Annotated in this window: 422 protein-coding genes, 10 tRNA genes, 5 pseudogenes, 2 CRISPR repeat arrays and 1 riboswitch (2 of these 440 cut by a window edge); of the genes and pseudogenes, 237 read left to right on the top strand and 200 right to left on the bottom strand. The window is 41.2% G+C overall.

The features are described 5' to 3' along the window. Window positions 1-550: the 5' portion of a glycosyltransferase family 4 protein gene (locus KN1_RS08725; RefSeq protein WP_221287134.1), read on the bottom strand. Its footprint begins 515 nt before the window's first position; only the first 550 of its 1065 coding nucleotides appear in the window; its start codon is at window positions 548-550; its stop codon lies off the left edge, out of view. Window positions 551-564: 14 nt separating this feature from the next. Here KN1_RS08725 and KN1_RS08720 point away from each other — a divergent pair, with 14 nt between their 5' ends. The 4 genes from KN1_RS08720 (at window position 565) to KN1_RS08705 (ending at window position 4784) form a co-directional block, all read left to right on the top strand. After that, the gene (locus tag KN1_RS08720; protein WP_221287132.1) at window positions 565-1464 is read left to right on the top strand and encodes a glycosyltransferase family 2 protein; all 900 of its coding nucleotides are present in this window, start codon (window positions 565-567) and stop codon (window positions 1462-1464) included. Between the two features lie 60 nt (window positions 1465-1524). Continuing rightward, window positions 1525-2262: a hypothetical protein gene (locus tag KN1_RS08715; RefSeq protein WP_221290626.1), complete on the top strand. Its 738-nt coding sequence runs from the start codon at window positions 1525-1527 to the stop codon at window positions 2260-2262. Window positions 2263-2347: 85 nt separating this feature from the next. Next, window positions 2348-2452 (top strand) — tRNA-Leu (locus tag KN1_RS08710). Between the two features lie 685 nt (window positions 2453-3137). After that, window positions 3138-4784: a hypothetical protein gene (locus KN1_RS08705; RefSeq protein WP_221287130.1), complete on the top strand. Its 1647-nt coding sequence runs from the start codon at window positions 3138-3140 to the stop codon at window positions 4782-4784. 485 nt (window positions 4785-5269) lie between these two features. Here the strand turns inward: KN1_RS08705 and fen are convergent, their stop codons facing one another. The 5 genes from fen to KN1_RS08680 form a co-directional block, all read right to left on the bottom strand. Further along, window positions 5270-6331, bottom strand: a complete 1062-nt coding sequence (gene fen, locus KN1_RS08700) for a flap endonuclease-1 (protein ID WP_221290625.1) — start codon at window positions 6329-6331, stop codon at window positions 5270-5272. Then, on the bottom strand, window positions 6328-6558 hold the full coding sequence (locus KN1_RS08695; RefSeq protein ID WP_221287129.1) for a hypothetical protein: 231 nt from the start codon (window positions 6556-6558) through the stop codon (window positions 6328-6330). Before KN1_RS08695 ends, fen begins: the two co-directional genes overlap by 4 nt. Window positions 6559-6562: 4 nt before the next feature. Beyond that, window positions 6563-8866, bottom strand: coding sequence for a CDC48 family AAA ATPase (locus KN1_RS08690; protein ID WP_420857145.1), 2304 nt, complete (start codon window positions 8864-8866; stop codon window positions 6563-6565). Between the two features lie 93 nt (window positions 8867-8959). Then, window positions 8960-9235: an elongation factor 1-beta gene (locus KN1_RS08685; RefSeq protein ID WP_221287126.1), complete on the bottom strand. Its 276-nt coding sequence runs from the start codon at window positions 9233-9235 to the stop codon at window positions 8960-8962. 10 nt (window positions 9236-9245) lie between these two features. Next, on the bottom strand, window positions 9246-9443 hold the full coding sequence (locus tag KN1_RS08680) for a zinc finger domain-containing protein (protein ID WP_221290623.1): 198 nt from the start codon (window positions 9441-9443) through the stop codon (window positions 9246-9248). A 52-nt stretch (window positions 9444-9495) separates the two neighbouring features. Here KN1_RS08680 and pth2 point away from each other — a divergent pair, with 52 nt between their 5' ends. Both pth2 and truD read left to right on the top strand, forming a co-directional pair. After that, window positions 9496-9861 (top strand): peptidyl-tRNA hydrolase Pth2, encoded by a 366-nt coding sequence (gene pth2 / locus KN1_RS08675; RefSeq protein ID WP_221287124.1) that lies wholly within the window; start codon window positions 9496-9498, stop codon window positions 9859-9861. Between the two features lie 29 nt (window positions 9862-9890). Then, a complete protein-coding gene (gene truD, locus KN1_RS08670) occupies window positions 9891-10991 on the top strand; it encodes a tRNA pseudouridine(13) synthase TruD (RefSeq protein ID WP_221287122.1) in 1101 nt (366 codons plus the stop codon). Here the strand turns inward: truD and aspS are convergent. Together aspS and KN1_RS08660 are read right to left on the bottom strand one after the other, a co-directional pair. Next, on the bottom strand, window positions 10988-12277 hold the full coding sequence (gene aspS, locus KN1_RS08665; RefSeq protein WP_221287120.1) for an aspartate--tRNA(Asn) ligase: 1290 nt from the start codon (window positions 12275-12277) through the stop codon (window positions 10988-10990). The genes truD and aspS overlap by 4 nt on opposite strands. 3 nt (window positions 12278-12280) lie before the next feature. Beyond that, a complete protein-coding gene (locus KN1_RS08660; RefSeq protein ID WP_221287118.1) occupies window positions 12281-12787 on the bottom strand; it encodes a transcription elongation factor NusA in 507 nt (168 codons plus the stop codon). Between the two features lie 68 nt (window positions 12788-12855). Between KN1_RS08660 and KN1_RS08655 the strand changes: the two genes are divergently transcribed. Then, window positions 12856-13026 (top strand): 50S ribosomal protein L40e, encoded by a 171-nt coding sequence (locus KN1_RS08655; protein ID WP_221287116.1) that lies wholly within the window; start codon window positions 12856-12858, stop codon window positions 13024-13026. Here KN1_RS08655 and KN1_RS08650 read toward each other — a convergent pair. Beyond that, on the bottom strand, window positions 13023-13583 hold the full coding sequence (locus KN1_RS08650; protein WP_221287115.1) for a nucleotidyltransferase: 561 nt from the start codon (window positions 13581-13583) through the stop codon (window positions 13023-13025). The genes KN1_RS08655 and KN1_RS08650 overlap by 4 nt on opposite strands. Window positions 13584-13649: 66 nt before the next feature. Here KN1_RS08650 and KN1_RS08645 point away from each other — a divergent pair. The 3 genes from KN1_RS08645 (at window position 13650) to KN1_RS08635 (ending at window position 16798) form a co-directional block, all read left to right on the top strand. After that, window positions 13650-13739: transfer RNA gene (locus KN1_RS08645), tRNA-Cys, on the top strand. 37 nt (window positions 13740-13776) lie between these two features. After that, entirely contained in the window at window positions 13777-15399 is a 1623-nt protein-coding gene (locus KN1_RS08640; protein ID WP_221287113.1) for a thiamine pyrophosphate-binding protein, read from the top strand. A gap of 697 nt (window positions 15400-16096) precedes the next feature. Then, complete coding sequence (locus KN1_RS08635; RefSeq protein ID WP_221287111.1) at window positions 16097-16798, top strand: DUF929 domain-containing protein; 702 nt, start codon at window positions 16097-16099, stop codon at window positions 16796-16798. Window positions 16799-16819: 21 nt separating this feature from the next. Here the strand turns inward: KN1_RS08635 and nadC are convergent, their stop codons facing one another. Together nadC and KN1_RS08625 are read right to left on the bottom strand one after the other, a co-directional pair. Beyond that, entirely contained in the window at window positions 16820-17653 is an 834-nt protein-coding gene (nadC, locus tag KN1_RS08630) for a carboxylating nicotinate-nucleotide diphosphorylase (RefSeq protein ID WP_221290622.1), read from the bottom strand. Then, window positions 17653-18219: a GMP synthase subunit A gene (locus KN1_RS08625; protein ID WP_221287109.1), complete on the bottom strand. Its 567-nt coding sequence runs from the start codon at window positions 18217-18219 to the stop codon at window positions 17653-17655. Before KN1_RS08625 ends, nadC begins: the two co-directional genes overlap by 1 nt. 64 nt (window positions 18220-18283) lie before the next feature. Between KN1_RS08625 and KN1_RS08620 the strand changes: the two genes are divergently transcribed. Together KN1_RS08620 and KN1_RS08615 are read left to right on the top strand one after the other, a co-directional pair. After that, window positions 18284-19723, top strand: a complete 1440-nt coding sequence (locus tag KN1_RS08620; RefSeq protein ID WP_221287108.1) for an L-aspartate oxidase — start codon at window positions 18284-18286, stop codon at window positions 19721-19723. A gap of 2 nt (window positions 19724-19725) precedes the next feature. Next, on the top strand, window positions 19726-20178 hold the full coding sequence (locus KN1_RS08615) for an NUDIX hydrolase (RefSeq protein WP_221287106.1): 453 nt from the start codon (window positions 19726-19728) through the stop codon (window positions 20176-20178). Between the two features lie 45 nt (window positions 20179-20223). Here KN1_RS08615 and KN1_RS08610 read toward each other — a convergent pair whose 3' ends face one another. Both KN1_RS08610 and proC read right to left on the bottom strand, forming a co-directional pair. Continuing rightward, window positions 20224-21582: a RuvB-like helicase gene (locus tag KN1_RS08610; RefSeq protein ID WP_221287104.1), complete on the bottom strand. Its 1359-nt coding sequence runs from the start codon at window positions 21580-21582 to the stop codon at window positions 20224-20226. A 70-nt stretch (window positions 21583-21652) separates the two neighbouring features. Beyond that, a complete protein-coding gene (proC, locus tag KN1_RS08605; protein WP_221287098.1) occupies window positions 21653-22438 on the bottom strand; it encodes a pyrroline-5-carboxylate reductase in 786 nt (261 codons plus the stop codon). A gap of 38 nt (window positions 22439-22476) precedes the next feature. Here proC and KN1_RS08600 point away from each other — a divergent pair, with 38 nt between their 5' ends. Both KN1_RS08600 and KN1_RS08595 read left to right on the top strand, forming a co-directional pair. Continuing rightward, window positions 22477-23169, top strand: a complete 693-nt coding sequence (locus tag KN1_RS08600) for a TIGR00266 family protein (RefSeq protein WP_221287096.1) — start codon at window positions 22477-22479, stop codon at window positions 23167-23169. 10 nt (window positions 23170-23179) lie between these two features. Next, window positions 23180-24730 carry a M61 family metallopeptidase gene (locus KN1_RS08595; protein ID WP_221287095.1) on the top strand — a complete coding sequence of 517 codons (1551 nt, stop codon included), beginning with the start codon at window positions 23180-23182 and terminating at the stop codon, window positions 24728-24730. A gap of 3 nt (window positions 24731-24733) precedes the next feature. On the opposite strand, the gene KN1_RS08590 is transcribed toward KN1_RS08595, so the two are convergent. Together KN1_RS08590 and KN1_RS08585 are read right to left on the bottom strand one after the other, a co-directional pair. Then, complete coding sequence (locus KN1_RS08590) at window positions 24734-25255, bottom strand: nicotinamide-nucleotide adenylyltransferase (protein ID WP_221287094.1); 522 nt, start codon at window positions 25253-25255, stop codon at window positions 24734-24736. Next, complete coding sequence (locus KN1_RS08585) at window positions 25233-26567, bottom strand: FAD-binding oxidoreductase (RefSeq protein WP_221287093.1); 1335 nt, start codon at window positions 26565-26567, stop codon at window positions 25233-25235. The genes KN1_RS08590 and KN1_RS08585 overlap by 23 nt, the downstream gene beginning before the upstream one ends. Before the next feature lie 177 nt (window positions 26568-26744). Between KN1_RS08585 and KN1_RS08580 the strand changes: the two genes are divergently transcribed. From KN1_RS08580 to KN1_RS08560, 5 genes are all read left to right on the top strand, one after another. Next, the gene (locus KN1_RS08580; protein ID WP_221287092.1) at window positions 26745-27215 is read left to right on the top strand and encodes a phosphatase domain-containing protein; all 471 of its coding nucleotides are present in this window, start codon (window positions 26745-26747) and stop codon (window positions 27213-27215) included. Beyond that, on the top strand, window positions 27197-27796 hold the full coding sequence (locus KN1_RS08575) for an endonuclease V (RefSeq protein WP_221287091.1): 600 nt from the start codon (window positions 27197-27199) through the stop codon (window positions 27794-27796). The genes KN1_RS08580 and KN1_RS08575 overlap by 19 nt, the downstream gene beginning before the upstream one ends. A gap of 34 nt (window positions 27797-27830) precedes the next feature. Further along, window positions 27831-28439: a cysteine hydrolase family protein gene (locus KN1_RS08570; protein ID WP_221287090.1), complete on the top strand. Its 609-nt coding sequence runs from the start codon at window positions 27831-27833 to the stop codon at window positions 28437-28439. Between the two features lie 13 nt (window positions 28440-28452). Further along, window positions 28453-29430, top strand: coding sequence for a DHH family phosphoesterase (locus KN1_RS08565; protein ID WP_221287089.1), 978 nt, complete (start codon window positions 28453-28455; stop codon window positions 29428-29430). A gap of 105 nt (window positions 29431-29535) precedes the next feature. Beyond that, window positions 29536-30183, top strand: coding sequence for a peroxiredoxin (locus KN1_RS08560; protein ID WP_221287087.1), 648 nt, complete (start codon window positions 29536-29538; stop codon window positions 30181-30183). Here the strand turns inward: KN1_RS08560 and KN1_RS08555 are convergent. Continuing rightward, the gene (locus tag KN1_RS08555) at window positions 30160-30840 is read right to left on the bottom strand and encodes a metallophosphoesterase family protein (RefSeq protein ID WP_221287086.1); all 681 of its coding nucleotides are present in this window, start codon (window positions 30838-30840) and stop codon (window positions 30160-30162) included. The genes KN1_RS08560 and KN1_RS08555 overlap by 24 nt on opposite strands. 36 nt (window positions 30841-30876) lie before the next feature. Between KN1_RS08555 and KN1_RS08550 the strand changes: the two genes are divergently transcribed. The 3 genes from KN1_RS08550 to KN1_RS08540 are packed head-to-tail and all read left to right on the top strand — an operon-like array spanning window position 30877 to window position 33837. Then, complete coding sequence (locus KN1_RS08550; RefSeq protein ID WP_221287084.1) at window positions 30877-32022, top strand: DUF763 domain-containing protein; 1146 nt, start codon at window positions 30877-30879, stop codon at window positions 32020-32022. After that, window positions 32000-33124 carry a citrate synthase/methylcitrate synthase gene (locus KN1_RS08545; protein WP_221287082.1) on the top strand — a complete coding sequence of 375 codons (1125 nt, stop codon included), beginning with the start codon at window positions 32000-32002 and terminating at the stop codon, window positions 33122-33124. The genes KN1_RS08550 and KN1_RS08545 overlap by 23 nt, the downstream gene beginning before the upstream one ends. A gap of 53 nt (window positions 33125-33177) precedes the next feature. Next, a complete protein-coding gene (locus KN1_RS08540) occupies window positions 33178-33837 on the top strand; it encodes a DUF47 domain-containing protein (protein ID WP_221287080.1) in 660 nt (219 codons plus the stop codon). Here KN1_RS08540 and KN1_RS08535 read toward each other — a convergent pair. Next, window positions 33826-34800, bottom strand: a complete 975-nt coding sequence (locus KN1_RS08535) for an inorganic phosphate transporter (RefSeq protein ID WP_221287078.1) — start codon at window positions 34798-34800, stop codon at window positions 33826-33828. The genes KN1_RS08540 and KN1_RS08535 overlap by 12 nt on opposite strands. Next, entirely contained in the window at window positions 34793-34999 is a 207-nt protein-coding gene (locus KN1_RS08530) for a ribbon-helix-helix domain-containing protein (RefSeq protein ID WP_221287069.1), read from the bottom strand. The genes KN1_RS08535 and KN1_RS08530 overlap by 8 nt, the downstream gene beginning before the upstream one ends. A 206-nt stretch (window positions 35000-35205) precedes the next feature. Here KN1_RS08530 and hel308 point away from each other — a divergent pair, with 206 nt between their 5' ends. Then, complete coding sequence (gene hel308, locus KN1_RS08525) at window positions 35206-37326, top strand: ATP-dependent DNA helicase Hel308 (protein WP_221287067.1); 2121 nt, start codon at window positions 35206-35208, stop codon at window positions 37324-37326. 122 nt (window positions 37327-37448) lie between these two features. On the opposite strand, the gene KN1_RS08520 is transcribed toward hel308, so the two are convergent. From KN1_RS08520 to KN1_RS08500, 5 genes are all read right to left on the bottom strand, one after another. After that, a complete protein-coding gene (locus KN1_RS08520) occupies window positions 37449-39017 on the bottom strand; it encodes an acyl-CoA carboxylase subunit beta (protein ID WP_221287066.1) in 1569 nt (522 codons plus the stop codon). Between the two features lie 81 nt (window positions 39018-39098). Then, window positions 39099-39602 carry a biotin/lipoyl-containing protein gene (locus KN1_RS08515; protein WP_221287064.1) on the bottom strand — a complete coding sequence of 168 codons (504 nt, stop codon included), beginning with the start codon at window positions 39600-39602 and terminating at the stop codon, window positions 39099-39101. Beyond that, complete coding sequence (locus tag KN1_RS08510) at window positions 39602-41137, bottom strand: acetyl-CoA carboxylase biotin carboxylase subunit (protein ID WP_221287062.1); 1536 nt, start codon at window positions 41135-41137, stop codon at window positions 39602-39604. The genes KN1_RS08515 and KN1_RS08510 overlap by 1 nt, the downstream gene beginning before the upstream one ends. 220 nt (window positions 41138-41357) lie before the next feature. After that, on the bottom strand, window positions 41358-42995 hold the full coding sequence (locus tag KN1_RS08505; protein WP_221287060.1) for an ABC transporter permease subunit: 1638 nt from the start codon (window positions 42993-42995) through the stop codon (window positions 41358-41360). Next, window positions 42992-43705: an ABC transporter ATP-binding protein gene (locus KN1_RS08500; protein ID WP_221290621.1), complete on the bottom strand. Its 714-nt coding sequence runs from the start codon at window positions 43703-43705 to the stop codon at window positions 42992-42994. Before KN1_RS08500 ends, KN1_RS08505 begins: the two co-directional genes overlap by 4 nt. A 929-nt stretch (window positions 43706-44634) precedes the next feature. On the opposite strand from KN1_RS08500, the gene KN1_RS08495 reads away from it, so the two are divergent. From KN1_RS08495 to KN1_RS08470, 6 genes are all read left to right on the top strand, one after another. Beyond that, a complete protein-coding gene (locus KN1_RS08495) occupies window positions 44635-44922 on the top strand; it encodes a twin-arginine translocase TatA/TatE family subunit (RefSeq protein WP_221287059.1) in 288 nt (95 codons plus the stop codon). A 19-nt stretch (window positions 44923-44941) separates the two neighbouring features. Continuing rightward, entirely contained in the window at window positions 44942-45295 is a 354-nt protein-coding gene (locus KN1_RS08490; RefSeq protein ID WP_221287056.1) for a hypothetical protein, read from the top strand. After that, on the top strand, window positions 45292-46122 hold the full coding sequence (gene tatC, locus KN1_RS08485; protein ID WP_221287055.1) for a twin-arginine translocase subunit TatC: 831 nt from the start codon (window positions 45292-45294) through the stop codon (window positions 46120-46122). The genes KN1_RS08490 and tatC overlap by 4 nt, the downstream gene beginning before the upstream one ends. A 63-nt stretch (window positions 46123-46185) precedes the next feature. Further along, entirely contained in the window at window positions 46186-47433 is a 1248-nt protein-coding gene (locus tag KN1_RS08480) for a 3-isopropylmalate dehydratase large subunit (RefSeq protein ID WP_221287054.1), read from the top strand. Continuing rightward, window positions 47430-47924: a 3-isopropylmalate dehydratase small subunit gene (locus KN1_RS08475; RefSeq protein WP_221287052.1), complete on the top strand. Its 495-nt coding sequence runs from the start codon at window positions 47430-47432 to the stop codon at window positions 47922-47924. The genes KN1_RS08480 and KN1_RS08475 overlap by 4 nt, the downstream gene beginning before the upstream one ends. Window positions 47925-47969: 45 nt before the next feature. Beyond that, the gene (locus tag KN1_RS08470; protein ID WP_221287050.1) at window positions 47970-48185 is read left to right on the top strand and encodes a hypothetical protein; all 216 of its coding nucleotides are present in this window, start codon (window positions 47970-47972) and stop codon (window positions 48183-48185) included. Here KN1_RS08470 and bluB read toward each other — a convergent pair. Next, a complete protein-coding gene (gene bluB, locus KN1_RS08465) occupies window positions 48157-48825 on the bottom strand; it encodes a 5,6-dimethylbenzimidazole synthase (RefSeq protein WP_221287048.1) in 669 nt (222 codons plus the stop codon). The two genes, KN1_RS08470 and bluB, sit on opposite strands and share 29 nt — an antisense overlap. A gap of 18 nt (window positions 48826-48843) precedes the next feature. Continuing rightward, window positions 48844-49977, bottom strand: coding sequence for a pyridoxal-phosphate-dependent aminotransferase family protein (locus KN1_RS08460; protein ID WP_221290620.1), 1134 nt, complete (start codon window positions 49975-49977; stop codon window positions 48844-48846). Window positions 49978-50124: 147 nt separating this feature from the next. Between KN1_RS08460 and KN1_RS08455 the strand changes: the two genes are divergently transcribed. Beyond that, entirely contained in the window at window positions 50125-50439 is a 315-nt protein-coding gene (locus tag KN1_RS08455) for a hypothetical protein (RefSeq protein WP_221287046.1), read from the top strand. Here KN1_RS08455 and KN1_RS08450 read toward each other — a convergent pair. Further along, a complete protein-coding gene (locus KN1_RS08450) occupies window positions 50426-50875 on the bottom strand; it encodes an EVE domain-containing protein (RefSeq protein ID WP_221287044.1) in 450 nt (149 codons plus the stop codon). The two genes, KN1_RS08455 and KN1_RS08450, sit on opposite strands and share 14 nt — an antisense overlap. A 294-nt stretch (window positions 50876-51169) precedes the next feature. Here KN1_RS08450 and KN1_RS08445 point away from each other — a divergent pair, with 294 nt between their 5' ends. Further along, entirely contained in the window at window positions 51170-51421 is a 252-nt protein-coding gene (locus tag KN1_RS08445) for a hypothetical protein (protein ID WP_225905633.1), read from the top strand. Window positions 51422-51557: 136 nt separating this feature from the next. Then, window positions 51558-51646: transfer RNA gene (locus KN1_RS08440), tRNA-Val, on the top strand. A 159-nt stretch (window positions 51647-51805) separates the two neighbouring features. On the opposite strand, the gene KN1_RS08435 is transcribed toward KN1_RS08440, so the two are convergent. Together KN1_RS08435 and KN1_RS08430 are read right to left on the bottom strand one after the other, a co-directional pair. Beyond that, window positions 51806-52684: a CAP domain-containing protein gene (locus KN1_RS08435; RefSeq protein ID WP_221287042.1), complete on the bottom strand. Its 879-nt coding sequence runs from the start codon at window positions 52682-52684 to the stop codon at window positions 51806-51808. Between the two features lie 48 nt (window positions 52685-52732). Beyond that, window positions 52733-54646, bottom strand: a complete 1914-nt coding sequence (locus tag KN1_RS08430; protein WP_420857144.1) for a beta-CASP ribonuclease aCPSF1 — start codon at window positions 54644-54646, stop codon at window positions 52733-52735. An 83-nt stretch (window positions 54647-54729) separates the two neighbouring features. Between KN1_RS08430 and KN1_RS08425 the strand changes: the two genes are divergently transcribed. Beyond that, window positions 54730-55782 carry an NAD(P)-dependent glycerol-1-phosphate dehydrogenase gene (locus KN1_RS08425; protein ID WP_221287039.1) on the top strand — a complete coding sequence of 351 codons (1053 nt, stop codon included), beginning with the start codon at window positions 54730-54732 and terminating at the stop codon, window positions 55780-55782. On the opposite strand, the gene KN1_RS08420 is transcribed toward KN1_RS08425, so the two are convergent. After that, on the bottom strand, window positions 55775-56476 hold the full coding sequence (locus tag KN1_RS08420) for a peptidylprolyl isomerase (RefSeq protein WP_221287038.1): 702 nt from the start codon (window positions 56474-56476) through the stop codon (window positions 55775-55777). The two genes, KN1_RS08425 and KN1_RS08420, sit on opposite strands and share 8 nt — an antisense overlap. A gap of 88 nt (window positions 56477-56564) precedes the next feature. Here KN1_RS08420 and KN1_RS08415 point away from each other — a divergent pair, with 88 nt between their 5' ends. From KN1_RS08415 to KN1_RS08370, 10 genes are all read left to right on the top strand, one after another. After that, the gene (locus tag KN1_RS08415; RefSeq protein ID WP_221287036.1) at window positions 56565-56750 is read left to right on the top strand and encodes a 50S ribosomal protein L37e; all 186 of its coding nucleotides are present in this window, start codon (window positions 56565-56567) and stop codon (window positions 56748-56750) included. Further along, window positions 56750-57658, top strand: coding sequence for a polyamine aminopropyltransferase (speE, locus tag KN1_RS08410; protein ID WP_221287034.1), 909 nt, complete (start codon window positions 56750-56752; stop codon window positions 57656-57658). The genes KN1_RS08415 and speE overlap by 1 nt, the downstream gene beginning before the upstream one ends. Window positions 57659-58061: 403 nt before the next feature. Next, window positions 58062-58172, top strand: a tRNA-Ser gene (locus tag KN1_RS08405). 508 nt (window positions 58173-58680) lie between these two features. Then, window positions 58681-58772: transfer RNA gene (locus KN1_RS08400), tRNA-Met, on the top strand. Window positions 58773-59001: 229 nt separating this feature from the next. Continuing rightward, entirely contained in the window at window positions 59002-59670 is a 669-nt protein-coding gene (locus tag KN1_RS08395) for a hypothetical protein (RefSeq protein WP_221287032.1), read from the top strand. Between the two features lie 77 nt (window positions 59671-59747). Continuing rightward, on the top strand, window positions 59748-60263 hold the full coding sequence (locus KN1_RS08390; protein ID WP_221287030.1) for a hypothetical protein: 516 nt from the start codon (window positions 59748-59750) through the stop codon (window positions 60261-60263). Continuing rightward, a complete protein-coding gene (locus KN1_RS08385) occupies window positions 60260-61162 on the top strand; it encodes a DUF1464 family protein (RefSeq protein WP_221287028.1) in 903 nt (300 codons plus the stop codon). The genes KN1_RS08390 and KN1_RS08385 overlap by 4 nt, the downstream gene beginning before the upstream one ends. Next, window positions 61126-62049, top strand: coding sequence for a nucleotidyltransferase (locus tag KN1_RS08380; RefSeq protein ID WP_221287027.1), 924 nt, complete (start codon window positions 61126-61128; stop codon window positions 62047-62049). The genes KN1_RS08385 and KN1_RS08380 overlap by 37 nt, the downstream gene beginning before the upstream one ends. Beyond that, window positions 62018-62908, top strand: coding sequence for a triphosphoribosyl-dephospho-CoA synthase (locus tag KN1_RS08375; protein WP_221287025.1), 891 nt, complete (start codon window positions 62018-62020; stop codon window positions 62906-62908). The genes KN1_RS08380 and KN1_RS08375 overlap by 32 nt, the downstream gene beginning before the upstream one ends. Next, complete coding sequence (locus KN1_RS08370) at window positions 62847-63317, top strand: hypothetical protein (RefSeq protein WP_225905632.1); 471 nt, start codon at window positions 62847-62849, stop codon at window positions 63315-63317. Before KN1_RS08375 ends, KN1_RS08370 begins: the two co-directional genes overlap by 62 nt. On the opposite strand, the gene rimI is transcribed toward KN1_RS08370, so the two are convergent. Continuing rightward, window positions 63297-63800, bottom strand: a complete 504-nt coding sequence (gene rimI, locus KN1_RS08365) for a ribosomal protein S18-alanine N-acetyltransferase (RefSeq protein ID WP_221287023.1) — start codon at window positions 63798-63800, stop codon at window positions 63297-63299. The genes KN1_RS08370 and rimI overlap by 21 nt on opposite strands. Before the next feature lie 45 nt (window positions 63801-63845). Here rimI and coaBC point away from each other — a divergent pair, with 45 nt between their 5' ends. Further along, window positions 63846-65081: a bifunctional phosphopantothenoylcysteine decarboxylase/phosphopantothenate--cysteine ligase CoaBC gene (gene coaBC / locus KN1_RS08360; RefSeq protein WP_221287021.1), complete on the top strand. Its 1236-nt coding sequence runs from the start codon at window positions 63846-63848 to the stop codon at window positions 65079-65081. A 473-nt stretch (window positions 65082-65554) separates the two neighbouring features. On the opposite strand, the gene KN1_RS08355 is transcribed toward coaBC, so the two are convergent. Beyond that, on the bottom strand, window positions 65555-65917 hold the full coding sequence (locus KN1_RS08355; protein ID WP_258712502.1) for a PIN domain-containing protein: 363 nt from the start codon (window positions 65915-65917) through the stop codon (window positions 65555-65557). Window positions 65918-65930: 13 nt separating this feature from the next. Continuing rightward, window positions 65931-66170 carry an AbrB/MazE/SpoVT family DNA-binding domain-containing protein gene (locus KN1_RS08350; RefSeq protein ID WP_221287019.1) on the bottom strand — a complete coding sequence of 80 codons (240 nt, stop codon included), beginning with the start codon at window positions 66168-66170 and terminating at the stop codon, window positions 65931-65933. 499 nt (window positions 66171-66669) lie between these two features. Here KN1_RS08350 and KN1_RS08345 point away from each other — a divergent pair, with 499 nt between their 5' ends. Next, window positions 66670-66840, top strand: coding sequence for a putative integrase (locus KN1_RS08345; protein WP_221287017.1), 171 nt, complete (start codon window positions 66670-66672; stop codon window positions 66838-66840). 6 nt (window positions 66841-66846) lie between these two features. Here KN1_RS08345 and KN1_RS08340 read toward each other — a convergent pair. Next, window positions 66847-66921 (bottom strand) — tRNA-His (locus tag KN1_RS08340). 412 nt (window positions 66922-67333) lie between these two features. Then, window positions 67334-67951, bottom strand: a complete 618-nt coding sequence (locus KN1_RS08335; RefSeq protein WP_221287015.1) for a hypothetical protein — start codon at window positions 67949-67951, stop codon at window positions 67334-67336. A 309-nt stretch (window positions 67952-68260) separates the two neighbouring features. On the opposite strand from KN1_RS08335, the gene KN1_RS08330 reads away from it, so the two are divergent. The 4 genes from KN1_RS08330 to KN1_RS08315 all read left to right on the top strand — a co-directional run bounded on the left by KN1_RS08330 (window position 68261) and on the right by KN1_RS08315 (window position 71407). Next, complete coding sequence (locus KN1_RS08330; RefSeq protein ID WP_221287013.1) at window positions 68261-69085, top strand: DUF929 domain-containing protein; 825 nt, start codon at window positions 68261-68263, stop codon at window positions 69083-69085. A 91-nt stretch (window positions 69086-69176) separates the two neighbouring features. Beyond that, window positions 69177-70541, top strand: a complete 1365-nt coding sequence (glmM, locus tag KN1_RS08325) for a phosphoglucosamine mutase (protein WP_221287011.1) — start codon at window positions 69177-69179, stop codon at window positions 70539-70541. Beyond that, the gene (locus tag KN1_RS08320; RefSeq protein WP_221287009.1) at window positions 70538-70936 is read left to right on the top strand and encodes a Trm112 family protein; all 399 of its coding nucleotides are present in this window, start codon (window positions 70538-70540) and stop codon (window positions 70934-70936) included. The genes glmM and KN1_RS08320 overlap by 4 nt, the downstream gene beginning before the upstream one ends. Before the next feature lie 48 nt (window positions 70937-70984). Continuing rightward, entirely contained in the window at window positions 70985-71407 is a 423-nt protein-coding gene (locus KN1_RS08315) for a DUF2153 domain-containing protein (protein ID WP_221287007.1), read from the top strand. A gap of 108 nt (window positions 71408-71515) precedes the next feature. Here KN1_RS08315 and KN1_RS08310 read toward each other — a convergent pair whose 3' ends face one another. Together KN1_RS08310 and KN1_RS08305 are read right to left on the bottom strand one after the other, a co-directional pair. Beyond that, a complete protein-coding gene (locus KN1_RS08310; protein WP_221287005.1) occupies window positions 71516-71977 on the bottom strand; it encodes a hypothetical protein in 462 nt (153 codons plus the stop codon). 23 nt (window positions 71978-72000) lie between these two features. Beyond that, on the bottom strand, window positions 72001-72672 hold the full coding sequence (locus tag KN1_RS08305; protein WP_221287002.1) for an orotidine 5'-phosphate decarboxylase / HUMPS family protein: 672 nt from the start codon (window positions 72670-72672) through the stop codon (window positions 72001-72003). An 86-nt stretch (window positions 72673-72758) separates the two neighbouring features. On the opposite strand from KN1_RS08305, the gene KN1_RS08300 reads away from it, so the two are divergent. Further along, entirely contained in the window at window positions 72759-74354 is a 1596-nt protein-coding gene (locus tag KN1_RS08300) for a CTP synthase (RefSeq protein ID WP_221287000.1), read from the top strand. On the opposite strand, the gene KN1_RS08295 is transcribed toward KN1_RS08300, so the two are convergent. Then, a complete protein-coding gene (locus KN1_RS08295; RefSeq protein ID WP_221286998.1) occupies window positions 74310-74624 on the bottom strand; it encodes an ArsR/SmtB family transcription factor in 315 nt (104 codons plus the stop codon). The genes KN1_RS08300 and KN1_RS08295 overlap by 45 nt on opposite strands. 103 nt (window positions 74625-74727) lie before the next feature. Here KN1_RS08295 and KN1_RS08290 point away from each other — a divergent pair, with 103 nt between their 5' ends. Together KN1_RS08290 and KN1_RS08285 are read left to right on the top strand one after the other, a co-directional pair. Beyond that, complete coding sequence (locus KN1_RS08290; protein ID WP_221290616.1) at window positions 74728-74991, top strand: U6 snRNA-associated Sm-like protein LSm6; 264 nt, start codon at window positions 74728-74730, stop codon at window positions 74989-74991. A gap of 31 nt (window positions 74992-75022) precedes the next feature. Then, window positions 75023-76240: a methionine adenosyltransferase gene (locus tag KN1_RS08285; protein ID WP_221290615.1), complete on the top strand. Its 1218-nt coding sequence runs from the start codon at window positions 75023-75025 to the stop codon at window positions 76238-76240. Here KN1_RS08285 and KN1_RS08280 read toward each other — a convergent pair. From KN1_RS08280 to rqcH, 3 genes are read right to left on the bottom strand one after another with little or no spacing between them, the layout of a single operon-like run. Beyond that, window positions 76227-78062 carry a DUF460 domain-containing protein gene (locus tag KN1_RS08280; RefSeq protein WP_221286996.1) on the bottom strand — a complete coding sequence of 612 codons (1836 nt, stop codon included), beginning with the start codon at window positions 78060-78062 and terminating at the stop codon, window positions 76227-76229. The genes KN1_RS08285 and KN1_RS08280 overlap by 14 nt on opposite strands. Next, window positions 78059-78925 (bottom strand): RIO1 family regulatory kinase/ATPase domain-containing protein, encoded by an 867-nt coding sequence (locus KN1_RS08275; RefSeq protein WP_221286994.1) that lies wholly within the window; start codon window positions 78923-78925, stop codon window positions 78059-78061. Before KN1_RS08275 ends, KN1_RS08280 begins: the two co-directional genes overlap by 4 nt. A 26-nt stretch (window positions 78926-78951) precedes the next feature. Then, window positions 78952-80742, bottom strand: a complete 1791-nt coding sequence (gene rqcH, locus KN1_RS08270) for a ribosome rescue protein RqcH (RefSeq protein ID WP_225905631.1) — start codon at window positions 80740-80742, stop codon at window positions 78952-78954. A 31-nt stretch (window positions 80743-80773) separates the two neighbouring features. Here rqcH and KN1_RS08265 point away from each other — a divergent pair, with 31 nt between their 5' ends. The 5 genes from KN1_RS08265 to KN1_RS08245 are packed head-to-tail and all read left to right on the top strand — an operon-like array spanning window position 80774 to window position 83672. After that, entirely contained in the window at window positions 80774-81025 is a 252-nt protein-coding gene (locus KN1_RS08265; protein WP_221286993.1) for a hypothetical protein, read from the top strand. Further along, on the top strand, window positions 81025-81501 hold the full coding sequence (locus tag KN1_RS08260) for a Mut7-C RNAse domain-containing protein (RefSeq protein WP_221286991.1): 477 nt from the start codon (window positions 81025-81027) through the stop codon (window positions 81499-81501). The genes KN1_RS08265 and KN1_RS08260 overlap by 1 nt, the downstream gene beginning before the upstream one ends. Next, window positions 81464-82150 carry a TIGR00296 family protein gene (locus KN1_RS08255; RefSeq protein WP_221286988.1) on the top strand — a complete coding sequence of 229 codons (687 nt, stop codon included), beginning with the start codon at window positions 81464-81466 and terminating at the stop codon, window positions 82148-82150. The genes KN1_RS08260 and KN1_RS08255 overlap by 38 nt, the downstream gene beginning before the upstream one ends. A gap of 51 nt (window positions 82151-82201) precedes the next feature. Then, on the top strand, window positions 82202-82906 hold the full coding sequence (gene pdo / locus KN1_RS08250; RefSeq protein ID WP_221286987.1) for a protein disulfide oxidoreductase: 705 nt from the start codon (window positions 82202-82204) through the stop codon (window positions 82904-82906). 52 nt (window positions 82907-82958) lie between these two features. Next, on the top strand, window positions 82959-83672 hold the full coding sequence (locus KN1_RS08245; RefSeq protein WP_221286985.1) for a plasmid mobilization protein: 714 nt from the start codon (window positions 82959-82961) through the stop codon (window positions 83670-83672). Here KN1_RS08245 and dcd read toward each other — a convergent pair. Further along, window positions 83663-84196: a dCTP deaminase gene (gene dcd / locus KN1_RS08240; protein WP_221286983.1), complete on the bottom strand. Its 534-nt coding sequence runs from the start codon at window positions 84194-84196 to the stop codon at window positions 83663-83665. The genes KN1_RS08245 and dcd overlap by 10 nt on opposite strands. A gap of 151 nt (window positions 84197-84347) precedes the next feature. Between dcd and KN1_RS08235 the strand changes: the two genes are divergently transcribed. Both KN1_RS08235 and KN1_RS08230 read left to right on the top strand, forming a co-directional pair. Further along, window positions 84348-86150 (top strand): ATP-dependent DNA ligase, encoded by a 1803-nt coding sequence (locus tag KN1_RS08235; protein ID WP_221290612.1) that lies wholly within the window; start codon window positions 84348-84350, stop codon window positions 86148-86150. A gap of 39 nt (window positions 86151-86189) precedes the next feature. After that, window positions 86190-87209: an MBL fold metallo-hydrolase gene (locus KN1_RS08230; RefSeq protein ID WP_221286980.1), complete on the top strand. Its 1020-nt coding sequence runs from the start codon at window positions 86190-86192 to the stop codon at window positions 87207-87209. Here KN1_RS08230 and KN1_RS08225 read toward each other — a convergent pair. Genes KN1_RS08225 through KN1_RS08180 form a run of 10 tightly spaced genes read right to left on the bottom strand, consistent with a single transcriptional unit; the run spans window position 87198 to window position 97231 of the window. Next, window positions 87198-88307 (bottom strand): NAD(P)/FAD-dependent oxidoreductase, encoded by a 1110-nt coding sequence (locus tag KN1_RS08225; RefSeq protein ID WP_221286978.1) that lies wholly within the window; start codon window positions 88305-88307, stop codon window positions 87198-87200. The two genes, KN1_RS08230 and KN1_RS08225, sit on opposite strands and share 12 nt — an antisense overlap. Beyond that, window positions 88304-89683, bottom strand: coding sequence for a (2Fe-2S)-binding protein (locus tag KN1_RS08220; protein ID WP_221286976.1), 1380 nt, complete (start codon window positions 89681-89683; stop codon window positions 88304-88306). Before KN1_RS08220 ends, KN1_RS08225 begins: the two co-directional genes overlap by 4 nt. Then, on the bottom strand, window positions 89658-91301 hold the full coding sequence (locus KN1_RS08215; protein ID WP_221286974.1) for an alkaline phosphatase family protein: 1644 nt from the start codon (window positions 91299-91301) through the stop codon (window positions 89658-89660). Before KN1_RS08215 ends, KN1_RS08220 begins: the two co-directional genes overlap by 26 nt. A gap of 5 nt (window positions 91302-91306) precedes the next feature. Next, window positions 91307-91573, bottom strand: a complete 267-nt coding sequence (locus KN1_RS08210) for a hypothetical protein (protein ID WP_221286972.1) — start codon at window positions 91571-91573, stop codon at window positions 91307-91309. Next, window positions 91573-92235 (bottom strand): uroporphyrinogen-III synthase, encoded by a 663-nt coding sequence (locus KN1_RS08205; RefSeq protein ID WP_221286970.1) that lies wholly within the window; start codon window positions 92233-92235, stop codon window positions 91573-91575. The genes KN1_RS08210 and KN1_RS08205 overlap by 1 nt, the downstream gene beginning before the upstream one ends. Further along, entirely contained in the window at window positions 92210-93121 is a 912-nt protein-coding gene (gene hemC, locus KN1_RS08200) for a hydroxymethylbilane synthase (protein ID WP_221286968.1), read from the bottom strand. Before hemC ends, KN1_RS08205 begins: the two co-directional genes overlap by 26 nt. Next, window positions 93118-94377 (bottom strand): glutamate-1-semialdehyde 2,1-aminomutase, encoded by a 1260-nt coding sequence (gene hemL, locus KN1_RS08195; RefSeq protein ID WP_221286966.1) that lies wholly within the window; start codon window positions 94375-94377, stop codon window positions 93118-93120. The genes hemC and hemL overlap by 4 nt, the downstream gene beginning before the upstream one ends. Further along, a complete protein-coding gene (gene hemB / locus KN1_RS08190) occupies window positions 94374-95384 on the bottom strand; it encodes a porphobilinogen synthase (protein ID WP_221286964.1) in 1011 nt (336 codons plus the stop codon). The genes hemL and hemB overlap by 4 nt, the downstream gene beginning before the upstream one ends. Then, window positions 95338-96570, bottom strand: coding sequence for a glutamyl-tRNA reductase (locus KN1_RS08185; protein WP_221286962.1), 1233 nt, complete (start codon window positions 96568-96570; stop codon window positions 95338-95340). The genes hemB and KN1_RS08185 overlap by 47 nt, the downstream gene beginning before the upstream one ends. Then, on the bottom strand, window positions 96557-97231 hold the full coding sequence (locus tag KN1_RS08180) for a precorrin-2 dehydrogenase/sirohydrochlorin ferrochelatase family protein (protein WP_225905630.1): 675 nt from the start codon (window positions 97229-97231) through the stop codon (window positions 96557-96559). Before KN1_RS08180 ends, KN1_RS08185 begins: the two co-directional genes overlap by 14 nt. Before the next feature lie 1104 nt (window positions 97232-98335). On the opposite strand from KN1_RS08180, the gene KN1_RS08175 reads away from it, so the two are divergent. Next, a complete protein-coding gene (locus tag KN1_RS08175) occupies window positions 98336-99046 on the top strand; it encodes an ABC transporter ATP-binding protein (RefSeq protein WP_221286961.1) in 711 nt (236 codons plus the stop codon). Then, a complete protein-coding gene (locus tag KN1_RS08170; protein ID WP_221286959.1) occupies window positions 99036-100397 on the top strand; it encodes a hypothetical protein in 1362 nt (453 codons plus the stop codon). Before KN1_RS08175 ends, KN1_RS08170 begins: the two co-directional genes overlap by 11 nt. On the opposite strand, the gene KN1_RS08165 is transcribed toward KN1_RS08170, so the two are convergent. After that, window positions 100394-101044, bottom strand: coding sequence for an HAD family hydrolase (locus KN1_RS08165; protein ID WP_221286957.1), 651 nt, complete (start codon window positions 101042-101044; stop codon window positions 100394-100396). The genes KN1_RS08170 and KN1_RS08165 overlap by 4 nt on opposite strands. A 175-nt stretch (window positions 101045-101219) precedes the next feature. Here KN1_RS08165 and KN1_RS08160 point away from each other — a divergent pair, with 175 nt between their 5' ends. Then, complete coding sequence (locus KN1_RS08160) at window positions 101220-102140, top strand: sodium:calcium antiporter (protein WP_225905629.1); 921 nt, start codon at window positions 101220-101222, stop codon at window positions 102138-102140. 26 nt (window positions 102141-102166) lie between these two features. Beyond that, window positions 102167-103015, top strand: coding sequence for a translation elongation factor (locus KN1_RS08155; protein ID WP_221286955.1), 849 nt, complete (start codon window positions 102167-102169; stop codon window positions 103013-103015). Here the strand turns inward: KN1_RS08155 and KN1_RS08150 are convergent. Next, entirely contained in the window at window positions 102994-103269 is a 276-nt protein-coding gene (locus KN1_RS08150) for a YidH family protein (protein ID WP_258712501.1), read from the bottom strand. The genes KN1_RS08155 and KN1_RS08150 overlap by 22 nt on opposite strands. A 117-nt stretch (window positions 103270-103386) precedes the next feature. Here KN1_RS08150 and KN1_RS08145 point away from each other — a divergent pair, with 117 nt between their 5' ends. Next, on the top strand, window positions 103387-104415 hold the full coding sequence (locus KN1_RS08145) for a DEAD/DEAH box helicase (RefSeq protein WP_221286952.1): 1029 nt from the start codon (window positions 103387-103389) through the stop codon (window positions 104413-104415). Between the two features lie 243 nt (window positions 104416-104658). Here the strand turns inward: KN1_RS08145 and KN1_RS08140 are convergent, their stop codons facing one another. Continuing rightward, on the bottom strand, window positions 104659-105042 hold the full coding sequence (locus KN1_RS08140; protein ID WP_221286951.1) for a hypothetical protein: 384 nt from the start codon (window positions 105040-105042) through the stop codon (window positions 104659-104661). 179 nt (window positions 105043-105221) lie between these two features. Further along, window positions 105222-106661: an MFS transporter gene (locus KN1_RS08135; RefSeq protein ID WP_221286949.1), complete on the bottom strand. Its 1440-nt coding sequence runs from the start codon at window positions 106659-106661 to the stop codon at window positions 105222-105224. A 526-nt stretch (window positions 106662-107187) separates the two neighbouring features. Between KN1_RS08135 and KN1_RS08130 the strand changes: the two genes are divergently transcribed. Continuing rightward, window positions 107188-107260 (top strand) — tRNA-Asp (locus KN1_RS08130). 31 nt (window positions 107261-107291) lie between these two features. On the opposite strand, the pseudogene KN1_RS15120 reads toward KN1_RS08130, so the two are convergent. The 3 genes and pseudogenes from KN1_RS15120 to KN1_RS08115 all read right to left on the bottom strand — a co-directional run. Further along, window positions 107292-107435 (bottom strand): annotated as a pseudogene (locus KN1_RS15120) (putative integrase); the annotation flags it as partial. Between the two features lie 432 nt (window positions 107436-107867). After that, window positions 107868-108650, bottom strand: coding sequence for a conjugal transfer protein (locus KN1_RS08120; protein WP_225905628.1), 783 nt, complete (start codon window positions 108648-108650; stop codon window positions 107868-107870). Between the two features lie 166 nt (window positions 108651-108816). Further along, window positions 108817-109278, bottom strand: a complete 462-nt coding sequence (locus KN1_RS08115) for a conjugal transfer protein (RefSeq protein ID WP_221290609.1) — start codon at window positions 109276-109278, stop codon at window positions 108817-108819. Window positions 109279-109539: 261 nt separating this feature from the next. On the opposite strand from KN1_RS08115, the gene KN1_RS08110 reads away from it, so the two are divergent. From KN1_RS08110 to KN1_RS08100, 3 genes are read left to right on the top strand one after another with little or no spacing between them, the layout of a single operon-like run. Then, window positions 109540-109758, top strand: coding sequence for an ORF80 family leucine zipper DNA-binding protein (locus KN1_RS08110; protein ID WP_221286946.1), 219 nt, complete (start codon window positions 109540-109542; stop codon window positions 109756-109758). A 12-nt stretch (window positions 109759-109770) separates the two neighbouring features. Continuing rightward, entirely contained in the window at window positions 109771-110232 is a 462-nt protein-coding gene (locus tag KN1_RS08105) for a hypothetical protein (protein WP_221286943.1), read from the top strand. A gap of 11 nt (window positions 110233-110243) precedes the next feature. Further along, the gene (locus KN1_RS08100) at window positions 110244-110774 is read left to right on the top strand and encodes an ATP-binding protein (RefSeq protein ID WP_221286941.1); all 531 of its coding nucleotides are present in this window, start codon (window positions 110244-110246) and stop codon (window positions 110772-110774) included. A gap of 432 nt (window positions 110775-111206) precedes the next feature. On the opposite strand, the gene KN1_RS14770 is transcribed toward KN1_RS08100, so the two are convergent. After that, a complete protein-coding gene (locus KN1_RS14770) occupies window positions 111207-111371 on the bottom strand; it encodes a hypothetical protein (protein ID WP_225905627.1) in 165 nt (54 codons plus the stop codon). A gap of 169 nt (window positions 111372-111540) precedes the next feature. Between KN1_RS14770 and KN1_RS08090 the strand changes: the two genes are divergently transcribed. The 6 genes from KN1_RS08090 (at window position 111541) to KN1_RS08065 (ending at window position 117439) form a co-directional block, all read left to right on the top strand. Beyond that, entirely contained in the window at window positions 111541-111822 is a 282-nt protein-coding gene (locus KN1_RS08090; RefSeq protein ID WP_221286938.1) for a hypothetical protein, read from the top strand. 359 nt (window positions 111823-112181) lie between these two features. Continuing rightward, a complete protein-coding gene (locus KN1_RS15115; RefSeq protein ID WP_221290608.1) occupies window positions 112182-112400 on the top strand; it encodes a transposase in 219 nt (72 codons plus the stop codon). A 664-nt stretch (window positions 112401-113064) separates the two neighbouring features. Continuing rightward, window positions 113065-113799, top strand: a complete 735-nt coding sequence (locus KN1_RS08080; protein WP_221290605.1) for a glycosyltransferase — start codon at window positions 113065-113067, stop codon at window positions 113797-113799. A gap of 59 nt (window positions 113800-113858) precedes the next feature. Beyond that, entirely contained in the window at window positions 113859-115961 is a 2103-nt protein-coding gene (locus KN1_RS08075) for a hypothetical protein (protein ID WP_221286937.1), read from the top strand. Between the two features lie 9 nt (window positions 115962-115970). Continuing rightward, window positions 115971-116312, top strand: a complete 342-nt coding sequence (locus tag KN1_RS08070) for a DsrE family protein (protein ID WP_221286935.1) — start codon at window positions 115971-115973, stop codon at window positions 116310-116312. A 98-nt stretch (window positions 116313-116410) separates the two neighbouring features. Continuing rightward, window positions 116411-117439 carry a hypothetical protein gene (locus KN1_RS08065; RefSeq protein WP_221286933.1) on the top strand — a complete coding sequence of 343 codons (1029 nt, stop codon included), beginning with the start codon at window positions 116411-116413 and terminating at the stop codon, window positions 117437-117439. Window positions 117440-117505: 66 nt separating this feature from the next. Here KN1_RS08065 and KN1_RS08060 read toward each other — a convergent pair whose 3' ends face one another. Both KN1_RS08060 and KN1_RS08055 read right to left on the bottom strand, forming a co-directional pair. Next, the gene (locus KN1_RS08060; RefSeq protein ID WP_221286931.1) at window positions 117506-118843 is read right to left on the bottom strand and encodes a DUF711 family protein; all 1338 of its coding nucleotides are present in this window, start codon (window positions 118841-118843) and stop codon (window positions 117506-117508) included. A gap of 3 nt (window positions 118844-118846) precedes the next feature. Beyond that, window positions 118847-119119, bottom strand: coding sequence for an ACT domain-containing protein (locus KN1_RS08055; RefSeq protein ID WP_221286929.1), 273 nt, complete (start codon window positions 119117-119119; stop codon window positions 118847-118849). A gap of 236 nt (window positions 119120-119355) precedes the next feature. On the opposite strand from KN1_RS08055, the gene KN1_RS08050 reads away from it, so the two are divergent. The 3 genes from KN1_RS08050 to KN1_RS08040 all read left to right on the top strand — a co-directional run bounded on the left by KN1_RS08050 (window position 119356) and on the right by KN1_RS08040 (window position 121709). Beyond that, the gene (locus KN1_RS08050) at window positions 119356-120459 is read left to right on the top strand and encodes a hypothetical protein (RefSeq protein WP_221286928.1); all 1104 of its coding nucleotides are present in this window, start codon (window positions 119356-119358) and stop codon (window positions 120457-120459) included. Between the two features lie 180 nt (window positions 120460-120639). Next, entirely contained in the window at window positions 120640-121188 is a 549-nt protein-coding gene (locus KN1_RS08045) for a hypothetical protein (protein ID WP_221286925.1), read from the top strand. A gap of 41 nt (window positions 121189-121229) precedes the next feature. Beyond that, window positions 121230-121709, top strand: coding sequence for a dCTP deaminase (locus KN1_RS08040; RefSeq protein ID WP_221286924.1), 480 nt, complete (start codon window positions 121230-121232; stop codon window positions 121707-121709). A 91-nt stretch (window positions 121710-121800) separates the two neighbouring features. Here KN1_RS08040 and KN1_RS08035 read toward each other — a convergent pair whose 3' ends face one another. Beyond that, window positions 121801-121992, bottom strand: coding sequence for a hypothetical protein (locus KN1_RS08035; RefSeq protein WP_221286922.1), 192 nt, complete (start codon window positions 121990-121992; stop codon window positions 121801-121803). A gap of 459 nt (window positions 121993-122451) precedes the next feature. On the opposite strand from KN1_RS08035, the gene KN1_RS08030 reads away from it, so the two are divergent. Next, entirely contained in the window at window positions 122452-124437 is a 1986-nt protein-coding gene (locus tag KN1_RS08030; protein WP_221286920.1) for a hypothetical protein, read from the top strand. On the opposite strand, the gene KN1_RS08025 is transcribed toward KN1_RS08030, so the two are convergent. Further along, the gene (locus KN1_RS08025) at window positions 124434-124595 is read right to left on the bottom strand and encodes a hypothetical protein (protein WP_221286918.1); all 162 of its coding nucleotides are present in this window, start codon (window positions 124593-124595) and stop codon (window positions 124434-124436) included. The two genes, KN1_RS08030 and KN1_RS08025, sit on opposite strands and share 4 nt — an antisense overlap. Before the next feature lie 985 nt (window positions 124596-125580). On the opposite strand from KN1_RS08025, the gene KN1_RS08020 reads away from it, so the two are divergent. The 5 genes from KN1_RS08020 to KN1_RS08000 all read left to right on the top strand — a co-directional run bounded on the left by KN1_RS08020 (window position 125581) and on the right by KN1_RS08000 (window position 130767). Beyond that, a complete protein-coding gene (locus tag KN1_RS08020) occupies window positions 125581-127494 on the top strand; it encodes a hydantoinase/oxoprolinase family protein (protein ID WP_221286915.1) in 1914 nt (637 codons plus the stop codon). Between the two features lie 3 nt (window positions 127495-127497). Further along, window positions 127498-128994, top strand: coding sequence for a hydantoinase B/oxoprolinase family protein (locus KN1_RS08015; RefSeq protein ID WP_221286913.1), 1497 nt, complete (start codon window positions 127498-127500; stop codon window positions 128992-128994). A gap of 136 nt (window positions 128995-129130) precedes the next feature. Next, window positions 129131-129547: a hypothetical protein gene (locus KN1_RS08010; RefSeq protein ID WP_221286910.1), complete on the top strand. Its 417-nt coding sequence runs from the start codon at window positions 129131-129133 to the stop codon at window positions 129545-129547. Window positions 129548-129780: 233 nt separating this feature from the next. After that, complete coding sequence (locus KN1_RS08005; protein WP_221286908.1) at window positions 129781-130305, top strand: SLOG cluster 4 domain-containing protein; 525 nt, start codon at window positions 129781-129783, stop codon at window positions 130303-130305. A 57-nt stretch (window positions 130306-130362) separates the two neighbouring features. Then, the gene (locus KN1_RS08000; RefSeq protein ID WP_221286906.1) at window positions 130363-130767 is read left to right on the top strand and encodes a hypothetical protein; all 405 of its coding nucleotides are present in this window, start codon (window positions 130363-130365) and stop codon (window positions 130765-130767) included. A gap of 139 nt (window positions 130768-130906) precedes the next feature. On the opposite strand, the gene KN1_RS07995 is transcribed toward KN1_RS08000, so the two are convergent. Both KN1_RS07995 and KN1_RS07990 read right to left on the bottom strand, forming a co-directional pair. Next, window positions 130907-132139, bottom strand: a complete 1233-nt coding sequence (locus KN1_RS07995; protein WP_221286905.1) for an amidohydrolase family protein — start codon at window positions 132137-132139, stop codon at window positions 130907-130909. A gap of 150 nt (window positions 132140-132289) precedes the next feature. After that, window positions 132290-132493: a hypothetical protein gene (locus KN1_RS07990; RefSeq protein WP_221286902.1), complete on the bottom strand. Its 204-nt coding sequence runs from the start codon at window positions 132491-132493 to the stop codon at window positions 132290-132292. A 646-nt stretch (window positions 132494-133139) separates the two neighbouring features. On the opposite strand from KN1_RS07990, the gene KN1_RS07985 reads away from it, so the two are divergent. Further along, on the top strand, window positions 133140-133991 hold the full coding sequence (locus tag KN1_RS07985; RefSeq protein WP_221286897.1) for a sulfite exporter TauE/SafE family protein: 852 nt from the start codon (window positions 133140-133142) through the stop codon (window positions 133989-133991). Here the strand turns inward: KN1_RS07985 and KN1_RS07980 are convergent. The 8 genes from KN1_RS07980 to KN1_RS07945 all read right to left on the bottom strand — a co-directional run bounded on the left by KN1_RS07980 (window position 133970) and on the right by KN1_RS07945 (window position 139688). Continuing rightward, entirely contained in the window at window positions 133970-134743 is a 774-nt protein-coding gene (locus KN1_RS07980; RefSeq protein WP_221286895.1) for a hypothetical protein, read from the bottom strand. The two genes, KN1_RS07985 and KN1_RS07980, sit on opposite strands and share 22 nt — an antisense overlap. Window positions 134744-135109: 366 nt before the next feature. Further along, window positions 135110-135337 carry a ribbon-helix-helix domain-containing protein gene (locus KN1_RS07975; protein ID WP_221286894.1) on the bottom strand — a complete coding sequence of 76 codons (228 nt, stop codon included), beginning with the start codon at window positions 135335-135337 and terminating at the stop codon, window positions 135110-135112. 2 nt (window positions 135338-135339) lie between these two features. Continuing rightward, window positions 135340-135480 carry a zinc ribbon domain-containing protein gene (locus tag KN1_RS07970; protein WP_221286893.1) on the bottom strand — a complete coding sequence of 47 codons (141 nt, stop codon included), beginning with the start codon at window positions 135478-135480 and terminating at the stop codon, window positions 135340-135342. Window positions 135481-135513: 33 nt separating this feature from the next. Next, window positions 135514-136902 (bottom strand): SelD-related putative sulfur metabolism protein, encoded by a 1389-nt coding sequence (locus KN1_RS07965; RefSeq protein ID WP_221290604.1) that lies wholly within the window; start codon window positions 136900-136902, stop codon window positions 135514-135516. Between the two features lie 103 nt (window positions 136903-137005). Next, entirely contained in the window at window positions 137006-137902 is an 897-nt protein-coding gene (locus KN1_RS07960) for a helical membrane plugin domain-containing protein (protein ID WP_221286892.1), read from the bottom strand. 6 nt (window positions 137903-137908) lie between these two features. Further along, entirely contained in the window at window positions 137909-138286 is a 378-nt protein-coding gene (locus tag KN1_RS07955; RefSeq protein ID WP_221286891.1) for a DsrE family protein, read from the bottom strand. Between the two features lie 7 nt (window positions 138287-138293). After that, window positions 138294-139448 carry an NAD(P)/FAD-dependent oxidoreductase gene (locus KN1_RS07950; RefSeq protein WP_221286890.1) on the bottom strand — a complete coding sequence of 385 codons (1155 nt, stop codon included), beginning with the start codon at window positions 139446-139448 and terminating at the stop codon, window positions 138294-138296. Window positions 139449-139454: 6 nt separating this feature from the next. Next, window positions 139455-139688 carry a sulfurtransferase TusA family protein gene (locus tag KN1_RS07945; protein ID WP_221286889.1) on the bottom strand — a complete coding sequence of 78 codons (234 nt, stop codon included), beginning with the start codon at window positions 139686-139688 and terminating at the stop codon, window positions 139455-139457. A 193-nt stretch (window positions 139689-139881) separates the two neighbouring features. Between KN1_RS07945 and KN1_RS07940 the strand changes: the two genes are divergently transcribed. Further along, window positions 139882-140289: a rhodanese-like domain-containing protein gene (locus tag KN1_RS07940; protein ID WP_221286888.1), complete on the top strand. Its 408-nt coding sequence runs from the start codon at window positions 139882-139884 to the stop codon at window positions 140287-140289. Here the strand turns inward: KN1_RS07940 and KN1_RS07935 are convergent. From KN1_RS07935 to cutA (KN1_RS07875), 13 genes are all read right to left on the bottom strand, one after another. Next, window positions 140279-140707 carry a MarR family winged helix-turn-helix transcriptional regulator gene (locus KN1_RS07935; protein ID WP_221286886.1) on the bottom strand — a complete coding sequence of 143 codons (429 nt, stop codon included), beginning with the start codon at window positions 140705-140707 and terminating at the stop codon, window positions 140279-140281. The genes KN1_RS07940 and KN1_RS07935 overlap by 11 nt on opposite strands. Further along, complete coding sequence (locus KN1_RS07930; RefSeq protein WP_221286884.1) at window positions 140688-142355, bottom strand: MFS transporter; 1668 nt, start codon at window positions 142353-142355, stop codon at window positions 140688-140690. Before KN1_RS07930 ends, KN1_RS07935 begins: the two co-directional genes overlap by 20 nt. Window positions 142356-142431: 76 nt before the next feature. Continuing rightward, on the bottom strand, window positions 142432-142701 hold the full coding sequence (locus tag KN1_RS07925) for a ferredoxin family protein (RefSeq protein WP_221286883.1): 270 nt from the start codon (window positions 142699-142701) through the stop codon (window positions 142432-142434). Beyond that, window positions 142698-143912, bottom strand: a complete 1215-nt coding sequence (locus tag KN1_RS07920; RefSeq protein ID WP_221286880.1) for an FAD-dependent oxidoreductase — start codon at window positions 143910-143912, stop codon at window positions 142698-142700. Before KN1_RS07920 ends, KN1_RS07925 begins: the two co-directional genes overlap by 4 nt. Beyond that, on the bottom strand, window positions 143909-144763 hold the full coding sequence (locus KN1_RS07915) for an electron transfer flavoprotein subunit alpha/FixB family protein (RefSeq protein WP_221286879.1): 855 nt from the start codon (window positions 144761-144763) through the stop codon (window positions 143909-143911). Before KN1_RS07915 ends, KN1_RS07920 begins: the two co-directional genes overlap by 4 nt. Beyond that, a complete protein-coding gene (locus tag KN1_RS07910; protein WP_221286876.1) occupies window positions 144760-145488 on the bottom strand; it encodes an electron transfer flavoprotein subunit beta/FixA family protein in 729 nt (242 codons plus the stop codon). Before KN1_RS07910 ends, KN1_RS07915 begins: the two co-directional genes overlap by 4 nt. A gap of 157 nt (window positions 145489-145645) precedes the next feature. Continuing rightward, complete coding sequence (gene sul7d / locus KN1_RS07905) at window positions 145646-145843, bottom strand: Sul7d family chromatin protein (protein ID WP_221286874.1); 198 nt, start codon at window positions 145841-145843, stop codon at window positions 145646-145648. A 100-nt stretch (window positions 145844-145943) separates the two neighbouring features. Continuing rightward, the gene (locus KN1_RS07900; protein ID WP_221286873.1) at window positions 145944-147686 is read right to left on the bottom strand and encodes a molybdopterin-dependent oxidoreductase; all 1743 of its coding nucleotides are present in this window, start codon (window positions 147684-147686) and stop codon (window positions 145944-145946) included. Between the two features lie 40 nt (window positions 147687-147726). Then, window positions 147727-149319: a tetratricopeptide repeat protein gene (locus tag KN1_RS07895; RefSeq protein ID WP_221286871.1), complete on the bottom strand. Its 1593-nt coding sequence runs from the start codon at window positions 149317-149319 to the stop codon at window positions 147727-147729. 178 nt (window positions 149320-149497) lie between these two features. Continuing rightward, window positions 149498-150019 carry a DUF1286 domain-containing protein gene (locus KN1_RS07890; protein WP_221286869.1) on the bottom strand — a complete coding sequence of 174 codons (522 nt, stop codon included), beginning with the start codon at window positions 150017-150019 and terminating at the stop codon, window positions 149498-149500. 49 nt (window positions 150020-150068) lie between these two features. After that, window positions 150069-151115, bottom strand: a complete 1047-nt coding sequence (locus KN1_RS07885) for a helical membrane plugin domain-containing protein (RefSeq protein WP_225905625.1) — start codon at window positions 151113-151115, stop codon at window positions 150069-150071. Between the two features lie 2 nt (window positions 151116-151117). Beyond that, window positions 151118-152347 (bottom strand): NAD(P)/FAD-dependent oxidoreductase, encoded by a 1230-nt coding sequence (locus tag KN1_RS07880; RefSeq protein ID WP_221286867.1) that lies wholly within the window; start codon window positions 152345-152347, stop codon window positions 151118-151120. Window positions 152348-152415: 68 nt separating this feature from the next. Continuing rightward, entirely contained in the window at window positions 152416-154605 is a 2190-nt protein-coding gene (cutA, locus tag KN1_RS07875; protein WP_221286865.1) for a glyceraldehyde dehydrogenase subunit alpha, read from the bottom strand. A gap of 145 nt (window positions 154606-154750) precedes the next feature. Between cutA (KN1_RS07875) and KN1_RS07870 the strand changes: the two genes are divergently transcribed. Then, complete coding sequence (locus KN1_RS07870; RefSeq protein ID WP_221286863.1) at window positions 154751-156253, top strand: APC family permease; 1503 nt, start codon at window positions 154751-154753, stop codon at window positions 156251-156253. A gap of 34 nt (window positions 156254-156287) precedes the next feature. Here the strand turns inward: KN1_RS07870 and KN1_RS07865 are convergent, their stop codons facing one another. Continuing rightward, window positions 156288-156971: a hypothetical protein gene (locus tag KN1_RS07865; RefSeq protein ID WP_221286861.1), complete on the bottom strand. Its 684-nt coding sequence runs from the start codon at window positions 156969-156971 to the stop codon at window positions 156288-156290. A 52-nt stretch (window positions 156972-157023) separates the two neighbouring features. Here KN1_RS07865 and KN1_RS07860 point away from each other — a divergent pair, with 52 nt between their 5' ends. Genes KN1_RS07860 through KN1_RS07850 form a run of 3 tightly spaced genes read left to right on the top strand, consistent with a single transcriptional unit; the run spans window position 157024 to window position 158676 of the window. After that, on the top strand, window positions 157024-157983 hold the full coding sequence (locus KN1_RS07860; protein ID WP_221286859.1) for a TIGR00269 family protein: 960 nt from the start codon (window positions 157024-157026) through the stop codon (window positions 157981-157983). Next, window positions 157964-158440: a DNA primase noncatalytic subunit PriX gene (priX, locus tag KN1_RS07855; protein ID WP_225905624.1), complete on the top strand. Its 477-nt coding sequence runs from the start codon at window positions 157964-157966 to the stop codon at window positions 158438-158440. The genes KN1_RS07860 and priX overlap by 20 nt, the downstream gene beginning before the upstream one ends. Window positions 158441-158469: 29 nt before the next feature. After that, complete coding sequence (locus KN1_RS07850) at window positions 158470-158676, top strand: hypothetical protein (RefSeq protein ID WP_221286857.1); 207 nt, start codon at window positions 158470-158472, stop codon at window positions 158674-158676. Here the strand turns inward: KN1_RS07850 and KN1_RS07845 are convergent. Next, window positions 158673-159077, bottom strand: coding sequence for a metal-dependent transcriptional regulator (locus tag KN1_RS07845; protein ID WP_221286855.1), 405 nt, complete (start codon window positions 159075-159077; stop codon window positions 158673-158675). The two genes, KN1_RS07850 and KN1_RS07845, sit on opposite strands and share 4 nt — an antisense overlap. Before the next feature lie 52 nt (window positions 159078-159129). Between KN1_RS07845 and KN1_RS07840 the strand changes: the two genes are divergently transcribed. After that, complete coding sequence (locus tag KN1_RS07840; RefSeq protein ID WP_221286853.1) at window positions 159130-159990, top strand: dihydrodipicolinate synthase family protein; 861 nt, start codon at window positions 159130-159132, stop codon at window positions 159988-159990. Between the two features lie 106 nt (window positions 159991-160096). Here the strand turns inward: KN1_RS07840 and KN1_RS07835 are convergent, their stop codons facing one another. Both KN1_RS07835 and KN1_RS07830 read right to left on the bottom strand, forming a co-directional pair. Further along, window positions 160097-160930 (bottom strand): ABC transporter permease, encoded by an 834-nt coding sequence (locus KN1_RS07835; RefSeq protein ID WP_221290599.1) that lies wholly within the window; start codon window positions 160928-160930, stop codon window positions 160097-160099. Next, window positions 160923-161810: an ABC transporter ATP-binding protein gene (locus tag KN1_RS07830; RefSeq protein ID WP_221286851.1), complete on the bottom strand. Its 888-nt coding sequence runs from the start codon at window positions 161808-161810 to the stop codon at window positions 160923-160925. Before KN1_RS07830 ends, KN1_RS07835 begins: the two co-directional genes overlap by 8 nt. Window positions 161811-161875: 65 nt before the next feature. On the opposite strand from KN1_RS07830, the gene KN1_RS07825 reads away from it, so the two are divergent. Both KN1_RS07825 and KN1_RS07820 read left to right on the top strand, forming a co-directional pair. Further along, a complete protein-coding gene (locus KN1_RS07825; protein ID WP_225905623.1) occupies window positions 161876-163753 on the top strand; it encodes a 2-oxoacid:ferredoxin oxidoreductase subunit alpha in 1878 nt (625 codons plus the stop codon). Then, window positions 163743-164654, top strand: coding sequence for a 2-oxoacid:ferredoxin oxidoreductase subunit beta (locus KN1_RS07820; RefSeq protein WP_221286849.1), 912 nt, complete (start codon window positions 163743-163745; stop codon window positions 164652-164654). Before KN1_RS07825 ends, KN1_RS07820 begins: the two co-directional genes overlap by 11 nt. Window positions 164655-164807: 153 nt before the next feature. Here KN1_RS07820 and KN1_RS07815 read toward each other — a convergent pair whose 3' ends face one another. After that, window positions 164808-165095, bottom strand: a complete 288-nt coding sequence (locus tag KN1_RS07815; RefSeq protein ID WP_221286848.1) for a hypothetical protein — start codon at window positions 165093-165095, stop codon at window positions 164808-164810. 395 nt (window positions 165096-165490) lie between these two features. On the opposite strand from KN1_RS07815, the gene KN1_RS07810 reads away from it, so the two are divergent. After that, a complete protein-coding gene (locus KN1_RS07810) occupies window positions 165491-165919 on the top strand; it encodes a hypothetical protein (protein WP_221286846.1) in 429 nt (142 codons plus the stop codon). Here KN1_RS07810 and KN1_RS07805 read toward each other — a convergent pair. Continuing rightward, on the bottom strand, window positions 165916-166263 hold the full coding sequence (locus KN1_RS07805; RefSeq protein WP_221286844.1) for a hypothetical protein: 348 nt from the start codon (window positions 166261-166263) through the stop codon (window positions 165916-165918). The genes KN1_RS07810 and KN1_RS07805 overlap by 4 nt on opposite strands. Window positions 166264-166303: 40 nt before the next feature. On the opposite strand from KN1_RS07805, the gene KN1_RS07800 reads away from it, so the two are divergent. Further along, window positions 166304-167017 (top strand): sugar nucleotide-binding protein, encoded by a 714-nt coding sequence (locus KN1_RS07800; RefSeq protein ID WP_221286843.1) that lies wholly within the window; start codon window positions 166304-166306, stop codon window positions 167015-167017. On the opposite strand, the gene KN1_RS07795 is transcribed toward KN1_RS07800, so the two are convergent. Continuing rightward, window positions 166985-167362: a hypothetical protein gene (locus KN1_RS07795; protein ID WP_221286841.1), complete on the bottom strand. Its 378-nt coding sequence runs from the start codon at window positions 167360-167362 to the stop codon at window positions 166985-166987. The two genes, KN1_RS07800 and KN1_RS07795, sit on opposite strands and share 33 nt — an antisense overlap. Window positions 167363-167412: 50 nt before the next feature. Between KN1_RS07795 and KN1_RS07790 the strand changes: the two genes are divergently transcribed. Beyond that, the gene (locus KN1_RS07790; RefSeq protein WP_221286838.1) at window positions 167413-168435 is read left to right on the top strand and encodes an RsmB/NOP family class I SAM-dependent RNA methyltransferase; all 1023 of its coding nucleotides are present in this window, start codon (window positions 167413-167415) and stop codon (window positions 168433-168435) included. 289 nt (window positions 168436-168724) lie between these two features. Then, window positions 168725-169033: a hypothetical protein gene (locus KN1_RS07785; protein ID WP_221286835.1), complete on the top strand. Its 309-nt coding sequence runs from the start codon at window positions 168725-168727 to the stop codon at window positions 169031-169033. Between the two features lie 66 nt (window positions 169034-169099). Here the strand turns inward: KN1_RS07785 and KN1_RS07780 are convergent, their stop codons facing one another. After that, window positions 169100-170272, bottom strand: a complete 1173-nt coding sequence (locus tag KN1_RS07780; RefSeq protein ID WP_221286833.1) for an MFS transporter — start codon at window positions 170270-170272, stop codon at window positions 169100-169102. A 213-nt stretch (window positions 170273-170485) separates the two neighbouring features. Here KN1_RS07780 and KN1_RS07775 point away from each other — a divergent pair, with 213 nt between their 5' ends. The 3 genes from KN1_RS07775 (at window position 170486) to KN1_RS07765 (ending at window position 172984) form a co-directional block, all read left to right on the top strand. Beyond that, window positions 170486-171349 carry an NAD(P)-dependent oxidoreductase gene (locus KN1_RS07775; RefSeq protein WP_221286832.1) on the top strand — a complete coding sequence of 288 codons (864 nt, stop codon included), beginning with the start codon at window positions 170486-170488 and terminating at the stop codon, window positions 171347-171349. Window positions 171350-171426: 77 nt separating this feature from the next. Beyond that, window positions 171427-172110 (top strand): ATP-binding cassette domain-containing protein, encoded by a 684-nt coding sequence (locus KN1_RS07770; RefSeq protein WP_221286830.1) that lies wholly within the window; start codon window positions 171427-171429, stop codon window positions 172108-172110. Then, window positions 172076-172984 carry a hypothetical protein gene (locus tag KN1_RS07765; protein WP_221286827.1) on the top strand — a complete coding sequence of 303 codons (909 nt, stop codon included), beginning with the start codon at window positions 172076-172078 and terminating at the stop codon, window positions 172982-172984. Before KN1_RS07770 ends, KN1_RS07765 begins: the two co-directional genes overlap by 35 nt. 84 nt (window positions 172985-173068) lie before the next feature. Here KN1_RS07765 and KN1_RS07760 read toward each other — a convergent pair whose 3' ends face one another. Both KN1_RS07760 and KN1_RS07755 read right to left on the bottom strand, forming a co-directional pair. Further along, the gene (locus KN1_RS07760) at window positions 173069-173239 is read right to left on the bottom strand and encodes a hypothetical protein (protein WP_221286825.1); all 171 of its coding nucleotides are present in this window, start codon (window positions 173237-173239) and stop codon (window positions 173069-173071) included. 54 nt (window positions 173240-173293) lie between these two features. Continuing rightward, a complete protein-coding gene (locus KN1_RS07755; RefSeq protein WP_221286823.1) occupies window positions 173294-174259 on the bottom strand; it encodes a hypothetical protein in 966 nt (321 codons plus the stop codon). 55 nt (window positions 174260-174314) lie between these two features. Here KN1_RS07755 and KN1_RS07750 point away from each other — a divergent pair, with 55 nt between their 5' ends. Both KN1_RS07750 and sdx read left to right on the top strand, forming a co-directional pair. Next, a complete protein-coding gene (locus KN1_RS07750) occupies window positions 174315-175511 on the top strand; it encodes a cation:proton antiporter (protein ID WP_221286821.1) in 1197 nt (398 codons plus the stop codon). A gap of 45 nt (window positions 175512-175556) precedes the next feature. After that, entirely contained in the window at window positions 175557-175886 is a 330-nt protein-coding gene (gene sdx, locus KN1_RS07745) for a sulredoxin (protein WP_221286819.1), read from the top strand. A 53-nt stretch (window positions 175887-175939) separates the two neighbouring features. Here the strand turns inward: sdx and KN1_RS07740 are convergent, their stop codons facing one another. From KN1_RS07740 to KN1_RS07725, 4 genes are all read right to left on the bottom strand, one after another. After that, a complete protein-coding gene (locus tag KN1_RS07740) occupies window positions 175940-176815 on the bottom strand; it encodes an ABC transporter ATP-binding protein (RefSeq protein ID WP_221286818.1) in 876 nt (291 codons plus the stop codon). Between the two features lie 46 nt (window positions 176816-176861). After that, window positions 176862-177761, bottom strand: coding sequence for a zinc ribbon domain-containing protein (locus KN1_RS07735; protein WP_221286817.1), 900 nt, complete (start codon window positions 177759-177761; stop codon window positions 176862-176864). Window positions 177762-177822: 61 nt separating this feature from the next. Continuing rightward, complete coding sequence (locus tag KN1_RS07730; RefSeq protein WP_221286816.1) at window positions 177823-178179, bottom strand: hypothetical protein; 357 nt, start codon at window positions 178177-178179, stop codon at window positions 177823-177825. Next, window positions 178176-178769 (bottom strand): hypothetical protein, encoded by a 594-nt coding sequence (locus KN1_RS07725; protein WP_221286815.1) that lies wholly within the window; start codon window positions 178767-178769, stop codon window positions 178176-178178. Before KN1_RS07725 ends, KN1_RS07730 begins: the two co-directional genes overlap by 4 nt. Before the next feature lie 406 nt (window positions 178770-179175). Here KN1_RS07725 and KN1_RS07720 point away from each other — a divergent pair, with 406 nt between their 5' ends. Beyond that, entirely contained in the window at window positions 179176-180252 is a 1077-nt protein-coding gene (locus tag KN1_RS07720; RefSeq protein WP_225905622.1) for a HoxN/HupN/NixA family nickel/cobalt transporter, read from the top strand. Window positions 180253-180321: 69 nt separating this feature from the next. On the opposite strand, the gene KN1_RS07715 is transcribed toward KN1_RS07720, so the two are convergent. Next, window positions 180322-180771, bottom strand: coding sequence for a winged helix-turn-helix domain-containing protein (locus KN1_RS07715; RefSeq protein ID WP_221286814.1), 450 nt, complete (start codon window positions 180769-180771; stop codon window positions 180322-180324). An 88-nt stretch (window positions 180772-180859) separates the two neighbouring features. Between KN1_RS07715 and KN1_RS07710 the strand changes: the two genes are divergently transcribed. After that, window positions 180860-181486 carry a hypothetical protein gene (locus tag KN1_RS07710; protein WP_221286813.1) on the top strand — a complete coding sequence of 209 codons (627 nt, stop codon included), beginning with the start codon at window positions 180860-180862 and terminating at the stop codon, window positions 181484-181486. Window positions 181487-181588: 102 nt separating this feature from the next. Here KN1_RS07710 and KN1_RS07705 read toward each other — a convergent pair whose 3' ends face one another. Further along, window positions 181589-181927 carry a hypothetical protein gene (locus KN1_RS07705; protein ID WP_221286812.1) on the bottom strand — a complete coding sequence of 113 codons (339 nt, stop codon included), beginning with the start codon at window positions 181925-181927 and terminating at the stop codon, window positions 181589-181591. Between the two features lie 32 nt (window positions 181928-181959). Between KN1_RS07705 and KN1_RS07700 the strand changes: the two genes are divergently transcribed. Genes KN1_RS07700 through KN1_RS07685 form a run of 4 tightly spaced genes read left to right on the top strand, consistent with a single transcriptional unit; the run spans window position 181960 to window position 187856 of the window. Next, entirely contained in the window at window positions 181960-183231 is a 1272-nt protein-coding gene (locus KN1_RS07700; RefSeq protein ID WP_221286810.1) for a M20/M25/M40 family metallo-hydrolase, read from the top strand. Next, window positions 183232-184284, top strand: coding sequence for a radical SAM/SPASM domain-containing protein (locus tag KN1_RS07695; protein WP_221286809.1), 1053 nt, complete (start codon window positions 183232-183234; stop codon window positions 184282-184284). Window positions 184285-184310: 26 nt separating this feature from the next. Continuing rightward, a complete protein-coding gene (gene leuS / locus KN1_RS07690) occupies window positions 184311-187133 on the top strand; it encodes a leucine--tRNA ligase (protein ID WP_221286808.1) in 2823 nt (940 codons plus the stop codon). 15 nt (window positions 187134-187148) lie between these two features. Further along, the gene (locus tag KN1_RS07685) at window positions 187149-187856 is read left to right on the top strand and encodes a hypothetical protein (RefSeq protein WP_221286807.1); all 708 of its coding nucleotides are present in this window, start codon (window positions 187149-187151) and stop codon (window positions 187854-187856) included. Here the strand turns inward: KN1_RS07685 and KN1_RS07680 are convergent. Continuing rightward, window positions 187839-190187, bottom strand: a complete 2349-nt coding sequence (locus KN1_RS07680; RefSeq protein WP_221286806.1) for a M1 family metallopeptidase — start codon at window positions 190185-190187, stop codon at window positions 187839-187841. The genes KN1_RS07685 and KN1_RS07680 overlap by 18 nt on opposite strands. Before the next feature lie 43 nt (window positions 190188-190230). On the opposite strand from KN1_RS07680, the gene KN1_RS07675 reads away from it, so the two are divergent. The 6 genes from KN1_RS07675 to KN1_RS07650 all read left to right on the top strand — a co-directional run bounded on the left by KN1_RS07675 (window position 190231) and on the right by KN1_RS07650 (window position 194856). Then, a complete protein-coding gene (locus KN1_RS07675; RefSeq protein WP_221286804.1) occupies window positions 190231-191070 on the top strand; it encodes a hypothetical protein in 840 nt (279 codons plus the stop codon). A gap of 152 nt (window positions 191071-191222) precedes the next feature. Continuing rightward, the gene (locus tag KN1_RS07670; protein WP_221286802.1) at window positions 191223-191525 is read left to right on the top strand and encodes a hypothetical protein; all 303 of its coding nucleotides are present in this window, start codon (window positions 191223-191225) and stop codon (window positions 191523-191525) included. A gap of 31 nt (window positions 191526-191556) precedes the next feature. After that, window positions 191557-192228: a type-4 uracil-DNA glycosylase gene (gene udg / locus KN1_RS07665; protein WP_221286800.1), complete on the top strand. Its 672-nt coding sequence runs from the start codon at window positions 191557-191559 to the stop codon at window positions 192226-192228. Further along, window positions 192179-192958: an SDR family oxidoreductase gene (locus tag KN1_RS07660; RefSeq protein WP_221290596.1), complete on the top strand. Its 780-nt coding sequence runs from the start codon at window positions 192179-192181 to the stop codon at window positions 192956-192958. Before udg ends, KN1_RS07660 begins: the two co-directional genes overlap by 50 nt. 112 nt (window positions 192959-193070) lie before the next feature. Then, on the top strand, window positions 193071-194552 hold the full coding sequence (locus KN1_RS07655; RefSeq protein ID WP_221286798.1) for an ATP-dependent nuclease: 1482 nt from the start codon (window positions 193071-193073) through the stop codon (window positions 194550-194552). Between the two features lie 10 nt (window positions 194553-194562). Next, entirely contained in the window at window positions 194563-194856 is a 294-nt protein-coding gene (locus KN1_RS07650; RefSeq protein WP_225905621.1) for a TIGR00304 family membrane protein, read from the top strand. Between the two features lie 6 nt (window positions 194857-194862). On the opposite strand, the gene KN1_RS07645 is transcribed toward KN1_RS07650, so the two are convergent. Next, a complete protein-coding gene (locus KN1_RS07645) occupies window positions 194863-195228 on the bottom strand; it encodes a DUF2203 domain-containing protein (RefSeq protein ID WP_221286796.1) in 366 nt (121 codons plus the stop codon). A gap of 328 nt (window positions 195229-195556) precedes the next feature. On the opposite strand from KN1_RS07645, the gene KN1_RS07640 reads away from it, so the two are divergent. From KN1_RS07640 to KN1_RS07625, 4 genes are all read left to right on the top strand, one after another. Beyond that, window positions 195557-195877, top strand: a complete 321-nt coding sequence (locus KN1_RS07640) for a hypothetical protein (RefSeq protein ID WP_221286794.1) — start codon at window positions 195557-195559, stop codon at window positions 195875-195877. 37 nt (window positions 195878-195914) lie between these two features. Then, on the top strand, window positions 195915-198125 hold the full coding sequence (locus KN1_RS07635) for a hypothetical protein (RefSeq protein ID WP_221286792.1): 2211 nt from the start codon (window positions 195915-195917) through the stop codon (window positions 198123-198125). Between the two features lie 150 nt (window positions 198126-198275). Further along, entirely contained in the window at window positions 198276-198668 is a 393-nt protein-coding gene (locus tag KN1_RS07630) for a hypothetical protein (protein ID WP_221286790.1), read from the top strand. A gap of 516 nt (window positions 198669-199184) precedes the next feature. Then, on the top strand, window positions 199185-199703 hold the full coding sequence (locus KN1_RS07625) for a nitroreductase family protein (RefSeq protein ID WP_225905620.1): 519 nt from the start codon (window positions 199185-199187) through the stop codon (window positions 199701-199703). On the opposite strand, the gene KN1_RS07620 is transcribed toward KN1_RS07625, so the two are convergent. After that, window positions 199689-200609, bottom strand: coding sequence for a tetratricopeptide repeat protein (locus KN1_RS07620; RefSeq protein ID WP_221286788.1), 921 nt, complete (start codon window positions 200607-200609; stop codon window positions 199689-199691). The genes KN1_RS07625 and KN1_RS07620 overlap by 15 nt on opposite strands. Next, window positions 200588-201643, bottom strand: a complete 1056-nt coding sequence (locus tag KN1_RS07615) for a glycosyltransferase family 4 protein (RefSeq protein WP_221286786.1) — start codon at window positions 201641-201643, stop codon at window positions 200588-200590. Before KN1_RS07615 ends, KN1_RS07620 begins: the two co-directional genes overlap by 22 nt. Before the next feature lie 192 nt (window positions 201644-201835). Between KN1_RS07615 and KN1_RS07610 the strand changes: the two genes are divergently transcribed. Both KN1_RS07610 and KN1_RS07605 read left to right on the top strand, forming a co-directional pair. Further along, complete coding sequence (locus KN1_RS07610) at window positions 201836-203509, top strand: MFS transporter (RefSeq protein ID WP_221286784.1); 1674 nt, start codon at window positions 201836-201838, stop codon at window positions 203507-203509. Then, complete coding sequence (locus tag KN1_RS07605) at window positions 203442-203879, top strand: MarR family winged helix-turn-helix transcriptional regulator (protein ID WP_221286782.1); 438 nt, start codon at window positions 203442-203444, stop codon at window positions 203877-203879. Before KN1_RS07610 ends, KN1_RS07605 begins: the two co-directional genes overlap by 68 nt. Before the next feature lie 211 nt (window positions 203880-204090). Here the strand turns inward: KN1_RS07605 and KN1_RS07600 are convergent, their stop codons facing one another. The 7 genes from KN1_RS07600 to KN1_RS07570 all read right to left on the bottom strand — a co-directional run bounded on the left by KN1_RS07600 (window position 204091) and on the right by KN1_RS07570 (window position 211954). Beyond that, a complete protein-coding gene (locus KN1_RS07600) occupies window positions 204091-205839 on the bottom strand; it encodes a proton-conducting transporter transmembrane domain-containing protein (RefSeq protein WP_221286780.1) in 1749 nt (582 codons plus the stop codon). After that, on the bottom strand, window positions 205836-206441 hold the full coding sequence (locus KN1_RS07595) for an NADH-quinone oxidoreductase subunit B family protein (protein ID WP_221286778.1): 606 nt from the start codon (window positions 206439-206441) through the stop codon (window positions 205836-205838). Before KN1_RS07595 ends, KN1_RS07600 begins: the two co-directional genes overlap by 4 nt. Then, on the bottom strand, window positions 206438-207607 hold the full coding sequence (locus tag KN1_RS07590) for an NADH-quinone oxidoreductase subunit D-related protein (protein WP_221286776.1): 1170 nt from the start codon (window positions 207605-207607) through the stop codon (window positions 206438-206440). Before KN1_RS07590 ends, KN1_RS07595 begins: the two co-directional genes overlap by 4 nt. A 2-nt stretch (window positions 207608-207609) precedes the next feature. Continuing rightward, window positions 207610-208956 carry a proton-conducting transporter transmembrane domain-containing protein gene (locus KN1_RS07585; protein ID WP_221286775.1) on the bottom strand — a complete coding sequence of 449 codons (1347 nt, stop codon included), beginning with the start codon at window positions 208954-208956 and terminating at the stop codon, window positions 207610-207612. A gap of 6 nt (window positions 208957-208962) precedes the next feature. Next, window positions 208963-209589: a hydrogenase gene (locus tag KN1_RS07580; protein WP_221286773.1), complete on the bottom strand. Its 627-nt coding sequence runs from the start codon at window positions 209587-209589 to the stop codon at window positions 208963-208965. Beyond that, complete coding sequence (locus KN1_RS07575) at window positions 209586-210548, bottom strand: respiratory chain complex I subunit 1 family protein (protein ID WP_221286771.1); 963 nt, start codon at window positions 210546-210548, stop codon at window positions 209586-209588. Before KN1_RS07575 ends, KN1_RS07580 begins: the two co-directional genes overlap by 4 nt. Before the next feature lie 14 nt (window positions 210549-210562). After that, window positions 210563-210646, bottom strand: a riboswitch (Fluoride riboswitch). 468 nt (window positions 210647-211114) lie between these two features. Further along, entirely contained in the window at window positions 211115-211954 is an 840-nt protein-coding gene (locus KN1_RS07570) for a DMT family transporter (protein WP_225905820.1), read from the bottom strand. An 812-nt stretch (window positions 211955-212766) separates the two neighbouring features. Between KN1_RS07570 and KN1_RS07565 the strand changes: the two genes are divergently transcribed. Beyond that, on the top strand, window positions 212767-213537 hold the full coding sequence (locus KN1_RS07565) for an oxygen-binding di-iron domain-containing protein (protein ID WP_221286766.1): 771 nt from the start codon (window positions 212767-212769) through the stop codon (window positions 213535-213537). Between the two features lie 54 nt (window positions 213538-213591). Next, on the top strand, window positions 213592-215025 hold the full coding sequence (locus KN1_RS07560) for an MFS transporter (RefSeq protein WP_221286764.1): 1434 nt from the start codon (window positions 213592-213594) through the stop codon (window positions 215023-215025). Here the strand turns inward: KN1_RS07560 and KN1_RS07555 are convergent. Both KN1_RS07555 and KN1_RS07550 read right to left on the bottom strand, forming a co-directional pair. Then, complete coding sequence (locus tag KN1_RS07555; RefSeq protein ID WP_221286762.1) at window positions 215022-217631, bottom strand: hypothetical protein; 2610 nt, start codon at window positions 217629-217631, stop codon at window positions 215022-215024. The two genes, KN1_RS07560 and KN1_RS07555, sit on opposite strands and share 4 nt — an antisense overlap. A gap of 134 nt (window positions 217632-217765) precedes the next feature. Next, on the bottom strand, window positions 217766-219439 hold the full coding sequence (locus KN1_RS07550) for a hypothetical protein (protein ID WP_221286760.1): 1674 nt from the start codon (window positions 219437-219439) through the stop codon (window positions 217766-217768). 128 nt (window positions 219440-219567) lie between these two features. Here KN1_RS07550 and KN1_RS07545 point away from each other — a divergent pair, with 128 nt between their 5' ends. From KN1_RS07545 to KN1_RS15110, 6 genes and pseudogenes are all read left to right on the top strand, one after another. Then, complete coding sequence (locus KN1_RS07545; RefSeq protein WP_221286758.1) at window positions 219568-220725, top strand: MFS transporter; 1158 nt, start codon at window positions 219568-219570, stop codon at window positions 220723-220725. 24 nt (window positions 220726-220749) lie between these two features. Continuing rightward, window positions 220750-221208, top strand: a complete 459-nt coding sequence (locus tag KN1_RS07540; protein ID WP_221286756.1) for a hypothetical protein — start codon at window positions 220750-220752, stop codon at window positions 221206-221208. 32 nt (window positions 221209-221240) lie between these two features. After that, window positions 221241-221936: a TatD family hydrolase gene (locus tag KN1_RS07535; RefSeq protein WP_221286754.1), complete on the top strand. Its 696-nt coding sequence runs from the start codon at window positions 221241-221243 to the stop codon at window positions 221934-221936. A gap of 106 nt (window positions 221937-222042) precedes the next feature. After that, a complete protein-coding gene (locus KN1_RS07530; protein WP_258712651.1) occupies window positions 222043-222729 on the top strand; it encodes an SDR family NAD(P)-dependent oxidoreductase in 687 nt (228 codons plus the stop codon). 187 nt (window positions 222730-222916) lie between these two features. Next, the gene (locus KN1_RS07525) at window positions 222917-224959 is read left to right on the top strand and encodes a fibronectin type III domain-containing protein (protein ID WP_221286751.1); all 2043 of its coding nucleotides are present in this window, start codon (window positions 222917-222919) and stop codon (window positions 224957-224959) included. 888 nt (window positions 224960-225847) lie between these two features. Continuing rightward, a pseudogene (locus tag KN1_RS15110) lies at window positions 225848-225904 on the top strand (putative integrase); the annotation flags it as partial. Between the two features lie 66 nt (window positions 225905-225970). On the opposite strand, the gene KN1_RS07515 reads toward KN1_RS15110, so the two are convergent. Then, window positions 225971-226067 (bottom strand) — tRNA-Pro (locus KN1_RS07515). A 244-nt stretch (window positions 226068-226311) separates the two neighbouring features. On the opposite strand from KN1_RS07515, the gene KN1_RS07510 reads away from it, so the two are divergent. Beyond that, a complete protein-coding gene (locus KN1_RS07510; RefSeq protein WP_221286748.1) occupies window positions 226312-226479 on the top strand; it encodes a hypothetical protein in 168 nt (55 codons plus the stop codon). Here the strand turns inward: KN1_RS07510 and KN1_RS07505 are convergent. Genes KN1_RS07505 through thpR form a run of 3 tightly spaced genes read right to left on the bottom strand, consistent with a single transcriptional unit; the run spans window position 226451 to window position 228826 of the window. Continuing rightward, window positions 226451-227050 carry a serine/threonine protein kinase gene (locus tag KN1_RS07505; RefSeq protein WP_221290593.1) on the bottom strand — a complete coding sequence of 200 codons (600 nt, stop codon included), beginning with the start codon at window positions 227048-227050 and terminating at the stop codon, window positions 226451-226453. The two genes, KN1_RS07510 and KN1_RS07505, sit on opposite strands and share 29 nt — an antisense overlap. Then, window positions 227038-228282, bottom strand: a complete 1245-nt coding sequence (gene cca / locus KN1_RS07500; protein WP_221286747.1) for a CCA tRNA nucleotidyltransferase — start codon at window positions 228280-228282, stop codon at window positions 227038-227040. Before cca ends, KN1_RS07505 begins: the two co-directional genes overlap by 13 nt. Next, on the bottom strand, window positions 228242-228826 hold the full coding sequence (gene thpR, locus KN1_RS07495; RefSeq protein WP_221290592.1) for an RNA 2',3'-cyclic phosphodiesterase: 585 nt from the start codon (window positions 228824-228826) through the stop codon (window positions 228242-228244). The genes cca and thpR overlap by 41 nt, the downstream gene beginning before the upstream one ends. A gap of 66 nt (window positions 228827-228892) precedes the next feature. Between thpR and KN1_RS07490 the strand changes: the two genes are divergently transcribed. Continuing rightward, window positions 228893-229396 carry an AAA family ATPase gene (locus tag KN1_RS07490; protein WP_221286740.1) on the top strand — a complete coding sequence of 168 codons (504 nt, stop codon included), beginning with the start codon at window positions 228893-228895 and terminating at the stop codon, window positions 229394-229396. After that, window positions 229393-229827 (top strand): RNA-binding domain-containing protein, encoded by a 435-nt coding sequence (locus tag KN1_RS07485; protein WP_221286739.1) that lies wholly within the window; start codon window positions 229393-229395, stop codon window positions 229825-229827. Before KN1_RS07490 ends, KN1_RS07485 begins: the two co-directional genes overlap by 4 nt. Window positions 229828-229832: 5 nt before the next feature. On the opposite strand, the gene rnz is transcribed toward KN1_RS07485, so the two are convergent. From rnz to KN1_RS07470, 3 genes are read right to left on the bottom strand one after another with little or no spacing between them, the layout of a single operon-like run. Further along, window positions 229833-230708 carry a ribonuclease Z gene (gene rnz, locus KN1_RS07480; protein WP_221286737.1) on the bottom strand — a complete coding sequence of 292 codons (876 nt, stop codon included), beginning with the start codon at window positions 230706-230708 and terminating at the stop codon, window positions 229833-229835. Then, window positions 230705-231616 carry a TRM11 family SAM-dependent methyltransferase gene (locus KN1_RS07475; protein WP_221286734.1) on the bottom strand — a complete coding sequence of 304 codons (912 nt, stop codon included), beginning with the start codon at window positions 231614-231616 and terminating at the stop codon, window positions 230705-230707. The genes rnz and KN1_RS07475 overlap by 4 nt, the downstream gene beginning before the upstream one ends. After that, entirely contained in the window at window positions 231613-232488 is an 876-nt protein-coding gene (locus KN1_RS07470; RefSeq protein WP_221286732.1) for a ribose-phosphate diphosphokinase, read from the bottom strand. The genes KN1_RS07475 and KN1_RS07470 overlap by 4 nt, the downstream gene beginning before the upstream one ends. A 49-nt stretch (window positions 232489-232537) precedes the next feature. On the opposite strand from KN1_RS07470, the gene KN1_RS07465 reads away from it, so the two are divergent. From KN1_RS07465 to KN1_RS07430, 8 genes are read left to right on the top strand one after another with little or no spacing between them, the layout of a single operon-like run. Continuing rightward, window positions 232538-233302: an ATP/GTP-binding protein gene (locus tag KN1_RS07465; protein WP_221286730.1), complete on the top strand. Its 765-nt coding sequence runs from the start codon at window positions 232538-232540 to the stop codon at window positions 233300-233302. A 41-nt stretch (window positions 233303-233343) separates the two neighbouring features. Next, on the top strand, window positions 233344-234081 hold the full coding sequence (locus tag KN1_RS07460) for a DNA polymerase sliding clamp (protein ID WP_221286728.1): 738 nt from the start codon (window positions 233344-233346) through the stop codon (window positions 234079-234081). Continuing rightward, a complete protein-coding gene (gene priS, locus KN1_RS07455; RefSeq protein ID WP_221286726.1) occupies window positions 234047-235009 on the top strand; it encodes a DNA primase small subunit PriS in 963 nt (320 codons plus the stop codon). Before KN1_RS07460 ends, priS begins: the two co-directional genes overlap by 35 nt. Beyond that, the gene (gene gins15 / locus KN1_RS07450) at window positions 234999-235445 is read left to right on the top strand and encodes a DNA replication protein Gins15 (RefSeq protein WP_221286724.1); all 447 of its coding nucleotides are present in this window, start codon (window positions 234999-235001) and stop codon (window positions 235443-235445) included. The genes priS and gins15 overlap by 11 nt, the downstream gene beginning before the upstream one ends. Window positions 235446-235452: 7 nt before the next feature. Further along, window positions 235453-235740 (top strand): 50S ribosomal protein L44e, encoded by a 288-nt coding sequence (locus KN1_RS07445; protein ID WP_221286722.1) that lies wholly within the window; start codon window positions 235453-235455, stop codon window positions 235738-235740. Continuing rightward, window positions 235737-235937, top strand: coding sequence for a 30S ribosomal protein S27e (locus tag KN1_RS07440; protein ID WP_221286720.1), 201 nt, complete (start codon window positions 235737-235739; stop codon window positions 235935-235937). Before KN1_RS07445 ends, KN1_RS07440 begins: the two co-directional genes overlap by 4 nt. A 2-nt stretch (window positions 235938-235939) precedes the next feature. Then, complete coding sequence (locus KN1_RS07435) at window positions 235940-236731, top strand: translation initiation factor IF-2 subunit alpha (protein WP_221286718.1); 792 nt, start codon at window positions 235940-235942, stop codon at window positions 236729-236731. After that, window positions 236728-236898, top strand: a complete 171-nt coding sequence (locus KN1_RS07430; RefSeq protein ID WP_221286717.1) for an RNA-protein complex protein Nop10 — start codon at window positions 236728-236730, stop codon at window positions 236896-236898. The genes KN1_RS07435 and KN1_RS07430 overlap by 4 nt, the downstream gene beginning before the upstream one ends. Before the next feature lie 177 nt (window positions 236899-237075). On the opposite strand, the gene KN1_RS07425 is transcribed toward KN1_RS07430, so the two are convergent. Then, entirely contained in the window at window positions 237076-239355 is a 2280-nt protein-coding gene (locus tag KN1_RS07425) for an STT3 domain-containing protein (protein ID WP_221286715.1), read from the bottom strand. A gap of 159 nt (window positions 239356-239514) precedes the next feature. On the opposite strand from KN1_RS07425, the gene KN1_RS07420 reads away from it, so the two are divergent. Both KN1_RS07420 and KN1_RS07415 read left to right on the top strand, forming a co-directional pair. Continuing rightward, window positions 239515-239606 (top strand) — tRNA-Ile (locus KN1_RS07420). Between the two features lie 327 nt (window positions 239607-239933). Continuing rightward, window positions 239934-241001: a hypothetical protein gene (locus KN1_RS07415; protein ID WP_221286712.1), complete on the top strand. Its 1068-nt coding sequence runs from the start codon at window positions 239934-239936 to the stop codon at window positions 240999-241001. Here the strand turns inward: KN1_RS07415 and sucD are convergent. The 4 genes from sucD to KN1_RS07395 are packed head-to-tail and all read right to left on the bottom strand — an operon-like array spanning window position 240967 to window position 244481. After that, on the bottom strand, window positions 240967-241776 hold the full coding sequence (gene sucD / locus KN1_RS07410) for a succinate--CoA ligase subunit alpha (RefSeq protein ID WP_258712650.1): 810 nt from the start codon (window positions 241774-241776) through the stop codon (window positions 240967-240969). The two genes, KN1_RS07415 and sucD, sit on opposite strands and share 35 nt — an antisense overlap. A 29-nt stretch (window positions 241777-241805) precedes the next feature. Continuing rightward, complete coding sequence (locus KN1_RS07405) at window positions 241806-242819, bottom strand: succinate--CoA ligase subunit beta (RefSeq protein ID WP_221286708.1); 1014 nt, start codon at window positions 242817-242819, stop codon at window positions 241806-241808. Beyond that, window positions 242806-243516 carry an endonuclease III domain-containing protein gene (locus KN1_RS07400; RefSeq protein WP_221286706.1) on the bottom strand — a complete coding sequence of 237 codons (711 nt, stop codon included), beginning with the start codon at window positions 243514-243516 and terminating at the stop codon, window positions 242806-242808. Before KN1_RS07400 ends, KN1_RS07405 begins: the two co-directional genes overlap by 14 nt. Next, the gene (locus KN1_RS07395; RefSeq protein WP_221286704.1) at window positions 243516-244481 is read right to left on the bottom strand and encodes a UDP-N-acetylglucosamine--N-acetylmuramyl-(pentapeptide) pyrophosphoryl-undecaprenol N-acetylglucosamine transferase; all 966 of its coding nucleotides are present in this window, start codon (window positions 244479-244481) and stop codon (window positions 243516-243518) included. The genes KN1_RS07400 and KN1_RS07395 overlap by 1 nt, the downstream gene beginning before the upstream one ends. A gap of 37 nt (window positions 244482-244518) precedes the next feature. Between KN1_RS07395 and thrS the strand changes: the two genes are divergently transcribed. From thrS to KN1_RS07380, 3 genes are read left to right on the top strand one after another with little or no spacing between them, the layout of a single operon-like run. Beyond that, window positions 244519-246147: a threonine--tRNA ligase gene (gene thrS, locus KN1_RS07390; RefSeq protein WP_221286702.1), complete on the top strand. Its 1629-nt coding sequence runs from the start codon at window positions 244519-244521 to the stop codon at window positions 246145-246147. Next, window positions 246144-246611 carry a methylated-DNA--[protein]-cysteine S-methyltransferase gene (locus KN1_RS07385; RefSeq protein ID WP_221286700.1) on the top strand — a complete coding sequence of 156 codons (468 nt, stop codon included), beginning with the start codon at window positions 246144-246146 and terminating at the stop codon, window positions 246609-246611. The genes thrS and KN1_RS07385 overlap by 4 nt, the downstream gene beginning before the upstream one ends. A 31-nt stretch (window positions 246612-246642) precedes the next feature. After that, window positions 246643-247332, top strand: a complete 690-nt coding sequence (locus KN1_RS07380; RefSeq protein WP_221286697.1) for a nucleotidyltransferase family protein — start codon at window positions 246643-246645, stop codon at window positions 247330-247332. On the opposite strand, the gene KN1_RS07375 is transcribed toward KN1_RS07380, so the two are convergent. Then, entirely contained in the window at window positions 247322-247522 is a 201-nt protein-coding gene (locus tag KN1_RS07375; protein ID WP_221286696.1) for a hypothetical protein, read from the bottom strand. The two genes, KN1_RS07380 and KN1_RS07375, sit on opposite strands and share 11 nt — an antisense overlap. Before the next feature lie 477 nt (window positions 247523-247999). Between KN1_RS07375 and KN1_RS07370 the strand changes: the two genes are divergently transcribed. Together KN1_RS07370 and KN1_RS07365 are read left to right on the top strand one after the other, a co-directional pair. Beyond that, a complete protein-coding gene (locus KN1_RS07370; protein WP_221286695.1) occupies window positions 248000-249169 on the top strand; it encodes an FAD-dependent oxidoreductase in 1170 nt (389 codons plus the stop codon). A 48-nt stretch (window positions 249170-249217) separates the two neighbouring features. Next, window positions 249218-249847: a hypothetical protein gene (locus KN1_RS07365; protein WP_221286693.1), complete on the top strand. Its 630-nt coding sequence runs from the start codon at window positions 249218-249220 to the stop codon at window positions 249845-249847. 953 nt (window positions 249848-250800) lie between these two features. On the opposite strand, the gene KN1_RS07360 is transcribed toward KN1_RS07365, so the two are convergent. Next, window positions 250801-251157, bottom strand: coding sequence for a hypothetical protein (locus KN1_RS07360; protein WP_225905618.1), 357 nt, complete (start codon window positions 251155-251157; stop codon window positions 250801-250803). 106 nt (window positions 251158-251263) lie between these two features. On the opposite strand from KN1_RS07360, the gene KN1_RS07355 reads away from it, so the two are divergent. Further along, window positions 251264-252028, top strand: a complete 765-nt coding sequence (locus KN1_RS07355) for a tetratricopeptide repeat protein (RefSeq protein ID WP_221286691.1) — start codon at window positions 251264-251266, stop codon at window positions 252026-252028. On the opposite strand, the gene KN1_RS07350 is transcribed toward KN1_RS07355, so the two are convergent. Next, complete coding sequence (locus KN1_RS07350; protein WP_221286690.1) at window positions 251997-253247, bottom strand: phytoene desaturase family protein; 1251 nt, start codon at window positions 253245-253247, stop codon at window positions 251997-251999. The two genes, KN1_RS07355 and KN1_RS07350, sit on opposite strands and share 32 nt — an antisense overlap. Continuing rightward, entirely contained in the window at window positions 253244-253708 is a 465-nt protein-coding gene (locus tag KN1_RS07345) for a PaaI family thioesterase (protein ID WP_221286689.1), read from the bottom strand. The genes KN1_RS07350 and KN1_RS07345 overlap by 4 nt, the downstream gene beginning before the upstream one ends. Between KN1_RS07345 and KN1_RS07340 the strand changes: the two genes are divergently transcribed. After that, the gene (locus KN1_RS07340; protein ID WP_221286688.1) at window positions 253692-254315 is read left to right on the top strand and encodes a hypothetical protein; all 624 of its coding nucleotides are present in this window, start codon (window positions 253692-253694) and stop codon (window positions 254313-254315) included. The genes KN1_RS07345 and KN1_RS07340 overlap by 17 nt on opposite strands. On the opposite strand, the gene KN1_RS07335 is transcribed toward KN1_RS07340, so the two are convergent. After that, window positions 254252-254632 carry a GIY-YIG nuclease family protein gene (locus tag KN1_RS07335; protein ID WP_221286687.1) on the bottom strand — a complete coding sequence of 127 codons (381 nt, stop codon included), beginning with the start codon at window positions 254630-254632 and terminating at the stop codon, window positions 254252-254254. The genes KN1_RS07340 and KN1_RS07335 overlap by 64 nt on opposite strands. A 14-nt stretch (window positions 254633-254646) precedes the next feature. Here KN1_RS07335 and KN1_RS07330 point away from each other — a divergent pair, with 14 nt between their 5' ends. Both KN1_RS07330 and lrs14 read left to right on the top strand, forming a co-directional pair. Next, entirely contained in the window at window positions 254647-255249 is a 603-nt protein-coding gene (locus tag KN1_RS07330; RefSeq protein ID WP_221286686.1) for an SAM-dependent methyltransferase, read from the top strand. Window positions 255250-255292: 43 nt separating this feature from the next. Further along, complete coding sequence (gene lrs14, locus KN1_RS07325; RefSeq protein ID WP_221286685.1) at window positions 255293-255625, top strand: Lrs14 family HTH-type transcriptional regulator; 333 nt, start codon at window positions 255293-255295, stop codon at window positions 255623-255625. Between the two features lie 12 nt (window positions 255626-255637). Here lrs14 and KN1_RS07320 read toward each other — a convergent pair whose 3' ends face one another. Genes KN1_RS07320 through KN1_RS07310 form a run of 3 tightly spaced genes read right to left on the bottom strand, consistent with a single transcriptional unit; the run spans window position 255638 to window position 257143 of the window. Then, window positions 255638-256192, bottom strand: coding sequence for a hypothetical protein (locus KN1_RS07320; protein WP_221286684.1), 555 nt, complete (start codon window positions 256190-256192; stop codon window positions 255638-255640). Window positions 256193-256195: 3 nt separating this feature from the next. Then, entirely contained in the window at window positions 256196-256477 is a 282-nt protein-coding gene (locus tag KN1_RS07315) for a winged helix-turn-helix domain-containing protein (RefSeq protein ID WP_221286682.1), read from the bottom strand. Between the two features lie 48 nt (window positions 256478-256525). Further along, the gene (locus KN1_RS07310; protein WP_221286681.1) at window positions 256526-257143 is read right to left on the bottom strand and encodes a hypothetical protein; all 618 of its coding nucleotides are present in this window, start codon (window positions 257141-257143) and stop codon (window positions 256526-256528) included. Window positions 257144-257156: 13 nt separating this feature from the next. Here KN1_RS07310 and KN1_RS07305 point away from each other — a divergent pair, with 13 nt between their 5' ends. Both KN1_RS07305 and mvaD read left to right on the top strand, forming a co-directional pair. Beyond that, window positions 257157-258119: a GHMP family kinase ATP-binding protein gene (locus KN1_RS07305; RefSeq protein ID WP_221286679.1), complete on the top strand. Its 963-nt coding sequence runs from the start codon at window positions 257157-257159 to the stop codon at window positions 258117-258119. Next, complete coding sequence (mvaD, locus tag KN1_RS07300) at window positions 258109-259083, top strand: diphosphomevalonate decarboxylase (protein WP_221286670.1); 975 nt, start codon at window positions 258109-258111, stop codon at window positions 259081-259083. The genes KN1_RS07305 and mvaD overlap by 11 nt, the downstream gene beginning before the upstream one ends. On the opposite strand, the gene KN1_RS07295 is transcribed toward mvaD, so the two are convergent. After that, on the bottom strand, window positions 259073-260308 hold the full coding sequence (locus KN1_RS07295) for an HD domain-containing protein (protein WP_221286668.1): 1236 nt from the start codon (window positions 260306-260308) through the stop codon (window positions 259073-259075). The two genes, mvaD and KN1_RS07295, sit on opposite strands and share 11 nt — an antisense overlap. Window positions 260309-260332: 24 nt before the next feature. After that, the gene (locus KN1_RS07290; protein ID WP_221286666.1) at window positions 260333-261043 is read right to left on the bottom strand and encodes a purine-nucleoside phosphorylase; all 711 of its coding nucleotides are present in this window, start codon (window positions 261041-261043) and stop codon (window positions 260333-260335) included. 408 nt (window positions 261044-261451) lie between these two features. Between KN1_RS07290 and KN1_RS07285 the strand changes: the two genes are divergently transcribed. Then, on the top strand, window positions 261452-261652 hold the full coding sequence (locus KN1_RS07285; protein WP_221286665.1) for a hypothetical protein: 201 nt from the start codon (window positions 261452-261454) through the stop codon (window positions 261650-261652). 4 nt (window positions 261653-261656) lie between these two features. On the opposite strand, the gene KN1_RS07280 is transcribed toward KN1_RS07285, so the two are convergent. Further along, window positions 261657-263036, bottom strand: a complete 1380-nt coding sequence (locus KN1_RS07280; RefSeq protein WP_338057014.1) for a glycosyltransferase family 4 protein — start codon at window positions 263034-263036, stop codon at window positions 261657-261659. Between KN1_RS07280 and treH2 the strand changes: the two genes are divergently transcribed. The 3 genes from treH2 to KN1_RS07265 are packed head-to-tail and all read left to right on the top strand — an operon-like array spanning window position 263035 to window position 266248. Continuing rightward, window positions 263035-264807: an alpha,alpha-trehalase TreH2 gene (gene treH2 / locus KN1_RS07275; protein WP_221286663.1), complete on the top strand. Its 1773-nt coding sequence runs from the start codon at window positions 263035-263037 to the stop codon at window positions 264805-264807. The two genes, KN1_RS07280 and treH2, sit on opposite strands and share 2 nt — an antisense overlap. Then, complete coding sequence (locus tag KN1_RS07270; RefSeq protein ID WP_221286661.1) at window positions 264773-265315, top strand: hypothetical protein; 543 nt, start codon at window positions 264773-264775, stop codon at window positions 265313-265315. Before treH2 ends, KN1_RS07270 begins: the two co-directional genes overlap by 35 nt. A gap of 30 nt (window positions 265316-265345) precedes the next feature. Next, window positions 265346-266248, top strand: a complete 903-nt coding sequence (locus tag KN1_RS07265) for a tetratricopeptide repeat protein (protein WP_221286659.1) — start codon at window positions 265346-265348, stop codon at window positions 266246-266248. Between the two features lie 13 nt (window positions 266249-266261). Here KN1_RS07265 and KN1_RS07260 read toward each other — a convergent pair whose 3' ends face one another. Then, window positions 266262-266555 carry a hypothetical protein gene (locus KN1_RS07260; RefSeq protein ID WP_221286657.1) on the bottom strand — a complete coding sequence of 98 codons (294 nt, stop codon included), beginning with the start codon at window positions 266553-266555 and terminating at the stop codon, window positions 266262-266264. A 1012-nt stretch (window positions 266556-267567) separates the two neighbouring features. Between KN1_RS07260 and KN1_RS07255 the strand changes: the two genes are divergently transcribed. Then, window positions 267568-267654: transfer RNA gene (locus KN1_RS07255), tRNA-Thr, on the top strand. 199 nt (window positions 267655-267853) lie between these two features. Here the strand turns inward: KN1_RS07255 and KN1_RS07250 are convergent. The 4 genes from KN1_RS07250 to KN1_RS07235 all read right to left on the bottom strand — a co-directional run bounded on the left by KN1_RS07250 (window position 267854) and on the right by KN1_RS07235 (window position 271185). Continuing rightward, complete coding sequence (locus KN1_RS07250) at window positions 267854-268171, bottom strand: hypothetical protein (protein WP_221286655.1); 318 nt, start codon at window positions 268169-268171, stop codon at window positions 267854-267856. A gap of 295 nt (window positions 268172-268466) precedes the next feature. Further along, window positions 268467-269351, bottom strand: coding sequence for a DUF973 family protein (locus KN1_RS07245; RefSeq protein ID WP_221286653.1), 885 nt, complete (start codon window positions 269349-269351; stop codon window positions 268467-268469). Window positions 269352-269456: 105 nt separating this feature from the next. After that, window positions 269457-269807 carry a hypothetical protein gene (locus KN1_RS07240; protein ID WP_221286650.1) on the bottom strand — a complete coding sequence of 117 codons (351 nt, stop codon included), beginning with the start codon at window positions 269805-269807 and terminating at the stop codon, window positions 269457-269459. A gap of 19 nt (window positions 269808-269826) precedes the next feature. Next, window positions 269827-271185, bottom strand: coding sequence for a hypothetical protein (locus KN1_RS07235; RefSeq protein WP_221286648.1), 1359 nt, complete (start codon window positions 271183-271185; stop codon window positions 269827-269829). 60 nt (window positions 271186-271245) lie between these two features. Here KN1_RS07235 and KN1_RS07230 point away from each other — a divergent pair, with 60 nt between their 5' ends. Genes KN1_RS07230 through KN1_RS07215 form a run of 4 tightly spaced genes read left to right on the top strand, consistent with a single transcriptional unit; the run spans window position 271246 to window position 275436 of the window. Further along, window positions 271246-271833 carry a hypothetical protein gene (locus KN1_RS07230; protein ID WP_221286646.1) on the top strand — a complete coding sequence of 196 codons (588 nt, stop codon included), beginning with the start codon at window positions 271246-271248 and terminating at the stop codon, window positions 271831-271833. Between the two features lie 5 nt (window positions 271834-271838). After that, window positions 271839-273506 carry a hypothetical protein gene (locus KN1_RS07225; protein ID WP_221286644.1) on the top strand — a complete coding sequence of 556 codons (1668 nt, stop codon included), beginning with the start codon at window positions 271839-271841 and terminating at the stop codon, window positions 273504-273506. Then, window positions 273506-274954, top strand: a complete 1449-nt coding sequence (locus KN1_RS07220) for a hypothetical protein (RefSeq protein WP_221286642.1) — start codon at window positions 273506-273508, stop codon at window positions 274952-274954. The genes KN1_RS07225 and KN1_RS07220 overlap by 1 nt, the downstream gene beginning before the upstream one ends. Before the next feature lie 17 nt (window positions 274955-274971). After that, entirely contained in the window at window positions 274972-275436 is a 465-nt protein-coding gene (locus KN1_RS07215) for a hypothetical protein (RefSeq protein WP_221286640.1), read from the top strand. Window positions 275437-276045: 609 nt separating this feature from the next. On the opposite strand, the gene KN1_RS14975 is transcribed toward KN1_RS07215, so the two are convergent. The 3 genes from KN1_RS14975 to KN1_RS07200 all read right to left on the bottom strand — a co-directional run bounded on the left by KN1_RS14975 (window position 276046) and on the right by KN1_RS07200 (window position 277030). Beyond that, on the bottom strand, window positions 276046-276603 hold the full coding sequence (locus KN1_RS14975) for a hypothetical protein (protein ID WP_338057087.1): 558 nt from the start codon (window positions 276601-276603) through the stop codon (window positions 276046-276048). After that, window positions 276576-276776 carry a hypothetical protein gene (locus KN1_RS07205; RefSeq protein ID WP_221286636.1) on the bottom strand — a complete coding sequence of 67 codons (201 nt, stop codon included), beginning with the start codon at window positions 276774-276776 and terminating at the stop codon, window positions 276576-276578. The genes KN1_RS14975 and KN1_RS07205 overlap by 28 nt, the downstream gene beginning before the upstream one ends. 80 nt (window positions 276777-276856) lie before the next feature. Continuing rightward, window positions 276857-277030 (bottom strand): hypothetical protein, encoded by a 174-nt coding sequence (locus KN1_RS07200; protein ID WP_225905617.1) that lies wholly within the window; start codon window positions 277028-277030, stop codon window positions 276857-276859. Between the two features lie 441 nt (window positions 277031-277471). Between KN1_RS07200 and KN1_RS07195 the strand changes: the two genes are divergently transcribed. Together KN1_RS07195 and KN1_RS07190 are read left to right on the top strand one after the other, a co-directional pair. Continuing rightward, window positions 277472-278332 carry a tRNA methyltransferase gene (locus KN1_RS07195; protein WP_221286634.1) on the top strand — a complete coding sequence of 287 codons (861 nt, stop codon included), beginning with the start codon at window positions 277472-277474 and terminating at the stop codon, window positions 278330-278332. A gap of 133 nt (window positions 278333-278465) precedes the next feature. Further along, on the top strand, window positions 278466-278978 hold the full coding sequence (locus KN1_RS07190; RefSeq protein ID WP_221286632.1) for a hypothetical protein: 513 nt from the start codon (window positions 278466-278468) through the stop codon (window positions 278976-278978). Window positions 278979-279058: 80 nt separating this feature from the next. Here the strand turns inward: KN1_RS07190 and KN1_RS07185 are convergent, their stop codons facing one another. The 7 genes and pseudogenes from KN1_RS07185 to KN1_RS14765 all read right to left on the bottom strand — a co-directional run bounded on the left by KN1_RS07185 (window position 279059) and on the right by KN1_RS14765 (window position 286846). Further along, window positions 279059-279340 carry a hypothetical protein gene (locus KN1_RS07185; protein ID WP_221286630.1) on the bottom strand — a complete coding sequence of 94 codons (282 nt, stop codon included), beginning with the start codon at window positions 279338-279340 and terminating at the stop codon, window positions 279059-279061. A gap of 7 nt (window positions 279341-279347) precedes the next feature. Next, a complete protein-coding gene (locus KN1_RS07180) occupies window positions 279348-279734 on the bottom strand; it encodes a hypothetical protein (protein WP_221286628.1) in 387 nt (128 codons plus the stop codon). After that, window positions 279727-279981, bottom strand: coding sequence for a hypothetical protein (locus KN1_RS07175; RefSeq protein ID WP_221286625.1), 255 nt, complete (start codon window positions 279979-279981; stop codon window positions 279727-279729). Before KN1_RS07175 ends, KN1_RS07180 begins: the two co-directional genes overlap by 8 nt. A gap of 383 nt (window positions 279982-280364) precedes the next feature. Beyond that, on the bottom strand, window positions 280365-281219 hold the full coding sequence (locus KN1_RS07170) for a LysO family transporter (RefSeq protein ID WP_221286623.1): 855 nt from the start codon (window positions 281217-281219) through the stop codon (window positions 280365-280367). A 71-nt stretch (window positions 281220-281290) separates the two neighbouring features. Then, the gene (locus KN1_RS07165) at window positions 281291-284284 is read right to left on the bottom strand and encodes a thermopsin family protease (protein ID WP_221286621.1); all 2994 of its coding nucleotides are present in this window, start codon (window positions 284282-284284) and stop codon (window positions 281291-281293) included. A 179-nt stretch (window positions 284285-284463) separates the two neighbouring features. Then, window positions 284464-286413, bottom strand: a complete 1950-nt coding sequence (locus tag KN1_RS07160) for an APC family permease (protein WP_221286619.1) — start codon at window positions 286411-286413, stop codon at window positions 284464-284466. Window positions 286414-286647: 234 nt separating this feature from the next. Continuing rightward, window positions 286648-286846, bottom strand: a pseudogene (locus KN1_RS14765) (hypothetical protein). Between the two features lie 392 nt (window positions 286847-287238). On the opposite strand from KN1_RS14765, the gene gapN reads away from it, so the two are divergent. Further along, a complete protein-coding gene (gene gapN, locus KN1_RS07155) occupies window positions 287239-288762 on the top strand; it encodes an NADP-dependent glyceraldehyde-3-phosphate dehydrogenase (protein ID WP_221286616.1) in 1524 nt (507 codons plus the stop codon). 6 nt (window positions 288763-288768) lie between these two features. Here gapN and KN1_RS07150 read toward each other — a convergent pair whose 3' ends face one another. Continuing rightward, entirely contained in the window at window positions 288769-289584 is an 816-nt protein-coding gene (locus tag KN1_RS07150) for a DMT family transporter (protein WP_221286614.1), read from the bottom strand. Window positions 289585-289621: 37 nt separating this feature from the next. On the opposite strand from KN1_RS07150, the gene KN1_RS07145 reads away from it, so the two are divergent. From KN1_RS07145 to KN1_RS07130, 4 genes are all read left to right on the top strand, one after another. Beyond that, window positions 289622-290491 carry a bifunctional 2-dehydro-3-deoxy-phosphogluconate/2-dehydro-3-deoxy-6-phosphogalactonate aldolase gene (locus KN1_RS07145; protein WP_221286612.1) on the top strand — a complete coding sequence of 290 codons (870 nt, stop codon included), beginning with the start codon at window positions 289622-289624 and terminating at the stop codon, window positions 290489-290491. 1 nt (window position 290492) lies between these two features. Next, window positions 290493-291425 (top strand): bifunctional 2-dehydro-3-deoxygluconokinase/2-dehydro-3-deoxygalactonokinase, encoded by a 933-nt coding sequence (gene kdgK / locus KN1_RS07140; RefSeq protein WP_221286610.1) that lies wholly within the window; start codon window positions 290493-290495, stop codon window positions 291423-291425. A gap of 383 nt (window positions 291426-291808) precedes the next feature. Beyond that, window positions 291809-292060 (top strand): antitoxin VapB family protein, encoded by a 252-nt coding sequence (locus tag KN1_RS07135; RefSeq protein WP_221286608.1) that lies wholly within the window; start codon window positions 291809-291811, stop codon window positions 292058-292060. Then, window positions 292035-292448, top strand: a complete 414-nt coding sequence (locus tag KN1_RS07130) for a type II toxin-antitoxin system VapC family toxin (RefSeq protein WP_221286607.1) — start codon at window positions 292035-292037, stop codon at window positions 292446-292448. The genes KN1_RS07135 and KN1_RS07130 overlap by 26 nt, the downstream gene beginning before the upstream one ends. Window positions 292449-292489: 41 nt before the next feature. On the opposite strand, the gene KN1_RS07125 is transcribed toward KN1_RS07130, so the two are convergent. The 3 genes from KN1_RS07125 to KN1_RS07115 all read right to left on the bottom strand — a co-directional run bounded on the left by KN1_RS07125 (window position 292490) and on the right by KN1_RS07115 (window position 296413). Then, window positions 292490-292999 (bottom strand): type 1 glutamine amidotransferase domain-containing protein, encoded by a 510-nt coding sequence (locus KN1_RS07125; RefSeq protein WP_225905616.1) that lies wholly within the window; start codon window positions 292997-292999, stop codon window positions 292490-292492. Window positions 293000-293377: 378 nt separating this feature from the next. After that, a complete protein-coding gene (gene treH1 / locus KN1_RS07120; RefSeq protein ID WP_221286605.1) occupies window positions 293378-295108 on the bottom strand; it encodes an alpha,alpha-trehalase TreH1 in 1731 nt (576 codons plus the stop codon). A gap of 24 nt (window positions 295109-295132) precedes the next feature. Further along, window positions 295133-296413: a glycosyltransferase family 4 protein gene (locus tag KN1_RS07115; RefSeq protein ID WP_221286602.1), complete on the bottom strand. Its 1281-nt coding sequence runs from the start codon at window positions 296411-296413 to the stop codon at window positions 295133-295135. 57 nt (window positions 296414-296470) lie between these two features. Here KN1_RS07115 and KN1_RS07110 point away from each other — a divergent pair, with 57 nt between their 5' ends. Continuing rightward, entirely contained in the window at window positions 296471-296854 is a 384-nt protein-coding gene (locus KN1_RS07110) for a cupin domain-containing protein (protein ID WP_221286600.1), read from the top strand. Window positions 296855-296969: 115 nt separating this feature from the next. On the opposite strand, the gene KN1_RS07105 is transcribed toward KN1_RS07110, so the two are convergent. Next, complete coding sequence (locus tag KN1_RS07105; RefSeq protein WP_221286598.1) at window positions 296970-298520, bottom strand: aldehyde dehydrogenase family protein; 1551 nt, start codon at window positions 298518-298520, stop codon at window positions 296970-296972. 96 nt (window positions 298521-298616) lie between these two features. Between KN1_RS07105 and KN1_RS07100 the strand changes: the two genes are divergently transcribed. The 8 genes from KN1_RS07100 to KN1_RS07065 all read left to right on the top strand — a co-directional run bounded on the left by KN1_RS07100 (window position 298617) and on the right by KN1_RS07065 (window position 307472). Continuing rightward, window positions 298617-299204, top strand: a complete 588-nt coding sequence (locus KN1_RS07100) for a hypothetical protein (RefSeq protein WP_221286596.1) — start codon at window positions 298617-298619, stop codon at window positions 299202-299204. Window positions 299205-299228: 24 nt separating this feature from the next. Continuing rightward, the gene (locus KN1_RS07095; protein ID WP_221286595.1) at window positions 299229-300989 is read left to right on the top strand and encodes an alpha/beta hydrolase family protein; all 1761 of its coding nucleotides are present in this window, start codon (window positions 299229-299231) and stop codon (window positions 300987-300989) included. Between the two features lie 407 nt (window positions 300990-301396). Next, window positions 301397-302248 (top strand): glyceraldehyde dehydrogenase subunit beta, encoded by an 852-nt coding sequence (gene cutB, locus KN1_RS07090; RefSeq protein WP_221286593.1) that lies wholly within the window; start codon window positions 301397-301399, stop codon window positions 302246-302248. Beyond that, a complete protein-coding gene (locus KN1_RS07085) occupies window positions 302238-302720 on the top strand; it encodes a (2Fe-2S)-binding protein (RefSeq protein WP_221286591.1) in 483 nt (160 codons plus the stop codon). Before cutB ends, KN1_RS07085 begins: the two co-directional genes overlap by 11 nt. Next, entirely contained in the window at window positions 302707-304923 is a 2217-nt protein-coding gene (gene cutA / locus KN1_RS07080; protein ID WP_420857143.1) for a glyceraldehyde dehydrogenase subunit alpha, read from the top strand. Before KN1_RS07085 ends, cutA (KN1_RS07080) begins: the two co-directional genes overlap by 14 nt. A gap of 279 nt (window positions 304924-305202) precedes the next feature. Beyond that, the gene (gene doxD / locus KN1_RS07075; protein ID WP_221286587.1) at window positions 305203-305745 is read left to right on the top strand and encodes a thiosulfate:quinone oxidoreductase large subunit; all 543 of its coding nucleotides are present in this window, start codon (window positions 305203-305205) and stop codon (window positions 305743-305745) included. A 7-nt stretch (window positions 305746-305752) separates the two neighbouring features. Continuing rightward, window positions 305753-306265 carry a TQO small subunit DoxA domain-containing protein gene (locus KN1_RS07070; RefSeq protein ID WP_221286585.1) on the top strand — a complete coding sequence of 171 codons (513 nt, stop codon included), beginning with the start codon at window positions 305753-305755 and terminating at the stop codon, window positions 306263-306265. 412 nt (window positions 306266-306677) lie between these two features. Beyond that, complete coding sequence (locus tag KN1_RS07065) at window positions 306678-307472, top strand: KaiC domain-containing protein (RefSeq protein ID WP_221286583.1); 795 nt, start codon at window positions 306678-306680, stop codon at window positions 307470-307472. Window positions 307473-307494: 22 nt separating this feature from the next. Here KN1_RS07065 and cobB read toward each other — a convergent pair whose 3' ends face one another. The 3 genes from cobB to KN1_RS07050 all read right to left on the bottom strand — a co-directional run bounded on the left by cobB (window position 307495) and on the right by KN1_RS07050 (window position 312547). Next, window positions 307495-308244 carry an NAD-dependent protein deacetylase gene (gene cobB, locus KN1_RS07060; RefSeq protein WP_221286581.1) on the bottom strand — a complete coding sequence of 250 codons (750 nt, stop codon included), beginning with the start codon at window positions 308242-308244 and terminating at the stop codon, window positions 307495-307497. 359 nt (window positions 308245-308603) lie between these two features. Beyond that, window positions 308604-310925, bottom strand: a complete 2322-nt coding sequence (locus tag KN1_RS07055; RefSeq protein WP_221286579.1) for an ABC transporter substrate-binding protein — start codon at window positions 310923-310925, stop codon at window positions 308604-308606. A gap of 464 nt (window positions 310926-311389) precedes the next feature. Further along, a complete protein-coding gene (locus KN1_RS07050) occupies window positions 311390-312547 on the bottom strand; it encodes a hypothetical protein (protein ID WP_221286577.1) in 1158 nt (385 codons plus the stop codon). Window positions 312548-312754: 207 nt separating this feature from the next. On the opposite strand from KN1_RS07050, the gene KN1_RS07045 reads away from it, so the two are divergent. The 5 genes from KN1_RS07045 to KN1_RS07025 are packed head-to-tail and all read left to right on the top strand — an operon-like array spanning window position 312755 to window position 317610. Further along, complete coding sequence (locus tag KN1_RS07045; RefSeq protein ID WP_221286576.1) at window positions 312755-313747, top strand: ABC transporter permease; 993 nt, start codon at window positions 312755-312757, stop codon at window positions 313745-313747. Beyond that, window positions 313744-315198, top strand: coding sequence for an ABC transporter permease (locus KN1_RS07040; protein WP_221286574.1), 1455 nt, complete (start codon window positions 313744-313746; stop codon window positions 315196-315198). The genes KN1_RS07045 and KN1_RS07040 overlap by 4 nt, the downstream gene beginning before the upstream one ends. Before the next feature lie 9 nt (window positions 315199-315207). Further along, window positions 315208-316176, top strand: coding sequence for an ABC transporter ATP-binding protein (locus KN1_RS07035; RefSeq protein WP_221290588.1), 969 nt, complete (start codon window positions 315208-315210; stop codon window positions 316174-316176). Between the two features lie 5 nt (window positions 316177-316181). After that, on the top strand, window positions 316182-317111 hold the full coding sequence (locus KN1_RS07030) for an ABC transporter ATP-binding protein (protein ID WP_221286572.1): 930 nt from the start codon (window positions 316182-316184) through the stop codon (window positions 317109-317111). Beyond that, the gene (locus tag KN1_RS07025) at window positions 317089-317610 is read left to right on the top strand and encodes a hypothetical protein (RefSeq protein WP_221286569.1); all 522 of its coding nucleotides are present in this window, start codon (window positions 317089-317091) and stop codon (window positions 317608-317610) included. The genes KN1_RS07030 and KN1_RS07025 overlap by 23 nt, the downstream gene beginning before the upstream one ends. Here the strand turns inward: KN1_RS07025 and KN1_RS07020 are convergent. Further along, window positions 317607-318899, bottom strand: a complete 1293-nt coding sequence (locus KN1_RS07020; protein WP_221286568.1) for an APC family permease — start codon at window positions 318897-318899, stop codon at window positions 317607-317609. The two genes, KN1_RS07025 and KN1_RS07020, sit on opposite strands and share 4 nt — an antisense overlap. Window positions 318900-320386: 1487 nt before the next feature. On the opposite strand from KN1_RS07020, the gene KN1_RS07015 reads away from it, so the two are divergent. The 3 genes from KN1_RS07015 to KN1_RS07005 all read left to right on the top strand — a co-directional run bounded on the left by KN1_RS07015 (window position 320387) and on the right by KN1_RS07005 (window position 324774). Continuing rightward, window positions 320387-320998, top strand: coding sequence for a hypothetical protein (locus KN1_RS07015; protein WP_221286566.1), 612 nt, complete (start codon window positions 320387-320389; stop codon window positions 320996-320998). Window positions 320999-321397: 399 nt separating this feature from the next. Next, window positions 321398-323161: an outer membrane protein assembly factor BamB family protein gene (locus KN1_RS07010; RefSeq protein WP_221286564.1), complete on the top strand. Its 1764-nt coding sequence runs from the start codon at window positions 321398-321400 to the stop codon at window positions 323159-323161. 569 nt (window positions 323162-323730) lie between these two features. Next, window positions 323731-324774 (top strand): MFS transporter, encoded by a 1044-nt coding sequence (locus tag KN1_RS07005; RefSeq protein ID WP_221286562.1) that lies wholly within the window; start codon window positions 323731-323733, stop codon window positions 324772-324774. 112 nt (window positions 324775-324886) lie between these two features. On the opposite strand, the gene KN1_RS07000 is transcribed toward KN1_RS07005, so the two are convergent. Continuing rightward, complete coding sequence (locus KN1_RS07000) at window positions 324887-325060, bottom strand: hypothetical protein (RefSeq protein WP_221286560.1); 174 nt, start codon at window positions 325058-325060, stop codon at window positions 324887-324889. Window positions 325061-325526: 466 nt separating this feature from the next. Here KN1_RS07000 and KN1_RS06995 point away from each other — a divergent pair, with 466 nt between their 5' ends. The 6 genes from KN1_RS06995 (at window position 325527) to fdhD (ending at window position 331743) form a co-directional block, all read left to right on the top strand. Further along, window positions 325527-325751 carry a type II toxin-antitoxin system CcdA family antitoxin gene (locus tag KN1_RS06995; protein ID WP_221286557.1) on the top strand — a complete coding sequence of 75 codons (225 nt, stop codon included), beginning with the start codon at window positions 325527-325529 and terminating at the stop codon, window positions 325749-325751. A 49-nt stretch (window positions 325752-325800) separates the two neighbouring features. Next, window positions 325801-326136, top strand: a complete 336-nt coding sequence (locus tag KN1_RS06990; protein ID WP_221290587.1) for a type II toxin-antitoxin system VapC family toxin — start codon at window positions 325801-325803, stop codon at window positions 326134-326136. A 561-nt stretch (window positions 326137-326697) separates the two neighbouring features. Beyond that, window positions 326698-327174 (top strand): hypothetical protein, encoded by a 477-nt coding sequence (locus KN1_RS06985; RefSeq protein ID WP_221286555.1) that lies wholly within the window; start codon window positions 326698-326700, stop codon window positions 327172-327174. A 606-nt stretch (window positions 327175-327780) separates the two neighbouring features. After that, complete coding sequence (gene fdhF / locus KN1_RS06980; RefSeq protein ID WP_258712649.1) at window positions 327781-330678, top strand: formate dehydrogenase subunit alpha; 2898 nt, start codon at window positions 327781-327783, stop codon at window positions 330676-330678. Then, a complete protein-coding gene (locus tag KN1_RS06975; RefSeq protein WP_221286551.1) occupies window positions 330642-330998 on the top strand; it encodes a helical membrane plugin domain-containing protein in 357 nt (118 codons plus the stop codon). Before fdhF ends, KN1_RS06975 begins: the two co-directional genes overlap by 37 nt. Then, on the top strand, window positions 330979-331743 hold the full coding sequence (fdhD, locus tag KN1_RS06970) for a formate dehydrogenase accessory sulfurtransferase FdhD (protein ID WP_221286549.1): 765 nt from the start codon (window positions 330979-330981) through the stop codon (window positions 331741-331743). The genes KN1_RS06975 and fdhD overlap by 20 nt, the downstream gene beginning before the upstream one ends. 26 nt (window positions 331744-331769) lie before the next feature. Here the strand turns inward: fdhD and KN1_RS06965 are convergent, their stop codons facing one another. The 6 genes from KN1_RS06965 to KN1_RS06940 all read right to left on the bottom strand — a co-directional run bounded on the left by KN1_RS06965 (window position 331770) and on the right by KN1_RS06940 (window position 335870). Then, window positions 331770-332774: a metallopeptidase TldD-related protein gene (locus tag KN1_RS06965; RefSeq protein WP_221286547.1), complete on the bottom strand. Its 1005-nt coding sequence runs from the start codon at window positions 332772-332774 to the stop codon at window positions 331770-331772. A gap of 465 nt (window positions 332775-333239) precedes the next feature. Then, on the bottom strand, window positions 333240-333560 hold the full coding sequence (locus KN1_RS06960; protein WP_221286545.1) for a C2H2-type zinc finger protein: 321 nt from the start codon (window positions 333558-333560) through the stop codon (window positions 333240-333242). Beyond that, window positions 333561-334259, bottom strand: a complete 699-nt coding sequence (locus KN1_RS06955) for a CRISPR-associated endoribonuclease Cas6 (protein WP_225905615.1) — start codon at window positions 334257-334259, stop codon at window positions 333561-333563. It abuts the gene before it with no gap. Next, entirely contained in the window at window positions 334240-334935 is a 696-nt protein-coding gene (locus tag KN1_RS06950) for a hypothetical protein (RefSeq protein ID WP_221286544.1), read from the bottom strand. The genes KN1_RS06955 and KN1_RS06950 overlap by 20 nt, the downstream gene beginning before the upstream one ends. Before the next feature lie 352 nt (window positions 334936-335287). After that, window positions 335288-335674 carry a type II toxin-antitoxin system VapC family toxin gene (locus tag KN1_RS06945; protein WP_225905614.1) on the bottom strand — a complete coding sequence of 129 codons (387 nt, stop codon included), beginning with the start codon at window positions 335672-335674 and terminating at the stop codon, window positions 335288-335290. Beyond that, complete coding sequence (locus tag KN1_RS06940) at window positions 335634-335870, bottom strand: AbrB/MazE/SpoVT family DNA-binding domain-containing protein (protein ID WP_221286542.1); 237 nt, start codon at window positions 335868-335870, stop codon at window positions 335634-335636. The genes KN1_RS06945 and KN1_RS06940 overlap by 41 nt, the downstream gene beginning before the upstream one ends. Window positions 335871-336095: 225 nt before the next feature. Between KN1_RS06940 and KN1_RS06935 the strand changes: the two genes are divergently transcribed. From KN1_RS06935 to KN1_RS06895, 9 genes are read left to right on the top strand one after another with little or no spacing between them, the layout of a single operon-like run. Next, complete coding sequence (locus KN1_RS06935; RefSeq protein WP_221286540.1) at window positions 336096-336509, top strand: hypothetical protein; 414 nt, start codon at window positions 336096-336098, stop codon at window positions 336507-336509. 1 nt (window position 336510) lies between these two features. Next, window positions 336511-337245 carry a type III CRISPR-associated RAMP protein Csx7 gene (gene csx7, locus KN1_RS06930; protein WP_221286538.1) on the top strand — a complete coding sequence of 245 codons (735 nt, stop codon included), beginning with the start codon at window positions 336511-336513 and terminating at the stop codon, window positions 337243-337245. Continuing rightward, window positions 337239-338075 (top strand): type III CRISPR-associated RAMP protein Csx7, encoded by an 837-nt coding sequence (csx7, locus tag KN1_RS06925; RefSeq protein ID WP_221286537.1) that lies wholly within the window; start codon window positions 337239-337241, stop codon window positions 338073-338075. The genes csx7 (KN1_RS06930) and csx7 (KN1_RS06925) overlap by 7 nt, the downstream gene beginning before the upstream one ends. Continuing rightward, on the top strand, window positions 338047-338847 hold the full coding sequence (locus KN1_RS06920) for an RAMP superfamily CRISPR-associated protein (protein ID WP_221286535.1): 801 nt from the start codon (window positions 338047-338049) through the stop codon (window positions 338845-338847). Before csx7 (KN1_RS06925) ends, KN1_RS06920 begins: the two co-directional genes overlap by 29 nt. 2 nt (window positions 338848-338849) lie before the next feature. Further along, a complete protein-coding gene (locus KN1_RS06915) occupies window positions 338850-339026 on the top strand; it encodes a hypothetical protein (RefSeq protein ID WP_221286534.1) in 177 nt (58 codons plus the stop codon). Next, on the top strand, window positions 339010-341661 hold the full coding sequence (locus tag KN1_RS06910) for an HD domain-containing protein (RefSeq protein WP_221286533.1): 2652 nt from the start codon (window positions 339010-339012) through the stop codon (window positions 341659-341661). Before KN1_RS06915 ends, KN1_RS06910 begins: the two co-directional genes overlap by 17 nt. Next, window positions 341661-342272, top strand: coding sequence for an RAMP superfamily CRISPR-associated protein (locus tag KN1_RS06905; protein WP_221286532.1), 612 nt, complete (start codon window positions 341661-341663; stop codon window positions 342270-342272). The genes KN1_RS06910 and KN1_RS06905 overlap by 1 nt, the downstream gene beginning before the upstream one ends. Before the next feature lies 1 nt (window position 342273). After that, the gene (locus KN1_RS06900) at window positions 342274-343209 is read left to right on the top strand and encodes a hypothetical protein (protein ID WP_221286531.1); all 936 of its coding nucleotides are present in this window, start codon (window positions 342274-342276) and stop codon (window positions 343207-343209) included. Continuing rightward, window positions 343209-343904, top strand: a complete 696-nt coding sequence (locus tag KN1_RS06895; RefSeq protein WP_221286530.1) for an RAMP superfamily CRISPR-associated protein — start codon at window positions 343209-343211, stop codon at window positions 343902-343904. The genes KN1_RS06900 and KN1_RS06895 overlap by 1 nt, the downstream gene beginning before the upstream one ends. Window positions 343905-344125: 221 nt before the next feature. On the opposite strand, the gene KN1_RS14970 is transcribed toward KN1_RS06895, so the two are convergent. The 3 genes from KN1_RS14970 to KN1_RS06885 all read right to left on the bottom strand — a co-directional run bounded on the left by KN1_RS14970 (window position 344126) and on the right by KN1_RS06885 (window position 347199). Beyond that, window positions 344126-344257, bottom strand: a complete 132-nt coding sequence (locus KN1_RS14970) for a hypothetical protein (RefSeq protein WP_258712494.1) — start codon at window positions 344255-344257, stop codon at window positions 344126-344128. Between the two features lie 187 nt (window positions 344258-344444). Next, window positions 344445-345572, bottom strand: coding sequence for a hypothetical protein (locus KN1_RS06890; RefSeq protein WP_221286529.1), 1128 nt, complete (start codon window positions 345570-345572; stop codon window positions 344445-344447). Window positions 345573-345750: 178 nt separating this feature from the next. Further along, the gene (locus KN1_RS06885; protein ID WP_221286528.1) at window positions 345751-347199 is read right to left on the bottom strand and encodes a TM1812 family CRISPR-associated protein; all 1449 of its coding nucleotides are present in this window, start codon (window positions 347197-347199) and stop codon (window positions 345751-345753) included. A gap of 269 nt (window positions 347200-347468) precedes the next feature. Between KN1_RS06885 and KN1_RS06880 the strand changes: the two genes are divergently transcribed. Both KN1_RS06880 and KN1_RS06875 read left to right on the top strand, forming a co-directional pair. Continuing rightward, a complete protein-coding gene (locus KN1_RS06880; RefSeq protein WP_221286527.1) occupies window positions 347469-348314 on the top strand; it encodes a hypothetical protein in 846 nt (281 codons plus the stop codon). A gap of 153 nt (window positions 348315-348467) precedes the next feature. Further along, window positions 348468-349583, top strand: coding sequence for a hypothetical protein (locus tag KN1_RS06875; protein ID WP_221286526.1), 1116 nt, complete (start codon window positions 348468-348470; stop codon window positions 349581-349583). Between the two features lie 674 nt (window positions 349584-350257). Here KN1_RS06875 and KN1_RS06870 read toward each other — a convergent pair. Beyond that, on the bottom strand, window positions 350258-350857 hold the full coding sequence (locus KN1_RS06870; RefSeq protein ID WP_221286524.1) for a methyltransferase family protein: 600 nt from the start codon (window positions 350855-350857) through the stop codon (window positions 350258-350260). Between the two features lie 312 nt (window positions 350858-351169). On the opposite strand from KN1_RS06870, the gene KN1_RS06865 reads away from it, so the two are divergent. The 3 genes from KN1_RS06865 (at window position 351170) to KN1_RS06855 (ending at window position 353862) form a co-directional block, all read left to right on the top strand. Then, window positions 351170-352543: an MFS transporter gene (locus tag KN1_RS06865; protein WP_221286522.1), complete on the top strand. Its 1374-nt coding sequence runs from the start codon at window positions 351170-351172 to the stop codon at window positions 352541-352543. A gap of 579 nt (window positions 352544-353122) precedes the next feature. Further along, the gene (locus KN1_RS06860) at window positions 353123-353527 is read left to right on the top strand and encodes a HEPN domain-containing protein (RefSeq protein ID WP_221286519.1); all 405 of its coding nucleotides are present in this window, start codon (window positions 353123-353125) and stop codon (window positions 353525-353527) included. Further along, window positions 353515-353862, top strand: a complete 348-nt coding sequence (locus KN1_RS06855; protein ID WP_221286517.1) for a nucleotidyltransferase domain-containing protein — start codon at window positions 353515-353517, stop codon at window positions 353860-353862. Before KN1_RS06860 ends, KN1_RS06855 begins: the two co-directional genes overlap by 13 nt. A 42-nt stretch (window positions 353863-353904) precedes the next feature. On the opposite strand, the gene csx1 is transcribed toward KN1_RS06855, so the two are convergent. After that, the gene (csx1, locus tag KN1_RS06850; protein WP_221286515.1) at window positions 353905-355167 is read right to left on the bottom strand and encodes a CRISPR-associated CARF protein Csx1; all 1263 of its coding nucleotides are present in this window, start codon (window positions 355165-355167) and stop codon (window positions 353905-353907) included. A 304-nt stretch (window positions 355168-355471) separates the two neighbouring features. Between csx1 and KN1_RS06845 the strand changes: the two genes are divergently transcribed. Next, entirely contained in the window at window positions 355472-356428 is a 957-nt protein-coding gene (locus KN1_RS06845) for a DUF973 family protein (protein WP_221286514.1), read from the top strand. Between the two features lie 1433 nt (window positions 356429-357861). On the opposite strand, the gene KN1_RS06840 is transcribed toward KN1_RS06845, so the two are convergent. From KN1_RS06840 to KN1_RS06830, 3 genes are all read right to left on the bottom strand, one after another. Further along, window positions 357862-358830 carry a hypothetical protein gene (locus KN1_RS06840; RefSeq protein ID WP_221286512.1) on the bottom strand — a complete coding sequence of 323 codons (969 nt, stop codon included), beginning with the start codon at window positions 358828-358830 and terminating at the stop codon, window positions 357862-357864. A 366-nt stretch (window positions 358831-359196) separates the two neighbouring features. Continuing rightward, on the bottom strand, window positions 359197-360642 hold the full coding sequence (locus tag KN1_RS06835; protein ID WP_221286510.1) for an MFS transporter: 1446 nt from the start codon (window positions 360640-360642) through the stop codon (window positions 359197-359199). 1285 nt (window positions 360643-361927) lie between these two features. Then, on the bottom strand, window positions 361928-363382 hold the full coding sequence (locus KN1_RS06830) for an aldehyde dehydrogenase family protein (RefSeq protein WP_225905613.1): 1455 nt from the start codon (window positions 363380-363382) through the stop codon (window positions 361928-361930). Between the two features lie 489 nt (window positions 363383-363871). Here KN1_RS06830 and KN1_RS06825 point away from each other — a divergent pair, with 489 nt between their 5' ends. Both KN1_RS06825 and KN1_RS06820 read left to right on the top strand, forming a co-directional pair. Next, window positions 363872-365095, top strand: coding sequence for an NAD(P)/FAD-dependent oxidoreductase (locus KN1_RS06825; protein WP_221290388.1), 1224 nt, complete (start codon window positions 363872-363874; stop codon window positions 365093-365095). 440 nt (window positions 365096-365535) lie between these two features. Continuing rightward, entirely contained in the window at window positions 365536-366627 is a 1092-nt protein-coding gene (locus KN1_RS06820) for an MFS transporter (protein WP_221290386.1), read from the top strand. A 512-nt stretch (window positions 366628-367139) separates the two neighbouring features. On the opposite strand, the gene KN1_RS06815 is transcribed toward KN1_RS06820, so the two are convergent. Then, a complete protein-coding gene (locus KN1_RS06815; RefSeq protein WP_221290384.1) occupies window positions 367140-368492 on the bottom strand; it encodes a hypothetical protein in 1353 nt (450 codons plus the stop codon). 706 nt (window positions 368493-369198) lie between these two features. On the opposite strand from KN1_RS06815, the gene KN1_RS06810 reads away from it, so the two are divergent. Further along, entirely contained in the window at window positions 369199-370464 is a 1266-nt protein-coding gene (locus KN1_RS06810) for a spermine/spermidine synthase domain-containing protein (protein ID WP_221290383.1), read from the top strand. A gap of 929 nt (window positions 370465-371393) precedes the next feature. After that, window positions 371394-373322, top strand: coding sequence for a GH116 family glycosyl hydrolase (locus KN1_RS06805; RefSeq protein ID WP_221290381.1), 1929 nt, complete (start codon window positions 371394-371396; stop codon window positions 373320-373322). A 209-nt stretch (window positions 373323-373531) separates the two neighbouring features. Here KN1_RS06805 and KN1_RS06800 read toward each other — a convergent pair whose 3' ends face one another. The 3 genes from KN1_RS06800 to KN1_RS06795 all read right to left on the bottom strand — a co-directional run bounded on the left by KN1_RS06800 (window position 373532) and on the right by KN1_RS06795 (window position 378246). Continuing rightward, a complete protein-coding gene (locus KN1_RS06800) occupies window positions 373532-374101 on the bottom strand; it encodes an MBL fold metallo-hydrolase (RefSeq protein WP_225905812.1) in 570 nt (189 codons plus the stop codon). Next, window positions 374079-374363, bottom strand: coding sequence for an MBL fold metallo-hydrolase (locus KN1_RS14760; RefSeq protein WP_225905811.1), 285 nt, complete (start codon window positions 374361-374363; stop codon window positions 374079-374081). Before KN1_RS14760 ends, KN1_RS06800 begins: the two co-directional genes overlap by 23 nt. A gap of 811 nt (window positions 374364-375174) precedes the next feature. Further along, on the bottom strand, window positions 375175-378246 hold the full coding sequence (locus KN1_RS06795) for a hypothetical protein (RefSeq protein ID WP_221290840.1): 3072 nt from the start codon (window positions 378244-378246) through the stop codon (window positions 375175-375177). 663 nt (window positions 378247-378909) lie between these two features. Here KN1_RS06795 and KN1_RS06790 point away from each other — a divergent pair. From KN1_RS06790 to KN1_RS06780, 3 genes are all read left to right on the top strand, one after another. Next, window positions 378910-379671 (top strand): plastocyanin/azurin family copper-binding protein, encoded by a 762-nt coding sequence (locus tag KN1_RS06790; RefSeq protein ID WP_221290380.1) that lies wholly within the window; start codon window positions 378910-378912, stop codon window positions 379669-379671. Between the two features lie 533 nt (window positions 379672-380204). Beyond that, window positions 380205-380699, top strand: coding sequence for a nucleotidyltransferase domain-containing protein (locus KN1_RS06785; RefSeq protein WP_221290379.1), 495 nt, complete (start codon window positions 380205-380207; stop codon window positions 380697-380699). A 2-nt stretch (window positions 380700-380701) separates the two neighbouring features. Next, window positions 380702-381118 (top strand): HEPN domain-containing protein, encoded by a 417-nt coding sequence (locus tag KN1_RS06780; protein ID WP_221290377.1) that lies wholly within the window; start codon window positions 380702-380704, stop codon window positions 381116-381118. 1311 nt (window positions 381119-382429) lie between these two features. Here KN1_RS06780 and KN1_RS06775 read toward each other — a convergent pair. Continuing rightward, window positions 382430-382834: a hypothetical protein gene (locus tag KN1_RS06775; protein WP_221290376.1), complete on the bottom strand. Its 405-nt coding sequence runs from the start codon at window positions 382832-382834 to the stop codon at window positions 382430-382432. 571 nt (window positions 382835-383405) lie between these two features. Between KN1_RS06775 and KN1_RS06770 the strand changes: the two genes are divergently transcribed. From KN1_RS06770 to KN1_RS06750, 7 genes are all read left to right on the top strand, one after another. Continuing rightward, window positions 383406-384842 (top strand): aldehyde dehydrogenase family protein, encoded by a 1437-nt coding sequence (locus KN1_RS06770; RefSeq protein ID WP_221290375.1) that lies wholly within the window; start codon window positions 383406-383408, stop codon window positions 384840-384842. A 6-nt stretch (window positions 384843-384848) separates the two neighbouring features. Next, the gene (dgoD, locus tag KN1_RS06765) at window positions 384849-386006 is read left to right on the top strand and encodes a galactonate dehydratase (protein WP_221290368.1); all 1158 of its coding nucleotides are present in this window, start codon (window positions 384849-384851) and stop codon (window positions 386004-386006) included. Then, complete coding sequence (locus tag KN1_RS06760) at window positions 385990-386823, top strand: SMP-30/gluconolactonase/LRE family protein (protein WP_221290367.1); 834 nt, start codon at window positions 385990-385992, stop codon at window positions 386821-386823. Before dgoD ends, KN1_RS06760 begins: the two co-directional genes overlap by 17 nt. Before the next feature lie 769 nt (window positions 386824-387592). Continuing rightward, on the top strand, window positions 387593-388081 hold the full coding sequence (locus KN1_RS14755) for an Lrp/AsnC family transcriptional regulator (RefSeq protein ID WP_225905810.1): 489 nt from the start codon (window positions 387593-387595) through the stop codon (window positions 388079-388081). 47 nt (window positions 388082-388128) lie between these two features. After that, window positions 388129-388386, top strand: a complete 258-nt coding sequence (locus KN1_RS14750) for a hypothetical protein (protein WP_225905809.1) — start codon at window positions 388129-388131, stop codon at window positions 388384-388386. A 39-nt stretch (window positions 388387-388425) separates the two neighbouring features. Further along, entirely contained in the window at window positions 388426-388578 is a 153-nt protein-coding gene (locus KN1_RS14745) for a hypothetical protein (RefSeq protein WP_225905808.1), read from the top strand. Window positions 388579-388881: 303 nt separating this feature from the next. Further along, the gene (locus KN1_RS06750; RefSeq protein ID WP_258712640.1) at window positions 388882-390546 is read left to right on the top strand and encodes an MMPL family transporter; all 1665 of its coding nucleotides are present in this window, start codon (window positions 388882-388884) and stop codon (window positions 390544-390546) included. A 1178-nt stretch (window positions 390547-391724) separates the two neighbouring features. Here the strand turns inward: KN1_RS06750 and KN1_RS06745 are convergent. Further along, on the bottom strand, window positions 391725-392138 hold the full coding sequence (locus KN1_RS06745) for a type II toxin-antitoxin system VapC family toxin (protein ID WP_221290365.1): 414 nt from the start codon (window positions 392136-392138) through the stop codon (window positions 391725-391727). Then, entirely contained in the window at window positions 392122-392367 is a 246-nt protein-coding gene (locus KN1_RS06740; protein ID WP_221290363.1) for a VapB-type antitoxin, read from the bottom strand. The genes KN1_RS06745 and KN1_RS06740 overlap by 17 nt, the downstream gene beginning before the upstream one ends. Before the next feature lie 483 nt (window positions 392368-392850). Here KN1_RS06740 and KN1_RS14740 point away from each other — a divergent pair, with 483 nt between their 5' ends. Beyond that, a complete protein-coding gene (locus KN1_RS14740; protein ID WP_225905807.1) occupies window positions 392851-393489 on the top strand; it encodes a vWA domain-containing protein in 639 nt (212 codons plus the stop codon). Window positions 393490-393503: 14 nt separating this feature from the next. Then, entirely contained in the window at window positions 393504-393962 is a 459-nt protein-coding gene (locus tag KN1_RS14735; protein WP_225905806.1) for a hypothetical protein, read from the top strand. A gap of 419 nt (window positions 393963-394381) precedes the next feature. On the opposite strand, the gene cas1b is transcribed toward KN1_RS14735, so the two are convergent. Continuing rightward, window positions 394382-395329, bottom strand: coding sequence for a type I-B CRISPR-associated endonuclease Cas1b (cas1b, locus tag KN1_RS06730; RefSeq protein WP_221290361.1), 948 nt, complete (start codon window positions 395327-395329; stop codon window positions 394382-394384). A 337-nt stretch (window positions 395330-395666) separates the two neighbouring features. Continuing rightward, window positions 395667-396083 (bottom strand): Dna2/Cas4 domain-containing protein, encoded by a 417-nt coding sequence (locus KN1_RS06725; protein WP_258712639.1) that lies wholly within the window; start codon window positions 396081-396083, stop codon window positions 395667-395669. Window positions 396084-397164: 1081 nt separating this feature from the next. Next, window positions 397165-402749: direct repeats of the CRISPR family, unit length 30 nt; unit sequence GTTTGTAGCAATCCCTTGGGGGCTTGAAAC. A 436-nt stretch (window positions 402750-403185) separates the two neighbouring features. Between KN1_RS06725 and KN1_RS06720 the strand changes: the two are divergent. Continuing rightward, window positions 403186-404131: pseudogene (locus KN1_RS06720) on the top strand (IS1 family transposase). Between the two features lie 1211 nt (window positions 404132-405342). Here KN1_RS06720 and KN1_RS06715 read toward each other — a convergent pair. Next, window positions 405343-407082 carry a TM1802 family CRISPR-associated protein gene (locus KN1_RS06715; protein ID WP_221290349.1) on the bottom strand — a complete coding sequence of 580 codons (1740 nt, stop codon included), beginning with the start codon at window positions 407080-407082 and terminating at the stop codon, window positions 405343-405345. Between the two features lie 159 nt (window positions 407083-407241). Here KN1_RS06715 and cas7b point away from each other — a divergent pair, with 159 nt between their 5' ends. The 4 genes from cas7b to cas3 all read left to right on the top strand — a co-directional run bounded on the left by cas7b (window position 407242) and on the right by cas3 (window position 413002). Further along, entirely contained in the window at window positions 407242-408174 is a 933-nt protein-coding gene (gene cas7b / locus KN1_RS06710) for a type I-B CRISPR-associated protein Cas7/Csh2 (protein WP_221290347.1), read from the top strand. Window positions 408175-408202: 28 nt separating this feature from the next. Next, window positions 408203-408904 (top strand): CRISPR-associated protein Cas5, encoded by a 702-nt coding sequence (gene cas5 / locus KN1_RS06705; RefSeq protein WP_221290344.1) that lies wholly within the window; start codon window positions 408203-408205, stop codon window positions 408902-408904. Window positions 408905-408908: 4 nt separating this feature from the next. After that, a complete protein-coding gene (gene cas6, locus KN1_RS06700) occupies window positions 408909-409643 on the top strand; it encodes a CRISPR-associated endoribonuclease Cas6 (protein WP_221290342.1) in 735 nt (244 codons plus the stop codon). A 1112-nt stretch (window positions 409644-410755) separates the two neighbouring features. Beyond that, window positions 410756-413002 (top strand): CRISPR-associated helicase Cas3', encoded by a 2247-nt coding sequence (gene cas3, locus KN1_RS06695; RefSeq protein WP_221290339.1) that lies wholly within the window; start codon window positions 410756-410758, stop codon window positions 413000-413002. Between the two features lie 510 nt (window positions 413003-413512). After that, a CRISPR array of direct repeats spans window positions 413513-422742; the repeat unit is 30 nt; unit sequence GTTTCAAGTCCCCAAGGGAATGCTACAAAC. A 1307-nt stretch (window positions 422743-424049) separates the two neighbouring features. On the opposite strand, the gene cas2 is transcribed toward cas3, so the two are convergent. From cas2 to KN1_RS06670, 5 genes and pseudogenes are all read right to left on the bottom strand, one after another. After that, window positions 424050-424307 (bottom strand): CRISPR-associated endonuclease Cas2, encoded by a 258-nt coding sequence (gene cas2 / locus KN1_RS06690; RefSeq protein WP_221290337.1) that lies wholly within the window; start codon window positions 424305-424307, stop codon window positions 424050-424052. Window positions 424308-425172: 865 nt separating this feature from the next. After that, complete coding sequence (locus KN1_RS14730) at window positions 425173-425403, bottom strand: type II toxin-antitoxin system VapC family toxin (protein ID WP_225905805.1); 231 nt, start codon at window positions 425401-425403, stop codon at window positions 425173-425175. Window positions 425404-425504: 101 nt separating this feature from the next. Beyond that, a pseudogene (locus tag KN1_RS15030) lies at window positions 425505-425745 on the bottom strand (antitoxin VapB family protein). An 877-nt stretch (window positions 425746-426622) separates the two neighbouring features. Further along, a complete protein-coding gene (locus KN1_RS06675) occupies window positions 426623-426805 on the bottom strand; it encodes a hypothetical protein (protein WP_221290336.1) in 183 nt (60 codons plus the stop codon). Next, on the bottom strand, window positions 426806-427543 hold the full coding sequence (locus tag KN1_RS06670; protein ID WP_221290335.1) for an AAA family ATPase: 738 nt from the start codon (window positions 427541-427543) through the stop codon (window positions 426806-426808). A gap of 206 nt (window positions 427544-427749) precedes the next feature. Here KN1_RS06670 and KN1_RS06665 point away from each other — a divergent pair, with 206 nt between their 5' ends. Beyond that, window positions 427750-429147 carry a hypothetical protein gene (locus KN1_RS06665; protein WP_221290334.1) on the top strand — a complete coding sequence of 466 codons (1398 nt, stop codon included), beginning with the start codon at window positions 427750-427752 and terminating at the stop codon, window positions 429145-429147. On the opposite strand, the gene KN1_RS06660 is transcribed toward KN1_RS06665, so the two are convergent. The 5 genes from KN1_RS06660 to KN1_RS06640 are packed head-to-tail and all read right to left on the bottom strand — an operon-like array spanning window position 429140 to window position 439562. After that, window positions 429140-430411: an MBL fold metallo-hydrolase RNA specificity domain-containing protein gene (locus KN1_RS06660; RefSeq protein ID WP_221290333.1), complete on the bottom strand. Its 1272-nt coding sequence runs from the start codon at window positions 430409-430411 to the stop codon at window positions 429140-429142. The two genes, KN1_RS06665 and KN1_RS06660, sit on opposite strands and share 8 nt — an antisense overlap. After that, entirely contained in the window at window positions 430404-433112 is a 2709-nt protein-coding gene (locus KN1_RS06655) for a DEAD/DEAH box helicase (protein WP_221290330.1), read from the bottom strand. The genes KN1_RS06660 and KN1_RS06655 overlap by 8 nt, the downstream gene beginning before the upstream one ends. Then, window positions 433102-433509 carry a hypothetical protein gene (locus KN1_RS06650; RefSeq protein WP_221290327.1) on the bottom strand — a complete coding sequence of 136 codons (408 nt, stop codon included), beginning with the start codon at window positions 433507-433509 and terminating at the stop codon, window positions 433102-433104. Before KN1_RS06650 ends, KN1_RS06655 begins: the two co-directional genes overlap by 11 nt. Window positions 433510-433511: 2 nt before the next feature. Further along, a complete protein-coding gene (locus KN1_RS06645) occupies window positions 433512-436793 on the bottom strand; it encodes a DUF499 domain-containing protein (protein ID WP_221290325.1) in 3282 nt (1093 codons plus the stop codon). Further along, window positions 436794-439562, bottom strand: a complete 2769-nt coding sequence (locus tag KN1_RS06640; protein WP_221290324.1) for a DUF1156 domain-containing protein — start codon at window positions 439560-439562, stop codon at window positions 436794-436796. A gap of 316 nt (window positions 439563-439878) precedes the next feature. On the opposite strand from KN1_RS06640, the gene KN1_RS06635 reads away from it, so the two are divergent. The 3 genes from KN1_RS06635 (at window position 439879) to KN1_RS06625 (ending at window position 447411) form a co-directional block, all read left to right on the top strand. After that, window positions 439879-442623, top strand: a complete 2745-nt coding sequence (locus KN1_RS06635; RefSeq protein ID WP_221290322.1) for a DUF1156 domain-containing protein — start codon at window positions 439879-439881, stop codon at window positions 442621-442623. A 976-nt stretch (window positions 442624-443599) separates the two neighbouring features. Next, the gene (locus KN1_RS06630; RefSeq protein WP_221290319.1) at window positions 443600-446335 is read left to right on the top strand and encodes a DUF1156 domain-containing protein; all 2736 of its coding nucleotides are present in this window, start codon (window positions 443600-443602) and stop codon (window positions 446333-446335) included. Between the two features lie 260 nt (window positions 446336-446595). After that, window positions 446596-447411, top strand: a complete 816-nt coding sequence (locus KN1_RS06625; RefSeq protein WP_221290317.1) for a hypothetical protein — start codon at window positions 446596-446598, stop codon at window positions 447409-447411. A gap of 9 nt (window positions 447412-447420) precedes the next feature. Here KN1_RS06625 and KN1_RS06620 read toward each other — a convergent pair whose 3' ends face one another. Next, window positions 447421-448311, bottom strand: coding sequence for a hypothetical protein (locus tag KN1_RS06620; RefSeq protein WP_221290315.1), 891 nt, complete (start codon window positions 448309-448311; stop codon window positions 447421-447423). A gap of 453 nt (window positions 448312-448764) precedes the next feature. Here KN1_RS06620 and KN1_RS06615 point away from each other — a divergent pair, with 453 nt between their 5' ends. Next, window positions 448765-450189, top strand: coding sequence for a hypothetical protein (locus tag KN1_RS06615; protein WP_221290312.1), 1425 nt, complete (start codon window positions 448765-448767; stop codon window positions 450187-450189). 82 nt (window positions 450190-450271) lie between these two features. Further along, the gene (locus KN1_RS06610) at window positions 450272-451468 is read left to right on the top strand and encodes a phosphoadenosine phosphosulfate reductase domain-containing protein (RefSeq protein ID WP_221290310.1); all 1197 of its coding nucleotides are present in this window, start codon (window positions 450272-450274) and stop codon (window positions 451466-451468) included. A 285-nt stretch (window positions 451469-451753) separates the two neighbouring features. On the opposite strand, the gene KN1_RS06605 is transcribed toward KN1_RS06610, so the two are convergent. Beyond that, the gene (locus KN1_RS06605) at window positions 451754-453385 is read right to left on the bottom strand and encodes an AAA domain-containing protein (protein ID WP_221290294.1); all 1632 of its coding nucleotides are present in this window, start codon (window positions 453383-453385) and stop codon (window positions 451754-451756) included. 3 nt (window positions 453386-453388) lie between these two features. After that, window positions 453389-455347 (bottom strand): PD-(D/E)XK nuclease family protein, encoded by a 1959-nt coding sequence (locus KN1_RS06600; protein WP_221290290.1) that lies wholly within the window; start codon window positions 455345-455347, stop codon window positions 453389-453391. A gap of 215 nt (window positions 455348-455562) precedes the next feature. Between KN1_RS06600 and KN1_RS06595 the strand changes: the two genes are divergently transcribed. The 5 genes from KN1_RS06595 to KN1_RS06575 all read left to right on the top strand — a co-directional run. Continuing rightward, window positions 455563-456345 carry a phosphoadenosine phosphosulfate reductase family protein gene (locus tag KN1_RS06595; protein ID WP_221290287.1) on the top strand — a complete coding sequence of 261 codons (783 nt, stop codon included), beginning with the start codon at window positions 455563-455565 and terminating at the stop codon, window positions 456343-456345. A 453-nt stretch (window positions 456346-456798) separates the two neighbouring features. Beyond that, window positions 456799-458568 carry a hypothetical protein gene (locus tag KN1_RS06590; protein WP_221290284.1) on the top strand — a complete coding sequence of 590 codons (1770 nt, stop codon included), beginning with the start codon at window positions 456799-456801 and terminating at the stop codon, window positions 458566-458568. Next, entirely contained in the window at window positions 458565-459650 is a 1086-nt protein-coding gene (locus tag KN1_RS06585) for a hypothetical protein (RefSeq protein ID WP_221290282.1), read from the top strand. Before KN1_RS06590 ends, KN1_RS06585 begins: the two co-directional genes overlap by 4 nt. 226 nt (window positions 459651-459876) lie before the next feature. Continuing rightward, entirely contained in the window at window positions 459877-460104 is a 228-nt protein-coding gene (locus tag KN1_RS06580) for a hypothetical protein (protein ID WP_221290280.1), read from the top strand. Between the two features lie 845 nt (window positions 460105-460949). Further along, a protein-coding gene (locus KN1_RS06575) for a hypothetical protein (RefSeq protein ID WP_221290275.1) crosses the window boundary here: on the top strand, window positions 460950-461373 show its 5' portion. 434 nt of this gene lie beyond the right edge of the window; the window shows 424 of its 858 coding nt (coding positions 1-424); its start codon is at window positions 460950-460952; its stop codon lies off the right edge, out of view.

The following is a 461373-nucleotide window of genomic DNA, read 5'->3' as shown; positions in this document are numbered from 1 at the left end:
CCTTTTCATCATTAGCCATAAATTCTTCAACATCTACCGGCGGGTAAATGACTTTTTTTACGCTGAGACCTAACGTTTCAATCTTTTTGGCTGAGTAATATGAATTAGAAATAATAATAGCGTCTTTATCTAAGTGTGTCTTTACGTATTTTTCAAATGGGTAAAGATATAAACGCCAAAACTTAGAAGAGGTATACTTACTTGGCGTGGTAAAAGCAGGGGCAGCAGAATAGGCTATATGGGGTGCTATATCAGAAAGTTTTAGTAGAGTACCGCTGAGGTTTAAAAACAATGATGGCTTAATACTTCTGGCTTTCCTTAAAGTTAAAATCCTCTGGTATTTATCAAATTTTGCCAACCTGAAAGGCACCACATACCTAACGTCAAAAGGCAAGTTCTCCCTAGGCTTAGAAAAAGTAATTAATTCGATCTTGCCTATTTTTGAGTCTTGTAGAGCCTTAATGGTTTCATAAAACACTTTACCTTCGCCAGAAAACTTAGTGCTGGAGTAACCGTGTGCTATTACTGCTATACTTTTTACCCCATTCACTTTAGTACAAACACGTGGTCGAGATAATTATACCTGTTGGTCCTAGCGATAAGAGCGATTGGCTTAATATAGTTTTGAGTAAAGTGATCCGATTGGCATCTGAAGGAAATTATAGCGTTATTGTCTATGATAATTCAGAAAGAGAAGACTTAGATAAACTGATTTCCCAATTTAAAGTCACTCACATAAAAGCTAGAAGGCTTGAAAAGGTAAACATGGCTAAATTAAGGAACGAGATGTTGAAGTTAGCAAAAGAAGAGTACGTAATAATGTTAGATAGTGATGTTATACCTTCCAATAACGCTTTCACGAGGATGGTTGAAAACTTAAAAGGCGGAGCGGCGTTTACATGGATGCATTACGCTTACGATGAAAAAGAACTAGAAGAAGAGTTTGATCCTTTAGAGGAAAATCCGAATCTTGGTTGCTCGGCGTTGAATGTCGACATAATTAGAGAATTAGGTTTTTTTGATGAAAGGTATGAAAGGGATGAAGATGTTTGGTTATACGCAAAACTCAAGAAAATGGGATATAAGGTTAAACCTACTAAGGGTAGGTGTTTACACCTTAACAAGGTTCATGCGCGCGAGACTTTGGCTTCCTCTATCAAGGAAGCGAGACGGAACCTCTGGAGGTCAAAATACGATATGATGTTGGTATTAGACGGGTTAACCCAATTTCAGATGCTAACTGGATACACTTACTACGGTAGCTATTATGTTACTGCTCTATTATCACTGCTTATATCCCCTTATTTCTCATTCCTTTACATACCTATAATCATGTTTGGACTAAGGTATTATAAATCACCGAAGAGATACTTGTTAAATCTTATCCCGGGTCTAAGTTTAGTGTTTGGACTTCCATACGGATTTACTTATGCTTTAATTAATAAGGGTTCAAAAAGAAGGTAAAATGGATATTAAGGAGGTTCAAGTTATATTTAGATAGGCAGGTGGATAAACATAGGTAATATAACAAAGGAGAAATTATTACAAAGAGGGATTACAATAATAGAAGAAGCTAATAAGAGAGATATACTACTCAGGTTAATTGGAGGGGCTGCCGTTGCCCTATTAGCACCCAGAGGAGCTGAAAAATTTCCTAGAAATTATAAAGATATAGACTTTTTCGGCCTTTCTAAACAGAGTAAGAAAATTTCCGAACTTTTAGAAAGTTTTGGGATGGAAGGTAACAAAAGATTTAACGCTCTACATGGTGACAGGAGGTTAATTTTCTATGACCCTGAGCTAAATTCCAACGTAGATGTATTTTTAGATGAATTTGAAATGTGCCATAAAATGTCTTTTAAGGACAGGCTCGGAATTATGAAGATAACTATTCCTCCCTCTGATTTACTTTTAACGAAATTGCAGATAGTTAAAATGACAGAAAACGATGTTAAGGACATTTTTGCCATACTTTACGACTTAGAACTAGGCGATAAAGACAGCGAAAAAACAATTGACGTAAAATATATAAGTAAGCTATTAGCTGATGACTGGGGATTCTATACTACTGTCTGTGATAATATAGAGAAGTTACTAAAGGAGTTTAATCCCCCCAAGTGTATAACAGATAAACTGTTAGTTTTAAAAAAGGCGATTGAAGATGAACCTAAATCAATGAAATGGAAGATGAGAGCTAAAATAGGTAGAAAAGTTAAGTGGTATGAAGAACCTGAAGAAGTTGGAACTTTCAAGCCCGGCTAAAACTCAGCTAAAAAATAACACATGAGATACATAAAAATAACTACTATCGTAAACTTTTAATTGTATATCAGTTAATTATGTAAGTGCGGGGGTGCCCGAGCAAGGTCAAAGGGGGCGGACTGAGACTCTTATAAGGAGCAGTATGCTCCGCTGGTGTAGGCCTGCGTGGGTTCAAGTCCCACCCCCCGCATGTATTTTTACGTAAAACCTACATTGCCTAAAGATAATAATAACGGTTCCTTCTTTAACCACTCTAATCCCTCTCTGCAGTACAATCCTCCCCCACTAATTCACGGGTAACACTTATTGGAAAAATCGTCGCAGCTGAGTACTATGCTAAACACTTTTTAAAACTTTTATCACCATAATTATACGTACACACTTATACTTAATCTTAGTTAAATCTTGGAGAGCCCAAACCCTAATCGTGAAGTATATAATAGGACACGTCTAATTAGTAAAAACAATATCATACGTAAGTTTTTAGGTAAATGTTAATCTTAAATAATCTTATACTTCGGCAAGTATTAAAGTACGATGGTTTTCTCGTTAATATACTTAATATTCTTAAGTTACCTTGTCCTATAGACTTTGACCGGGTATAAATATAATTAATAAAAACATATCGAAACTAAGAGTTTTACGTAAAATGTCACACATAATTTCTATGTTTTATATAATATGAGAGTGATCATAGTGCTTTATATTAAGTTATAAATAGTGTATGAAAGAATCCTGCTCTTGTAACGACGGTGTAGGAAAAGGACTTAACATGCCTTAAGTACTGTGAAGAGACTTTTAGCTCAATGACAGCACTATGTCCGCTCTCTAATATTATGAAAAGGTTATAAAATGTGAGCTAAGAGTAGGTCTTAATGTCTCAAGAACAGCAAGAATTAGAAGAGATCTCAACTCAAAATGCCGATTATAACTATGCTATATATCGGAATTTTATAGAGAAAAATAATCAAGCTAACAACGAGACGATAGGACAGTTTGAAGGGGAGTACACTAATGCCGTAGCAGGCGGGCGTGAAGGTGTCCCAGAGGAATACCTGAAAAACGCTAAGTGTCAAGTCCTCGGTAACAGGAGGGCTTATAGGGACAACATGTTCTGGCTTTACCCGGCAATAATAGTCCCAGAAAGGATGAGGTCGGATACGACGTCGCTAGTGGAGATTATAAGACAAGGGGTTTTGATAAAGTCTAATGAGGAAGGGTTAATGTGGTTTATCGGTGGGTGTGACCCAAGCCACTGGAGATCTGGAAAATACTATGTGTTCCAAGGTGGGGCACAATTTGGCTATTTTAAGTCGGATTTAACTGTTGGCGGGGGAACTAGGATAACTGCAGAGGCGTTAAATCAATACGCCGCGTCATTAAACGAGAACTCTATGCAAGTCTGTATAATACCCGTTTTAGCCAAATCTGGACTTTATGGCACTTGGAAAGACCCCGTGTACTATAGCCTTGGGGGTGATATTAACTATGAAAAATCTGTAGACCAGTTAGTACTCCCGTCGGCGACACCCCAACTACTAACATACCAACCTGCATTAAATTATTTAGCAATCTATAAGATCTCCGATTTTAAATATACTAAAGAAAGGCATACATATATAAGTAAATCCGTACTTAATTACCTGCTAGACTTAAGTAGTAAGTTCCCCTATCTCTACCCTGGGTACTATGGAGCTGGTGCGGCAATTCAAGGCTACCCTAACCAGTTATTCCTAGGGTATATGCGAGTCGTAGTGGCCAACTTCCCGAAAGGTTCACCATTCTACAAAAAATCCGAAGGATCCCTACTATATCCCGAATTTTACGACAGTTTTGTGTCAAGCAATTTCATGTTGAATAGTATGTCTGTTGGTGCCCCGGTTTATCTGAGTAAGGATAACCCTAGTGATTCTGACATGTGTACGGATTACGGTGTTTTAGGGCTAGTGAGCGGTATTATGAGTTTTGCGACAGGTGCCGATGGGCAAGTGTTTTATAATGATCGGAGTTTGCTTTTGCAGCCTCCTCCAAAGGACTTTGAGTGGGGTTTTTATATACTTTCTATTATGAAGGTTCCTAGTGTTTCTGATATCGATAACTTTATTGACGGTCTAAAGCAGAAGGATGCTGTTAGTATTGTCTTGGGTAGCGTGAGGAGTGCTAAGAGGGCTATTAGTAGCCTTATTACTTCTGGGGTTCTTGCTGGTATTGCTTTTTCAGCAGTGATGGCTGTTGAGGAGTGGGGTGATGAGCAGGAGATAGTTGGTAATGCTGGGAGTTATGTGGAGAAGTTGAATAAGGTGTATAATGAGGCTCTGAACTTCGCTAGTAGTTGTATAGAATCTCAGCCTAATTTGACGAGGAATGAGAAGATAATATATGTTCAGCAAGTACAAGATTATCTTAATGGGTTGATGTATAGTCTTAATGCTAGGGAGGGTGAGGAGGAGATACTCTCGTTCTTAGAGTATGAGTTGGGAAAGTATTTAAAGGATCAAGGAATAACATGTATGGAATATTAAGCTTTTTGACTAGAATAAATAATTGTTATTTTCTGGTCGTAGCACCTTCCACTAAGCTATTTATATTTTCTAAAATGCCACAAACTTTATATCATTCTATTATTTGCGATACTAGATAGTATTTATACGAAAAACTGCGAAAATTAAGTCGTAATATCTGTAAAACTTTTTCTTAAGGTATGTTATGTCAATATAGTAGTTTACGTAAAATTGTTACGTTTGGCATGTTTTTATTGATTTTAAGTATATAATTTAAGTATATAATATACCAAAATTTAAGACTTAGGCTCCTGCTCTTAGGTATTTAACATGAAATGAAATATAAATACAAATGTAAGTATTTAGTATAATACTCTACTGCTCGATTTTCAATAAATGCTACCAATGCTCCATACTGTTACTCCAGAGCGATATTCCTTCTATCGATAACTCATAGCTCAGTGATGATACCATGTTTTTTAACAATTGACTATTCTTTAGACAAATTAAAACCATTGATCTAATCCTTTCTGTCTTTCAGCCCCTTTAGCTTCTCTTTTAGCTTTCTTTAGCCTTTCTATTGCGTTCTTTACTCTTTCTTCATTAAAATCATGCTCTTTTACGAGAAGTTCTTCAATACCTTCCTCATCACAATCTTTTAACTCGAGGTTATTTTCTGGTCTTTTAACTAATGGATTAAGGAAAAGATTCCTTATTTCCTCTATGTTAAAGGTGATCTTTTGTTTTGATACTTCCCCTTTTTCCACAGCTGTTTCAATTTTCCCGTATTTTTTAATTATCCTATACGCTGTCTTAATTCCTATTCCCTTTATTCCTTCAGGGTCGTAGTCAGTACCTATGAGTATAGCGATATCTATTAATTGTTCTCTAGTTATCCCGAGTTTTCTAAGGAGTTCTGCTAGCTCTATTAATTCTGGCTTTATCTCCACGTATACATCTTTTCTAGGTAATTTTCTTTTCCCAGTTATGGTAAGATTTCTCACAAGACGCGTAGCACCAAAAAGGAGTGAGTCGTAATCTTGGCTACCTGTAGCCCAAGATAAGCCTAGAGAATTAATATAAGCGGCTTCAGCTTCTCCCTCACTTGGAGCTTGTATTATGGGTATCCCCATAAGGTCTAATAATTTTTTACTTTCTTCAGCCATTTCATTAGTTAGCTTAATAGACATTTGCGAATACTTTTTAAGTTCTTTTATTTCACCTGTACCTTCCTTTTTTAACTGATCTAATCTTCTCTCAGCTTCTTCTTTAACTTTTTTCCTCCTCTCAAGTTCTTCGCTTTTCTGTTCAGGCGGTTTACCATCAAAAACATAGATTGGTATAACTCCTTCTTCCAAGATACTAATAGTCCTATAAAAAAGTCCATTTAAATGGCTCGTAACTCGTCCTTGAGAATCCATTAAGGGTGTCCCATCTGGTTGCCTAATAGCAGCCAAGAACTGATATAGAGCATTATAAGCATCAATACTTATTTTTTTACCTTTAAGCTCACCTAGGCTAACTTCTCTCTTTATGTCTTCAACCAGCTCTGAAAGATCTACTCCTATTCTTTATCACCTATATATGTGATCATTCGTACATTCTCTTTTATTAGTGTTACCGTGATATACCCTCTCATTTCTAGTTTCATTAATGCTTTTAAAAAATCAGAATAAGGTACTTCATAATCGGTAGACTTTCTAACTTCTTCGTATAAGTCCTCGTCGGTCACGGGTCCTGTACGCTTTTTTAATCTTTCTAAAATAACATAATGTAAAGGTATTTCTCTCCACATTCTCTCACGTAAAGGTACTAGGCTTTACATTAGCTCTAGGTAGTTGCTGTCTTGCCTTATCGACCCAGTTCTGGTAGAATTGAACCATATCTGGTGTTACCGACGGTCTTACTTTCTTTAGAGCAAAATCGAAGTGCCTTCTCTCTGCCAGAGCTCCTTTTCCGCTCATGCACTCTCGTATTGTTCTTTCCCTACACTCTGAATCTCCTCTCTTACAGTTATCATCAGCTTTCTTCATGCAATCTGTCATTTGTTCTCTTATAGCCCTTAATGTAGCTTCTCTGACTAGTGCTGATAAGTCAGCTCCAGTATATCCTTCCGTCTTTTCAGCTATCTCTTCTAATGTTACATCTTCTGCCATTGGTACGTTTTTGGTGTGTACTTTTAGTATTTCTAGTCTTGCTCTTTTGTCTGGTGGTGGTACGTAGATTAGTCTGTCGAATCTCCCGGGCCTTAGTAGTGCTGGGTCTAATATATCAGGCCTATTAGTAGCAGCAATAACAACTACATTCTCCAATTTTTCAATACCGTCCATTTCTGCTAGTAGTTGGTTTACAATCCTTTCTGTTACCCCACTATCAACCGATAGTCCTCTCATTGGTGCTATTGCGTCTATTTCGTCGAAGAATATTACTGTGGGTGCTGCTTGTCTTGCTTTTCTGAATATTTCTCTTATTGCTTTTTCGCTTTCTCCTACCCATTTTGATAGTACTTCTGGTCCTCTTACTGCTATGAAGTTTGCTCCGCTTTCTGTTGCTACTGCTTTTGCTAGCATAGTCTTACCAGTACCGGGTGGACCAAACAACAAAATACCCTTAGGCGGTTCAATACCGACGGTCTCATAGGCTTCTCTGTATTTTAGCGGATACTCTACTACTTCTCTTAACTCTTCTTTAACGTCTTCTAATCCTCCTATGTCGTCCCAATGAACTTCTGGCACTTCTACGTAAATTTCCCTTAGTCCGCTGGGTACAATATCCTTAAATGCTTTGAGAAAGTCATCCATGTTTACTTCCATTTTTTCTAGGATTTCAGGAGGTATTTTATCTTGGCTAAGGTCGATCATTTGTAAGTACCTTCTTAGGGCGTTCATCGCGGCTTCTCTGACTAGTGCTGATAAGTCAGCTCCAGTATATCCATGGGTCATATCTGCCAGTTTCTGTAAATCAACATCTTTAGATAGAGGCATACTCCTAGTATGAATTTGTAATATTTCTAGTCTTCCTTGCTTATCTGGTAAGGGTATCTCTAGTTCTCTATCAAACCTCCCTGGTCTCCTGAGTGCTGGGTCAACTGCATTCGGCCTATTAGTAGCCGCTATTACTATTACGTTTCCTCTATTTTCAAGGCCGTCCATCAAGGTAAGCAGCTGTGCAACTACCCTTCTCTCCACTTCTCCTATAACTTCATCTCTCTTAGGGGCTATTGCGTCTATTTCGTCTATGAAGATTATTGCTGGTGCGTGCTTCTTAGCATCCTCAAAAATTTCCCTAAGTCTTTGCTCGCTCTCACCATAAAATTTACTCATTATTTCAGGTCCATTTATAGAAGTAAAATACGCCTCCGTTTCATTTGCAACAGCTTTAGCCAATAAAGTTTTTCCTACTCCAGGTGGTCCATAAAGTAGTATACCTTTAGGTGGTTCAATACCCAGTCTTTTGAATAATTCTGGGTGTCTTAAGGGTAATTCTACTAACTCTCTTATTTTCTGGATTATGTGTTTCATTCCGCCAATATCTTCGTATGTGACTCTAGGGTACTTAGCTTGTTCGAATGGTTTTTCTGATATCGTAATACTAGTCTCATCAGAGACGATAACTACACCTTGAGGTCTAACTTGTATAACACTAAAGGGTATCGCTTGCCCCAATACCGGGATTAGGACAGTATCACCCTCTACAAGGGGTGTGTCTTTCAGTTTTTTCTTAACATAAGAAATGAACCCTGGGTCAACAGTAATTGAGAAGTTTGAAGGGGCTAACCTAACGCTAGTAGCTATCTTAGGACTAACTTTTCTAACTATTACCTTATCACCTATAGCTACTCCTGCATTTTTTCTTGTTATTCCGTCCATCCTTATGATGTACTTATCTTCTTCATTTAACGTATCCTCTGGGGCCAAAGGCCAAGCAATAGCTGCCGTCTTTCTCTGTCCTTCGATCTCAACAACTTCCCCAGGGTTAACCCCTATCTGTGAAAGTAAGTCAATATCTATCCTTACTTTTCCTCTTCCTACATCTTTTTGCTTAGCTTCAACAACTCTCAATATAAGCTCCTTCTTCGAAGGAGAAAATTCAGCACTACTCAATGCGATCCCATTAAGTAATATAAAAATTGAGGTATAAGAGCTTAAGCATCAACTATTATTATATTCTTTTTATTGGTTAAAAATAACGAGGCCTTAAAAACCTAATCTTGTAACTCCTACTACTTCAGCGTGACTTACTCCTTGTATTCCGTTTACTATATCTTCAAGGGCTTCAGTTCCCCCTTCGGTATTCTCTGGCATCTGTATGTATGCTACAAGGGCTTTTAGCCCGTATGCTATTGGTTCAGTATCTTTTCTAACAAGCTTATAGCCTTGTGGTAATTTTTTATTAATCTCCTCAGTTAAAGTATCTAGATTTATTTCATCGCTCTCTGGATACACTTTTAGTATTACTAAGACATCCGTCACCTTTTTCACCTTATGGTCCTTCAAACCCGCATTTGGGGCATATATATGTAACTCCTTGTTTTCTACACTCGTAACATCTCCTTATTATTACCTCTCCGCAATTAGGGCAAATGAATTCTACTCCTTTTTCTCTAGGGTGTATTATCTTGCCGCAACTTGAACAGACTGGCGGTTCTATTTCCTCTTTTAAGCTTAACCTAAATGAAATACTCATTGCTTACAATACTTTTTTAATGGGCTTATAAATTCTCTCTTTGCTTATGCCTATAAAAATGGTTATAGTTGTAAGGACAGATTTAGAGATGGGAAAAGGGAAAATAGCTGCACAAGCAGCCCATGCAGCAGTATCTTTAGTTTTAGATATACTGTATAAGGGGAAAAATAACTGGCGAGAATGGTTAGAGGAATGGTTATCTGAGGGCCAACCTAAAATAGTAGTTAAAGTAAATAGCTTGGATGAAATGTTAAGGAGATCAAAACTTGCTCAAGATTATAATCTTCCATTTGTTATTATTCAGGATGCTGGTAAAACGCAATTAGAGCCCGGTACTCCAACATGTGTTGGAATAGGCCCCGCCCCATCAGAAATTATTGATAAGATAACTGGTGACCTAAAATTACTGTAACTCCACACCCTTTAGATATTTCTTTAGGCATGGAAAAATACTATATAAATGAAAACTGGGAGCCGATAAGTGTAACTATACCGAGGCCCTATGGTTTTAAAGTGGTCGAAGAGATATCAAATAAGCCAGTAAGCGAATGGAAAGGAAAAGATAAGGGAAGATATGCAGTATACCTCCTGAGAAAAGTTGGGATAGATCACTTTACGGTAATTGATAAAATCAGTACCATCTGTAAAATGAAACCAAGTTACATAGGGATCAAAGATACTAACGCTGTAACTGAACAAATAATATATTTTACTTCAAAACCTGAAATTAACGAGTATAGAAACGACAAATTTGAATTAATATTTTTGGGATTCTCAGACGAAAAATTCAACCACACTGGTAATATGTTTGAAATAGAACTTGTTAGTGACAATAACAGAGAATTAGAAAGAAGACTGTCAGTGATGAGTAATACTAAGTACTTGTTTGCTTATATAGGTTATCAAAGATTCGGAACCATAAGGCCTAATACCCATATTGTAGGTAAATATTTGTTGCTTAGAGACTGGTGTGAATCTATAAGATGGTTAGCAGGACGTCCTTTCGAAAGCGAAAACGATAAGGTTAAGGAGGCAAGGCTCGCTTATGAAAAGGGTGACTACGAGAAAGCTATACAGCTCTTTCCTAAAAAGTTTAGGGACGAACGAGAGGTTATAAAAGCCTTAGCTAAAGGTGAGGATTGTCTATCAGCCTTAAAAAAGGTTAAGACGCCGCTCAGGTTTTTTGTCGAGGCATATCAGTCATACCTTTTCAATAAATACCTTTCTCTAGTAGCAGATAACTTAAGAGGAAGGGAGAGCGACGATGTATTTTTAACTATTCCTAAAAAGTTTACAGAACCGTTAGATCCCATAATTAGACAAATAGCGATAGAAGAGGGAATATTAGGATATTCTTTTCATATCCCTGAAATTAAAGTAAATTTAAAGGATTTAAGAAGAAGGGCTTTTATGAGGTTGAGAAATGTCAGGGTAGAGACAAAAAGTGAAACTAAAAAAATTTCTTTTTCCTTAGATCGCGGTATGTATGCCACATTAGTAATAAGAGAAATTAGTCGTGCTGATCCAAGAAGTTTTACTTAGGGCGTTAGGCGTTTTTTGTCTCTTGGGAACAGCACTATTTCTTTAACGTTCTGTATGCCGGTAAGCATGACCATTAACCTCGCAAATCCCATTCCGAACCCTGCGTGAGGTGGCATTCCGTAGTCAAACCACCTCAAAAAGAATTCGAAACTCTCAGGCCTTAGTCCTCTCTTCTTAATAGCTTCTTCTAATACTTCTCTTTTATGATTCCTTGTACTCCCAGAAGCTATTTCAAGCCATTTATATATTAAGTCAAAACTCTCACTGACCTCGGGATCAGAGTCCTTAATTTTAGTGTAAAAAGGTCTAGCCATAGTAGGCCAATCTATTATAAAGTACAGTTCTTCATTTATAGTCTCATTAAGCACTCTTAATTCTGGTGTTCCTATATCATCTCCGAATTTAATATTTAGTCCTTTACTCTGTAAAATTTCTATTGCCTCTTTATATGGTATTCTTTTGATAGGTAAATTAATTTTAGGAAGAGTATAGTTAAGTAATTTTAACTCTTCCGCACAATTCTCATTTACTTTAGTTACGATGTTGGAAATTAATTTCTCGATAAGTTCCATTACATCATTATAGTCTGCGAAGGCCATCTCTACATCCATGCTTATGAACTCAGCTAGATGGTAAGGTGTATCGGATTCTTCTGCTCTCCATGCGGGGGCAATTTCAAAGACTTTCTCAACTACACCAGCCATAAGCTCCTTGTATAACTGGGGACTCTGAGCTAGAAATGCCTCCTTGCCAAAATAAATTACTGGGAAAAGCTGGGCGCCTCCTTCTGTTGCGGAAGCTATTATTTTAGGTGTAAAAATCTCTATGAACCCTTCATTATATAAGGTCTCTCTGAATGCCCTAAGTACTGTAGACTGTATTTTAACTACTGCACTCATCTCAGGTCTTCTTAAATCAAGAACCCTTTCTCTTAGCCTTGTATCGATATCAGCTTTTACTTTTCCACTGACATCTAACGGTAATGGTGCTTTAGCTAAACTTAATACATCTATCTCTTCAGCATGTATTTCTGCGCCTCTAGGTGCTCTTTTATCGGCTTTTACTCTCCCCTTTATTCTTATTACACTCTCTTGAGTTAACTCATTAGCTATCTTAAATGCAGGGCTATCCTTATCTACTACTATTTGACCTAGCCCGCTTACGTCCCTAAGCACTATAAATTTCTTTCCTCCAAGGTCTCTTATGTTGTGAACCCAACCAGCTACAATAACTTCTTTACCGTCAAGCTCTGGTAATATTTGGTTGTTATAATAGTTCTTAAGCAACTCTTATTCCACCCTTATTCTGACTGGGATTGCATGGATTTTTGATAAAGCTGTTTCTAATGATGTTTCGTCTGCCGGTAAGAACTTCTTTTCATATTTAGATACTCTCACTACATACTGGACAGTCCCGTCAGGTAACCATACTGTATTTACGCCTAGAACTCTAGCTGGCGTTAAAAGCTGACTCGCAGTAGATTTTATATTGTTGCTTTTCTCTAGGATTCTTACTTTTACTCCTAATTTATCCTGTAGAATCTTAGCAACTTTAATCCATTTCTGATAAGTCATTGACGGGCCGCTGGTGACTATTAATATCAGCAAACTGTCTAATTTGAATGCCTTATGGTACGTGGTGTCTTTTAACTCTTTAAACTGTGTTTCTTCTAGATCCAACAAAATTTTCATTACTTCTACTTCAAAATTTTCTACTTCACCACGATCTATCATAGATTGACAACGGTTGCATAAAAGCCCGCTTTTAACACAAATGTAGTCCAATGGTATCTTCATCCTAATTCAACTCCGCCTCTGACACAAAGTTTTTTGAACTGTTTGATATATGTGAATTGGGGTTAAAAATGCCACTCACCGATCCCGTGAAACTACAAATAGTACAACAAAGGGTTTTTATAAAGAAAGTATGTAGAGAATGCGGAGCTCTGAATTCGATGAGAGCAACAAAATGCAGAAGATGTCACAGTAAAAATCTTAGACCAAAGAAGAAAGAATTACCAGCCAAGAAAGGTTAGACCTTAATACCTATACTTTTAAGTCGATCTTCAATACTTTTTGTATTTTCTTCAAAGAATTGGATGTGGGATTTTAAATAATTCTTATCTATTTCTATTTTCCCGCTTCCAATTAGATATACCAAGGTCTTCAATTCATCTTCATCTTCCTCTCTAAACGCATTGGCCTTTAGTAGTATATAGTCTTCTATTCTAATAACTCTAAAACGCTCATTACCTATTTTTCTCTCGGTCGCGTTATCGATAATTTCCTGCGGGACAAAAAAGTCCTGAATATTTTCATACATATCTATTTGTAACTGTTCATCGTCTACACCTACTACCAATCTAGGCGTATCTATAGGTGTTTTTCCGAAATCCCAGCCACGATCAAATGCGAATTCCCTTATTCTATCTTCATCTATAAATACGCTTACTGACAAGACGAAAAGATCTACATCGCTTTCTGTGCCTTTTTTGCCTAGTTCTAGGTCGACAATAGTATCCCCTATAATTATAAAGTCAGTAAGTTGTCTAATTTCCTTCAGTACTTCACCTACCTTTGAATACGGTATCAAAATCTCACGCTAAACAATCACCACAATAACCTTAAAATACTTTTATGACATATCCTATTTTTAGTTGCCGGGGTGGCCGAGCGGTTAAGGCGGCGGGCCGCAGAGATTAATAGCTGGCACCCGCTATTTCCGCGGGTTCAAGTCCCGCCCCCGGCTTTTAAAAAATTTATACTTTTGTAAGCCGTAATATGTTGTGAGCCAACCAAAAAGGAAAGAGGAAACAGTAGGTAAAGAAATGAAAGGGGATGAAGCATTAGCTTATGTAATAAAAGAACTTGGAATTAAAGACGTTTTTATACCTTATAGTGCTCCTGAATTTATTTTTGAAAGGCTTAAGCAATACGAGATTAATGCAAATGTTACTACCTCAGCAAGAGAAGCCATCTTGATGGCTGATTCCTACTCGAGGGAAAATAATACCGTGGGCACTGCATTAATAGTTCCAGGTAACAAGGTATTAGAAGCAACTGATGTAATTGCCCAGGCTTATATAGATTCACAGCCCCTTCTCGTGATATCTACAGTACGGTCTTACAGAGATACTGGAAGGAGTAGAATAGGAGAACTACGTACACCGGATGACGTATCTTCTATTTTAGCCCCAATAACTAAGTTGAGAGAAAGGGTAGTAAGTATAGAAGAAATTACAGTAACAGTAGAGAAAGGATATAAAGAAACTTTAAGTAACAGAAACAGGCCAGTATATATAGAGATAGCAGAAGACCTCTTTAAGCTTAAGGCATATCCCCTTTCGCCTGCAGAGCAAAAGCCTGAGAAAAGGACCCCTGATAAAAACACTGTTGCAAAAATAGGTGAACTGCTAGGGAATTCCAAAAACCCAGTTATTGTAGCCGGCTATGGGGTACTTGCTTCAGGAGCAACTAAGGAACTAATAGAGTTAGCCGAACTATTAGATATCCCGGTTATTACCACGTTCAGGGCTAAAGGCTCCATACCCGCATCTCATCCTCTAAGTGCAGGAGAAGGATTAGGACTTTTTGCGACTAGCGAAGGTTCTAAATTACTTGAAGATGCAGATGTAATATTAGCCATAGGTACCAGATTCACACAGCTGACAACTGCAGGTTGGTCTATGAAGATTAAGGGGTATTTGGTTCATAACAATATAGACGGCGAAGATATAGGTAAAGTATTTATGGCTCACGTACCGTTAGTCGCGGATACTAGCTTATTCCTCAGGGAACTTTTGACTGTGATGAAATCTAAATTTAAGGAGGCGATAAAGAGAGGCTCTCAAGAGAAAATAAAAACATATAGAAAAATTTACATATTAAATTCGCACGGAGGTTTGTGGCCCTATGATGTGGTCAGGGTAATACAACAATATCAGTTCTCAAAAGTTTTTATTGACCTAACAGCTCCTACTCTAGATTTTGTCCGGTTACCAATCGAGAGACCTTATACGTGGATCACCAGTGAATCCCTGCTTGAACGTACAATAGCTATAGGGGGTATAGTAAGGTCAAATGACCCCCATAATATTGCTATTACTGATGTAGAAGGAGTAATTTCCAACCTAGGAATACTAAGCACCCGTATTAATAAGTCAAAAGGTATCCTACTAGTAATGAACGATAATGGAGCTACCGCTATAGACGTTGCTTCTTCCGATATACCAACAATAAGTAAGACTCCGCGCAGTGAGAATTATGATAATGTTTTAGAAAGAGAACTAAAGGCTGTTACCGTAGTAGGGGTCTCAGATCTTAAGAGCGCGTTATTAAATATAGATCCCAATAGAATTAATGTGATAAATGTTAAAATAGAACCAGATTATCAGTCTGTCTTATTTTAACTTTTTTCTTTATAAATAATTTATTAGGAGAAGTAAATTAGATAACCTATATTTCCTTAATGATTTATATTAGTAGAGTAAGATTTTAACAATTAATTATACTTAAGATAATGCTGGCTCATTTCATAATAAATCCTTTAGATTTTTAAATATAACTAAGTCAAGGATATTTTTCTAACTTCCGATATCAAAATTGATATCGATGAAAGTAGCTATACCAGTCACTAATGGAATAGTAGATGAGCCAGGATAGGGATTTGAAGCGGTAATTTTTGAAATAAAAGGATGGTAAACCGCACTTAATTGAAAAAATAAGAACCCGCACTAAAAGTAAGTGTAACAAGAGGTATATATGCTTAAATCAGCTTTAGATAAGACAGTTGATTCTATTATTGTAATCGAAATAGGTATGCATGGTGTAAGGCTGTTAAAAACAAGGTAAGTAAAAATATATTTAACTCTTTAAATTACTGTAGAGGAAGTTGTAGCTAAACTAATAAGAGGAGAACTTAGCGAGATCGAGAAGCCTACTCACAAAGAGAATTACCACTACTAAATTTGTATTAGTCTCTAGATAATTGTTAACTTTATATGCTTTGCTTATCGCTTTCTATATTATATGATTTTTGTAATTTTTACATAATTAAGTAAAAATAGGAGTAACTTACTTAAGTAAGTTTTATACGGATATAATAAGATGAGAAAAATTAATATGCGCTTGTTCGTTCTTCCATTGGTAATTATATTTTTAATATTTTTAATTCTTCCTTATTTATTATATCCGATCGAAGTTCCTCTTAATTCTTTCATCAAGGTTAGCAACCAAGATTTAGCTCAGGCTGGGATTTCATGTATCATATTTATTTCATGGTATGGCTGTCCTTTCGGTGCAGCGGATAGCTGGGTTTTATATGCATTTCTTTCTCACTATGGTAAGATTTACTATAATTTTTCTTATTCAGATCCTTATGATGTATATCCTAATACGCCTAGCCTTATATTTCTATCTTTTAAGCCGAATTCTTCTATCCATTTCAGATTTTTATATCTTTATAATAGATATCTTAATGCAACTGCATCCGGTTCTCAAATAAGTAATTATATACAATATGGTTTAAATCAAATACAAAAGGATTTCCCTAATTATTACAAATTAATTAAGGAATACGTAGTAGAGAAATGGGCTCAAGGTGGCTTTTTCCAAGCTGCTGCATATATGGGGAACCCACCACATATTCCAACACTTATTTTAATATCCGGAGATAAGGGAACGTATTTACTTATTGGATACATGTATAATCCTTCATTTATTCAAGGTATGTCTCCACAATATTTAATTACACATCTAAATACTACCTTTATTAAAAATAAAGTTGAAACTATACAAAATTTAGTATAGAAAGGAAGAAGATACGCTAAATTAATCTATTTTTTTAATATCTAGTGAAAGATCTATAGATTTCACACTATGAGTTATATAACCGCTGGATATAATATCTACTCCGGTTTTCGCATATTCTAATATGTTTTCTGGTGTTATTCTTCCAGATGCTTCTAACAGTATTTTCCCTTTAAGACGTTCTACTACTTCTTCGATTTCTTTAGGGGACATGTTATCGAGTAAGATAATATCTGCCCCTGCTTCATATGCCTCTAATGCCTCTTTAAGGCTGGTGACCTCAACTTCGATCTTTTTAGAGAAACTTACATATTTTTTAACTTTTTCTATTGCTGGTTTAACTCCTCCTAACAGAGCAATATGGTTGTCCTTTATCAGTACCATGTCTGATAAATTATATCTGTGTGGATCCCCTCCGCCCACTTCTATTGCGTATTTTTCAAAGATCCTTAGTCCAGGAGTTGTTTTCCTCGTCCCAGCTATTATTATGTTCGGATTAACGGATCTAGCAAGCTTAACCATATGTGACGTTATTGTAGCTATACCAGATAATCTGCTTAATATATTTAGAATTAACCTCTCCACGACTAGTATATCTTCTCCGTCTCCTTCAAACTCAAGTAATCTATCTCCTTTTTTAAACGCACTTCCATCAGTCATTTTATCGAGAATTTTAAACCCTAGTTGTTCTAAAAATAAAATGATAAACTTGTTTCCCGCTAATAATCCGTCTTCCTTAGCTATGATAGAGGCTCTAGACTTTATCCCTTTTACCGCTTTGCTTGTAACATCTTCAGGAAGGACATCCTCTTCTAGCATTGCCAATAATTTCTGTACTGCTAGTCTTTCTACGATCATTTTCTACAAGCCTGAATAAAATTTTTGAATACTTCTATCCCTTTTTCAGTATGTTTAACTTCAGGATGGAATTGGACTCCAAATATAGTATTATTGCTGTTTACCATAGCTTGAACTCTTGCATTTTCACTGTGGGCTAATACTCTAAAACCTTGAGGTGCATTTACGACTTCATCTGTATGGCTTTCCCAAGCTCTAATAGAGGGCTTTAACCCTTGTAGTAAGGTATCCTCATCATCGACCACTACGTTTACCAAGCCATATTCTGGGTTCTTGGCTCTTGTGACTTCTCCTCCTAATACTTTTGCTATTAACTGGTGACCTAAGCATATCCCCATTTTGGGTGATTGTGTCTTTAATACGTACTCTTTAGCGTTACCCATCTTATCTAATTCATTGGCTACTGAATAGGGCCCCCCTCCAAAAATTATACAATCAAAATTATTAAGAAATTCCACTGGTTTATCAGGCGTTACTGCAACAGCTTCTACTCCCAAATACTTTAGGTCCTTTACAATAAGATGGTTGTACTGTCCACCGAAATAAATTACGGCTATTTTCACAGTAATTGAAATGTAGCATATTAGGATTAAAGCTTTTATATTCCGAACACAAGTTCGATATGAAATGATCTATATTATAGGTTCTGGAATTGCAGGTCTCTCGGCGGCAGTAGCACTAAAAATTGCCGGATATAAGGTTACAGTGATAACGAAAAAAATAGACGGAGGGTCTACTCCCATAGCGAAGGGTGGAATTGCAGTTGCGATTTCTAGCGATGATAGTCCGGAAATACACGCTGAAGATACTATAAGAGTAGGAGATGGTCTTTGTGATGTAAAAACCGTTAGGTACGTAACTCAGGAAGGAAGACATGCGATCGAAACACTTGAGTCCTGGGGCTTTGAATTCGAAAAAGGACTAAGACTTGAAGGTGGACATTCTAAAAGAAGAGTGATGTTTAAAACAGATGAAACAGGTGGAGAAATATTTAGATTTTTGCTGAATAAGGCTAAGTACCTCGGGATCCCGGTTATTGAAGATAAGGTAACAGATCTTATAGTAAAAGATAACACTATAAGAGGGTTTGTAACTGCGGGTAGAGGAATAATTAATGATGCTGAAAAGGTAGTCCTTGCTACTGGAGGCTATGCTTATCTCTTTGAATATACTTCTACTCAACCTACGAATATAGGTGAGGGTATGGCATTGGCTTTTAAAGCTGGTGCAATTTTAAGCGATATGGAATTTATTCAGTTCCACCCAACTGTTGCAAAACTCGATGGCGAGACCTTCCTTATGACTGAAACCCTAAGGGGTGAAGGTGCTAAAGTTGTAAACGAGAATGGAGAAAGGTTCTTATTTAATTATCATCCTAAAGGTGAGTTAGCTCCGAGAGATATATTGTCAAGGGCTATTTATATGGAAATGCTAAAGGGTCATAACGCCTTTATGGACTTAAGAGACATAGATAATTTTGACCAAAAATTCCCAGTAGTCTCAGCTTACTTAAAGAGACATAATAAGGATCCTAAAAAGGATCTAATACCGATTTCTCCAGCTGCACATTTTGTTGATGGCGGTGTGAGAGTAAATATAAGGGGTGAGACAAGCATAAATAACTTATATGCGATAGGTGAGGTCAGCGATAGTGGCCTTCATGGTGCTAATAGGTTAGCAAGTAATTCATTATTAGAGGGATTAGTATTTGGAGTTAACTTACCTTATTACGTAGAGTTAGAATGGGAAGGGATCTCCACTAACGACGGTATAATTAATAGTATAAGAGTTATTGATGATAGTTCAAGTCCCTCCTCTCTTCCGTTAGAACAAATTAGGAAACTAAACTGGGAAAACTTAGGTATTATCAGAAATCATGAAAGATTAAATAAGTTAACATCTATTTATTATCCTTCAAGAAGCAGACCTGATATTTTAGTATCTTATTTAGCAGCTCTAGCGGCAGATATAAGAACTGAAAGCAGAGGTAATCACTACAGAGAAGATTTTCCGAATAAGGATCCAAAGTGGGAGAAGAGAATATACTTTAGAGTTTTTAATTCGTAAATATGGAATGCAAAGCCGCTGTAACCGTGATAGTGTCAAAAAACGGTTACATTTTGCTTATAAAGAGAAAGCAAAATCCAAGAGATCCGTGGAGTGGACATGTAGCCTTTCCAGGAGGGAGAAGGGAGAACTCAGAATCGTGTTATGAAGCGGCTATGAGAGAGTGTTATGAAGAAGTAGGAATAAGACCTAAAATAGTTAAAGAATTAGGAACTTATTTTCCTAACAATGCACCTGATATGAAAGTAAAAGCGTTTTTAGGATGCGTAGAAAGAGAATTTGAACCAGTTATCCAAAAGGACGAAGTCGATAAGGCTATATGGATTAGACCTCAAGATCTAGAAGTTAATCAAGAGTCATTCTACTATGGGGATTTAAAAATATGGGGCATGACTTATCGTATACTCAAAGATGTAATTGAAAAAAAGTTATACCAGATCTGCTTAGGGCACTGATCAGTCCGGCAACGACTCTTCACTGTTCGGTTCCGTCTTCAATCATCATTTGAGTAGTAGATTTTCATACTCCTTTACATAGTTTACGCTTCTCTTTGTATCGCTGAACAGCTTTGCCGCTTCCTCTACCTCCTCTGGCGATATATTATCTCTTCCTTTCTTTTGTGCGATTATTAAGGACGGTTCTAGTAACTGTACTGCGTATCTTAAACTGTTTTCAACGCCTAACTTTGTTAATAAATCTAGTGCTTTATCATCAAGTTTTACTTCTATCTCATCAGCACGTATTTTGATTATTTCTCTTATTTCATCTTGGTTATAAGGCCTTGTTGGTATTATAAGCAGCCTGTCTAGTAGATCCAATGGCATACCGTGAGGTGATTCTATATCTGTACCCCTGATTTTTGTTATTCCTCTATTAGTAGCAAGGATTAATATAGGTGCTAAATCAGATTCTAACGCTTTAGTAAGAAATGAAAAAGCTTCTATGTCTAACATGTGGGCATCGTCTATGAACAATACGCCCGGTATTAGTTCAGCTTCTCCTTTATTAACCATGTCCTTTACCAGTTTATCTACTTGTCTCCTTATATCTTGGTTAATTTCTCTTTCTGTAAAGAAGCTGAATAGGGCAGTTATTGATATACTTTGAGCTGCTATATTTAAGTCTAGGTCGTGAAGAGTTACTGTAAATGTAATATCTTTTTCTTTTCTGACTTGTCCTGTCGGTATGTCAACTTGTTTAACTACATCTATATCGTAGCTTTTTTCTCCTTCAGTCCCCTTTGCTCTACCCACTCTGGCCACTTCACCTGTCTCAGCATCAATCCAGATTACGTCTCCTTTTCTGATATTCATTTTCATTAATTGAGCTGCAATAGCATCGCCCACATTTAAAGTCCTTTCATCGTCTTTAGTTGCTAGTGTGATTTGAGCTTCTCTAGGCATCACTGCATAAGGGTTAAACTTACTCCTTGCTACTTTAAGCTTAATGTCTTTAACGACTCCCTCATAAACGGTCCTCCTTTGTTTTATTCTTAATCCCAACGACTTCCTTATAGCTTGAGTAAGAATTTCGGTCTTTTTCAGTTCAGTTGAGTAAATTTCAGACGCATTCATTATGGTAAACGGAGTATCTTCGCCCAATTCTTTCGCTATAGCAATTGCTAAGGCCGTCTTCCCGGTACCGGGTGGGCCTACGAAGAGGATCCCCTTACCGGCCATTTTACCTTGCTTTATTAATTGCACCACTATACCTGCAGCTTCTCTTGCTTCTACTTGTCCTACTAGCCCATCTGCTTTAAATATTGGCTTACCTTTTTCGTCAAGCCCTAAACCTGAAATATGACTATGAATTGATGCCTTTTCTCTTTCTACTTTTTTAATTTCTCTTATCTCAGCCATCACTATTTAAATTATAGTCTCTACTTTTGAATTTAACTCAAAATTAATATGAAGTAATATTTATTTTCAGTTACTGAACGGAGCTATCTATTTCTTTCCCAATAGTTACAGCCCTCTGATATGCTGATTCTACGGTCTTAATAATAGCAGATTTCACTCCTTCACTCTCCATGACCATCAGCCCTCTTATAGTCGTCCCAGCAGGTGTGGTCACTTGGTCGCGTAAGAATACGGGGTGAGTCTTACATTTCTTAAGCAGTGAAACTGTCCCTTCAACCATGTCTAAAATCGCATCATATGCGAGTTCTCTAGGCATTCCGCAAGCTACTGCACCTAACGCAAACGCGTCAACTATTTCAGCCAAGAAGGCTGGGCCGCTCCCTATAATTGCAGTCCACGCATCCAAGAGCTCTTCCTGAACCCAGTAAACATTCCCTATTGATAAAAAGATCTTCTCTACAGTTTCGTCCTTCTGAGGCGATATAGCAGTTGTCGCTTTTCCGACGACGGCATTTATGTTTGGCATCGCTCTAAATACCGTTGCTCCTTTGAGTAATCTTGACAGTGTAAGGAGCTTAACTCCAGCCATTACCGAAATTACCTTTTTACCTATCCAGAGCTCAGGTTTTATTTCAGTAAGTAATGTCCTAAAATGTTGAGGCTTTACACTAATTATTACTATATCTGATTTATTTACAGCATAAGAATTATCTCTAGTTGAAGCTATCCCTAGTTCTTGAATTCTTTTTAAACTAGCTTCACTCCTTGCGGTTGCTATCACCTCAAAGTTATCCTTTATAGACTTGGCTATTGCTGTTCCAATCTTACCTGCACCCAAAATAGATATTGAAACCATTTAGAAGACTTTTATAATCACTTTAAATATAATTTCTTATGCCTCAATACGAAATTCAAGGAGATGATTTGCAATATCTCAAAGTGTATTTAGCTCCAAATGAGGGGATATACGCTGACGCTGGACATATGGTTATGAAGACAGCAACTGTAAACTTACAAACAAGAATGAGAGGAGGTCTTTTATCTGGAATTAAGAGGGCTTTAACTGGCGGGTCTTTCTTTGTTACAGAGTTTTATGGACCGGGTGAAGTAGTTTTATCAGGTATATTCCCCGGAAAAATTGTTCAGATACCTTTAGAGGGAAGAGGGATCCTAGCTGAATCTCACTCATTCTTAGCAGCCGAGACGAGTGTAAACTACGACGCACAGTTAGCCAGGCTTACTGCTGGGATATTGGGCGGTGAAGGGCTCTTCTTAGCGAAGTTTAACGGGTTCGGTAACGTATTTTTACACTCTTACGGGGGACTGATCGTTAGGGATCTCCAGCCCGGTGAGACTATTCAAGTTGAGGCTTCCCATTTAATGGCATTCCAAGAAGGAATGCCGTATAGTGTTCAACTAGTCGGAGGCTTGAGGTCCATATTCTTTGCTCACGAAGGGTTATTCTTCGTAACTATTACCGGACCTGGCAGAGTGTGGCTACACACTCTCACTGCAGAACAGCTAGCAATGTCTCTTATCCCGTATTTACCCAGCGGACAGCAAGGAGGAATCCAGCTGCCCTTTTAAAGGTGTTATAATGTATTTTGAAGTCGAACCCAGAAATAGGTACATCTACGTTAAGGGTAAGGGAACTGTTGGTAGAGAGATAACTTTTCCAACTTGGGTCCCAGGGTCATATTTTGTTAGAGAACAAGAGAGGAACGTTACTTTCCTTAAAGGTGCGATCTTCACCGCAAAAAACAGATATTATTTAACAGATGAGGAGTTTGAATACTTCTACTCTGCTATTTCAAAGGATCAAAGGGAAGCAATATCCACTAGCGAATACTTGTTTATAAACCCCGTATCGGTCTTTCCCTTTCAAGAAGTGGATGAACAGTATTGCGTAAAGCTTAAGCTTCCGAGCAACTGGGTTGTCCACACTACATTACAAAAGGTCGGGGAGGCTTATTGTGGCGATAACTATCACGAGTTTGCTGATTCCCCGATCCAAGCTTCCCCAAATCTGAAGCTGATCAAGATTACCGAGTCTCATTATATTTCTACTCTTCACCAGCTTGAAGATGTAGAAAAGTTAGGTAAAATCCTCTTGTTTTTAGATCAGATATACCAAGAAAATAAAACCAAGAATAATAGTAGAAAAGACTATATTTTCTTCTTTAGAAGAAGTGATGTAAGTTATGGTGGAATAGAACATAGCCACTCTTCTGCGATTGTAGTCCAATGGGATAGGAAAGACCTCTTTTGGCTTTTTACTCATGAATATATCCACAGATGGAACATTAAGACTCTAAAGCCCAAGGAGTTCTTATCATTCAGTTATGAAAGAGAGAACTATACAGACCTATTATGGGTAGCAGAAGGTTTAACGGACTATATGGCGTTTCTGTCTACAGTAGCAGTAGGAGTGACTGATACACAACAAGCATTAAAGTCAATAGCTAACATACTTTCAAACCTCACTTATCCGGGTATTAGAAGAATGAGTTTAGCGGAATCTTCCCGGTTAACGTGGATAAAACTGTATAGACGTGATGAGAACTTCCTTAACGTAGGCGTTTCATATTACGACCTCGGGTTTATAGTAGGGCTAATTATGGATATGAAAATTAGGGATGAGAGCGAGAATACGAAGGACTTTTTCACCTTTTTCAAATCCCTTTATAAAAAGTGTAGAGATAACGGATATACCTATGCTGATGTCAAGGAAATAGCAGCTGAATTCGGGGTGGATTTTTTAGACGATTTAGTTTACAAGAGGGATCCTCCCATATTTAGCTATCTCTCGGACTACGTAGATATTGAATTTGTAGATAAGGGGAAACCTTATCTTGGCATTAGGCTTGATGGTAGCAAAATCGTGTTTGTAGAAGATGGTTCACCAGCCGATATAGCAGGTCTATTTCCATCTGATGAAGTATTAGCTGTTAATGGTATAAGGGGTTCTAGTATTAGTCCTGACCTAGAAAAAATCGAATTAACGGTGAATAGAGAAGGAGTAATAAAAGATTTTGAAATTTATACTAAGCCTAATCCTGGACACACCATTAAGTTAATAACCAAAGGTGGGTTCTTTGAAAAAGTCTTCGGTAAAGGTGAAGGCGTATCGGATCGTAAAATAATCTGATATTTAACAGTAGTCTGATTTTATAACCTCTCTTACTCTATTATCGCCCCCTATTTCTTCAATAAATTTATAGACACTTTTTGGGACTAATTCTTTCCAACTAGGGTCATTCTCTATCATTAATTTTCTTATCCTAGTAGCGTTATAATTCTCCCTGTTAAAGATAGGCACTTTATCGGTTAAATACCCGGACTCTTTAGCTACAGTGTATACTAAGGGGTTTCCGCTTACTACTACATCAAATGGTGGTGAATAAACTTCTACAATCCTTATCCAATTTTTACTGGTAAAGGATTCCATTATAGGGAACATAATGACCTTACGAAAATCTACGTTATATTCTTTTAAGCTCTCTTTTATCATAAATAATCTTTCCCCTGCTGTAAACGGATTATAAACTGAGTGGCTCTCTTGACCGCTACCAATCATTATAATCACTTTGTCATACTTGTTTAGTAGCCACTGTACTGCAGCAAGGTGTCCCAAATGAAATGGTTGAAATCTACCTGGGAATAGTGCTCTCATCTAACTCACTCAGCTTATATGCTAGTTCGACGAATTTATTAGGATTCATAATATCCTCAGGGTCTATTAAGTCCTTAATCCCTTTCATAATTTTTAGGACTTCCCTACCGTTATGAGAAATTATCTGTTCAGCTAATACTCTAGCTTTTTGCACGCCGATACCGTGTTCCCCGGATACAGAACCTCCTAGTTCAATAGCTACCCTGGCTACTTCGTCGAAAATTATTTGAGCCTTACTAGGGTCATCTAGCATTATATTAGGGTGTAGATTTCCATCGCCTATATGGGCTATAATCGGCATTCTTATATTGTATTTCTTTTCGATCTCTTTTATTCTCTTTATAGCGTCTATTATCCGTGATACGGGTACTACTATGTCTTCAACATACATTAGTTTTGTCTCAGCTTTTAACGCTATAGCAGATTGAGCTCTTATAGAATAAATTCTTTCAGCCTCTTCTCCTTCTGTTATAATGTACTCTTTGTTTTCTAATAGAGTTTGGAGCTTAGGCAAGTAATCCTCCTCAACTGAGATTATAAATGCCCCGCCCTTTTCACTAAGACCGGCGTTCAATTCCCTATTAAGTGCTCGTATAACTTCACCGTCAATAAATTCAGCTATTTCTGGGATAATTCCATTTCTTCTTATTAGATAGATTAGTTGTCCAGCTTCTTCTATATCATTAACGTAGGAAATAATCGTATAGGTCTTCCTTTGAGGTAATGGAATAATCCTTAACCATATTTCGGTAATTATTCCTAAAGTGCCCTCGCTTCCTACAAATAAGTGCAGGAGATCATACCCCCCTCTATTCTTTCTTAACGGCTCACCTATTTTCACGATCTTCCCGTTAGGTAAGACCACTTTAAGCGCTAAGACCCAGTCTCTGAAAGTCCCGTATTTTACTCCTCTCATACCACCTGAAGCATTTGCGGTAGCTCCACCCACGGAGCATAAGAAATAACTTGCTGGGTCAGGAGGCAGGAAAAACCCTTTTTTGTTTAACTCTGAGTTTAACTTTTCAAGGTTTACGGCGGGTTGAACTCTGGTATACCAGTCAATATCGTTAATCTCAATAATTTGGTTCATGTATTTCATGTCGAGTAATATACATCCCTCACACTGCAAATGTCCTGATAGGCTTGTCCCTGCACCATAAGTAACAATAGGTATCTTATTATCCCTTGCATAATTTACTACCCTAACTATTTCTTCCTCATTTTTAGGGTAAACTATTAACCTAGGTCTTATTTTAAACCCTGCAAAATCCTCTCGTTCCTTGCCTTCTTCTACTTCTAAACCATCTAACACATTAAATTATTGCTTTAATCAGTTTTATACATATTCAGGACTAATAAAACAATTATTATGCTTTGACGCAATATCTCCTCTTCCTATAGTCTTTACATGCGGAAATAATTTTTATGTCGCATTTACTTTAAAAATAAAGTAGATGAAGAACAGCGGATCTGCAGAGTGTGATGATGAATGTATTGGGTTAGAAAAGGTGAAATAGGCGGATCTCCAATTCCTTATACTAGAGATGAGATAGAGGAATGGAAAAGAAACGGAGTTAAGAGAGTCCTTATCTTACCTGAAGATTGGGAGATTGAAGAAGCATGGGGTAGTGTTGATTATTATTACTCTACACTTAATGAACTAGGGTTAGAATATCTTCACGTAAGGATCCCAGACGGTCACCCGCCTAAAATGAACCAGTTTACTAGTATTTTTAACTGGCTTAGAAAGGGAAAAGGGAACCTTGTCCACTGCATAGGTGGGATGGGGAGAACTGGCACTATAATCGCTAGTTATCTGGTTTTAGTTGAAGGCTTAGACGCTGAATCAGCAATAGAAGAGGTAAGAAGGTATAAGCCTGGGGCAATACAAACTTATGAGCAAGAACTATTTGTATTTGAGATAGAAAGGCTGAAAGAAAAGTGGAAGATCCACTCTTGAACTTTTTAGTAAAGTTTCAAAGTTTGGTTGCACGAAACGTGGTTATCAGCCATCTGGGAGTAGAAAACGTTAACAAAATCTGTGCCCTCGACGTCGCTTATAAAGGGAATAAAGGATATGCTGTTGCGGTGTATTTTGATGGGCAAGGGTATGACCACAATGTGGTAATAGATGAGGTTAAGTTCCCCTATATTCCTACCTTTTTATTCATACGAGAAGCTCCCCTAATGATTAAGGCTTTAGAAAAATATCAAGACCAATGTCAACTGACCTTAATAGACGGGCACGGCTTAGCTCATCCAAGAAAAAGTGGGATAGCTACAGTTATAGGTGTTTTATTGGATATCCCAACTATAGGTGTAGCAAAATCTAGGTTATTTGGAGAAGAAGTAAAGGAGGATTCAGAAATTTACATATTAGCTCACGGTGAAAAAGTAGGTATAAAGAAAGGAAAATTTTATTTTAGCATAGGTAACAAAGTGGACCTTAACGACGTAAAAGTATTGGCAAGAAAAGGTTACCCAGAGATTCTAAAATTGGCGGATAAACTCTCCAAAGAAGCTAAGGGAAAAAATAGTTGAAAAAATAAAAAAGAGGCAGAGAGAGTATCAATTTGTGAAAGTTACTTTAGAAACTCCTGATATTCCTGAGGAGAAAGAAATAGAGCTAGAACCATCAAAAACCGCTTTAGTCATAGTTGATATGCAGAATGATTTTGTAAGGAGAGAAGGTAAACTATACGTTCCTAAAGCGGAAGAAACTATACCAGCAATCAAAAAATTAATTCAGAAGGCTAGAGAGTCTTCTACCTATATTATTTACACTCAAGATTGGCATATGAAAGACGATCCAGAGTTTAAGATTTGGGGAGAACATGCTTTAGCGGGGACTTGGGGAGCTGAAATAGTTGATGAATTAAGACCGGAGAAAGACGACTTCATAATAAAAAAATATAGGTATGATGCGTTTTTCGAAACCCCTCTAGATTACATTCTAAGGGTTAAAGGTATTAAGAACGTTATAATGACTGGTACAGTAGCTAATATTTGCGTTCTACATACTGCAGGTAGTGCAGCTTTAAGGTGGTATAATGTCGTAGTTGCTAAGGACGGCATTTCAGCATTAACAGACTTCGACTATTACGCATCCTTAAGACAAGTGGATTTTCTGTATAAAGGAAAGATCTCTACCTCGGCCGGGATAAAGTTTATTACTAGAAAGTAAAGAATGATGGACTATGGATTATTACGCTATAGTCCACAACGATTTTGACGGTACAGCATCTGCAGCAGTATATGCTAGGGCTGTGGGTTCACTGCCTAAAAAAGTATTCTTTACAGAGCCTACTAAGATTCATAACTTGCTAAAGAACCTAGAGCTAAGAGGTGTATACAAGGTTATGATCGCTGATATAGGGCTCAACGCTTCTACCTTGGATAGTGTAATAGAAAACCTGAAAAAACTAATGAGTCAAGGAGCTGAAATAGAGTGGTTTGATCATCACGTGTGGAAGGATGAGTGGAAGAAAAAACTTCAAGATGTAGGTATAAAGGTATACCACGACACGTCTACTTGTGGAGCAGGTGTAGTAAACAAGAACATGAACCCAGAAGACGAGTTCTCAAAGAAACTGGCTAGTGCAGACTGCTCTGTAGATATATGGCTTCATGACGACCCTATGGGCGAAAAACTAAGGCGTGTAGTAGAATATAATAAAGACTATAAATGGAAAGAATATTTAATCCAGAAGTTTTACAAGGGGATATTATGGGATGAGGAGTTTGAAAGGATACTCCTAGAGCAGGTAGATAAAGAATTAAAGGGTTATGAAAACTTACATAAATATGTCAAAGTGCTAGATGTGGGAGGTAAGAAAATAGTAGTAGCCGTTAGATGGAGAGGCCCTCCAGATATAAGTTATGCATCACAATTTCTAATGAACAGATATGGGGCTATAGTTTATGCATCAGTAAATGGAAAAGCTATATCTTTCAGAAGTAACAGCATAGATGTAAGAAAATTCGCTGAGAAATTAGGCGGTGGCGGGCACGTTCTAGCAGCTGGGGCAGGACTGAAAGCCCCTTTTTGGAGATTCCTCCTTAATAGGCTCGGGATCAGGAGTCCTATGTTGAATTGGGCGTCAAAGATTGTTGAAAAAGTTATAAGTGAAACCGGGTTTACCCCCTATGAAGGTAAGAGAAACGTAACAATGTAAAGCTAAACTTTTATAATCTCCAATTAAAATAAAAGGTTTTTCGTTTTACTTTTGATTAGAAATACTTTAAAAACTCAAGGAACTCTTATATTATAGTGATTCTAAATGGTCAAACTATACCAGAAATTCCCTGATACACAAGTTTTAACTACTAAAGGTCCAATAGACTTCTATAAGGACGTATTTGGAAAAGGAAAATGGCTATTCCTATTCGCACACCCAGCTGACTTTACTCCAGTATGTACTACAGAATTTGTAGCGTTCTCACAGAAGTATGAAGAGTTCAAAAAATTAGGTGTTGAACTAATAGGAATGAGCGTAGACAGTGTTTACTCCCATATACAATGGCTAATGGATATTGAACAGAGATACGGTGTAAAAGTTCCGTTCCCGGTAATAGCTGACCCTGATAAGAAGTTAGCAAGGATGCTAGATGCGTTAGACGAAGCCTCAGGTCAAACGATAAGGGTTGTAATTCTAGCATCTCCAGATGGTATAATAAGGTTTGTAGCCCAATACCCGCTGGAGTATGGTAGGAATATTGACGAATTATTAAGAATAACTAAAGCAGCTATAGTTAACTATAAGGCTAAGGTAGTTTTACCAGCTAACTGGCAGCCTGGGCAAGACGTCATAGTTCCTCCTCCACCAGTATTTGATGAGGCTGAAATGAGGGTCAAGTTACCCAATGCAAAAGCATGGTACTTACTCTTTAAGAAATACGAAGAATTACCTCCTGATCAAAGGGTCTAAATCTATTATAACTATTTTTTTATTAGCTGGAAATGCTACGTTATATACTCGTGTTTTCCCAATTTCGCCGTAAGTAGCTTTAGCATAATGGGCATGCCCGTGAATAGCTAAATCAGGACTGCACTCAGTGGTTTCTAATATTCTATAACCTAAATTTGGGTAGATACTTTTTCTTTCGCCAAAAACTGTTTTAAATGTAGATGCATAGTGAGTTAGCAAAATCTTTATATCTCCTCTAGCTTCACATAATAATTTTTCTATTTTTTCTCTCCTTTTCTCATATATCTCTTCAGTAATCCCGTGGAGTTTCTGCCAATTCGTAGGTTTTTCTAAAACTCCCTCGCTCCCTATTATATCTATTTCCAAATTTTGTGCTTCTAATGTTAATTTTTCATCTTCTAACCATCTTATTTCATTAAAAAATTTCTTATAATACTCTCTTTTATCTGTGAAATCTTCATTTCCAAAAACTGCAACAGTGGTGTACTTCTTTAGCATATCGTATATGGGCGTAAAATGTTTATATTCACCCCGTTCACATAAGTCGCCTGCAAGGAGAAATAGTGATATTTCAAGTTCTCTAATTTTGCTAAAGGAGGCAAAGAATTGTGTAAGGTATTTCGGTGAATGCAGATCCGAAGTGGCAGCTATTAGCATTAATTTATATTTACTCCTAACAAATAGAAAAGTATTGTGAAACTTGAGGGTATCGCTGATTTACCTCTCCATGAGGGAAAAGTACCGCCTTGGTTAGCTTCTATAATGAAAAGGTTATCCAAGGCTATAATTGATGTGATGATTATAGAATGGGGAGAAGATAAAGTCCTAGAAAGGTTATCTAATCCTTTATGGTTTCAAGCATTTAATAATGTTATTGGTATGGACTGGGACTCTTCAGGTTCTACCACCGTGACCCTAGGTATACTTAAAGAAGTTGTCAGTATAAATGAGGAAGGTTTTGTAGTCTTAGGCGGTAAAGGTAAAAACGCGCTCAAAGTACCTGAAGAGTTAAAGGCTTTAGGGAAAAATATGAATCTAGATGTAGAGAAACTAGAAAGAGCGAGCAGGCTAGTAGCTAAAGTAGATAGCGTGCTAGTACAAGACGGCCATACTCTGTACCACCATTCGATGTTAGTCACGAAGAACGGGAAGTGGGCCGTTATACAGCAGGGAATGAATTTGAAGACAAGGTATGCAAGGAGATATCATTGGTTTGAAGTTGAAAGGTTTTCAATAGAACCACACCGAGGTATAGCAGGGGTGAAGCAGGATATAGCTATTAATGCAGTAAAAAAGGAGAAGGAAAATACGAGAAAAGTCGTCTTAGACCTAGCTAGAGAAAAGCCTTCAAAGGTCATTTCACAAATAGAACTTGCACAAAAATTAATAAGAGGTCAGACCACTCTATTTTCTCATGCTTTTAATATTAAAATATCTGATCAAATTAAGGCAATTTATATGAGGCCAAACGATTTAAGGAAAGTAAAGAATGTCTTGGAGGTCATATATGATAATAGCCCAAATAACATAGAAGAAATGCTGTTAAGCGGACTAGGCCCTTCTACGGCTAGGGCACTTTATCTGGTTGCGGATTTAATATATAATGAACCGCCTTCTTACGAAGACCCAGTTAACTTCCCTTATGAGCCGTTCAAGTACGCTTATGCAATAGGCGGAAAGGACGGAGTGCCATTCCCGGTCAATAGAAAGGTCGCATACGAGGTAATTTATACGTTAGAAGATATTATTGAAAAAATAAAAGTGGAAAAGAAAGATAAAGAGTTTGCTTTAACTAAATTAAAGGAGTTGGCTAAATATGGAGATAAAGAAGGGGCTTGAAGACGTTTATGTGAAGGAAACCGAAATTACGTATATAGACGGTGAGTTAGGAAGATTATATTATAGAGGATATTCAATTTATGACCTAGCAGAGTTCTCCAATTTTGAAGAGACTAGTTATCTCATATTATATGGGAAACTTCCGAATATATTTGAATATGAAAACTTCGTAAGGTCCTTAAAAGAATCTAGATCTATCTCTAATGGATTAAGGGAATTCCTAAAGAGCGTTAAGAAAGATGCGAATCCGATGGACGTGTTAAGGACTGCTGTGAGTATCATGGGCTTAGAAGAAAACACTCATGTTTACTCTATATCTGATCAAAGTATAGTTAATTTAATTTCTAAGTTCCCCACAATAGTTGCTTATTATATTAGGTTAAAGAGGGATCTGGAACCGGTCGAGCCAGATCCAGAATTATCTCATGCCTCTAATTTCCTTTATATGGTAAACGGTTCTAAACCTAGCGAAGAGGAGTCTAAGGCAATGGACGTTGCAATGATCTTGCATATGGATCATGAAATGAATGCATCGACATTCGCGTCTTTAGTAGTAGCGTCTACGTTATCTGATCTATATTCATCTATAATAGCAGGGATCTCGGCATTAAAAGGCCCTTTGCATGGCGGTGCAAATTATGAGGCGCTAAAGATGTTCAGAGAAATAGGTGACGTAGATAACGTGGAAAAGTATATCCTAACTAAACTTTCAAACAAACAAAGAATAATGGGTTTCGGGCATAGAGTATACAAGACTTATGACCCTAGGGCGAGGATACTGAAAACATATGCTAAGTTATTAGCTGAAAAAAAGGGCGGAGAGATAAAGAAACTGTATGACATTGCTGAAAAAGTTGAGGAAATCGGTATTAAATATCTGGGTTCAAGGGGTATTTATCCTAACGTAGATTTCTACTCCAGTATAGTCTTTTATTCACTGGGGTTTGAGCCTGAGTTCTTTCCAACAGTATTTGCATCTGCCAGAGTTACAGGTTGGATAGCCCATATTTTAGAGTACGTAAAAGACAACAAGATAATTAGGCCTAAGGCTTATTACAAAGGAGAGGTAGGTAGAAAATATATACCCTTAGACAGTAGGTAAACGTTAAGATATTTTAAAGTAATTTTTTAACTTGACCGCATGAGTTAGACTAAATGATTAAGTTTAAATTAAATAAAGAAGAAGAACTATTCAGCAAATTAGTGAAAATGGGAGAGGATCTAAAAACAGCTTGTGATAGTCTTAAACAACTGTTTATAGGAGCTTTAAACAATGAAGACGATATGATTAACTCCAGTCTAATTAAAATTAAGAGTATAACAGAAAGGATAGCTATGTCTAGGGAAGAAACTCTATCGATAATTTACGGTGGAGCGTTTTTACCAGATTTCAAAGAAGCTATGGTCATGCTTACACAATCCCTATATCAAACAAGCTCTGCTATTAAAGATTCGGGGAGAGCTATATCGTCCAGAAAACCAGCGGAAAAATGCTTAGTCAGTATGAGAGAAAGTATATTAGCTTACCTATCTACAATAAATGAAGCCTCAGAACGTCTAGTTGAGATGCTATCAAAGTTATCAAGTGATATCAACGAAGCACTAAAAGTCGGAAAGGAAATTCAGATGCTAGAAAGAAGCGGAGACGAACTAAAGGATATGCTCATTTCAAAGCTCTACTCTATGGAAAAGGACATAGATTTAATAACAATACTTCAAATGAGAGATGTAATTTTCTTCTTAGATGATATCCTGGATTTCATGGAAGATGCTACGCTAAGCATAGAGGTATTATATGCTACTCTAAAGTCCTAATATACTCCGTAAAACTCCATAAGCAGCTAGGCTTACAATTATGGCTAGTATAGGTGAAACTATCCATCCCTTAGCTATTTGCTTTAACTGTTTCTCCACATCATAACCAAAACTTCTAAGGCTCAGCCCTATAATTCCCCCCATAATAGTCTGGGTTATAGAGATTGGGATCCCAAATAGGGTGAAGACTTCTGATATTATATCACTTCCAATAAGTGCTGAAGACGCAGCAGTATATCCTAACCTGGTTATTCTGAAGCCCACTGTGATTACAGTCTTTCTAGAGCTTAAATAGATTCCTAAAGTAGCCGCAAGAGCGTAAAGTGGAGCAGTAATGTAGAACGGTTCAGTTATTAGCCCAGCAGAAATAATTATACCAATTGCATTGGCTCCAGTTACGAAAGAAGTAAAGATAGATGAGGCAATTAGACCGTACTTATAATATCTTATCTCCTTTATAAAATTCTTTTCGCCCGTTAGGGCCTTTCTCAGAAGGAAATACATAGAGAGTGAAGTCACGATCGCTATGACTGGCGAAAGTAACCAAGACAATACAGTAAAATCGAATTTACCCCAGTCGAAACCTATAGCGCCTCTAGCAATTAGGACTACTCCAGCTGTAGAAGGATAAATCATCTGGCTTAACGATGCTGGAATTCCTATTTTATTTAAGTAATAGAATGTTATAGTTGATGAAAATAATATTGAAGAAAGTAGAATCTCTAAAAGGATAAAATATCTAGAGTTTACCAGCCCGTATATGCTTGACTCCATGGTTACGCTCCCTATAGATGCACCTATAAAGAGAGATATAGCGTTAACTAGGTAGGAAAGTTTTCTTCTCAAGACGTTAGTAGATACTAAAATGCCTAATGCTATCGCTGAGTTATTTCCTCCCACTAAAAACGACGAGAATAAACCTACTGTGAATATAAAATATTCAAGCACTACTGAACTATTCATTAACATGCTTTGCTTCTAGCTCCCTAATATATGCTATTATTGCATCTCTAATTAAGTCGCTTCTATTACTATATCCCATAATTTTTACCATTTCATCTATTTCTCTGAGGAAATCTTCATCTAACTTGAAAGAAATTGTTTTAACGCTATTGAATTCAAGTTCATACGTAATTTCGTCTAACTTTTTGACGCCGTTCATAGGAATCATAATTCCCTATTTCTTTTATTCAGAAAAATCTTTCCAAGTAAAAGAGGCTAGTAATCTTTTTATAGTGATAGATAAACCTTATCGGGTTATTAGCTAGACCAAACGTAGAGAAAGCGTGAAAAAACCAAGTACCACTGGCTTAGTTAGTCGCAAAAATGCTTAAAATGGGTTTTGGGATAAATAATTAAATTTTAAAGATGGGATGCATCAACGTTGATTCGTTACCAGTAGACCAGAGGATAAAAGATATACTTAAAAATAGAGGTATCCAAAGGTTAAATCCACCTCAATCTGAAGCAGTTGAGAAAGGATTACTAGAAGATAAACCATTACTCATTGTATCGCCTACCGCGTCAGGGAAGACATTAATGGCGGAACTAGGAATGGTAAGCCACTTACTCAATAAAGGCGGAAAAGCGGTGTACGTCACACCTCTCAGGGCTCTGACGAACGAAAAATATGCCACTTTTAAGGACTGGGAACAGCTAGGACTGAAAGTCGCAATGACAAGCGGGGATTATGATACTGATGACTATTGGTTAAAAGACTACGATATAATTGTTGCTACCTACGAGAAACTTGACTCTTTATGGAGGCATAACTCTTCATGGCTTAAGGAAGTCGATTATTTTGTACTAGACGAGTTCCATTACATGAACGATACAGAGAGGGGACCGGTGGTAGAAAGCGTTGCTGTTAGGGCAAAGAGAAGAGGTATAGTCCTTGCATTAAGCGCTACAATAGGCAACTATGATAAAGTGGCGAAGTGGCTAAAGGCAGACGTAGTTGCTACTAACTGGAGACCGGTACCTCTTAAAGAGGGAGTCTTGTATACAAGTAACAAAAAGAAGGATTTTATAGTCTTGTATAAGGATGGCTCCAGTAAAAAAGTATATGGAGAGTGTCCCATAGTAGCTTATACTTTAGACACTGTAAGTAGAGACGGTCAAGTTCTGGTCTTTAGGTCTTCAAGGAAGTATGCTGAATCTACTGCGGTTAAAATTTCACAGTATATGTCATTAGTAAAATTAGACAATAAAAAACTCCACGAAGTGGCTCAAAAAGTAAAGGAAGTTGAAGACGCGGGGAGTAACGAAAAAGAGTCTTTATACAATCTCATCCTGAAAGGAGTCGCATATCATCATGCAGGCCTCTCTAAAGGGTTAAGGGACATTATAGAAGGAGCCTTCCGAGAGAGGATAATAAAAGTAATAGTTGCTACCCCTACCCTAGCTGCGGGTGTGAATTTACCCGCTAGGGCAGTAGTTATAGGCGATATTCACAGGTTTAATAGGAAAGTTATAGGGTTTACGGAATACATCCCTGTGATGGAATATAAACAGATGAGCGGTAGGGCCGGAAGACCTGGTTTCGACGAATACGGTGAATCGGTAGTGATTGTGAGGTCTAAGAGCGAAGTCGAGAAGATAACGCAGAAATACTTAAATTCAGATGTAGAACCATTAGAGTCTAAGCTAGGCTCAGAAAGCGCATTCTATTCCTTTATCCTCAGTATTATATCCTCTGAGCAAGGTGTTACAGAAAAAACGTTAAGCAGTTATGTCCAAGATACATTACTCCCTAAGGAATTAGCTAAGAAATATTACAAGCAAGCGATAAGTTGGTTAATGAGCAACGACTTTATTGGACAAAAAGACGATTACTTGGTTTTAACTAGGTTTGGAAGACGCATATCGGACTTATACCTCAACCCGTTCACGGCGGTCACTATAAAAGACGCCTTACTAAAGAGCGAGAAAGGATGCGAAATAGCTTATTTCCATTTATTAGCGTATACTCCCGATGGTCCTTTGGTGAGCGTAAGTAAGGCTGAAGAAGACGTTATTTTGGACGAATTAGATTGTGAACTTTTCATCGAAGAGCCCTATGACGAATTCGAACTCTCAAACTATTTATCTTCGCTTAAAGTAGCGTTTATAATGAGAGACTGGATAGAAGAAGTGGATGAAGACACGATATTAGGGAGGTACGGAATAGGATCGGGAGATTTAAGGGCAATTACAGACACTATGGACTGGCTAACTTATAGTGGCTATCATGTAGCTTCAGTGCTGGGCTTAGAAGAACATGAAAAAATACTGGAAAAATTACACCTAAGGGTTAAGGACGGGGTGAAAGAAGAGCTCATACCTCTAATAAGAGTATCTGGTATAGGTAGAGTAAGGGCAAGGCTTCTTTACTCTCACAGTATAAAAACACCGGAGGAAATACTTATGAACCCCGAAAAAGTAAAACAGTTATTAGGGCCTAAACTAGGCGAGAAAATTGTCAGAGAGGCTGCAAGAGCTATTACTTAGATTTTTATCGGGAGAAAATGAGTTTGAAGGCGATTGTGAGACCATAAGAAAATTTCTATTACTCGTGGAGGCGTTAGGCAGAAAGGGAAAAATAGAGAAAATAAACGATAACTTATGTTCTCTTATAGTGGAATATTCCCGTGCTTCTTAGGATACCTATATTCTCTCTTATTTCTTAACATTTCTAGAGCTGCTGCTATCACCCTCCTGGTGTCCTTAGGTTCAATAACGTCATCTACTAGTCCTTTCTCAGCTGCCCAATACGGGTTTGCAAACAGTTTCCTATATTCAGCTATCTTTTGCTTTATGAAGTCCTCCGGGTTACTTGCTTGCTGGATTTCCCTTCTGTACAGTATCCTTACTGCTCCCTCAGGTCCGGTTACAGCGATCTCTGCTGTAGGCCATGCGTAAACCAGGTCAGCACCTAAACTCTTAATGCTCATTGCGATATGAGCACCCCCGTACGACTTTCTTACGATCATCGTAATTTTAGGTACAGTCGCTTCAGCAAATGCGTACAGCATTTTAGCCCCGTGTCTAATTATCCCTTTATATTCTTGGTCAGTCCCAGGGACATAACCTGGTGTATCGACTAAACTTATCAACGGTATATTAAACGCGTCGCAGAACCTTATGAACCTCGCAGCTTTATCAGCTGCGTCTATATCAATTGACCCGCCGAACTCCTCTGGGTTATTCGCAACTATCCCTACTACATTTCCACCAATTCTTGCAAACCCGACTATTATGTTCCTTGCCCAGTGTTTATGAACTTCAAGGAATTCACCATTGTCAACGATCCTTGTAATTATCTCCTTCATATTATATGGTTTAGCTGGGTCATCAGGCATTATCTGGTCTACTCCACTTACGTCCCTGTCAATTGGGTCACCGGTATCCATGTAGGGTGGTTCTTCCATGTTATTTGAAGGTAAGTAGGACAGTAACCTCTTTGCTGTGTTTATTGCCTCCTGTTCGCTATCGACCATAAAGTGGACCACACCAGACTTTGTAGCGTGAACCGCTGCCCCTCCTAAATCTTGGAAAGTAACCTCTTCACCTAATACTACTTTAGTAATTTCTGGGCCTGTCACGAACATGTAGTAGGCGTCACCTTTAATCATGATAATGAAGTCAGTGAGTGCTGGTGAATACACTGCTCCTCCAGCAGCAGGGCCTGCCATTATGGTTATTTGCGGTATTACACCAGAGGCCATCACGTTATTTTTAAAGACAAGGCCATAGCCTTCTAGAGCCATAGCTCCTTCTTGGATCCTGGCACCTCCTGAATCATTAATCCCCACTACCGGTGCTCCTACCTTAAGTGCTAGTTCGTAAACCTTTCCTATTTTAGCCGCGTGGGTTTCCCCCAAAGTCCCTCCTATTTCCGTGAAGTCTTGTGAGTAGGCAAAGACTGTCCTGCCATCGACTTTCCCCCACCCGGTTACTACACCATCACCATAATATCTCTCCTTATCTAGGCCAAACTCAGTTGCCCTAGTAGTCGCAAATGTCATTACCTCGTTAAACGTTCCCTCGTCAAATAATAGTGCAAGCCTCTCCCTGGCGGTTAGCTTACCTTTAGAGTGTTGGGTTTTTATTCTTTCTTCTCCTCCACCTTTGTACGCTTTTTCCTTCCTTTGCTTTAACTCATCTAATAATTTTTCATATGCGGATTTTTCGGACGACATTTAGTTATTCACCTATACGCGTTTATCTTTACACACGGAGTTTTAAACTTTTATACATTTTAAACATTTCAAAAAATCTAATTACTTAATTATTAATAATAAATCTCCTTTCTTTACACCTTGTCCAGCTTTTACCATTATCTTTTGGACTGTCCCCGAAACGGGAGCCGAGATCACGGTCTCGCTCTTCATTGCCTCAATTGACAGTAAGGGCTGCCCCTTGTTTACTACGTCTCCCTCCTTTACTCTTACTTGGACAATCCTGCCTTGCATTGGTGATAAGACTTCTCCCTCCTTTCCTCTTATTAGTTCCTCTAACGACTTTCCTTCTTCTACTGCGCTCTCCGAGACCCTATCTACCTTGAAGAACGTCTCATCATCTATTATAATAAACCCTTTATCGAAGTAGACCCTGTGAACCTCTCCGTTAATCTTGAACAATAATTCTCCTTCTCTCCAACCTTGCCCTACATATTCTATCTCGTATTCTCCCAGTTCTGTCTTTATTTTGTCCTTATTACCTTGCTGGTCATAAGTCATTGTGGTAACGTCGCCTAAATCCGAAAAGACCCTGAGGATTTTCATTACCACATCACCCTATAAGAGGACTGGGCCATAACACCATAGGTTTTCCAACCTGAACTCTTCCTGGTTGGTGCTTGCTGCTGTGCAGCTTGTGCAGCCTTCTTCATATAACCCCTTTCATAAATTGCAGCCGCTAACGCAGCTTTCATGTCTTCTTTAGCCTTTAGGTATTTAACGAATTGGTCCCTCTTCTCTGAAATGTACGCGGTAGTGAACTTTCCTTTTATGAAGTCCTCATCTCTGTTTATCCACTTATACAGTTCAATAACAGTCTTAATCCCACCTATCTTGTAGTCATTCAGTGCCCTATTACCTGCTTGTATTGCATATTCTCTACTCTCGCCGTATACAATTAGTTTAGACACTAGAGAGTCATAATATGGTGGGACGTAGCTACCTTCTATTATACCGCTATCTACTCTTACGCCAGGTCCTGTCGGCTCCTTATAATAGGTAATATAACCAGAGCTACCGGTGAAGTCGTTTATGGGGTCTTCCGCAGTTATTCTGTATTCTATAGCGTGTCCCCTATACCTCTTATTTAACTCCTCTTGGGTAAACGGCAAATATCCGTCTACAGCAAGGTTTATCTGTAATTTAACTAGGTCAATTCTGAAGATCAGTTCTGTTACTGGGTGCTCTACTTGGAGCCTTTTATTTAGCTCTAGGAAGTAGAAGTCCCTAGTTACGTCTGAGAAGACCGTCTCGAAGGTTCCCAGTGTGTGGTACTTTATAATTTGACCGAACTTAATTATAGGTTCAAACATCTTTTCTCTGTCTTCCATCTTCAAAGCAGGTGAAGGGGCCTCCTCAATTAGCTTCTGGTTTCTCCTTTGTATAGTACATTCTCTTTCCCATGCTACTACGTAATTTCCGTGTCTGTCCCCAATTAACTGGAACTCTATATGTCTGGGGTTAACAGCAGCTTTTTCTATGTAAAGGTCTGCTTTACCGAAAGCTTGGTACGCTAACCTTTTATTCCTCTCCCAGACTTCCTGCAACTGTTCTGGAGTGTCAACTCTGGTTATTCCAGTACCTCCTCCTCCAAACGCGGCTTTTACCATTATAGGGTATCCTATTTTCTCAGCAAGCTTCAAAGCTTCGTCTAGGCTCTCAAGTGGTCCATCAGACCCAGGGGATATGGGTACGCCTGCCATTTTTGCTATCCTTTTTCCGTCTAACTTGCTTTTTATTGACCTCATAGCCTCTACTGAGGGGCCGATCCATGTCATTCCAGCTTTGACAACAGCTTCTGCAAAATCTGCGTTCTCTGAGAGGAAGCCGTAACCCGGATGTACTGCGTCAGCATGAGCTTTTTCAGCTGCGTCTATTATGGCTTGGATATTCAAATAACTCTGTAGGGAAGGTGCGGGTCCTATGTAATAGGCTTCATCAGCATATTTAACGTGTAAAGCATATTTATCGGCTTCTGAATACACGGCTACTGCCTTCATCCCCATCTCTTTAATTGCCTTCATTACTCTTACAGCAATTTCTCCCCTATTTGCTACGAGAACTTTATTAAATGGTGGCATTCTAAGTCATACTATTATTGTTTTAGGGGTTTAAAAGGTTTTAACTTTACAAATTGTTTCGTGTAAATTTAAAAAAGAAAGTTCAGTGCTCGCGCTTTGTCATCATGTTCAGTTCCCGGATTCCACATCATCAGAGACAAAATACCAATCCAAGATAATAAATTCTTAAGTCTAGCCTAAAAATTAGGAAAAGCAAGTAAGGAGACGTAGAAAAATCGTTTTAAGCTAGGTATATTCCCTCTTCAGCAATATATTTCTGCCTAGATAAGTCCATTAGTTTTCTCGTAAACAGGATAGAATATATGACTACTATAATCCCGAATAGGAAAGATAACCAGGCCGCATCTGCAATATCTCCCACATTGGTATAGTAGACTATGTCCTTCATCATTCCGGTTCTAACATATAGGTTATACCCGTTGACTATGTCAGGCCAATATTCCGCTATTGCTAGACCTCCCCACGCGCTATTTATTGTGCTTGAGAGACCCGTAACTATATAGGGTAGTGTAGCGGGTATTATTATCTTCCTCATTTTATCCAAGAAACTTAGTTGGTAGTTTTTCATGATCTCCCAGTATTGAGTAGGCATGTTCTTAACACCTAACCAGAAACTATAGAACACATAATAGAATGTAGATATAAACCCTATAAGTAGCACATAGAATTCATTAGTAAATGGCCCAAATATAGCACGGAAAATCCCTATTGTAGCTAGAAAGAGTAAGGGGAAATACGCTGGAGCAGGGAACGCTGCAAAAGCCTGAATCACCGGTATTGCAACTTTCTCCACCTTTTCATGAGTGGCTAAATAATAGCCTAGGAATACGGCGAGTAAAAAGGAAACACCGGTTATTATACCTACCCTAATATAGTCGACTCCTATTGCTATCAGATCCTCTGGTATTGACGCTATTAAATGGTGCCATTCAGTAACAGAGACTGATAGGATAATGCCAATAGCACCATATATGATTAGTCCCAGTAATAATATACCTACAGAGACTCCTATAATTTTCCATAAACGGTCTCTCTTATGGGGTTCTTCATAATAGTCCTCATATGAATACCTTCTAAGCTTATCTACTGTAGGAAATACTCTTGCGATTTTTGTAAATGTAGGTAGACTATTAGTTAACCTTAATGAGCCCCTTATATTTAGTCTCCCTTTTTTACTAACCCGCATCTCAGTGTCTAGACCATATTTTGATACACTGTATTTTGCAAATTCTCTAAGTAGATATGTAATTATTGCTACGAAGACCCCTAATATTGCAAGCCCTTCAAGTGCGCCCAGATAGTTACCTTCTTGTGTTAGGTTAGCTATTACAGACCCTATGCCAAATACTTCAAAGTTTTTTGTCCCTACACTGAAGACTTCACTCACAGTTATGTAAAATAGTCCGTCTGAAAAACTTGACATTAACTCGGAAGATATCCGTGGAATAGAATAGGGTACGTAAAGCTTTAACATCTTACCCCAAAACCCGAACTTATAATTTTCACTTACTTCCACAAGGTCGTGCGGGACGGTCTTGAAAGCCTGATATATTCCCATCCAAATATTCCACACTGTTGCAGTAAATACTAGAAATAGTACTGCTAGTTCTATACCCAGACTTCCTCCAATATCATAGACAAAGAAGATGAATACTATGGGGAGAAAACTGAAAACTGGGACGGATTCAAAAACTTCGCTCAGGCTAATGTAAGTATTCTCAAAAACTTTGCTCTTGATTGAAGCCCAAGCAAGAAACCATCCACTTATAATAGAAGCCAATATCGTTAGCCAGACTCTACCTATAGATGCTAAAGAAGCTAAAACAAGGGTAGGGAATAATGAAATAAGCTCGTTCATATAGTTTCACCTTTTCCGTCCGTAATTTTCTTCTTTAGAGCAGGGCTTAGTAACTTGTAAAGTGTATCTACATATTCCTGGAACTTAGGATCATGTTGGTCTCTAGGCCTTGGTAGTTCAATTTTTATATTACCTACGACTGTAGCCGGGATACCGTTTAATACATAAACTCTATCAGCTAACTCCACGACTTCGAACAAGTTATGGGACACAAGGACTACTGTTTTTAAAGGTGACTCATCACTGAATAACATCTGATAGACTTCCTGCCTAAGCCCCTCAGCTGTTAGTTCATCTAGGTGTGAGAAAGGCTCGTCCATAAGAAGGACAACAGGGTCTGCTGCTAGTGCTCTCGCTATTGCGATCCTTTGCCTCATTCCTCCGCTCATTTGTTTGGGATAGAAGTTTTCAAACCCGGAGAGGCCTACTAAATCGAGCATCTTTTTTGCGATTCTTATTTCCTCATCTTTAGGAAGCTTTCTATATTTTAACCCTAGCCTTACATTATCTAGTGCGCTCATCCAAGGGAAAGTTGCTATTGATTGGTGGATTAACGCTATTTTGGGAGAAGGCTGAAGCACTTTTTTACCCATAAGTCTGACTTCTCCTTCTTTAGGTGGTACAAATCCTCCAAGAATTCTCAGTAGAGTAGACTTTCCTATCCCTGATGGCCCTACAATAGCTACTAGTTCATGGTCATACATTTCCATATTGACATGTCTTATTACAAAGTTATCCTCAACATAGGCATAACCTAAGTCTATTGTCTCTAATATTCTTCCATCTGACCACCTAAGGCAAAGGTCTTTTAACAATTTAAAAGTTTTACTCTTGATCTAGAGGGGAATATTTTAGGTCAAATCGATTAAGCGTAAAAAAATGGGTTTAAATGTAAGTAGAATTCTTAGCCCATAATAAATATATTGGAACATTTAATTTTAGAACAAATTAATTTATAATACTGATATAAAAATTTAAACTTATAGGGATACGACCATTTTATACTTAGTTATACCTTCGAAGTCAAGGTCTATGTCTTTATATGCTGGGGGTCTAACTACACTATAATAGGGATATTGTTGTCCTTTACATATTGGGAGTATAGTTTAATATTAGAAATATAATGGACAAAATCTTTTTCTATTATTGAAATTTGATAAATGTGAATATAAGAAGTGCTTAAATCACACAAGGGCCTTTTACTGTTCCTCTGCAAATTGTAATTTTATCCATAAAATTAGTATAATTCAATGCATAAATATATAGTACACGTAGAATCATTGTGGATAGCCTAAATTATAACCTCTTTATAATACGCTTTTATACGATATCATGTATTAATTATTTAATAATTATTGTTATGTCTGTACATTTAATTAAGTTATAATCTAAAACCATACTTAGATAGACGGAAATCGTAAAAGATACCTAAATTACCTCGGGAACGATTCACTACTTGAATATCATGTAATAATTTCTCAATTATTCATGAGTATATGACTAAAATAAAATCCTCTTTTATATACTTACTCTACCCAGAGATAATTCTCGTTTGGTGAATAAATAGATTAATATAAGTAACATATTAATGAAGTGAAAGTTTATTAGTATGGCCGACAACTATTAAATGTGATAAAATATGGGGCCAGTTCCTAATGACATAATAATACTGATTGTGGTTGCTATAATACTGTTCTTCGGAGCTACTAAAATTCCTGAGATATTTAGGTCGTTAGGCCGAGCTACAGGCGAGTTCAAGAAGGGAAAAATGGAAGCAGAAATGGAGCTTATGCAAATGCAACAAGCTCAGAACCAAAACATACAACCTAATCAATCTTCTAAAGAGGCAGACCTTCAGAAGAAAATTGATGAGTTACAAAAACAGTTAGAAGATTTAAAAAAGGAGCAGAAGCAACAAAACAGCTAAACCCCATTAGGTGGGGGAAATGATAAATTCAATAGACGATTTTTTAGTTATAGTTTTACTTGGGCTTTTACTATTCTCTGGGGATAAAAACTCCCTATCTACTATAAAATCAGCCATTAGGGGATATAACCAGCTGAAAAAGAAGCAAAGTGAGTTAATGAACGAATTAAGGAGGGAGCTAGAGGACGTATCAAGTTCAACTAATGAAATTGTGAGGGAGACTAATGATGTTACTTCTAGGGCTTTCAGAGAAACATCAACGACCTTAAACCAGGCAGCTGACGACATAAGGGTGAAAATATTAGAAGAAAGAATAAAGGAGCTAGAGGATGAGATTGAAAGGTTAAAGAAGCAAGGTGGCGTCAGTAAATGAGTTACCAGAAGGAAACCCAAGATAAAGAACTGCCTTTACTCGACCACATTAGGGAATTACTGACCAGACTAAAGAGGGTTATAATGATTTTGGCTTTTTTCTTCATTCTTTATTTCACTTTTGGGATAACCTTTATCCAGTTGGGTCCTTATCGGGTTCCAATCCCTTATCCTTCTTTATACCACAGTATCGCTGTGCTGTTTGTAAGGGATTTTATAGATAGAGAAATACCTCCCGGTCTTAAGCCTATAACAATTAACACCCTAGACCCAATATTTTCTGGGTTATCCGTAGCAGCATACTTAGCAATATTTTCAGCATCTCCTTTTATAGCTAGAGAATTTTGGGCTTTTGTTGCACCAGGTTTATATGAACATGAGAAGAAATTTGTCAGAAAAACAATAATTCCTGCTGTTCTCCTTTTCGCAGCTGGTTCTGCGTTCGCATATTTTATAATTTTACCTTTTATGTTCCTCTTTGTGTACAGATATGACTTAGCGTTAAATATAGACCCTACTCTCAGTTTTAAGTCAATAGTTTCAACAATATTACTTCTTATGACTGCTACTGGTGTAGCTTTTGAGCTCCCCTTAGTAATGGCGGGCATGACCAAGTTAGGCTTGGTAAAGCCCCATACATGGCTAAAGAACTGGAGATGGGGTGTAATGATCTCGTTTATAATAGCCTGGATCATTTCACCTGGGACTACCGGAGGGTTAATAGAGACTACTATAGGTATTATCCTCTCAGGATTATATTTTGCTGGGACTGCTGTATCTTATTTTATAGCTAGAAAGAATAATTCGAAAAAAGTGATTACTACTTAGTTCGAAATATGAACCATTTACGTAATAAACATTTATTTTTACCTTTTGTAACTTATCTACGGGATGTCTCAAACATTAACCGAAAAAATCTTAAGTAGGGCTGCAGGTAAAGCTGTCTCTCCAGCTGACGTTACCGAAATTAACGTAGACATCGCAGCATTCCACGACTTAACTGGGTATCACGTGATAGAAGTAATGGAAAAAGCGGGTATGTTAAAGGTATTTGATAAAGGAAAAATAGTTATAGCGTTTGATCATTTGGCACCGCCACCAGATGTCAGGAGTGCAGAAATTCAGGATCAGATCAGGCATTTTGTAAAGAACCTTTCCATCCCAAATTTCCACGACATAAATGTAGGTATATTACACCAAATACTTTTAGAAAAATATGCAAATCCCGGCTACGTCATAGTGGCAGCAGATAGCCACACTACTACTTCGGGTGCTGTAGGTGCCTTTGCACAAGGGTTAGGTGCAAGCGATGTTGCGGCAGCAGTAATTACGGGTAAGACGTGGGTAGTGGTACCTGAACCGTTTAAGATAACGTTAGAAGGGAAACCTAATAAGTGGATAAACGGAAAAGACGTAGCCTTAAAGATACTAGGTGACTTTAAAGCGGATTACTTTAACGGTATGTCTATAGAGGTCTTTGTAAAAGAACCTTCAGCTTTTCCTATGGACTTCAGGGCTACAGTATCTAATATGGGGATAGAGATGAATGCCGACGCGCTGATGTTCATACCTGATTCCGAAACGGTGAATTACATTAAAACAATGAGAGGATACGAACCTCAGTTAGTACAACCCGATAGCGGAGCTAAGTATAAAGACGAGTACACGATAGACCTATCTAAGTTAGAACCTTTAGTAGCTGCGCCGCACAGCGTAGATAACGTCAAAGCCGTAGGTGAAGTTGAAGGGCTTGAGGTTGACCAAGTGTATATAGGTTCATGTACTAATGGTAGGCTAAGTGATTTCGAGATGGCAGCTAAGATAATGAAGGGTAAAAGGGTAAAGACTAGGTGTATTGCTATCCCCGCCTCTTACGATTTATTTAGGAAGGCAATGGAAGCGGGGTATATCGATACCTTAGTTCAAGCGGGGTGTGTAGTGACATACGGTACGTGCGGTCCGTGTCTGGGAGGTCATTTTGGTGTAGCAGGTCCAGGTGAGGTCATGGTTTCGACGAGCTCTAGGAACTTTAAAGGAAGAATGGGGAGTCCAGACTCAAAAGTATACTTAGCAGGACCAGCTGTTGCAGCAGCTACGGCAGTTGAGGGTAAAATTACCGACCCGAGGCGGTTCTCATGATAGTTGAGGGGAAAGTCCTAAAGTTTGGTGATAAAATCGATACAGACATAATTATCCCCGCAAGGCACTTAAAGTACACTGATCCACAATACTTAGCACAACACGCTATGGAGCCTTTAGACCCTGAGTTTTATAAAAAAGCTTCTCAAGGTGTCATATTAGTAGCAGGAAAAGTATTCGGAATGGGTTCTTCAAGGGAACAAGCGGCTATTGCACTAAAGGCTGCCGGTGTGAGGGCTGTTATAGCTGAATCGTTTGCAAGGATATTCTTTAGGAACGCAATAAATAACGGGTTACCAGTAATAATTCTACCCGATGCTACGAAGAAGATAAACCAAGATGATTATATCAAAGTTAACGTAGAGACCGGAGAGATAGTTGTGAACCAGAATGTCGTATTAAAAGGTAAGGGTATTACCGGTATGCCCCTTGAAATATTGAAATCCGGAGGAATACTTTCATTCTTAAAATCCGCTAAAACTACAAACTAGAGCGAAATAAAAATCCTTATTTTTTAAAATCTTTAATATTACTTAATGGACAAGGTTATATTCGGGCTACTCTCTCTGGTATTAACTTTCTTTGACGTTAAAATTGGGCTCATGACGATTAGAGAGCTTTATGGGCCTAAAGCCTATTCCTTAGCGTTATCCCCTGAATTCTTAATTTTTTATGTATCTATAGTTTTCATGATAGAATACTATATTATTTCTGCTGTTAGCACTAAAATTTTACATTTTTTAAAGCAGTGATCAACTTCTCTTCCGGTCTATTACCGAAAAAGTCTTCATAGACTAATTCCTCTAAAGGTACTCTGGTTAGCCATCCTTTCTCTTCCAGCTCTGGTTTTTCAGGGAACTTATTAACATAACCTAGTGTAAGATATGCTACAAGATCAACATGTTCAGGTATTGAAAGGATTTTTTTAACATCATCTTTCTTAAAGAAACTTACCCATCCTACACCTATTCCTTCCGCTGTTGCGGCTAGCCAAAGGTTTTCTATGGCTAAGACCGTGCTATACTGACAAAGTTCGGGCATTGTAGTTCTACCAAGTACATTGGGACCGAAACGTTTAGGATCACAAGTTACAGCTAAATTTATCGGCGTATCAAGTATAGCCTCTATTTTAATGTTATCAAATATTCTCTTTCTTTCTTCATCCAGTTTTTTTCTAAAATTCTCTCTTTCTATTTGTACTAGTTCCTTAATTTTCGATCTTTTTTCTACATCTTTTATAATAATGAAATTCCACGGTTGAGAGTAACCAACTGAAGGAGCTAAATGAGCTGCAAGTAAAATCTTAGCCAGAACTTCATCAGGTATTGGTTTATCCTTTATGTAATAGCTCCTGACGTCCCTCCTTTTCTTTATGGCTTCATATAAATCCATATGGATAAAATATCCATCTTATGATAAATAAGATTGTGTAGCCTTAACTCCTTCGCCGATCTTAATGTCCTCTCCTAGGCGTTTAAGTGTTCTCTCTAGGGCAGAGATAGTCACGACAGCATCATTTGGTGTAACCCATCCCATGTGGCCTATTCTAATATATTTTCCTTGCAGTGAAGGGTGAACACCAGGAGCTAATTCCACACCTTCTTTAACTATTTCGGCTAATACGTCTTGGGCTTTAACTTTCTTAAGCATTACGCCTGTAACCGTATTACTATAAGCCTCAGGCTTTTTAGCTACTACATTAAGCCCCATCCCTTCTATGCCTGCCCTTATGGCTCCGGCTACTTTTTCATGTCTTTTAATTCTGTTTTCTATCCCTTCATCCTGTACCAGTTTTAAAGCCTCGTTTAGCATGAACACCGTATGGACTGGTAATGTCGAGAAATAAGCTGATTTACCCTCTTCCATTCCTCTCATTACTGGTAGCCAGTTATTGAGGTCGAGATAATACCCAGCGATGTTTTCTCCTTTTAAATTCTTCATAGCGTTTTCAGAAACTACCAGTAGTCCCAGTCCCGGGGGTGCTCCTATGGCTTTTTGGCTTGCGGTCAGGTAAATATCTACATTCCAGTCTTTTGCCTTCACTTCTTCAGCACCTACACTTGATACCCCGTCGACTACTATTATATCTACATAATCTCTAATCTCTTCTACACTTTCTTTTATAGGGTGCCTTACTCCAGTGCTCGTCTCTACATGTGTGAACGTGATTAGTTTATAATGTTTTTGCTTGACCTTTTCTCTAATAGACTCTATTCCAACGTAATCCCCTGCATCAGCCTTTAGGCAGTCAACTTCTACTGGATATTTTTTGAAAATATTGAGCCATCTATCGCCAAATACTCCGTTAGTAACTACTAGGACTTTATCTCCTCTAGATAGAAACGAAGTTACGCTCTCCATTGCCGAAGTCCCGCCGCCTGGTATAATGAACGGTTGGTATGTCTGGTCAGCTTGGAACAGATATCTGACTCGTTTTAGAGAACTTTGGAATGCATTAACGAATTCTTCCGATGTAAAACCTACATTATTTTTCAGTCCTGCATATAGTACTTCTTCATAAATGTCTACAGGACCTACGTGCATAAGGAGTTTTTTATTTTTTACCAAGTCCATGGGTAATAATATACTACTTAAAGGGTAAAATATCCTATCCTTCATAGGGAATACACGTAGTTAAGTAAATTCTTCTGCCTTCAGTCTTTAAACATATTATCATATAATATATATAACATGACAGACATTGTAGATTATGCAATAGTTAAGAGGGCATACGAAAATTACGTTAACGAGATCTCATATTGTAGGAGTGATAGGGAACTTCTAATTGTAATAAAGAAGTTTATAAGCTTCTTAAAGGAGATGTACTTCGAGGCTGCGGGTGAAAAACTTAGGCAATATATCCACCAACATATGAAATTAGCTAGAAGGATTTTATTCGTAATAAGGCTTAAATATGTGATAATATTTGTCTATCACTTACTTCTGGAGAGGCTTGTAAATGAGTTATTAAATGCCATAAGGTACTTTATATCTATAGTAAGATAGATTCCTTCAGGCACTGCTCTATAAGCTGGACGTCTATCAGCGGTATAGGTCTCTTAAGGTTTGCCGGTACGTTTCTAAGGTATTTTGAGAACTGATATTTATCTTCGATAAAATGGACCTTCTCGATAATATCCTTTGATGAACATTCTCCAACAACTATTTTTTCTAGTTTTACACGATAAATATAGATGGGCCTATTCTTAATTTTTTCTTCAGGAAATAATATAGTAGAGTCTGTATACCAGTCTGATATTACCGAATAAATTCCCACAAACTTACCGCCATATTTTTTAGCATAATATTTATTTACGTAAAATATAAGACCGTCTCCTTTCTTTACATATTGCTTTATACTTTCTTTGTTATAACCGTAAATATTAATAGAAAGAATAGCTTCCCAAAAATCCTCCTGAACTGGGATTATCCAGTAAGCCACGATATCAAAAATACGTGTTAGCTATATAAGTATGACGTATTTTTCTAATTAACTTGGATTTTATTTTTATTCAAAAATATTTATTTATAACTTTAAAAATATTGCGTGAATAAGGCGTAGATCCGACTAAACTTTTAATTTAAATTGGTTAACTTTTATTTCTCTATCTACATATAAGGACTAAATATACAAATGCCGTTTAATCCAACTAATTTTCTTTGAAATAAATTATAACAACATAGAATATAAAAACTAATCCTAAAACTTAATAAGATATATTCATCAATCATTCTTGTGAGAAGGCTTTTCGCTTTTATAACGCCAAAAAGGGAGGTTTCTTTAAGGGATTACGAGATAAAGATGTTAAGGAATATTGGCAAGAGGTTTGACTTAGGTAGGCTTGTAGAATATGATAGGTGGGATGACGGTAATATAAGATACATTAACGCAGTTTTTGAAAAGGGTAAAATAAGAATGAAATATGTAGAAGGGAAAGAGGCAATTGCAGAAATTAAACAATGGAGAAGTGAATCATTAAGGTTCTAAGAGTAAGATAATTATTTGTTTCTTTACTTCTATATTAAATATAGATATTATACTTAAAGTCTCGTTAAACTAGTACGTTATTACTGTAGTATATTTGGACTTAATCTTATAAGCAAGTGTTTTTTAACATTATAATGGGCCCGTCGTCTAGCCTGGTTAGGACGCCGCCCTGACGACCTATGGTTAGAGCGGCGGAAATCCTGGGTTCAAGTCCCAGCGGGCCCATTAATCATGCTTTCTGAGGCTTAAATGACTCTTAATCCTCCTGATATGCCAAATGAGTTTAGGAATAATGTCATACTTTAGAGTATGACTAGGTATAAGCTGAAATTTTTCCAAAGGATATTATATAAAAATTTTGTTCAATCTTTTGTATGTCCACCATCATATTAAAATAGTATAAATAGCGAGGTTACACTCTCCTTTTCTCTTGTTCGTATATGGTTTCCAATTAATAGGTTCTCTCAATATACTTGTAAAAAGTATTGAGTACATTCCCCTTCTAGTAAAGAGAAAGGGAAAACTTATAGAGAAAGAAATATTATTAGCCATAGATTTAGAATAATGTATACGTGGGATTGAGCTTATTCCTTTATTAAATACCCACTCTAATGGCCTTATAGTTTTTAGCTTAGGGTATTTGTACGGATACGGTACGACTCCGGCTACAGGATTTCCAAGCGTATAATAACTTTTGTTTACTAAATCGGGATTGGGCTCATAATGAAAGATTAGAATTGATTTGGGCTCTACATTCCCTAGTATATTCCCCCTTAGGGTGATTAACCCGTTTCTAAGAATAGGTCTTTGTGTCCACTCAATCTTAGCAGTAATCATAGTCACTACCAAGTAAATTGCATTGGCGTTATAAGATACGTAAATGTCTGCATAATTGTGACATGGATCCAGCAAAGAGTCTCGGTGTCCCCATCCGGAATCTCCATCTTCATATATCATATCGTAAATACAATGCTTAGCCCTATTAACTGCCTCGTCCCGAGAAAAAAACCCAATCCCTCCCTCAGAGCTTATGTAACACAAGTTTTCTTCCATATAGTGGTATTGGTTTAGCATGTTGTAATAATAAGGAGGTATAAGTCCCTTTCTATCATAGTGACCGTAGAATTTATCTTTTAACATATATTTAGCTTTAAACTTAGAATAACCGGTATTTGCATAATTTACTGGTGGGATCCTATTTTTCGTTCTCAATTCATTCAGATAATTTACTAAATATTTGGATAAGCTGGTCTCCGTATCCATCTTTATACCTAAAAATTTTAAAAAGTGGTATAAGTTATGTTTAATTTACTAAGCTACCCTTAAACTATCTAGTATCTGTGGGGTATATATTTTAGTCCCCCTTAGTCCTAGCTTATCCTTCTCCCTATCAACTTGCTTCCTGAATGACTCTATAGCGCCTGGCTCACCGTGGTTTAACACTAAATTCCTTGGTTTTGCACTTAAATTACGTAAGTAATGAAGTAGCTGTCTCCTATCGGAGTGCCCTGAAAACCCTTCGACATGTGTTACTTCCATTGCTATTTTTATATTTTCTACCCTTCCGTCTCTGTCTATTATTTGTACCTCCTTAACACCATCTCTAATTTTTCTACCTAGAGTTCCTTCTGCTTGATAACTTACGAAGACTATCGCATTTCTGTTGTCAGGTGCCATTGTTTTAAAGAATTCTACTGCAGGTCCTCCATTTAGCATACCCGATGTAGCTAGAATAATGCTCGGTTCCCCTTGTGCAATATCTTCTCTGTAGCCGTCTATTCTGTGGAAGAACTCTGAGGTAAACGGGTTTTCATCCTTGTAGAGTATAGCCTCTCTAACTTCCCTACTTAACATCTCTGGATATGCGTTGTGAATAGCTGTAATCTCGTCGACTAGACCGGTGACATAAATAGGCACTTGGGGTATCTTCTTATTCTTCATTGCTTCATTCAATACTAACATAATTTCTTGTCCACGACCTACTGCTAAGACCGGTATTAGGACTTTCCCTCCTTTACTTAAAGTATTATTTATAATACTAATCAACTTCTCCTCTGCCTCTTCTCTACCTTCTTGCTCTTGTGCACCGTAAGTAGTTTCCATAATCATAGTATCTACTCTTAGGAACTCATCATTAGCTTTATCAAGTAACTTTGTCCTAGCGTACTTAAAATCTCCAGTATAGACTATATTATGGGTACCTTCACCTATATGTAAATGAGCCATTGCAGAACCTATTATATGTCCAGCATTATAAAACGTAAGTTTTATATCAGGAGCTATATCTGTAACTTCTTCATAGTCAAGAGTAATTGTATGTAACAATTCTTTCCTAACTTCTTTGGCAGTGTATGGTACTGGTCTTCCTTCTTTTTCAGCTACATCGAGGGCGTCTAATTGCATTAATGCCATTATATCTCTTGTAGGTGCAGTTGTGTACACCGGGCCATTATAACCATATTTAAAGAGTAAAGGAACCATCCCACAGTGGTCCAGATGGGCATGTGTTATTACTACTGCGTCAATATCTTCTAATCTTACTTGGTCTATGTCTAATCTGGGAAAGAACTTTTCTCCTCCAGTAACACTTGGATTTAAACCGGTATCCAGTAAAATCTTACTTTCTGGGGTTTCCACTAATACAGCTGACCTTCCTACTTCATAGAACCCACCTAAGGCCGTAACTCTCACCGACCTTTCCTTGAACAATAACTCTCTATGTATTCTTTCTCCGAAAACTTTGAGTATTTTTGCATGGTATTCGGTCTCGTTATAAATATGTGTCAAAATACTGTCTATAGTCCTTGATTTAATAGGGGGCTCTCTTACTATTACGGGCCTCCAGAAAGTCTCGAAAAAGATCTTGTTTTGGAGCGTACCGCCTTTACCAATTACAAGCCCCGGTTTTTTAGCTTTAATTAGAACTTCCCCTAGCTCGTCATCGAATTTAATGTTAACAATTTCCGCTTCTTTGGGTACTATATTTTTAATTATTTCTTCAGTTTCTTTCTTATCTTTTCTCGCTTTCTCATCTGCCTTTATTACTATTCTTTTCTTTATATCTTTAGCTATCTTCTTTACTATTTCTCCTTTATCTGCTAAGATAGAAGGGTTCTTTACATATACTGCAATCTCGGGTCCTTCAAATTCTATTTTGGTTATTTGGGCTTCTTTAGGCAGGTTCCCATATATTGCTGATATTATATTTAACCTAACTGAACTCACAGCATTCACCAACTCTTAAAGAAGTAGACTTACAAGCACATGTATAGCAACTTTTAATATTTAAATTCTTGTTATATACAACCGTGGAAAGTAAAGAACATATAATAGATCTGCCAAAGAGGGTTTACATCGGTAACGACTTAATTTCTAGTATTAGGGAATACCTGATAAGCTTAAACCTATCAGATCCCTTTCTCGTTGTAACTGGTCCTATAGTTAGAATGAGCATTACATCGAAGCTATTTGATTCATTATCCAATTTTAAATATGAAGTAATTGAAGTGAAGAGCGCAGATATAGAAGAGGTAAACCACGTTGAAGAATTCGCTAAACAGATTAAAGCTAATGTGATAATAGGAGTCGGCGGAGGAAGCGTAATAGATGTAGCTAAATACGTTGCGTTCAGAATAGACAAGGAATTTATAAGTATACCCACCGCGCCATCTCATGATGGAATTACATCTCCCTTTGCTGCAATTAAGGGAATGGGAAAACCTATATCAGTGAAAGCCAAGGGCCCACTAAGTATTATAGCCGATATTCAAATCCTATCAACAGCACCTAGAAGGTTAATAAACGCTGGAGTCGGAGACACAATAGGAAAATTCATAGCTGTGAGGGACTGGAAGCTGGCTTCTAAGATTACGGGTGAATATTACGGCGATTACACTGCGTCATTAGCACTTCTTTCAGCAAAACACGCGCTGTCTTGCACAAAATTACTTAACAAGGATCTAAGAGCGGGGGTGAGAATACTTACAGAAGCGTTAATTAGTAGCGGAGTAGCTATGGGAATGGCTGGGAGCACGAGACCTGCAAGCGGTTCAGAGCATTTATTCGCTCATGCAATAGAAATGTTATACCCGGGTAAAGGGTTACACGGTGAATTAGTAGCGATTGGTACTATTCTAATGGCTTATGTCCACGGTATAAACTGGAGAAAGATAAAGAAGGCAATGAAAAGAGTAGGATTACCGACTAATGCTAAAGAGGTCGGAATACCTGAAGAAGGAGTTATAAAGGCCCTGACTATAGCCCACAGTATAAGACCTGAAAGGTATACTATTTTGGGAGATAGAGGATTAAGCTGGAGTTCAGCTGAAAAAATAGCTAGAGAGACGGGCGTGATTAGCTGAAAGTCGACTTATTGTACGTTTCAATGAATGATACATTGGCTTCGGGTAATACATACGTTATAATATCACGTGCAGTTATATAAATTCTAGACTGTAGATCCTCCACCAGGTAAAACTCCTTAGGCACAGTAATCTTAACATCCTTTTTATCGCTGCCTACCTCTACACCGAATTTATCTATATTTGAGCTCCCAAAATACCTTTCAATTAAAGCCTTAACCTTGTCCAACTCAGTTTCTGCAACCTTTACCACTTTTACTCTATATACTAACGTTCTCCCAGCCAAGGGGTGGTTATAGTCTAGGATAACCCTACCTCCAGTAACACTCTTGACTACCGCGATACTTCCGTTGCTCATCCTCAACATCATGTTAGGGTAAGGTCTTATACCTTGTTTCCTCAACTCACCCAGAGACATGGTTTTTACTTTGTTAGGGTCTCTCTCTCCATAAGCTTTCTCGGGAGGGATCTCTATTTCTTTTTCCTCTCCCACATTCATTTGATATAGAGCATCTTCCAGCCCTTTAATTACAGCCCCTTCGCCGAGAATTACGAGTTTAGGTTTGTAAATTTTTTCATTATCATATATGTTTGCTTTTTTAGCTTCCTCCTCTATTGTAGTATCGAAGATCTCCCCCGTATCTTTTATTCTTGCTACGTAGTCAATATAGATGAAATCTTTGTCTTTAAACATTGAGTATCTAAAATTAGTATAGCTACTAGTTTTTAAAGCTAAGCAAATAAAGTTATAAACGAGTTAGTTAATCTGATAATGGAAGGCAATGAAAGGTACACCTTCGTTCGGTAAAATGAATAAGGGATCTACTCACATTAGGTGCAGAAGATGCGGTAGGAACGCGTTCAATGCAAGAAAAGGCTATTGTGCGGCTTGCGGGTTCGGGAGGACTAAGAAGATCAGAAGATACAGCTGGCAAAATAAGAAAGTTAACGGAGTGAGATTAGTATAATGTACGAGTGGCACTGGCACATTGAATGGCAAACCCCTTATGAGTATCACGCCCATGCAATTAAGAAAGTAATAGCGGAAGAGAAAAGTGAATTCCAAAGAGTCCTTCTAGTTGAGCTTTTCAGGTTCGGTAAGAGCTTAATAATAGACGGTAAGGTTCAATCCACAGTATCAGATGAGTATATTTACCATGAGACGCTCGTTCACCCACTTCTTTTATCTCTTAATTCGCCTAAAGACGTATTGATCCTCGGCGGTGGAGAAGGAGCAACACTGAGGGAAGTCTTAAAGCACAAAAGCGTTAACCAAGCCGTCATGGTCGACATTGACCCTGTCGTAATTGAATTTGCTAAGAAATACCTACAGGAGTGGCATCAGGGTAGCTTTGATGACCCTAGAACGAAACTTATTATCGGGGACGGTTATAAATACGTTAAAGAAACAAAAGAGAGATTTGACGCAGTTGTTTTAGACCTAACAGACCCTATAAAAGACTCACCTTCTCAGCTCCTCTACACTGTCGAATTTTATAAACACGTTAAAGCTATACTAAAAGAAAACGGAGGGATAGTAACCCAAGCCACATCACCCTCATTTAGCCTCGACACTTTTTCTGCAATATATAATACTCTGAGGAACGTATTCAAATACGTTAGTGCATCAATTGCTTACATACCAGGGTTTGATAGCCTATGGGGATTTGTTTATGCTTCTGATTCCGTAAACCCTTCATCAATTGCGGGTAAACAAATCGACAACCTAATAAGGGAGAGAATAGCCGGTGAACTTAAGTTTTATGATGGAGAGACTCATGAGATGATTTTCAGTATTCCTAAGAATATAAGGAGTAAATTGGAAACCGAAAAGAAGGTGTCTACGGAAAAAGAGCCCGTAGCAGTACCTGCATAGAAAGGCAGAATTTATACTCCGTCAGGCCTTAATGAGTAACGACTCGATCTATAACCTACAGTCAATGCGCGTCGTTTTAGGACTATCATCGCCCTTTATACGCTGATCAAGTAACATTTTCTGTATAACTCTCATGCCTGATTATGGGTTTACTGATTTTGACGTGTGATATTACATATTTATGGTTAAGCCTTCAAATTCTAAAAACTTAACATAAGATAGAATATAAGTGTACACGTAGGTGATTAGGGTAATAGTCAGCTGTCACGATTTTTCTAGTAAATATTAATCGAGTAAAAAACCTTGACTGTAAAAGTGCCCTCTACATAAAAAATGTGGGGCTTTTCAACCGCCTTTTTATCAATGTGTAACTTTTAAAGTTACAATTACTAATCTATTAATTGCCGGGGTGCCCGAGCGGACCAAGGGGGTAGGCTCGAGATCATTTCCAGCGAGAAAGAGGGGCGACCTACTGCCTCTCCGAGGCACGCGGGTTCAAATCCCGCCCCCGGCGTCTTTTTCCCACTAGAGCAACTAAGTTATACTAGTTATACCTTCAACGCCAAGGCCTATGCCCTTATATGCTGAAGGTCTTGTTTATCACAATAGGGATATTCTTGTCCTTTACACATTGACGGAGTATAAAGTCCTCTTATGGTTCATATTTTTAATATATCTAAGACCCTCTCTTAGCTCGCGGGTAAAAATGACGTATAAGACAGTTTTATCCATAATCTCTTTAAAATTTAGGTAAAAATGAGTTATTGTACAATTGTATGGTCTTTACTTTGCGATCTTTAAAAAGTTATTATACTCGGTCAGTTTGTAAAGGACAACAGGAACTTTAGCCTAAAGTATACGCATTCGCTATAAATACGACGAAGGACTTACCCTTTAGTGCTTGACTGAGTATAAAGTACAGAGTTTGTTTTATCTAACCCTTTTGTAGTTTTCACCCTAATATTACATAGAAAGCTTTAATTACGTAGCGCGAATAAATTAGAGTAGCGGAGGGAATAAGTAGCGGCGTAGGGTAGCCAGGTATCCCGCGGGGCTCATAGGGTGTTTCTCCTGAGACACCCCGAGATCCCAGGTTCAAATCCTGGCGCCGCTACCTTTCCCCCGCTCTTTATGATGACAAAGAGCCGAATGGATTAGTGACATTTTCTGTGGGCAGCCACTGAGAACTTACTTGATCAAAGTTTTCAATTTTAACTAAGTAAAGCTGATAATAATTCTATTTTAATACATATGAAAAACTGTATAGATATTATTAAAATTGTTGAAAAGTATAAATGGCTGACGAGAAAATTTTAATATGAAAACCGCCAATTTGTGATAGCGTGCCAAAGAAAGGAGGTAAGCCTAAGAAACGTGACACTAAACTAACACCGGTGTACAGTGATGCTCTAGACGAGCTAAATTATATTGTAAACTCTTTACTGAACGTTAAACATACTTCGCTTAACGGTAAAAGTGATGATGAAAACCCTCGTACTGCTGTGTTAAGCGATATAATTATGCAAGTTGCTCACTCTTTAAAAGTCACGCGTAATGCAGATATCCTTGAGTACTTATCCAGTTATTTATTACTCTCCTATTTGATTAAACTAAATAGGCGAGGATTTCTACGGGTTCCGTTATCGGTTTTTACTAAACTCGATAAGAATATAATCGATGAGATCCTCTTGTGGTATAAGAACGTTACGTTACAGTATGCTGATAGCGTGAAAGGGCTAATTCAGCAAAAGGATATAATAACTGAGTCCGATATCCAGAACTTACTTGATAAGACTCCACTATTATCGGATATCTCTCCAATTATAACCGTAAACAAGGATCAGAACGCAAATCAAGACAAGTTCTATGTGACTATTACGATCCAAGGGTCGACCGGGAATCTTACACAAGGTATAGGTGAGATCCTAAAGAATTTTCTCGACCGTATGGGGTTTAAAATAGAGGAACAAAGATTTTTTGAGGACCTTATAGAGTTTTTAATATCTACCTAACAGCCTATCCTATTCACCACAAAAATTAATTAGAAGCGATATACATTTGTATACACATGGGAAGGAAACGTACACATATGGGAAGGAAATCTTGTTTCATGTCTGATGATGCATACAAAGAGATCACGACCTACTGTAAAAACAGCGAGAAAACAATATACGACGCTACTAATGAGGCCATACTAGTTTATACTAAGTTAATGTCCGCTGGGACAAACCTATCTCTATTTTTAACCGAGTTTGAATTCTATAGGCTTTTAAAAAGTGTAAATGCGTTACATATTAATTTAGATATCCCACCCGAAACTCTAGCCGTTAACTTAGATGCATATATAAGGTCAAGGAGTCAAACGCAAGATACTGTTTTAGATACTATGGTTAACGTTCTGAATTTATTTTCAGAGTTCCTAGACGGGAAATGGTTAGCAATACCATCTGATAGTGGAAACGCCACAGCGTATTTTTTTAAAAATGAAAAAGACGCCGTATACTTCGAGAGTGTAGTTAGCTCCTTGCTGAGGAGTTTAGGGAAACGCTACACACTAAATCTAAAGGTCGAGAGAAACGGAGCGGTCGTAAGGGTCTCACAATGATTTTTTCGGGAGTAGACCCTGGGAGCGGAACGTATGAGGTAGCGTTCGTCGACGAAACCGGGAGGACACTAAAACTTCTCTCTATTCCTACGGATTTAGTCGATAAGGCCTCTAGCATACTTGTCAAATACATATCGGATCTCAGACCTATTGGAGTGGCTTTACCCTCAGGACACGGGTTACCCTTCAAAAGGTCCTCTGAAATCACAGACCGCGATATATTTCTCATGACCTTAAAAGACCCTGCTGTAGAAGGTCCTCTGCGGAATTTCCTAGTTTCGGCCAGAACGCTGGACAACGCCTTTACCTTGCCCGGGGTAATAGAACTCATAAGCGTCGACAAAAGTAAGAAAATCAACCTTATTGACATGGGTACTGCTGATAAGGTGGCTTCAGCTTTTTTCTACAGAACGATGTACGATAGTTTCGTCTTAATCGAAGTGGGTTCCTCTTTTTCATCCCTTTTAGTAGTCGTTGAGGGGAAAGTAGTAGACGGGCTAGGGGGGAGCATAATACCGGGTATTAGTTCGGCCGGTTTTCTGGACGGTGAGGTGGCTTACTTGCTATCTAAATACTCTAAAATAACCAAAAATACTATATATACAAATGGTAACTGGGAGAGAGGGCTTCAGCTCTTAAGGATAATAGCTGAGTGGTATTCTGCGCAATATAAAATTCCGATTATAGTGTCTGGGAGTAAAAAGTGGGAGATACCCTTTGGGATTAAACATAATTTCAAATTTAAGGAATCTTCAGTTGGCTCCGCATTTGTTGCCAACGCCTTATTCGGAGGTGTGTTCAGGGATTACCTTAGTTTTCTCGAAAGTGCGGGTACACCAATAGATTATGTGAGGTTGAAAGGATGGGAAGAGGTTATTTCCTTGATAAGGACGTTTTAGTGGATAAGGACTGGGATATATACCTAGTGTACTCAAACGTTAACCCTTACGGTTACGTCTACGCGATGTTAAAATATACCTACACGGGGAAAGGGCTATGGAGGGGTTACGAAAGGGTGCTAAAATACTACGGTGTAAAGAACATGGTTAGACTTAACCAAGAATTTTCTATGGAACCTTGTAACGGCGTGACGTTTCCTATATTAAAGCTCTCCAGAGTGTTTAAGCATTTAAAACCCGAAGAGAAAGTCACGGAACTAATCCGCCGATCTCCTAAGTCTATGCAAGAAGCTATTTTTTTAGATGTCTATACTGCCCTAGGAGTTACTGAGGTGGGGGTAACCGGGAGCCTCTTAGTTGGGATTAACCACAGCAAATCAGACCTTGATGTGGTAGTATACGGCTGTAAAAACGCCCTAGATGTAATGAGCAACTTTAACGGCTTTGAAGAAGACAAGGAATGGGTCATAGAGACCTCGCGCAACTACGGGCTAAGTATAGACCATTCTAGGCAACTTTACGATAAGAGGATGAGAGGTTTAATAAAAGGAGTTAAGTTTTCTATTCTCTTTGTAGATCCGAGACCTCAAAGGCCTTGCAAAGACGTATGTAAGAGGAGGGGAGAGATAACTATAAAAGCAGAATTAGAGAGCGGTGACTGTAAGGCCTTGTTTTACCCCTCTGAGGTCCCCTTGTATAATGTTAACATACTCTCAGGCGAAACTAAATTAAGGCCCAAAATACTTGTATCTTATGAAGGAATATATTCGGCACTACTCTTTAGTTCAAGGAAGATTGAAGCTAAAGGTATGTTAGTTGAATGTGAGAGACCTATTATAGTAGTGGGTGATAGGGATGTCCCAGGTTATATTAGAAGAGTTTTGTAACTCTATATCTTTTATCCTTTCTTATTCCACTGTGGAAGAGTCATTACATAATAAGCCTGGAAACGCCTCTAGGTGGAGGGATATCCCTGCTGTTACCTTCAGGGACTTGGTACTTTCAGCGTTAACAGCAAAGGACTACTATAAAGAACTTTGTAAGAGGGGACTTAGGAGAGAGAGGCCTCTATTTGATTCCCTCTATAAGGCTGTGGTGAAGAGCCAAGAATTAGGTATAAATTTTGCTATTCTAGGCACATTTATTCAAATGGTACCCTTAGCCTATTCCTCTATTTCCCGGTCTCTAGACGATGCACTCAGGAAAGCCTCAGAAACTATAAGGGGTCTGGATCAGGTCGACTCCATGTATTTTTCAAAATCGTTGCAGACACTTACCCCAAGCTATCTAGGGGAGATAAATAACGATTTTGACTATAAAGCAATGGGGAAGTTTTCCTTATATGAAGTCTTACTACATTCCGCTACAGACAGTTCCATAAAGAACATGATGGAAGACTATAAATATTCTAGGTTAGTCCTCAATAAAATTAAGCAGTTAGGGATAGAAAGAGGAGTGGTGGAAGGTTTTTTATCAGTCCTATGTCAAATCCCAGACGGTCTGATCTGGAGAAAACATGGGGGTAGGGCAGCTATAACGGTTTCCAAAATGTCTTGTGAAGCGTTAGGAGAGCCTAAACTCGTCAATGAATTGGACCGCTTTCTTTTAAAAAACGGATATAACCCGGGGTCAACAGCTGATATAGTAGCTGTCGGTATTGCACTTTATAAACTGGGTGAATGGTATGACAAAAATGGTCTTAATTACTTCAACGCCATGCAGAGAGGGTGTGATAGAGTTCCTTAACTCGCTTAACGTGGACTTCGTCGTAGGGTTAGGAGACATTGAATGCCCTCAATACATTTCTAACTATTACGGAATACTCGGAGAAATGGATACAGTAACAACTCAAAAGTACCTAAGGAAGATGAACAAATTAATAGCTAGTTCTTTTCTTAATGTATTTTCTATTGACTTTTCGTCAAAAATAGTGATAACACATTTTCCACCCGACTCCCCTACTGGATCTCGGTTTGTAAAGGCTAAAATCTTAGCAGAATCACCAGAAATAGTTATCCATGGACATAGCAGAGTCCAAAAAGAATACAGTATTGGGAGGACAAGAGTTATTTCAGTTGGTAGTATGGAGTTAGGTTACTACGTCATTTTCAATACCCATGATAGTAGGGTAGAACTAGAGAGGACGAGCCATTAGATACGCATCTTCACCATCAGCATAATAGTGTCTTAACACTTTGACCTCGGAGAACCCCAGTTTTTTATAAAGAGATATAGCAGGGGAATTAGATACTCTCACTTCAAGGTATACTTCTTCTGCTTCATACACTCCTTTCATAGCTTTCATAGAGTTTTCTAGAAGTGCAGTACCAATACCCATTTTCCTGAAATTTTCTAATACGGCAATTGAGACCACATGCCCTTTCTTCACCAAGCTGGGCACTTGTTTAATATTACTAAACCCCCACTCTATCCTAGGCATTATATACCCTACTACTTCCCCGTTAATATCTGCGACATAAAAAGCTGCACCATACTCCTTAAGGTGCTCCACAAAAAAATAATAGGGGTAATTTTCCGGTAACGCCAGCCTGTTGATCTTCACAATTTGGTCAATATCAGTCATCCTGGCTAACCTTACGACAAATGCCCCGTATTTCTTCGTCTCGGCAAACTCCATAGTATAAGGTTTTTATTCGAAGTTTAAATTTATGTCTGACAGTGAATGGTACACCCATCAAAAAGGATTATCGGGGAAATGTCCGATGAATTAAAAGGTAAGAAGCTCCTACTTGGTGTAACCGGGAGTGTCTCGATCTACAAGTCTTTAGACTTAGCCAGAAGCCTAATGAGGCGGGGAGCAGAGGTTAAAGTGATAATGAGTCCAGACGCCACTAAGCTAATCTCCCCCACCATGTTCCATTGGGCTACTGGAGAGGAAGTAGTTACTGAAATAGGGGGTGAAATAGAGCACGTTAGTCTGGCAGAAGACTATGACGCGCTAATAGTAGCACCAGCTACGGCGAACACAATCTCAAAAATAGCCAACGGGATCGCTGATACATCTGTACCCTTAACAGCACTGAACTTCATAGGTATGGCTAAAAAAGTGATTGTAGTGCCAGCTATGCACCTCCCTATGTATAGCTCTCCTCAAATAAGGGAAAATGTAGAGAAGCTAAGGGCTATAGGGGTAGAGGTCGTGGAACCGATGATCGTAAAGGACTTAGCCCATTACCCAGATGTAGAATACCTTACACAATACATAGTGGCTTATCTATTAAGGGGAAGAGACTTAAGCGGTCTCAAGGTCGTGGTTACAGCAGGTCCTACGAGAGAGTTCATAGACCCAGTAAGGTTTATTTCCAACCCTAGTAGCGGTACTATGGGTGTAGACATTGCTAACGAAGCCCACTTTAGGGGTGCCGATGTAGTACTAGTCCACGGTCCGCTGTCAACCCATCATAGACCGTATGTTAAGACCGTAGAGGTGACTACTACAGCTGAAATGGCTAATGAAGTAGAAAAGCTAGTAAAGACCGGTTACGATATAGTAGTACTAGCAGGAGCGCCGGCGGATTTTAGGCCTATAAGGACTGCGGAGAGTAAAATTGACAGCCATACTGAAGTACCTGAAATAAAACTGGAAAAGACCCCGAAGATCTCGTCAGTGATAAGGAAATATAACGTGTTCCTAGTAGGGTTCGCTGCAGAGACGGCTAACAGTGATGATGAGCTCATAATGAAGGCTAAGCAGAAGAAAGAAAGACATAAGTTTGACCTAATAATAGCTAACAATGCGCGGAGGAAAGACATAGCTTTTTCGTCTGAATACAATGAGGTATTCATAATAGGTAGTGATGATAAAGTAGAAAAATTAGATAAAAATTATAAGACCATAATAGCACGATATTTACTAGATAAAATTAAAGAAGAATATACCGTTCGGAAGACGCAGTAAAGATGATAATATTGGACTTAGTTATGTCTTCAAGGTCTATGCCCATATATGCTGAAGGTCTTGTTTATCATAATAGGGATATAATTTTTGTCCTTTATACATTAACAATATAATTGAACATTTACACTCCACTTTATTTTGAACATATAAAAATTTGAGGGCTCCATTAACAAATTATGTAATATTAAGGGTCTAATTGGTAATAACATGTAGACCTGAGGACTTTAGGTAAAACGTTACATAATTAACATTACTCAGGCATAATTAACAGTTAATATACCATCTTACTGGGACAAATAGAAATCATAAACAACTACACACAGTCTCCTTCCCATTACTATCAATTGTTGCTTTCATTTACTAATCTTTCTGAATAATAAAAGATATAACTCATAGAAATATAATAGACTTTACCTGAACAAATACTAAGAATTAGACCCGGTAAATAACTTCTTACGTTTATTAAGAGTATGTTAGGAGTAAATATTTATACCGTTTCTAAATCCAGCTTTCGCTAGTTCAGTGTCATAAGTCGCAAGTCCAACATTAAGCCTTTTAGCTATTGCAAGGATTATATAGTCGTTTAGCATCCTTAACTGCCTATTGTCCTTTTTTAACATCTCGACTCCCTTTATTATGTCTTCTAATTCTTCCTTAACTACCTCAAAATCCTTAAGCTCCTCCAGCTTTTGATTAACTAAGTCAACGTTATTCGTTAATTTAGCCAAAACCCATATGTACTCATAAACTACTATTTGTGGGATTATCACCTCGTTTTCAGTTAAAATCTTGATGGCCTCTTCGTGTCTTTCGGCGTCCTCGAAAGTCGAATACACTAAGACGTTTGTATCAACTATAATTCTTCGTGAAATCCTTTACGACCTCCTCTATAGTCTTATCAATTTCCTCTTGGCTTATCCTCCTACCTAGCGTCACAGTAGTCCACTTTCTACGATAAGGCCTAACGATTATTACCCCCTCTTTCTCATCAACGGTCATATCAACGTATTCGCCTTCCCTTATGTTAAGTTTTTCCCTGACCTCTGCTGGTATAGTAATCTGAAAGTTCCTAGTAACTTTTATTCTCATAGTAAGTAAATTTAATTACTAAGATTTAAGGATTATGGTTCATGTTAGAATTCCTACTATTATTGAGCATTTCACGGGGTCGTTTACGTCTCCGTTGCAAATTGAAATATCCCTAAAAAATTAAGATAATTTTATGTATAAATAACTAAATACTGGTTAAACATTCTATTTAATTAAAGTTGTAACCTCCTCGTTACCCGTCATACCAGCTTTTCACCGTTAATTTTACCTAATACGTGATTAACAGTTAAAATATCACTTTACTAAGACAAACTGAAATTGCAAGGGATCCGTGAACTACACAATTTTTATAACGGCCATATATTCAATTCCACTACCTACTGTGATCAGTTCAATTTTTACAAGCTGTGCCGACACACGAAATTCAATTTTTTGCAAATCAAAGGAATCTTTGCCATTTCTTTCAACTCCACGACTGAACATAGCAATAGCCCAGTGCTTTTAAGCTTATATGAGGGAAAAGGGGCGTAGTTTAAATATGAGTTATAAGGTTTTCTCAGCTGGGCAATATAAGATACGTCAGAGAGGAAAGAAGTATTACGTGTATAAGATAGAGAAGGGTCAAGACGGTAACGCGAGGGAAACTTACATAGGTCCTTTAGATAAGATAATCGAGTACTATCTTGGGAGTGTTGGGGTATCCTCCTAGTAAAGGGGCTCGGGCCGGGACTTGAACCCGGGACCTACGGGTCCACAGCCCGTCGCTCTAACCAGGCTGAGCTACCCGAGCCACTGTATGTCCCAGCCATTTAGACAATAAAGAATTAAAGAATTTAAACTTAAAGCCCCGTTTTATCGTGGTCTCTTAATCCCCCCCAATTAGACTTTTTGTATATTCTTATAATGGAATTGCTACCCTTGAAGAAAGGTCAATTAATCCATTAAAAATATAATATCATATATATAAAATTAATAAAAATATAATAATAAAAACTATTATAACGAATAATTGTAAGAACCCATTAGTATTTCATTGTAGACTGTAAATGGAATTTCCTCCTATATAAAAAGTCCTTACTTCATACTAACAATAAGCGATATAAAAAAGGTTTCAATTTTCCTGGTTTACAGGCTTCTGTGGTGCTATACTGGTCAAAAACGAGCTCTACTTTATGTAGGACCCATTAGTTCAATTGTTTTGTTCAGTACGGTGGCTGATATCCTCCACCTTGGTAACCGCCTCCTCCACCTGGGTAGTTATACCCACCTGCTGGATTCCCGTATGGTCCTCCCCCATACATACCACCTTGTGCAGGTGGGGCACTGGCTACTATTTGAGCGATGAAATTAAGTAACTGTTCTTCGCCAGCATACTGCTGATAAACGTGGTACGCGTCGAAAGCTGTGCCTCCTGCACCCAAGATTGTCAACAATTTATTGTGTAACATCTCGTCACTGAAAAAGGCGAAGCCCCCACTCATGGCTAGTGGGATTAAGTCTTGGATCCAATTCGCTATACCGGTTTCTATAGTTACCATACCCGGTCCTTGGCATATCCTTACCGTGTATGCTTTATTTGAATCTGTTAAAAAACCGAATAAGCTTGAGTGTCTAGCTTGGATTACAGCCATGTTTTGGCTTATCATAGGGTTTACTTGGAACCCTCTTCCGTTTAAGTATGCCACCACTTGTTCGCCTACATATTGCATGTTTATTGGATATGATACGGGGACTGTCATTGATTTACCGCCGAGCCCGATAGATCCCCCGCAGAGTGCTGATCCAAATGAAGGTTGTTGTCCGAAGAATGGGAATCCCATATTCATTCTATTCTAGTTTCAAGTATATATATCTACATTCTGTTAATAGGTGACCTTATTTTCTACGTTTGCTTGGGTTTTTAGTATACGGGGCTGAAAAGTCAAAGATAGTCCCATTAATTTTTTCTACGTTTGTGTAAGCAGTAGTAAAATCTTCTGTTAAAGGTAACACGTGCTGTTTAATATACCTTATTCATATTATAAAGATGATATTATGAAAGTTTAGTTTAAATTCTACGGTCTAACTTAATTTTGTTATAAAGTTTATTTAGGATAAAATTTATAAAACTATATTTCATGATATTATCGATGAATAAAAAAGGTCTAATTGGAATAGTAATTGCGGTAGTAATAGTTATAGCGGTTTTACTTGTGGGCATGCACTATTACGGTAGTCTCTCTACTTCATCAGCACAGCTAGCTAAACCAGCTACTTCAAACTCTATATTACCCCAGTCCTCAATACCTGCTGGGACTTTTATAAAAGTAAATAACCAAGACTATGCTCCTCCCGGTAAGGTGATAGTGGTCGAACAATCATGGTTAGGCTGTCCTGTAGGTGCAGCTGCTTCGTGGGCAATATATAATGTAATAAAGAACTACGGAAATGTCTCTGTAGAGTACCATTACTCTGATCCTGATCACCGACCGGCAAATATACCGGGCTTGATATTTACTGGCTTTAAATCGGATGGAGAACTTGAATTTTATGTAGCGTATGTGTATAACGAATACCTTAACGCGTCCTATAATGGGACGCCTATTCCAACTGACCAGCTAATACCGGTCGGGGAGCAGGTACTCGTCGAAGAACTGGAGTCTATGGGAGTCCCAAATGCAACTGAGGTGGCTAATACCATAATCCATTATGAAGTAAATGTAACTGTTAGTAATTACGGCAAACCTGCAGCTCTATACGTAGTCCCGCCGCACCTGAACTTTGCTATACTGGTTTCGGGCCCTAACGGGACTTATATAGTCGATACTCCTATTGTTAACCCCACTACGTTAGAAGGTTATTCGCCCCAATACGTGTATCAACACTTGGACAGTTTTACCCAAATAATCCAGGCATCTAACATGATTCAAAATATCATAACCGAAGCCTATCCTACGGGTGAATGTCCAACTTAATTTTTTTTAATAGTTTGCTTATTGTCTTATACGTCCTATTTGTACTAGGTTTAAGGGTAAAATTAAAATAAAAAAGAGAAGAAGTCTTACTATGGGTAAACTATTCGGTACGGATGGAGTTAGAGGGATAACTAATAAAGAGTTAACACCAGAAATGGCGCTAAAATTAGCAAAGGCTATAGGCACGTATTTTAGTAAAGGGAGTAAAGTCCTCATAGGAAGGGATGCTAGAGCCGGTGGTGATATGTTAATGAGGGTAGTTGAAGCGGGTTTACTAAGTGTAGGTGTCCAGGTTTATGACGGCGGTATGGCAGCGACTCCAGCGCTTCAGTATGCTGTAAAGACATTAGGGTATGATGCTGGTGTCATAGTGACAGCTAGTCATAACCCTGCCCCATATAATGGGATAAAAGTCATAGACCATGATGGGATTGAAATAAGGAGAGAAAAAGAAGACGAGATTGAACAAATATACTTTACTGAGAAGTTTAACACCCAAGAATGGAGTTCATTGACAAATGAAGTCAAAAAAGAGGATAGGGTTATCGATATTTATGTTAAAGGGGTCTTAAGCCACGTAGACACTGAAAAAGTTGCTAAGAAGCATTATACTGTCCTAATCGATTCGGCGAACAGCGTAGGCGGCCTTTCCACTCCTTTAGTGGCCAGAGGGCTGGGGTGTAAAATATTTACACTAAACGGGAATATTGACCCATTATTTCCTGCCAGACAACCTGAACCTACTTTCGATTCGCTTAAAGAGACCGCTAACGTAGCAAAGACGTTGAAGGTCGACCTTACTGTTACGCATGATGGTGATGCCGATAGGGCTATCTTCATTGATTCTGAAGGTAGGGTACAGTGGGGAGATAGGAGTGCTACTTTACTTTCCTATTGGGCTCACGTCAAAAACCCTAATGCTAGCAATAAAGTAGTGACAGCAGTCTCTAGTTCAAGTCTGGTAGAGGAGTACTTGTCAAAGTTCGGGCTAGAAGTAATATGGATGAAAGTAGGTAGTGTTGATATTGCTCATAGAGTACAAGATGAGAAAGCGCTTGCTGGATTTGAAGAAAATGGAGGGTTTATGTATCCTCCGCATCAGTATGTGAGGGATGGGGCTATGAGTTTTGCATTGATGCTTGAGCTAATGGCTGAGGAGAATGCTACTTCTGCTGAACTTTTCGACAAGCTCCCTAAGTATTACTTAGTAAAGACTAAGGTTGAATTGAAGCCGGGGTATGACGTAAACAAGTTGTACTCTAAACTTATCTCGATGTATGAGGGTAAAGGTAAGATGTTAACTATAGATGGTGTTAAAGTAGTAACGAGCGATTATTGGTTCTTAGTGAGGAAGAGCGGTACAGAGCCTATAATTAGGATCCTTGTAGAGGCAAAGGACGAAGAAAAAGCAAATAATTTAGCTCAAGAGTTAAAGAGTATTGTTGAAAGTGGATGAAGTATAGGTTACTTGACCTTTTGGCTTGCCCTATTTGTAAGCATTTCCCATTAACTTACTATGTTTTTTCTGAAAAGGACATGGAAAGGGGAATAGGTGATCAGAAAAAACCGTTGTGTGAACTCTATTGTGCATATAAGAAGACTAACGTGAAAGATGCAAAGGAGGAGTTGTTGCCCTGTGAAGAATGTTTTAGGAAAGAAATCGTGAGCGGAGTTTTATATTGTCCTGAGTGTAAAAGATGGTATCCTATTATAGATGAGATACCAAGAATGCTACCAGATAAACTAAGGAGAGAGACTGAAGACGTAGAATTTTTGAGAAAATATAAGGATAAAATACCTAGAGAGATCTTGGTTGAAGGGCTACCTTATAACATTAAAGAGAGTATTTGACATATGCTTATTAATTTGTAGTAACATAAGTAATATTGGTGTAGCCGTTTGGAAAACGGATATCTCTCAAACCTTGACGAATGGATAAAAATGCAAAAGAATTTATTAAACACTGTTAAGGAGATGGAGAAGAAATATCAAGCAGGTGATGTTGACAGACTAGACTTGATCCTTGCCACGAGGGTCGCGTTCCAGCATATAATGAGGACAATAAAGGCTTTCGATCAGTGGTTACAAGATCCACAGATAATAAGGCATATGCCGAAAGAGATGCTAGAAGATGTCATGAAGACAACGTGGAGTTTATTAGAAACTCTTCTAGAGCTAGACATTAGACATACTAGTGAGTTCAGGGATCTTGTACTCAAATTAAGTAAAGAAGGAAAACTAGACCCATTAATATGGAACAGGCCTCTAACAGAGGAGAACCAACAACAGCCAAACAGAAGAGGAAACTTTATGACTATGTAGATTTACATTTTGTTAATAGTAAATTAGTTTCTTAATAATATCCTAAAATAATTCTTTTCTTGCATACTCGTATATTTAGGTAAAAAATTGGTAAATTGGTAAAAACGTTCAATATCTTCTACTTCTCCTATTCCTTAATTTGTTTTCTTCATCTAATGCTTGTACTTTAAGTTTAATATCGTTCATTATTTGGTTCAGGTTATTTTTGAAATCATCTTCTATTTGCTGAGTGTCTAGGAATTCCAGCCCGTTATTTGTTACTTTTAACTTCTTACTTACTGGGTCATTTTCGATGTAACCTAAGTATAGCAACGATGTAATATCTTCCTTTATCATCGGGCTGAAAATATTTCCGCCTATATTATTAAACTGATAACCCAGGTCTAGCCCTTTTTCCTTCATTTCGTATAAAGCTATAACTAGGGCTTTTTCAGAAGCTCCACCAAGGGCTTTTATTATGTATAGTAGTTTTACTTTCCTTTTATCTTCTTTGAGGGTATCAGGCGTAATTACCTGCTTCGTTACAAGTTTTACATCTTTTGATTTTGTCTGACCTCCAGGTTGAGACATATAATCCTCCTCTCTTAATACTCTCACTTCTGCTTTATTACCTTAACTATCTCTGCCGTGACATCATAGGGGTTTTTTGACTTGGTTATAGCCCCTCCTACGACAAAGATGTTTATCGGTAAATCCAGTAATTCTTCGACTCTTTCTCTATTTAGCCCCCCTGCAACAGACACCAGGACCCCCAGTTCAGATACTTCTTTAATTTCTTTCTTTAAGTCGGATACGCTAATCCCCCTTTTCTTTTGGACGTCTAAACCTACATGTAACCCTATTATATCGACTCCTAAATCCTTAAGTTCTTTAGCTCTCTCTCTAACGTTCTTAACGTTTATCAGATCAGCTTGGACTAGGATCCCATATTCGTGTGCTTTTCTAACTGCACTTTCAATGGTAGCATCATCCATAATACCAAGCACTGTCATTATCTTGGCTCCACCCAAGTTTGCGATCTCAGCCTCCACATCTCCAGCGTCAGCTGTCTTTGTATCAGCGAGGACTATTTTACCGTTGCTAACTTGGTTAAGCCTCCTTAAAGCGTTGATTCCTTCAGCTTTGAGTAGCGGTGTGCCGCACTCAATGATGTCGGCACCCGCCCTTACTGTTTCGATGGCGACTTTTTCTGCGTCATCTATTTTTAAAAAATCTAGTGCTACTTGTAATAATCTAGAATTATTAAGAGTTTTAAGTAATTCCATTTTGTCTCCCGTATAGATTACCCACTAAAAATAAAACAATTGAGCTTTAAAGCTGGTGTTTGTAGTATATAAGCTGTGATTTCCGTTTGACGAAATTTATTATAGTCACCGGCGGCGTATTATCAAGTGTAGGTAAGGGTACCGTTTCAGCGTCTTTAGGGCTTCTACTTAAATCAAGGGGATATAACGTAACGCTGGTGAAGGTAGACCCTTATCTAAACGTAGACGCAGGGACTATGAACCCGTATATGCATGGCGAAGTTTTCGTAACAGATGACGGTGCTGAGACAGACCTAGATCTCGGACACTATGAGAGGTTTGTGAACATTAACATGAGCAAATATAACAACGTAACGGCGGGTAAAGTCTACTTTGAAGTAATAAGAAAGGAAAGAGAAGGGAAATATTTAGGGCAAACTGTCCAGATTATCCCCCATGTCACAGATGAAATCAAATCGATGATAAGGAACGCTGCTGAAAAGGCAAATGCGGATATCGCAATAGTTGAGATAGGTGGTACTGTCGGAGATATAGAAAGCTTACCTTTTTTAGAGGCAGTTAGGCAATTGAGGATAGAAGAAGAGGAACATAACGTATTATTTGTTCATGTAGCACTAGTAGAATACCTTAAAGTTACCGAGGAGATAAAGACAAAACCCCTTCAGCACAGTGTCCAAGAATTACGTAGGATAGGTATTCAGCCCGATATCATTATCGCGAGGTCCGTAGTACCTTTAGACGACGATACTAAAAAGAAAATAGCCTTATTCACTAATGTTAGACCTGAAAACATTTTCTCTAACTACGATGTCTCAATGACCTACGAAGTCCCGTTAATTCTGGAGAACCAAGGATTGCCGAAAAAGATCCTGGAAAAGCTCAGTCTAAGTGATACACCACCTAGTCTAGATGAATGGAAGAAGTTTATTTCAGACCTTAAAGAAGGTAAGAAAGAAGTTACGATAGCACTGGTTGGCAAATACACTAAGTTAAAGGACAGTTATATTAGTATACGAGAAGCCATCTACCACGCCGCTGCTAAACTTAAAGTTAAACCCATTTTATTATGGATAGAATCTACAGATTTAGAGACATCTCCCGAAGAGTTAGAGAAACTGAAGAACGTTAACGGTATTATAGTCTTACCAGGTTTTGGGGCTAGAGGTGTTGAAGGAAAGATATCTGCTATTAAAATAGCTAGAGAGAACAATATTCCTTTCTTAGGGATATGCTACGGTATGCAATTAGCAGTAGTAGAATTTGCTAGGGATGTTATGGGGCTAAAAGGTGCACATACTACTGAAGTTGATCCAAATACCCCATATCCCGTGATAACTCTCCTGGACGAGCAAAAACGGGTAGTCCAGGTTGGCGGTACCATGAGGCTAGGGCTACAGAAAGTGATCATAAGAGAAGGGACAATAGCCAGTAGGATTTACGGGTCTACAGTAGCGTTTGAAAGACATAGACATAGATATGAAGTAAACCCAGAATATGTTGACAAACTACAAAAAAATGGGATGGTGATATCGGGGACTAGTGAAAACGGTTTAGTGGAGATGATTGAATTAAAGGGTCATAAATTCTTTGTCGGTTTGCAAGGCCATCCGGAGTATAGAAGCAGACCTCTATCTCCCTCACCCGTTTTCTTGAGTTTTCTCAGAGCTAGTGCTGGTATCTGATAGCAATATTGTAATTTTTTCATACTTAGGTTTTATAACTTTTCTTATACCTTTAACCCCATTTTCGTAATTAATTTCTATAAGACCTGTGCTTTCAAGTTCTGCTACGTGGTTGCTTACATTTCCTTTGCTCATGTGGAGGATTTCACTTAGTTCAGTAATGTCAAGGGGGTTTTCACTTGTTAGTCTGAGTATGTTGACCCTAGCCATTACACTAAGTGTCTTCGAAATTTTTACAATTTCTTCTGGGTCAGATATAATTAATTCCACATTGTTAATCTTATGGGCTTTTCCCTTAAAAAACGTGAGGTAAAAGAGATGAGAACCCTTTTATATTAGCTAGTAACACATTTTCAAATTGAGGAGACTTATCGTGCAAGCGAAGATGGAAAACCCATTAAAGAGCCTGAAAACAGCCACAAATAAAGTAGTCCTCGTTAAATTAAAGAACGGATCAGAATATATAGGTAGATTAGAGCAAAGCGATGGTACAATGAACTTGGTATTAAGGGATTGTGTGGAGACTAAGGAAGGGACTTCGGACCCTGTAGCTAAATACGGTAGGGTTCTAATTAGAGGGAGTAACATATTGTTCATTAGTGTAGACTATGAAATCATAATGGGAAAAGAAAAGTAAATTTATAAGCGATTTAGTGTGAGGATAAGGTATAATGAGGAACATAAACGTTCAATTAAGCCACTGGGCTGATATAGATTCTTTAGATGTAGAACTAGTTGAAAGAAAAGGCGTTGGGCATCCTGATTATATAGCAGACTCTGCATCGGAAGAAGCCAGTAGGAAGCTTTCCCTTTATTACATTAAGAACTATGGTGTAATACTTCACCACAATTTAGACAAGACGTTACTAGTAGGTGGACAAGCTTCTCCTAAGTTTAAAGGTGGAGAAGTACTTCACCCTATCTATATTGTAGTTTCTGGTAGAGCTACTACGGAAGTAAAAACAGAACACGGAACTGAAAGTATACCCGTTGGTACAATAATAATAGAAAGCGTAAAAGACTGGATAAAGGAACATTTCAGGTATTTAGACGCAGAAAAACATGTAGTAGTTGATTATAAAATAGGAAAAGGGTCTACTGATTTAGTAGGCATTTTTGAGGCTAATAAACAAATGCCTTTATCCAACGATACCAGCTTTGGGGTAGGTTTTGCTCCTTATTCCAAATTAGAGAATTTAGTATTTAACACAGAGAGGTTATTAAATTCTAAGGAGACTAAAGCTAAGATTCCAGAAATAGGGGAAGACGTAAAAGTTATGGGGCTAAGAAAAGGTAAGAAAATAGAGTTAACAGTCGCCATGGCTGTAATAAGCCAATTAGTTGAAGACGTGAACCACTATATAAGCATTAAAGAAGAGGCTAAGAAACAAATACTCGATTTAGCATCAAAACTAGTCCCAGACTATGATGTAAAGGTAAACATAAACACCGGCGATAAGATAGAGAGAGGAATAGTATACCTTACGGTTACAGGTACTTCTGCTGAACACGGAGACGATGGTATGACGGGCAGGGGTAACAGAGCAACAGGCCTGATAACTCCAATGCGCCCTATGTCCCTAGAGGCTACTGCAGGTAAAAACCCTGTTAATCACGTCGGCAAATTATACAATATAGTAGCTAACCTAATAGCTCAAAAAGTATCTCAAGAGGTAAAGGGAGTTAAGAATGTCCAAGTAGAAGTCTTAGGTCAGATAGGTAGACCGATCGACGACCCGTTGATCGCCAATGTCCAGATCACTACAGAAGATGGTAAAGTAACAGATAACATGAAGAGGGAGATAGAAGGGATAACAGATGAGATGCTAGGGAATATTATGAAGTTATCTGAACTGATCCTCGAGGGTAAAGTTATTTTGTTCTAAACCTAGACCTCCTATAATCATCTAATAGTCTCCTAAGGTCAAGATTTTCGGATTCTGCTATGATCTTCTCTCTGTATAATGTCTCTATATCTTTAATAAGATCTCTCTCTATTATTATTGAATCGGCTAGGAATAGCTTGACTAAAGAGTTATTAACTTCTTCGCCTAATAAAATAATTTTCTTTTCACTAGTATTTATTTGTAAATAAGAAGGTAAATCTGAGACTTTTACTACTGTTAACTTAGATGCCGCTAAACCTTCTATTATACTTAATAACTCCTTGTTCTCAATTTTCTCGTTCTCTAGTTGCTCCTTTAGACTATTCAGCGACTTAATATAGTTTTCGATTTCTAGCTTTAGTTCGTAAATCTTTCTCTCCTTTTGTAACTCTTTGTTATACATCATTTTAATTTCATCTATCCTTTTCTGAAGTAATGTGTTCTGGAATGCTAAATCTCTAATTTTTCTCCTCAGTTTATCAATTTCCCTTTTAAGCTGGATATTTTCTTCTTGAAGAGATTCTATTTGATTATTATTGTCGGTATTATGCGAGACAGCAGAGAATTGTGGCTGTCTCTCGCTCTCATTATCTTCTATCTCTTTTTCTATCTCTTTTTCTATGCATTCATTTATAGTCTTACCTCCAATTACGCACTCTAAAACCTTATCTTCATCCACTTCAATATCCATTCTTCTCAGCAAGCCCCTAGCATGGTTTAGCTTGTGGGAGATTTCATAGTATGCTTTTAGAGCTGCGGCCAGAGAATCTCTAACGTGGGGGTCGTCTATTTTTATTCCATACTGGGTGGAATATTTATCAACCATGAGCATTTTCTCATCCATACCTAATCTTCTATCTGGAACAAAAAGTTTAGAATTTAAGGTAGATGCGATCTTTTTAACTGTATCTGGTACCGGTGTTACGTCTGTTGCTATTAAAATAGGTTTTCCATGTTTTCTAACTATATCTATAATATCCTCTCTATCTATATTTCTTCTAGAGATTAGCAGGAGTGGGTTTCCATGTAAATCGATAATAGAAATTCCTACTTCTATTCCGGGGTCTATTCCTACAATTAAAGGTTTGGCCTCTTTTTTAGCATCGCCAAACTCAATTTTAGATTTATAAACTGGTTTTATTTCTACCCTAAGGTCATGTCCTTTCATTTTCCTGACTATTCCGTATAGGCTCTCTCTAGGTGAATAGACTGTGAATACGGCTCTCTCTATTCCAGCTTTGCTTCTTTTTATAGAGTAATCATAATCGAACCCATGGGAGTCAAGTTCTTCTTTTATCCTCTTAGCTACACGTAGGATTAATCCCCTTAAATTCCTCTTATATCGGTTACTACTCATCCCGCCTGGACCTATCGCTCTACCCCTAGAAATTATAATCTTTGTTTTATTTTCTTTAATTTTTATTGGTGTACCTATACCCTTTAGCGCTAGCACAGCTGCTAAATAAGCTGTCTTAATAGGTGTAGGTTTTCCTTGGACTTCTATTCCTGCTTCTCTGGCTACATCTCTTATATCCTTAAAGGTTCCGTTTACATACGTAACCTGGACTACTTCTAGTCTGTCCGGGAATAAAGATAATATTTTGACCAGTTTTTTCTCTTCTGCTGCGAGCTCATATATGTTGTCAACAGCTAGTTTCCCCGGCCTTAATTCCCATGCTAATCTTAATATTCTTGTAAGCGGTACTGCTTCAGCTTTATATTCAATTTCACCTTTATCGTTAACCACAACTATTGAGTATGAGGGAGTCCTCGATGACGAGGGACTTTGGCCAGGCTCTATATCTATTCCCATCACTCTCATGTTTTCCCCTTAATATACTCTAGTATTTTCTCCGTATTTTCTTCTATTCCATATCTTTTAATAAAGTATGCGAGTATGTGGTCGATATCTCTTACCAACAAGTCTTCATTATCAGTGCTACTCCATTGAGGCCAATCTATTACATAAGCTGTGTTGTCTCTGACTAATACATTATATTCGCTTAAATCCCCGTGGATCATTTTGCATTCATTATAGGCTATTCTCACTGTCGAAATAATCTGGTCTAAAACCCCTCTTGGGTCATCTAATTCGCTTCTATATAGTTCATTTCCTTCGACGAGCTCCATAACTACTGCATTATACGCGTTACTGAAAGGCTCTGGTACATACCCATAGTTTTTCTTAATGCAGGATAGGGCATGATACTCTTTTTCCGCATTTTCCACAGAAATAATGCTCCAATCTTTATTTTTTGATATATTCCTTATCTTCCGTATATTCTTATAACTACGCTTTCCTACCCGGTGGAACTTTACTACAACAGGCTCATCGCTAAAATTATAACCCATATATACTTCGCTTTCCTTTCCCACCCCTATCACGATCCCTAAGCTTTTCAAGACCTTATCTACATATAATTTCTTTATAGCTAATATATCAAGAGCTGTAAAAGTGATCCTATAACTATGTTCTCCAGTGACTATCTGTTTTGATAATAGTCTTAGGTCGTAAAGTTTAACAAGAACAGGCTGTAGTTCTCTTAAACTGAGCCCGGTTTCTTCTACTAATTCCGAAGTTCTAATCCACTCGTGATTTCTGTGTAAAGAATAGATGGTCTTAAGGACTTTGTAATCTAAAGGTCCTACTAACGACGCTCGCTCGGCTAATGTTAAAGAAGGCATAACTACTAACAATAAATATTATTCCTTCATGTTTTAATTTTTTTCATAAGTATCCTAGACTTGCCCGGGATCTCTCTTATTAGGTCCTCTTTGATCGCCTTTAGACCCTGAATTCCAAATTTATCGTGAAAATACTTTATTATCTTTTCCCCTAGTTTTGACGGATCCTCATCACCGGGTGAAACAACTACGTACATATCGGTCTTTGATGACACATTATCCGTATTTCCCACTATAATTTTTATTTCGTTATCTTTTCTTAAAAGTCCTACTGCTAGTTCTAGTTTAACATTCTTAATATAATTTTTCTTTCCGTATATCATAAAAGACCCTTTCTTTAAGTATTCTCCACTGGGGGGAGACTTACTCACTTGGTCCCCGTATACCCAAAATACGTCTATCGATGCCATCCCCGATTTCCAGGCTTTAGAATAGCAAGCTGATATTGTAGCGGCATCAACTATATCTTCTTCTTTAGGTTCTCTTCCTTCAGTTTTTAGGACAGTTGCGGCTGCACCTTGGATATCTGAATGCAAGAAAATATCTCTATCTTCAAGTAACTTTCTGACAATGCTCTCGTTTTGGTCTACATCTCTCCCTGCGATAACGAGAAAACCGTTTCTCGTAATACTCCAATGGTACTTCTCGTACCACTCTTTTTTCCTAGACGAGACTAAGATCTCTTCTTTTCTTTCTATTATCTGTTTTTCCAGTTCTTCCATTTTTAATTGTAACTCATTGAGTACTAGCTTAGCCTTTTTTGCTTTTTCTATGTATTCTTTTGCCATGTCATAATACTTTGATGAGTTCTTGTAGACTGTGAGTGTAGGGTCTAACTCCACTTCGACCCCGCTTATTACCGCCTTTACGGTATTTCGTTTGTTTGACTGGGCTAATATCGTATTTACGGTGTCATAGTTAGCTACTATTAGTTGTGCTATACTCCTTAATTCTTCTGCTTTTTTCTCGTATTCCTCAATTTGTCTCTTCGTATCTTCTATTGTCTTTTCCAGTTTTTTTCTATCTTCTTCTAATTTTTTATCTATTTCACTCTTAATTAAATCTTTTTCTTCAGCGGTGAAAAATTCATCTAGGGCATCATTATAGCTTTCCATTTGTATACAATGTTCTACCTTTACAGGCAAAACAGTCACACCTTTTAATAAACATTTCTCGAAATTACCACTGACTATTTTCTTTATCAGATCATCGACCTTCTTTTTAGCTTCTTCTAACTCACTTTCATTAACAGCCTTAATGTTAAGAGCTTCGATTATTTCTTGGGGGACCCCGAGAACTCTGCTTAAGTTATTTTTCTTAAGCAGTTTTTCTATTTCCTCCTTAGTTGGTGGTTTAAACGAAGGTGGAGGAGTATATCCTAAGCCTAGTTTGATTACTCTATCTTTAAATTCCTTATATTCTGTAGAAAATAATATCCTGTTATTTTCATCTGTAATTACCAGTAAACCTCTAGGTAGTAGTTCCAGATAGATAGTTTTTTCGGAGGCGACTATCTTAATGATCCTCTCTGACCCTAAAATCGATATTTCCCTTATTATCCTATCCCTTAAGAGCTCCCTAAGTATAGAGACTTCAGACGTGGATAGTTTTTGTCTCTCGTATTTGGTAAAATGTATTCGTTTCCCCGGCTCTAGGACGAGGTTTTTATACTCCCCCTTGCAATACAATTTAAACAAATAGGCTTCTAGCCCCTCTATTTTAAAGATGTTATCTATCCTACACCCTTCTATTTTATCCTTGTTTTCAGTATACCATGCCAATAGGTCGATGTATGACATGCTCGTCTTTTTGTTCAATTATTTTACCCCCTTTCCACTATTAATTACCGTGGAAAAAGAAGATAAAATCTTGGTACTGAGGGCAGTAATTGGAGTACTTAGCGGGATAATCTCCTTCATATTAGTTAAAGATGAAATAGGCAGTCTTATTGTCCCCCTCATGGCTTACGCATTTTCTATAGGTATAGTATACGGTCTAATCAAGAACGTCGGTCTAACTAAATGGGATCTCTTAGGTAGAGGGGTGTCTATACTCTTTGCATCGTGGCTTTTAATATTCGTAATATTGTATAATGTATAATGCAAAGCCAGAAATTTGTCGTAGATGCAATGCTAGGAAAACTTGCAAGGTGGTTGAGGATTCTCGGCTACGATACAGCTTACAGTAACAGTTTTGAAGATTGGAAAATTTTGAGGATAGCTTCAGAGGAAAATAGGATAATTTTAACTAGGGATAGAGGTTTATGTTCTAGAGCCAGGAAGAAAGGTTTAGAATGCTTTTACGTATTGCCGGGACTAAAGATAGAAGAGGTCCTTGCTAAGCTAGCCTTAAAGTATCATATTGATCTTTCTATAATAGACCCAAACTTTTCAAGGTGTTCAGTGTGTAATGGTGTTTTAAAGAAAATTAATGATAATTATTGGGAATGTACCAAGTGTCATAAGAAGTACTGGAAAGGTTCTCATTGGAGGACAATAGAAAACACCCTTATTAGGGCGAGAACATTATTAAAGAGTGATGAGCCTAAGCAACGACCAGTTAATTACAGTCAATGAGCTCACTGAAGATATAGGTAAGAGGCTAGTTAAAATAGCTCGTCAAGCAATAGAAGTTGAGATCGGTCTAAGAAAGAACGTAGATGAGTCCTTATTTTTGCCTGTTATGGAAAAGAAAGGACTGGCATTCGTGACCTTAGAGAAAAAATCAGGTTCTACTACATCTCTAAGGGGATGTATAGGGTATGTAGAAGCTGTAGCATCACTTAAGGACATAGTAAGACGTGCAGCTATAGGGGCTGCTTTTTCCGACCCGAGGTTTCCTCCCTTAAGAAAAAATGAAATTGATGATGTAATAATAGAGGTTACAGTTCTAACGAGACCTGAGGAGATCGTAGTGGATAATAGAAAAGATTTAGTAAATTTTGTAAAAGTTGGAGAGGACGGACTAATAGTAGAACACGGAATAATGCACAGTGGCCTCCTTCTCCCTCAGGTTCCAATGGAATATTGTTGGGATAGCGAAACTTTCTTAGCTGAAACTTGCATAAAAGCTGGCTTGGATCCAGACTGCTGGCTTAACCCGCGGGTTAAGGTAAAGAAATTTCAAGGCATAATTTTTAGGGAGGTTGATCCTAATTCAGATAATATAGCTGTTTTAAAGCCTAACCAAATTAAATGCAAAAAGGACGAAATTTTGAATTTATAGTAGTTACTTTTTTATTCGGCTAAGCGAAAAAAGATCAATAGCGTGGTTAGGATGGAAGAAGAATTTGCAGAACTTTTTACAGATGAAGTTAAACAAGCGTTACAAGACGCCCTTAAAGATATGAAAAACCCTGTAGATGTATATGTTTTTGTAAATTCACAAGATGAGCATTGCCATTACTGTGATGTTACCAAGAGATTCTTAGAATTTATGAGCGATGCGGCTCCTAAAAATAATGGACAGAGCTTATTACATGTCCACGTGGTAGATAAGGCTAAACAAGATGACCTAAAAGTCTTTGAGGAGTTTAATGTGGAGAGAATCCCTACTGTAGCTTTTATGAAAGGGTATATAAGATGGACGGGTGCCCCACTGGGAGAAGAAATTAGGGCATTAGTTGAAACTGCTGTACGACTCTCGTTAAATGAGAGCGGATTAAGTCAAGAGACCATCTCAGCAATAAAGGATAAGCTTAACGGTTTTGTTAAAATAGAAACAGTAGTCACTCCCTCATGTCCGTATTGTCCTTATGCTGCCCTAATGGCCCATATGGTAGCATATGAGGCATGCAAAGCTAACAAGTGTAATGTAGTTTCAGAAGTAATAGAGGCCTATGAAAACCAAGATATTGCTGAGAAATACCAAGTTATGTCAGTTCCTGCTATGGCAATAAACGGCTCTGTGGAGTTCATAGGAGTTCCTACTGAAGAGAATTTAATCTCATCTGTCCTTGAAAAACAAACACAGAAAGCGTAATCTCAAAACTAAGGAAAGTAGTTTTTTATTAATAAAAGTTTAAGTCTTATTTATGAAAGTGATCCAAATAAAGCTTACCGATGAAGAGTATAGACAATTAGAGGATAAAGCACGTCAAGAAGGATATGTACTACTTTCTGAGTATGTTCGTAGCGTATTATTGGGAAGACAAACTACCGTATCTAACCCGATAAGTATTGACATAAATAACGCTGATGTTATAAACCAAATAACAAATAAGTTAGAAAGGAAAATTATTGACTATATTAATCCATTTACTTCTCAGATAGAGGAATTAAAGAGAAAGATCGCTGAACTTACAGAGAAAATTGAAGAACTTGAAAGTAACAACAAAAGTATAGAGAAGACTGAGGAAAAGAGAACTACAGCCGGATCAAGGATATTAGAAACAAAAAGAGAACAGCAACCACAACAGCCTAAGAAGAGAAGTATAGAGCGTTTACAAGAGGAAGGAATAGTATTTGAATCAGAACTGAAATCATTAAGAGACCCTTCCGCGTTTTTCGCTAAGCTTGAAAGGGAGGGAGCCAAGATAATATACTTAGAAACAGAACGAATAGCCATGAGCCAAGACTTTTACAATAAATTCCTTGAAGATATATCAACGCTTAACACTTCGGATCTAGAAGAAGCCGCGAGTAAACTTGACCCTAAGGAAGCTAAGCTTTTCAGGAAATTAGCTAGAGAGGCTTTCGTAATTTACGACGCTAACTCAAAAGGTTGGCGTTTAACAGTTCAGCTGTGATTTGTTTTAAAAAATTTTGGCACAGTAACTCCCTTTTGTCCTTGGTATTTTCCTTGGTAAGGGTTCTCAACAGGCGTAAGTGTTTTAGCAAAGATTAAGTGCAGGAACCTAGTCCCTCTCTTTAACTTTACGGGGAAAGACGAGCCTACCACTTCTATCGTGATCTGTCCTTCAAAGCCGGCATCGACGATCGTAGGGGGGATGAAAAGCCCGAGTCTTGCGAAAGAAGAGCGTAAGTTCACAAATGACATTACGTCATTAGGTAGTCTGATGTACTCCTCCGTAGTGAGTAATACGTGCTCGTAAGGCCTGATAACAAACTCATTACCTTTCTCTAGCTTAAAAAATGAATAGTCGGGGTTCTCTGGGTCAAATACTCTGTCTTTAGTCTCCTCAAACCTGGCTATTTCTTCCCCTATACGGAGGTCTATCCCGTTCTCTCTGACACTATCCTCCCTTAACGGGTCAACGATTATCCACTTCTTTTCTAAGTAATATTTAAGGTCCCTATCTCCTAGAATCATATCAACTTAATTTTTGTATAAGAACGTATTTAAGGGAAATTGCTACGCTTTCTGACTCGTATCTTTATCAGGGTAACTCTGATTCGTCATAAAATCGGTCTTGCCAGATCTCATCATCCTTATTACACTTTTTGATCAACATATTAAAATGATGGAGTTTAAACTAATCGCTGAATACTTTGATAAGCTGGAGAGAATAACGTCTAGGATACAAATTACGTCGTTATTAACAGACCTTTTTAAAAAATCTGATAAAGCTGTCATAGATAAGGTAGTATATATTATTCAAGGGAAACTATGGCCAGACTTTTATGGCTATCCCGAAATCGGTCTAGGAGAAAAACTAATGATAAAGGCACTTTCTATCGGAATTAACGTGAAGGAGGACGTTATAGATTCTGAGCTGAAGAAGATAGGTGATCTAGGTGAAGTAGCATATAGGTTAAAGAAATCAAGTGGTGGGACTACAATACTGTCATTTTTAGGGGCATCCTCTTCGTCTCCGTTAACTGTGGAAGAGGTATATAATTCTCTAAGTAAAATTGCGTTAGCTGAAGGAGAAGGGAGTAGAGATGTGAAAATCCGTTCCCTAGCCGGGCTGCTAAAAAAGGCAGACCCGTTAGAGGCAAAGTTTATCATCAGGTTCATAGACGGGAGGCTAAGGGTCGGTATAGGGGATGCTACTATAATGGATGCCCTGGCTAATGCCTTTGGTGGAGGTACCCATACTCGGCCTATAATAGAGAGGGCCTATAACTTAAGAGCTGATTTAGGCAATATCGCTAAAGTAGTAGCATCAGAGGGCATAGAAGCACTTAAGAACCTAAAGCCAGAAGTCGGAATACCGATAAGGCCTATGCTAGCAGAAAGGCTAAACGATCCGGTCGAGATCCTTTCTAAAGTAGGGGGTCAAGCATTAGTTGATTACAAGTATGATGGAGAAAGGGCTCAAATCCATAAAAAGGGCAACGATGTGTATATATTCTCACGAAGACTAGAGAATATTACTAAACAATATCCCGATGTTAGGGACTTTGTTAAAGACTACGTCGTTGCTGATGAGGTCATAGTAGAGGGGGAAATAGTAGCTGTAGATAAGGAAAGCGGTGAAATATTACCATTCCAAGAACTAATGCATAGGAAAAGGAAAAATGACATCCACGAGGCAGTAGAAGATTATCCTGTCAATGTATACTTGTTTGACCTCATGTATTATAATGGTGAGGATTACACTTTAAGGCCATTACCGGAGAGGAGAAAGAAGCTAGAGGAGATCGTAAAACCTAACGATAAATTACATATTGCACATCACATCTTTACTGATGACGTAGAGAAATTAAAGGAATATTTTTACCAAGCGATTTCTGAGGGTGCTGAAGGTATAATGGTAAAAGCCGTAGGTAGGGACTCTATTTACCAAGCCGGTGCTAGGGGGTTCTTGTGGATAAAACTGAAGAGAGATTACCAAAGTGAGATGGCTGATAGCGTGGATCTAGTAGTAGTAGGTGCTTTTTACGGAAGGGGAAAAAGGGGAGGTAAGCTAAGTTCATTATTAATGGCAGCTTACGATCCAGAGTCAGATATATTTTACACTGTATGTAAAGTAGCCTCGGGTTTCAGTGATGCAGAACTAGACGAACTGCAGAAGAAACTGACAGAAATTAAACTAGATTCAAAGGATCCAAGAGTCGAATCAGAACTTGATCCAGACATATGGGTTAAACCCAAATATGTAGCTGAAATAATAGGGGCAGAGATCACTCTATCACCTCAACACACCTGTTGTAAAGGTGAAGTGAGTAAGGAGGCGGGTCTATCTATTAGGTTTCCACGCTTTATAAGGTGGAGAGACGACAAGAGTGTTGAGGAGGCTACAACACCTCAAGAAATATTAGAAATGTACAAATTAAAACTTAAGAAGAAAGAGGAAGGAAGCGAGTCCGAGACACCTTAAAATCAAAGTTCATATATTGTTACTACATATTCTTTTACTGTGTTCGATATCCAAGAGAACGGTGCAATCTTAGTAGGTAATAATTTCGTGATAGACGGTCACCATAAAAGGCTTTTTAGGGCTGTTACTCATTTCCACGCAGACCATATAGGTGGACTAAACAAGAGTATTACGGAATGTACTAGTATAATAGCTTCCCCTATTACGTTAGAGTCCTTACAAGCTCTAGGGTATAATATACCAAAGCATAAACAGCTACCTCTTGACTACGGGATTAAAGTCGATCTCTTAGGCGAGAAAATCCAGCTAGAGAAGGCTGAACATATAATGGGTGCTTCGCAAGTAGTCGTAGAAACTGATAAAGATATCGAGATAGCATATACTGGCGACTTTAGGAACCCAGGTAAAGGTACTCCAATACTTAACCCAGACGTTTTAATAATAGACGCCACTTATGGTAGTCCGATATTCGTTAGAAAATATAAGGACGATATAGAGATGTTATTTGCGGATTATATAGCTGACTCACTACTAAAAGGCCCCGTTACTATATACGCTTATTACGGTAAGATGCAAGAAGCTATGAAAATCCTGCGAAAATATAAGGTCGATGCACCGTATATAGTAGAAGATAAGGTAGAGAAACTGACTAAGATAGCTGATAAATATGGAGAAAATATAGGGAAATATATAAATAAAAAGACAGAAGAAGGTAAAAAAATAATTAAGGATGGGTGGTACGTCGAATTTAAGCACGCTACTGAATTTAAAAAGAGGGGCAAAGGGACCACTAACTTTCTTTTGGACGGTTGGCTTATTAAGGACTTTATAAAACAAGTGGACACTAATTCATATACGATAGGATTTAGCAGCCACGGAGATTTTGAAGATACCCTGAAGTATATAGAGACAAGTACTGCAGACTTAATAGTATTGGACGGTAGTAGGAGCAAGTACGCCAAAGAATTAGCAGCCTACATAACGAAATATTTAAGGAAAAAAGTGAAAGTCCTCCCACTGGTAACAAGTACTTCCCTATCTTCCCCGTCAGATGACTAAGTTTTCCTCAATCAGCTTATTAGTCCTGAACCTGTTGGGAAGATAAGGTCTCATTTCTTCCCTCATAACTCCGTCTAAAATCAATTCAGCCATTATCTTTCCTGAATATGGTGCAAACATCATCCCATGTCCGCTATATCCTGCATTAACATAAAGCCCTTCAGGCCATTCTTCATCATACCCCATTATATGGGAACTATCGGGTGTCATCTCATAATACCCGCTCCATCCCCTCAAAATCCCTATACCTTCAGCCCCCTTAATAGTCTCTCTCACAGCTCTCAGGAAATGGGACAACTCTGCAAGAGAGTTTGTAAAGGGTAAGAAACCATAAGGTATGGGTGTTTCAGTCCCTCCTATTATTTCACCTTTCAAAGTCTGGGAAAAATAGACTTTGTTTAGTGTATCAATTACAAGGGGCTTGACTCTAAAACTAATGTCCTCTGTTATAAAAATCTCTTTTTTCTCAGGGTAGATAGGTAATTTAATCCCTGAGTTTTCTAATAGTTTACCGGTCCAGGCACCAGCTGTTACTACCACTTCGTTATCTTCTAACACTCCCCCGTGAGCTAGTTCAACACCTTTTACCCTTTCACCTTTAAACACTATTCTCTTCGCTTCGTCTATGATAATTTCGGCTTTGCCTTTTACTTCAATATAATAACTATAGAGGATATAATCGTGGTGGAAGGCCCCATCTTGTGGTGCGTAATAACATAGCCCATCATATTTGATAAAGCCAAACTCTTCGCATTCTACAAATTTTCCCCCTATTCCTTCACTACTCCATCTATTGTGTAATTTCTTTAACATTGATATTTGTTTTTCATCCCTTAATACCCATAGATACCCCGTAAAGTAAAGTAATGGGTTAAGCTTCAACTCATTGGCATGACTTAGGAGATAAGGTATAGCTTTCTTGGCGTAGTTAATGTTTTCTCTGCTGTTAAAGTGATAACGGAACCTAGAGGCGTTTCTACTACTAGACCCGAAACCTATTCTTCTCATTTCTACGATCTTTATGTCCTTATCAAAACCCTTCTTAACCAGATGATATGCTAAACTCAGACCGTGAGACCCGGCACCTACGATGATCATAGTCTCACCGGGTAAATAGGTGTCCTAAAAGAGATTAGGACTGGACTTTTCATATAATCCGCACTGGTAATTACGCATGCCTTACCCTGACATTTTCCAGTCCCCAAACCAGTGACCCTTTTCACTTCTTCCGTATCTCTCATGCCCAGTGATTTAGCGTATTCAATATCCTCGAGATATACTTCTTCACATTCACATACCACACCTTTACTCCCGTAATAATATGGGGACTCAGATAAAGAATTATTTTGAGCTTCAGTATAGTGTAATTTTTTGAATTCTTCAAGTTTATCAGGATTGTTTAGAGCTTCTCCGCTTAGAAAACTTAAATACTCGTCAACTATCCCTAGTGTTCCTCCAGTAAAGTCTACCCCGCTATTAGTTTTTATAGGTTTGTAAAGATGTCCTTCATAGGTATAAGGTATTCCCATGCTGCTTGTAACTTCTATCCTCGGCTGTTTTAGTGTTGAAAAGACGACTAGCGAGACTTCGTAAGTATTGCTTTCCGTATTTACGACGATTTTCTGGTTAGTGCTCTTGACCTCTGTTATATAATCTCTCTTTATTTCTATTCCTTTTTCCTCTATTAATTCTCTAAAATATGGTGAAAAAGAGAATTCAATATGTTTAGGTGCAAGTATTATAGCGTTATTTGCATTTAATGCTGTTTTTGCTGCTAAGTCATTAAACCCTAAAACTAATATTTTCCCGTTTTTCTCTGGGCCAAGTTTTTTAAGATAGAATTCGCGCGATACTATACCCGGTTCCCAATTTCCGTTAAAGATAGGCTTTAAGGTCCTAGCCCCTGTAGACACTACGACCTTCTTAGCGTTCACGAGGAGGAATTTGTCCCTTAGTTCAACTAGGATCCCCTCATCAAACTTCCCTATGTAATTCCCGTAGAGGACTCTCTGTTCATTTTCCTTTACCTTTTCTTTTAATCTCTTAATAATTTCATTTTTTTCAAGAAATGGAGAGGGTGAAATATCGAAAATTATATCTCCGAATAATTCGCGTGTTATTAAAAGCGATTTACTATCTAAAGTAGCGATACCAGAAGTACCTCCCCCTATAATTAGTCTCTCTATCTCTATATTTTCAATTGGCTTAGGTTTTCGGTATACGTAACTCTTAGGTAAATCTTGGAAAAAAGGTAGAAAAGGTAGTATATGAGGGTTCCTAAGTAACTTTGTCTCGTGCAGGAATTTGACGTTCACGGTGAGAGGTAAGGGAGTTTTCCTTTTAGGTTCCCCTTCAAATATTGACTTAATTTCGCCCCTTTCATCAACGAACTCAGTATAGGGCATCCCATATTCTTCATAACTTATTCCTATTGGCTTCTTCGTCCTCTTAGAATATGCGATGGGAACTTTCATATGCTTCTAACAATTTTATAATTGGTCTTCCTTCCATTTTAATATTATTTATTCCGAAAAGTTTGAGAATTGTAGGTGCTACATCGATTATCCTTGCTTGTTGAATAGTTTCAGGTCTTTTAAGTTCAGATTGCCTATACTTAGCTATTATCACACCGTAAAGGTCATTCTTCCTGAAATAGCCATGTTCTCCACTATTATTCTTATATGGTATTATAGTTTCTATTACTTCCATATCCTTTCTTACTATACTGCTGATCCCATAAAATTCCCTTATCCCTCCAATTTTTATGTCCCCCTCACGGTCTGGTGCAGGTGACTCACTAGCATATATAGATGTAAACACTTTATCATTACCATCGGTTAAGTTTTCTAAGTTCCTTACGATGTACCTTACTAGTTTAGGAAACTCCTTTAGTGAAACTACACCCTTTTCTTCTCTACCTTTTAAGTTTATCCTGATTTGTCCTCCCCCACCATAATAAGCCTTAGTCTTAGACCAGTCAATTTCGTCCTTTTCATTTATGGAAAGCACATTTATTCTTTCTAACAATTTATTTACGAATACTTTTTTCTTTATTTTTTCAACGCCGTGGTCTGAAACTACTATCACTAAGTCAGCATAATCGAGTTGCATTTTTATGAATTCATCAGCCATTAAATAACTCTGAAATACGTACTCTGAAGCTTTCTCATCTTCGATACCGTAGAGTAAGTGTTGGACGTTATCCACTACTGGTAGGTAAGTTAAGGCAAAGTCCCATTTTACATTATCTAATAAATATTTAGTGTAATTCATAAAGAAATTAAAGGTCTTTTTTACAGTTTCCACGTACTCCTCAAAGTTTATCATATCTCTATGAAGTGAAATGTGATCTCCGTCCATCATCATACCGTGAACTAGGGAGACGTCATTCCAGACTTTTTCCAATAAATTGAGGTCATTCCCCCATTTTTTGTTGTCAAAAGCTATCGGTGCAAGGTATATGTCTTTCTCCCTTGCATGCAGGAGAGTTACTCCGTTGAATTCTTCTTTACCGCATTTTCCTCTAACTAATATAGGACTACTCCACTGGTTATTTTCTATCTCTAAAGTCTTTTCACTGCTAGGTGAAGGATATGATACGTAAAACTTATTAGCTGAGGTTTTCTCTACGAGCCAAATTTTCCCTAAAACCTTGTTTTCACCTTCTGTTAATACCTTAGCATCACTGCATTTTTTCATCTTGCTTTTGTAAGGGTCTAATAGCGTGGTACCCTCTACTTTCCATCTATCAGGAAGGGCTTGAGGTGAAGAGGTAACTAGAACTTTATATCCATTCTTACCTAAATAGACCCAGATCGGGTCTGTCTTTAAAGGTTCACTCGTATATGCTGAAAGCTCATTAGATAAAGGTTTATTTTTCATGAAAACTTTAGGTGCAGTAACTCCGTTGAGTTTAGGACTATTTCCGGTAACCAAAGAAGCTAGGGCTATCGGCGTTAAAGAAGGGAAGACAGATTCTAATTTTCCGAAAAACCCCTTCTCGATTAACCCATTTACAGTAGGTAGTTTGTGCCTTATTTTCTCTACTATATGGAAAGCCATTCCATCTATTACTATTAATAAAACTTTCAATACTCTTACCCATCAACACTTGTTCTTCTTTCCATTTCGTCTTTGATGTCTTTCGGCATTATCAAATTTACATGACTCCGCTTGACCTTCCCCTTTTCGTCAAAGCTTAGGGCAAACTCATAAAGTCCATTTTTGTTCTCGAATTTTCCATAGACATCTACCTTATCCTTAAACCCTTGCTTAAATTTTAACTCTAGAGTATTTTCATCTACATCTCCTATAATTTCCTTTAAGGCTTTAAGGGTAAAGTTTCGTAAGGTAATATCATCCATTAATCATCCCTCAAAAGCTCTTTCAATAAAGTAAATACTCCATCCATATCATGTTCTTTAGCTTCATATATATTGTTAACCCCTTCTAGTGCCTTAGTAGTTGAAGGCCCTATGCTGATTACCTTAGTACACTCTTTTATGTAGTCTCTGACTAATTTTGCTATGAGAGAACTCGTAACTACTACGAATTCATACTCACATTTTGAGAGTAATTCCTTAACTTCCCTTAGGTTTTCATGGTTGATTATTAGGTCATAGTCCACTATTTGGACTATGTTAGGGTATGTTCCCTTATCCCTTTCATAACCTACTTTACTCCTGACAAGGGCTATATTTGCTTGGTCCTTAAAGTCTTCTAGTATTTTCTTAACCATCGAGTCTACCGTGTATGTGTCTGGTATCCTTACACCTTTGTCCCGATACAATTTTTCTATTGCTTTGGCTGTTGAGGGACCTACGGCGTAAATTCGCGTATTCGATCTAATTTTATCGAAGTATTTAAAACATTTTACCGCATTTACACTCGTAAACCCTATTGCCTCTGGGTTAATCGGTAAAATATGGTCTACACAGACCGGGCTCAGCACCGGAATGTTAACAATATGTATTTCGCTATTATATGGTATTTCACTACCCTCAGGTCTTAGTAGTAATACCTTCATTTTTTATCTCCTTTAGCATCTCTCTCCCTAATTTCTCACCTACCTCTTTGGGCTCTCCATTATAAACCCCTTCTACACTTATTTTTTTCCTTGTATCCACATATGTAATAATACCCTTGTATTCTTTTTCGTCTAATTCTTCTACTAATACCCCTAAAGGAGAGTGGCACCCTCCTCCGATTATGTTCAACGCAGTCCTTTCAGCTATCGCTTCACGAAAAGTCTTTTCGTGGTTTATCGGTTTAAATATCTCTTTCAAATTAGGGCTAGCCTTTCTCCCCACTATAGCTATAATTCCTTGGTTAGCCTCTGGTGTCATTACGGTCGGTTCGAGCCTATAATATTTCAAGCTTCGGAACTCACTATCATACTGAGCCATTCTTGTTATGGAGGCTTCAGCTACTATTATTGCGTCATATTCCCCGTTTTTAAGCTTCTTCACCCTTGTATCAATATTTCCCCGTAATTCCCTTACAACTAGATCCCTCCTATAAAATAATACCGAATTCCTTCTCCTAACACTACTAGTCCCGATTACTTTACCACTTTCTACACTGAAAATATCACCAGAATTTGAGATGATGACGTCATAAGGCGGATCTCTCTTGAGTACAGCGTACAATTCCAGGTCTTCAGGAGACTCGCTGAGCATATCTTTCATGCTATGCACCGCAATGTCTGCCAACCCGTCAACTACAGCTTGGTTTACTTCCTTTTCAAAAACACCTTTACCTAGCTGTGATAATGACGAGTGTTGGAATAAATCCGCTTTTGTTTTAACTTCTATGAATGAAGTCTCAATCCCTAACTTCCTCAGCTCATCCTCCACCATTTTCACTTGAATTCTACTCAGCTTGCTACCCCTAGCAGCTATTCTGATTTTCATAACTCAGTTATCACCTTCTTAACGGCCTCTAATGTAGCATTAACTATATGGGAGTTATGTACACCAGACGAGAAAATTACCTCGAATTGACTAGGCGGTATAAATACTCCTTGTTCTAGCATCTTCTGGTGTACTCTGAAATAGAAACTCTTATCTGATTGCTTTGCTTGTGTGGCGTTTTTGACTTCTCTTACGCCGAAGAATACTTGAAACATGCTTTCAACTCTGTTAAGAGTGAAGGTAATGCCCTTCTTTTCCAATAACGTCTTAAGTTCTTCACTAAAAGCGTTAGCTGAATCCCTCGCTGTATCATAGACTTTTTCTCTTTCTAACACCTCAATAGTCGCTACTCCTGCGGCCATGCTTAAAGGGTTAGCGTTAAAGGTCCCGGCATTAAATACTTTCCCCGAAGGAGTGAGTAAGTCAATAATTTCAGATTTTCCGGCCACAGCTCCTATAGGTAATCCTCCTCCTATTATCTTTCCTAAGGTCGTTAAGTCCGGTATTACGTTGAAATATCCTTGGGCTCCGCTAAGACCCAGCCTGAAACCTGTAATCACTTCGTCAAAAATTAGTAATGTATTGTATGACCTAGTCAGTTCCCTAAGTCCTTCTAAGAAGCCTTTTTCCGGTAAAATAAGTCCCATATTACCCATTATGGGCTCAACAATTACTCCCGCGATATCCTCGTTCTTTAGTTTCTTTTCAACACAGCCTAAGTCGTTATATTCACAGATTTCTACAGTATTTCTTACTAATGCTGGTATTCCGTTTGAAGTAGATACATTAAATTCTGTAGCTGCGCTCCCAGCTTCTACTAGTCCGTAGTCGTGAGCACCGTGATAATTACCATTAAATTTTAATATCTTCTCTCTGCCCGTGTATCCACGAGCTAACCTCAATGCTAGCATCGTAGCTTCCGTACCGCTATTCACAAATCTTATCTTTTGAGCTGACGGGATGTGACTAATTATTTTTTCAGCAAGCTTGACCTCAATTGGGCTCGGTGTACCGTATAACCAACCTTTTTGCAACTGTTCAATAATCTTGTTTTCCACATAAGGGTGTCTATGCCCTAAAAATAATGGGCCATATCCTAAAACATAGTCTATTAACCTTTTTCCATCTACGGTATATAGATATGCTCCTTCAGCCTTTTCTACGTAAAAAGGATACGGTTTAACAGCTGCGCGAACAGGGCTATTGACTCCACCTGCGAATAATTTTAGGGCCTCCTTCCACAAGTTCTCGCTCAAAAAGGTACCCCCTCTTTAAGCCATTCCGCAATTTTAGGTGCAAAATAGGTGATAATAATGTCGGCTCCTGCCCTTTTTATCGCAGTAGTGATCTCAAGTACAGCTGTCCTTTCGTCTATCCAACCGTTTATAGCTGCTGCTTTAATCATGCTATATTCCCCGCTTACGTGATAAGCTGCTAATGGGTAATACGGAAAATTATCTTTTACAATTCTGATCACATCAAGATACGTATGTGCAGGTTTAACCATTAGAATGTCTGCTCCTTCTTCTATGTCTAGCTCAGCTTCTTTTAATGCCTCAAAGGAGTTTCTTGGATCCATTTGGTAACCCCTTCTATCTCCAAATGCCGGTTTTGAATAAGCTGCATCTCTAAAGGGAGAATAGAAAGTTGAAGCGTACTTTACGCTGTAAGACATAATGCTTATATCCCTATAACCGTTCTCATCTAGTTTCTTCCTTATAGCCCCTACTACCCCGTCCATCATTGAAGAAGGTGCTATTATATCTGCTCCAGCTTCAGCCTGGCTAAGGGCTATCCTAGCGTGGACTTCTAAGCTTTCATCATTATCAATTATTGCTTTACCGTTCTTATTTATCACAACCCCGCAATGCCCGTGACTTATATATTCGTCCGTACACTCATCAGCTATAAGGAGTATCTTGTCCCCAAAGGTCTGTCTAAGAAGACCTAAGCTCTTCTGTATTATTCCATCTTTTGCGTAAGCTGAGGACGCAAAATCGTCTTTATATGAGGGGATCCCAAATAGTATAAAACTCCTTATCCCTAACTCATATGCCTGTTGAACAAATTTTGTTAGATAATCATTTGGTGGGTATCTGAATATTTCAGGCATACTTTCTATCTTTTCCGGTTCATTTATATTTTCTTTTACGAAAATTGGTAAGACCAGTTGAGATACGTTTATGGATGTTTGAGCTATGAGATCCCTTATTATCTTATTGTTTCTTAGTCTTCTCGGCCTTACTGTCGGAAACGTTACCATTTCCTAAGACCTCTATTAGATAGTTTAAATATTCCATCCTATTAGGAGTTTTTCTGATATCCTCTAACACCGGAGAGAAAACTTTCTTTAACAATGATGAAGACATCTTGTCTATGATTTCAGATACAGTGTCCTCAGAAATAGAACCCTGTTTGACCAGGACGTTTATAGCCTCTTGGACTTCTTCCTTCCTTATCTCCTCGATTCTACTCATAAAGAGCGATATCATCCTATTAAGGTTGTAAGTATCTATTTCTTTTCTAAACTTCTCTATTTCATTCTCTATTATTTTCCTAGCTTTCTCTATTTCGGTCATTTTCTTCTCCATTATCTGATTTGATATAGCTTTAAGGGTTTCTAGAGTTACTACGTTTCTTCCTTCAGCAATATTTGGGATAGATAAATCAATTATTAACTTTGGTCCCTCTAACCTAATTTTTTCTGGATAATAGATCGCCAAAAACACTAAGTCATAATCACGTATATCATCAAAGTTGAGTCCCTTGGCCTTGTAACCGTACCTACTGGCTACGTCTAATGCCTTACTTAACGTCCTATTGAATATTGTAACGTCGGTTGCCCCAGAGTCTTTAAGCATATGCGCAATCTTACTACCTATTTCTCCAGCACCGACTATTGCTACTCTTAAACCTTTTAACTGGCCAAACTTTTTAATAGCATAGTCGATAGCTAAGGAGTAGACCCCGGTTTTTCCTTTAGATATATCCGTTTCGCTTCTTACTCTCCTTCCGGTCTTTACAGCGGAAGTAAAAAGTAAGTCAAGTGCATCTCTTGCTATCTTTAACCTCTTACACTTCTCGGCCGTATCTTTTATTTGACCTAGTATTTCATATTCTCCAATAGCTAAAGAATCTATTCCTGACGCTACCTCAAATAAGTGCTTAACTACATCTTTACCTTGTAATATAGTAGCATCTTTAGTTATTTTGGTTTTGTGAAAAGAATCAAGTTTCTCTAGGAAGCTCTCGATATCTCCTGAATTATGTAGATAAAGGTAAGCCTCTACCCTATTACATGTTTGTAAAACGCAAACTTCTATCTCATCAGAGATTTTTAACTGTTTTAATTCATCATCTTTTATATAATGTTCATATAACTTATCAAGTCCTATTGTTTTATAAGTGTAAATTAGTGCATAATAGTTATCTAATTTAAGCTGATTCATCTATGATCTCCTCCACTCTTTTTATAGATTTATCTATCTGACCGTTTTTCACATAGTCCCTAAATCTCTCATCATTAAATACCTTAGAATACAGCGGGAACCTCTTTTTAGGGTCGTCTACCTTTGACTTTATTACTTCCTTTACTAACCCCATTACACTGACGAGCCTTTTAACTTCATCTGTCAGTACTTTTTCCTTTATTAACTCTAGGATGAACTTTGAAGATAAACTAGATTTACCGAAAGTTGTCACGGCGACGCCTATAGAGTCCTCTATGGAATACAAGGGGATTATGAAACTGGACTCTGTAGGGTCTGTCGGGTCATTGCACAACTTATTTAAGGACTTTGCCATGGTACAAAGTTTGGAATTTACCTCCCTATTGGACGTAGCGGTAACTATAATATTAAATTGTTCTAGAAAATTTACGTCTATTAACGTCATAGCGTCAGCCTTAACTAGGTTAATTCTCTTTTCTCCTTTTTTCTTTACGTCCAATAATTCTTCTGAAAAGTCTAAACTTACTACTGTTACATTTGCCCCAGACTCGATAAATTTCAAAGCCCTCTTTGTACCTACAGTACCTCCACCTACTACTAGAACCCTTAACCCTTCAACATTAAGAAAGATTGGTAAATACGTGTAATTTTGCACGTCCACTACTGTTATTATAAATTCGATTAATTTAAATTCTACTCCGTTTATTTAAATCAACATATATTCAGATTTTATAATTTTTCAATTTACTTAGAAAAATTACAGAGAAAATCTTTTAACATAATCATACTCGGTTTTAGTCCATAGCGTAACGGCTTCTCTAAAACAATTCGCCGTATCGTACAAGATAAATCGTCTTTAAAGTCTCAGGCGTATCACGTTTCAACAGAAGTAAAATCATTACCGTTATGGGAAAAATATCTTAAAAAAATCTTCATTCTCACTGCAAACAAGTTAACTTTATAAGCCTCTTCCACCTCTTTAACTCAGTACATCACTCACCACCTCGCCGAATTTTTCCCCACCGCACCTCTTGTTTTTCTTTTAACTTTTTTTGAGTAACAGTCTAATTCATATACATATACTTCCTACTTTATTTGCTTTACTCTCGTTAATAGTGAAAAATATTTAATATACCCTTGAGTAAGTATCAGTAAAATTTAAAAGTTATCGGATAATTATGGATAATTTATTTTAACTTTTTAATATAGCCACGGCGGAAAGGTCGAATATTATTACTTATACTCAGTCAAATACTAGAGGACAAGTCCCCTTCGTATTCTCGGCAAATATGCACACTTTAAGTTAAGGTTACTATTATCTGTCCTTTATAAACTGGCCAAGTATAATATTCTTAGTCAGACCTTGAGGGTTAAGGGTAAATTTTTCACAGCGTATAACGCCCTTAACTCTGTGGAAGGGGTCATAGTCAGAGGTTCTACTACATATAAACTAAACACCTTGGCCTCTAAGGTTTAAGTAAGTATAAAAAATAATTAGATAAATTGAGGTCTACCGTAACTCAATATACGGTGTCATACAAGACTCATAACTTAACTTTAACCTCCTTGAGTCTTATACTTTCTCAGATACTATAGGGCAAGACCTCTCGTCCTTCTGCCCAGAAAATGCGTACGTTTTATACCAAAGTACTCTTGCCCTATATTAACTGACCGAGTATAACCCAGTATAACACTCGTTCTTTCAATATGTGGTTTCATGAATCCGTGAATATATTTAATTATAACAGAATAGAACATCTATTATATGGATTGTATTATTGTAAATAACGTTTATAAAAAATTTGGATCGATAAAAGCTCTTCATAATTTATCCTTTTCAATCCCTTGTGGGGGTAGGTATGCCCTTTTAGGGCCTAACGGAGCCGGTAAATCTACTACAATGAAAATATTGGCCGGTCTATTGAAACCAGACCAAGGAGAGGTCTACATAAAAGGTTTGAGACCTGGAGACAAGCAGGTAAAACGGATCCTCGGTTATTTGCCTGAAGATCCCATGCCTTATAGAATACTTACAGTAAGAGAAAACTTAGAGTATATATCATCTCTGAGGGGGGTTAGTAACCCCAAACAAAGAGCCGAAGAAATGATGGATTTATTAGATTTAAGGCAGTATGAAAATGTCCAAGCAGGTAAACTGTCTAGGGGAAACCAACAGAAATTAGCTATTGCTTTAGTCCTCCTGCATAACCCTGAGATAGTCCTCCTTGATGAGCCTCTAAACTACTTGGATATACCTACCCAAGAAAGGGTAATAGGTATCCTCAAACAGATGAACGCTACCTTCCTAGTGTCTACACATATTATGTCGATTGCCACAAGACTAACAGACCATGTTATTGTAATATCCCGAGGTACAGTAATATGGAGCGGTTCGATATCTGAGCTAAGGGCTATGGGAAGAGAGGACGAACCAATAGAGAGCATAGTCGCGAGGCTGATGAGCAATGTGGGGTAAACTTATTGAATTTGTAATTTTTTCCAGGGTTCCCAAGAGGTCTCTCGCTTTGTACATAGCCCTTTCATTACTCCTTGTCATAATGACCTTGCCTAGTTATTCCCACGAGCCCCAATATATCACTAGAGAATTTTCATTATTCTCTATTTTTTACTCCACACTGCTGGTAGTAACTTCAATGTTTAATACACGGTTTGGTATGGTTTCCAAGTCAGATAGTGATTTTCTAGCAATGCTACCAATAGATGATAAGATGTTAGTTACATCGATAATTATAGGTTCATTAGTAGTAAACTTAGCGTTATCGATCTTGTTTATTTCATGGTTTATACTAGCTGTAGGGGTATACGGAATTTTTATCCCCATACTCCTGAGTTTTTCTTCCTCTTCCTTGCCCGCAATAGTATATCCTTTAGACAATAAGAGAAAAATACTTATTGCCGTTCCTTTGGCCGTTTGGTTCTTTTCAGCTTCTTTAGGGTTCCCCTTTAGCCCAATGTCTATGTTTATCGGATATCAAATACAAGGTTTTACTATTTTGTCTTTATTTTCTATTAGTCTATTTGTTTTAGCCCTCAGCCAGTTCTCGTTTACGAAGTACTCTAACGTAACTATAACGTCCGAGAAAGGTGAAGTTAAAGAACAAATTAGCTTCGAAAAAGCTAAGTCGCCCCTATTAGCTATGTTAGTGAAGAACTTGAATGTGTTAGAAATCGGTGGGAGAGTTAACTTTATGGGTACCTCGACCTACGTGTCCAGAAGGGTTAAGTTATGGCAAATATTACTGGTTACCTCACTACTAGGTGCGGGGATTTACTTTGTGTACTTGTTCAAGATATTCTCACTATCGACAATTAATTTTTATGTAATAATTATCTCTTGGTTCTTGACTGTATCCCTGTCAAGCTCAGCCCTAATTTCAGAGCCTATATGGCTAGATATTAATATAATGAGCCCCTTAGAGTTCTTTAGGAATTATTTGGTGAGTAAGGCCATTTCACTGGTCGTGATATTGCTTCCTATAGGTATTTTTGAAATACTGAGTAACCAGTTCATCCTAGGGTTAGCGACCATTACAGATTTGCCTTTAAGTGCTATATTCTTAATTTCTATAAATTCAAGGTTTTACCGTACCTCACTTCAGACCATCCAGACTTTTACGCTGGGCAGGTTTTTAGTTGCTTTCCTTAGCATAATACCTTTTGCTGTTCTTGAAGTAATAGCGTTTTTGCCACTCCCAGTAGTGTTCCTATCAGGTACATTAGCCTTAGTAATTATCAGTGTACCGTTTTTCTTCTGGGGTTCGTATTGGCAGACTACTATAGAAAAAATAGTCACTTCTGTGACCTAAGTCCCTACGCGTAGATAAGCAGTGACTTCTTTCAGACTTTTTATCCCCTCGTTTTCATAAAATGAAAACCTATTAAGTAAAATCGACCTAATTCCTGCCCTTTTTGCCCCGTACACGTCCATTTCTTTAATATCTCCAATGTGGTACTCAGGGTAACCCAATTTTTTTATCACTATACTAAAGATAGCTGGGTTAGGCTTGACTTTCCCCACTTCAAATGAGTAAACCTCAAGGTCGAAATACTTGTCCAAATTTAATTCCCTTACCACCCGTTTTGCTCTAGGTGTAGCATTAGATACTAGTGCTATGCTATAGTCGTTACTTTTTAAAAATTCCAGGAAGTCGATCGCGTCATCATAGGTGTAATATTCATCCCCTCTATCTATCTCCGATATCTTCTTTACGAGCCTCATATTATTAGGGTTAATTGACAAGTTGTAGAGGAACTCCCTCACGTCAAAAGGGTTAACCCCGTTCTGGTCTGGAAAATTATACTTAGCCATGGTATTAATATACGCTCTGTACACTTTCTTTAAGGACAAGTTTTCATAACCCTCTTCCCTGAGGACTTCATATATAAGTTCGTATTTTCTTGGTCTAAACGCTACTAACGTATCACCTAAGTCTACGGATACTATTTTGCCCATAATATGTGTAAGTGATAAGGTCTTTTTAATGTAGCCCCTATAGACTATATATACTTTTAAAGGGCCTAAGTCAAAAATCCGTGTAAACGTTCTAAACCTTGAAGTCTCATGTAGACTGTAAAACATGCTTATTTTCGATAAAGCTTATAGGGTCATGAAGTGATTATATCACATATTGATAGACGATAACCTCCTGATAATATTCCCAGTCCTAGTATTATCAGCCGAGCTTATCTCGAGGGGTGCGGAAAAAATCGAGAAAGTCATGGGGCAAGGCATGACCGGAGGCATAATTATGGGGCTGTTAACCGCGTTACCGGAGACAGTTTTTGTGATCACTGCTTCCTTAAGGAATGAGCCATATATAGCATTGGGTTCCGCCATCGGGGGTAATGTACTTTTATTCACCTTCGGGATCGGCCTCTTAGGAGTATATAATTTTATAAGGTGGAGAAAGAGCCTTACCATCGCAGAAGACTATACAGTAGAGCACAAGTTCCTGATAGCGTCTACTGTCGCCCTACTTTTTGTACTCATGTACGGTTCGCTCAATATTTACACCTCTATCCCCCTTATTGCACTTTACGCCTATTACGCTTATTACAGAGTAAGGAAGTTCGTGACAGAGGATAAAGAGGAAATCGAGGGTAAGGACATTGTTAAAGCGTCATTATACCTAGTCGTAGGAGCTTTCCTCTTAATCCTTTTTTCAGAACCTTTTGTTAACGACGTAGCAAGGCTGTCAGCATATTTACATATCCCGTCCATATGGTTAGCCCTAGTCCTCACACCTCTAGCTGGAGAACTGGAAGAGACAATTACGGCTATTAGGTTAACATATACTTCAGAGAAAGGCGGTTCGCTCGCTATTTTTGACTTTGTTGGGAGTAAAATAGAGAACGCAACCGTATTACTCGCAATAGTAGGCATTTTTAATGATGTAAACCTCCAGCTCGGGATGAACGAGGTCGTAGCAACACTAATAGCAAATACTTTCGCCATTTTCATCCTCATGGACAAGAACTTAGGTCTCAAGGAATCAATAATGCTGATGATTGTTTATTTCCTTGTCGCTTATCTTACATTAGTCTTTTAAATTCCCCTGCTGTTTACACACCTAATATGCTTAAAGGTTCAATAACGACTGTCCTCGCGTCAAATGAGGAGCTTGCAAAGACCACTGCTGAAAAATTGGGTAAAAAAACCGAGAACAACATTTACTATAGGAAGATAGGGGATCTGATAAGATCGGTTTTAACACCGCAGAAATTATTAGACCAAGCTGAAGCCCTTTCTATATCTTCCTCATTCTACCTAGTCATGAACCAACTTACATCCCTTGAAGGTGAACTGGCTTTATTAGCTGAAGCTTCAGGACTAAAGGGTGTAGTAGTCCCTCCTCCAGATAAGGAGACTTTTAACAAGGTATTTAAGGAACTATCGATCGTGAATATGGTCTCGGATTTCACCGAACTGGACGAACCGGTAAGCGACCTAGGCTACGTATATATTGATAGGGCATTTAACGTTAAAGGTGTCGGCGTCGTAGTCTTAGGTTTCGCTCTAACGGAAGTCAGAGCACACGACAAGTTAATAGCCTTACCTATGAAAAAAGAAGTCGAGGTCAAAAGTATCCAAGTGCTTGACGAGGATCAAGAAGGTGTATTACCGGGAACCAGGATAGGTTTCGCACTTAGGAACGTGAAACTTGAAGATATAGAAGGAGTAACCGCTTTAGTGAAACCTGGTGTCAAGACCACTAACGTAATTTCAGGCTATACTAAATTTAAGTGGTCTTCAGATGCCACAAGCGTCCACGTAGTCGCAGGGGGCTTTAAAATTTTAGCTACAATTAACGGAAACGAAATAAAGCTAAACGGGGAAATCCCCGTTACAATAAAGAGAGCAATAATACTTAACATGAACGCTAAGCCTAAGACACCGAGGGTCTATGGGTACTCACTTATGTAAAGGCTTATTACAAGTGCTACTGCTAAGACTGTGAGTAGAGTCGTGTAAACCCACATGGGGGTAAGCCTAACTTCAAATTTGTTTGCATTTAGCTGCTTTTCCTCTTGTAAGTATTCATAAAAACCGTATAATAACGTAGCAATACCCATTACTATCATTATAACACCACCTACTAATGAGTTAGAAGACAGAGGTTCATGGGCTAGGACGTGTAAAAAGATCTGGAACTTTGCTATGACGAAACCAAACCCCATTAACGCTATTGATGTCCTAACCCAGGCTAGAAACGTCCTTTTAGCAGCTAGATGATCTCTTGCACTAATTTTGGGTACACCTATAAGCTTATTAGTAGCGGGGACTACTTAGCGTTTATGTTTAGTGAAGAAGTAGATAAAGCTTTGAAAGATATGGGCTTCAGCGAGCTTACTGAGGTCCAGAAAAAGACAATCCCGTTAATGATTAACGGGAAAAACGTAATAGTAAGGGCAAAAACAGGGAGCGGGAAGACTGCAGCCTTTGGTATCCCTATAGTAGAATTAGGGTACAAATCGTTAGTAATTACACCCACTAGGGAGCTCACCAGACAAGTCTCATCCCATATAAAGTCTATTGGTAAGTATAAGTCGGTTAAAGTAGCCGAGATATACGGTGGTATGCCCTACAACAAACAGCTTAGGGAGTTAAAGGGAGCTGACGTGGTGGTAGCTACCCCAGGGAGGCTTTTAGACTTGTGGGGAAAGGGGGAAATAGACCTCGAGGAATTTGAAGTAGTTATAATAGATGAGGCAGACTTAATGTTAGATATGGGGTTTATTGAAGATGTAGAGATGATCTTGTCACATACATCCAACAGGAAAATTACAGGTCTATTTTCAGCTACTATTCCTAAAGAAATCGAAGAACTAGCGTCCAAATTTGTTACAAACCCTGAAAGGGTTTATGTATGCGAGGGCCTAGCTAACGTTGAGCATAAGTTCCTGCAAGTAGAAGACGACTGGAGGTCTAAAGTAAAGAGCTTAAGGAAAGAAGAAGAGAAAGGGATTATTGTGTTTGTAAGGACTAGGAGTAGGGTCGCAAAACTCGTGGAAATGCTAGATAACGCAGTAGAACTAAGGGGAGACCTCCCGCAAAGGGTAAGGAACCAGAACATCGACGCGTTCAGAAGAGGTGAATATGACGTCTTAGTTACGACAGACGTGGCCTCTAGGGGTTTGGACATCCCTTTAGTCCATAAGGTGATTAACTTTGACGCCCCGCAAGATTTAAAGACATACATACACAGAATAGGTAGAACCGGGAGAATGGGTAAAAGTGGTGTAGCTATTACTTTTATAACTAGGAGGGACTTGTGGCTAGAAAAAGAAGTAAAGAAACTTATAGGAAAGGAAATCGACGCTTAGAAAGGCATTCCTTTTCTATAGTCCCAGAGCTAGAGGAATAGGCTTACCTTTGTCGATACGGAGTAAGTTAAATTAGCTACCTTTATCTTCTGTCACGAACTTTCACACTATCTTAGTACACAGTTATTTATGGACAAAGTCATGAAAATTGTCTTATTTTTAAGAGTAAAAATGCGGTAAAGCAGATATACTAGGTAGTTGGAGTAGCTACGCTCACGGTAACGGCGTAACGCCACAAAGCCGTTAGTTAACCTCTCGGCGTCTATTTCCGTCTTCGGTGCCAACGCCGCTACATAGCCTAAGTTTAAGGAGGAGTTTACGGTAGTGACGTTGATTACACTGACAGTTTGCCCGCTTTGACTCTGGCGGGTATACCATGACTGTAACTGCAAGGGCTGAGACTACTACGGGGGCTGTCACGTTAAGGTCTACGGTTTGCTGAGGAGTGACGAACTGGAACTCTATCGTCACGTTCATGTACAAGCTGTTGAGGTTACCCGACGGGTAGACTTTGAGTAATAAGTATAACACTTTAGCCTCTGCGTCGTAACTGATGAAGCCTGGGTATTGGTACGCCGTGCTAGTCATGCTGAAGATCTGAACCTCCCTACCCCTATTACGTTCCAAGAAATGGTTTTTGGTCTTTTTTACATATTTATACGTAAATAATAAGTTGTTAATTACTCAGTAACTATATTAGATAGTTTATAAACAAAAAAAAACATAGAATGACATATTTTGATTAAATCTACTAGTTTTAAGGAGGAAAGCAAAAAATTATAATACTGTCTTATACCTTGTTTTTTCTAGATCCCAGCTTCAGCCTCGTTTACTTTTTCTAAGCTTTGCCCGATCGTGTTCGGTAATACAAATATCAGGATAATCCCCATGATTACCATAGGGACTTGGAACAACACCCACGTATTTAGTGAACCCAGTACCGGTACAAACCCTAAAATTATCGCTGTGGATATAGCGGCACCTAAGTGTGCAAAACCGTCGGAAAATGCAAAAGACGTTGCCCTCGCATAGGTAGGTACGTTCTCAGTACCGTTCAAATAGTTCATCTGGTTGCTCCAACCAACTCCTATAAAGTTTGTCAGGAACATAGATATGAAAGCTAACGTTGTGTTACCTTGGAGTACGAAATAGACTGATAATAACACACCTAGGAGCATGCCTACTGCATAAGCAATAGTAGTCAGTATTGCCCTCCTCACCTTCTCTACTATAAACCTCAACGCAATAGCTCCTAAAAATGTCCCTACTCCAGCAGCTCCGTACAAGACCGTATACTCGTTAATTAAAGGCTTATTACTCCCGTATATACCGTTAATCCACAATAAGAACTCGGTCAAGTAAGGGTATTCCCCGAAGTAGAAGAAGAATATTGATGTCATGACCGTGATTATCCTGATAGCGTACCTCTTATTTAGGAATACACTAAGCGGGTTTTTCTCTTCTACTTTGTATTGAAGTGGGTTATAAGGAGGTAGTTCAGCCACTTTAGCCTTAACTTTGGCTTCTTCCTCCATCCTCCTCACTAAGGCCTCAGCTTGATCCACTTTTCCTTTCAAGGCTAACATCCTTACTGTCTCATCTGCGTGGGACCTGATCACTAGGACTATAAACGCTAATGTAGCACCTATGAGGAAGATCACCCTCCAACCAATTGCGGGGTTAAGCACGTCTATTACCGATGCTAAGAAAGGCCCTAGTCCTAACCCAGCCCACCCGGCTATATACACTAAGTTAAAATATTGCCCCCTTTTCACAGCCGGTACCATCTCTACTATATATGTAGGTACTAGGATTAAGTCACCTCCAATCCCCATACCCGTTATAAACCTAAATATGAGGAACATAGGGTAATTAAAAGACAAGGCATTACCTAGACTACCTACCGCGGTTAGTAAAGCGGTCAACATTAACACCGGCTTCCTCCCCAGTCTATCAGCTAAGTACCCTAGGATTATAGCCCCGGGGATGTAGCCGAATAGCCCCATTGAGATCACAGTAGATGCTTGCGATGAGGTCAGCCCCGTATAAGGTAAAGAGGTCCCGGAAAACGCCACACCTATGTCGATCACGTCATATAGGGCAATAAAGTAGCCGAAAGCTAACGCTAAGATCACTGAGATCGGTAATACCATAGTAGGTAATCTATCAATCCTAGCCGTCAGTTCCGCGACTTTAGAATATATATCAGGTGAACCTTTTGGTGATTTCCCTGATGGATCCGTCATGGCAAAAATTTTTACAATACTTAACTATTTAAGCTTTTTATACTTTTATGTGAGTATGTCTTTATTGTTTATTTATAAATTTTAGTTTTGTAATTTCAATTTTTCGATCAATGCCTTCTAAAATCGCCTTCTAGAGAATATTTGGACGTTTGGGATTTTCAGGGTCACCAAGGCGTCCATTTTAAATTGAAATATTTTCTCTCGAATTAGTATAACCGTACGTATAAATAATGCAATATAGGCGAATGTTCTGTGTCATTAAAATTATAATATCCTTATTGTCTGTCTCACTAGCTTCCTTGTATTATCATTCCTCTTCCCTCGGTATGTAATTAACCGTTAATATACCGTCTCATTAAGGCAAATAAACTTTACAAAAGGTACTTAAACCGGTCTGGAACTAGTGTGGAAATAAATAATTTAGCCGGTGTTCATTACTCTAAATCGAGAAGCTTCACAGCCCTTTAAGTCTTGATTTTAATGTATTCACGTAAACTTTAAATAATTTTCAGTGGTAAAGATAATTGCCGCGGTAGTCTAGCGGTCTAGGATGGGGGCCTGTCGAGCCCCTGACCCGGGTTCAAATCCCGGCCGCGGCGTGTGGGGGACACCCCCACTGCCCCCAATACTAATGTAATTTTCTATTATCTCCTCTAAAGGACCTATGTAATGTTGCCTCTGCTTACCCTCTTTGTCCTTCTCTATGACGTAAACATAATACTTACCTTTAATCTCTTTAACATAGAAATTAGAACTTACGTAAAATGAAGGCATTTGAAGAGTGTTAAGTAATGTAGGTTTAAATACTTATTCTAATAGAACGAAAGACGTAGAATTGAAAGAAGACGGTAAAGATTCCTTTACCGTATTAATATTTGATATACGAAAGTATAGGGTCGCTCATGCCTCTATTACAAATTGAAATACTCTCTATCGAATTAATATAATTCTATTACAAATGATCTAAATACTCGTATGATGTTCTATTTAATTTAAGTCATAACCCCCTTATTATCCGTCCTATCGACATTTTAGTATTAATTTTACTTGACGTATAATTTAACAGTTAAAATACCACTTCAATAAGACAAATAGAAATTGCAATGGATCCGTAAATGGCCCCTATTATCTTTTGATAATTATCTTTACTATTTAGATTTTGGGCCTACCGTAAAGGGCAAGGCTTTCAAACTTTTGTAATGTAGCTCAACTCTCCCTAGAGAAGTGATGTCTGGCATTATCCTCAATTTCCCTCATAAATTCGTCCAACTCGTCGCTCTTCACAAACTCCTTGTTTATTTGTGCGTATTTCATGATAAATTCAATAATTTCCTTCTGATGATCTCTCACTTCCTCTAAGTATTTTTCATCGTTTTCATCCCTACCTGCGCTATAATCTGCAATTGAAGCGGCCTTAGCTAGATAGGCCGTGTAAACCATGGCGTCAAACATCTCTTGAATTCCTAAGTCCAGCATCGTTAGTATCTGATCAACTAGGTAAGGCTTCTCCTTATAAACGCCGAATATTTTCTCGGCGTCGCTGGGCAAGTTTTTGCAAATCTCGTCCTCAGACCCTGATTGTAAACACTTTTCAATGATATCGAGCAGTTGTTCGTGAGCTTTCTTCAGCTGAATTACAGAAAGTATTCTCTTTCTTATCTCTAGCAACTGCATGTAAGTCCTGTTGCCCTGTTCCAAATAATCTGCAACTTGCTCATATAATTTCGCAATTTCCCTTTCCCCTAATTGTTTTAAGAACTTTGCTGTAGCTCTCAAAAGGGCTGGAATTTGGGACTTACCTACGGGGTCGTGCCTTAAATTTTCCTTAATTTTCTTCTCGTCTAAAGATTGTTTTACTAACGTTTCTAGGGAGTTTATAACCTTCTGCTCGTATCTGGAAGTATCCTGGCTTCCTTTTCTGGCTTTGGCTACTAAAAGAGCTGGATATGTAATTAATCCACCGTATGCGGAGAGATAGGCCTTACTCAAAGTTTCGAAAGATCTTGCCAGGTTGAAAATCTTTTGATACTCTAAAGACCTCACGTCGGAAAAGAACGGCTCCTTGCCGCTCTGCAACTTGTCGTATATGCTAAGTGCTGCATCAAGAAACGTTAGAGAGTCGCTGATAAATTTCACAAAAATCGATTTCCTCTTTTTACTCATTAAGGGCTCCCAAAATCTTATCCCTAATTAGGGAATACTTAGCGTATTCCGGATACTTTCTGTATACGTAATTTAAAATCTCACTTCTACTCGTCCTAACCCACTTTCTAAAGAACTCCTCGATGCTCTTATCGTCCTGACTGGCGTTAAAGTCTGAACTGAGGACGTAAACCCTCTTATACCCAACTACCTGATTGCTCAATACGTCTTTTACCTCTTGCTCCTCAACGTTCACGTCTCCCTTTTCGATTAGCTTATCAATATAGTCTTGAAGTAGACTTGAGTAGGGGCCGAAGAACCAAGGCGTAAATTTAAGGCCTAAATCAACTCCTCCCTCCTTCTCAAGTAAGAAGAATATCTTCTGTAGCTTTGTTGCAGTAACCTCAACTCCCTCCTCTTTAGCGACGTAAAGGAGGAGCTTAATCAGCTGATAAACTCTGTCTACTCTGGCCATAATATTTAACACTGATAATAAACTAGAGAGGGAGATAAAAAATTATGAGTACACTCCTCGGGTTGTCGTTAATCCTGCTCGGATCCCGTATTTCTTAAGAAAAAGAGCGGGCTCTTGCGTCAAGGGAAATAACATTAACAAATGTGTTAATCCTGAGGGGAGGGATTAAGCAATAGAGTTTTTTGCAGCGCAGTAAGGAAATTAATATATCTATTAATCCTACTCAAGGTTTATTAAGGAAAATTTTCACGATATATAATTGTGCAAAAACTCCAGAATACTGAGAAAATATTGATAATATTATCCCATGGATGTGCAACTTTAGAACGCTTAGAGGAAAAGACGGGAATCCCGAAGAAAGAACTCTTAGTTTATCTGACACGACTGCATAAGAGAGGGTTAATTTACCGTACGTGGCAAAAATACGGTGGTAAGAAGTTTAGAGAATACTGTCTTAAAGGAAAAGACGAGATGTTTTAAACGGTGAGAGTAATGAAGGAAAGAATTGTAAACATGGATATTAATTCGGCGTATGTAGAACTAAAAAGAATATTATTAGCTTCAGGGTATACGATAAAATCGGAAGATTACCCCAAGACGATTTCCGCTGAAAGAGACACAATGAAAATAATGTTTTATTTATACCCTCAAGATTCAAGGACCAGGATAGTCGCTACTCCCTTAATTTATAATCCCATATATCCAGGATTAGCACTGGTTGTACTCAATATTTTTATAATTGCCATGTACTTCTTTATGAAAAACTTTCGTGAAACATATATAGGTCTATTCGGAATAACTGAGACTTATGACCCATTTAAGGATATATTACCTTTAGTCTTAGATGTAGTTTACATGTTTATAGCACTGTCAGTTGCACTAATTAGTTATGAAATATACACATACATTAAAAGGGACTCATTAGCTGAAGAAGTATTAAAAATACTACCTTAATGTGAAAGCTGATGGATAAGATTGCAATTATTATAAGGGGTCCTCCGGGTACAGGTAAGACTACAGTAATAAAGGAATTAGAGAGGGTTTTATTTGACAAATATCATATTAAATGTGAATTAGAAATCCTTGACAGATTTGATTTCAAAGAAGAACAGCGTAATAATAGAAAATATATAAACCTTAAGAATATTTTATCCAGAGACCCGCAGTGTATACTCATAGAGTTAGCGTGGGGTGACGGTGCTACTTCTAAACCTAATGAGTGGGTTGAACTATTAAGACAGAAGGGATTTAAAATATTTTTATTCAGACTTACCGCTACTAAGAAAGATATTGAAGAGAGGGTTAGAAAAAGATATGAAGAAACACGAGAAGGGCCTACTGTTGCTAGTGCACTTGAAATTTATGATTGGTATGAGAGTAAAAAGTGCTTTATAGATTTCCCTAAAAACTGCGGCTTAGATAAGATAGTATTGAATACTTCGGATTTAAAATTAAATGATGTAGTGAAACATATTCTAGATATTATACTCTCTTAACACTAGAATGTCTAAACTATATAGACATTCCATTACATTTTGCTAAGTGATAATAAGGAATTTGACGTTAACTGGGGAGTTAACGCTTTGAAACACCTTACGTTTTCTGCTACTATTCTATTCTACTTTTCTTTCATATCGTGATCCTACTTCTACTTCAACGTGCAACACAACACGTTTCTTTTTGACGTTTCACTGAAACGCTATCTAGCCTCTCAAGCCTGTGGCCCGGGTTCAAATCCCGGCCTTGGCGTATTCTTTCTCTAAAATTGAAAGAGAGTTACGTCCTCTTTATAAATGCGTAAATGGAACATAAAACCTTATTGATGGAACAGAGTCGCTTTCTTATAATTAGGGAGTTGAGGAAACCGCAAAAACTGAGGCCGATTTACCTAAAGCTATTATATTCTTGACCAAGGAAATGTCGAAACCCTATTTATAATTCAGTTCATCAACTTCCTTTTTCACGTCCTCTGGTAGCATGTTGTAAGCGTTTTTCATTTCCTCCCAATTTAAGAGGTGATACCATTTAGCCTTCTTAGCCTTTACTAACAAATAGTCTCCATCGTTTAGTCCTAGCTCCTTAGTCTTATCCATAGGGACGGTTATCCTATAAGTAATGTATTCTTTCCTGTTTTTCTTACTCTTAGTTACGGAAACCTTACTTACAAAAACTACTCCTTTTCCACTTGTTTACTTTCCATGATTATCACTTTCTGATAAAGACTTACAAATCTTGCTATGAATAAAATGATTCTGGCAGAAAATGGCTAAATGCAGTATCGAGACACTTAACGCAAGATTAGTAGCAGTCTATAATGCTAGCAACGGTTCATTATCTGCCCACGTCCCTTTAGAAGTGATATTAAGGAGGTTTCCAGGGCACTTAAGAGGAGATGTAAGGAGGTGCATTAAAGAATTAATCAAAAGAGGACTACTGACGTTACACCCTATTAGAGAACCTACTACTTATCAATTAAGTCAGAGAGGGTTAGAATGCTCAACCAGACTAATTAAAGGTGAGACTTCGTCGATAGAAGAATGTTAATCGTATCGATATTCGAGATATGAAAATTTTTGAATAGAAGTGTTTATATCGTATCTCGATACAAAATAATTTCCATGCAAATCCCCCAGATACATGATCGAGAAAATAGACGTTTTACACATTATCCGGAGGTGTAGTAATTTCCGCAGACATCCAGAGCAAGTCTAGTTCAAATTAACCCACTATATTAACCCACTATACTAGGATTGTTTTAGACCCGCTATCACTAAAGGTAGTAAAAGTTTCTTGTGATTGCGGGGCCATATATTTAGAAGACACTGCCGGCTTATTGAAACTCTAAAGCAGTTACTAAAATGATACTAAGGTCATGGAGGAAGTAGAGAAGGAAAGGAGTACTCATCATAGCCATAGGAATAGCACCAGACGGAAAGAGGTCAGTCCTCGGTATCACCTTTGCTAAGGGAGAGGACGAGGAGGGCTACTGGGAGCCCCTAGTAAGCTTGTGGGAATGTAGAAATGGTTATTGTTGGCGGTGTCAGAGCCTTGGACAGCACCATTGCTGTTCTGGGAATGTGGTGAGGAGATGGTACTGTGTAGTACGCTTAAAGCGTAACTAGGGTGGAGAGGGAAGAGTCGGATAAGTTGGTGTCTTTAGCTGGGAGGGGTGTAGTTGTCGTGGACGAGTGCGGTGTGTCCGGCTACATATGAGAACTAGAGGAGTTGTGGGAGTGGCTCAAGGGTATTAACCTCGTGGTGGGGAGGCGTTTCGGTAAAGCCATTCTCCGCGGGGGTTTTGCGAACTGCACGGGCTATTGCTGTTTGGAACACCTATTCACTAATTTTTTACAACTTAATAATATTACTGTTATTCTCGTTATTATTACCGACGAGTACTTATTTGGATTAATTACACGCGTATAATTATACTAATTCGGGAGAGAGTATTTCAATTTGCAGGGGATGCCTTAGCAATTTGATTTAGATACGTGATATTATATATTTCACGATTAAGGCTTCGAACCCTAAGGGACTTAACATAAAATTAGGATATAAGTAAATAACATAAGTGTTTAAAGTAATACTCGCTATTCCAAACTTTTCAATAAATGCTAAACAGACTTCCAGTATTAGTGGGGAGGATTCTATCCTTAACAATAAATAATTCTATGTTTATTTTCGTAAGAAAAAGGCTTTTGGGTAGTATTGGTTCTGTTCTAAATTAAATTGGTAATCAGCTACCTTTATATAGACTCCACAGAGATAGTTAAAGCAATAATAGTTATGATCTCAATAATAATACCTGCCTATAATGAGGAAAAGAGAATAGACAGAGCTTTACGTCAATTGACCTCTAAGTTTCCTAATGCGCAAATTATAGTAGTATTTGAGGGTAATGACAAAACACCAGATATAGTAAGGCGGTATAACAGGGCAGTGATCGAGGTAAATAAGGTCAGGTTGGGTAAAGGAGGCTCTATAAAGAAGGGCATTCAAATGTCTAGGTCGGAAAAGGTTCTACTGATAGACGCTGATGTACCGGTGTCTATGACAACTGTCGAAGAGATGCTTAAACAAGACGCGGACATGGTGTTGGTCAACCGTGTCTTCAGGGAACAGACTTATTTGCGCAAATTTTTGCACAAGGCCTTTAAACTTACTGTTAAACTGTTTTTCCCATCACTCCGCGATATAAAGGACTTCCAAGCAGGTGTTAAGCTCGTCTGTAGGGATAAGGCTTTAAAAGTACTTGACGAACTTATAATCAGTGACCTCCTCTTTGACGTTAATTTAATTTACGCTTTTAAGCGAAGAGGGTACAAGATCGTTCAGGTAACAGCAGAATATCATCACGATGAAGTTAATAGTAAAATTTCGAAGGATCTTATGCGGGTCAGCATTTTAATGTTCCTTTCTATTGTTAAATTGAGGATGTTTTACTCACCTCTTAGGTTTATCGTTTATACTAATACGTTTTTGAAAGTTCAAGCTAAAATAATTGAGTTTTTAAGGGGATAGTCTAGGTTTTTCCCTAAATTGCTATTAGCTTTAAATTGGAGTAAAAGTTAACTGATGACGTGGTAAAGATAAAACCGGGGAGAAGTGCATTAGTATACTTTTCGATCTTCCTATGGGACTTGCTAGTTTCGTCTCTCATTTTTAAAGGGCATGTTATTTACTCTGGAGACCAGGATTTTATTATTTACCCACATATGAGCTTAAACTATCTGGAGTGGGGGACTGTATACCCTTATACTAACTACCCTTACGGCTTTCAACCCTCTTTAAGCCCCGGTAGCTGGGTGGTCTGGTTAACTGTCCCTTTCGAGCTGTTCGGAGCTTACGGAGAGCAAGTCTTCACTCTTACTTTGATGCTAGCCGGGAGTATTTTCACGTATAAACTTAACAGAATCTACTTCTCTAATCTTGCTTCACTCTTAGGCGCCTTTATATACTCTTCTACATGGTATATTTTTTCGTCAAGTTCTATTTCGTCGTCTATTTTCTTAAACGATGAGTTTGTTTATTTTACATTGCCTTTGCTCACATATCTTGTCGTGTATTATACTAGGTGTAGAACTCAGTTTAGTAAGTTCTTCTTACTATTTTCTTTAATATCTTTTATAAGCCTCTCTGCTTCTGGTGATATTTTCCCTTTTATATGGTTGTACTTAGTTATACTCCTAACGTACTTCTTAAGGAACATCTGGAAAGTATCATTAACAGTTGCGTCAGTTACTCTAGGGCAACTTTATTGGCTTAAGATCGCAGTAGCTCCTACTATCGAGACATTCAGTAAAATTACAAATGTCTCCTACTATACGTATCTTGGGATTCAGTCATATGTCCCCTTTACACTTACTGTTAGGACTCTAGGTGCTGTCGGATATACGGCTTATCCTCTATATATTTTGTTACTCTCGCTGATAGTGCCTATTCTCCTCGGCTTAACTATAATCAAAGTGAGGAATAAAAATAAAAACGATATAATGTTTTTCTTTCTGATTTGGCTAATAGGTGTAGGGTTTTTATCATCTGAAACGACTCCCTTTAAGCCGTTGGTCGAGTACGGGGTATCGCACTTCGGATTATTTGCACCTTTAAGGGATTCACCACTATTCCTTTCTCCCGTACTCTCCTTACCCTTTACCTATCTGGTCTCCAGTTTTTTCGATAACCTTCTGACGGTAAGAAAGGGAATAATAGTTGTCCTTCTAACCTTTATTATCATAGGACTTGTTCTCCCATACCCCGTACTAATGGCTTATAACCAAGGTAGGATAACAATTCCCCAACAATTTATAGAAACTGTGGAATATCTTAATAACCAAAAAGGGCAGTTCACGGTTTTATTGTTACCTTTCCCTGTATGCGGGTGGTATGGTACTTCGTGGTATTACGGTAATAATATTTTCATCTACTTTTTATCCCACCCACTGCTTGCTGGTGGTACTTACTCCAGCGGAGAATTTAAAAATCTAACAGTAAAGCTAAATTGTTTAATTTATTTTCTCGATAGGCAGAAAAACGTTACCTCTGCCGTAGAAGAACTCGAGGATCTGTTATTGTTATTTAACGTGAAGTATATCGTTATTGAATGTGACGCTGAGACTAGGGGCTTCATAACTATGGACTATATTCCACCTTATAACTACACAGAGTCTTTGAATGTCCTTCAACACTTAGGACTGGTAAAACTCGTGGAAAACTACTCTCCGTTCTTAATATATAAAGTGAAAATGGATACTTCTTATGTTTATGAGACTAATGCCAGTAGTAGTGTTATTAACCTTAATGAAAATCTGAGTAAAATCCTTGTGCCGGTTAATTTTAAGATAAAGGGTAATGAAGTCCTCGTATGTGGTGTTAATTCTAAGCACCTTTTGCTTACGTTTGCCTACAGTCCGTATTGGACAGTTAAAGGAAAGGTTGGAAACAATTCGTTTGGTTTCATAGAATTTAACACTATAAAAGAAAAGAATATCATCATTGTAAACTCCTTAAGCAAGCAACTTACTCTATCTTATGTATATGCAGTGGCGTATTTAATTGTGGTCGTCCTATTATATCTCTTGAAGGATTTCTTGGCAAGGATTGTGAGTTTGATAGGGATAGCGAGAAATGAGGTTTTTACTAGGATTTTCTTTTTAATAAAAAAATTTAAAAAAGTAAAAACGTAATATCCCCTCATGGCCAAGTTCCTACTAGTAGTTAAATCTCAAGACCAATTAAATGTAAATACCGCGGTGAATGTAGCTCAAGGGTTAAAAATGATGGGTGCTAAAGACGTAAAAATGGTCTTCTTAGGCCCTGGTATAAATGCCCTATCAAAGAAGAGTGAGATATCAAATGTGGTTTCTAAGGCCTCTGAAAACCTTACTAAGATGGGTATTACTGTATATGCGTGCGAAATGGCGATGAAGAACTACAACGTAAGTAAAGAAGACCTAGTGTATGTAAATGAGGTCTCTAGGGGAGCTGATGTAATAGTGAAATTTGTAGACGACGGGTATACCGTTTTAACGTTCTGATTAAAAAGAAGTTAAGGACTTAACTCTTTTTTATTTTGACTTATTTTGGATAAGGATCAAATTTAACATTTTAATTTTATGTTAACAGATCATTTTTAATGGCTTTGTCACTGGACGAGCTTTTACAATATTATCCCGATGAAACCACTGTAAGGCTCATCCTTAATACTTCTTGTGATAAAGTAGACGACTATGTTAAGGACGCTAGATTTTTTCATAAATATATCTCCGTTTTAGATATGCTGATACCTTGTATCAAAGACTCAAAAAGTTTAGCAGATAACTTAGCAAAGGAGGTGTACATAGGTAATAGACTGGCTTCTTGGAAAGTTATAGTATCAGCATATAAATTAGGTCTTATCGGTAAGGATTTCATAATTAGCCATAAAGAATCTATAGATTCTCTTCTGATTAGTCCTGAAGCGTGGATAGTGCTAAGTGAGGTCTCAGATATTGTATTAGATAAACTTGTAGAAAATAGCTCTAAGCTGTTTAAGCTTTTGGTAACTGATGAGGGTTTATGGGAAGTAGTCTTAAGACTTAATCTAAAAGTCCCGGCTTCTGTCCTAGACGAGTACCCGATTAAGTCAGGGTCTGTCCGTCGTAAGCACTTTTGGAAATATCTTATAAAGCATAGTAAAGAAAAGAGGGCTAAAGAAATCGTCCTTAATGCACTATCTAGGGGTAATTTAACAGCTTGGTATTATATCCCGCAGTTCCTTGAAGTAGGTCTGATCTCTGAAGGCGAAATCTATTCCAGGTTACCGGGGCTGATAAAGAAGATAAGGACTAAGAAGGCGTGGGTAGTGATTAGCAGGATTTCATCAATATTAGATAAAGAATTTTTCTCTCAGTATGTGGGTATTTTCTTTGAGAGGTTTTTTGACGGGAAAATATTTAGGGGGCTTCTTAAGAGCGGTATTTTAACTCCTGAATACCGTGAGTACTACCTTGAGCTCTTAATGTTTAACTATAGAGCGTGGAAGTATGTAAGATACGCGATAAAGTACGGGTTTGTGACAAAAGAAGAACTAGATATTTTCAGGGAGTATTTTGAATATTTTGTAAAGTCTTCCCCCGAACTAAAGCAGTACGAGGGGGCAATTAGGAAAGAGTTGGGTTGGTAAAAGATTATACTAGTGAGTAAAGTTAAGACCGCAACGACTCCTAGAGTAAGATATCAAACTCCTATTTTATCCCAGTTCAAGCCTTTTGATCGTGCTGGGGATAAACCCGGTATAGGACGCAAACCTCGTTACGTCCACATCTTTTAGCCTCATTACGACTATTTTACCTAAGAGCCCTCCTAAGTCTATATAGGTCCCGGGGCGGGCGTCTACGGGTATTATCCTAGCTCCCAAGATCTTATTCAGGGATATCGCAAGTGCAAGGACGTCAGATATTAGGCCTATTACCTTATCTTTACCTTGTGATTTACTGACCCCTACCATGTCTATACCGCTATTGCAGACAGACGATAAGGCGATCAAGGTATAAAAATCGACATAACCTTCCAGAGCTCTCTCGACCATTATTGCATCTTCGCTGACCGGGATAAACGCACTGCTTAGACCTCCTATCGCTGAGGTAGCCATTGCCCCACCTTTTTTTACGGCGTCCATAAGTATTGCTAAAGCGGCTAAAGACCCGTGTCCGCCCATCTTTTCGATACCCATAGATTCTATTATCTCAGCTACGCTATCCCCTACGTTCGGTGACGGTGCTAAAGAAAGGTCTACCGTAGTGAAGTTTATCCCCATTTTTTCAGCTACGCTTTTACCTATTAGCTCACCTAACCTAGAAACTTTAAACGCTGCTCTCTTAATCACGTCGTGTAGTTCTTGGAGAGTTTTAGGTCTACTCCTCTTTATTGCACCCTCAATCACGCCCGGTCCGCTCACCGCAATATTTATTGTAGCTTCCGGCATGCCTAAACCGTGATGTGCGGACGGGACAAAAGGCGAATCGGGTGGTACGTTGGCCATTATGGTAGTTCTAGAGGAAGAAGACGGAGGCATTTCAAAGATCTTATCTACGAATAGTTTGATAGCTTCAATGTTCATTCCTGAGGTGGTTGAAGCGGCGTTTATCATACCAGTAAGCCTTATAGTGGAGTTAAGGGCTTGGGATAACGTAGTAATGACCTTTAAGGCCCCCCTAGTAAACCCCCTATCGGCAAAGGCTGAATAACCGCTAATATAATCGATCCTGTTGTTTTCAGCCAGTTTATCAAGGAACTTAGCAATTTCTACGCCGTCTTTTTCATCTAGGACCTCTAAGAAGAACTGGATAGGGGAGACAGCTACTCTTTTTGTGACTACTTTAATTCCGTATTTTCCCGATACCTCATCTACAGCTGAAGAGAACTCCTCCAGCGTCTTGTCTAAAGATCCGAGTTTTTTCAAGGTCTTATCTATGTCGTCAGATATGGCATACAACGTGTTAATACTTAGAGTAACGGACCTAATATCGAGGTCTTCTTCGTTAAGCATCCTGAAGACTTCTATTACTTCATCTGCTGAGTACCTCATTCTCTACACCCTTTCTATATACCTAAATACTTCTTCGTGGTAAGTATGTACTTCTACTCCTAATTCTTTTCCCTTCTCTTGGAGCTGTTTTCTTAATTCAGATAAGCTAACTTTACATTTGGATATGTCGACTACCATGATCATTGCGAAGATCCCTCTGACTACGGTCTGTGAAATATCTATTATGTTGGCGTTATTTTCAGCCAGTTTAGTAGCTATCCCAGCTACTATTCCGGGCTTATCAGCACCTACTACGATAATTATAGCGTTTTCCATCAGAATCTAATGACAAAAAGGCAAATTTAACTGTTTGAGGATATTAATATACTGAGATAAATTATAGAAGATATTTGTAATTGTAGATAAATAGTGATATGTGCAATATATTGTTAATTACATTTTAAAATTTGATTCAGGAATACTGAGACCACTCTTCAGCAAAATATTTATACTATCTGTCTTATTATATAGTAGGAAAAGTGAGATGAGAAGAGCTATAGAGGTGATGAGAATTGCGGACGTTAAAATATATAGCTATAAGCTGGACTTTGTGGGGGATCTCTCTCTATCTATTTTCTCCATATTTAACTATTCTCCTTGAGAGTTCTATTTCTAGTCCGGTCTTAATAGGTCTTAGTTATATAATAAGTTCTATTGTTGGCGTAGTCCTTATTAATCTACTACGACTGGCTAAAAACTCCAATGTAAACTTAATGATAAAAATACCACTAGTGACTTCTGGCGTTGGATTACTCATAATGGGGTTGATAAACAGTCCACTGGCAGCAGTAATTGGGTTAGTGCTTTACAACTCATATTGGTTATCCGTCCCGTTTTTCTACTACGCGCTTAGCAGTGCTGAAAAAGAGCAATTTTCTAAGACGTGGGCAATATCGATGTTACCCGCACTAGTCCTACCTGTTATAGGGGGGATGATAGTCCTTAATGCCGGTGTCAGGACGGTCTTTGTAATTTCAGGGGCAATAATGATGTTATCCACACTGCCGTTAAACTGGGTCAAACTTAATCCGGAAGGGGAGAGTTTCCAAAAAGAGGATATTAACTTACTTCCGCTTATATTTTCTGTATTTCCCTTGTCTTTAGCCCTCCCCTTCCTTTATGAGGTGAAGTTCTTTGAATTATCAGCTGTCTGGCTAAGTTACGAGATAGGGGAGATAGTAGGCATAATCTTAACGTGGGTATCGTGGAAATCTAAAAATTCGCTACCGATTTCGTTGCTGATATTTTCAACTGTAGTGATAAACTCCCTCGTATCTGTCGGGGGGTTTTATTATGGTTTGTCAGAAGCGGTATTGAGCACTGGAGTAGGAGGCGTAAATCCTAGGAGTTTCAGGAGTGCCATAAGAGTTGCGTTGACCGAAGCCTCTCTGTGGACTATAGGGTATATAGTATCTTCCTTAGCTTATATAGTAAGTTACTCGTTACCCTTCATATATGCGGGACTCATAGCTATTTTATTTTCCTTACTACTGCTCATGGAGGTACGTTCGGGGAAGAGGCCCTTACAAAGTTTAACTAGTCCGATCTTTATGCTGGTTAAGGTGTTTGAAGGTGCTTTATTTGAAGGGATAGAGCCTTACTTTAAATTTGCATAGTTTTTAAATACCAGGCTTGTTATCAAGGTAAACCTTTTTTTAATTGTTTTCCTCAAATTATATTTAAACACTTTTAACTTTGTTTATTATATAAACTAATTTATAAAAAGTACGAATAATACATCTCTTTATAATTTTATAAACAATGCTTAAAAGTAATGGTTGAGAAGGTGTGACAGTATGAAGTTACAGTACGAGATACCAGTTGCAATAGGCTTATGGTGGATCCCGGTGATAGGTCCCGCATTATTTGGTCTAATTGACGCTTTTATTGAAAGAGACCTTAGGAGGGGTTTAGTATCTACTTTTATCTCTTCCGTCCTTGCGTCATCACTTTATATTTTCGTCTCCGTCTACGTAATCAAAGCACCAATATTAGGTAACATTTTACCAGTATTTACTATGATACTTTCAATAGTAGGTATAGTGATATCAATGCTTACTGTCTACTTATTATTATCAAGGATAACGGTTACCTCAGTTAGTAATAACGGTATTTATACCGAATTTTACTCTTCTAGTATAGATGATGCTAAGGCTAAAGTAGAGAACTTTATCTCTGGTCTAGGGATTAACTTGTCCGATTGTCCATCCCCGTCTCTAGAACTTTCTGAAGACAAGATAAAAACGACTATGGACTGTAACGGTGTAAAGATACAGTATGAGGTAACTGAGGAGCTCAAAGGAAAGTATAAGGTAAAGATGTGGATAAAGAATAACGCGGGATGACATATAAGTGTTAAAACTCCAACGCTATAAACTCTAAATTAATGATCCTACCGCACCAGTTAATAAAGGGGCTATTAGGGTCTGTAATTTTAAACTACGAGCAAAACAGTGTGAGGGAAAACGGGTACGACCTAAGAGTCTGCGGTGAGTATTACTATGAAGTCCTAGGGGGAGCTGAATTACCTAGTAAAAAAAGTGAAATAAAGAGTATTAAGTTCGGTGAGTCAGCTGTCCTTGACCCCCTTAAGACATACTTATTTGAGTCTTGCGAGGAATTTAATATGCCCAGCGACCTCGCAGCTTTATTGACTTTAAAGAGCACTATGGCAAGAAACGGTTTCATAGCCCCTCCTACTGTCATAGACGCGGGTTATAGGGGTAAAATCACGGTAGCGGTTACTAGTCTTTATAAATCTTCTATACGGAAAAACTCATCAACACACCACGTAGTCTTTATGAGACTGGAAGAGCCTACCGAGAAGACGTATAACGGTCAATACCAGTACGGAAAGGTAATATAGCCACGTAAATAAGGAAGAAAGAAAAAAGTTTTTAAAATGATACAGCCCGTGAAAGCTAGTTGTGCCTCTGTGTACCCCCTTAGTTTTCTGTCTAGCTGAACCTCTCGACCAACTTTCTATGTTCTTCGTCCTTTTTCATCCTCGCATGTTTCAGCCATCTTCCGAAAGTATGTCCCTTAATTTCTGCCTTACAGACGGGGCACGCGTACACTCCGACCTTCTCAAGATGTATCTTTAAACTCCTCGTATCCTTGAATGAGTCCCAATCTGGATAACTTGACATCCAGGTCTTTATAAGGAGCGAAAATCTGTAACATTAATAGTAAGGACGATTTCCACTTTTATAAGTATTTCGCTTTCATAAATAACGTGTACTAATATTGAAAGACGTGATAATTTTATCTAAACTTTGAGTCTTTCCTCATTTTATATATTATTTTTGTAACTGCCTTTTTGAGTATATTACTACTATGAAAGGATGAGAGAATCCGCTCAACAGTCCCTATATTAGGTAGTGAACCATAACTTGTTTTAGTCTAGACGTTAGGTTAAAGACAGGGATACCATAAGTAGTCAGGGAGCCTGAAACCAAATTGACACTGACCCTCTATGAATAAGAACTTCTTTATTTACTAGGACTTTTTATAACCGTTCTTAAGAAGGCTTCAAAATTTTTACCAGCCATGTAAAACTGGGTCGGTTATCAAGTTATTATAACAGCTACTCCTTATTTCTTAATGAGTTGACTGATAAAAAAATCATCGTATATTATGGAGGTAAAGGGATAGGAAAGAGTACATATGTTAAATCTGTGCTAATGGGCAAAAAATGGGTAGACTTGAGGACAATAAACGCTTCAGAATTTATTTCATTTAAAGGGTATGTTGGAGTTGTAGACGTTTACGACAGGGAATCATCACTAACTAATTATAGGGTCTTTGACGCAGAGAGGTCTTTGACTAATGTTTTGGACTTTTTCGATAAGGGTGGTGATAAAGTTATAATAGTAACACATGATATGGGACTATTTAAGCCCTTGTTTTCCTCTTACCCTTATGAGGTAATTGAACTTGACCTAAGGTACTTAGTGGACGAGGTGTTAGGAAATTCCTTCGAAAGTACAGTTAAAGAGAGTCTGAAGGGGTTTAGTTACGGCTATACTGTCGGTGCAAAATACCTTAAGTTATTGGGGAGAAAGGTAGAGTTTGAAAGGCCCGAGGACATTATAGCTGAGTATCTACGTTCATTAAACCTCGACGAGTTGAAGGTAAAAATTAGGGGGAAATTGGGTGTCTTACCGAAATCGGTTATAGGCGATAATGTACTTTCCGAGAGATTAGAGCTATTGTTCGAAGAGGTCTTGGAAAATTACGCGAAGGACTTAGATGAAGTACAAGCGTTAAGTAAACTCCAAGATATCCTTTTGGGTTTTAATGAAGAGTGTTTAAGACAAGCTTTCCTAGTGTCCGTAACTGTGAGTAAAGCCGGTTACCTTTGCGAGAGGTGTCCAGACTTATGTGTAAGAGGCGAACTCCCCCTCAGTGTCAGGCAAGCTGTACTTTACCCTAGGAGGATAACATTGCGTATGCCCTTTAGGGGGTGCGGGGACTCGGTAGATGATATAATTAGGTATGGTTCGTCGGATGAAGGAAAAGTCTGTACCGAAAAGGTGCTCAGGAGCATACATAAATACGCTACTGGCGAATTTCCGGCACAAGTATTACACGAATATTTAGGCAAGTTTTATGCGGAACGTGCAGAAGACAAGGAAGAGCTAAGGGCTTTAGGGGTATATGTGAGGGTTATGTCGGTTTACCTGAAAGATAGAATGTCAGAATATGCAAAGAAAATAATCGATAAAGGAGACTGGATAGCTAAAAGCCTTATTCTCCCCTATCTAGTCGACTCATTACAAGATACGAAACCCGTCATATCATCTATCTGTAGTGAGGGAATAGAAGAGTGTAAGGTAGCACTAATTGACGGCGGTATCGATGAACTTAATGCTAGGTATGATAGAGACCTTGACATAGGGATCAGGAGCGCTTTAAGTAATCCCCCTAAGTTAGTCCCCGAATATTGTAAGTATTTAGGGGTTGAACCGGACAAATGGTTAACGATCAGGAAAGAGTACTACGAGAGCACTATCGGTAAGTTCCTAGTCTATGCCGGACTTCCAGACGAGGCTCAGAAGCACCTCATTCACTGTGTAAATTCGGAAATAACGGAGACCATGATAAACTGCAGGATACTCTGGGCTAAGACTATGGTGCAGAAAGGGCAGGATATTTCAGAATATAGTAAAGAGCTATGGAATGAAGTTAAGAATAAAGTCGATGTGGTGCCTCAGACTAAAGCTATAGCATTAGCCTTATATGTTGTTTCTAATGATGATCGTGTGGCATACGAGGCTTACTCGTATCTTTTAAGGTACGTACCCTACGTTAAAATTATGGTGGACTGTTATTTCGGAAATTGTGACCTGACCAAGTTTGCTCTCATTACGGTACATAAGGGGACAGTAGTACCAGCCCTGAGGTACAAATTAGGTGAGATAACTAGGGAAGAGGCTTTCGATGAATGCATAGAAAGCGAAGACATAACAGAGTGCGATGACTATGTAATGAACCCTGATGAAGCTGTGAGGGATGTTTTAGAGAGGACCGTTCAGGGTAGAATTCTCTTGACTGAGAGAATTACCAAAAAAGATTTGATTATATTTATTTAACCTGAAGATAGGTCATGGCCTTTAGAGATCTCATCCAATATCAATTTTTCCAATATGTCATTAAACGCGTCATCCAGCGATATCCCTTCGCTTAACGCATATAGTTCTACTTGTTTTAGGATTTCCTCATCCAGAGTAAGTGTAATTTCTGTCCTCATCAGAAAGTTTCTCTGATTTCATATATAAGGCGTTATCTATTCCTCAATCCTAAAAAATTAGGAAAACTATGTCTTAGGAAATAACCCGGGTGTATTGTATTTTATACGCTAGATACTCCTCTAACTTTACCTAAACTACGATATCCGCGGATAATTTTTAAACAAATATTCAGCGTGTTGATCATGTATTACGCTTTGGGTTAGTTAGAAATTCGGAAGTATTAGTTTTGTTTTCAAACCACCTTTCAGCGTTCTCTACACGCCTATTAATAATTTTTAAAATTAAGTTAAAAACAACAACAACTCTACAAAATAAACATTAGCAGAAAACGGAAATGGTAAGGAATATCAAGACATTCTATTAATTATACCTTATTAGCCTTTATAGGGCTAATGCACTCCCTTGTCTCGTTAAAGTACTTATTGTGGTTTTAGAGCACATTTGTCCTTTGCATGTTAACCAGGCATAAGAGGTTATCAGAGGTCGAACAAGATAGCCATTATTAATGTATTTATGACAAAACGATCTGCAAGCCTCAATTTTTTGGGAGCCTTTTTAACCTTAGGTAATGGTTTGAAACACGGTGTATGTAGAGAAGCCAGCGTGGTAGGGCAATTATCAAGTGCCAATATGTGCCCCTGCCCAGATCTACATATCCCCCGAGTCCCCTAAGACACGAGGTAAAGGGGAAACTCTGGTGAGGAGTAATGGGCTGTAGGCACGGCTTGTGGTCCACCGCTGGACGGATAGAGTGGGCTGATAAATCCCACCTCCTATGAAGTAATGAGGGCAAAGGCGGTAAACCACAGACTTGTGAATTACTTGGAGGAACCCATACCCTTTAAGGTGTGGAGAGGTTAGTGGGTTTCCTATGCCTTAATTTTTTGTAGATCCTTGAGCAAATTGAGTATCAGTCTCTGTAAAAAATTTTTAATTCTAAAAGATTAACATTTAATATCTCCTGAAAATCTTTTAAGTAATGTAATGTCAATCGTGGCTGTAGATGTAGGAGGCACTTTTACTGATATAATAGTCCTCAGGGACAACGGTACATTAAGCTTTTACAAAGGGCTGTCTACGCCTAAGGCACCAGAGATCGGTGTTCAAGAAGGGCTTAGAGCTGTTAAAGTGGGGCATGTTTCCAAGCTTTTCCACGCTACTACTATAGCTACTAACGCTTTGCTCGGACAGTTGAACTTAGAACTTCCAAGAACTGCTTTAGTTACTACCAAAGGTTTTAGGGATATAATAGAAATAGCTAGGCAAAATAGACCTGAACTATATAACTTGTACTTTGAAAAACCAAAGCCGTTAATACCTAGAGAGCTCAGGTTTGAAATAGAGGAAAGAGTTACTTCTGAAGGGAAAGTACTGAAAGAACCCAATCTAAAAGACCTAGATCCACTTCTCGAGCAGAAAGTCGAGGCTGTTGCAATTTCGTTCCTTCACTCGTATAAAAACCCTGAGAACGAATACAGAGTAAAGGAATACCTCTCAAGGTTCTTTAAATATGTAGTAGCCTCCTACGAGGTGTCTCCTGAACAGAGGGAATATGAAAGGACTTCTACTACCGTCATAAACGCTATCCTCATGCCTATAGTATCGAAGTACGTAGAAGGACTACGTAGCCTGGCTGATGAGGTGTATATTATGTCGAGTTCAGGCGGATTAATTACTCTTGATGAAACAGTAAAAAGGCCTGTTCAGATTATCGAGAGCGGCCCTGCAGCAGGGGTTATAGGTGCAAAAGTCTTCGCTGAAAGGTTAGGTTATAAGAATGTTATCAGCTTCGATATGGGCGGGACCACAGCAAAAGCCGGTACTATAGTTAATGGTGAAATAGAGATAACGGCTGAATATGAGGTAGGGGGTAGGACGCACCACGGGCGGATCATTAAAGGCTCAGGGTATCCAGTTAGGTTCCCTTTTATCGACTTAGCGGAAGTATCTGCCGGGGGTGGGACAATAATCTGGAGAGATGAAGGTGGAGCTCTAAGGGTAGGGCCAATTAGCGCAGGTGCAGACCCGGGCCCCATATGCTATGGGAGAGGTGGAAAATTCCCCACATTAACAGACGCAATGGCAGTAGAGGGGAGGATCGGTGATCTCCTTTCCGGTGAGATGAGGCTTGATATAAGGCCTGCCGAAGAGGCTATATCGAAATTAGGTGACCCTTTAGATGTAGCAGAAGACGCAATAAAGTTAGCTAGTATCGAAATGGCTAGGGCAATAAGATTGGTTACTGTAGAAAGGGGACTTGACCCCGAGAATTTTGTATTATTCGCATTTGGAGGAGCTGGTCCACAATTTGCAATTGATGTGGCCGAGGAAGTAGGTGTCAAAGAAATAATAGTACCACCGTATCCGGGTTTATTCAGCGCGTTATCGTTGCTTGCTGCAGACCTTAAATTTGAAGCTAGGCTTCCTTTCCCTGGTGATGTTGATAGGGCTTTTGAAGAACTTGAAAGGAGGTTCCATGATGTTGACTATTTTATCAGGTATATAGATGCAAGGTACAAGGGTCAAGGATGGGAGCTTACGGTGAGAGTTGAGAAGGGCCAAGATTATCGTAAGGCATTCGAGGAAAAGTATATGGCTACATATGGGTATACTTTACCTTACCCCGTAGAAGTGGTGCTCGCGAGGGTCTTCGGGGTCAAGAAGTTGATTGCACTCTCGTTTCCTGAAAGGTCAAGTGATAAGGTTAAAGTCTACAAGAAAAAGGTATTTCTGGGAGACTGGGTAGACGTAGATGTATATAAAAGAGAGAGTTTGAACAAAGGGTTTAGGGGTAAAGGCCCTACTATAATTGAAGAATATAGTTCAACTATAATAGTTAAAGATGGTTGGGAATTTGAAGTAGGAGAAAACGGTTCAATAGTTATTAGGAGGTCTTAGACCATGAAGTGGGAGATAATCGAAAAAGCGACGACGTTTATCGCTGAAGAGATGGGAGTACTTCTCAAAAGAGCGTCATTATCCCCGAATATAAGGGAAAGGATGGATCATAGTTGTGCAATAGTCGACAAGCAAGGTAGGATAGTAGCACAAGCTGAGCATATTCCCGTCCATTTAGGGTCGTTTAAGATTGCTGTAAAGAACGTATTACCCTATGTTAGCTCTGATACTCTAATATTTAACGACCCTTATATTTCGGGCACCCACCTTAATGATATCGGTGTAATAACTCCCGTTTATTACCGTGGGAGCCTAGTAGCGTATGTTATTAATAAAGCCCACCATGTGGACGTAGGAGGTCCTGCACCGGGTAGTATTAATCCTAACGCGTCCACTCTGTATGAGGAGGGGGTTATAATACCTCCTTTGCCTCTAGGTAGAGAAGTATTAGAGATTATAAGAGAGAACTTCAAAACGCCTGAGGTATCTATTGGAGACCTTAATGCACAAGTCTCGGCTAATAAACTTGCCGTCAAAAGACTTACCGAATTATTCGATAAGTATGGGGTGGAAAATGTGACTGACGCTTGGGAAAGAAGTATTGAACATACTAGATCCCTTTTACCCAAATGGGATGAGGGAACGTATGAAGCTGAAGACTATTTAGAATGGAAAGGTTCCTTAGTTAATATAAGGCTAAGGCTCACAGTATCTGACTATAAGATAATAGCCGATTTTAGCGGAACTCATCCGCAGGTTGAAGGCCCGATTAATGCAGTCTTAGGAGTCACGTACTCTTCTGTCTCTTTTGCAATTAGGTCAGCTATCAATAAGGAGATACCGACTAACGAAGGGTTTTACTCATTTATCGAGGTAAAAGCTGATGAAGGCCTATTAGTAAATCCTAAGAAACCCGCAGCAGTAGGTGGAGGAAACGTGGAGACGTCACAGAGGATAGCGGACGTAACTTTTCTCGCCCTTTCAAAATTTTTACCAGTTCCTGCAGCTGGCTCAGGGACAATGATGAATGTTATGATGGGCGGTGTCAATAAAGGTAGATATTGGGCCTATTACGAGACTATAGGTGGTGGGAGCGGTGCTAGACCTAATTCTGACGGTGTTTCCGGAGTCCATGTAAACATGACAAATACTATGAACACTCCGATAGAGGTTGCTGAGTCTTCTTATCCCATTCTTTTTACGTCGTACAGAGTCAGAGAAGGGAGCGGTGGGAAAGGAAAGTTTAGGGGAGGAGATGGGTTAGTTAGGGGTTTTATTGCTTTAGATAAGTTAAGGCTTTCAATACTAGCGGATAGGTTCGTGCTAGGTCCTTGGGGGCTTAACGGTGGCGAAAGAGGTAAGACAGGGTGTGTTATAATAAAGAGAAAATCTGGTAAAATTGAGGTGATGCCGAGTAAATTTAGTACTGAATTGGAGGAAGGTGATGAGGTAATAATTGAAACACCTGGTGGCGGAGGTTACGGTAGGCCCCAGAGTTAGATGGTTATAGAGTTATTAGGGCTAACCTACGTATAAACCCTGGGGATCTAGGGGATAAAGTTTACGTTCTTAGACGCATCACTTTTAAATTTATGATCATTAAATCTTTTTAAAGAGCTACACAATTTTATGAGGAATGATAATAGACGATTATTACTCTTATAAGCGTAAATCTTTATTTAGACTATATATTCTAGCAGGTTTTGTCCCGATTTTGGTATTACAATTAATATTGTTTAGCGGTTCATTACTTTATGTTGATATTGTTCTAGTTGTTTTAACGTTATTGAGCTTGTATATCCCTTCTAAATTATTTTATGCGTATAAAGTTAAAGGTGGCGCACTATATATACCGAGCGGGAAAGTGCTGGACCTAACCCAGATAAGGAGTGTAATTATAGAAAATAGGAGGATTGAAGGGAAAATCTATATGGGCGATATTATAATCTATACGGTAGAAGGTAAAAGGGTTACATTACCTAAAGTCCTTAACCCCGACATAATTTCCTCAGTCCTTAGCAGTGAAAGGACTCCTAACAATAAGGGGACTTAGACGAGCTCTTCATGTCAACAAAGTTTATTAATATTCTTAACAACTTTTCGATTATGCAACAGATAGTGCAACAGGAAGAAAGTAAGACCATTAGCCAATTAATGAGCAAAAAGAAAAAGAGAGAAGCGGAGATAATAGAAGCACCTAAAGTCGTAGTTGACTGACGTGGGCATACGTTTTTGAATCTAAAAGTTTTTCACAAATTTTTTCTCTCACCTTTCGCTTTCCTTAGTATGCAATTAGGTATAGCTGTTCATAGTTCTGTCCCTTCAACTTATGCGGAGGAAAAAGTAAAGAGGTTTATTAGTTCGCTCTCATGCAGTCCTAGGATATTATTGGGAGGGTACTGGGGACTTATGAAGGTAGTTACGGATGAAGCAATAGCTAAAGGGCTACAAGTCGTGATGTTTCTACCAATAGAGAGAGAAAACATAGAAATTCCAGGTAATGTAGTTAGGGTCTATACAGGTTGTGAATATAGGTGTAGGTCTGTAATGCTAGTTAGGTCCTCAGATGTCCTCGTAGCATTAGGAGGTGGAGTAGGTACTCAAATAGAAATTGCTATGGCCTATGCCATGGGTAAACCTATAGCAGTATTAGTGGATACTGGGATGCCAACAGATAATTTAGAAAAAATATTCCCTAACTATCTGGATGAGAGGAAAGTGGTGGAAATAAAATACTTCAGAGAACCAGAAGATATAGCAAAGTTCGTTTGCTCTAACGAGTTGAGGCCTATTAAGACCGACTTCGGTTAAAACCCATTTAAGCGTTTAGGATAAAGTCCTTTATTTCGGGTGTTAAGTTAAGATATTATGCCAGATGTGTTTTCAATCATACTGGACGAGATATCAGAGGACGTCTTTAGGAAATTAGGTAAGAGGGTTAATGCAATTGTAAAGTTGCAACCTTTTAATCCTGCTGTGCTAGGATATGTCAAGGCTAATGATTATACGATCTATGTCAACTCCTTACCTTATGGAGTAGTGAAAAATGACCCCATAAAATCTAAGGAGTATCTCTACGTAGTACTTCTCCATGAGTATTTGCACCTGATAGGAATAGCAGATGAAAGAGAAGTTAGGAGGATAACGATGGAAATCGTAGGACAAAAATTTGGAGAAGGTAGTTTTGCATTTTCTTTGGCGAGGCAGTTATCAGATCCAATTGATGTATATTTGGGTTCTAATAAGAAAATTAAGCCTATGACATACATTTAATCTCCGTTTATTTTTATCTATTAGATCCATGCATGATCATGTTGGTTATATAAAATTATTAATAAGCGGCCCTTGAAGTTATTAGAAGTGATGAGATCGCCAGAGTAAGAGCGGGTGATTTCACCTGGCCTTTCTGAATTCAAGGTCTCTTCTTAACTTCTTCCCACTTACCGTTGAAGAGAATATATTTCCCGTCTTTGGCTACAATTTTCCCATCTTTAATTACATATTTAGGTGGCTCAAGAAACCTAATAAGGTCAATTATATCATCAGCATCTGTGATAAGTAAATTAGCTTTTTTCCCTAAATCTATCCCATACTCAACTTTCCAAGCCTTTGCTGCGTTATAGGTTATCAGGTTTATAGATGAGTTTAGCTCATCGTATCCCGTCAATTGGTCTAGATGTATAGCCATAAATAATACTTGGAGCATGTTTCCGGCCCCTAGAGGATACCAAGGGTCCATTATGCAGTCATGACCTAGGGCCACATTGACACCTTGAGATATCATCTCCTTTATTGGTGCTAGGCCCCTCCTCTTAGGATACTCGTCAAATCTACCTTGAAGAACAGCGTTTATAAGGGGGTTAGGTACAACTGTAATTCCTGCCTTTGCAATTACCGGTAATATCCTAAACCTGTATGCCCTATCCCAACTATGCATTGCGGTAACATGCCCGGCTGTAACTCTGTTGTACCAGTTATTCTCGATTGTTTTCTTAGCTACTACTTCAAGGTACCTAGAATTAGGGTCGTCCGTCTCGTCTACATGCCCGTCTACATCTTTGTTAAATTCCTTTGCTATTTTAAAAGCCAGTTCTACTGACTTTACACCGTCCTCTCTAGTTAACTCATTATGAGGTATCATACCTACGTTATCAGCACCAATTTCAACCGACTTGTAGAGTAATTCGTCATTACCCTTGTCTGTGTAAACACCGTCTTGCGGGAATGCAGTAACTTGTATATCTGCTATTTCTTTTACTTGTTCTTTTACCTTGAGGATAGCTTTCAGCAACCTGAGCTCTTTTTCTGTCACATCTACATGTGTCCTGATCCATAATGTCCCGTATGCGACCATGAGCTTCACGGCTACTAACGCTCGTTTTATAACGTCGTCCTCGGTAAGTTTTTCTTTAATATCTCTCCATATCTGTATCCCTTCCCAAAGGGTCCCGCTCTTATTTTTAGACTGAAGAAATACACTATCTAAATGGAAATGCATGTTAAAATAAGGCGGTAGAACTAGCTTTTTATCGGCGTCTATTATTTCTTCTCCTCTACACTCTCCTAAACATACGATCTTTTTATCGTCAATACCTATATCAACTACGTCTCCGCTTAATAACCTCGCACGTTTAATTACATCCATCAGTTAAAGTATACTCCATGAAGCTTTAAAGGGCAATGTAACTTCCTCGGTCGTTAGATCCCTTAAGCGATTCCGTTGCTCTTTAGGCTAACACTTGCTTAACAAGGAGCAGTTAATAACAATTATTAAAGGTAGAGAAGAAAGTATAACCTAATTCCTTCTTACACTTATTATCCACATCCCTTCTTCTTTAGCCTTCTCAACTTCATACCCCCTAAATAGATACGAGATATCGACTTCGCTCATGAGGATTAGGGTCTCATTTCTTTTAAGCTTCTTTAATAGTTCCTTTGACTTATTCCTTATCTCTTCTAAATCTGTTTTGCTCATATCTACTACAATTAGTCTTTGCATGGGCATGATTACGAAAACGGGGTTATAAACGTTTTTCAGAGTTAATGTGATAACTGTTTAATTTAAACCTTTAATAAGTTTAACGAATTTTAGATTACAATATAACTTATAAAAATTACTTTATTAAAATTTTATTAAATATATAAAAATAAAATTAAAAAATTCCGTCTAGTATTTAGTAAACTTCGTATAAAAAGTTAAATCTATTGCAGTCGACAGAGGTGATGGGACAGTACAAGCAATTAATTTACATTTGTCTTCTATGCATTCATATATCCCATAGCCTGATATACATGCATCACTTTTCTTTATTGTATAATATTTTGAGATATTTGAATTCATAAAATAACTTGCTTTAATACCGTATATAAGTTTTAGTCTTATGTTTTTTAAAATGTTGTATAAAAGGATTGTCCGAGTATTTAAAAATTACAAAACTAAAATAAATAAGCACATATTATTAATTTAATTATATTAAACATATTATGTAGTAAAATAACTTTATCGATTATATTTTACTAACGAGAGACAGATCAGTTTAGATATATGACTACTGCTATCTAGAGAATTATTAAATTGACCACGTTAAAATAGTTGCTTTTGTTTAAACTAAAGTTTTTTAACTAAAAAAAATAATAACTCTCTTATGCTTGAACTTACTTTACTTCAGTATGTCCTCTCAATAGTTTCAGGGTTTCTAGTGGGATTTAGCCTAGGGCTTATAGGTGGAGGAGGTTCAATATTAGCAATACCCTTGTTATTATACTTTGTAGGACTAGCTTACTTACCCGGTGTCAGCTCGAATTATATTGACCATGTAGTAATAGGTACAACAGCTCTTGCAGTGGGGTTAAACGCTTATATTAACGCTTTTATTCATTGGAGAAAAGGTAATGTAAGAGTGCTAGAAGGTATTGCATTTACAATACCGGGCATAGTAGGTACGTACACGGGAGCAAGGGTAGGATTGCTTGTTCACGGTGGATTACTGCTATTCTTGTTCGGAATATTGATGATAGTTATTGCGGTAATGGTATATAAGGGAAAAGATAAGCCTAAGAATGCTAGAGTTGTTGAACCTTCTAGTGAAACACAAAGCCTTATGTCCTCTCTGAAAAGGATAAACTTTATGAGGATAATACCGGTCGGGTTTGCTGTAGGTTTTGCTTCAGGGTTTTTCGGGATAGGAGGAGGTTTCTTAATTGTCCCTGGGTTGCTATTTAGTACCGGACTTTGTATGATAAAGGCAGTGGGTACATCTCTAATTTCTGTGGGGACGTTCGGTGTGACCGGGGCACTGACTTACGCTTTAGCGGGGGACATAGACCCAATAATTAGTATTCTTTATCTAGCAGGCGGTATAGCTGGAGGCTTTGTAGGTGCTAAAATAGCCAGTAGTATGCCAAGAGGTATGTTGAGGAAAGTCTTTGCAATAATAATAATACTAGTAGCAATTTACTTAATGTATCAAAATATTTACGCGTTAAAGGCATTATAACTTTTTTTAAGGAGGACTTTTTGGTAATACATTACCATTCCTACAAGGATAAGGACTTCATACAGCAGTGATGTATAAAAAGTCAGGACTGTACCTATTGCGAGAGCCAAGTATACAATTTTTATAGTTTTATCTTTAGAAGAGATTACCCCTATAAAACATAGTCCTAAAGATATTATTACGGTTGAGTAAATCCAATAGGTTTCGTTGAGCAGTATCGGGGGGAAAGTAGCTATCCCGATCAAGGGGAATAAGTCCCTTCTCACGCTCTCGTTTTTCATATAGTTAATTATATAAAGGGACAGCATTTCAGCCATCATCGGGTAAAAAAACCAGTAAGAGTCTATAGAGTAGTTAAAAATATCTATACCGTTCTCGAAGTAGTTTTTCCCTAAATACGCTAGGTTAAAGGCGTAACCCATTAGAAACTCATTAACCACGGCGAGAGTAGACACGTAAATCTCGTGGCCCCCGTTATATTCCTTAGAGGCAAGTCTCTTAGCGTTTAAAAAGAACGGTACAAGTAAGCTTACCATATATATACTGTTGGTCAGAAATGCTATTGCAATAGATATCGAAGAGGGATAATAAAGGTAATATATAGCACTTAAGAACATACTGATCATCATTCCTAACAAAAAGTACACTAGAAATAGTCCAGCATAATTCTTTATTCTCTCAAATAGGTATAGGATGAGCACTATGCCAATTACCATTACGGATGCTATTGACGAGAATAAGAGTAACTCCACTCAAACTACTCTCTCCTGTCACTTAAAAGAGTTGCTAAAACTCTCTCATGTATTAAAGTAATTTACGTTATAATTACTTTTTTTATAAAATTTTTAAAATTACCATTGGAGAAATTGTGGTAAAGAAGGCAAATATTTAGAGGGATATTTACCTTAGGTGATGGGTTCCTACGATCTAAGGTAGTAGCGCTTACAGCTTCGATATCGGAGAAACTCTTCTACTCTACACTAGGGCCTCTTAGGTGTAGTTTTGCAATAGTTTTAAAGTAATATTGAAAGACATTAGCAGGGCCTATCTTTTTGGTGCCGCCTAAAGTTAATTGCAGACTGTGTTTTAAAAGGACTGGGGCACTAAAACAGTCGGAGCTAGTTACAAAATAAGAACCGACGTATTTTGACTAGGATGTCTTTTTCGTTCTCTTTTATATTTTTTAAGTTTACTGTCTTTATCTTCCCGCTTGTAGGTATATCAGGGAGATTCAGGCATTCGCCTGAGCTTATAGCGTCATCTAATAGTTTAGAAAAAGGTATCCTTTTTTGTTTTGAAAGCCTGACCAGTATTTCGTACCACTCTTCGGGTATCTTAACGTTCATGTTCAAGCTTGATTTACGCTTTTTACTTGGTACTTAATAAATATATATCCACATCTAGGGCAACTCTTTGTTATCATATTACCGTCCTTTGTAATTTTTATTTCAACAACGTTTCCACAACCGGGGCAAGTCCTCTTAGCCATGCGGTAAAACTGTGTTCAAAACTTTTAAAAAGCTCATTCCTTTATCTTAAACTGTCTTAACACGTTATCCCTCCTTATAAGCTTTGTAACATAAGGGGGGACTATTACTGCCCCGTTACCTTTCCCCACCACTTTTCCTATCACCTCCGGCTTTTCTCCAGCTCTTTCTAACTCCTCAACTAAGTCGTCGGCTAACCTCTTGTTCACAAACATCACAATTGCCCCATTAGTCCCGATAGTAGAGTTAGGAATAATGAAGTTCTCAGTAGCGAATTCACAGATGTCACGGTCTATCACTGGGACGGACGATAGCTCAACATTTACCCCAGCCTTTTCTGCAAACTCCTTTATGACAAATATCCCCGGTCCCGTGACATCAGTAGTCATTGCTACGTGTTCTTCCCTAGAGAAGTCCTTACCGAACTCAGGTAGGTGGTTATAGATCACCTTAGCTACATGGATATTAGGTGTTGACATTACCCTCAATGCTTTAGTCTTAGTTTCTTCTAATTTAGAGAAGGATATTCCTTTCGCTTCCATAAGTTCAATGAGCTCTGGGACAGCTAATACCCATAAGTGGACGTTGATAGGGGTCAACTCACCAAAATACCTCGTGGTCACAATTACCGTGTCTTCGTCTACTTTATCGTAAAATGTGGGTAATTCGTGGTCACTCTTACCTATGACTGTAGCCCCCATCATAAGGGTTTTCGTAGACGGTTGGATATCGTCTTTTAACTCCATATTATACTTTCGTGTAAAGTTCTCATAATTACCTAGTAGCCTCCTTTTTAATTCATCATTAGGTGCATCAGCTACTGGGATTACTGTTAAGCCTTGGAATACACCCTTCGTAAATAAGTCATTTAAAGAGTTTGATATAGCCACATCAACTTGAGTCTGAGACCCCGGGTTATCTAAAGGGTCGACTATCTGTATTGTGTCATTGTTAGCTACAGTGTACGACCTTTCTCTCCTCCCTTCAAGCCTGAACAAATCTAAGAGTGCGATCTCTCCGTCTTTCTTAGTAGTTACGATTGAGTGACCTTTTCCGATTGTGAGTTTCCTACTTGTCTTTACTGAAGTATACGCCCTGAATAAAAATTCGGCAAAAGCTTGTGGGTTCCCAGCGGTTTCCTGGTTCACTTGAATAAGGCTAATTGCCCTATCTGCGTCAAATTCACCACCGTTTATCAGCCTTTTGTGTATAATCTTTTCCGTAGAAACGAATATGTCAGCGTCTTCCCTAGGCAGTATGTAAATGTTTCTTTTCTCCAGCTCTTTCCTAAGTTTCTCGAGTGCTGGATAAACAGTCTCTATTAGGTCGACTTTTACTGCACAACCTGTGGCGAGTGATAAAGGGTTTAACCCCATACTTTTGTAAATTTCTAAGTTTTCTCTAAACTTAACAAAAATGTCCATTTTGTTAATCACTGAAAAAAAGATTATTTTTGTGTCTTTTAAACCCTTCTAAGAAAAAGAAATAATTGGTCGTACTTTATGAAGCAGTGAGGAGAATAGATGTTCAAGCTTTATAGCTCTTTCCCAAGATCTTGAGCATAGTTATAAAGATCCCTAGCCCTCTCTGGACGTCTTCATCTCTCATCGACGCTATAAGTCCTCCGAGTGTAATTTTAGGTGGGTTAGAAAGCATTTTCTTAGCTTCGGGTGAAGTAAGTGAAGTTACCATATTGTAGAATACAGGGTCCATTGCATGTTCTAGGAATTCCAGACCTTTAGGAAGGAAATCAAGTGTTAAAGATAGAGTAGCCGCTATATTTCCCAGTGCCTCATCATTTAACATGTCCTTAAATGTTTTCAATGCATATAGGCTGTTTAGACCTACGTCAAGTGCTCCTGAGTGGTCTAGTTCCTTTAACTTTACCATTAGCTTGTCAATCACGTCCCAGTTCTTTAATGTGTTCATAATTCCCTTATAGTTCTCTGAGAACACGTTAGAAAATTCTAGCAGAGCTGACATAGTGTTTCCAAGATTTGCTAGTGCTTCATCGTTTAACATATCTTTAAGTGTCTTTAACGTGTATAGGCTGTTTAGACCTACGTCAAGTGCTCCGCTTTCTTTCAGCTCTTTTAGTCTTCTAGTCAAGTCTGCCAGTACATCAACATTCTCCATTAGTTCTTGGAATTTATTATAGTTCTCTCCAACCGTCTCGGATAACTCTAGGAGACCTGATAACATTGTAGCTACATTAGATAATGCGTCATCATTTAGCATATCTCTAAGCATCTTAGCTGAGTATGATAAATTAACAAGAGTATCCAGTGCCCCACTCTCCTTAAGTTGTGAAACCACTTTTAGTGTCTCGTTAAGTGTTGGTAAATGGTCTATTAATTCAGCTATCTCATCTACCTTTTTCTCGTCTATTTTACTCATAACTTTTTCAAAGTTTACATCCTGCACTCAATCTCACCATATTGATATTATCTGTCCTCCTTCTACCTCCATTTGGAAGCTCGTTATACCTACTATGTCATCTATAACGTCATTATAATTGTCTTTCTCAAGCCCGAATAGTTTACTCGCATAAGAACAAGCATATACCTTTAGCCTTCCACTTTTCTTCGCTTTCTTATAAAACCCCATGACGTCCTCGTTAGCTGCTTTCTTCGAAGTCTCATCGGTTACCTTCATATCGGCATTTTCTTTGGTAAAAGCCTTTACAGCATCCATTGTAGCAAAAATTACTACTTCATCTCCCATACTTGTTGAAATTACACTCCACATCCCTGCAAAAAGGACTTTAGAAAGTTCATTACTTCCGAGGACTATTCCTACTTTTGCCATTTTAGACTCACACTATAGCCTTAGCCGTTACTGTCCAGTATAGTTTGTTGTATAATATCTTGCCCCACCAGTGTACATAAGATGGTGGAGGTGGTATGGGCGGGTTATTATAGTTAAACCTAATGTATGTAGCTTGATCCAGTCCGGTAGCTATATAACAGAACACTGACCCGTCATACATTTTCTTCTGTTTTTGTCCCCTTATGTCATTTACTATATTTGAAGTTACTACATATGATTCGAAGTCTGCAGTAGAGCCTGCTTTAGATATTGGTATATCAGTCGTATCGCCGATCACATATACGTTAGAATGTCCTTTCATTTGTAATGTAAACTTGTCGGTAGGAACCCAATTCCTCTTATCACCAATCCCTGAATCTCCTATGACCTTAGCACCCATGTGAGGTGGTACACCTAATAGGAGGTCGAACTTTATTTTTTCTCCTTCTTGCGACTCTATCACTTTTTCCTTCGGGTCTACTTTTGTAACTGTAAACGGCGATACGACTTCAATTCCCCTCTCTTTGAATATCTTCAGCATTAACTCGTTGGTGGACTTGATGCCAAACACTCCTTGGATCGGATAAGTATAAATTATCCTGGTCTTGTCTCTTATACCCATCCTCCTAGTCCAGTCCTCGAACATTAAAGTCATTTCTAAAGGCCCTACTGGACATTTGTGAGGTAACCTAGCCACGTTAATGACTACTGTGCCTCCTTGGAACTGCTGTACGGCTTCTCTCATCTTTAGTGCATCTTCATAACTCCATGCAGTGAATTCAGCTTCTTTTAAGCCCGGTATTTCATCCCAACTTAGATGCGACCCGGTCGCTATCACCAGATAATCGTAAGTGTGTTTAACTCCGTCAGCAGTGACTACTGTATTATTTGGCGGATCAATCTTTGTTATCTCACCTTTTTCTCCGTGGACAAACTTTACCCTTTCATCTAGTAGTTCCCTTTCATTCTTTACAATGTCCGTTGGTTCAACTAGACCCATTCCTACAAATAGCTGTCCAGGCTGATACACATGTCTGTCGCTTTTATCTAAGACTACAATTTCTAGTTCTTCCTTATGAATTTCATGAGATAAAGCCCTTGCTAGCCTATTTGCTACTATTGTACCAGCTATTCCTCCACCGGCTATAATAATCCTCTTCATGGCGTATCACTTCTGTATAACTAGTTTGAATTTACTACCGTCTTTTGTTTCACTTAGTACTTTATACCCTTTTTTGGTAGCCCAAGCTACAATGTCTTTTTTTGTAGCTTCATCTCCTAGAATTACTTCAATAGCTTCTCCAGCTCCTATTTCGTCCATAACACCAGATAGTTCGCCTATTGGACCTGCACATGAAGTCCCGGTTAAATCAAGACTTTTTTGGATTTTATAGGAAGACATCTACCCCTCCCTATGTTATTAAATATATTTCGGATATATATGTTTTTATTTAAATTCTTCTTATTTTTATTAATTTGTATATAAATTAGATACTGAATTAACAAAAAAATTAATTAAAAACAAATATTTTGAGTTAAATTCATTTCAAAGAAAAAAATTTAAGTTACTTTAACAGAGTTAAAGTAGGGTTAAGATGAAAGTAAACGAAGAGTATTCATCTCCATATTATCCTCATATAATTGATGTGTTCCCGTCTGTAGCAAGGAAATTATGGAAGAAGAACAACGTACTCGTCCTTGACATAAGGACTCCAATGGAATACGAGGATCATCATATACCCGGAGCACTATTAGTGCCTATGGACTATTTAGACGTGCTGATCCATAAAATTCCTCATACAGAGATAGCCGTATTCTGCGAGCACGGTAACAGAGCTAGGTATGCTACTTACGGTATGCCGGAGCTTTGGAAAGGTAGAAAAGTATACTACGTAATAGGCGGAATGGCCGGCTGGATGGGGATGGGGTATGAAGTAGAGACAGGAATGGACGAGAACGGGATTAAATGGCAAAAATGGTTAGAAGAACTAACTAACTCTTAGAACTAAGTATGTCTAGTTTATTTAATATTTTTTGTAAAATTTCGATTGTATCGTCCACTTTTATATTCTTAATTACTTCATCTGCTAATGAAGAGTAATCCTTGAGTAAGTCCTTAAAGGTTTCCTCTCCTTTCTTTGTTATTTTAACCGTAACAACCCTCCTATCTATAAGATCCCTTTTCCTTTCTACGTAACCTTTCTGCTCTAACCTGTCTACGCTCGCAGTGATAGTAGCCTGAGTTACATAGTACCTCTTAGCTAATTCGCTCATGGTAGACTCTTTCTCCATCACAGCTCTTAAGATAAGGAAGTCCAAATAGTTCATCCCCTTGTCTGCAAACTTCTTATTCAGTTCCCTTACGAAGCTCCTATGGACTTTGGCAATCGTGCTGAAAAATTTAAGTCCCTGATTGTTCAACACTCTCCACCTCCGCGATATACCTTTTTCCCCTTAAAGCTGAAGCTATAGCAGCTATAAAACTCATTATACCCCCAATATAGAAAGCGTTCCTCAGTGCTTGCATAAATGCCGGGGCAATTGCCGTCGGAAACCAAGTCCTTTGCTCCATAACTGCTATTGCTGAAGCTGGGATCGTGTTTGGCGGTAGATTTGCTAGCAATGCTCTAACGGGATTATATCCTAAGAATGCTGCAAAAAGTGCTCCAGTTACAGGGACTTTTTGTGCCAACGGTGCCAATTGGGGTGCACCAGCTTGGGCTACAGCACTTGCCAAATCGTGGGGTAATGTCGCTGAAAGCGAGAGTATTACTATCGTGAAGAACAGTGCTAGACTAGCCGTCTGTCCGGTGTTTTGCAGGGTAGCTCTCATACCCGAGGCTGCACCTCTGTGTTTTGCAGGGACACTGCTCATTATAGATGAAGTATTAGGAGCCGCGAACATACCGTTTCCTAAACCCATGAGGAATATTATTAAAGCGAACTCAGGGTAGCTGAAATTATAAGGTAAAGTGGTAAGTAAGAAGAACCCAATACCGACAATGACCATTCCTAGTGTTGCCAGAACTCTTGCACCGTATTTATCTGACAGATAACCGCTTATTGGACCCATAGATACGAAACCTACCATTAAAGGTATTGTATAGATCCCTGCCCAGAAGGGCGTCTCAGAATATGAATAGCCGTGGAGGGGTAACCATATACCTTGTAGGAAGATAATAATCATTATCATGAGCCCGCCATATGCGAATGACCTAAGTATACTCGCTAAATTTCCAGCAGCGAATGACCTTATTTTAAATAACTCTAACCTAAACATGGGATACTTTACTTTTCTCTCCACAAAGATAAACGCCACTAAAAGTGAGGCCCCTACAGCCATAGACGCAATGACCCACGGGTCTCCCCACCCTGTCTGGGAGTCGCCATAAGGTAGGAGCCCATAGGTGACCCCTAGCAGTATCAATACTAGACCTAGACCGAATGTAACATTACCCGGTATGTCCAGTTTCTCGGATTTATTTGGCTTACTAGTCTCTCTTAGCTTGGTATAGCTCCATACAGTCCCTAACACTCCAACTGGCACACTTACAAGGAAGACTAACCGCCAATCTATTACTGAAAGTATACCGCCTAAGATCAACCCTACAAGTGATCCCGCCAGTGCTGCAATCTGGTTTATTCCTAGGGCTCTTCCTCTTTCATTATAAGGGAATGCGTCGGTAATAATTGCTGCGCTATTTGCGAATAGAAAAGCTCCGCCTATCCCCTGAATTATCCTGAAAATTATTAGCTCCAAGGCTCCGGTATCTCCGGTATTAGGAGTGAGAGAAAGTAGAATTGAGCCAATAGTAAATATTAAAAAACCTAAATTGTATAACCTTACTCTCCCGTATATATCTGATAGCCTGCCAAAAGTCACCAGTAGAGTAGCTGTTACTACATTATACCCCATTAGTATCCATAATAGGTATTGGAAAGACGTAAGTGGGTTTATGTCAATCCCTCTAAATATAGCGGGGAGTGAGATTATTGTTATCGTACCGTTAATTGACGCCATGAGGACTCCTATAGTGGTGTTGCTTAGTGCTATCCATTTATATTGCATAACTTATGGTTGTGTTTTGGATTTTAATATTTTATTGTCTAATTGTTTGAAGTCAAACATTTAATTTATTAAATAATCACCCGTACTTATATTTCACACCACCATTAGGAAACCTAAACTTGATCGCACCATAAGGGCATATAACTAGGGCCCCGCCACATTCAAGACACCTCTCGTAGTGCACTATAATCTTACCGTCTGGAGAAGCTTCATATGTACCAGCAGGGCACGATATAGTACATGGTTTTCCAACACACTGTACGCACTTATCAGTGTCTACTTGGATGTGGGATGTACTATCAACATCGTACGTATTTAGGCCTAGTCTTTTCAGTAAAGGGATCATAATACCACCTTTCTTAAGTCATCTAAGGCTTTGCCTAAAGTAATACCGCTCTCTTTAAGCCTGATAAGGGCATCGCTGATTAGAGTCCTCCTATCCTCACTAACTGTAAACATGTCACTAAGCACTTTACATATTACGTCAGGGTATAGTGAAAGTGAGGAATTTATCACGCTAAACCTATTATAGGCTAGCTCTAAGTGTCTCAAAATAAAACTCTCTTCTAACATCTTGTAATATATTTCAGTATTCTCATAATTCCTACTCTCGACCAATTTCTTTACTGCAATTCCAGCGACCATTCCGGAGGCAATGGCTAAGTCCATTCCCCTTATAGTAAAACCGTCATTTATTAGAAAACCGGCTGCATCTCCTACAGCTATAACGTTTTTATCGTATAGCCTAGGGAGGTTCTTATAACCATAATATGGGATGGCGTGTGCTGAATACTCTAATACTTCACCTTCAATTCCCATCTTTTCTCTGAACTCCTCCACGAGGTCTTTAGCAGGCTTTTCGCTCTTAGGTATGGAATCGAAAGTTATAGTAAACCCTACTGATAGCGTGTCCTTATTTGTGTAAATAAACCCGCCCCCTTTTGCCCCTTTTATAGCGTTTACTACAGTTATAGCCTCACCCTCTTCTCTTTCTAGCCCATTACCCTTTACTACTTCCTTAACTCCTAGCATCCACTTATCGGGAGAAAAGTTCCTTAACCCTAGGCTCCTAAAGACTACTGATGTTACTCCAGAGGCGTCAATGACAATAGGTGCCTTCAGGGCTCCTTTATCTGTCTCTAGTGTTATCCCCTCGTGCTCTCTGTACGCATTGTACACGTTAGTAGAATAAGATATTAGTAATCCCAAGTTTTCGGCTTCATTAGCGAGCCACCTATCGAATTTAGCCCTCAATACGCTGTAACTGTTCCTCTTCCCTTTTTCCTCAAAGCTGAAAGAAATTTTCTTGTTATTTTCACAGAACATTAGGTATGTCTCTTTTGTTATGGGCTTCTCCAAGGGGGCCTTTTCCAGCGCGTCAGGGACCAATTTAAGGAGGGAGTGGATATACATCCTCCCGCCTGAGACGTTCTTCGCCCCGCTGTACTCTCCGCGTTCAAGTAGTATTGTATTCAGCCCTTCTCTTGCCATCGTAATACCGGCTGAGAGCCCTGAAAGCCCCCCTCCTACTATTATGACGTCTGCGTCAAAGCTCAAATACCTTTCACCTTTTGAGCAAATACCTTACAGAACTCTATTACGTCTCCTATTATAGTATAGTCTGCGTTCTCGACGATAGGTGCGTTTTTGTCCTTATTCACGGCTACTATAATTTTGCTATCTTTTATCCCTGCCAAATGTTGCGGCTGCCCCGAAATCCCCAACGCAATATATAACTTGGGCTTTACCTTAGTACCTGAAAGTCCTATCTGTCTGTCTTCGGGCAACCACCCTAACTCGGCTGTTACAGGTCTACTACCACCTACTGCCCCACCTAAAGCGTTAGCTAACTCCTCAGCGTACTTGACGTTCTCTTTCGAACCTACACCTCTCCCCACGCTGACTATTATCTGAGCGCTCGATAGGTCTATACTCCCGCCTTCTTTATGTTTTTCTTCGACGACTTTTACCTTGCTATTCCCGCTTAAGTCTGCTTTTATAATTTTACAGTCAGGGTTTTCTCTAATGTCGGTATTTTTCTTGACCAAGGTAATGACTATCGGGTAGGAAAATTCCAGCTCAGCAATAGCCATGCCACTGTATACTACCCTTTTAGCCTTATTTTCTGAAAGCTCAATGACGTCCGGTATTATAGGGACTCTCAGTAACCCTGCAGTTAGTCCAGCAACTGTCTTATCCCTCTTGCTACTACCCGTTAATACGAGGTCAGGTTTTAATCTGGCTATGTATTCCGCTATTAACTGTTCGTCAATTTCGTTTATTACGTGGTTCTCGTCCCCAAGTCTAACCTCCCTAGGTGATATTACTATCGTCTTACCTTTTGTAGAGGCGATTCCGGTCTTGATGTAATCTACGTCCTCGGAATAGATAACTACAGTTGAGCTCATAATACACCCTCTCCTTTTAAGTACTGTAAAAGCTTGTCAACCGCTTCATCCATCTTTCCTTCTATAACTACTTTTTTACGCTGTATCGTATAAGGTGTAATAGCTGTAATTTTTACTTTAGGGATGGCTGTCGAATTTATTGTCTTTACGGGTTTCTTCTGGGACTCGAGGATTTGCTTTACCCCAGGGATCCTAGGTGTGTTTATCTCTCCTACAACAGATACTATTGCTGGTAGTTCACTTTCAACGGTTTGGGTGAAAGAGGTCAAATTTCTCTCAGCCCTCACTTTGTCTTCAATGAGCGTTAGGGACTTAACGTAAGTTATTATGGGATAGTTTAACAGTGAAGCTAAGTAGGGGATGAAGACTCCACCGCTGCTGTCTGTAGTGGTCTCCCCACCGATTATGAGCTTAGGGCTTAAGCCCTTCACTTGTTCAGCTATATTTTCTGCAGTAGTCTGGATATCCATCTCTCTCATCTCTATCGCGACGACTTCATCAAGCCCCATAGCTAATGCTTCTCTTATACTTTTCCTATCTGTAACCCCGGCAGTAATCCCCATCGCCTTCAGGCTGTACTTTTCCTTCATCCTGACAGCTTCTTCTATTGCGTTCTTATCGTATGTACTTATCTTATAGGGGACGTTTAAGTCTAGGCCAGTTTGTGTTATTCTTATCAGGGTATCGTCAGGGACTATTTTAAAAAGAGCTATAACTGAACTCATAATATTATTTTTGTTTTATTACTTATACGTTTGACTAATGATAATAAACTAAATAATTTAGGATATTAATGAATTTAAAAATAAGTGGGGTTGAGGTTTGAAAAAACGGATGTAAAAACAGCTTAATTACTTCAGTCTTGTCTACACAATAAATAATTCACTTTCCTTTTTCGGCTTTGGCTAACATGTCTAGTAACTCTTTAGGGGCGTCTTTCTCGCTTACTGCTCCCCTACCGGTCTTCCCGTTGTCGTCATAGGTAAACGATACCATTTTTCCTACTCTCCACACTTTCTTTATCTTAGAAGTATCTACTTCTTTCTCTTCTCCCTTATACTTGAACTTTACCTTTGCCATTTCCTTTCGTTATTCTCTCTGTAAGTCATCTTTTATTAATATTTTCATTACAAATATGGTATTACATTAAATCCAAATAGCATTAGTAACACATTACAATTTATTTCATAATGACTCTGATCACTCCGTTGAGTACCGGCGTCTGAGCGTAGTCATTCATTTCGCCAGAAACTACGGTGTTTAATAGGGCTTCTCCATCAACTAGGTCTGACTTATACGCGAAGAATACCCCCTTCGGTATGGATTCATTTTTAACGAACTTGACTCTCACCTTGATCCCGTTACCTTCTAGCAGCCCAGCCCCGTCATAGCAACAGTTATATACTTTAAGGCCCTGACTTCCGTAAATCTCTTTAAACTGGCTGTTTGTGTGGTTAGGATGGGAAGAGAAGACTAGATAGTCCCCCTCAGGGGGTCTCTTTAGTTCGGGTAGAGGATCAACTTTAACTCTCTTTATCTCTTTTTTAACGTTGACCTTGACTATTTTCTCTTCCTTTAATTTCTGTACAGTGACACCAGTGCCCCTTAGCGCGTGATCTAGTGCACCCCATTCGTCTTCTTCTAATAAGGGGTGGGAGAGGTTCATCTCCTTAGCTAGAAGTCTCATAAGTGTCACTTCGTCAACTCCTATCTTAGGCCTTATGGGCTCGTTAAATACAATTAAGTTATGCCAATAACTATAGACTACGTCGTATTTTTCCAAGAAAGTAGGTGCAGGGATTACTATGTTAGCTACCTTAGCAGTCTCACTGTTGAAGGGGTCGTGGACTATCAACTTTAACTCACCATCTCTAACGGCTTTAAGAATTTTATGACTTTTTGGCAGGGAATGTAATGGGTTAGAATTCCACACGAATAACACTTTCACCTTACCCTCTTCAATATAATCTCCTACTTTTGCCATGGGGACTATCCCAGAAGGTCTAGCGAGATGAAGGCCTCTTAGATAGTTAAAATCTATGCCTAGACCTTGACTGTTAGAATAATAAAAACCGTTTGGGATCCCCAGTAAAGCCGGGATCAGTGATATCAGGGATATTGCATGCCCTCCATGGTAAGTCCTACCTAATGCAAACCCTATCACAGTTAGAGGCCTTCTTTCTACATATATTTCGGCTAATTCTTCTATACTGGCCCTACTTAAACCTGTTACTTCCTCTATTTCACTCCAGCTATATGAATCTAGGTAATTCCTTAATTTTACCGGGTCGTCGAGCAGAGACTGGGGAGGTATGCCCTTAATTAAATGCTTTAAGACTCCAACTGCTAGGTAAGAGTCGCTCGAGGGCTTAATTATATACTTTTTTTCGCTCCTTTTCGCTGTTTCGCTCAGCCTTACATCTATTGTAACTTTATATTTGTCCTTCAGTAGAGTCCAGCCGTGGATAAACGAGAATACTGCTTCACTCCCCCAGAAGACTACTGAACCAAACTTTTCAAAGTCTTCAGGTAATGCACCCAACGAAGAGCCGTAGTGTAACTTTATAGCTTCGTGGCCTTCTGCCGAACATATGGAATAATCAGTTGAGAGAGAACCCAAAGCGTTCCACAGCCTCGAGGGGAAATACCAGGTGAGAAGGCCCTGATTCCCATCATAGTCTACGTGGAGGATGAGGTCTTTGGGGGTCCCCTTTATTATTTCCGCGGTTTTCCTTATAGCCTCTTTAATGTCTACCTCTTTACCTTCGACAATTGGGTACATAACCCGGTTGATCTCGTTCCTTTTTAGGTCTGTTCTACCCCTAGAACAAGTAAAACCGTTTACTGGAAATAAATTAAGAGGTCTATAGTCCTCAGAAAATATGCAAGTGTCATAACAATCTCTCGTGCAGGCGACTACCATTAGTTATCCATTCTATTCCAAGGGTAAAAAGTTTCTCCTTCTATACCCTACTTAACCATTCCTTTACTGTGGTCATTGAAGGTCTTTGGCGCGGGTCTGGATGCACTAGCCATAAGAGTACCCTCTCTAGGGTGTTGCAGTTTTGCCCTCTCATATTACAGTCGTTTACTAGGTTGTTAAAGTAAGCGTAATACTTACTGACTACGTCGGGATAGGTGGAGTTAGATATTTCAGGTGGATTAAAACCGCTTACTCCTTTGTACAGAGAGTATAAGGACGCACCCAGAGCAAATATGTCCATTTTAGGGTCGGCTATCGAGTTCGGGTTGAACTGTTCTGGCGGTGCATAAAGTGGCGAAATCTCTGTCACTCTCTGACCGATCCTTTTTGCAGCACCTAAGTCTCCTAGCTTTACGGTCAGGCTACCGCCGGAAAAGTAGGACAGAAGGTCCTGGGCTGTATTTACGTTCACTTTTTTAGATAAAAAGAAGTTTTCAGGTTTTACGTCTAAGTGGACGTAACCCTCTTTATGGACTACTTCAAGGGCACTGGCTATTTGGTACCCTATTGAGGCTACGACTTTGTACCACAAAGAAGAGTATACTATACGGTCATTTACTATTGACCTTATATCACCTCCTTCCATATATTCCATTATAATCGCCGGCGGGCTTTGAGTATATTCTCTCATGTTCCCTTCAATTGCGTTCCTCAACTTGTTAGAATCTATATAAATCGCATAGATCTCGACTAGGTGAGGGGACTTTTTAGATAAGCTAATTAAGTTCGCCGACTCTGTCTGGAGGTCCTGGAAGACATCTAAGGCTATCTTAGTTAGACTGTTGGATATACCTTGGGAATAAGAGATCTTCCTGACTTTCATGGCATAGTATTTTCCACTATAGCTCACTAAGAATACAATACCGAAACCCCCTTCACCGAGTATATTTTCTATTTTATAACCGTATATTTTCCTCCCTATCCATTTACTATAATCTATATCTTGTGTATTTTTTACAGCCCTGTGTTGTCTGGTCTTAGGGGGTTGCTGTGAAAGTTTAAGTTTTGCCTCTTCTAATTTCCTAATCGCCTCAAAGAGGGTAGGCTCCAGCGTGACTGCTATATCAAATTCCTCAATAGCCTTTCTATAATTCCCCATGGCAAAATAGACTAGACCTTTATTGTAATGGATTGCTGCGTTTTTTGGGTCTAGCTTAAGTGCTTCATTGTATTGCCTGATTGCAGACTCATACTTACCCATTTTATAATATGCTTGTCCTTTCAGGTTATGTACCTCTACTGAGTTAGGGTTTTTCCTTGACACTTTGTTAAATTCCTTTAAAGCTTCTTCATACTTTCCCTTGTTTAGGAGTACTACTCCAAGACCTAGATGGGCAACGAGGTTCTGTGGGTCTAGTTTTAAGACATCCTCAAATTCTCTTTGGGCTTCATCATATCTACTAAGGCCTATTAAAGAAAGTCCCTTATAATTATGTGCCTCGACGTTTGCCGGGTCTACTTTCAGGGCCATTTCAAACATCCCTAACGCGTCGTCATAGAGCCCCTGACTGTAGTAGGTAATACCCTTGTGGAGGTAAACATCAGAGTCTTTAATGTTATACCATAATGACAATTCTATCACCTATATCAAGAAAGCTAAAATAAGTATTAGCACGTAAGACCTTAAATACTTGATCACAAAATGAAAAACTGCGTGATGAAAGCGACCGTAACGGAACGATGAAGTAATTCCTTTAAACTGAGAATATGTGTAGTGAAAGTTTATACAAAGAGGTCTAATTAGTGACAATCTAGGGATAATAACTGTAATAGTAAGGATGTGTTAACTGCATTGCTACGAAGAGCATTAGTATACCTGTCAATGAGGCTAAGCTATTCACCGCTAAGTCGTTATAGCGGAAGTGTGCTAGTGCTACTCTCCTCCACTTCCCGTTCACCTTACGGTATATCCCCCTTTCTGTGAAAGCGTCGAGGAGCATGTGGGACGGGCCATTTAATAAGCTTATGATTGTAAGTTCTATAATTCTGGGTGTGAGTTGGTTAAACGTTAAGTAGTATAAGCCAGTTATTATTACTGCTGGTATTACTCCCCACATTACACTTCTGGGGACGGTGTGTGTTAGCGGTGTCCTCCTTATTACTTCCCTCCCTGAAAAGTACCTCGTTTCGTGCCCCAGCCTGTCGATGAGTGTGTTCCCTATACTCGCTACTACTCCTGAAAAGAGGAGTGATGCATAGAAATGATGGGTTAGTGTTGTGCCTAACAGTGTAAGTAAGCCTGTAGAGAATAATAAGTGAGTGTATAGTTTCACGCAATAAAGAAAAGAGAGTAGAAGTAAAAAATATTATTATTCTTGTTTATTACTTTTTACCGTCTCCTATATATTGCATATGATATCTTCCGATGTGCTTTAGGATTGCCACTACTACGCCTAAACCAACTCTTACTTCAGGGTCCTTGAACATGTTGAGTAAGTCCCACCAATGGTCAATTTTCAAGATTTTTTCTTCTTTTAACGCTTCTCCAGTCTCGTTGACCAGTAAGGTGTAGTACTTAAAGTTAGTTAAGTCTATTTTTGCTAGATCACTTACTATAAGATTCCAGTTAGATAATAAATTAAATGTAAAGTCATTCACTAAAGCTGACATAACTTTTCCTATAGTCTCCTCATCGTCAAGTACTCCCTTAACTACGTCTATTAAGCCGAGTTTCTTTAGTTTACCATAAAGTTCCAATACGTCATTCAGCGTAGTTATAGTTTCTTCGTTAGAGGCAAATTCCATTAGCTTTACTAGGTTTCCCCATTTGCTCATTAGGTTCAGTGTGGTGTCATTTACTATTGCAGATAGGATTTTTCCTAGTGTTTCTTCGTCTTGTAATAGTCCTTTAATGGGGTCTAGAATACCAGTCTTGTTTAGTATGCCAACTAGGTCTAGTACAGCGTTTAAGTTTTCTATGGTTGTTTCATCGGCAAACTTGTCTGCAAGCTTTACTAGGTTTCCCCATTTGCTCATTAGGTTCAGTGTGGTGTCATTTACTATTGCAGATAGGATTTTTCCTAGTGTTTCTTCGTCTTGTAATAGTCCTTTAATGGGGTCTAGAATACCAGTCTTGTTTAGTATGCCAACTAGGTCTAGTACAGCGTTTAAGTTTTCTATGGTTGTTTCATCGGCAAACTTGTCTGCAAGCTTCATTAAATTATTCCACTTAGTCATAAGACCTAGTGTCTGGTCATTTATGACAGAAGATAATACCTTACCTAGCATCTCTTCGTCAGATAAAAAACCTTGAATTGCAGACAGTAACCCATATTTGTTTTCAGCCGTAGATAAAATTTCAACTACCTTTGTTAAGGCAGAGATTTTATCATCTGACAGCAGAGACTCTAGCTGTAGGTCAGCAGACATCCTTACCAGCTCGCCAAGAACTTCTCCAGTGCCATATCTCCCTTAGTCCACATGAAGTACTTTGTGAATAATTCCTTCTTTAAGTGGTTAGCAGTTGACGGTATAGCCTCGGATATTTGTCCACCGTACCAAGTATCGTCTTTAACTGCTACAGCAAAGTTTTCATACGGGTTGTCAGCTACACATACGATAGTCGGGTAATACTTATCTATTTTCACGTTAAATCCTAGTCTATTAGCTAGATGTTGTGCAGCTATCCTACCAGTTTGGACTGCTAAGTAACCCAGCTTGGGTACAGTCAGTGAGTTAGCGTCTCCTACTGCATACACGTTGTCATACTTTATAGACACCATGTTGAGGTCTGTTGGTATAAATCCTCCATCATCTACTAGGTCTGGAGTTGAGTTCTTTAACGCTGGATTACCAGTGTATGGTGGGATCAGAATTGTCACGTCAGAGGGGATCGTTTTACCGTCCTCACTCACTATTTCGTGTTCTCTTACCTCCTTGATCTTGAAGTTATGTACCAAATCAATACCCATGGACTTATAAATTTCAGCTACAGCTTTCCTTGAGGCAGGGGATAGGTCTGATAAGTACTCGCCTGGCGAGAAGACCGTTATTTTTGTCTTATTCCATACTCCTCTCTTTTTGAGGTAGCCCGATAGCATTAATGACATTTCAAATACCGGTCCTTCGCATGCGGCGTCAGCGTTTGGTACAAAATTCTTGGGGACATTCGGGGCTGGGTTATGGCCCTGATAGAAGAAACCAGAGCCTATAGCTATATTTCCTCCCTCAAAAGTCTGGAGTCTATCCCTCAGTTTTACAGCGTATTCCGGCTCACATACACTATATCCGTATTTGTCCCATCCCTTAACCAAGTCAGTAGCTAGATGAGCACCTAGTGCTACTACGACATAATCGTATTCTTCTTCAGTCTCAGCACCAGAAGGTGTTTTGTATATTACCTTATTACTCTTTGCATCAATCTTGGTTACTGTTCCTTCTTGGAACTGGATCCCTTTTTCCGGTAGAGCTTGTGCAAGGTCAATTTTGAGCTGTTCTACATCCATATAATTTACTGAAACATGAGGTAGCGCTGGCCTAAAGTAGGAGAACCTGCTCTTGTTAATTACTTTTATATCAGCTGCTTTTCCTACTAACCTCTTCAATGTATATGCAGTTGTTAGACCTCCGAACCTAGCTCCTAACACGAGGACTTTTGTCATAAGTAAAAATGTGAAACTGTGGGTTAAATATTTTTGTAAGAAAATTTTTTTATTAAAAACCTTAAAAACTAAATTAATTCTTCCATTCTGACTGGAATTTTCGTAATTTTCTTCCCTATTGCCTTCTCTAAAGCCCTGACTATGGCCGGGGGTGCACCTATCGTAGCTCCTTCTCCTATTCCTTTAGCTGGTAGAGGTGCACTTGACTTGCCCTCTTCCAAGTAGACCCATTTCATGTTAAATGACTCAACAGCGCTCGGTATTGCATATTCTGAAAAGTTAGTGGTTAACGGGGTACCTTCCCTACTATACACGATTTCTTCAAGTAGAGCTTCTCCAAACCCTTGGATAATCCCTCCATGGACTTGTCCTTCAGCAAGCATCGGGTTTACCACTAGACCTATATCGTCTATGGCCACATAGTTTAATACCTTCACTTTACCGGTCTCATCCACTTCCACCATGGCAATGTGGCTACCGTAAGGGAAGGTGTAATTGTCAAAGCCAAATGATGCTGTAGCTTCTAGTGTCGGTTCAGCTTTGTACCTCCAAACTCCCCCCAGATTTCCAGTAGTCTTTCTTGCAATTTCCTTTAGGGACATCTCCTTCCCAGACTTAGGGTTGTAAACTTTCCCATCCTTATATTGAAGTTCCTCTACGTCACTCTTTAAGAACGAAGCTGCAAGTCTCATTATGTTATCCTTAAGTCTTCTAGTGGCGAGTAAAGCTGCGTTCCCCGCTAAGGTCAAGCTCCTGCTCCCATAAGTCCCAAACGCGTTTGAGATCTTATCAGTGTCCCCCCAAACTACTTCTACGTCGTCTATACTTATTTGCAGTTCATCTGCTACTATCTGTGCTATACCGGTAGCTGTCCCTTGGCCGTGTGGTGCTGCCCCTATTATTACTTCTACTTTACCATCGGCCAGCAGGCGGACAGAAGCGCTCTCCCAAGGACCGAAGTTGTTTTGTTCTACATAGAATGATAGGCCTACTCCTACTTTCCTACCCTCCCTCCTCAGTTTTTCAGCTTCTTGCTCCATCTCTCTGTAAAACCTTTCTGCTTTATTTAGTAGGTCGATATAGTTCCCGCTATCGTATTTAAGCCCGAAGGGGTTAGTATAAGGTGTAGACTGAATTACGTTTTTTCTTCTTAGTTCTATTGGATCCATACCTATCTCGTCCGCTAGGATATCCATTATCCTCTCATAAACAAAAGCTGCTTCTGGTCTACCTGCTCCTCTGTATTGGTCTAATGGTACCTTATTTGTTAATACACCGTAAACATTGGCTAACGCGTTTTTAATATCATAAGGTCCGGTAATTAGTGTTGCTGCAATATCGGCTAAGTACGTACCATGCCAAGCAGCACCTAAGTCTATAATTACGTCATCAAGAATTGCATTAACTTTGCCGTCCTTATTTGCACCCACCTTTACTTTATGTATTTGTCCTCTGGCGTGGTAAGTCGATAGGACGTCTTCACTCCTAGTGAGGACTAGCTTTACAGGCCTCCTCGTAATTATAGACGCGTAAACTGCTATGTAGTCCTCAGGATATGGGAAAAGTTTTGACCCAAAAGCACCTCCTACGTCGGCTTGGATTACCCTAATATCTTTGACCATATCCGAAAAAGCAGATAATAGGTAGGACCTCATAAAATGGGGAGATTGTGTAGACGCATAAACGGTAAGCCTATCTTGTTGGTAGTCTACCAGAAGCCCCCTAGGCTCCATGGCAGAGGGATAGACCCTAGATATTTCGACCTTTTCCTCAACTTTCACTTGACTTTGTTCATACGCTTTTTCTGCGTCTCCTCCTTTGTAAGTTTTCTTATAAGCAACGTTATCTCTTCCCTCGATTGCCTTAGTTTCGTCCTTTAGTGACTCCTCGGGGTCTATGACGGCGGGCAATTCATCATAGTCATAAGATATCAACTCGAGAGCGTCATATGCCGTATACCTATCAGTCGCCACTACAGCTGCTATGGGTTGTCCTACAAACAAGACCTCGTCCTTTGCTATAGGGAAATTCTTAGGTCTGTTGTCGACTTGTAAGTTAAGGCCCGTAATTACGTTTATTACTCCCGGTAATTTGAGGGCTTCTTGATAGTCCACCTTCTTCAGCCTTGCATGTGGCACCGTGCTCCTTAGCACCGATACGTAAACCATACCGTTTAGTTGGATATCGTCAACGTACCTCCCGGTCCCGGTTATTAACTTTAGATCCTCCTTTCTTTTAACCCTTTGACCTACGTACACACGATTTATTATACTTGTTTTTATTTAAGTCTTGGGCTTTTTACATGATTAAGTAAAAAGACCCCCGTGTAGATACAATAACTGCTTTACGTAAAAATGTAAACTTTATTAGTTAGTACGAGTAATAGTCCAAAATGGGTACTTTATGGAGAAAAGCCACGTTTTTGTCCGAGAGTCCTCAGGGCTTATTAAACAAGTAAGTATGTTAGACGTTATAATGTTAAATGTAGGTAATATGTCTGCAGGGTTAGCCCTTTATAATAGCATAACACCTTACGTCCAACCCGGTTCTAATTTACTCGTTGCCACCTTAATTGGATTAATATTTGCGCTTCCACAAGCCTTAATCTACACATACTTTATCAGGAAAGTACCCAGAACTGGCGGGGACTATGTATGGATATCGAGGACTTTACATGGAGGTATAGGAGTTATAATGGCCCTCTCCATAATGATAGAGTCTATTGCCTACTTTGCATTGACGGCCTTTTTCGCCTCTTCAGCTATACAATCGGTTCTATCGGAAATAGGTGCCCTAAACGGCCAACAATACCTAGTAAGCTTAGGGAACAGCCTTGCGTCACCTATCCCTTCTTTCATATTAGCGTTCTCCGTAATGGCCGTAATAATAGCTATAAATATCTTTAAGGCAAAGTGGGGGTATTCGCTTATTACGGTGCTAGGTCTATTCTCCCTATCAGCTACGATAATTGCCATAATCGTATTACTGGGGGGTGCTGGTGATTTTTCGGCTAAAATCGGTACTGTTTTAAGTGCGATAGGCGCTTCTAAGGTAAGCTATAACGGCCCTAGCTTCAGTTGGGGGGCAACGCTTTTCATGCTACCTTTCCTAGCCCTTTACACTTTTCCGTGGATGCAAGCAGGTCCAGCAGTTGCAGCGGAGATAAAGGGTAAGGACGCACTAAAATATAACGTGTTTGTGAGCTTAATATTGACGTTTATACTCGTAGAGGCCGGGTACGGGGTAATGTACTATGTAGGGGGCTACGGTTTTACTACAGCGGAGTTTATGAAAAACGGGTTCACGTATACGTTCTGGAACGTAGCTATAGGCATGTCGGGTAATGTTATTCTAGAATGGATAATAGGTCTTGGTCTTATAGTGTGGGAGTTCTTTATATTATCTTACGGGGTAGTGGTATTTTCTCGTTACATGTTTGCAATGGCCTTTGACAGGGTTCTGCCCTCTTTATTTGCTTCCGTAAGCAAGAACGGTAGCCCAGTTTACACTCACCTTTTAGATTTAGGGTTAGTGACGTTTTTCTTAGGGGTAATATTTTTCTTGGGTTCCCAAAATGCCTTGGCGTTATACGGTGCCACGGTACTTGGTGCCCTATACTTTTTAGTAGTATCTATTGCAGGTCTTATTCACGGTCTGAGAAATAGGGTCACAGTACTGGTTCCTGCCTCTATAGTATCTATAGGTTACTTCACTTATTTAACTTACGTATCAGCTACTAACTCAGACTTCGGTTTTATGACGAGCAACGGGATAGACTTCATAACACTAGTATTTGTCTTGGGCACTTTAGTAGGTTCTGCTATAGTTTACGTAGTATCGTATTTGTATAACCAGAAGAAAGGAGTGGACTTAAACTTGATTTATAAAGAAATACCTCCAGAATGATCAGTTATTCATAACTACTTTTTTCATAATTTTGCTAAATTTTCTTTAGTATTTGTAATAAAGTTTCATAGTCACCTAATGCTGAAAGTAAAACATTATTTATACCCTTTTCTTTTAGTGACATAATAAAGTCAATAGCCTTCTCAGCTTCTATTGTAGGCTGGTTGAGAGTACTAGCAACCTCTTTGTTTTTCTCAGTCTTTACTATCACGTAAGGGATCATGAGGGAAGTATTTAGTCTGTTGAGCTGTTCAGGGTCTTCTAACCTTAATACCAAATAAAAATCAGCGTTGCCGTTTCTAATCCTCTCCTCTATCTCTTCCTTATTTTTCCTCATGCTTAACATTAACCCCGACATCACTCCATATCCTTTAGCTATCCTAACTGCATCTTCTGGAGAGACGTAACCTACTTCCTTCCCAATTTTAGGCTTATCCCCTCTGGTGAACGTAACGTCAAAGCCCATCATCTTGCTCGTGACGGACAGCGAATGTATAAATAGCTCATTTATATCTAGAGTCCTTTGGTTTATTATTACTCTTTTCTTATCGTCCCTTAGAGTCTGCCTTATTAAAGTCCCTACTACGGAAGCTAATGGTGAAGGTAAACCTAACGGTGAGTCTGGGACGTCAAATCCGTCAAATGGCTCAAGTAGTGATATAGTCTTTACTAGCTTTTCTAACTTGTGCTTCGGATGTACTTCTACTAGAATTTGCATTGGTTTAACCTTTACAGTCTAGCTTATATTTTTTGATGCGAAAGTTAGGATTATGAAGTGTAACAAATGTGATGAGAAAGCTATAATTAAAATACCTTATGCTAATATCGCTCTCTGTAAGAACCACTTTTCAGAGTGGTTAGAACATAGATTGGAGAGGGTCGCCAAAAAATACAACATGTTAGATGGGGTCAATAGGGTCGGAGTGGCAGTCTCAGGAGGTAAGGATAGTACTACCCTTCTCCACCTAATGTACAACTTGTCTAAAATCTATGGTTTTGAACTGGTGGGGATTAACATAGATTTAGGAATTGACATGGGCAAAGGTTACTCGTCTAAAAGTACAGAATTTGCAGTAAAAAATTTCGAAATGCTAGGAATTAGGTACAAAGTTGTTAGAGTAAAAGAGCAATACGGTTTCACGATAGATGAGGCCAAGCATAAGATCAGGAGACCCGTGTGTAGCACTTGCGGTCTAGTAAAGAGGTATACCCTTAACGATATAGCGGAAAAAGAGGGGTTGGATACTATAGCTACTGGACATAATTTAAACGATATGGCCCAGTTTATACTTTCCGGTTACTTCAGCGGTGACGTATTAGACTTGTCCAGGTTAAAGCCGGTTTCTCCTCCAGAAAAGGGGTACAAAGTTAAGAAGATAAAGCCCCTCTTTCTGATATACGAAAAGGAGATACTTACCTACGCTTTAGTCAATAAGATTCCGTTTATCTATGACTCATGCCCCCATACGTTCAGGGTCGGAGGGGCTACTCAGGATAAGATAAGGAGAAAACTTGAGGAGATGGAGGACGAGATACCCGGGTTTATGTTAATGTTAGTGCAGAACTTCATTGACAAAATACAGAAACCTCTTGAAAAAGAGTACGTAAAGGAAGATGAGGTCTCAAAGTGTAAGATATGTGGCAGACCGACATCTAAGGGTAGGGATATTTGTTCTTTCTGCGCTACACGTATATCTATGGGTGTCTTAAGTGAAGCAAGAGGGAAATGAAGGTGAAAAGGAGAAAAAGGTGATCAGGTATACCCTGAGTTACCCTGACGGTTCATACGCGGGGTATGTAGTCTTTGACGGGAAGTACTCAAAAGTATATGACGAGAAAGGAGAAATACTTTTTGAGGTCGAAGGGGTCTTCCCGCCTGTACGTAGGAAAATTAACTATCAGTGGGTAGAGAAAGTCTTAGAAAAGGGATTACCGGATTGTAGAAAGCGGTTTATATTATACGTGGCTAGCAGGTATTTAGTTAACGTAAAGGGACTGGAAGAGGACCAAGCAGTAGAAGAGCTTGAGGAGTTTTATTCTAAGAGCGGTGGTAAGGTCTACGAATCGTGGCTAAAATCGGTAGTTAGGGGGGTTAAGGTTAAGAAATTATTACCGTGGTCTCTTAAAAGGATTGAGGAGAAGGACAAGGAGATGTATGAAATAATTACAAAAATTTTAAACGAATGAATTTATACTGTCAAGGTGAGTGTTTATTTATGTCCAAGAAGTGGAGTGCTACGACTTGGTTTGTAGTATTAGGCCCCTTAGTAATATTCCTTGCTTTAACGTTATGGGTAGCGAGTGTTCTAGAGAAAGTGCCGGGGTGGAGTTTTGTACCTTATATTGTTGTCCCAATGGCAGTAGTGTTCCTTATAGTAGGGGCACTATTCAGGTATAAATGGGGGAAATTCATTTTCGGCTAAGAAGTAGTTATAGGTATCTCCTCTCCATGAGGACATCTTTTTGGTTCACCTAAGTATTTATGTAGCCTATCTATTATTTCCTCAGGGACAGCAAAGTCAAACTGAGTAGAATATTTGCAAGCTTCGTCTGGGGAAAACCCGATTTCTACTAATAGGGATTCAATGACCCTATGTGCTTTTATCAAGTTATCTACCGCCTTTTTTCCCTCATCAGTTATTTCAATCCCGCTCCTGTTCTTTTTTACAAATCCTTTACCTTCAAGGTGTGACAATTCCTCGTAAGCGCTAGCTGGTGATATGTTAAGCTGTTTTGCGACCCAACTGAGCTTTGCAAGCTGCCCTTGATCATTGTACTTCTTTATTACAAGGAGATAGGAAAGCTCTCTTCTCGAGAGGTTCACACTTAGATATTTCCTGACTAAATATTTAAGCTATTGTACGAATTAAAAGACCGTGGAAGGAATTATACCCGCAATTGTAACACCGTTTGCCCAAGACGAGACTCTGGACGAAAATGCACTAAAGAACTATCTAGATTTTCTAAAAAGGAATGGTATAGGGACTATCTTTGCTTTAGGGACTACGGGAGAATTTAACATGCTTAATATGGAAGAAAAAGAGCAATTTATAAAGAGTTTGAGATTAATCACAAACCTTAAGTTAATAATTAATGTAACAGAAAACTCGTTAATTAACGCAATGAAGTTGGCTAAACAAGCCCTAGATATAGGGGCCGAGGGTATAGCGTCTTTACCGCCTATTTACCATAAGCCTTCCGAAAAAGGGGTAATAAACTATTTTGAATCCCTTTCAAAGTTCGGTCTGCCACTATATCTCTATAATTTTGATGGTAAAGCATACATTGATATTGAAATAGTAAAAAGGTTAGTGGATGAGGGAATAATTGAAGGTATAAAACTTACCACAGAAAATGTCATTTTACTCCAACGGTATTTAGAATTAAAACAGATGGGCAGTAGTCCCCTTCATGTCGCAGTAGGTAATGATGAGTTAATATCGTTTGCGATCATGTCTGGGAGCGATGGTGTAGTCTCGGCTACTGCTAATGTAGCCCCAGAGTTAGTTCTAAAACTGTATAAGCTCCTTCGAGAGGGAAACCTCAAGGAAGCATTAGAAGTACAAAAAGCCGTTAATAGTCTCACTAGGGCGATAAGTGGAGGGGATTATCCCGCCGGTGTAAAAGTAGCCCTAAAGTATAGGGGGATATATGTAGGGACTGTGAGGAGGCCCTTAGAGGAAAAGATGGAACAGAATTCCCTGATCTATGCTACATTAAAGGAACTAAACTTATGATGAAGGTCGATGTGAAGATTGGTGATTGAAAATTATCCCCGGCTGAAGGAATTTTTTAATTCTGGCGTGTAAGGTCTAACGGTCGTTTTCATGTGAAAGGCCTAGCCTAACTGACCCTTTTAGGTATATCTCTCCTTAGAAATGTAAGGAGTGATAGTAGAACAGGCACCGCCGTATATATACTGACTGAAAGGACTGCTTCTTCTAAAGTCCCTACAGTAAGCGGGAAGATGTCCAGAACTTCAACAAATAACTTGAACTGAGATTGTGCAAGCGGTAAGAAAGGCAGTTGGGTAGCACCCCAAGAGGGTAATGATAAAGCTATAGATATATATTCAGGAGAATGCGTAAATTTTCCTATAAATACTAATACGTCAGATATAAGGATCGATCCTATAAGTAAGGAACTAGAGATTATAAACGAAAGACTACTCCTCCTCAGTAGTTCACCAATTGAGAAGGCTATACTGAAAAAGACTAGAGAGGAGAAAAGTACTAAGCCTACAATCTCCGGTAGCTGTGAGAGGTCCGCTTGTGCTCCAAAAAGTGAAAAAGAAAAGGTCAATGACAGCCCGATCATCAGACCGTATATCATAGCTAGCAGAGCGAATGAGCCTAACCACTTTTCTGCGTAAAACCTGAGCCTTGTGACAGGTTTAGTGAGGAAAAAGTCTACAGTACCTTGTTCGTACTCTTCTGACATCGAACCTGAAGCTATAGAAATAGCTAAGAAGTGTAGGAGGAGGCTCTGAGGTAATAAGGCACCTACGGCCCACATATAAGGGTAAAGAGGGATCAGGATCACCCTCACTGCTTTCGATGGCACTAAATAAAGGGCCATATAGATGGCGACCTCAAAAAATAGCGAGACAAGTATTAAGACTATGACTTTTTTACGGGCTATAGCCCTCCTCAATTCGTATAACATCACATTAAGCATTACTAATCGCCCTCTCATACGCCCTTTCAATATCTAGGTCTAGATAAAAGGATTTTACTTTGACCCCTTGAAATATAAGTTCTTTAATCAATTCCTCTCTCTTATCTTCCGTTAACGTAACATAGTATTTACCTTTACCATCTTTTTCTACCTTTTTTACGAAGTTTAATGCCCTTAGTACTTCTTCAGCCCTTCCGTCGGCTTCAATTACCACTACTATACCAAGGAACTTCTTTATCAGATCCTCTACAGTCCCTTCAAATACTTTTCTACCCTTATACACAAGGGCTACTCTGTCTGAAAGCTTCTTTACGTCTTCCATTTCGTGAGACGTCATCAAAATACTCGTCCCGTTTTTCTTAAGCTTGTTAAAAACTTCCCTAATATGTAGGGAGAATATAGGGTCTACACCTATATTAGGCTCGTCCATTATCAGCACTTGGGGCTCACCCAAAAGTGCTTCAGCTATAGCTATCCTCTGTGTCATCCCCTTACTGTACTTCGCTATCTGCCTATTTGCAAATTCCGTCATCCCTACCAGTTCAAGGAGTTCGTCAACTTCATCTTTTTTTACGCCTTTCATCTTAGCCGATAAGACCAGGACTTGCCTCCCCGTAAGAAAAGGGGGTAGGTTAGGTAATTCTTGCACATAACCTACGTTTTTGAATACGGACTTATCCTTAAAGGGGTCTTTTCCTAAGATCTCAACCTCACCTTTATCTGGGTACATCAGTGCCAATACACACCTGATCATGGTGGTCTTACCCGCACCATTGGGCCCTAACACAGACACGAACTCACCCTTTTTTATTTCGAGTTCCATTTCATTTAGGGCGACCTTCCTACCGTATCTCTTTGTAAGGCTGTTGATTACTATCATATGACTTTTCTTAGGTTTACGAGAGAAGATAAAAGCTTTTATTCTATTAAGAGGAATTAAACATTATGACAAGATACGTATGGATGATAGGTGGTGCACAAGGGCTCGGAGTAGACACGTCAGCAATCATATTCGGTAACGCGATAGCCAAGGCTGGCTACTACATATTCGGGAACAGAGAATACTACTCAAATATAAAGGGTAGGCATAGCTATTTCCAAGTTGTCTTCGACGAGAAAAGGATTTTCAGTATTTCGTCCTATACAGATATACTAGCTACCTTTGATGCGGAGACTTTGTTCCAGCACTTTACTGAGGTCAGGGGTTACGTGATATACGGTGCAGATTATGAGAATACATCAATAGACCTCGTCAAGTCTATGGAACCGGAGATAGCCGAAGAAGTCAAAAAAGAACTTAAAAGCGGGTTTACAGTGAGGGACGTCATCAATTACTTGAACGAAAAGGGGGTTAAAGCTATAAAGGTGAATTACCTCGAAAGCCTGAAGAAGATAGCTGACTCATTTAAAGTACCGCTCTCCGTAGTTGAAAGGAGCAAGAACATGATAGCGGTAGGTGCTTCCTTTGGTCTACTCGGTTTGCCTTTCGACCTGCTTAAAAACGCTATAGGGGAGACTTTCAAAAACGAACTATTTGTGAAGTTTAATACTATGGCGGCAGAAATGGGGTATAACCTCGTACCTAATGCCTACCACTTACCATTGAGAGAAGTCAAGAAAGAAAGGATCCAAGTAGACGGAAATACGATATCTGCGATGGGTAAACTTGCTGGCGGTCTAAGGTTCCAGTCTTATTATCCAATTACTCCAGCATCTGATGAGAGCACGTATATAGAAGCGAACCAAAACTTAGATATGATAGTAGAAGGAGGAGAACTGAGAAAAGGGGGTGCAGTGGTAGTCCAAGCTGAGGACGAATTAGCTGCAATTAATATGGCTATAGGGGCTGCGTTAACTGGAGCCAGGTCAGCTACAGCAACCTCGGGACCCGGTTTTTCGCTAATGTCAGAGGGCATAAGCTGGGCAGGGATGAACGAAGTGCCCGTATTGGTTACCTATTATATGAGGGGTGCCCCTGCTACAGGGCTTCCTACGAGGTCCGGACAAGGTGATTTAAAATTCGCATTAAATGTTGGACACGGGGAATTCCCGAGGATAGTTATAGCATCTGGAGACCACGCGGAGATTTTCTGGGACGCTATATGGGCCCTGAACTTAGCCGAAAAATACCAGACACCTACTATTCATATAATCGAGAAGACTTTAGCTAACGCCTATTCGATCCTAGATGAAGATTTACTTATATCAACGGCCATAAAGATCGAAAGGGGGAAAGTGGTATATCCTAACACCGATAGGTTTAATAGGTTTGAGTTTACTGAGGACGGTGTATCGCCTAGGGTGTTTTTGGGTTATTCCAGTATATTTTATACGGGCGATGAACACAATGAAGAGGGTCACATAACGGAAGCTAGCTCTAATAGGAAGGAGATGTATGAGAAGAGGATGAAAAAATTGGAAACGGCAGATAAAGAGATACCCCAAGAGCAGAGAGTTAATGTAGTAGGTGATGGAGATAACGTCTTACTCACCTGGGGGTCACCTAAGGGAGCTATTCTGGACGCTTTAGAAGAACTAAACAAAGAGGGGTTAAGCGTCATGATGGTGCAAGTGAAAATGTTTAACCCGTATCCTACATTACTTATGAAGAAACTACTTGAGGGGAGAAAAAGGGTCATAGCGGTTGAAAACAATTACCAAGCACAAGGAGCTGAAATATTAGCTGAAAAGACGGGTATTTTCGTAACCAACTATATCCTCAAATGGACCGGAAGACCTATGGCTAGAGAGGAAATTATATACGGTGTAAAGCAGGTTATAAAGAACGGAGATAAAAGAGTGGTGTTGAGCTATGGAGCGTAAACCCGTATTTAACGATTGGTGCCCCGGTTGCGGTAATTTCGGGATACTAAGGGCAGAGGAGATGGCATTGAGGGAACTAGGTGTTGAACCTAAGAAAATAGTGGTCGTCTCGGGAATCGGTTGTTCGGGTAAGATCCCCCACTTTATGGACATCCCTATAAGCGGAGTACATACACTTCATGGCAGGTCGATAGCTTTCGCTACTGGCATAAAGGCTTCAAACCCTTCATTAGAAGTTGTAGTGAATGTAGGGGACGGCGACGGTGTAGGGATAGGTATGGGTCACTTTGTGCATTTAGGTAGAAGGAACTTGGACATAACTGTAATTGTTCACAATAACGGAGTATATGCCCTAACTAAAGGACAAGCTTCTCCAACGTTAGGAAGGGGAGTAAAGACTAAGTCCTTACCTAGACCTAATATTAACGACGCAGTAAACCCACTAGCTATAGCGCTTGCTGCAGGCTATACCTTTGTAGCTAGGGGCTACGCCTATGATATTGTCCATTTAAAAGAGTTAATAAAGAAGGGGATAAGGCATAAAGGGAGTGCGGTTATAGAAGTCCTTCAACCCTGTCCTACTTATAATGACGTAAACACGAAAGAGTGGTATGACAAGAGGGTCTATAAATTAGATAGTGATCCTACTTGGGATCCGGTGGTAAAAAGAGAGGAAGAAGCTAAGAGTAAGTTTGAGAAGGCAATGATGAGGGTCATGGAATTTGGTGATAAAATCCCACTGGGCGTCTTTTACCAGAACGAGTTTGTCCCTACTTTCGAGGATAGGCTTGAGCAAAATATACCTAATTACAGGGAATATTATCCGGCTATACAGCCAATTGAAATAGGCGGTATTGCGACTACAAAAATAAGTGAGCTAATTAAAGCTAAAAGAGTATAAGTTTTTCCCTTCTTCCTTCTTTTTTCCTATTACATTTATTTATTCCCTTTATTTAGTCGATAAATTTTCATGCCCAATAATAAATTCTTAATACTCTTCTTAATTAAAAACTAGAAATAAGGTCATAATTTATAAAATATTTTACTTGTTCATTTAGTTTGTTACTCCCACTAACATGAATTTTTTGCTTTTCTTATCCTCAATTACCGTCCCTTCTTCAGCCAGTTCATAAAGGGCTTTTCTTATTTTTTCATCGCTAGCTAGGTTTGTAAGGACATTATGTATTTCTCTTACATCCATCGGTTTTTCTTTTAAAAGATTGAGTATTACCTCCTTTAGCTCATCTTCTTCAGGAGCTATCACAACAGTTAGTTCATCGTCGTCATATACTACCTCTAATTTGTCTTCAATTTCCTTCCTCTTATTCACAGTTCCATTCATACTTATCCCTATGTATTATATGTTGTTTATTAGGATATAAACTTTTGTTAGGTATGTAAAAACAATTTAAACTAGTAAAGTCAAGTTTTCTTATTTAAATTAAATTAAGCTAATAATTCAGTGATTTAAAAATAATAGAATTTTTTATTTACATTAACCTTAACTATACCTAAACACACTAACTCATTTAGTTCTTGGTCGTAGTAGATAAGGTACGTAGTTATACAAATAAAGAGTTAACTGGTTAAATGAGTTTATACACTATTGTATAATTCAAGTTTTTATAAAAATAATGGGCATAATTTATACGAGTCTATATCGTAAGATATAGGCTATATAGTTATTTATTGTCTTATCAGGAAAAACTATATATTACCGTTCCAATATCTTCTCCTATGGAATATAGGCTAAGGGACATAGTGAATGATGAAGGCGAAGTAGTCAGCGTACCAAAAGGGTTTTCAGCAATAATGCTAGGGAAAAGGCTAATGTTAATAAAAGGAAGAAATTCAATACTTTTAGTAAAAGTCTTCAAGAATGTCTATGCGATGAGGGTAGTGATCCATAGGAAGACATATTACCGCTTTGTGACCTATGACAGCAAAATAATAGAAAACGACAACATCGTACTCCCCAGAAGGAAAAAGGACAATAATATTACTAAGGCATTAGACGTTGTAATAAGGAAACTGGAAGAAGTAGAAGATATTGACAAGATTAAAGACGCAATATTTTATCTCTACTTAGCAAAAAATTGTCTTAAAGGAGATAAGCAGTCTTGTAGTGAACTAGAAGAACAGCTGTTCTTTGAGGCAGAGTCTTAGACCTTGCCTAAACGTCCTTTTTCTTTAACATTTAGGTACTCATAAACTAAAGAAACGAACTGGTGGTCTTGATCTTTTTCTTTAGTAACTATGTAACGGAGGGTCTCCAGTTCAAGCGAGTTGATCCCGTAGATCAGGAGAAATAGCCCAGTAGGTTTGTGGAGTAGTGCTACTATACCGTTCTTATAGACTAACATCTTCAGTCTATCCCCTTCTATCGTCTCTATCGGTTTCATCTCTAATGGGTTTAGCCTGGTGACCTTATTCTCCCATAAGACCCTCAACATCTTTTCTTCGTTTTCGTTAATTCCTTCGAGTTTTGAGAACTCTGAGATTACATCCATTCACAAATTTTTAAGCCTAGAAGCTTATTAACTATTCACTTTGTTAGTTGGAGTTACTGACGAAGGTGAACTAGCTAAGAGTATAGCTAGGCATTTTAAACAAGTAGTGATAATTGACTCTCCTCAACGGGTAGTAAAGGAAAGACCAAACGTCGTTATCCATACTTTTGAAGTGCCGTACGACGAGTCAAATAGGAACCCATCTACTGCCTGGAACATTAATACGTGGTATTCTATAAATGTAGCAAGAAGCGCGAGTAAAGTAAGTTCTACTAACGTTTTCCTGTCAACTTTTATGGTGTTCGATGGTAGGAAGGGGTATTATACCGAGACCTCTACACCAAACCCGCTAAACTATTACGGGCTCAGCAAGCTATCAGCGGAGACCGGTATTATGTCGTTGGGAAACTACCTTGTAGTAAGGTTAGGTGCTCTATATTCGACCACTTACAGGGGGATATTTCACCCCTTCATTAAGGGTATTTTGAAAGGGAAAAGGACTATTAAGTGTAATTCTAACTTCTATGTATCTCCCGTAACAGTAGATGAGGCATCAGAGATTATATCAAGCTTAGTAAAAAGGGGTATAAAAGGAGTAGTAAATATAGGCGGGAAAAGGAGGAGTATGTTAAGTGTATGTGAACAGATAGGGGATATCTTCAACGCTCAAGTAATTTCATACGAAGGTAAGTACTTTGATTTCTCACTTGACGACTGGTTGCTAAGAGGTCTTGGATTCACCGTTAGAAGTTAAGAAGAAGTTGAACCCTTTCTTTATCATTAGCCTGTCCATCTCGCTCACGAAGTTTTGCATGTAGAAATCAATATAGGGGTATTTGGTCGTTATGGCCTCTTCTCTAAGTAAACTAACAATTTTCCCCAGCTTCTCAACTTTTTCTTCCTCACTTTCTTCAGCGTATAAGAACTTCATTATCTCTCTGCCTACCGTCCTTGATAGCTCACCGTGGCGTAAATATACGAGTTTTAGTAAAAGGTATAATGAGCGTGAAACTTTGTTCAAGAGTTCCTTCGTGTCATTGGCGTCCTCTATCGAATACACTAGCTCAAAGTATAATTTTTCTATCCTTTCGACTTTCATAAGAGAATTATCTCATTACACATTTAAATATTTATGCCAGATATAGCCTAATGTCGTTAGAACTTCTACTAAGCAGGTTCCTCTATTACGTAGAGAAGGGATACCCGTTACCAGTAGCGTTTAAGAAAGCAAAACAGATGAAAGGTTACAAGGTCGATGGAGCAACCGCATATGATAAGGCAAGGCTCTTAGTTTTACAGTACTACTCCTTACGAGGCAAAAGTAGGAGGAAAAAAGTGGGACAGTTCTTAAGTGGTAACGGTGAGGTAAAATTACCGGATTGGATGGAAAAGAAGCTCTCAGAACTGTACGACCTGAGAAAGCTCAAAGAGTCCCTCAAAATGAGGACCACTTGGTTTTGGGTAAACACACTTAAAGGAGACCAAGACAAGGTAATCAGGAGAATTGAAGATAAAGATATTCTAATAGAGAGGGACTCCCAAATCCCTTACTTATATAAGGTATTAAAAGGTGACCTCACGAAGTTAGAAGAATTTAGGGACTATAAGATAATTATCCAAGATAAGGCGAGTGTTAGTGTAGTCAATACGTTGGATCCTAAGAAGGGTGAGACGATCTTTGACATGACTTCCGCACCCGGTATAAAGTCAATTCTGGTGATGGCTTTGACTGATAACGGCGTTAATTTAACGGTTACGGAATTGGACTATAAGAGGTTGAGGAAAGAGATAGCCCTCATGAAGAGTGCTGGGGTAAACCTGAATAAAGTTAATATTATCCATGCTGATGCAAGGTATATCTCTTTTTCAAAGAAATTTGATAAGGTGCTCCTAGATGCTCCTTGCAGTTCTTCTGGTATGATAGCTAATGAACCGACAGTATTGCTTAGACTAACGGAGAAAAGGGTTCAGGAATTATCCAAGCTACAGGAAGTATTGTTAGAAAACGCCTTAACGCTTTCGGACAACGTAGTATACGCTACGTGCTCACTTTTCCCGGAAGAGGGTGAAAACGTAATAAAGTCGGTTAATGCAAAAACCGTATACTACAAGCGTTTTATACCTTACGTTGATTATACAGAAGGTTTCTTTATCTCTAGGCTAGAAGGGTAATGTATGTAGGCATTCCGTATCGATTTCCTTATTCTCCTCAGTTTTAGGTGTTCAATGAGGCTCATGAGTAACACCTTACTTAGTCTAGAGTATATAAGGTGGTGGGCCCATCGGAAAGTTTTTGTAGCCTGTCTAATTGAGGTTGTGTTCAATGCGAGTTTATAGGGTTTTTATTGTGATGTTGGTCGTATTATCTTATGGAAATATTCTGGTCATGGTTACGAGAAGGCTATTCGTAACTAAAGTGAAAAACCTTAAAACTTTTGCATACAAGTAGTATTCAGAAAGGATGTTAGAGGAATTAAAGAAACTATTAGAGGAGGTTAAATCTAAGACTTACAATGAAAAAGAGACTATAGTGAAAGACATTACGAAAGTGACTTCTTCCATACATAATAGCCTGAATTCTGAGTTAGCCAAAGCTAAGAAGGAAGGTAAAAAAGTAGACGACTTAGAAAAAGAAGTAAAGGAAGTTTTAGGGAAACTGGATAAGTTAAAGGAAAACCAGACTAAAATGAGCTTGAAGGATATAAAGACTGCACTAGATACTTATATCAAAAAGACCGAAGAAATAATAGAGAAATTAAAGAAAAAATAAATCAATAAAATTTTAATTACTTCTTTATTTTTTAAAATATTAAGCCTTTTTCTTCTTTATTCGTTATCACTCCAAGAGAACTACATTCCCCTTACTCTTAGGCCATGTTATAACACTTACTAATACTACAGATATTGCAAATAAACCTGTTATGTCTATAGCTTTTACAAGAGAATCGACACCGAAAAATTGTTCTATGATACCCAGTATGATGTTTCCGAACCCTCCTACCATACCGCCAATATTATAAGCAAACCCGGATAAGAACCCCCTTACTTCCGTGGGGACAGCATCTGCAAGTAACAAGGGCATTAAGGGCCAAAAGCCGGTTGAAAAGGCATAGATTACTACCCCGGCCATTGGGAGTATAGGAGGGAGTCTGAGTAATGGTACAGCCAATGGTAATGACAAAAGTAAACCTGCAACACCTATATATATTAATTTTTTCTTATCGAATCTATCAGCTAACCTACCAAATAGAATAAAAGACAACGCTAGTCCCAGATTTGCAACTGTCATTAAAATGCCTAAAGTGTAAGGTTTTAGGTCAAGATACTCATTCGCTATAACCGTGTAGTTCCCGAATACAGCGAAATAAGCTAAGAACATTCCTACCATCCCGGCTGTTGCTTTCAAAAGGATTGGTAAGTAGTCTTTTAGCCTTATTCCAAAGTGGGCTGTGTGAGCTGAAACTTTACTTTCATTTATCAATTTCATATAAGGTACTAAGATCAGCGGTAAACTCCCGGTAACTAAGAAGAGCCTAGGATCACTGCCCAAGAATATGTATGTAATTCCGGTAAACGCATATCCTATTCCGTAACCAGACTGGACAATGCCGGTAACAATGCCCTTCAAGTTATAAGGTGCATTTTCATAGGCTAGTACAGTCCCTGCGGTCCATTGAGCGCCCATAAATATCCCTTCAAGTAGCCTCGAAGCGTAAAGGACTTCTACATCGGGAGCGAAAGCCAACAAAAGCTGGAATAAGGAATACCCAGCTGTACCTATAGCTAGTACCGGTTTCCTACCTATTTTATCAGCTATTTTGCCGAAATATGTCCCGCCAATTACCCTCCCTATCAAACCTAGGGCAAACAGAATTGTAAATTCGAAAAAGTCTATTCCGTACTCTTTCTCTAGGAAGGAATACACATATGTAAGTAACAGTAGGTCGTAAATGTTTCCAGCCCATGCCAGTGTTGAGGCTATGGTAGAATGGACGTAATTACTTGGCATAAAAAAATTGAAAAGTTGTTTAAATAAAAAGTTGTTTATTTGTTATTCTTATAACTTAATATAAATTATCAAAAGTCAATAAAAACTTTTCATTTGCAGTCCGTAATTTTACATTATAGATTAAGTCAAAATTAATGAAATGCCCCGTTTGAAAAATCCTAAAGTCTTACCTAGGTAAACTTTTTATTCATTCGTTGGTTGTCGAATTACTAAATGAAAATAGGTTTAGCTGGACTAGGTATAATGGGTTATAGGATAGGTGCGAACTTGGTAAAGGCCGGTAAGTTAGACGTAGTATATAATAGAACGGAGAATAAAACAGTACAATTTAGCAAAGAATACAATGTAAAATACGTCAAAGACCCTACTCAACTAATCAAAGAAGTCGACGTCTTAATTACAATGCTTGCTGATGATGAAGCAGTTAGTAACTTCCTGACTCCCTTAGTACCCTACACAAAGGGAAAAGTAATAATCGATATGTCAACCATTTCCCCCTCAGTGTCTATTAACATAGCTAAAAAAGTATCAGAGAACGGTGGCTACATGTATGACGCACCTGTAATTGGCACTTCAATATTTGCTGAGCAAAAGAAACTAACAGTACTACTAGGCGGACCTGAGGAAAAAGTAGAAGATGTTAAAAACATCTTGTCAGAGACAGCTTCTACTATACTATATATGGGAGGGAACGGAATGGGCTTATATGCAAAGCTCGTAAACAACTTAATGGTAGGAGTATACGTCGCTGCTTTAGCAGAAGCTTATAATTTCGGGGTAAAGTCAGGTCTGAAACCAGAAGACGTCCATAAAGTCCTAGCACTATACGGTAGTGCTAAGTCTCCCACGTCGGAGCTGAAAGTACCGAAGATGATAAATAATGATTATTCGACCCAGTTTGCTGTAAAACACATGAGAAAAGACCTCGAAATAATAAATAAAGAAACGCAGAATGTAAAGGTAGTTAACCCGTTATCTTCCATAGCATTACAGCTATATAGGATGGTTGAAGCCTTGGGCTACGGTGAAAGTGATTACGTATCAGTACTAGAAGTCTATAAGAGGTCTAATAGGTAACAGTATCTTAAACAGCTTATGAGCCATTTTTCACAGTCTTTGACAAAATTTTTTGGTATCTATTCTAACGTTTATACGTGGAACTCAAGGACGTAGACTTAATAATACACGGTGTTAAAGTCCTCCATGATATATCTCTAGCTGTAGTTAAGGGTGAAAAGGTCGGAATTGTAGGGTATCACGGATCCGGTAAAACGCTCTTATCCGAAATCATAGCCGGTTTAAGAAGGCCTTCTTCAGGGAGAGTATTAATTGACGGAAAGGTAGACTATGTACCTCAAGTACCCTTATTTCCTCCTAACTATACTGTAAGAGAGGTCCTCGGGTTTGCAGGAGAAAAAAGTGATGATAACAGGAAAATTAAGGATTTATCCTATATCGAGCTAAAGAAGCTCGCCTTTAGACTACAACTGGTAAAAGACCCCGACTACCTGCTGGTTGATGAGTTCGTAGGGATGGAAAATGAGGTTAAGGAATTTAGGGGTGGAGTAATATTAACTAGTCATAAACCCAGTACAATCTACGACCTAGTAGACTTTTTTATCGTCCTGAGCAGGGGTAAAATCGTACATGTTACCGGGAAAAAAGGACTAAAGTTTAAAGTCATAAAAGTTATACAAGATGGCGGGAATAAGTACCAATATTACCTAGAGAACATAGCAGACGACACACTTGAAATGAGATTTAGAGGAAAGCACAAGTTTGAGACAAGAGAGGTAGATATTGATGAAGCTCTCCTATTCCTTGAGAATGGTTTTTAAACACCAGTTCCCCTACTCTATCTTTCTCATAACCATTATAATTTCGTTATTAGTTTTTGCATTCAGACCCCATATTGTGGATATTGTAGGCGGGTATTATGTTTTAGGCGGTACTATACATGTGTACGGTTATGTATTTAATTATAAGGGTCAAGGTGTACCCGTAGAGGTGTCAGTTAACAATATTAAGGTCAATTCGACAAACGGGTTTTTTTGTATTATTATTTCTCACCCTCCTAAATACGATGGCGTATTAAAAATAAATTTTACGTCAATACATAAAGAAATTGAAGTAAAGACTTTATCGGACTCATCAACGTTCTATTATAGCACCTACGCTGATGAGGTAATTAGTTCAGGTAATATTACAGAAATAGTCGTTGACGGGAACGAAGTTATCCTAAACTCGTCTTCAGTTTTGAGGCAAAGCGTAAATTACCACTCCATACCTTACGGACAATTCATGACTATGTTTCTCATGGTATTGAGCTTTAGTTTATCTTCATTTGCTACCTATAAGGTCTTCTCGCCTTTTCCAAGAAAGTACTACCTAGTTATCAACAGGTTAGGAGTCGATATGATATTACCTAGTATTATCTCTCTGTGTACTTTGAGTTTAGTAATTTCAATAATAATGGCAATCCCTTTTGCAGAGTATTACTCAGATCCTTCTGTCTTTATCATAGTCCCCTATACCTTAGCTTACTCAGTGGCACTTTCCGGTCTCTCGATACTAGGGTCTACGAACATGATCAAACTATCTCCGACAGTTATTGGTTATGTACTCTCCATATTCTATGACCACCTGCCAATATACCTGCTGTTCCTATCTTTGATTTCGCCTATGTTCTTGTGGTACAAGGACAAAAACTAACTTTCTCCTGATCGGGATTCTCTCTCAGAGGGCTCACCTTTCCCACCATGTTTTGGGACTACATTTGGTGGAGTGTAGTTAGGATCAGAAGCCTACTCTGGAATTCATTACAGAAAGCCTCTGGATCCCGTGAAGGAGAGATGATGAAGATACACCTTCCCTCATTCCTACTAGGCCCTCAATTGAGCTGCGGAGTGGGTCGGCTGACACTGGTAAAAATGCCTCAACAAAGTCGCATATAAGTAAGGGAGCCATCCCCTTGACGAGGTTTACGTACCCTAACCCCTATTTTAGGAAAAAAGGGAGAAGTCATTTGCTGAGTAGTACAAACCTTTCTCCCTGGTCCGTGACCTTTAGTTCCTTCAATTCTTCCGGGATCTGTATCTTCTTCTCGGAGAGTAATAGAATTTCATCAAAACCGTTCATTATAGCCTTCAGCAGTTTACCTACGAATTCACGATTATAGATAGCGGGGATTGCCTCTACTTTGTAATAGTTCCCTTGGTCTATGTAATCATAAAACTCTTTTTCCATGACTTCTTTTATAGGTCCGTCTTTTTTAGCTCTGCTTTCTACTATAGGCACTATTGCTCTTTTACCCTTTAGTTCTGTTGCAAACTCTGTATTCTTAGCCAAGTTATCGATGACTCCGAAAAACCGCTTCATATAATAAGTAGCAATATCAGTGAGGAACACCTTATCCTTGGTATCATACTTGGCGTGGAATTGTGTGTATAGCCAGTTATAAGCTTCTATGATCTCTTCCCTTCTGTCCCGAATTAGGTCGTAAAACTTAAGTTTCAGGCCTTTCATTAAGGCGATATTAAATAATTGCATCCCTACTACTACATCACCGTCCTGAATTTTATCTATAGGGTATGATGTAGTCGGTGTAACCGCTAAGGGTTCAGCCCCTATTCCGTATAATACTCCGTCATCTTGATCGGTATAAGAATAGAAAACAATTCTGTAATGATTTAGAAACATAGAGTTAGGGTACCATTCAGAGTATTGTCTTAACCCTTCCTCCTTTACTTTTTCGATTTCCTCGTATAGCTTATCAAACGCGTCTTCGAATTTTCTGAAATTTCCGTCTAACCTTCCGTAGGGGATAAATATAGGTTCTCCGATTTTTGGCGAAAGGTATCTCAGCCCATAATATCTCACTACATCGTTCAGGTTCACGTCCATAACAGTCTTTATGACTTCTCTCATGTGCTGGTTTAGTGAATCTATATGGAAGATCTTCTTTTCTCCTCTTCTTAACAGTGCCATAGAGTTTATTTGAGAGCATTAAAAATAAATCTAGTGATCGTAATATAGTGAGGTTATGGTAGAATCTAGTGACGTTGTATATCTGACACTACTAGAGCTATTTACGTTGCTTACCTTCGCGCAGATGGGCAGACTTGTTAGTCAGCGTTTTTACCTGCCTATAATAATAGCGGAAATATTTGTCGGAATAGCTTTAAGCCCATACGCATTAGGCGGCTATATAAACAATTTGGTAGGACTATCGATCTTCTCAGTAAACTCTTACTTGGTATTATTTGCTGATTTTTCGGTCGTACTCCTAATATTTGCTGCAGGGCTATCACACGGCTTCAAAGGGCTCAGGGAATCAGGGTTACCAGGTTTCATCGCAGCTACAGCAGGTGCTGTTATCCCTACGTATCTAGTCTATGCTACGTTTTCTATAATATATAGTACAGCTGTTTCGGCAATTATGGGTGCGGCTAGTGCGGCGACAAGTTTAGCCGCGACTTCATCGATTATAGAGGAGTATAAATTATATAAACACGATTTTACGAGGTTGGTAATTTCAGCCGCAGCACTTGACGACGTAGTATCTCTAATTATATTGTCGGTTATCTTAGAAGTAGTATCCTTAAAAACATTGTCAGTTGGGAAAGTGGCTATTAATGTATTAGAGATAATTGCAGCTTGGTTAATTATATTGTTTTCAGCAGTATTCTTTATCCCGAAAATTATCGGGAGGATAGATGATAATTTGATCAATAATGTGTCACTCGTAATTCTGTTTACCCTTGTCCTCATCATGTTACTTCTCGGTTTCTCTCCTATTATTGCTTCTTTTGTAGCCGGAGTAGCAATTGCCGAGAGCGCTAAGTCTGTGAGGATTGTCCAATTTACTTCTACCTTACTATCGATTTTTGGGCCGGTTTTTTTCATCTATGTGGGGATGGAAACCCCTTATACTACGTTTTTGAACATTAACGACTTATTATTAGGGTTGCTCATGAGCTTTTTAGCTGTAATAGGGAAAATAGCTGGTATTTTCCCTGTAGCTTTCTTCGTCACTAAAAAGGTAAAAAGCTCTCTCATAGCTTCCGTGGGCATGTTACCTAGAGGCGAGGTTGGGTTAGTGGTCGCTACTCTAGGTCTGACGAGTGGAATTATAGATACTGATCAATATTCTCAAATAATAATCATGGCTATTGTAACTACGATCTTGGGCGGTTTCCTATTTTCCTACTTGGTGAGGAAATGGATTGTAACGACTTAAAAAAGCTAAATTTAATTTTTAATACTTTAATACATAAGTTCTGTTATGGTTTGGAAACGTACAATCAGTTCTAAAGCGTTAGAAAAAGCCAAGTTTGCACCAGTTAAAGTAGAAGATAAGGTAATATTCATTGCTAAAATAAACGACACTTTTTATGGGATAGACGCTGTTTGTACACACGCACGATGTATATTGACTCAATTAGATGAAGAGAAAATGACAGTTAGGTGTCCATGTCACTACGCAGTATTTGACCTTAGAACAGGCAATATGTTGGAACCCCCTTATGTAGCCCCAGACGCTCCGAAGGAAAAGTTAGGGTTAAAAACGTATCAAGTCAGAGACAATAACGGGTGGATAGAAGTAGATGTGTAACGAGTACTATCAGTCATAACTCATTTTTTAGTCCTCTTTAGTCACACGACAACTCATTCCCACCCTAGCTCGCTCATAACCGTTTTGTCTAATAAGCTATTTCTTATGTAGAATATTTTAACGTTATGTTCCAACAGTGCCTTTACGATGGGCAGTAGTTCTCCCCTAACCTTTATCTGGTTCCCCATGATGACTGGGTTATAACTCTGGAGGTATTCCTTAGCCCTTATTACATCATCAACAACTATGTAAAATTCTTCCATCATGTCCTTTTTCTTGATTAACCTATCGAGTCTATCAGCGACCCTCAGTATCCCATTATTCAGCCCCAGTAGGTGAGTCGAGATCGAGATCAGCTCTGAAGCTAGGTGAGAAGCTATTATAATGGCACTCCCCTCACTTGCTAACTTTACAAACGTATTATATACTTCAAACCTGGTTGACAAGTCAAGGTTCGCAGTAGGTTCATCGGCTATAACTAGTTTTGGAAGTTTCAGGAGGGAAAAAGCAACTTGGACTTTCTGTTTAGTCCCAGTAGATAAGTCCTTGATCTTGGTCTTCAAGAAAGACGTAATGTTAAGGGTATGTAGGATCTCCTCTACGTCCCGGTAATCAACTCCAAACTCACTTTTAGCTTCTTTCAAAACGTCCCATACAGTCATAAAGGGCGGTAAATACGGCTTGTCTAGAAGGATAGAGACGTACCTTGGGAGCTTTTCGTTTTTCCAAGGGTCTTCTCCTAAAACGGCTATCTTGCCAGAGGAACGGTTAATTAGGCCAGCTACGATCTTGAGTAACGTTGATTTCCCTGCACCATTAGGTCCTAAAAGAGCCGTAATGCTCTTTTCTTCAATTATAAAAGAGACTTTATGTAATACTTCAGTATCACCATACCTTTTTGTAAGGTTTTCAGCTTCGACTACTTCCACAGACACGATCTCACATTATCAGTTAAAAAGGGTAATTCTCTTACATTTAAGAGGTCTGCTTTGTCTGGGTGAGTTGTGTACCACAACTGGAGCAGAACTTAGCGTTAGCTTGGTTAATATATCCACATTTAGGACACTTTACGGGAATTAGGGAAGCTCCACAGCTAGGGCAGAACTTTGAGCCTGACGGAACTAAAGCACCACAGTTCCAACACTTTTGGTTAGACTGGCTCTGTTGAACGTTTTGCTGAATATTATATTGTGGTTGCGTATATTGTGGCTGAGAGTATTGTTGCGGGTACTGCTGTGCTGGTAGATAGTAGCCTTGGGGCTGGTAATACCCTTGTGAATAAGGGGCAGTGGGCTGTCCATAAGGCTGTTGTGTAGGATATAGGGGAGGTGCGCTCATTACAGCCATCATTACTGTGTTCATTATCTGGTCTTCTTGCATAAGGTCTTTAACTACATTGTACGCATCAAATGCAGCAGCACCTCCTCCGAGCAGTGTTAATAACTTATTATGGAGTTCTTCATCGGAAAGTACTGCAACACCTCCGCTAGCTATTAAAGGTAACAAGTCTTGAATTAGATCCGTCATACCAGTCTCTACCATTACGTAATTAGGACCTTGGCATATCCTTATCGTGTAAGCCTTATTAGAACCAGTAAGAGCTCCGAATAAACTTGTGTGCTGTGCTTGGATTATGGCCATATTTTGTCCATTCATTGGGAAAACTTGAAAACCTTGTCCCATTAGGTACATAGTAACTTGCTGGGCGACATACTGTAAGTTTACTGGATATTGAGTAGGGATCATCTGTTGTTTTCCGCCCAACCCTACGGGTTGCATGCACATCATCATATTCATAGAACCAGAAGCATACCCCATAGGGCTATTAGGGTATCCCATAGGGCTGTTAGGGTAACCAAATGGTTGAAAACTCATTCTAAATAATATTTAGGAGACTGATTATAAAAAAATTTCTTTTCTGTAAACAATAGAGAAATCATAACCTCCTTTTGGAACCCCTGGTTAAGAAATACTTCACTAAGAGAAGGACTCCACCAATTGCGGCCAAAGAAATACCTACTTCCTTATAAGGGCTACCGTAAAACAGTCTTATTCCGTGAAATATTACGGTAATGTTACCTGAAACAGTTATATTTGTGTTATTTAATGTGAATGATGTAGTGACATAAGTATTATTTACGGTGATGTTCCCTAATAAATATGCAGTTTTTGCCCAATGAGGTAAGGTAAATACTCCTTTATAGGTGGCTGGTGATGTAGAAATAGGGAATATTATGGAGCCTAAAATGATTATTAACAGTCCGACTGATAACAAGATTTCTGAGATTCTCAAAGTTGCATCCTTAAAAACAAGACATAACTTATGCCGTAAAAGCTTAATCCTAAGAGAGTAGATACTGGAACATGGTATTGGGTTAAGGACATGAATATCACGCTTACATTGAGCAAGTTTCCTATGAAGAAGGATCTGAGAGGTCTCTTTAACAACAGCGTTAAGACGAGGTTTCCCCCGGTTGAATAAATGTAATAGGATGTAAAGTCTGTATATACGATAGAACTGAAAAAATTCGATAAGTAGAAGATAAGTAGCGATAGTAGTATGAAAAAGACGTACGGTAGAATTACGTTTATAAGAATAAAGACCAAAAATACGGCCCTTTTGCCTCTCATTTGCAAAAAAGTGATGAATGTCCCCTCGGTTAAGTCCTGTCCTAATCCTATGGTCAAATTCTTGCTAACGAGGACTAAGTATAAGGCCGTAATATCTGGTATGATGAGGGAGAGGCGAGTATGGACTTTCAAAGGAGATAATACATAGCTCGATATAATGAGGGTCACTGAAAGTAAGACTATAATATCTGAATAGAAAGTTAAGGTATAATCCCCGTAATAGTGTTTCAGCATTAGATTAGCTAATCCCATCTTGCCATCTCTTTAAACTCTTTGAGAAAAAGTTTATCCATAACCATTTTAGTGCCTTCTTCGGGTGATTGAGATCTCGTTTGTAATCCCTGTTTGTCTTATTGTAGTGAGATTTTAACTATTAAACTGCGTTAAGTAATATCAACAAGAATAGTGTATATAAAGCATATGTCTAGGGCGTTGTAGTTTAGGTTACGCAGAATTAATTTACAAGTGTTGTATTATTTGTCCATAAATCATACTAATTGGATAGCAAATATTACAATTTGCAATGGACGCCTTAGCTACTTGGCTATTTGACAAGTCTATTTGAAAATAATTCTATAAGTTTATTCACAATTCCGGTGGTAAAAAATTATGTTATGGGTGGTAAACTTTATAATATGGATAACCTATCCATATATACATGGCTTGGGCTAATTTATCAGATAAAATGTGGAAAATAATTTTATTTTACGGAATTGAAATTATATTAACAGTATTTCTTTTTTTATGGCTAAATATAATCTCGTCAGAAGTAGGAAATTTTCAGGTAAAAGTAAAGACAATTATGGGAAGCTTTTTTACACTAGGTGTCCTCGCTTACCTATTCGGTCTAAGGCATGCAGTAGACGCTGATCACTTAGCTGCTATAGATAACTCTACAAGAAAACTGGTTCAGGAGGGAAAAGGATCTACGTTTACGGGCTTATTCTTTTCATTAGGGCATTCTTCAGTCGTCATAATTCTTTCAGTAGCGATAATGATTGCTACTAGAGCTATTGAGTCTGAGATCCCTGAGCTAGAGAATATAGGCTCAATACTTGGGACTCTTATCAGCGGAGTTTTCTTATACACAATAGGTTTACTTAATCTATTAGTCCTTTTCGAAATATACGAGTTATTTAAGTTAGCTAAAAGCAGAAGATTAGATGAGTCAAAGCTCGATGAAACGTTATTGAAGAGGGGGTTTATGAATAGATATTTCAAGAAACTCTTCAAGATTGTTAGCAATCAATACTACCTTTACCCTATAGGGTTCCTTTTCGGTCTGGGCTTTGATACAGCCTCAGAAACTGCCCTACTTGCAATAAGTGCAGGTACTGCTGGTGCGTTTACTAAAATCCCTCTTTGGTCTCTGCTAGTTTTCCCCTTTCTTTTTACCGTAGGTATGTCATTAATAGATACCACTGATGGTTTCTTCATGAACGGTGCTTACAGATGGGCATTTATTGGAAACCCGTTGAGAAAAGTCTGGTATAATATGACAATGACTATTGTATCAATTATTGTAGCGTATCTTATAGGGAGCTTAGAGATTTTAGGTCTAATACAGTCCGAATTTAGTTTAACCGGTGGGCTATGGGATTTAATAGCGTTGATAAACGGAGATGTGTGGTGGAGCAATATAGGGATTCTAATTATAGCTACATTCGGCCTAGTCTGGGGTATATCGATTTTTATTTACCAGACTAGGGTAAGAAAATATGAAAATGTAAATTGATTAGTTTGGTTTTTTATAGAGTATTGGACATGAATTATGGAAAGATTTTCCTCTTTATTTGGAGGGAGATTAGTCATCATCTCCCTCGTTGCTTATTTTACCTCTTACTTCACTCATAAATTTAGTGTACCTCTTCACGGTATCAAATACGAAAACTATTCCTGCTATGAAAACTACTATTAAAGAAAACACTTCCATGCCTACTGAATCCAGTCTCCATAAATAAAGTAACAGAGCGAAGGACGTCAGGAAGAATGAGGCAAAGAAGACACTTTTAGGTAATATATAGTTGAAGAGGAGAATATAGTCATCGTCGAGTACAACTTTTTTAATTACATACTTTCCTTCATATGTCTCTTGGATTAACCCAGCACTCTTAAGTTTGTTAATATGATACCTCACTGCGCTTGTAGATGAAAAGCCTAAGTCTTCTTGGATCTGTTTCAATGTCACACCGTTTCTGTTCTGCATTATGTAGTAATAGACTTTCTTCGTAGATTGTCGTAGATCTAATTGCATATTAACAATTACGCTTAATGTTAAATAAACTTTTCCTAACCTCCACATTGGAATAGATATATAAAGTATTCCAAATGATCTATCATTCGTGAATAAAGTATTAATAGCAACAATTACCGGTGTATTATTTTCATTAGGGATTGCCTTTGCCGTAATCTATGTCACTACGTATTTTGTAGCACCGCCGCGAATGACTGTTACAACTACTGCTCCTATTAAAAAAATAAGTGCTGAGCCTACCCCTTACGTATTTAATGCAGACGTACAAGAACCGAACTTTCAAGCAGAAGAGGCACTAATAGCTCATGTTAAGAACAACTTGACCTTAGTAAATGTACCTAATTCTATCCAAAACGTTAGGGGTATTACCTTCGCTGTAGACTATGCCTCCAACTCCTCTAAGCTCCTAACTGTATTTTACGTACTACCAAACTTTATAGAAGCTAAGCCCAACTCTACAATTTACTTCTACCTTTATTTAAATAAGTCATTTTACTACGACCCAGTGTATACTGACTATATATCTGGGATTACAAAAGATGTAAGCGTTACTTTCGTCAAGAACGTATCTGGTTTCGGAGAGTATAACGTGAGTATATCAATTGGAAACGTTAAACCCGGTACAGTAGTCTTCTTACCGGTTTGGGATGTTGACGGATATGAGACGGAGTACGTGATCATCTGGGTAGTCCCGGTAAATTCTCACACTATGTAATAGCTCAGTGCATGAATGGTCGCTCACCTCTCTGCCTTCACATTTTCTTCATCATCGCGTCTATCTACTCACCTATCGTTCCCGCTAGCCTACATCACTTAGTCAGCTAGGAGGACTAAGATCTTCGTCACTAAGCGATTTATTAAACTCTTCTAGGAAGTCATCCACGAACTTTTTCTCACCTAGGACAGTTATATCGTCAATTTTAGGGTCATAGTATTTCTTAACTACCCTGAGGATTGAAGGCAGTGAATTAGGTAAAATTTCGACTACCTCTCCGCCTTCGAGTCTATCAGTTTCGTAGACGGCAAAAGATTGATTCTTATAGACCAGGACCTTTAGTATAGCTACGACCTTTCCGTCTTCAACTTTCTTATAGACGTTTACGTTACCCAGAGGTTCTCCTAATCCATGACGAGTGTATTCAGCATACTTAAGCATAACTTAATTTACTTCAAAGAAGTTTAAATATTGTGGATTATTTCAAGGACTTGTTCGAATTTCTCAAGATAGACACTACATCAGCAAAAGGAAAAGGAGAAGAAGGGGCAAGATTTCTCGTCGATTACATGAAAGAAAACGGTATTAAGGCTGAGTTAATAAGGCATAAGTCTAAAAACCCTTATGTTTACGGAGAAATAAACGTTGGTGCCTCAAAGACACTCTTAGTTTATAACCACTATGACGTTCAGCCGGTAGAGCCTTTAGACAAATGGAACACAGACCCCTTCAATCCCGTTGTTAAAGACGGCAAAATTTATGCTAGGGGTGTAGGTGACGATAAAGGATCACTCCTCGCAAGGTTACAAGCCATAATAGATCTAATGAGGGAGAATAAACTAAAAATAAACATCAAGTTTCTGTATGAAGGAGAGGAAGAGATCGGAAGCCCTAATATGGAGGATTTCCTAAAAGACTACCGCGAGAAGTTTAAGGCTGACTACATACTATGGGAGGGTTCGGGTAGGGCCCCTAACAACGCCCCACAAATAGTCTTAGGCGTTAAGGGCTTATTGTACGTGGAGCTGAGGAAAAAGACCCCTAAAGACCTCCACTCTATGTATGCGCCAATTGCAGAGAACCCCGTATGGGATTTAGTCTACGTGCTGAGATCATTGAGGGATGAGAACGGGAGAGTTTTAATTCCCCACTTTTACGATAAAGTCAAGAAGTTAACCGATGAAGAGAAAAAGTACCTAAGTATAGACGAGCGATACCTAGAACAAGCAGTAGAACAGAAAGTCCAGAAGGGAGGGATGGTGAGACTGATAGAGGAACCAACGTGTAACATAGCGGGGATTTATGGTGGGTATACTGGGGAGGGTTCAAAGACGGTAATACCCTCTTATTCCTTCGTGAAGATAGACTTCAGGTTGGTCCCAGACCAAGACCCTGAGGAAGTATTGAAACTGCTGAAAGAGTATTTAGCCCCTTACGGGGTCGAAATCGTAAAGTACGGTTCCGTAAGACCTTACAGGACGTCAATAAACAGTGAGATAGCAAGAGCTTTAATAAGCTCAGCCCAGAGAGTCTATGGTGTTGAACCCGTTGTATTGCCTAACAGTCCAGGCACAGGGCCTATGGAAATGATCAGCAGACATTTGGACATTAAACAAATAGCTGATGGAGTCGGAGTAGATAACTACGGTTCTAACATCCACTCTTTCAACGAGAACATATACGTAGACGATTATAAACTGGGAATGCTGTGGATGAAAGAGTTATTATCGGAGTTGGGCCGTTAAATGCTCTGGTTAGTACTTACCACGGGAAAATGTAATCTCACATGTGATTACTGTGGCGGCTCATTCCCTAAGGAGACTGTGCCGTGGGGTGTCAAGTACGATATAAATAAGCTTAAGGTAAATATTGAAAGAGACCCTAACGCTACTGTGATATTTTACGGTGGAGAACCGTTAATGAACCCTAAGTTTATAATCCAGGTGATGGATACAATTAGGGCTAAAAGGTGGGGTATACAAACTAACGGGGTAGCCGTAAGGTTACTCCCTGAAATTTACTGGAAGAAAATGGACGTAGCTCTACTTTCCATAGACGGGAGGGAAGAAGTTACAGATAAGCACAGAGGGAAGGGGATATATAAGGTAGTGGTCAAGAACGCCTCATATCTCAAGAGCTTAGGGGTTGAGACAATTGCCAGGATGGCTGTGACTCAGGACGCTGACATCTATGAAGAAGTTATGCACTTGTTGTCTTTAGGGGTCTTTGACAAAGTCCACTGGCAGTTAAACGTAATTTGGAGCGAAAGGTGGGACTTTGAGAATTGGGCTTACTCATCCTACTTACCGGGTATTAAGAGGCTTATGGAATACTTTATGGCTGAACTGAGAAAAGGTAGAATAGTTAAGATAGTCCCGTTCCTAGGGGTTATAAGTGCGTATTTCTTCAAGAAATATAGGGGTGTGGCTTGTGGAGCCGGTTATGATAGTGTTTCAGTATCTACAGACGGTAGGGTATTATCCTGCCCTATTGCTGTCAGGGAGAAATGGGCAGAACTCGGAAGCCTTGAGTCGTTTAGACTCCTAGAAGAGCCCCTACCTGAGGAGTGTAAAGTCTGTGAATATAAGGAATATTGCGGGGGAAGATGCCTCTACACTATCCATGAAAAGTATTGGGGAGAAGAAGGGTTTAAAGTCGTCGATGAAGTTACGAAGGAATACCTTAAGATAGTCTTATCGAGGATTGACGAAATAAAGGGTCTCATTAGAGAAGGTGTGATAAATTTGGAAGACCTCAGGTACGACCCCACTGAGGACTCTACGGAAGTCATACCTTAATATATTCCTTTTCCATTTTTCTAATTGTGAGTGTTTCTTCATTCCTAAACGAGATAGCATCAAAGTGGCAAAAGACGTGGGAAGAGAACAAAGTATATGAAGCGGATCCTAAAGAAGGGAGGCCTAAGAGGTTAATTACAGTTGCTTTTCCGTACACTAATAGCCCTCTGCACATAGGCCACGGTAGGACTTATATTACTGGTGATATCTATGCAAGGTACCTGAGGATGAAGGGCTACAACGTATTATTTCCCTTTGCTTTTCAATATACCGGTACTCCTATACTCTCTATAGCTGAAGCGGTTAAGAAGAAGGACGAAGATATAGTCTCTACCTTCGTTAAAGTATATGGGATCCCAGAAGAAGAAGTGGAGAAGTTTTCAGACCCCCAATACTTGGCTGAATACTTTATGAAGGACATGGAGAACACAGCGAAAACACTTGGCTTAAGTGTCGACTGGAGGAGGAAATTTACAACAGTTGACCCCTATTTTGAAAAATTCGTCCAGTGGCAGTACAAGAGGCTAATGGAGCTAGGTTTCCTGAAGAAAGAAAAGTCGGCTGTGCCATATTGCCCTAACGACCAGTTCCCCGTTGGGATGCATGACACACGTGGTGATATAGAACCGGAGGTAATTGACGTTGATGTCATATACTTCGCATCAGATTCTGGGTTATTCTTTCCGGCAGCTACTTCAAGGCTTGAGACAGTCTTCGGTGCTGTAGCACTTTTGATTAACCCCAGCTCAGAATACCTCATAGTAAACGACAAGAAGAGTGGAAAGAGACTTGTCCTTTCGCGTTACGCCTATCAGAAGTTAAAGTATCAAATGGATCTTGAAGAAGAAAAAAGTATAACTGTAGATGAGCTTGTAAACTACAAGGTAAAGAACCCGCTGACTAACAAGGACATGAAGGTCGTTAAGAGTAAATATGTAGAGCCGAAACAGGGGACCGGGATAGTGATGGCCGTCCCTGCACATGAACCTATACACTACCTCGCATTAACGGAGTTGGGGGAGAGCTTTGAGATAATCCCAGTAATTTCTAGTGACGAATATGGTGATATCCCGGCTTCAGAAGTATTAGCCATTGCCCAGACTACGAACGCCCAAGAGTTAAAAGATTATATAGACGCCCTATATAGAATAGAATATCATAAGGGAGTTATAAGGGAAGACGTACTAGATCATGTACCGAGTTTTATCAGGGACACTATAAAGGAAAGGGTGGTAAATAAAAGTGTAAGAGAGGCTAGGAAGGCTTTAATTGATATATTAAAGAATTTGGACGCACACTTTACTATCTATGAGATCTCTAATGGCCCTGTCTACTGTAGATGTGGGGCGGAGATAGTAGTCAAAGTAATAAACGAACAGTGGTTCATTAACTATTCCAATAGTATCTGGAAGGCTTCAACTTTGAAAGCCTTGGATAAGATAAAGTTTGTACCTGACGATGCTAAAAGGGAGATGGAAAAAGTAGTGTTTAATTTACAACCAAGGGCTTTTACCAGGTCAAGAGGTTTAGGGGTTAGACTGCCTTGGGACTCTAAGGAGATAATAGATAGCCTAAGTGACTCGACAATATATACCGCTTTCTACACTATAGCCCACAAGGTCAAGAAAATAGACCTAAACAAGGTGGACGATAAATTCTGGGATTATGTAATGTTAGGTAGGGGAGAGCAAAATGATTTACCAGTTGAAGTCGCTGAACTGAGGAAAGAGTTCCTCTATTGGTACCCTGTCGACTCCAGGCACAGTGGCAGAGACTTAATCCAGAACCATCTAGCGTACTATATTTACCACCACGTGGCCGTATTCGGTGAAAATATGCTTCCTAAGCAGATCGTTACCAACGGGTTTATCAGAGTAGGCGGTAAGAAGATGAGTAAGAGTTTTGGTAATATCTACCCGCTAGCTAGAGCTATAAATGAATACGGAGTAGATACAGTAAGGTTAGCTTTAACTTCGACTTCATCTATAGGGGACGACATAGAGTTTAACTCGTCAATAGCCAAAAGTATAGGGGATCAACTTAAGCATATTCACGATTACATAATTATGTTATTAAAGGCGCCGTCAACACAAGAAATAAGGAAAGCAGACCTGTGGTTATCATCGATAGTATCAAACTATGTCAAAAAGATCGATGAAGCCATGGAGAAGTTAGATTTTCGCTCAGCTTATGTCAATGTATTTTATACTATGTACGAGGTCATTAAGGACTATGTAGAGCTTACAAACAGTGTTATAAATAAGGATGTGGTGGGGAGTGTTTTGTCTGTATGGATTAGGATGATGGCACCTTTCACTCCTCATATAGCTGAAGAGATATGGCACTATTTTAATGATAGTTTTGTCGTTACACAAAAATTCCCAGAACCTACGGAGCTGAAAGTCGACGGAGGTGCACTGTTAGAGATAGAGTATCTCAGACTATTTGTAGATAAGATAAATGAGCTGTCAGCTAATATGAGTAAAGAACCCGAGAAACTGATAGTTTATGTTAACAGCGATCCCGAGTTAAAGAAGGTCTTAAGGAAGGCCATAAGGGCTATAGAAGAGAGACAGACGTTAAAAGATTTTATGTTAGATGTAGGTGATGATGCTACTGCTAAGCGACTTTATGAGGTAGCTTCTGAACTACCCTCATTAGTTAGGGAATTGTATACCCATAACGATTTAGATGAAGAAAAAGTACTAGTCTCCAATTTGAGGTTTATCATGAATAAGTTAAATCTTACCGAAATCGTAATATATGACGCTAAGGACACGTTAAGTCCGGACATAAAGGGAAAGAAAAGTCTAGCACTCCCCTTAAGCCCGGGAATTGTCTTAATCTGAGTGAAGGTGAACAGTTTGGATTTTTTACTGTCCTCAAAAATCTTAGAAAAAGCAAGGCATATAATTCTAGGCTCAGAGAAAGAACTGACTGTTATAAGTCCAGACTTTGATTATGACTTTGCATCGTTACTATTAGACAGGGCCTCTAGGGGAGTCCACACTACAGTTATAACCGGCAGTCCTGATTGGGCCAGTTGGTTTGAGAATAAGAAAAAATCCTACGGGTCTGACGAAATAAGTCAGCTCAGCAAAGAGACCGAAAAATGTAAACGTGAGTATGAAAGGCTTAAGAAGATGAGAGTCATAACTCCGTCAATTCTTATCCCGGTTGGGGTAGTGGTATGGCTCCTTCTCTACTTGTTCGGAAAGATTGAGTTAACTATTTCAATCTTGCCTATCCTTCTCCTCTCAGGTATCTCAGGTTATGTAGTGTGGAAAGCTCAGAAAAGGTTGTCTGAATTAAACTCAACTATAGCTGTTCAACAGCAGTCATTACAAGAACGGTTACAAGAGACAACTAACGTTAGAAGTGAGATAGAAAAGAACCTAGTTTCTATATTGAATCGTCGCGTGAATTTCACATTAGTATATAACGGTGATGAGGGGTTTGTCACGTCACTACCCCTTTCAGGAGAGATAAAAGAGGAGCAAATATCGTTTTACGAAGATATAAAAAAGGATAAAGTAGACTATATAATTACCCTGCTAAGCAAGTCTTCTTAATATTCTCAAGATCTCTAATGCACTATCTATTTCTATCTTTATATCCGGGAATACTCTAGTAGTGAAATAGTCTTCAACTTCTTTAATGTTTATTCCTAGGTAGGGTATTGCCCCCCTCAGTGACCTACCTAAAATCGCTGTACCTTCATAAAACTCCCTTAGCTTGTCCATATAAGTCTCCAACCATTTCCACACGGCAAATCTAGTATAGGGGTTTCTGGCTACTAAGGGTAATATCCTAGCCGTGTCCTGCCTTTTGATCTCTCCTATTAGCCCTAAACTTAACGTATTAACGACTAAGTACGGTTCTCTGAAACTCAGCATGGCGTTCAGGATCCTGCTCCTCTCCTCATCGAACTTCTCTCCTCTGTACTTCTTTAATAAATCGTCGTAAGCCTCTTCTCCAAAGGCTATTGCATAAGCTGTTGCTACTGCTTCCTTTATGTTAGGGTCGAGCCTATCATAGTCTTCGAAGGCTACTGCTAACCCCATGGCAAACTTATTGTCTACATACGCAAAGGTCCTGAGTAAGTTCCCGTAGATCCTTTTCGAATTTTCGTCCTTTCTACTACTCCAGCGTGCTGTCTGTAATTCTAAGAACTCGTTGATAAGAGTGTACTTGGAAGTATTTATACTCCATAGGTTGAACAGTTCTCCCCTTATCTCGTCTACTACCATATAATTGTCATCGTTCATTAAGTTCCTAACTATATTCTCATAAGTTTCATAACCTATTTTACCGGCTAACAAAAAGTTATAGTAATCATCTAGTAAACCCCACCTTTCTAAGTGGTTAGGACTAGAGTCAAAGAACAAGCCGACGTCATCATATAGCACTCTATAAAACCCTGTCCTATCCAAGTTGAGCTTAAGTGATTTAACGTCTTCTTCAGCTTCGATCGTTACGCTCTCGTCCTTCATCAAGAATGTCGTCTTTTTGCCGTTGATATCTAAAGTTATAGGTATTACATATACCCTAGGTGTGGTATTTGTAAATGCAAACCTTTCTTGTATCAATCTAATCTTCCTACCTTCGACATTTACGTGTATTAGTGGATAACCGTCCTTAGTTATCCAGTCTTTTACTATCTCACTGACGGGCTGGCCTGAGCCTTGTTCTAAACTAACCCAGAAATCATTTCCAGTAGCATTAGAGAATTTGTATTTTTGCAGGTAATATTGGATCCCTCTCTGAAACGCTTCTTTTCCTATATACGCTTCGACCATCCTAAGTATACTTGCACCTTTCCCGTAGCTAATATCGTCAAATATCTGTTCAGCCTCTTCAGGGGACTCTACATGTGCTTCTATAGGATGGGTAGTTGAGAGCGAATCCCTAAACATGGCACTCGAAGTCTCATCCATCAGGAATTCAGCCCAGAAGTCCCAAGACGGGAATAATGCGTCAACTGCTTTGTAACTCATAAAAGTAGCGAAACTTTCATTTAACCAAAGGTCGTCCCACCACTTCATCGTAACTAGGTCTCCGAACCACTGGTGTGCGAGCTCATGAGCTATCACACTTGCCACTCTCCTTTTCTGAGCAAAAGAGGAGTTCTCGTCAGCCAGTAATGCTGTCTCCCTGAAAGTTATAGCGCCCCAGTTCTCCATAGCTCCGAAAGCGAACTCCGGTACTGCTATTAAGTGTTCCTTAGGTAACTGGTACTTTATTCCGAAGTAGTTATTATAAAACTCTATGGCCTTCTTAGCTACCTCTAGTGCCAGTTTCCCTTTACTTATTTTCCCCGGTACGGTAGCTACTATTACGTCTATGTCTTCTAGTTTATCTCTTATTTCCTCGAATTTTCCTATTCCTAGGTATAGTAAGTACGTGGACATTTTAGGGGTCTCTTTAAACTCGACCACCTTTTTGCCGTCTTCAGTCTCTACAACTTTTTCAGCCGGCATATTGGAAATAACATCTAGATCTCTGTCGACTTTTACAGAAATCTTAAAGATAGCCTTATAAGCAGGGTGGTCTACGCAAGGGATAAATTCCCTAGCGTGACTTGACTCAAACTGGGTAGATATTATATATTTTCCGTTATAGGGTGCTTTATAAATACCTACCAGTCCTGTCTCCTTAACCTTTCCTTCGAATTCTACTTCTATAACTCCTTCAATATTACTTATATCAATAGCGACTTTACCTTTCTCTTGTAAAAAGTTCAGTGCTTTCCCTTCATGCCTTACCGACTTCACTATAAGCCCTACTGCGTCCAGCACGAGCTTTTCGTTAGCACCGAGTTTGCAGAAAATTTTCTCAGAGCCTTTATATGTAAGTTCCTTGAAGTTGAAGTCCAAAAAGACTTCATACTTCAATATCTCCATAAAGCACACTTGGATATAAATACCTAAAAAACTATCTACACACATGCTAGTTAGGATAAAAGTTGGCGGAGAGCTCGTGGAGATAAACACTGATTTAAAGAGAAGTTACCTTTCATCACCTGGAGAAGCTAAGTATTATAGTGGGAGGCTAGTTTATTATTTATTAAAGACTATAAACAATATCCCGAGGCTCTACGGTTATATAAAAGGGGATCCTGTTAATGGGTGGAAGGAGACTTTTGAGAGGACATTTTTAACGCTTTTAACATCGGACTTAGACGTAGCTAAAAACTGGTTTAAAGCTTCTTATGAAATAGAACTCCCCTCACTTATGATTAAGGGAGAGGTAGAAGAAGGTAGCGTGTCAGCCAAAGTAGAGCTTAAGGAGGTCCCCCAGTTGAAAGAACAAGGGCTGAGGGCTAATTTTGAAGTAGATTCCTTCTATTTTTCTAGGATCGAGAGAGTGAAGCCCTCAATAATACCTGCGGGAAGAGTCGGGCTCCTAACGGCGTTCAGCAGATTTCTTGTCATTCAATACGAAAAAGCACCCGGAATACCAAAAGCCTTCGGGATCGCCGCTGAGTTCATTAACTCAATGATCCTCCCTCAAGGGTTCAGCGATGAAATTAACGGTCATAAAATCTATGTTGACCAAGAAGAGAATGCAGTATATATTGATAAATCTCCCATTCAGAATGCTCCCCCTGACACCTTATCGTTATTAGCGTTGAAGGTTTTTCTTACAAGAGCCACTGAAAGTGAGTTTATAATAATTGAAGATCCGGAAGCCCACATGGATGAAAACGAGATAGACGAAGTAAAGAAAATGTTTAATGAGACTAAGGCTAGGCTCTTACTTATTACACCTAATAAGACCTTATAGTCAGGCTATCGACCCCTCTTCATCTTTCCGATTATGTCGACTTCATCATAAAATGTCCCCCACCCGGCTGAGGATCCTCATTGCTGGTCAGTCCCTCAGATCCCGGTGATGGGTGGGGTAATCTTAATTATTCCTCCTAGCTAATATTGGTAGTGTCTCAGGCAAAAAAGTTTCTCATACTCCAAGACCTAATATTAGCGAGGACTGCAATGGAGAAGGTCTCGTTACATCTTTCCAACAGACAAGAGGCAGTATTTCCATGGGTTGAGAGAGAACTAAAGGAGTTCATAAGGAGATATTCTACAGATAGAGAATTGTCAACCTACGCTTTAAGTATTAAAGAGGCAATAGAGAGAAAAGACACAGATTCCTTAAGGAAAAATGTTAATGAGGCTAAGGAAAAGCTGAACAAGATGATAGACGAGATGTATAAGTCATTAGCCCAAGGTCAATAAATTATAAGCTTTATAAAATTAATAGATCTCCGTGGATTTGCAAGAAATTGCGGATCAAGTGAGGAGTTGTAAAAAATGTGACCTATGGAAGACTAGGAAAAACGCTGTCCCAGGTGAAGGGAACCCTCAAGCAGAAATTATGTTTATCGGAGAAGCACCCGGTGAAAATGAAGACCTAGAGGGCAGGCCTTTTGTAGGTGCGGCCGGTAAGTTACTAACAAAGCTAATAACAGAAGTTTTAGGGCTGAAAAGAGAGGAAGTATACATAACGAATGTAGTAAAATGTAGGCCCCCTGAGAATAGAGACCCTACTGATAGCGAGATATTGTCATGTAGCCCTTATTTAAAGGCTCAGATAGACTTAATTAAGCCTAAAATTATCGTAACACTTGGTAGGCATTCAACTTCTTACGTGTTTTCACTTATGGGCAGGACTTTTACATCTATAACTAAAGTTAGGGGCAAGGAATTCAATTGGAAAAAAGACGAAAATACGGTCATAAGAGTGTTCCCCACGTATCATCCAGCTGCTGCCCTTTACAACCCTAACTTGAGAAAAGTTCTGGAAGACGATTTCAAAAAAATAAGGGAGGTACTTAACCCTGCGTCAAGCTCAAAAACAGTAACGTTAGAATATTTCATGGGTGGAGAAAATAGACCTAGGGATAAAGGGGAAGAAGGTGATCGTGACAGCATCAAGTAAAGGGATAGGCTTCGCAATAGCTAAGAGGTTTCTAGAGGAAGGTGCTGAAGTGGTAATATCCTCTCATGACGAGCGTAATTTAATAAAGGCTTTTGAGGAACTTAAGCAGTTAGGAAAAGTAGATTATATACGGGCAGACCTCTCGAAACCTGAAGATGTAGAGAAGCTAATTGACGAAGGGTATAAGAGGCTTTCAGGATTGGACGTGTTAGTTTATGTTACTGGTAGTCCTAAACCCGGTAACCTTGAAGAGTTAAAGAATGAAGATTGGGCTGACGCATTTAATCTCCTTTTAATGAGCGCCGTAGTGGCCGTTAGGGAAGCTGGAAAAAGGATGAAAGAAGGAGGGCGTATTATACTATCTACCTCTATGACCCTTAAACAGCCTATTGATAACCTGGACCTTTCTAATGTGGTCAGACTTTCCTTATCCGGTCTAATTAGAGTCGCTTCGAGGGAATTAGGCCCGAGAGGTATAACTGTAAACGGTATAATGCCGGGCTGGACTCTGACAGACCGTGTGAGCCAGTTAGTGAAGGATAGGGCAAGGAGAGAAGGTAAAAATGAAGACGAGGTTTTAAAGGATATTGTAAGAGATGTCCCGTTGAAGCGGATCGGAAAACCCGAGGAAGTCGCTAATGTGGTCATATTTCTAGCCTCAAACTTAGCCACGTATGTAAACGGTGCATTAATACCGGTAGACGGTGGGATCCTCAGGTGTATCCTTTAAAATCCTTAGCACTAATAATACCTCCTTTTTTCTCTCCATAGTGAATATCCTTAAATCAAGCGTTTAACGATTATATCTATGCCCTCTAAATAGATCGTAGTGTGGTTTAGGAATGAAGGTTATTGACTTTTATGTAAATAACTTTCGAAGCCTTTCCTCGGTCAAACTAGAAGGTCTAGGCGGGCTGAACGTCATAGTCGGGTATAACGGGTACGGTAAGACTAACTTGCTGACAGCCTTATATCTATTTATAAAGAACATGGGTTCCGGTCTAGACAAGAGGAGCGTTGAAGACAGAGAAGGTGAATATATGTTACTTTGGAAGGACTACGATGTCTCGAAACCGATAACGATCGGCGGTGTCATTGAGTTCAATGAAGATGAAACGGCAAAAGCCATAGGTAAACCCATGAGGATGAGGATAGAAGTCACTAACAAAATCAAGTATAATAATAAATACGTTGAGTGGTCTTTAGACACGCTAAATATAAATAATTCACCGCCTACTAGTGAAAATTTGGAAAGTGTCAGGAGCCTTTTTTCTTTCGCGTCCCAAGCTGTGGAATATGTCCCAATATTTGACCAAATGTACTTCGACTCAGTAGTAAAGAAAATGGTCGAGATGCACAGAAGCCCGATAAATATGAAGAGGAAGTGGTACGACTTTGTAAACCTCATTAGCGATACTATCCCCGAGATAAAGGGTGTAGAATTTTGGGACACCAACAAGTTAGTCCTTAATATACAAAACTTACCGATATACATTGACTTAGCTGCTAGTGGTTTTCAGAGAGTAGTCTTGATGCTCTTTATCTTGTGGTTAAGCGGTAGTAAAATCTTGTTATTAGAAGAACCTGAAGTAAATATGTACCCCACATTACAGTCAAGGATAATGAAACTAATAAAAGAGTGGACTAGTAAAAACGTCTTCCAGGTCTTCATTACGACACACTCTCCTTACGTTGTAAGCTCCAATGTGGACTCGTATATTATAATGAAAAAGAACAACGGTGTATCTACCGCTATAATGGTCAGGCCTGACGAACAGCTGAAGACAGTATTAGGTCTGCTGAGGGCTAATATGAGCGATTTACTCTTCAGTAAATTTATAATATTGACGAGTGACTTAGCTGAGCCTTCAGTAATACTCAACTGGTTAAAAAGGATAGGTATTTCAAATGAGGAAATGGGTATTTCTGTATATAAAGCCAGTAACGACATAGAGTTACATCTGTGGACACAAATGAAAAACCTATTGGGGCTTAACGTTATTTTCTTAGGGCTGTGTGATCGCGTCGACCCCTCATTAAGGGACTATTGCGTCCCCCTAGGGAGGGAGGTAGAAAATTACTATACAAAGACTAGGTTGATAGACGTTATAAAGAGGTTTGGGATAAACCCAGATGAAAAGGAGCTCAGAGACCTCACCAAAAGTGATACCTACAGTTGGTTAGTTAACGTATTTAAGAAGAGAGGGTTTGACTACGATAAATTCAGGAATAGTATAGGAGAACTCGTTACAATGAATGATGGGATAGAGATGCCCAAGGAGATGGAAATTTTAGCAAATAAAATTAAATCCTTCGAGACATAGAATTAACTATATGATAACTCAACAACTTTTATTTGCAATAGGGTTATCGTTTGTATTCTTTGGTATAATAGTTGTGGTCATAGGGCTTATTTTTGAAATAGTCAGGGGAGCGAAGAAAAAGGAAAACCGTGAGGAAAGACAAGGAGAAAGGGAAAGTAAGACCGAGTACGGGGGAGTAATATTCATAGGTCCTATCCCCATAGTTTTCGGTAGTAATAAAGACATGGCTAAGTTAGCCCTAATAATAGGCTTAGTTATGTTTATTTTAGTTATACTCTTAATGATCTTAAGCCTCCTCGCGTAAACCCAATTATGTCAGGCTCAATATTTCTTCCTCACCGGTTATCTTTTTCCTCCCCTTATACCCTTCTTCCGCATAATGCCAGTACATAATGTCCTTTTCACCCGTTTTCCAGCACAAATAAGCGGGCCTATTATTTATTACAGCAGGGAAGTCAACTAACCCCATATCTGGGTCTCTCAAAATTACCCCCTTTTCCGTAATTTCCTTAACGATCTTATCAATCATAAGAGTATACTGGAGTATCGCGGACTTATCCCCTTTCATCAAGCTCTCTTCTGCCATATACTTGATCCTTTTCATCTCACTGAGCTTTTGTCTAAGCCATGGTAACAGTTCCCTAGCGCTTTTTAGGTCAAAATAAGGGTATTCCACAATTATATTTCCCCGCTATCCTTTATATTTACTTGTTAACTTTTAAGGAGTATTTCGAAACACTAGTCTTTGGTTAGTCATCTCGCTGTGTTTAAGGCTGGTACTAAAAAGATACGCGAGACCCCTCATGATCTTTCCGCATTTCGGAGTGCAACAGCTCTTAGTGATACAGTGGAGGTGTTAATTGTATCTTAGACAAGTGTCTATTATACCCTCTGGCTCAGGTTAATAAAGTCTTAGGACTATAGTATAGTAGTGATTATGAAATGATGTACAGATACATAGATTTAGATGAGTATTTAACTCTGGTAGCATTAGGATATTGTTAATGAGACTTGCGGAACAGTTCATAAGGGACGCCTTATTTTTATCCCTAAAGATGATAAATGAAAACGATTTTTCACTAGCAGGAAAGGTTTGGGAAAACACGATAAAAGCAATTGTAGCCTTCGCTCAAGAAAAAAGCGGTAAAGACGTTTTAGCGCTCGCTCTAGGCATGGCTAGCATAAGTACCGAAGGTTTTCAATCAAAAAACTACCTGAGTATAATAAAAGAAACCCTGAGAGTAGCTGATAAGATAGGTATCCAAGATGAAGAAGTAAGGAGATTATATAGAGAAGTTGAAGATAAATTGAAAGGATTACAATAATGAAAGTCCTTTTAAACATGTAGTAGCAGATCGAAATGTGAACAGGAAGAACTTGTCGATAGTACTACTGCTAGTTACTCTTGAAGTCTTGTCTTCGCTAACAGTCTTTGCGTCAAGTCAGGAAAACGTAAGTCGTTCAAGCCCTAATCTCTTGGGCATGTTCACATATGGCTCTAACTTCACGCTATACATTGAAAATATGAGCAAAAGTTCCACTTCCTTTACCTTTTATCAAGGGACGATCAAACACAGCTTCGTGATACCTAGTACCCATGTGCAAATTCTACACTTTTCGGCTAGAGACGGGTGTTTAATTTTATACTATGTTAAGTTATCCCGGTTTTCACACCAACTAAGGCATTTAGTACCTAACTTGTACATTGTGGCAATCAACTTGTACACCTGGTCTATGAAAGACCTTAATGTTTCAAATATCTCTAATTTCCATTTCTTATATTACAGCCCAGCCGACAATTGCCTTGTAGGATATTCCTTAAACTTTCCCCCTTATCCCTTCTTTGGCGAAGTAATTCTGTATCGAAGTTTTAGTATATATGTGTTAAAAATCAATTTAGCTACGGATCATGTTGACAAAGTACTTCTATATCATGGATGTACTTTGCCTAATGAGCAGATAATCTATCAGGGAGGAAATGTTACATTAATTTCGTCCATCCAGAACAGCTTCTCATCCGCCCAGTTCCCCCTTATAAGTCCTCCTTTAACATGCGTAAAATTCTCAAATGAGTTTATAGACGTAGTAACTGAGGTCTCGGGGAACGGGTTAGGGGAATCATATACTCAGGAAACAGCTTCATGTTTATCGCCCATCATGTACCAAGTTGTAGGGGAAGCCAAGAAAGTCAATTCTTCGTTTGCTCTTCTTGAAGCCCTTAGGTTAAAGCCTACACCTATAGTCCAGGGTGAATTTAACGACACTATAATACAGCTTAGCAATAACGGTCAATTACGCAACAATACGTTCGTCCTTTCCTCGCCTTTTACTGTCTATAATGATTCCCTATACTCCCTTAATTACAGCAGTAGCAGTAATACCCTAACTGTATTAAGGTATAATGACGGGAAATTAGAGACGGTCTTTAATCTGACACTAAGAAGTAATATTTCGCCCCTGTTTTTAACCCTGAATAAGGACGTGATAGAAATCGTGACGTTAGAAGGGTTACCCGTGCTTAAGAGTCCCGTCTACCTTAATATGACTTCGGCTTCGGTTACAAATTATATAAACTATCCCTATTCACTGTCTACCGTAGGAGTAATTAATTATTCCATCTACTCCTTGACGGGTCGGTTATTATACTCCAAAGAGTTTATGGCATCTATAGCGATCTTCTTTACATTAATTAATTACGCTGGTAACATAGAAAATCCTCACGGTATTTTATCAGTCCCGCTGTTTTATGAAAACTTATCTACTAATAAGTTTTTGAACGTAACGTTTTCGGTGGCTGTATTTTCTATAAACTTAACACTACCGTATGTAATAACCTATTATAACGGTAGCTTATTATTATTGGATCAGCAGAATTTCTATGAAGTGAGTGAGGACAATATCACATCACTCCGCTCAGACATAGTGTACATAATAGGGCAAGAATACTTAGTTTTAGTCAACGGTACTAAGCTAACCTTGTACGAGTTTTATCCTCAAGGTCTCAAAGAGCTAGCCTATCTAACGGATGTTTCAGCGTCTTTTACAAATCTTGACTTTTATGGATACCGATATTCTTCACTAAATATTTCACAAATTACAAGTATCATAAGTACCTTAAATACTGACATTGAAGGTAGTATTAATTCTCGAGCTATGAACCAAGCATCTATTAATTCTCCCGCCAGTAATTGCGATCCAACACATGGTTCAGGTTTTTTACTATCCTCACTGGCTCCAAGTTTAAAGGTCTATTCAACTACTCCTATGATTATCTTTTACGAAAAGGGTGCTAGCTCTAGGGAGGAGGATTTAACCTTAATAGTTCCCCCTGATGGCATATTTTCCCTAAACGGCAGTTATATCCCAGTAGGGATTTTTGGTAAAAACTTGTATCTATACAATCACGGATACTTTTTATATATCAACACCTATTCCCAGACTGATACGATTACGCTTGAAGGCTTAACCGTTGCTGATGGTTCACCGGTAATGGAGTTAGTTATAGTTTCTCTATTGTTAGCCGTAATTACAGCTATCGTAGAGATTAAGAATAAAACACTCAGAAGCGAGTAACTTTTTATCATTTTTAATGTTTATACTCTAAAAATCTTTATCTCGTTTTTAAAAGTAATAAATGTTAGCACTGACTGCACACATAACTTTAAAATTTTTCCCCAAAAGTTTGGGTAAAGACAAATATAAAGTGTTGGTATCTTTACCTCTATGCAAAGAGGAACACCAATAGCTGTGTCTATAACAAGATGGGTAGGACTATTAGGAGCGTCCTTATGGGCAGGGGTACATTTAGTCTTGGCAGCACATGTAGTATTCCCAGGAAATCTAACTGCTACAGAGATATATAGTATATTCTTCGGTTTTACGTCGGCTTTAGCGATAATTACTGCCGTGATATTTTTACTTGGGCTGAAAAATCTCTATCTACCTTCGCTGATCTTTTACATAATAGACTTCGCTTTACTCACAGAAACTAGAACAGCACCGGCTCTATTTATAGGTAAGGTTTTACCAGTGAACATATACGTGGAATTAAGCTGGGCCCTAGATATTATACTGATAATAGTAAGTGCAGTATTATGGAAAATAGACAAGTCATAAAGTTAAATTCTTTTTTTAATACGTATCGTTTTCCCTATCTGTACTTCCATAATATGTCCGAGAAATTTCTCATTAGGATAGTTAGCCTTATGCTTGAGGGCTTTTATAAGTATTCCTGAGCGGTAGAGGTGTTTATAATAGTTTGAATATGAGCTTAACGGGGCTGAAGGACCTAAGCTAGCGTCTTCACGGAGTCTCAAAAAGAAAATTTTAATCAAGGATCCCCATGGTTTAAGACCCTCTTGTCTTCCTCAGATACAATTTTTTAATTAATGGGGGGGGGGGGGACTAACTCCCCTATGAGGTAAATAATATAGCTCTTCTATCCAAAGAGAAGTAGCTTAGGTCCTGATTTTTGACCTTTTTCTTCTTAGCCGAAGGTTTTAAATCCTTAGTCTTAAAGATCTATAATAACCAGCGAGGGGATCAAGTGCTCAGTAGAGCTTCGATGAGATCCCCTTGTCCCCGAATTTCCGTAAGTTAACTTTTTCACCGACCTTGTCGAAATTCAGACACGTGAACTCCATAATAGATTTCCTTATAGAGAGAAGGAGTATAAGGAAATTCAGAAGTGAGCCAGTCAAGATGGAACTAATAAAGGAGCTGATAAGAGTTGCAAACTATGCCCCGAATTCTAACAATAGGGAGCCGTGGAAATTTATCGTTATTACCGACGACCTGATAAAGAGAGAACTCTCTACCTTGCATAAGGGCGCTTCTCACATTGCAGAAGCTCCAGTAGGTATAGCTGTGGTAGCCGAACCAGATGTAAGTCCCGAGACGTGGATGATAGATACGGCTAACGCTACCCTATATTTCGTGCTGGCAGCTTATTCAGTAGGACTCGGTGTGGGTTGGATAGCCGCTTATGAAAATAAGAAGGCTAAGGAGCTCTTGAAAATACCCCAAGATAAGGTCTTAATGACCCTCCTCTCTTTAGGCTATCCAGATCCTACATACCAGCCGAGGCATAAAGACGTCAAAAGGCCAGAGGAAGTACTATTTAAGGACTACTGGGGCTCAAAAATGCTTTGATATAAATTCTTCGTAGTATCTAACAGCTTTCCTTAAATTTTCTACCTCATTTTCATGTTTTGATAGTTCCACATACGCTCTGGCTAAGAACAAGGTCTCATTTGCCCTTTCAGCATAATTTATAGCCTTTTTTAAGAAGTCTATCACGTTAGTCCTCTTATAGAGCTCATTGAGGAGCCTTACTTTATCGCTATCAGTTCCTTCTCCGTACTCTTCGAGCTTTTGTAGAGCTTCGTATAGTAGGTCTGGCCGATAGAAGGACAGCCTGTACAAGGTTCTGGCTTCGCCTCTTACATCATTTAACTCCCTGAATATAGCTAAGGCTTCCTCTAGGTCTTCTTCCTTATCCGATGTCAGGAGGGCTTCTGCTAAAAGTTTCTTGTTACCCAGTATACGTGCTAACTCTAATGCTTTTTTCAAGTACTCTCTCCTCCCATTTCTAGCTAAATATATGTATGCTACGATAAGGTCTTCGGTAGGTTGGTCGAAGTTTTCCAGTATTGCACGGGCTTCATCTACGTGCTTAATGTCCCCCATAGCTAAACAGACTTTAGCCAGTAGCCTCTGGGCAGGTACTTTTACTACACTCTTACCTAGAGAAAGTTCCTTAAGTAGCTGGTATGCCGAAGATAAGTCTTTCTTCCTAAAGAGGCATATACTGAGGTTAAATTTTATGATAGAAACGTCTTCCTCGTTTTTAGACTTCTTTAAAGCTTTTCTGAAAGACTCTTCAGCCTCGTCAAATCTCTCGAGCTCGGTGTATATTAGCCCCAGTTGGTTTAGAGCTTGCGGGCTATCTTCCCCTTCTAGTAATTTCACGGCTTCTTCAAGAAGAGTCTTGTCTTTCTTCTTCTTATAGTCCTCATAGAGTACTTTGGCCTTGTCTAGTCTGCTGATATCTCCCATATATACTTATAATACTCTTCTGAGGTTTTATTCCAATCGTACCTAAGCGATGACTCATAGCTCAGTTTTGAAAAGTACCGCATAGTGTTTTCGTCCTCAATTATATAGTCTATGTCTTCAGCGGCTTTATCGTAATTTTTATATTCCACTAAAAAGCCGTTAACCCCGTCTTGTATGATTTCAGGGAGGGAACCTTTAGAATAAGCGACTGCAGGCGTACCACAGGAATTTGCTTCTACTACTGTCATCCCCCAACCTTCGATAAAAGAAGTAGACAGTACCACCCAAGCTTTTTGGTATAAATTTATCTTTTTTCCCTCCTCGACCCTTCCTAAGAAGAATATGTTCTTTTCCCCAGAAATAGCTCTTTTAACTTCGTCTTCCATCTCTCCAGTGCCTACTATAGTCAGGATGGCTTTCCTGTTCTTAAGCCGTTTAAAGATCTTAATGGCGTCCAGTGGGTTCTTATATTTCTTGAGTCTACCTATCCAGAGGACGAGAGGGTACTCCGACTTTTCGCCCGGCTTGAACTTTTCGTGGTCTATACCGTTGTATATAACTCTTATCTTGTCCTCATCTATACCGAACCTCTTAATAAGTTCCTTCTTAGTAGTGTTGGACACTGAGATCAGGTTACGGTAGTTTTTCACCCCTTTTTCGAGGTGTTTAACGATACGTGATAGGACCGGGTTGAGTTCAAAATCCACTACGTCTTGGTGGACGTGGTGTATTAACCCTATGGTCTTTCTATTAACTTTATACGAAAAAAACGGTACTGCGTGTGCTATGCTATCAATGACTACATCATATTTACCGGCTTCCCTAAGAGAATAGTAGTGGAGGCTAAGGGGGTTACCTTTACGGATCAGCCTTATCCCGTCAACTTCACCCTCTGCATGTCCCTTGTTTTCACTCATCCAGTAGACTTCTATTCCTTCCTTCACTAGCCGTTTTCCTACTTCATATATTACTTGCTCAGCCCCGCCAGCTTGGGGATGAAATATATCCCTGTGGTTAATAAAAAGTAATCTCAAGTTAAGATTATCTAAACTTGGATACGTATAAAACTATTTGCAAAGAATTATTTTAGATAAGTATTAGACACGGATGCGAGTTCTTCACCTCAGATAGAAGTAAGAACTGTAATTATAATCTAACAAATGTAAAAGTCTGCTCGTTAGAAAGAAATTTATATTCATAAACTAATAGTTCATCTCCGAACAAAGATGGAAAGTAAGTGGATAGCATTATCAAATACCAGTATTGCAATTTTCATTGCATTCGCTAATTACAACATGATAATAATAGCCCTACCAGAAATATTCAACAGCCTAAAGTTTAACCCTACCTCTCCTGATGCACTCGGTTACTTAATCTGGTTGATCTTAGGTTATATGGTAGTCACTTCCTCACTAGTAGTAACATTTGGGAGGATCTCAGACTTAAAGGGAAGGGCTAAACTTTACTCTATAGGGTTCTTAGTCTTTGCGATATCCTCAGGTCTAATCTCAGCTATAACAGGTTACGGAAATACAGCTGTCCTAGAGATGATAATACTTAGGCTATTCCAAGGTGTAGGGGGAGGCTTGCTGATGGTAAATAGTGCAGCAGTACTAACTGACTATTTCCCCAAAAACGAACTCGGGAAAGCACTGGGACTAAACCAAGTAGCGGGTTTAGTAGGAGGAGTAGCGGGGCTTATTATAGGGGGAGTGCTATCTGTAATCGACTGGAGATATATTTTTCTCTTAGATTTTGTGGTAGGCTTGGTAGGTACTGTCTGGAGTATTAAGTCCTTGAGAGACATACAAAAACCCGTAAAACAGACCTTGGACGTAATAGGGAACGTATTATTTGCAGTGGGTATTACACTACTCCTAATCTCAGTTACATACGGGCTTTTGCCTTATGGGTCTCAACAACTAGGATGGGGTAGTCCCTATGTAATTTCCGGGATTATTTTGTCACTAGTAATCTTAGGTGCATTTATTGCCGTAGAAAGAAAAGTAAAGAACCCAATGTTTGACCTCTCTCTGTTTAAGATCAGAGACTTTTCGGTCGCTAACTTTTCCAACTTTATCGCCTCAATGGCAAGACAAGGGATATTACTTATGATGCTAGTGCTACTCCAAGGGATATGGCTACCCCTCCATGGGATCCCTTACTCTCAGACTCCATTCTGGGCCGGGCTCTATTTAATCCCTAACATGTTAGGTTTTGCAGCCTTAGGTCCGGTGAGTGGAATACTATCAGACAAATATGGTTCAAAAGTACTTACTACATTAGGCCTTTTCGTGAGCGCATTAGGCTTTTTCCTACTCTCATTACTACCTTATGACTTCCAGTTATGGCAGTTCTTCGCTATCTCCTTTATAATGGGTGCCGGGATGGGCTTATTTTCTTCGCCAAACATGGCTGATATAATGGCTTCAGTCCCCATACAGAAAAGAGGTGCTGCTTCAGGTATGAGAGCGTCTTTACAAAACTCAGCTTCTGCGTTAAGTGTAGCTCTCTATTTTAGCGTAGTAATAACGGGTATGTCATACACATTGAACTCATCTATTGATAAAGCACTTGCATCATACGGTGTGCATTTAAGCCTCAATTTGCCTGCAGCAGTGGCGATATTTTCAGCTCTACTGGGTTATGACCCTTTAGCGGGTATAGCGTCCTCGTTACCGGCCAGTATCGCGTCCCATATAGATACGCCTACGTTCTTTGTCTCAGCAATAGCACCCTCCTTTATGTCTGGATTTAGGTTAATGCTAAATATATCGGCTGTGTTATTAGTAGTGTCTGGAATATTATCATTAGCAAGAAAAGGTGTTAGAGTTGGAGAAATGGGAAATAGTGTTGAAAGGGCACAAAAAGCTGAAAAAGCTCCTACAGATGGAAGCTGAAAAACTCGGGCTTACTTACACCGAAGTCCAAGTCCTTTACTACTTGACTCAGGGAGAAAAGAACGTTACATCGTTGGCTAAACTTGTAGACGTAAATAAGTCTACCATGGTAGAAGTGCTGGACAAGTTAGACAGGCTTGGATATGTGAGCAGGGAAAGAGACGCCGAGGACAGGAGGGTCGTAAAAGTAAGGATTACAGAGAGCGGGGAGAGTATATTAGAACAAGTCAGGGCTAGATATAAGGAATTAATCAACTCATTACTTGATAAAGTTAAGGAAAAAGACAACGTAATTGAGTTCTTTAAAGTGGTAATGGAAGAGGAGTGTAAAAGAGACAGCCAAGTTAAAGTAAAAGGAGAAACTGAATAGTAACGTACCTAGTCTTTTTCATAGTAAATCCTAATGGAAAAAGAGGGAAAGTAACGCTGGTTAATGCAAGGTATGCCGGTTGATTCAATTAACTTGCCCATTTTTATCTTAAGTTAAAACTTATCCTAACGCGTTTTTGACGTGATGAAAAAGGCTATAGCATTTTGCACCGCTTTTAACTATTTTAACCGCTTCTCGACATGGGTAAACACTATAACGTAATAATGACCACTATTAGGAGTACCGTTATAATTAAGTAGATAATATACCATTGGATAGAACTATTAACTAAATTTCTACCTACTAGCTTACCTATTTTTCTTATCATAATCCCTATTCTTATCATTTCCTTCCACACTACGTCTGTAGCATCTGTATTAATATAAACACTTTCATGTCGTAAGATCTTCCTTAACATCAACCTCACGTTGTTTGAAAGGGCATATGCCGTGTACTCCTCTTGGTCTACAACTCCGTTATTCCACGTCCTTACTTTTCTGGTCTTCGGTCTCCCGAAAGCGATATATGTCGCTGATGAAAGCGTAGCTACCATTAACACGATATATAAGGGTGAAATGCCCCCAAATGTGTGTCCGTTATAACACGTGATTAGGACGCTGTTAAAAATCATCCCCAAAGAGAGCAGAGAAGTCTTATAGGGATAGAGGACATATGGCAGGGTGAACCCTAGTAAAAATACTAAAAGACCGGATGTAAATATGGGGACGGAAAGGGGCTTGTAAACTCTTTCCTCGTCCCTCTTAAATACGCTTAAGTATGATACATATTTTATCATAAACGCTGTAGCGAAACCTTCCCCCATGGCTATGGTAAAGCCTGATATGATGAAAAAGATGGATGAGGAGTTATGGAGGATGTAAGCAGATATAAAGAGTAATTCTAGTAATAACCAAGAAGATACTCCACCTAGGTTCGGCAGAAGTCCAGACATAGAGGTTGAAATCAGCACTAGAGCTATTGAATACAGCTTGTCCCTGATCTTCTTTGCTAGAGAAATTGCAGTGGAACCTTGTAGAGAAGAGGTCAAAAATAAGCCTGTTTTAGCTATGGAATGTGCAAACGAGTATAGAATTACACCGTAAAGTGATAGATATTCCAGTTCGAGCATACCCAGAGATTTAGAGACCATAAAGATACCCAGTTCGCTCAACATAGCACCGTTATTTTCAACAGTGCTAAATGCCAAAGCCCCCTTAATACTCTCAGAAACATAAGCATATAGTGCACCAAAAAACGTCGTAACAGCCCCTAAGATCATAAGTGCTAAGGGAAAACCTATCGGAATAAAGCCGGTCAGGGAGGACATCCTTACTATCCCATAAACTCCCATTAAGGTCACTGTAGAGCTAATTAAAGCAGACATGTTACCAGGGGTATTACCTTGTGATATTGGCAACCATTCAGCTACCATAAAAGGGGTCACTCCCATTTTGACAATAAACCCTATACTGCCTATGATCAGAGGTAGGGGGGAACTAAGGGGTGCGAAATACATGCTCTGTGTGCTCGCTATTATGAACGAGAAGAGGAGGAGTACCGTACTAATTTCGCTAAACGCGATAAACACGAAAGCCGACTTATAGTTGCCCTTTATCGCAATATACGCGTATATGGGTATTGACATTACCTCCCAGCCAACTAAAAACTCCAAATAGTTTGTGCTCTCAAGTATCGTTACCATCCCTGAGATAGATAAGGATAATAGAGCCTCTAACAGTCTTTCACAAGGTGAGAATAGAGAAAAAGTAGAGATAATAAGCCACACAATAGAAGAAAGGAGTAAAAAATAACTGAACACTCCATTTGGTTCAATAATAGATAGAGAAGCAAGAGTTATGGAGAGCAACGTTATAGATAGGTATCCCAGTTTACTTCTTACAACGGATAGTAAAGGAGGCAAATACGCTAAGACTAGAACTAACCATAGAGGTACATTCATCCGCCCTTCACCTTCCTGAGGGAATCTAAAATTGTAAACGGGTTAGGTGGACATCCTGGGACTATTATGTTCGCATCACTCGGTATACCCTTTCCTATTATCCCTCCAGAAATCGCGCAAGCTCCCAATAGGATAACTACTTTAGGACTGGGCATCGCTTCATATGCTTCCTTGATCACATCATTCATTCTCTCTGTTAAGACTCCCGTGAGGACTAATGCGTCTGCATGCCTCGGCGTATTGGTGAAAAAAATCCCAAACCTAGTCATGTCATATTGGGGGGATGCAATAAGCTTCAACTCTAAATTGCACCCTCCACATGTCCCAGCGTCTACTACATACAAGTAGAAAGAGCGCCTAAACGTTTTTTCACTTTTATGTAATGTCGAGATATAAGGGTTTAAAGTCGGTCTATAATTGGGGTAGCACTTTCTACAAAATATACACTTACCGGGCTCCCACTTTCCGTCTCTTATTGCGCCTGTAGGACAATTCACTTCACCAGACCCTGAGATTTCAGTACTCCAAGGTGCTATTTCTCTAGGTTTGTCTTCAGTTATTACTCCCCTTTTTAGCCCACGGATAAACCACCAGTTTTTCAACACAGTCTCACCCCGACCTCACTCACCCAAATCCCGAAACTTTCCCAGTTAAAAGGGAAGTCTGTAAAGATAGTCCCGGTTACACTTTTAAGAAAAAGATTCAGGTTTACATAAGACGGGTAAAGGGAAAATACCTCGTTAATGACACCATCATTTACTTTTACGTAATATGCGAGGTCACCAGAGGGGCTTTCGACACGGGCTAACCCTTCTCCACCTCCTCGTAACTTATAGACTCCAACAGGGTTCCGTAAAGAGTGGACTATGTCTTGGATAAGTCTGGAAGACTCTAAGACCTCATAACCCCTGACCAGGAACCTCCCGAAAGCGTCTCCCTCTTCTCTCGTAATCACCTCGAAGCCGAAGTCCTTATAGGGCAGATAGCCACTATCGACTCTTGCGTCGTAGGCGAAACCTGAAGCCCTCGCTGCCGGTCCTATCGACATCTCGTCTTTCAGTTTTCCGTTGGACTGGAGCCTATCTATGAAAATCCTACTCTCCAGTAGCCCTTCAAAGATCTCCTTAAACTTATTTTGTACCTTTTCAACACGTCCTCCTACACTTTCAAAGTCACAATTTACGGCATTCACTTCGTTGACTCCGAAGAAATACCTATGTCCACATGCGTTCCCTATAAGCCTGTTCATATCCTCGACTAGTGAGAGGAGGTCATAGGTGGGTACGGACAGTGAAGCCATCTCAGTAAGCCTCGAGATTACAAAGAGGTGGTTCCTTATCCTCTCCAGTTCCATCTCTAAGATCCTCCTGAGCTGTACTTGGTAATCAGGGTCAATATCTAAAGCGTCTTCCACAGACATAAGAAAAGATAATGTATGTGATGCCGAAAAAGGCGCATTTATCCTTTCTATCCTCATTATGGCGTCTCCGACAGTTAGTCCCTTTACTTTAATAACCCTCTCCTTAAATGGGGTCGCGTCGATATACAGTACTCTCTCTCCATCGGTAATTATGTCAAACTTTATGCTCTCCAGTAACCCCCCTGACGACGGACCGTAAACGAACCTAAAGCTACCGTAAGCGTCTCCCCTCTTAGGTCTTTCGATATCGCATACCTCTTCGGTGATTTCGTTTTCATAAAGACAGTACTTACCTAATCTCCCTATCCTCCTCCCTTTCCCTTTCTCGCTCCACTTATACCTCCTCATTTTCACATCACCGTCAGGAGGTAAAATACCCCTATTACTAGCGATATGATCGATGAGATTAGCGAAATAGATGACATTATAGGCGGTTCTCTGACCGCTCCCTTCTCCCCACCGGAGAATATTACCTTATTCACGTGGTAATTTATTGAAATAAATTCTAACGGGATAGCTATTAGAAGTACTATAAGCGGTAATATAAGCCCTCTTTCTAACAACGTCCGTAATATTAAGAACTCTCCTACGAAAGTCCCGAAAGGCGGGGTCCCAGTCACTGCTAATGAAGCAAGTAGGAGAGAAGATGACGCCAGTTTTAGCCTATTAACTCCTTTAAATTCGTCTATTCTCTTCTCCTTTAACACCTTTACGAGGACGCCGGAGGAATAGAAGGCGGAGGCTTTACCGAAGGCGTGAGAGAGTAACAGGATTAAAGCACCGGCGGGCTGACCTATAGTTAGCCCGATCAATGCAAGGTTCATATTTTCTATCGTAGAGTACGCAAAGAGCCTCTTTATATTCCATTGATAAGTTAAAATAACCGAAGCGGTCAAGATTGAAAGTACTGAGAAGGCTAGGTATAGGTTAGCTAGGGGGTCTAATTGGTACACTCTGTATAAGACGTATAAGACGGACGGTAATAGTACGCCGGAGAATAACGCACTAACGGGAGAGGGTGCTTCGCTATGGGCATCAGGTAACCAAGTATACATGGGGAATACTCCTACCTTAGTCCCAAAGCCTATTAACGCCAGCCCCACTGCCAGCTCAATTAGTTTACTGGGCTGATGTAAGCTCAGGAGAGTTGATACTGTAAGCGTATGGTACTGGTAGTAAATTAGGATGATTGAAAATAAGGCTATAGTGACCCCGGCTGACACTATTATTATATACCTCCATGTAGCTTCCAAGGAGACTTCTGAATATTCGGTAGTTATCAACAGTGCCGAGGTTATAGTCGTCAGCTCAACACCTATCCACATAAAGCCGAAGTTATTAACGGAGACCGTGAATAACATAGAAGATACAAAAAAGTTTAACAAAACGTAGTAAGTCTTAGAGTTTAGTAGTCCGTTAACGTCCTTATCTTCAATATATTCTAGTGAATACACGGATGATAATAAGTATATCGAGTTAATCATTAAAATGAAAAAGACAGTAAAGCTTGTGACATAAAATAGACCTACTATAGGCAGTAATGAACCCTTTTCGATCAGGAGCAGTATTGAAAGTAATAGTGAGATAGTAGAGCTTATCATCGTAGAGTTCTTCAGGGCTTTAATGTTAAATGATGTTATATTTGCGAGCGAGGGTATAAGGATTAAAAGGGTTAAGAGTAATTGGCCGTCCTCCATTTACACTCACCCCCTTAGTTCTTCAATTACTTTGTGTTCCCCCTTGACCCGAGTAAGGACAGAAGACACAAGCACTAAGCCTAATACATCCAGAAATATACTAGCTTCTACCAAGAAGGGAATTGGTATCAAAAATATACCGAATAAGACTAAAGAATTTTCTTCTTCGATATATCCTAAGATCTGTGAGATAGTACTCTTTCTGCTTAATATCAAGAAGAGACCTTGGAAGAATAACATAAATGAAAAGACGAGACTATAATAGTCTTTTACACCTAGAAAGTACCTAGAAATGACGAAGTAATATATTATCACTAAAGCCGTTAAAAAGAAGGCTAAATCGATTATCAGTTCTGAGGCCACCCCCCGGGTATTTTCCCGATAACCGTGGACTTTCTTTAACCCCTTTAGTAAGAAGAACGTGACTAGTGTAGCCCTTATAACTATAACTGCAATACCTAGAAAGACATAATCTAAAACCCCTGTTGTGAACGCTAGATAAAAGGAAAGGACTGATATTAGCCCCGACTGGACGGCTTGGGCGTATATTTGGGGTTTAAAGTATGCTTGTCCTTGGATATAGAAAGCGGTGATGACTATGATTGAGTTAATTAGTTCTATAATTTCTTTCATGGAGCTCCACCCGGTAATACCGTTAAAATTAAGGAGAAGAAAGAGAGTAAAAAGGCCACAGCCAAAAAGTCCTGGACTTTGAATAGCCTTAACTTAGCCAATGTAGTGTTTATTATTACCGCTATCAGTATTAATAACAACCACTTCGCAAACATGACCCCTACATCCTCAATAGCACCTAAGGGCCCAGTCTCCATAAACCAAGGAAAAATAAAGACGTTGAGTAATACTGACCCCAAGAGGTACTGCTTTAGGTAAGACCCCCATTTTAAAAGGGCTAGTAATTTACCGCTGTATTCGTAGAGTAGTCCGTCATCTATCATACCGAGTTCACTGAGCCCTGAGCTCTCTACGGGTAATTTCCCCGTCTCAAAGAGCCATAGCATAAAGAAAGAGATAGAAATGAATATGTGAGTAAGGCTTAAGTAATGGGCTGTGCTTTCGGTGAGGTAGGACAAAGTCACGTACGGGTTATTTGTACCAGTGATAATCGCTACTCCGAAAAATACCGTGATCAACGTAGCTTCTGATAGGAAGGTAAAAGACAAGATACGGCTAGCGGATAGTGCGACAAAGTTACTACCGCTTTCCATTGAAGCTAATACCTTTATAAAAGCCGCAAGGGAAAATAACAAGGCTCCGCCTAAAAAGTCTACAGTAGGAGTAAACAGTACCGGCTCAGGATAGACTACCGGTATTACGAAGGAAATCGTCAGGTAAATAGAGAACACGATATAAGGGGAGTAAATAAACATATCAGAGCTCGTAGTAGGTACTAATACTTCTTTCGCCAACAGTTTTTTGATATCATAGTAAGGCTGGAATATACTCTGCCCTTTTCTACCTTGTACTTTCGCTACAGCCTTTTCATATATACCTTGATAAAGTGGTGATAGTAGTATAACCGAAAGTACTTGGACTAACGTCTCTTCAATTATGTAGACCTCATCCGACGCCATACTTCCAACCTTTCAGAGAAGTAGGCGTCATCAGCCCCCAATGTTAGGAGGCGGTTCGGGGCATGAGCCCACAGGGTGACGCCATACCCCGCCTCACAAATCAGCACTGGTTAATATGTTAAGTAGTTAAAAAGGGTTAATTAATAAGACTTAGACCCTTCTTTATATCTGTAGTGTAGTTTTAACTTAATGTAAGTAACAGCAGATGTCCTTTCTTTAGTGTAGTCTACCTTACGCTTATGTAACTTTTAGTTATTTTCAATCCTCCTAGCCTTCTCATAGCTACTAAATAAGCTGACGCTATATTCCTATTATAACCTCTCTATCATGACCAGCTTGCCCCTTAGGACTCGCAGTACTCCTATCCACTGGTGAGGGGAATTGATGGGGCTGAGTAACTAGAAGTTATTAAGAATAACTACTATTTATGTTCAAAGCTGGACTCTACTATAACGCGTTAGTATAGTGTTTCGCCCTGACGTGCAGTCATCATTTATCAGCAAAGACCAATTCGCACACTTACTTAATCTAGTAGTGTAATACCTTAATTAATTTATTTTTACGCCTCATTTCCTTTTAGCTTGTATGCCAAGTCTCTTTCTCTCCTTACCTAGTTCAGATATAAACAACCCGCTGAGGATAATTCCCATCCCCCCTACTACTGCGGGTGTTACCTCAATGACACCCCTAAAGTAATCAAAAAGTGTACTGAAGACTGGTATCGAAAATATTAGCACTACGACTTTGTTTACTTTCTCTACCGATAGCATCAAGTTCCACAATAAAAACATGACTAGACCTCCTAGGAAAGTGCTGTATGAAAAGTCCAATAGAAACCGTGTAGACAAGTCTAGCCTATAGTTAAAGGGGATGAGTAATAAGAAAAATACTGAACCTAATAAGAACTGTGAAGAGTTAACTACTAGATGGTCATAATCCCTAAGTTTTCTATAATACACTGAGAATAAAGCCCAGAATATTGCATTTATAACCGTTAAAGTCCCACCTATTACCGATACTGTCAGGGAACTAGCATAGACTAATACCCCTATAAACCCAACAACTATTCCCGCTATTTCGTTAACCTTAGGCGTCTCCCTCAGGACCAGGAAGGAAATAGGTATGGCGAATAAGGGCATAGTATAACTCAGTACAGCTGATTCCGAAGGCGGTACATAAAGGAGTCCATAACTCCAAAGTGCGGTACTAGTACTGGTGAATAAGCTTAAGAGGAATATGTCTTTATTAATGATTATTTTTCTAGTAATCGCGAACAAGATTATACCTGATAATAAGTACCTCATTTCCATGAAGACAGGAGGTGATGCATACTCCAGTCCGTCCTTAGTAACGGAGTAAAGGAAAGTACCTATTAATACATACGGTATTAAATAGACCGGTAACACCTTCTTCAATGTCTATCGCGACTCTGGGATTACGGAAAATTTTGAATTTAAAAATTTTCCTTCAAATTTTTTAAGTTCCTACTATAAGGGTAGCCCATGTCCCCATTGCGAATTAAAATATTCATTCCCGAATTAGTATAATTCGCGGACAAATAACTAGTTATGTTTAACGTTCTATCTAATTGGATTGTCATACCCTTATTGCTTGCCCTACTAGCTTCCTTGTATTATTATCTCTCTCGTCTTGTATAATTAACCTTTAACACCCTATTGAAAATAATGGAAATCGCAAAAGATATCTGAACCCCCCGTTAACGGAGCCTTCCAGTAAAGATATCCCGATTTAGTTATCTTGTACTCGCTAAGTTGATAAAGTACAACAGAACCATAAATATAGTGCGGAAACATTTGTTGGAGACAAGAATGGGCGTCTGTACTCTAACGTCTTAATGAGTATAATAAACTCTTTTAAGTGTTTATCTGCTCGCCCTCAACTAGACCAAGGACTCGATGAGGTGTGAAAAGGAGCATTTAGTAATAGCTCTACTTTTCGTCATTGGACTAAAGGCATTCACTATGGTGCCCTCTGTGGGTTTTCTCCAATACTTAACTGTCATGGGAGGAGCATTACGTTCTTTGGAAAGCACATAGAATTAGTTAGAAGGCTAGGACATCTACATCTCAATTAACTATGATTAAGGAAATATTAATCGTGTATAAATAGTATAAATTCATATTCTGACTAGCTGATCATGACAAAAATTATATTTTTTACACATAGATTAAATATACTCTATTCTAATATGATCTTAATGAGTACGAGACTAAAGGTTCACAAACCCTACACCTTATATGAAGATGGTGACCACAAGTTTATATGGCTAGGTTTGGATGAGTCAGAGTACGAGAAAGGTGTTCTTACTAACCAATACTTAATTACCGACGGAAATGAGGGCATATTACTCGATCCAGGTGGGTATTTTGTCTTTGAGAGGGTCTTTCAAAACGTAGGTGAATTCATAAAGCCCGAAAACATAAAGTACATATTATTTTCCCATCAAGACCCGGACGTAATAGGTTCCTTAAACTTATGGATGGACGTAGCACCTAACGCTACGATATACGTATCGACGCTATGGGAGAGGTTCGTCCCGCACCTTGGTGTGGAAGTAAGGGGGAGGATAGTAGACATACCAGATGAAGGGACTAGGATAAAGTTCGGTAGCTCTGAAATAATAGCAGTCCCTGCACATTTTCTCCACTCACCAGGAAATTTCCATTACTACGATGTTAAGTCAAAAGTCTATTTCTCTGGGGATTTAGGTGCAGCCGTATTTCCAGAAGACAAGTGGTATTTAATTGTAGATAACTTTGAAGAACATATAAAGTATATGGAGGCGTTCCATAGGAGGTATCTGGCTAACAAAAAAGCGTTGTCCCGTTTGTTAAGCGAAATAGAAAAACTCAGCATCGAAGTAATAGCCCCTCAACACGGTTCAATATTTGTAGGAGAGAACGTGAAAAAGTTCATTAACTGGCTAAAATCACTCGATCGTATAGGCGTAGACTACTTGTGGCCTTAGGTGTAAAAAAGATATATCGAAATATTTTTATTTTGAGACTACACTCTACTCTTTATGGACTTGAAGACAAGGACTCTCCTAATTCTCTCAGCTATGTTATTAATAGTGAACTACGTAGAGACAATGGTAATCCCAGCCCTTCCTACAATCGAAAACGACTTTTCAATATCGACCACGCTAGCTGGGTGGATAACTTCAGCCTATATGATAGTGGCTGCCGCTACGTCTCCGTTGATGGGTAAGTTAGCCGACACTTACGGTAAGAAAAAGATGTATGTTATAGCGATAGCCTTTTACATTATAGCAGTATTCACAGCAGGCTTTTCCCCAAACATCTGGGTCTTAATAGCCGCGAGGGCTATCCAAGGCGTCGGATTTTCTATGTTTCCGATAGCCATTGCGATAATAACTGACTTATACCCCAGAGAAAAAGTAGCTTTTGCACAAGCTATCCTCAGTGCTACAATAGGCATAGGTCCTGCATTAGGCCTTTTAATAGGGTCATATGTGGTTGAAGACCTTGGCTGGCCCTATGCGTTCCACACAGCAGCCATATTATCCCTTATACTCTTTGTGATATCTCTAAAGTACTTACCGCATACTGGTCACAGGGTAAAAGAATCGGTTGATTATGTCGGGGCGTCACTAATAGGACTGGGCACAGTAATGCTACTAGTCTATATTACGGAAGGCCCTACATTAGGGTGGGGTAATGCGGAAAACCTCATGTTACTCTTCCTCTCATTCCTGTTCTTCGGTGCTTTTATAGGATACGAGATGAGGGTTAAGGAACCCCTACTTAAGCTAGACCTCTTTAAAATCAGGAACTTCGCCGTAGCAAATATTGTAGGCCTAATTTCTGGGGTCGGTATGTTTACAGTGTTCATATTTTTGGTCTACTATGCGCAACTCCCTAAACCTTACGGTTTAGGGCTGTCAATTATACAGTCTGGCCTCTTAATGTCTCCGGTAGCTTTCGGTATGGTCATTTTCGGGCCTATATTTGGTAGGCTAATGCCTAAAGTAGGCCCTAAGCCCCTCCTCATAATGGGTAGTATATTATCTATGCTGGCATATATGTTATTAATGGTGTACCGTACTACGCCCCAAGACGTGTTAGTAGACGGTTTCTTATCTTCGTTAGGCCTCGTCGCTGTAATCCTCCCCCTTGTTAACATGGTAGCACTATCCCTACCAGACCAGTACAGGACTACTGGTATGGGTATGAATACACTGTTAAGGACAATAGGCGGTGCTGCAGGCCCTGTAGTCGCCACGGCATTAATGCAGACATACCAAGTCCCTATTGTAATGATGTTTAATAACCAAATTCTAGTTATGGGATATATGCCTTCGTCTACAGCATTTAATTATATTGCGATATTCGGGTTTTCCATGATGTTATTAACGCTTCTGGGGTCCCTCTTTACTAAGAACTACAAGTTTGCAGTGAGAGAGAAGGAAAAAGTTACTGCCGTAGCTGGCTAAATATTGTTGTTGCTTATTTTTATTCCCTGATAACTCGTCATTTTTTCCATAGTTATCCACAGCAAGAAGGCTATGTATGGGTAGTATAATAAGTACTCTGGATAACTTCTTGTAAAAGTGAGAATTATATACATGGGGAGCATTATCAAGACTTCTCCTAGTCTCTTCCTAAGTAGGTAACCTAAGGTAAGTGTTATAGCAAGTGTTATATAAGGTATCGGCTTAAAGGACGACAAAGGCCAAACAGTATGGTACACAGCAGTCCCTAATAGGGTCGTTATCCCTATCCCGGCCATGGGCAGTTTAGCAATGACAGGAAATAACATGAGATATAGGGACTCTGGATAGGTCAGGACAAACGGTAACAATATTAAAAGTGCTGATAAAACCGCCGTCAAGAAGTATTGTTTAAAGTAGTCTTTACCCATTTTTTCGTAGACGTAAATCAGTAGAAACGGGAATAATACTATCGCCTGAGGCATTGAGTCTATTGCAAGTCCGGTCATCAGTCCAAAAACGAAGGGGATGTCATAAAATGCCATACCTAGTATTATGAAAACTATCCAAGATGTTGAGTCCAACAAAAACGTAAAGCCGTAGAGTGAGACGAAATAACCGGATAATATGATTACCACTAAGGCTAGTGATTTTTCCCATTCCTTTCTTCTCAATAGCTGTAAAAACAGTGCCGTAATAGCGACTTCATAAGTCAGGGGTTCCCACAGCCTTATAGGGATATGGAGGAGGTGTGCAGGTATTAAGAATATCGCATTCATAGGAGGATAGTCATAAAATGTAACGTTATCTGTAGGTAGACCATAATACATGTATGTGCCCTTAGGAGTGTAATAAGGTGTAAAGACTTTTGAGGCATTTATGGAAGTAAGGTTAATAGGTACATCGGAATAGGGGATTATTTTATACAGAGAACCAAAATAAGGATCTCTAGCCATTATTTGCTGGAAATTGCATGTATAAGGGTTAATGCCTTTAATAATACTTTCTGAGGCAAGATTTGGTAGGAGCATAGCATCTCCGATATAGCCATGTCCCATTAATACAAAGTTTGTACCGTGGAGCTGTGAGGGGATAAAACCTAAGATCATTACAGAAACAAGAACGATTATAATAAATATAAACCAGCTGTTTATTTTAAAAACCAAGTCTCTAAAATATATAATTAGTGGGGTAATGGCGAAGAGAATAAATAAGGACAGACCTATTTCCAGGTTTAATAAAACTCCAAATGTGTATACACCATACATGTAGATGATAGATAATAGACCCAGTACTAGAGAATAGGATGATATCCTAGCTAAACTATTGCTAGATAAATCTATGTTTATATCTCCTTTTCTTACTATAAATATATAGGAAAGAAATATAAGAGGAAGGAAGTATAGGTAATAAGAAGGTAAAGGTCTATAATAGAAGAAAAATGAAATTAAAGGGAATGTCAATATCCCGTAACTTAGCTTGTGATAATATTTTAGGGATAATACTAATCCTATAACTAAAGACGCTGATAGCCCTAGATAGTAAAATATTTTGTCTATGGTTATGCCGAAGTAAGTTAAAGAGACCAGTCCAGGCCCTCCATCATAAGGCCTGAAATTAGCTAAGAACGGGATCAGGTTGTCGTTAATAAATGCGGTAGGGTTAAGGAGGACGAATGGGGCATCAAGTAGTAGCGCAAAGACTAGACCGTATTTTATAGTGTCTTTTACGTTATACCCCTCTTTACTCAACAGTATTAGATAAAAGATAGTAAATATAAGTACGTATAGACGATATGTGGAAGCCCACGCTAGCATAGCCCCTGCTAAAAGTGGGTTATCAGGGAAGAGGATAGCTATAACGAATGGTATTAACCACCCCGCAGTATTTCTGTACAGAAGTAAAGGAGCGAAGTATATGAACATAAAAGAGGACAACAATAGGGGGAATAGCGCCTTATTTTTACCTTTAAGTCTGTGAAAAATTAAAGCAGATCCTACAGCTAAGATAATGGAATTGTATATATTTGCCGGAATACCTAGAGCTACTGCGGGGAGGTAATATAGAGCAGCAGAAGGAAGGTAGTCGAATACGTGGACGAAACCTATGATGTTAGAAGGTGTATAATTATTAGTACCGGACTTAAAGATCCATGTGTATTGCTGAGGAGCTAAAGACGAAAGCATTTGCCTTGCGAAGTTTTCGGTATAAGGGTTATGTCCATCCAATAGCGACTTAGAAGCTAATAGTTGGATCAACTGTGCATCGGTAGGCGAGGGTAGTTCCAGTAATATTTTCTCCGTCGAGAACCCAAAAGAGAACCTCGCTACTAAAAGGCTTACAAGGAGTAATGCAAATACTGAAATAAGGCTTATTTTAAGCCTTTTTTCACTTGGGTTCAGTGAGGTAAATACAAGGAGTATGCCTAATGTGAAAGATATTATGGAGACCACAACAGCAGGTAGAAACGGAGTGTACCAATAAAGTGGATACCCGTTATAGCTCCCTACATAGTTATACGTACCTATATTGTAATAATAGAAAACACTGAGTGCAGTGACTCCTAAGGAAAGCAAAAGGATAAATATTGTAACCGTCTCCTTGTTCAACCTTATCTCATGATGCCTTCATGATATAGTACTATAAATGATTTTTCGATACTATTAAAAGAGAGAACAATTTATCTTAAAATAATTAAATTACTCGTAAGATTATTAGACAAAAATTTACCTTAAAACAATTTTTATAGCCTTAGTTGTATAAAACCTTGGTAATCTGAATAGTATGCATTTATTTCCACAATTTCATTTTCACTAACATTTACATACAAGAATTCAAAGGGCGCATAAATGTATACAATTTCGCTCTGTCCGCTTCTTAGTGACGTAGAGTTAGAGCACCACAATAAACCGTTAGCAGATATAGTAGGAGAACTTAGTAATATCCTGAATAAAGGCTTAATTTCTCCCTTTCCAACAAAGGTTACATTTAGAAGAAAACCGTATATGTGATTTCCTCCTTCAAATATTTTGATTAATCTTATTTTAATTGAATTAGAGTAAGAGATATAATTGAAATGGAAAAATATTCCTAAAAATGATATTAATATTATTGCGATAAATATAATGGATAAGTCTCTTTTCTTTTCTCTGCTAAAAGAACCTTTTTTAGTGTTATTTTCTTTCTTGTTAATACTATTTTGAGGTTCTATATAGGAGAAGAAGGGCCAATAAATTAGATAATTCCATAGGACTCTGTAAAAGAAAAGAAAGGCAAAGTAAACTATGCCGTACCACTTGACTTTATTTAACAAAATACCTATAATAATAATTAGAAGCGGTGTTATTATAAAGAATAGTGGGTAAAGATAATATAAGTTAGTGATAGAAAGTAAGTCTATCCCGTAGCCAATTTGGAGTAAACCCCCATTTAACGGGGTAAGTATGTCCTGAAAGAAGAGCACGGGTGAGGAAAGGATAAAATAAGAGTTGAGGAGGAAAAAAGACAGAGCCGAATAGAGGATAAACTTAAGTCTGTCCTCTCTCCCATTCAGCCTCATCAAATAGAAAGGTAGGACGACTAACGGGTCTTGCTTGTAAGAAATTGCAAAACCATATAGAAGTCCCTTTATTCTAATGTCCTTTACCGTAAACGACAACAGGACAAAGAACACCCAGATTATATCATCTACACCGCCTAGAGGATAGAGTAGATAATTATAATTAAGTAGATATATTGAGATAAAAAACAAAAAAGTCATATTATCAGTATAAAAATACATTAATAAGCCTGTTAAAAGGTAAAAGAAGAGAATTGTATAATTTGGTGATATTTTTAAAACTACTGAGGGAATTTCTATCAAGAAGAACAATGAGGGGTAATCTAGATTGGTCACAAATCCCCCGGTAGTGTAAGGAGTCCCGAATATATACTTAGCGTAATTTATGTGATAGAACTGGTACACGTTAGCTGTTAACGTATTATTATACGGGTTTAGGTGATGTAAAAACAGATATGCTGAATAATACCCGATCATGATCTCGTCGGTGCCGAAAAAAGTCTTATCAGGGAGAAACAGGAGAGGGATCCCGAAGAGGAGGACCAGACTAACCCTCTTAAAACCGTATTTAAAGCCTAGGAATAAAGGGATGTAAAACAGTAGAAATAGAGGGTTAAAAGTAATCGTGAAATATACTACCGGTATAGAGAATAATTCGATTAAAACTAGATAATATGACCTTTTATCATCTAGTTTTACTCCGGTAATAAGTATAATCCCTCCAGCTAATAGTAGGCAAAGTGCGGTTATCGAGTACGAGTAGTCCAGATACGCGTTACTACTATCGAGGAGCATTGAAAAGAACAATAGTAACTGGGCAAGGTTACCGGCTAACGGCTCTCTTTTTGTTATCTCCACGTGAGGAATATCCTAGTCAAAGTTAAATCTTTAACCCATAGACCGTTTTTAGCCATTAACAAATTTAAACATGGTTTACATTTTTTATAATTCTACAAATAAAGTATTGAATTAGCCTTAACAAGGTTATGGAAAGGTGGATACACTCAACAGTTGCCTCAGTTTTTGCTTGGGCAGGTAATATATATGACCTATTGATTATTACTTACGTATACAATGACCTCTCTAAATGCTTGGGAGTAAATACAGAGATAGGCACGCTACTTTTTGCATTAGGTCTTATCTTTAGGGTTATAGGTGGCTACACATTCGGCAAGGTAGCTGATATAAAAGGCAGGAAGATAGTATTAAACATAGGTACGGCTGGTTATGCGTCGTTTCAAGCCCTAATGGCATTTTCTCCCAACGCTTTCGTATTGCTCTTTGCTAGGGCTATGCAAGGCCTATTTATGGGTGCACAATGGACTGCAGGGACTGTGATAGCATATGAAAACGCCCCTCCGTCTATGAAAGGTCTGATAAACGGTATCGTCCAAGCCGGATATGGGTTAGGGTATGCATTAACTGGTGTAGCCTATTTGTACCTCTATGATAATTGGAGACTATTCCTACTTACCGGGGCCTTACCCCTAATACTCATCCCCTATATCGTTGCTAAAGTCAGTGATGTCACAAAATTTGCGGAAAAGAGAAATAAGGTCAAAATAAAGCCCTATGCTAGCGTCATAATTAGGTCTACTATAGTTATATCCGGTATGTTCTTCTCGTATTACTCAATATTTGCAGTATACCCTGAATTCCTTTCCTCTCTGGGGATTTCAGAGTCTTTAGTAGGGATATTAATGACCGTATCAAACATCGCTTTAGGGATATCTTTCATAGTGTTTGGAAGGATCTCCGATAACATAAGCAAAAGGAGCTTAATAATGGGGGGAGTTATAGGTGAAATGGTAGGATTACCGCTTATGCTAGGAGTAGTTAACGGATATGTCGGACTAGGTTTAATAATATATACTATTTCTACCGGTTTTTGGCCTTTAGCACCTCTGTTAATAGTCGAATCAGTACCGATAGAAATAAGAGGTGCGATGACGGGTTTGACATATAACTTAGGTAGTATCATAGGAGGTATAGGGAGTATATTAATGGGGTACCTAGTTAGCATTTATGGTATTAGGTCTACTACACAATGGGGGTTAATAATGGGCTATGCTTCTTTGCTGATAGTATTTTTAACCTTACTTACGTGGCACCGAGCGGGTAATAAGGTGAAATCCAATTTATAAATAGAGTTGTATAAGCCCTTTAGTATGATAGGTAAAATAATCGGGATCCTTTTTGTTATTCTGGTGTCCCTTACAACCTTGGGTTTTTATTATAATTATATAAAGATTCAAGGTAGCAAACTTGTTATATCAATACCCACGACTTTTACAGAGCGTATAGATAAAATAAGTAATACTACGAAAATCTCTTACTCTCATTTTATACAAAAAAACGTAAGTATCACTCTGTGTACCAATTCCTCTAACTTCACATATACCTATACTGTTCAGCCTATCAGTAACCATTATAATATAGCAGTTTATTCTACGTCTCACGCCCCATTCGTAATTAAATTACTTAACGCTAATGACAGTGACGTAATCTTTGTCAGTCAAGGGAAGACTGAGGTAAACCTTACCTTATCGAACATCTCATATGGGGTTAAAATAGAGGTCTTGAATATATCCAGTACAGTTTGGCTAGACATCGTAACATACTCATAAAGGTTTTTGTTTTTTATCATTAACATATTCTTATGAATCCTCCCCGGTATTATGACGCACATTGCCACTATTCTAACCTGAAGAAACATTATGACGGGTTTGTAATAGCTGCAGTCTCTATGGACTCATCTTCTTCCTTGGAGACCCTCAGCCTGAGATCTGAGAGCATCTTAGCTGGTGTCGGGATCCACCCTTGGAAAGTCCATGAGGAGAAACTGGAGCTCGTTTCTAGTATGGTAGACAAAGCTGACTTCATAGGTGAAGTGGGGTTAGATTACCGGTTTGCGAAAGCACCTAAAGAACTACAGAGTAATTATTTCAATTTTTTTGCCCAAAAGGCTTCAGAGACAGGGAAGTTAATTAACGTCCACGCTTTGGACGCGTGGAGGGACGCATTTAACGTACTGACAAGAGCCGGAGTTAAGAGGGCGATATTCCACTGGTATTCAGGCCCAGAGGACCTACTTAAAGACATACAAGGGGCAGGGTATTATATAACAGTAAACCCTTCAATCACATTTCAACAAAAACACAAGAGGGTAGTAGAAAAAGCCCCGTTGGACATCATCATTACGGAAAGTGACGGAGGATATGAGTATAGGGGTAAATTGCTTGAGCCCACAGATATCCCAGCCGTTATACCCTTATTGGCTAAGTTAAAAGGAGTCAATGAGGATGAACTTCTAAGGGTGATAGAGTCAAACTTTAAGAAAGCTTACCAATTGTAGAATTAGGGTAAAAGTTTTTGATTAGTCAAGTAAGTCTATATCTGTGCAGGAGCCTAAAGTCGCAGTAGTTACTGGGGCGAGTAAAGGGATAGGAAAAGCCACGGCGATGAAACTGAAGGAATTGGGTTATACCGTAGTCTCGATCTCAAGGTCTAAGCCTGAGGTAGGAGACCTAATATACCAGGCAGACGTAACTAATAAGGACGAAGACTTCAGGATTATAAATGAAGTAAAGGAAAAGTTAGGAAAAATTGATGTCTTAGTTAATAATGCAGGGTTTGGTATATACGGGTCCTTCCTAGAGACCTCGTTAGAAGAAGAGGAATACATGGTTAGGACTCTATTCCTCGCCCCTTTATACTTTATAAAGGCCGTCCTACCGGATATGGTAAAGAGGCGAAACGGTAGTATTGTCAATATAGTCTCAGAGGCAGCTTATGTCGCGTCACCAAAGCTAATAGTCTATTCCGCATCAAAAGCAGCCTTAGCTCATTTTACTAATGCGCTCTGGGCCGAAATGAAAAAATACAACGTCAAGGTCAGTGGGATATACCCCGGCCCCGTTAAAACCAATTTTACTTCCCATTACTCATTTAAAAACGTAAAGGAGAGTATTTTCGACAAATACGCGGTAGAACCAGAAAAAGTAGCTAATGCTGTAGTTAAAGCTATCCGGTCTGGTAAGAGAGAAATATACGTTTCGTCAAAGTTATTGATAGATCCGTATTTCTTAAAATTATCGATGGCGATGCAGAACTTGACTTATTACGTCGTGTCTAAAATCTTTGATTAAATAGTAAGATTTTGCCTAAAAATAACATTTACATTTAGAGTTCAAATTACGGGAGATTTTATAATATGCGGTTAGCTAAACTTTACCAATGCGGAAACGGGTTATAAGTCTATTACTCGTATTTTTAATACTAAGTCCTTTAACAATACTTATATCTTCTTCCAATGTGGCCTTTGAGTGTAATGAGTTGCAAAGCCTTCCTATACCTATTCAGGATCCAGCTGTAGCATATTATAACGGCTCCATATATGTTATAGGGGGAAATACGGCCGGGCCCTATCCAGTGCCTAACGTATATGTGTACTCGGACGGGAAGTGGGTCCAAGGCCCAAGCTTGCCCTTTGCCCTAGCTGGGGCTAGGGCTGTAGTTTATGACGGTTCGTTATACGTAGTAGGGGGGGCTAATTTCACGAATATATTTGGGGGAGTATTAAAGCTCCAAGGTGATCATTGGGTTGTCGTTTCAAACTCAATGCCTAGACCAGTGTACAACGAAATCGTATTCGTGTATAATAATGAACTCTATGTGGTAGGGGGAGCCAATTTCACGGGATTTACAATATCTCCACCTTCTGACTTAATTCAAGTCTATTCATTCCAGACCGGTCAGTGGGAGATTATAGGTAAAACTCCTCAACCGCTATCTGACTCAGGTTATTTCTTTAACGGGACAGTACTTTACGTGGTAGGTGGGTATATAGGTTATGCAGACGATACAGCTTGCGTATACGAGTATTTTCCGGCTAATAATTCTTGGGTAAAATTAACTCCCTTGAGTTCGGGGATCGAGGGTGAGGCATTAGGATATCAACAAGGTGTTATTTATATTGTAGGGGGATATTTCTTTAACCACGGGATTATCGATCCGGGGGTAGTGGCTTATTATTATAATGGAAGTTGGTATTACCCTGGGTTTGTCGAGAGTGTACCTACTGAGTATAGCGGTTATGTTCAAGTTGGTGATACTCTATATATAGTAGGAGGTAATGAACTGCCTTCTCAGGACTTTACCAACGCTTTTCAGAGCATAAAAATAGAACTACCCCCACCTAGACCTAACTTAGTCTATTACACGGCCGGTAACGGAACGGTTACGTTAGTTTGGGACGATAATAGCTCATCTGGGTATTATATTAACTACTGGGGGAATAACGGCCAGAGAGGTTCAATAATTACTTACTCTACTTCTTACACTTTTAGTAATTTGGTCGATGGGGTCACATATCATTTTCAGATTATTCCCTTTAATAAAGTAGGAAATGGTACACCTTCAGAAATTATTACTCTAACTCCTTTCTCAGTCCCGAACACCCCATTAGTAAAAGTAAAACTGGGAGATAAGAACGCCACTGTGATGTGGAGGCCTACATTTAACGGTGGGTTCCCTATCGAGGGGTATTATCTATTCATTGAGGGGGGAAACTTACGCTTTGAGGAGAACGTAGGTAATATCTCTTCTTACACTTTTACCAATTTAACCCCGGGCGTTACTTATAGGGTCGGAGTGATAGCGTATAACGAATTCGGGAACAGTAGTCCGGCCGAAGTAGAATTTGTGGCAATTACCAAGGCTAACGTAAGCTTAGTAGCTACAAGACTCGTTAACGGGTTATTGTTATCATGGAATTCATCACAACCTTCAAAATTTATACTAATCGTAAGCTCAAATGGTAAAATGTTGGAGAATCTAAGCCTTTCAAATTATTCAATACTTCTCAACTTGCCTTTCGGGACTTATAACGTTACTTTAGAGGCTGTTAACCAAGCTGGCATCCAATCCACTAGCTTATTAGTTAATTATTACTTAGTTCCACCTTTACCTCAAGTACAAATTACCCTTGAAGGCAATCTACTTAACGTGAATTGGACAGACACGCCGTACGCTACATATTATCTGGTTTATGTTAACGGCACGTTATTTGAAAACACTACCTTAAACCACGTAACGGTTCCCCTTACTCCGGGGAAAACAGGAGTTCAGATAGTTGCGGGGAATGCTCTATACCATTCTGAGCCTCAAATTTATACTGTATACTTGTCAAGTTATTCAAATGTTGTTATTACGGACACTACGTCTACTGACGCTAACTCTACTATTGTACACTCCATACTACCTGTAACTTCAACAGTTGATGGTTTAAGTATCAACTTGACCACTGCCTTAGTGATTCTAGTTTTATTCATCGTTTCTTTAGCCATAATCATGGTGGTCATAGAGAGAGAAAAATGACCGAGCATGATATAGTCTTTTTCATGAGAACTGCAACAAGGGGTTGATTACAGATAGATTTCAATTTCAGTTTGTCTTATTGAGCTATTTTAACTGTTATTATACGTCAAGTAAAATTAATACTAAAATGCTGATAAGATGGGTAATGGGGGGATGCTTTAACTTTAATTAAATTATGATGTTAAACATACCTCTGGTTACTTATACATAGAATTATACTAATTCCACGGAGGATATTTCAATTTAAAATGGAGACGTTAACGATCCGCAACAGGGAATTAACCTTTATCCGTTCATGACATAGAAGGAAAATCGGAAAAATTTGAATACTAGATAAAATAATATTGATAAGTGTTTAGCATAAATAATATCTAAAAATTAGTAAAATTTTTTATACCGCCCTTTCTGGGTCTTTTACGGCCCTTTTGTGATCTCCATTTGTCTAATGGAGTGAGATTATAGTCACTGAATATATACAAGGCAATATCAATACATGGAACAGTGTAAAAGTGTAGGATGACGGGTTAATAACTTAATTTACATAGAATAATCTTTCGAGACTGTATTATTTGTACATTGAATTATATTAATTTAACAGAGGATATTATAATTAGCAAAGGATGCATGAAGGTCCTCACAACCAGATTAGCGGGATAAATCCTAGGCAGTTATAAAATACATAAATGTGTATTTTATTACAATAAATGTCTCTTTGCCGTATTCTTTCAACTTGACGAATGAATATAGCAAAAATTAACGAGTTGCTAATAACTATAAAGCTATTTTAGCAACCCTAATACGTGATGGAAAATAACGAGAGATAAGACGCGTTATAAATATAGCGACATAATTATACGTGAGAGGAAAGGGCAGTATTATGTCTATAAATTGGAAACGATAAACGGTGAGGTAAGGGAAACTTATGTGGGCCCCTTAATTGACGTAGTCGAATCATATCTAAAAATGAAAGAAAGTGGAGGTGTGGGGGTCTTAGGGGGTATCCCCCTAATATGGGGCCGCCGGGATTTGAACCCGGGACCACCAGCGATCTGGTGGTTGGGGTTTTAACCCCAGGCTGGCATCCTAGTCCAAGCTAGACTACGGCCCCATATAGTTGTTATGTTGTTGTGCACTAAAAAGTTGATTATATCTCATATATAAATGAATTCATTTGTAATACCTAATACTTTCGGTTAACTCTCCCTCACTTAGTTATAGCACTCCTTTAACTATCTCTTCATAAGACTGTTAAGGTAAGACATGGCATCCTAAATATATTTATAGAGTGCAAATAGGATATCTGGTGAGTAAAGATACCGGTCAAATACTCATGTAAAAACTGTGGGCACACTTTGTATAAATTTGAAAAAGTAGGACAAGACTTCTACGGAGTAAGGACACCTTCAGAGATAAGACTCATCTATGGCGGAAAGTGTCCTAGATGCGGTCATGAAATAACGGTACCAAACCTAGAGGATATCAACATAAAGCCTAAGAAAAAGATACCAGCAGTTCTCTGATTATATCCTCAATGGTAGCTCCTTTTATATACTTCCTCGCAAGGTCTACCCTTTTTAACCACGACAATACCGAAGTAACATTTCTGGCCTTTTCTTTTATGGTAGCATCGTCATAATCTATAATGTAAATCTTGTCGCTGATTAACACATTCTTATAAGGTCTTACCAGCTCTTGGTGTTCTATTTTCTTATCCTCTAATTCTTTTGCTGCCCTGAGCAAGCCAATGATCACGTCAATACTTTCGCTTTTAGATAAGTGCCTACCGTGGACGTATTCCATGATTATAAAATTTTTGCCGTAACTGTATACTCTGGGTGATACGGGGTATGCTAAGGACTGTATCTTTGCCTCAACTTTAAGGCTCTCCTTAGGTGAATCACTCCTCCTTATCTTAATTACTTTACCTCCCCCCATATACGCGACTATACCGTTTTTACCCTTTCCTATCACACGGTATTTACCCAACTGCGTGTTCCCGAAGGAAAAGACTTCCTCTACACCGTTATTTAGGAGCTCTTCCTCTATCCCCTTGTCATAGTAGGGGTATATGATCTCCCTTACTTTAACCAAGGAGGAGACTTTCTCAGGAAACGCATCAGGCATGGGTCTCCCTTCACCTCTTTAACCCATTCTAATTCTAGCTTGAACTTATGCTTAAAAGATAAGTTTGACTTTACTATTTCTGTTACATCAGTCTCTTTTCTTTCCTTAATCGAGTAAAGCCTGCCGTCCCTACCTATCCAGATGTTCTCGTTTTTTCTGACAAAGTTGTCTATGCTCTCCCACTGATAAAAGTAAGGGCCAATATTGAGGTAATATTTACCGATATCTTTACTCTCCAGCTGTATAGCAATAGTCAGTTTCTCATTGTTCCCCCACGCACTGATATCGATCACTCTAAAGCCCCTTTCAGTAAGTATATTCCTTATTTTATCTACGTTCCTCCAGACCTGCCCCCATAAGATATCTTCTACCACATTTTCCTCTAATATTACGTTTACGAGTAGTATGTCCCCCTTTATTTTATCGTAGTGCGGTTCCTTGGGGAAAAAGAACTCCATAGATGGTTCTTTCAAGTAATACCTTGATGCTAATGAAAACAGACCCAATTTTTCCATGGATACGGCTGAGGCTGCGTTCCTCCTAGGGTCTACCGGGTCTGGTATCTGGAGGGGTTCTGTAAACTCCCTAGCGGGCTCCGTGAAGTACACCTTTACCGGCGGTACCCATTTAGAAGCTTCTGCAAGAGTGTTCTTAAAAGTCTCGTAATGGATTATCAAGAGCTCACTGACATAACCTGAAAAGCCCTGGACTTTGATCTCTGCCCCGTAAGCCCCTATACCCTTTAAGAACCTTTTTAATAACCTCACTTCGTCTTTCCCTTTTTCATCGAGGTGTTGGGTCACAAACCTCGTATGGAAAGGAGTCCTGTCAGCCGCAGTAACGGCTTCACTACCGCTCAGGACTTTGAGAGCTGGGACTATATCGACTTCGACTCCCTCTACGTCGAGCATTAAGTAAGGGTGTTCCGCATACGCAATAGTGTAATTGTAGTCGGAAAAACGCGATACTAGTTCCTTTATAGCCATTTCCTTTAAGTATTCCTTACCTACCTCTTTTGGGAAGAAGACAAAAACGTCTAAGTCAGTATCTCCCTTGAGCCATGTCCCTTTTCTAAATGACCCTTCTACCTCAGCTTCATACCCTTTTAACCTGTCCATTACGTTACTCAGTATCTTCTCGAGTTTATGCCTCTCTACATCATCTGGCTTTATTCGTTTCAGTACCTCCTCTTCTATCAATACTCCTCACTCCGTATAAAGGATCGTATATTGGCCCTTTTGGAGTTAACGTACTTTTGAAGAGGGTCACCTCTTCAACGTTCACTTCTCCGAAGTCCGTACTGGCGTACTCATTAAGGACTTGGACTAAGTTTACTACATTTCTGGGCCCTTTGATCCTGCCTAACGTTAAGTGAGGGGAAAACTCCTTTTCGTCTTCAGGCCTTATACCCCTCGAGACCAGCTGTTTATATAACTCTCCTCTGAGTTGCCTCAATTGAGTAACTCCTTCATTAAGCCCTATCCATAGTACCCTCGGTTTGTTCAAGTTTGGGAATGCCCCGGTACCGAAAAACTTTACCTTGAAGGAAGAAAAGCTAACTGCGTCCATTGAGTCCTTTATCAAGTCTAGCTTGTTTTCGGGCAGTTCACCCAAGAAGACTAGCGTTAGGTGGATGTTCCACGGTTCAACTAGTTTTACGTCAGCTCCCACTCTCCCCAAGGCGTCTAGTGCTTCAGTAATTTTCGGTAATTGAGGTACTTTAACTGCGATGAATAACCTCAACAATTTTTAAAACACCTTTGATGAGGTTGTAGGTGGTCACTAATTAAAATAATTGCAATAACCGGTATGCCTGGTTCGGGAAAGGGAGAGTTAGCTAACCTCTTCCGGGAGAAGGGGATTAAAGTAATAACTATGAGTGATGTACTCAGGGAGAGGTATAGTAAAGAAGCGAAGCAAGGAGAAAGGCTCATGGACTTCGCGTTTAGAATGCGTAATTCACACGGAAAAGGCGTAGTGGCCAAGATGTGCTTAGAAAAGCTAGATGGTTCGGAAAAAGTAGTAGTCTTTGATGGCGTTAGGAATTGGGAGGAGATCGAGGAGTTTAAGAAAGCTGGAGAAGTAGTGATAATTAATGTCCACTCCAGCCCAAAAGTCAGGTATGAGAGGATTTTACGGAGGGGGAGGAGGGACGACTCGCTCACGATGGAAGGTCTTAGGAAAAGGGACTTTGAAGAGCTCCAAATGGGGATCGGTACGGTAATTGCGTTAGCGGACTACGTCTTAGTCAACGATAAAGGACTAGAGGAATTTAAGAGAGAGGCGGAAGATTTAGTAAATAGGTTAATATGACTAGGATAATAGTTGAGGCCGAAGTAAGGCCATCTGAGAATAAAGATAAAGTGCTCCAAGCGATGCTCAACTTCTTTGACTTCGAGAGGATTAAGGAAGAGAAAGTTGGTATCTCTTTGGTAGTTATCGGGGAGTCGTCGACGTTAAAGTCCTTATTGAGGTTTCACAGGGCACTTCGTGACGAGAAGATACTCGATTCTGCCAGAAAGTACCTCTACAAAGGTGTCAGCGGTAATAGCATTTCTTTCATGTTGAATAAGCAAGCCGCTGCAGTGAGGAGGATATCTTTTGTGGATAACGAAAACGAGTCCCCCCTCGGTCCTATAAAGGTCAGGATAGAGTACGATGACCCACAAGCGGTCATAGATTGGCTCACACCTAAGACAGCTAAGGGAGTCCCGTTATGGGAAAACCCTATCCCACAAGAATAACTTTTCTAGTCCCTAATGACGTAATAAGAAAAGGGTTCAGGGAGAAAGGCTTTTTCAAAGACCTTAAGGGCTTCTTTCAGGAGGGGTGTAGCATCGTCGTATCTGGGACTTATGTGTATTAGGGCCAGTCTCTTCGCGTTCGACCTTAGGGCGACCTCGGCAGCGTCTTTACTGTTAGAATGGCCGTAGTCGTGTGCCTCTTTCTCGTCAAGGAAGGTGGAGTCGTGGACCAAAAGGTCTACGTCTCTTACGGAATTGATTACAGAGGCGCACGGTGCGGTATCACCGGTATAAGCTATTCTGACCCCCTTCTTCTTTACCAAGTAGTCTTCCGGGATAAGGACTTTAGTACCGATCTCTACCCGTTTTCCCTCCTTTAATAGCCTGATAATTTTCCAATCGTTTACCCCCTCAGACCTGAGCTTTTCTGCGTCTATTTTAATCCTCTCTTTCTCCTCAAATAGGAAACCGTAAGACTCTATCACGTGGCACGTCTTAAATTTAGTTATCCTTACGTCAGCGTCTTCATAGCTGTCCCTGAATTCGATACTGAAATTGGGCTGGAAGTGTGTCCTTGAAAAGACTTCCAATAAGAAGTCCTTTAGCCCCGACGGGCCTAATAGGGTTATTTTGTCCCTCCTAGAATACATTCCCATAGTCTCTAACAGCCCGGGCAACCCTAATACGTGATCTCCGTGGAGGTGTGATATCCCTATTACTCTAATCTTCATGAAACCCAGTCCAGAGTCGATTAAGCGTTGTTGAGTACCTTCTCCAGCATCAAAGAGAGCATATAAGCCTTCTCTTTGTAATAATAATGCAGGTAACCCTCTTTTATTAGGTGCACCCCCGCCTGTCCCAATAAAATATACCTTTATCATTTGGTTACCACGTAAATAGCCCTACTCAGACTTTTATGCTCATATATGGTGTGTATTTGGATGTCTTTAAATCCAGAGCTTTTTAAGGCATCACGCCAGTCGAACTTGAAATCCGTAGTAAACACTACTTTTCCCCTGACCAGTTCCACGACGCTATAAAAAAATTCCTCATATAAGTCTGATAATCCCTTAGGGGAAAAAGACCTGCCATAGGGCGGGTCTGTAACTACAGACTCAGTTTCTCTCATCGGCGGAAATGTGGCATCAGCTTGAAGGATTTCGCAGTCGTAATTAAAATGCTTCAAGTTAAATAACGTCTTGTAGACCATGGAAGGGTCTATGTCACTACCTATACAGTTTAGCCCTAGCCATTTACCCTCTATCATGATCGTCCCGGTACCCACAAAAGGGTCTAATATTTGTTGGGAAGACTCAGACAAGTTTACCATGACCCTCCCCAACTCGGGGTTTAGGGAACCGGACTGGGTATAGGGCCTTTTAGAGTGGGAAATTAGAGACCATGTGTCCTTTTCCGAAGCCCTTTTTCCTGCGATAATCATGCCTTCAGTAACTATCAGGTCTAATTTATCACACTTCTTTGACGTCTTTATGCTGGACACGACCTCACCGTAAACGCCTTTTGCGTAATTTTTATACTCCCTCATCGGTACGTCAATGTCCACCGAAAAACAGTGGCCCCGTAGTTGGTCTACTATGTCCTTAACGTCAGTAGACATGGCTAAGACTACACCACTCTTCTTAATCGTCCCTGACTTTTCGGCTACTTTTTCACTTCCGTCGTAAAGTGCTACGCCGTAATAATATTCTTTTTCAGTACCGTGGATCAAACTCCTGAGTTCATGTAAAGCTAAAAAAATGTTATCTAGGTTCAAATACGCGTAGTTCATATTGTCCTCGCTATCGCATCTGATACGTCTACGACAGATACTTTGCTCGGGTCTTGCGGTATAGTATTGGTGATTATGACTTCTGATGCACCGGCTTGTATTAGCTTAGAGTACGCATCTCCTATAAAGAGGCCATGGACAGCTGATACATAAACGTTTTTAGCACCTTGCTTCTTCACCATTGAAATAGCTTGTACCATAGTGCCCCCCGTACTTATAATATCGTCAATTAAGACCACGTCCCTGCCGTTCACTTTGAGTTCAGGTAAGTTCTTTACCCTTACTTCACCAGTATTTAAGTCCCTCTCCTTCTCGATGAACATATAGTCAGTGTTTAATATTTCCGCAAGTCTCTTAGCTCTATTTAAGGCTCCTTTATCGGGGGCTAGGACAAGCGGCCCTTTAGTCTTTTCTGAGATTACCTTGCCTATATCTGGTATCGGGTCGATTACTCTAGTCTCTCCGTCAAAATACTCTAGTTCTTCATAGTGGTGGGGTTCAACTACTGCTAAGGAGGTAGCACCGCTCTTTCTAATTAAGTTCAGTACGGTTTTTACGCTTACGGCTTCCCCCTCTTTAAACCTCCTGTTCTGTCTCGAATAAGCCAGATAAGGTGCGACTACGTTAATCTTCTCTATTTTCATATCGGCTAAGGTCTCTATCATGAGGAATAAGTCTACTAAGTGCTTATCCTGAGGTGGGTAGAGTGACTGGATCAAAACTACCTCTTTATCGTTTATTTGTTCTGGTATCCTGATGTAGGATTCACCGTCAGGAAAGACTTTATGCTCTACTTTTATTAACTTTAAATTAAGTAACCTCGACACTCTTTCATCAATCCCGTTAGTTGCTGTACCTCCTATAATGATCATTAAACTATTAAGTGAGTAAGTAGCTTTTAAGATTAAACGTGATGCTTTAATGTATTTTATTTTCGTATTGGGGACTGCAGGTTCCGGAAAGACGTCATTGGTGAAAGCTTTTAGTGAATACCTAAACGGGAATGAATTAGATACTGCGATTATAAACCTCGACCCCGCCGTTGAGACTTTGCCGTACGAACCCGACTTAGACGTCAGGGACTACGTAGACGCATTGGAAGTAATGGAAAAATACGGTCTGGGCCCCAATTCAGCACTTGTAGCTTCAGTAGACCTCTTACTCACTAAGGCTAAGGAGCTGAAGGAGGAACTTAACGAGATAGAGGCGAACTATGTACTGGTAGATACGCCCGGGCAAATAGAGTTGTTCGCCTACAGACAGACGGGGAGGATACTTTCAAGGCTGATCAGCGACGTGAATAAGTCTGTTACATTGTTTCTACTGGACTCTTTTTTGAGTAAAGAAGCGAGGAGTTTCGTCTCCCTACTTTTACTTTCTAGCTCAGTCAAATTTAGGCTAGACTTACCCCAAGCATTAGTCCTATCTAAAGCCGACTTACTGACACCACAAGAGTTACAAGAGATGAAAGACTGGGTGGACGAAGGTAGGATAATAGACCAGATGGGAGTATTGGACGAATATTCTTTCGAGCTGGTCAAAACGGTAGTAGAAAACCTAGACAATTTCCCCGTACCGGTGTCTTCTACGACACTAGAGGGGATGGAACAGCTCTACGCCGAGGTCCAAAGGGTCTTGGCCGGGGGAGAGGATTATGAGACTGAAGAGCCGAACCCAAAGCTGTAGAAACCCTAGGCTTTAAAATTTTGTTATGAAAGAATAAGGATATGAAGATCAAGGTTGTAGACGCGGTAAACTTCTCGTTCATATTTAAGACGTTAACCGAATTTATGGAGGAGACGACTTTACAGCTAGACCAAGACGGGCTTAAAATTAAGGGAATAGACCCCTCTAGGACTGTCCTAATAGACGTCCTCATCCCCTCAGGCTATTTTGAGACCTACGAGATAGAAGGAGAGACAAAAGTAGGGGTTAAATTGGAAGACATCGCTAATATCCTCGATACGGCGACCAAGAACGATTCAGTCTCAATAGATATAGAACAAGATAAAGTATTATTCCAGTTAGACGGCGAATATGAGAGGACATTTACACTACCAGTCTTCTCTTCGGCGGATGCAGAAATACCCGAAATCAAACTCGAATTCCCGTTTAAGGCGACAATGCTAACGGCTACCTTTGCAGACTTGGTGGACGAGTTAGAAGAGACGGGCAGTGATATCATGAAGTTCAAGAGCGAAGAGGGTAAACTGCTCATAATTGTCGAGGGTGACCTAGCTTCTGCATCTATAGAGCTTTCCAAAGATAACGGAGGCCTTATGGACAGTGAGGGATCAGACGCCGAGAGCACTTATAGTGTAGAATTTATAGCTAATACGACGAAAATGCGTAAGCCCTCGGACACAGTTAACATAGAGTTCGGTACCCAGTTACCGTTAAAATTAAGGTATAACTTGCCTCAAGGGGGGTATGCGGATTTCTACATCTCGCCCAGAGCTGAATAAAATACTTTTGACGCTATTTAGAGAGTATTATGAAACCGCTCAGTTAGAACTACCTAACGATATGGAATTAAGGGAATTCGCTTACCAGCCTTTTAACGCAGAAACTTACGCGAGGCACCTATCCTTCACAAACCCAGACGAACTGAAGATTTTCCTTAGAGAACACGTACCATTACACCTTTATTACTCCTCAGCAAGGTACCAGCTCCCTCAAGCTGAGAACATGGAAGAGAAAGGCTGGCTGGGGTCTGACCTACTTTTTGACTTAGACGCAGACGAGATCTGTGAATTAAACGTGAAGAGGTTTTGCGACGGGGTGGAAGCCTTAATGAACTGCGAAAACTCTATAGAGTATGTGGAATTAACTAGGGAGTGTATTGGCAAGGTATTTCAAGACGCACTATTGATAAGGGATATCCTGAAGGACGATTTTGGGATGGAAGCTAGAATATTCTTTTCTGGGAATAGGGGGTTCCACATAAGGGTAGAGTGTCATGGGGACTGTGCATTGTTGGACTCAAATGATAGGAAAGAAATAGCGGATTATATCTCAGACCCTTCTCCACCATATCAAGGAAATCAGGACGCCCCAGGGTGGGCGGGGAGGTTAGCCAAGGGTATGAGAGGGGTGAGAATAGACTCTCAGGTAACTGTAGACACTAAGAGGCTTGTGAGGATCCCTGGCTCTATTAACGGAAAAGCCGGACTTAAGGTCTTTGAAGTTAAAGGTGATAACTTTGAATTTAACATTGAGTCACTCTCCCCCTTTAAGGGTTACGTAGCTTTTCTCTCAAACGTTACCACTTCCCTAAACCTACCTGACGGAAAAGTGGAGCTAAAAAAGGACACGATGGTCAAGTTATCGGCTCCTATAGGTATTTATCTAAGTTTAAAGGGACTAGGAGTGATCAAAGCTTATGTTAGATGAGTTAGTGAGCAACGAGCTTAAGAGAGATAATGAAGTCGTAGACATCCCTCAGGACACGGTAGAAAAACTGGTCCAAGCGTTACTCAGGTTAAGGAGGAAGTACGACGATGAACTCCACAATGAGGAGTTAAAAGTATTTGAAGAATTAGCAGAGTCCCTCTTTGAGTTGAGGCTTGAAAAAGTGATTGAGGGTATTGAACCTAAGGGTTTCGATAAGGAAGTCTTGTCAGTTATTAATGTTATGAAAAAGGTCTACGTCGGGTACTTAACTGGTAATTATTACACTCACAAGGGAAATGTATTGTGTCTGGTAAATAAGAAAGCCATATTGGACGACGTCCAGTTAGAGCCGGGTGATGTCGTAATACTACCCTTAAATAAGGTTTTAGCTTTAATAACCACTGATTATATTACTCCAATAGAAGTTAAAGAGTGATGAGAAGATGAAAATCCCTAAAGTTATCAGGACATATTGCCCTAAGTGTAAGACACATACAGACCACTCGGTATCTCTCTACAAGAGCGGTAAGAGGAGGACCTTGGCAGAGGGGCAAAGGAGGTATGACAGGAAGAATCTAGGTTACGGTAGCAAGAGGAAACCTGAGCAAAAGAGGTACGCTAAGGTCACCAAGAAACAGACACTTACGCTAAAATGCCAGAAGTGCGGTTACACTATCATGAAGTACGGGATAAGGGTTAAGAAACTTGAGCTCGTAGAGGTGGTCAAATGAAGGCTAAGTTCAGAGTGCTAATACCAGAGCCTAAAAGTAAGTTCTATAGGGTAAAGTGCAAGAACTGTGGTAATGAACAGACGGTATTTTCTCATTCTACATTCCCGGTAAGGTGTCTGTCCTGTGGCTCTCAGCTAATAATACCGACCGGTGGTAAAGCAAAAATAGAGGGAGATATAGTAAGAATACTTGGTTGAAAATGATATACAACCGGAAGCAAATACCCTCCGACGGGGAAGTACTAGTAGCAACGGTAAAACAAGTTTTTGATTACGGTAGTTATGTGACCTTAGACGAATATGCTGGTTTACAAGCCTTTTTACCCTGGAGTGAAATTTCCAGTAGGTGGGTAAAGAACATAAGGGATGTGGTTAAAGAAGGGAGAAAAATAGTAGTGAAAGTTATCAGGATAGACAGAAAGAAGGGGACTATAGACGTATCCTTAAAAAAGGTAACTGAAGACGAAAAGAGGAAGAAAAACCTCCAGTGGAAAAAACTCCAAAAAGTAGATAAGATTCTAGAAATTATATCACAAAAATTAGGTAAAAGTGAGCAAGAAGCTTGGAAAGAAGTGGCGTTTAAGCTGGAAGACAAGTACGGAGACATATACGAGAGTATGATAAGGGCTGTAAAAGAAGGCGAGCACATACTTAAGGACGCAGGGGTCAGCGAAGTCTGGATCAAGCCCTTAATGGAGGAGATAGGCAAGCATATAGAAGAGAAGAAAGTTAAGGTAAGCGAAGTAATTACCGTAAGGTCGATGGCACCTGATGGAGTAGAAAAGATCAGAAAAGTCTTTAGCGACGCTGTAAAGAAGTTTGAAAATGAGGAGGAGGAAATAAGGATTTACACTATAGGTGCTCCAAGGTACAGAGTAGACGTGACCGGGACGGACCCGAAGCGTGTGTCTATCACTTTACAAGAGTTATTAGATACAATTAAAGAAATTAGCCAACAAGAAGGTGTAACGTTCTCAGTGGTTAAGAAATGAAGTGGAAGCTAAGGAAATGCCCCAAAGACAAGGTATACACCATGAAAGAAAACTGCCCTGTTTGCGGTAACAAGACGTTGATACCAGTTCCTCCCAGGTTTTCACCTGAAGATAAGTACGTAAAATACAGAATTGAGTTAAAGAAAGGGACAGAGATTAATTGTTAGTTTTCTATCTTTTTTCTTTTCTGGTCAAGTTTTCCTTTATTTAAATTAGGAATAGAGCGGGAAAGGGATAGATAGTTTACTAAAGCGGGATTCTGTCCTTAAAGAAGGGTTTGGGTTAGTATGAAGGTGAATTTGGGTTCACGTAAAGATTAGTAGAAAAAACTCATAACGTGTATATTAACTTGATGTGCCATTAACAACTACCGTTGGAGGAATAACTACATACGGTTCAACAAACTGGTATATTAGTACTACGATAAAGACCTCAGCTTCTCCACCTGGTGCTGGAACTGTACCTAACGGGTATAGCGAGATATATACGGGCTTAAAGTATAGCATGTTAACTCTGGGTAGATAGGAAGGCGTCAACACACCAGATACAGCAGAACTTAGCGGTATACTGAAAGGTGCAGCTACGGGCCCCTCATTTAGTGACTGTAGCCCTTGTATAAACATATTAACAACTAGTGAATGGTATGCCTTAGGAGTCCAAGCCATCGGTTCGGAGTTAGCGATTATCTGTGCTAATTGCTGTGCTTCCGGAAGGCCAGAAGTCTCAAGGTCAAAAACAGTGGAGTTTATCGCAGAGATATTTATATATTCGTTTATCGGATACCCTGCTATCGTAGTCATTGCACCCATCGCCTTAGCTATATCACCTAGGCTAGTAGTGTAGCCTATAAATGTCCCGGGGAAGTTAGAGGGGTAGCCTATAAACCAAGTGGTCAACCCAGTCGAGTTTATGTATAGTGTAGCTGCGTCATACGCTACTATATATACTGGGATCGTGTAATTAGGACTACCGTAAGGATAGAGGTGGAAGTCCTTTTCTAACACGTTTGCAGCAAACGTCTCGTTATTCAGGAACATCTCTGCCATTAGCTTTATCTGGGTACCGTTAAGTGTGTTGTTCTCGTCAATAACACTCCTATTCCCTACTGTCTCTATCCAATACCCGTAGTCCCACCAGCTCATTATAAAGGCATTGTGGGGCGTATTATGGTTTATCCAGTCCAGTGCTGATGTCCATGCATAGTTTACTACAAGGTAAGGTGTTGCAGAGTTAAGTAATGAGGGTGGTTCATAACTAACTTCAATAGCAATCCCGGCATCTGCGAGTAATGATACCCCTACAATGGCTAGCAGTAGGATAGGGACTAATCTGATTTTCTTTTCCATAAATTTGCTTACTATCTCTGAAACTGCGACTCCAGCTAACGCAGCAGCTACATATGCGGTGTAGTTAAACAAATAGGGCTGTTCTGAAGTACCGTATATACTAGCTACTCCTAGTACTAATAACCAAAGTCCAGGCAGTTGTTGCCTCTTGATCAGTATAAAGTATATCCCTAAGATTGAAAGGAACAGAGAGATCCCGAAGTCTTGAATCATCGCGGATACTGGCTGGGGGATATATTCTGCTACAGTCCTATCAATGGGGACTGAGAACTGGAAGAACGGGTCAACTATAGCATAATACCTCGAGGGAATAGGGCTCTTACCTATCGAAGCGAGCCCTAGTATCCCTAGAGATATTATGAACACTATGAAAGCCCCTATTATTACGTTCTTAGAGTCAACTATTTCCTTAGGTAATACTTTTCTTAGGTATAACTCCAAGTATAGGAAGAGCGGGATTATAAGTAGTGATAGCCCGTGAGCAGCACCTGACATGAAACCTATGTTATTTGGTGCAAGAGAGGTCAGGAAAGCTGAAGTTATAGCTAGCAGGGTCAATGACTTAGCCGTTATTTCATCGTTTTTATTCAGTAGTACAAGTAAAAATGCTGCAATTGCCAAGCTAAGGTCTATATACGTATAACCTCCCCAAGTCACGTTTGCTAAGAATATCATTACACCGGCAGGGATGCCGTAAACTGGTTTCTTTCTCTTTATCGCTAATGTCATGAAGTATATTGCGAACAGTACAAATGTAGCTCCCCAAGAAGTTTTTGGCAGTCCTCCGAGTAAGTTCTTATAGGTTAGAGAGGGCGATACGGCTATAACTGCAGCAGCTACATACGCGCCCACTCTGTTTTCTGTTATTGCGTCTACAGCCAGGAAAGCAGCCACAACTCCTAGGGCATCTAATACTATATCTGATACTATAGCTACAGTATATACTGCGTTAGCACCGAAGTGAGAATAGAAGGGCATTGAGAAGAGCGCTACCAGCCAAGGCAGTCCGATTGTGTCTCCTAATTCTATGAAAAATCCCCAAGGGAACCAAGCATGGACATCAGGAGGTACGGCGTACCAATTACCTCCTTGTTGAGCTATTAAAAGTGCGTTATAGAACAAATACCAAGGGTCGAACTCATTTACTGATTGGGGGAATGCAGTAGCACTTAATATTCTTATGGTTATTGAAACGATTACTAACCCGGTCACTACAAGCGTATCAAGGAGTTTAAACTTGTCAAACTTCTGTTTAGGAATAGCTTTTGTAGACTGCATTGAGTTCATAAGTCACAGTATGTTATATAAGCTTAATCCAGATTATAAATAGAGTAAGATGATGAGCGATGGGCGGCTTGATTTATGAAGACGCTTTCAAGGTCTGATAAGAATGAGAATAAGTCTTAAAAATGATAGTTTGTCACTATTATAACAACTGGGCCCGTAGCTTAGCATGGTAGAGCGCCCGGCTGATATTCCCGGTGTGATCAGGCACCGGGAGGCCGTGGGTTCAAGTCCCACCGGGCCCACATGTATTCTGAACTGAGCTGAATCCTATTTTCGTGTTAATACAAACCTTTTTATATTCATACACGTCGCCCTTCACGATGAAGGTGACCCTCATACCGTACGGGCCATGCGTAAAAAGGTGAAAGTTGTGGAAATATGTGCACTCGCAGTTGTACTCTAAGGAGTTTCAAGGCCCACCTACAATTGAGGGCTGAGCCCTATACTCGATCATGATTGGACATAAAGTAAGTAAAATAAGGTGTAGGGAGAAGCGGTAGAAGGCTTCTCTTCGCTCACTCGTAATTTGTGGATTAATTTTTAATCATAAAGGAAGATGGATAGTAGTAATGGATGTGAAATTCATACTATACGCCTTCCTGATCCAAGGCATGGTATTCTCATACACGTGGTCAGGGTATTATATTGGAGGCGGTCAAATACTATCTTATCACTATAATATGACGTATACATGGCTTGATACTGGGATTAATGTCAACATTGTAGGTAATGTTTCTACACAGTATCAAGGTGCTCCAATAAAACCACAAGTACAGCCATATTCTGCCTCATCGTTAATGCCCACTTATTACTCTCTGTTTTATCCCGATAAATACGGACCCGAGGAGTTTATCTTATACTTTACGAATTTTACAACGACCACAGCGGATGTTAAAGGAGAAGAAATACCGGCAATAAAGTTCTACAGAGGTAACTCATACCTTATTGTGTCTGCCCAGTACGGTTTTCCAATCCAAGGTTATGCCCAAAACTACTTACCGTATTCAAGTGCTACTAGTTTCGACAATATTTCCATAAACCTAACTGACGTGAAACCTCTCCCCAACCTGACGTCCTCAGAGACGCTATACCAAGTCCTATTACACCTTAGGGTAAACCAAACCTCTACCCTAACTAAGGCGGTCTACGTCGTGTCCTCAAAGAGCACTATAACGGCATCATCCGTAACCCATGAAATCAATAACAAGAGTTTCTCTTATACTTCTATAAATATAAACGCCAACGGGTATGCTACAATAATACTGCCTTTATCCGGCTTCCCTATCACAGAGCCCCTAGGACAAATAACGGTAGACGGGAAGAATTACTATTTCTATATGAACCAGACAATAAACCCGTTTGGAGTATATTATACAGCGATATATGAAAACACGTCTAACCCCTACATGGCCGTAACTATCGGGAAATACTTTGTCATATTTGTGCCTAATGGTGGAAACATATCGTTAACGCTTGATGACCAGCAAAACCCGTTAGTCAGCTATCAAGTGATTAATATGGACTCCCCATTACAGCAACTTGAGTCTAACCATTTAATATACTATATCATACCGGCTGTAGTGGCAATTATCGCTGTGTTAGTTATAGCAGTTTTAAGACATCGTAGGGCGTCGTAGCTACTGGGATTCCAGCTTCTTTGAACGCTTTCATCTTACTTTCGAAAGTCCCCATACCCATATAAACTACAGCCCCTGCATGACCCATTCTCTTTTCTTTCGGTGCAGTCATTCCCGCTATATACGCGACTATCTTCTTCGATATTCTACCTTCCATTTTCATCTTTGCCACTTTCTCTTCCATAGTACCGCCTATCTCCCCTACAATTACTACCTCTTCGGTCTCAGGGTCCTTTTCGAACATCTCAACAACTTCATCTAATGAGGTACCGATTATGGGGTCTCCACCTATACCTATTACCGTTGACTGTCCGTACTCTTTCTTTATCACTTCAGCGATTTCATAAGTTAGAGTACCTGACCTAGACACAATACCTACTTTTCCTTTCCTGAAAGCCCTTGGTGGGTATATCCCTAAGTTAATTTCTTCGGGGACTATGACACCCGGGCAGTTAGGCCCTATTATCCTACTCCCTTTTAGTTTAGCGTACCTTTTCACTTTCAACATATCTAGAACCGGTATGTGTTCGGTAATTGCTACTATAAGCGGTATACCGTTATCTATTGCTTCAAATATAGCATCCGAAGCAAATCTAGCCGGGACAAAAATTATAGTTGCATCTATATCATGTTCTTTTAACGCGTCTGCTACGGTGTCATAAACTGGTACACCGTGTACTTCTGACCCTCCTTTCCCCGGTGTTACGCCCGCTACCACCTTGGTCCCGTAATCCAGCATATGCTTAGTGTGGAAGCTCCCTTCCCTTCCGGTGATACCTTGGACTAAAACCCTTGTGTTTTTATTCACGAGCGTAGGGCCTCACCTATGCAAGTTAAGGGGTCTTCATAAGTGGAGATTCCCTTTTGCGATAATATCTTTCTTCCCTCTTCTTCATTAGTACCTACTAACCTTACATATATAGGTATCCTGACTTTCTCTAGGGCTTTTATAATCCCTTGAGCCACTTCGTCGCATCTGGTTATACCGCAGTAGATGTTCATTACTATCTTTTTTACCTTGGGGTTTCTAGCTAGCTTAATTATAGACTCTTCTACTTTGTCGCTTCCAGCCCCGCCTCCTATATCGAGGAAATCTGCAGGTTCACCACCCATGAGCTTTACCATGTCCATTGTCGCCATAGTCAACCCTGCACCGTTACCTATAATCCCTATATCGCCGTCTAGTTCAACGAAAGATTCGGGTTTTTCATAACTCCTCCCGAGTTTTTGTAAAAGGTCTTGGTGCCTGAACAATGCGTTATCTTCCAGGATGACTTTTGAATCAAGTGCTATTACACCGTCATCTTTAACAGCCAACGGGTTAATCTCAGCTAGTTCTGCTTCGTATTCTGTAACTATTCTGTAAAGTCCTTGAACTACTCCCTTCAACCCCTTAACGTCTAAATATTTCTCTATCTGTATTACGTCAAAGTCCCTTAGGCCCCTCTCCAGTGGGACATGAAAAACTTTAACGTTTGTGGCCCTTTCAACGTCTATCCCTCCCTCAGGGGACGCGACTATAATTGGCTCAGCTGTCTCACGGTCTATAAGTGCTGAGATATAAAGTTCTCTATTGTGAGGTATATACTCTTCAACGAGAAATTTTTTCACGCCGGCTTTTTTGAGTTCTTCTATCGTGCTGTAAACGTCATCAGTGACCTTGACAAGCCCTCTCTTTCCTCTTCCCCCTTCAAGGAGTTGCGATTTAACAACGGCTTTTCCGTCCCATTTAATAGGCTCTTCTGTCACCGTGCCACGGGGGACGGGTATCCCGACGAGTTTGAAAAGCTCTTTTCCCTCATATTCATACAGTTTCATTCCGGCTCACAGTATAATATTTGCACAATTCTTTAAATACGCAACTATTACATTTTGGCTTAGAAAAGCAATAAAGTTTCCCCACCGTAACAATACCGGCGTGGACTAGTTTCAGGTTGAACAAGTCTTTTCCAAATAATTCCTCAATAAGTTCTTTAGCTTCTTCCTTACTTAGCTCTATTCCCAGAACTCTACTTAATACCTTTTTTGCGTAATTAGAGCGGGGAAAGACCGGTACGTTTCCAGCGAACAATAGTATCGCTTCTGCCGTCTCATCTCCTATACCTTCGATTTCCTTTAACATCCCCTCGTCCTTAACGAGTTTTTCAACGCCAATGCTGGAAGCTAAACTCGCTAAACTTTTCAGCCTTTTTGCCTTCGTTTTGTAGAAATTAGCTTGTCTTATCAATTCTCCGATCTCTTCTTCGCTTAATTCGGCTAGCCTCTCGAGGCTGTTAACCCCCTTTTCCCTCATTTTTTGGAGGATCCTCTTTACCGTCTCCCACTTTGTCATTTGCACTAGTATTGATGAGATAAGGAGCTCGTCTATACTCTCAACTCCGTCCCACCACCTAGGGGACTTTTCGTCGGTAACAATCCAACCTGCTTCTCTGAGGACCCTCTCGTTTTCCTTAAAAATACGTATAAAATCAGTACGCAGTGACCTCTTCACCTCTTCTGCTAGCGCTCGTCTCATCACTTAATTTCCTCCAATACCCTCTTTACTAAATTAGGTGTACCTATGTTATAGCTTTTGGGTTGGCTCACACTTTTAATCGCTCTTTCGATCTCTTCTGACGAACCCCACTCAGACGGGTCATTGAGGAAGGTAGCACCAAGTATTTTCGCGTATTGGACCGAATCTTCTTTGGTTGCAGCATACTTCCAGTCGTTATTATAAACAATAATAGTCGGTTTTTTATACATCACAGTGGCTTCCATAGCTGTCTTGCCTTGGTGTGTAATTACCAGCGAAGCACCACTGATGAACCTTTCCAAGTCTCGATCGAAGGAAAAAGCCCTAATCCCCCTCTTGATATAAGGCTCAGGGTCTACCTTACCGGTCTGTAACACGATATTTTTTCCTAGGTCTAAGCGTGTTACTACGTCGAATAGCCTCTTAAACCCCATTGTCCCGGCAGTAACTAAGACGAACCCCTCGTCTTTTGGTACATATTTGGGCTTCTCCACCACAGGCCCTACAACCAGCCCTTTTTTAGGGTAAAGCTTCTTCTGTTCTTCCCAATGCAGGAAGACGTTTTCAGAAAAGTGTGATAAGATGTTTACTGTTTTCCCCCTAGTCACTATTCTATCTTGGCTTTCGATTAAAAACAGCCTACTCCCTTTTAGTCTAAGTACAAATGAGGGGATCAGTGAATGGTTAGAGCCAGTCGCTATCACGACCTTATACTTTTTTACTTTTATGCTCTGAAAGACGATTTCAGGTATGTTAAATGCCAAGTTTATATTTGACTGGTTCGGCTCTTTTCCCTTTTTTACGTAGTAAATTCTGTTTGAAAATTCCCTCAGTACTTCTTCGCTGTTTTTATCGCCTTCCGGGATTACAAAATCCAGTTTTGAAGGAAAGTATTGGGCTATGGCCCTTGCAAAACCGGTGTGCCCACCTCCGCTAGCGATAACAAGTACGTCACTATATTGCATTAAACTATTTTATTTTCTTCGGGATAAAATGGCTATCATGGAAGAGTACAAAAGTGTATGGCTTAAAGCGGGCGTAATATATGCGCTTAACCTCGCACAAGCCGGTCTGAAGCCAGTCGAGGTAGGGTTAGGAGAGAGGGACTTTTACGTTGATGTAGAGTCGCAGTCTACTATAACTTTAGAAGAAGCGAAAAAGTTTGCTAAGTATAATAAGTTTTCTTATGAGCTAAAAGACGGTGAGGTAGTATACAACGGTATCAAAATAAAGGTTAATGGTGGTGAGCCTGCACCAGTTGAGCCCCAGTATTTTGAAATACTCAATGTGTCGGTGCACCACCCTACCCCGGAACTACAGTACGTAAGGATAAGGGGAGTGGGGTTCGAGAAAGAAGAGCAGTTAAAGGACTATCTTAATTGGCTAGAGAAAGTGTCTGAGTACGACCATAGGGTAATAGGAGAAAGGCTCGACTTGTTCAGCTTCCCAGACGAAGCAGCCCCCGGTGTAGTCCTATTCCACCCGAACGGGCAAACAATAAGAAAAGAGCTGATAAGGTATATGGAAGAGATAAATAACAGCATGGGCTATAAGGAAGTTTACACTTCTCATGTATATAGGTCTATTTTGTGGAAGATAAGTGGCCATTATGATCACTATAAGGACAAAATGCTACTTTTTAATGTAGAAGACGAAGAACTAGGGATTAAACCTATGAATTGTCCAGCCCACATCCTCATTTATAAGAGCAAGACGAGGAGTTACCGTGACCTACCGATTAGGTTTTCGGAGTTCGGTCACGTATACAGGTGGGAGAAGAAGGGCGAGCTCTACGGGCTTTTGAGGGTGAGGGGGTTCACACAAGATGACGGGCACATATTCCTCCGTGATGACCAGTTAAAAGACGAATTAAAGATGTTAATAAGGAAGACGCTAGATGTACTAGCTACATTCGGGTTTAAGGGAGACGACGTGAGGATTAACTTAAGCACTAGACCAGATGACAGTATTGGGACTGATGAACAGTGGGATAAGGCTACAGAGGCATTAGTTACGGCTCTAAAGGAACTTAACGTAAGTTACGTAGTAAAGGAAAAGGAGGGTGCATTCTACGGTCCTAAAATCGACTTTGACATTAGGGATAGCCTCTCTAGGTGGTGGCAGTTATCGACTATCCAAGTGGACTTTAACCTTCCCGAGAGGTTTAAGCTAGAGTACGTTGATAAGGACGGTAGCAAGAAGAGACCGGTTATGGTTCATAGGGCTATTTACGGTTCTATTGACAGGTTTATGGCTATCATCCTAGAGCACTTTAGAGGAAAATTACCTACTTGGATCTCTCCGATTCAGGTAAGGGTGTTGCCTATAACTGAAGATGTTGACGAGTATGCAAATCAAATACTGTTTAAGCTGAGGGAGAAGAACTTTAGAGCCGATATTGACACTGGAGAAGAAACTTTGTCCAAGAGGATTAAGAGAGCCTATGATGAAGGTATCCCTTATATAGTCATAGTGGGTAAGAAGGAGATGGAGAAGGGGGAGATTACAGTCAGGGCTAGGGGTAATGTAGAAGTGCGTAATGTTAAGTTAGACTCCTTCCTATCAGCCTTAATGGAGGAAATAAAGAATAGAGATTTGAGTCAGAACAGTACAATAAGTAAACTCAAATGATAGTCTATGGTGTTTACAAGAGCCCGTTAGGCACGATAACCGTTGTGAGGACTGAAAAAGGTTTTTCAATGCTAGATTTTTGCGACTGTGCAGAAAAAGAGCTGTTGGATAACTCCTTTTTTACTGATTTCTTCTATAAATTAGATAAGTACTTTGAAGGTAAGGAAGTCGACTTTTCGTCAGAGCCAATAGACGTCATGGTCAACAGTTTCAGGAGGAGGGTATTTAATGAGACGAGGAAGATAAAGTGGGGCCATGTCAAGACTTATAAAGAACTAGCGGAAAATCTTAAGACTTCTCCGAGGGCTGTGGGTGTAGCCTTATCGAAAAACCCCGTCTTATTGATCATTCCTTGTCATAGGGTTGTCGCAGAAAAGAGTATAGGTGGGTACTCGAGGGGAGTGGAAATAAAGAGGAAACTACTAGAATTAGAAGGGATTAAACTAACTGAAGAAGACAAATAACCTTATAATCTATATTTCACGTTATTTTTTAATGAAGGCTGTAATTTTAGCAGGTGGTTTTGGAAAAAGGTTAAGGCCCTTAACCGATGAGAGACCCAAACCGCTAATTGAGATAGCCGGTAAGCCAATCCTAGAATGGCAGATTAGGTGGTTAAAGAAATTCGGGGTCACCTCAGTGTTTATACTAGCTGGTTATAAGAAAGAGGTACTTATTGATTGGGTTTCTAAGAACCAAGAGAAACTCGGCGTACCAATAGCGATACTTACTGAAGACCAGCCACTTGGTACTGGTGGTGCGATAAAGAGACTACAAGGTTTTATTTCTCCGAATGAAAAGTTTTTCGTACTTAACGGAGATATACTGACCAACTTAGATTTATCAAAACTCGAGGACCAGAAATCTATAGCTATAATATCACTCGTCCCCCTACGTAGCCCGTTCGGTATCGTTAAAGTCGATAATGAAGGCAATATTACTCAGTTCGTTGAGAAGCCCGTGCTTAAGGACTATTGGATAAACGCCGGAATATATCGCATGAACTCTGAGGTATTTGAGTATTTGCCTGAAAAGGGAGATATTGAAAAAGAGACGTTTCCCTTACTTGCACAAAAAGGCTTACTTAAAGGTATTACTTTCAACGATGTATACTGGAGGTCTATAGACACCTTAAAGGACTATGAAGAGGCTAACGTGGAAATTAGCGAAGTGTTTAAGGACTGACTGTGAAGCCTAAGTCCTCGTCCTCCTCCCTCAACCATTTTTCTAAAGTCTTTACCAAGCCTAAGTCCCTCAAATCGCTTAATAGCTTTTTGCTTAGAATTTCTATGTCCTCTTCACAGTCAACAGGCAAGTTGTACTTTACTATTTCCAATATTACTTTTGCAATTTTTACTGCATCTTGCTCGTTCATAATTCTTTATCCCTTTAAAAAGGGGGTAAGAGTATTATGAAACTGATCTTTCACTTATAGTTTGAGGGTCTAAATCTCTTTTCCTAAATCATCTTTTGATGACTAGTATACTTTGTCAGGGACTAAAGGGTAAGGTCTTATTCTCTTGTTTAGTAAATTTTTTAGCTCTACATTAACGGTACTGTTGCTCTTTATTGGCTGTCCGGGTATAAAATTCCGTTAGCGTTTATTGAAAACAATGGCAGTAGATAAACTAAACATTTTCATGCATACTATACTTACTTTCACGTTATCAAGAGCTGCCAACTCCTAATCGTGGAGTATGTAATAGTCTAAACCTGACGAGTGAAAACATGGAGACGTAAGGATTTTATGTAAAATGATGTCCCGTAAATAGATCGTCTCTAGCTTAAAATAGTTAACTCGGAGTAACAATTATTGTAAATTTAATTAAACTGAAAAAAACACGGTTATAATATGAAAAGGATCGTAATTGTTGGTGGCGGAATAGGAGGAATGGGAGTAGCAACGACATTATCCCAGAAATTAAAGAACGCTGAGATTACTGTAATAAACAAAGACGACTATTACATTTCTGGTCCTAGTAGGCCATTAATTCTCACCGGGGAACAGAAATACAGTAGAATAATCAGGGGGTACGAAGAAGTAGGGAAGAATGGAATTAAGATAGTAGTCGGTAATGTTTACAAGATTGATCCCGCTAATAGAAAAGTGTACTTATCAGATACTACTTTTAATTCAAAAAAGGAGTTAGATTATGACTACTTAGTTTTAGCCCCTGGGATAATATTCGATGGCTCCTCAATCAACGGTTACGAAAAATTCTGGTGGAAAAACACTACAGTGTATGACCCTGGAAGAGTTAACGTATTAAAGCAGAGGTTATGGACAGCAGAGAGCGGTACAGTGGTAGTGTATGCGCCAAAAGCACCTTATAGGTGTGCACCCGCCCCTACTGAAACGACGATGCTAGCACATACTGTACTCTCACACAGAGGGGTCAGAGGTAAGTTTAAGATCATCCATATAGACGCGAACGATAAGACACAACCCCCAGTAATTGCTGATATTGTTAAACAGACATATGAAAAAGCTGGAATCCAATTGGTGACTAACCAAGAAATCGTTGAGATCGGCGAGAATTATGTAGTGACAAAAAGCGGGGAGAAATACGATTATACTATTCTCGCAATGTTAGAGCCTAACAGAGCACCTAAGTTTGTAGAGGAAGCTGGGTTAGGGTCACCTTTTGCGGAAGTTAGGTCTCCCCAGGATTTGAGGAACCCTAAGTACGATGATGTCTTAGCCGTGGGAGATGTTGCTAAACTACCCTTCCCTAAGAACCAAGAAATAGCATTCGAAAGCTCACAGTTCGCTGCTAATAAGATACTTGAGATGGAAGGGGTAAGTGAAAAAGTCCCAGTGCAGTACGCATTTGTAGGTTGGGCATATTTAGGTAATTTAGAGGGTAAACTAGAGACATTAAGCCTTCAGTTCCAGTTGGACTTAACCAAGCAACCTCCAGCTGCGTCTAAAGACCCTCAGCTAAAGAGGGACTATACAATCCAGAAGGATAACTGGGAGCAAGCCTACCTATCTAGGTTATTTGGGTATAAGAGCGATTAAACTAAAAAGGGTCAATTTTTTATTTATTCCCTTAAATGGTCTATCGCAATGAATATAGCTATTTTCTTAGCTTCCTTTGGGATTTCACTATTAGAACTTTCGGAAGCAGGTGCTGTCGCGTCGATATACCACGGTATATATAAAAATAATACTCCGTTCCTTTATGCGGTTTTAGGAGTTTTGGTGGTCTTGGTTCCGACTTTTACTTTGGGTCAATTTATTTACCTATTACCCTTGAAGTATGTACTTATCGCGTCTAGTATTATATTATTTTACTTCGGATATAGGCTACTACGCAGTGCAAGGAGGTATTTTAAGAGGACTAAGAAGGTGTCAAAAGACGACGAGAAAAAAGAAGGAGTGGTAGTAGTATTTACGATATCCGCGGTGGAAGCATTAGAAGCTGCATTAGTGATTTTAGCCCTGATTGACCAAGATTATATGTCCTCACTCTTAGGTGCCATCTCTGCGTCAGTAATTGTTATGATACTTACTTATCTTTTAAAGTCACAGATCGCAAGGATAAGGTTACCTCATATGAAGTTTGTATTATCTGCACTTCTTTTCAGCTTGGGAACATTATGGTTTAATGAAGTATTCATAGGTCTGAGTGACTTATTCCTGCCTATCTTCTTTCTCGGGTTCTTAGCTTTTAATTTCCTTATCGTAAAGGTTTAAATTTACATGTACCTCTCATTATGAAATAGAAAAATTTTATAATACCGTTATTATGCCGTGAATCCTTTTTCCCGTGTTTCTTATTTTGTTTGTTTATTTTACGTTTCTAGTCCAAACGCCCCCTCGTTTTGGTGTGGGCTGTGCCTAAAAGAGCTATTAGGGACATGTGAACCTCGTACTGTTAAGCCCAAAGAGGTCCCGTCATTTACTTATAATTGAGGGCTAAACCCCTACACTTGACCATAATTATAACGAAAAATGATTTATTAGTTATTCTGTTTTTTCCTATGTAATACGAAACATCTGGTATTGCTGATATAGTTTTTAGATTCACGGTGGTTTTATTGAAAAATATGAAGTGGTAAAAGGAGTTTAAGGACTGCTGAGGGCTAACTCAGCATTGGGGAGCTTGACATCTTGGAGAGCGCGGAGGAGTTTTCATAATTCGTTGAAGTAGGTTTAGGAGGTATAATTTGTGATAACGATCTTGAAGAAGTTACGTTAAAGTAGAATAACTGTTAATGCAGATAAGAAAATCACCGCGACGTTATTGCTATTACGAACCTATGAGAGAGGGGTTCTCTGGGCCTTTTGGCTGCCCCCAAATATAACCCCAAACCGATGGGGAAACTAATGTCCTTTAAAGTGGTGAAGAAGTCAGCTCATACACAGATTGTAAATTTGGCTTTCCTCTACGTTCTGGAGAACTGAGGGTTAGGACGCCTCTAGATTCCGTGGAAGAGGAGGCTGTAGATTTTCCTCCCTCAGTTCCGTGAGCCTTAGCTGATCTGTAGAAGAACGTTATTAACATCACTTAAGGATATTTAGGTAAAAGGCTGAATAAACGGGGAGGGTTGTTGTTCATCCCCTTCTCGAGGCTTTATACTCATTAACCCCCATTTTGTAAAAAAAAGATTAGTATGGTATTAGATCACGAGGTGTTTACAGTTTAGTCAGAACCTTCCTCTAATTCTTTGCCTACTAAACTCAGGTTTTCTTTGAGGTTCTTGCTTGGTTTCTAGTCTCTTTGGTTTTTCGTACTTAGGTGCCTCAAATTTAGTATCCCTCATAACTACATAATCCCTAATCCTAGCCAGTGCTTCTCTATAGTCCTTCACTCCCTTTAACATCTCTGCGAGGGTATTGTTACCTATGTACTTTAACCAAGACACTATATGCCCTTGCTCCAAATGCCAGTTCACGCATGCCGGGTCTACTGCACCTATCCTCATTATCTCGCTCTCTAACTCCTTCTCGTTATGTGCTACGCCTACTATTTTGTCGTATGACTTAAAATAGAAAGGCTCCATGCTCTAATTCTTGGATATAAAGTGGTTAAAAAGAGTAGGTCTACATAAAGAACCATGAACTGGGAATAATTAGATATTTAGCTTATTCACAATAATATTTAAATTGATGAGCGAGATCCAAGACGCATTAAATGCGTATAAACAAGGTAACCTTAATTACGCGTTGAGAAAAATCCAAGAGGTCGTGGAAAAAAACCCCTCACAAGAAGCTTATAACCTCCTAGGTAAGATCCTGAAAGAAATGGGTAAGGATAATGAAGCCCTAGATGCCTTCCTGAAAGCAGGTAATAAGATAGAAGTAGCCAAGATATACTTACAGCACGGCTTGTATAGGGACGCTATCCAACAGTTGACAGACCTCAACGAAAAGGAAGCGAGGTTAATCCGGGCATTAGCTTACATCAAGTTAGAGGAGTACGAAAAGGCTAAGGAAGAACTAACTAATTTAGACGATAACTCACCAATATTCCTTAAGGCTAAAGGGATCGTGGACTATCACACTGGGGACTACTATGAGGCGTTAAGGGAGTTAAGCCTTGCAATTGAGTACTATCCGTACGACGCTGAACTCTTCTACTATAGGGCTTTAACTAAGCAGGAGCTAAACATGGATCCGGAAGACGACGTAAATATAGCAATCTCACTAAACCCGTATTACGCTGAGCTCTATTACAGTAAGGGTGTAATATTGGAGAGTAAAGGTAAGATAGAAGAAGCAATTAAGTTCTATTCTAGAGCTTTAGAAGTTAAACCCCAGTTAGTTAAAGCGTATTATAGGAGAGCGAAAGCATACATGAAAATGGGTAAAGAAGATGAAGCAATGAAGGACATTGAGAGCGTTAACCAGATGAAGAACTCAGGATCAAGTTAGCAACATTATATGCAGGTATTCCCGTGACTTGACCGCCAGGATACGTCCCTGCACTGCATAAGTATAAGTTAGTGTATTGAGTTTTATATCCAGATCTCTTCTCAAATAGGAATTCGTCGGTCATAGGTAAATGGTTGAGGTTACCAAAAGGTAAATTATAAAGAGCCTGGCTAACCTCTCCGTTTATTTTATCTACATAGACTATGTCCTCATCCCTTATCTTAAAGATTTCCTTAACTTCATCGAGGTCTCCCATAGTCTCTAAGACTACGCCTCCTCTTGACTTGTCAAGTACGGATGGTATTATGACCTCACCTGCCTCTGTATCTAATAAAGAGTACTCGTAACCCCTCAACGGCTCCGGTATCCTAGGGAAGTCCCTTAATATGATATTATACTTCTTCCATCTGGCTATTGGTAAGTTCACTTTTACCTTAGTTAAGTCGGGAAAGACGAGCGGGCTTGTAGCGAGGACTACGGCGTCTGCGTTATATTCCTTACCGTTTACTATCACCCCCTTTACTTCTTCACCTTTAACTATAATACGCTCTACCTTGGAGTTCACCCTATATTCGACACCGTACCTTTTACCGAACTCAACTACTTTTTCGGCTACCCTCCCCATACCCCCTTCAACAAGTGCCCAATCTGGAGAGAAAAAGTAAGCAATTACGTAAGCCGAAGTCCTTTCCATCCCGGGGTAGATAAAGAAGTAATGGTATTCTTCAGATATATATTCAGAGAGAAGTTTTTTAGCATGGGAATCAACGAACTCCCCTAAACCGAGTTTCTCCGCCTCTTCCCTTATTTCGTCTTTTGTTGGAGGTCTGGAAACGAACATAAATTTTTTGTAGAGTAAATCCTTGAACTTTAACAGTTTCTCCTCGAACTCAGGGTATTTCTTCTCTCCAGCCCTGACTAGTTCCTTTATCCTCTTTTCTTTGTCCCTCCAGAATGGTATTACCTTACCGTTAACATAAAAAGTCTGAAACACGTCACCCTTTATTACGGGTATACCAAACTTCTTTACGAGGAAGTCTGGCATTAAGCCCAGTACGTATGAAGCCCTGCTCAGTTTTACCCCATTGACCTCTACAGTATCGGTCATTCCTCCGAGTTTTTCTCTGGCTTCAAATACCGTTACTTTAAACCCTTTCTCGGCTAAAAGTGAGGCTACAGTTAACCCGTTATGTCCTCCACCGACTACGATTACCTTCATTTCGCTACCCTTCTCCCCCTTAATATATACCAAGTCCCGAGCGCCTTTGCACCTAACACCCCGTCCTTATCAAAGAAGTCTACTTCTACCACTACCGCGGTCCTCCCTGCCCTTACTACTTTCGCGACACACCTAAAAGGTCCGTTGCTCATAGGCTCTAAGAAGTTTATTTTAAGCTCCTGCGTAACTTGGTCTTCTCCGTCATTTACTGTCATAGTAGCTAACCCTCCAGTGTAGTCGATGGTAGTCATTATTGCACCCCCGTGGAGCACTCCTCCTATTCTTAACACGTTTTCGGAATACTCAAGGGAGGTCTCTACATAGCCCTTTTCGATCTTAATGACCTTTAGTCCTAGGTAGCTAAACAGTTTTTCCCTCGACAAGATCGTGTTAACTTTTTCTGGGTCAAAAGATTTTACTATCTCAATCCGATTATAACTCCGTATGCTCTCGTCGGTCATACAAAATATTATCCTCCTTTCGTTACAAAAAGTTTCGGTCAGTTTTTGCGGTGTCTTTTCCCTTAATACTTGGTACCGCCTAACAGAGGGTAAGACGGGGAACTTCATAATTATCGGGAGATATGAGGGGGACAGGGCGGAAGTAAGGTGGTATGACGACGAAATAAAAGATAAACTAAGTCTTAAACTCAGTGACGGTAGGATCAGGGCTTACTACAAAAGCGAAGAGAAAGTGTTCAACTTTGTTGACATTGGTTACTTGTATACGTGGGTAAGCAGTACCGTATATACCTCAGGAAATTACGAAGGGCTGTGTCAGACCGGTAAAAGGAGGGGCAAGATAGATGTAAAAACAATAAGGGGAAAGGACGTTTTACCGCTTCTGGATAGGGAGAAGTTAGAGTTTATATTCACAGAACCTTTTGGGCGGGACACCAAACTGGTCAAGGTAGTAACTTCCTCCGATAAAAAGCACGTATTCTTTCAGTTTTACCGCCACGGTATATTTTGGTACTCCGAATTAGATAAGTTAATGATAAAATATCACCACTTAAGTAGTGAACTAATTGAACTTAAGAGGGAGATCATGTCGATCTTAAATAAATGAGAAGGGAAAGTATTATCATCAGAAGACCCGAAACCTTTAACGTGATGGTACCCCCTTTTGAACATATAATTAACTATCTCCTTTTCTCCCCTGTTTAATACGAGTACAGCTGTAACTTCACATAGCTCAGATGTTAAGTAATCAATGTGCCAGTGTTTTTTACTCTTTTCTCTCTTCATATGCCTAGAGACCCTCTTAGCACAATTTTTCCCGCAGGAACCTACATAAGCATAAAAGCCGTCCTCGATATGAAAGGCTTTAGCTTTAGTCCTTACTTCTCCTCCTCTGCAACGTAGGAAAGCGATATATCCTTTCATTTTAATCTAATTACGTGAAAGTAGTTATTGAACATTTAGAGCCGCAACTGTCGGAGTGGCTATTATACGAATATGAAAGTTCCTATTCCTTTTTGAATGATACACTTATGGTGACCAGGGTTAAACTACCTGGTATTCCGAGCACGGAAAAGAGTTTCGACCAAGTTTTTGACCCGTCACGGGTAATTATTCTAGACCCCTTTGCCGAGGAAAAGTTAAGCAGGAAAGACCTAGAAGAATCAGACGCGGTCATTATAGGTGGTATACTCGGTGACCATCCCCCTAAGGGTAGGACTAAGAAATTGCTTTCTGGTAATTTCCCACCCTCGAGAAGGAGGAACTTGGGAAAAGACCAGTTCACTATTGATAATACGGCACTCCTAGTTAAAGAACTCCTCGAAGGAAAAAGCGTTGTGGAGTATACTTTCATGCCTAAAATTATTTGTAACTATAGAGGAGTAGTCAGTGAGATAGAATTGCCCTATGCTTATGTTCTCTTTGACGGAAAACCTTATATCTATCCTAAGTTGCTTTCCTATATAACTAAAGGATTGAAAGAATGTAATGTAATTTTTGATAATGTAAAACAATTTGAAATTGTAGAAAATTCAGTATAAACTTGATAAATTTTTATTAAGGAAAAAATAGGTAATTATAACAATGAGCGAGAAACTAAAAACAAGTAAAGAAGTAATACGATGCTGTTATAAGATATCCGATACCGATATAGATTGTCTGTTTAAGCTTATAGAAATAGGTAAGCCTATTACATCTGAAGAACTCTCAGCGCTACTTAGGATGAGTAAGACCACTGTTGAGAACAGCCTAAAGAAGCTGATTGACATAGGTTTAGTGGTCAGGGAGAAAGGTGACGAAAAGAAAATAGGTAGACCAAAGTACTATTACGAGGTAATCAGCAATTATATGGAGAAGTTAAGACATGACTTAGGAGAGTGCTCAAGGAAAATACAATCTAGTATGACAAATTTTTAAAGAAATATTTCACTAACTATTTACATATTTCTTTAAAGTATTCTTGACTTTTTCAATTTTTTCAATATAATAGATTGTGTAGAATAAGAAGAGTATAGAATCTATTTCAAAACCCAAACTTAGACCTAAAAACAATAAAGATAACTGTTGTACTAATACTAGAACAAGGGAAGTCAAAGCAATTATATTAAGGATTATGCCATTAGAATAATAATGTTTTACCTTCGAGTAGAAAGTATTAACTACATCTACAATATTTAAAGTATCTAAAAGGGCTTTAAGGTTACCCTTTAGGTTAGTTAACCTTTCCTCGACGAAGGAAGACATTAAATCTAGGGTGGGTTGGGTCCTCAACCCTACCATTAACTCTTCTAGTAGATCTTGCGCCTCTTCGGCTGAAACCACATCTAAAAACTTCTTAAATGATAATAGTGATGATAACGATTTTATTCTAGGCCATTCTTTTTCCAGATTTTTGATCTTAGAATTAAGGACTATATATTGAAATAAACCGTTTAATGCAGATACTAAAGCAACTGTAAAAGCCAATAATTCCATTATATTCATACATTATAATTCTTCTGATAACTCATTAATAAGCTCAGCTAATCTAAATTCTAGTTCTCTAACCCTTCTCAGTTTCTCCAGTAATTTCTCTCCTTCGGGAGTTATTCTATATCCAGCATCAGTCTCCTCTAAATATCCCTTGCTAATCAAATAGTCGGTGTACTTTTTTAGTATAGTAAAGCTTAAATTTGCATTTTTCATCAGAGCTGATTTTGCAGTGTGCCCTTTCTCTACGAGATCTAGAATATCGCTAATTATCTCAAGTTGATCTCTTTTACTCCTCATACAATTATATGGTATGATCTAGTCATATAAAAAACTTTTACACACTTTTTACGTACTTTTATTTTCATTGCTAACACTTTCAGACTTTTCTACGATTTCTTTTAACAATTTATAATCCTTTTCGCCTCTAAACCTTTCCACAATCTTCAATATGTTTTCTAAGTCATCTTTACTATAAGGTGGTTCTACAATCTTAGTTAATCTACTTAAAACTTCCGTTAAAGGTTGAATACTCTCTACATACTCGGGGATAGTGAGCTCAGGCATCGCAGAGTACAGACTAACCAAGCCTAGGGATATCAAGTTTAGCCCTTTACTAACGATACTCCTTAACTCTTCAATCTGTTTCGACCTATCTTGTATCTGCACTATCTCGTCCTTTTTCTTACTCAACTCGTTGACATAACTCGCTATCCTATACTTTTGGACTTCTAGGGCTATCATAGCGTCCCTTACTTGCTTTGACGCGAAATACCTTATTTCTCCCCCGTTGTTCAATATAGATATATACCCCTTAACGTATAAGTCACCTATGCTCCTCTGCACTGACTCCTTATCCATATACAAAGATAGGGATGAAAAAAGAGCGTTGACATCAATTCCTCCGGGGCCGGATTGGGAAATTAAAGTTAAAACCAGCCTATCCCTTTTTTGAATAAACTCCATAACTACAATTAGGGTGAAAGAGATAAAAAGTGTAGTCAGTGCCCCGGGCAAAATACTCTGGGTAGGGAGTTATTCAGTAGTATTCGGGGGAATAAGTCACGTTATTTCCGTAGACAAGAGGGTTCACGCCGAGTGCAAGCTATCTACAGAAAATACGTTTGAGACCACCTACGGGGTATTCAGAGGGAGGGGAAACGAACTCATTGAAAGTGTTTTAAACCAGTTCAAAAAAATGTACGGAGAAATCCCTAAATTTCACGTAAAACTTTACAATGACGATGCGTTCGTCATAAACGGTAAGAAAAGCGGTCTAGGGAGTTCCTCTGCGTCCACAGTAGCCTTAACGTCTTGTATTTACTCTCTCTTGGTAGGTGATATTAACCTAGACGAAGTCCACAAGATAGCCCAGAGGGCGAACTATGAGAGGCAAAGAGGGATAGGAAGCGGCTTTGACATAGCCTCAGCCGTGTATGGTTCTATAGTGTATAAGAGGTTTACAGATATCGAAAAGATGGACTATTACATTAAGCCCCTTAAGTTAAATAAGGGTATTGTTATCGCGTTTATAGGTAAAAGTTTTGATACGGTAAGTTCGGTATCTGAGTTTGTCAAAAAGAAAGATGACCCCAGGTTTAAAGAGGTGATGGAATCTATTGAATGGGAAAACAACTTCGCGATAACTCTAATTGAAAAGGGTAAAATCGAAGAGGCTGTGGAACACGTGAGGCTTGCTAGGAAAATGCTTGAGAGGTTAGCTGAGGAGATAGGCGTAGAGGTAGAAAACCAAATGACCAGAAGATTAGAAGAAATAGCTGAAAGGGAGGGGGCCTTAATAGCGCTCTCACCCGGTGCGGGAGGAGAAAGTGTTGTCGCTATCGGGGATGGACTTGAAGGAGTAAAAGAAGAGTGGAGTAAAATTAAAGGGGTGACAGTGATCCCACTAAATGAAGACGAGGGTTTGAAAATTGAGAGTTGAAGCCGAGGCAATAGCCCCTTCAAACATAGCAATTATAAAGTACTGGGGGAAAAGGAATGAAGAACTAAACTTACCCCTAAATTCATCCCTATCCATAACTTTAGAAGGACTAGAGGTCAGGACTAAAGTGATATTTGATGAAGGGCTCGAAAGAGACGAAGTGGTAATTAACGGTGAACGTGCTAGTCCTGAAGAGGTCGAAGAGTACAGTGGGAGAGTACTAAAGATATTCAGGAAACTGTACGGTAAAGAAATCCACGCTAGAGTGGTCTCCAACTCTAATTTCCCTAAGGCTGCAGGTCTGGCTTCTTCAGCTGCCGGGATAGCTGCCTTAGCTTATGCAGCTAATAGTGCATTAGGGTTAGGGTTAGACCAGAAGGAACTGTCTAAAATAGCGAGGATAGGTTCAGGTAGTGCTTGCAGGAGCACAGTAGGGGGATTCGTAATTTGGACTAAGGGAGAAAGAGACGACGGGGAAGACTCGTATTGCTACCAACTTTTCCCTGAAACACATTGGAGGGAGCTCGTAGACATAATACCTTTAGTCTCGCCCTCTAAGAAAAAAGTCTCCTCGCGTAAGGGTATGATAAGGACTACCCAGACGTCTCCTCTACTCAAGTGTAGGTTAGAGTTTGTAGAAAACACACTTAAAGACGTGATAGCTGCGATAGAAAAGAAAGACGAGGAGATGTTCTACTATTGGACTATGAGGCACAGTAACAGCATGCACGCAGTGATACTGGATAGTTGGCCTTCGTTCTTTTACCTTAACGACATGTCTTTAAGGGTTATGGAGTGGGTACAAGAGAGTGGCATAGCTGCCTACACGTTCGATGCGGGGCCTAACCCACACATATTTACTACGCAGAGCCACGTTGAAGAAGTGATCAGTTTCATCAAAGAGATTGGTATTACGGACTACTTTGTCACGAGGGTGGGCTCTGGTCCCAGACTCATTCATTAACACCTTGAGACGCCTTTAAACATTCGTTTATCTCTTTCTCAAACTCCCTGACCCTCTCTGCTTGGCTGACATGATATACTATTATTGCCTTTTTCAGGTCCCTCACGGCATTGAGTAGGTTTGAAAACTTGGAGAGCTGATAAGTGTTTTCCCCGTCATATATATAAACAGCCTCTTTCTCTTCCCTGTACGGGGTATCGAAAAATTCATAGTATATTATACCACCGTTAGTCTCCCTACTTAATTCCAGGACTTTCTCCCTTTCGACCTTATCTAAACACTCCCCTTCTATGTCACTCTTTATCCTTTTATACCCAGAGCGGAAGAAAATTGCATCTGAGAACTTTTTGTCTCCCATGGAAGAGATCATGGAAAGCACATTGACGTCTGTGAGGTGGAGTATATCAGATAGGTCTATCTTTTCTTCTAGGATCAGCTTGGCAATAGCATGAGATAATATAGAGTTATACATACCTACTACACTGTGGAAGTAGACGTTCTTGAACATATACATCCTCGCTAGGAGGAACTGTTCTACAATAGGGATAGCCTTTTTCAACACTGCTATCTTTCCGTTGACGTATGTCAGTACCCTCTTTAGCCTCTCAATGTCGTATGAGCCGTAACCGACACCAGCATAGTACGAGTCCCTCAATAGGTAGTCCCCTCGGTCGGCATCAACGAAGTTAGATACCAGTTGGAGGGCTAGCCTCTCTTCTTCGTTCTTAGGCTCTTCCTTGAGGACGTTAACTACAAACTTTACCGGGTCACCAATCGAGGAAAAGTTTTTCTCCAAAGGCGAGGAGAGGTAGTCCTCTATGACCTTTATTCCTGTGTAGACGTGAGTCTTCTTACCTTTATAGTCCACCCGATTTTCACCGTATACTTCCTTAGCCACATGTAATCCTGACTCGAAGGTGTGGGAGAACGCTAAGTGCCCTATGTCGTGTAGCAACCCGGTTACTCCAACAAGCTCAATATATTCGTCGTCTATGAACCCTACATTACTATTTTTCTTTATATACTGTAGGAACTCCTTTATTAAGTACATTACCCCTAAGCTATGCTCAAACCTGGTGTGTCTCATACCCGGATACACTAAGTAGGCTAACGCGTTCTGAGTTATGTACCTAAGCCTCTGGAAATAAGGGTCTGAGATAACTCCCAGTGCTCTATCACTTACCTCTACATAACCGTGTATAGGGTCTCGGATGAGCTTACTCATTATAAGATAGAGGGGAGCCTGATTTTAAAAATTGATAAGTGCGTCTAAAATCGCTGTAGCCCCGTCCATGACCCTTTTCTCCAGTTCCTCTTTAGTGATCCAGCCACCTTTGACCAAGCTATCGGAGATAACGACTACAGCCCCGCTTCTTAATTTCCTCATTTTGCTCAGGGCGAAAAGGGTAGCGCACTCCATTTCGACCGCTATATTCCCCCTTTCCGACCACTTCTTGGCAAACTCTTGGTCTTCAGCATAAAACGCGTCGCTGCTGAACACGTTTCCTGTAAAGAACTTTAACCCTTTAGCCTTGAACGAGCTATACAGTGCTAACGTCACTTCGAAATCAGGTGTAGGAGAAATACATGCGTCTTCCCTAAAATACTGATGGAACAGCCCACCTTGGTTGTAAGACGCCCCGGTCACTATCACATAGTCGCCTTTATCGAGCTCCGGCACCAGAGCACCAGCAGTCCCATACCTGATGAAGGTCTTACCCCCGAGCATAGAAAGCTCTTCGAGGACTATAGCTAGAGAAGGCCCCCCTATCCCGTGGGTCGCAATACTTACTTCTACACCTCTGTATTCCCCCGTATATACTAAGTAACCCCTATTTTCATTTACAAGTCTGGGTTGGTCTAAGAGTGCGGATAGTAGTTTGACCCTACCTGGGTCCCCTGCTATTAAGACCCTTTCTGCGACATCCCCTTTTTTAGCCAGTATGTGAACTGGGTTCATTAAGATCAGCATTGATGACGATTTATATCATTAACTCATGACAGCCGGTGTTCATCACCCGGTTTAGCTCAAGGCTGATGTGTGATCGGGTAAAAGCGGTCTTAGTATTATTGCTTGCCACCCGGTTTTAATGTGTTTATATTTATACCGGTCAGTCGATAAAGGGTAACAGGAGCTTGAAACTTAAAGCATACACATCTCATATGTATGTGGCAATAAACTTTCTCTTTAGTACTTGACTAGGCATATTACCTCATAGTTAATGCGGTAAGTACTTTATCGTGGCTCTAGTATAATTGGTAGACGTGTATATTTTAGAAATTAATTTTATTTACATCGTTAACTGTTGAAAACATATTAGGAATATTTGGAATAAGGTTTAAAAAGACAGACGTAATACGTTATCTTATGAAAGAGAGAGTAGTAGAAGCTAAAAGACTAGTGGGAAAGAAGACCGTTAGAGGCAAGACTTACGAATATGAGTACTACACACTACCCCTAAACTTATACATACCGAAATCCATGGTAGAGAGACACGGTACTAAATTTATGCTACAAGTCGACGAGGAGAGCGGTACCATAATTATAAAGCCAACAGAGACTAGGTAAGTTTTTACTTCCCGTAGTCCTTCATTGCCTCTATAAAGACATCTTTTATTTGTTCAAAAGCGACATCAACATGGCACTTTTTAGCGGTCTCCTTTCCCATTAACCCGTACTTATCTGGATCCTTCAAGGTAATATCAATTTTTTGTGCTAATTCTTCATAATTACTGCTCTTGAAAGTAAACCCGTTAGCCCCTTCGATAATCAACTCACTGACCCCAGCCCCGGAACTGACGACAGCAGGTTTTCCGTAAACCCACCCTTCGCAGACCACTAGACCGAAACCCTCAATGCGTGAGGGTAAAACCACTACGTCAGACGCCTCATATATAGCGAACAACTCCTCATCGTCTACGTGTCCGGTAAATATAACCCTATCACTAACACCGAGGTCTTGAGCCAAACCCTTAAGTCTCCTCACCCACGAACTAGCCTTCCCGGTACCTAAAGCTCCACTGGTAAAACTACCGTTACCCACTAACAACAGCTTAGTATTCGGGGTCTTAACTTCTTTTAAAGCCATAATTGCTACGTCTTGGCTCTTCATCGGGTCCATCCTCGCTACGACAGTGATCACTTTATCGTCAGGCTTAATTCCGTACTTATCCTTGACTTTCTGTACTTCACTCTCGCCTACTCTCCTATACCAAGACATGTCGATGTAAGGGTAAATCTGTTTGACCTTTACCCGGGCACCGGCCCTTAAAAGTCCTTCAATGTCCCTCTTAGTACTCACGATAACGTAATCAAAGCCCTCAAAGGACTTTACTATAAAGTCCCTGACCCTGCGTGAAAGAGTCTCGGGCACAAAAGGTATGTGGTACCAAATAACAGCAGGTGCAGAGGGCCCTATAATACCACCTACAAGGAGTTGCTGAAAGTCGTTTATGAAGTACACGTCCGTGTCCTTGTAAAACTCTAGGAGCTTCTTAGCTGAAAGCCAGTTATAGTCTGCATAAGAAATGTAATGAAAGGGCTGTATCTCGTATTTAGTTAGCCCGTGTGACTCGTTATAAATACCTTCCTTGAATTCAGTATACCCTTTTAACACCTCTGGCTGGACGTCGACGAAATAGAATTCCCTACCGTTAAAGGACACTGACGGAGGATAACCGGGCCCCAAAGACACCCATCTGGCCTTAGAGAAGCGGTCTATTATCGCCATCATCATCTTAGCTACTCCTCCTACGGATATATAGTAGTCTGAGCTGTCGATTGAGGAGAGCTCTATAGGTAGTTCTAAGTAACCGTACTTCTCGACAAGGTCCCTATAGGTCTGTCTGAACCTGATAGGGGGAGTTTGAGTATTAATTGCGACAGAGAACATGGTAGGATAAATAATATTGGCTATTACACTTAAAAAAGTGAGTATGTATAATGATACCATGAATTACGCATTCCTCTCCAACGGGCTGACATCAGCACTAGAGTCCACCGGTAGTATTGACTGGTTCCCCGTACCACGCTTTGACTCTCCCTCAGTGTTTACCAAGGTCTTAGACAGTGAAAAAGGGGGGTACTTCTCTTTGACCCCGCTCGGAGAAGGGTATAAAGTCCAGCAGGAGTACATAGGGTATACGTTAGCTGTAAAGACTTCGTTTAAAGTAGGCCAAGCGGAAGCCAAGGTAATAGACTTCCTCCCTCTTTCCTTGCCGGCCGTGATCAGGCTCTATGAAAGCGAAGTCGAGTTGGAGGCTATAATAAGGCCCGTATTTAACTACGGGCTCATAAACGCGGGCACGGAAATAATAGAGGATAAGGGTATCACGTACAAGAACCCCCTTTCTAAAGAAGGCCTCGAACTCCTGATATACGGTAACTACGAGGTGCTGTCCCCTTATGAGGTGAGGATAAAACCCGGTAGAGGTTACCTATACTTACTCTACTCGAAAGACCTAAGATACGGCCTGTTTAGCCAGAAAGGCTTTGTGTATTCCAGGCCCTATGACGCTTTTTCTAAGCTCATTGGATATGTAGAAAAGGAATTGTCAAAGGCCAGGAAAGTAAACACATTAAGGGAGATGTATTACCGCTCACTTTCCGCTATCCTCGGGATGTATTATAAGCCGTCAGGAGGTATTGTAGCCTCGCCTACTTCGTCCATCCCAGAGATCGTGGGTGAAGGGAGGAACTGGGACTACAGGTTTGTATGGGTCAGAGACTCCTCATACGCTATAGAAGCCCTAGTAAAGGCGGGACTTACTAACTACGCCAGGAGGACGCTGGACTTCCTCATCAGTGTCCTCGACCCGTCCTCTAAGAGTTTCGACCACCCGTTCTATACGATAGACGGTACTCCTCCACCCGCTGAAGAGACTTTAGACTGGTTAAACGGTTTCCTCAACAGCAAACCGGTCAGGATAGGCAACGCCGCGTACTTACAAATCCAGATGGACGTCGAAGGTGCCTTTATGAACTCGCTTTACACCTACTACCAAGAGACAGGTGACGATGATTATATAGACAGAAACTTCTGGGCTATTGAGTCAATAGCCTCTTGGGTGAAGTCCTCTTGGAAGGACCCGAGTACAGACATATGGGAAGAAAGGGGGATCACAAGGCACTATACACACACGAAAGTTATGAGCTGGGTCTCGATGGACAGAGCTTCAAAGTTGGCCTCTGCACTAGGTTATAGCGACTCTGCTGAGGAGTGGGGTGCTATCGCTAACGAGATCAAGCAAGACGTAATGTCTAACGGTGTAAGGGACGGGTCTTTTATAAGGTATTACGGTGGCGATGAGATAGACGCAGCCCTACTTACCCTTCCCCTATACGGCTTTATCTCACCGAGGGAAAAAGTTTTCCTCAATACATTAAATAGGATAGAGAACGAACTAAAAGTCGAAGACGGACTTTATTTGAGGTACAGAAGGGACTTCCTCGGTAATACGGTGAACCCGTTTACCTTGGTCACCTTATGGATGGCGAGGGTCTATGTAAGGCTTAACGAAAAGGAGAAAGCGGTAAAACTGCTGGAGAAGTTGAGGGAGTGCTCCTCCCCGCTCGGGTTAATAGGTGAACATGTAGACCCGAAAACGTGTGAAGCCCGAGGTAATTTCCCCCACCTGTTCCCCCATTCAGGGGTGGTCATTACAGTAATCGAAATGGAGGAAAAATGGAATGAAAGGAAGCAGGATGCTCCAACTGATAAATGAAGCAATAGAGGAAATTGAGAAGTACGGCTCATGTGAAAGCGCATACTATATATTGAAATACTTATCAAATAGCCAAGAAGACCTATGTAAACGAGGTGAAGTTAAGTACGACCTCACTATTGACCACTTAATCTTCCTCTCAATGAACGGTAAGACGTCCCAGAAGAAGTACAAACTCTATGTAAACGCCTTCTTTACGTATGACGTATTGTCCCCTTATAAGGTGATCCAAGACCCAATGTTTACGTTTAGGTGGGGTAAGCTCTACTTCATTTACAGCCCTAGAATAGACTCCCACTTATCTTCCTTAATAAAGAGTAACTTCATGAGGGTGACGAGGAGCCAAATAAAGCTGACAGAGAGGGGAGAAGAAGAGATGGAGAACATCAGGGCCAGCCTTACGAAAGAAGAGCTTAGAAAATTAAGTGACAAGTTAAAAGAGATAGAAGAGATGAAACTGACTGATTTAAAAATATATACAAAGAACTATTTATTCGCTAAGGCATAAACCTGAAAGTGTTTTAGCGAGCTGGTACGTATGGAAGAAGTAGAGGAACTTATAAAAGAGGGAAAGATTACGGAGGCATTGAAGTTGTTAAAGGGGTTGAAAGATAGCCCCGAAAAATTCTACTATATATGCCTAGCCGAGTTTAAGAGAGGTAAACTTAGAGAAGCCCTAACGAACTGTGAAAAAGCGTTAAAGGAAAAGCAAGAACCCAGGACCTTAGTACTCCACGCTTACATTCTATACACCCTCGGGTATGAAGAGGGGATTGAAGACTACATCAGTAAGTCCCTAAAAGAAATGGACAAGGCGTTACTGCAAGATAGGAGGTTAGAAGATGACGTAGAGTTCCTAACGTACAAGGCTAACGCCCTATACGAGTTAGGTAAGTATGGTGACGCCTTAAATGTCATAGATAAGGCTATTTCTCTATCTAAAGATATGAGGTTGCATAAGTTAAGGGGAGATATACTCTTTAAAATGGGTAAGTATGAAGAGGCTATAGGCGAATACCAGTCCGACCTTCAAAACGACGAGAACCTTTACGCCCTGGGTTTTACGTATTATACAATTGGGGATTATGGAAAAGCGTTGGAATTTTTAGATAAAGCTCTGGAAATAAACCCAGAAAACCCTTATTATTATGAGACAAAGTCCCAAGTATTATTATCCATGGGTAAGACCAAGGAAGCTTTTGAAGAGATCAAAAAAGCATTACAGATAGACCCAGACAACCCCTATCTGGTATCTACAGAGATAGAGATCCTCTCATCGCTTGATAAAGGGAATGCGATTAAAGTCCTAAGCGAGTACTTAAAAGACCTTGAAGAGTTCGGAGACGTCTTGTGCGAGGACTTAGAAGAAAAAAGAATAGAACAAGACTTCAAAGACGAATTGTTACAGCTCTGTAAAACGGATAGAAGTAATATACGGTAATAAGCAAATTGTCTCATTTTTCCTTGACGCATATGAGGAAGCTGTTTGAAGGGACACTCCTACTCAAATAAGCTATTGCTGTTATGTTATACTTTCTAGCTATTTCCACCAGTTGCTTACCTTTATCTCTTTCATTTTCATTAGTTACAAAACCTAAAGTAGTGTATCTAGAGAAAAATACAGTTTTAAGAAAGGCTTCAGGGTCTTTAATCGCCTTAAAATTAAAGAGCCAACAAGTGTCAAGGTTTAATTTACTGAGGAACTCTGTAACCGAAGGTTCTGTGAACCTTGAAGCCGGAACTGTCATGACAATTATCCCTATTGTGTATAATTTGGTTTATTGTTTTTAAACTTTAACCTAGTATATCTAGCAAGAGAGTCATTCTCTACTGTTTGAAATATGTTAAATAAATATTTTTTAACCTAAACAAAGATAGAAAATATAGCATAAAAACAAAGAAAAAATTTTCAGTGATAATCATTACAAGTAAAAGGAGGGGTTGACGGTTTGTTTCGAACCGATGACCGTCAATATTAGGGATAGTATTTTACCTGAAACACTATGACGATACGCTTATACTAAACAAATGATAATGATACGGCTCTCCGTTTAGAGCCTTGGGCTTTCAAGAGCTAAACATAAAAATAGGGTAAGATTTGTCGAGATAAGTTCCCAAGGTAGTATCTGGTCACCACGACCAGATTTTACCTAAAAACTTTACGTCGACACGCTTTTACTAATTCATACTCGGTCATTTAATAAAAGGCGAGGTCTTCGTATAAAGCGGACACATATGTTAGACTGAAGGATGAGGTCTTGCCCTTTAGGACTTGCCAAGGTATAAATATAAGATATGACGACTGCCCGGTTTAGAGCTGTTGGGGTCTAAAGTATTTAGCACAATGAGTATAAGTACTAAGGTAAGTATTTAGGACAATAATTAGATGCTACGATTAACGTATATTGAAAAATCGTAGCAGTTGAGTATTACCCTGAACATTTGCCTGAATACTTATACTTGACCTTATGTTAAATACTCAAGAGTATCCAACCCCTCGCCGAGAAGATGTAATAGTATACATCTATTTAGTAAAAATATATTGACGTAAGGATTTTACGTAAATTACCATGCGGTTTTACCAAATAGCTATCGCAGTTTATAAAAAGTTATTATAGTCGGCCCTGATTTCTGGTATTAATCGTGATTTTTATAAAATTCTGTGAGGCCTACTTCCTTAAACTCAATAGGGGTTTAATACAAACATGGCAAATTAAGTAGGCGATGATTTTATAATCCTTTTAAGGTAAAATTTTATTTGCCGCGGTAGCTCAGCCTCGCTAGAGCGCTGCCCTGGTATTTAGGGCAGAAAGGCAGAGGTCCCGGGTTCAAATCCCGGCCGCGGCTTTTCTCCCAGAGGCTAATGTTTACTCCAGTAGGCCTTAGAGTCTCCTACACTATCAGTAAGTCCTTCCGACCAAAATAACTCCCCATGACGAGTTGTTAAACCTTATTCTCAACTTATAATAAGTTTGAAACGGGTGTAAACTTTGAAAGATCACTCTCGAAATATAACTTATATTTTACAAACTTTGTTATTAAAGGGCTAGGAGGTAAAATTCTTTATTTTGATTTTACTTTTAACACATAGTAAAAACTTTTCCTCTCTTAAGTTATCGCTAATAAATGCTAGGACTGAGACCCAGTTGTCCTTTGCAAGTTCGACTATCTCTCTTACTTTTTCCTTCGATCTCTCATTTACGATAATTGCCAAGTTATCGTATTTATTTAGGATAAAGTTATTGAAGAAAGCTTCAGGATTAGTTATAACTTTAAAGTCCAGTAACCAGCAAGTCGTAAGGTTCAGCTTTACAAGAAATTCATAAATTGAAGGCTCTACGTATCTTGATACTGTTACCGTCATTCTAATTAGATATTTCAATCTTTTCCCGTTATAAAAATTTTGTTGATATATAATAGAGCGAAAATTAACAATTTCATTACCCGTTATAGCATATTATGTATTATGTTGATAGCTTTAAAACATGTTTAGGCTAAATTTTATAAATTTATGTACGATAGATATAGATTAATATCGTAATTATTTAAAATACTTACCCTGATTTAATTCTGACCAGATATTATTATAAAAATATTATATTACTATATACATACAATAATATGAACAATAATATAAAAAATAATTTTAGACATACGACTTATTTATTATCAGCCACAAAATTCCTAGAATAATAAACCGCTAGTCCAACTAAAACTATAGCTGGTATCAGGTTTACCAAGCTCGAATCGCTTTTGGTAATTGCTATTATAGGTGGAGGACTGGAAGACGAAGAAGAACCTTGTGATGACGATGATGGAGAACTTGAGGACGAACTACTCGAAGGAGGACTACCTCCGCCGCCATTACCGCCGCCATTACTTGAACTTGAAGTAGATGTAGTAGTACTGCTTGATGATGGAGGAGGGGGTGGAGGAGGTGAGTTACTTGACGTCGTACTGGAGGTAGTTGTGGTACTCGATGAAGAAGACGTTGTAGACGTGGTCGTACTAGTAGACTTACTACTTGTTGAGGTGGTTTGAGAATTTGTCGTGGTGCTCGGTGAAGAGGACGATGTCGTCGGTACCGTAGACGTGCTAGTAGGTGGTGGCGGAGGCGATGGTAGTGGTGTATTTCCCAAAAACACTAATGTCACTTGGACATTTTCTCCGTTACTCAGCCCTACTATGACCTGGTAAGTCTCGCCTTCTTGCGGTATGAATTGAGGTGAGGTAGGGAAGATTAACTCTATTGTGTTTTCTCCGTTAGTTAATGTAGCGTTATTTAGGGCGTTTATGTTTGTACCGTAAATCGTCGCAGAATCTATTTGGAGGTTGCCGTTGGATTTCATGTAAAAATAGGCTATATAATAATTATTAGAACACACTAACATACCCGTGCCTACAGCCTTTGCAGTCGCTGGTGGGTGTAAAAGCCCAAAGAATAGCCCTAGAAATATTAACACTATAATGATAAATGCAACAACAAGGATCAAAACAGTGGTGACATCACTCACTCCTTTAAAATAATAATATTTATTTTTCATAATCAAAATTTTGGAATATGTCTATATAAATCTTGCTATAAATATCACGATAAATCTTACTAGAAATATCTCGCGAGGCGACTTTCTTTATCAATTTAAGGTCACTTAGTACAAAGACAAGTAAAATAGGTAAAAAGAAGCACTCGTCAACAGTAAATTTCCTATCAGTACCGGGGCACTAATCCTCTTTATCCTAAGTAGGTATATTGAATTTATAGTAGATATAGAGGAGAATATTGTAGAGTAAAAAGGTAAGTTATATTCAAAGTAAACTAGCAAAAAAGCAGAGAACAGTATCACTAACATTATTTTAAGGACTAGTAAGACCCTATACGTGAAGGGGCTGGCCGGCCCCTTTGTCTTCGCCTTATGGAGCATCAACTCCCCGTATAGAAAAAAGTAAAGTGACGTAACTGTTATTACTATACCTAGGACTAAAAATACCGTAAACGCCATAAAACCACTTAATAACCTCTCAGCTTAAAACCCACATATTATTCCCGGTTTCGTATATATACGTGGTAGCAACGGATTTACTCCCTTGAGGATAATACCAGACTGTTGCGCTTACCTGAGAAGGAGGGGGATAATAAGGTGAGACAAAGTACCAGTAAACTATTGAGTATATCTCTTTTGGAGAACTTCCTATAATCTGATATAGGTCATTGGAATTATTATATAGATAACCGTTCGTAAGTAGGCTCCCAGTAACTTCGTACATAGGAGCGTTTGGGTTTTGTTCACTTGACATAACGGCTTGGGAAATCAAATTCACGGAAGACGTAGAGTTCCCGAACTGGATTATCGAAGCATAACCGTTAGCACTAGCTATAGCTGGGTTAATTAACTGGACTTTACTTAACTGTTTGTGGTTCGCATCATATAAACTGATGTACATTTCCAAGTTAGGCCCTACAAGTTGTTGTGCCCCGGTACTAAAGTTTAAGAAATACCACTGCCCTTGCACAATCCCCTTGTAAATTGTCTCTACAACGGACGAAGTAATAAGATTATTTAGTTGTAAAACGGTCTCGTTTACGTAAACGCCGTTACCTTGTGTGTAAAATACCAAGGAAACTTTCTGGTTGGCTTTAAGCTCGAAAGTGATGTTTACGAGCATGGACTTACTTGGCGAAATAAGGTACGGTTCAAACCACATCCCGAACACTAACCCCTTATTACTCGCGAATATTAAAGGTGGGTTTAGGTTTACTTGGATGTTAGAAGGGTTATATCTCCCTGAAGAAGAAGCTACATACACTCCTAACCCTTCGTCTTGGGGTACTAAGTAAGTATAACCTAGCCTGTAAAACTTCCCTTGGAACTCCACTAATACCCATAGTACTATGACCTCACTACTGGTCACGTTTGAAGTTACTGAAAATACTTGGCCGTTTAGTACCTTGTAGCCCTCCATGTTTACAGTGCCTAATAAATTACCGTCTGGCAGGTACACTTGACCGTTTACGGGTATAGTACTGCTAACGTTAATGCTACTATTTTGAAGTCCGGTAGGTACGTACAAGTAGATGTTAGGGTTGGAATGTGTAACGAAGGGTACGACGATTAGCTCACCTTTATTTAAATCGTAGTGTTTAACGGAGACAGAAGCTAAGAACGAGACGTTAAATATTATAGGGTTTCTGTTCGTGTACGCTTTAAAAGACAGAGGTGAAACACTTATCGTAATAGACTTTGAAAATGATTCGAAGGCGTTGATATAAGCTAAGTTTGAATTTGTGTACGAGATATAGAAGGAATAGAGGCTTAGGGCGACTATCGAAATTAGTACAGTCGCGATAACGAGCATCATGTTAACTATCGCGTTTCCCATAGACTTTTCTCAGCAAAATTTATATTTATATTTTTCGAATTTCCAAATAGTGGTATTTAGATGGTAGAAAGCGTAGTTCAGACGATGATAATAGTAATAGCTGTTCTGATTATAGGGTTAGTAGTGTTCGGGTTTACATCGGCATTCCTCGCCCCTACTGAAGCATTCACGATAGCCGAACAGCAAGCTTCCCAACTAGCTTCTCAGACTACAATTTCTCCCGGTCCCTTACTTGTCTCGAGTAACGGAGTAGGTAGTATACTAGTAGAGGCATACGACCCTTCCTACTCCGGTAACTACACCGTGTACGTGTTCCTTATCCCCTCTTATTTAGTTACCTCAGCAGGGGTAGTAACCCCTAACCTCCCCGTCGTAAAGAATGTGAACTTCCAAGTGTATTTGCCTAATAAGTTACAAGCGTCACAGATAACTGCGACTCAAATATATGATATTAACGGGAACCAGCTATATCAGGGGAAATTAAGCGTATACACGATCCCGTCGAACACTCCCGTGACAATTGACATGCAGGGGGTACCAAACGGAGGAAAAGGGTATTACGTAGTAATATGGGTTATGTTCAATAACGGCTTGTACATGTTCAGAGTAGGGTACGCTTATACCGGTGTTCCTTCTTCTACGGGGTGAGGTAAATGAAGGGTCTGGCTACTTCTATAGCTTTAATAATATTCTTGTTTATTTTACTTTCGATCTTAATCCCAGCTTTCTTTATAATGTATAATACTCCTTATTATTCAAACCAAGGTAGTGTTGCTGCACAAGCCTACCAGCAACAGAAGGAATTAGAACTAAACAATATATTCAGGGGTAACCCGGAAATCTACTATAGCTCCGGTACTTCTCCTTACGTACAGATAAAGGTACAAACAGTACAGACACCGATTAATATAACACAGATATACTACTTTAACGGGTCTACGTGGGTACCTACATTGAATAGTTCTGTAGGCGTCTACGGTAGTATGGTAATACCCCTTCCGAGTAAAGCTTTCAATGAACCTGTCGTAATAGTGACCGCGCTGTCCAACGTACTGTTTTTAAACCCCAATACGTCCGTCTCAACTTCTAACGTGATAGGTCCAACCGGTAAAATACCGGTTTATGTTGTCGCTATTGCCCTGAATAAGACCTCAAGTGGTTATGTAACCCTCCCGGTGAGTACTTGTGTCCAATTTGGTAGCACTCTAGAAAATACCCCCTATATATTATATGTTGACCCGGGCACCTACAGCGTTTCAGCTAAGGACACCCAAATTTTCTTAAGCGAGTACGGCCTTACCGGTCAGTTCCTAAAGTGGGAGGTAACAGGGACTGCTCAGTTAAGTTCTAATGATACTCCTTCGACCGTGTTAACAGTTAACGGCCCTACAATCCTTACTTTATTCTATAATACTTCATTAAAGCATTATAAGGTAAAGATATTATTCTCGTGCCCAGATTTCCATACCCCCCTTCCGATAGAAGGGGTCACTAAGGATCCTAATACCGGAGCTACGTTAGTAAATGTAAACCGATCATTACCGGTCTATGTAGACAACCATGAGTACTTTATCAACTATACTAATCCCTCTATAACCTTATGTCTTACTTACGGTTTCCACACGTTGACATACCCTTCTACGTTTTACCTCGTATTTAACTACACACTAGGTAAGACTACTATACCCTATGGAGAAATGATCGAATATACTTTAGTCAGTAGCGGTGTTCACAGTAGTAATGGTTCTGCTATAAAGATCTGTAATCCAAACGAATTCAAGGTTATGGGAAGCGGGACTGTATACATCCCGTTTAACCCCCAAGTATACTATTACTTGGTTATTGCAAACAACTCATTTTCACTACCTCAAGGTGTGAGTTTGCAGTCAAACTCTACACCTATATGTGGGGATATCGCTGCACAGCTCCTACGAGCAGATATTATTCCTCCTAAATCTAGCGGTTATCCATCGGAAACTATTGTGATTGGGCCCTCAAAATCTTTTACTAACGAAGAGTTTTATGTACCTAGTGGTACACGTATAGATGTAACTTACTTCTATTTGGAACAGATAGCTGGGCAATTTACGATTAGTAATAATAATTATAATTCTCTATTATCTGAACCCTGTTTCTTTGAAATTGAAAACGCGTCTTATACTCCTAGTAACGTATATGTCTTCTATTATACTCCTAACAACGTATATCCTCCTATTTACGTCTATTCACCTACCATAATAGCCGCTTATTCGATGTGGGAATACGCAGGTTATCCCCCAAGTAGTGGCGGTGGTGTTTCAAGTAATGGAGGTGGTATTTAATGAAATATAGTATAAAAAATAATAGTAGGGGTTTGAGCTCAGCAATAGCAATTTTCATATTTATTGCAATTATAGTATCACTAGCTGTGCCCTTTTTATTCTATTTGCAGTATTTGAGGCAATCAGATCAGGTATCTGGAGCGATTGTGAACAACTACGTATCCCTTAAACAGTTACAGTATAAATCGGTCTTAAGTGGTCACCCTGCAATATATTACTCTGCAGGTACTCAGAAGGGTTCTATCATCTTCGAGTACACTAACGGTACGTTTGTGCCTCCTATAAATCTCACAATAATAGCAATCCTATATCTCGATAACGGGGTTTGGAATAACTTGACAGCGTTGAAATACCCTATTGTTATAAATAGTTCTCAAGACTTATCAATCCCGTCTTACGTAGTTAAGGACCCGATTATTATAGTCACGAGCTTAGGTAATTTATTCTATTTGATGCCGAACTCTTCAATAGGTCCTTACTCCTTGACTAATAAGGGTGGGGTAGAGATATTGGCGGAGATTACCAGTAAAAATAACATCTATGCCCCGGTAGCCAATGTGACTACTAACATCCTAGATGACCAGTTTAAGAACTATACGATGCCAGTAGCATTTCCTAATATAACAGGGACTTTTCAGGCTAAAGTCCCCCAATATGTATATTACGAATTCCAAAACGGGACTATAATTACTGGTGTGTTCCACAATTGGATAATACAAGGGCGAGCGGTCGTTAATTCAACGACTACCCAGGGGATTTCGGTAACATTAGAGAGACAAAGCGTCGTCCTTATAGCTAACTACTCAGAGCTCACGACTCCTTTAACCCTTAATGTCGTAGTTGAAGAGCCTAATTCACCGTCTACGCAACTAATAAGCATTAAAGTGGACGGAAAGTTCTACTCCGTACCAGGTCCCGTTAAGGTGCTAGCAGGGTACGTCTCAGTAGATATACCAAACAACTATCTACTTTTTAATAACACAAGGGATGAATCTAATGGCTACATATACATCTATAAGTATCAATATTCTCAAGTAGGAAGTACCGAGTACACATCACCGAGTTTCGTGTTCTTCATTCCCCCTACCGCCGTTAATCCTACTCTATACATTTACTATACGGAGCAAGGGTACTATGTCCATGTAACCATACAGAAGGAAGGAAATACTCAATCATATTCAGGATTTTACTTTATATTGAATGGTACCGTGTATGATTACGGTAAATCGTATTGGATATTAGCTGGGACTTATGTTGCATCACCTACTGGGGTCTTCATACAGTGTCCCTACCCATTACAGTCCTATTCAATAGGTGCCTTGTATATCTATTATAATAATGTTGAGGTGTGGAATTATAATGAGGTCACAGCTGCTGTTATTAAATTATACTACCCGGGTAATATAGAAGTGAAATATGGGATAAATGAGTACTATCAACAGCTGTGATGGAGGTGAGAGCACATATGAAAGCACAATCTGAATACGTGGGGTTTATTTTTGCGCTGATAATAGTCGTAGCGCTATTAATACCCCTTATGTTCTACTTACTTGACATATCATCACCCTCATCTAAGCCTATAAATTACCAAACAGTGGCGAACCAACAAGTTAACGGAGGTACTGTAATAGTGTATTACAATACCTCTGCCAACCCTAAGTATAACCAAGTAATAGTCTATAAGTCAGATCCCTATTTTGAGTTGACCGGGGTGTACTACATTTACCAAGGCAATATCGTGAACATAACGAAGCAGATACAAGCTGTAAACTCTCAAGGGAGAACAGTAGGGAGTCTTCCGAAGGCTGTAATCTATAATTTCACAGTACCCGCTGAAGCCTTTAATTACCCATTAATTTTGCAGGTATCAGCATATAACTCAACTACTTTCGTACTATTACCCCCTAACGAGACCGCAATAGCATCCTAACTTTTTAACATTTCGAGTTATTTTTTATTTTATTTTACTATTACAGTTTATTCTACTTTAACGCATCTCCTAAACGATTTTCAACCAACCTAAGAAACTCCTTAATGCTCTCCCGGCTGATGAGCTCCCTGATGCTGGGCTCACCCTTTACAGTGCTCAGCTTCTTCTCGTATTTTACATTTTTCAGTAAACCTGACGTAAAATCTAAAAACTTTATTGGTATTACCGGAGTTTTATATTACCAAAAGGAAAAGTAGAATAACTGCTGTTATTATAATAATAAATAATATACGTTTTTATTAGAATGCTATTTTCGGGTTCTTTTACAGATCCATTTTCATTTATATTTGTCTAACTGTGGTGAGATTATCGTTATTAAATTTACATTTAACGATATTAATACATAGTATGTGTAAAAGCGTAAGGTGACTAGTCTATAATTTAGATTACACAGAATGATCTTTGTATTATTTACACACTGAATTATACTGATTTAATGTGAAAAATTATAACTGATGAGGAGTCCCTGAACCGCTCTAACTGCTAAAACTCGGTTCCCTTGTACGTTATTTTTAGAAGTACGCATATCCCCTATCACTAAGGGTGGCCTTAACAGTACTCCCTAAGTCTACCCAGATAGTCGTTCACGTTCCTCTTTTCCGCTTGGTCGTTAAGGTAGGCTAAATCAATCTTATCCAGCTGTGCACAGTAAACTAACACGGCCTTGTTACGGTCTTCCAAACTGTTCCAGAACTTCCATGCTTCTAAATAGTTTAGCACGACTTCTTCAGGCGGGAGGATATAGACGTAATAGGAGTCTACTTTCATTCTTAGAGGGGGCTTTGGCCTATCATATACGTTGCTCACTATGTCAATCCCTTTCTCAGATATCTCTCTAACTCTCGGTAAGTAAATCCTAATGCCGAAATCGGATATCTCCCTTAGGACGTCCCTGACTATTTGTGTGTCACCCTCGACTATTATGTCCACGTCGCCAGTCCTATAGCCCCTGCCCGAATAAACTTCAGCAGCGAAACCCCCTACGATCACCACTCTCCCTACCCCCATCTCCTCAAGTAACGTATTTAAAATCGCCAAGAACTTCAAAAAGCGGTCAGTCTCACTACCCCTTAGTTCTCCTACTCTGGAAAGTAACTCCCTAAGCAACCGGTCTTGTAGTATATTATACCACCTTCTGTCTTCCAGCACCCCAACTCTTCAAGCACCTTTATGTTTTCCCTTGCGAGCCCGGCTAACCTCCTCAGGTCATCGTCGCTTATCTTACTACCCCTAGGCCTGGGCCTATCCTCCAATAACTTTATCACGACTTTGGGGTCCACAAGGTAAACTTAAGGGCGGACGTTAATATACTTTATTAAGTAACAAAAGCTAAGCCTTATCCCTTCCTCTTTCTACCTCGTTAGGGGGCTAAATCATTTGTCCCTACACTTCCTTTTCGGTGATCCGTCTTCATGATCCAGTGTAGGGGCTTAGCCCTCGACCACTTACCCAGCTTAACGGTAGGTGGATCGTGGGACTCCTTTGAACTCAACGGCACGGGGGCCCATATTTCCGCAACCGCCCTTTTGGGCATAGCCCACACCGGCATGAGTGGTTAAATTCACTGAGAAACAGAGTGTGGTCAATAATTTCATTAATTTGTAATTTATTCAAAATTATCTTAAATCCGACCTCCTTTTTGGACACGTTATTATTACAATAAGAAATTTAAATGAGGGTTAAAATTGCGACGTCTGAATTATTATCCGGTAGACCTGCTCATGAATTGGGACTAAGTCCACACTTTATATAATTTATTTCAGGTTAACTAAATTGTAAAGGGTTGAAGGGGGAGGGTCTAACCGCGGTAGAAGTGAACGGGTTAAGCTACGCAACTACTCCGCGTTCTAATGGACGTTTGGTCACGTTCATGTTTATTATTGAAAAGGACTATAGAGCCTAGCCCGCTCCTTATCTCGGTATAAGGGCGGTAGCTTCACAAACTATTTAAACCTGGGTAATCCCCTTTTCTCATGTGCTTTACACTTATTTTTCCTCGCGGTTAAGGGAATTGGGCTACATCTCTCTCCACATAGGTAGAGAAACCCCTGACCTACAGAAACTTGCCGTGAAAATGCTCGTAAAGGGTTACGGGATAGTTGAAGAGCGGAGGGAAGGGATAGTAGTCAAGGAGAGTGATGGTATTAAGCTCCTTAAAAGTAAGGGGAGTGAAAAGAGCGATTGTATTTACAGAAAAGGGGGTAAGAACATAATACCCGACCCTCCACAGTACCCCAAGGTCGTCGTTGACCTGGGCCTCTTTAACGCCTTAGATGAAGAGGAAAAGAAGAAGACTATAACACAGCTGTTTATGACATTGAACGTAGTAAGGAAATTCTGGTGGGACGGCAACATGGTCGTAGTGGGCGATATGAAAGTCGGGAAAGCAGTTACGACCAGTTCCTTTAAGTCAGATGCCCCCACTATAGTCCTAGACCCTTACGGTGATGTCGAAGCGGATGAGAAAATAATTAGGGGGGCAGACGTGTTCATATTAGGGGGTATAGTAGATAAGGGCAGGAGGCTGAAGTTTGCTACATCCGAACTCGCGAGGAAAAGGGGTTACGATTATCCCAGAGTAAAGATAAAGCTAAGGGGATCTACAGTAGGGGTCCCGGACGAGTTTAATAAGATAGCTGAGGTCGTCCTCAGGGTAAAAGAGGGAGAGGGACTAGAAGACGCTGTAATTTCCGTCATGTCTAAAGCCGACAAGGTAGCGAGGATACTACATGACGTCAACCTGCGTGGAGTAGAAGTCCTACCGGAGGAGTTTAAGTGGTTGAAAGCTGACGACAAAGTCGTGAATATGGTGAAGTCCAAGCTAAACAAGCTGTGAGGGAAAGGTGTCGTAGTTACGACTTGTGAGAGTAAGCTGAAGGCATCGGCGAACCGTAAATTAAGGACTAACAATATGTGGTATTGCATGTATTACAGTAAAACTTATTTAACCATCTTACAAATATACATATATGTCATCAGGGCCTGACCAACAGGGACAAAATAATAACAACGATAATAAAAAGACCATTACTGTAAGGGGGATAGACAGTGACCTTTATACTAGGATAGTGAACTTATCAAGGCAAAGCGGTAAGACGGTAGGCGAAATAATGAACCAGGCTATGAGTACTTTCTTGGGTATAGCAGGGAAAGCAGGAGAAAAGTTAGATGACGCGGTGTACAAAGCTAGAGAGACTGGAAGGGCGTTTATTGAAGGGTTTAATGAAGCTAAGAAGGACGTAGTCATAGTCTCTGATGTGGAGGAGCTAAACGCGAACAAGAACGAAATAGTAGCCATGGGCAAGCCTGTTTCGTTCAGGAACATAAAGAAGTTAGTCTTGGAGGACATCGACGACACCACATTCGATAAATATATAGACTCTATCATATCGGTCGACGAACTCGTAATTCCTAGGTCCCTTAATAAGTTTAAGGTATTGCAAAAGTGCCGGTTCGTTAAGAGGATAACTCAAGTCCCGTAAAACAATTCCTAGAGTTATTACGTTATTATATTTTTTATTTCCCTCTTTTCTCTTTGCTTCTCCATGAGGTTGCTTTTTAGCTAGCTTGTGGGTAAAACTTTTCTACGGCTAGACCTTTTGTTGGTAGGGAAAAGAGTAATGATCTTCCTTACGTCACCGGTAGTGGTGAAGATAATTACTAAAGTTAGGCCGTTTAACCACATACAGTAGCTCTCTTCACCGTCGACCTTCTTTGACCTTATGTCCTTACTATTACAGAACTGGTCTATTGCCCTCCTCACTTTTCCTACTATCTCAATACCGTAAACTTGAGTTAACTCTTCTAGTCTTAAGCGTAGCCTCTCTGAAGCGTGTCTTGTCAATTCGCATTTAATACATGACCACCGTAGATACGATAGTACACGGTGCACCAGATGAGTCTCTGTACTCGGGGTATATTGAGATATTAGTAACGGCTATGATGACCTCAAACTCCCTGTCTCCAACTTTTACCCTTATTTTAGGCTCGACTAAACTCTCCACCTTTTTTATCTTTGCAGGTCTTGAGCTCAGCATGTTCGCTGAACAGAGGGGCCCGAACCTCGGCGTATTAGTGTATACTGAGACTACGTTGTTTACGGAAAAGGAGAACTTCTGGTCTTTCTTAAACACCTTAATTAATACGGGGTGTATAACTATTTCTAATTCCTCGTCTTCAGTCTCTACTTTGTACCTCCCCTCATGTACCTCCTCCAAGCTGTAGCTTACTTCACTCATTCTTAATCATCTTTACTCTCTCTTTTAGCTCTGGGTCTAAGGGTTCTATAGATATATAAGAGACCCTACCTCCCTCATCTACGCCTATCGTTACGAAAGCCTCTCCTTCGACTGACTCGACTGTAGGTCTCTGGAACTCGATAATCATGTTACCGAACTGGTTATCTACCATCACGGTAAAGGTAGCTGGGAAGAAGAATATAGGGCCGTTAGATGAGATTTGGAAACCGTTAAACGAGAAGTTCATATTATACTCTCTCTAATAGGTCTCTTAAGCTTTATTGTAATAAGTCACGCCCAATCGTAAAGGTATGACTTTATTTTAGAAACTAGGAGGGCGGACATATTGTTGTCGCTGAGTCCTGAAGCCTTTTCTGTCCTTAAGGTTCGTTATACGTATGTTTTACACGGTTACTCCGAGGTGAGGGATATCTCTCCTTCCGCTAACGTTTTCGTGGTAAAAGCTTATGGTATTTCAGAATAGAGTTAAGAGGACGCGGTCTAATAGCTTATTCGACCTTAACAAGGACAAACTAATATCCCTTTAACCCTTTTATCGCTACCATAGAATAAAGACTATATACAGTTTAATAAACGCAGTCCTCTACAGATAGCCACATTGTGAACCAGTCATAATAGGCTTATTAAGGGTAGGATGATGGGGACTAAGAGTGTCAGGACTAACCCATTAATCATTGCACCTATTGCGTATTCCCCTCCAAACAAGTCCACGTATAGGGGTAGGGTCACGTCCATGGAAGTAGCTCCACCCACTGCTATAGCACCTATGGGTGTAGGTTTTAACCTGAGTAATACCGGGAGCAGGACAAAGGCCAGTTGTTCTCTCAAGAAGTTTGCTAGGAATGCGGTTACGCCTAATGTAGGCCCGAAGTACTTAGCGACGAAAGGGCCTGTGTAGGAGTACCAGCCTGAGCCTAAGGAGATCATCAACGTAGCCTTCAACGGCATCAGGAACGAGAAAAATACCGCTATTAACACACCCCCTACGATGTCTGCGACTATCGAGAAGACCGCTAGTCCTTTAGTCCTTTTTAAGAGCTCAAAGTTAAAGTTCCGCCCTATGTCCACCCCTATCACGAAAGCGAGTAAGTAAAGTTCATAGTCTATTACACTCTCAAAAGGTACCTTAACCTTGACCAGTATACCAGTAATTAAGCCTAAGACCAAGGGGCTCAGGTACTTAGCTTGGACTTTCCAGTTCGCCTTGACATTTTGGTGGTATATGTTGCTTACAAAGAACAGTCCCAAAAGGTACGTGACTAAGGTGAGTGATAACGCCATGAGCAGGCTCAACACTAATATGTCGAGTGCTGAAGAGAGCGTCAGGGACTCCCCTCCCCAGAAAGACACGGTAAATATGAGTAAGAGAATAACTGAGTTAGAAACGAGCGTCGGTACCTTTATCTTTCTCCCTATTAAGAGGCTAATGCCGTAAAGCACCAAAAAACTAAGTGTAAAATACATAGGCTAGTTAGTACACTCATTACTTATTAATCCGATGTATTCCTCGCCGTTAAGCCAATAGAACATAGTCCCTATCTCCTCTTTAATGAAGCTATAGTTAAGAGTATTGCCGAGACCACTATTAGTAATGTGGTTAGTATGTTGATAATGTTAGGCCTTACGACGGCTTCTTCATTTATGGGCTTGTCTACAACGACTACAGCACCGTTAGGTAGGGAGTAAGTCCCTTTCCAAGAAACTGAGAGGTAGTAAGGTACCGTTTCCTCGAGGGTCACGGTAGTCCCGTTGAAGTACCAACTCCCTTTTCCGTTAATTACCACGTAATATTGGGGGTAGTAGACCACTTTTACGGACTCTGGCTTTGTCACAGAGAAGTTGCTTTGAGGTGTAATAGAGAAGACCGCATACCTCTCACCCTGAGAGACGGGGTACGTTATGTTAGTTAACACTGTGACCTCACTGCCGTTAAAGTACCAAGAGGGAGTGAAATTTATTATGTGACCGTTTAATAACGCATACGCAGGGTAATTAGAGGTCACGTTAACGAAATATTGTAGCCTCCATACAGCGGTGAAGTTGATATGGGAGGAGATAGTGACAGTCTCGTTGTTGACCAGTACGTAGCGTGTAAAGTCGTTGACGTATACGTACTGTCTTGGGATGAGGACTTCACACCCTGACTCGTACCAGTTCGTCGTAAAATTGACCTCTTGTCCCCTCACTAGTGCCTTAACGGAGAAAGGCGAGTTAACGTTTACAAAGTATTGCTTTGTTAGTGATACTGTTAAGTTGAAGGGTGAAGTCACCGTTAGCTCGGTAGTGTTAGGTATACAGACGATCCTCTCGTATTTGCTCAAATAGTTATAATATGACGGCTTGAATTTGATCACAGTACCGTTATTGTACCAGTTTGAAGTCACGTTAATTAGGGTCCCGTTTACGTAACCGGGTATGACTTTGCTGATCTTTATATAATACTGGTATGCGAAGTCTATTATTATCGTCCTTGACGAGTTTACTGTTAACCTCAGTGGTGTCGTGTTGTAGAAGGCTACCCTCTCAAATTTGCTTAAGTACAAGTAGTGACCGGGCACGGTTATTACAGTCCCGTTGTTGACCCACCCGGTGCTCATGTTCTCCCAAGTGCCGTTGACTTCTACAAGTGTCTCTCTGGGTAAGACTACGAAGTACTGTAATAACCACGAGGCGGTGAAGTTCACCGGCGAATTTACGGTCACCTCTAACGTCTTGGTCAAGACCCACCTCTCCGTCCCTGAGGAGTAATATGTCTGCTCAGGGATTTCTAAGGTCGTGCTCTGGTTTAGCCACTGTATGTTCGGGGCTGTCTCATTGATACCGTCGACCACTTCGTGGACGGGTAAGGGTGAGTTTATCAAGACTAAGTATTGTGTTACCCAGCTGGCGTTATATTGTATACCGGGCTGGTTTAACACTATTACTGTGGGGTTAAGTAACATTTCCCTCTGTCCCTTTGAAACGTAGTAGTACTGACCCGGGATTTTCACGGTCTCCGATGAGTTGAACCACTGGCTGCCGCTAATTGTCTCATTCACACCGTTTACGACCACGGTTAATGGGTAGTCCGTGTTCACGTTCAGTAGGTACTGTAGTACTTCTGTTACGTGTATGGATATATTACCCCTAACTACTATACATGTGACGTTGGGTATCAACAAGTACCTTTCGTCAGGTGATATCTGGGTGTAGTTATAGGGTGGTAGCTTTATGACCTCACCGTAATAGTACTCCCCTGACTTTATAAGTTCCGGGGTGCCGTTAACTACACCCCACATAGGTATGTTAATTGTAACCCTAAGTAGGTTTGGTATCTTCAGGTATGTTACAAAGAGGATATAATTACCGTTACTGAGGTCTATGATAGTTGAACTGGTGTTGTAGTTAGATGTACCGGTCACCCTAGTCTGGGGTGTATATCTGTAAAAAGTAGTCATAAAAGTAGGTAAGACTACTTGTATCTGCGAAGGGTAGGTATATGAGGTAAAGTAAGGTAACCCGTAATCTGTCTGGCTGGGGTTATACCCGTTATTTGCTGTAGTGTTATACCCGTTAACTAAATAGTATTTAGGGGAGAATACGGTTACCATAGTCCACCCCGGTATATCGGGCATAAAATAGCTTGTTAGGTACTCGGGGTTTGGTGTCCCTGTGGTCACGCATACCATCCCGTTATTTGATATAAATGACTGTAAATTTGACGCGGTGTCCCCGGTGTCCCTACCGAAGTTATACACGGCAGGGAAAGGTGAGTATAAGTTTTTCCCTTCTACTTTGTAATATATAGCGAGCTGTGAAGTTAGGGACTGGAACGTAGCCGTCTGGCTATTTGAGAACCCTCCCCAGACTAACTCTACGTCAAAACAGTCACCGCTACCGGTCTTTTCTGGGGCGACTAAAATATATGCGTTATTTATGTTAGGTATCCCGATACTGACGACGTCGTATGTGGTGTAATCTCCGTTGAGGTCGTACCCGAGCTTTATTACGGCACCCCCTGCAGTGTGTGTTACGTTAGTGAAGAATAGGACGTCCATTGGTAACGTGTAAGTATTGTAATTTGTGCAGTAAGTGTAGAACGAGATGACCGCGTTACCGAACTGTTCGCTTACGACGTGCCCGTTACCCTCTACCACGTTAGGGTTCATGCTGGCGTCGGGTGAGGTAAAGTTCCATACGTTATCTATAAACCTCATCTGTCCCCCGTTAAACTGTATGGCGTTTTGGACCCAAAACTCTTCAACAGTTGAAGGAGAAGTGACGACCAATACGACGTTAAATTGTAGTGACGCTGAACTTACACTTATCTGCTGTATCCTTGCATAACCTAAGACCGAGTGTGTTTCCACGGGTATACTTATCCCGGTGTCTGTCTCACCTATTGAAGACACTCCCATGGGGAAATAGGGAGGGTCTTGGGTATACTGTTTGGGGACTAGTGCCTGGTTTGACGCATAAAGTGGTAAGTAAAGGGACTCAAGGCAGATTGTAAATATTATCAATAGTGACGTTATGGTTCTTAAAATCATAATTTAAAAAATACCTTTGTGATTTTAAAATCTTTTGAGAAGAGTAAGGAGGGATATAATGAGAAAAACTAGTATTCCTAGGAATAATATGAAGAGTAATATAGTAATGCTATCGTACACCGGTTTTACATAAGATAAAAAAAGTAACAGACTTAGCGGAGTTGCCGTTTATTACCACCTCAAGGTGTTTCTTGTGTTTCAGCTAATATTTCTTCTATTGCTTCAGTCTTAAACCCGCTCTTGATAGCAACAAAATAGAAGGCTAGGATCACTACTGCAGCCACGATAGTGTCTTCGGGGAACGGGATCACTGGGTTTAAGCCAAACCCTCCGAAGTACGATAGTACGTATATCCCTATGAGGAACCCCACTAGCCACCAGCCAGCATTTACTTCTCTGAGTACTGTCTTATCCGTTACTGTCAGGCCCGCTATGGCCATATTCCCTATAAGTAGGGCGGCAAAGAGTAGTATGTACATCAGAAAGGCTATATTATTAGCTGTAGTGAGGCCTGAAGTCGCGTTAAATAACCCTAGTGCAGATAACAATGTCACTACTATATCAGCGACACCCACCAAGGCGGCTATTCCCTTGTCCACCTTCAGTACTTTATATGCGTAATACCCGAAGAATAGGGGTAGGCCCAGTTCTATTCCGGTAAAGACGTAAAACAACGTAGCAAAACCGGACCAGTAGACTATGAGACCGGCTGCTAGGGTCGCAATGGGTGCTATTATAGACGCGGCGGGGACTTTGAACGGCCTGTTGAGGCCTGGTGCGTGTTTTCTCAGCACCGTGAGGCTTATCCCTCCCATTATGTAAGTCAGTACTGTAGCGGACGATATAAAAGACACCAAGGCGTACCATGAAGGGAAAGGTAGGAGGAAAATAAAGCCCACTATTAGTGCAGCTATTAGCGAGAACACTGGGACTCTCGTCTTCCCTACTCTTAAGAAGAGTTCGGGCAAATACCCGTTAGAGGCGAAAGCGTAGAAAGTCCTGCCAGATGTCCCAGTGTATATCCAACCTGTACCTGAGGGTGATATAACGGCGTCTATGGTGAGGATTATACCCCAGAAAGCGAAAATCGATATCGCTAGGCCTACTGCAGGGGCTGTCCTCAGTAGCACTAAGTATGGGCCGCTAGCTATTTGTACACCGTTAGACGTCACAGCCGAAGTTAATGCCGACCAGTTACCAACTGCTACCGGCACTAACTTACCGGATTCGTTAAGGTATAAACTACTCCAGTCCACTCCGCCTATGAACGCTACTTGTAATAGTGTGTAAAGGAGTATTGCTATAAGTAATGAACCTATTACTGCGAAGGGTATGTCCCTTCCCGGTCTCTTCCCTTCTCCGCCGTATTCTACAGCCTGCCTGAACCCGAGGTAAGAGAATATTACTCCTGTTGTAGGTATCGCATAGAGTACGGCATTAAAACCATAGATGCCTGAACTCCCCCCTACCACATAAGATGGGGAAGGGAAGAAGCCGCCGCCCGCCGTAAGGTTACCCGGGTGGAAGTCAAATGCGAGAATCAATAGTACAGTAACCGTCGGGATTAGTAGTTTCCACCAACCCGCTCCGTGGGTAACTTTACCCAGTATGTTTACTCCCGCGTAGTTGAGGAAGAAGAAGAGTACGAGTAGTAGCCCAGCTAATACAATGCCTAGAGGTGTGAGTATCGTTATTGTTTGACCATCAAACACGCCGGTAGTTATCAACTGTGGGTAATAGGAACCTATGTATTCGATCGCCGCAGCTGCTTCTATTGCAGGTACCGATGCCGCTGAAAGGAAATAAGCCCATGTTATCAAGTAACCCACGACACCTCCGTGGGTATAATGGGGATACCTTGATATTGCACCCGACTTAGGTATAGCTGCTCCCAGCTCGGCATACGCTAAGCCCACGAACATTATTAAAATACCGGCAATTATCCATGAAAGTATCGCCGACCCCCCGGCATAGGAACCGGTATCTAAAGAGGCGAACAGCCACCCTGAACCGATAATCCCCCCCAAAGATAAATAGAGTAACTCTAGTTTACCTAAACTCCTCCTTAACTGTTTGTCAGACTGTGTACCGTAATCTCTCGCTCCTCCTTTAATTTCCCTGCCTGACATGATTCTAATTAATCCGTAACTCCTTTATAAATTTTGGTACATCTAAATGGTTAGATCCTGAACAATTTTTAATAATATTAAGTTTTCATATAACAAGTATACTATCATGGTAGATTTAAGCGGAAACCAGATAGTTGTGTATTCTCAATTACGCTATCGTCTAGAATAGTGAGTGAAGAAAACTATAAGTACAATGTACTTGGTAAGATTTATAGGGATAAGCTAGTTAAGTGTTTACCCGTGACGTAACTTACCCTACATTTAACTACTTCTAATTCCGCCACGGGCAACCCCCTTAAGGGTCATACACCATCACCCTTAACTCATTGGGGCTAGTCGAGGGTAACACCACGACTCTCCCATCCCCACACTTTGTCACTCCCAAACCTCGTGAGCAGAGCCCGTCACCAGTGGGGAGGTCATCAAAAGGTATTACTATGGTAATACTATACAAACATAACGTAATAAAATAATGGTATTTGAGAAGTGATTAAAAGTATTTAAAAGTTACGTGAAGATAGCCTTAGTAAGATTCCGTATATTCAACCGTATTGAACCTCAGTTAGAGACAGCAGGAGTTATCAACTGTGAAGAAGTCAGTATTTATACTTAGTAAGATATCAACAGCTAAGATAGGTATACTGTACAAATATGGTGATTGTATATAGAAATACTTATATATATACTAACATTTTGCATAATACTAATATTAGTATATCATGAGAAAAGTTAACTTTCGAAGAGTGACTGAGTATATAAAAGGCAACGCTGTTCCTCGCTTTTCTAGTCGAAAAAAGATAAATTAACCAAAAGATAGTTGTATCTATGGCAAAACTAAGCGAGCTATCGAATGAATTTAAAGACATATACACTGTAGAGACAGACGGAGTATTTGACTTTAAGACATATCTCAACGGTACTTGGACTTCATCAAAGGAGTTCGATGAGATAAAATCTCCCATAGACCTTGAAGTATTTGCAAGAGTTCCGAGGCTGAATTACGAAATGGTAGACCTAACGCTTCAGACAATACACAATAAGGGTAAATGGGAAATCAGGGACATGCCAGGGGAAAAGAGGCTCGAAGTATTCCATAAGATAGCGGAGCTCCTCGATAAGTTCAGGCAGGACTTCGTTAACGTCCTGGTGATAGGTAACGGGAAGACACCCTCAGCAGCAAACGGGGAAGTAAACGCGTCAATAGAGAGGTTAAAGAGGGCCGACCTCGACGTAAGGAAACTGTACGGCGAGTACGTCCCTGGGGACTGGAGCAGTGAAAGTTTGGAAGCCGAGGCGATAATAAGGAGGGAGCCTTTAGGGGTCGTTTTAGCGATTACTCCTTTTAACTACCCCCTATTTGATGTCGTAAATAAGTTCGTGTACTCTACAGTAGCGGGTAACGCGTTTGTAGTAAAGCCTGCAAGCTCTACCCCCGTCCCTGCTATCCTCTTCGCTAGATTGGCTGAGCTAGCCGGGTTCCCCAGAGAATCACTGGCTGTAATTACCCTCCCCGGGAGGGAGATGGACAAAATAGTCCAAGACAAGAGAGTGAGCGTAATATCCTTTACGGGTAGTACCGAGACGGGAGAACATGTGATGAAGGTAGGTGGCGTGAAACAGTACGTTATGGAACTGGGGGGAGGGGACTCAGCGATTGTAATGTCAGACGCTGACCCTAAAGCCTCAGCACAGCGTATTGTTATGGGGGTTACGAGCTATTCAGGGCAGAGGTGTGACTCCATAAAGTTCATTTTCGCTGAGGGTGGTGTCTACGACAGACTTAAGGCAGAACTCGTCGAGGAATTTAAAAAAATCAAGGTAGGTGACCCGAGGCAAGACGGGGTGAGCATGGGCCCCATAATAGACTCGAAGACCGTTGATGAGTTCCAGTTCGCCGTAGAAGACGCTGTGAAAAAGGGCGGGGTAATACTCTACGGGGGCAAAAGACTGGGCCCCACATACATAGAACCTACCTTAATAGAGGTAGACAAGGAAAAAATCAAGGATCTATACTTGTACAAGAAAGAGGTATTCTTATCTATAGCTGTCCTCGTTAAGGTAAACAGCGTAGACGAAGCAATAACCCTTTCTAACGGGAGGAGGTACGGCTTGGACGCCGCGATATTCGGAAACGACATTAACAAAATAAGGAAAGCTATGAGGTTGCTCGAGGTCGGAGCGGTCTACATCAATGACTTCCCCAGGCACGGTATAGGTTATTTCCCCTTTGGAGGTAGGAAGGACTCAGGGATAGGTAGGGAGGGGATAGGGTACACTATTGAGTACGTGACGGCGTACAAGACTATAGTATATAACTACAAGGGAAAGGGTGTATGGGAGTACATGTGACTTTTCTCAGCCTTTCTGTTCCGTAGTTACCATAAAGATCGAGAAAATCACAAATAAGGCACCAACTATTTCTCCCGCAGTGGGGATCTGCCTAAAAAACACTATAGCTAAAAGAGTAGCTACTACCGGCTCAAGCAAGCCGATAGTTTCTATGTGTTGCGGTTTCACCTTTCCTGAAGCAACAATAATTGAGGTATGCCCTAGGAGGGTAGGGAGCAATATGAGCCCAGCTAACGCTAAAGCCGAGTCAACACTAAACTCTCCTATACCTTCGATTAAAAACAACGGTAAAGTGAATATTGAAGAGGAAATATAAATGGACGATGTGGCCTTCAGGGCATCGTCGTTCACCCTGCTCAGGCCAGCTGTGTACAAGGCTATTAAGAAGGCTGAGAGTACGGCAATGAAATTACCCAGAGAAGTACTGGGTTGAAAAGGTAAGTTCATTAAGACTACTCCTAAAAACCCCGTAGCTACGGCAAGGAAGTCCCTCCTACTTACTTTTATGTCCAGTAAGGGTGACATCAGGATGACGAAAAACGGCGATGTAGAGACTAACACTGTTGCGTCTATGATCGTTGTAGTGTATACACTGATTATGAACGTTATCATATGGAGGGCTAACAACAGACCGAAAGGAGAGTACTTCACCACTTTCCTCAAGTCTATCCTACCGAAGGAGAGGATTAACCCGGCTATGAAAAACCTGAGGAACGCTATACTCCCGGGGGTCATCTGGGACACTTTTATGAATATCGAAGCGGTACCAAAGCTTATCCCCCCGGCTATTAGTAGTAGGTAATAACCCCTCTTCCCTAACATTACGACACTTTATATTTGCAGATGGAGTATATGAATTATGCAAATAGTAGTCCCAGTATTAACCCCATTTACAAAGGACGGAAAAGTGGATAAAGAGACGTTAAAAGAACACGTAAGGAACCTGATCAAATACGTAGACGTCGTCTTTGTGAACGGTACGACCGGGTTAGGTCCCGCCCTATCCAAGGAGGAGAAAAAGGAGACGTTAAGTGCAGTCTACGACGTTACGGATAAGGTGATCTTCCAGGTAGGGAGCCTGAACCTAAACGACGCGGTAGAACTGGTAAATTTCTCAAAGGACTTCCACTTAGTAGGCGTAGCCTCTTACAGCCCCTACTATTTCCAACGCCTGCCTGAAAAGTGGATACTAAATTACTTTAACGAACTATCGAGGAAGGCGGAGCACGACTTTTACTTGTATAATTACCCTTCAGCTACGGGCTACGACATATCTGCCAAGTTAGTGAATAAAATAGAGGGGATAAAGGGGTTGAAGGACACTAACCAAGACTTGGCACACTCACTGGAATATAAGATAGCAAACCCGCATTTAATAGTGTATAACGGTTCCGATAGCTTGGTCTATTATTCACTACTCTCACTAGACGGTACAGTAGCGTCTGTTGCGAACCATTCCCCGCACCTCCTCTCAGCGATGAGGAGGTTTATTAAAGAGGGAAAAAAGGAAAAGGCGTTACAAGTCCAGTTAATCATTAATTCCATGTTAGACGTCATGAGGAGATACGGGCAACTCTCCTCCACTTATTCGATGGTAGAGGTAATGATGGGGTATAAAGTAGGCTACCCTAGACCGCCAATATACCCACTCTCTGAAGAAGAGATCCACCAACTAAAGAGTGAAGTTGAACCTTTAAAGAGAAAAGCTGAAGAACTTATTAGTGGGTAAAATGGCAAAACTCGTCACTCTGGGTGAGATCTTAATACAGTTTAACGCTATGTCTCCGGGCCCTTTAAGGCATGTAAATTATTTTGAAAAACACGTAGCGGGGAGTGAGGCTAATTATTGCGTAGCTTTTGTAAGGCAGGGGAACGAGTGCGGTATAATCTCGAGGGTAGGGAACGATGAGTTCGGTTACAATGCAATAGAGTGGTTAAGGGGGAAAGGAGTGGACGTCTCTAAGGTAAGGATAGACGATTCAGCACCGACCGGTATATTCTTCGTCCAGAGGCACTATCCAGTCCCCTATAAGAGCGATTCCGTATACTACCGCAAAGGGAGTGCCGGGAGTAGGCTTTCGCCTGAGGACGTGGACGAAAAGTACGTGAAAGGTGCTGATTTGGTGCACTCTTCAGGGATAACTATTGCTATATCAGACACGGCTAAGGAGGCAGTGTATAAGGCGTTCGACCTCGCTAAGAGTCGTTCCTTCGATACTAATATCAGGCTGAAGCTCTGGTCTCCTGATAAGGCGAGACACGAGATAATGAAACTCCTTAACCAGTTCCACTTAAATTTCTTAATAACAGATACCGACGACTCCAAGATAGTCTTAGGTGAGTCAGACCCTGACAAGGCCGCTAGGGTACTTCAGAACTATGCGGACATAGTCGTAATGAAAATGGGCTCTAAGGGTGCAATATTGTACTACGAGGGCAAGAAGTACTATTCCCATGGGTACACGGTACCGGTGGAAGACGTAGTAGGGGCGGGAGACGCGTTAGGGGGGACATTCTTGTCACTTTATTTCAGGGGGTTCACACTCGAAAGAGCCCTAGACTACGGGGTAGTAGCAGGTACACTGAACGTGATGATCAGAGGGGACCAGGAAAACTTACCTTCAATAGAGGACATCCAGAGGTTCCTGAGGGAGTTTAGCTGAAATTTTTTTGAAGTCCTCCACGCGGCTAAGTCATAAAGCTAATGAGTAAAACCCCAATACTAGGTAAGCTGTAGGTGCGTGGGGTTCATTAATACAACCTATAAGTAAGTTAGGATTTATTGAGAACTGGTACGCTTATCCTCTTGGTATTACTTCTTAATTCCTAGCCTAATATTTCAGACCGCACAGTCATGAGAGCTTCAGTGTAACAGTATGACAGAGCTAATGTCCCTCATTAATGCCTTAGTCGACCCGAGAAAGAGGTCTATAGCTAATATCAGGCGGAAAAAGGGATGGGGTTGCGGGTATATCAAGGCACGGCTAGACCGCTATGTTGAAGTTACGGAGAAACTTAATATACTTTGTCACAAAGTAATAAAGTGATGTCCGAGACTATAAGGGTATCGAAGGAGGTAAAGAAGGAGTTATTGAGGATAATGGGTGAACTACAAATAGAAAGGGGAGAAAAGGTTGACTTTAATGACGTAATCGAGTTCCTCCTCTCGCTGTATAGGAAGAAAGACCCGGAAAAACTCAAGGACTTGGTAGGGCTGGTACCAGAAATCTCCGTTAGTGATCTAATAGAGGAGAGGAGAAAGGAGGTCCAGCATGAAAAGGAAAAGTATGGTATTTGACTCCGGTGTGGTCATTGAACTACTCTCCGGTAGTGAAGAGGGTAAGAAGATAGAGGGTTTCATAGAGGAGGGACTAGACGAGGTCTTCATAAACGAGTTAAACATGGAGGAAATTAAGTACGTGGTGTGCAGGAGGAGCGGTGAAGAGAAGGCTGAGGGACTTGAAGGCTTGTTGGCCTCTACGGGTTATTTTACGGTTCTCCCTTTCTCTAGGGTGAAGGGGGAGGTGTACAAGATAAAGTGTAAATACCCGATATCTCTGGCAGACGCGACAAGTATTGCTAGCGGTAAGGCCTTAGGGATACCTTCTGTGTTTAAGAGGGAAAAAGAGATTGAGCCCTTTAAAGAGGAGCTGGGCATACTCTTTGTAGATGAGCTACTCAAGTGATAAGAGGGCTATCCGAGTTAAACACCCAGTGGGGGGGGGGGTCACTTTTTCTTCAATACTTTAATTAGGGTTGACGCGAAATAAGGCAAGTCCCCGGGGTGCCTTGAAGAGATCAGGTTCTCGTCTTCTACTACCGGGCTATCGACATACTCTCCGCCTGCTGCTATGACATCATCTTTGATCGACGCTACTGAGGTCACTTTTTTGCCTTTGATTACACCCGCAGAAATTAGTATCTGCGGGCCGTGACAAATTGCCGCTACAGGCTTTTTCAGTTCGAAGAACTTCCTCGTTATTTCTTTGACCTCAGGCAAAGTCCTTATCCTTTCAGGTCCCCTCCCGCCGGGTATCACTAAGGCTAAGTAGTCTTCAGGGTTTACTTCCTTAAAAGAAATATCTGCGACTACGCTGTAACCGTGTTTACCAGTTATTTTACTACCCTTCTCCTTACCCGCAATCACGGGTGTAAAGCCTTCTTCTATTACCCTATAGAAGGGATAGAGTAGTTCAATATCTTCATATTCATCTCCAACTATGAAGAGTACTTTCATAAGGTAAATTATGAAAAGTAGGATAAAAACGTTGACTACCCCATTTAGTCTTTTCTCGCCAAATTAGCAAAACGTAGTGCTAGTATTTATAGCCGGGTCGGTTAATAAAGGGTAATAATGCCTCAAGTATAGGGCCAAAAAATTCACCTGGCAAGAGAATTGACGTTACCCTCCAGCCCCTGGTAGGATATAACTAATATTGTAGCAAAAGACGTATTATCTTAATTTTTGCATGAGCTATTATTATTCAACTTTTACCTCCTCAGGTAGAGCATATATGTGAAACGAGAAGTCTTAGGCAAGGGGGGAGAGAGGTAACGAAGCTAAGTAACTGGTAGCCACTAAAAGTAATTACTAGTTACGATGAAAACAGAGCTATTAACTAACCTTTAACTCCCCCCCCCCCATATTTTTAATCAAAGACACGATTTCTGCGTGTACAAATACCTGCGGAAAGTTCCCGGTGAACTCACCCCTAACCGGGTCCATATGTTCACCCATGAGGTAGAGCGGGCTAGAGACTTCCTCCAGCCTTTCTAGTATCCTTTCAGCTTTACTGACCTCTCCCAACATTAAGTAAACTCTCGCTAACCACACTGTAGTCAGTAAGAACGGGTACTTTGCCTCGCCCATAAAGTCCTTTTTATACCTCTTCACAAACACGCCATCTATTACTAGTTCCTTCTCTATTTTATCTAGAGTAGCCGTGAAAAGCGGGTCGTCGACGCTGATGAAGCCATAAATCGGTGCTGAGAGTAAAGAAGCGTCTACCTCGTCTTCCCCACCGGCATACCTTATAAAGTGCCCGCCCTTTATACAATTAGTCAGTATCCACTCCCTGAGTTTCTCCCTGCTCTCACTCCACCTGTCTGTCTCACCTAAAGCGGTAGCCATCTTCCCTACCTTGTCCAACGCGATCCACATCATCATCTTAGAGTGGGTATAATGCCTCGGTTCTCCCCTATCTTCCCATATCCCTGAGTCCTTCAGTGTCCAGTTACGGGATACCCAGTCCGCTATGTGGGAGAGCTTATCGAACTGGTCTCTTAAGAACACTTTGTCACTTGTACCTTGGTAGTATCTATACACTGCAGAGACGAAGAACCCTTCTACGTCGAGCTGTATTTGTTTAGACGCAGCATTACCCACCCTTACGGGCTTGGAACCCTTATAACCGGAGAGCCAGTTTAACTTCACTTCAGGGGGAGGGATAGTCCCCTCAATGGTGTAAAGTGGGAAGTAAAAGGGCTTAGACGAGAAATTTATCAGGGAGAAGAGGAAATTTATTATCCTCCTCCCCTCCACTACGAAACCTGCATCTAATAGTCCTATAGCTGTAATTGACGAGTCCCTGACCCACGTAAACCTATAGTCCCAGTTCCTGCTCCCGCCTTCGACTTCCGGTAGTGAAGTAGTAGGTGCAGCTATACTCCCACCGGAGGAAGAGTATATCGAGCCTAGGAGAGTGAACACTGAAGCCTTAAACAGCTCCCTGAACTTTTCAACCTCTTTTATGTCAAAACTGTTCCAAAACTTTACCGTCTCGTCGAAAGACATCTCGTAATTAGCGGTTAGGGTCTTACCCCTCTCGCTCATTATCCCGTGCTCTATGTCCGAACTGTAATTTGCTACTAATACCCCGTCACCTTCACTGAATTCCCATAAGTACTTGTCCTTTCTCCTCACCTTCCCGCGGTAAGAGTGTAAGAACGCTATACAGTCCCTACCTTTAGGGTTTATAAACCTGCTGTTCCTTATGATCGGTCTATATAGGGCGTACCTGAACACAGGTTTAAACAGTACTTTGAAGCCCACTTCGGCGTTAACTTTTCTTATTACCACGGTTTCTCCCAATGAAAGTAAGTCAGATATCGTAATAGAGCCCTTCTCGGTGATTACCTCCGTCCTCAGAACTAAGGGGTATTCGTAGTATTGCCTTATTTCCTTTACCTTATAGTCAGGGAGTATAGTGAATTCTCCGCCTTCCTCATCCAATAGTCTACTAAAGACTGACGGCGAATCGTACTTCGGTAGGGGTAACCAGACTATGCTAGTATCTTGGACTAATGCTGCCGTCTTTTGGTTTGATATAAACCCTAACGGTCTCACAGTAAGTTGTAGAAGCTATGGTTTTTAAACTTGAGAGTAATAGGTGATAACTTTTCTTTCAGCTTCGGCGACATTGTCCCAAGAGGAGTACAGCTTTAAAAAGCCTTCTAGTTTTTCCTCATTCATAACACTTTCATACTCTGCAGGGTTCATATCGAGGATCTTTACTGTTTTATTGGCAGCACTTACAATATCGAACTCGTTAACGAGCTCAACACTTCGTAACCCGCTGTATATTGACCTAACACCGGGTATATCGTATGATATTGCTGGAGTCCCTAGGGCTAAGGACTCCAAGATCGCCAAGGAGAAAGAGTCGGCATGGGTAGGGTAAATTAAAGCCTTAGCTCTCGAAATAATTGCGGAAAACCTCTCTAACTCTTGTCTCCTATCTATGAACCCCAGGTACTCTACATACTTATCGAGTCCCAGTGAACTAATCTTTTTCCAGAACAATTTCTCAATACAAGGAGAAGAAAACTTACCCATTAACACTAACCTTACGTCCTTTTTCTTCCTCACTTTAGCAAATATTTCAGGGAGCTCTAAAACCCCCTTATGTTCCGCCAGTACCCCGAAATATAGGATATAGTCCTCTTTATCCGACGTATTCCTAAACCTAAGGAGTTTGTCCTCAAATGCGTTACCGGGTCTAAGGACTATTTTCGGGATACCTAACTTGTCCAGCCCGGCTTCGATGATAGGCCCTTCACTGACGCTTGAAATAAAAGAAGGGAGAGACCCCCTGAAAAGGGCTTTATGTACCGGCTTTAAATATGTTTCGTTATAAATATACCTCGTGAGGAACCCCCTCCTTTCCATAAACATACACCTGTTAAACCTAGTCTTCACTAGCTTACGTAGGTATTCTAATGAGTCCTCGTAATATGGAGTAGCTTGCAGGGTAATACCGAACTTCCTCTGTGCGTACTTAGCTAAATAAAATATGTCAAGGGACGTGTGGTCCGGTTCGTATAGGAAGTCCACTTTTTTAGCTTCTTCACTATAGGCCCTAGCGACGAGTCTGGCAGTGTCCCTGGGGAAAAACTGTTTGAAACCTGAGGGGTTGACCTTGTCCAGAAGGTAAGGAAAGGCTTCCGCGACCTTTACAAACTTTTCGACCTCATTGACTTTCTTCAAAACTTCCTCTTTCCTGTCCCCCCACCTGAGGAACAACCTGCTTGAAGGGAAGTAAGTTATTTCAAATTCCTTAGCCAGCCTCTTAACGACTTCTAATGAGTGTAACCCCCCTCCTCCCGGAAATATAGGGGCTATGAGTTGGTCGTAGACTATTCCTAATCTCATTCTCAGTATCTAGTTGTAGGTCAAATTTTTAAACTAGGTTATGACTTACCTCTCGATATGGAGTATTATCTGTCAAATATTTCGGGAGTGGCTAAAACAGAAGTGCCTATTAAAGGCTCTAAAGGTGCTTACATACAGTGGTTAATAACCAAGGAACACGGTGCACATTATGCGGTGAGGAAATTCACATTAGACCCTCAAGGAGTGATCCCGATGCATGTCCATAAGTACCAAGAGACGGTAGTCATCACGAAGGGTAAGTGTAAGGTCTGTGTTGCGGACAAGGTCTACGAGATGAAAGAAGGTGATTTTATATTTATCGACGCTAACGTAAAGCACGCTTTTGTAAACTCAGACTCTCCGCTGGAGTTTTTCTGCATTATAGACTACGCTGACGATATGAGCATAAAGACACTTGACGAAGAGTGCAAAGGGAAATAGAAGTCTCGGTTAAAAAACCTGGAGTTTAAGCGACTCCCTTTTTCTATTTACGCATTCGTTACACTGTTACGCCGAGCAGTCCGTACTTAATTTGCAGGGGCTAACGGGGAAAAAATCAGTCGTAATAAGTCAGTGCTTGTTCCCTTAGGAAAGACAGCAGGTAATAAGGTCCCCCCGCGTTCTTTCCGGTCCAACCAGAGTGCTTCCATCCGCCGAAAGGCTGTACCCCGGGCATAGCACCGGTAGTAGCGCCTACAGTCCTATTAGCGTAGACTACCCCGGCTTCGATATTATCGAAGAAGTACTCTACCTCCTTTTTGTCCTCACTGAATATCCCCGCAGTCAAACCGTACTCCACGTCATTAGCCATCCTTACAGCTTCTTCCAAGGTCTTCACTTTTCCTACCAAAAGTATGGGGACAAAGAGCTCAGTCTTCCACATCCAATGCTCATAAGGTAAACCGGTGATGACTGTAGGTTCTACATAATACCCTCTATCTTCGTCGATCACTTTACCGCCTACTGCTATCTTCCCTCCGTTCTTTACTGCTTCGTCTACGAATTTCTTATACTTCTCTACTGCACCCTTGTTTATTATAGGGCCTAAGAACACTTCTCTCTTCCTCGGGTCACCTACCTTGATCTCCTTAACCTTATTTACAAGCTTCTCTACAAACCTATCGTGTACGCTTTCAAACACGAACACCCTCGAAGTTGCGCTACATTTTTGACCGCCAAAACCGAAAGCACCGCGGTAGACCCCTTCTGTAGCTTTGTCCAAGTCGGCCTTATCTGTCACTACTACCGGGTTTTTGCCCCCCAATTCCATAACTATAGGCCTTGGGTCTTTCTCTATCAACCTCTTTGCTAGTGAGTGCCCTACGTCCTTTGAACCCGTAAATGCCAGCCCGTCAGCCCTGGACAGCATCAGGTCAGCTATGTCCTTACCGCTACCGGTCACGTAATTTATTACCCCGGCTGGGAACCCCGCCTCAAGCATTATTTTCACTAGGTTGAAAGCGGAAAGCGGTGTATCCGAAGAGGGTTTGACTACTGCCGTATTACCAGTAATGACCGCCCCCAAACTCATTGTGGTAGTTATAGCCAACGGGAAGTTAAACGGTGCTATTACCGCCCAAGCCCCATAAGGCTTCATTACCGAGAAGGAATGCTCGTTCTTATACATCCTCGATTCCATATCCCTTGAAAACCCCCTGTTTAACTGGAGTATGTATGCGTAGTACTCAAAATAGTCTATCGCCTCATCTACTTCCCCAACGGCCTCGTACCGGTTCTTCCCGTTTTCCAGTGTTATTGTAGCCGCAAGCTCGAACTTCCTCCTCCTCATCAACTCCGCTGTCCTCTTTGCCAACTCGACCCTCTCCCTCCACGAGGTTAACCTCCATTCCCTATACGCTTCTCTTGCTACCCTGAACGCCTTGTCAACTGAGTTTTCGTCCGCCATCTGGAACCTACCTATGACCAACGACGTGTCTATAGGAGACCTAACTTCAAACGTCTTTCCCGTCCTTACCTCTTCCCCACCTATCAATATCGGGTATTCTTCTCCCAAGCGGACTTTTTCCAGCGCTTTTTCGAATTCTTGGTGGAACTCCTCTTCCCTACCCTTATATTTAGCTACGGTGTTCTCGTTTGTGAAAGCCATATCTATAATTATAGATTAACGGAAATAAAAAAGTGGTGTCTTTTTGTCACGTATGAAATAAAGTTTATTTTATTGATAAACTAAGAAAAAAGGTGGATGAGTGTAAACGAGCTTATCGACTACCTAGCTAAAGCTAGGTCAGAAAAAGAAGTCAAAAAGAGGCTAAGTAGGAACGAGCTTGCACTACTGGACTTTTTACTCCAGACCGGAGTTGTGAAGAGGGTAAAGAACTATTACTACATAACTTACGTGCCTGACATGGTACTGTATGACGTCGTAGTAATAGATAAGGAGGATAAGCTGGTGATCAGGGGTACCGGAGAGGGGCTAAAGGACATAGATTTGGACTTTAACGTAGTAATAAGGTCTAGAATAGCAAAGGCAGATGAGAGTGAGCTGAAACTCTGTAAAGACAGGAAAATAAAGTTCCAGTTAGTCTATTCCCCTTCTTCGAAAAACGAGATCCCGCACCAGATGCCTTTTACGTCTCTCTTCCTAGTATACCCCGCTAAAAGGCTGGAGATCAGGGTTGAAGGGGCTTACAGTGAGTTTTTCGCGTTTTCCACACCTTCCCCATACTTCTTCCCTATTGCGACTCCAAACTCAACGTCCCCTCCGGTGTGGAATAACGCTAAGCCTATGACATACGGCGTTTTCATACCGTCTAACCCTAGTAAAGGATAAAACCTTTCTCGCCCTATTAAGGTTATGGACACGGTTGAAGAGGCATATTCTTTGAAGCTAATATCAGAAGTTAAGGTGAGTAAAAAAGGTATTTTCCACACTGAAACTTGGATAGATGAAAACAAGTATAAGTCTTCACTCTTTCTAAACGGGAGCCGTCTAACTTTTGGCGGGAAAGAGACGTCCCCACAGTATGACGGGGAATACCTATATTACGTGGTCGACGGGAAAACACTGGTTAGGCAAAGGCCCTATGGAGAGCCTGAGAAGCTCTTCTCACTCGGAAAGGTACACAAGTACGCCTTTCATAAAGACGGCATACTGGTCGTAGGAGAAAGGAAGGAAAATAAGGAGACACATTTCGTGGCGGGAAAACTCAAATACAGGTTCGACGGGAGGGGACTACTCAGGACTAGGATGTCGTTATTCCTTTACAACGAGAAGGGATTAACACCGCTAATAGAAGGGGACTTTGACGTAACAGACGTGGTGACTAACGGTAAGAGGATAGTTATATCGGCGACCAAAGAAGGGGACGATTACGGGCTAGCTGACTTATATGAAGTGGAAGGTAATGAGTTAAGGAGGATCACCGGCGGAGAAGGCGGTATCTACGCTGTCGCGATGAACGAAAAAGGGGAAGTAGCGTATTTGGGCCACAGAAAGGGCAAAACACCGTGGGCTGTTAAGGAGGTAATCCTACCTGAACGAGGTGAAAGTTACCTTTGCGGTAATTATTGCGGTAATAGTGTACTTAGCGACCTATTTGACGGAGCTAAAGAAAAGTTGATTTTTGACAAGGACGAGGTAATTACAACTGGTCAAGTAGGGGGGCGGGTCAACTTATATAGAATAGCTGACGGTAAAGTGGACCAGTTAACAGAGGGAAATATAGTGGTAAGGACTTTCGACTACGTAGACGGGGACTTAGCTTACGTCTATACTACCCCTGAGAAACCTTCAATCTTAGTATACCCTAGGGGTGACTCAAAGACACCTTTTGAGTACGACCCCAACCCGAAAGTGAGGGGTATTAAACCGGAAGAGGTTAACGGAGAAGTCCAAGGGTGGGCAATAATCGTAGACAAAAACGCGCCTACTATACTTTTTATACACGGGGGCCCGCATACCGCGTATGGTTACTCTTATTTTATCGAATTCCAGTTCTTTGCGAAGCACGGTTTTAACGTAATTTACTCAAACCCCAGGGGGAGTCAAGGTTATGGAGAAGAGTTCGCAAAAGCTTGTGTAGGCGATTGGGGAGGTAAAGACATGGAAGACATTATGAAATTCGTGAAGACCGTTAAGGAAAAATACGGGCTGAGCGGGAAGATAGGTGTTACAGGCGGTTCTTATGGTGGCTTTATGACCAACTGGATAGTGACGAAGACTGATGAGTTCAGTGCTGCTGTAAGTGAAAGGAGTATATCCAACCTTGTCAGCATGTGCGGGACAAGCGATATAGGGTTTTGGTTTAACGTGGTGGAATCCGGGCTAGACGACCCGTGGAAGCAAGAAAGTATAGATAAGCTAATGAAGATGTCCCCGATTTACTACGTGAAGAATGTAAAGACACCGACAATGCTAATCCACGGAGAAGAAGACTACAGGTGCCCTATAGAACAAGCTGAACAGTTCTTTATGGCTTTAAAGATGAACGGGATAGATACGGAACTCGTAAGGTACCACGGGGACGGTCATGAACACGCGAGGAGGGGGAGGCCCGAGAATATGAAGGATAGGCTCAGGAGAAAACTTGACTGGTTTAACAAGTACCTACGGTAGATACACTCCACCGTTCTCTATTTGAAGAGTTAAAATCTCCCAATTTCTACTTGGTCACCGCGATTCTTTCCAAGTTTGATGTTTTTGCGTCATTTTATTTGACGACTAGCGATCCACGTTGTCCCTAATCGTCTTGTGTATTTACATTATAGTCTGCTCTGTTACGTTTATTATAAAGAGTTTATTATCACCCCTTAAGTTTTTGAAATGAATATTTCGAAATTTTTGACAGCGTGTAGATTGCCAGATCGTATAAAGCTAAGCAAGAAGTCGAATACTTTTAGTCGTTAAGCACAACCCCTATTGACGGGATTTTAAATATGTATCAATGTACATTTTTTGAATTTATAATAATTCAGCCGAAAGATACACAAAGTATTTATTAAATTTCCCAATTTAGTTAATCAATGTATCCACCGCAGTTCGGATATTACAGACCTGTTAGCCTGAACGACGCCTTGGACTTTCTAGCCGGAGGAGACGTAAAACCCATTGCGGGAGGCCAGAGTTTAATACCAATGCTTAAGTTCAGGGTTATAAGACCGAAGTTCTTAATGGACTTAAACCCGCTAAAAGAACTCAACCACATCACTTTAGGGGAAGACTCTGTTACTATAGGTGCTACTGTTACACATGCTGAGCTAGTGAGAAGCGGGATAGTAAGGAGAGACTTACCCTTACTCCACCAATCAGCTAATAAAGTGGGAGACATGCAGGTGAGGAACATGGGGACATTAGGCGGTTCTCTATCTAATGCAGACCCCTCTGCTGATTACCCCGCGGTAGTTACTGCTTATGACGCTAAACTGAGGCTACAGAGTAACCAAGGTATAAGGGAAGTCCATGCTAAAGATTTCTTTAAGGGGCCTTTCACCACAGAGGCAAGAGAAGACGAACTCCTCGTAGAAGTGGTCTTCCCTAAGCTGGAGGGGTATAAATACAAATACGGGAAAGTAGTCAGGAGGGCTGGGGACTTTGCCCTAGTAGGTATTGCCGTTTTAGCTAAAGTTGACGAAGTAGTGAAAGACATCAGGGTAGCATATACCGGGGTCTCCGATAAACCTTTCAGGCCCTACGAACTGGAAAAGGACCTCATAGACGCAAAGCCTTCAGAAAAACTCATTCAAGAGTTTGCTGAAAAAGCGAGTTCTCAAGTAAACCCCCCTTCAGACTCGAGGGGTTCGTCGGAATATAGGAGGAAAGTCATGAAAGCCCTTACGTTAAATACCTTAAAAGAGGTGTTAGGAATTGTTGGTTAGGCCAGGAGAAAAAGCCAAGGTTAAAATAAAAGTAAACGGGATATGGTACGAAAGAGAAGTAGAGCCGAGACAGCTACTAGTCCACTTCTTAAGGGACGAATTGGGTCTCACCGGGACTAAGGTAGGGTGTGACACGTCAACTTGCGGTGCATGTACAGTGCTCCTCAACGGAAAGAGCGTTAAGTCATGTACAGTCCTTACAGTCCAAGCTGACGGTGCGGAAGTCACTACTATTGAGGGACTTGACGCTAAAGATATTAAAGAGGCGTTTAAGGAGAACTTTGCCTTACAGTGCGGTTACTGTACTCCCGGGATGATAGTCCAATCGTTTTACCTATTAAAGGAATACCCACACCCGTCGGAAGAAGAGATAAGGGAAGGGATCCACGGTAACATCTGTAGGTGTACCGGTTACCAAAATATCGTAAAGGCAATAAAACAAGCTTCTGGTGATGGTCATGTACACGGGTAAGGTTATAAAAAGGTTATACGACGATAAGTTCGTAAACGGTAAGTCGACATACGTAGACGATATACAGATATCAGCCTATTACGCAGGCTTCGTCAGGAGCCCTTATGCCCATGCTTACATAAAGTCAATAGACGCTTCAGACTCGTTAAGGGTACCCGGGATAGTGGCAGTGTTCACAGCCAAAGACTTGCAAGTAAAGGACGGAGTAGGGATCTGGACTACTTATGAAGACCCTAAGCAGTGGAAGTTTATCAAGAGGAAACCCTTGGCTGAAGGTAAGGTAAAATATACTGGAGAGCCGGTGGCTATAGTCATCGGGACTGACAAGTATAGTGTGAGGGACGCTATAGATAAGGTGAGTGTAGACTATGAAAGGTTACCGGCTGTAACCAAGATGGAAGAAGCAGTAGAGGACAAGGTGCTAGTACACGATGAGTTGAAGACAAATGTAGGCTTTGACCAGACATACAGCGCGGGCAATGTGGAGAACGCCTTCAAAAATGCGGATAAGGTAATCCCGGTAGAGGTGACAAATAACAGGCTGATCCCTTCACCAATGGAGCCTCGGGGGATTATAGCGAGGTATGAAGGGGGTACACTTACCGTATGGTATTCTACCCAGGTGCCGCATACAGCTAGGGCTGAATTTTCCAAGGTCTTCGGGATCCCTTCAAGTAAGATCAGGGTGATAATGCCAGACGTAGGAGGGGCTTTTGGGAGTAAGGTCAACATCTTACCTGAGGACATAAGTGTCATTGCAAGCGCTATAAAGCTAGGTAGACCGGTGAGGTGGACTGCTACTAGGAGTGAGGAGATGTTAGCTTCAGAGGCTAGGCATAACACGTTTAGAGGTGAGATAGCCGTCAAGAATGACGGGAAGCTCTTGGCTATAAAAGGTGAACTCTTGGTTGACCTAGGTGCGTACTTAACATACACTGCTCCCTTACAGCCAGCTATAATCCCCCTGATGATACCGGGCCCCTACAAGGTCAGGGACATCAGTATAAGGAGTAGGGCAGTTTATACTAACACTCCTCCGATCACCATGTATAGGGGTGCCAGCAGACCTGAGGCTACCTTCATCATAGAAAGGATAATGAGTACTATAGCGGACGAGTTAAAGCTAGACGACGTGACTGTAAGGGAAGTTAATATGGTAAGGGCGGACGAAATGCCCTACACAAACCCGTTTGGGTTGAGGTACGACAGCGGTGACTATATCTCTCTGCTTAGGGAAGGACTTAAGGCACTTAAGTACCAACAACTTAAGGGATGGGCTGAAGAGGAAAGGAAGAAAGGAAGAAAAGTAGGCGTAGGGATGGCGTTTTATCTGGAAATAAGCGGTTTCGGCCCTTGGGAGTTCGGGGAAGTGAGGGTATCTGAGACGGGGGACATACTGGTGATCACGGGTGGAACACCCCACGGGCAAGGTACTGAGACGGCCATAGCACAAGTAGTAGCGGACACATTGCAGGTAGACATTAACAGGGTAAGGGTCGTATGGGGAGACACTGAGACAGTAGCGTCGAGTATGGGTACGTACGGTTCGAGGACAGCCTCAGCCGCGGCCAGTGCTGCAATGGTAGCGGCTAAAGAAGTATTGGAAAAGATGAAGAGAGCCGCAGCTAAGATGCTAAAAGTAGACGTCGAAGAAGTGTCATATTCTAGCGGAGAATTTAGCGCACAAGGGAGGAAGGTGACGTGGGATGAGGTGGCTTCGTTCTCCTATAGTTCAAACGAACCCGGTATATATGCTCAAGTGACCTTACCGGGAGATGTCACGTTCCCCTATGGAGTACATGTGGCTCTAGTCGAAGTAGACGATTATGGGATTATCAGGGTGAAGGACTACAAAGCCTATGATGATATAGGTACGGTCATAAACCCGGCATTAGCTGAAGGACAGATCCACGGAGGAGCTACGCAAGCCGTAGGCCAAGCATTGTTAGAGGAGGCTATAATTAACGATGACGGGCAACTAACCGTAACTTATGCTGACTATTTTATACCTACAGCTGTTGAAGCCCCTAAGTTTGAAAGCTATTTCGTAGATAGACCTCATTCTTCTGCATACCCTACAGGTGCAAAGGGGGTCGGAGAAGCTGCCTTAATAGTAGGGCCTGCAGCTATTGTAAGGGCTGTAGAAGACGCTACTGGCAGGAGGTTTAATAAGACTCCCATAAGACCTGAGGACGTAATTTAGTCTTTTTTTTAAAAAATCACCTCATTGCCATTAAGTTCTCATTTTACTCTCCGTCTAAGGCTCTTTCAACCCAACATATACAGACGTTGATGTATCTGAGATTTGAAAGAGATACCAAAAAAGTTATATACATTTTTGTTAGTTATATCATTTCTATTTGTCGAAATTTAAAAAAGTTTTATCTTTGCAAAGAATTGAAGATAAAAAAGATATAATACTTTTTATTGGAAAAACTTAAATTAGTTAAATTAAACACTATAAAATAGGTGGTTTGAAAGAATGGCAAAGACCACGTTAAATGAAGGAAATTCGACTAGGATGGAGTACATATGGCCCATCAGGTTCGCCGTAGGTTGGATGTTCCTAGACGGAGGTCTAAGAAAAGCGGTACTGAAACCAGAGAAACTAGACCCTAATTCTGCCTCGTTTGTAGGTGGAAAACTGGTGAATTTCCTGCCACACGCGGGTCCCTTCAAGCCGTTCTTATTGATGACCTTAGAAAACAGAGCTTTAGACGTCACTTTCCTCACGGTCTTTAGCTATGTAGAACTACTTGTAGGGATCTTGATAGTGATAGGGCTATTTACAAGGTTAGCAGCTCTAGGTGCTCTTGCTATGTCAGTAGGCTTTGCCCCAGCTTATTGGCTGGGCTCTACTTGTGAAGATGAGTGGCAGATAGGCGCACTGTTGACTGCAGGCTCAGTAGTACTTATGTTGACTGCTGCAGGTAGGGTTTGGGGGCTAGACTACTTACTATATAAGAAATTCGGGGACAGGTCATTAGCTAACGTCCCTATACTGAAGTGGATTAAGTTGTGGTGAGAGAACAATGGAGAAAGTAGTAATTTTAGGTCTAATTTTTAGCATCTTAGTCGCGGGCTGGATACTTGCTACGGGTCAGTGGGCATATGGGAATGTAGTAGGCCCATTGGTAAACAACTCTAAATTGCCTAAACTCGATATAACATATGTTAATGCCTACAATACTCCCCAAGGGCTTTGCTTAATCATGAACATTACAGACGTTGACGGGCCTGATGCCTATCCAGCTTCAGCACCTCTAATGGAGATATATAACGCAAACCACACATTCGTAATGTTCCTTAACTCCTCACAGATATCTAACGATACTGTAAAGATAATACAAGCACCGTGGAATTCTAACAAAAAGGATAGCGTAAATTGGTATTCAGGGTTTGTAGTAATATTAGGTAGTGAAGGACAGTTCCACTTGTTGATAAAGGGAGTGCATCTACCCGCAGGAACCTACTACGTGAAGTTATATACCCCTGCAATCAAGACAAGTAGAGAAGCTGTAGCTACTTTTACAATCTCTCAATAAAGGTTTTTTTCCTTTTCTTTTCTCTCCTCATACTCTTTTTCCCTGCATAAAATAAGTTACCTCTAATGTGGGTAAGTGTTTGGTCGTGGTGTAAATTATCCTTGCAATTACTTCTAATCTCACTACGCCCCATGTATGTTCCTATGGTTACACATCGATATTGATGTGTATATACCTAAAAAACTTAGAAGCAGATATTTTTATCGTAAATTGATTGGGTATGCTTGAACACGAGGTGTAATCTTACTTAACGGACACCCCTCCCTGCGGAAAACGGACAGTAATAAAAGCTATAGGTCCTTAGTCTCCTTTAACTTTTGGACATTCGATAAAAACATACTGTGCAAAATGAAATAAAACATATCCTCAAAAAAAGGCTAAGAATATAACCCTGATACAAAAAATTATATCAATGATCAGGCTTTCTACCGGTATACATGACTTTGACAAGCTTATAGAAGGCGGTATTCCTCAGGGCTTCTTTGTAGCGCTAACGGGTGAGCCGGGGACAGGTAAGACTATCTTTTCTTTGAGCTTCACGTATGAAGGCCTAAAGCAAGGTGAACCCGCAATATACGTGACTACTGAGGAAAGTAGGGACTCTATAATTAGACAAGCTAAAATGTTCAATTGGGACTTAGAGAGGTTCCTAGACTCGAAGTTAATAATAATAGACGCGTTAATGAAGGAGAGGGAAGATGAGTGGTCTTTGTCGGAACTCGAGCCCGAGGCGTTGGTACAAAAAGTGATATTGGCTAAGCAGAAGCTGGGGTCCGGATGGGCTAGGCTAGTGATAGACTCCGTCTCAGCCCTATTCCTTGATAAACCTGCCATGGCCAGGAAAATAAGTTACTACTTAAAGAGGGTACTAAACAAGTGGAGGTTTACCATACTTGCCACGTCCCAGTACGCGATCACTACTTCCCAAGCTTTCGGGTTTGGTGTAGAACATGTCGCTGACGGCATAATAAGGTTCAGGAGAGTCATAAAAGACGGTATGCTACACCGATATATAGTCATAGAAAAGATGAGGCAGACAAACCACGACAAGTACGTATGGGAGATCGACATAGTACAAGGGAAGGGAATAGTACTTTTGAATAAGCTTAACGAGAGGAGGGAAGACTACGCCCTCCCTAAGAAGGTTATGGATAAGATTAAAGAGGCGAATAAAGACGAGGACTTAAAAGGCGAAGCTAATGACTGAGTTAGTTCACTTATTCGTTTTCTCAGCCTAGCCCGCTCTTTATCTTGTCCACTATTTTAGGCAAGACCTCCTCCACTGGGACTTTAACCACCACATCGGCAACCGGGTCTAGGGGAGTTTCATCCGTATTTATTATAACCAATTTACCTCCCCTTTCCTTCACTACTTGCGGGATAACGTTAGCCGGGTAGACGGTAAGGGAAGAGCCGAGGACGAGTACCAAGTCGGAGTCGTAGGCTATCTGTATGGCGGTGTTTATCTCCTTAACCGGTTCTCCGAATAGGACTACGTCAGGCCTTAATACCCCACCGCAAGAGCACTTCGGAGGGTTTTCACCCTTGTCGATCATCTCTAAGACCTCAGACGAGTCATAGTACTTAAAACAGGAAGTACAGTAAGACTTCCTCATGGTGCCGTGGAGCTCTAATACGTTTCTAGACCCCGCCTTCTGGTGGAGGCCGTCAATGTTCTGTGTTATCACGTACTTTATTAGCCCTAACCTTTCAAGCTCAGCTAGGGCATAGTGTGCCTTATTGGGCTCAGCTTTGAAGAGTCCCCTCATCCTCAGTGAGTAAAATTCCCAAAAGCCCTTAGGGTCCTTTTCAAAGTAGTCTATAGTGGCCAGTTCAGGGGAGTATTTTTTCCACAGCCCGTTAGGTCCCCTGAAGTCGGGTATACCTGAAGCGGTGCTAATCCCTGCACCGGTGAACGCTATAGAACTGACCGAAGTAAGTAGTAGTTCTGCCACCTCACTAACAGCGTCCTGCCCCATAAATAGAGTGTAGTTCCTATTGGTTTAATTCCTTTACTGTAAAATACCGATTTCGATAGAGAATACATAGTGTAGTTATTAAGCTATGAACTGGACATGGAAGAGAACTAAACCCATTACTACGATGTGGGACAAGGGTCTAGCACGCCTTGGGCTCAATGAAGATGTTTTATAACTCAGTAACTACACTATGAAAGATTATTCAATTTATAAATAAACCTCTAAACTACAATTTGTGGTCATTAAATTATTTATATTTATACAAAATTTTGACATTAAATAGGTGATTCCGGTCAGAGAATTAAAATAAAAAACCAAATAAAATAAAAAACCAATTTTAGTATATACCAGTCAACCTATCATCTTCTTCTCAAGAATACTACTGCTGCTGCTACTATTATGACTATTACGATCACTATACCGGCCACTAAGGCGACGTTAATGCTTGATGTTGTCGTAGTAGTCGTTACCGGAGGTACAGTAGTAGTCACTGTAGGTGTTACATTTAGACTACCGTAACTAAACTCTTCCCTCATATTTCCGTTTACCGTCCAAACAGCTTTGGCTACTATCTCATACACGCCAGGCGTCAACATAGACGTGTTTATACTTGCTTGATAAATCCCGTTACCCATGTTCTTAGCCATAACTACATATGGCTTTCCGTTTATAGTCACGTTACCATAAGGTTTACCGTCGACGTTAAGGTACTTTAAGTAAACGTACACTGTAGCGTTAGAGATCTGAGTGGGTACTAACGTCTGTGTGGAGTTATCCCAGCTGTATGCTGTTACATTAGCAGTGAACGTAGCGGTCTGTCCTTTCTTTACAGTCTGTAAGAACAAGTACGGGTCTATCCTAAAGTAATGGGTGTTAGCTGTTACAATTATTTCCTCGGCCGGTATGTTCCACTCTACCCATCTGTACGGCCCGCTAGATATCAGAGGTGCTATCTTTTCCGCGTACACTAACTGGGGTGGAGTAGTGTTAAAGATGTGAGCAGGTACTATCGGGTACTCGTCAAGGGCTAGTATTTCCTGGATTGGGCTCGTTGTGTTCAGGAATATCTCTATCTGGTACGGGTTAGTCACATTAGTCCACACTAAACCTGGAATAGTATCGAATAAGTCGCTGTTTATGAACCCGTTGACAGCTAAGTAGGTGTAGTTGACGTGAAGCCCGTCAAAGGTGTTTGTACCCATCATACCCGGTAAGTCGTACCACCATATAGAGAAATTGACGTCATATGCTGTGAGCGGTACTCCGTCGATCCACGTGTCATTGTGTACTAGGTTTACAACTAACTCTGTACCGTTAACTATGACTCCACCGTTAGGTAACTTGTAATCGTGCAATGGGATCGTAGTCCAGTTCTTAGCTACCCATGGGATTAGGTAATACGGGCTGTTGAATGTAGTTGGCATAGTATAGTTAGTGACCGCTAATGAGTCGTATAGGTCATCAAGGGTGTTAAAGGCATATAAGGTTGTACTGGCATACGGGTTAATATGCCTTGGTGTATCGCTACTCACTGAAGAGAAGTAGAACGTACCGTTTAGGGCGGAGCCTGACGGGTGGACGTCCGTTATACTCACAGCATACACGTCTGTCACGTTTAAGTATACATAGTTAGCCCAGCCTGGCAAGTACACTCCTTGTATCGCGTTACTCCATACTACTATAATATATGGTAGTTGTTGCTGTAGCAGGTACTCGGCTTCCATCGTCTGGTTTATCATCTGCTGAGTCGTCGGAGCGGTAGCAGCATCAGTGAGGACGGTATCAATGGTGGAGTTGGAGAAACCCCCAACGTTAGCAGGAGTAGTATATATACCTTCCATCCAAGATGGGACTAGTGGCCCTAAACTAATCCACCCGAAGGTCGTCATGTTAAAGTCGTCATAGGGGGGTGTAGTGGCTAGCGTAATTAATGTCCCAAAAGATACAGGTTGTGGAGTAATTGTCAGGTTTATCATCTTAGCTTCTGTGCTCAAGAGTGAGGCTAACCTCTCCTGTGGAGCACTTCCGGTACCGTATAAGAAGGTCAACTGTAATGGTTTACCGTTATAATACCACTGTCCGTTCACATGTGTGATACCCGGTATTTTTTCCAAGTACATAACGGCTCTAGTTAGGTTATACGATTCGTATTGGTCATAATACTGTACTACCTCCGGGTTAAACCAAGACTTATAAACTACTGGTGATACGAAATAGGGATAGTCTGTACCTAGGACTCCGTTGTCCCACACATCGGCAGTTACGTTTTGAGGGTTAATCAGACTGCTTATAGCGTATCTAAAGTATAAGTTAGCTGTTAAGTTATTTCCAAAAGCAAATACTAGCTGTCCGAAGGAAGTTACAGGTGATATGGCTACGTAAACTTTACCCTTATAGTCTGTGAGGAGTGTCTGGATTTCGTCCCTGTGGTCTAATGTTGCGAAGTCGATCTTCCCTTGGATTAGGGCGTTATACTCAGCTGTGTGTGTTGAATAGGAATACAAGTATACTATTGTCCCTACCCAAGGCTCACTATACCTCACCTGATACCAGTTGAGTATAGGTGCGTTAAAGTCTGATATTGCGTATCCGCTGGCTACTATTGGTTCCGATATTATACTTATACCGAATAGTATTAATAGAGCAAATATAGAGGCTAACAAAATATAGTTTCCTTTCATATCAATAGTAAGTTAAGTATATGTGTATTATAAACTTTTATGAAAGATCAAGTAGTGTACTGCAAAAAAGAAAATTATAATGACTGATTGGTTGAAAACATTTACAGTGATAAACATTATTACTATGAAACGTATTTTTTCACAACTTTTCTTAGGAATATCGGGAATATTTCCATTCATTATAATTAACTTTTACATTCAATATGCTTAGCACCATAATTTAATTCTTAGAACTAACTTGTAATATTATATATATTTCTAAAAATAATATAAACGCAGTACAGTAAATAAAGTGTAATATCACTGTATATTTCATTAAAATTATATTAATTTTAACTTTTATAACAGAATTCAAATAATATTACTTGAAGTGGCCCTTCTCCGTCAATAGTCTTTACTACAAAAGTTTAGTTATAGAAGAAAATTCAGACATAATATCTAATAAGTGACTATTTGGGTTATCGCTAAGTTGATAAAATAATCATATACCCTACATACTCCCCGCTACTATTTTGCTCATACCCTACGCCTAGTACACCACCGCCATAGGGGCTCATCTGTTCAATAGTCACAAAAGGCTTTGAAAACACGGAAGTGAATGATTTAAGATTGCTAGTTTCAAGGATGACAGCACCGTACGCAATACCGTTATTCGTGTTGAAAGGCACCTTTAGTGCTACGTAAACGTCGCCAGGAGTTGAGGCTAAAGCTGAAACTACTCCTATCTGGTACTTAAGCTGGATAGGTATAGCGTCTGCACCAGAAATTTCAGCTAAGTAGGGTACCGGAGTGTTTGGTTGAGTCTGGTTTTCTCCCCCTATTAAGGCCGTATTTTTCCACCACGTAGAAGTCAGTATTACCCCGAAATGGTAGTAATTAAATTTTACAAGGGTGAAATTAGTACCGTTAAATAAAGTAGCTGTCATGTTGATCGTGTTGGCACCGCCTACTATTGACCTACTGCCTAAAGTAGAAATTGTATATATCTCGTCTGAGCCTCCCAAGATCCTCATGGCTAATGGCAGGGACGGAGAAAGGTCTTTATGACCGTGTATATTTACCTCTATCAAGAAAGGTATCAAACACGAGTGGCCGTTTAAGCCTATTATATACGCACTCCCCCCCACTAGCCAATAACTCCCCGTCCAATCTATAGAGAAGACCTGACCTAAACTGTAAAAGGGCGACAAGATATAAGATAAATTAACTAAAGTATTTGTACCCAAATTGTATTCGACAAGCGAAGTGTGTAGGTATCCACCAATCCTCGTGCTCCCCCCGATTAAAACGTCACTACCGTTATATCCAAGAGCATATATGTACCCTCCTCTGAAGTAGTTGGAAACACTCTGCAATACGGTGCAGGACTTGTTTGTAAGGCTATACAAGGCAACTATCCCTTCCGGGCTTGAATTATTACCGAGGAACTTGACGCCACCTACTAAGATCTCTCTATCAGAAACTATTGCTAATGAGTAGACCTTAGAGAAGGAAGGGAGAGTCGTATAGCTTACACTTAGGCGATTTTGTAAGGACTGGATATATCCAACGCCTAGTGGGACTACTATTAAAAGGAATATGGCTATAACGACTATTGACGTAATTTTGAGAGTTTTTTTCATTATAAATAGGAATTTATTTTGCTGTATAAATTAGTATTGATTACAATAACGGTTGTCTAAAAAAGTCCCCTATTTTACTTTAAAATGTAAAGGATCAATCAATATTATATTTGAAACTAAATAAAAAATCATTTACTGATAGCAAAAATATTAAGTAACTATGACATATCTATAGTTAAGGAGACTTAATTTAAGTGGTGACCCGTTTTGAGGATCCCAGCCAAGTACCTTATAAAGAGGGTGGCGGAAAGGTTATTACTACTGTTTGCTATTATTAACTTTCTGTTTTTCCTATTCAACGTTATGCCATTTATATTCCATTATAACCCTGCTAATTTCTACGTCCCTTTGACGTACAAAGGTATATCGAGGGCTGCGTTGATACAAGCTATAGACAGACAGTGGGGGCTCGACCAACCTCTTTACGTACAATATGTAGACTATATCAAGAACATGCTCACGTTCAATTTCGGGTATTCCCTTACTTATGGCGAAAATATAATTACCCTGATTATGCAAGCACTCCCTGTCGACCTCATAATTTTAATCCCGAGCCTACTTTTAAGTACAGGGATGGCTATAGTACTGGGACTTATCTCAGTAGCCAAAGAAGGGAAGTTAGTGGACGTAATAAACAGTACTGTAGCAATATTCACATACTTTATACCGGCTTTTTGGGTGTTCGCTATAGTACTATACTATTTTGGGTTCCAACTTAACTTATTCCCCACCAACATAGCAGAAGCTGTAAACGGGACTTCTGGGATAACATATATAGCCGCGTTATTAAAGTTCGCCTCGTTACCGATCATTATCCTTACCATCTTGTCCTATGGAGTCAGGATGATACTGACAAGGAGTTATGGTGTGGAAGCTAACCACAGTCATTTCGTCACATATTTGAAAGCAAGAGGGATCCCCTCAAGGAAGATATTGTTAAAGCATGTGATGAGGAACTCAATAATACCTGCTGTGACCAGGACTGGAATAGATTTCGCGTTTATCCTGGCGGGCGCCGTGTTTGTCGAAGAAATATTTAACTTTTACGGGATGGGCGAGCTCCTGTTACAATCAGCTGAAAATTTAAACATTCCCGTTCTAGAAGCAGCTTTCTACTTTATTAATTTGTATGCGATAATAGTGTTGTTAGCGGTAGACTTAATTTATCCCTTTATCGACCCAAGGGTGAAGTATGAATGAATAGGGTATTGAGAGACCTACTTCACAGAAAGTCTTTTATTATTTCACTAGCGATACTAATATTCTTCGTCCTCATAGCGGTTATAGGCCCCATGACTACCCCATACAAAAACCCTTACTCATCCTCAGAATATTACGTAGCAGGCCCTTATGCAGTACCTTCATGGGCTACAATTTTTCCGCAGTATAAGGACTATCCCCCCGATATGAGCGCTACTCTCAACTTGACCTCTAGTTCGGGAAATGGTCAAGTCTCTTATAACGGTTCATATTACGTCGTGTACCTTAAACCCAAACAGTCCGCAAACCTCACGTTTACTCTAGACTGGAAGTACAGTTACCCATACTCATTTACTTTTTCCACTAAGGTCATCCCTTATACTACGCAGGGAGTCCAAGTTAACGTCTACGGAGTAAACACCTCCGGCTATAAATTTTTCCTACTGAGTTATGTGCCTTCTATTTACCAATTTGAGTATAATTACCCCACAAGTCCACTCAACTTGAATACGCCTAACCCTATCTCAGTAAGCCCTTCTACACTAAACCCATCTGATAGCCCTTATGTGGCCTCTTTACCGTATAGTCAACAAGCACTTGTAGGGCTACAACTACCAGTTCAGCTCATGGGTAAGCCTGGGCCAGTAAGCGTTATAGTGAGTGTGATAAATATCGGATCTACACCTGCTAAAGTATACATAGCCCCCATTCACTTCAGCGACTTGGGTAGGGCATTCGGGATTTTAGGTACTGATGATAACGGCGCCAGCGTCTACGCGGAGTACGTTATAGGTGCTAGGTTCGACCTTGAGTTAAGCGTGGTCGCTTCAATACTCATAGTGGGTATAGGCCTAATTTTCGGGTTAATAGCAGGTTACGTAGGTGGAAAGACCGACCTAGTTTTGAATTCCCTAACAGACTTCTTCCTAACAATCCCGGGCCTACCATTACTAATATCACTTGAGACCGTGTTTGTAGTTACTGGGATTGCCGCTAAAATAAGTAAGCCCGTGCTGATCCTCCTAATAATAGGGGGGCTGTCATGGATGGGGACTATGAAGATAATCAGGTCGGTAACGTTAAGCGTAAGGAGCAGGACTTTTGTAGAGGCATCGAGGGCTATGGGAGGAGGTCCTTTTCACATAATAAGGAAACACATTTTGCCTAATATATTAGGTGTAGTTTTTGCACAGCTAGCTTATGACGTACCCGTAGTTATACTGATAGAATCGGGGCTGGACTTTTTAGGTTTTGGTATCTCCTTATCAGAGTTTCCGACGTGGGGGAACATGCTGGGAGCAGCTACGGACGCTGCGTCTAGTGCTAACTCATTTGCTTGGTGGTGGGTTATCCCACCGGGCCTGTCAATAGTTTTGTTATCGGTAGCGTTTTACTACTTCGGCACTGCCCTACAAGACGTCCTAAGTCCTTTCAAGGTAAGGGGTGAATAATACTTGAACATTCCAACAAACGGGGCTATACTTAAAATAGAAGGTTTAAAGACTTATTTTAAGACTAAAACTGGTTATGTGAAAGCTGTAGACGGGGTTTCCCTATACGTACCTAACCAAATGGTAGTAGGCGTAGCGGGAGAATCAGGGAGCGGTAAGTCTACGCTCATTAACACGATATTCCGTGTGTTATCTAAAAATGCTGAAATAAAAGGGGGAGAAGTGTTATACCAAGATAGAGACATCTTAAAGATGGATGAGGAAAGTTTCAGTAAAAAGATTAGGTGGAAGGAGATAAGTTGGATACCCCAAGTGTCTATGGACGTGTTAGACCCCGTCTATAAGGTAAAGGACCAGATGGTAGAGACTATACTTGCCCATGAGGACACGTCAAAAGCGGAGGCACTAGAAAGGGTCTATTCGATGATAAAGTCTGTTAACTTAAGGCCTGAAGTCCTAGAAAAATACCCTCACGAGCTTTCAGGGGGGCAAAAACAGAGGGTAGTGATAGCAATGGCCCTTCTGCTAGACCCTAAATTGGTCATTGCCGACGAGCCTACTACAGCACTAGATGTAATAGTCCAGGCCCAGATAATAGATATTATAAGGAAACTCAAAAAGGAGAAGAACTTCAGTATGTTATTCGTAAGTCACGACTTGGCCTTACTCGCTGGCTTAAGCGATTACTTAGCTATTATGTACGCGGGAAAAATAGTTGAGTTCGGAAAGGTGGAGGAAATATATAAAGCGCCCTCTCACCCCTACACCCAGTTACTCCTGGAATCCATCCCGGACATAAGGAAGAGGGGGAGTAAGTTAAAGTCTATATCGGGTTCTCCACCAGACCTACTGAACCCCCCTTCAGGCTGTAGGTTTAACCCCAGGTGTCCATTTGCTATGGACGTGTGTAAAAGTGTTGAACCAGAAATAGTTAACGTCTCCCCTACACACTACGTAGCTTGTCACCTTAGGAAGTGATGGGGATGATAGAGGCAAAGAACTTGAAAGTATATTTCAAGACTAAAGACGTGGTAATAAAAGCCGTAAATAACGTCTCTTTAACGGTAGAAAACAAAGAAATAGTATCAGTAGTGGGTGAGTCCGGTAGCGGTAAGACTACTTTAGGTAAGACTCTGTTAGCGTTAATTAAACCGCTGTCTGGACAAGTCATCTGGAACGATAAGAACGTGTTCAAGTTAAGGGGAAGACAGTTAAAGGAGTTTAGGCGGAAGAACCAGATAATATATCAGGACCCCTTTGACGCTATAGATATCAGGATGAAAGTATATGACGTAATAGCAGAGGGGATCAGGATCCACAAGCTCGCAAGAAATGAAGAAGAGGAAAAGAAAATGGTATATGAAGCGTTAGAAGAAGTGGGCTTAACACCCCCTGAAGAGTTCAGCGTTTCTTATCCTACCCAGCTTTCAGGAGGGCAGTTGCAGAGGGTGGCCATTGCAAGGGCATTAGTCTTAAACCCTGAATTCATTGTGGCTGACGAGCCAGTTTCTATGTTAGACGTCTCAATTAGGGCCAGTATCCTTGACCTTTTCACTAAGGCAAATGAAAAAGGGACATCGATCCTGATGATCACCCATGACATAGCTACAGCGTCTTATGTGTCATCTAGGATCTTCGTGTTATATCACGGTGACTTAGTCGAATACGGTAAGACCGATCAGATAATTGAAAATCCCAAACACCCTTACACACAAGCCCTCATAGCCGCAATTCCGGTGCCGGAGCCAGGGTATGCCTTACAAGTAAAACTTAAAGATACTGATGAACCAGACCCGCCAAACGGGTGTCCACTGTACCCGAGATGTCCTTTCAGGAAAGAAGTCTGTAAAATAAAGGAGCCTCAACTCGTTGAAGTAGAGCCAGACCACTATGTCGCATGCCACTTATATTGACGAGGAAAGGGAGTTCAGGATAGGGAAGGCAGAAGTTTTTTCACTAATACTAGTCGTTGGGCTACTTACGTTCTCGGCCATAGAGGGTTACGGTATATATTTTTTCCTATCTGTAGCAGTCTTATCTTTACTGTTGGTGTTTTATAGGAAAGGAGAGCTTATCAGGGCGTTTAAGACGTTGAAGACGAATAAGGAGTACATTAGGGAGTACAAGTATTCTAGGGCAGTGAAGCAGAGCCGAAGGGACAAAGTCCTGTTCCCAATACTTTTCCTAGCCCCTTTTATAGCCCTTTACGTTTTCCCAGTCCCAGAGAACTTGTTTATAGCCCTAGGGGCAGTAGCAGCCTACCCTTTATCAAATATCTTAAATATGGGCCTAATATTATGGATGGAGAGGGCCCTCCACGGAAAGATATACTCGATATTGGAAATAGTAGAGATAAAGGAAGAGGAAGACTTATATGTAAAAAGGTTCGGTTATAAACTAAAGGAAAACTAAGGTCTTCCCTCCCTCTTAATCCTCCCGTGAGGGTTCAACGTCTTCCCTTTTTCTACCACGTTAATTTCCACATGGATGACATGCAGTACCAGCCCGACCAGTAGGGACACTACACCTAAGACAAGGCTTTCTTCACCCAGAGCCCCAATAACCACTAAGGACAGTAAAATTGACATTATTTGGAGGTAAGGGTATAACGGGGCCCTAAAACTCCCCATAATCCCCCTCCTTCTAGATATTATTACGGCCAACGCTGTGGTCAGGTAAGAAAAGACTGTACCGAAATTAGATACTAACCCTATCACTTCTACATTACCTAGCCCTAAAGAGGAGACCATTATTGAAATTACTATAAATGTAGTTATACTCTCTTTTTTGCCTAGAATTGGAGGTATCAAGTTGTCCTCAGCCATCTGCTTAAGTGTCCTTACTGTCGCTATTATTGTAGATAAGGTAACGGTAAGGGTCGCTATCACAGCCGTAGCGGATACAGCCAATACGATGAGTAAGGGAGCTCTAGCTCGTTGTAGGGCAAATGAGAGGGGGTTCCCCTGTTGGCCGTAGACCTGCCACGGGAGTATATATAACATAGAGAAGACGACCATGATGTAGAGGAGTGAAGTTATGACTAAAGAGATGACTATAGCCCTAGGTACTGTCTTTTCCCCGTCCTCTACGTCCGGTGTTAAAGTCGCTATAGTGTTAAAGCCGGAGTAAGCAAAGAAGGCAAGAGAGGAAGCTGAGAGTATTCCATATAACCCGTGAGGTGCGATAGGTGTGAAATGCGAGATGTTAAATTTTCCCGACACCAGGGCAAATGCTATGAACAATATGAGGCCTAATATGTTCACCACTACCAGGACGGACTCGATCTCAGAGGTCAGTTTTAGCCCCGTTAGGTATACTACCCCCAAGACGAGTATAAGGATCCCGGCGATGATAAAAGTTAGACCCGGGACTTGTAGGTAACTGGCGAAGCCTAACGCGGTAGCAGCCCCGGACACGGAATAGGAGATCATACGCATCCACCCGACCAGAAACCCTACGGAGTCCCCCATAGTGAGTTTGGCAAATGAGTACACACCTCCCTCAGTCTCTGGGTACTTTGAGGCTAGTTCAGCACTGTTGAGGCCTATACTCATGGCCAATAGCCCGGTAATTATAAATGAGACTAGTGCTGATGGCCCCGCTAAGTATATCGTACTCCCTGCCATCACGAAGATCCCTGCCCCTATAATATTCCCTAGTCCTATTGCAGTCGCCTCAAATAATGATAACTTCTTTTTCACGTTGTGGAAAAATTGAGAGTAAAGATAAAGTGTTATCGGATTAAAAATGTGCCTCCATAGCACTTAAACTGACAGAACCCTCTGCGTACTCTAATTTCCATTAATCTCGCTGAGAGATATATAAAACTTATTTAGAAGATTTACCTATATCCTTCTTTGGGATTATAGCAGAATTCTTTCATTCATAAATTCTTAGGAATAAGTAATATAACCCTTCGAATACTAGGAAATATGAGGTTTTCGTGCTATAACGACACTATAACATATCCTAGTGATTACCGTTTGTCCCTACACCTTCATTTCCATCATTTTAACTTTTAATTATGTTCGGGTGTAGGGACTTAGCCCTCGACCGCCTACCTAACTTAACAGTATGTGGGTTATGGGGCTCCTTTGAGCCCAACAGCACGGGGCTCACATTTCTGCAATCTTTTGGGCATAGCCCACATTGAGTGGGGTGTCGTCCTGTTATAGGAACCTAACATAAACAGATATAAAAGATTCCTATTAGCGTGAAAAAGGATTCAGCCTAATAAACTAGCTTCTTTATGACCACTACCAAGACCATATTTTAATAAGTTCTGTTTTATATACGGTCTTTTCACCCTATTTGGAGCGTTCTACATAGTTTTATAGTAGCTTTTATTTTTCATCACCTGATATAAACTAACTAGAAAATCCTATATCTATTGAAGTGAAAAGTATAGGTATACAGTATTAATATTAAGCCGTAAGTAATCTTAAGAGTGGAGTAAGGATTAATCTTAGTCATAAGAAGAGGGATGTAGGAGTTTGGGTCTATAGCTTAGGTCAAGTGCAAGGTATTTATACTTAGTCAGACGCTTATACGGTAAGACCTCGTCCTTCTGCCCAGAAAATGTTCACGTTTTATACCAAAGTACTCTTGTCCTTTATAACTGACTAAGTATAGTATTATATGGTGTGAAACTCTGTAGTTCTGAAACTCCATTTGGTGTATTAGGACGTACTGTATGTAGAGGATATGACAAAGATTTCGTCACGCTACTGCATATGCCATGGATTTTCATCTTAACCTCAATACCTCGGACAGCGCTTATTGAAAAAATCGTGGTAACGGAATTTGTCCTAAATAATTACGTCTATGCTTGTACTTAGTCTTAGTTAAATATTCAAGAACCCCCGACTCATGACCATGAAATATATAATATTACATGTCTAATTAGTAAAAACACGTCGACGTAAGGATTTTACGTGAAACATTACTCGGTTTACGTCTAGAAAATTATTTTATATGTATGAGAATACCCTGCTAAATCTGAATAGTATAAAACATTATCATAAAACGTATATCTTGATTATCCTTAAATGACAAGAAAACGCGTCTAGTATACTATTGCTATTATTGTTTATCTTTAGGACGGCCTAGTAAAATAGTATAATTATCGATAATATATAATAGATAAAATGAAAAAAATTTAAATATAATTATCACTAATGTACTAGTAATGATAGAAAAGAGAGTTATGCTTACACTTAAGGCTGATCAAAGACAGTTACTCCGAGACGTTTACGACTTAAAGAACATCAGGAACTGGTGGATGTTCCTTAAGGACATTGAGATGATAAGCGAAGACAGTTATATTGCTAAATTCCGGGTCTTTATGTCATTCAAATTTTCAATGAAAAGGACTATTGGGATAAACCGTGTAGTCCATGAGGGGGTCATGAAATTCCCTAAAGCTTCCTTCAAGTTTACAGTAGAAGCCTACCCTAAGAAGAGCGGTGAAGTAGACTTGCTAATAAAAGGTGAATACTCAGGCCCCCTAGAGAGGCTAGCGGGGACCACTATGGAAGTTTTTCTTAGAAATTTTGCAAAGAACCTTGAGGAAAAATATAAAGGAAGAAGCGAAGAATTGAAAGTAAGGCAAATATTGCAATACCAGTTAGAAGCAAGTAAGGACTATAATGGTGAAATAATAATTACAATTAACGACTGCAGGATAGTAGTAAAGGGAGGAAGGATAATAGAAGCACAATGTGAAGGTGCAAAAGGTGATGAAGCAATAAAGAAAGTATTAAACGACGAGAAACCTAAGATAAAGATAGAGTATACCTAGGAGATTTTAGTATTGCGTAATTGCCATATAGTTGCCTCATACTACGCCTCTAACAGACTTGGGTTTGCAACCATAGGAGGATTATTAGTTAAGGAGAACCTCCTACGGTGACACGCTTTAGTTTATAAGGGCAGTTTGGTCTCCAAATTGCTAGTGATGAGTTCTCTGCATAAACTGTTTAGATATAGAAAATAAATGGATACATGACCGCTCACTATTAAACTCGTAACACTTTATTAATAATCTCCATAAGATAAATTTTTCAATTAAACTCACTAGGCGTATATATTTTAAGGCTTTTTAAGGGATTATTTGCATATCTTATTTCAAAACTCAATAATTAGTTTAAAAACTGACTAAAATTATAAGTGAATGGCCCTAAATTAACCATGATAGAACATGAAAACAGGTTCAACTGCCTTCGCCATAGTACTTCTTCTTATAGGACTAGTTATTGGAGTAGGATTAGGGTATGCTATACACTCCCCTTCAACAAAGACTATAACCCAAACAGTCCCTACGACAGTTACTCAGACTTCAACGGTCACCCAAACATCAACCACAACCGCTACAGTCACACAAACTACTACACAGACTGTTACGCCTCCAACGTCTGGGATCACCTTTCAGACTAAATCGATGGTAATGCCTTCACCGCTTACCGGGGTCAACGAAAATGTAACCCTCATTACTTTCTCTAACTCTACATCTACTTGGTACCAGTACACTTACTACAATTACGGTAACTGTTTATTACCAGAATGGACAATGGTATACTATTACCCCTATAATTTACCTCACGACCCCTCGCAGTCACCTAACTGGACTGTGTACGCTTTCTCACAGAACCACGAGTCTTACCTTAACATAAGTTTCCCTGCAGTAGAATGGGCATATGAACAGATGAACGGCTTACCGCTAAACGCACCGTTCCCTGCATATCAGGCACTCGGAAATAAGTCTTCAGCTGTAACCTTAACTCAGATGGTCGGAGACGCAGTGGGAGTCTCATATTATGACGGCATAGTGTATGTGCCCGCTGATTCTAATGCTATTTACGCCATAAACGCGTATACCGGTAAACTGGTCTGGATGGCAACTACGGCAAACTCTGTGATGAGCAACCCGCTCGTCATCGACACGCCTAAAGGGCCTATAGTAATATCGTCTATAGGGGACGCTGGGTTCTCGGCTTCCCACGGGCTTTTTGCCGCTGTTACCGGTAACTTTGCCAACGTAATAAGGGGGTACAGCTACGGTGCTGTCTACGCCTTTAACGCTACCGACGGGCAACTTTTATGGGTGCACTTTGACAGAGGTAATGTAATGCCCACTCCGGCTTATATTGACGGCTTGGTGATATATGGAGACGGTTCGGGACATATAGTAGCGTTAAACGCTACAACCGGACAAGTAGTATGGAGGACTTATGTGGGCGTTTCAGCGTTTGACTCCATGAGCTCTACTAACTACTACATTTTCCCCAACGGTACCGCAATCGCTATAATGGGCTTTACTTTAGCGGAACCACCTTACGGTGAATTGGTGGCAGTTAATGTAGCTAACGGGAACATCGTATGGAAGTTCACATTACCTAAAGGTTATACTCCTTTCAATACCGGGATGGGAGACGTCTCACCTGCAGTAGACCAAAGTAGGGCAATCGTAGTACAGAGTACCATAGTGAATTTTGTGAAGTCTAATAAGACCATCGGTTTTGCAGTATTTGCTCTAAACGCGACTAACGGTCACCTGTTGTGGATAGAACAAGTAGGGAGAGGTTATGTCCCACCCGCATTCAAGGGTGGAGTGCCGTTGATATATGATGGCGTAGTTTATGTGGGTTCACCGGTAACAAATACTATCTATGCTATAAACGAGACTGACGGTGCAATAATCTGGGAGGCAAAAATACCTGGTGTCCAAGGGCCCCCAAGCGGAGCTGGCGGTGGAAGGGCTAACCCTGTAGTAGTTAACGGTTACCTAATTGAACCTGCAGGGAGTTATGTTGACGTATATAACGCAAGTAACGGGATGTTAATAAAAAGCTACTATGTTGGCGGGAGGTTTGGAATAGTCAACGCTGTGGTAGTGGGTAGTACGGTATTTCTGGATAACAGTTACAGTTGGGCTTTTGCAATACCGTTAGCAAATCTGATCTGATCGACTTTTTTTGTCCTTTCTGAAAGGTTTTTAGCTTTTTTTAAAATCACCGTCAGGTTTTAAAGAGCTAGGGCCTTTTCTTTGTTAAAGCGTAGGTACTAACGCAGTTTTAGACGGCCCTTTGTCCTTTACCACCTGATAGAGAATAAATACTCCCTCATACTCTAAAAGCCGAAGTAAACGTGGACCTTCTCTATGAGTTTGCCGGGCTTAACCACGATTTTCACCATAATTTTATCTTTTTGCCCTTAACATGCTGAGCTGGAATAAAAATAACAGTTCGCCGCCGAGGTCTTTGATGATAAAAAACGTTTACCTTTTACGATTATATTTTTCTGTGGGACTAAAAACTTTATCACGGTTATATTTAGCCCAATATTAGCGATATAAATAGGTGAAAATTTTCGTCATTGATATTGTTTTGATTATTTTTTAAAATCAAGCGATATATAATAAATAATATTTAACGTTTATCTAAAAATCATGATAATTATTAAAACCTCTCAAATAGTTTATACATAAATTTGGCAACGCTTATATTTATCTTGTAATATTTAAATATGACCTTAATGAGTTCAAACAAACAAGTCCTCAGCGGGTTAACCCCTTTATTGTTGTATTCGTTAGCAACATACGTTATGGTAGCCCCAGCGTTTACCGTAACTCAGTTTAATTTGCCTCAGTGGTTGTCCTTCCTGATCGTGTCTATACCGTTCGGAGGGAGAATCATAGGTTCTTTGACCTATCAACGTTTGATAGTCTCTTTAGGTTCTAAGGCTCTATACGTATTCTCAACTATATCTCTCGGCATTTTATCAGTAGCAAGCGGTATTACTATCAATATCCCGCTTTTGTTAGCTGTAAGGGCATTTATCGGCGTAGTCTTCGGGATAGCGACTTCTCTAGCCGTAGAGGAAGCCGTTTCCTCAGGTAAAAAACTTTTGGTTGCACTGACCATGAGTGGATGGGCTTTCGGCTGGATAGGGGGTGCAATAGCATACATATACTTGAAGGAGTGGACTTTGATCGCCCTAAGCGGGTTGATAACCTCGCCTTTCTCCTTGCTTTACCCTAATGTGACCGATTTCGCAAGGTATAAAAACCAGAGCCTATCTTTACCGTCTCTGACTTCCGTCTTGATCTTCTTCTTCTCGTTTGAGCCTGCATTTGTGTTACAGCTGGCACCGAGTATCGTTGAAGACCAAGGCGGGATTATTTGGGTGATTATAGGTTATGCACTCTCAATACCTATGTACTTACTGGTGCCCAGGTTGTCAATAAGTGAAGCCAAAGTCACCGCGATATATACTTTGGTGTCTGCAATAAGTGGTGTACTATTTTTCCAAACGTCTATTCCTTACGTCCTTGTGTTATTTACAGCTTTTGGCTTAGGGATTAATTCTATAGCGCCAAGGCTTGCGTCGGCTTATGGTGCTACGCCCAGGAACATGGGTATTGCGCTGAATACCGCAGCACTAGGAGGGGTAATAGTACCTGTCGTCAGTTCGATAGATATAAAGGCAGTAGCTACTCTTTTCACAGCTATTTCGATGACTATCCTCTTAATACTAAGTGTTAGAGCTAAAACTCAATTAGGAGTAGGAATTAAGTGATTTTTATCTTAATTGAAATGAAGTATGATTAGGCGATTCTTAACAGTATAAGTCTTTATCATTACATAAAATTAGAAAAATAAGGAGCATAGACGCTAATATACCTATTTAGTTACATTACTATTTCTTTAAACCTTGCTCTTAAATGTATAATACCTATTGTCAATCCTATCAATAAGGAAATCAAGGCTAATTCTATCACTTTTGTCTCATAGGGCGTCAGCCTGACGGGTTGGGATAATGCTACCCCTTGATAGACGATCATTAGCGCGGCTAAAGTCATCATAGATAATGTCCCAATTTTTACGTTTTCAGATACATTTTGAAATTGCAGTTTTCTTAGCTATAATTAACTATTGCAATTATAAAAAGTTTCATGTTAAGTGTGTAGCCATATAAAACTTACGTTCTTAATATTCAGATGAAAGCCTATAGACACGAAGAATAACGATCCGAAGACGTTAAGTAAAGACGAGGTTATCTTAAGAAACTCGAGGATTAAGTTTAAACGAGGGCGAGGCCACCTTCTTCCCGTCCTTTAAAATACTGTATGACCTCTCGTTTATCCTTTTCTCAGCTGGAGTAACCTCCTAAGAACTTCTGATTTAACCTCTTTCCAGTTCTCTATATTAGATCTCACCTTTAGACTTATGATCACGTACTCCTTATCGCTCTGTTCGCTTAGAAAAGGACCTTCAACTATTATGTTGGCGTAAACAAAGTTTATATATACGCCTTACGTATACGTACTTATGTCAGAGGTCTTGAGCGTGAGGGTGAGGAGGGAGTTAAAGAGGAAGGCAGAAGAGCTCGGGATCAATATTAGGGAGATAGTAGAAAAGGCGATTGAAGAAGCTATAAGGGAAAAAGAGAAGGAGCGAATAAAGGCGATGGCGTTAGAGCTTAAGGAGCTCATGAGGGACGTGAGTGAAGAGGATTGGGCCAGAGCAGTGAGGGAGAGCAGGGACGAGAGGTAAGGGGTTCTTATTAGACACCTCGGCACTATACCCGGTCGTTACTAGGTATATAGATAACGTCGATCTAGACAAGGTATACATTTTACGTTTGACGTTTTATGAGGTAGGAAATGTGATATGGAAGGAGTCTTATCTCCACAAGAAGGTCAGAGATCCCGTACGTACAGCTGAGGTGTTCGAGGAGATAATGAAAGGGTTCAGAGTCTTAGAAGACCCTCCTATACACAGCGTGTTGAAGATAGCTGTGGAAAAGGGGCTTACCTATTACGATGCCTCATACGTATATTCGTCAGAAGTAAACGGCTTAACCCTGGTGTCAGAAGACAAGGAGCTTATAACTAAAACGAACGCGATCCCGTTAAAGGAGTTCCTCAAGGAGGTCTAAAAGGTCAACGCAGACACCTACGCGGTCTATGACGATTATAGACCGCGAGGTACAAGTAGAGCGTGTGAAGCCCAGAGGTAAGAACTCTTCCTACAAGTCTTATAAACTTGAAGGTGAGCTTAATCAGGTGTGAAGGGCAGGACAGCTCTAAAACTAAGTGTTAAAACCCACTGTAGAGGGAAGGGGGTACTTATAGTCTTTTTAAAGGATGGATAATTGTACAGTACGCATAGTCCAGCAGGCTAAATAGGTTGGCGGTTTGTCAACCTCGACTGCTAAGGCCCTAATAGGGTTTGTCGGAGAAGTCAGCAGCACCAAAATTTTCCTCAAACACCAAATACTGGGGCTTTATTCTGACCTTATGGAATTTCAGAGCCCCGACGGCTCTGCTATGTAAGCCTTCGTAATTACTGATTAAGATACGTCGTGGTTTTACGTAAAACGTTATGAGGTCCTCACCCCTTAGTTACCAGCAACGGTAACACGTCGTTAGTGTATGTTTAACAGGTATTTAAACCCGTGACAAGTAAGCTTAAAAGTTGACGTGGGTGTTTAATAATAATGACTATTATTGTAAGGAAAACTCATGAGAAGGACGGGAAGAGGATTTATATCCGGGTTGGCGAGAGCCCGCCAGCTGTAAAGGAAGGCAAGATAAAGGACGGGGCTTTCTTTATAATAGTCGGAGATGATGATGGAGAGAAACAGATAAGGCTAACAGACCAGGAGGCGTTAGACATAGCCCAAAGGATAATGGCAGTATATCATTTACACGTAAAAATATATAGGAAGTTAGACAAAAAGACTTACCAAGAGTATAAGGAGAGGATGAGAGTCCCGGAAAGCGACGAAAAGTTAGAGAACGACATAATAAGGTTCCTAATCAGGTCTGGAGGCGAAGCCACTGTCAAAGACATAAGGGACTCACTGGGTGTTAAACACGCGGACTACCTCCATACCATGGAAAAATACGGTTTAGTAATAGTCGACGGGGACAAAGTCATACTGAACATGGGGAGAGGTAATACCCACCGCTGATTTTGTACGGGTAGAACTTATTGGTAATGGTAACGGCTGGGTATTACCCTAAACACTTACGTGGGTACTTGTACCTTACCTTACGTTAATGTTCAAGATTTCCCGACTCCCAACCGCGGGGTATTAATATCATACACCTAATTAGTAAAAACATGTAGACGTAATAGTTTTACGTAAAACGCTATACGATAGGTATTACATACTTAATTTTCGGTCTCCATGTGTACTTATAAGTTGCTAACACTTGTAGGGTTCTAAAAGCCAACAAGAAACTGTTTAGCATTTTAAGCATACGTCTATCGTAGCCTCACATTTTTCACAAATGGTTCCGAAGGTTGAAACGGAATATATACAAAGGATTGAAAGCCTCGCCCTTTAGGCGGGAAGTCAGAAGTCCAAGAACAAGCAAGCTGATCCACGCGACACTACCTCGCTCAGGTGAACGTCAAATAACGCCCACATTTATTATAAATGGACTATATATAAGTAAACCTTTCTAAAAATAAAAAAGAAATTTTAATTTTATAGTGTTATTAAGGTAAGTTTTTAAATATTAGGTGATATCTAAAGGTTGTGGCTCTGAAGGTATTAGTCGATAACAGAGAAATGGTGGCTGAAGAGGGAGAAAGTATATTATCCCTCCTTAAGAGGAACGGGATCTATATACCCCATATATGTTATAACGAGGGACTAACTCCCCTGCAGAGCTGTGACTCTTGTATAGTAGAGGTTAACGGGAAGCTCGTTAGGGCATGTTCCACCAAAGCCTCAGAGGGGATGGACATCTCGGTAAACAGCCCCAAAGCGTTAAGTGCTAGAAAGTCTGCAATTACGAGGATTTTGAGGTACCATAAACTATACTGTAGCATTTGTGAGAACAACAACGGGGACTGTGTACTCCATGAAGCGGTTATTAAGGCGGGTATAAGTTCTCAGAAGTACACCGAAAAGCCCTATCCTCTAGACGATTCTGGTCCTTTTTATATTTATGACCCTTCACAATGTATACTCTGCGGTAGGTGTGTAGAAGCATGTCAAGATTTCGCAGTGAACGAGGTAATCTGGATAGACTGGGACTTAAACCCACCCAGAGTGGTCTGGGACAACGGTAACCCCATAGGAAACTCTTCATGTGTAAACTGCGGGACGTGTGTCACAGTATGTCCCGTAAACGCTCTGATGGAAAAGTCCATCTTGGGAGAGGCCGGATATTTCACCTGGATCAGGAGGGACCTTAAGAAAAAGATAATAGAGGCTGTAGGTAAAGCGGAGGACAGCTTTAACTTGTTGATGACCTTTAGCGAGCTAGAGTCAAAGGCAAGGGAGAACCAGATAAAGAAGACTAAGACGGTCTGTATATACTGCGGAGTGGGATGTTCCTTTGAGGTGTGGACTAAGGGTAGGAAAATACTTAAGGTAGAGCCTAAACCCGAATCACCAGCTAACGGTATACTCACTTGTGTTAAGGGAAAGTTCGGCTGGGATTTCGTAAATAGTCCAGACAGGCTTACAAAGCCCCTGATTAGAGAAGGAGATAAGTTCAGGGAAGCCAGTTGGGAGGAAGCGATCTCATACATTGCAAAAAGGCTGAGAGAAATTAAGGAAAAATACGGGCCTGACTCGATAGGGTTCATAGCCTCTGATAAAATGAGCAACGAAGAGGCATACCTCTTACAGAAACTTGCAAGGGCTGTTATAGGGACTAATAACATTGACAACTCGGCCAGATACTGTCAAGCACCGGCTACCGTGGGACTCTGGAGGACAGTGGGGATAGGAGCGGACTCTGGTTCGATTAAGGACATAGAGGAGGCTGAGCTCATAATAATCATCGGCCATAACACCACCGAGAGCCACCCAGTGATCGGGAGCAAAATAAAGAGGGCCCAGAAGGTCAGGGGGGCTAAAATAGTAGTAATGGACGTAAGAAAACATGAAATAGCGGAGAAGGCTGACCTTTTCATAAGACCTAAACCGGGGACTGATGCTGCTGTACTGGCAGCAGTAGCCAACTACTTAATAAACGAGGGGTGGATAGACAAAGAGTTCATTGAGAAGAGAGTCAAAGGGTTTGAGGAGTTTAAGGACTACGTAAAGCAGTTCACTCTGGACTATGTCGAGAGCATAAGCGGAGTCCCAAAAGACCAGATAGTGAGACTAGCTGAGGTGATCCATAAGGCAAAGAGCGTTGTGGTACTGTGGGGTATGGGGGTGACCCAACACTTGGGAGGAGCGGACACTTCCACAATTATCTCCGACTTACTGCTCATAACCGGCAACTACGGTAAACCTGGGACTGGGGCCTACCCAATGCGGGGGCATAATAACGTCCAAGGTGTAAGCGACTTCGGCTGTTTACCCAATTATTTACCGGGATATCAAAGGTTAGATGATGAAAATGCGGTCAGGAAATTTGAGGACTCGTGGAACGCAAAGTTAAGCACAAAGGCCGGGCTTCAAATACCTCAGATGATCGAGGGAGTACTAGAGGGAAAGGTCCACGCTTTATACATAGTCGGAGAAGATACAGTAATGGTAGACTGCGGGACTCCCTTAACCAGACAGGCCCTTGAAAAAGTGGACTTTCTAGTGGTCCAAGACATGTTCATGACCGAGACTGCTAAATTAGCAGACGTTATATTGCCGGCTTCAGCTAGCTTAGAGAAAGAAGGGACATTCGTCAACACAGAGAGGAGGATCCAGAGGTTTTATAAGGCTATTGAACCCTTAGGTGAGTCCAAGCCTGATTGGGAGATAATACAGATGATAGCCAAAGCACTTGGGGCAGACTGGGACTATAAACACCCCTCGGAAGTCATGGACGAGATAGCCAGACTTTGCCCGATATTCGCAGGGGTTAATTACTCAAGACTTGAAGGCTTTAAGAGCCTCTTGTGGCCCGTGAACGATTATGGCTCAGATACTCCCCTCCTTTACGTTAACAGTTTTGCGACCGGAGACGGAAAAGCAGTCTTGCATAAGTTGAGTTGGGCCCCTCCGGACCTAAAGGACGAAGTCCATAGGGTAATCGTAAATACGGGGAGGGTTTTAGAGCACTTTCACGTCGGTAACATGACCAGGAGAGTAGAAGGGTTGAGGAGAAAAGTCCCGGAGACTTTCGTAGAAATATCTAAGGAATTAGCCTCTAAGTATTCTATAAGCACCGGAGATACTGTGTTGATAAAGTCTAGATTCGGTGGAGAGATCAGGGCTAGGGCCGTAGTAAGCGATAGGGTTCAAGGGGACGAAATATTTATCCCCATCTTCGCGTCTGATCCCTCTAAAGGTGTTAACAACCTTACCGGACTGGAAGTAGATAGGGCAAGCGGGACACCGGGGTATAAAGATACGCCGGTAGTCATAGAAAAGGTAGAAGGAGGCACGGGGTATAGTCCCCTACCTCTGGACAATTGGAGGTTTCACGTAAACGAAAGAAAAAGACAAAAGGGGATAGAGGTGGAGAGGAAATGGAGGAGAGAGGAGTTCAGACCCTTGACGGACTGATACAACAATTAACGGAAAGTAAAGAGGCACTAGAACAGTTCCTGAGATTACTGAACGCCCTGCAAAGGTCAGGGATATTACCACTGCTCACCGGGATAATCGAAAAATTTGACGAGAACATGGCGTTTTTGGCTGAACAGAACGCTATACTAATAAGGAATATTGACGTAATTTACAGTGTACTAAGCGGTAAGGAAGAGGTCGAGGACGTCTCACTGAAAGACTTGATAAAACAGCTAAACGACCCTGACGTAAAGAGAGGGCTCTACTTGGTCTTGAGGATATTGAAGGCGATAGGGAGTGCAAGTAAAAAAGGTTAAGTTGACGCGAGTTAAGGACAAGGACGAGACCGTAGAGGAAGACTTTGTAACAATAGAAGAGCCTTTACATATTAGGGTATGCGACGAAAACTGCCAGACCTTCGCTATCATAATGAGGACGCCGGGAGACGATAAGGAACTGTCAATAGGTTTCCTGTATTCTGAAGGTGTAATAGAGGGCTTGGATGACATACGAGAGATAGAGGTCAGAGATAACACGGTGGACGTATGGTTAAATAAGGAACTTAAAGTCAGGGCTAGAGACCTAATAGTGAGCTCCAGTTGTGGTGTCTGCGGTAGGGCATTTCTTTACATGGTGAGCATAATAAAGTCCGAGACTAAAGTGAACAAAGAGTTGATTTTTTCCTTGCCCGAAAAATTGAAGCAGGGGCAGAACGCGTTTAATATAACCGGAGGCCTTCACGCTTCTGCGTTATTTACAAAAAACGGCAAGTTAGTCTATATCTACGAGGATGTCGGTAGACATAACGCCGTAGATAAGGTAATAGGTAGGCTTATCCTAGAGAAAAAATTACCAGCTGATTCACATATAATGCAAGTTAGCGGTAGGTTAGGGTACGAAATAGTGAGCAAGGCGATAAAGGCTGGGATACCGATTATTTGCGGTATATCTGCCCCCACGAGCTTAGCGATCGACATGGCTGAGGAAGCAGGAGTGACTTTAATCGGCTTTTTACGCGGTAAGAGCTTCAACGTCTATACACATAAAGAAAGGATCGTATAAGCTGGGAAAATTTAAGACCAGTGGGTTCAGTAGATAATCGGTCTCACCATCATCCTTATATAAGGAGCGATCCCCCCGTGTTCCTCGTCTATAAAGGCACTCCTAACCTCTTTCGATAAAGCGTCTATAGTGACCAGCTCCTGCAGGGGGATCGCTATCTCTCTCACTATGATATCTCCCTTTCCCAATAGAGTGACCCTTCTCGGGAAGATCCTTATGCTTTTTCTCATTAACTCACTCCTTTCAACACCGCTGACTATTATCCCTTCTTTAGTCTCCTCCCTCAGTTCCTCTAGCTCCCAGTCCCCTCCTTTTACTATGAGGTTGAAGTAATCCGGTCTCGGTATAACCCCCCTAGCATTTCCGGGCTTGCCCTTCGTCAGAGTACCCAAGTATTCTAATACGTATCCGTCCCCTATAAGTTCCTTCTTAACCGTCCTAACACCTTCGTCGTCGAAAACGGAAAACCCTACTAACTCTTGGTTTAGAGGGTCATCAATTACGGTTAGATAAGGTGAGAGCCTCTCCTCGAGTTTCAGCCCAGGTTCATCGCTCCTCAGTAAAGACATAACGTGGTGGAATATGTGTAACGTGACCTCAGGGTCCAGTATCGCCGTAATCCTCTCGAGGCTGAACACCCTGGACTGTGTGTAAGGCTTAGCTAAACTCCTCAAGAAGTCCACTACAGTGGGTATCTTAGACGGGTCTCCCGCATAAGCGAACCTCACTCCCCTATACTCCACGTAATTGAGGACTTTCTCTTCAACGCATTCGTTAACAGCTCTCACAACTTTCTTCGATATAGCGCTCCCTTCTTGTACCCTTATATCCTTACTCTTGTAGAACTTGTCTACTGAGTCAGACCTAAATGAAATGCAAGGGTCGTGATCAGGAACCCTTTCTTCCTTTGCCTCAGTCAAGCTCCAGCCGTCTTTTGTAAAATAACGGGTCGCGTTAATTTCCTTCATTTCGGAGAAATTGCCCTTCGGAGTAATGTGTATATTTACCTCCTTCAGGCTGAACGTCTGCACATAATTTTCTCTTGATAAAAGGAATTAAGTTTAACTTGAGATAAATTTTAAGTAAATTCACAATAATTAGACTTTACCGGCGACTCAAGTCCCGTGGGTCTTTCAAGGCTCTTTTACAATTTGACTTTACCTCGCAAAGTCATGGTTAATTACACACAGCAATACTAACGGGATGTAGTGTATAAGTTTATTAACGTGTTATAGAGAGGTCGTAATTTGTAGAGTATTAAGACTAATCCTACATTAACGTGTTACTCGTCCGCAAATTATACTAATGCGAAAGAAAATTACTTTTTTAAAGGCCGAGTGAAATACCCGGGCCATGAGCGTATAGGGTAATGGTACTACTCCCCTACCGAGGTTTTTCCCCGGTAAACGCTATTCGGAAATCGAGATCTTTTAGAACTGATAGTAAAAAATGGCTCCAAATATACCCTTACCGCTAGTGTAGTTGGTTTGTAGGGCTCAACGACCTCTGTCCCCCTTATTGAAGATTATTTCAAACAACATAGCGTTCCTTTCTTCTAGTACTGTCTCTACTAAGCTTCTAACTATTTTCCTGTATTTTTTGTCCTCAATGAAATCGTAACCTTCAATAATGCACAAGACCACCAAGTGTGGGAAGTCATCGGTTTTCATGTGGTAATGCCTAATTATATTACTGAACTTCTTACCGTCCGGGCCGCATATACTACACCTACCGTCCATATGGCTTTTTCGGTAGTGGATCCTGAGGTCTTTAAAGTCATCAAATACCTTTTTACATTCGGGACACCTATAACCCATTTACTCACTCTCCACGGTCACTCTTCCGAAGCCGTTCCTCCTTGAACTCCCTATCCCTTTAGCTATAGCGTTCTCCAGTGCACCTTTAACCCTCTCGTCCTCCTCCAGAAGTGTATAACGTAATTCTCCGACCAGTCCCACCACCTTTTTCCCCGCATAAATCACGGTCTCATACCAAACCTTAGAGGGTTCTTCCCTTACTTTGCCCTCTACCTCGAGGATAAGGCCCCTGAACTCCTCTCTAGTGAGGCCCAAGTGGTCCATGAAGTTCACCGCGAACACGAACGCGAAGAGGTTGGTAAACCTTTTCTTCTTCGACTTCTTTAGAGGGTCTGCTATGAGTGCGGGTGTCCTAACGCTCACCTTTATTTTATCCTTAAACTCAAACTCCACCTCCCTCAATTTCACGTCCACGACCTCCCATACGGTGTTGAACACCTTCTTCCTTTCCAAGCCTTTCAGAGCGTCTATGACGTCGTAGTAGTCCCCGCCTACATCGAAGGAGTACTCCTTCCCTGCTTCGACCTCCATGAAGTAAGGTACGGTAGAATACCTGACCAGATACGTGTTACCTACCCTTAGGGGTGATATTGTGACCTTTCGACTGAGGACTAACGATTTACCCACCTTAGACGTAAAAGGCGGTATAATAGCAGAGGTCGTGGGGGTAACTACGACTTCAGCGAGTAAGTAAGTCATCTCTGTCTCCCCCCAAAATACCGTAAATGATGTCGGCAAGCTCTCTATCGACCTTAAACACATCATCTAGTCCTACGGAGTAGACCTCTGGGTTCATGAGCACTATCCTCATCATCCTCCTTGCTGGGTCGTATTTGACCGGTATAAACTCGGCATACACCACCTTGGGTAATACCTCATCTACCACCCCAGCCTTTACTAGGGCCGATGCGTTCCTCAGAGCTTGCAGTGCCCCTATCTTTAAAATGCAGTACTTCTTCGACGGGCTCCTGTTCCCCTTTTCAGGCCTCATCGTCGTCTTTACTTCTATAATGTATTTAGCCTTACGGCTGCACGCGGCGTTCAGTATTACTGCGTCAGGGGTATATTTAATATCGTCGTAAAATAATCGTATATCCGTAAATATACGTACACCCGTGTCTCTCCTCTCGTAGTCTTTAGCCAAGACGTCTAATACTGCGTCTTCAGCAGACCAGTTAAAGTAGACCCCTGAGCCCTTCCTCCTTGCAGTTGTGGCACATTCCGGTAAGAATTTTGCGTATGTGTTATTCAGTGGGTGTTTGGTCTTGACTGCGGCTTTCTTTGCGTAGTAAGGGACGTTCTTATCGACATTAATCTTTCTTTCTTTAAATAGAGAAAGGTGGTTTGATAAATTATACTCAGCGATAAATACCATAGAGGCATCACCCTATTTGTCAGCAAGAGTCCCTATACTCACGTTTGCTTATCAGCACCTTAGAGCGTCCTTTACTTAAATAACTCGCGATAGTTCTATATACTTGGGTTAAAGTTAGAAAAATGCTTGAAATGTACATATTGAATACGTTTCGACTTACCATTGATTTATCACTAAATTAGAATTATTACCATATGAGTATATAAATTTTGATGCTCACGTAAAAAAGACTCATTATGGGAAGTTAACTATATTAATCATCGTGTTAGCCGTAACGTTTTCGACTAGTTCATTCAATTCATCGGGGCTACACAAAAATTTGGTCATAAAAAATAAAGTTTCCTCTTGTTCTTCACGGGTCTTCTAACTTCACCCTCTCAAACCCGTACTCGTCAAATACGTGGTCTGAACTTATTATACTTCCGCCGGAATACGCGGCGTGGAAAGCGTCAAATACGCCCATACCTTGCGATATCAGTACCGCCGCCTTTAGTACCCTTTCATCAAAGTACCTCGTTATCTCCATGACAGCTAACGTGACTTTTACGGGGTCTAGGCCGAACTTTTTGCATAATAACATCAACTCAATAAAAGTGGTCATGGAGGTAGTTATTTCACCTTTATGCTCGTTAAGCAGGCTAAGGGCTTTGTCCTTCAGCCAGTCCCTCTCCTTTAGTAACGCGAGGAAGAAGTCAGTATCAGCGTAGACCAAGTTCCCTCTCAGCCTCTTCTCTGGCAACCCTCTTTAACTCCTTCACGCTTACGTCAGGTAACTTCTTCCCTTCTTCCCCTAACGCTTTTACGGGGTCTTCCAGCCTGGGGATTAGCATTATACCGGTAGGGAGTTCAACGAGGTAAAACTCCTTCGACCCGGCTTTTTCCCTTATTTCCTTGGGTAAGTATACCCTCCCTTTATCGTCTACCCTTACTAGCATATTACTCTATTGGTGGGAAAGGTAAAATGCTTTTCCCAACGTAATACACTCCTCCCCACATACCCACAGACCTATTTTACCAGGTGAGGGTTTAAGTAGACGGGACGAATATAAACCTTAGTAGACGGGGGTTTAAATACAGCAATAACGCCACTGCTTTCTGTTTACTATGCGTAAATTAACGTAACCTAAAGCTTATAAATGTCTAGTTGAATAGAATCTTTTATGTCTCAAGCCGTGAAGGCGAACACAGACCTGCTGGACATAGCTACCAAGATAGCGATATCTGCGCTGACCCCGCAACAAGGGGGTAGAGGGACGCCCAGGCCTGCAGTGGATATTAGTAATATCAATAACCTCCTCACCTATATGCAAAGCAGGAAGAACATAAGAGACCTTTTGGCTTACATCTTGAGGCAGATGGGTAGGGGGGAAATAGACAAGAATACCGGGAAACTCCTACTTTCTGCGCTAAAGGATATGGGGAATACTCCCGAAGACGTAAATAGGGCCCTTGAGCTCATAGGCTACGTTAAGTGGATCTACGAGACCCTGGCTGGCCTCAACATAAACGTCACGAATCTGAAAGGGGTAGACACTTTCCAGAAGTTGGTCAACGAAGTGGCAAAGATGATGTGATATGGCCACTAACCCCTGCTACGATTTAGACGTGATTAAGAGCGTTGTGAGAATCAGCGGAAAAGTGAAGAACGAGACCCCCCTGAGGATAGGTTACGGTAAGTCACAGAGCTTTATCGACGCTACGGACAACCCCATTTTGAGGGTCAACGGGAAACCCGTCATCCCGGGGTCGAGCTTTAAGGGGGCATTCCGCAGCCTAGCTGAAGCCTACGTGAAGTCGTGGAACGACCCTAAGTATGTCGTATGTGACCTAGACGATGACGACTGCCCCAGTTGCGTTGAAGACGAAAAAGGAGCTAAGTTTTGTATCCCTTGCATAATCTTCGGGTTTAAAGACCTCTCTTCAAGGGTATACATACTGGACTCGGTAGCTGAAGACTACACGATTTCACAGAGGACTATGGTGACGATAAACAGGGTCTTCGGGGGCCAGTTACCGGGCCACCTTTACACACTGGACTTTGTAGACCCTAACGCAACGTTCAACTTCACGATGTTCCTCTACAACTTGGACATAGTAAACGGTGAGACCGAGGAGTGGAGAAAGAAGACAGTCGAAGTTATGAGGTATGTCCTAAAGACCCTGATAACAGACGGTATTTTTATGGGGGCAAAGAAGAGTGCGGGGTTCGGGCTGGTGAAACTCGTCTCAGGTGAAGTGGAAGTCCGTAAGCTACCAGACCTCATGAAGTCCACCAAACTGGACCTTATGGAGGTGGTAAAGTCATGGTAGACTACACCCTTATCAGGAAGGACGTGATCAAGAGGCAGACGGTAGTTGAAGGAGTTTTAGAGCTCCAATCCCCACTCAGGATCGGGGTAGGGAAAGCTGGGGGTTTTGACCCAGCAAGCACAGTAAGGGATACGGTATTAAAGGACGCCGGCGGTACCCCGGTCATCCCCGGGTCGTCATGGAAGGGGGTCTTCAGGTCGACGGGGGAGAGGATATTAAGGAGCAAAAACGTGACAGTGTGTAGCGGTGTCGGCAAGGACTATTGCCTGAACAACTTCAGGAAGTACGACGACTTCCAACGCAGCCTTTCCCGCGACGTGGCAGAGGCTATGAAGATATTTTGGGACTACACATGTCTCAACTGCAAGGTATTCGGTACCATGAGCGTTATAGGTGCCGTGAAGTTCCTGGACTCGAGGGCGATAGACTTCAAACTTGGGACGAGGACTATGGTAGCTATAAGCAGGACTGAAGGCGCTGCTGCTAGGGGCGCGTTAGTCCAAGTAGAATTCGTCGAACCGGGCTCGAAGTTTACATTTAAGTTCATTGGGACTAACTTGCCCAACTACACTATAGGGTACTTATTGACCATAATGAAGACTATCCACGATGGGGTGACCCAGATAGGAGGGCATAAGAGCAGGGGGTTCGGCTTCGTTAAGTTCGGTGAACTGAGGCTTTTAGACCTCGGAGAGAAGAAGATAGGCGACGAAGACGTTAAGGTCTCCGCTCCTGACGAGATAAAGGGGGAAGGGGACAAGTTCTTTGAACAAGTGAAGCCCTTTGTGGAGGCGTTTAACGGTGCAAAGGTACCGTACCCCATACACTGAGAGGAACGCCCCCGGGCTCGAAGGGGCCTTAGACATAGAGATGGAGGTCGTCTCAGACTACCTCCATGTGGGTAGCGGGGTCTATGACGTCGAGATATTGCGCCCCTTAGACGACATAGACAAGCTCGTGGAGAGCGCACTACAAGGGACAGTACCGGACGTCTCCGGCTACTTTTCCCCTGCGACCCACGAGATGAATAAGTACCTCGGTAAGGTAGTTATTCCAGGGTCTACTATAAAGGGCCTGGTGAGGACTAGACTGGAACTGTCTATCAGAGAGTCGTGCTATGTAGTATCAAGGAATTCAAACACGGTCTCAAATACTTATAAGAAGATATTCAGGAACCCCAAGCCCAAGTACTCTGATAGGTTCCCTGAAAGGGTGTGCCCGGTCTGTGACTTACTGGGTAACTCGGGGCTGGCCAGTAGGGTATCATTCACAGACCTCGTCATGGCCCAAGGGAAGACGGACTTCGTAAACGTTAACGGTCAATACTATGAGAGTGCTATTAAGGGCTCCAAGTTCGGGGGGAAAGTAGTCTACCGGTCATTAAAGCCCGTAGACCTAGGGATGTTACTTTACGGCCTCGGTTTCAGGTTGAAGGGCAATAAGTTGGAAGGGAAGGTGATGTTAATGGGTAGGTTTAAGTTCTCTGATAGGCGTTTCGGGAGGGTCAGGTTTTCATTACCAGCAGCGAAGGTGGAGTTTGTAAATGCGTTAAACGAGTTTATGAAGAAGTTTAACCCGTTCGACTATAACGAGGAGTGGTAGGCATGAAGGTCTGCATTAAGTACGACCTCTCTGTGGAACTTGATAAGGAGAGTAGTGAATGCCTCACCGTAGTTGAGGTCGACCGGGAAGAAAAGGCTAACGGGGAGGTAAAGTTCAAGGCAAACAAGTTTGGTATTGAGTACTATTCGATGGTGGTGAGGTATGACCCTGAGGGGTAAGTTAAATTTACCTGAGTATAAAGTAGTCTTTGACGGGGATAAAGGTAAGCAATACGAAGGCAACCAGGACTTGAAGGAGAAAATAGTGGACACTCTCTCTCATATGGCTCTGGTCTCATGTGAGCTCGCGGGCAACGACGAGAAGAAGGCCATGGACATATACGCAGACATGGTCTCTATGCTGTACAAGTTGCCTATGTTTATGTCATACGCACCTATAGAAGGTGATAGCAAATACCTACCTACAGCTTTCGAGTACTTCTTCGTTTACAGTATCGCGAGGCACGTACAAGACCTCACAATAGACAAAGACACTCCCTTAAGGGAAGTCTTTGAAAGGCTCGAGAAGTTTGAGAAAGCCGACGTCCTGAAGGGACTGGTCAGGGGCTACTTCTCATCGATACTGGAAATTTATGAGGCCCTATTAAATACACCTGCAGACACTAGGCCAGGGTTTAACTTCACATCTCTGGCATCTCACGTCCAGTTAACGTCGTTAACCTCTTGGCTCCTCCAGCCCTATTCGATAGACTTAAACTACTTGAGGGTAGCTTCTTTACTCCACGACATAGGAAAGGTAATTAACCCGCGTCACCACGTCGCTGAGGCTATCGATATCATGAGAGAAGTACAGAACAGATTAGAGAGCGATAAATCTTGTATAAAGCTGAACAAGGTCAAGGACCTCATTGCGTCCCACCACGGTGACTTTGAGAGTATTGTCAGTAAGGCTGACCGCTTAGCTTCAAGTGCAGACAGGCTAACAGAACTGGTAATGAAGGCCTTGGACGACGTGGAGTACGGCAAGGAAGTGAAAGAGTGTTTCAGTAAGAGCGGGGAGGAGTCCTATGACTGTTTTACAAGGCTCGGTAAGGAGAAGTATGAAAAGGTAACAAAAGAAGTATATAAGAAGATCCTGAGCTACGTAATACCTGAACGCATAGCACAAAACGAGAACTCGAGGCTCTTCCCCTTTATACCGGAGAAGGTCGAAAAGGTCGAAAAGAGAGTAAGCTTAGGCAGGCTGTTGGGCTATATCGTCTACATAGACCTCCCCGGTATACAGAAGTTCATTACCAATTTCCCCAAGCTCAGGGACATGTCCTTTGCCAGCATGTTAGTTGACTTCATGGTCACCGTTTACTCCTTTATGTTATTGGACAGTGAGTTCTCTAAACAGGGTAAGTCCAGACTACCTGCAGAGGCACTCCTCAGCGGGTACGGGGGCCACTCGTATATAGTGGTCAGGAGTGACATTTGCCCCGAAAACGTAAACTGTAAGGAAAGGATAAAGGGGCTGTTTAAGGGCCTTAAGCCCCTGAGGGATTTGGACCTAAAGCTGAGCGTGAGCGTTGCTGAGTTCGCATATGATAACTACATATCTAACTACAACGAGGTCTGGGAAAAGATCAAGGAGTCCTTCAGCGAGAAATACTTAGTGGACTTTGAGGAGGAGGTGTTCTCGGTAGGGCTGCACAAGACTTGTGAGAACTGCGGGGTGAGGCCTGCGACTAAGGAGTTCCCGGATATTGACGGTTATAAGTTACTCTGCGACAGATGTTACGAGATAAGACAACTGTCCAAGAACAGGGGTTTCATGAGCAAAGTGGGGTCTACCTATTCCCTCTCTGCAGAGGTCGGTAAGGTAACTCCTAGCGAGGTCGCTAGGTGCTTATTCGGCGATAACTATAACGAGTACGCTATGGAGTTCATAGCAGGGTATAAGGCCCCAGAAGACACACGATACGTGGCCTTGATCAAAGCTGACGGGAACTGGGGTAGTGTGATCTTTTCCTCGAGCGCTACGTTTTCAGACTACGTGGACAGGAGCTTTAAATTAGATTACGGGGTAAAGAAAGCGTTTTACGAAACGTTGTTAGAGTTAGCTAAGGCTGAGGTGGAAAGACAACACGGCGAACTCTCTCTGACAAGCAGGGTACTCTCAGGCGTACTGTACATAGGCGGGGACGACATAACCATTCTGGTCCCATCAGTAGTTGCTGTGCCGTTTGCGGTCAAGTTCTTTGAGAAGGCAAAGGAGTTCACCGGGTTCACATTTAAGGTGGGGGTGGTCAGTATCAAGCCAGACCACCCTATCCAGTTTGCCTTCCAAGCTACCGACGCGTTGATGGAGGAGAGTAAGATAAAGCCTGATATAAAACGACCTGAGGGTAACAAGACCAGCATCGGGTGTATGGTATTTTCGTCGACACTAGCCAGTAGGTCTGTAGTAGAGTCTGAGATCCATAGGTACAAGAGGCCTAACAGCCCTTCCTATTTGGCGGTCTCTAATGATGTAGAGAGCGTAAGGGAGTTGCTTAAGTTAGCGGGGCTCTATGAGTTCAAAGACGTAGTAGCCCTTTACTATAGCGACAAAGACAGAAGGGAGGCTAGGGAGAAGCTGAGGGTGTTGGAAGACGTAGTGGGTTATGCCGAAGTAAGGGTGGACAGCCCTAACGGTTACTTGACGACCTTAGCTTATATCTTAAGGCAGATAGCGAGGAGTGACGACGGCTACGATAAGGAAGTGCTAAAGAGGTTAGTCGCTAAGAAAAATGGTCAAGACCCGTTGAAAGGGATACCACTCTACGATTATTTCTTCGTCCTCAAGACCTTCAGGGTAGGTGTAGGGTAATGGAGTTCGGGCTAGTAGTAAAGAACTTGACTTCCCTAACAGTAGGAGGAGGGAGCAGTATAGGAGCAGTAGATATACCGTTAAACCCTGTGGTACTGCCTCCGTCAACAATAAAGGGGGTGTTAAGGACTGCCGTCCATAACTATTTACCTGACGGTTATTCCTCCTGCGGGCAGGTAGAGCCTGAAGAGATTAAGAAGGCCCATAAGGGCAAAGGCCCGTGTGACGTCTGCACGCTCTTCGGCTACCCTGACTACCGGGACTCGGGGTGCTTTGCTTTGACCGTGAACGTCCCGAGCGTGAAGAGGCACAAGGTGACGAGGGTGAAGATAGACGACAAGACCCAGAGGAGTGAAGAGGGCGCCCTATTTACGCAGGAGGTCGTATCACCTAACACTGAGTTTGAAGTGACAGTCTATTTCAGGGACTCCTGCGGTGAAAAGATGTTGAAGTTACTACTTTACTCTGTCTTAGCCTTACGTCTCTGGAGGATAGGTAGGAACGCAATGGTGGACGTAAAGTTAAAGGACGACATATGTCAGAAGGTGAAGTGTGACCAAGAAATGAAGGACATAGTATCGTCCTTGTCAGAGTACATGTGGGGTGAGTGAAATGGAGTTTTCACTGTTAAAGATAACGGTCAACGGTTACATTACGACCCAAGCGAGGAGGATAGGTAGTTATTACTTCTCTGTTACAGACTATATACCGGCGACCCAGCTCAGGGGGGCCCTCCTCGCCGAGTACTACTACCAGAAAGGGAAAATCGACCAAGGTTTCTACGCCTCACCGGCGTTCCCACTGGACTCAGCTCCGTCACATTACTTTTCCCCGGCAGAAGGGAGAAAGAGCAGTGACTTCGTAGAGGTAAGGGGTGTGTTAACGGAAAAGGGAAAGGAACTTGAGTCAGGGTCGCACCTAAAGGATGTCCTGAGACTTGACGACGAGATGAAGCCGACGATAGGTGTTATAATAAAGAGAAAAGAAGGCAAAGACGTGAACCGGTACTCCAGGTTTACAGCTGAGTCCTTTATCTCAATGCACGTAGCCATAGACAAGGTCTTAGCCTCGTCTTACCACAAGATGTTGTTCGCTTATGAGTTTAAGAAGTTCGATACGTTGTGGGCACTGGCGAGGCCCAGCGAGGTAATCGACGTAGTGAAGTCAGGTAAGATAAGGTTGGGGAGGGGTAAGAACAGGACTAACTCGATGGCTAGGGTGGACGTAGTAGGTGAGGTAGACTTACCAGAACCCCAAGGCCTCTCCTACTGCTTGTCACAATGTGTACCTTCACTGTTGGGAAAGAGGCTGTTTGACGTAGGTAAGGTGGACGGGAAGAGCGTAATAATAGGGAGTACCTCCACTTATGTGGGTTGGTTTACGAGCGATAAGGTATCGGGGCAAAAGCCCTCGTTCAGGACGCTCACCGAAGGTACGTTGGTACTCGTCAGAGAGAAGGGAGAATACGATAAAGTCCTGCCTGCAGGGTTAAACTTCATGTTCGGGATAGAGGACTTAGGGTCATTACTCCAGAAGGTGAAGGCGTAATGAAGGAGGTCTACTTATTTAAACTAAAGTTCAGTACACCCTACGGGTTGAGGGTCGGGGGTAGTAAGGAGGACATAAACGTGCTGACCCCGCTGAAAATGGACGAGTACTACGTAATACCGTGGAGTAGCTGGAAGGGTATATTCAGGAGGGCTACAGAAGTCTTAATAGCAGACCCGCACCACTTTAACGGACACGAAGACGATAACGTGGTCGATGACGGGAGCCTTGACGAGCTGTTGAAAGCTAAGGGGCTGGCCGATAAGAGTAACGAGAAAGTAAAGAAGGAAAGGAAGAAGTTTATAGCTATGTGGAACTGCCCCGTAGAGAGGCTTTACGGTAGTGAGTACTTCGCCTCCGCAGTGACCTTTTCCGACACGCTTATTAGCTCAGGAATAAACGATAGGGCACACGTAGTGATCGATAGGAAGACTAAGAAGGCAAAGGAAAGGCACTTATTCAGGGAACAGATCATAAACGTGAGTAGCGTTAGCGTTAAGGTCATAGTCAGGGACAGGATAGGGGACTGGTTTAAGACGTTAAAGTTCCTCAGTGAAGTGGGGACGTTTATAGGGGGAGGGAAGTCCAGGGGGATAGGCTACGCTATGTTAGACTGGAAGGAGAGCGAATACGCTAAAGTAGACGCACTAACCAGGAGAGCTGTGTTCCGGCCGTTAGGGGACTTTAAGTTATGACTTTTTTCAAGTATAGTCCCTTTATGTAGGCCCTCATAAGCTCTCCTAAGAATTTTTTAACAAGTTGTGGACTACTCCATTAAGGTGCTGAATAGTAGTAATAAATTGTAATAGCGAGGCAATGCGCGTACAATAAAGGCCGGTAGGCACGTGACGACTCGGGTTTAAGCACCTATCGGTGGATCGCCCCCGTTAATTACCCTATCGTCACAAGCCAAGCCTTACGCGTTATCAGATAAGCCGTTTGGCGCGGTTTTTACACCTTGACCTTTAAACCTAGCCGAGTATACACCCCCGCTCCTTACTAGGTCTTTGTCAGGGACTGGAGGGCAAGTCCCCACACTTCTTAGCAAGTCTTTACCCTTACGCTAACGGTACTGTTGCCCTTTGTTAACTGACCGGATATAACCAATTCCGGTCTTTCAAAATAATTTTTACCCCTAGACTTTATCTTTTACCCAAAAATCGTGGTGGCTGATTATAAACTCGTCAATTTCATCAGTAAAAAGGTGAGCCGGAATTAAGGGAGTTTACAGCCGCTTATATTAGCCTAGATACTATGACCAATGCAGGTATTATAACTAATACATACACTAACGTCCCGTCGTAGAAACCGAACTTTAACACTGTTAAGTAATAAGTGATCAGGCCCACTAGGTCTAACCAAAGCCCGTCCGCTAGACCTACGCCCCCTATTATCCCGACCCCCGTCTCCTTACCGTAAAACCTCATATACTTGTCCAGCTGTCTACCCCTCAAGTAGTCTGATAGGGTATTACTTATTACCGCGGGAAGGAAGATGATAGGGAAAGTCTCTAACGTCAAAGGCGAGATATAGTCACCGTAATGAAAGGCTGAAGCGAGGTCCCTAACAATTGCCCATATTATCGCGACCATAAGAGGGAACACTAATGAGAGTGCCTGTGACGAGACTACACCGATAGGGGTTACGTCCCCGGTGATACGGTTTACCAGTACCGCCGGTCTCATTGACACCCAGAAGATGAGGAATGACGCCCCCAAAACTAATAAGAGTGTAGCAGTAGTCACGTGGTATAATGCCCCGCCGGTGTATACGAGCGCGATGATAAACATAGGGACCAACGATAGGTTCACCATACTCTTTTCAGTGCCTACGGCTATAAACGACAGCAAAAGGCCCGCAACAGCACCGTAAATGAAAGTGGACACGGTAACACCAGTGTAAAAAGAGAGGAGTATCAGTGCCGAAAACATGACCGTCCCTGCCCATAACTGCGGTGTAGGTAGGGAATTGGCTTCTTCACTTTTACCTATCCTGACTGCGGACATGACCAGGGAAGGGGGAATAGCGTAAAGGAGGGAAGACACGCCCCCGGTGAGGACACCTAAGTTAAAGGGGAAGTACGGTATGACGTGAAAGAAATAATAGTTGATAAACAGCGACCAGAACCACATGATGTAGTACTTACCTGGCTCATTACCCCCGAAGAGCTTATAGGTCAACACGGAGAGTACTACTGAGTATAAAGTTAAGTTAACCACTTCCTCTACGACGTTATAATAGACGGGGGGTAACCCCTTTATAGGGAGAGATAAGTAGAACTTTGCGGAGTAGTGGACGGCTAAGAACGCCATTACTCCGGTCACGAAAAGCTTGAACTCGTGTGAGTAAAACCTTACAGCCATATAATGGTATCCCACTCTAGACCAAATAAAGGCTCACTACGCCATACACTTATTTATGCCTCTTCTTCAGTTTCAAGAGGAGATAGCTGGTTTACCTGAAAATTCAAGCAGGGTGCCGTTTTCGGCAAATACAATAGGCCTACAATGAACGCCCTTTTTTACGAATCTCTGTCTTCTTTTATACGTTTTCCTTGCTCAGTATTTCTTCGATCTTAGCTAAGTCCTTCTTTAACCCTTCACTGACATACCTTATGATATTGTCAGTTTTCTCGGGGTTTTTATTTACCACCTTTTTATCCTTTATTTGGGTCTTCAGGTCTACTGATAGCCCCCCGTGCATCAAGATGTTTCGGTATTGCACAAACCTAGAGTCTATTATCCCCTTTTCTTTTCCTACTAGAGAATTAATGACCTCATTACACTGGTCGTAAGGTGTGGGGGCCTTCTCCTGTCCACCATGACCTTTACCATTACTTTCAAACACACCTCCACCATGCTTGTCCAAACATATCGCCACCGCCAGTTCTCTACCGAGTGACAACGCGTTATCATAGTACTGTGCCCTTATATAGATGTCCAATATCCCCTTTAACCTCTCTATATCGTCTCCCTTTACGATTAAGTCTTGGACGGTAAGAGTAGAATAAAAGTTTGAAAGGAGTATGTTGCCCTCGTTCTCCAGACTCAGGTGGTCATACCACGACTCGTAGAACTCTTTTAGCTTATCTACGTCTCCTTTAATCGTGAGAAAGTTCGCCGTTACATCCTCCATGTCTTTAAGCGCGTTGACGCTGAAGCCCAACCGCAGGTTCCTTAGTAACTCCATAACTATGCTCGGGTCTAATCCCCTCAAACTCTTCAACACGTCTCTCTCTTTCTGGTAGTTTTTCACGTTAATCTTTAATAGCTTCTCCCTATAGTCCCTGAAGTACCTCTCGTCTACCCACTTTATTGAGAGGTAGACCCCATAAGAGTCCTTGAAAGCCCTTACAATATCGGTTACGTCCACTACGGTCACAGCACTACCCGGGCTCCCGATGACCGGTGCCATGAGAAAAGTACTGTCAAATAGGGAACCTGCTATCAGCGTTATCGCGATCAGGACGTTAGTACCGTGAGTGAGGTCTACAGTAAACTTTTCACAACCGTTATCAGCTAAGTCCTTAAAGACCGAGTAAACTACGTTATAGATAAAGACAGGTGACCTTTCGGACTTATATTGGTGCCTCTTATACCTCGGTCTATTGTCAGGGCCCTGCTCCCTAATTAGGTGTGCGTCATCGTCTATCTGATAAGGTGACCCTACCCCTACGTTGGGGATTACCCTTATGTCTAGTGAGTTTACGAACTCTTCTACATCTTTCCTCGTCTCGAAGTCCACATTTACCTCGTTAAGGCGGGACAGTATCATGTTCCTATAGCCTTTGGTTAACATCTCCTTGTACTGTGAGATATCGTCTTTATAGTATAACAAGCTGTCTGGGAGTAAGGCTACGACCTTACCTTGGTTCGTCAACCTTGCAATAGCATGTGCTGAAAAGAAAGACCTCTTTACCCTACCCTGATATACGTAGTCAATTGTGGAGTAGCTCATGACATCGCCAGCTATATAGACGAGACAGTCCATTACTAACTGTCTAAAGGAAAGGTTTTTAATCTTTAGCTCGGTTATTCATGGTATTTCCTAAAAACTAGGCATAAAATTTTCCTAAATTTAATTATGAGATTTTAAACTTAATCTATCTATGATATCTATTTATTAACAACGAATTCTGCAAAAAGTCACGTTAATACAAATATATTTGATAGAAAAAAGGGAGTCTCATATATTACCAAAAATTTTATATATACAAAAAATTTTTAATAAACTTTCTCGTAATATTATCTCAGGGTAGTATGAGTAAGTGTTTTCGAGAAATTACGGTCCAAGCATCGAAAGAGAGGGTAGTACGTTGGGTATCAGACCCGTTCCTGCTGTCAGGCGTGTTCGGGCACCTAAGTATTTTACAAGTGTTCGACCCGAAGTCCCGGACTTACGTGACCCCTTCCTCCATATCAGGTTTCTCCAACAAGTTCAGAGTGCTCTACATCTTTGGTACCCCTGAGACCAGACTGTACACGTCGTTAGGGGAGATGGAAGGGCCAGTATATACGCCTTCTGGGATAGTTTATAAGGGACTGAGTTATGACGGGAAATTAAAATGGGACATCAGCTTCGAAGTGAAGAGTGTTAAGTCTCTGGAGACTTTAGTCAAGGTTTACACTAATGCTGAGTACGAGGTCTCAGTCTTCGACAAGTTTTTCGGCAGGCAACCCTTTGCGCTAGCAGAACACATAGTCAGGGATCACATCGTCCCATATGTAAAGTACTATTTTAAGTCAAGCGACACCGGACAACTCGATATAACACCTACGGTCGTCTATACCGAGGAAGGGGCCCTGAGCGAGGTAATACCGAGAGCGCTGAAGAACGTTGACGAAATACAGTACGGGGTAATTATCATAGAAGGGGAAGGCGTAATGGGAAAGGTACTGGTCAAGAACGGTAAGTTAGAAAGGATCAGCGTAAACTATAACGAGAGCATAATATCAGGACAAGACGCACTATTACAGCTTTTGAGTATACCTAATAAGTCCAAAGTAACACTGTACAGCCTCGACTTGGATACAGCCGTCATGACTATATTGGAGAGGATAAGAGAGGAAAGGTCAGTGAGGGTTGAAAATTTTAATGATAAGTAAAAAATCTGCTTACCCTTAGAGTGTCTTGTCCTTACTTTCAACCCATCCCTCAAGGGTCCATATACAGTTACTATCTCGAGGTCACCCTAAAAATTAGGGCGGTATAGGAAAAGGTTTATAAATTTTGAGGTGATTGTGTAATCTTATAGCGAAATGCCCAAAGTATGTCCCAGATGCGGATACGTAAATGACGATTTGAGCATTATATGTTCTAAGTGTGGCTATCATTTCCCAGAGACCAGACACGACTACCAGTACTATTTCCCTAAAAAGAAAAAGAGGAATCTACCTATAATCAGCGTAGTCATTTTAACCATAGTCCTCCTAGGGATAGGGGGATTCCTCCTTTACAAGAATTCCGTTAATACCGTCAGAGTACCTATATCGTCTTCTGTCCCTGCGATTTCTTATACCCCTATATCGCTGTTAAAATACCAAGGTTGTGCGATCTCGTTCAACGGGGTAGACCAGTACTTCATTACTCCTATATTCTATATTAAGGATAACGGGGAAAATGTGCCAGTAGGGCTGTTCAGTTATGTGGCAATGGAATATAAAGCGGAGACTATAGCTATTAGGGCTTACTTAACGCCAAATACTCGAGGAGTCCTCATAGGGCTGTCAAAGGACACATTACCGTTTAACCCTCCAAAGTCGGGCTGGTCCCCGTTAGTTTATATAAGCCACGGAAAATTAATAATAGCTGATATATCGAATAACTCGTTAGGGTCGCTACAAGCATTCTTGCCCATAAAACCGTTCAAACTCGTAAAGACCGGTATAGGTCAACCCATACCCACACCTAACGGTGGAGAAGCCGCGATGTGTGTAAGTATAAATAAACCCGGCTTCTATTGGGTTTTGTTCCAAGAGTGGTCAGCTGACGGTATGACGTATATAGCAGGGTACATCAACGGAGAGCTAATAGCCGAGTTTTGTGCACCGTTTACTGACGCTTCGTCACTGTTCGGAGAGATAGGGCCCTATAAATACAACTTTGTCGGGGTCGCGTTCACTAAGCAGTGGCCTCAGACAAATTACCAATGGTACCCATTCAAAGGCTATATAAACAGTATTGTCGTATACCCGTCCTTACTGTCTAAGTCCCAGATGTATCAATTAGGTAACGGTACTATCCCCGGGGGCTATATAGCAGCATTTATTGCCTCAAGTAGTTACTATAACCAGAAAAGCGGGGTGTGGTACGCGTATAATAACACCCAGCTGGGGCTCATAGCCGTAGGTAACCCGTGTGTGGCTTCGGTGTAATATTTCCCCGTATTAATTTGGGAAGGCTAGTTGTCGACACCCCTCAATTGCCCAACTACTTTTTTTGGCAAGGATCGTTATCGAGTGTCGTGAAGTTAAGGGGGCCATCGGTTTATGTAAAACCATCACGTTTAACGTGTTTTTACTAATTCAGGCGTATAATGTAGGAGTACTCTAAGAAGTGAACTAACAACAAGAGGGTACCAGCGAAGATAAAACGCTTCCGCTCCAAGGCTAAGCGGGTTATGAAAGGTTTCGCCGAGAAGGTCGGTAAGTTAGCCGTTGAAGCCGTTATCACGCGTAGTACTAACTTAATGAAGCCAGAGGGCCTGAAAGACTTGATCAAGCATGTCGACTATCAAAGTCCCAGACTAAACTCTAGTTTACGCGTACAGCAGGGCTCAATATCGGACTTAATGTCAGGCGGAAAGGCATGGCTGTGGAGTTTCTTGACCTCAGGTACTCGTCTAATGCGTGTCCGAAATGTGGCGTAAAGACGGCGGGAATTGAGTCAGTTCAAGTGTTTTGCCTTCTGTTACGAGAATGACCGTGACGTTATTGTTACCGCAAACTTAAATGGGAGGGGTAGTCCGGCCCCCCCCGAGCTGCCCCTTATGTGACAGGTGTAGTCCCGGATCGGCGAGGAGGACTGTGTTATTGGGGTGACAAGGGAGTCAGTATAAAAAAGGGATAAACTTTTTCCTAACTTTAGACTTGTATTTTACATATTCTTCCCCTAGGCTTTCAATCAGGAGCCTTTCCTCTATGTTAGCCCTATAGTTGAATACTAAAATAGCCGGTAGGAGCAATACTAATGAAAAAAGGCTCCTGGTAGATAGGGCTATACCGAGGAGCGATATGGCTCCACCACCGTATGCCGGGTGCCTCACATATCCGTAAGGGCCACGTGTTACCACCCTGTGGTCGGAATATACAGTAACTACGGGTGAAAAGTACTTGTTTAGAGTAAAGATAGCCCAGAGCCTAAACGACTCCCCGACTATAATCAAAGAAGTCCCCACGTATAGAAATAAGAGCGGTAGTTCTCCGATACCGCTATAATATGAAAAGTAACCGAAGAAGAAGGAGAAGGTCACGGTAAAGTACATGGTAGCGAAAAAAATGAAGAATGACTTCCTTTCCCTCTTCCTCACTTCTCTCCTTCCCCTAGTTAACGGTATACCGTAAGTCATTACAAAATCCGCACCATAGAAGACAAAGAAGACTGTGTAAAACAGCACCTCGTTCAACTCGTTTGCAAATATCGGTATCATGTTGTAGACTTACACACGGGACTTATTAAAGTGAGGAGGTATTCCGAATATTAAACTTTAATGAAGGTTTAAAAGGGGTGTCCCGAAAAAGGTGGTCATCGTTTTTGCTTAAGTACGGACGGGTCACAATTCGAATATACATGCAGCGTTAGTACATTGTGCCGGTAAAGGAGTAAGGGGTGGGGTAATGACCAGTTCATAAAATAGCCCAACGAGTACTGCGGGGAAAACAAACATTGTCTATATATTACTATATAGTAGTAGATAGGCAATATAGAAAATATTTTTATCACTGATATAAAATGGGATTATATGAACAGTAAGCCCTTTTCCTTCATAGACGACCTCAAGTGGAACAAGTTTATAAGCAAGAACACCTTCATCACGGGGATGGGGGTATTCGCCGTAGGGTACGAGTTCACCGCGATATCCCTTACCTTACTTATCGTCCTCTCTTCTTTACACATTACCGGCAAGGAAAAACCCCTGTTAGAGGGCCTGTTAGTCTCTTCGGGGTACTTAGGTATGGTGACCGGAGGTATAGTGTTCGGGTTGCTGTCCAATAAGGGCAGGAAGAAGTATTACGGGGTCGACGTCCTATTGATGGGCATAGGGTCTCTCCTCCAGTTCTTTGTGAGCGATACACTGGAGTTAATACTCCTCAGGGCACTTATAGGGATAGGGGTAGGGGCTGACTTCGTCCTCTCACCCGTGATAATAGCGGAGAACTCAAACTCCGCCGATAGAGGGAAGGCGATTGCAATAGGCAGAGTCGTCATGATAACCTTAGGCGATATAGCGGCGTCCCTCGTGTTCTTAGGGCTGTTGCTTTCACACGTCAGCCCTTCCCTTTTGTGGAGGGTCACCTTGTCCCTAGGGGCCGTCCCCGCCTTAGGGACCTTCTACCTGAGGAGGAAGCTACCCGATACCGTGAGGTACCTCGGGAGGGTCAAAGGTGACTTGAACGCCCTAAACGAAGCCGCGAGGCAGATAACGGGTAAGGAGGTAAAAATACGTGACATAACAGTCGATAATACGCCTGTACCGGTGTACTTTAAGAGGAACTGGAGGCTCTTCCTTACGTCCGCCCTCCTTTGGTCGCTGCTAGACCTGAACATCGGGATAAAGGAGTTCGGCCCTACACTTATAGCCCACCGCATAGGGATAACAGACCCTGCAGTTTATAAAATCGTAACCGACTTAGGGTTTGCCTTACCGGGAGCTTTTCTTGGGCTATGGTTAATAGATAAGGGGAGGAAACTGTCCCAAACGATTTCATTAGTGTCACTAGTGTTCATCCTTTCATTGTTTGTAGTCCTTAGGGGTGTACTACCCGACGTCGGGCTATTCCTCATCATCTCCACTTACTACTTTGCGTATAACATAGGTACACACCCTATAATAGGGACAGGCTTGCCTGCAGTAGAACTGGCTCCTACTAAGGTCAGGGGCCTCGTGCAAGGGATAGTGGTAGCGGTGGCAAAAGCTGGTGGGGCAATAGGTACATTAGTGTTCCCCCTCTTAGTCCACCAGTACGGGCTAATAGGTGCTTTTATACCGTCTATAGCGATCTATATCGTGATGTTACTGTTGTACTTGTTAGTTATACCTGAGACCGGGAAAAAGCCACTCGAAGAGGTGTCGATGGAGGTAGTAGAAGGGCAAAAGACTGAGGACAAAATGTAGCATTCCAAGCCCCACCAGGTCTGTAAGGGCGCGAACACCCACGAGGCGGTAGGCTTGTTCGATAAGGTTAGGGCTTGGTTAAGGCCCTTACTTAAGTTAATGTATGAGACCCACATAATATTTTAACTATAGCCTATCTCGTGATAATCGGAAGGACATGAAAGGTACGACTCATCCATAGGGCCCCAGTGGGTTAATGGTGGTTGTGTATGACCCCCGAAAGAGGTGTGCATAGCGGGGTCAAAAGTGATAAAGGCAAGGATAAGTCACGCCGTGGGTAAAAACAAGAGCTATTGCCCAAGCGTAGCCGCTCTCGTCTCCATTGCAAATTTTAATACTCTCCATCAAAATCAAATTAGTATAATTCTATGTACAAATAACAAATGTGTGTGAAACATTCTATTTAATTTAAGTTATAACACCTCATAACCCTCTCGTCAGTATCTTAGTATTAATTTTACCTAATGTATAATTAACAGTTAAAATACCACTTTGACGAGACAAAATGGAAATTGAAACGGACCCGTGAACGCCCCTAAAGCATGAAGAGCTTTTATACCCTTTCTCAGACTACATACTGTGCACGGGCTCCATATTGAACTCTGTAAGAAGGCCTTAGAATACTTGGTCTCTTCAGAGGAGGCATTTAAACGCGGATTGTATAACGCTTCCGGGTTGCTGTCGCAAGTCTCTGCGGAGTTAGCGGTCAAAGCCACTATCTCGTACCTGGGCTACACGTTCCCAGAGACCCACGAAATCAGGAAACCCTTATCACTCCTCTCAGCGTTTGCGCTGAAGGACGAAATTACGGAGTTTGTAAGGGGCAAGAGGGGTGAGTTAATCCTCTTGGAGGACGCTAGGCAGAGAGGGCAATACTTGTCTTATGGGCTCACCAGAGAGGACGCAGAGGTGTGTCTGGGTACTGCTAAGGAGGTAATCGGACTTGTGAGGAAAGTATGGGGTGAGAAGTGGTGTTCGGGTTAGAGAGGATCAAGTTCCTAGAGGAGAACTGGCGGGAGGTGGCACTCCTAGTCCTCGATAGGGCCATGAGGTTCGCTAACGTAAAGGGGGCCATAGTATACGGCTCCGTGATAAAAGGGAGGGCGTCTGGTAGCAGTGACCTCGATATCGCGCTAATAGTCAGGGGTTTAGACGTGAAAAAGTACAGTGAGCTGTTAGTCAAAGTCCACTCGGTGTTACCTGAGGAGGTATCCGAGTTAGTCGACCTGAAGTTCGTAAATGAAGCCGACGAGGAGGAGTTCCTGAAGTTCGTCAAGGAGTATGTGGCACTGACCTACACCTCTGCTCCGCAAGGCTGAGTTAACTCACCGGAATTAGGAGCCAGCATAACAATCAGGCCCTTATTTTAGGTGATTCTTGACGTTCTCTAAACACTTACCATAGCTCACGTAGATCTCATCCCCCTCCTTCCTTAAGTATGTTACGTTCTGTTCAAAGCCCGCATGTGCGTATAGGTTTCTCCTATTAGAGTCACATTCCTTCTGTGCTTTCCTACGCTCGTCCCCTTCACGCCCGCTGTTAGCCAGTATTTCTGCGTATAGCCTCGGCTCTTTTCCTATACCCCTCTTTTTCATCAGGTCTACCTCGTTTAAGACCATTGACCTAACGGTCTCTGAAACAGAAAACTTTTTCGCCATCTCTTCTATATCGCTTAGCCTTACTTCGTCTCCTGCCTTTACGTTAGACGTTACCTTCATCACCACATCGAGGAACGAATGGAGGTGGCTCAACTCCACCGGTAACTTATCCTTATATACCAGTCTACTAGCCCCTCCTTCGTCTCTGACCTCGGTCTTGACCCTGAAGTTCATGTAGTCCACTACGCTAAGCTTGTCCTCCACTGCCCTGAAGCACTGTTCTAGCCCTCCCTTAATTAAGGCGATATAGGGGAATATGCCCGAGAATAGCGCTGTCACTGACGAGTAGATTAGGTCTACGTCACACTGTGTCTCCCCCTTAAGCACGTTGTTTTGCACTTTGTTCTTGTGGTCTTTAGATAAGAAGGGGGATAAAACGTGTAGCAGTGATAACCGGGTGGACGTCTTCTCCTCGTACACTCTAGTAATGTGGTAAGGCCCGCTAACGCCTTGTACCACAGGTTCCGAATTAAAGGTAGATAAATTGAGGGCCTCCTTCTCATTGACCATGTATGTATATGAGGCGAGCTTTATTGCGTCCGTAGCCAGCAAGGGCATGTAGTTTATCCCGTGGGTTATGTCAATATATACTTCGTCAGGCTTTTTGTCCTCCAGCAACTTTAGTGTGTTATAATATATGAAGTTAAAGAAGAGCGTGTTCTTTCTGTCTTCTTGGACGAACGTGTTCCCAAAGACGTTAGGTGCTACAATCAAATCTATGTCATTTATGTTGAGCTTATCTTTTACGTACCCTGTGACATAATTTACACAGTCCTCGTAACTCCTGTTCTTGGTGAGGTCACACAAGCTTAACCCCGCGTAGACTACTACGTGGTCTATGCTTAAGGCTTTACGTATCGCGTCGAAACTCGCCTTTGTGGGGTATTGATGGTCTGAGCCATCTACCACATATTCTACTTCCTTATAGTTCTTAGGATCACCTATGGGGGCGAATAAGGTCTTCATGAAAGATGGTTTGAAAAAGATGTATTTAAGCCTAGTTGCCTTATAAAACCGTTCACTCCTACACTTTTATCTCCATTGTGATTAGGTGTAGGGGCTTCAGCCCCCCAGTACTCCCCGTGTACTCTGTTCATTTATGTAGACAATAAAGAGCTAGCCCTCTGCTCTCTACCGTAAATACACTCACCTTATGCTGACGATAACGCCTTTTGTAGACCGACCGGGTATAACGGAACTGTTTAGGTCATAGTAACAGAAAAGATAAGGGAAATAAAACTTATAAATGTCTCATGAAAAAATATGGATCATGAGTTATCAAGAATATTCCGGGCTCAGAAAATTGAGGTTAGCGAGCCTCTTCGCGAGTATATCAATGCTCCTGGTCTATGTAAGCATACTGCTCGGCTATACTACACTCCTAAACTTGATAACACTTATAATATCTTTCGGTTTTTCAGGAGCGAGTGCAATAGCGTTATTACTTTTGGTAATAGCTGGTGTACTCCCCTTCATAGGGGTCGGAATAGGGTTGTTCTCGACCTTCGAAATGCTGTTCGGCTTTAACGACCTTTCCTCTAATATGGAAGAGGCCAGGACTGGTAGGTGGGGGGTTATATTCTTCCTTGTAGGGGTGATCCTATTTGCCATTTACCCTATAGGTGTCATACTGCTTTACGTACATGTAGGGGCAGGTCTAGGGATAGCTATCGGAGGGATCGTCACAGGGTCTGTCATAATTATTCTCGGGATAATATTGATCGGGATAGGGTATCACAGAGTAGGGATAAAGTATAACGAAAACACGGTGAATGTAGGGGGGATAATTACTACAATACTCCCGTTTGTAGGGTTCATCATAACCTACGTTGGGTTAGGTTACTTACTGAGGAAGCCACCCTTCAACCAGTACCAGCCTTATCAGTACCAACCCCTCATACCTCCGCAACAACAGCCCCAAGCTAGACAACCCTCATCACCTTTACCCATTTACCAGACCGGTCCGGTGGCGGTCATAAAACCCGACGGCACGGTCAGCTTTACAGTATTCTCATATCAGCCGGCACAGCTGGTAAGCGCTACTATAGAAGGGACAAACTATAGTACCGGGTCTATTTCACCTAACTTTGTGCAGCCTAACCAACCAACTAATGTGACTGTGAGCTTCGGGCAGGTACAGTTACAACAAGGTAGCCAATATAAAATAATAATGACCGCTATGGTGAACGGTTCTCCACTACAGTTCCCAGTCATAGCTAACACTTGAGGGGGTCTAATCTTTTTCTTCTATAAGGTCTCTGAAAGCTGTGTCCAAAACCTGTGTTGAACCTTTCCTTGTCTAAATTTTCCTCTACGATAGGGTGTGTACCCAGGGCAAAGTAGGGGCTTTTTAGCGTCTTCCCTATTTAAGTAAACCGGTCCTGATAATGATGTTAAGACACCCATTTCCTAACTATTATCTCCAACTTAAGGTGAGTGATGGTGAGAAGTAATAACTTTATTTTTCAGCAAGTACTGATGTAGATTGCCCTTGGTACGGTCCTCGTAGAATTAAAGGGTTGCCGGGGGTAGTTTTCTCCCATATCTCTTCTGGGGTTAATAACAATTTTCTGTAAAGTACTACGATTGGACTAACACCTTTGTATGACGGTTCAATATTGGGTAGTAATAGTTTTTCTTGATATGCGTAAACCCCTTGATAATGCGGGACTTATTTTAGTTGGTGCCGGTTACATGCACCTATTGTCCCTAACCATTAGAATTTGTATTCATGTTATGCAGTTAAAAAGAGGTGTGACTATATACGGGTCAAATATGAGCTCTGTAATGTTTCATTATTATTAATTTTTATATTAGTGATATAGAAAAAAGAGACTTTCTAGCTATATAGTTTCTTTACTGTCCAATCTTTAAATAAATCCCCTCAATATTTTTTTACCAAGATATGTAATTGTTATCACCGTGTTGATTGTAAATTTTAATTAAACAATAATAAAAATAATAACAATCAGGTTAGCTTAAAGTACGTCTTAGCTACCCGTATGTACCCCACTTCCATAACGGTCAGCTACCCTATTGTTTGGTAGTACACAGTTTTTCATAACGTCCCCAAAATGGGGGAAGGGGGACGGTCTCACTTATACTTTGGCACAACTGACTTGCCCTCCGATCTGCAAGAGCGAGGGAGTTTAAGGCGAGAGACTCTCCGCTGGAGTCTTTATCTAATGTTACAGTTATAAGGGGTATATAGACGGGACATGTAGGGGACTTAAAGAGGGGATATGAGCTCCGTCATCTTCATTGAATTCATGCCTAGACCCCAGAGCTCTGGGTCCCATTGAGCTACGAGGCGTTTCTCGGTTCCCTATATCGTAGTACTAACGCTCGAGGCATTTCGGAGCAGGAGGTTGATAAACCTCCGTAACGTCCCGTCTTTTTCGAGGAAAATACACCGCGTCCGGTGACAAGGTCTATCGATCGTCCCTTTTATGTCATGGAGTATATAATAAAAAATTTTCTTAGTTATTGCTTTGCGGACTAGTTCGATTTTTATCTGAGTTAACGTGGAACTTGCTTTTAAGTCAACGCCTGATTTTGAACTTAAAAAAGTTTAACGAGCTTATCATCTTAGAAAATTGAAGGATTCAGCAAAACTTAGTTATCTGAGACTACTACTAACGGCACCTCACTACAAGGGGCCTAAGGTATTGAGTTTACCAAGGTTACCAGCTGGTCAGCAGCGACTGTGGAGTTACCAAATACTATGACTTCATTGATCGTACTACTGTCCCACTTCACTATTATAGACGCGTCTTCTACTATCTTACCCTCTGAGACCACCATACTGTGTGCAGTAGACAAGTTATAGTTGTAAAATAAGAATTCGTTTGGTGATACGTTCTCGAAACCCGGTTCTGTAGACGCCTGGTCTTCCAACCCCATAAACGCGCCTTGTGCATAGCCCACGTTACGGTAATTGAACTCAAACCCGCCCAAGCTTACGGCCCCGTTAGTAGCGTTATTATAGAGCAACTCTATAGTCCCGTTTGAAAGCCCTTGGACGTGTTCTCCGAGCGCGAGAAAGATTAAGAAGCCTATAGTAAACGACGTGTTCTGGTTCGCCTTAACTAAGGACCCGTTATCTGACACTACGTAGATGCTGTTGTTCACTATCGCAAAGCTCAGGTCGTCCACTACACCCCACTCCCCGCCTAGGGTACCGCTGACTTGGGACGGAGTTATAATACAGAACGGTACACCTGACGCGGTAGCTGATGTGGTCTGAGTAACGGTCGACTCTGTCGTGGTCTCTGTGGTAGTCGTGGTCTGTGTAGTCGTGTATGTCTCAGTCGTAATGGTCTGTGTAGTCGTGTATGTCACGGTGGTAGTCTCGGTCTGTGTAGCTCGAGAGGTCGTACTGTTCACTTGTGAAGCACTCGTCGTTATACTGCTCAGGGGACTGGTAGTCTGTATTACACTTGTCGGCGGGTGACTCGCAGTGTTTTGTGTCGTAGTGAAATAGGGAACCGCAAACACAATACCCAGAATTACCGCTAAGGCGCCTATTACCGGTATTACCTTCACTAACAAGGGCTTCCCACCAAATATATCTACAAGTATTTTTAAAATAGAGGGATAACAGGAATAGCCCAGTTTTGTCCTCCTCATAGTAGGTCACACTACATTAGAGCTAACCTTTATAAATTTTTAGAAGGTTAGAGGCACTACAATGAGTAGCATCACTGCGATGGATCATGACTTAGGTAACGGTAGTAGTCCACGTATAGGCTTAAGCGTTATAGGACATCAGAAGGCGGGACAAGCGTATTGGGCTTAGTCGAGAGATCAAAGTATTTAATCGGTCATGATTTACCCCCGAGTTTTAAGGGGGATTCCCTGAAGTAGTGAGGACCTTAAAAGAGCTTATACTTAGGGCTGAAAACGATTATGAGGAGTTGCCGAACCGTTAGGATATAAAAAAGAAAAGAGAAAAAGAGAAGAGGGAAGCAGGCGGTTATTTTCCGTGTCTGTTATTTACTCCCTGATTTCCTCCACTTCTGTCAGAGGCTTAGCTATTTCTTCCAAGCTCTTCCTTTCCGCATTTACACCGTACAGGACTTCCACTACGCCGGCTACCGCCATCAGTGCGGCCCCGAGTAAGTACCCGTAGAACAAGTTTATCCTTAACCCTGACCCTATTAGGGCTCCGAATATCGCGGGTGCCATGACCCCACCGATCCCGGTACCTATGGCGTAGAACACGGCTATCGCCATCGCCCTTATTTCCAGAGGGAACACCTCGCTCACTGTAAGGTAAGCCGAGCTGGCACCGGCAGAGGCAAAGAAGAATATTACTACCCAAGCGATGGTTTGCGTTAACGCACTAAGTACCCCCAGATAGAAGAGGTAGCCAGTGACCGCAAGTAGTGCCCCGGACAGTATATAGGTCAGTGATATCATCGCTTTTCTGCCGAAGGTATCGAATAGCCTGCCTAATAGCAGGGGGCCGAAGAAGTTACCTATAGCGAACGGGAATATATACAACCCTATTTGGTCTGCTGGGATACCGTAGAACTTCCCCAGTATCAGTGAGTAAGTGAAGAATATGGCGTTGTATAAGAACGCTTGTCCGGCCATCAACCACAGGCCCAATACCGTCCTCGTAGGGTACTTCTTAAAGACTGTGTTCACTACGTCTCCGAAACCTATGGACTCTCGCGGTGTAATTACTAAGTACTTCCTCGGCTCTTCTAGCTCCTTGCCCGTCTGGTCCCTTACCTTATTCTCTATCTCCGAAACTACGGCTTCAGCTTCTTCCTCCCTACCGTGGACTAGTAACCACCTGGGGCTTTCCGGTAAGTATCTCCTGATCAAGAGGACTGCAAACGCCAGTGATGCTCCCACGAAGAACGCTAACCTCCAGCCCACGTCTATGGGGAATATATGCGGGTTCAGTAAGTATATTGAAAGTATTGACCCTACGATAGTCCCTACCCACCAGCTACCGTTTATAGCCAGGTCTACATGGCCCCTAACTCTGGCCGGGATCAGTTCGTCTATAGCGGAGTTAATTGCTGAGTACTCCCCTCCTATTCCGAGCCCTGTGATAGTCCTGAAGAGGGCTATTGACGCGAAGTTCCACGAAAACGCGGACGCTACGGTACCCCCGATATACGTAGCTAAGGTTATCATGAAGAGCTTTTTCCTGCCGTATCTGTCTGTTAGGTAAGAGAAGAATATCGCGCCTATTACCGCCCCTATCAGGTACGCTGTCCCTAAGAAGCCCACCTCGAAGCTGGAGAGCGCTAAGGTCTTGGGGCTCTCTAAGACGTCCCCTATTACCCCTACTATTGTGACCTCTAACCCGTCAAGGATCCAAGTAATCCCCAATGATATGACCACTAAAACGTGCCAAGGAGACCACGGTAGCCTGTCCAGCCTGAAAGGTATATTTGTGTGGATCTTTTTACTTTCAGCCACAAAAAGCCACCTTTCCACAACTATGTGAGTTATCTTACTTAAACCTTTCTAGTAAATATAAACCGTATAAACGAAATAAGTGAATATAATAATTTTTGAGTACATGTTTTAATCATTTTGAAAAGTTTAAATCCGGACTCACCTTGGTAGGTCTAGTTAAAGGTTGTTGTGTAATCTTTAAGAGAGCCACTCATTTTTACGCTGACTCGTTTATACGTGGTGACAGTAATTAACTCCTCGGGACTGCTCTTCAGCTATTAGGGAAGTCTTCTGGGTTTATCTGTGTGAGGACACGTTATTTATACCCGGTCGGTTAATCAAGGGCAACGGTGCATTTGTGTAGGGCTAAAAAATTCGCTGAGTATGGGGATCGACATTGCCCTTTAGTTCGGACAAGTTATGGCTCGCCGTCATCAGGTGCTTAACAGTTTATAGAGCGTTAAGTGGACATGTGATAGGGACACCTAAAACTGGCCCTAGCAAGTACAGTCCTAGGACTAAGAGGGACTCGTCCGGTACCTGCTTACAGTTAAGTGAAGATCGTGTTCATATGTAGCGGGACTTTTACTGTGTGTAAGGAGACTCCGTACCACTGCTACCATAAAATAGTCACAAACTATGACCGTGCACGTTAAATAATACGGTAGAAGGACACCGGTTCCCCTTTTCCGGGGGTTCCCCTTTCCAGATGGCTCACCGCCCCGACCAATAGGCTGGGGTCGTGTCGGCGGACGGTAGAATGGGGTACACGTTGAAAGTAGCTCATCATAGAACGCCTCGGGCCTTGTAAAAGAGAGATAGCGGTCTACATCTCACAGTCCCGTTAAGCCTTCGACCATCTTGTGGGGCCGTCATTCACGTCACCAAAATTGGTAAAGGTGTGCACGAAATGTATAGGGTAAAAAAAAAAAAAGGAAAGGCGGGGCTTTTCTCCCCAGTCACCTAACTTTAGCGAGGTAAATCCCCGGGAAAATTATTAAGGCAACCACGTATTGCCTGAGTAAACCCGTCAACTGTCTGACGATAAGCGTCACAGCCCTTCAAAGACAGGGTGGAGGCTAAGGTAATTTTCCAAAAACCGCTACACCTACGATGTCCGCTCCGGGCTTATGTACTCTGCAGTACACCGGCTAAAGCACCTACCATGGGTACTGTCTAACGGTACGGTCGCTGATTTTGTTCATATTTAATAACTATAGAACGTCAAAAACTTTAATTTGAAGGTAAACTCTAAACGCTATACGACCAACGATATGAGGGCCCGGACTACTGATCCCTTTAAAGGTCACGGGTAGTGGAAATACACCACCTTTGTCCTCGTATAGAACTGTATAGCCTCCTCCCCGAGTTCCTTATATATATCGTTACCCGACCCCTTAAAACCCCCGTAGGGCACCCACTGGTCCAGTTCAATGGTAGGCCTGTTTACCTTCACGTTCCCTACCTCGACCTTTTGGCTGAACTCCATGACCTCACTTATATCGTTACTGATTATCTCCGCTGTAAGGCCGTACTCCGTAGAGTTCACGATCTCTATAGCCTCATCTAGGTCTTCGTATTCCATTACTGAGAGGACTGGCCCGAAGATCTCTTCCTTAGCGATCCTCATGTCCTCAGTTACCTTATCAAATATTGTGGGCCTGATGAAATAGCCGTAATCGTATTCGTCACTACCTTTTACGGGCTCTCCCCCATAGACCAGCCTGGCACCTTCGCTTTTCCCTATCTCTATGTAATTCAGTACCTTCTCGTACTGCTCCCTGCTCGACACGGGCCCCATTTCTACCCCTTGTTTCATCCCGTTGCCTACCACTACCTTCTTAAACCTCTCGGTCAACGCGTCCAATACCTTGTCATGGAGCTTTTTGGGGACTAGGAACCTTGAAGTGGCTAAACAAATTTGTCCTGCATTCCTCACTGTGGACGCGGTCACGTGCTTTATCGCCATGTCGATGTCCCCCTTATCTGTCAGCACTGTAGCGTTCTTACCACCTAGTTCTAACTGTACCCTTACAAACCTGTTCCCCACCCTCCCGTTTATCTCTTTGCCCACCTCCAGCGACCCCGTGAACGATATTGCTGAGACGTCCTTATTGGTGACTATCTCGTCCCCTACTTCCTTCCCCGACCCGGTCACCATATTTATTACCCCGGGCGGTACTCCGGCGTCGTGAAACGCCTTAACTATTTCCAAAGCGGAGTTTGGTGTAATACTGGCGGGTTTGAGGACTACCGTGTTCCCGGTAGCTATGGCCGGGATGACCTTCCATGAGGGGAGGAGGAAGGGGAAGTTCCATGGAGTTATTAGCCCTACTACTCCCAATGGTTCCCTCATAGTTAAGGTAAAGCTGTTCTTGGTACCTGAGGGGATCGTCCTGCCCAAAGAGTTGAGGATTAGCCCCCCGTAGAACCTCAGGAGTACTACTATCCTCTCCACTTCATACCTGCTCTCTGGTAGGGTCTTCCCTTCTTCTAAAGTAATGGTCTTGACGACCTCCTCGCTCCTGCTCTCTAACACCTCTGCCGTCTTGAACAGTATCTTCGCCCTCTCATAGACTGTGGTCTCCCTCCACTTCTCAAAGGTCTCCTTAGCGACCTTTATGGCCTCTATCACGTCGCTTCTCCTAAGCATGGGGAACTTTGAGACCACTTGCCTGTAGTCCGCGGGGTTCCTGATTTCGTAAAACTCCCTGTCCTGCGGGACGACGTATCCCCCTATGAAGACACCTTTTTCTATCATTTAGCCATAATTTAGTAATTCTAGTATTTAAATTTTTACTCTCAAGTATATATTATATCAACTCTTTTTTAATTTTTACAATTTTTAATATATATTTTCAACCGTATATATTTCTTGGGTACTGTTAGGTACCTCAGCGGGCACCTCAAGGAGTGCTAAATAGCTCGGGCTGGGCTCAGGCTGGGTTATTGATGCTCAGCTCCCTATTGTAAATTTGGAATAACTCCCTTAGGATTAGTATAATCCATGTATAGATAACCAATACTTGCTAAGCTCCTATTAATCGAAGTTACCCTCCTCATCCCCCCTCTCCACCCGCTAACACCCCTTCAAGCTTTTCAGCACTAACTTTACCCGTGTGTAATTAACTGTTAATAAATAACTCAATAAGACAAATTGTAATAGGTCTGTGGACGACCTCCAAGTCATCACGTCTCTAACGCCGAGATCCTAACACACCTTTATATTTTGTCTTTTCGGAATTTATCTATGGAATACCTGATTATAGGTAGCGGAATAGCGGGCTATAACGCGTTAAAGGAGCTCATTAACGTCGACCCTAATTCTAAAATAACATTAGTGTCTAACGACAAGTACTACCCATATGATAGGCCCCCACTGTCAAAGTATTACTTAAGGGGAGAAATGGGACGTGATAAACTGTTCTTTGAAAGCGAAAGCTTCTACAAGAGGGAAAACCTCAAGGTAGTTCTGGGGAAAAGCGTAGAGAGTATAGGGAAAAACGAGGCGGTCCTCGATGACGGGACTGCGGTAAGGTTCGACAAGGCTCTAATAGCTACCGGAGGTAGGCCGAGGAAGTTAGGGCTCCCCGGAGAAGGCCTTAAAGGCGTCCATTACCTGAGGACCCTCGACGACTGCGACTCAATTAAGGCTGAAATATCGAAAGGGAAGGAGGCGGTAATCATAGGCGGGGGGTTCATAGGGATGGAAGTAGCCTCCAGCCTGACTATGTTGGGAGTGAAGGCTAGGGTAATTGAGGTAAAACCTTATATTTGGAACACGTTTGTGGACGAAAAGGTCTCTAAGTTTATACAACAGTACTTCGAGAAGAAAGGGGTGGAGTTCCTCCTCAATGAAGGGGTTAAGGAAATACAAGGTGAAGGCAGGGTTTCTAATGTCCTCACTAACAGCGGTAAAAGGCTCGGAGCAGATATAGTACTTATTGCCGTGGGGATAGTACCTAATGTAGAGTTAGCACAAAAGAGCGGTATTAGCGTGAATAACGGTATAGTAGTGGACGAGAGGCTGGAGACTAGCATGGGTGGTGTATATGCTGCAGGAGACGTGGCTAACATTTACGACCCGGTTGAGGGAAGGAGGAAGAGGATCGAGCACTGGAATAACGCCGACTATACCGGTAAGTTAGCTGCTAGGAATATGGCGGGCAAAAACGAGGTATATAACTTCGTTTCGTCAGTCTGGTCTGACATATTTGACCTCCATATAGAGTCGGCAGGGGACACGGCAGGCTACGACGAATATGTAATAAGGGGGAAGTTCAACCTAGATAACCCGTCATTTAACGTAATATACCTTAAAGGCGGCACGGTGAAGGGGTACTTGGCGGTAAACAGGGACTTCAGCGAGCTTGAGGTCCTGAACAAGCTGATCGAGAAGAAAGTAGAGATATCGGGGATGAAGGACAAACTTACAGACGAGGGTTACGACCTAAAGGGGCTAATAAAAGAGTAGGCGGAGTTACCTAAGCCTTTTATGACCGGCTAGACTTGCGGTATATTTTGAAGGTAGGTGTGGGTCTCTCCCACGGTTAGAGACCCGAGTTTATAGGGGTGTCAGCGTATGTCACCTCCTAAGAGGTTTAGCCCCCCGTCAGGTATAACTATCGCGTTGCAAAACCACGCTACAGCCTCGTAGGTGTTTTTTTTATTTTACTTTTGCTCACTCTCAACATGTAGTAGATGTGTACTTGCCCCGCTGGTGACCGGTGTATTTACTCTCTCCGTCCGGGCGTAAGGCTAATGGTACCAGTCTTACCTACCTGAAACGTGTCAAGGCGTTAAAGTCACCGCGTGTTATGTCTTTCTCTTTTTTTATTCTATTTTCTCTAATATAACCGCGGGTAGATATTGTTCGAAATCAAACTTTTTAATAAATAAGTTATTTGTTAGATCATGTCGAGGTCTCTTTCCTCGATTTCAGTCCTCATACCCTTTTTACTTTCAGCTTATGCGATGTATACCATTTCCTTTGTAGTCCCGCAACTCGCGCACTACCTGTCCACAAGTATCTCTAACGTGGTCTTCGCGATAACTCTGTCGTGGATAGGCGGGGGCATAGGTGGCTTTTTATTCGGTAGGCTCGCAGATATAATAGGGAGGAAAAAGAGCTTACTAATCTCCTTCTTCCTCTTCGCACTCCCTGAGATATTGGTCTACTTTGTACACAACCTATTAGAACTTTATATACTGTGGTTTGTTATCGGGCTCGGCGTAAACGGTGAAAACGGTATAAGTTACGTGATAGTAGCGGAGCTCAGGCTCTCTAATTTACGCGGTTTTCTGGGAGGGGTGATGCAGGGCTTCTACGCTTTAGGGGCACTGTTGGGCGCTATAACCGCGACGCTGGTAGGGGGTGACTTCCTGCTCATATTCCTTATCGCCGGGTTAGCCTCTTTACTCTCCTTTGTCTTTTACCCGTTTATTCCGGAAGAGCGGGTGAAGTACGGTAACAAGAGTAAACTGTCAGATATATTTTCGAGTAGGATGATAGTGTTAACTGTGGTGAGTTCAATAGCCTCTCTGACCTCTTTCCTGTTCATAATCCCCGCGTTTGAGCTTATGCCCACCATCCTCAGGGACGACACGTTAGTAGCTGTAGGAGACGTGATAGCTACGCTGTCCTTTGCCCTTTCCGGCTTTATTTCTGACGTTAAGGGCAGGAAGTTTTCCGCAGTCCTCTTCGGCGTGTTAGCCGTAGTGTCTTCGTTCCTCTTCCTCATATCGGACTTATTTGCCTTAGCCGTCTATTTTTCATCGGCTTTCTTCGCCTTCTTCGGTGTCTGGTTAAGTGAGCTATACCCCGCGGAAGTAAGAGGTACGGGGAGCAACTTTGCACTGTTGGTAGGGAGGGTTATAGGGGGAGGTTTCGGGACTTTCCTGATAACGTTATTGCCTTTTCCCCTGAAAGTCTCCCTAGCAATAGCTCTAATCGCCACTTCTGCGGTAAGTACGGCGAGTATGGGCCTACTCCGACCTGTTAAATGAGCCTATTTCACCCCTCTAAGAATCGCTTTGGAACGCCTAAACGCTTGTTTAACCTAATACCGTGGGCCTACCGGACAGCGACTACACCCGATAAGGGTGATATTAAGGCAAATGTAGGATAAAAAAACTTGGCTTAACGCAAAAAGAAAAAATGAGGTAACCTGCTTATTTACTTGACGGGGCTGTAACAACGACTCTCTTCCTTACTGTGCTCCTCTGCTTTATCATACTCTTCTCGTACTTCTCATAACACATAAAAACAAATCTGGATTTTCTCATATATAAATATTCTTTTGTAAAAAAATTAACTATGGTTTGTTACAAATAGAGTAAGGCTTAAACCCCACATCGAGCTCATTAAGCTCTCATAGGGTCGGGAAATTCAGCTCTGCGTGGGGCCAGGACTTATTCACAAGGGTTAAGAGACAGTTTAACTCATTTTTAACTCATGTTAGCTAGGCACTTTTACCCTTTATAAACAGTGTTGTTGACCTTACTCACCACTCGGTACATTAAGACGGATACCTCTTCCTCCTATTTACTCTCCACCCCCTGAACAGCAGGAAAATAATTAATTCAGTGACTATCACGGCTATTGCACCTTCATAGAGCTTCTTTGAGGGGGATGGTTGGGTTATGCTCGTAATTATCGAAGTGATTACGTGGACGGTCACGTAAGACGTAACAGTCGTCCGTGCTACAGTAGTGGTCACGTAATCCGTTACAGTAGACGTAACAGTGGAAGTAGTGGTAAACGTCACTTTAGTAGCCTGTTCAGTGGTGCTCAAGTCTATCGTAGTATTCCCGTCGATCAGGACGGGTTCGTAAGACCCGTCTACCAGAGCGAATACGTACTCCTCCTGCGGGACATAAAAGGACTCGCTACCGTATACGGGGACGTTAGAGTTGACGTAATAGAGTTTTTCCAGCCTAAAGTGCGTCACATTGGGCAGACGGTCTTGGAAAGGTAGGGAGATATTACCGTAAGGGCATACTTCAGCCCCGCCAACATACCGTGTCTCGTTGACGAAGTATGAAGAAGTCCCGTTAGGGTACCTGACCACCCATAGGCTGTTAAACGGGAACACCACCACCTTATTACCGGTTATGATGACGCTCGGTAATGCCAGTATCTGTGGTTCGTATAAGCCCTCGTGTGTCTTGTTATAGACCACGAAAACCCTGTTCCCGCTCCCCAAATACGCCCTCCCGTGGACGGCGCTCTCACCGGTGTTAGGGAAACCGCTGAAAATCGCTGGCGGGACGTACCACTTGTCGTCTACCTCGACGGTAGTGGAGACCGACACGTTAAAGCCCGGGGCGAAGCAAGCGATACTACTGTCACCGTACCCTACTATTACCGTCCCGGGTAAGCTAACCGCGAGGCCCTTATATACACCCGGTAGGTAACGCGAGACGTTAAGCGTATCGGTCCCGTTGGACAGGTAAAAAGTGACCACTACCCCGCTCCCGTTATAGTGCCACAAAGTGGTCAGGGTATAGGACTCCCCCGTCATTACGGGCTGTGTATCGTAAGTGTGGTAACTCCCGTTGTAGTAAAGGCTTATGCCCCACTCAGGGTAGGTGTGACTCCCGTAGTACCAAAGGACGTTCTGTACGAACACTTGTGTGTTATTGATAGACAGACACACGTTCTGTTGGGTCGAAGGTATCTGTGAAGTGACGTTAACGCAGTAATAAGTGATAGTGGAGTTTATCCCGCTTATCTGCATTATGGGGAACTCATACCCGTAATCACTTGAACCGACCCCTACGTATATGTTAATTTGAGAATAAGTAAGCAATGAAACTAGGGGAAGGATTAAGAGTAGGGGTAAGGCAACACTCAGAAACCCTTTATCCACTGCTTCATAGTGTAATGAGGGCTTTTAAAACTTATCGAAAAACAGCCCATAAGGAGCATTCACGTTACCCCGTTATTAAGGGGAACAGTACACGTCTAGGTATGATATAAGGTCGAGGTAAATGGGTCATTCATGGCCACGTTACAATTTCAGTTTGTGTTATTGAAGTGGTATTTTAACTGTTAATTACACGTGGATAAGATTAATACTAAAATGCTTGCGGGGGATAACGGGGGAAGATGTAACTCTAACTGACTAAATAGTTTAGCCAGTATCTGGTTATTTGTGTACATAGGATTATATGAATTTGACAGAGAGTATTCCAAATTATAGTAGAGACATGTACGGCTAAGTGAATTATAGTGATTTGTCATAATGAGTACGAGAGCGGACATAGTATCCTCACCGAGCTACAAAGTACCTTTACGGTACTCGAGGCGTGTTAAGGTCTTTTTCCTTACAACGTCGCTCTGATAAAGGATTCCCTTTCACTCGTAATTCATATTTAGTAAAAACACTTTGAGTGTTGAGGGCAAAATTTTATGAAGAATTTATTTAAAAACGCCTTAAAGGCCTGCTTTTGGACACGTTGTTAAGGGTGATGTGTAGGGAGAAGAGGTCGCATGGGATCGCAGGACTGATGTCTCCAGCTTAAGCCCAAAAAGTTATGGAAAAGTTAATAAATTCAACACGAGAGAGTTAAGCTATGGGAGTACTGCTACCCCCTCCCCATATAAGGTACAGGGGAAGCGAAGAAGCTACAGAAGAAGAGGAAGAAAAGAAGGACACGTGTTACCACTTTCAGGTAAAACTCTTACGCACCGACTACGGCTTGACACTGGTAATAGACGGGAACGTCCAGTTTACAGAAAAAGACGAATACATCTACCACGAGGCCTTAGTGCACCCTGCAATGGCCGTAGCCAAAGACCCGGAGACCGTGCTCATCATAGGGGGTGGGGACGGCCTCGCGCTCAGGGAAGTGCTGAAATGGAAGAGTGTAAAGAAAGTGTATTTAGTGGACATCGACCCCTGCGTTGTCAAGCTGGGTATGGGAAAACTGAGGGAGCTCAATAACGACGCGTTCCTCGACCCCAGAGTAGAGGTCGTCATAGGGGACGGGAAGGAGTTCTTGGAAAAAAGAGACATTAAATTTGACGTGATCATAATCGACTCGACCGACCCGGGCGGGGACGTTAGCTCGGGAGGGCTGTTCACGGAGTCCTTCTACCAGCTGGTGAAGTCCAGGCTTAACAAGGTCATGGTGACCAACGCGGGGAAATACGGTTCTGAGGAGTTCCAAAGAGTATATTACACCGTGTCCAGGGTGTTCCCGTACGCTAAGGGGTATTACGTTAACGTCCCCAGCTTTAACGGGGAGTGGGGTTTCGTCATGGCTTCCACGTCCCCACTGATGGTAGGGTATGTAAACCTGCCCGAGGGGGTAAAGTCCATTAACGGGGACTTCCTCTACTTGGTAACTCAGGGAGTCACGCCGGTGAACACTCTGAGGGCCGTAAGCGAAAGCGACCCCATTTCCCTCAAGTACTTTTCAGGGGTAGAGCTCGAGGACGGAGAGAAGTTAATAAAAGCGTTTAACCTCCCGTCCTATACTGTAGGGGTTACCAACAAAAGGGTAATAATAGGTGAAAAAGAGATCGGGAAGGCCAGGGTGGTCGTGCCCAATAAAGTCAAATCGGTAGTCGAGAGGAAGAGTACGCGCGTCACCCGTGTAATAGTCGCGTTAGCAGCACTCACTTATTACACCTTATTCCTCTCAATCGACGCGTCGGGTGTTGACGTGCCCCTGACGGAGCTCATAGGGATAGCGTCGTTACCCGCCGTCATCTTTATATTGTTAGGCCTATTTTCGGCCAAGAAGGTAAGGTATACGGAAATTAACGATATATTCCTCATACCGGACGAGCACAAAGAGGTATACAAGGCTATAAAGGAAGTGTTCAAACTCTGACCCACCTCTTTTTTCAGGCTGTAACCCGTTTGGCCCCACAAGTAAAGGGGGTGCTGAAACCCTGATCTCCTTTTAGCGGAGGGACCTAAGGCCTTTGTGTTTTGCCCGGTCAAGACGGTAATAACGCCCTTAGAGGTCTGTATGTACCCCGTCGGGGGTTTACAAACCCAACAACTTTCGGGGGACGTATAAGTAACGAAGTCTTTGTTCAGGGTCTTGACCCAGCCGTATATTTACAAACCCAACTCTCGGGGAGCGTATAAGCCTCCGACCGACCGGGTTTAGTTTCTCAGAGGGTAAGCTTACCCCTTGTAAGACCACCGTGACACACACTGGGACTCTCCGGCCTCTTATACCGTTTTACCTAAAACCTATGCCCACAAGCCTTACTAGCTAAGCCCTTGATATCACAAGAGGCCGAAAGCTTCGCCCTTAGGGGCGGTGAGGAAGTCAGATAACTCACTATCGAGCACCGGGTTTTAAGCGTTTATACCCGGTCAGTCAATAAAGGGTAGTATAGTTATTAGTGTATGTCTTAAAAAATTACTAAGTGAGAGAGAGGGAGGGCCTTATACCTTAGTCCCCTAATATAGAGGAGTGCCGCTGATAATAAGGTCAAGTCCCTACACTCTCGCCCGTAACCACCTCGAGCTGACGATAACGTGGCCCTTTATTATTCTCTATCAGTTAATAAAGGGTAAAGTCGATTCCCTTGCTTAGCGAATTTTTTTTCCCTACATTAACGGTACCGTTGCCCTTTATTAACCTACCGGGTATAACTTACTGGGCAAGTGTAAATCACATTAGGGTAAAAGGGGTACAGTGACGGGTAAGTAAGCACACGCCTTCACAAATCCCAAATCGCTCACCCATCACGAGGAGGGCTACACAGTCAAAACGACTATATATCCAGTTGCAGTCTTTAACTTATGGTCAAGTACAACTCAAAACAAGTCCTGGACTACGGCGTCCCTTTGGGCGGTATCGGTGCCGGAAAGGTAGAACTCAACAACAAAGGTAAAATGGTAAACCTGACAATTTTCAATAACTGGCAGAAACCCGTAACCGGTATGAGGGGTTTTCACGTCTTCGTCATAGGAGACGACTACTATTTCCTTGAGGATGACGTAATGGTCAAAGGGATGGAGGACAGAGGGACGACACTGACTTATGAAGGCGAATACCCTTTCGTCAAGATAACCGGGAGGGGCACGACCCTTACGGCGTTTACGCCTATTATAAAGGGAGACCTAAAGGACTCGTCTTTGCCGGCCTTCGGGCTGACGGTAAAGGCTAAGGGGAAGATAGCCATATCCGTGGCAAACCTCGTCGGTAGTTTTTCGGTAGGCAGGAAAAACGAGCCGTTAAAAAACGGTTTTAAAATGGTCAACACTAAGGCTAACAAGTACGACCCTGCAAAAGGTGATATGACGTTCATCTGTAAGTCCGGTAAAGTAATACACCAGTACAACATTAACCTCTCCCCTCGTGAAGTTTTGGAAAAAGGGTGGGTAAAGGAACTATACGAGTCCCCCGACCCGTGGCTAAAACTAATAGACGGGTCTTTAACCCCCACGGACGGTGAAGCCAGGGGTATGTGGGAGGACTTTGCGGGCATGGTAGTCTCAGAGGACGAAGCCACGTGCGTCCTGAGTTGGTACTTCAACACCCCCACCCACCACTTCCCTTATAAACACTATTACTCTAACTTCTTTAAAGACTCAAAAGAAGTCGCGGAGTATTTCCTCGATAACTTTGACCTATTTTTTGCCAAGAGCTTGAGGTTTACAGACCAGCCTTTCGGCGAAGCGGTCGTCAACTCAGCTTATATACTCTCTACCTCAACTTGGCTCACCGATGACGGTAAGTTCGGGGTGTTAGAGGCACCTGAAGCCCTACCATTGGTGAACACCATAGGGGGCCTGACTTATGAGGCCTCTTCCCTCCCTATACTCTACCTTTACCCCGGACTTGAAAGGAAAGTAATAGAGATGTTTTTAAAGTCGGTCAGAGAAGACGGGTACGTCCCCCACGACTTAGGGTACCTGGGATTTGACGCACCTACAGACGGGACCACAGCACCTCCCGAATGGAAGGACACCAACGCGACCCTGATCTTAATGGCGTATAGGTACTACAAGCTTATGGGAGACGTCGAGGCCATAAAGGAGTTTTACCCATCAATACTCAGAGCCTTTTCGTGGTTCAACGGCGGAGTACCGGGTAAAGAAGGTAGTGGAGATGACGCATTTGACGCTACTTCTGTGAGAGGCTACGACTCCTATATTACATCACTCACTTATGTCGCGTCAGTAGCCATGGAGAAGATCGCCGAAGTTGTAAACGACCCCGACACGGAGAGAAAGGCCGAGGAGTTGGCCGAAAAAGCGCTGCAAGAGCTCAGGTGGAACGGGAAATTTTACACCGCGTGGGACGAGCCTGCAACTGACACACTGTTTCTAGGTCAATTTATCGCCTTCTGGTGGGCTGAACTCTTGGACTTACCTTACGATAAGGAAAAAGTGAAGAGGGCGTTAAGGGAAGCCTATGAGAGGATAAAGAGGTCTAAGACCTGTTGTGTCCCCAATACGGTTAACCAAGACGGCTCTCCCTTTAATTACTCCCCACAGACCGTCTCCTCTTGGGTAAGACTCGTGTTTGCGGTAGGCTCCTTAGCCCTCTGGCTGGGGATGGAGGAATGGCGGGAAATTATTGAACTGGAGTGGGAGGCGTTAGTAGAAAGGGGGATGGTGTGGAACCAACCTTCACGTCTCAACGTATTCACCGGGTTCCCAGACGTCTATCTAGACCATTACATAGGTAGCCCTGCTCTGTGGGGGCTGGTCTTTAAAAAGTAGCCACGTCCAGAATTATTAGGAGCGACAACAGGGTATATTAACTCTCCCCAACTCCCCCCCCCCCACCACTACCTGAACATTTACTTGAATACTTTACTAGGGCCTTATGTTAAACTACCAGTGCCTTAGCTTTTAGCCGTAAACGTAATTCACACGCTGGTAAAAATCACACGTGGGGGGATTTTACGTAAAACGCCATTATTATCCGCTCACACTTCAAATACCCTGCCTACTCCTGCGTCTATATACTTCTCGCTTAACCTTACCTGAAAACCGCTACAGTGTGCAGGGCCGATTTTATCTGCGACGCCCTCCAGTTCTTTAAGGACTTGGGCTACGTGCTCCTTCGGGGAGGAAAGTAGGTGTAACCCCCCTATTATAGCGTGGATTTTCTCCTCTTTAGTGACCTCCTTTGAGTGGCGGACTATGTTGAGTACCCCGGAGTGCCCGCACCCTGTTACTATTACCAGCCCTTTATCCGTATTAATATAGAGCGGTGCGTCATCTAAGAGTTCGTCATCCACTACCTTGTCGTCTTTTGCCTTCAGTAGCCCTTTATTATACCTCGGAAAACCGTAACCCTTTACCTCCCCCGCGAATACCACTCCTTTTGTGAACTCGATTGGTTCTCTGGTCAGGACGAGCTTGAAGTCACTCTCCATCTCTTCCCTGCTCAGGGGGAGCCCTATATACTCGATCCTCCCCCGCCAGTTAAGGAACTTCTTCTCGAAGATATCTGGGTGAGCTATTACCACCTTACCCCTTAAGAGCTCCCTCAACTTGTCGTTCCCTAACCCCCCCGGTGTGGTCGGAGTGCCCGTGGGAAAGTACGATATAGTCTACGTCTCTCTTCAGGTCTATGCCGAGGTATGGGGCGTTGTGGACTAGCGGTAAGCCGCTGTTCCCCACATCATATAATATCCCTACGTCATCAGCTTGTATAAACGCTGAAAAACCCCACTCCCCGATCAAGGGAGGGACTATCGTTGAGGTGAAGTTATCGCTGAGGACAGTTATTTTCAGTTTTCCCACTCTTTCCATATAATGTAAATGGTAATAGGGGTTTAAAACATATTGTAACAAGTTAAACCAAAGCCACTTTTTCACGGGGTGAGGTAGAGCGGTCTCTACAAGACGTCAAACCCCATTATGATAACAGACCCTAGAGTGGACATAGTGTCATTACGCTATAAAGTCTCTTCATAGTACTTAAGGCATGTCAAGTCCCTGATCCGCATCGTAGTTCTATGATGAGGCCCATTTCACGCTTAGTTTATAGCAGCAGTTATTCTACTTTTCCTTGGTAATACCAAACCACCGTTAATATCGATAAAGTTTTTAAGTTTACGTCTGGTTTATTAAAAAATGTAGAGTACGAAAAGGGCTGAGCACTGCAAAAGGTGAGCTTAGCACGGGAGAGCTCATCAGTCTGAGGGGTATAGAAGAGGGCTCCTCCTGTCCGTTGAAAATCGTTTAGGAGATACACAAACTCTAGTGAAAATATTTAAGTTACGTTAAAGTAGAATAAACTGCTGTTTATAACTTAACAACGAACACTATGACCGCACTCAGTAGCTCTAACTCAAAGCGCATATACCCCTTTGTATGCGGTAATAAACTTCCCCTCTAGCACTATTCTGAGTATAGAGTTACCTGCAGGAGCTTACGGCCTCCCCATAATTCATACCCGTTCAGTTAATAAAGGGCAACAGCACCATTAGCGTAAGGCCAAAAACCTGCCAAACAAGAGGACGGACGTTGCCCTTTGAACCCTGACAAAGTATAGCAGGACGCTAATTTAAATAAAAGTGTAATAACCGACGGGCGGGGGGGGGTGACCACATCTTGGAGTTCACACGTAGAGGATCAGCGAAGCGATATACTTATTTATGTTACCTTTGATGTTGATTTCGTCAAATATCTTCTTAGTTATGAACAGCGGTATCCCCGAGCCCCCCTTCTTTACGTACTTGGTGACCTTCTCTATCCCCTTTTTGTCCCCTTTTAAGTAGAAGTAAGTTAAGAGTATTGGTGCTAATGAGTCCATCACCTCTGGTTCCCTCAACAACTTCAGTCCCGTGACAGGTCTCCCACGTACTCGTATTTCCTCTACTTCTTTGAGGAAGCCGTCTACGTCTTTCCCGGTAAGGGCTAAAGCCGCTCTATATAGTACCTCCGCTCGGAGGGGTGGTATCGGTTCCGCGACCTCACCGTATAGCAGTAACTTGGATATGAGGTATGCCAGTAGCACCCTCTCCTTCAGTGTCTTGTCGGGTAACCCCTCGACCTTAGAGTACAGATCCACGATGTCCTGCAGTACGGCCTTGTAACCGTACTTGGAGGTGAGGAGTTCTTTGGCGAGCTTTACCTTATAGGCCTCCAATAACCACGTCGCCCTCTCTTTATCCAGACTGGGCTCATTAACAATATAACTGTACACCGGGGTGACCATTAAGTCTATTCGTTCTAATGCGTCGGCGAAATCTCCCTCTATACCGTAATTGTAAAAGGTCATAACCCCTGCTGCGAAACCGTACATGTCCACCACTACGGATATATAGTCCAAGAACTCTTTTTTGTCCTGCAGTTCCGCATCGTAAACCACGTCGTAGACCGTACGTATAGCCTCGTCGTCTATCACCTTAGCTACCTTAGTGAACTTGTGGTAGAGCCCCTCGAGGACGTTATAGAACTCTACGGCTAACCCCAGATTATCCTTTTCCATTATAAGGGGTCCCATTTCAATGAGCCCCATCAACGCCCCAAAGACCTCTACCGGGTCCTTTATCCCCTCGGGTTTGACCTTACCGTTCAGCACCATGTCTACCGCGTATACGGGGCTACACGCAGCCTTGGCTACACCTGAAAGCCCGGCTATTTTGGTTACGTGGTCTACTATTTTTTGGGGGCTACTCCTAGTATTGAGGTAATACTTAAAGGCCATCTTCATGTACTCCCGTACTAATTCCTCGTCCTTAGTAGCGACCACAGCGTCATACAGCTTTTCCTCAAGTTTTTCGAATACCCCAACCTCTTCCAGATAATATACGTAGACCTTCATAGCATAAAACGCATTCCTAATACAGTTTATGTCGACGTCATGTGAGGACAGTACCCTATATACCGCCGCGTAATTGTACAACCTGCGCTCAAATATGTTGAGGGCACTTTTCATCACCTCCGATGCATTATCCTCGTCGACCTCATAAATGTGTTTCAAGAGCTCCCCCAGTGAGTCGCAGGTCTCCTTTAATTTGTCCCCTAAATCCCATCCAAACTCCTCCAATATGTCGGGGTCGTAAAGGACTGCGTCCGCCAAGGGGGAATAATTGCCGTAAGCGGTCTTTACGAAACCGTCTATACCAGTCTCGGGGTAGTAAACGAATTTTGACACATTATCAAAGTACACCCTCAATAGGTCGTCCTGCAGCCCTTGCTCCTTTACCGCCCTTATTAATTCCTCCCTCACCCTCTGCACTGCCTGCTTTTTGTCTATTTCTACGCCCTCCCCTATAGTATCACTCCTATAGTAAAAAGCTGAAAACCACCTTAGGAACGGTTCGTGGACACTTTTGTTAAGGTACTTCAGCACAGCCTCGCTCGCCTTCACAGGCAGGGGTAAGTAGTCTTTCCCCAACGCAAATAGGGGTAAGTAGTTTTCCATTAGCTTGACGTCACCGCCGAAGACCGTGTTTTTAATGTAGTTGTCCATCTCGTATAAGTATTGGTCTTCTATTTCGTCTTCTTCCATACCGTACTTAAGCTCGTGGAGGTCGTAGTAATAGTCGGGCCCCGGCCTTAAGGTGTCGGCGTGCGGCCTCTTACGCCTCTTATTTTCCTTTAGGTATAAATAGTCTATAAATTCCGAAATATACTTGTCCGAGTGTATCATAATACATACCGTAGGTATGGAGTAGTATAAGTCCTCGGTGAGTACTGCGATATACCGCTCCCCTGATGTAAGCTTCTCGTTTAAGCTTAAGAAGTTATAGTTGTTGTAGTCGACCACGTCTACTTCCCCTATCATTTGACGTATAGAGTCAGCTAAGGTAGACTTTGCCGACTTTATGGGGCCTACTATACACAAGTCTGCTCCATTAAGGTATATGGACTTACCCCACTCCGCTAAGTCTACGAAGAAGGGGTCTATTTGGGGTACGGACACCGCTTCTCCCTTAGGTGTGACCTCTTTCCTAGCAAGGACTTTCTTCGCTGTACCGGGTAGGAGCCCCAGTGCCCAGTCCAACCTGTAATATACCAGCTCCTTCCACGTGTCGCTTAACTCCCCCCAAGCGGTCTTGAAGTCTATACCCTTTGGTAGTACCGACCCAAGTGCGTGGACTATGGCTTCTTCCCCGCTCACGTCCTCTGGCAGGAGCAGGGCGTAGAGCCTCTTCAGCCCTAACACGACGTTTAGGGCCTTGTCCAACTTGCCCTGCTTATACAGCTCCACCCCTTCGTTCACGAGCTTTGGTATGACCGTATAGTGGTCTGGCATTGCCACTGTGGAATATAACAGGACTTTTGATACCACTTTGTCATCCCTTATGCCCTCCTTATATAACGTCCTGATCGCTCTTAAGCCCTTCACTTTCACTACTTCACCTTCTATCCCCCTGAGCGGTGACACCAGGGAGGGTTTGTCTGTGGGGGTCACTTTCCCCAGTACGAGGTCTATTACGTAACTCCTGCCTTCTATTACCCCCCTACGTACCTTGTCGACTTTCTCCTTCCAAGCGTTTAGTTCGTCGACGCTGTGGAACTCCTTGGGCAGTTCTATATACTGGACTTTCTCACCGCAAAGCCCCCCGCAAGCTTCAGTGATAAGGGTGGTCTTCCCGACGAAGGGTAGACCACCTACGAATACCTTATCCTGAGAACGTAATAATTTCCTGAGCTGTTTGGCGTTTAAGACCTCTACCACTATATAACTAAACATGGGGTAAAATTTAAACCTTAGAATATTATGGGGTGTAACGTCTCCATTGTAGATCGAAATATCCTCTACGGAATTGGTATAATTCGTGGACAAATAACCAAGTGTGTGGGACGTCCTATCTAATTTAAGTCATGCCCCCTACTCTTCACACCAGTTTTTTAGTATTATACTTCGTCAGGGGTCAAAGGTCAACGTCCACCTTCTTTTCTAACATTTTTTTTTTTGGACTTACGCTAATGGTGCTGTTGCCCTTTATTAACTGAACGGGTATAATTTTACTTGAGACGTATAATTAACAGTTAAAACCCACTTCAATAAGACAATTAGAAATTCCAATGGATATGTGGAACGACCCGAGAGAGTAGGTTATACACAATTAAATATACACTTGTCAATATTAATACATATCACTTATAAAAGTGTAAGGTAACAATTTTATGATTTAGTTTATCTAGAAGGGTTTCTCGTATACTGTATTATCTTCTCACGAACTATACTGACACAAGGGAAAAATTTCAATTTGCGACGGCACTTTAAAGCTCAGTTTGCCCCTCATTAGCCTACCGAGTACAGTAACCGTTCACCTTTAGAGGTAACTGAAAACCATTAGAGTAGACTTGAATAATATGGAGGAGAGTAAAAAGACTAATGAAGAAGTCATTTATTATAATACTATTAATCTTGTTAGTTGTTACAGTTGCTGGAGTAATTTCATATGCGTACTACACGGTTTATCTACCGCAGCAATACCAAAAAGAGTCAGCAAACTATTACAACCAACAAATAGAGAATATGGGTTATTATTCACGAGGGATGATGAGTGGAGGGATGATGGGGAGTAGAGGGATGTATCATATGATGGGTTATTACGGAGGGTATGAAGTGATGTATGAAAGTACGGTACCTATACCTGAAGCCGTATCCACGACGAAAAGTGTGCCTTCATACGCGAAGGTATTCCCTAATAATGATAGTATAATATTTACGTCAAAGGATATCACTATAACGGTCTTATCGATGGGACATAAAAGGGCTGTAAACTTAACCGGTTATACTCCTCCCTCTTATGCTCAAGATAACGTTTTCGTGATTTACGGGTTAATAAATCCCACGTTGATAATACCTCCCGGTGCGTCAGTCCACGTCGTATTAATAAACCTAGACGCGGGTGATTATCACAATATTGCCATAACCTCCGTCCCCCCTCCTTATCCGTATTACGTCATGATGGACATTAGAATGAACGTATTGGGAATGACCCCCTTCTTACCTCCAGCGAATTATAACTCCGGACAAGCTTATGAGTTCAGTTTTACTGTTACGTTTTCTCAACCCGGAGTCTACTACTATTTATGTGAATACCCAGGACACGCGGAAATGGGAATGTACGGGAAAATTATAGTAGCGTAAGATGGGGATCCCTTTAACCAGTTCCTAAGCATTTTATCCAAAGCCTATGTGTCGGCATGTTTATACCAATTACACACGTAGTATTGCAAACTTCACGATCAGGGTTTTGGAGCTATTGAATATTTGACGTAAAATGATATATGAGTAGCATTTTACGTAAAAACTTACGTCGATATGTTTTTACTAATTAGGTTGAGCTATTACATTTTTCACGGTTAAGAGTTGGAGACTCTTGAGCTTTTAACATAAGATTAAGTATAAATATTAATATAAATGTTTAGTGTAATACTCAGCAGTCGCGATTTTTCAATAAATGCTATATGAGTATTAACGTAACTGTTCAGGGTAATACCAGACCACACGTTTCTCAACCCTAACTGCAGACCTATACCCAGTTAATAAAGGGCAACAGTACCGTTAGTGTAAGGTCTAAAAATTTTTAAGGAGGAGATGAGGTTTTTGACCTTTGACCCCTGACAAAACCTGACTTTCAGCCTAAAGCTTTTATTTACTGTGTGGGGTTAAATATAGGTGTGGACGAACCTTACAGGAGTTTGCTAGAGAAGCTGGTTAACCTGATGAAGGAGAAGCTAGGCGACGATTTGGTGTCTGTAGTCGTGTTCGGGAGCATAGCTAGGGGTGACTACCGGAGGGACAGCGATATAGACCTCTTCATAGTCATTAAAAACCTCCCCAAAACTGTGACGGAAAGGGTCATATTGTTTGACCAGTTCGAGGTGATGTTAGAGGGGGACTTAGAGAGGCTTATGGACGACGGCTATTACGTGACTTTCTCCCCTATCCTCAAGACCCCGGAGGAAGCAGGACATTTCTCGCCCCTTTATATGGACATGACACAAGACGCCGTAATACTTTATGACGTAAACGGGTTCTTTAAGGGGGTACTCGACAAGGCGAGGAAAAAGCTGGAGGAACTGGACTTTGAGAGGGTCTGGGTGTCTAAGAAAGCGTGGTATTGGAGGAAAAGGGACTACAAGTTCGGGGAAGTAATAGATTTCGGTGACTGAAGTTGGATAACAAAGACTTAGTCAGGTCTTATGTTAGGCAGGCCGAGGAGAGGATAAAACACGCCAAAGAGGCCCTGAATGACGGGAATTACCCCTATGTAGTACGACAGTGTCAGGAGGCCGTTGAGCTACTCCTTAAGGCGTCCCTCAGGTTCGTGGGTGTGGAGCCACCTAAATGGCACGATGTAGGAGTAGTCTTAAAAAGGGAAAGCGGTAAATTCCCTAAGTGGTTCCAAGAGCTGATAGACGAGCTTTCTTATTATTCGAGGGTCTTGAGGAAGGAGAGGGAGCCGGCGATGTACGGTGACGAGGAGACCGGTACCCCGCCAGAAGACATTTATTCCAGGTTTGACGCCGAAAAGGCTTTACAGATGGCGTGCAGAGTCCATGAGGTCGTGGTCAAGTTAGTTAATAGTTAACCCGTTTATGCCCAGCCGAGCACTAAAGGGCAACTCCCTCGTTGGGGATGTGCGTATTTTAAGTAGGCTATTATCACGCTTTGACAGTGTCCAGATAAGCGACAGCAGTTATTCTACTTTTCCTTGGTAATACCAAACTAGCGGTAATGTTGATAAAGTTTTTAAGTTTACGTCTGGTTTATTAAAAAATGTGGAGTACGAAAAGGGCTAAGCACTGCAAAGGTGAGCTTAGCACGGGAGAGCTCATCAATCTGAGGGGTATAGAAGAGGGCTCCTCCTGTCTGTTGAAAATCGTTTAGAAGATGCGCAGATTCTGTTGAAAATCTTTAAGTTACGTTAAAGTAGAATAAACTGCTGTAATATTGCACTAATTAGTGAAAGTGTCGACGTAAGGTCTTTGCACGGAAGCTCACATCTTCGTCGGGTTTCTACTGTGGGAGGGAAGAGGGCCTGGACGTTCATGGCCTTTGCAGCCGCAAAGGTATTAGAGGACGGCCGCGATGAAGGACGACGAGTTAAGGTCGTGTCACGCAGTGGGTTGGACGTCATCTCCCCCTATAAGGGACTGCGAAATATACCGTTGTCCATATGCGGTATCGTGCATCGGTGCGAGGAGGGGCCTAATCGCCGTATATGAGGCCCTGCTATGGCCTTTCCGAGCAGGAGAGCCCTTACGCCCTTCGTAGTGCATTGAAGGGCCCTGAAACAAAGCCCTTACCCTTGGTTTTTCCCCGCTTGTATGTAATTGGTCAGAGTGGTGCTGACTAACCTCGCTGAGGCCCTTAGGGTACTCGACTGCTCAGGGGACAGGTTTTAATTAGAGCACCGTCTTAAAACTTTTAATAGGAAAGGTCAACCCTTCTAGTAATGCTAAAAAGGAGGGGCTCGGGAGAAAACGTAAGACTTCAGGCACCCGAAAAGCGGTGCGGTAAGGGTCGCTACAGCTTACTGCTCGCCTTACCATTTCCCGCCTTATTACCCGTGTGTGTAGACCGATAAAACGTGACCGAAAAACAAAGCGGTAAATGGCACTGGGGAATCCTCAGCTTTCTGCTCTACCCGAGGCATATCCCGTAAAGGTGATAGGCTAGCTTGTAGAGGGGTACACGGACGGGCTATTATAAAAAGCGGTACTCCTTATTCTGCTTTGTTGAATCCTTCAATTTTCTAAGATGTTAAGCTCGTTAAACTTTTTTAAATTCAAAATCAGGCGTTGACTTAAAAGCAAGTTCCACGTTAACTCAGATAAAAATTGGACTAGTCCACAAAGCATCCTAATTCACCACCCTTAATAAAGAGCTTTACACACGGTTAAGGCTTACGAAAGGGACTGCTCATCACTACCCTAATACGTACTATATCTCTACTGTCAAACGGCTCAAATGTCGGCGCTGGGACTATCCTCGAATACGCGTTGATCTGGTGCGACTCTTCTTTAGTCCCGTCACGGATCTTTATCTCCGTAAACCCTATTGTCCTCCCGTTAACCTTAACGCTTGAGGAGAGGAAACTCGCATACCTTTCCATGTCCGAGTACACGACGAATTCGTACGTAGAAAAGACTAAGACGTTGCTTTTATTTACCGTGACATAGAAACGTGTGGGCCTTTTCCTCCGCGTGTGAAACTTTATACTGCTCACGTTAGCCTTAACGCCGATCTCTTTAAGCTTTTCGAGGACGGACTTTACTTTTTTCTCCTCCTCGTTAAGGAGCACAAAATTTATATACACCACAAAGCTTATAAGCTTTTCTGTGGCTTAGTATTATTCTATATGTTACGTCTTTACACTACATTTGCCCACCCGTACCGGAGCTGTCCAGCGACTTTGTACCGTGACAGCCCATGTCCATTTTTCGGTTTCTACTCCTTTCTTACTAAGGTAGCAGTGAGGACATAGTGCCGTTATTAAGCTATATATACCGGGAACGAAAGGGACATTTTCCCCGGAGCGGCGGGTCGGGACAGGGACTTATTATGCCTCATGCAGTAAAAAGGGACAGCTCAGCGACTACACTATGTCCTATAAAGGCCCCACATGCTCCGCCTCTAACAGGCTTGCGTTTGCAGCTGTGAGAGGTCTATTACTGGACGTCAGACTTAAGAGTATTGAGAAGGCCTTTTAATACCCCATGACTTGTGACGGGTATTTTGGCCATTTATAGATAGGGCTCGTCTAATCCTCTAAAGGACATTTCAATTAACGACGGGGACTCGGCTACCAAACACGTAATACACTAACAGACTGTGTATTAAAAGTTTTTATTTGTAAATACTTAATTGTATACATGTTTACGATAATAGGGAACGAAAAGGTCGATTCAGGTGAAAAAATACCCGTGAGGAACCCGGCGACGGGTGAAGTCATAGACTACGTCCCTTCTCTTCCTAGGGAAGAAGTGAAAAACGCGATAGACATAGCACTCGACACCTCCCCCCGCCTCAACGCTATCGCACCTGCAAAAAGGTCGAGGCTTTTAACTGAAGTCGCTAAGGCCATTAGGGGTAATGTAGATGACCTGGCCGTGACCATGACTAGGGAGACGGGGAGGCCTATAAAGAGCTCCAGGCTGGAAATCGAAAGGACTGCACAAATATTCGAACTCGCGGCCTCGGAGCTGAGGAGGGCCTTAGAAGGGCAATTCATACCCCTAGACCTCTACGAACTACCGGCGGGAAACGAGAACAGGGTAGCGTTCGTTAAGAGGGAGCCATTAGGGGTAGTGGCGGCCATAACCCCGTTTAACTTCCCCGCGGCAAGTTTCGCCCACAAAGTAGCCCCCGCTTTGGCGGTGGGGAACACAGTAGTATTTAAACCCTCGTCACTGACACCCCTAACACAGCTCAAGCTCGCCCAACTAGTCCTGAAGGAGTTCCCCCCGGGTAGCCTGAACGTCGTTACCGGCAACTCAGAAATGATCGGGGACGAGTTTGTCTCCAACGAAAAGGTCTCCCTGATAACGTTCACCGGTTCAGCGTCAGTGGGGCTCGACCTAGCGAGTAGGGCGGTAAAGAACGGGAAAAGGGTAATAATGGAGTTGGGTGGGAGCGACGCTATGGTCGTACTGGAGGACGCCGATATAGACAAGGCAGTGAGGTCAGCACTGGTAGGCAGGTTCGACTTCGCCGGGCAGTTCTGCAACGCGACGAAAAGGGTGATAGTGAGGCGGGAGGTAGAGGAGGAGTTCACGGAAAAGCTAAAGTCGGGGTTGCAAAAGTTCAGGGCAGGTGACCCTATGGACGAAGGCGTCGACATACCCCCTCTGATTTCGAGTGACGCAGTCGCGAGGATGAAAGAGTTTTTAAACGACGCGTTAGCTGCGGGAGGGGAGGAGGTATATGAGGGCAAAGTCCCCGATAAAGGTTACTATTTCCCCCCGGTAGTGTTGAGGCTAAGCCCCGAGAGTAAGGCCAGAGTCCTCAGGGAGGAGGTCTTCGGCCCCATTTTACCCGTAGTCCCCGTGAGTAGTGACGAGGAAGCTGTAAGAGTAGCCAACTCCACACAATACGGCCTTGACGCGTCGGTCTTCACGAAGGACTTCTCAAGGGCTTACGAGATAGCGTCAAAACTCAAGGCCGGGACGGTGGTCATAAACGACACCACGAGGCTAAGGTGGGACAACCTACCTTTCGGAGGGGTACTGAAAAGCGGTATAGGGAGGGAAAGCGTCATAAACACTATGCTGGAAATGACGGAGACGAAACTGGTGGTGTATTCGAGGTGAAAGGCTTTGAGGATTAAAGACGTCAGAGTATACTTGGTCAACGCGGTCTGGAGGAACTTCGTAATAGTCAGGGTAGACACCGACGAGGGGGTAACGGGTTACGGGGAGGGGACTATGGGGGACTTTGAGAAAACTGTCGAAGCAGCGGTCAACGACTTTAAGCCCTTCCTGATAGGCAGGGAAGTGAACGTCCAGGAGGTGTCTAATTTCTTGTACAGGCACTTCTTCTGGAGGGGAGGGCCTATACTCATGTCAGCTATAAGTGCCGTAGAACAAGCCCTATGGGACATTATGGGGAAGAGCCTCAACAGGCCCGTCTACGAGCTCTTAGGGGGTAAGGTCAGGGACAAGGTGAGGGTCTACGCTAACGGGTTTATATCGGGAGATAGGAGTCCGGAAGAGTTCGCCAGGGCGGTGAGGGAGACTGTGGAGTCCGGTTTCACGGCTGTAAAAATCGACCCTTTCGGGGGTTCAGGGCCACAGATAAGCGTGGAGGAGCTGGAGAGGGCCAAGGCGAGGCTTAAGGCGATAAGGGACTCAGTAGGTTACGGGGTAGACGTGATGTTGGACGCCCACGGGAGGTTTAACGTCTCCTCGGCTGTAAAGGTGGCCAACGAGATCGCGAGGTACGAGCCCTTCTGGTTAGAGGAGCCCGTCCCGGAGGAAGACATAAAAGCCCTCAGGTACGTCAAGGAGAGGTCCCCAGTCCCTATCGCCAGTGGGGAGAGGATAGTCACGAAGTTCAGGTACCGCGAGTTCCTCGAAGAGAGGGCCGCGGACATCATCCAGCCCGACGTGTGCCATGTTGGCGGAGTCTGGGCTTTCAGGGAAATAGCCTCTATGGCTGAGACCTATTACACCACAGTAGCCCCGCATAACCCCAACGGCCCCATTGCCACTGCTGCTACGCTCAACTTGATGCTCAACATCAATAACCCGTTGATAATGGAGTTCTGGGTCGACGCACAGAGCGTGAGGAAGTCGATAATAAAAGAGTACTTTAAGGTGAAGGACTCGTACATATACGCTACAAATAAACCCGGCTTGGGCGTTGAGGTAAACCAAGAGGCCTTAGAGAAGTTCCCCTACAAGAAGTTGCATCTAGAGTACTTCAGCAGTGACTACAAGTACTTTGGGGACGTGAACGATGGAGGTAGTAAGTAAGTATAGGGCTATTTTAGCGGAGGGCCCGGTCTATTTTGAGGGGAGGCTCTTCTGGGTGGACATCGAAGGTAAAAGGGTCATAAGGAAGGACCTCCAGAGCGGGGATGAACTGATAGTCGAGGCCCCCGACCTTGTCTCCTCGCTCTGTGTCATTGACGGGAGGAGGGCCTACGCGACCGTAAGGCACGGGATCTATTTAGTTGACCTCGAGGGGAAGACGTTTAAGGAGTTGGTCGAGGTAGAGGCAGAACTGGAGAAAAACCGTTTTAACGACGGGAAATGCGATAAGGTGGGGAGGTATTGGGCAGGGACGATGAACATGGAGAAGTCAGCCCCCACGGGAAGCCTCTACAAGTTCGACGGAAAAGGGGTCGAGAAAATGGTAGAGGGCTTAACGGTCTCTAACGGCCTGGGTTGGGACCCCGATGACCGGTTGATGTACCTAATAGACAGCCCCGCCAGGAAAGTCTACGCCTTTGACTTCGACTTAAAGAGGGGGAAAGTGTGGAACAGGAGGGAATTAATAAGTTTTTCAAACGACGTCGGTAACCCTGACGGGATGGCGGTGGATGAGGAGGGCTTTCTGTGGATGGCCCATTGGGGAGGGGGTAAAGTGAGTAGGTGGTCCCCTCAAGGAAGGAAAGTACTAGAGGTCAGGCTCCCCGTGACTTATGTGTCATCTGTCACTTTTGGGGGGCCTGAGCTGGACACCCTTTACATAACCACGGCAAAGAAGGACGGGGAACCGTTAAGCGGGATGGTATTTAAGGAGAAAACCCGAGTGAAGGGACTGGCGACCAATATAGGGAGGCTGTAACAGGGTTCGGCTTTCATTGTAACTAGTAACCTTTTACGTGACTACTAGTTACTTAGCCTCATCACTCCTCCTCCCTCCCAGTGCAGTCTACGTGACTAACTCCCTTCAAGGACACGGTGAGTTTCATTGAGTGCCTTTCTCCCCCTCGCGACCGCTTACGGAGTTCACGGCGGTACTCTCTGAGTGACCGGTAACTACGAAACTTATGAACTTTGTAATTACTAAATGTCGTCCGGAACAGATAGTTTTCAGAGGAGTGAGAGCATCAGCGGGTTAGGGAAAAGTACGGCGAACAGAGGTACAGGATAAACGCGCCGAAGAAGGTCAGAGAAAAAGCGGAATAACTAGTGGTGGTGATAGTGTAGCGTTTTACGTAAAAACCCTTACGTATGGTATGTTTTTACCGATTGCGTGTGTGCTATTACGTACTTCACGACCGGAAATTAGGAGTTTTTGATTATTTAACGTAAAGTTGTGTATAAGTATTCACGTAAGTATTTAGGATAATACACTCACCACCACGATGAATAAATACTATACGTGATGAACAAGTCGATATCCCGGTAAACGTGTAAAAGGCAATAACACCATAATAAATGAGGCCCTCAGCATATAATGACATAGACCTTGAAGGTACAACTGAGAATGACTTTACGGGAGTGCCACCAGTAAGACATCAGACCCGCCCTTACCTTCACTTACCTCTCCTCGGTGTGATTACGACAAGACATGGGGAAAAAGATTCATCGTCTGTCACAGTCTAACAGTTATGGACGACATTGACAAGGGGATAATTTTCTATTTGCTCAAAGACGGTAGGGTTTCCCAGAACAAGTTAGCTAAGTTGCTTAATATTTCTTCACCTAGTATTAACGTTAGGTTCAGGAGGTTAATCGAAGAAGGGGTAATAAGGGGTTTCAAACTATTTGTGAACCCAAACGCGTACGGGAAGTATTTTATGTACCTCGCGTTCCAGAACTTAAGGGACATAGAAGACGACAGGATATTCATAAAGTTTAGGTGTCTGGAAAACTTCAACGTCTATGGGGTAGAGGCCGAGAGCTCGTCCGGGTTAGACGCACTGGTCAGGGACTTTTCGTTGGCGTTAGGGCCACCCGTGATGAAATATGCCCCTACTCAGGGACTCATCGCCGCTAAGAAAAACGTAGCAAGACTCTTGTCTTTCCTGTCGGAGTACCCCGGGGCTGACGTAGGGGAAATCGCTTTAAAACTAAAAACTACAAGCCAGAAAAAATAAGACGGACACTGCTGAAATTAAACGGGATAGCCAGGGTCATTCCGGAGGTGGACCTCGTAAAAGCAGACGTAATACTTTTAGGCATATTCACCAATAGACTGGAGGAAATTAAACGCCTTACCCTCAACTGTTCGGTAATCACCATAGATAACGGGGGGAGTGAAGGTGTTGAAATACGCTTCACCGGCGGTATCAGGGAGTCTAAAAAGACAGTCGGCTTGGTGAGAAGTGTCGACCCGTATGCCCAGGTCATGTTGGTGTACAACTACTCAGTCAGGGGTATAAATGCTTTTTCTAAGCAGTGAGTAGTAAGCCCTTATCATATATACTACGCTATTTATCTTATGGGTTGGAACACAATAGTCAAAAAGGGCAGAGTGATAGTATTAGTCTGGGCCATAGTCCTCTCCTTAATGATAGTACCAGCCTTAAACTACAACAAGTTCATTACTTATAGCCAACAAAACCCCGCCTCCAAAACAGCGAAAGTCGCATAGCCAATAAGATACTATCGCCGATAAACGACGACACGCTAATCGTAATAGTCAAACACGACCCCTATAATACGTCACCCGGTAGTGTCCTGAAATTCCAGCAAGAAATAATGGGACTACCTTATGTATCTAAGGTAGAGTCGCCCTTCTCGGACTATATAGCTTTCTTGACAGGGGTCACCCACAACGCCACACTCGCGACCCAATACGTTGAAAAACACGGGTTAAAAAACGCCCCACCTTTTATTAAAGACGGGGTATATCAGCAAGGACAATTCCACCTTTCTCATATTTATTGTGTTTAACGTGTCCAGTGACCACTACCTACCTAACGGGGAAACGGCTCCACAATACGACTACCCTGAAATAGAGGGGATAGCTTCTAAACACTTAGGTTCTTTCTACATTACCGGAGACGGGGCGATACTCTACGATACCCAACGCCTGACATCACAGAGCGGGTTCGCCTTCGGCTTGATCTTCGTAGTGTTGGCAATAGCTGTAGGGGTTACACTATACAGTTATAGGGCTTCAATACTTGCAGTCCTCTTGGTGTCCGTGACTACGCTAATAGGTTACTTAGGGATAGTGATGGCGGGGCTCCTGATAGGCCCCGTGGACTATGTAGTGAACTACACCCTTACCGCCGTACTAATAGAGATCACCACGGACTACCTAGTGTTTATACTGAGTAGGTTTAAGGGTGAGCTGGAGGCTGGAAAACAGGGTGAAGAAGCCGCTCTGGAGACCGCCAGTAGGGTAGGTAAAACGGTGCTCATAAGCGGGCTCACAGTAGGGTTTAGCTTGTTCACGTTCTCGTTGATCCCGGGTTTCTTGTCTTGGGGAGTAGTCTTAGTCATTTCGGTCTTGCTCACTGTTACGTTTATGGTCACGTTCGTACCTTCAATGACCTCTTGGTTAGGAAAAAAGGTCTTGGGCAATGTGAAGGTCAGGGACAACAATCCCACTGAAAAGTCGTTTTTCTATAAGGCGTCTAAATACTCGGTCGACCATAAGTACCTGGTCATAGGGGTAATCCTTATCTTAGCCGTCCCGTCCGTCCTATTTTTTATAAACCTACCTACCACGTACAACGTCCAGTCCGGTCTACCCGGTAGCCTACCCAGTGTCCAAGGGCTAAACTACCTTGAGGACAAATTCGGCTCTAATTTCATTTTCCCTATATTCGTAATAACAAACAACACCGGCCAGCTAAAGGACATATCCAACTACCTCCTTACGGTGAAGGGGATTACAGGTGGGTCGGGCCCGTTCTTACAGGAAGACTCTGTCGTTAATAACAATATCTCCGACTTTAAAATCGGTAATTACTATTACTATGTACTTTATTCCAATTACTCACCTTACTCTACAAACGCCATAGACCTGGTCAAACAACTGAGGGGTAACAGCGACTTAATAGTGGGAGGGCTAACATCTAGTATAATAGACCAACAGGGGGTTAACAGCGTTTATTACTCTCTTCTAGAAGTAATACTAGCCGTCGTGACGGGGTTGATCATAGGGGTGTCGTTTAGGTCAATAAAATACGCGTTAATTTCCGTATCTGGTGTCATAATAAGTATCAGTTGGTCTGCTGTGTTGCTCTATTTCATTTCGACCACATTCCTCCACCAACAGCTAATATACCTGATCCCCATAATATTGTTCGTGATGTTAATGTCACTGGGGAGTGACTATAGCACCTTTATCATATCCACTGTGGAAGAGGAGTCTTATAAGGGCTCCAGAGAGGCCATCCCTAAAGCGTTTTCAAAGACCGGGAAGACCGTCACAGCACTGGGGGTAATTCTGGCCGCGTCCTTAGGGGTCTTAGCGTTAATACCGGTGGGGTTTTTGGAGCAGTTAGGAATAGCTTTTATACTAGCTATAGGCATAGACACTTTCGTTATCAGGAATTTCTATTTCCCAGCCATGATAGCAATACTGAAAAGGGCTAAAGGCCAATAGTTTTTTTTATTCTTTAATTTTTCTGTTACCAAGAAGCTTGGGACGAATAAGTCTCAGAGCTTCCAACTATTTATAGTATTCCCGGGTTTTTAACCTAACACTTAGGCTAAAACAAGTTATAGATTACCACCCTAAATAGGACTGTAGAGCGGACATCCTCCTCCTGACCTTTTTTAGCGTTTATTGAAAAACCTGACAGCTTGGTATTACCCTAAATATTTACGTGAACACTTATACACAACCTTATGTTAAATAGCCAAAAATTCCTAGTTTTCAATCGTGAAGTACGTAATAGCACACATGTAATTGGTAAAAACACGTCGACGTAAGGGTCTTACGTAAAACGCTATTCCGGGTAAACTAAGTTAATAAGCCGTCGTCCAATACTTTTATACGATAACAAGTATTAATATTACTTAGTCCAAATTCACTGTGATAACCTAGCTCTCCTTAGACAAATAGAACTTGTAAGGGCCCGTGAAATGGGAGTGTTTTCAACGGTCACCAAATTCGATAAATTTTGTAAAAATATTAGAGTATCTGAAAAACTATCCTTTCTAACACCCCTCGCGGGAAAGGGCCGGCAGTGTGTATAGCAAACACCGCTTTATAGCAGTTACCCTACTTTATAGTGTGTTAATAGTCTCCATCAGGACTAGTGCACCTCTAAAAGGGCCTTCAACAGATTATAAAAACCCTTATATAAGTTTATTACTGGACTGAACGCCCTTGCCTACATGGTGTCCCCGACGCTTTTGCTCTTGCCGGGGGTGAGTGTTAGGGCTAGTGCTACCTCCTCACTCAGCTCGTCCATTGGGGTATCTCGGCTAAGTAGTTGTACGCTTTGGTGAGCTCGTTTTTCGCGGTGTTTAGCCCGTTTTCGTCGTTTGTTTTTCCGTGTTTCATGTTTTTGAAGAGATTGGACGTGAGCCTAAAAACTTTATCAGTAATACCGGTGGTTTAGTATTTCCAAGGAAAAGTAGGACGACTGCTAATGAATATTTTGAGTTTTATCGTTATGTAGTGTGATATCGGTTGTACCATTAGGGATCAATGAATGTTATATAAGCGCCCTTAGTCTGTTCTATTCTCGAAATTTAGCCATGAGGTTTAACGCTAAATGTATCAGAAAGCTAAAATAAGGTCTTCAACCTAATGTTTCCTCTCTTTCCCTCACTTTAAAAATCCCTTGGGTCTATCCTTTTGATTCCAGCTACTTTATCGAATATGTGGTCTGTGGAGATCATGGTCTTATCCTTATCGTATAATAAGCAAGTTGCTGCATAATAAGAATCGAATACTGAAGTTATACCGTATTGGTGCATCAAAGATATTGCGAGGAGATCCGTATCTACGGTAGTAGGGACCCATTCTATGCTAGGTATACTTTTTAACGCACCAAGTTTTAGGAGTATTTCTTGTAGAGATAAATCCATATTCCTTAAAACATAATAAAGCTCATGAAATACTTCTCTAGAAGCTATTACTCTCAACTCTCCTTTAGCTATCCTTAAAAGGACTGTGTCTGCCACTGTTTTAAGCCTATCGTTAGACTTAATATGTGCTAAGAGAGTGTCACTCTCTATCATCATTTTGAGTGCCTAGTGCGTCTTTTTCAGCCTCCTTTTCAGCAACCTCTTTCAACTCCTTAACACTGAGTTTGGTCTCGATTATGCCAGAAGTTTCAGTTAGGGGGTCCTTGGGTATGGGGATGCCAATGAAGAAAGCCTCAGCATCAATAATTATTACTGAGTCGGCATTAGCCAGGTTTTTAGGGAGTTTTATTCGACCACTATCATCGACTTTTACGACGTAGCCCATACTATATATTGTGGATCCCCAGTTTATCACTTTTTCCCCACTTACGCAAATTTATCCCACATAGTCTTAAGGTTAGTTAAGTATTATATTCTGCTTGAGCTCATTTTTATAAGAGGAGAATTAGGGGAGTGTCCCCGGACAGTCATGAAATTCGACAAGTATTCGTAATATTATATCAGTTTACTCCTGATATACTGTACGCCCTCCGAGTAAGCCCCGTTCAGCGGAGCCCCCATACATTGATGATATCTGGTGTTGAACAAAAACCCTTTAGCCCAAATTTAAAATCACATTGTCCACATTCAAGGGAAAGTAGGACAACTGCAATAATAAAATAAAACGGTACCGTATAATAGCCCTAAAAGACCCGACTTGGAGGTGACCCGTTTACCTTTGACCAATAAATAGACACTCCTTATTTTTTTTAAGATGTAATTCGGTTAGTATGAAAGGTTTATAAGACGTTATCACACACCTAATTCTATGACGATCTCGAGTAGGATAGACTTTAGTCACAAATATTCATATAAAGAGAGGACTAGAGGGGTCTTCAGGATAATGCTCGTCCCAGAGAGGATGGCTACAGCGACCGGCTTCCATTACATCGTACTGGTCGACAACTCCGGTCCTATGAGGGGAGAAAAACTCGAGACCGCAAAGAGCGGTGCAATAGAGTTATTAAAGAGGATCCCTGAAGGGAACAAAGCCACACTTATAGTCTTCTCCTCTTACGTAGAAGTCTTAGACGAGTATAAAGACCCCGGCTCCCTGATAGACACGGTATCAAGCACAGGGACGGGGGGACTCACGTCGATGTACTCAGCGTTAATAGAAGCGATAAGGATAGCCATGAGGTACGGGCCACCAGGCTACATCGTCCTCCTCACAGACGGTATCCCGACTGACGTACCGTTTAAAGAGCCCTATGAGGACCTAGAACTACCTCCCGGGTTTAAGGTCATCGCGTTCGGTATAGGTCAAGCCTATAACGAGGGACTACTGAAAGCCTTAGCGGACAGAAGTGGCGGAGTATTGAACCACATTAGTGACTTCACAGAAGTAGGTAACGCGCTCCCCCAAGCGGCCGTCACACAAGTAGGCGCGAAAGATGTGCGGACATAGCCTCTGAAGTGCCCTTGACCTTACTGAACTACGTAGGCCCCCCAGTAAAGCTAGGTGCTATCGAGGCCTTAGTTAGGATTCTCGGAGAAACGACGGTCCCACCGAACTACAGCGGGACCTTAATGACCGTTAAGGTGACCTATGAAGACCCGGTAACCGGTAGAAGGGGATCACAAGGACACACTGTAAGGGTTAATGCGACGTTGAACCAACAAGCCTTCATCAGCGGAGTCGACAGCGACTTGATGATGGAGTACCGTTACTACGCGCTGATGAAGGCGTTAGAGTCCCAAGTGAGTGCCGACAACTTAGCAGACGCTACAAGGACACTTAACGAGATGGAAAGGATAGCCCAACAGACCAAGGACATAAGGCTAATGCAAACTACCAAGAGCCTAAAGCAGGGGTTTCAGAACACCACAGACCTGAAAAAGGAGATAACGAGCCAAGTGACGAAGAAGATGAGGTCATGAGGTAAAATAGCGGAATACCCCGGGTCAGGGCTTTAAGAGGACGATGCAGTCGAGGTCTACCCTGAACACCTACGCTAATATTTATACCCAACTTCCCGTTAAACAGCCACTCCCACCCGTCATAACTTGAAATATGTCCGACTACACCCCGGGTTGACAAAAACACGTCGACGTGAAGTTTTTAAGCAAAACGCCGCTCTGGTTTTTAAGGGACACGCGTGATCTTAATTTCTTATGTAGGGGGTAGAGCTGAATCCAAGACGGGACAGCCCCGGAACCCCTAACTATTTATAGTATTTTTAGCAGGATTATTTCTAGAGCCACTACCCCATTAGTTCTCTCGCTTTGGCGGGCTTACACCCCTTTCCCTAAGTCAACAGTTATTTTATAACTCTCCCGCACCCGTCCACTTGGCTAGCTCACCTGCCTACAAAGGGCTTATAGTCCTCGTCACCTAACACGTACTTCTCCACCTTATACGCCTCCATCCTGAGGAGTGTGGAGTACCTCGCTTTCCTCTTCCCCACCTTCACCTTACTCTCCATCTTTTCGTCGAACTTCTTAACGAACTTCCTCAGCCCCTCGTCCTTCAGCTTCAGCCCCTTCACCTCAAAGTCCCCCTCACTCACTTCCTTCCTGTTTATCATCGCTATCACCAGCCTGTCCACTATTATGGGCTTAAAGACGTCGGCTATGTCCAAATTAAGGGAGAACTTCCTCATGTTAGTAGTGTGGAGGTAACCCACCCTCGGGTCCAGTTGGGTCTGGTATATAGCCCCCAAGACCTCAGTATACAACATCATGTTGCCCAGGCTAATGAGGGAGTTCACCCAGTTCTCCGGGGGCCTCTTACTCCTCTTCCCCAGTCCCCCCTTTAGTATGACGTCCAGTCCCCTATAGTACTCCTCCCTGGCACTCCCCTCTACCCCCATCGCTTCCTCTACGCTTTTTGCACCCTCCAACCTCTCCAGTGACGACTTCAGGGCAGAGTTGTCCACCTTGTTCTCCCTCAAGACTAACGACATGTTCCTAATAGACCCTTCCACGAACCTCTTTGCCAAGTGCAACCTCTTCCCGGGGTCTAAGTAAGCCTCTACTTGCTTCACCAGTACGAGGCCGGACATGTGGGGCTGTTTCGGTATAAACGACCCCACGTACCTCCTCCTCTTCGAGAAAAAGTGCACCACTATACCGTTCTTGGCCATGAAGTCCAGGAACCTCCTGTTAAGCCTCACCTCAGAGAAGACGTATATTGCTTTGACGTCGTTTATAGGCGCGTATTTAGTGCCCTCCTTCGTCACCAACGCTATAGTGTTGTTCTTCCTCTTCAACGCCCCCGGGGTGGTCAGGAAAAGCCTCTTAGGCAAAGCACCTCACCCCTCCTGAATAGCAGTAGGGCTTGGGGGCAGACACCGCAGGGCACGTGCGACACTTAGGTGTCACGTAGACCCCCGACAACCCCCCGCTCACCACCTCAACGCCCGCACGACGCCCCCGCGCAGTGCACCGCCCGCTAAACACACGGTGCTGGAAAAGCTTGGGGACAAACCCCCTCACCTTCCACACACCACTCACGGCAGAGACCACGCCCCGCACGACGCTAAGCACTTTCTGGCGCCCTTCTCCCCGCATTTCTCTACCTTCTCCCCGTACACATCCTATGCACCTTTGGGACGCTTTCACGCGTACTACCCCCTGCACGTCCTAAACGGGCCAGCAGAACTCCCTGTAGGCACACCTCTTACAGTACTTTACCCTCACCTTTTCGGGAGGCCTCTCCAACGCGACGATAGCTTTCACCCTCTTGATGTCCTCCAACACCTTCCCTTCGTCCACCTCCTCTAACCTCTCCTCCACCCCCTCGTCGGGCACCCTGACGACGCCTACTGCTTTCACCCCCACTTCCTTCAGCCTGTAGAGGTAATACCGCAACTGTGCCCTAGCAGACTCCAAGTGCTTACTGGAACACTTCACCTCCACCACTACCCCGGTCTCAGTGTTATAGCTGTCCACCCTCATCCCCTCCATTATCAGGAAAGTCTCATCGGAGTGGACCTTATGTACCGCCCTGCCGTATTCCAGCCTCCTGTCGTCTTGGTATGGTACGATCTGCCTGCTCATCAACCACACCTCCCTCGGGCAAATATAGGAGTACCAGATCAAAGTCCCGGTCACGAAGACGTCACTACTTATCTCATAAGGCTTTTGTTTACCTGACATAGTAATTAATAATGTATATGTAATATATTACTTTTGTGTTTGTTTTTCTCCTCCCTCTTTCTCTGTCGTCACTCACACATTATTAAAAACTCGCGACGGCCGTATTACTTAAAACGCCTATACCGGCGACCTTAGCGACCCCCGTTAAAAGGCTGTCCTTAACTGCACGACTCGTAAAATGGGAAAAATCTTAATTGTGCTTGACATTAGGGGAATACACTCTTACGCTTTACCTTATAACGGATAAAATGAAAGAAAACGACTTGCGCTAAACCCATAAACTATTTTCCCATTTTCTCCAACTCTTTATCATAAAAATGTTGAAAGAAATTGAGACCACACTTATCGAATTAATGCAGCTCTGTGTGTAAACAGCCGAACGTATGCCATCTTACACTACTGGTTTTCACCGAGTCCATGTAATACAGCCCTATGTGTAAACGACAAAACCCCCGCCGCACGTCATGTTCGACCAAATCTTGACGCTGATAAAACGACAAGTCCCCCATTAGACACTGTGCCTTACCGAAGTAGGATCGCGTTATTAGCTCTCCTATCAGTATCCCAGTATTAATTCAGCCCCGTGTCTAGTTAACAGTTAAAACAGCCCAACAAGACTAACAGAAATTATAGCGACCGAGGACCGTCCTTGGGACGTAAAACACCCTATATTTACGACCGATTTTCCGATTCGGGTAATCAGGACAAGTGAATTCAAAAATAAAAACAAAAATAAAAAAACACGCCTATAACGCCTCCCACACCACAGTCCTTAATTTGTTACAGTTCTATATATATTTATTCATTTTATATGGCAGGGAGTGAGATCGGCAGTGAAAGGTAAAACAAAAATATTACTACTAAAACATATTTATTTTTACGTAAAACTCCCTCGGCAGTGAAAGGTAGCTTTAAGGCGTTGTACCGCTGCCGAAAAACAGCAAAACTTTTATCAACCTAGAAAACATATAATACAAGAGGAGTTTGTAGCAATCCCTTGGGGGCTTGAAACGATATGTATAGACCTCTTCAAAAGTCTTCAACGTAAGTTTGTAGCAATCCCTTGGGGGCTTGAAACTAGAAAAAACTACGATAGCTGTTCTAGATTAAAAATTGTTTGTAGCAATCCCTTGGGGGCTTGAAACCGAATTTTTTCCGCTGTCGTAAGGTCTACCGCAATAGGTTTGTAGCAATCCCTTGGGGGCTTGAAACCCTTTGTGTAACGCGAAATAACACGGTGAGACTATCGTTTGTAGCAATCCCTTGGGGGCTTGAAACTTCACCGCGTTATTAAACTCACTTTGGTTAAAAACACGTTTGTAGCAATCCCTTGGGGGCTTGAAACTTGAGCCGTGCTTTGTCAAACTTTGGTAGACCGTACCTGTTTGTAGCAATCCCTTGGGGGCTTGAAACCAGCTAGTAGTTGGACTTCTGTTGGAATCGGTAGTTTCGGGTTTGTAGCAATCCCTTGGGGGCTTGAAACACACATTTCAGCGACATCTACATATTCATTAGTGTGTTTGTAGCAATCCCTTGGGGGCTTGAAACACTAATGCTACTACAACAGCTAAATTCCTCTCGCCTGTTTGTAGCAATCCCTTGGGGGCTTGAAACTTTCTATCACTTTTTTTATTACTTCATCTTTTTTTTCAGTTTGTAGCAATCCCTTGGGGGCTTGAAACAAAATGTGATGTGCATATGTACATAGTGAGAGTGTTCGTTTGTAGCAATCCCTTGGGGGCTTGAAACATGTTTTTCTCTCTAGATTACCCATCTCTTTTTGACGTTTGTAGCAATCCCTTGGGGGCTTGAAACTCGATCAATATGCTCTACAGTTTGGAGTTGAAATCTGTTTGTAGCAATCCCTTGGGGGCTTGAAACGCTCTATCTCCTGAATACCTGTTTTTCTTGCCAATATTCTGGGTTTGTAGCAATCCCTTGGGGGCTTGAAACCTATAGCAAAAAGTGATTAAACATGAATAAAGTAATGTTTGTAGCAATCCCTTGGGGGCTTGAAACTCCTTGACTTCCTCCCCACCCTAAAGGGTGGAGGTTGTTTGTAGCAATCCCTTGGGGGCTTGAAACGTGAAATAGAGATGATATAGAAAATATAATATAATGTGTTTGTAGCAATCCCTTGGGGGCTTGAAACCAGGTTGTGACCATTCTATACTAATTGTCACCATTTTCGTTTGTAGCAATCCCTTGGGGGCTTGAAACGGAAGTGGAACACTCGGAATTCCTGAAGCTTTATATAGTTTGTAGCAATCCCTTGGGGGCTTGAAACTTGCAGCTTCGATAGCATATAATGCGTTCCGTGGATTTGTTTGTAGCAATCCCTTGGGGGCTTGAAACATCAGCCCTCTTTGCATTTGAATAGCTGTTTCAGTAGTTTGTAGCAATCCCTTGGGGGCTTGAAACGGAGTATGTACAGAAACTTCCAAAGGCACAAGTTTTGTTTGTAGCAATCCCTTGGGGGCTTGAAACTCTTGTGATTGCATAAAAACTTTGAAATTTCATCTCTGTTTGTAGCAATCCCTTGGGGGCTTGAAACATGACAGATAGCCTAATTTTTGCTCTAACTTTTGCTTTATGTTTGTAGCAATCCCTTGGGGGCTTGAAACGAGCCCAAACCCCCGCCATATAAACCCGCATAACCTGAAGGTTTGTAGCAATCCCTTGGGGGCTTGAAACGGGATTGGAATTAAGTAAACTTCTAAGTGTCCCTGTGGTTTGTAGCAATCCCTTGGGGGCTTGAAACTATCTTTCATAATACGCGTCACTGGGATCGCCGTTAAGGTTTGTAGCAATCCCTTGGGGGCTTGAAACGAAGAAAAGGGAATAAAGGTAATAAATCGTTCTATAGAGTTTGTAGCAATCCCTTGGGGGCTTGAAACAAAAAACACCTATATTTGGGTTTGAATTCCCGCTCATGTTTGTAGCAATCCCTTGGGGGCTTGAAACTAGACATTTATATGTATTTTGTTAACCCCCCAGTTAAGTTTGTAGCAATCCCTTGGGGGCTTGAAACTGTTTGCATTCGCCTCTCCGAAATTTGTAACGTTAAGTTTGTAGCAATCCCTTGGGGGCTTGAAACCCCCCGGTGATTTGAGATGAAGAAGAAAGATAAAGAGTTTGTAGCAATCCCTTGGGGGCTTGAAACTATTTCTTGGAATTTGAGCTTTTCAACTACAGCTTTTGGTTTGTAGCAATCCCTTGGGGGCTTGAAACCCTTGTCCATTTGTGGCATAAGCTAAAATTGTGTAGGGTTTGTAGCAATCCCTTGGGGGCTTGAAACATCGACGTCTTAGCTGACGCGATGCCCCCGCTTGTGTTTGTAGCAATCCCTTGGGGGCTTGAAACATTAATAGCATACAGGTAGAAATAGATTCTAATCAAAAGTTTGTAGCAATCCCTTGGGGGCTTGAAACTTGACCCTGAGGGAACTACCGTGGAAATCACTCTTAGGAGTTTGTAGCAATCCCTTGGGGGCTTGAAACTTACAAGAGAAGAAGAAGAAGACCATGTTGATTAAAGTTTGTAGCAATCCCTTGGGGGCTTGAAACCAGGTGTTGATACAAATATGGGTGCTATTGAGTTACGTTTGTAGCAATCCCTTGGGGGCTTGAAACGATACTTTTTGCTCTTTCATTTTCCCACCTCATGGAGTTTGTAGCAATCCCTTGGGGGCTTGAAACGACCAGAACAAACTCAATCAAATCGATAATACAATGTTTGTAGCAATCCCTTGGGGGCTTGAAACCCGAATTTGGCAACTTCTCTGAACTTTTCAGCCTCAGTTTGTAGCAATCCCTTGGGGGCTTGAAACTCCTCACCAAACACTATTTTTCTCCCGTTCTTCAGGGGTTTGTAGCAATCCCTTGGGGGCTTGAAACTATTTGAGTTTTTCTTCAAATAGATTTTTGAAGATGTTTGTAGCAATCCCTTGGGGGCTTGAAACCCATTTTGGTAATAGCCCTTTGACGTCTCAAAAATGTTTGTAGCAATCCCTTGGGGGCTTGAAACACGTACTAATAGGGCTATCGTGGACTTTGTTACAAAGTTTGTAGCAATCCCTTGGGGGCTTGAAACACTCCATTGCCCTGCTCCAATACTCCCACCTCATGATGTTTGTAGCAATCCCTTGGGGGCTTGAAACAACCGAGACGTGGAGGGACTGATAACCCTCATTGCTGTTTGTAGCAATCCCTTGGGGGCTTGAAACTCATGCTAGTTCTGAGAGCCCTTGCAGTCCTGTAAATGTTTGTAGCAATCCCTTGGGGGCTTGAAACTCGCAAGCACTAATATTAAGGCTACTAACGGATTTGCAGTTTGTAGCAATCCCTTGGGGGCTTGAAACCACAAATCATAGGTTTCAAATCGCTATCATCTTCACGTTTGTAGCAATCCCTTGGGGGCTTGAAACACAGACCGCTGTTCCAAAGGGTTTGTCGTCACCCAGGGTTTGTAGCAATCCCTTGGGGGCTTGAAACTCAATCCTTCTAGCCTCACTCCACGGCATTTTTACAGTTTGTAGCAATCCCTTGGGGGCTTGAAACCATAAAATTCTACGTTAAAATAGGATACCTTGATATGTTTGTAGCAATCCCTTGGGGGCTTGAAACTCCCTAAATTTGCGATAGGGTCATCATCTTTTTTGCACGTGTTTGTAGCAATCCCTTGGGGGCTTGAAACGTTGATCTCCTGGCGGACGCGATGCCCCCCATCGTGGAGGTTTGTAGCAATCCCTTGGGGGCTTGAAACATATTTTTCATTTGTTTAAGCACCAAGTTCACTACGTGTTTGTAGCAATCCCTTGGGGGCTTGAAACAGAATTACCTTATCCTTAGCCATCTTCCATATTATCCGTTTGTAGCAATCCCTTGGGGGCTTGAAACCTACAGAAAACTACCTAAAAAGTACAAGGACTTGGCGTTTGTAGCAATCCCTTGGGGGCTTGAAACACAAATATGGTGAACGGTCTCAAAGCTTATTATATGTTTGTAGCAATCCCTTGGGGGCTTGAAACTTTTTGCTCTTACGTATTACCATTTCACACAATATTCAGTTTGTAGCAATCCCTTGGGGGCTTGAAACTCGATCAAAGAGATATTCAAAAATTAGGAGGAATATAGTTTGTAGCAATCCCTTGGGGGCTTGAAACATAGAAATGTCATTGCAGTTTTTCTATCTTCATCAAAAGTGTTTGTAGCAATCCCTTGGGGGCTTGAAACTCACGACTATTTTGCCTTTCAGCTCTCTGAGGTTTAGTTTGTAGCAATCCCTTGGGGGCTTGAAACTCAGATAAAGAAATTTACAGTTTTTCAAATGATGATAGTTTGTAGCAATCCCTTGGGGGCTTGAAACTTCATAGGGTCAATGACGTAAATGTAGGGGTCATACTGTTTGTAGCAATCCCTTGGGGGCTTGAAACCAGGAAAGAGGTGGGGTATAAAATGACGAGTAAGGAGGTTTGTAGCAATCCCTTGGGGGCTTGAAACGCGATAACCTCTGTTCTTCATGGTCTGGTGAAGTGTTTGTAGCAATCCCTTGGGGGCTTGAAACCTTCATTTATCTCTTCGGACATTTTTTATCACTCAATTAGTTTGTAGCAATCCCTTGGGGGCTTGAAACTTATTACACTCTCTTTGTAATTGAGCTTATTGCATGTTTGTAGCAATCCCTTGGGGGCTTGAAACCATAATAAAATGGTCACCAGTAAACCCCTACCAGTTGTTTGTAGCAATCCCTTGGGGGCTTGAAACCCTCTTGCGAATTAACTTGTTCTTCACTCATATCTTAGTTTGTAGCAATCCCTTGGGGGCTTGAAACATTGAAATAGTAAGTAAGATAATAAGTGAAATAGACCGTTTGTAGCAATCCCTTGGGGGCTTGAAACGGAAAAAACACTACTATAGCAAATTCGCACTTTTTAGGTTTGTAGCAATCCCTTGGGGGCTTGAAACACTATTGAGTAGTCTATCTCAGGTGCATTCGAAACGAGTTTGTAGCAATCCCTTGGGGGCTTGAAACCCAATTCCTAAGTAAAAAGCTAATCTCTTTCTTGTTGTTTGTAGCAATCCCTTGGGGGCTTGAAACACTATTGAGTAGTCTATCTCAGGTGCATTCGAAACGAGTTTGTAGCAATCCCTTGGGGGCTTGAAACTCATCATTTCTATACCCTGTTCAAGTTCGTTCTTCACCAGGTTTGTAGCAATCCCTTGGGGGCTTGAAACAAGGGTTCTTTGGTAGGGTATTTAACAGCGACGAATGTTTGTAGCAATCCCTTGGGGGCTTGAAACTCTGACAGCTGTCTGACAGAATTGCTTTTTAACCCGTGTTTGTAGCAATCCCTTGGGGGCTTGAAACATCTTTCCCGAAATTACTAACATGATACCTGAGACGTTTGTAGCAATCCCTTGGGGACTTGAAACCCTCTCGTCCACTCTTCGATCACCCTTATCAATTTCGGTTTGTAGCAATCCCTTGGGGGCTTGAAACTTCAGACGAGAAAAAAGTACTACAATTTTGGAAGTAGTTTGTAGCACTCCCTTGGGGACTTGAAACCCATTACCGTGAGAGCAAGTTCTCATAACTAAAATTTTTGAGTTTTGGGCAGAGGGTTAAAGTTATTAGTTATAAAGTACAAAAAATAGTAAGGCGGGGCTCTGTGTGTCAGCCGTTCATCCTATCTCAGTCGTGGGGCGTATCTTAATTGCCCCGCCATGTACCATATTGTACTTTCAGGTATTGTTTATAGTATTCCCTTGGGAACCTGGAACACTAGGGTGGCGTGCCGTCCCGCTATCAGCCTCTCTTTTGTAGTAGGGAGTGTTCTCAAACAGTCACCAAATTCGATAAGGATTTGTAAAAATAATAGAGTATTTATAAAAACTATCCTTTCTATTACTACTTGCTGGAAAGAGCTAGAAGTAATGAGAGCAAACATTACTGTAGAAACACTTATGTGCAAGGGTCACGAGATTTTAAGGGGGTCTACGAGATGGACCTCGTAACCCTTGCACAATTAATACTTTTAACCCTAAGGGATTTAAATTTTAAGCCGAGAAAACACGAGCCGGAAGACCTCGCTTACACAATAGCAGCATACTCGGAGTACAAGTCACCAAGTTAGGGATACCGCCATCAACACTATACTACTACACTAAAAAACTCGGGGTAAAGAGGAGGAGAGAAGAAAGGCCACCTTGCCCCTCGTGCAAATCAAACAGAGTAGTAAAGGACGATCAGCTAGAGGAAAAACAAAATACAAGTGCAAAACTTGCGGGAAGACGTCCTACCAAGCGACAAACCACAAGATGGGTAAAGAACAAAAGGAGAGAGTACTGAAAGAATACACGAATAGGATGAGCATGAGGGGGATAGCGAGGGTCGAAGGGAAACCGTTAACTACAATATACAGCTTTATAAGGAGGAAAGGGGTAGAAGCGTATGCTTACCTACTACTCTTGCAAGGACGGCTGGAGGGTTTCACGGCAAAAGCTACAGTGCTCGACGAGAGTTGGACTTACGTGTGGGCCAGACATGGGCAAAAGAGGGAAGACTTGTGGATATGGAACGCGTTGGCAGATGGTGTACCCTTCTTTATCACGGGTGATAGGGATTACATGACTTTCAGCTTCCTCCAGGACCCCCTACCCGAGAGTAGGGTGTACTATACTGATGGTTATTCAGTTTATCAAGTACTTAACAACCACGTAGTGGGTAAGGAGTATACTTACACTGTGGAGAGTTATCATTCTTACTGTAGGGCCCACTTGGCTAGGTTGGCAAGGGACACGAGGGCTGTTAACAGGGACGTGGGGATAGTTGAGTATAGCCTTGCCTTGTTGAACGTGATGTACCCGGTAGTTTACTCGAGGGAGAAAACTCCGTTGAACGAGGCTTACTTGGAGGGTGTACAGTATATTAGGAGTAAACTGATATAATATTACAAACACTTATCGAATTTCATGACTGTTTGAGAACACTCCCTTGTAGTATTCCCTCGGGGGACTTGAAACAAATATCGATGATTTTAAGTCTAGGACTATAATCCGTAGAAACCTCTCGGGGGACTTGGAACTGAGATAGGGACGACATGGGGGATGGGGGAAGGGGAAAAATTCTCACCTCTCCCTCGTGGAGCCTCTCCACCCATCATAAGGTATGTGGGTGAGTGAGGAAAACTGTCTTAGCCCCCACTTTATAAAAGTGTCCTTAGTACTCCCTGTGGGGTTGAAGAACCGATAAGTCGGTTTCCAATTACGGGTTGCGTTTCACGCGAAACTCTTGCACAGACACGTTTTCGCTGACCGGGCGTGTAGTCTGACACGTTTCGGGGCTTGACAAGTAGGGTCGCTGCTTAACATTAAACCGGCGTATATGCTTAAGGTAATACTCGCCCTACACGGCTCCTGAATTAGCGTTAACCCTTTGACAGCAGTTACCCTACTCCCCTTGCAGTGCGGTATGTCCGGAACGATGTGGAGGTATGACCGGCATAAGGTCTGTTTACACTGGGTAAGCCCGAGGAGGACAGGGGTCACGGTCTAAGGTGTATGCCCCGCGTGTGTGACGGTATACTCCTTAACTCTAGGCTGTGTATAAAACGCGAGTAGTACGAAAAGGGGACGGCTACTGCCAAAGTAGAGAGCGTACACTAGCCCGGGTGGAGCGCGTAGTGGGGAGTGCTTAACCCCCCGGTTTAAGACCGTCTGAGGAGTACTTTAATTCAGGTAGTGCACCGGCCCCGGTAAAGGCCTTTAATTTACGTTAAAGAGGTATGACGGCTGTCCGAGGGCTCACTTGTAGGTTAGATATTGATTAGGGCTTACCGTTCTGATTTAAGGAGTTCAAATAGGAGAGATAATTTACCCAAAAATTTTGAGGGCTTTGACATAAAAGACTAGTTTAAACCCCCTTTATTTGTCTTATTTCTTGTGGCTCATGTTATAGACATGTTTAAGGTCTGGTTAGCCAAGCGTATACCCTCTTCTTACCGCGGGAATGCCGCTTAGGGTGTAGCAACTTTCCCGCTGTCCCCGGTGCTTGTACAGTTCGTATACGCTAAGTGGTATCAAACAAGGTACAAAATTATTCGTGTATTGGGTTTTTGCCCCGTACGGGGGGGGGGGTGGCGGAGGTGGGTTAGTCCTTGTTATTCCTCTTCCTTCTGTGCTTTAGACAGTATGAACACCTTAGTCTGGTACGAATAGCCTAAGAGGATGTGGAAGACGTTAGACTGGGTGTCTGAGAGGTCTCCCCTGTTGGACTTAATAAGGCTTAACGCCTCGCTGTAGAGTAGTTCGGTGTAGGAGTTCAGTAACTTGTAGTCCCTCAGCGACTCCATAAGCCTGTTCGCGTACGCTACCACGTCGTCGTAGTCCATCCCCTCAAAATCTATCTTGTCCAGTATGGCTTTCTTTTGGTCTCCCTTGTTGTACTGCGCCCTCCCTACGTGTGCCGTTAACACCCCTAATAGGAAGAGCCCTTTTAGCCCCCCTTTCAGCCCCAGGCTGTCGGCGTAACTGCTCACGTCTTTTACCACTTGGTCGGGGGCCTGACTAGTATTTGCCTCCATAATTCCCAATTCCTTCATAACATATATAAATATTTCTTGGTATAGTACTAAGTCTTCCAAGGTGAAGGACGTCAAGCTGTTAGTACAAGTGTCGTAACGTTTACACCTTATTACCGATAAGAAGGAGCTGTAAACGTAGTTTTTGTCCACGGGGTTGCCAAGTAGTATGGCTTCGAGGAACTCCAAGAAGACCTTAGGGTCTACCTTGCCCCCTACGTCCCTTACGGGCAGGACTCCGTATAGCGTATTAAACGACACGTCGCCCAGCCCGAGTTTCCCCCCGTCGGGCGTGACGTCGACCTTAGACTTAGCACTGTTCATCAGTTTAACCACTCGGACTAAACGCGGTACCCCCACTTCAGGGATGACCCTCCAGAGCTTGAACTTGTTCTGTTGGGACTCCCCGAAGACGAGGTCGAGCCTGACGTCCGCCACCATTTCTTGTAGGACCTCCTCGGCGTCCCTCTCACCCCTCACCAACTGCTCCAGCCCCTTCAGGATATAACCCTCCCTACTCACTTCGATTACGCTAAGCTTGCCCGCGTCTGCGTCTGGCGGTAAGTCGGGCACTATGGACACGTTAAGCTTACCTATGTTGGTGGTCAACTTAGACTCTACGTAGTTGAGCCCCATTTCGAGCTTGTACTTACAAGAGGGGCATATAGTGTGCGACTGGACCACGTCACCGAACTGAGAGAGGAACCCCTTCTTGTCTGTTATGAAGACCTTCAACATCTTACCCCCGGGGTAGGCGGGGTCTGCTAAGACTTGGTCTGAGCCGCAGAACTGGCACTTACCCTTTACAGTCTCGCCGTAATCCGTCAACGACCTCCTGTAGTCGTCGAGCGTAGCCAAGTCTATTGCCTTACCGTCTTTTGTCTTTACCCTAACCGTGTACAGTGTGCACTCCCAGTCGTCGTCTTTTATGTCTACTTCCGCTTCTGAAGGGTACCAACTCAGCACCTCGTCCAGGAGTTGGCGTGTCTTACCGCCCTTAAGCTTGTCCCTGACCACCTCGAGGGCGAACTTGTTGCCCTTTACCTTTTCACCGCCCTCCTTGAAACCTAAAATGTACTCTAAGTGCTTTGTCGTCAGCCTGTCTTGGGGTTTCTGCCCTTTAGCGTCGTCGATAAAGGCGTACTTCTCCTCGTCGTCTTCCCCTAGTTTTTCTTTTTCTACGTACACCTTCTTCTCCGCGTTGTCGAACACTACGAAGCAGAGGAGCCCCTCCCCTTTTGTCCTTACTTTTACAATGGGCAACTTGGTAGAACTTCCAGAGCCCGTTATTTCCCCTATTCGCAATAGTGACTTAAACATAACAACACCTATTTTGGCAAAATAAATAAGTATTGTGTAGTCTATTTACCGGTATTAGCACCTCTTACTTACGGTGTATTAAGGACTATTTTCAGTATAAGGAGGGGGGGGACTACAAAACTTATTAAAGTGGAATAATTATTTAAAAACTGATAAGTTATGTCTAAGGCAGGAGTTTCACCAACCACAAACTCCGAATATTTAATCCTCTACCAAGTAAAGAACGCGAACCCTAACGGTGACCCGGACGACGAGAACAGGCCTAGGATAGACCCCAAGACCAAGACCAACTACGTCACCGACGTGAGGTTGAAGAGGTTCTTCAGGGACTACGTGGTAATGAAGTACGGTGAAGACTACGTGTGGGTGAGCACTCAGGAGGGGAAGAACGTAGACGCCACAGAGAGGTTTGAACACTTCGGTAACGACCCCGATAAAGTATTAGACAAGTGTATAGACGCGAGGCTGTTCGGTGCGACGATAGCAAAGAAAGGGGGGTCTAAGGGGAAGGGGGAGTCCTCAAAGGGCAAAGGCGACTCTTACGCTTTCACCGGCCCCCTGCAGTTCACGTGGGGGTACTCCCTACACAAAGTGGACTTAATGGACACTAGGTCTATCACGTCCATACTCTCAGGTAGGGAGTCCGGGTCGTTGAACATAGGCAAGGACTACAGGGTGTACTACTCGCTAATAGCCTTTTACGGTGCCTTTAGCTGGAGGAGGGGAAAGGAGACTAAGGTGACCGACAAGGACCTGAAGGTCTTCGACAACTTCTTATGGGAGGCTATACTGCACCAGAGTATTACTAGGAGTAAAATAGGGCATACGCCCCTGCTTTACCTGAGGCTGGAACATAAAGACCCCGACACACTAATAGGCGACCTGAGGAGGTTCGTGACAGTAAAGGTCAAGGGGGAAAACGTGAGGGACATAAGCGACTTAGAGGTCAGCGTAAAAGGGCTGGTGGAGAAGTTAAACGGCAAGGGGACCGTATACCTCAGGTGTAATAACGACGTCATCGATAACGTGTGCAAAGAGCTCCAAGGGCTAAACCCCGTACCCCTCCCACACAAAGGAGTGACGTTCCCTTAAGGACTAAAGACCGTAGTGGTACGCCTTGGTGAAGGTATTATCGGTGAGGATATACGGTAAGATGGCGCACTTTAGGAAGGTGTTCTCTAACTCCAGCTCACTTTCTTACTATTTCCCACCTAGGACTACCATAATGGGTATGGTAGCAGCTGCCTTAGGGATGGAGAGGGACTCGTATTACGACGAACTGGACAAACTGGACTACGCGGTAGAAGCACTGACCCCGCTGAAAAAGCTGGTCTTCGGCGAAAACTTCCTGGACACGGACCAAATGACTACTGAAAAGTTGAGGGGGAAGGGGAACAGGGTGCCCATCACAAGGGAGTTCATAGTGGCATCAGACGGGGGTTTCTTGGGGTATAACATATACGTGACCTACAGTAAGGAAGTGGAAGAGGCGTTCAGGAGGCCAAAGTTCCCGCTCTCTTTCGGACAAAGCGAGATGTTAGCTTGGGTGGACGGGGAAGAAGTGCTGGAGTGCGAGGAAAAGGAGGAGTTCGACGACGAAGAGGTCTACGGGGCGGTACCGGTTAAGTCCTTTACGGTAAAGCCTGAGGCGGTACACACGCTGGAGTACGGGATGCCGAGGAGGTACGAGGAGAGGCGTATATCCGGTATTTTGCACGACTACGTTTTCCCCACGGAACCGAAAGCGATGGTAGTGAGGGGACGCGGTAAAGGGATAAGGTGTGACATAGGAGGGAAGAGTAAGGAACTGGTCTTTTTGTGATCCCATGAGGCTCTACATCAAGGCTAGGCTAATAGAGGGCTACATACCGGTACACTATAACTATTACTTACAGTCGTTTTTTTACAAGAGTTTCCCCGGTAAAGTGAGGAAGGACATACACGACTCGGGCGTGCGTTTAGGGCCCCGTAAGTTCAAGATGTTCACGTTCTCCAGGGTTTACGGGGACTTTGAAAGGAGGGGTGACAGGCTTTACTACAAAGACTACGTCTACTTCGCCTTTTCCTCAGCCCTCAGTAAGTTAGTAAAATACGTCTATGAGAGGGTGAACGCGGAGCCGCAGTTCAACATCGGGAAGGCTAAGTTAGAAGTAGACAAAATGGCGATGAGGGAATTCGACAAGGAGTTGGCAAAGAGGGGGTCTTTCTATACCCTCTCGCCAGTGGTAGTGACGAAGAAGACCGGGGACACGAGTAACTACTATTTCCCCCACCAGCTCGAGTACACCTACCTCTTACAGATGAACGCTAAGAGGAAGGTGTTGGCGTTGACGGGTAAGGCCCTGAAGACGGACATAGAAGTGAGGTTCGACAACTGGAAGAGGGCGGTGGTGAGGTATAAGGGCACGAGGGTCGAGGGGGCAAGGGGGAAGTTAAAGGTGAGGGGGCCGCTCACCGCCCTGAAAGTGGTCTACGAAGCGGGGCTGGGGGTAAAGAACAGCCAAGGGTTCGGTATGTTGGAGTACGAGGGGGTAAGCATAAGGGGGGTATTAGGGGAATGACGCGGTGGGTCGGTGTTAGAGTTAGGAGGGGATGTGTAGGAGTGAAGAACCGTATTAGGGGGAACAACACGTGAGTTAATGTGTGCGGACTTTAAAGCCCAACCCCTCCGTTAGGGGGACTTGCAGGTGAGTAGTCCCCCCTCGGCGCGAAAAGTAACAAGCCCTTATAGTGTGAGCCACGAAAGTACACACGACACTTACAGCCGTGAGTACACTCCGCCCCACCCCCGCCTCACGTCCTAAGACCCCACGAGGTAGAAAACACACCGACGTGTTAGTACCCGATTTGACTACGGTATACTCCGATAAGGGGAGTAAAGCGTACAGTCACGATCTACTTGGTAAAATAATAAGTTATGAAGCCGTGTTTTTTCCGTGGGTAAGACCGCCCCGGTTATGAAGAGTTTGACGGCATAACGTCATTTTATTTTGGGGGAGCCGGTTCTGTTCGAGTCAAAATTAGGTGTTTGACGCGTATCCCTGTCCAGTTCTCTATTCTGACCAGCTGACATATTTAAAAGTGTGTTCTACAAAAGGCCTGAAGAGCGGGATGTACGGGTATGAACACGCATCTGCTTAGACCGAAAAGTGTGCTTAGCCCACCTCTGCTCACCCGTAAAGGATTACTCACTAACAACGTTTCGGTTTGCAACGGAAACGAGTGCGGCCCAAACGACCTCGTATTTTTGACGAAGGGAATTTCCGGTCGGGGGCTTGCTACACGTCGTACCTCAGGCGTAAACGGCTGACAAAAAGTGTCACGGGCTTTTCGGAGCCCGCTCACGACCTGAGTGCGGCTTGCTTTGACGCCTCCGGTACAGCCTATGACCCCCCGTATACTAAAAGCCTGTGTATTGTCAAAGAGATAAAAGGCAATTCCTTTGCTTTTTTCCCCAAAATAAAGAGGTAAATAGCGTGATCTACACGTCAGGCGACCTCCCGGGCCGCCCTGCTACCCCTCCGCAAGTGGGAGCCCACCACTACCCCTCTGCCCTCAACAGCCGCGGGGTAAGCCCAACACGGGGTGACAGTTCGTCCCCAAATTTATTCAACGCCCTTGTTCCCACCGTAACGCTTATTACAGACGGTTGAAAATGGTGTTATGATATAAAATGGGGCTCTGTATAGATTTCCGTGACAGCTTCTGTTCCCACCCGGACAAGTATTTGAGGGACCACTTAAAGGAAGTAGGTGAATCGGCGAGGGAGAACGTGAAGGGAGCAGGTAGGCCCGACTTGTCAGACTTAGCCTATACCGCGGGCCTCCTCCACGACATAGGCAAGTACACCGACGAGTTCCAGCGACACCTCAGGACGGGTAAGAAAGTACCGTGTTCCGACCACGCCTTGGTCTCTTCCCTCATCGCCTACGGCGAAGCCCGTAGCCTCCGCCCCGGCGACGACATAACCTCCCACGTCTACCCGCTACTCACCATGCTCGCAGTCCTCTCTCACCACACCGGGCTGAAAGGGCTAACCACAGTCCACGACTTGTTATGGAATAAAGAAGACGAACTGAAATATGACGGTTGCCTGAAGACGCAGATAGGGGAGCTCAGCGACAGGTGGGGCTTTATCACGTCCGAGCTCGGGGTCCCCCTGCACGTGAAGCCTTCCGACGACCTCCTCCGCCAAGCTGAAAAGTCCGTGTTTAAGGTAAAGGGGTACGTGGCCAGAAAGGTGGAGGAAAAGGCTTATTCGTGGAAGTGGTACTTTGAGGGGCTGCTGTTGTTCTCCTCACTGATAGACGCCGACAAGCACAGTGCTTCCGGCACCGAGTACCTCAGGCACGGGCCCCTAGACCCCGACCCCCTCATACGCTACGCCGAGGGGTTACCCAAGTCAGGCAGGGCCTACCCGATGAGGGAACAGCTCTTCAATTTCGCTAAGGGGTATTCCCCTTCAGGTCCTCTTACGTTCCTGAACGCGCCCACGGGTAGCGGGAAGACCATCAGCGGTACGGTAATAGGGCTGAAGCACAAGGCTAGGAGGCTCATCTATTCCCTGCCCTTCATTAACATAATCGAACAGACCTATAACGTCCTCCACTCCGTGTACGGGGAGGAAGTGATGAGGTTCCATCACCTCTCCTACCCTGAGCCTAAGGGACACCCCGTCACCGGGGACGAGTACAGGGACATGGAGAAGGAACTGCTCACAGCGGAGAGCTGGGACTCCCCCCTCATCGTCACCACCTTTGAGGCACTGGTCAACACGCTGCTGTCTTCAAAGAACGCTTACCTAAAGAGGTTACACAACACCGCTAACTCCTTCCTCCTCCTCGACGAGGTACAGGCTATGGGGATAGAGGAGCTCTACATAGTAAAGGAGGCACTGGAAGGGGCTGTGGGGGAGCTGAACATCAAAGCCCTTTTCATGACCGCCACGAACCCGTTCTGGCAGGGGGTGAGGCCGGTGAACTACACGCCGAACCGCTACAAGGTGACCTTCAGGGACCTCGACACAGTCGTGAGGCCTGAAGACGTAGCAGCGGAAGTGTGCGGTAAAAAAGACGTGATGGTGGAGTTCAACACGATAGACTCCGCTGAGAGGGGGTTCAGGACGTTGAAGGAGTGCACCGACGACGTCTACTTCCTCTCTACGAGGGTAGCCCCGAAACAGAGGATAGAGAGGGTGGAAGAGATAATAAGGAAAAAGAAGAGGGGTGAGGCAGTAGCGTTAGTTACCACACAGCTGGTAGAAGCAGGTGTAGACGTGGACTTCAGGGAGGCAGTGAGGGACTTGGGCCCTATAGACTCCATAATACAAGCGGCGGGTAGGGTGAACAGGGAGTGGACGCGGGACAAAGGGGAGCTCACCGTGGTCAGGGTGAAGAGGGAAAGCGCTAACTCCACAGACTTCTCTTTAGTTTACGGTAAGCTTACGGAAGAGATAACCCTTTCAGCACTGTCGGGCGTAAGGGAACTGGAGGAAAAAGACGTAGACAGGCTGCTGTCGAAGTACTATGAGGAGGTGAGGAAGAAGTTTAAACCCGAGTCCAGTAAGAAGAGGGCGGAAGTACTGGGGAACGTGACTAAGCTGGAGTTCGACAAGGTAGAGCTAAAGCTGATAACGGAAGAGCCCAAGTACACGGTCTATGTGACCTTAGACGAAGAGGCGGAGGCGGTCTATAAGCAGTTGAAAGAGGTCTTGAAGGAAAAGGGTTTCCAGAGGAGGGCTAAGGTAAAGGCGTTAATGGCGAAAGCACAGGGGTATGTCGTAAAGGTCTGGGAAAAGCCCGACTTGGGCTTAGACGACGAACTGGGGTGGTACGTCCTCGAAAGGGGGGACTTAGGCAAGTTCTACGACCCTGACACCGGTTTTAAAGCTAGGAAGGACGAGGGTGCCTTGATATGGTAAACCCATAGCGTTTTTATCGGGAACGTAGTTCCTCCTCCATCCCTCCTCCCTACCACCATATCCCGTTTTTTACCGATAAGGGCTGCCCGTGAACTCGTTGTAACCCTAATTGTATTTTTGACGGAGCGGTATTTTAATCATCATCATTAATTACACGTGATGGGTGAAATCAATACTAAAAAGCTGATAAGGCGGTCAACAGGGGCCACGACTTTAGTCGAATAGGTCATTTAAAAGAAGTTAGGTCGTGTATGTAGTCCATGAATAGTGTTAAATCCAATTATATTAATTTGAGAGAGATCATTTCAATTAAAACGGAGATGTGAGTGACCATATGGGCGGGGTCATTGGCGGTGCTGGTTTCAACTTGAAACGAAAACATGAAAGACCCCCTATAAACGGCTCACGTCACTAGCCACTTGTTATCGGCTGAAAATTTATGGCGGAGTTTTGTCCCCAATGGAGTGCTACAAACAGCAGGTCTAGGAGGACAAGCACTATACAGCTATCGTTTTAAGTCCCCAAGGGAGTGCTACAAACGTCATAGTGAGTTACGACAATTACGGTTTTGCTGTTTACGAGTTTCAAGTCCCCAAGGGATTGCTACAAACAGCCAGAATACTGTGAAAAACTAAAACCTTACGGGTTGTTTCAAGTCCCCAAGGGATTGCTACAAACCTCACTACAGTGAGTGCATACGCTTTGCGTGAGTGGTTTCAAGTCCCCAAGGGATTGCTACAAACACGGTATGGTCATCAGCACCTCACGGTGAAACATACAGTTTCAAGTCCCCAAGGGAATGCTACAAACCCCTAACAACGCTAGGGCGTAGATGATTTCGCCTTCAGTTTCAAGTCCCCAAGGGATTGCTACAAACACGGTATGGTCATCAGCACCTCACGGTGAAACATACAGTTTCAAGTCCCCAAGGGAATGCTACAAACCCCTAACAACGCTAGGGCGTAGATGATTTCGCCTTCAGTTTCAAGTCCCCAAGGGAATGCTACAAACCGCCGATCGCACTGACGCTCTCAGGGTTTGCTAGATGTTTCAAGTCCCCAAGGGAATGCTACAAACTTGGCTCACTTTCGTCATTGTCTCTTTGACTTCTTCGTTTCAAGTCCCCAAGGGAATGCTACAAACGAATTGATGAAGCTCTCGAGCCTGCTGAAGATCATGTGTTTCAAGTCCCCAAGGGAATGCTACAAACATAGCCCCCTCTTTTGGATCATAATAGCAATAATCGGTTTCAAGTCCCCAAGGGAATGCTACAAACCTGTAAAAATTCACCAAATATTATATAATTTGGAGTGAGTTTCAAGTCCCCAAGGGAATGCTACAAACCTCTGAAGTTCTATTACGAGAAGTCAGTTGAATTCAGTTTCAAGTCCCCAAGGGAATGCTACAAACTTTACAGTTATCCTGGTGTTTCCAGGATAATAATCGGTTTCAAGTCCCCAAGGGAATGCTACAAACCCATGTCTTTTCGTCTTAGTGTAGTGATAGCTCGCGTTTCAAGTCCCCAAGGGAATGCTACAAACCCCTGACTTGTTCTCCTTCTTCTAACGAAGTCACTAAGTCGTTTCAAGTCCCCAAGGGAATGCTACAAACTCCTATTTTATGTCCTTCAACAAGTAGTGTCGTTCGAGTTTCAAGTCCCCAAGGGAATGCTACAAACCTAAAAGTTTCTCCACAGAAAAAGAGAGGAAAACTTGTTTCAAGTCCCCAAGGGAATGCTACAAACCTATCCGCTCAGCACTGAGCGGTGATGAGTATATATAGTTTCAAGTCCCCAAGGGAATGCTACAAACCTCTGATGATGTATGAGTATGTACCTGCTGGTACTATGAGTTTCAAGTCCCCAAGGGAATGCTACAAACTATTTTGTCTTCTTTCGTCATCCTCCTCGGGGTTTGTTTCAAGTCCCCAAGGGAATGCTACAAACACAACATCTAGAGAAAGCTTACGCATTATATGGAAAAGGTTTCAAGTCCCCAAGGGAATGCTACAAACGTCGCTGACATCAGTCCTCAGCCTCCATCTTCTCTAGTTTCAAGTCCCCAAGGGAATGCTACAAACATATTAGCTTACTCTTTTCACTTATTGAAAAGTGAAGTTTCAAGTCCCCAAGGGAATGCTACAAACAGCTTCTCAAGAGGTGGAGGAAGTGAGACCAGATTCGTGTTTCAAGTCCCCAAGGGAATGCTACAAACTGAAGACGGGCTCAAACTACAGAACTACACGTTTCCGTTTCAAGTCCCCAAGGGAATGCTACAAACTCATAACAAGGATAATAACATTAGCGGCAACACCAGGGTTTCAAGTCCCCAAGGGAATGCTACAAACCGGATAGAATTAGTGTGAGTAGTGTATATGCGTATGCAAGTTTCAAGTCCCCAAGGGAATGCTACAAACTTTAAAACCGTTTGGACTCGGTATAAAAGTGCCGGTGTTTCAAGTCCCCAAGGGAATGCTACAAACAGGCGGGGTAAAGTTTTTTTAACCAAATCAACAACCGGTTTCAAGTCCCCAAGGGAATGCTACAAACAAGTTTCTTGAGAGACGAGATAGCCAAGTTTTTGTGGGTTTCAAGTCCCCAAGGGAATGCTACAAACCCTCTCCTTCTTCTTCTATTTTCTCATCTAGTTAGCATTTCAAGTCCCCAAGGGAATGCTACAAACCTGAAAATAATACAGATAGAAAAGCATTAGCATTAGGGTTTCAAGTCCCCAAGGGAATGCTACAAACGCCGTAAGGCAAATGTCGATAGCTTGCTCCAGGCTGAGGTTTCAAGTCCCCAAGGGAATGCTACAAACCTCGTTTCAACAAGAAGTATTAACAGTCCTCGCGTGTTTCAAGTCCCCAAGGGAATGCTACAAACAATTAAAAAAAGAAGGTCTTGGTTTTTGCCCCCGTGTTTCAAGTCCCCAAGGGAATGCTACAAACACTGTCTAACATTATCAATAATTTTTCTTAACTTTCAGAGTTTCAAGTCCCCAAGGGAATGCTACAAACTTTTGGATAGGTTAAGGAGAGAAACTGGGGAGTTTACGTTTCAAGTCCCCAAGGGAATGCTACAAACGTCAGAATAATCTTAGTTGAGCAAGACGAATACGGAATTGGTTTCAAGTCCCCAAGGGAATGCTACAAACTCATAACAAGGATAATAACATTAGCGGCAACACCAGGGTTTCAAGTCCCCAAGGGAATGCTACAAACTCTCAAAGAATTTTGATATGAGTGCCTTTTGCTGGTGTTTCAAGTCCCCAAGGGAATGCTACAAACACGGAACTCTGGATCCTTCGTAGCCTTTATTATTACACCGGGTTTCAAGTCCCCAAGGGAATGCTACAAACTGCTAAAGCTATTGACACTATAACAAAGCTGCAGAAGTTTCAAGTCCCCAAGGGAATGCTACAAACAATTTGTTTCAGTTTGAATTTTTATTTACTAAGTGGGGGTTTCAAGTCCCCAAGGGAATGCTACAAACGCAGCGCTGTCTACTTTGCTTAGCTCTTCCGCCTTAGGTTTCAAGTCCCCAAGGGAATGCTACAAACCTTCTCATAAATCTTATCCACATCGCCCCTGTTCTCGTTTCAAGTCCCCAAGGGAATGCTACAAACCTTGCATATCCACTATTTGACAAGTATAGGGTCAGCCGTTTCAAGTCCCCAAGGGAATGCTACAAACCTTATCCCCAATTATTACCTATCACACTCCACTTTAGTTTCAAGTCCCCAAGGGAATGCTACAAACAAGAGAGGACGCCGTCTACGATACTAGGAGAAAACTGTTTCAAGTCCCCAAGGGAATGCTACAAACTTAGTAGCAGACTACGCGGGTGACGAAGATGGCGAGGTTTCAAGTCCCCAAGGGAATGCTACAAACGTTTTCGATTTAATATTTCTCTTGCTGATTTGAAAGCGTTTCAAGTCCCCAAGGGAATGCTACAAACACTAACGCTATTAGTGGACATTACTCAATCACCTCTTGGGTTTCAAGTCCCCAAGGGAATGCTACAAACTGGAATTGTTGGGCTTTGCTGACCTCCCCTGTTTAGAGTTTCAAGTCCCCAAGGGAATGCTACAAACTTCAATTTATTTAAATATTACGAAATTTATGCAAATTGTTTCAAGTCCCCAAGGGAATGCTACAAACACCGAAATTACTTAGAGACGGGTTATTTATAGAAATTGCGTTTCAAGTCCCCAAGGGAATGCTACAAACCGACTATATCACAGAACGGTACATATTAGTACACAACGGTTTCAAGTCCCCAAGGGAATGCTACAAACCGACTATATCACAGAACGGTACATATTAGTACACAACGGTTTCAAGTCCCCAAGGGAATGCTACAAACCGACTATATCACAGAACGGTACATATTAGTACACAACGGTTTCAAGTCCCCAAGGGAATGCTACAAACGTCTTTATTATTACTAGACAATTTTATTTTAATAACTAGTTTCAAGTCCCCAAGGGAATGCTACAAACCGACTATATCACAGAACGGTACATATTAGTACACAACGGTTTCAAGTCCCCAAGGGAATGCTACAAACGTCTTTATTATTACTAGACAATTTTATTTTAATAACTAGTTTCAAGTCCCCAAGGGAATGCTACAAACCGACTATATCACAGAACGGTACATATTAGTACACAACGGTTTCAAGTCCCCAAGGGAATGCTACAAACGTCTTTATTATTACTAGACAATTTTATTTTAATAACTAGTTTCAAGTCCCCAAGGGAATGCTACAAACCAGCCTCATAAAAAACTTGTAGTTTTTGAACTTGAAGTTTCAAGTCCCCAAGGGAATGCTACAAACTAAAAAATAATGGATATTACCTTACGAAAATGGGGGGTTTCAAGTCCCCAAGGGAATGCTACAAACAACATGATAAACGAGTTTCCGACAAGGGTTATATTCGAGTTTCAAGTCCCCAAGGGAATGCTACAAACACCCATACTTTCAATATCCACAGCAACAAAACCCAAAGTTTCAAGTCCCCAAGGGAATGCTACAAACTTATCAAAGAAGGCGTGAGGTATGTACAAGAAAGCGTTTCAAGTCCCCAAGGGAATGCTACAAACGCTGTCTGGTGGGCTTTCTATTGCATCCAAATACTTTAGGTTTCAAGTCCCCAAGGGAATGCTACAAACTTATCAAAAAGGGCTGTAACTCACGTTTATGTCTACGGTTTCAAGTCCCCAAGGGAATGCTACAAACCCTATCATCACTAAACACTTTGGCATCTTGATGAAGAAGTTTCAAGTCCCCAAGGGAATGCTACAAACAAGACGTAAATGAAGAACTTGTGACTACTTTCAGAGAGTTTGGTTTCAAGTCCCCAAGGGAATGCTACAAACGTTTAGGTGAAAAACAAGTTTTCAGCTCAAAAAAAGTTTCAAGTCCCCAAGGGAATGCTACAAACTCACTTGATCAGGAGACAAAAGAACTTCTGGAGAAAGCGTTTCAAGTCCCCAAGGGAATGCTACAAACATTATTGTTTCTGTTGATATATATTATGTAGACGTTTTGTTTCAAGTCCCCAAGGGAATGCTACAAACCGAATTCATACCTTTCGGAAATGCTGAGAAAGAGTGGTTTCAAGTCCCCAAGGGAATGCTACAAACTTTTCAAGTTGCCGGACGAAATAAAACAATTACTTTGTTTCAAGTCCCCAAGGGAATGCTACAAACTCAAGAGGAGGTATACGTTTCACCATCAACAGGTAGTTTCAAGTCCCCAAGGGAATGCTACAAACGAGTGTAACTCATTGGGTTTCCGGCATAAATTATCGGGTTTCAAGTCCCCAAGGGAATGCTACAAACTCCCATTGTTCAGGATTTGCCTTCTTTCTTTGCTTTAGCAGTTTCAAGTCCCCAAGGGAATGCTACAAACATGATGAGTTAGCACTTTTTGTGCAAAGTGAGAGGTTGTTTCAAGTCCCCAAGGGAATGCTACAAACTCACTTTGGTCACATACTCTATTGAACTCTTGTTTCGTTTCAAGTCCCCAAGGGAATGCTACAAACTACTACTATTTCCCGAGAGTGTCAAAGAATGATGAGTGTTTCAAGTCCCCAAGGGAATGCTACAAACGTTCAGTCTCAATAAGGGCATAAAAAAGAGCTGAACGTTTCAAGTCCCCAAGGGAATGCTACAAACGTCACTATCCAGACTACAAATCCTAAATTTGCTATGAGTTTCAAGTCCCCAAGGGAATGCTACAAACAGTTTACGATCGTGAAAAGTCAGACGATTTCTTTTGGTTTCAAGTCCCCAAGGGAATGCTACAAACTTAGGATCACCTTCTTCATGTGTAGAACTTTTCCAGGTTTCAAGTCCCCAAGGGAATGCTACAAACTTTCGTCCCCTATTCTGACAACTTTATGAAGAATTGGTTTCAAGTCCCCAAGGGAATGCTACAAACGAGGTATATTTATAGATTGTATTGGAAAAAAGCCTTCAAGTTTCAAGTCCCCAAGGGAATGCTACAAACAATTTAAAGGCAATTATAGTATAATGGTTTCTCACTAGTTTCAAGTCCCCAAGGGAATGCTACAAACGAGAATTGTCATGGACTGTACTTTAGCACTTAAATCGTTTCAAGTCCCCAAGGGAATGCTACAAACAAACAGAAGAAGATTGGGAGATTTTGGCTTTGTTAGGTTTCAAGTCCCCAAGGGAATGCTACAAACAAATACCTTACCTCTTTAAGATCGGGCATTACTGAAGAGTTTCAAGTCCCCAAGGGAATGCTACAAACATTTCAAGAGTCACATAGAGATAGAGACCAGAGGAAAGGGTTTCAAGTCCCCAAGGGAATGCTACAAACACACCACAAAGGGTATGGGACATGTGAGCTGACTATTAGTGTTTCAAGTCCCCAAGGGAATGCTACAAACAAGCCGAGTTTGTTAAAATTTTAATACTGGATAGAGGTTTCAAGTCCCCAAGGGAATGCTACAAACCCCGGCTGTGTGGTTCGGTGGACAGAACAACAGAGTACCGTTTCAAGTCCCCAAGGGAATGCTACAAACATTTTTCTTTTCTTTCTTTCTTTCTATCATGTTTGAGTTTCAAGTCCCCAAGGGAATGCTACAAACTTTAAGTTACGAGCGAAGTGAGCCGATACTTATTCTAGTTTCAAGTCCCCAAGGGAATGCTACAAACTCTGGACTTTTGACGCCCCAAGTATATTTTATGTTTTCGGTTTCAAGTCCCCAAGGGAATGCTACAAACCTAACAATCTTATTTTATTTCAGCAAGCTGACAGAAAGTTTCAAGTCCCCAAGGGAATGCTACAAACGCGGCTTCGGCGAGCACTCGGAATTCGTCGATAGGAGTTTCAAGTCCCCAAGGGAATGCTACAAACTTTTTACATATGAGTAGTTTACCGTATCCACTTAAAGTTTCAAGTCCCCAAGGGAATGCTACAAACGAAATATTGTTATAGTTGTTCTATCTTTGAATATCGTTTCAAGTCCCCAAGGGAATGCTACAAACGTTCGAATATGGCGTCCAAACCTCAAACCCCTAAAGTGTTTCAAGTCCCCAAGGGAATGCTACAAACCTAGATAAATCAATAAAAACTTCTCTATCATCACTTGCGTTTCAAGTCCCCAAGGGAATGCTACAAACATAAAAAGGCTCTTAGTGGACATGGTACCGCCACCATGTTTCAAGTCCCCAAGGGAATGCTACAAACCGTCCACCGAAACTATGTATGAAATTCCGAACTTTATGTTTCAAGTCCCCAAGGGAATGCTACAAACTGTTAAGTATCTCCTGGTTTATGTATACGTTTACCTGTTTCAAGTCCCCAAGGGAATGCTACAAACGAAAGAAATCTATATTGGTCAGCTGACGGGTGAAGAGCGTTTCAAGTCCCCAAGGGAATGCTACAAACATTGGCTTTTGGTTTGTTGAAACAAATTATTTTGCAGTTTCAAGTCCCCAAGGGAATGCTACAAACAAAACTTTAGATGTCGATTTGTTACCGCCGGGAAAAAGTTTCAAGTCCCCAAGGGAATGCTACAAACGTGGCGAATGGTGGGAGTAGCTCTGCTAGCGTAACGCGTTTCAAGTCCCCAAGGGAATGCTACAAACGTCGTGACATATTGGCATTTTTATCTTCTAGTTGAAAATAGTTTCAAGTCCCCAAGGGAATGCTACAAACTGCACCACTTCTGCACTTTTCACTTTTTCAGTATCAAGTTTCAAGTCCCCAAGGGAATGCTACAAACCTAGATTATTTAACTTGACCTTGTAGACCATTTCTTTAGTTTCAAGTCCCCAAGGGAATGCTACAAACCGCTAACAGAGAAAGAGATGGAGGTGCTGAGGACTGAGGTTTCAAGTCCCCAAGGGAATGCTACAAACCCGGCTTTTTGCACACACAAACACTAACACACGCTAACGCGTTTCAAGTCCCCAAGGGAATGCTACAAACTCACTTCATCAGGTTCTTTTAGGAATGCTTGCAAGCTGTTTCAAGTCCCCAAGGGAATGCTACAAACGTCCAGTGAAAACGTGGAGGAAGCCGTGGACAATATTTGGTTTCAAGTCCCCAAGGGAATGCTACAAACGATGAACTGAGTTATCGCTTAGACTATACTAACTTTTAGTTTCAAGTCCCCAAGGGAATGCTACAAACGCATTAATTGCCCTGGCATTATTTTCCCCTGCTAAAGGTTTCAAGTCCCCAAGGGAATGCTACAAACTCAAACCGAACCAAGACACTTTAGAACTTATGGGGTAGTTTCAAGTCCCCAAGGGAATGCTACAAACGATGAAGATAGAAAGACAGCTATGACATTTCTATTATGTTTCAAGTCCCCAAGGGAATGCTACAAACCGGGGTTTCCGGAAAAACTCCCCGTCCCCGTGGGGTCGTTTCAAGTCCCCAAGGGAATGCTACAAACCTTTGAATCTTTTATTTTTCCAATGATATTACCTAAGTTTCAAGTCCCCAAGGGAATGCTACAAACAATTAAGAGCCACTAAAAAACAGGTAGATGCTATATAGTTTCAAGTCCCCAAGGGAATGCTACAAACCTCATTTTTTGCGAAAATTTCGCAAAATGACAGATGTTTCAAGTCCCCAAGGGAATGCTACAAACTTCTATAAAGTATGTTTTACCTTTCTGTGTCCATGGTTTCAAGTCCCCAAGGGAATGCTACAAACACTTTCTAGATTCTAAAAAGATAATAGAAATCTTGGTTTCAAGTCCCCAAGGGAATGCTACAAACCAAAATTTCGCAAAATGACAGATTAATTGTAATTTCCGTTTCAAGTCCCCAAGGGAATGCTACAAACTATATTGCCGTTTCGAAAATCTAAAATTGTTTTCTATGTTTCAAGTCCCCAAGGGAATGCTACAAACCAGAAAGAAGAGCAAGAGAAAAAGAAGATTGAAGAGGGTTTCAAGTCCCCAAGGGAATGCTACAAACTTTGATATAACACAGACTCTATTGCCTTAAGGAAAAGGGGTTTCAAGTCCCCAAGGGAATGCTACAAACACATAATGACGAGGTAGAAGTAAAGATAAATCTCGAAAAGTTTCAAGTCCCCAAGGGAATGCTACAAACACGGCTCTATTAGAGAAAGTATTTGGCTTGATGCTGAGGGTTTCAAGTCCCCAAGGGAATGCTACAAACATTCAACGGTGTATAGTCGGGCCATATTGCGATTTGTTTCAAGTCCCCAAGGGAATGCTACAAACTCCTCTAGTGGTATATGCTGTCTACAGTGATAAAAGTTTTGCTGTTTTTCGGCAGCGTTACCGCTCCTTAAAGCTACCTTTCACTGCCGAGGGAGTTTTACGTAAAAATAAATATGTTTTAGTAGTAATATTTTTGTTTTACCTTTCACTGCCGATCTCACTCCCTGCCATATAAAATGAATAAATATATATAGAATTAGAATAAATATGCGGGCCGGACGTAATGGGATTTCACTGCTCCTCGTGCTTGTATTTGTCTAGATGAGGTAAGGTCGTCATAGTTAAATTAACGCACGACGATGTTATTACGTGACCCAGGGTAAAAGCATAAGGTGAGGGTTAATGGCTTGGTCTAATTCCTACCTCGTGACGTATATTCCGTTTTCTGTGAAGAAGTCTAAGGACAGTTAATGGCTTAGTGTGATGCATACCTCGTGTTTAGCGTATTGTTTGCCCTGCCAACTGTACTAATTCACGAAACGGGATAACAGTACGTGGTGTGGGCTTGATCGAGGTCCTTAGGTGAATTAATTTTCTGCGCTCAGGCGTTGTTTTAAGCTCCCGAGGAAAAGCTATATCATATGGTAAATCCGTTTTCTGTACAAAGGACACATAGGGCTCTTGTCAGTCATCTCCATTTCAATGGTGACAGAGTGTAGGGGCTTTGTCCCTACACTAATCGGCTCAGGGCGATGGGGCTGTTTTAGGCTTACCGTAAGTGTCTACACTGTTACATGTGACGTTACCTGTCCCCAGTGTTTTACTGCTTTAAGCTTACTGTTAAACTACAGGCTGTAAATTTAACTCGACGGCTTTATCTGAGGGTTTAACAAGCGCAAACAAAGAAGTGTCTACACATTAAAAAACAGTGTCAAGAGATGGGGGGGGGGGGAGTAGTTCGTCACAAGTGGTTTGCCACAAGTACAGATGAATTATTAAACAGGGTAACAGACGAAAACGTGGTTTGTCATAAGTGGTTTGTCACAAGTTAGCCAGACGGTAAAGGGAGATGATCGTTGAAAAGTCAGCGGTCTGTCACGAATGTCTTATCACAAGACGCTATATGCGAGGTGGACATAGAGGAGAACATGAGGGTATTTTTCACAGAAGGTTTGTCACAAGGGGGCTAAGGTAGCGCTATCAGTAAACTTTTGGTAGATTGTCACAAGTGGTCTGCTACTGGTAATCGGTATTAATCTACTTCAGTGTTATAATAACGGAATTTACTGAACAGTGGTTAGCCACAAGTAGTCAGCGTCACTCCCTTTAGCCCTCTTAGTTTTAGGGCAAGTGCACGTTCGCGGTTTTTATAACACGTTGGTGTCTGCCGAGCCCTTACCCATGACTTCCTTCTCCACGAGGAACTTCCCGTCGAGCTTGAATATTATCACCATGTCGTCGTCTTTTATGACTTTTTTGAGCTCGTTTTTCAGGAGGTAGAGTTTACCTTCAGTTATCTCCCCCTCGAAAACTGACCTCTGGATCCACGTCAAGTATTTCCTGCATATGTTGAGGACTTTGTTCACGCGCTTCTCGTTAACGTCATACACGAGGATCACATACATATAGTGCCGAATAAAAATACGGTAAACTCATATAACAATTTTAAACGCTGTGTACGGAGAAAGTCCTACGTATTACTTGGCCCTACCATAGAAGTAGATGGTTTTAATACTAGGGGTCTGTAAGACGTTTGTGTCCGCCTTTGTACACACCGTCCAGTGGACATGGGTAATGGGGTTTAAGCTGTGAGTTGTTTGCAGGTGTCTTTATACGGTGCTTTTCCCGGGTGTAATAATTAGGTACTTTTACGGGTTTGCATGTGTTTCACAAGTGTCTTTATTTCCTGCTGTCGACCCGGTTGAGTAATAAAGGGTGACCTTACTGTCGTTTACTTAGAGTGTACACTTTGGGGTGGAGGTGGGGAGGAAGTAGAGAGTAACTGAGGGGCGGGTCTTAGAGGACTTTATCAGGCGGTCACCTTGTGCGGTTTACCGGGGATGAGTACGTAGGACTACCAATATTCTCTACACCTTTATACGTTTTGTAAACGAGAGAGGTGAACTGTCCTTAAACACGTCTTCCTATACGGGGGCTTAGGGTCAACCTGTTAAGGGACATAAGTCCGACTTTAAAAAGGACTTAACGCCCTTTTCCCCAAGCTGAGTCGTGGTCAACCGGAGCCCGTTAACGGGGTTATCGGAGGGGCGGGGGGGGGGGGACACAGCCTCCGGTATAGGAAAGTAGTAGGGGCTTAGAGCTTGCAGAGGACACGCGGATGTCGGGGAGGTAGAGTTCGCCGGTTTCCCCTCGTCTGTATACACACCGAAATAACTGACTCAGTAGGGGGGTAAGGGCAAAACGGTGCGGTCACTGGTGGGGGTAAAGGGCTCACCTTTAATCCTTTAGCTTAGTCTAATTATGAAAGCGTTAACAGCTCGAGGTCTCCATACCCCCTTTTATCCTTAGGAAGTCCTTGTCTCTAGTTACGAGGGTCAAGTCCCTATTAATAGCTTGAGAAGCTATCAGGATGTCAAAAGACCCTACTAGTACCCCTTTGTCCCTCAACCTTTTATAGGCCCTTGAGGCCGTCAGGGAGTCCTTTAGGGTGACGTTTAAAATTTTAAACGCGGACAAAAAAACTTGGTATTGTATTTTCATCAGTTTTACCTAATAATACTTCGTATGCGCTTAACGAGCTGACGTAAAAGTCCTCAGCCTTGTCCACGATTTCCTTTACTTCTTTGTCCCCCTTTAAGTACTCAATAATTGCCGAGCTTTCTAGCAATACTTTCATCAGTCCTCTTCCTCATTTCCTCAATTTCCTCAGCTAACTCCCTCGCTTCTCCCTCATTAAGGGATCCAAAGTACTTTTCAGCCTTTTTCCTCCTCACACTTAATGACTCCTCTATTAATTCTTCAATTACTTCACTAAAAGCTTTTATCACCTTTGACCTCGAGTAATTTCTCATATACGTCGTCCCTGATCATTAGGGTTTTCATATATATCATGTATACATACTATAGGTGATAAGCTCAGCAGTGAGTCCTCGGGAGGTGAAGCCTTGAGTATTTTCTCGGGTAAATGCCTTTTTCTGAGCCCATTTTCGTCTTACCTAACGCCTTTCCGTTGGCTACAGGTTTCGGTTACCAATTCAGGGCTATAATTGTCGAAAAATTCTCCTAAAGCGGAGTGGACTCCCTTTTTCCCCATTAAGCCCCCGGTTATATTAGGGTTAGTAATAATGGCAAATAACCTAAAATTCACTCCTCCTATTCCCCTGTCACCTCTGCCCTTTACAACCTGAGGGTAACATTATTGGAGGGTTTTCCAGTATGCCTTTAAAAAGGTCAAATAACGCCCTCCCCCCGCAAACTTAATGGACTGGGGCTCTACTGAGAATTCTCCTCCCGGGAGTAAGGTCCAGGTTGACGGGCTTGGGGGTCTAGGGCTGTCATTAGAAGTTTTAGAGAATATTCTTCAAAAACAGTGAAGTCTTTGCCTTAATGTCAGCGGTGATCGGCGGTTTACATCTAGAGTTAGAAAAAAGTCAGCTAAAGCAATTTTCAAGCTTGATATACTGTATGAATTTGTAGAAGCTATCTAGGTTCTTTAAAATGTCAAATTTAAGTTTGTCAGCATACTCGTCCAGCATATACTTTTCATACTGATAGTGTACCTTTAAATATCCTGCTGGATTAGGGTCGAGGTGCCTTGTCAAACTATATACTATCCAGTCCTCTATCTGATAGTCAAAAATAAGGAATTTTACTTTCTCACAATTATTTATTAGGTTCCTGAGCTTGTTCTCCTCCTCGTATACGTCCCTTCCATCAGCGTCCTTTGTTATTATATCACATAAAGTACATAATACCCTGACTATCTTGACGAGTTTATCATAATGGCTTCCCCTATATGTAGTATAAGGAGCACCGTATTATACACTTCGAGGTCAGACGCTCTACAGTAGTCAGACGCTCTACAGTAGTGTTTCAGCCTGTATATTATTTTCCTCAAAAAAACATAACCGTAAGTGTCCTCAGAGACGATACACACCTTCACCTAAATCGCACCGTAGAAATATGCGTCACTTAAGGTAATCCCGTTCTTGACCAGGAATTCCTTTAACTCCCCGTCTTTTTTATTGACCTTCCTGACTTTAGTAGACAGACCTACTCTCGATACTAACACTAGGTCTGAAGGGTTGACTAAGTCGATGACTGCTGGTGAGTGTGTCGAAAGTATTATTTGTGTGCCGTCAGAGAAATAACCGAAAACATCGAGGAGCCTTTCGATGTACTTCAGGTGAAGTGAGTCCTCGACTTCGTCTATGGCTAGGACTTTAGGTCTGAGTGCTAACGCGGTCATTATAGTGAGCATTTTTATAAGCCCGCTGGGGACTGACGGGGGAGGTACTAATACACCGTGGTCGTTAACATATAGTATAACGTTCCCCTCGTCAGACAGTTTAAATGAAATCGAGTACCCCTCTTCTTTAACATCGATATAGCCCGGGAGACCGCCTCCAGAGTATAGGTTGTGTAGGACCTTTACCATACCCCTCCCATTAATGTTTATCGCCGTGACCTCAGAAGCGTGGACCGGTGAAATTGCCTCATAGGGGTCTACACGTAAAACCATTATACCAGTCAAAAAGTCATATACTGAGTTTAACACCGTTACTTTATCTCTGGGTAGTTTAGCTAGGTTAACGAGGTTTAAAACACTATACCCTTCATTTAGTCCCTTATATCCCTCGTCGTTAATTACTACCTTGTCCTCGCTCCTTTCGAGGTACAAGCCCTTCGTCCTTAAGTTAAAGGACACGTCAAGGAGTGGGACAAGCTTTCAGGAAATGTAGGGCTTAAGAGGGGCGTGTTGGTAGAGAGGCGTTAAAGCTTTTGCTCTCCTCTTAGGGCGGACAAAATACCGAAGTACTCTCCCTTGCTCACCCCTTTTAGAAAAAACGCTTTACCCTCCCTTATTAATTTAGGTCTCCTGCAGTTATGGGACTCGACTTCTACGACAATTCGTTCCAGTTCTGGAGGAGGAAAAGTAGCCCCCGGTTATCTAACGTCTTAGACCCGTTCGCTTTGTCAAGCGAGTTGCACTTAAACGGAGACTTTACAGACCCTAACCCCCTTTTCCGGGCTTTGCTTAGGGAAATATATAAGAATAAAGGAATAAAGGGGAGAAAAGAATGGGGAAGAGAAAAAGGAGAGGGAGAGGAAGACCTTTCAATAGGGTGTAATAGCGGGACAAATGAGGGTAGAATAAAGGTCAACTTTTGGAAAGTGAAATGCCCTTATTGTGGCGAAGAATTTCCGTACAAGAGAAAGAAAGTACTGAGGTGCCCTAAGTGCAACAACGTAGTAGGCAACGTGGGTTTCAAGACGTGGAACAGCAACCTCGAAAAGTTCTTGTACGGGGAGATATCGACTAACGAGCTTTTCGACTCACCTGTGACCCCGACTGCGGAAAACTATGAAAAGCTGAGGGACGTATTTTTAGACCCTGACATACCTAAGGCTAAGGTCGACTTCAAAAACGGCTTTGACTCAATTTATAAGTTGTTCTCACCTAACCAACTCCTAGTAATAAAGGACATAATTGAGCAAATTAGGGAAAGGGAAAAAGGAGAAATCCCGGTCTACGCCCTAGCTTTACTCGATTTTGTGACGTATAATTCCATGTTTTCCAGGTTTAAAAAAGGTAAGGTATTCCCGCTGTTTTCCCAAAAAACACCCGTAACGGAGGAATGGGTAGAACTGTCACAAAGCCATTTCTGCATGTCCTTAGAGAAAGTGTTAGGACGTATAGGGGAAAAAAGGGACGAAAGCCCTGGAGTCATAGCCTCCCACCCGTTCACGCTGGACATGGACGCCCTCTATAACATCGAATTTTTCTTTTACGAGTGGGTCAAGAGGCCCCTCAGTAACTCGAACGGCTATACCTTAACCCCCAGGTTGTTTAAGGACTACATATTCTCTTGCATAGATGAGGGGTGTGAAAGCTTTTATGAGAAAGAGTTCGAATTTTCAAGCCATATAGGGGGGTTTGACAGAGCAATATTTTATTTGGATAGGCTCGACCCCGGTTCCCTCGTTTACCTGGTCTCCTTAAGGGACTTCCACATCTCTGTAATAGGGGTTGAGGAGGGCCTTTTTAAAGTAGAGTTGGTAAAAGGGAGAAAAGGTGTAAAGCCTTTGTGGGAAATTTATACGAAAGTCAAGAAAGGAAACCGCGGTACCTACCTCGACGTGCTCAGCATGGCTTTGAGGGAATTGACCAGCTACGAGAAAGTCCTGGGGGTAAGCAATGACGCCACTACGTTACTGGGCTACGCGTTAAAAATGTCGTCAGAGTTGGTGAGCGGGGAAAAACACACTAAAGTGGTCAGCTAGACCTGCTTAAGCACTCATAACCTAGCTGTCCTATATATTCGCACATCAGTGAAGGGGCTTCGGTGTGTATAGGGATTACTTTCTTTGGCCTTATGGTGTCAAGGATTTCTTTCAATTCATAGGGGTAATAATGCCCCGACATCCTGAGCCGGTATATAATGAAACCTAACATCTTTAACCAGTTGTCCTCAACACTCTCGTTCTCTTCACTTTCAGAAGGGGCTTCAGCGGATAGAGATATGACTACCGACCCTTTACCTAAGTTAGCCCTCCTAGCGAAGTCCAGTATATCACCTTTACTCGATAAAATTATGTATTGTGAAGGGCCCTTCTTTATCTCGTCCTCCAAAATTACGTTGAAGTTTAGTTCCTCGGTCCCGAGCTGATAAATATCAGTGTTTATTCCCGCCAGCTCTACCCAGACTTTGGCCATATTCGTCAGCCTCCTCCCTTCAACTACGGGGGTCCTGTTATACAGTTTTGAAATTTCTAACATGCTTAGGATCGCTTCAGCGTCTAAAGAGTCCACTGACACGAGTATCAACGAGTTTGAGTGGATTTTAAAAATGTTGAGGAGTTGTTCAATAAAATAATCAGAAGTGACCGGCATGTTATGGGAGGAAAAGTTCGTCCCCTCTATTATTAAGACGTCTGTGGACAACCCCTTTTCTTCGTATTCTTCTAACAGAGTTTTCTCGTGCAATTTTCTATGAGTTTCCCGGTTTAGGTTAATCAGCGGGGAAGAGAGCCTGAAGTCCCCCGTATAAAGGGCCCTTACGTCCCCGTTATCGTAGTAATATGACGTCGCGGGGTAAGCACTGTGCTCCACGTGTAGGGGTAATACGTTATCGTTATTTTTAATAGCACTAGATATTTCGACCCCGATAGGCGGAGAAACGTAAGTAGTCCAGTTATTAGCGGTCTTATAAGGGGTTATGAAAGAGTTGAATATTTCCTCATCGGGCACGTAGACTGTAGAGCCCATGGGTAAAGGGTGTAGTAACCCGAGGTGGTCCAAGTGGAAGTGGGATATAAACAAGTCAATTGGGTCGTCCAGTCTAGGTATTATACCTAACTTGACCATTTCGGAGTAACCAGCAGGGGAAATATTGTGGTTATAAAATTTTTTAAACTTGGAAAACCTGACCCCTTGGTCAAAAACGGCCCTCCTGTCCTTGTCTTCCATTACTATGCAGTTCCCCCCGATCTCACCATACCCTTGCAGGACTTTTATTTTCAGGTTGTTATACACGAACTCAACCATTTCTAACGCCCACTAACGCACCGTTTGAATAAGTATAGACCCAATACTGTTTATCCCTGTTGAAAACTTCCTTAGGGCTTACGATCCTGATGTACCTGACTTCTCCTTTCCCTTCTAGTCTGTAAACTCCTTGTGTTTCGGTGACCGTGCCTTTTTTCTTAAGCCCATCGAGAGATTTATTCAAGTAATCGGTTTCGTTATTGTTAACCCCTATAACCCCTCCCCTTATATCGACCTTTACGTCTATCTCGTCTATATTGTTAGGTAACCACTTGTCCCTCCCCCTCAATTGCCTGTACTTCGTATAATTTTCTAATAATTTAAATATTCTAGACTTTATATTCCTTATTACTAAATGGTTATTAATTTCTCTTGTTATGTAGACTTCGTCAGGGTAAACTTTTCTACAGTTCATAGTCAGGGGCAAGATTTCGGCGAAAAACTTGCTCATTGGGACTTCTCGAGAACTCGAATCAATTATGTAAGGGACGTCCACAGTTTCCTTCCCGTTTATGAGGACTTTAGCGTTAGCTACATATACGTTGTAGTCCAAGGCGTCACAAATAACGAAAGATTCACCTTCTTTTGTAACGTGAGAGATTATTTGCTCTATAGTATCGATCATTTTACCTATCCTTGAAGGGTCGTAACCGTCTATTACTCCCCCGCTGTAAAAGATTTTACCGTTTTCTACCCTCCCGTTTACCTTCTTTAAAAGCTCTCCTAAAAACGTCTGTAATACCGACCTTAACTCCGACCTGTTGGTAAACCCCGCTATTTTCCTCACGGTATCGATTTCTACTACAGCAGCCCCTTGTAACGAGTCGTAAAGCGCGAACTTTTTCATCGTCTCTTTTAATATCCTTATCCTCTTGAGCATGGTCTCGACGACACCGTTAACGTTACCTTGGAGTACGGATTCCCATATTTTGATAGAAGTTATTTGCTCCTCTTTCTTTTGGGGGTCGTTATAAGCTAAATAAACCGGTATGGGTTCCTTGTCTTGGGTCAAATTGAACACTTTGTTTACCTTCCCTGTCTTGTATACTACGGCGTCAGCCACGTTTACTTCAGCACCAGTCCCCTTTGTAATTTCTAAGAGTTTGTTATAGTAATTGTTCAAGATGCTTTGTTCAATTTCCGTATTTAGTGCTAGGTAATAAATATAGACCGGCTTGTTTTGTTTCAGCCTCCATACCCTACCGTTCCTCTGTTCAAACCTCACTATGCTCAACGGGAGCTCGTAGTGGATAAGGACGTTCGCTGACTGCAAGTTCAGCCCTTCAGAAGCCACGTCGGTAGCTACCATTACCTTCGCCCCGCCTTTTTCGAGCCAACCCTTCACCCTCTCTATCCCTTCCTTAGCTAACGTATCACTTGTGACGACTTTAATCGAACCTTCAGGTACGCGGAGTTCCTCTTTAAACTTATTATAAATGTACTCTGCAGTGTCCTTATATTCCGTGAACACGATCACCTTGTCCCCTCTGTCTAAGTGGGACTTAGTTAACTCTGCTACTGCTTTTACCCTGCTGTCACTACTCATCACACTCTCAGCCAACTTTATTAAGTCATGAATGTTACCCTCAAACTTTTGCAGGAACTCATGCCCTAATTTCTCTAAGTATTCGCTACTCAATTGGGCTAACTTGTTGGCTAATTCGTCCGGTTCGCTGTCTTCCTCGACTTCCTCTTCTTCAGCGTACTCCTCGGCTTGGTCTAATACGTCCTCTTCATACAAGTAAGCCGCCCTTTTTTCCAGCATCCTCTTAAAGGTCAGCAGACCCGCGTAAGGGCTGGAAAGAGACCTCCGCCCTATCATAAAGGACAAGAGCGGCAACCCTTTGGGGCTTTTCCCTATTTTATTGTAGTATTCTCTCAATATAGTAAGAGTTAAGTCCCTGATTTTCTCGTAGTATTTCAACTCGTCTGTTGTAGGCTCGACCAAATATTGGATAAAAATAGCGTCGGGGAATATCTTTTCCTTCTCATAAACCTTGTTTACATTGTCCTTATTCCTCTTCTGGACTATCGCCCTGACGCTCGTCCTAAGCAAGTTATCGTCGGCTTCCCTTAAATAAGGGTCGATTAAGTTTAACCTCTTCAAATAGTCGTTGTCATTACCCCTATGGGGAGTCGCGGATAAACCTAGAAAGTTCGCATCCTGGTTTTTACCGCTAATTTCTGCCATTGCCTTATACCTTAAGTTCTCCTTAGACCCCACGACTCCTACCTTATGTATTTCGTCAGCCACTACCAAGTCCCACTTGACTTCGAGGAACTTCTTCTTATGGTTCTCCTTCTTAACCGTGTCGACACTGACCACATAAATCCCATCAGCTTTTACATCGTCTTTCCCGCTATACTCATAAACTGGGAGGTCCCACTCCCTCCTAAACCTGTTGAGCTCGTAAACCCACTGCTTAATTAAAATCTTGGGGAGTACCAACAGGATTTTCCTCGCGTTCTTCTTCTTAATTAACTGGTCAATTACCATTATCCCTTCAATGGTCTTACCCAACCCTACGTCGTCGGCTATTAAGAAACGTACCGGCTCCCTGGGCAAAAGCCTATAAAACACTTCCGCTTGGTGGAGGTAAGGTTCGTAGTCCCCGGAAGTCAATAAAGGGTACCTGAAGAAAGGGTGGTTTTTCTCCAACTCGTCAAATACGAATTTAACGAATTTTAGGTCATAACTCATAGAGGTCCCTGAAAGACCTTCCTACTTTATACGTGTCTACTATATTATTTCTGGTGGAATACCTCGAGACAAACTCAGTATACCAGAACTGCAAGCTGAACTCCTCTAAGGATAACAATACTTTTGCAATGGAGACCAACCTCGAGCGGTTAGCTACCCTTATAGTTTGCCTGACCCCTCCGTATATTATAGCCATCTTAAACAGCCTCTCGCTATCCGTGCTGATAGTTTTCCTAGTTTTGTTGAATTTAATATCCGTCCTGGACAGCAGTACCTCGTCTAACTCCGAAATGCTCAGTGATGCTCTAAATACCTTAAAGCTTTCTTTATTTTGCGTGAGTCGATAGTAATGTGACCTCGGTTTCCCTTCACTCGAACTTTCCCTAATTACGTACAAGCCTAGCACACCTTGGTCCAAGCTATAATCGCGTTTTTAGAAATTAAGTCTATAATTTTTTTCTTGTCTTTTTCGTCTAGAGGCTTGGGGTCGTTAACTTTTACTGTTACCTTGCCAGAAATTGTGTACTTGGTCAGACCTATAAGGACTGTCTGTCGGTTTAGGAATTCTATGAACTCATTTAATTTCATGTCTTTGGGCCTAATCAACACCGATACCCTACTAGGGTCTTCGACAGTTACTTCCCCTTCTACGAATTTAACCCCCGGGACTACCCTTAACTGGTCTAATATGCTCAAAATGTTTTTCATATCGGTTATGTCTACTTTGAATATTACCGGGCTAGTAGAGTCTCTAGGGTCTAAAACCTTCTCGCACTGTTCCACGACCTGAACTAGTTCTACTGGTATCTGGGCTTTTACGGTCTTATTATCGTATTTAGCAGTGACCACTATCGGTTGACCGTCCTCTACACTCGCTGTTAGGATAGCGTCAAATGGAGGGGCCCCGCTGGTCTGAGATAGGCTCCCCTTACTCGCCTCAAGATAAACTTCTTTATCGAACTTACCTACCTTACTTACCCTAATTTTAACGGACACCGTGTCTCCTGCCTTAGCCTTAATTACCCTTGGCTCTAGCTCGATGTCCACACCGCTTTCGATTACTTCTTCTTTCTTCCTCAGTTTACCGTTAATAAATATGTCGAACCAGTTTTCCCTGTCCCTCAGTTCTTTAAGCGGTATCTCCTCTTCGTCAGTGGCAACTACATAATATGTCTTGTGTATCTTACCGTCTTCTTCAAACTCTTTCTCTTGCTCAAGTAAGCTGTCGATTTGCTTATCAGCAGCTACTCTTGCAGGTAAGACCGTAGTAGAATTATCTATTAAAGAATTACTGTATTCCACCGTACTCCCTTCTTCAGCTTTAAAGTAAATCTTGCTCCCGGAGAGGACCCCTATGGAATAGGACTTAAGGCCGGAAACTATTGCGGACTTTAATGCTTCATCACTTGCCCATGGTAACATGGGGTTAGTATAAAACATCTGACGTAGTTGTGGATAAGAGATCGTGGTGTCCCTTATGTTTATGTTAGTTTGTTCCAAGTAGTAAGCTAAAGTGTCAAAGTCCATGTCGTTTTCCCTAATAATTTTATTTTCGTTCCTCATAGTTTCCTCAGCGTTTTCAAGTAGCGTCTTTCCAGTAGTAGATAAAGTGACTATTTGGACGTCATTCATCTTGTCGGGGTATGCTACCCTGTCATAATAGTTGAATATCTGGTTATAAATACTGTTCTGCACTCTCGATAGGAAATCAGTGAGCATCTTCTTAGCTATATTTTTACTCACTTCGTCAGAATAATATTTAGACACATCAGTGTCTCTACACGATATATACTCTTTAGTTTGCTCTATCAACTTCTCCTTGCCGTTGCCCGTTAAAGAGAACATTAAAGCTAAAGAGTTAGCGTTCTTCCTAGGGGAAATTGATGACTTGCCCGACGGTACGTTGTAAATAAACCTTTTTATTTCGTCGTAGTAATCGCTTTCTTTTACGTCCTGGGAACTACAGCCATCACATAAAGGCTTCCACAATATTACCAAATTATATGTTTCTTCATCAACGTCAACTAAATGTTCAATACTGTCTACTATGTGGAACTTTTTGATAATCCCCTTGTAGACTTCTTTCTTAGACCTCTTTTCTATGGCATCTATCGGTGTTTCCGCTAGGTTCCCTATCATATCCTTAATTACGGTTACCGCATCCGCATCGAGCACCTTACTCTTTCCCCTCTTGCATATAGTGATCGGGTCTAAGAAAGAGGTAAACCAGTACTTGTCCTCTGAATAAATTAAATATGGGACTATCTTATCGACGTTTTTCCCTCCGCTCGTCATATCGGCGAGTTTAGTCTTAACCTCAGCCGGAGTTAAGGAAATGTCTTCCAGATATAATGGGTCTAAAACCGATGTCACTACTTTTTTGCTGTCAGGCAAAGCATTCCTTAGTTGTCCCGGATCTAAGCCCAGTTTGAACATATAAGTTGATAAAAAGATGTAATTAGCCATACTAAAGTAAATTGAAAGACCTTTAGTCACATTCTTAATTGAATCTACTACCTTGTCGAAATCTGTATAATTTTTAAGTAAAAGTACTTTAAACTGTTCATTCCTAATATCAATATCTGACGGTAAAATTAAACTCCTTTTAGGCTTATCATTCCAAAGCAACCTTACGACCATCCTGCTAAGCCTTATCCCATCCCTAGTACCTTGAAGTCCGGTTTCTTCAAGAAGTAGTTTTAATAACTCTAAATAATACGGATGGAACGGGTAAGCGTCATCAAAGTTCTCGATACTCTCTTGGTCTACATAATCCTTGAAATCCTCTAGGTACTTGGAATATTTACTTTTAACAAGAGGAATTATTTCCTCATTAATACTCTTAAATAACCTCTTTTTCAATACTTTTCCTAAGTCAACAGGGGTTTCTATTGGTGCCCTATATACTCTACCTATTCTCTCGATTTTCCTTGATAGCTCCTCTACTACGTTTTCATAACTTTTCTCAGCTTGAACTACACCGGTTTTCTCATAGTATTTGCCCGGGATTGTCACAACTATTACTACTGGCAGGTTAGCAGTCACTGACGCTAAGTTCTCAAAAAACAATAGACATTGAGTGTAGTATCTGTTATAGATTGTGTCCTTAACCCTAGATAAATACCATACTATTTCATCAAACAAAATTAAAACCTTCTCCCCTTCAAACACTTTTTCTAGGACGTCCTTCTGAGGTGCCATCAAGTCGTTATCGGCTTTTGCAATTATATCGTATTTACCCAGTTGTTTAGCTATGTATCCCCAAAGGGTCTTAACGTCTGAGGGTGTGTCTGGAGAAGGTGCAGTTGCTGAGTCTTTTCCTCCAACTACTATCACTTTAACTCCGCTCTCTACGTCTAAATTATACTTCTTCGCGATATCCGGGTTTTTGAAAGCGTGATAGAGCATAATTAAGGAGTGAGTCTTTCCTCCACCGAAGAAAGAGTACAGTGGTATAGTCATTCCTTTTCCTACTCTGAAAGACTCGGATATATCTCTTACCAAGTTTCTCATTGAATCCGTAAAATACGTTATAGCGAAAAATTCTTCAGGGTTCGTGTAAATGCTAGGTGCCGTGCCTTTATGTACGTCACTTAGTTCCGGTGCTACCTCGTCGTCGAATTTAGGGTTAAACACGTCTTCCCTCGGAATTACGTTCTGGTACAAAGAGAGGTCAGCCATTTAGCTCACCCACTTTTCAATCCCTTTTTCACAGCCCCCCACCATTTTACACGAAGGTCCATATTCGACGTCTTTTTCGTTAAGCACCTTAGTAAATATTTTTGCAACTGATAACGCCTCGTCTACAAAACGTGTCTTTTCTCTAAGTTTGTCGACCTCTTCTTTCAATTTATCAGGGTATTTCAACGCTATATACTCCAGATAGTGGAGGACTTGGACAGGGTTAGAGAAATTATAATCACCTGCGATTGCGGATTTAACGTGATTCAGCATTTCAAATGACCGTATTTTATCGTTTATGTCGTTTGCGTTTTCCGGCTCCATTAGGTAAATAGTGTCCTTTCCCGCTTTTATTATCTTATTCTGAAGGAGATCCTTTTTAGTAATATTACCCGATACGTTCAAGAATATTAAGGTATTCTTATCTAATTTTCTCACCGTCTTAGAGGGAGGGAGTAGTGCCTTGACTAAGACATAAAATACCGAGTACGGGTTTTCAACCCTAGCTCCGGTTCCCTTAGCCAACCCTTCAATCAAGGATTGAACAACAGTGGGAAAGACGTGGTTGGAGACTAAATCCTCTACAGCTTTCATACCTTCTCCTTTTAGTCCCAACAATTTTTCGTATTTAGTGAACTCCGATAAAACTTTTCCTAGGACTTCAATGTACGTGTCCAAAGATAATGACTTGATATTCGTAGATATCCAGTCTGAGATTGCTGAAATAACATTTTTCTTAACTTCTTGTATATGTTTCGTCCCTTCGGCCCTTTTCCTCCAGACGATTACTATTGACTTATCTAGCGAGACTGTACCTCTAGCATTTATCCTCGTCTCATCTTCAGTAGTTATCGCATAAGTTGTTGAAATTCTAAATTTTGAGTAGTACCAACCGGCATAAAGTAGTGATGTCCATGCTTTTGGCGAGGTGTGGTTATAAAAAGTTACTAAGACTCCCTCACCTTTCAGTAATTTACTAAGATTAGCAAAAGCTTGTGCTAACCTCTCTCTGAAATAATCATAAGTCCCCACACCGTTGCCAAATACCTTATTCCTCGCTTCATCAACCCCTATATCCTTAGGTACTAATTCCTCCCATTGTGTGTTATATGGGAATGGAAATACCTTTTTTAACCAGACGTAATAGAAGTCTCCTACTTCAGGGTATGGCACGTCATCAGCATATGGAGGGTCGGTAATTATAACATCAACTGGATCCAACCTTAAGTCACATACATCAGTCTGGAGGACTTCAACTTGTGAGTCGCTATCAGTTTGTATTAAGTATTCGAGTCCTTCATTCACATGTTCTAAGCTTTTGGAAAACGAACCTATTATGTTAGCTAAGGGAGAAATTTCAATCCAGTTCCACATAAAGCTGAATCTTGTAAGTGCAGTAGCTTCTCTGACAAATGTTCTAGTAGGGTGAACAGAAGTTAACATACAATTATACCGTATATGGTTTAGAAAAGCCAAAACTAAGTAAGTTATTACCGCCTTCTTATATTCATCATCTCCTTCTATTATATCTCTTAAGTAGCTAATCTTCTCAACGATCTTAGTAAGTATTATTAGTTGTCTAGCATTAAATAATTTATAAAATCTGTCTATCCCCCATGTTACAAAACGTAATGTCCCGTAAGGTGACGCTTTTTCCGTAGGTATTTTAGTTATATCTAATCCTCGTAATTTATCAAATGAGTCCCAAAACGCTTCTTCATCTTTTACGGTAATTTCCTCAAAGGTTAAATCCTTAGCTTTACCTTTGAACTTAACCAGGAGTGTGGGTCTTGCCCTTGAATTTCTCAACTCTTCTAGAGTTATCTCGCCGTTCATAAACTTCTCGTAATTTTCATTCCATTCATTAATAGCCTCCTTAACGTACCATTTCTTACTATCTTTAGGAAATACATTATTACAATGCAAACACCTAGCAAAACTCTTCTTAGCGTTGACATTACCCTGAGACACTCGGTATTCTTTTCCGTTTACTATTATCTTGTCCTTAGTCTTCTTAGCCCTTACACTTTTTACATTTAACTCCTTATTAAGGTCAATTACTTTAACACGGATCTGATTACCTTCTTTTACCGGTTCCATGTAGACTAATCTCCTAAAAGCACCTGACTTAACTTCACTCTCTTCTCCTTCCTCTTCTTCGTCGTTACTACTCCCTTCTTTTAACGCTAATAACCACCATTGGTTTACTAAAGGGGTATAATTCCCACAGTGAGGGCATTTTACTTCCCATGAACCCACGAAACCCGTCGTATCACCGTAAAGTTCTTTTACGTCTTCTTCTAAACTCTTAATCAGCTCGTTACCGTATCTTTCGATGTCTTTTAAGAGTTTCTCCCCGTATTTCGGGTAGTCTAGGACTGCTTTTAAAAACATGTAGGCTGTAGGCAGAAGTTCTGAAGCTATAACTTTACCCAACCCGAGCCTTTTTGCCTCTAATGGGATAGAACCGAAGCCCGCAAAGGGGTCTAACAACACGTAGTCTTTAAACACGTTGTTCGTAATGGGTTGGTACTTATGGGGGATGTCTTCGTTTAGCCTTATAATCCTCTTGTACTCTGTTATGTTAAAGCCCTCCGGTAGTAACGACGCCGCTATAAACGCCCTAGCTGAGACTAACGGTTTCCTAGTCCGCCAGAATACCATCCCCCAATAGGTAGGCCTACCTGAACCTTTCTCCTTTACAGCCTTCTCGTCAATTTCAGGGATAAGTGAGGAGAACTTGTCGCTCTCAATTAATCGTTTTTGCATGATAGTAAGAAAGAAGAGGATTTTATTAACTTTTCCTTTTTAAGTAAGAGTGTTGAGCGAAAGTTAAATAAACGGTCATGGGCTTAAACTCTAGATTTATACTGATAATAAGAAGAGAACAATAGGCTTATAGATAGCATTCGTGGACACCGCCTTACATTTCAAGCACTGAGTACGTATACGTGGTAAAGGGTTTTGGAGGCTTGTATTTTGTACCTAAACTCATCGTCATTTTGACCCAGTCAAAATAAATCTATAATACAAGTTGTCTTAAAAAAGACAAAGACTTATAGTTTACCCGTTCTAAGGTTCTGGTATGAAGAAGTTATTTATCGAGAGTGATAACTTTTCGGTTATAGTACCAGAAATTGACAGGAAGGCGGCGAAAGAAAAGGGCCCGGGTAGACCCCCGTTTTGGGAAATAGTGTTCTGGTGGGGTAGGGAGCCCCTACTCTCAGCTAGGGCGTTCATAACAGCGTCGTTACTCCCAGAGGACTTTGACCCTGAAGAGTACAAGAGGGTTATAAGGCTGGACGAGGACTTACCCCATAAATTCAACCCGGAAGTAAACGAGAGGTTCAGGGACTTTACCTTCTTAGACCCTTTCGCCGGGTTCGGCTCCTTTGCGTTAGAGGCGAAGAGGCTTGGGTTGGGTAAAGTTATCGCGTCTGACCCGATTCCCACTGCATATACGTTTCTTAAAGGGGTGCTCCTCTACCCAAAATACGGGAAAAAACTGATAACCGACGTGGAAAAGTACGGAGAGTACTTGGTAGAAAGCTTGGAGGAGGACGTCAGAAAACTTTACGGTTATAACACTGGTTACGTCGGGTCGTGGGAGGTCAAATGCCCGGTGTGCGGTAATTACACCCCGTTATCCTTTACTTGGAGGTTATTGGAACTGAGGAGGGTCGGGAGCGAAGGCGAAGAGGGAGAGGAGGGAGGGGAAAAGGTAAGGGCCGGGGCTTATAAGAGGTTAGTTTACATGAGGCCTGTGGTAGAAGACAAAAAGCTCCGCATCGAAGTGGTCGACCTCAACAAAGAGGTGGGGAGTAAGGACGTCATCGCGAAAGTCTCTAAAAGCCGTATAGTCATCAAGGGTTCCGATAAGTCTTATGAGGTCCCGCAGGGCAACGTAAAAGTGGAAAACAATTACGCAAGGTGTCTATATTGCGGTTCTGTCATCCAGGGTAAGGGCGGTTCGTGGTACGTTAGGGAGGCCATCAGGGAGTGGAACGAAAATTACGAGAAGTTTTTGAACGGCGAGATAACGCTGGAGGAGTTACGGGGCTCAAGGGCGAGGCCTACATTACTGGTCAAGTTCAGAGGTGGGGGTAAAAACCTAGATTTCCAAGAGATTACGGACGAAGATAAGGAAGTGTTCTGGGAGGCGTTCGACAAGTTAAAGGAAACCAGTATTATGAAAATACCTACTGAAAAGGCCTTCCCTTACGGGCTCCTCGCTTTTACGAGGTGGGGTATGGACAGGTTTTATAAACTATTCAACGCGAGGCAGTTAGTAGTCCTGACCAAAATCGTCGATAAAATAAACGAATTGAGGGACAAGGTCAACGGCGACGAGGACTATAAAGACGCTGTATTAACATACCTTACAATGGCCTTTCTGAACCACGTAAGGTATAACAGCATGATAACGTCGATAGAGAGTACGAGGTCTTTTAACGTCCCCGTCACTGCATTTAGGGGTTTCGCGTTCTCATGGACTTGGGTGGAAATTTCCCCTTTAGGTGATATCTCCGGTTCCCTAACTAAGTTATTGGGACACGTCAAGAAAGGCTTGGAATACCTGGTAAACGCGGGCGGCAGTCCCCAAGTCCAAGTCCCCTTTTACCGAGGTGACTTACAGACTGAGCCGGTCGACTTGATAGTGACTGACCCCCCTTTCGAAAACGACAAGCCTTATGTCAGCGACTACTTCTACGTCTGGTTAAAAAGGGTCTTCCCGTTTCCCTATGACACACAATGGGAAGAGTTTGTGCCAAAGGACGTCAACAAGCCCTACAAAGGTATAGTGGGTACGTTAGGGTATTTCAGGGATGAGCTAGCTAGGGCCTTTCTCAGGTTTTACGACCTTTTAAAGGACGACGGTACGTTAGTTACGTTTTTCAGTAACGCTTCACCGGAAGCGTGGGTGTCGTTGCTTTACGCGGGCTGGTCGGTCTCCAAGTTCAGGGTCGTAGCCACTCACGCAGTCACCACAAAGGACAGGACTAGGATGTCGGCGAACGTGAGTACAGTGACCTTGGACAAGTCTATCGTGGTCGCGTGGAGGAAGAGGGCTGAGGGCAGTAGGTCAGTCCAAGAAGTGAGGAGTGAGGCCATATCTAGCGTGTCTAAGTGGTTCTCGTCCTATATAAAAACGGGTAAGTTATCAATAGACACTTATATGGTGGCGTTGGGTAAGGTATTATCGATATTTACCAAGTACGAGAGGGTCATAGGGGTCAGCGGGAGCGGGGTAAGCCTTGTAGAAAACCTAATAAAAAACCACGTTTACCCGGCTACTACTCAAGCTATAATTAAAGGGTTATCGGAATCCGTGGGTGTCAGGATTGACGACCCATATTCCAGCTTTTACGTCTTGGTGAAGGTGTTATCACCCCCGGCAAGAGGTGTCAGGAAAATAGACAAGAACAGTTTGGTGTTGTTAAACGTGACCGGGGACATAGCGGAGAAGGACTTAGAAAAGAACGGGGTTATCCAGGTCGACAGGAAAAAGAAAGTCATACTTTTAGCTGAACCTGAAAACGCTACCGACATAGGTGACGTCATACGTTCTTTCGAAAAACTCGGACACGTTAAAGGGGCTAAAGCCGGCGACTATGACCTTGACAACCCCGTCCAAGTACTCCACTATTTGGAGTACGTAGCGTTAAAGTTCCCGGACAAGTTAAAAGAGGAGGTCGACAAATTGAGGGAGACCAGTAGGTATGTGAACGAAGCGTTAGCAATAGCTAGGGTGTTCTCTGAGGTCCTACCGGAAAACGACGTTGAAAAAACCCCCTCGAGAAAAATCTCAGGAGTCGAAAGGTTATTGTAACGAGGTGGACTATTGAGCTATACCTCCGTTTATGTGTGAATAAAAAGAGGGAATTACAAAAGGCGGAGCAGAGAACTTGCAAAAAAATGCACGTGAACGCCCCACTAGGGTAAAGCCCAGACGAAACGTAGGTGTGAAACTATATTCCTAGATTAGGCTAGATTAGGGAATACTATTTAGATAAAATGCATTACACCTTACCTTTAATATCGACGTGTCACGCCCTCTTTTCCTTCATAGCTGAAAGGTGTGATCTGCTGTTTTCACATCATTGTATAAGGATTAAGGGCGTGAAAGACAGCGACTTTCACTAGGACGAGACCACATGAGTAGTCTTATTCAAATGTATAACGGTGTACCACTTATATCAGTGCAAGGTAATACCCAAATCACGATATTATCCTTTCTTTGGCACTGTCCTTGATAAATACCAGAAGTCGCTTGAACAGCAGTAGTCATACTTTCCCTTGGTAATACGAAACTCTGACAATGCTGATAAAGTTCTTACGGTCGTGCCTAACTTATTGAAAGACGTGAAACGCAGGAGTACAAATAACGAAAGCCAACTAAACACAGCAAAAGGCGAGACCATTAAATCATACAACTACTTAACCCGAACCCTCACCATGGACGAGCAGGAGTTTTTATGGTTAGATGAAAACCATTTAGCAGGTGCACGAACTCTGATGAAGACCTTTAAGTTACGTTAGGGTAGAACAAAATACTGCTCTCTTTTAATTCCGGTTCGGCATCTAAGTGATCCTCCCCTAAACTTTCACGCGAGTCCTTTTAACTCAGGCGACAATATTAGCTGGCACCATATTTGACGTTCAATAGAAAGAGTTATTACTGGACGTCGTTTACTCGTTAGAGCTAGTCGAGGTAAAACGCTTAGATGTCTACGGAGGGGATTATGCCCATTGAATTCGCATGGAGTACAGAAAAGCTAATTAATTTCTTCAATTGGTAGTCCTATGTGGATAGGCTGTTCATACAGAGTGACAGCTTCTCGTTACTCCTCCCAGAAATCGATAGGAAGGCTGCCAAGGAGAAGGGCCCTGCCAGACCCTCCTACTGGGAGATGGTTTATTGGTGGGGGAGAGACCCGTTAATATCTGCTAGGGCATTCCTCGCAGCTTCGTTGTTACCGGAAGATTTTAAATTAGAGGAGTTCAGGAAAATCATAAGACTCGACAAAGAGGTACCGCATAGATATAACCCGGATACAGCACCGTTCAGGAATTATACTTTTCTAGACCCCTTCGGGAGTTTCGGGACGATCCCGTTGGAGGCGAAGCGTCTAGGACTTAAAAAGGTAATAACTACAGAGCCCATACCGACAGCGTTCACGTTCTTAAAGGCGATCGTAGACTACCCGAAATACGGGGAGAAACTCTTAAATGATGTACAAAAATACGGTAAAGAGTTAGTTGAAAGCATTAGGGAAGAAGTTAAAGACCTTTACCAGGGTAACGCGGGTTTTGTAGGTACGTGGGAGGTGAAGTGCCCAGTATGCGGTAATTACACTCCGCTCGTATATAGTTGGTGGCTATTAGCGTTAAGGTCGGGGGGTGGTACTGAAGGCTCAGGGATGGGGTCTGGGACATACACCAGACTGGCCTTTATGCACCCCGTGAAGGAGAAAGACAGAATACGTATTAAAGTAGTCGATATAAATAGAGAACTAGGAAAAGACAAGGTAAAGGCTAGGGTAACTAAAAATAAGGTAATAGTCCACGACCCGTACAAGACCTATGAGGTGGATGAAGGCAACGTGAAAGTTAACAACAGGTACGCTAGGTGCCTATACTGTGGTTTTGTTATGTCTGGGGAGAAAGACGAATGGTACGTCAGGGACGCAATAAGGGAGTGGAATAGAAATTACGAGAAGTTCTTAGAAGGGGAGATATCCCTAGAAGACCTAAGGGGTTCTAAGGGAAGGCCAGTCTTACTGGTCAAGTTCAAGGGGAAAGGAAAAGACTTAGAATTTGAGGAGATAACTCATGAAGACGAGGAAAACTTTTGGAGGGCATTCCAAAAACTTAAATACATAAGCCTGACTGAGTTGCCTACCGAGCCTCTACCCCCGGTCAGTATTTTCGGAGTATACTCGTGGGGAGTAGATAAGTTTTATAAGTTATTTAACGCAAGGCAGTTAATAGTCCACACCAAGCTCCTCCACGAGATAAACGAGTTGAGAAACCGCATAGAGGGAGAAGAGGAGTATAAGGAAGCGGTGGTCACGTATTTTACCATGGTACTGCTAGAACACATCAGGTATAACAGTTTCCTAACCCTAGTCCAACCGACTAGGAGCTTTATTGCTTCGGGAGTTTCAGTAAGGGGGAATACGATGTCTTGGAACTGGGTAGAAATTTCACCCCTGAGTAACGTTACCGGTTCATTGTACAAATTGTTTGAACACTTGAAAAAAGGACTGGAATACCTGATAGGGACCAACACTACTTCTGAAGTTAAAGTAGTCCCCCTTAACAGGGTAGATATAAGGGACTTGAACACCGAAAAGGTCGACCTAATGGCTACGAGTGTCCCTTTTGCCGATGACAGGCCTTACTTAAGCGACTACTTTTACGTCTGGTTAAAGAGAGTACTACCCTTCCCTTATAACACACAGTGGGAAGAGTTTGCACCTAAGAACACGACTAAACGCTATAAGAGTGTAATAGGGACTTTAAAGTACTTCAGGGAAAAAATGGCTGATGACTTCCTCAAGTTTTATGAGCTTTTAAAAGATGACGGTACACTAGTCACCTTTTATGTCCACTCTACAACAGATAGCTGGGTGTCCCTCCTATATGCGGGTTGGTATAGGGCGAAGTTCAGGGTAATATCAGCACACGCGATTACCACTAAAGCTAAGACCAGGATGGCGACGATATTAAACACTATTGCGCTGGACAAGTCCTTGGTCATAACGTGGAAGAAAAGGGCTGAAGGGAGTAAATTGCTACAAGACGTTAAAAACGAGGCAATATCTGAGGTCTCCTCATGGTTTTCAAACTTCATAAGGGTAGCGCCCCTTTCAGCTGATACATATGTAGAAGTCTTAGGCAGGGTATTATCAATATTTACTAAGTACGAGAAACTTATTGGCCTTGAAGGTAAGGAAGACAAGGCAGTAGAAAACTTGGTAAGATACCACTTGTACCCTACGACCACTCAAGCTATAATAGAGGGGCTCGGGAAGATTGCAGGGATCAGGATAAGCGACCCTTACTCCAGTTTCTATATCCTGACAAAAGTCCTAGTCCCTCCTGTTAAAAACAGCGCAAGAAAAATAGACAGGGAGAGCTTAGCTTTGCTTAATTTCACCGGGAGTTTAGACGAAGGTGACTTAGAGAAAAATGAGATAATTACTATAGAAAGGAATAAAAAAAGGATAACGCTCAATGAACCTGAGAATGTTGATGGCTTAGATAACATGATCAGGGCCTTCGAAAAACTGGAATATATAAAAGAAGCCAAGTTGGGCAAATATGAATTCAAGAACGCCGTTCAGCTTTTTCACTATCTAGAATATATTGCACTAAAATCACCAGATAGGCTAAAAGCCGTAGCTGACAGTTTGAGAGAAAGGTCTACTTTAGTCAAAGACGCATTAACATTAGCGAAAGTATTATCTACTGTGCTTGGCAATAATGACATCGAAAAAGAGACTTCAAAGAGAATAATTCAATACTTAGGGTATTAGGTCAGTGTTTGTCCATATCCTGACTTATCCTTACTTCTAGAATAGCTGAAAAATTTCATAGTGTCGTCGTTAACATATAAATCGGCGCGCAAGGGGGGACCTTACCCCCGGTCTAGGGTGGATGACAAGGACTTAATATACCTTAAGCGATATAGAGAGACTTTATAGCTCGATGACGTCACTATGTCTACACTCGTAAGACCTAATTAAACAGACTGATAAAAAATAAAAACTTAAAATTAGTTTTCTTTATAATTGAAATGTTAGAGCTTAATTTTTCGCCAGGTTCTGAGTGGAAACCAGACTCGCAAATATTACAAGATTTAGAGTTGGAATCTGGTTCAAAGGCGAAGCCGAGGATTATAAGGGCAGAATGGTCTTGGGAAAGTGTATATGAAAATGGGGAAATATTTGAATACAAGAAAAAACCTAACGGAGAAAGAAGGTTATTAGCAAAATATATTCCATATTCGGTAGATAGAAAAAATTGGGGAATATATATATATGAAAGAGAAGTAATGAGTGATATTGCAATTTTAAATCCTATATACCCTGGAATAGGACCTATTTATCTTATGGAGATCTTCTTACACGAATTATCACATCATGTCATAGAAGACTGGAGAACGTCCACCGGGATTTATAATTATAGTCTAAGCGAGGAGTCCTTAGCGGAATATACAGCATTTACTCTCACACAAGCATTACTTTCAAAACAAAATATTTCACAAACTCAATTAAATCCGATAACACTATTGTCTAATTTGCCTAGTAATTCATTAATGATAGGGTACCCAGTTCCTGGTTATTCAAAAGAGTACTTTTCATTGTTTTTAAAGAATTTTCCAATTAGTATTAACTCTAGAAATAACATTAAAAAATTCTTAACTATTATTTACTATTATTTGTCACGAGACAAAGACAAAGTGTATAGGCCAGTAGTTCCCTCATGGGTTAAACGCCCCCATGAGTACAAGTGGTTTTTATCGTCTAATTTAAATGTAGGCCTAGAAGAGTTATGGGACTATAGGAACCTTGAGTCTATATACGATAGAATATTTACTATCTATAAGTAAAAATAACTACTAATAATGTAATAAATCTTCAACTGGTATTAAGCCTCTTTTTATAAATTCAGATATCCAGTACCAAGCTCTAAGTCTTACCGCGTCATTAGCATTGTATAAAAGACTAAATAGTATTTTAGGAGATATAGTATTATCGATATAAGTAACCAACCAGTCTACGTCTCCTTCTTCTTTGACAAATATTGTATTCAATATTTCAATTAAATTCTCATTTTTTTCATTTAATATTAATTCAAGTAGATAATTTAAATATCTAGTTATCTTATCCTTACTAATAATATTATTGTTAACAAGTTCTTTAACCGCTTCCCATGCATTTCTTCTTATTTTGTAATCTCTCTCAGTTAAGAAATTGAAATAAATAGGAAGTAATTTGTCAGCGTTTAATATCTCTATGAGAACAGGTAAGAACGAGGCCGCCTCTAACCTCTTATAATAATCTAAAACGGCATAAAAAAGCCCTTCATTCGAACTCTTGTTATATATTTCATTTAAAATGTTAATAAAATGCGGAAGATAATTATTAGATATTATTTTCAAATCTTCCTCTTCAAAAGGAAAAGTGTCAATATATTCTTTCTGATACCTGAGAATAGATGCAAGAGATTTCCAAGCATCATACTCTCTTTTTAATTTTTCGAAACAACTTCTCTTAAATTCATTAATAATATCCCTTTTATTTCGATAAAATACTAAAAGTTCTATGGAAATTTTCTTTAATTCTCGAATAAAATCCTCATCGTACTCTTGCCCATGGCATAATTTCTCAAGCTCTTTCAATTTTTCCTTTAGGTAAACTCCATTAGACTCTGTTTCTAAAGCTAAAGGTTCCTTTCCAGAATCTGCTTGTGAAGTAGTAGCTTTATCTTCTTTGTCTCTGTCACTCATCTTAGTATTTTATATGTATAGAAGTTTTTAAAATTAGTCATTGGTGATGGACTTCAAGGAGTGTGGAGATAGTGTTGTTATTAAGCTATAAACTATGCATGAAATGGATCTTATCTTGGAACTGCGATGCGGGACAAGGACTTAACACGCCTTAAGCAGTATAAAGAGACTTTATAGCTCAATGACGACACTATGCAGCCGAATTTATCCTTATCGAACGACATTATAACCGTATTTGTCCTTTTTATTAGCATGATTTTTAAGTAAATAAAACATAGAGAAGAAAAGATGAAACTTTGAATTAATATACGTTTCTGAAGTACTTTATCTCTCTTAACTTAATTAGATACAGCTTAGTATGATCAGATTGAGGTATAGATCCTTAAGAACTGAAAGGATAATTATAAACTTAGTCGTAATACTTATTAATATATTTGTTTTTAAAGTTTATATATGGATTTATCTGTCAGTAACAAAGTTCTATTCCTTAGACTCATATCGGATATCTGTCCTAATTCCCCTTCACTAGACGTATGCTCTAAAATACCTATAAGTGATTATGCTATTATGAAACCACATGATCTAATTGTAAATAACGTTATGGACAACAAGGGCGTCGGGTTGGCAATTATCAGCGGGGAAGGAGGGTCTGGGAAAACTTATGGTATCGGGTACTATCTGTATTATAAGCATTTTAGTAGAGGGTTCAATAAGAATACAGCCGTAATATACTCGACGTTGTCTAGAGGTAATACTAACGCGAACCGTGTAGGAGTAAAGGTAAAACTGTCCAGTATTAGTTTAATACATGACACTTTCTACGACGCAAAAGGGTTATTCGAGTACTTGACTTCTTTGAAAGGGGAATATAGCATACCGTTAAACGTACACGTGGTAATAGACAATGTAAATGAAGAGAATGATATAAACGAAATTGTGTCAGCCTATAAAGAGAAGGTAAGATTTTTCAAGAAATACCCAACATTAAAAGTATACATTTTAACACGGATAAGGAGGGGACGTTTAACGAGGCTTCTGAAGGACGTAGGGTTTAACGGTCCCTATTCCATTTGGGCCGACTCGCGTTATTTAAAAACCTACTCCTCTATGTGCAAAATTTTTCAGGGAGATAAATATACGTGTTTCGTGTGTAAAATGAGCTATGATGGGTTTTCTTACCTAAACTTTATGATGGACTTACTAGATAAATTAACACACAATTCAGGTGAAAATTACAGTAATTTTTACTCCCTCATGAGTAGGCCTAATTCTGGAATTTTAACTTCATTAGAGATATTATCACGTATATCACCTGCACTGGTGATAGAGAGGGTAAGGGACCTAATACTTTCCTTTAGTAGTTCGGGTTATATTGAAATATTGGACATGTTTAGGCACCTAATAAATGACTACCCGTATACATTAATATCAAATTATGCTTATATACCTCCTAATGTTAAAAGGGATATCCGCTACCTCTTGTCCAAAAGGTTAGTGAAATTGTTTTTAAGGAAATACCCAATAAACGGAGGGAGTAAAGGTCAAGCCGTCGTTGCCGTCGACCAGAACCCGAGAGTACCTCTTGACTTTGTGATGATTAAAGACACTGTCTACTCACTGGTGTATATACAAAATAGAAAGGAATTGCTCTACGCGGTCAATAAGGTCCGCCAGTTCATTAGGGACTTGGAAAACGAAGAGATGTTCAGGGAAAGTGTTACTTTTAAGCTGATCACGATGTTTCCTAGGAGAACAAAGTGGTTAAAGGCTGCGGTTGAGGATACTGCTAAACAATCTAAAGGCCTCGAAATAGAGCTTCTACCCCTAGCTAGAAAAGATCTTCTATTCCTTACTAAGGGCCTAGTCCATTACTCTTGACGGATGTGTATCCAGTACTACCAAGTTTTGACGTGCTAAGAATTAAATATTAGGAAAGGGGAATTAATAAAGGTCTGACTGAATGGAGACCCTTAAATATAAGATATCTGAGACTTATAGGCTCCTAGACCTTTTGAAATTAGAGAAAAATTTTGCGGTCGCGTTTTCTGGTGGTAAGGACTCAACCCTATTATCCATCTTATTGTACAAGTGGTTAAGGGAGAGGGGGGTCAAAGGTAAGAAAATTATATTCGTACACAATGACACTTCCTCTGAGTTAGATATCCTCGAAGAGTACGCGAGGTCTTTTTTGAACAAAATATGCGGCCTTATTAAGGAAACAGGGAATGACTGCGAGGTGATATTTACCGTGCCAGAGCACAACTTTTATTGGAGGGTAATAGTAGCCGGGTATCCTGCTCCGAATTTCATCTTCAGGTGGTGTGTAAACCACCTGAAAGTACTACCAAATAAAAACGCTCTGAATGACTTGGTCGAGAGATACGGAAAAATCGTACTTTTAACGGGGCATAGGGAAGACGAGTCCGCGAGCAGGGCCAGGATTATAAAGAGTAATTCCGTGTGCGGAGCGGGTGAGATGAGCTGTAACTCGTCATTTTTCTTAAAAGTCGATGTAAAAAACGTGACAAAAGCTATGCCCATAAGGAACTGGGGGCTAGACGAGGTATGGGAGTTCCTGGACGACGTTAGAGAAGAGTTTGGCCTTAACCCTTTATTTGAGCTGTATGGCGGGAATAAACGGGCACGTTACGGGTGTTGGCACTGCACGTTAGTAAAGATACAGAAGAACATTTACAACCTCCCCCCTCCTTATTTATACCTAGAGGGTGCCAGGATAATTTACCGGGTTGTTTCTGACATTGAAGAGATGAGGTTAAGAAAAGACTGGGGGAGGACTAAGCTCGGCCCCCTGAATGTTTTAGGCCGTGCCGTGATGCTCAAACTGTTCCCCGTGGTGGAGGAATTAAGCGGGAAGAGACTATACGGGCTAGACGAGGAGTACTTGGGTAGTTACACGTTGAGAGAAGTATTCTATGAACTGGAACCGGCAAAATCTAACTTGTTGATAGAGAAAAGCGCAAAAGGGCTTAGAGATAGAAAAAACAGGTTGATCCCAATAGAAAAGATCAGAGAGGCCACAGTCCCTAAGGATGTTAAAGACAAAATAACCGATACGGCAAAAAACAACGTAGCTTACGCTTTCTTGAGTATAAGGGGTGAGAAATATTTTTATGAGATTTTAGACCGGATAAACTAGAGGCCTATGTATCTTTGGTCTATTAGCAGTTATCTTACTCCCTTCTAGGCTGTATGAAATTTCCATGTACAACAAATAAAGTTTTTAGTCCAGTACAAGGGGTTTCCGAGGTCAACTGGTCTTTTTAGTGGTGATTGACGTGGCCATAGCTTTGACTAGCCCCCTTACCTCAGATGGAGGAGAGGGGCTGTTCCCGGTTCGGTTAAATTCGTCAAGTGGTTCGTTAGTTTTGAGTGAGAGGTTTTTAATTACTTTAAATGGGTAAACCGCTAATTTACTGAAGTCTTACTCACCTTGGACGATTTCACACATATCAGAGCTCCTCGTCATGGTTTTATTCCCTTTCACTTCTATACCACACAGATCGAGGATTTCCTCTGCCGAATCCTTCAGCAACAGGGAGTTACTATATAATATTTCGTCATATAGCCCTTTCGCCTTTTTAGAGTGGTAGTTCTTGATAACTCGTCTGGTATTTCTCACAAGCCTCTCTACATCGCCTATTATTATTGATAAAGTTTTATGTCTGCTGAATTGCACGTTGAATATTTCTGGTTCTATGAAGTACATAGTAGCGGTGTCGAAGATGTTTGGGCTTTGAGGTAGGTATTCTTTGCCTAATATGAGGACGGTGTTCTCGTCCTCCGCACCTAACAATGCGTGTGCCGTATCTACCGATATTTTAATATTTTTCTTTTTGAGCTTATCAATACATGGCGAAATATTTTCATCCATGTTCATAATAAACTTTATATAGTTTTTCATGTCTTTATATACCGGTACTATTGTAGTACTTTTACCGGTCACTACGGAAGCCGCAATCGCGGCTATTAGCGCTGTGTAAGCCCTTTTAACATCAATATTTTCTCCATGACCGTCTTGATATGCTGTACCGCTAACGCGGAAGTATATTATTCCTATCTCGTTACTGACCGCGTCTAGTATCTTCTGAGAGACAGGTTTAAGTTCACCATGGTCAAGGCATTCACTAAAATACCTTATAAGCTCATCATCATAAGTTAACCTGTCTTTAACGTTATTGTGGGCCTTGAGAAGGTCATTGTAAAATCCTTTCGATATTATCATGTGAGAGGGGCCTGGCAACCTATACGTGGTGTCTAACATCGTAAAGTTATCAATTTTTGATAAAACGTGGCTGTGGTTTAGGAGACTAATATACATATTCGCTGTGTTCCTCTTCAGTTCTTCTGCCAAGTCTTTATCATTATCAGCGACCATGTTAATTAATAATGTTACCATTAGCATGTACTCCCTGTGCGTTCTATAGATAGATTTTTTAGAAATCGCTTGCATGGGGTCTCCTACGACCGATAAGGAGTCAATCGCGATGTCATTATTTAGCTTATTAGCCCTTATGAGTTCCAAGGCTATCGGAGTTAAGAACCTATATATAGGCGACTTACTTGCTTCGTCTACTAAAAACGTGAATGAGAAGCCCTTATTAACGGCATACTTATAGTTTACATAGAATTTTTGGTAATCAGTAGTGACTATTACTTTTACTTCACTGTCAACGGGCGACCTAACTCTAGAGGCGCCTTTATAGTTAAAATCGGATCCGAAGACCCTAATTGCCTTGGTAATATCATCAAAATTTTTGCCATACAACTCAGATAGCATAGGGACTACATGCCTCATTACGTCATAGACTAGCTTATTCGTAGGTGCGACGTAAACCAATATTTCGTTTTTGTCTAATTTATGTAAGATATCCGTCATGCTTGCCACTATCACACTGGTCTTACCTGTACCAGGCGGACCTTGGACTAGTCCAGCTCCTCTGTTATCATATCCGCGTTTTATTATGTCCACAGCACGTACTTGGCTGGGATTAAGGCTATATTTTACAGGGGGTTTCTGTAAGTTCTCTAAGATAATGTCTTTAACGAAATACACCTTTCATCCCTCCTTTTCTTGGCTATAGAAATAACGTAACACGTCCTCGGACATTATTTCCGGTCCGAGTTCAGACTCGAAGTCTAACCTTTCTTTCTCTTTTTCTAAGCTCGATAACAGCCCTTTCAGTTTCTCCTTTTTCTTAAGTCCTTGTATTTTCTCTATCTTTTCCCCGATGACCCTCTGTAACGCGTCTAGGGCTATAAGGTCGATATGAGTGAGGTCGACCCCAACTTGCACCATTATCACATCCTTAAACATTTCGGGATAGATTTCCAGGTATTTTTTCAGGATTATTTTTTGGAAAGACAGAGCCAAAGAAGGCACATCAATTACGTATTTAACCGTTTCCTTTCCCTCCTTATTTTTATCAGGATTAACCTCAACTATAGAACCCGTCATATTTACGGATAAAGGGATCATCGACGCTCTATCGTTTACATATAAGATAATCGGTGTACTCTCCTCTAAGACGTGTGGCCTACGTATTTTCCCTTTGTTTATTTCAAAATTTCTTATATCCCTCACTCCTACAAAGGTATCAGTCTCTCTATCATAATACATAGAGTCTAATATATCTATTTTAAACGATGTACGTTCTCTCCTATTCATAAAAATATGGAAACGGTTCTTAGAACTCTCGTTCTTAAATATTATATCGTTCCCTTCCCATATTATGTTAGAACCTTTCTTTACCCTTTCCATGACTTTCTCTCTCCTATAAGACTTGGACAGTTGATATACTGCCCTAAAAGGCCACATAATTTTCTCTTTTTCAGTTAAAGACGCGTATCTCAGGGCCCACATCATTTTTTGAAAATAGTTTATGTGGCGTGATCCTATATAGAACTTACATTCATCCGTTACCTGACAAAATCTACAAAGTCCTGACTTCTCTTGACTTGAAGGTTTGCCTCTCGGTATCGGATACGGCGGAGGGGATAGGAACACTATTCTATTCTGATTACCTACTTGCTTAAAACAGTCTTCAAAGTCCGTCTTTTTATCATAACCATACAGAGCAAAGTTGGTTACAAGGTATGTTAAATAACGCGCTGTTACAAATATTTCTCCTAGTGTTTCTCTGAATTTTTTATATCTATCTCTTATATCTCCTCTATCTGAAAGCACCGGGTGAGGGGGTAAAGTTAATCTCTTGTTTTCCTTTAAACACGGTCTTATAACTACTGGGAGGACTCGAACGTCCTCAATCCTCCCATCGGTCAGCCTACCGGATATGGCATCATATAGTGAAGGTTCATCATAGTTATCGGGAGTTATTTCATATCCTAATCTTCTGGCTTCTAACATTGCGTATGCTGTGACTTGCGCCTTCTCGTAAGAGCTGACACTGTTTCTCTTCACTTTGTCCGGAGGTACGTTATAAGTTTTCCATTCAACTACAACGGCTTTTTTATTCTCTATATCCTCTAAGATAAGGTCTGGTACACCCAACATATGTAGGTCATAATCGTAAAGCTGTTGCTCTACTATTGGTCTAACATTGTCTTGTTTTACACCTATTATTGTAAATAGCTCATCCTTTACAGAAAGCAACGAGGAAAAAATGTCTACTGCGGTCAAAATTTTTTCATCCTCTATACTAGCGTCTTCAAGTTCTCGTGCTAACTCCCTAAAGAATTTTACCATGTCACCGGGGAATTCGTTTTTCCCAAATACATGTAATGAGGCTAGAGCTAAGAGCTTATGAACAGTTGTCCCTTTACCGGGAAAAGAGGAGGATATAACTCCTTTAACTCCCAACAACTCCTTTAACTTAGCTTCATATATACAATGCCCGACGCCGGAGGCTATCGAGGTAACTCTAGGCAAATGTGAAACTTTTGAGTCTAAATTCTTGAGTAAATTTCCACATTCTTTAGCGTAAGGAAGCTGTAACTGTGTCAGAAAATCTTCATACCTTTGAACTTCACTATAATCCACTTTTTCGTCATTGTTCAACTTTTTGTCCCCTAATAATACTTTCAGATAACTCTGGTATATATATCTTTTCTCTTTCCCTCGAAAAACGTAGCTATGCCCAGTGATATCACGATTCTCGATGCTATATTCAGTTATTATCAATTCTCATTTATTATTTAAAATAATCTACTGTTATCAAATATGTTAGCCTCTCCGGTATATATAAATATTTGAATGTAGATGGGATAACTGATATGGAGCTGCTTGCAGTTAAGGAGGAAGCGGAAAAGATACTTTCCGGCTTTAAGGAGGTCTACGTAATGTTCAGCGGTGGTAGGGATTCCCTAGTAGCACTGCACTTAACGCACTCTATTTACCCCGAAAAGACCAAGGCCTTATTCATTAACACGGGTATCGCGACACCGGGCTTGCTGGAATACGTGAATGACGTGACCAAGGAAATGGGGGTCCCGTTAACTGTCATAGGCCCTAAATACGAATACTTCCGCCTTGTGGAACAAAAGGGCTTCCCGGGTCTCACGAGGAGGTGGTGTAAACTCTACTTAAAGCTTGAGCCACTAAAGGACTTCGTAAAGGACAGGAAGGACATAGTCCTGGTCACCGGTGTAAGGAAGGACGAATCGTGGATGAAGAGTAAGGCTTCAAAACTGTACTATAACGAGAGGATAGGGGCTTTAAGTTATGCGATAATCTTCGACTTTACAAACGCTGATATTGAAGAGTACATAAAGGTACACGGGCTGAGGAAAAACCCATTATACGAGGTATACGGAAAGGCTTACGACTGCTGGTGTTCTGCATATAAGAGTCCCGCGGACTTCGCAGTGTTAGCACTGAAAAGCCCGGAGTTCTTCCAAAAGTTCGTGGAGGCAGAAGCAAAACTCAGGAAGGGCGGTTCGGGGTTGTTCTACAACCACCAAAGGGTATACCTACGTGATATACAGAAGAACCCCGAAGAATATCTGAGGAAATATGAGAGGACGTATAAGTGCCCTCTGTGCAGGACCTTACTATAATTTTTTCGCTTTTTTTATATTATATTATATTATTATAGTAATTAAAGATTTTAGCAGTGAAGGTAATATTTACTTCATTTGAAAAGCCCTTAGGTTTATGAGTGGGGACGTGGCACTACCATTTAGCTGTTTATATTTCTAAAAATTTTTAGCTTGTACGAAAAGGTTAATTTATATTTACACTTCTCGATAGAGATAAGGCCATTTAATAAATTTATTATACAAATGACTATATATGGTTTCTACGTACTCGATCTAAGAAAAATATTGAAAGCTAAAGGGTAAGCTAGGCGTACATTTATTACAGATATTCTTAATATATATACACTAAGTTAAATTTTACCTTTTAACAATATGTCTATTAATACAAAAATTATTTGAATGAGCTAACATCAGTCTACGAATATCTATGGACAGCAATGCTTATATAGGTATTTCTTCATACAATAAAATATGCAAGCCGTAAGAGAACCTGATATTAGTCAGTTATTGAGAGAATATACAGAAGATTTGCCTAAAAAAATTAACTCGCCTGATGAAGAAAAGTACTTATTGTTAGTGAAGCCGTTAAATTTTGAGTCTACTATATTATTCTCACCGGGTGTATCTATTTTCAAGGCAATATACGGTAGAGGTAAAACCTATGGGATAGGTTACTATACAGTACATTATTGCGAGAGGACAAAAGAATGTAGTGCAATATACATCAATGTAAGGCGGATGCATAATATAGTTTCGAGGGAAGTAAATTCTGGGTCTAAGATTCATGAAGATATACTATCGTTGATAAAAAGAAGTTCTACAATTAGGTTAGACTTAGAACTACTTTATACGATATTATTAGCGATAGACTCCCGTTATAAAGATATTTTTGAAGTAGGTGATGTTTTACTAACTACTGATATAAGTCATTTAGATCCTCAAATTATTAGCGAGATTAAATCAGAAATTATGCAGATAGAAGATAGTGAAAAACTATCTAGGTTATTTGAAGTTTTAGTTGAAAAATTAATATTAAAGAGCCATATAAGTCCAAAGCTCATACTAATATTAGACGAGTTCGAGCAACTGGTGCCCACACAGTTAAACCAACTTCAGATAGTTAATAATTTACTAATAAGTCTCCTTACTAGTTTAAGGTCTAGTAAAGGTGGAGTGTTAGAAAGGTACCCTAATACGTTTACATTAGTCCTTACTATACAAGAGTTAGCTTATCCAAGCGAAGCCATGAGGGAGTTCAGGAGGTCGGCGGCACCTATTATCGGAAAGATAATTTCTTCAGCCGACGACCTTTCAATACCAATAAAGTTTTCACCCTATACGTCCGACAGTATTAAGGAATATTATGAAAAAGCACTGGAACTCTTAGCATATAAGGGGTTCATCACGGACGACGAGAAACTCAAGCTGGAGAACATAAGTAAGTGCCTCAGCTATTATCTAAGTAATTTATTAAAGATGCCCGCCCGTTTATTCTTTGAAAGGCTTAGGGCAGTTATCACTGATATAGTAACTACACAAAAAGACCAAATACTGAAAACTATGGGTGAAACCACAGATGGAAAAATATGCGACAGGCTAGAAAACTTTTTCGAAGATATACGGTCCAAAATAGCTGAATCTGGTATCTACGGGTTATATATATCAAAGGAAATTTCTGGAATAAATAAGGATAAGATTTTCTCTATGTTAAGGAAATTGGCTGAGGAATTGGACAAAAATACCTCGGAGGAGAAGTTTATTTCCGAAGTCAAGGCTAACGGGTATGAAGGTATAGTCGTATTATATCCAGGGACAGATAAGGGTGCGACCATAATTTTGTATAAGGGTAGAAGTGTTAAGCTGGGAGAGACTAAGTATAGACAAGGGTTTATTAAACATTACGGAGACATATTGGCTAATAACTGCGGTTTCGCTAAAGGTAAGAAGGATAACGACTGCAAAATACTTATTGTACACCCTGAGGAAGCAAACATAATAGGAATGTTTAAAATTATATACGAACTACAGCAGATAAGCAATATACGTATATCCAAAAAAGTAATTGATGTACCGTTAGATAGAGACGAATTCGCTTCTTTGTATATAAAATCAGCGTCATCGGATAGTACCGATCAATTCTCACTAATATCAGGTGATATTAATTACTATGAACAACGATTTAAAGAGGTGATAGAAAGGATAAAAAGGCAGATCGAAAAAGAAGTGGTGGCTCAGAAATGACAAGCCCTAGTGACCTATTATTTGAGTATTTTCTTACTTCCACAGACCTTGTTGAAACCATACCTGACCCAAATAAAACAATATTAGAATCTAATAAAAAAGAGCTCCTAAGGATGATTAGAGAAGATTCGTATATACCATTGTTCTCGGCTGAAAAAATAAAATTTATAAAGAATTTTTCTAGTGCATACAACGAACTTAGAAACAAAGCTAACGAAATACTAAATGAATTAAATGTCCAAACAAATCTACCCCCGTCCTATAACGTTGCTATTACACTGCAGCTTGCGATCCTAGAAACATGGAGAAAAGTCGTAGTAGAAAAAGTGGTGTTTAACAAGAGAGTTAATATAATAAAAGGAAAGCTGGATATATCTCCTTACACACTACTAATTTTATATAAATTCGTAGTAATTTCAAAATTCGCAAGTAACGGTAATGAAATGGTAAAGTTACTTCAGAAATTATTAGAGTCCCCTAAAAACAGAGAAATATTACCAGATATTTATGCAGAAATTAAAAGACTTATAGATTACTCGACTTCGGAAGAGGTAAAGAAAAATAAGGGGCAGCAGAGAAGGGCATATACTATGTATAATACACTCTTTGCACCTTTAGTCTTCTCGTATACATTGAGCGGTTCTAACTTAGTCAGGTATTATAAAAAAATCTCTAAGCAAAATCAATTATCATACACCTCCACCGTGCTTATGGACTTACTGGGCGCTTACTCCTTTAGGATGATTTACGGATATAGTAACTCCACTTTAGTATCTCTGGCTGAAGAATTGTCTCAATACTTTAAGGTTATACATGAGACTTTATCAAGTAAAGAGTTCAAATCAGTTCTGAAAGAAGGCTCTCTTTACTCTTATCTTGTAACTAAAGCTAATGAGCATAACATCACCGATATGAATAAGATTTCGTTACTATGGAATTTAATAAATGATATAATTATAGCAGCTTTAGTCTCATTAGAACTCTATGAAGAAGATGATGAAGTTAAAAAAGCATATAAAGAAAAGATCGGAGAGATTGACATATATGAGTATACGACAAGGCAATACGGACTCGCTTACTAATATTTCTTAATCGAGATAAGGCAATCCTTATTTTTATATCGAGAATTTCTTGGGTAGATAGGATAGAGAAATATTTAAGGCCAAACGTGTATATGTAGTTCTTAGAGCAATTTTATAATTATTTACTAAAAATATTGTGGAATAAGATGCTATACTTTCTAGGGTTTTAAAGGTAAACTTTTCCTCGAAAATACGCAAGATTCCTGGGTAAATTAAAGGGTTAGCAATGGAACTCAGACAAGAGTTTAGTAGGAATAAGGCCGTTAAGTTCAACATCTCGCCCGCGAGTTTGAGGACAGCGTTAAAGCTCTACTCCTCGCTCGAGGAAAGGGACATAAACACGTTTATTGACGCCCTTAAAAGTACGCTAGGTACACTGAACCAAGAAGTAGTCAGGGCGTTTGACAACATTGTAGAGGGGTACCAAAAGAAGAAAAAAGGTGTAGTCGGTTGATTAACTCTCGTCCGAGCTTACGTCTTTGACCTCCGCGTCCTTTAAGTCCCTTAGTATTTTTTCCATGGTCTTCTCGTCAGGGAAGGCCACTATCAACCCGTTTACCCTCTTCACGATCACGTTATGATCAGCGGGTTAAATGACGGGGGTAAGTGAAAGTAATGCGTCGGGTAAAGTCGGGTAAACCTGTCTTAGCACCTCGCGTGATCTGCCCCCCCCCCCCCACGTTTGTCTGTTTTTACCGGCTAAGGCGTGTGGGGACACACCCGTGACCGGCGTTTCGAAAGAACCAACATGTGTAAATGTGACAGGCTTCTGGGTAGCGCCCAACTGTAACGCCTTTTCCAATTAACTTTAACGCCTCTTAAAGGCCTTCGTCATAACGGGCGCGTTTCTCAGGCGGCTTTCGATAAGCGGGGGAGCCCTCAAGCACGCCCTTCGTGCTCCTCGGCCGTGAGCTGTCCCAGCCCCTATTCTGTCTTCACGTTTTCCGTTAAACCAGGCACGGGGCTGAAGGCTTTATTACTAATACCGGGGTTCGGTATTACCAAGCAAAAGTGGGGGGGGGGGGGACTGTCGTCTACTAATTAGTGAACCCCCTAAGGGTAAGGGGAGCCCCACACACCCTGAAGCGGGTAGAAAAATCGACACTCACAAGGTTCTTCAGTTCATGGTAAATCGCGTTACATACGCCGTGAAGCGGGTAGAGAAATGTAAATACCTTGGTGGCGACGCTGTGCTGAGCCGCACTGTACGATACCCGGCTAACAGGCTAGGTGCCCCTAAGCGACAGATTTCAAGGACGCTTAGAAAGAGTTTAATTATCTAAAGTCCGGATTTCTTAAGTGTCAGTGTTTAATGAGGTCTTAGCGGTTTTAGGTACGATCCCGGCCTCCGTCTTAGTCTATTTGCTGACCGGCTGGGCCCAGCAGAGGAGTAAAAGAAACAATATTATGCGGTTGGTGGGTTATGTATACAGGCCTTTGTACTATTTTATAAACATAAAATTCTATTTGCTACTGGCCTATATGTCGATGCAAGCGTCAATAACGTTTGGCACGCTGCTTATTTTATACAAGCCTTTAGGGGTTAAAGTTAACGCGGCGGTCCCCTTAGGTTCCTATTTTGCTTTTGCTATTTTACTAATTTTTTATGTTAACTTAGACGGTAAAAGGAAGACTGTAATGGAAAAGTTAGTGAAAGAGTCACAATACGTGATCCCGGACGTAGATAGCCTGTACATAAGGTGGAAGAAAGTGTTCCGGGGTG

The organism is Stygiolobus caldivivus (genome assembly GCF_019704315.1).
In the GTDB taxonomy this organism is placed as follows: Archaea; Thermoproteota; Thermoprotei_A; order Sulfolobales; family Sulfolobaceae; genus Stygiolobus; species Stygiolobus caldivivus.
Note: the sequence above shows the minus strand (reverse complement) of the source record. Positions and strands in the feature narration are given on the sequence as shown.

Bases quoted from the DNA above. Each gene is read 5' to 3' on its own strand.
- KN1_RS06995 (WP_221286557.1), top strand. From the start codon at position 325,527: ATGTCAGAGGTCTTGAGCGTGAGGGTGAGGAGGGAGTTAAAGAGGAAG.
- KN1_RS06620 (WP_221290315.1), bottom strand. From the start codon at position 448,311: ATGAGTGACAGAGACAAAGAAGATAAAGCTACTACTTCACAAGCAGAT.
- KN1_RS07805 (WP_221286844.1), bottom strand. From the start codon at position 166,263: ATGGATGTAATCTCAGAGTTCTCAAAACTCGAAGGAATTAACGAAAAC.
- KN1_RS14740 (WP_225905807.1), top strand. From the start codon at position 392,851: ATGACGATCTCGAGTAGGATAGACTTTAGTCACAAATATTCATATAAA.
- KN1_RS07870 (WP_221286863.1), top strand. From the start codon at position 154,751: ATGGAGAAAAGCCACGTTTTTGTCCGAGAGTCCTCAGGGCTTATTAAA.
- KN1_RS07125 (WP_225905616.1), bottom strand. From the start codon at position 292,999: ATGAAAGTACTCTTCATAGTTGGAGATGAATATGAAGATATTGAACTA.
- gins15 (WP_221286724.1), top strand. From the start codon at position 234,999: ATGTTAGATGAGTTAGTGAGCAACGAGCTTAAGAGAGATAATGAAGTC.
- csx7 (WP_221286538.1), top strand. From the start codon at position 336,511: ATGGCCACTAACCCCTGCTACGATTTAGACGTGATTAAGAGCGTTGTG.
- rnz (WP_221286737.1), bottom strand. From the start codon at position 230,708: ATGATAAAGGTATATTTTATTGGGACAGGCGGGGGTGCACCTAATAAA.
- KN1_RS07180 (WP_221286628.1), bottom strand. From the start codon at position 279,734: ATGAGTGAAGTAAGCTACAGCTTGGAGGAGGTACATGAGGGGAGGTAC.
- KN1_RS08580 (WP_221287092.1), top strand. From the start codon at position 26,745: ATGTATTGGGTTAGAAAAGGTGAAATAGGCGGATCTCCAATTCCTTAT.
- KN1_RS14745 (WP_225905808.1), top strand. From the start codon at position 388,426: ATGGGTTGGAACACAATAGTCAAAAAGGGCAGAGTGATAGTATTAGTC.
- KN1_RS14755 (WP_225905810.1), top strand. From the start codon at position 387,593: ATGGACGACATTGACAAGGGGATAATTTTCTATTTGCTCAAAGACGGT.
- KN1_RS08610 (WP_221287104.1), bottom strand. From the start codon at position 21,582: ATGGCTGAGATAAGAGAAATTAAAAAAGTAGAAAGAGAAAAGGCATCA.
- KN1_RS07165 (WP_221286621.1), bottom strand. From the start codon at position 284,284: ATGATTTTAAGAACCATAACGTCACTATTGATAATATTTACAATCTGC.
- KN1_RS07310 (WP_221286681.1), bottom strand. From the start codon at position 257,143: ATGGAGTTTATTCAAAAAAGGGATAGGCTGGTTTTAACTTTAATTTCC.
- KN1_RS07245 (WP_221286653.1), bottom strand. From the start codon at position 269,351: ATGAAAAATAAATATTATTATTTTAAAGGAGTGAGTGATGTCACCACT.
- proC (WP_221287098.1), bottom strand. From the start codon at position 22,438: ATGGTTTCAATATCTATTTTGGGTGCAGGTAAGATTGGAACAGCAATA.
- KN1_RS07315 (WP_221286682.1), bottom strand. From the start codon at position 256,477: ATGAGGAGTAAAAGAGATCAACTTGAGATAATTAGCGATATTCTAGAT.
- hemB (WP_221286964.1), bottom strand. From the start codon at position 95,384: ATGGTAACGTTTCCGACAGTAAGGCCGAGAAGACTAAGAAACAATAAG.
- KN1_RS14760 (WP_225905811.1), bottom strand. From the start codon at position 374,363: ATGGAAAGAGTGGGAAAACTGAAAATAACTGTCCTCAGCGATAACTTC.
- KN1_RS07040 (WP_221286574.1), top strand. From the start codon at position 313,744: ATGAATAGGGTATTGAGAGACCTACTTCACAGAAAGTCTTTTATTATT.
- KN1_RS08370 (WP_225905632.1), top strand. From the start codon at position 62,847: ATGACAAAAATGGTCTTAATTACTTCAACGCCATGCAGAGAGGGTGTG.
- KN1_RS08660 (WP_221287118.1), bottom strand. From the start codon at position 12,787: ATGAAGATACCATTGGACTACATTTGTGTTAAAAGCGGGCTTTTATGC.
- KN1_RS08500 (WP_221290621.1), bottom strand. From the start codon at position 43,705: ATGGAAATGTATGACCATGAACTAGTAGCTATTGTAGGGCCATCAGGG.
- KN1_RS08245 (WP_221286985.1), top strand. From the start codon at position 82,959: ATGAAAGTGATCCAAATAAAGCTTACCGATGAAGAGTATAGACAATTA.
- treH2 (WP_221286663.1), top strand. From the start codon at position 263,035: ATGAATTACGCATTCCTCTCCAACGGGCTGACATCAGCACTAGAGTCC.
- priS (WP_221286726.1), top strand. From the start codon at position 234,047: ATGCGGATTTCTACATCTCGCCCAGAGCTGAATAAAATACTTTTGACG.
- KN1_RS06810 (WP_221290383.1), top strand. From the start codon at position 369,199: ATGGGAGTACTGCTACCCCCTCCCCATATAAGGTACAGGGGAAGCGAA.
- fdhF (WP_258712649.1), top strand. From the start codon at position 327,781: ATGGTGGCTGAAGAGGGAGAAAGTATATTATCCCTCCTTAAGAGGAAC.
- KN1_RS08280 (WP_221286996.1), bottom strand. From the start codon at position 78,062: ATGAGAGTGATGGGAATAGATATAGAGCCTGGCCAAAGTCCCTCGTCA.
- KN1_RS08480 (WP_221287054.1), top strand. From the start codon at position 46,186: ATGTCTCAAACATTAACCGAAAAAATCTTAAGTAGGGCTGCAGGTAAA.
- KN1_RS07820 (WP_221286849.1), top strand. From the start codon at position 163,743: ATGGAGCGTAAACCCGTATTTAACGATTGGTGCCCCGGTTGCGGTAAT.
- KN1_RS08010 (WP_221286910.1), top strand. From the start codon at position 129,131: ATGATAATAGACGATTATTACTCTTATAAGCGTAAATCTTTATTTAGA.
- cutB (WP_221286593.1), top strand. From the start codon at position 301,397: ATGTATCCACCGCAGTTCGGATATTACAGACCTGTTAGCCTGAACGAC.
- doxD (WP_221286587.1), top strand. From the start codon at position 305,203: ATGGCAAAGACCACGTTAAATGAAGGAAATTCGACTAGGATGGAGTAC.
- KN1_RS07365 (WP_221286693.1), top strand. From the start codon at position 249,218: ATGAATATAGCTATTTTCTTAGCTTCCTTTGGGATTTCACTATTAGAA.
- KN1_RS07720 (WP_225905622.1), top strand. From the start codon at position 179,176: ATGGCTTGGGCTAATTTATCAGATAAAATGTGGAAAATAATTTTATTT.
- KN1_RS08020 (WP_221286915.1), top strand. From the start codon at position 125,581: ATGTCAATCGTGGCTGTAGATGTAGGAGGCACTTTTACTGATATAATA.
- KN1_RS08255 (WP_221286988.1), top strand. From the start codon at position 81,464: ATGAGCCTAAGCAACGACCAGTTAATTACAGTCAATGAGCTCACTGAA.
- KN1_RS08165 (WP_221286957.1), bottom strand. From the start codon at position 101,044: ATGGGCAAAATAGTATCCGTAGACTTAGGTGATACGTTAGTAGCGTTT.
- KN1_RS07110 (WP_221286600.1), top strand. From the start codon at position 296,471: ATGGAGTATTATCTGTCAAATATTTCGGGAGTGGCTAAAACAGAAGTG.
- KN1_RS07065 (WP_221286583.1), top strand. From the start codon at position 306,678: ATGATCAGGCTTTCTACCGGTATACATGACTTTGACAAGCTTATAGAA.
- KN1_RS07655 (WP_221286798.1), top strand. From the start codon at position 193,071: ATGAAGGTTATTGACTTTTATGTAAATAACTTTCGAAGCCTTTCCTCG.
- KN1_RS08205 (WP_221286970.1), bottom strand. From the start codon at position 92,235: ATGAAGGTATTACTACTAAGACCTGAGGGTAGTGAAATACCATATAAT.
- KN1_RS08070 (WP_221286935.1), top strand. From the start codon at position 115,971: ATGGCCAAGTTCCTACTAGTAGTTAAATCTCAAGACCAATTAAATGTA.
- KN1_RS08045 (WP_221286925.1), top strand. From the start codon at position 120,640: ATGAAGTTACAGTACGAGATACCAGTTGCAATAGGCTTATGGTGGATC.
- KN1_RS08210 (WP_221286972.1), bottom strand. From the start codon at position 91,573: ATGGATGATATTACCTTACGAAACTTTACCCTTAAAGCCTTAAAGGAA.
- KN1_RS06645 (WP_221290325.1), bottom strand. From the start codon at position 436,793: ATGGCTGACCTCTCTTTGTACCAGAACGTAATTCCGAGGGAAGACGTG.
- KN1_RS08510 (WP_221287062.1), bottom strand. From the start codon at position 41,137: ATGCCACCATTTAATAAAGTTCTCGTAGCAAATAGGGGAGAAATTGCT.
- KN1_RS07600 (WP_221286780.1), bottom strand. From the start codon at position 205,839: ATGAATGTACCTCTATGGTTAGTTCTAGTCTTAGCGTATTTGCCTCCT.
- KN1_RS08335 (WP_221287015.1), bottom strand. From the start codon at position 67,951: ATGGGATTCCCATTCTTCGGACAACAACCTTCATTTGGATCAGCACTC.
- KN1_RS07470 (WP_221286732.1), bottom strand. From the start codon at position 232,488: ATGATCATTATAGGAGGTACAGCAACTAACGGGATTGATGAAAGAGTG.
- KN1_RS07005 (WP_221286562.1), top strand. From the start codon at position 323,731: ATGAGTTCAAACAAACAAGTCCTCAGCGGGTTAACCCCTTTATTGTTG.
- KN1_RS06585 (WP_221290282.1), top strand. From the start codon at position 458,565: ATGACAAGCCCTAGTGACCTATTATTTGAGTATTTTCTTACTTCCACA.
- gapN (WP_221286616.1), top strand. From the start codon at position 287,239: ATGGCAAAACTAAGCGAGCTATCGAATGAATTTAAAGACATATACACT.
- KN1_RS08015 (WP_221286913.1), top strand. From the start codon at position 127,498: ATGAAGTGGGAGATAATCGAAAAAGCGACGACGTTTATCGCTGAAGAG.
- KN1_RS06880 (WP_221286527.1), top strand. From the start codon at position 347,469: ATGAGTAAGTGTTTTCGAGAAATTACGGTCCAAGCATCGAAAGAGAGG.
- KN1_RS06770 (WP_221290375.1), top strand. From the start codon at position 383,406: ATGTTTACGATAATAGGGAACGAAAAGGTCGATTCAGGTGAAAAAATA.
- KN1_RS08115 (WP_221290609.1), bottom strand. From the start codon at position 109,278: ATGGCCAGAGTAGACAGAGTTTATCAGCTGATTAAGCTCCTCCTTTAC.
- KN1_RS08000 (WP_221286906.1), top strand. From the start codon at position 130,363: ATGCCAGATGTGTTTTCAATCATACTGGACGAGATATCAGAGGACGTC.
- KN1_RS08495 (WP_221287059.1), top strand. From the start codon at position 44,635: ATGGGGCCAGTTCCTAATGACATAATAATACTGATTGTGGTTGCTATA.
- KN1_RS08175 (WP_221286961.1), top strand. From the start codon at position 98,336: ATGGATTGTATTATTGTAAATAACGTTTATAAAAAATTTGGATCGATA.
- KN1_RS07475 (WP_221286734.1), bottom strand. From the start codon at position 231,616: ATGAACTACGCGTATTTGAACCTAGATAACATTTTTTTAGCTTTACAT.
- KN1_RS08590 (WP_221287094.1), bottom strand. From the start codon at position 25,255: ATGAGAGCACTATTCCCAGGTAGATTTCAACCATTTCATTTGGGACAC.
- KN1_RS07990 (WP_221286902.1), bottom strand. From the start codon at position 132,493: ATGCAAAGACTAATTGTAGTAGATATGAGCAAAACAGATTTAGAAGAG.
- KN1_RS06940 (WP_221286542.1), bottom strand. From the start codon at position 335,870: ATGCTAGTAAGGGTAGACGATAAAGGGAGGGTATACTTACCCAAGGAA.
- KN1_RS07955 (WP_221286891.1), bottom strand. From the start codon at position 138,286: ATGGCAAAAGTAGGAATAGTCCTCGGAAGTAATGAACTTTCTAAAGTC.
- cas3 (WP_221290339.1), top strand. From the start codon at position 410,756: ATGGGGCTCTGTATAGATTTCCGTGACAGCTTCTGTTCCCACCCGGAC.
- KN1_RS07780 (WP_221286833.1), bottom strand. From the start codon at position 170,272: ATGCCAAGTAATTACGTCCATTCTACCATAGCCTCAACACTGGCATGG.
- KN1_RS07750 (WP_221286821.1), top strand. From the start codon at position 174,315: ATGGTAGAATCTAGTGACGTTGTATATCTGACACTACTAGAGCTATTT.
- KN1_RS08620 (WP_221287108.1), top strand. From the start codon at position 18,284: ATGATCTATATTATAGGTTCTGGAATTGCAGGTCTCTCGGCGGCAGTA.
- KN1_RS07270 (WP_221286661.1), top strand. From the start codon at position 264,773: ATGAAAGGAAGCAGGATGCTCCAACTGATAAATGAAGCAATAGAGGAA.
- KN1_RS07930 (WP_221286884.1), bottom strand. From the start codon at position 142,355: ATGCAATATAAATGGATAGCACTAAGCAACACCACTATAGGAGTCCTC.
- KN1_RS07095 (WP_221286595.1), top strand. From the start codon at position 299,229: ATGGACACGGTTGAAGAGGCATATTCTTTGAAGCTAATATCAGAAGTT.
- KN1_RS08490 (WP_221287056.1), top strand. From the start codon at position 44,942: ATGATAAATTCAATAGACGATTTTTTAGTTATAGTTTTACTTGGGCTT.
- coaBC (WP_221287021.1), top strand. From the start codon at position 63,846: ATGGTACACCCATCAAAAAGGATTATCGGGGAAATGTCCGATGAATTA.
- KN1_RS07010 (WP_221286564.1), top strand. From the start codon at position 321,398: ATGAAAACAGGTTCAACTGCCTTCGCCATAGTACTTCTTCTTATAGGA.
- csx7 (WP_221286537.1), top strand. From the start codon at position 337,239: ATGGTAGACTACACCCTTATCAGGAAGGACGTGATCAAGAGGCAGACG.
- KN1_RS08470 (WP_221287050.1), top strand. From the start codon at position 47,970: ATGGACAAGGTTATATTCGGGCTACTCTCTCTGGTATTAACTTTCTTT.
- KN1_RS06665 (WP_221290334.1), top strand. From the start codon at position 427,750: ATGGGACTCGACTTCTACGACAATTCGTTCCAGTTCTGGAGGAGGAAA.
- KN1_RS07170 (WP_221286623.1), bottom strand. From the start codon at position 281,219: ATGTATTTTACACTTAGTTTTTTGGTGCTTTACGGCATTAGCCTCTTA.
- KN1_RS07830 (WP_221286851.1), bottom strand. From the start codon at position 161,810: ATGATAGTAATCAACAGCCTTACAAAGAGATACGGTAGGAAGGTCGCC.
- KN1_RS07320 (WP_221286684.1), bottom strand. From the start codon at position 256,192: ATGAATATAATGGAATTATTGGCTTTTACAGTTGCTTTAGTATCTGCA.
- KN1_RS08600 (WP_221287096.1), top strand. From the start codon at position 22,477: ATGCCTCAATACGAAATTCAAGGAGATGATTTGCAATATCTCAAAGTG.
- KN1_RS08275 (WP_221286994.1), bottom strand. From the start codon at position 78,925: ATGCCTTCTTTAACATTAGCCGAGCGAGCGTCGTTAGTAGGACCTTTA.
- KN1_RS07975 (WP_221286894.1), bottom strand. From the start codon at position 135,337: ATGAACGTTAAGATACCCGAAGAGTGGTACGAAATACTGGTCAGGCTT.
- KN1_RS07285 (WP_221286665.1), top strand. From the start codon at position 261,452: ATGAAAGAGAGAGTAGTAGAAGCTAAAAGACTAGTGGGAAAGAAGACC.
- KN1_RS06590 (WP_221290284.1), top strand. From the start codon at position 456,799: ATGCAAGCCGTAAGAGAACCTGATATTAGTCAGTTATTGAGAGAATAT.
- KN1_RS07575 (WP_221286771.1), bottom strand. From the start codon at position 210,548: ATGGCGTCGGATGAGGTCTACATAATTGAAGAGACGTTAGTCCAAGTA.
- KN1_RS08515 (WP_221287064.1), bottom strand. From the start codon at position 39,602: ATGAAAATCCTCAGGGTCTTTTCGGATTTAGGCGACGTTACCACAATG.
- KN1_RS07880 (WP_221286867.1), bottom strand. From the start codon at position 152,347: ATGACAAAAGTCCTCGTGTTAGGAGCTAGGTTCGGAGGTCTAACAACT.
- KN1_RS07345 (WP_221286689.1), bottom strand. From the start codon at position 253,708: ATGACCGACGAGAGCATACGGAGTTATAATCGGATTGAGATAGTAAAA.
- KN1_RS08145 (WP_221286952.1), top strand. From the start codon at position 103,387: ATGTTTAGTGAAGAAGTAGATAAAGCTTTGAAAGATATGGGCTTCAGC.
- KN1_RS07560 (WP_221286764.1), top strand. From the start codon at position 213,592: ATGGACTTGAAGACAAGGACTCTCCTAATTCTCTCAGCTATGTTATTA.
- KN1_RS08540 (WP_221287080.1), top strand. From the start codon at position 33,178: ATGATTAAGTTTAAATTAAATAAAGAAGAAGAACTATTCAGCAAATTA.
- KN1_RS08695 (WP_221287129.1), bottom strand. From the start codon at position 6,558: ATGTGGAGAGAAATACCTTTACATTATGTTATTTTAGAAAGATTAAAA.
- KN1_RS06790 (WP_221290380.1), top strand. From the start codon at position 378,910: ATGAAGAAGTCATTTATTATAATACTATTAATCTTGTTAGTTGTTACA.
- KN1_RS06915 (WP_221286534.1), top strand. From the start codon at position 338,850: ATGAAGGTCTGCATTAAGTACGACCTCTCTGTGGAACTTGATAAGGAG.
- KN1_RS06805 (WP_221290381.1), top strand. From the start codon at position 371,394: ATGGTCAAGTACAACTCAAAACAAGTCCTGGACTACGGCGTCCCTTTG.
- KN1_RS07290 (WP_221286666.1), bottom strand. From the start codon at position 261,043: ATGAACCCAGTTCACATACTGGCTAAAAAAGGGGATGTCGCAGAAAGG.
- KN1_RS07835 (WP_221290599.1), bottom strand. From the start codon at position 160,930: ATGCTTAATGTGATGTTATACGAATTGAGGAGGGCTATAGCCCGTAAA.
- KN1_RS07705 (WP_221286812.1), bottom strand. From the start codon at position 181,927: ATGCTTAAGTATGCTGAATACACTCGTCATGGATTAGGAGAACCTCTG.
- sdx (WP_221286819.1), top strand. From the start codon at position 175,557: ATGGTTTGGAAACGTACAATCAGTTCTAAAGCGTTAGAAAAAGCCAAG.
- KN1_RS07240 (WP_221286650.1), bottom strand. From the start codon at position 269,807: ATGGCGTTTACGGTATTTTTAGTCCTAGGTATAGTAATAACAGTTACG.
- KN1_RS08185 (WP_221286962.1), bottom strand. From the start codon at position 96,570: ATGAATCAGCTTAAATTAGATAACTATTATGCACTAATTTACACTTAT.
- KN1_RS06890 (WP_221286529.1), bottom strand. From the start codon at position 345,572: ATGGCTGTAAGGTTTTACTCACACGAGTTCAAGCTTTTCGTGACCGGA.
- rimI (WP_221287023.1), bottom strand. From the start codon at position 63,800: ATGGAGTTTGCCGAGACGAAGAAATACGGGGCATTTGTCGTAAGGTTA.
- KN1_RS06625 (WP_221290317.1), top strand. From the start codon at position 446,596: ATGTTAGAGCTTAATTTTTCGCCAGGTTCTGAGTGGAAACCAGACTCG.
- KN1_RS06905 (WP_221286532.1), top strand. From the start codon at position 341,661: ATGGAGTTCGGGCTAGTAGTAAAGAACTTGACTTCCCTAACAGTAGGA.
- KN1_RS07545 (WP_221286758.1), top strand. From the start codon at position 219,568: ATGGAAAGGTGGATACACTCAACAGTTGCCTCAGTTTTTGCTTGGGCA.
- KN1_RS07910 (WP_221286876.1), bottom strand. From the start codon at position 145,488: ATGAGTTCAGTTATAGCTCTTTTTAAAATAGTCCCTGACGATACCCTG.
- KN1_RS06870 (WP_221286524.1), bottom strand. From the start codon at position 350,857: ATGATACCGATATTTGCAAACGAGTTGAACGAGGTGCTGTTTTACACA.
- KN1_RS07280 (WP_338057014.1), bottom strand. From the start codon at position 263,036: ATGGTATCATTATACATACTCACTTTTTTAAGTGTAATAGCCAATATT.
- KN1_RS08310 (WP_221287005.1), bottom strand. From the start codon at position 71,977: ATGTCTCAACCTGGAGGTCAGACAAAATCAAAAGATGTAAAACTTGTA.
- KN1_RS08345 (WP_221287017.1), top strand. From the start codon at position 66,670: ATGAGTTATAAGGTTTTCTCAGCTGGGCAATATAAGATACGTCAGAGA.
- KN1_RS07355 (WP_221286691.1), top strand. From the start codon at position 251,264: ATGAGCGAGATCCAAGACGCATTAAATGCGTATAAACAAGGTAACCTT.
- KN1_RS08555 (WP_221287086.1), bottom strand. From the start codon at position 30,840: ATGCTAATAGCTGCCACTTCGGATCTGCATTCACCGAAATACCTTACA.
- KN1_RS08565 (WP_221287089.1), top strand. From the start codon at position 28,453: ATGGATTATTACGCTATAGTCCACAACGATTTTGACGGTACAGCATCT.
- KN1_RS08150 (WP_258712501.1), bottom strand. From the start codon at position 103,269: ATGGGGTTTGGTTTCGTCATAGCAAAGTTCCAGATCTTTTTACACGTC.
- KN1_RS07235 (WP_221286648.1), bottom strand. From the start codon at position 271,185: ATGGGAAACGCGATAGTTAACATGATGCTCGTTATCGCGACTGTACTA.
- KN1_RS08390 (WP_221287030.1), top strand. From the start codon at position 59,748: ATGGGAAGGAAATCTTGTTTCATGTCTGATGATGCATACAAAGAGATC.
- KN1_RS07640 (WP_221286794.1), top strand. From the start codon at position 195,557: ATGAGACTTGCGGAACAGTTCATAAGGGACGCCTTATTTTTATCCCTA.
- KN1_RS06845 (WP_221286514.1), top strand. From the start codon at position 355,472: ATGAGTTATCAAGAATATTCCGGGCTCAGAAAATTGAGGTTAGCGAGC.
- KN1_RS07340 (WP_221286688.1), top strand. From the start codon at position 253,692: ATGCTCTCGTCGGTCATACAAAATATTATCCTCCTTTCGTTACAAAAA.
- KN1_RS07375 (WP_221286696.1), bottom strand. From the start codon at position 247,522: ATGAACGAGCAAGATGCAGTAAAAATTGCAAAAGTAATATTGGAAATA.
- KN1_RS07215 (WP_221286640.1), top strand. From the start codon at position 274,972: ATGAAAGCACAATCTGAATACGTGGGGTTTATTTTTGCGCTGATAATA.
- pdo (WP_221286987.1), top strand. From the start codon at position 82,202: ATGGAAGAAGAATTTGCAGAACTTTTTACAGATGAAGTTAAACAAGCG.
- KN1_RS06955 (WP_225905615.1), bottom strand. From the start codon at position 334,259: ATGACTTACTTACTCGCTGAAGTCGTAGTTACCCCCACGACCTCTGCT.
- KN1_RS07295 (WP_221286668.1), bottom strand. From the start codon at position 260,308: ATGAGTAAGCTCATCCGAGACCCTATACACGGTTATGTAGAGGTAAGT.
- KN1_RS08535 (WP_221287078.1), bottom strand. From the start codon at position 34,800: ATGAATAGTTCAGTAGTGCTTGAATATTTTATATTCACAGTAGGTTTA.
- KN1_RS07760 (WP_221286825.1), bottom strand. From the start codon at position 173,239: ATGGCTCCCTTACTTATATGCGACTTTGTTGAGGCATTTTTACCAGTG.
- KN1_RS06740 (WP_221290363.1), bottom strand. From the start codon at position 392,367: ATGGGCTACGTCGTAAAAGTCGATGATAGTGGTCGAATAAAACTCCCT.
- KN1_RS08385 (WP_221287028.1), top strand. From the start codon at position 60,260: ATGATTTTTTCGGGAGTAGACCCTGGGAGCGGAACGTATGAGGTAGCG.
- KN1_RS07860 (WP_221286859.1), top strand. From the start codon at position 157,024: ATGAAGTGTAACAAATGTGATGAGAAAGCTATAATTAAAATACCTTAT.
- KN1_RS07430 (WP_221286717.1), top strand. From the start codon at position 236,728: ATGAAGTGGAAGCTAAGGAAATGCCCCAAAGACAAGGTATACACCATG.
- KN1_RS07135 (WP_221286608.1), top strand. From the start codon at position 291,809: ATGTCCGAGACTATAAGGGTATCGAAGGAGGTAAAGAAGGAGTTATTG.
- KN1_RS07105 (WP_221286598.1), bottom strand. From the start codon at position 298,520: ATGGCTTTCACAAACGAGAACACCGTAGCTAAATATAAGGGTAGGGAA.
- KN1_RS08655 (WP_221287116.1), top strand. From the start codon at position 12,856: ATGCCACTCACCGATCCCGTGAAACTACAAATAGTACAACAAAGGGTT.
- KN1_RS08065 (WP_221286933.1), top strand. From the start codon at position 116,411: ATGGCTTTGTCACTGGACGAGCTTTTACAATATTATCCCGATGAAACC.
- KN1_RS07755 (WP_221286823.1), bottom strand. From the start codon at position 174,259: ATGGCACTGTTAAGAAGAGGAGAAAAGAAGATCTTCCATATAGATTCA.
- KN1_RS07050 (WP_221286577.1), bottom strand. From the start codon at position 312,547: ATGAAAAAAACTCTCAAAATTACGTCAATAGTCGTTATAGCCATATTC.
- KN1_RS07610 (WP_221286784.1), top strand. From the start codon at position 201,836: ATGGAAAGTAAGTGGATAGCATTATCAAATACCAGTATTGCAATTTTC.
- KN1_RS07130 (WP_221286607.1), top strand. From the start codon at position 292,035: ATGAAAAGGAAAAGTATGGTATTTGACTCCGGTGTGGTCATTGAACTA.
- KN1_RS07815 (WP_221286848.1), bottom strand. From the start codon at position 165,095: ATGAATGGAACTGTGAATAAGAGGAAGGAAATTGAAGACAAATTAGAG.
- KN1_RS06615 (WP_221290312.1), top strand. From the start codon at position 448,765: ATGGATTTATCTGTCAGTAACAAAGTTCTATTCCTTAGACTCATATCG.
- tatC (WP_221287055.1), top strand. From the start codon at position 45,292: ATGAGTTACCAGAAGGAAACCCAAGATAAAGAACTGCCTTTACTCGAC.
- KN1_RS07925 (WP_221286883.1), bottom strand. From the start codon at position 142,701: ATGATCCCTTTACTGAAAAGACTAGGCCTAAATACGTACGATGTTGAT.
- KN1_RS07175 (WP_221286625.1), bottom strand. From the start codon at position 279,981: ATGAACTTCTCGTTTAACGGTTTCCAAATCTCATCTAACGGCCCTATA.
- KN1_RS07370 (WP_221286695.1), top strand. From the start codon at position 248,000: ATGAAAAGGATCGTAATTGTTGGTGGCGGAATAGGAGGAATGGGAGTA.
- KN1_RS07535 (WP_221286754.1), top strand. From the start codon at position 221,241: ATGAATCCTCCCCGGTATTATGACGCACATTGCCACTATTCTAACCTG.
- KN1_RS08055 (WP_221286929.1), bottom strand. From the start codon at position 119,119: ATGGAAAACGCTATAATTATCGTAGTAGGTGCTGATAAGCCCGGAATA.
- KN1_RS08225 (WP_221286978.1), bottom strand. From the start codon at position 88,307: ATGATCATCGTAGGTGCCGGGTCTCACGGTCTGAGTTTAGCATATCAT.
- cutA (WP_420857143.1), top strand. From the start codon at position 302,707: ATGTACACGGGTAAGGTTATAAAAAGGTTATACGACGATAAGTTCGTA.
- KN1_RS07950 (WP_221286890.1), bottom strand. From the start codon at position 139,448: ATGAAGAGGATTATTATAGCCGGTGGAGGAATAGCTGGTACAATAGTA.
- KN1_RS08330 (WP_221287013.1), top strand. From the start codon at position 68,261: ATGAATAAAAAAGGTCTAATTGGAATAGTAATTGCGGTAGTAATAGTT.
- KN1_RS07810 (WP_221286846.1), top strand. From the start codon at position 165,491: ATGGAATATAGGCTAAGGGACATAGTGAATGATGAAGGCGAAGTAGTC.
- dcd (WP_221286983.1), bottom strand. From the start codon at position 84,196: ATGATTCTAGGAGATAGGGACCTTAAATATTACTTAGAAAAGAAGTGG.
- KN1_RS06660 (WP_221290333.1), bottom strand. From the start codon at position 430,411: ATGGTTGAGTTCGTGTATAACAACCTGAAAATAAAAGTCCTGCAAGGG.
- KN1_RS06580 (WP_221290280.1), top strand. From the start codon at position 459,877: ATGGAACTCAGACAAGAGTTTAGTAGGAATAAGGCCGTTAAGTTCAAC.
- KN1_RS07540 (WP_221286756.1), top strand. From the start codon at position 220,750: ATGATAGGTAAAATAATCGGGATCCTTTTTGTTATTCTGGTGTCCCTT.
- KN1_RS07865 (WP_221286861.1), bottom strand. From the start codon at position 156,971: ATGCAAATTCTAGTAGAAGTACATCCGAAGCACAAGTTAGAAAAGCTA.
- KN1_RS06840 (WP_221286512.1), bottom strand. From the start codon at position 358,830: ATGAGGAGGACAAAACTGGGCTATTCCTGTTATCCCTCTATTTTAAAA.
- KN1_RS08105 (WP_221286943.1), top strand. From the start codon at position 109,771: ATGAAGGAAAGAATTGTAAACATGGATATTAATTCGGCGTATGTAGAA.
- KN1_RS07695 (WP_221286809.1), top strand. From the start codon at position 183,232: ATGCTCTGGTTAGTACTTACCACGGGAAAATGTAATCTCACATGTGAT.
- KN1_RS08260 (WP_221286991.1), top strand. From the start codon at position 81,025: ATGCAAAGCCAGAAATTTGTCGTAGATGCAATGCTAGGAAAACTTGCA.
- KN1_RS08560 (WP_221287087.1), top strand. From the start codon at position 29,536: ATGGTCAAACTATACCAGAAATTCCCTGATACACAAGTTTTAACTACT.
- KN1_RS08025 (WP_221286918.1), bottom strand. From the start codon at position 124,595: ATGAGGACAGAAATTACACTTACTCTGGATGAGGAAATCCTAAAACAA.
- KN1_RS08455 (WP_221287046.1), top strand. From the start codon at position 50,125: ATGACAGACATTGTAGATTATGCAATAGTTAAGAGGGCATACGAAAAT.
- KN1_RS07735 (WP_221286817.1), bottom strand. From the start codon at position 177,761: ATGAGTTTTCAACCATTTGGTTACCCTAACAGCCCTATGGGATACCCT.
- KN1_RS14770 (WP_225905627.1), bottom strand. From the start codon at position 111,371: ATGGATAAGACTAAGGAGCTAGGACTAAACGATGGAGACTATTTGTTA.
- KN1_RS07100 (WP_221286596.1), top strand. From the start codon at position 298,617: ATGAGTGTAAACGAGCTTATCGACTACCTAGCTAAAGCTAGGTCAGAA.
- KN1_RS06875 (WP_221286526.1), top strand. From the start codon at position 348,468: ATGCCCAAAGTATGTCCCAGATGCGGATACGTAAATGACGATTTGAGC.
- KN1_RS08380 (WP_221287027.1), top strand. From the start codon at position 61,126: ATGGGAAGAGGTTATTTCCTTGATAAGGACGTTTTAGTGGATAAGGAC.
- KN1_RS07000 (WP_221286560.1), bottom strand. From the start codon at position 325,060: ATGATGACTTTAGCCGCGCTAATGATCGTCTATCAAGGGGTAGCATTA.
- KN1_RS06935 (WP_221286540.1), top strand. From the start codon at position 336,096: ATGTCTCAAGCCGTGAAGGCGAACACAGACCTGCTGGACATAGCTACC.
- KN1_RS07530 (WP_258712651.1), top strand. From the start codon at position 222,043: ATGAAACTGAAGGAATTGGGTTATACCGTAGTCTCGATCTCAAGGTCT.
- KN1_RS08475 (WP_221287052.1), top strand. From the start codon at position 47,430: ATGATAGTTGAGGGGAAAGTCCTAAAGTTTGGTGATAAAATCGATACA.
- KN1_RS08635 (WP_221287111.1), top strand. From the start codon at position 16,097: ATGAGAAAAATTAATATGCGCTTGTTCGTTCTTCCATTGGTAATTATA.
- KN1_RS08350 (WP_221287019.1), bottom strand. From the start codon at position 66,170: ATGAGAATAAAAGTTACTAGGAACTTTCAGATTACTATACCAGCAGAG.
- KN1_RS07395 (WP_221286704.1), bottom strand. From the start codon at position 244,481: ATGCAATATAGTGACGTACTTGTTATCGCTAGCGGAGGTGGGCACACC.
- cobB (WP_221286581.1), bottom strand. From the start codon at position 308,244: ATGGGGCAGGACGCTGTTAGTGAGGTGGCAGAACTACTACTTACTTCG.
- KN1_RS07680 (WP_221286806.1), bottom strand. From the start codon at position 190,187: ATGGAGATATTGAAGTATGAAGTCTTTTTGGACTTCAACTTCAAGGAA.
- KN1_RS06635 (WP_221290322.1), top strand. From the start codon at position 439,879: ATGAAGAAGTTATTTATCGAGAGTGATAACTTTTCGGTTATAGTACCA.
- KN1_RS08005 (WP_221286908.1), top strand. From the start codon at position 129,781: ATGCAATTAGGTATAGCTGTTCATAGTTCTGTCCCTTCAACTTATGCG.
- cas2 (WP_221290337.1), bottom strand. From the start codon at position 424,307: ATGTATGTGATCCTCGTGTATGACGTTAACGAGAAGCGCGTGAACAAA.
- KN1_RS07970 (WP_221286893.1), bottom strand. From the start codon at position 135,480: ATGGCTAAGAGGACTTGCCCCGGTTGTGGAAACGTTGTTGAAATAAAA.
- KN1_RS08155 (WP_221286955.1), top strand. From the start codon at position 102,167: ATGCTTAAAGGTTCAATAACGACTGTCCTCGCGTCAAATGAGGAGCTT.
- KN1_RS07200 (WP_225905617.1), bottom strand. From the start codon at position 277,030: ATGCCCAAAAGGGCGGTTGCGGAAATATGGGCCCCCGTGCCGTTGAGT.
- KN1_RS07620 (WP_221286788.1), bottom strand. From the start codon at position 200,609: ATGGGAGATATCAGCAGACTAGACAAGGCCAAAGTACTCTATGAGGAC.
- sul7d (WP_221286874.1), bottom strand. From the start codon at position 145,843: ATGGCAAAGGTAAAGTTCAAGTATAAGGGAGAAGAGAAAGAAGTAGAT.
- KN1_RS07360 (WP_225905618.1), bottom strand. From the start codon at position 251,157: ATGGAGCCTTTCTATTTTAAGTCATACGACAAAATAGTAGGCGTAGCA.
- KN1_RS07115 (WP_221286602.1), bottom strand. From the start codon at position 296,413: ATGAGATTAGGAATAGTCTACGACCAACTCATAGCCCCTATATTTCCG.
- KN1_RS06900 (WP_221286531.1), top strand. From the start codon at position 342,274: ATGGAGTTTTCACTGTTAAAGATAACGGTCAACGGTTACATTACGACC.
- KN1_RS08530 (WP_221287069.1), bottom strand. From the start codon at position 34,999: ATGAACGGCGTCAAAAAGTTAGACGAAATTACGTATGAACTTGAATTC.
- KN1_RS08100 (WP_221286941.1), top strand. From the start codon at position 110,244: ATGGATAAGATTGCAATTATTATAAGGGGTCCTCCGGGTACAGGTAAG.
- KN1_RS07445 (WP_221286722.1), top strand. From the start codon at position 235,453: ATGAAAATCCCTAAAGTTATCAGGACATATTGCCCTAAGTGTAAGACA.
- KN1_RS07490 (WP_221286740.1), top strand. From the start codon at position 228,893: ATGCCTGGTTCGGGAAAGGGAGAGTTAGCTAACCTCTTCCGGGAGAAG.
- KN1_RS08435 (WP_221287042.1), bottom strand. From the start codon at position 52,684: ATGGATACGGAGACCAGCTTATCCAAATATTTAGTAAATTATCTGAAT.
- KN1_RS06655 (WP_221290330.1), bottom strand. From the start codon at position 433,112: ATGAGTTATGACCTAAAATTCGTTAAATTCGTATTTGACGAGTTGGAG.
- KN1_RS07580 (WP_221286773.1), bottom strand. From the start codon at position 209,589: ATGAAAGAAATTATAGAACTAATTAACTCAATCATAGTCATCACCGCT.
- KN1_RS08040 (WP_221286924.1), top strand. From the start codon at position 121,230: ATGATCCTACCGCACCAGTTAATAAAGGGGCTATTAGGGTCTGTAATT.
- KN1_RS07440 (WP_221286720.1), top strand. From the start codon at position 235,737: ATGAAGGCTAAGTTCAGAGTGCTAATACCAGAGCCTAAAAGTAAGTTC.
- KN1_RS07150 (WP_221286614.1), bottom strand. From the start codon at position 289,584: ATGTTAGGGAAGAGGGGTTATTACCTACTACTAATAGCCGGGGGGATA.
- KN1_RS07795 (WP_221286841.1), bottom strand. From the start codon at position 167,362: ATGAAAGTCGAAAGGATAGAAAAATTATACTTTGAGCTAGTGTATTCG.
- KN1_RS07190 (WP_221286632.1), top strand. From the start codon at position 278,466: ATGTCATCAGGGCCTGACCAACAGGGACAAAATAATAACAACGATAAT.
- KN1_RS07715 (WP_221286814.1), bottom strand. From the start codon at position 180,771: ATGCAATTAGATCTACGACAATCTACGAAGAAAGTCTATTACTACATA.
- KN1_RS08615 (WP_221287106.1), top strand. From the start codon at position 19,726: ATGGAATGCAAAGCCGCTGTAACCGTGATAGTGTCAAAAAACGGTTAC.
- lrs14 (WP_221286685.1), top strand. From the start codon at position 255,293: ATGAGCGAGAAACTAAAAACAAGTAAAGAAGTAATACGATGCTGTTAT.
- KN1_RS08220 (WP_221286976.1), bottom strand. From the start codon at position 89,683: ATGAAAGTTCCCATCGCATATTCTAAGAGGACGAAGAAGCCAATAGGA.
- thrS (WP_221286702.1), top strand. From the start codon at position 244,519: ATGGAAGAGTACAAAAGTGTATGGCTTAAAGCGGGCGTAATATATGCG.
- KN1_RS06820 (WP_221290386.1), top strand. From the start codon at position 365,536: ATGTCGAGGTCTCTTTCCTCGATTTCAGTCCTCATACCCTTTTTACTT.
- KN1_RS07250 (WP_221286655.1), bottom strand. From the start codon at position 268,171: ATGACGGTAACAGTATCAAGATACGTAGAGCCTTCAATTTATGAATTT.
- KN1_RS08135 (WP_221286949.1), bottom strand. From the start codon at position 106,661: ATGACGGATCCATCAGGGAAATCACCAAAAGGTTCACCTGATATATAT.
- KN1_RS08305 (WP_221287002.1), bottom strand. From the start codon at position 72,672: ATGGAATTACTTAAAACTCTTAATAATTCTAGATTATTACAAGTAGCA.
- KN1_RS07415 (WP_221286712.1), top strand. From the start codon at position 239,934: ATGGATGTGAAATTCATACTATACGCCTTCCTGATCCAAGGCATGGTA.
- KN1_RS07460 (WP_221286728.1), top strand. From the start codon at position 233,344: ATGAAGATCAAGGTTGTAGACGCGGTAAACTTCTCGTTCATATTTAAG.
- KN1_RS07965 (WP_221290604.1), bottom strand. From the start codon at position 136,902: ATGGACATTTTTGTTAAGTTTAGAGAAAACTTAGAAATTTACAAAAGT.
- KN1_RS08460 (WP_221290620.1), bottom strand. From the start codon at position 49,977: ATGCACGTAGGTCCTGTAGACATTTATGAAGAAGTACTATATGCAGGA.
- KN1_RS06950 (WP_221286544.1), bottom strand. From the start codon at position 334,935: ATGGTATTTATCGCTGAGTATAATTTATCAAACCACCTTTCTCTATTT.
- truD (WP_221287122.1), top strand. From the start codon at position 9,891: ATGGAAAAATACTATATAAATGAAAACTGGGAGCCGATAAGTGTAACT.
- KN1_RS07405 (WP_221286708.1), bottom strand. From the start codon at position 242,819: ATGAAACTGTATGAATATGAGGGAAAAGAGCTTTTCAAACTCGTCGGG.
- hemC (WP_221286968.1), bottom strand. From the start codon at position 93,121: ATGAAAATCAGAATAGCTGCTAGGGGTAGCAAGCTGAGTAGAATTCAA.
- cas6 (WP_221290342.1), top strand. From the start codon at position 408,909: ATGAGGCTCTACATCAAGGCTAGGCTAATAGAGGGCTACATACCGGTA.
- KN1_RS07400 (WP_221286706.1), bottom strand. From the start codon at position 243,516: ATGAGACGAGCGCTAGCAGAAGAGGTGAAGAGGTCACTGCGTACTGAT.
- KN1_RS07945 (WP_221286889.1), bottom strand. From the start codon at position 139,688: ATGTCTTCCTATAAAATCCAAAAAAGTCTTGATTTAACCGGGACTTCA.
- KN1_RS07070 (WP_221286585.1), top strand. From the start codon at position 305,753: ATGGAGAAAGTAGTAATTTTAGGTCTAATTTTTAGCATCTTAGTCGCG.
- KN1_RS06960 (WP_221286545.1), bottom strand. From the start codon at position 333,560: ATGGGTTATAGGTGTCCCGAATGTAAAAAGGTATTTGATGACTTTAAA.
- csx1 (WP_221286515.1), bottom strand. From the start codon at position 355,167: ATGAAGACCTTATTCGCCCCCATAGGTGATCCTAAGAACTATAAGGAA.
- KN1_RS08520 (WP_221287066.1), bottom strand. From the start codon at position 39,017: ATGTCGTCCGAAAAATCCGCATATGAAAAATTATTAGATGAGTTAAAG.
- KN1_RS08235 (WP_221290612.1), top strand. From the start codon at position 84,348: ATGGAGTTTAAACTAATCGCTGAATACTTTGATAAGCTGGAGAGAATA.
- KN1_RS07725 (WP_221286815.1), bottom strand. From the start codon at position 178,769: ATGGGATTAGCTAATCTAATGCTGAAACACTATTACGGGGATTATACC.
- KN1_RS07985 (WP_221286897.1), top strand. From the start codon at position 133,140: ATGCTTGAACTTACTTTACTTCAGTATGTCCTCTCAATAGTTTCAGGG.
- KN1_RS08705 (WP_221287130.1), top strand. From the start codon at position 3,138: ATGTCTCAAGAACAGCAAGAATTAGAAGAGATCTCAACTCAAAATGCC.
- KN1_RS08170 (WP_221286959.1), top strand. From the start codon at position 99,036: ATGTGGGGTAAACTTATTGAATTTGTAATTTTTTCCAGGGTTCCCAAG.
- KN1_RS07485 (WP_221286739.1), top strand. From the start codon at position 229,393: ATGACTAGGATAATAGTTGAGGCCGAAGTAAGGCCATCTGAGAATAAA.
- KN1_RS06715 (WP_221290349.1), bottom strand. From the start codon at position 407,082: ATGTTTAAGTCACTATTGCGAATAGGGGAAATAACGGGCTCTGGAAGT.
- KN1_RS07225 (WP_221286644.1), top strand. From the start codon at position 271,839: ATGAAGGGTCTGGCTACTTCTATAGCTTTAATAATATTCTTGTTTATT.
- KN1_RS07055 (WP_221286579.1), bottom strand. From the start codon at position 310,925: ATGAAAGGAAACTATATTTTGTTAGCCTCTATATTTGCTCTATTAATA.
- KN1_RS08420 (WP_221287038.1), bottom strand. From the start codon at position 56,476: ATGTTTAAAGACAAAGATTTCATCTATATTGACTACGTAGCAAGAATA.
- KN1_RS07435 (WP_221286718.1), top strand. From the start codon at position 235,940: ATGATATACAACCGGAAGCAAATACCCTCCGACGGGGAAGTACTAGTA.
- KN1_RS14730 (WP_225905805.1), bottom strand. From the start codon at position 425,403: ATGAAAATACAATACCAAGTTTTTTTGTCCGCGTTTAAAATTTTAAAC.
- KN1_RS07915 (WP_221286879.1), bottom strand. From the start codon at position 144,763: ATGAGCTCAACTGTAGTTATCTATTCCGAGGACGTAGATTACATCAAG.
- KN1_RS06725 (WP_258712639.1), bottom strand. From the start codon at position 396,083: ATGAGCAGGCAGATCGTACCATACCAAGACGACAGGAGGCTGGAATAC.
- KN1_RS08090 (WP_221286938.1), top strand. From the start codon at position 111,541: ATGGCTAAATGCAGTATCGAGACACTTAACGCAAGATTAGTAGCAGTC.
- KN1_RS07565 (WP_221286766.1), top strand. From the start codon at position 212,767: ATGAGTACGAGACTAAAGGTTCACAAACCCTACACCTTATATGAAGAT.
- KN1_RS07825 (WP_225905623.1), top strand. From the start codon at position 161,876: ATGACAAGATACGTATGGATGATAGGTGGTGCACAAGGGCTCGGAGTA.
- KN1_RS08505 (WP_221287060.1), bottom strand. From the start codon at position 42,995: ATGAACGAGCTTATTTCATTATTCCCTACCCTTGTTTTAGCTTCTTTA.
- KN1_RS06610 (WP_221290310.1), top strand. From the start codon at position 450,272: ATGGAGACCCTTAAATATAAGATATCTGAGACTTATAGGCTCCTAGAC.
- KN1_RS07940 (WP_221286888.1), top strand. From the start codon at position 139,882: ATGAAAGTAAACGAAGAGTATTCATCTCCATATTATCCTCATATAATT.
- KN1_RS07465 (WP_221286730.1), top strand. From the start codon at position 232,538: ATGTATTTTATTTTCGTATTGGGGACTGCAGGTTCCGGAAAGACGTCA.
- KN1_RS07790 (WP_221286838.1), top strand. From the start codon at position 167,413: ATGTCGTTAGAACTTCTACTAAGCAGGTTCCTCTATTACGTAGAGAAG.
- KN1_RS07585 (WP_221286775.1), bottom strand. From the start codon at position 208,956: ATGGAGGACGGCCAATTACTCTTAACCCTTTTAATCCTTATACCCTCG.
- kdgK (WP_221286610.1), top strand. From the start codon at position 290,493: ATGGCAAAACTCGTCACTCTGGGTGAGATCTTAATACAGTTTAACGCT.
- KN1_RS08375 (WP_221287025.1), top strand. From the start codon at position 62,018: ATGTCCCAGGTTATATTAGAAGAGTTTTGTAACTCTATATCTTTTATC.
- KN1_RS06985 (WP_221286555.1), top strand. From the start codon at position 326,698: ATGACTATTATTGTAAGGAAAACTCATGAGAAGGACGGGAAGAGGATT.
- KN1_RS08595 (WP_221287095.1), top strand. From the start codon at position 23,180: ATGTATTTTGAAGTCGAACCCAGAAATAGGTACATCTACGTTAAGGGT.
- KN1_RS06830 (WP_225905613.1), bottom strand. From the start codon at position 363,382: ATGATAGAAAAAGGTGTCTTCATAGGGGGATACGTCGTCCCGCAGGAC.
- KN1_RS06885 (WP_221286528.1), bottom strand. From the start codon at position 347,199: ATGGACTGTCTCGTCTATATAGCTGGCGATGTCATGAGCTACTCCACA.
- KN1_RS07350 (WP_221286690.1), bottom strand. From the start codon at position 253,247: ATGAAGGTAATCGTAGTCGGTGGAGGACATAACGGGTTAACTGTAGCC.
- KN1_RS07900 (WP_221286873.1), bottom strand. From the start codon at position 147,686: ATGGTAGTCGCCTGCACGAGAGATTGTTATGACACTTGCATATTTTCT.
- KN1_RS07260 (WP_221286657.1), bottom strand. From the start codon at position 266,555: ATGACAGTTCCGGCTTCAAGGTTCACAGAACCTTCGGTTACAGAGTTC.
- KN1_RS07765 (WP_221286827.1), top strand. From the start codon at position 172,076: ATGAAGCTCTCCTATTCCTTGAGAATGGTTTTTAAACACCAGTTCCCC.
- KN1_RS08415 (WP_221287036.1), top strand. From the start codon at position 56,565: ATGAAAGGTACACCTTCGTTCGGTAAAATGAATAAGGGATCTACTCAC.
- KN1_RS07775 (WP_221286832.1), top strand. From the start codon at position 170,486: ATGAAAATAGGTTTAGCTGGACTAGGTATAATGGGTTATAGGATAGGT.
- pth2 (WP_221287124.1), top strand. From the start codon at position 9,496: ATGCCTATAAAAATGGTTATAGTTGTAAGGACAGATTTAGAGATGGGA.
- KN1_RS07995 (WP_221286905.1), bottom strand. From the start codon at position 132,139: ATGGATGTAATTAAACGTGCGAGGTTATTAAGCGGAGACGTAGTTGAT.
- KN1_RS07630 (WP_221286790.1), top strand. From the start codon at position 198,276: ATGCAAAGAGGAACACCAATAGCTGTGTCTATAACAAGATGGGTAGGA.
- KN1_RS07335 (WP_221286687.1), bottom strand. From the start codon at position 254,632: ATGAAAGGATATATCGCTTTCCTACGTTGCAGAGGAGGAGAAGTAAGG.
- KN1_RS06825 (WP_221290388.1), top strand. From the start codon at position 363,872: ATGGAATACCTGATTATAGGTAGCGGAATAGCGGGCTATAACGCGTTA.
- KN1_RS06760 (WP_221290367.1), top strand. From the start codon at position 385,990: ATGGAGGTAGTAAGTAAGTATAGGGCTATTTTAGCGGAGGGCCCGGTC.
- KN1_RS07590 (WP_221286776.1), bottom strand. From the start codon at position 207,607: ATGAGGAGGTATAAGTGGAGCGAGAAAGGGAAAGGGAGGAGGATAGGG.
- KN1_RS07015 (WP_221286566.1), top strand. From the start codon at position 320,387: ATGATAGAAAAGAGAGTTATGCTTACACTTAAGGCTGATCAAAGACAG.
- KN1_RS07025 (WP_221286569.1), top strand. From the start codon at position 317,089: ATGTCGCATGCCACTTATATTGACGAGGAAAGGGAGTTCAGGATAGGG.
- KN1_RS07785 (WP_221286835.1), top strand. From the start codon at position 168,725: ATGTTAGAGGAATTAAAGAAACTATTAGAGGAGGTTAAATCTAAGACT.
- KN1_RS07425 (WP_221286715.1), bottom strand. From the start codon at position 239,355: ATGCAGTCTACAAAAGCTATTCCTAAACAGAAGTTTGACAAGTTTAAA.
- KN1_RS07145 (WP_221286612.1), top strand. From the start codon at position 289,622: ATGCAAATAGTAGTCCCAGTATTAACCCCATTTACAAAGGACGGAAAA.
- KN1_RS07385 (WP_221286700.1), top strand. From the start codon at position 246,144: ATGATAGTCTATGGTGTTTACAAGAGCCCGTTAGGCACGATAACCGTT.
- speE (WP_221287034.1), top strand. From the start codon at position 56,750: ATGTACGAGTGGCACTGGCACATTGAATGGCAAACCCCTTATGAGTAT.
- KN1_RS07675 (WP_221286804.1), top strand. From the start codon at position 190,231: ATGCTAGTTAGGATAAAAGTTGGCGGAGAGCTCGTGGAGATAAACACT.
- KN1_RS06595 (WP_221290287.1), top strand. From the start codon at position 455,563: ATGGAGCTGCTTGCAGTTAAGGAGGAAGCGGAAAAGATACTTTCCGGC.
- KN1_RS07230 (WP_221286646.1), top strand. From the start codon at position 271,246: ATGGTAGAAAGCGTAGTTCAGACGATGATAATAGTAATAGCTGTTCTG.
- KN1_RS07030 (WP_221286572.1), top strand. From the start codon at position 316,182: ATGATAGAGGCAAAGAACTTGAAAGTATATTTCAAGACTAAAGACGTG.
- KN1_RS07380 (WP_221286697.1), top strand. From the start codon at position 246,643: ATGAAGGCTGTAATTTTAGCAGGTGGTTTTGGAAAAAGGTTAAGGCCC.
- KN1_RS07160 (WP_221286619.1), bottom strand. From the start codon at position 286,413: ATGTCAGGCAGGGAAATTAAAGGAGGAGCGAGAGATTACGGTACACAG.
- KN1_RS07220 (WP_221286642.1), top strand. From the start codon at position 273,506: ATGAAATATAGTATAAAAAATAATAGTAGGGGTTTGAGCTCAGCAATA.
- KN1_RS08320 (WP_221287009.1), top strand. From the start codon at position 70,538: ATGAAGTATAGGTTACTTGACCTTTTGGCTTGCCCTATTTGTAAGCAT.
- KN1_RS07885 (WP_225905625.1), bottom strand. From the start codon at position 151,115: ATGTCTGCTGACCTACAGCTAGAGTCTCTGCTGTCAGATGATAAAATC.
- KN1_RS08545 (WP_221287082.1), top strand. From the start codon at position 32,000: ATGGAGATAAAGAAGGGGCTTGAAGACGTTTATGTGAAGGAAACCGAA.
- KN1_RS07850 (WP_221286857.1), top strand. From the start codon at position 158,470: ATGTCCAAGAAGTGGAGTGCTACGACTTGGTTTGTAGTATTAGGCCCC.
- KN1_RS08080 (WP_221290605.1), top strand. From the start codon at position 113,065: ATGATCTCAATAATAATACCTGCCTATAATGAGGAAAAGAGAATAGAC.
- KN1_RS08035 (WP_221286922.1), bottom strand. From the start codon at position 121,992: ATGTCAAGTTATCCAGATTGGGACTCATTCAAGGATACGAGGAGTTTA.
- glmM (WP_221287011.1), top strand. From the start codon at position 69,177: ATGGGTAAACTATTCGGTACGGATGGAGTTAGAGGGATAACTAATAAA.
- KN1_RS06895 (WP_221286530.1), top strand. From the start codon at position 343,209: ATGAAGGAGGTCTACTTATTTAAACTAAAGTTCAGTACACCCTACGGG.
- KN1_RS07265 (WP_221286659.1), top strand. From the start codon at position 265,346: ATGGAAGAAGTAGAGGAACTTATAAAAGAGGGAAAGATTACGGAGGCA.
- KN1_RS06865 (WP_221286522.1), top strand. From the start codon at position 351,170: ATGAACAGTAAGCCCTTTTCCTTCATAGACGACCTCAAGTGGAACAAG.
- KN1_RS07650 (WP_225905621.1), top strand. From the start codon at position 194,563: ATGATAACTCAACAACTTTTATTTGCAATAGGGTTATCGTTTGTATTC.
- KN1_RS06975 (WP_221286551.1), top strand. From the start codon at position 330,642: ATGGAGGAGAGAGGAGTTCAGACCCTTGACGGACTGATACAACAATTA.
- bluB (WP_221287048.1), bottom strand. From the start codon at position 48,825: ATGGATTTATATGAAGCCATAAAGAAAAGGAGGGACGTCAGGAGCTAT.
- KN1_RS06910 (WP_221286533.1), top strand. From the start codon at position 339,010: ATGACCCTGAGGGGTAAGTTAAATTTACCTGAGTATAAAGTAGTCTTT.
- hel308 (WP_221287067.1), top strand. From the start codon at position 35,206: ATGGGATGCATCAACGTTGATTCGTTACCAGTAGACCAGAGGATAAAA.
- KN1_RS08060 (WP_221286931.1), bottom strand. From the start codon at position 118,843: ATGAGGTACTCAGCAGATGAAGTAATAGAAGTCTTCAGGATGCTTAAC.
- KN1_RS06745 (WP_221290365.1), bottom strand. From the start codon at position 392,138: ATGATGATAGAGAGTGACACTCTCTTAGCACATATTAAGTCTAACGAT.
- KN1_RS06640 (WP_221290324.1), bottom strand. From the start codon at position 439,562: ATGCAAAAACGATTAATTGAGAGCGACAAGTTCTCCTCACTTATCCCT.
- cas7b (WP_221290347.1), top strand. From the start codon at position 407,242: ATGTCTAAGGCAGGAGTTTCACCAACCACAAACTCCGAATATTTAATC.